Here is a 461,373-nt window from a genome sequence, read left to right on the forward strand (position 1 = left end):
TGTATATGTACTGATTCGCACCAACCATCAGTTCTCTGAGACAGGGATATAAGTCGCTACTAGTATTCCTTCAAAGCCGATATATAATTCGTTCAACTAAACTATGTTTTGTATTATAAAACTATATTTAAAAGCTTGTCAACAATAATTTTATTATTTCACTTCTAAATCAACGTTTAAATTAGATGTATTTCCAGCTGCATCGGTTGCTACAATATGAATTGTATTTTTTCCTTGTTGTAATTGATTACGATCGAAATAAATTTCATAGTTTTTCTCCCAATGGTTCAGGAATGCGTTCTCCCATACGCCATTTCCATTAATTTCATACTGTATCGTTACTGGATGTCCTGGAGCAACCCATCCGGATTCTGTCATCCAATCTAAAAGTATATCATCTACTTTTCCTCTAATTATGAGGTTTTCTTGATCTACTTCAGACGATAATTTCGGTGCAGTGCGATCGACAAACACAGCTCCTGTTTGTTTCGTTTCTCCTCCAGAATTAGAAGCAACAGCTTCGATTTGGTATAAGCCATCAGGTAGAGGGGACCCATCAGTTTTTGTACCATTCCATTTGAAAGATTTATAACCAGGTGTTTCGTTTTTACCTTGATGTATCATGCCTTGATATGCTACACGATCTTTCGTAATTAAATTAGCATGAAACGTTACATCTTCAACTGGTGTAACTAAGTAGTAATTAATCAGGTTGTCATCTAGTATTTTGTCATTATTTGGACTGAAAGTAGAATTAACGATTTCAAGGCCATCAATACGTTTGTATTCTTTCGGATCAATGCTAAATGTAAATGGAATACGCATTTCTTCAGTCTTTCCTTGCTCTTTTACATATAGATTTCCTGTATATACCCCTTGTGGTAAGGAGCTATCTACAGTAATTGTAAAAGGTGTTTCGATGTTACTATTAGGTTTTACGCTAACAGAAGAAGAGAAAGAAGTTTGAACTTTCGTTTTTGTATCTAATAGTTCAATACGAGTTGAAAAGTTTTTCTTTTTGCTAGAAAGATTTTGCAATGTAATATTTTGTGTTAATTTTACTTTTCCGCTATTCGGTTTAATTAGACCGAAACTTACATTGTTTGGTGTAACTAATGCGTCCGTTTTTACTGCTTTTGGGATATTAATTAAGCCAGATCCTTGTGCCATGACAGAATATGTATTTTCATTGACATCCTTTAATGTTTTTGCAGTATTGGCAAGAGCTGCTTTCAATTGCTCTGTCTTCCAATCAGGATGCATTTGACGTAGCAAGGCAACGGCTCCCGCTACTTGTGGAGCAGCCATACTTGTTCCGTTGTGAGATTCATATCCACCTCTTGGTACTGTGCTTGTAATGTTTACTCCAGGTGCAACAACATCAGGTTTTATGAGCCAACTTCCCTGTGAGGGTCCTCTTGAACTAAAATTACCAATAAGTTCTGTTTGGTTTGGTTGTCCAATCTTTATATTTTTCTTTCGTTTTGTGATTAAAGTTTTCAACTCTTCACCATTCGTATTTGATAGTTGCATAACTGGAAGAGCTACATCTTCACGTCCAAAATATTCGGGCATAAGATTAATTTCTTTTTCATTAGAAATTAGTAGCACGCCAAGAGCGCCAGCTTGTTTCGCTTGTTCTGCTTTTACTAACGTGCTCGAAGTTCCTTGTAAAACAAGGGCGAATTTTCCTTTCACATCTTGTTTAGCGTAATCACTTGGATTACCGTAGCCAACATATACAAGCTGAGCGTCGTTTCCTACTTGGAAATCTGCTTTTGATAAAGGTAATCCTTGGTAAGATTTATTGGAACCAGCTACTTGGAATGTTGGAAATGGAATAGAAACTGTAGATGCTCCAACAGAGATGACACTACTTGCGTTACCAGGAGCGTCAACAGACCAAGGTTTTGGTCCATCATTTCCATTTGAGACGACTGCAGTAACCCCAAGTTTTGCTGCGCGTTCTAGCGTCATTGTTACCGGCTGATCAGGTACATTCAAATCTTGACCAAGAGATAGATTTAAAACATCGGCACCATCTTGAATAGCACGCTCAATACCTTGAATAATATCTTCGGTCGTACCAGTACCACCATCATTCATAACACGGTAAGCAAGTATAGAAGCATTCGGAGCAATTCCCTTTATTTTTCCGTTACCAGCAATAATTCCAGCAACATGGGTACCGTGGACGTTTCCATCCATCGGATCATTATCTTCGTCGACTGTATCATAGCCACCGATATAATTTGCTTGTAAATCAGGATGGGTATAGTCTACACCTGAATCGATAATAGCGACTTTCATTCCTTTTCCATCAAGGGGTTTGCCAGTTGGATCTTTTAAATTCCAAGCTTCAGGTGCACCAACTGTAGGGCCCCCAACGTTTGGTGTTGCTTGATCTGCTGGGCTTTTTGATGTTTCATGTAACTTATATGTTAAGTTCGGATAAATTGCTTTTACTTCAGGTAAAGAAGCTAAAGCAGCAATTTGATCCCCTGGGATAGAAATAGAAAATCCAGAAAATAACGTACTATACGTTTCTTTTATGGTTGCTTTCGGTGCTTTTTCTTTTATTTTCTTTGTTGTATCCTCTTGTGCTTTTTTTAGTTGTGCATGGTATGATTGCACATTGCTATTTTGTAGGTCCGGAGCATGTTGAATGTTACTTTGTGAAGCGAGTGGAGCATGCTGCAATTCTACAATAACTGAAATTTCTTTTGATGTTTTTGTTTCAACATTTTGCGCGATTTTGTTTTCTCCCCATTGTTCAATATTTGCTTTTAACTGTGGGCTAAATTGCTTCTCTTTTTGCAGTGATTCAGCATGGGCGCTTAATGCTCCAAAGCTCGAAAAGACGAGCGCCATACTTAATAGTGTTGATGTAGTTTTCTTCATTGAGACTCCCCCTAATAAAAAGCGCCAATATTCCGAAAAATAATCTTACATTTTTGTCGTTAAATATAAAAATGAATGTTGGCTAAACTATACATTCGACATAATTCATACCAATCCTCTTTGAATTGAAAATTTCTCGGGAAATTTTTTGGGATTATGTCGAATGGATAAAATTTGCATATAGTAAGCGAAATATGAGGAATGCTAAAGGGGAAAATGGGGGGCTTTATATGAAAAGGTTTGTAAGTGGAATCGTGATTCTGTGCCTTTTTTTCTGTTCAAGTTCTATTACTAGCGCAGAAAATAATGGAGTGAAAGTTGCCTTTATTCGTAATCATAATCTATGGATTAAAGTCGGTGAAAAAGAAAAACAAATTACAAAAGGAGAGTACATAGCAGGGCCGAAATGGTCACATAATGGAGAATGGCTTGCCTATGCAAAAGGAAAGAAGCGAAATCATTTTGAACTGTATCGGCTGAAAGATGGAAAGAAAGTTACACCATCTCAATCAGAAGCATCGAATTATCAATGGTCACCAACAGAGAATATAATTGCCTTTGTATTTACACGCACATTAAATACATTTGATGCTGAAAAAAAGAAAGCAGATTTTGAAAACGTAGCTAATGGTGTAGGTGACTATGCATGGTATCCTGATGGTAAGAAGTTTCTTGTATCATCAGAAGCGTACTTGCTTCCAAAAGGATGCAAATATGAATCCTCATAAGATGAAGCATTTATATGCACTACCGAATGAGCATGATGACTTTTTAGCATTAGTTGGAAGTGGATTTAAGTGGTCGCCAGATCAAAAATGGATTTCGTTTTTGGCAGTACCAACAGCTTCTTTGTCAGCTGATAGTAATACCCTTTGCTTAATTCGATCAGACGGCAGTCGTTTTGAAACAGTAGATCAAATGTTATTAAACACACAATGGTTCAAATGGGCGCCATCAAAGAATATATTAGCCTATATTGAAGGAAGCGGGAGAGTGGCTTTAGAGAATAAGCATTTAAAAATAAAAGAATTGCCGGCTCTCCAGCAAAATACATTTACTCCAAAAGGCTATGTTGATTGGGATTTCACATGGAAGAACGATAATGTAATTATCGTTTCAAGGGCAAAGGAAGCAGAGCTATCGGTCCCTCTAGAAAAAAGACCACTACCGTCTTTATATGAAATAAATAGTACAACAGATGAACAACATCAAATTACAAAGCCATCAAATAGCCAAGGCGATTATAACCCTATTTTTATTAAGAAGAGCAACCAATTAATGTGGCTCCGTTCAAATCGTAAGAAAGCTGATGTATGGCTTGCTCATAACGATGGAAAACATGAGAAGAAGTGGATTGAAAATATAGATGTGCCAGAGTGGTATTATGAGAAATGGAATTGGGAAGATGTCGTTTCGGTTAAAGACGAGTAAAAAAACCTGCCTAAAATATAATTTTCAGGCAGGTTTTTCAATGTTATTTATGTGTTTTATTTGGCTTTTTTTTCGCAGGGTTTCCGTTCCCTTGGCGCTTTCTATTTTGTTCATCTTTTGCTTGTTTTTCATGTAATGTATCTAAAAAGTCATTTGAGTTACTCATTTTTATATCTCTCCTTTTTTCATTGCGTCCTAGTTACTATAACCATTTAGGAGGATAATCATGAGATAAAAGTTAAGCGCTTAGTTTTCTTCGGTAGTATAAGTAAAATAGTCCATACGTAATGAATAACATAAGTAAAACTTGTAACTCTACATTTTCTTTTAAAATAGTTGCGACAGAAGATGGTAAGTAAGGTGATGTATCGCTCGTTCCTAAACCTAACCATTTGTTTAAGAGGTTAATGATACAAAACATGAAAACACCGGACCAGCTTGCGATAATTGCTTTTTGCTTAATTTTTGTTTCACGTTCATCATCTGTAATCCAAGGATTAGCAGTTTTATCACTATTAAAAAAGCCATTTATGTATCCCCATATGACCATTCCGATAAAGGCGATAATCCATTTCATATTTGTAATCCTCCTCTTCTTGTAAAAAGTATTTTACATATATAATTGTAATGTTTTCCAAATGTAGATGTCAAATACTTTTTACATTCTGATTTTTAAAATAGCAGGAGTAAAGAAAACAATAGGGAAGAAATATGTGAGACTATTTCCTAGTGAGAGGAAGAGGAGAATGAAACTTGTCTTTGTTCGGCATGGTGAAGGTGAGCATACGAAAGATTTACCATTAAGTTTACAAGCGGTGAATCCGCCATTGACGGGCGTGGGAAAGAAGCAGGCTAAATTGCTTCAGTGCGATGTATCATTACAAGAAAAGGATATATTAATCGCTAGTCCTACACTTCGAACTTTACAAACTGCGACAATATGGAGTGCGGAAGTTGCTTGTCAAAAAATTGTTCATCCATATATATCCCCGCGTATTTTTCCTTATCGGGAATCCGCCAAAACATTACCGTGCGATCAATTGTTAGATCGAAAGATAATAAAAAATTTATTTCCGCATTTTTCATTAGAAGAAAGTACAAATGAATTGTTATGGAATGAGGGAGTCAATATCATCTCGGAGATGGAATTTCAGCAAATAGTAGATGAATTTCTGCACTGGTGCTATCAGTTAAAAGCAGAAAAAATTTGTATCGTTTCACATGATGGAACAATTACAGCGTATAGGCAATATTTACAGAAAGTCGCTTTAACTAGAGCTGATTTTTTGAAAGAAACGGGTATATATGAAATGGACTTATAGGAGAGGAAATTTGTAATGGAAGAGTTAGGGGAAGATGTGTACGACTTAAATGAACCGAGAGTATACTTTAGCGTAGCGGAAATTAAGTAATATGCAAAATTGCATATTACACATATTGTAAATGGTTGGTATAAGTTTGGGGAGTTGAAACTAGTAAAATCCTTTTTACATAGTGGTGTAAAATCATATGTTGGATCGATAGATTATGTAGATGGAAATGTAGTGCTTATGTTTACAATACGCTTATTTTACGGGCGTATTAACCATGACAAAACGTTAGAAGAAGCTGTTCGAGAAGCGAGATTAATCGATGAGGAGACATGTACATTTCGAGTATATAAACAATATGAAATGCATTTGTTTTATATTCGAATGAATGCGTTTCACATTTAACTCACAGTTTTTTTACATTTTCTTCAATGAAAATGATTATCACCTGTGGTATGATATGTTCAAGTTTTTACAGGTAATAAAAGTTACTATATAAACGTTAGTATTTAATGTTTTTTATACATGTCACAAATTATTCATAATTAACATTTTAAAAGTAAGTAACTAATGTTATTATATTATCTGTAACTGAATTAATTACAACTTTAGGAGGAAGATATGATTATTCAATTTTTAAGAGAAAACAAAGCAGTTTCTTTTGTATTAGCGATAATTCGAGTGTATCTTGGTTACACATGGGTAATGGCTGGAATCGGTAAACTACAAGGAAAAGGCTTCGATGCAACTGGTTATTTACAAGGTGCAATTGAAAAATCTAAAGGAGCACAACCAGCTGTTCAAACTTGGTGGGCATCATTCTTACAAGATTTTGCAATTCCAAATGTTGATTTATTTAATACACTTGTGACGTGGGGAGAAATTTTAGTTGGAATTGGTTTAATTGTAGGCTGTTTAACAAAAACAGCGGTCTTTTTCGGTCTTGTAATGAACTTTTCCTATATGTTTAGTGGGTCAATTGGTGTAAACCCTGAAATGGTTATCTTATCCATGTTCGTTCTTGTTTCTGGTATGAATGCTGGAAAACTTGGAATTGATGGCTTCGTTATTCCAAAAGTACTAGGATCAAAAACTCAAAAACGCCAAAAGCAAGCTGCTTAATATATGAAAACGGGTATCTCAAAATGAGATACCCGTTTATTTTTCAGCACTTATAGGATTTTTCTCGAAGAAATCTTTTACATATCCCACAAATTCTTGTGGTTCTTGACGAAATGGAGCATGATAACCTTTTTCAATAATATGGAAATTGCTATTTTTTAAGAATTGATGATAAGTTTCTCCTTCTTTCCAAGAAACGCTACTATCATTTCTTCCCCATATAATTAAAGTTGGTTGCTTGATTTCATTTGCATTGATTTGAAGACGTCTAGGCCATAATTTCATTTTATTATAATGTTCTTCATCATTACGCTTAAATTTAACTTTTCTCTCATCATAATCTGCAATAGAAGAAACGGCACTTAAATCATTCGACAACTTTGGTTTTGGTGAACCTTGTTTATTAACGAGCGTATGAGGGCCGCCTGTAGCATCAGTTAAAATAAGGTGGGTAACCGCTTCAGGGTATAAATATGTTAAATTAAGAGAAATTTCTCCGCCCATCGAATGTCCCAGTATTGCGAATGAGTCATACCCTAGTTTTTTCATTAACTTATAATACAAATTTGCATGAGTTGGGAAAGAATAATAAAAATCCATCGGCTTAGAGGAACGTCCGAACCCTAAAGCATCAACCGAAATGATCGTATGAGCTTTTGCTAAATCTGAGTAAATCTTTTGAAAACCATCGGATGATCCTCCAAATCCATGGATCATAAGTAAAGGTGGTTTTTCATCACCAATCTTTTTAAAGTAAATCGTTTGGCCATCTATCTCTACCATTTTTTCCTCAGTAGCTAGTTTCGCTGTAATTGTATTTTTAACTTGTTTTACTTGTTCTACTGGCTTTTCTGCTGCACTACATCCTACTAATAGTGTAAGAGTAAGACAACCTACCATAAAATAGCTAAATCGCTTCAATTAGGTGTCCCCTTTCTAACATAACGCTGCATCTATCATAGCAAATAGCATATTACGATTTCCAGGAAGTTGATTACCATTCTTTATCATAAGAGGTGAAAGGAGCGTTTCCTGGAAATTTGCTGTTTGAAGAAATTGGCGGAAAATGAATTGTGAATGCGGAATATCAATGCGTATCGTCCCATTCCACGATTTACAAATCATTTCTAATAATTGAATAGCGTCTTTTTCTTTTTTTGAAATAAGCGGAGTGATACATAGTACATCTCCTTTTTGTATGCATAAAGCAAAAGCATCTATTTGATTATCCCGCTCTATTTTAAAGGAGTAAGTTGCTCTCGATAGTAGTGATAAATAAAGCTTAGAACGATGTGCACCAGTCGCAGTTTGATCAAGAGAAATTAGAGATTGAACATCCGTCTGCTGAATTTGTTTTATGGGAAAAAAATTTGTACTTATATGAGCCGTTTGTTTTTCGAAACGATGAATGGTTGTTATTGATTGAAATCCATAAGATTCATATAAGGGTTCACCAGCTTTTGTTGCAATGAGCGTAATAGGGAGCGATGGATGAGTTATTTTTAAGCTATTGTTTAACAAAATACGGCCAATTCCTTTTCTTTGAAAATCAGGATGCACGATTAACATACCGATAGAAGAAAATCCAGGGGTAAATGAAAAGACCCCGCCCGCTGCAATAAGTTTATTCTCATGTACATAGCCAAAAATTGTGCCAATGGAAAGGTACATATGGAATTGCTCTTTCATAAAACTCGCATGCTGTAACCACCCGACTGATTCGCAAAGAGAGAGTAAGGCTGGAATGAAAGATTCGTCTAGTTTTACTGTTTTCATAAAGTTCACCATATTTCTATTTAAATTTAGAAAAAATAAGAATAATATTACGAAATGTAAAATAATAGGTTCGTATTAAAAGAAATCCAACATGTTTATATTTTTCTTTGTAAAGGGAAGTATGCTTGATACGAAAAGACAAACTTATACAAATTATAACTGGAATTTACATAAGTTAACAAAAAATTTACATATAACTCATTTTCTCTTAACAGTCTTCTATTAAATTTGATAGTGGGAAATGAATAACCTAATTAGGGGGACAAGACAGTGAAAAAGTTTGTAAAAAAAGCATGGCCATTTGCAGTTGTGGCGTCGTTAGCAGTTACTTCGGTAGCAACATGGAATTTTACGCGTTCTAGTGAGGTTAATGCAGATGAGAACGGAAGTAATGCAAAAATTAAAAATGTCATTGTATTAATTGGGGATGGTATGGGGCCTTCATATATGACAGCTCATCGTTATATGAAAGATAATCCAAAAACATTTGAGATGGAATCTACAGAATTTGATAAGCATCTTGTAGGAACACAAAAAACATATCCAGAAGATGAACATGAAAATATTACAGACTCTGCATCGGCAGCTACTGCGATGTCAGCAGGTATAAAAACATATAACGCAGCTATTGCAGTAGATAATGATAAAGCTGAAGTGAAAACAGTGCTTGAGCAAGCGAAAGAAAAAGGGAAGTCAACGGGACTCGTTGCAACTTCTGAAATTACGCATGCAACGCCAGCTGCATTCGGTGCACATGATATTAGTCGTAAAAATATGGACGCAATTGCAAATGATTACTTTGATGAGAAAATTAAAGGTAAGCATAAAATAGATGTTATGCTTGGCGGTGGCGTAAATAACTTTGTTAGAAAAGACCGCAATCTTACAGAAGAGTTTAAGAAGTCTGGTTATAGTTATGTAACAGATCGTAATCAATTATTAAATGATAAAAGCGATCAAGTTCTTGGCTTATTTGCACCAGGTGGTTTAGACAAAATGATTGACCGTACTGACAAAACACCTTCATTAGAAGAGATGACAAATACCGCGATTGAGCGCTTGAACAAAAATAAAGATGGTTTCTTCTTAATGGTCGAAGGTAGTCAAATTGATTGGGCTGGACATGATAATGATATTGTCGGTGCAATGAGTGAAATGGAAGACTTCGAAAAAGCGTTTAAAGCAGCAATTGAGTTTGCGAAAAAAGATAAGAACACATTAGTTGTTGCAACGGCAGACCATGCTACTGGCGGATTATCTTTAGGTGCGAATGGTGAGTATAACTTTAAAGTAGATCCGATTAAAGCTGCGAAACGTACGCCAGACTTTATGGCAAATGAGATTGTAAAAGGTGCAAATGTAGAAGAAACATTGAAAAAGTATATTGATTTACAATTAACACCAGAAGAAATTAAAGCTGTAAATGATATAGCTCCATCAAAAGATGTAACAAAAATTGATAATGCAATTGAAGATATCTTCAATAAGCGTTCGGTTACAGGTTGGACAACGGGTGGACATACAGGTGAAGATGTGAACGTATATGCATTCGGACCAGGTAAATACTTATTCTCTGGCGTTCAAGAGAATACAAATATAGCTAAACGTGTCTTTGACATTGTTGGCGGCGGTGACCCGAATAAAGGAAGACGCTAATTATAAAAAGTGAGGCATTTTTGCCTCATTTTTTCTTTTTTAGGAAGGGTGAAAAGATGAGGAATTTTACAGGGAAATTAGGAGTCGTTATACTAGCCGGACTATTGCTAGTTGGCTGTCAATCCAAAGAAGAGCACTTAGAAAAGGAAACGGGCGTTAAAAAGATGGAAGAACAAGTACATATAACGAAAGAAGAAGAGAAATCCATTCAAGATGTTATTGCAGCATTTGTACGGACGACGAATGAAAAAAATCTTGCTGAGCATATGGAGTTATTTTCAAAGAAGATGCCTAGTGCGGAAGACTTAAAAACACAAAAGGAAGCGGCATTTCAAAAGGGAAATAAGAAAATAGAATTGGAACATATGAATATGAAAGCTCTTAAAGGTGGGCTTGTTATTGTAGAAACGGAGGAAAAAGAAGTAGATGGAGGGGGTACTCTTCAAAAGAAAATGCAGTATGCACTTGGAAAAGAAGACGAAGGGTGGAAGATTGAAGAGGTTCGTACGATAGAGAAGAAATAAAGTGAAACTTTAATCAGTGGGAGTCTTACTGCCCGCAAATAGCGGGATAAAAAAAGGTTCTCATAGGAGAGAACCTTTTAAAGTGGTAATAAAATTTGATTTGAACATGCTTCAATGTCATCAATATCTTGACGGATTGTTGCCATCTTATTATCGAGGTCTTCAGCTTTCATAGCAGCGTCATGTAGTTCATCCTTCAAATAATCAGGTATATTTCCTTCATATTTGTAGTAAAGTTTATGTTCTAAACTTGCCCAAAAGTCCATGGCAAGTGTACGTAATTGAATTTCTGCAAAGACATCTTTCGTACCAGAATTTAGTGACAATGGATATTTAATAATCATATGCAAACTTTTATAGCCATTTCCTTTTGGATTGGCAATATAATCTTTTACTTCTACAATTTCCATGTCTCCACGATTTTCAATAACCCCTTTTAAATGGTAAATATCTTCTACAAAGCAACATGTAATACGGATGCCAATAATATCTTGTAATTGTGTTTGAGCATTTTCAACTGTTGGTGATAAGTTTTTACGCTCAAGCTTCCTAATGATACTTTCGGGTTGTTTAAGTCTTGTTTTTATATGTTCAAACGGGTTGTAGTCTTCTAAAAATTGAGCTTCCCGGTTCATAATTTCAAATTTAGTTTTTAACTCTTCTAAAGCGAATGTATAAGGTAATACAAAAGCTTTCCAGTAGTTAACGGTTGATTGGTTATATTCCATTTATATACACACCTTTTCTTATTTACAAGTGAAGTTGTTACTATACTAAACACCAAATCATGTAGGCGCAAGCAGCAAATGATGAGATCATAAAGCGATATTTAGTTTTCATCTTTTCAACCCCTTTCAAATGAAATTATATATGAATAAACGTCATTGTTAGTAATTTCATTATGTACAATTCTTATAATAATAGATTCATGTGAAATTCGTATGAACTAATTGTTTCAGTTTTTTGTCTTTTTGCTAATGACTTTTGGTTTTGTTTGTTATAATTACCTTAAATTGTAATAAAAGAGAGGGTATGATGAATACAAAAGATAAAAAAAGAAAAGAGCAAGTGGCCCATATTATTGAAATTCCAGATGAATATAGGCTTGTTGTAGATGATCAAGAAGGAGTGGATGATCCTCATCATTTATTATGGTGGGGGCATAAAGAGGATGAGGAGAAACAGATACAAATTTCATTAAATAGGCATACTGGTAATCTATTTGAATTCAGGATAGATGATGAAAATTATTTTTCGAGTGATAAAGAAGCGATAGAGGAGAATAAGGCAAGAGAGATTGCAAATGTATTTATAAAAAAACATGTGGAAGAAGGATTAGAAATTTATACATATGTGTCAATTAAGGACGACTGGCGTGGTTGGAAAGAAATAAATTATATGCAGGAAGTGAATGGATATCCATTGCCGGATACAGGATGTGTTGTGCGAGTTCATCCTTCAGGTAATGTTGTGAATTTCCGTTATAACGGAGGGGAAAGTATACAGGGAAAACCGTTATGGCCAATTGAAATTGTTGATGAGAGCACGGTTTTAGATAACCTCAAGGCTAGACAAGATATAAGACTTGTATTTGCTGATTTAACATACTCCTCATGTGAATATGAAAGTGGAGAAGAAGTAAAAGGGTACCATCTTGTGTATGAGCCAGAACCTAGTCATGCGTTTATTGATGCAAGTACAAGTAAAGATTTGTTTGGCCCAGATCATTATAAATTGCCTCCAACTGTAGCTGTTGAAAAACCGAAAAAAGGTAGTCAACAAGATGATATATTCGATTTATTTGACTGGGATAAAGAAAGTTTTATAAAAGTAGCTGAGACGGAAAATGAAGATGGAATAAGGATGAAATTTGTTCCGAAAGAGGAATTCCAAAAGCAGAAAGAAGAAAAAAATCCATATTTAATGAATGAATTCTTTAAAAAGCATTTACCGATGTTAAAATATAATAATTTAGTTGGCATTACGATTGATAAATCAACCAATGAATTAATTGGTTTTATAAAACTGACAGAAGATAAAGAAGTAAAACAAATACTGTCTAGAGAGGAATGTTTACAAAAAGCACTTCAATTTTTAGAACGAGTTATTCCAGAGGTTACACAATATCTTCGTCTTTGGGAAGAACGTGAAGAAGCAGAAGATGGGATTGAAAGAATTACCTTTTCCGTATATATGAATGCTATTCCAGCAGAGTATAACCAATTTAGGGTCAATATCAATACAGAAAATGGTGCTGTGATGCACTACTCAGGAGAATCTAGCAACTTTATAAAAGAATTGCTCACATATGAAACAACACCAAAAGTGACAAAAGAAAAAGCGTTAGAAATATACAAAGAAGCCATCCGAGTTAAATTAGAATGGTATATAGATAATGATGCAGAGGAAACGGTATATCAATTACTGTATAAACAAACGACGGATGAAAATCATAAAGAGCCCTTCGATTGTAGTCGAGAAATTCGTTATATTGATGCCCACACTGGGGAAAAGATTTGGAGTAAATAAGTCTTTAAATAGGGGAAAAAGTCTTCGAGAGAAGACCTTTTTTAGAAAGAACGATTATTCTTCGCATGTATCAATTTTGTATAACCACTTCTGTACACTGGCAGGTGGTTCTTCTGTTCTCCACTTTGTTGTACACATTCCGCAAGAACAGTGAACTTTTCCTTTTGCAAAAATACCGACAATTTCAGGAGTATATCCCCATGCGTGTTTTGCAATATTCATCTTTCGGCGCATTGTACGCTGACGTTGGTGTCTTGTATAAGCGCGTGTTCTTTCAAATTTCATATTTGTAATCCCTCCTTGTAGTACAAGCAGCTTGCAAGAGCGTACAAGGAGTTCATCTTTTACAAGCTACTCTGGTACAAGAAGGTAATAAAATGTTTCACATTTTACCCTCCTATCTTTTGTTTAAGTATACGTAACGAAGCTTTGTGCGACAAATATCATGCTTAAAAACATGTTGGAATGATATCGTACAGACACAAACAACCTCATGCCCACATACACATAGTAAAGACCACTATTTTGGCGGAGGTGAAAGGTTTGAGTCTATTCGCCGCAATTGGATATATGGTTCGAGAAGTGTTTGTATTTGTTTCTTATGTGAAGAACAATGCGTTCCCGCAGCCGTTATCATCAGATGATGAGAGAAAGTACTTAGAGTTAATGGAGCAAGGTGATGCTCAAGCGAGAAATCTTTTAATTGAACATAATTTACGGCTTGTAGCTCATATTGTTAAGAAATTCGAAAACACCGGTGAAGATGCAGAAGATTTAATTTCAATTGGTACCATTGGGCTTATTAAAGCGATTGAAAGCTATTCAGCAGGGAAAGGAACTAAGCTTGCAACATATGCAGCACGCTGTATCGAAAATGAAATTTTGATGCATTTACGTGTGCTGAAGAAAACGAAAAAAGACGTTTCACTTCATGATCCAATCGGGCAAGATAAAGAGGGTAATGAAATATCGCTTATTGATATATTAAAATCAGAATCTGAAGATGTAATTGATATGATTCAGCTTAGTATGGAGTTAGAAAAAATTAAAGAGTATATCGATATTTTAGACGAACGAGAGAAAGAAGTAATTGTGAAGCGTTTTGGACTTGGGCTTGATAAAGAGAAAACACAGAGGGAGATTGCGAAGGCACTCGGTATTTCAAGAAGCTACGTATCGCGAATTGAAAAGCGTGCTTTAATGAAAATGTTCCACGAATTTGTGCGGGCTGAGAAAGAGAAAAAAGCAAAAGAATAATGTATATTGTAGGCAGCTACACTTTAAAAGTGGCTGCTTTTTTCTCGGGAAAACGGAAAGAAAACGAGCTGCTCTCAGAAGAAATACATGTTCACTGTTGAAAATGGCGGGTTCTATCTGTAATATTAGAAGGTGCTAAACAATTTAAGAATAAAAATTATACTTAGTTTTTCTTCGTGTATAACGAGACGGCTCCATTCTATATGTGGGAATAAGAACCAATTTCACATATGATATAGAGAGAAAAGAAGGGGAAACTAAAGTTATAGGCTGATTAGGAGGTTTCGTAATTTGCGACGGACATTATATCGACTTATGATCGAACTTACAAATGGTCGTTTTACTTCTTATATATTACGTAAATTTGCACAATCTCGTTTGAGCTCTATCATTATTCCATCGTATGCGAAAGTTTTTCAAATTAATCAAGATGAGATGGAAAAGGGTTTGAAGGAATATCGAACATTGCATGATTTATTTACACGTAGGCTAAAAGAAGGAAAGCGTAGTATTGATACTGATGCATCGAGTATCGTTAGTCCTGTTGATGGTGTTTTTGCTGATCAAGGTCCTATTGAGGATACAAAAACATTCGATATAAAAGGAAAGCGTTATTCAATTGTGGATATGCTAGGTAATGAAGAGCGTGCAAAGCGATATGCAGGCGGTACATATATGGTAATTTATTTGAGTCCAAGTCATTATCATCGTATTCATAGTCCGCTCTCTGGTTCTGTGACTGAAAGATTTGTACTCGGTAGAAAATCATATCCGGTAAATGCAGCGGGTATGGAGTATGGGAAAGAACCATTGTCAAAAAATTATCGCTCTGTTACAGAAGTAAATAGTGAAGGCGAACATATGGCGCTTGTAAAAGTAGGTGCTATGTTTGTTAATAGTATCGAGCTCCTTCATGAAAGAAGTACTGTTCAAAAAGGTGAAGAGATGGCATACTTTACATTTGGCTCAACAGTTGTTTTATTATTTGAAAAAGATATGATTGAAGCAGTTCAGGAATTGACAAGTGGGCAAGAGCTGCGTCTTGGTGAAAAAATTGCAACCCGAGTATCTCATAAGTAAAGAAAAGATTTTATAATATACTTATGAAGCTCTAATTAAGAAATGTAGACAAAGATGCTTGATGAAGAAATCCCCTAGATGGGAGTACTTGTTTATTCGAGAGCCATCGCAGGATGGCTCTTTTTACAGGTCAATCAGCAATCTATATGTACTCAAGAAGATTTGACGAGCTTGTCCTCTAACGAGCGTCTAATAATTTCTTGTTTTATAAGTAAAATGAAGTCGGGATTTAATTTTAGTTCTTTTGCTTTATAATAAGACTCAGTGAGTAAATCAGTAGATAGCTGTTCCATATGTTTTGTTTTCAAGGTGAGTCACCTCCTAATAATATAAGGATTGATTCGTTGTTGCATTTAATGTACCAAAAAAATATGACAGTCACAAACACGAGGTTATCCACATACCTCAGTGGATAAAATGTGTATAGAATGTTAGTAAATTCCGAATTGACTGAAAAATTAATGTGGAAAGTGTGTACAAGTTTATCCACAGGTTAGTTATCGAAAAATGCTGTCGAAAAATTTTATGAAAAATCCTCAAAGAGGTGAAAGAAATTGAAGTTATTTTTACCAAATGAATATGTGAAAAATGTATATCATGTTCAAGCAGAAGATTTGAAAAAACGTGGAATTAAAGGAGTTATCACTGATTTAGATAACACTTTAATTGAATGGGATCGTCCAAACGCAACACCACAGCTTGAAGAGTGGTTTTTGAAAATGAAAGAAAATGATATTCAAGTAACGGTCGTTTCAAATAATAACGAGCAACGCGTTAAAGAATTCGCTGATCCATTAGGTATTCCGTTTATTCATAGTGCGCGCAAACCGTTTGTCCGCGCATTTAAGCGTGCGATACACGAGATGCATTTACAGCCAGATGAAGTTGTAGTAATTGGAGATCAGTTACTAACGGATGTGCTCGGTGGGAATCGTGTGGGACTTCATACAATTTTAGTTGTACCGGTAGCGCAAACGGACGGATTGGTGACACGCTTTAATCGAAAAATTGAACGAAGAATTATGAGAAACATGAAGAAAAAAGGCTTAATTAACTGGGAGGAATAAAGTTTGACTGAAACAATTAAATGTATTGGTTGCGGTGTAGAAATTCAAACAGAAAATAAAAATGAAGTAGGATACGCTCCTGTATCATCTTTAGAAAAAGAACAAGTAATTTGCCAACGTTGTTTTCGTTTGAAACATTATAACGAAATTCAAGATGTATCTTTAACAGATGATGATTTCCTTCGTATTTTGAACGGAATTGGACAATCAGACGCACTAGTGGTTAAAATCGTAGATATTTTCGATTTCAATGGTAGCTGGTTACCGGGCTTACATCGTTTTGTAGGGAACAATAAAGTATTACTTGTAGGGAATAAGGCTGACTTAATTCCAAAGTCAGTTAAGAATGATAAAGTAAAACATTGGATGCGCTATAGTGCAAAGCAACTTGGTTTAAAACCAGAAGATGTCTTTTTGATTAGTGCAGCTAAAGGACAAGGAATCACTGAACTTGCTGATGCAATTGAGCATTACCGCGAAGGTAAAGATGTTTATGTTGTTGGATGTACGAATGTTGGTAAATCAACATTTATTAATCGTATGATTAAAGAGTTTAGTGATGAGACTGAGAATGTAATTACAACATCACATTTCCCAGGAACAACGCTTGATTTAATTGATATCCCATTAGACGAAACATCATCTTTATACGATACACCAGGTATTATTAATCATCATCAAATGGCGCATTATGTTGGGAAACAAAGCTTAAAGCTTATTACACCGACTACAGAGGTTAAGCCGATGGTATTCCAATTAAATGAAGAACAAACATTATTCTTTGGTGGATTAGCACGATTTGATTATGTAAGTGGAGGTCGTCGTGCATTTACTTGTCATTTCTCAAACCGTTTAACAATCCATCGTACAAAGCTTGAAAAGGCTGATGAATTGTACGAAAGACACGCTGGAGAAATGTTGAATCCACCAACACCAGAAGAATTAGAAAATATGCCGGATTTTGTGAAATATGAATTTAATATTCGCGAGCCAAAAACGGACGTTGTATTCTCTGGATTAGGCTGGGTTACTGTAAATGAATCAGGAGCGAAAATTGTTGCTCATGTACCAAAGGGAGTAAGTGTTTCATTACGTAAATCTTTAATTTAATATGGAGAGGGATTTATGAAACAATTATATGGTGTAATCGGAAATCCAATTGGACATTCATTATCACCCGTTATGCATAACGATGCATTTGAACACTTGAATATGGATGCCCATTATCATGCGTTTCTTGTAGAAGAAGAAGCGCTAGGGGAAGCAGTAAAAGGTTTGAAAGCATTAGGTATTTCAGGATTTAATGTAACGACTCCACATAAAGTTGCAATTATGGAGTACTTGGATGAGGTTGCCCCGTTAGCAAGGCAAATCGGTGCGGTAAATACAGTAGTTCATCGAGATGGAAAATTGATTGGGTATAATACAGATGGAATTGGTTTTGTTCGTGCCCTGCAGTCAATTAGTGAAGATCCACTTCAAGAGAAACGTATTTTATTAATCGGTGCAGGTGGTGCTAGCCGAGCTATTTACTTCTCGCTTGCAGATGTAGGCGTGAAAGAAATTGATATTGCTAATCGTACGAGAGATAAGGCGGAAAATCTTATCGCTGGGTGCATGGTAAATGTTAATTCACATGCTCTATCGTTAGAATGTGCAGCAGAAAATCAAGGGGAATATGATATTATCATCCAAACAACAACGATAGGTATGCATCCACATGTTGCGTATACGCCACTGGAAATTCGTTCATTGAAACAAGGAACGATTGTTTCTGATATTATTTATAATCCATTTGAGACGAAAATTTTAGGCGATGCGAAAGAACAAGGTGCAATAATTCAAAATGGAATCGATATGTTCGTTTATCAAGGTGCACTTGCATTTGAAATGTGGACAGGGTGTGTGCCGAATATTGATAGAATGAAACAAGTAGTAATGAGAGAGCTTGGAGGCTAATTATATGTTAACAGGAAAACAAAAAAGATTTTTACGTGCAAAGGCACATCATTTAACACCGATTTTTCAAGTTGGAAAAGGTGGCGTGAATGAAAATATGGTGAAACAAATTGGAGAAGCATTAGAAGTTCGTGAACTATTTAAAGTGAGCGTATTACAAAACTGTGAATTTGATCGTCGTGAAGTTGCAGAAGAGCTTGCACAAGGTGCACGAGCTGAAATCGTTCAAGTAATCGGAAGCACAATTGTTTTATACAAAGAATCAAGAGAAAATAAGCAGATTAAGCTTCCACGATAAATTGAAACTTTAATTTGTATTTTTTAGCCTTCACCAATTGGGCTTTTGTGTGCAGTTAATTTCCGATCTAACCTAGTTATTGTCAGTGACTTTTGAGGTGTTGGCAAATAGTAGGATAAAAAATCACGTAAATTACTTCCATAATTGACGCTTGATAGATAGAGAGTGAAATCAATTGAACTTTTATTAACAGTAGGCTCTCTTCGAATATGTATGGGGAGAGTTGCTGTATGTAAAAGGAAGGGGCGTTTCTTTTGAGAAAAATTGGCATTATTGGTGGCACGTTTGATCCACCTCATAATGGGCATTTGTTAATTGCAAATGAAGTGTATCATGCTTTAGGGTTGGAAGAGGTATGGTTTTTGCCGAATCAAATTCCACCGCACAAGCAAGGACGTAACATTACGAGTGTGAAAAGTCGATTAAACATGCTGCAAATAGCGACTGAGGAAGAAGCATACTTTTCAATTTGTTTAGAAGAGCTAGACAGAGAAGGCCCATCTTATACGTATGACACTATGGTACAATTAACGGAGAAGTATCCGGATGTGCAGTTTCACTTTATTATTGGCGGAGACATGGTTGAGTACTTGCCGAAGTGGTATAACATTGAAAAGTTACTTAAGCTTGTGACTTTCGTTGGAGTTGCAAGACCAGGTTATACATTACATACGCCTTATGATATCGTAAAAGTGGAAATTCCGGAGTTTGCAGTTTCTTCTTCTCTGTTACGGGAGAGATATATGACGAAGAAAACTTGCAAATATTTACTCCCTGAAAAAGTACATGTATATGTCGAGAGGAATGGGTTGTATGAATCGTGAGGAAGCACTTAGTATTGTCAAACAACAAATGCATGAAAAACGTTATATACACACGATTGGTGTAATGGAAACAGCGATTGAACTTGCCCAGTTATATGGTGTAGATGAGAAAAAGGCAGAGACGGCTGCTATATTTCACGATTATGCAAAATGTAGAGCGATTCCAGAAATGGAAGAGATTATTAAGAGAGAAGCTTTGCCGAAGGATCTACTGCACTATAACAAAGAGTTATGGCATGCACCTGTTGGGGCATACTTAGTAGAAAAAGAAGTAGGCATTACTGATCTTGAAATTCTACAAGCTATTACATATCATACAAGTGGTCATGAAAAAATGACAATGTTAGATAAAGTTATTTATGTAGCAGATTACATTGAACCAGGACGTAAATTTCCTGGTGTGGAAGAAGCGAGGAAACTCGCATATAAAGATATAAATCAAGCTTTACTGTTTGCTTTAAAGCGAACAATTCAATTTTTAATGGAAAAAGATCAAACGATTTATCCATTAACATTCCAAACATACAATGCAATTATCAAGGAGGAAATTAATAAATGAAAGATAAAGAGTTATTAGTATTAGCGGCAAAAGCAGCTGATGATAAGAGAGCAGAAGATATGGTTGTACTAAATATGCAAGGTATTTCACCGATTGCAGACTATTTTATTATTTGTCACGGAAATTCAGACAAGCAAGTACAAGCAATTGCACGTGAAATTAAAGCGAAGGCACATGAGTTCGAAATTAACGTAGAACGTATGGAAGGCTTTGATGAAGCACGTTGGGTTTTAGTAGACCTTGGTGATGTGGTTGCTCATGTATTCCATAAAGATGAGCGTAATCACTATAATTTAGAGCGTCTATGGGGCGATGTGCCGCGTGAAGATATTGCAGATGAGCTAGATCAATGAAATACGAACAATTTGCTTTGCTGTATGACGAACTGATGAATGATGTCCCTTATGATAAATGGGTGGAATTCACAGAGGAAAGTTTGCAACAGGCATCTATGAAAGAGGCAAAAATTCTTGACGTAGCATGTGGAACTGGTAACGTAACACTTCCGCTTGTACGAAAAGGTTATGATTTAATTGGTGTAGATCTTTCGGAAGAAATGTTAACTGTCGCACAGCAAAAATTGGGGGGAGAAGGTTATTTTATTCCTTTTTACCAACAAGACATGAGAGAGCTCGATGTTCCTGGTGAATTTGATTGTGTGACAATATTTTGTGACTCATTAAATTACGTATTGCAAGAAGATGGAGTGCAAGAAACATTTAGAAGAGTTTTCCACCATTTACGTCAGGATGGCTTGTTTTTATTCGATGTACACTCTTTATATAAAATACATCACGTATTTCAAAATGAAACATATACAGTGAACGGCGAAGAAATATCACTTATTTGGAACTGCTTCCCTGGAGAAGAATCAGATAGTGTGGAACATGATTTGACATTCTTTGTACAAGATTCAGAAGAAGATGTGTATCATCGTTTTGACGAATGTCACGTGCAGCGTGCATATTCGGTTGAAGTGTTAACAAAATGGCTTGAAGAAGCTGGATTTACAGTACTTCGCGTCACAGGTGACTTTGAACGAATTGAAGTGACAGAACAAACAGAGCGCATCTTTTTTATGGCGAAGAAGAATGGATAAAACAAAAGCAACCGATAAGGTTGCTTTTTTTTATAGAAAAGATGTAGTTTTAGTTCTAGAAAAATAAAAAGATGATATGTGTAAAGTGTAAAAATGCTAGTTTTAGTGAAAATGTAGCATGAAAAAGATAAGTATTAATAAAAAGGGTTTGGGATTACGATGGCGTATTTATTATGTGTGTTTATTGAATTGCTGCTCAACGCATTTTAAATCTTCATCAAATTTCTCATGTGTCCGTTCGATTAATTTATGAAACATATCCCCAACATGCTCTTCTAAAATACGAATACCTTCTCCTGTAACACCGCCTTTAACGCATACCTTTTCTTGTAAAGTAGGTAATGTAAAAATTTCTTTTTCAAGTAATTTCCCCATTCCAATGACCATTTCACTTACTAAAGTAGTGGCTTCTTCGTGTGTAATATTTGTTTTATCTACAGCAGCATTAATGAAAGATTGTAATAAATAACTAAAAAAAGCAGGGCCGCAGCTTGCTATATCAGATGAAACGCGCGTTATATCTTCTTCTATAACAAGGGGAGTAGAAATGTTTTTGAATAGACGAAGTAGTTTTTTTTGCCATTCTTCAGAGCAGTTATTTCCAAATGTAAATAGTGATGCGCCGGATAAGGCGCGGTTTGTGATGCTTGGAATGATACGAGCGACGTGGCAAGGTATAAGTGTTTCTAATTGTGATGGAGATAGGGGGCTTGTGATAGAAACTAAGCAATTTTCGTCTGAAAAATGGTCAGCGTATTTTTGTAGAATAGGGTATATATCTATTGGTTTTACGCAAATGAAAATAAGCTGGGATTGTTCGATTACCTCTTGGATTGTTTTGGCTATATGAACAGAAGGGTATTTTTCTTTTATATGATATGCTTTGGCAGGCGTCCGATTAATAATAGTAAGGCACGAAGGTTTGACAGCACGGGTTTCTAAAAATGCATCGATTAGTATATTCCCCATGTTCCCTGTCCCTATAATTCCTATATTCAATGTTTCATCCCTCCTTCGTAACAGCTTTCTCCTAAACAATATGAATGATGTTATAAATTTATGATTAGAGGTGTAAAATGATGTGGGATTTTCCGAAAAAATGGTTGGGATTAGTGGTTATTATTGGCACTTTAATTTTTCTTTTTTTCTGGAAAACGAATCAGCAAACGGAGCAATCGCTCATTACAACGGAAGTTCAAGCGAAAGATGTGGAGAAAAAAAGTAAACCGAAAGTATTGGATACAAAGGGACAGAAAAAAATAATTATAATTGATGTGAAAGGGGCGGTTGTAAGAGAAGGTGTGTATGAAATGAAAGAGGGGGACCGAGCGAAGGATGCCGTTGAAAAGGCGGGTGGTTTTTTACTAGAAGCAGATGTGAAGAAGGTGAATTTAGCGCAAATTGTACAAGACCAAATGATCCTTTATGTACCGAATAAAAATGAGCAAGTACAAGAGGTGGCCGCTTTTTCAAAGGGCGAGGCAAAGATTCAAATAAACGCAGCTTCTAAAGAGCAACTTGAAAAAATTACAGGCATTGGTTCTCGGAAGGCAGAAAGTATTTTGAAATACCGAGAAGAACACGGTCCGTTTCAGAAAATAGAAGATTTATTAGAAATTGATGGGATTGGGGCGAAGTCTTTAGAGAAAATAAAAGATCAAATTATTATTCCGTAAAAGATTGACGAAGTTTTTCTTTTTTCGCTACACTACAAGTAGACAAAAAAGAAGGTGAAAAATATGGAACGAATTTCATGGGATCAATATTTTATGACGCAAAGCCATCTACTATCTTTACGTAGTACATGTACAAGGCTTGCAGTAGGAGCGACAATCGTTCGTGATAAACGAATTATTGCTGGTGGATATAACGGTTCAATTAAAGGTGGTGTACATTGTATAGACGATGGTTGCTATGTCATTGATAATCATTGCGTTCGTACAATTCATGCGGAAATGAATGCTTTATTGCAATGTGCGAAGTTTGGTGCAAAAACAGAGGAAGCGGAAATTTATGTCACACATTTTCCTTGTTTGCAGTGCTGTAAGGCGATTATTCAAAGTGGTGTTACAGCAGTTTATTATGCACAGGATTATAAAAATCATCCGTATGCCATAGAGTTATTTGAACAAGCGAGTGTAACAGTAAAGCACGTTCCGCTAGAATATGATATTACATCGCTAGAGGAACAAGAGCGTCATTTGCAGCTAAAGGAATTATTTTCATCCTTAGAAAAAGATAATTTATCAATGGAAGAATTACAGCGTGTATTCACTAAAGCGAAAATGATGCTATAAGGAGTGAGTATGAGTTGAATGGACAATGGGGCTATGTTGCAATCTCGTTTATAATTGGGATTGCAATTACCTTTTCCACATCGCATTTGTTGACTGCTTGTTGTTTCGTTTGTTATGTTTTATTTTGTTTATATCGTACTTCGCGTAAAACCTTCATTTTTTGTATAATAGCGTGTTTTAGTGGCGCTATGTACACCATATATGTTCAGAGTCTAAATAAGCCGCTAGGGGAGCCCTACGAAGTTACACGAGGGGTCGTGCAAAACACACCTCTAATTAATGGAGATCGTCTCTCTTTTCAAATTGAGGATCAGAATAAAAACTTAGTGCAGTTAAATTATAAAATAAAATCTGCTTCGGAAAAGAAGCAGTTGCAACAATTACATGCAGGTATATCGTGTACATTTAAAGGGGAGGTGAAAGAACCGCAAACTGCCCGGAATTTTCATGTTTTTGATTATCGTAATTATTTATATCAGCAAAAAATACATTTTATATTTGATGTGACATACATTTCTGAATGTCAAAAAACATCATTGTCACTCGTGCAATGGATTTTCCTTCTCAGGCAACAAACAATCTCGAAAGTTACAGAAATGTTCCCGGAACAATCAGGTGCATTTATGAACGCATTATTATTTGGAGATCGACAACAAATGACGTTTGAAGTAGAAGAGCAATATCAACAATTTGGTCTTATACATTTGTTAGCAATTTCAGGATCACATATCGTATTATTAATGGTTATAATGTATTTTGTTTTGCTAAGAAGTGGTGTGACGAAAGAGACAGCAACAGTATGCCTTATAGTTTGCATTCCTCTGTATATGATTATAGCGGGGGCGTCGCCATCTGTTGTGAGGGCTTCTATAACAGGAGTTTTATTGTTGGTAGCTTTCATGTGCTCTGTTCGCTTATCTAGTCTAGACGCCTTAAGTATGACAGCTATATGTATGCTTATATACGATCCGTATCTTATTTTCAACATTGGATTTCAATTCTCATTTGTAGGTAGCTTTTCTTTACTACTATCTGCGCCGATATTATTAGGACGTAGTAATGGAGTAGTTCGAAATTCTATTTACATTTCTATAATTTCACAGCTCGCTAGTACCCCCATCTTGTTATATCATTTTGGTTATTTTTCTCCTTATAGCATTTTCCTCAATCTTATATATGTTCCTTTTCTATCCATTATTGTATTGCCGTGTAGCATTATTATTCTTATATGTATGCCGGTTATTCCATTTTTCGCAAAAGGAATTGCATATGTATTTTCATTATGTTTAACCATTTCTAATGACTTTCTAAGTTACTGTGAAAGTTTCCCTTTCATCCGACTTACTTTTGGTCAAACTCCTTTATTTCTTGTGGCTATATATTGTTTTAGTATCGTTAGTATATTTGTGATTTGGGAAAGAGTAATAACGAAAAAAATTTTGTGCATAGTTGTGGGAGTGTTTCTTTTTATTAGTACTTGTCATTATGTATATCCATATTTTCGCGAAAGTGGGAGTGTTACATTTCTTGATGTTGGACAGGGAGATGCAATATTAATTCGTCTTCCGTACGATAAAGAGGTTTATCTTATTGATACAGGAGGAGCCCTTCCTGTCAAGAAGGAAGCGTGGCAACAGAAAAAGCATGAATTTTCTGTTGGGCATGATATTCTTGTTCCTTTCTTACAAAAAGAAGGTATAAAAACGATTGATAAATTAATTGTAACGCATGGAGATGCGGATCATATAGGTGCTGCGCTGGATTTGCTGTCATCTATTATTGTAAAAGAAGTTGTATTTGGGAGAAAGGAACAAGATGCTGTATTGGAAAAAGTGGTGAAGAAAAAGGCGTTAGAAAAGAGCATGAAGATAAGTGTAGTAGGAGAAGGGGAAGGTTGGAGGGTAAATGAAGCGGAATTTTTCGTATTAGCTCCAAAGGGGAAAGAAAAGGGAGAAAATGACTCTTCGATTGTACTATGGGCCAGACTAGGGGGACTAACATGGCTATTTACGGGTGATTTAGAAGAAGAAGGAGAAAAGTTTATAGTATCGACATATCCTGATTTGCGGGCTGATATTTTAAAAGTTGCCCACCATGGGAGTAAAACATCGTCTACAGATCCTTTTTTAAGCCTTGTACAGCCTACTGTAGCGATTATTTCTGTGGGGGAGCGTAATAGGTATGGGCACCCGCATAAGGAAGTTATAGAGCGTTTTAAGAAGATGGGTATTGATATATGGCGTACGGATAAGCAAGGTGCTATTTCCTATGTTTTTAATGGAGAAAAAGGAACCTTTCAAAGTAAAATCACATATGATGAAACACATAGAAGATGAAAAAAAGAAGACTGCCGTTAAGCAGCAGCCTTTAAGAACCGATGAATTTAATAACAGTTGCAATAATGAAAAGTGTTGCGAAAAAACCAAATGAGACGATAAATCCTACCCCTGAATCAATAGCGTCATTGCGTTTACTTTGAACGTTTTGTTCAAAATCATTCATTTAGAATCCCTCCCCAACATTCCATTTTAGTATAGAATATTGTCAGAAAAAAATCTACAATTTCCATATGAAGCGAAATAGAGTATTTGTATACTTTTTCTAGTTAGTTAAGTAGCGTGAATTTTTCATTTCCAATCATGTTAACAGTTGGCACTTATACTAAGATTATTATTGTAAATAATAAAGGGAAGGTGATTACCGCACACCAATAAGAAATCCGGGGCTTATTGCGTGGCGTTTTATATAAATAAAGGGGCGGGTTATAAAGCCCGTCCCTTTGTACTTGTAAAACAAAAGCTAGGGCATTAGTATAAATATATATTGCCAAGTTAGGGAGTAGGAAAAAATATGAGTGATATACATAAGAAGATTAAAAAGAAACAGTTCGCTCCGTTGTATGTACTGTATGGAACGGAAGCCTATTTTATAAATGAAACGATAAAGCTTATTACAACGGAAGCGCTTGAAGAAGAAGATCGAGAGTTTAATGTTGTGACATACGATTTGGAAGAAGCGTATTTAGAAGATGTAGTTGAGGATGCGCATACGCTTCCTTTTTTTGGAGAGCGTAAAGTTATATTAATAAAATCACCATTATTTTTAACGGCACAAAAAGAAAAATTAGAACAAAATATAAAAATTTTAGAAGAATATATTGGGGAGCCATCTCCTTTTTCTATTCTTGTTTTTGTTGCGCCTTATGAAAAATTAGACGAACGAAAAAAAATTACAAAACTATTAAAGAAAACAGCGGATGTAATAGAGGCAAATGCCATGCAAGTGCAGGATGTTCAGAAATGGATTGTTTCTCGTGCGGATGAGGTGCATGTGCATATTGATAATGCAGCTGTTAGTTTGTTGTTAGAGCTTGTGGGAAGTAATGTAACAATGTTGGCGAAGGAAATGGACAAGTTAACGTTATACGTCGGTATGGGCGGAGAAATTACGCCAAAACTTGTCACGGAACTTGTGCCGAAATCTGTTGAGCAAAATGTTTTTGCTTTAACAGAAAAAGTGGTGAAAAAAGATATTGCTGGTGCGATGCAAATTTTAGACGGATTATTTACACAGCAGGAAGAACCAATTAAACTGCTCGCGTTATTAGTAAGTCAGTTCCGCGTGCTACATCAAGTGAAAGAGTTGCAACAGCGTGGTTACGGACAAAATCAAATCGCGTCCCATATTGGTGTACATCCGTACCGGGTAAAGTTGGCGATGAATCAAACGAAGTTTTTCTCTTTTGAAGAATTAAAAAAAGTTATTATAGAATTAGCGGAAGCTGATTATAGTATGAAGACTGGAAAGATGGATAAGAAACTTGTGCTTGAGTTTTTCTTAATGCGGTTAAATCATATGTAGTAACACAAAAAAGTTCACGTACTTAGTACGTGAACTTTTTTGTGTATATAAAAAACGATCCGAATGGATCGTTTTTTAAACGCCTTACGCGTTTACTTGTTTCGCTAAGCGAGATTTTTGACGAGCTGCAGCGTTTTGGTGGATAAGACCTTTACGAGCTGCTTTGTCAAGTTTTTTAGAAGCAGTTTTGAAAGCTTCTTTAGCATTTTCAAGATCGTTATTAGTAACTAAAGTTTCTACAGTTTTAACAGCAGTACGCATGTCAGACTTGATAGAAGCGTTATGTGAACGACGCTCTTCGCTAAGTTTAGCGCGTTTGATAGCAGATTTGATGTTTGCCATACTTTTCACCTCCCTGGTGCAATCGAATGACTCGATTCTTACATAGAACAAGTGATATTTTATCAAACGGTGAAGAGAATTGCAATAGTATATCAATGAAATTTCACGTAAAGGAAAGAATGACCTAATATAACTTGGGGAAATCTAACGATATTTACTATGAATTACGGAGGAGATACGATGAAAGAACCATTAGATTTAAGTAAATATAGTGTTAGAACTGACCTTGCTGTAGAGGCGCACCAAATGCTGCAAGAGCGCCAAGAAGAACAAAAAGGGATACAGGGAGTTATTGTAAAAGAGAGGGAAGAAGAGGGAGTTACAATTACAAAAGTAACTATTGATGAAATTGCATCTGAGTCGATGGGGAAAAAACCTGGGAGTTATTTAACTCTCGAGGTGCAAGGTATACGACAACAAGATACGGAACTTCAGCAAAAAGTAGAGCGTATTTTTGCAAAAGAATTTTCTTATTTCTTAGAAGAGGTTGGAGTTTCAAAAGAAGCGAGTTGTTTAATCGTAGGTCTTGGGAATTGGAATGTAACGCCGGATGCACTCGGACCGATAGTTGTAGAGAACGTACTGGTGACGAGACATTTGTTTAAATTGCAGCCTGAAAGTGTGGAAGAAGGGTTTAGACCTGTTAGTGCCATTCGTCCAGGGGTAATGGGAATTACAGGGATTGAAACGAGCGATGTCATTTACGGAATTATTGAGAAGACAAAACCAGACTTTGTCATCGCAATTGATGCATTAGCTGCGCGTTCTATTGAACGAGTAAATAGTACGATACAAATTTCTGATACAGGAATTCATCCAGGATCTGGTGTTGGGAATAAGCGTAAGGAACTAAGTAAAGAAACATTAGGTATTCCTGTTATTGCGATTGGTGTTCCAACTGTAGTAGACGCAGTTTCTATTACGAGTGATACGATCGATTTTATTTTGAAGCACTTTGGAAGAGAGATGAAAGAGGGACATAAGCCGTCACGATCTTTATTACCAGCGGGATTTTCATTTGGAGAAAAGAAAAAACTAACAGAAGAAGATATGCCGGATGAAAAGAGTCGAAATATGTTTTTAGGAGCTATTGGTACGTTAGAAGAAGAAGAAAAGAGAAAGTTGATTTATGAAGTGTTATCTCCTCTTGGTCATAATTTAATGGTAACCCCAAAAGAAGTAGATGCCTTTATTGAGGATATGGCAAATGTAATAGCAAGTGGTTTAAATGCAGCACTGCATCATCAGATTGATCAAGATAACACAGGGGCCTATACACATTGATGGAAAGAGCCAGAAATAGTTTGAGTCGATTTACGCTGTTATGTATATGCGGTACAGTCTTATGCTTGCTTATGATGATAGCTGGAGTGGGACTCGCTAATCATGGTCTGAAAAGTATGAAGGGGTATCGTCAGCTGTCATATGAACAAATTGCTCATATGACAGGAACAGAAGGCGCTGGGGCTGAATCAGAAATTTCGAGAGATACGTTTTCGGCTATTGAAAAACAAAAACAGTTAGAAAGCTTAAGAAGTTTTAATGTTGTAGAAGGTATCGGTATGGCGATAGCAAGTGTTGCTCGTGATATGACAAAGTTTGGAACGGATATAGTGGTTGGAGCAATAAAAGGGATTTTTAGTTAAGGATAGCGGGAAGGACGGTTGTCTTATTGGTTTGTAAGAGAGCTGTTCTTTAATTTGAAAAAGGTTTGTCTCTTATGGTTTGTTCGCATAAGATATAGATAGAGTGATTTGTATTGTAAGCAGCACGAGTTTTCATTGAATCTTTGCTGCTCTATTGATATAATCAGTGCTAGTGTATATTGGCGAGACTATTAGGAGTTGAGAACATAGATGAATAAAGAAGAAAGAGCAAAAAGACAGTCCAAAATTCGTAACTTCTCCATCATTGCTCACATTGACCACGGGAAATCAACGTTGGCAGACCGTATTTTGGAGAAAACAAACGCGTTGGCACAGCGCGAAATGAAGGCGCAATTACTTGACTCTATGGAGTTGGAGCGTGAGCGTGGTATTACAATTAAATTAAATGCGGTACAACTAACGTATAAAGCGAAAGACGGTGAAGAGTATATTCTTCACTTAATCGATACTCCAGGACACGTCGACTTTACGTACGAAGTATCTCGTAGTTTAGCGGCTTGTGAAGGTGCAATTCTTGTTGTGGATGCAGCGCAAGGAATTGAGGCGCAAACATTAGCGAACGTATATTTAGCGCTTGATAATAATTTAGAAATCTTACCAGTTATTAATAAAATCGACTTACCAAGTGCAGACCCAGAACGCGTACGTCAAGAGGTAGAAGATGTAATTGGTTTAGATGCATCGGAAGCTGTACTTGCTTCAGCGAAAGCTGGCATTGGTATTGAAGATATTTTAGAACAAATCGTTGAAAAGGTACCAGCTCCAACAGGTGATTCAGAAGAACCGTTACAATGTATGATTTTCGATTCTTTATATGATCCGTACCGCGGTGTAATTGCATATATCCGTGTTGTAAATGGAACGGTAAAAGTTGGCGATAAAGTACGTATGATGGCAACTGGAAAAGAATTTGAAGTAACAGAAGTAGGTGTATTTACACCGAAAACGACGCAACGTGACGAGTTAACAGTAGGTGATGTAGGTTTCTTAGCAGCATCTATTAAAAACGTAGGAGATACACGTGTTGGTGATACGATTACACATGCAAAGCGTCCAGCTGCAGGGCCGTTAAAAGGGTATCGTAAATTAAATCCAATGGTATTCTGTGGTTTATATCCAATCGATTCTGCACGTTATAACGACTTGCGTGATGCGTTAGAAAAACTAGAATTGAATGATTCTGCTCTTGAATTTGAGCCTGAAACATCTCAAGCTTTAGGTTTTGGTTTCCGTTGTGGTTTCTTAGGGCTGCTTCACATGGAGATTATTCAAGAACGTATTGAACGTGAATTCAAGATTGACTTAATTACAACAGCGCCAAGCGTTATTTATAAAGTGTATTTAACAAACGGTGAAGATCTTATTGTTGATAATCCATCTAATATGCCAGATCCACAGGCTATCGATCGTGTAGAAGAGCCGTTTGTGAAGGCTGCAATTATGGTTCCGAATGACTATGTTGGAGCTGTAATGGAAATTTGCCAAGGGAAACGTGGAACGTTTATTGATATGCAATATTTAGATGAAACACGTGTTACATTGACATATGAAATCCCGTTATCAGAAATCGTATATGATTTCTTCGATCAATTGAAATCAAATACGAAAGGATATGCATCATTTGACTACGAGTTAATTGGTTATAAACCATCTAAACTTGTGAAAATGGATATTCTTTTAAATAATGAACAAGTGGATGCTTTATCATTTATTGTACATCGTGATTCAGCGTATGACCGTGGTAAAGTAATTGTAGAGAAATTAAAGAAATTAATTCCAAGACAACAGTTTGAAGTGCCAATTCAGGCGACTATCGGAAATAAAGTTGTATCTCGTTCTACAATTAAGGCGATGCGTAAAAACGTACTTGCAAAATGTTACGGTGGTGACATTTCTCGTAAGCGTAAACTTCTTGATAAGCAAAAAGAAGGTAAAAAACGTATGAAGTCTGTTGGTTCTGTAGAAGTGCCGCAAGAAGCATTCATGGCTGTACTGAAAATGGATGATAACTAATAGAGTGAACTATAATTAGTAGGGATTTTTCTATTCTTCGCTAATTATTAGCCCGCACCAATCGTGATAAAAGTAGAAGCCGTTCGTTCGGCTTCTTTTTTATATGCTACTTTTTAGACATCTTAGCATCTCTCATTTACAATAGTGAGAGAGCTTTTTAGTGATTGATATAGAGTTAGGAGACTATTAATGTCCGAAAATATTCGAAAAGATATTCGAGAGAAAATACAAAAAGGTAATTTTAATTGCGAAAAGGAACTGACGCTTTCTATTATTAGTGGGAAGTGGAAAGTTGTGATATTGTGGCACTTAGGTGTGGAAGGTCCGCATCGTTTTAGTGAATTGCAACGTCTGTTCCCGAGCATTTCTCATAAAGTGTTGTCAAATCAATTGAAAGAGTTAATGGAGGACGGGATTGTTGATCGAACAGTATACCCGGAAATTCCTCCGCGTGTTGAGTACTATATGACGGAATTAGGTATGTCGCTTTTACCGATCGTTGAAATGATGTATGATTGGGGAAAAATGCGAATGGAACAAATCCGTAATACAGTAGAGAAGTAAAGAATCCTCCGAAGTGCGGAGGTTTTCTTTTTAGAAAGGTAGGAGTTATATTTGGTACAAGCTGCATATATTCATATTCCATTTTGTCAGCATATTTGTCACTATTGTGATTTTAATAAAGTATTTATTGAACGCCAACCGGTTGATCAATACTTACAATATTTAGAGAAAGAAATAATAAATACGGTTCAAAAAGTACCGTTTGAAAGTATGAAAACGATTTTTGTTGGCGGAGGAACTCCGACGGCATTAAATATGGAACAGACAAAAAAACTACTCGACATCATTAACCGTCGTTTGCGTCCATTTGCGCCGAATTGTGAATTAACATTTGAAGCGAATCCAGGTGATTTACCGAAAGAGAAGTTGAACGTATTGCTAGAAGGTGGAGTAAACCGAATTAGTTTTGGTGTGCAAACGTTTCGTGATGAGCTACTTGAGAAGATTGGACGTCAACATACGAGAGAAGATGCATTCGTAGCAATTCGAGAAGCGCAGGAAGTCGGTTTTACAAATATTAATGTAGATTTAATTTATGCTCTGCCAGGACAGACGATAGAAGATGTAAAGGAAACATTAGACATTGCCTTTACGCTTGGTGTGCAACATTTCTCGGCATATTCATTAATTGTGGAACCGAAAACAGTCTTTTATAACTTAATGAATAAAGGGAAATTAAGACTACCAGGTGAAGATCATGAAGCGAAAATGTACGAAATGGTAATGGATGAAATGGAGAAACATGGCTATAACCAGTATGAAATTAGCAATTTCTCAAAAGGTGATAATGAAAGTAGACATAATCTCACATACTGGAATAATGAAGAATATTATGGATTTGGAGCTGGAGCGCATAGTTATGTGAACGGAGAACGAATTCAAAATGTAGGTCCGCTTAAGCACTATTTCACTAAAATTGATGAAACTGAATTTCCATATTTAGACGTTCACGCAGTGACGGAGAAAGAAAAAATGGAAGAAGAGTTGTTCTTAGGGCTTAGAAAAACAAAAGGTGTTTCTAAGTTAGAATTCCAAAAGAAATTTAATGTGGAGATGGACCATGTTTTTGCAAAGCAGTTACAAAGTAATCAAGAACAAGGATTACTTGAAAACAGAGATGGACATGTTTGTTTAACGAGGAAAGGGAAACTATTAGGGAATGAAGTATTCCAGTCATTTCTGATTGATTAATTAAATGTGCCATAAGCGTGAAAAAGTTTCGTTATTTCGTGACGTTTCCGTTGACAATTGAATGTCAATTTTGGTAAGTTATTAATAGATTTAGCACTCGAAGACAAAGAGTGCTAACAGAGGTGATGATGAGATGCTTACGGAACGTCAGCTCTTAATTTTACAAACAATTGTTGATGACTTTATTGGATCAGCGCAACCAGTTGGTTCGAGGACGTTGGCGAAGAAAGATGAAATTACGTTTAGTTCAGCTACTATTCGAAATGAAATGGCTGATTTAGAAGAACTAGGATTTATTGAAAAAACGCATAGTTCTTCTGGGCGTGTTCCTTCTGAAAAAGGGTATCGTTTTTATGTAGACCATCTTTTAGCGCCACAAAACTTACCGACCGATGAAATTGTACAAATTAAAGATTTATTTGCTGAAAGAATTTTTGAAGCAGAAAAAATTGCACAACAATCAGCTCAAATTTTATCAGAGCTTACGAATTATACGGCCATTGTTCTTGGTCCGAAATTGAGCACAAATAAACTTAAAAATGTACAGATTGTACCGCTTGATCGTCAAACAGCAGTCGCTATTATTGTAACAGATACAGGGCATGTGCAAAGTAAAACGATTACCGTTCCGGAATCTGTTGATTTATCAGATTTAGAAAAAATGGTTAATATTTTAAATGAAAAGCTATCTGGTATACCTATGGCAGAACTTCATAATAAAATTTTAAAAGAGATTGTTACAGTGTTGCGTGGGTATGTTCATAATTACGATAGTGCAATAAAAATGTTGGATGGTACATTTCAAGTTCCTTTATCGGAAAAGATATACTTTGGAGGAAAAGCAAATATGCTTTCGCAGCCAGAGTTCCATGACATTCAAAAAGTAAGATCCTTGCTGACGATGATTGATAACGAAGCTGAGTTTTATGATATTTTGCGTCATAAACAAGTAGGTATTCAAGTGAAAATTGGCAGGGAAAATTCTTCGATAGCTATGGAAGATTGTAGTTTAATTTCTGCAACGTATTCGATTGGAGAAGAGCAACTTGGAACAATTGCGATTTTAGGTCCAACGAGAATGCAATACTCTCGTGTAATTAGTTTGTTGCAGTTATTTACAAGGCAATTTACTGATGGACTTAAAAAATAAATGAGAGTAATACATTCGCTCAAGTGATGGAAATTTCATTGCTGTGTGTAATATATAATGCTTAGGTAATCGTGCTAAGCGTGATACCTAATACCTTTTAAGGAGGTGAAAATTGTGGAAGAGCGTAACGAACAAGTGGTAGAAGAAGTGAAAGAAGCGCAAGTTGAAGAAGCTGTCACGACAGACAACAGTGAAGAAGCTGTAGAAGAAAAAAGTGAAGCTGCTCTTTTACAAGAAACAGTAGATGAGTTACAAGCGAAACTAACGGAAACGGAAGGTCGCACACTACGTCTACAAGCTGATTTTGAAAATCATAAGCGCCGCGTTCAAATGGATAAACAGGCTGCTGAAAAATATAGAGCACAAAGTCTTGTTTCAGATATTCTGCCAGCTCTTGATAATTTTGAAAGAGCAATGCAAGTGGAAGCAACTGATGATCAAATGAAGTCCTTATTACAAGGTATGGAAATGGTGCATCGTCAATTGTTAGAAGCGCTGACTAAAGAAGGTGTTGAAGCGATTGAAGCTGTTGGTAAACAGTTCGATCCTCATGAGCACCAAGCTGTTATGCAAGTAGAAGACAGTGAGTTTGAATCAAACGCGGTTGTGGAGGAATTCCAAAAAGGTTATAAACTAAAAGACCGTGTGATTCGCCCATCAATGGTAAAAGTAAATCAATAATTTACATAAATGTAGGAGGATTCGCTATGAGTAAAATTATCGGTATTGACTTAGGTACAACAAACTCTTGTGTAGCTGTTATGGAAGGTGGAGAACCAAAGGTTATCCCAAATCCAGAAGGAAATCGTACAACACCTTCTGTTGTAGCTTTCAAAAATGAAGAGCGTCAAGTTGGGGAAGTTGCGAAACGTCAAGCAATTACAAACCCAAATACAATCATGTCTGTTAAACGTCATATGGGTACAGACTATAAAGTAGAAGTTGAAGGTAAAGATTATACACCTCAAGAAATTTCTGCAATCATTTTACAAAACTTAAAAGCTTCTGCTGAAGCGTACTTAGGTGAAACAGTGACGAAAGCTGTTATTACAGTACCAGCATACTTCAACGATGCAGAACGCCAAGCGACAAAAGATGCTGGTCGTATTGCTGGTTTAGAAGTAGAGCGTATCATTAATGAACCAACAGCAGCAGCACTTGCTTACGGTTTAGAAAAACAAGATGAAGAACAAAAAATTCTAGTATATGACTTAGGTGGCGGTACGTTTGACGTATCTATCCTTGAGTTAGCAGATGGAACATTTGAAGTTATTTCAACTGCTGGTGACAACCGTCTTGGTGGAGATGACTTTGACCAAGTTATCATCGATCATTTAGTAGCTGAATTCAAAAAAGAAAATAGCATTGATTTAAGCCAAGATAAAATGGCACTTCAACGTTTGAAAGATGCAGCTGAAAAAGCGAAGAAAGATCTTTCTGGTGTAACACAAACACAAATTTCATTACCATTCATTAGTGCTGGAGCTGCTGGTCCATTACACTTAGAATTAACGTTAACAAGAGCTAAATTCGAAGAAATTTCAGCTGGTCTTGTTGAAAGAACATTAGAGCCAACTCGTCGTGCATTAAAAGACGCTGGTTTTTCTCCAAGCGAATTAGATAAAGTTATCCTTGTTGGTGGTTCTACTCGTATCCCAGCTGTACAAGAAGCAATTAAACGTGAAACTGGTAAAGAGCCATACAAAGGTGTAAACCCGGATGAAGTTGTAGCATTAGGTGCTGCAGTTCAAGGTGGCGTACTTACTGGTGATGTAGAGGGCGTTCTATTATTAGACGTAACTCCACTTTCTTTAGGTATCGAAACTATGGGTGGTGTGTTCACGAAATTAATCGAGCGTAACACTACAATTCCAACAAGTAAGTCACAAGTATTCTCAACAGCTGCTGATAACCAACCAGCGGTAGACATTCACGTACTACAAGGTGAACGTCCAATGTCAGCTGACAACAAAACATTAGGTCGTTTCCAATTAACAGACCTTCCGCCAGCACCACGTGGAATTCCACAAATCGAAGTAACATTCGATATTGATGCGAACGGTATCGTTAACGTACGTGCAAAAGACTTAGGAACAAGTAAAGAGCAAACTATTACAATCCAATCTTCTTCAGGTCTTTCTGATGAAGAAGTAGATCGTATGGTACAAGAAGCGGAATCAAATGCTGACGCTGACCAAAAACGTAAGGAAGAAGTTGAACTTCGTAACGAAGCTGACCAACTTGTATTCCAAACAGACAAAGTTGTAAAAGACTTAGAAGGTAAAGTAGATGCAGCTGAAGTAGCGAAAGCAACGGAAGCGAAAGAAGCATTACAAGCGGCAATCGAGAAAAACGAACTTGAAGAAATCCGTGTGAAAAAAGATGCTCTTCAAGAAATCGTACAACAATTAACTGTTAAATTATACGAGCAAGCTCAAGCGGCTGCAGGGCAAGCAGAAGGTGCACAAGGAGCACAAGACGCTGGCGCGAAAAAAGATAATGTAGTAGACGCTGAGTTTGAAGAAGTAAAAGAAGACAAGTAATACAGTGAAATAAAATAAGTAAGATGACAAAAAGTCAAAGTCAAGCGTGCCTTGGCTTTGGCTTTTTTCACGAATAAGAAGAAATGTGTGAGGAGCTTAAGTTTTTTATTTTGCATACTGTAAGTGAGGAAACTTTGTTGCAAAGCACTTTCTTTCGGTGTTAAAATTACGTTTATGTGAAAGATTCGGGGGTTGCAAATTTATGAATAAACGAGACTATTATGAGGTCCTTGGACTTAGCAAGGGTGCTTCTAAAGATGAAATAAAAAAAGCGTATCGTCGTTTGGCTAAAAAGTACCATCCAGACGTAAGTAAAGAAGAAAATGCAATTGAAAAGTTTAAAGAAGTACAAGAAGCATACGAAGTATTAAGTGACGATCAAAACCGCGCGCAGTATGATCAGTTTGGTCACGCGGGTCCGAATCAAGGTTTCGGTGGAGGCGACTTCGGTGGTGGCTTCGGATTTGAAGACATCTTCAGTTCATTCTTTGGTGGCGGTGGCGGCAGACGTCGTGATCCGAATGCTCCGCGTCAAGGTGCTGATTTACAATATCAAGTTACTTTAGAGTTTGAAGAAGCTATTTTTGGTAAAGAATTAAATGTTGAGATTCCAGTGGAGGATCCATGTGATACTTGTAAGGGTAGTGGAGCAAAACCAGGAACTTCAAAAGAAACATGTAAACATTGTTCAGGATCAGGGCAAGTAAGTGTAGAACAAAATACACCATTTGGGCGTATTGTAAACCGTCAAGCTTGTGGGCATTGTTCAGGAACAGGTCAAATGATTAAAGAGAAATGTACGACATGCCATGGTTCTGGTAAAGTTCGTAAACGCAAAAAAATCAATGTTAAAATTCCAGCTGGTATCGATAATGGTCAACAAATTCGTGTATCTGGAAAAGGTGAAGCAGGCGTAAATGGCGGACCGGCAGGTGACTTATATGTTGTTGTTCATGTGAGAAATCATGAATTCTTTGAACGCGAAGGGGATCACATTATTTGCGAAATGCCATTAACATTTGCGCAAATGGCACTTGGTGCGGAAGTAGAAGTTCCTACCGTTCATGGCAAAGTGAAGCTAAAAATTCCAGCAGGAACACAAACAGGAACAGAATTCCGCTTAAAAGGAAAAGGTGCTCCGAACGTACGTGGATATGGTCAAGGAGATCAATATGTAGTTGTTCGTGTTGTTGTGCCGACGAAATTAACTTCACATCAAAAAGATTTATTGCGTGAATTTGCAGGGCAAGAAGAGCAGGATGATAGCTTATTCAGAAAGCTTAAACGTGCTTTCAAAGGGGAATAATGGAAATGAAAAATGGAGTTGGTAAATTGTGAAATGGTCAGAAATTAGTATTCATACAACAGAAGAAGCAGTAGAAGCTGTCTCTCATATTTTGCATGAAGCAGGCGCTAGCGGGGTTGCGATTGAGGACCCAGCGGAGTTGACGAAAGAGCGCGAGCAACAATACGGTGAGATTTATGCACTTAACCCAGATGAATATCCAAGTGAGGGTGTTTTGGTAAAAGCATATTTCCCACAAACGGATTCTTTACACGAAACGGTTGCAGGTGTAAAATCATCTATTGATGCGCTACCATCTTTCGACATCGAAATTGGTACAGGAACTATTACAATTAATGAAGTCGATGAGGAAGATTGGGCTACTGCTTGGAAGAAGTATTATCATCCAGTTCAAATTTCTGATACATTCACAATTGTGCCGACGTGGGAAGAGTATACACCGTCTTCTCCAGATGAAAAAATTATTGAATTAGATCCAGGTATGGCATTTGGTACAGGGACACATCCAACAACAACGATGTGTATTCGTGCGTTAGAAAAAACGGTTCAGCCAGGTGATACTGTGATTGATGTGGGGACAGGTTCGGGGGTACTTAGTATTGCAGCAGCAAAATTAGGTGCGGTTTCTGTTCAAGCATATGATTTAGACCCAGTTGCAGTTGAAAGTGCAGAAATGAATGTGCGCTTAAATAAAACAGATGACATTGTCAATGTTGGACAGAATAGTCTGTTAGAAGGTATTGAAGGTCCAGTTGATGTAATCGTAGCAAATTTACTAGCGGAAATTATTCTTCTATTCCCTGAAGATGCAGCGAGAGTGGTGAAGCCAGGTGGATTATTTATTACATCTGGTATTATTGGAGCGAAAGAAAAAGTAATTTCTGAAGCGTTAGAAAAAGCTGGATTTTCAATTGAAGAAGTACTTCGAATGGAAGATTGGGTAGCAATTATTGCGCGAAATGCGTAATATAGATTTTAGTCTATAAAGAACAGGGGAGTCTCTCACCGTATAAGGTGAGGGACTTGCCGTTTGTTATATGAAAATGATAACGTTTCGTTCTTTTCGTAAGTGTTGACTTACGAAAGGAACGAAACTCTACTAAGGTGATTATATGCAACGTTATTTTGTAGAAGAGAAATATGTAAATGAGACAAGTATTCGCATAATGGGTGATGATGTCCATCACATCGCAAGAGTGATGCGTATGTCAGCTGGTGACCACATTTATTGCTGTGTAAATGGTAAAACAGCAGAGTGTTCAATTGCTGAAATTACCAGTGAATTTGTGGATACCACTATTGTAGAATGGGTAGAGGCGTCAAGCGAACTTCCTGTGTTCGTGACGATTGCAAGTGGACTGCCAAAAGGAGACAAGCTAGAGTTAATTTTTCAAAAAGGAACTGAGCTTGGGGCAGCTGCATTTTTACCATTTCAAGCATCTCGATCTATTGTAAAGTGGGATGCGAAAAAAACAGATAAAAAAGTTGAGCGTTTGAAAAAAATTGTAAAAGAAGCTGCGGAACAATCGCATAGAAGTGAAATTCCAGAAGTACACGTTCCCTCATCATTTAAACAACTGCTGTCGATGAGTAGCGAGTATGATGTTTGTCTTGTTGCGTATGAAGAAGAAGCGAAACAAGGTGAGAAATCTAATTTTGCGAAAGCTTTATCGACGATTAAACCAGGCCAAAAGCTGCTGATTGTATTTGGACCAGAAGGCGGTTTAGCGGAGGAAGAGATAACCGCACTTCGTGAACATAAATTTGTACCATGTAGTTTAGGACCAAGAATTTTAAGAACAGAAACGGCTCCGCTTTATGCGTTAAGTGCCGCTTCTTATCATTTTGAATTGATGGGGTGATAATCAATGGCAACTGTTGCGTTCCACACGTTAGGTTGTAAAGTAAACCACTATGAAACAGAAGCGATTTGGCAATTGTTTAAACAAGGTGGTTATGAAAGAACTGAATATGAAAAAAAATCTGATGTATATGTTATTAACACATGTACAGTAACAAATACTGGAGATAAAAAAAGCCGTCAAGTAATTAGACGTGCTGTACGTCTAAATCCAGATGCGGTAATTTGTGTAACTGGATGTTATGCACAAACATCTCCAGCAGAAATTATGGCAATTCCAGGTGTAGATATTGTTGTTGGTACGCAAGATCGTGAGAAGATGTTAGGATACATCGAAGAATTCCGTAAAGAGCGTCAACCAATTAATGCTGTCCGCAATATTATGAAAACACGTGTATATGAAGAGCTCGATGTACCATATTTCACGGACCGTACACGTGCATCTTTAAAAATACAAGAAGGTTGCAATAACTTCTGTACATTTTGCATCATTCCTTGGGCGCGTGGTTTAATGCGTTCTCGTGATGGAAAAGAAGTTATTAAACAAGCGCAGCAATTAGTAGATGCGGGCTATAAAGAAATCGTATTAACAGGTATTCATACAGGTGGATACGGTGAAGATATAAAAGAGTATAACTTAGCGGGATTACTGCGCGATATGGAAGCGAAAGTAGGCGGATTGAAACGCCTTCGTATTTCTTCTATTGAGGCGAGTCAAATTTCTGATGAAGTAATTGAAGTGTTAGATAAATCAGAAGTAGTTGTACGTCACTTGCATATTCCATTACAGTCAGGATCTAATACTGTATTGAAACGTATGCGCCGTAAGTATACGATGGAATTTTTCCAAGAGCGTTTAGATCGTTTGAAAGAAGCGTTACCAGGTCTTGCGATTACATCAGACGTAATTGTTGGATTCCCAGGCGAAACAGAAGAAGAATTCATGGAAACGTACAATTTCATTAAAGAGAATCGTTTCTCTGAATTACACGTTTTCCCTTATTCAAAACGTACTGGTACTCCAGCAGCACGTATGGAAGATCAAGTTCCTGAAGACGTGAAGAACGATCGTGTTCATCGTCTAATTGAGCTATCAAATCAATTAGCGAAAGAGTATGCTTCTGGATTTGAAGGTGAAGTACTTGAAATCATTCCGGAAGAGACATTTAAAGATGGCGACCGTGAAGGTTTATATGTAGGTTATACAGATAACTACTTAAAAATTGTGTTTGAAGGATCTGAAGAATTGATTGGTAAGCTAGTAAAAGTGAAAATTACAAAAGCTGGTTATCCATATAACGAAGCGCAGTTTGTTCGTGTTCTTGAAGATGATGTAAAAAAAGAATCAGCAAGCGCATGATAAAGTGAAACTTTAATCAGTGGGGGGGTGTTCATCCCCCACTGATTATTAGCCTTCACCAATCGGGCGTTTACTGCCCACAAATAGCGGGATAAAAAGCATGCAAACGACAAGGGTTTGCATGCTTTTTTCGTTCATGGAGAAGTTAAGTATTGAAAGAAGATGCAGTGGGTTATTCGGTAAATGAGTGTTTTTTGAGCGTATCCTTGTATAAAAAAGATCCAGTGATAAAAAAATATTTATTTTTAGGGGAAGAGATAACGGCTATCAACATAGTTTTTGAAAAAGGAAGAGCATTAATTCTTCTTTTATTCTGCCAAATAGTTGACCTGAAGTGATAAAATGTATTATAATCGTAAAAGACATGCTGAAGAAGTGTTTCTTTTTGCATGCTGAAGTTAGTATGTAAGTGTGATGTTTCGGAGGGAGGGAAAGAGAATGTCAAAAACAGTCGTTCGTAAAAACGAGTCTTTGGAGGATGCACTTCGCCGTTTTAAAAAGTCGGTTTCTAAAACTGGTACACTTGCTGAAGCAAGAAAGCGCGAGTTTTATGAAAAGCCAAGTGTAAAACGTAAGAAGAAATCTGAAGCGGCAAGAAAGCGTAAGTTCTAAGAGAGGGTGTAAGTTATGAGTCTTCTCGGTCGTTTAAACGATGATATGAAACAAGCGATGAAGAATAAACAAAAAGAAAAATTAACCGTTATTCGTATGGTTAAGGCTGCTTTACAAAATGAAGGTATTAAACTGCAACATACTCTTACTGAAGAAGAGGAATTAACAGTTTTAGCTCGTGAAGTAAAACAGTATAAGGACTCCCTCCTTGAATTTAAAAAAGCTGGTCGTGAAGACCTTGTTGATAAACTGCAAAGTGAAATTCAGATTTTAAGTGCATATTTGCCGGAGCAATTAACAGAAGAAGAACTAGCGGATATAATTAAGCAAGTTATTTCTGAAGTTGGTGCTACATCTAAAGCAGATATGGGTAAAGTGATGACTGCTGTTATGCCGAAAGTAAAAGGTAAAACAGACGGATCACTTGTGAATAAGCTGGTTATACAGCTATTAGCATAAAAAAGCGTCTCATTTCGTATGAGACGTTTTTTTATGCTTTTTTCAGTTTGGACGTGATATTACAAGCTCTTTTTTCATACATATGGGATGAGAGGGGGTCTTTTGAGATGAAGAAATTAGAACAAATGAAGAATTGGTTAACGAAGCAAATAGACCTGCCAGTGGATGTGTTAATGGATCTACCTCGGATCACGCTTGTTGGGCAAGTACATATCTATATAGAAAATCATCGAGGATTATTAGTGTTTTCAGATAAAGAGGTAAGATTGCTATTGAAACATGGTCAATTATTAATTAAAGGTCAATCCTTTGTTATTAAAACAATCCTTCCAGAAGAACTGTTGCTTGAAGGGATTATTGAACAAGTGACGTTTTTAGAAAATGAAAAGAAAGAGGATTGAGGAGAAACTTCCGTTTGTGAAGTTTTTCTTCGTTACCTTGTATTAACAGGCGATAACGTTCTGGCCTCAATATTCGGTTCGTACAAAGAGGATAGGTAGGAATTGAGTTCCACGTAAAAAACTGGCTCGTGAAGGTTAATAATTAGTGAGGATCAAGGAATCTGCTAATTTAGTACGAGCTAGTTTGATAATCGAATTGAAAAGTAGTGTATCTACTTTTAGAAAGGTAGTGGAGATAGTCGATGAAAAATAAATGGTTTATAAAATGGCTTGGGTATGTAAAGGTGCGAATTGAAGGTAGAGGAGCGGAACGCTTTGTTAACGAGTGTGTGCGGAGGAAATTACTCGTTTGGGATGTAAAGAAGATAGCTGATGAAACGTTAGTTTTTTGTATGTTATTACGAGATGTGAAAAAGATAAAACCAATTTATAGAAAAAATGAATGTAAATTATATTTTATTGGACGTTACGGTTTTCCGTTTTGGAATAAGCGTTTAATTAAAAATAGTGGATTTTTAATTGGGTTTTTAATATTTTTTTTCGGAATGATCGCATTGTCAAATATGGTGTGGAAAATTGAAATTACAGGAGCAAAACCTGAAACGGAATATATCTTGATGAAAGAATTGGACAAAATGGGTATAAAAAAAGGGAAATTACAGTTCCAAATGCCGAGTGTAGAAGATGTTCAACGTCATTTGACAGACAATATTAATGCGATTACTTGGGCGGGATTAGAAATAAGAGGGACAACATATCATTTTAAGATTGTTGAAAAAAATGAACCGAAAAAAGAAAGTGAACAACAGCCGCAAAACTTAGTAGCGAAAAAAGAAGGGATTATTACAAAAACATTTGTGGAAGTTGGGAAGCCTGTTGTCATGAAAAATGACCATGTAGAAAAGGGGCAACTTCTCGTCTCGGGGATGTATGGTAATGAGGAGAATCCGACAATTGTTTCGGCTAAAGGGATTGTATATGGAGAAACGTGGTACAAATCTGAGGTGGATGTTCCGTTAAAGACGCAATTTCAAGTGTATACTGGTAATTCGTATAATGAATATTTTCTTAAATTTGGGAGTGCTAAAATAAAAATATGGGGATTTCAACAGGATAAGTATAAACGCTCTCGTACTGAAAGCGTAAAACATGATGTGAAATTATTTGGATTCACATTACCAGTTGCATACGAGAAAGATATTGTACGAGAAGAGGAAGAAGCGAACCGAGAATATACCGAAAAACAAGCAATGAAAGTAGCGAAAGAGATGGCAGAAAAAGAACTGAAGAAAAAATTGGATGAACATGCTATGATTGTAAGTGATAACATTTTGAGTAAAGAGGTTGAGGCGGATCACCTAAAGGTCACATTACATTATACAGTGATTGAAAATATTGCAGAGCCACAACCAATATCTGAATTCGATATTCAAGGAGACTGAGTGATGGCAGAACAATTAGTAGAAATGAACCAACAATTGGAAAACCCTAACGAAGCAATCGCTCTTTTTGGGGTAAATGATGCTCATTTAAAAGTAATTGAACGAGAACTTAGTGTATCGATTGTGACTAGAGGAGAATCTGTTCGTGTATCTGGGGCAGATGAAACTGTGGTACTCGTAGAAAAAATCTTACAACAGTTACTTGTTGTTATCCGTAAAGGTGTATCAATTTCGGAAAGAGATGTTGCGTATGCGATTCAGCTTGGGCAACAAGGGAAAATTGCTCAATTCGAAGAGTTATATGAAGAGGAAATTTTTAAAACAGCAAAAGGTAAATCCATTCGTGTGAAAACGATGGGGCAAAGACGATATATTCATGCAATGAAAAAGAATGATATTGTATTTGGGATAGGGCCTGCTGGGACAGGAAAAACATACTTAGCCGTAGTGATGGCTGTGAGAGCTTTAAAGCAAGGGTATGTAAAGAAAATTATTTTAACAAGACCTGCTGTAGAAGCTGGAGAGAGTTTAGGGTTTTTACCAGGTGATTTGAAAGAAAAAGTAGATCCGTATTTACGTCCACTATATGATGCGTTACATGATATTCTTGGACAAGAATATACACAACGTATGATGGAACGTGGTGTAATTGAAATTGCACCTCTTGCTTATATGAGAGGGCGTACTCTTGATGATTCATTTGTTATATTAGATGAGGCGCAAAATACGACTGGTGTTCAAATGAAAATGTTTTTAACACGATTAGGTTTTAGTTCTAAAATGGTTATTACGGGGGATCCCTCACAGGTAGACTTACCAAAAGGGGTAAAGTCAGGTCTTTCTATTGCTGCTAATATTTTATCTGGTGTATCAGGTCTTTCGTTCATTACATTGGAACAAACGGACGTTGTGAGACACCGGTTAGTGCAACGTATTATTGAGGCATATGATAAAATGGAATGATCCTATTTGTCAGGATCATTTCTTTTTGTATGATAAGGTTGGCGAAGGACATGTTTTTTACTATCATTAAAGACGAGAGAAATAAACTATAGGTGATGGTCTATAAAAATATGGTCCTAAAAAGCATCGTTGGCTGGAAGAAATGAAAGCTATGAATAGTTTCACTTTATTTCTGGAGAGGAGAAGGTATTGAAATCATGTCAAGATCTCAAGAAATTTCTAAGTGGTTTCGTGATTTACAACATTCGAAAAAACTAAGTTGGATTTCTTACGTTTTATTAGGAGCGGTACTGTTTTTTGCACTTATGAATAATGTGAAACCAGAGCAATTAGATGTTAAAGAGCTCGATATTGCTAAAAAAACAATTCACTCTCCTGTTAAAATTGAAGATAAATCCGCAACAGCGAAAAAGAAAAAAGAAGCCGCTCAAAAGGTTGAGGATAAATATACATATAAAAGCGAATATAAGCAAAATAAAGTGGATATTGTAAATTCCGTCTTTGATGCGGTAAGTGAAGTAGAGGCAGAGGCTAAATCGACTGGCCCAGACGAATATAAAAAAATTTCTGATGTGGATAAATTGGACAAGTTAAAGAAGAAATTACCAACAGATTTAGCGAAAAGCTTAACAGATTCGATATTGCTGAAATTTATTAATGCTGATTCAAGTCAATTGTCATTGGCGAAGGATGCGGCTGTAACAGCGGTTAATAAAATTATGAGTGAACACATTAAGATGGATCAAGAAGAAGTTGCAAGAGAACGATTTGTTACTGAAATGAGTAGCGTAAGTATAAGCAGTGATTTAAAAGTTGCGGTGAATGCACTAGGGAAGTATGCGGTTACAGCGAACTATTTTTATGATTCAGCTGCGACGAAAGATAGTCAAAAAATAGCGGAAGATTCAGTTGCATCAGTTTTTATCCTTCAAGGGCAAGTTCTTGTGAAAGAAGGCGATACGATTTCACGAGAAGCATATGAGCAGTTGAAGTTAGCCGGATTGTTAGAGAAGGGCAATACCTTCCAACCTTATGTTGGTCTGGCTGTACTTATTTGTGTGTTATTGTACTTTATGCATAAGCAATTTGAAGTGTTTTTACAGCGAAAAAGAGAAGATAGACCGTATGTTTTAGCATATATCACAATTTTGTCTATCACGATTGTTTTAATGAAAATCATTAGTTTGTTTCAAAAACTTGAATATGCAGGAATCGCGTATGTTGTTCCAGTTGCGATGGGAACAATACTTGTAAAATTAATGATTGGTGATAGATTTGTATTTTTAACGAGCATGATCTTTTCTGTGTGCGGAAGTATTATGTTTAATGAAGGTGTAACGAGTACACTGAATTATAGTGTGGGGATTTATGTTTTATTAAGTTCATTATCAGTTAGTATTTTCTTGAGAGAAAAAAATCGTCGTACGATGATTTTACAAGCTGGTATACTCGTTTCTGTATTAAATGTAGTCGTATTAGCGGCGTTGTTATTATTGCGAAATGGGAATTTTTCACCTCTTGAAATTGGGATACAATTATTAATGGCTGCAGTTTCAGGGATTATCTCTTCTGTTCTAGCTATGGGGATTTTACCGTATTTAGAAAGTGGCCTTGGGATTGTATCGAGTATGAAGTTGATGGAACTTTCAAGTCCGAATCACCCGCTCTTGCGCAAAATTTTATTAGAAGCACCAGGTACATATCACCATAGTGTAATGGTAGCCAATCTTTCAGAAGCTGCATGCGAAGCGGTTGGAGCAAACGGAGTATTAGCACGTGTAGGGGCGTATTATCATGATGTAGGGAAAACAGTACAACCGCAGTTTTTTATTGAAAACCAGATGGGGATTGAAAACCCGCATGATAGATTAGACCCTGTAACGAGTAAAGATATTATAATTGCTCATGTAACCGATGGGGTGAGAATGTTAGAAGAACACCATATACCTCAAGAAATTATCGATATCGCTGGACAGCATCATGGTACAACGTTGCTTAAATATTTTTACTATAAGGCGATTAAAGAAGATAAAGAGAAATATACTGAGGAAATGTTCCGCTATCCAGGGTCAAAAGCAACTTCTAAAGAGTCGGCAATCATTGGTATTGCTGATAGTGTAGAAGCGGCGGTACGTTCAATGAATCATCCAACGCCAGATCAAATCAATAATTTAGTGCAAAGTATCATTAGAGATCGTTTGCAAGATGGTCAATTTAGTGAATGTGATTTGACATTTAAGGAACTACAAATCGTTGGAAAAACGTTATGTGAAACGTTAAATGGTATTTTTCATTCCCGTATTACATATCCGGAACCGCCGGAAGAAAAGGAGAAAGAATGAGTTTATTAATTGATTTTATTGATGAAACAGACGAAGTGAAAGACGAGTATATAAGCTTGATTCGAGGGTTGGTAGAGAAAGCAGCCCAAATGGAAAAGATAGAAGAAGGAGCAGAATTATCGGTTACGTTTGTAGATAATGAACGTATTCGTGAAATAAACCGTGATTACCGAGATAAGGATCAGCCTACGGACGTTATTTCTTTCGCCATGGAAGAAATGGGAGAAGGTGAAATGGAAATTGTCGGTGTGGAGATGCCGCGTATGTTAGGAGATCTTATTATTTCTATTCCAAGAGCAAAAGAACAAGCGGAAGAATATGGACATTCTTTTGATCGAGAACTTGGGTTTTTAGCACTACATGGCTTTTTGCATTTGCTTGGTTATGATCATATGACAGAAGAAGATGAAAAAGAAATGTTTGGAAGACAAAAAGAAATTTTAGAGGCCTTTGGATTAGGACGATGAAAAAAGGAAAACTTTTAGATAGTTTTGGATATGCTATAGCTGGTATATACTTTTGTCTTCGTCATGAACGAAATATGAAAATTCATTCTTTAGCCGCAGTCATTGTTATGTGCTGCGGCTTTTATTTCCATATTACAACAACGGAATGGATTGTATTACTTATTGTGATAGGGATTGTAATGAGTTTAGAAATGGTGAATACGGCTATTGAAAAAACAGTAGATTTAGCAACCGCCGATATTCATCCGTTTGCGAAAATTGCAAAGGATGTTGCGGCGGGGGCAGTTTTATTGTTTGCAATTATAGCTGCTGTAATTGGTGCTATTATCTTTTTACCGTATATGGTATAGTTGCATTCCGAAGCTTTTATTAAGCTTTGGGAGCGCCGTGAAGGCCTTTAATGAAAGAGTGTATCTATTCACATCTGTGAACGGAAAGGATGCGGGAATATGAATAGCAAACAATTAATTCAAGAAGCAACCGAAGCGCGTAAACGAGCGTACGTACCATATTCTAAATTTCAAGTAGGTGCAGCTTTACTAACTCAGGATGGAAAAATATATCGTGGATGTAATGTTGAAAATGCATCATATGGTTTATGTAACTGTGCAGAAAGAACAGCGTTATTTAAGGCGATTTCTGAAGGAGATAACGAGTTTGTAGCTATTGCAGTCGTAGCAGATACAAAGCGTCCAGTACCTCCTTGTGGAGCATGTCGACAAGTTATGGTAGAATTATGTAAACAGGATACGAAAGTATACCTATCAAACTTACATGGTGATGTTCAAGAGACAACAGTCGGAGAATTGTTACCAGGAGCATTTTTAGCGGAGGATTTACATGAATAGAAAAGGTTATAAATCAGGTTTTGTCTCTATTATTGGCAGACCGAATGTTGGGAAATCTACATTTTTAAATCGTATTATTGGCCAAAAAATTGCTATTATGAGCGATAAGCCACAAACAACTCGTAATAAAATTCAAGGTGTATATACAGAAAATGATTCACAAGTAGTTTTCATTGATACACCAGGAATACATAAACCTAAACATAAACTAGGCGATTTCATGGTGAAGATGGCTCAAACGACATTAAAAGAAGTTGATATTGTTCTGTTTATGGTCAATGCAACTGAAGGATATGGTCGTGGTGAGGAATTTATTATTGAGAAATTACAAGAAACGAAACAACCGGTATTTTTAGTAATTAATAAAATTGACCAAGTTCATCCAGAGCAATTATTAGCGTTAATTGATCAATACCGTAAACTATATGAGTTCGCGGAGATTGTGCCAATTTCTGCATTGGACGGTAATAACGTTGAAGCGTTAATCGGAGCAATTAAAAAGTATTTACCAGAAGGACCGCAATATTACCCGGATAATCAAGTAACGGATCATCCAGAGCGATTTATTATTTCAGAGCTTATTCGTGAAAAAGTATTACATTTAACACGTGAAGAAGTACCGCATTCTGTAGCGGTTGTTATTGATGCAATTCAAAAGCGTGAGGGCGGAGCGGTTTATATAAACGCAACGATTGTTGTTGAACGTGCATCACAAAAAGGAATTATTATAGGTAAGCAAGGGAAGATGTTAAAAGAAGTCGGTAAGCGAGCTCGCTTTGACATTGAAGCACTTCTTGGTTCTAAAGTATTTTTAGAAGTATGGGTGAAAGTGCAAAAAGATTGGCGTAATAAGATGTCACAGCTTCGTGACCTTGGTTTCCGTGAAGACGAGTATTAATATGAAGTAAAGTTGTGATCAGTGGGTGTTTTGTTCATCCACTGATTATTGGTTTTTATGAACCTTGATAAATTAGGAAAATTTTTTCTCACATGAAAATGAACAAAATGGGTCAACTTAATAACAACAAAAGAAATTGCTTTATAGGCTACGCTTATTGAGAAAGGTGGATTCTTATGCTAGATTTTACCTGGAAGTTTTTCTCCAAAACAGGAAGCATTGAAACGTATTTGCTTTTGAAAGAAATGGAAAAAGACGTAAACGATGAGATGGATCAACATGAAGAGGAGTTAGCGCATCTAGACTCTCCAATTTCTTGACCCGTTTTGTTCAAACCTTGGATGGTGACGAACATGTTTCAAAAAGTTGAGGGCATTGTCATCCGTACAACAGATTACGGAGAAACAAATAAGATTGTTACAATATACTCACGGGAATTTGGTAAGATAAGTGCAATGGCAAGAGGGGCGAAAAAACCGAAGAGTCGGTTAGCGGCTATTTCGCAACTTATGACACATGGTCATTTTCTTATTCAAATTGGATCTGGACTTGGAACTTTGCAACAAGGCGAGATTATTTCATCTATGAAAGAAATTCGCGAGGATATATTTTTAACTGCTTATGCATCATTTATTATCGAATTAACTGATAAAGCAACAGAAGATAAGAAGCATAATCCGTATTTATTTGAAATGTTATATCAAACGTTGCATTATATGTGTGAGGGTGTTGACCCAGAAGCATTATCATTAATTTATCAAACGAAAATGCTTCCGGTATTAGGGATGCACCCGTACTTTGATACATGTGCTATTTGTCATCAAGAAACAGATTTTGTCGCCTTCTCTGTCAGGGAAGGCGGTTTTCTGTGCTCGCGTCATGCGGAACAAGATCCGTATCGTATTCCGGTGGGAGAGGCTGTTCATAAATTATTACGTCTCTTTCTTCACTTCGATTTACACCGGCTCGGTAATGTATCGGTGAAGGATAGTACAAAAAAACAAATGCGTACAGTATTGAATACATATTATGATGAATATTGTGGGATTTATTTGAAAACAAGGCGTTTCTTGGAACAACTTGATAAGTTTCAAATATAAAAAGGGCCGTATACGGTCCTTTTTACATACTTTCTTTTTCGAATAGCATATTTAGTATATAATATTTAAGAGATAGTATAACTTTTTTCGTTGTGCATTAAAGGTGGTGATTATCATAGAGCTGAATAAACGGCAAGAGCATATCATTCAGATTGTAAAAGATCACGGTCCTATTACAGGGGAGTCAATTGCTGGGCAATTGGGTTTAACACGTGCAACGCTAAGACCAGACTTAGCAATTTTAACGATGGCTGGTTATTTAGAAGCACGTCCACGCGTAGGTTATTTTTATACGGGTAAAACTGGGGGACAGCTATTATCTGAAGCTGTTAAGAAAATTAAAGTGCAAGATTATCAATCTAGACCGGCTGTAATTGATAAAAATGTATCAGTATACGATGCAATCTGTGCTATGTTTCTAGAGGACGTTGGTACATTATTTGTTGTAGATCAAGCTACTTTATTAGTTGGCGTTGTATCTCGTAAAGATTTATTACGAGCTAGCTTAGGAAAGCAGGATTTAACCTCTCTTCCGGTTAATATTATCATGACAAGGATGCCAAACATTGCGATGTGTCGCAGGGAGGATTCTTTATATGATATTGCGATGGAATTAATAGAAAGACAGATTGATGCGATGCCGGTTGTGAAGGATACGAAACAAGGTTTAGAAGTGATTGGGCGAATTACAAAAACAAATATTACACGTGCGTTTGTAAATTTAGTAAATAACGAATAAGTGTAATTTGTTTAAAGTGAGGTAATGTAATGGATAATAAAATCGTATATGTCGTATCTGACTCTGTAGGAGAAACGGCTGATTTGGTTGTTAGAGCGGCAATGGGACAGTTCCCATTCGCTCCTGATATTAGACGTGTACCGTATGTAGAAGATACGGGGACATTAAAAGAAGTAATCTCGATTGCCAAGAGCAATCAAGCGCTTATTTGTTTTACGTTAGTAAAGCCTGATATGCGTCAATATTTATTGACAGAAGCGGCAAAAGAAGGAGTAGAGGCATACGATATTATCGGACCTCTTATCGATCAAATTGAAGGAATTACAGGGCAAGTACCAAGGTATGAGCCAGGTGTCGTTCGAAGATTAGATGAAGAGTACTTTAAAAAAATTGAAGCGATTGAATTTGCAGTTAAGTATGATGATGGTAGAGATGCACGTGGTATTTTAAAAGCTGATATCGTGTTGATTGGAATTTCACGTACATCAAAAACACCACTTTCACAATATTTAGCGCATAACAAACGTTTGAAAGTTGCCAATGTACCACTTGTACCGGAAGTGGATCCACCTGAGGAATTATATCAAGTGGCAAAAGAGAAATGTTTCGGTTTGAAAATTATACCGGATAAGTTAAATCATATTCGAAAAGAACGATTGAAATCACTTGGATTAAGTGATGGAGCAACATATGCAAATATTAATCGTATTCAAGAAGAACTTGGTCATTTTGAGGAAGTAATTAGTAAAATAAATTGTCAAGTGATTGATGTATCAAATAAGGCGATTGAAGAAACAGCAAATATTATTGTGAATGCAGTGCAAAACCAAAAAATGTTTTAGCACATTTACCAAAGGTGAATGTGCTTTTTTCGCTCGTGAGAAGGCGATAGAGGAAGATGCGAAGTAGAGCATGAACTTTCGGCTTAGTAATAGAATATAGCGGAATGGTTATACTTATATTCTTCTGTTTTTTTTATTATGCTAAAGGAACGATTTCGTTATCTTTAAATGTAAGATGAAAATTAAAGGGATATGTAGCGTAGTTGAAGAAAATATATTATAATAAAAAATTGTGATAAAAACCTATATTTTACGTTTAGACTTTAATTTTTCAGAATAAACTAGGGATAGGATTTTCGAAAAAGACATGTATTTACGTTAAATCGACAAAATCTAGACAAGAAAACGCACATTATGGAAGGATTCACAGAAGGGATGTAGAATACAGAAATATGCAAAACATCAGTAAGATATTATTTGATGCAGATGCGTATCCCGTGAAGAATGTAATTGTGCAAGTTGGAACAAAATTTTATGTCGAAATTTTGTTTGTCGCATCCTATGCTCATCGTTCAAGAAAACAGCAAGGCAATTGGGTCTATGCAGATTCTGAGCAAGATGAAGTTGATTGTTATATTCATCAACATGCAAAAGCTACAGATCTCATGATCATACAGGTTATAGTGCTTGCTAGTCTTCTTGTGAAAAAGGAGTATATGTATTGTCTCCAAGAGATACATTTGTAACAGATGAGCAAATGGATACAATTTTATATAGTAGTATGTATCTGCGAATTCACGCAGACTGGGGACTTATACGAAAGGTCCAAAATCGTTTACACAATGTGATCGACAGTACTTTCTAACAAATTTAGAAAAATATTGTCGAATTATAAAGGAATCTTTTAATTTATATCGAATACAAAATACGACACGGAGATGGATTTATGGGGAACAGAATTCCCGAAGAAGTTGTTGAACAGATTCGGACATCATCTGATATTGTAGAAGTGATTGGTGAGTATGTTCAACTTAGAAAGCAGGGACGTAACTATTTCGGCCTTTGTCCATTTCATGGTGAGAATTCTCCTTCATTCTCTGTTTCATCTGATAAGCAAATTTTTCATTGCTTCGGATGTGGAGAAGGTGGAAATGTATTTTCTTTTCTTATGAAAATGGAAGGACTTGCTTTCACCGAGGCTGTTCAAAAGCTTGGCGAAAGAAATGGAATTGCAGTTGCAGAATATACATCAGGGCAAGGACAACAACAACAAGAAGACATATCTGATGACACTGTCATCATGCAACAGGCTCATGAACTTTTGAAAAAGTATTATCATCATTTATTAGTAAATACAGAAGAAGGAAATGAAGCACTTTCATATTTATTAAAACGTGGTATTACAAAAGAGATGATTGAGAAATTTGAAATTGGTTATGCATCACAAGCTTGGGATGCAGCAACGAAAGTTTTACAAAAAAGAGGTTTGTCGCTATCTAGTATGGAACAAGCTGGCCTTCTTGTAAGAAGTGAGAAGGATGGCAGTCATTATGACCGCTTCCGCGGAAGAGTTATGTTTCCGATTTATACTTTACAAGGTAAGGTGATAGCGTTTAGTGGAAGGGCGTTAGGAGATGACACTCCGAAATATTTAAATAGTCCTGAAACACCGATTTTTTACAAAAGTAAGCTGTTGTATAATTTCCACCAAGCAAGGCCGTTTATTAGAAAACGTGGGCAGGTTGTCCTTTTTGAAGGTTATGCCGATGTACTAGCTGCGGTGAAAAGTGGTGTGGAAGAAGCTGTTGCGACAATGGGAACAGCCTTAACTGAAGAACAAGCGAAACTTCTGCGACGTAACGTTGAAACTGTTGTTCTTTGCTATGATGGTGATAAAGCAGGGCGAGAAGCGACGATGAAAGCAGGGCAATTACTATTGCAAGTTGGTTGCCAAGTGAAAGTTACATCCTTGCCAGATAAGCTTGACCCTGATGAATATGTGCAACAATATGGGACAACCGCTTTTGAAAATCTTGTGAAATCAAGTATAAGTTTTGTTGGTTTCAAAATAAATCATTTGCGTTTAGGGAAAAATTTGCAAGATGAGTCTGGCAAAGAAGAATATGTGAAAAGTGTTTTAAAAGAGTTATCATTGCTACAGGATGCGATGCAGGCGGAATCATATTTAAAATCATTATCGCAAGAATTTTCGTATTCAATGGAAACACTTTTGAATCAATTGCACCAATATCGCAAAGAACAAAAGGTACAGCAAAAACAAATAAAGCAGGTTTCTAAGCCATCTCAAATTGTTCAAACGAAGCCGAAGTTAACAGGTTTTGAAAGGGCAGAAAGAGAAATTATCTACCATATGTTGCAAAGTGCAGAAGTGACAGTACGTATGGAACCTCATATAGAAGATTTTTATACAGAAGAACATAAAGGGATTTTATATGAACTATACGCATATTATGAAAAGGGAAATGAACCTTCAGTCGGAACATTTTTAAGTTGGCTCTCTGATGAAAAGTTGAAAAATATTATCACTGATATTTCGACGGATGAATTTATTAATCCAGAGTACACAGAAGAAGCGTTACAAGGTCATTTGGAGGCGTTAAGACGCCATAAAGAGAAACTTGAAAAGATGGAAATTATCTTTAAAGTAAAACAAATGGAAAAAACAGATCCTGTAGAGGCTGCTAAATATTATGTGGCATATTTACAAAGTCAAAAAGCAAGAAAATAGCTTTTTCGATAAAATTTTAGTATAATGAATGTTTGTATCTCGCGTAAGGAGGGGAACAGATGGCTGATAAACCAGCTCGTTCTAAACAAATTGAAACTGAAATGACCCTTGAGCAAGTGAAAGAACAACTCACTGAGCTTGGAAAAAAACGTGGCGTTCTTACATATGAAGAGATTGCAGAACGCATGAATGGATTTGAAATTGAATCCGATCAAATGGATGAATACTATGAATATTTAGGTGAACAAGGGATTGACTTAGTTGGTGACAATGACAACGACGAAGGTCCTAATAATCGCCAAATTACAAAAACGGAAGAAGAATTCGACCTCAATGATTTAAGTGTGCCACCAGGTGTGAAAATCAATGACCCTGTTCGTATGTACTTAAAAGAAATTGGTCGAGTTGACTTACTGTCCGCTGAAGAAGAAATTCGACTTGCGACACGTATTGAAGAAGGCGATGAAGAAGCGAAACGCCGTCTTGCAGAAGCAAACTTACGTCTTGTAGTAAGTATTGCAAAGCGCTACGTTGGCCGCGGTATGCTTTTCTTAGACTTAATCCAAGAAGGAAATATGGGTCTAATTAAAGCGGTTGAAAAGTTCGACTATCGTAAAGGTTTTAAATTTAGTACGTATGCAACTTGGTGGATTCGCCAAGCTATTACACGTGCGATTGCAGACCAAGCGCGAACAATTCGTATTCCAGTTCATATGGTTGAAACCATTAATAAGTTAATTCGTGTACAACGTCAATTATTACAAGATTTAGGACGCGAACCATCTCCTGAAGAGATTGGTGAAGAAATGGATCTTGCTCCAGAAAAAGTACGCGAAATCTTAAAGATTGCACAGGAGCCAGTTTCTCTTGAAACACCAATTGGTGAAGAAGACGACTCCCATTTAGGTGACTTTATTGAAGACCAAGAAGCAACATCGCCTGCGGACCATGCAGCGTATGAGTTGCTAAAAGAACAATTAGAAGATGTGTTAGATACACTAACAGATCGTGAAGAAAATGTTCTGCGTCTTCGTTTTGGTTTAGATGATGGACGAACTCGTACGCTTGAAGAAGTTGGGAAAGTATTCGGCGTAACGAGAGAACGTATTCGTCAAATTGAAGCGAAAGCACTTCGCAAATTAAGACATCCAAGCCGTAGTAAGCGTCTTAAGGATTTCTTAGAATAGGCTACCTTTAAGTTTACTTCACTTTTGTGAAGTAAACTTTTTTATTTTGTTAATTTTTGTTAAAATTTATCTATCGGCAACGATTACAATTTCTTGTAATTTATTTTACAGAATTGTCTTTTGATTTGCAAATGCTCATTTTTCGATTTTTCGATTAATTTTGTTTATTCCATACAAAATAATATGTAGAAAAGTAAAAAATATGATGAGAAACGTTAGTAATTATCGAAATAATATGCGATATAATAGTGAAAATCAATAAAATGAATTTACGGAATATTTTTAACAAGTAGTAGTTTGCTCTTTTCTGATAGAGTGTTTTCAAGTACAATATAAATGACTGAATCATCTAACTATTTAGCGGTATAGAGGGGGGAGAAGAGATATGAAACGTAATCCATTGATTCCGTTCGCTCTTATTGCAGCATTAGGTATTATCGTTATGTTTGTATTTTCATTTCAGGGGCTAAATAAATCTAAAGAGTTAGCTGATGCAAAAAATGGCGGGAAACCAGCACAAACAGCATCAAAGCCAGAGGATATTGTAAAGCAAAGCTGTACGAGCTGTCATGGTGATCAGTTACAAGGGGCGGTAGGACCTAATTTACAAAAAATTGGTGGGAAACTTTCGAAAGATGAAATTAAAGAAGTTATTTCAAAAGGAAAAGGAAATATGCCAGCAAATATAGTTCCAGCTGATCAAGCGGCAAAAGTAGCTGATTGGTTATCGAAGAAAAAATAAAGTATAGAAAAACAAGTCTTTTGCTTTTTGCAAAAGGCTTGTTTTTCTATACTATCTAAAATACGATTAGTAATAGAGAATTGAAGTATTGTTATGGGCTTGCAACAACAACTATAAATTCATTATCATGGAGACAGACTGACAAGAGAAGGAGTAATGGAAATACATGAATGAAGTAAAGCTTTCGAAACGATTAGAAGAAGTTGTGAGGGAGATTCCGGTAGGCTCTACAGTAGCTGATATTGGATCGGATCACGCGTATTTACCGTGTTATACAATTATAAATAATATTGCTACAAAAGCAGTTGCAGGAGAGGTTGTAGATGGACCGTTTCGCTCTGCACAAGCAACTGTAGCTGAAAGTGGCTTACAAGGTAAAGTAGACGTTCGTAAAGGGAATGGATTAGCTGTTATAGCGCCAGGAGAAGTAGATGTTATTACAATTGCTGGTATGGGTGGAGCGTTAATTCGTGACATTTTAGAAAGTGGTAAAGAAAAATTAGAAGGTGTAACACGTTTAATCTTACAGCCGAATATTGCAGCGCACCATATTCGTGAATGGTTTATTGAAAATGGATGGGAGCTTATAAGTGAGAAAATTGTAATAGAAGACGGAAAGATTTACGAAATTTTAGTCGGAGAGCGAGGAGATATAGCGGTACCTTACTCTGAAAATAAACAAGCTGAATTGTTTATGGGGCCATTTTTAATAAAAGAAAAAAGTGAAGCTTTTGTTGAAAAGTGGGAAGGAGAATTGAAAAACTTCCAAAATATTTTAAAACAGTTAGAGCGTGCAGTAGAGTCTGAAGAGACAAAAGCGAAGCGTGCAGAAGTAGATGCGAAAATGAAAATGATAGGAGAGGTTTTATCATGAGTAAAATTCCGAATGGTCATGAAATTATTTCTTTGTTTGAAGGTATGTATCCGAAGCATTTAGCGATGGAAGGGGATAAGGTTGGCTTACAGATTGGAGCGCTTAATAAACCTGTGCAGCACGTATTAATCGCGTTAGATGTAACTGAGGAAGTTGTGGACGAGGCGATCCAATTAGGAGCGAATATCATTATAGCGCACCATCCTTTAATCTTTAATCCATTAAAAGCGATTCATACAGATAAGGCGTACGGAAGAATTATTGAAACATGTATTAAAAATGATATTGCGGTGTATGCAGCGCATACAAATGTAGATATTGCTAAGGGCGGGGTAAATGATTTACTTGCTGATGCGTTAGGGTTACAAAATACAGAAGTATTAGCTCCTACATATGCAGAAGAAATGAAAAAAATTGTTGTATTTGTTCCGGTAACCCATGCAGAAGAAGTGCGCAAAGCTCTTGGAGATGCGGATGCAGGTCATATCGGTAATTATAGCCACTGTACGTTCGGTAGCGAAGGGGTAGGCATGTTTATCCCTCAAGAAGGTACAAACCCTTATATCGGAGAAACTGGACAGTTAGAACGTGTGGAAGAGGCGCGTGTCGAAACGATTGTTCCAGCTTCATTACAAAGAAAAGTTATTAAAGCGATGTTGGCAGCCCATCCATATGAAGAAGTGGCATATGATGTATATCCGCTTGATAATAAAGGTGAAACATTAGGCCTTGGTAAAATAGGGTATTTACAAGAAGAAATGACGCTTGAGCAGTTTGCTTCACATGTAAAACAATCATTACATGTAAAGGGTGCAAGAGTTGTTGGAAAGTTAGATGATAAAGTGCGTAAAGTAGCTGTACTTGGTGGTGACGGTAATAAATATATAAACCAAGCGAAATTTAAAGGAGCAGATGTATATGTAACAGGTGATATGTATTATCATGTTGCTCACGATGCGATGATGATTGGTTTAAATATAGTCGATCCAGGGCATAACGTTGAAAAAGTAATGAAGCAAGGTGTACAAAAACAATTGCAAGCCAAAGTAGATGAAAAGAATTTCAATGTACAAATTCATGCTTCACAGTTACATACGGATCCGTTCACATTTGTATAAGAAAAATAAAAACCGTTGCTCATGTAGGCAACGGTTTTTTGTTATTGTTGTTTTTTTACTTTTACACGTGGCAATATCTTTTGAAGTGGTACTTTTCGAATTCTGTCCCATGTAGCTGGATTCATCGGGTCATATTGCTCTAAGAAAGCAATAACTTCTTTTGTGATTGGTGTTGGAGTAGAAGCACCCGCTGTAACTGCAACATTTTCGATACCTTGTAGCCATTCTAATTGGATTTCACTTACGTCTGCAACGCGGTATGCTCTCGTACCAGCGATTTCTTGTGATACTTGTGCTAAACGGTTTGAGTTGTTACTTTTCGGATCGCCGACAACAATTGTTAAATCTGCAACATCAGCTTGTTTAGCGACAGCTTCTTGGCGAACTTGAGTTGCTAAACAAATTTCCTTGTGGAATTCTGCTGTTGGGAATTTTTTCTGAATGTCCTCCATTAAATGTTGAACATCCCATTGACTCATTGTTGTTTGATTCGTAACTAAAATTTTATCTGTTGGGATTTCTAATGTTTTTAAATCGTCAGCTCTTTCGATAAGATGAACGATATCAGGTGCAATACCAACTGCGCCTTCTGGTTCTGGATGATTTTTTTTGCCGATATAAATGACATGATATCCTTCAGCTTTCTTTGCTTCAATAAGGTCATGTGTTTTTGTAACATCTGGGCAAGTTGCATCAATTGTCGTTAAACCTTTTGCTTTTGCACGTTGTTTAACTTCTGGAGAAACACCGTGTGCAGTGAAAATAACAGTACCAGAATCGATTTTATCTAAAATTTCTAATCGACTTGGACCGTCTAATGTAATGATGCCATCCTCTTCGAAAGCATCTGTGACATGCTTATTGTGAACAATCATACCTAAAATATAAATGGGTCTCGGTAATGATTTATCTAATGCGGCGTTACGTGCAATAACCATTGCGTCAACAACACCGTAGCAATAACCACGAGGGGAAATTTTAACAATCTTCATGTGAGTAATCCTCTCCTTCTAAACAAGGGATACTTTTGTGCATAGTCCATTACATTATAAAGGAGGAGTGGATAGAAAACAAAGGATTGTTACACATATAGTTTTGGTTTTGTTGCTGATTGTTGAACGGGTTCTTTCGGAACCTCTTTTTCTATTACCGGTTCAAGCACTATTTTTTTTCGTTTCCTTTTTGGAGGTGGAGGAGGTGGAGTTGCTACCTCAACCTGTTCTGTTGCATCTTCAGTTTGATTTTCTTCCGTACCTTTTCCAGAGGTGAGGATTTTAACAATGCTTGGTAGACTACGCATAATGGGACCGTACTGTTCGACAACAGGACCGACAGATTGCACGACTTGAGATACTTTTTCGATATTATTTATCATATTAGTTGGGTTCGAAATTAAATTTGAAAAAAAACTACCGATGCCGCTGCTAGATGCCGCTGCAGTTGTAGCTGACGCAGCACCACGTGTATCATTTGATTCATACATTTGAGGTGGTATCATCTGTTGAGGATATTGCTGCATGTATGGTTGATATTGTTGTGTATATTGTTGTTGGTATGGCTGTTGCTGTTGATATTGGGGCGGCGGTTGTTGGTGCATCATCGGTGGCCCTTCCATTTGTCGATAAGGAGGGACCATTTGCATGAAAGGTTCGGTTGGATCGTGTTTTTTAAAGAGTTTAGCAAGGAAACCTTTCTTTTTTTGAGCCATCGGTGGTAGTTGTGGAATCGGATATGGTGTGTAAGATTGTTGTCCTCGATTCGGATACATTTGTCTTATAGGGGATTTCGGAAACATGTGGGAAATCCTCCTTTCTTCAGTTAGGTATATACACATACAATATGCAATGGAAGGAAAGAAGGTTAGTTTTTGAGATAAAAACCTAAACTAAAGATGGATTTTACTTGTAGATTTCGATATAATGTAGACTTGACTGATTTGTGCGCAGTAGAAATTTTAGAAAGAAGGTGTAACTTATGACACTACAAACTTTTACACAGTATGATTTTAAACCATTTTTAATAGATGCAGTTCGTGAACTACGCTTTTCAGAGCCGACAGGAATTCAAAAGAAAATTTTCCCGGTCGTGAAAAAAGGTGTGAGTATAATTGGACAATCCCAAACTGGTTCTGGGAAAACACATGCATACTTACTTCCTACATTAAACAGAATTGATGCAAGTCGTGAAGAAGTACAACTTGTTATTACAGCGCCTACTCGTGAGTTAGCACAACAAATTTATCAAGAAATTGTGAAACTAACAAAGTTCTGTGCAGAAGATCAAATGATTACAGCACGCTGTTTAATTGGTGGAACTGATAAACAACGATCAATTGAAAAGTTGAAAAAACAACCTCATATTGTAGTTGGAACGCCAGGACGTATTAAAGACTTAGTAGAAGAAAAGGCGCTATTTGTTTATAAAGCGGATACTATTATTGTCGATGAAGCGGACTTAATGCTTGATATGGGATTCATTCAAGATGTAGATAAAATTGCGGCACGTATGCCTAAAAACCTACAAATGTTAGTTTTCTCTGCAACAATTCCTCAAAAATTAAAACCATTTTTGAAGAAATATATGGATAATCCAGAACATATTCATATTAATCCGAAGCAAGTTGCAGCAGGAAATATTGATCATTACCTTGTGCCTTCAAGACACCGTAATAAAACTGAATTAGTGAAAAATATGCTACTTCAATTTAAACCATATTTAGCAATTGTCTTTACAAACACAAAGAAGAAGGCTGATGAAGTAGCCGATGGATTAGCAGAACGTGGGTTAAAAGTAGGACGTATACACGGTGATTTATCACCACGTGATCGTAGAAAAATGATGAAACAAGTTCGTGATTTAGAGTTCCAATACATTGTCGCAACAGATTTGGCGGCACGCGGTATTGATATTGAAGGGATTAGCCATGTTATTAACTATGAACTTCCACCAGATTTAGATTTCTTCGTTCACCGTGTTGGAAGAACTGCACGTGCGGGTCATTCAGGTATTGCAGTGACGATTTATGATCCAGCAAATGAAGAAGCGTTAGATAGTTTGGAAAAACAACGTCATATCGAGTTTAAGCATGTAGATTTACGCGGAGATGAATGGGCGGATTTAGGTGACCGTCGTCGTCGTAAGAGCCGTAAAAAACCAAATGATGGACTAGATGTTATGGCAACAAAAGTTGTTAAAAAGCCGAAAAAAGTAAAACCAAACTATAAACGAAAACTTGCAACAGAACGTGACAAAGTGAAGAAAAAATATAGCAATAAAAAAAGATAAGGGATTTCCCTTATTTTTTTTTATCTCACTACTTGAGAGAAAATCGATTACTGCGGACTAATAATTAGTGAGGGGTAGAAAAAACGTTGACTAAAGTTTCACTTTATTGGATTAATTTAAGTATAGAGTGCAGACTGTTTAAATAGTCAGTTTAATCTATGTAGTGCCTTTTGTGTGAACAAACAATTCGCTACATATTTCTACAAATTATGCTATCATTATATCTATTGTATATTGAAGAGGTGATTGTATGTTAAAGATAGGATCTCATGTTTCAATGAGTGGTAAGAAGATGTTATTAGCAGCAAGTGAAGAGGCTGTTTCATACGGTGCAACAACGTTCATGATTTATACAGGTGCACCGCAAAATACACGAAGAAAACCAATTGAAGAATTGAATATAGAAGCAGGAAGAAAACATATGGAACTAAATGGTATTGAGGAAATTATCGTCCATGCTCCGTATATTATTAATGTTGGAAATACGACGAAACCTGAGACGTTCCAATTAGGTGTGGATTTCCTGCGTATGGAACTTGAAAGAACGGCAGCATTAGGGGTAGCGAGACAAATTGTTCTTCACCCAGGAGCTCACGTTGGTGCAGGAGCAGATGCTGGTATTCAACAAATTATTAAAGGGCTTAATGAAGTAATAACGCCAGAACAAACGGTTAATATTGCGCTAGAAACGATGGCAGGAAAGGGAACAGAATGCGGTCGTAGTTTTGAAGAAATTGCGAAAATTATTGATGGTGTGAAATATAATGAAAAACTATCTGTATGTTTTGATACGTGTCATACGCATGATGCAGGTTATGACCTTGTAAATGATTTTGACGGTGTGTTAAACGAATTTGATAAAATTGTTGGAATAGATCGTTTGCAAGTACTTCATATTAATGATAGTAAAAATGTACGCGGAGCTGGAAAAGACCGTCATGAAAATATCGGTTTCGGTCATATTGGCTATAAAGCATTACATCATATTGTGCATCATCCACAGTTAATGAACGTACCAAAAATTCTTGAAACACCGTATGTAGGTGAAGATAAAAAAGATAAGAAGCCACCATATAAATTAGAAATCGAAATGCTGAAAAATGGTACTTTTGATGAAGGAATTCTTGAAAAAATTAAAGCGCAATAAGGAGGGGATTTTCCCCTCCTTATTTTAATAGCTGCTGAAATAAAGTATTTACTTGTTGGGCAGTGGCAGGAGTAGTTACTGTAGCGATTTGTTTTAGCAAATCTAGTCGCTCGGTATTATCATAAATGTTAATATTTTTTCCCTTCATAAGTAAAACAATTTGATCAGCTTGCGCAGTCGTAATTGAAACTTCATATTCTTTACTATATTTCAATAACTCTTTTGTAGAAATATGATTTAATTTTTTGTTCACAATTTGTTTAATGAGGTTCATCGTGTTGTCCTCCTTCACACGTTCTTCTATCGAAATATATGTAAGCATAGCTTGTACATATTCGTATCAAGGTGCATTTTTTCAATGGGGAAAAGAAGCTTATGTTATAATATAAGAACGAAACTATAGATAAAGAGTATAAGGAGGACTTATGGAGAAAAAGCAACATCGAAAAGAAAGTGTTATTCATCTTGTATATCGTTTAGTTATGATTGTCTTTGGGGCAGCGTGTGCGGCGGTAGCGATTGAACTGTTTTTAATGCCAAATAAAATTATTGATGGTGGAATTATTGGTATTTCTCTTATATTAGATTATCTTACTCCTAATATTTGGTGGTTAAGTTTCTCTACTTTAGTTGTTATCCTCAATATTCCTTTTATGTACTCCGGGTATAAGCAAATTGGAAAAACATTCATGTTATCTTCAGCATTTGGAATTGTAGCTTTAGCATTTATTGAATCAACGTTGCATGCTATCCCGCCATTTACAACAGAGCCGATTTTAGCAACAGTTTTCGGCGGTCTTATTTTAGGGATCGGTGTAGGACTTGTTATTCGTCATGGTGGATCGTTAGACGGGACGGAGATTATGGGAATTCTATTAACGAAGAAATTACCGTTTTCTGTTGGTGAATTCGTAATGTTTGTGAACTTATTCATTTTTGCATGGGCAGCATTTGTTTTTGGTGTTGAACAAGCGATGTATTCTGTTATGACGTACTATATCGCATTCAAAACAATTGATACGGTAATTCAAGGATTAGACGAAACGAAAGCGGTTTTAATCGTATCCGATCAATATGAGGAAGTATCAAATGCAATTTTACACCGCCTTGGTCGTGGAACAACAAAACTTGTTGCTAAAGGTGGCTATACAGATAAAGAAAAAGAAGTTATTTATGCAGTTGTAACACGTCTGGAAGTGACGAAGTTAAAATCAATTGTGCATGAAATTGATGAAAACGCATTTGTTACGATTATGAATACACAAGAGACAAATGGTGGTAAGTTTAAATCAGCAATTCATTAAAAAGTTAATTGTAATATCTTTTGAAAGCAGAGAATTCTTCTCTGCTTTTTGTTATAATAATAAGGTTTCTTGAAATAAAGAATATATTTTAGGCAGATTGGTTTACAACTATAATAAGCTGTACTATAATTCAAATAGAGATAAATCGGAATCATTCTGAATTAAAATAGGTGAGATGATATGAATAATATATTGGAAATAGAAGGATTAACGTTTCGATATGAAGATCGCAACGTGTTAGAAGATATTAATTTGCAAGTTCCGAAGGGAGCTTTTTTAGGTTTAGTTGGACCAAATGGTTCAGGGAAATCGACTTTACTTAAATGTTTATTGGGTGTTTTAAAACCAAAGCAAGGAAGTATTAGATTGTTTGGCATTGATAGTAAGAAATTTAAAGAGTGGAATAAAGTTGGTTATGTATCCCAAAAGGCAAGTAGTTTTAACTCAGGTTTCCCAGCAACTGTTTTTGAAGTTGTTTCAATGGGGCTCGTTTCGAAAAAGGGGCTTTTTCGCTTTTTTACGAAAGACGATAATGCGAAAGTAGAAAAAGCGATTGCTGATGTAGGTATGAGTGAGTTTCAAGGTCGCAACATTGGAGAACTTTCTGGTGGACAACAACAGCGTGTATTTATTGCTCGTGCACTTGTGAGTAATCCGGAATTGCTTATTTTGGACGAACCTACTGTTGGAATCGATGTAAAAAATGTGGAAAGCTTCTATGAGATACTAGAGGATTTAAACAAAAGGCTAGGGATCACGTTAATTCTTGTTACACACGATATGGGTGCTGTAACAGAGAAGGTGACGCATGTTGCATGTTTAAATCAGCATCTACATTTCCATGGGAATGTAGAGAAATTCCGAGAGTTAGAAGATGCAGAAATGTCGATTTTATATGGGCATCATGTTCATCGCTTAGAACATGAACATGGGCATCACGGGAGGATATAATGATACAGGATTTTTTACAATATGATTTTTTACGTAATTCTTTATACGCTGGTGTTTTAATAGGGCTTGTCGGACCACTTATCGGCGTGTTCGTTGTAATTCGCCGCATGTCGCTTATTGCGGATGCATTAAGTCATGTGACGTTATCAGGAATTGCAGCCAGTTTATTACTTGAAAAGACAATCTTTACTGGTGGGTTTTTAAACCCTTTATATATGGGAATGTTTTTTTCAATCGGTGGAGCATTGCTAATTGAAAAATTACGTACTGTATATAAACATTATCAAGAGTTAGCAATTCCGATTATACTTTCAGCAGGCATGGGGATTGGAGTTATCTTCATTTCACTTGCTAATGGATTCAATACGGATCTATTTAGTTATTTATTTGGTAGTGTAAGTGCTGTGACAAGTGCGGATTTAATTATTATTGGTATAGTAGCAATTGTAGTTATTATAACGATTGTTTTATTATACAAAGAGTTGTTTTTACTATCATTTGATGAGGAATACGCTGTATCAACCGGTTTGAGTGCAAAGTGGATTCACTTTATTTTCATTATATTAGTTGCTCTTGTAATTGCGGTATCAATGCGTGTGGTAGGTGTTCTTCTTGTATCATCTTTAATGACGTTACCAGTTGCAGCAAGTATTCGTATTGCAAAAGGATTTAAACAAACAATTTTCTTTTCCATTTTATTTGGTGAAATTGCAGTAATTGGTGGAATGTTTGCTTCGTATCAACTTGATCTAGCACCAGGTGGTACAATTGTTATGATAGCGGTTCTTATTTTAATCGGTGCGATTTTATGGAAGAAGAAAAAAACTGCATAAAGTAGGGATAGGTATGAATCTAACAGAAGCTTTACGCCTAATGAAGGAAAAAGGATATAAACATACGGGGAAAAGGGAAGAGATGCTAAGATTATTCGCGGCGCATAATCGTTATTTAACCGCAAAAGATGTTTTAGAACATATGAAGGATGATTATCCAGGACTTAGTTTCGATACGATTTATCGTAACTTAACGGTTTTTGCTGAAATTGGTGTTTTAGAGCAAACGGAATTAAATGGTGAAAAACATTTTCGTTTTATGTGCTCTATTATGGAACATCATCATCATTTCATTTGTTTAGATTGTGGTGGTACGAAAGAAATCACTTCTTGCCCAATGGATTTTATGAATAAAGATTTTAAAGGTTATGAGGTAACGGGACATAAGTTCGAAATATATGGTCGTTGTCCAAAATGTGCAAAATAAGAGAACTCGTCGGTTATATAACTGACGAGTTTTTAATTTAAATGTAAAAAAGGTTGCTCACAAAAATTGTGGGCAACCTTTTTTTATTGTTCTTGTTCTTGTTTTTCTTTTTCTCGTTCGGCAGCCATTTCAGCAGCGATTACATCAATTTCTTTTTTCAGTTCTTCTACCATTGTTTCTTCTGGTACTTTACGAACGACTTGCCCTTTACGGAATAATAAACCTTCTCCGCGTGCACCAGCAATACCGATGTCGGCTTCACGAGCTTCACCAGGACCGTTTACGGCGCAGCCGAGTACTGCAACCTTAATTGGAACTTTAAGTGTAGAGATGTATTCTTCGACTTCATTAGCAATGCTAATTAGGTCGATTTCAATACGACCACAAGTTGGACAAGAAATAAGTGTTGCGGCATTAGATGCAAGACCGAATGACTTTAATAGTTCACGTGCAACCTTTACTTCTTCGACTGGATCAGCACTTAAAGAAATACGAAGTGTATTTCCGATACCTTTACTTAAAATTGCTCCAAGACCAGCGGCGCTTTTTACAGTTCCAGCAAACAATGTTCCTGATTCTGTAATACCTAAATGTAATGGATAATCAAAAGCGCGAGCAGCTTTTTCGTATGCTTCAATTGCTAAGTTAACATCAGAGGCTTTCATGGATACGATAATATCGTGGAAATCTAAGTCCTCTAAAATTTTAATATGGTGCAGTGCGCTCTCGACCATACCATCAGCAGTTGGATATCCATACTTTTCTAAAATATGACGTTCTAATGAGCCGGCATTTACACCGATACGGATTGGAATGCCACGCTCTTTCGCTGCATTTACAACAGCTTCTACTTTATGGCGACGTCCAATGTTACCTGGATTGATACGTACTTTATCAATGCCGCCTTCGATTGCTTTTAAAGCAAGGCGATAATCAAAATGAATATCAGCAACAAGTGGAATGTTGATTTGTTTTTTAATATCAGCAATAGCATTTGCTGCGCGTTCGTCTGGAACAGCAACACGAACAACTTGACAGCCAGCTTCTTCTAAACGTTTAATTTCAGCAACTGTAGCCTCAACATCATGTGTTTTTGTTGTCGTCATACTTTGTATAATTAATTCATTGTTACCGCCAATTGTTAAATTACCGACTTTAACTGGACGTGTTTTTGTGCGTTGAGTCATTTCATTCACGAATTGATCGCTCTCCTTATAAAAGAAGTTTCTTATTTTAGTCCCTTACATCAATGATAGTATGTGTGAGAAAGGGCTATAGAAACCAAAGTACTCGGTTTCACTTTTACTATTGTATCAGCGCCTTTATGTAATTGACAAGGATTAAGTGATTGCTTATTGATATAACGGGAATTTATAAGACTTTCCAACTTGGATTTTTGTAGTGGATGTATTTTTATTTAATTGCTTAAAATCATCAATTACTTTTTCAATAGAAGGGATTTTTTTCTTATTAATTTGTTCTGTAATAGAAAGAACGGTCTCGCCAGTTTTTACTTCGATTGCTTTATAAGCTACATCCGTTTCTTTTTCTGTTTCTTTCTCTTTATTTTGTTTTGTATCTGTATTTTCTTGTTTTATCGTTTGGGCAGCAGAGGTTTTTTTGTATGAACTTAACATCGGTAAAGTACCGATTTTTATGTCGTAATAAAATATATAACCGAGGACAAGCACGAATAAGAGGACACCTAATCTCTTCATATCCTTCACTCCTTTGCTAGGAATATATGCTTGTCCAAAAAAAAAATGCCTATTTAGGCATTTTTTTATAGTTCTTGTTTTTCTTTCGGTTTTGGAACTTCTTTAATTGTTAAGTATAGAACGATTAAAACAACTGCAATGTAAATGAATGTTGCACCAGGTACGTTTATTTTGAATAAATCCATAATCATAAAGAAGATTGTTGGAATTGTGTAGCTGTAAGCAGTTAATGTCCAAACTTGTTTATAAGATAATTTGCGTTGACCGCTCATCGCAGAACCGATGAAGGCAAGCAATGTAACTCCTACAAAGGTAATAAATAATTGGAACAAGTACAGTAAGAACCCAATAACGAATAATAAGATTGGATAGATACTGTCAAATAACGAAATGAAATCTTGTAAATCTTTTTTCTCAAGAGATGCGCCTAATAAGTCATTATAGGAGTATGTTTGTGTTTGACCATTCCCCATGGAGACTACTTTATCTTTTAAAACAAATAAACCTGTTTTATTTTGATATTTTTCTAAGTCTGTTGAATTTGGATCAAATACGAAAAGGGCATTTCCATCTTCTTTTTCGATAGGTTGATCAATATCAGCTGTTAGCTCGCCATTTTCAATTTTAAAATCAGGTAAATCTTTTTCGATTACTTTATTTACCATGTTAACACCATCTTGGATGACGCTACCGTACAAGAAAGTTCTTGGAATAGTAGTGATTAGGCAAAGAAGCATAATATACAAAATGGTTTTACCGATTTTTTGAAAACGGAAAAGCGCCATATCTTTAGGCGAATATACGCTTTTTGCTAGCTGTGTAAAAATGGACATAGATTCACTTCCTTTATGTATGTATAAAATCATTGTAACGTACGAATCTAGAGAAGCTCAAGATATATTATATTTACATATAGTAGAGAGGACTAAATTCCTTCTTATTAATTTACTTCTTTTAGTAGAGAAAAATACAATTGACACTTTTCTTTTGTATATGGTAAATTTATCTTACATTTTTCAAACGATATATCCGATGGGAATTTAGTTGTTTTTAATGGTACATACGTAATCGTGGACCCTTAGCTCAGTTGGTTAGAGCAGACGGCTCATAACCGTCCGGTCGTAGGTTCGAGTCCTACAGGGTCCATATCCATTTCATATGTTTAGTATGTCAGCAGGAAGCTTCCTTGTAGAAGGAAGCTTTTTTTCGGAATATATGAGCATTTTAATTGAAAAGAAGTGGGAATTTTGCTACTTTAATGATAGCAAGACAAAGCGATTTATTTGTTTGCACCCTATGGCAATTAGGGTAGAATGAAGTTGTAGGTCACATATGTAGTGACAATACATAAACCGGGAGGAATATAATAATGGCAAAACACGAATTACCAAATTTACCTTATGCGTATGATGCTTTAGAACCTCACTTTGATAAAGAAACAATGAACATCCATCATACAAAACATCACAACACGTATATTACAAACTTAAACGCTGCTTTAGAAGGTCATGCAGAATTAGCAGACAAAAGCGTTGAAGAATTAGTTGCAAACTTAAACGAAGTACCTGAAGCAATCCGTACAGCAGTACGTAACAATGGTGGCGGACATGCTAACCATACATTCTTCTGGACAATCCTATCTCCAAACGGCGGGGGACAACCAGTAGGCGAACTTGCAACTGCGATTGAAGCGAAATTCGGTAGCTTCGATGCATTCAAAGCAGAATTCGCAAAAGCTGGCGCAACTCGCTTCGGTTCTGGTTGGGCTTGGTTAGTAGTAAACAATGGTGAGTTAGAAGTAACAAGCACTCCAAACCAAGATTCTCCTCTAACTGAAGGTAAAACTCCAGTTATCGGTTTAGATGTTTGGGAGCATGCTTACTACTTAAATTACCAAAACCGTCGTCCTGACTACATCGGTGCATTCTGGAACGTTGTAGATTGGAACGTTGCTGAAAAACTTTACCAAGAAGCAAAATAATTGAAGTTAATACAGCTAGAAAAAAGCTAGGAGTTTTCTCCTAGCTTTTTTCTATGCTCTCCTTTTACATAATTGAGCTTGTCTTTGGAAGACTAGAACATGAAGTAAAGGAGAGTTGTGTATGAAGTGGAAACATGTAATTGGTGATGTTGAAGTGAATCGGGATTTAGTATTATTGCTCGTTATAGGAGGTTTATACACGCTCGCAATTTCTTTATCGAATACGTTTGTAAACATTTATTTATGGAAGCAAACACAAAATTATGTAAATCTGGGCTTGTATAATTTGGCCAGCGTTGTATTGCAGCCTCTAACATTTCTTGTGGGCGGGAAATTAGCGAAACGTATTGATCGCTCGATTTTATTGAGAATCGGTGTAGGCACGTTAGCTGTTTTTTTTATCGTCGTTTTAGTAGCGGGAAAAAGTGCATCTCACTATATTTTACTAATGGGAGCCCTTTTAGGAGTTGGTTATGGTTTTTATTGGCTCGCTTTTAACTTGTTGACATTTGAGATTACAGAACCAGAAACAAGAGATTTTTTTAACGGTTTTCTAGGACTTCTTACATCGTTCTCTGGAATGATTGGGCCGATAGCAGCAGGATATACAATTTCACGTATGGAAAAATGGAGTGGTTATACTGTCGTTTTCTTCCTCTCGTTACTGCTATTTGCGGTTGCAGTCGTTCTAAGCTTTTTTTTATCAAAGAGGGAATGTGAAGGACGCTATGAAATTGTGCAAGTATTGAAAGAGCGGCAAGTTGATGAAAACTGGGGAAGAATTACGCGTGCTCATTTCTTCCAAGGTTTGAGAGAGGGAACGTTTATTTTCGTTATTTCGGTATACGTCTATTTAGCATCTGGTAGCGAGTTAGCACTAGGGAAGTATAGTTTAGTGAATTCTGCAGTATCATTTGTATGCTATTATTTAGTTACTCGTCTGTTAAAGAAAGAATGGCGAAAAAAAGCAATTTTAATTGGTGGCATTATTTTATATGCGGTCGTATTTTTAGTTATTTTCAATGTTACATATACGAAATTACTTATTTATGCAGCATGTATCGCGGTTGCATATCCCATTTTACTCGTTCCGTACGGATCCATGACATACGATGTAATTGGTAGAGCAAAACAGGCGAGAGAATGGCGTGTAGAATATGTAGTTGTCAGGGAATTATGGTTAAATGCCGGAAGGATTTGTTCCATTTTAAGTTTTTTATGTGCTGTCATATTCTTTCCTCCTGAAAAAAGTTTACCTTTCTTACTATGTATTTTAGGAGCTGGACATTTTCTTATTTATTTTGCAGTTAAAAATGTCAAATATGATGAGGGAAATGTGAACAAAACCAGCGCTGTAGCGCAAGGAACCCCGCAGAATCAAACTGAACCAGAAGGTTAACTTATCGTTTGTTTTATGCTAGAATAGAAAAAGATGTAAGACAGCAGTGAGGGCACCTGTATGAAGGTGTCCCTTTCACATTACATAGCTGTTGGTAGAGGGGGTTTGTATGAGTAAGAAGCAGAAAAAGAACCAGACAAAGACAAAAACCCACGTTCCCTTTCGGTTAAACGTGTTGTTTTTTTGCGTGTTTTTAATGTTCTCCGCAGTTATTGTAAGGCTTGGATACGTACAAATTGTTCGTGGTGAGGAATATAAAAATGAAGTTGAGAAAAAAGAAAATTCAACGATAAGTAATCCTGTACCACGCGGGAAAATATTTGATCGTAATGGAGAAGCGGTCGTAGATAATGAGCCTATTCGTACAATTACATTTACAAAAATGAAGGGATCAACTGCAGCAGATCGCTTAGAAACGGCGAAAAAGTTAGCAGATTTAATTGAAGTCCCAACAGATAAGTTAACAGATCGCGATAAAAAGGATTATTGGCTTGCTTTACATAAAGAAGAAGCAGAAACAAAAATCACAAAAAAAGATCGTGAAGAGCTTAAAATAAATAAAATTGACGATAAAGAACTGGATGAACGTCAACGAAATCGTGTGACAGAAGAAGAGATTAATCAACTGTCAGCAAAAGATTTAGAAATATTGGCGATCAAAAGTAAGATGGAAAGCGGATATGCAATGACGCCGCAAATCGTTAAAAAAAATGCAACACCGGAAGAATACGCGATTATTAGTGAAAATTTAGCGAAATTACCAGGTGTAGATACAAATGTTGACTGGGAGCGAAAATATAAGTATGACGATATGTTCCGAAGTGTACTTGGTGGTGTAACTTCTTCTGATGAAGGGCTACCGAGAGAAAGATTAGATTACTATCTTGTTCGTGATTATAATCGTAATGATCGCGTAGGAAAAAGTTACCTTGAGCAACAGTACGAAGATAGTTTACACGGCACAAAAGCTGAAGTTAGAAATGTTACAGATAAAGAGGGTAATATTTTAGAAACTATTAATGTGTCACAAGGACAACGAGGTAACGATCTGAATTTAACAATTGATATGGCATTACAAAAGCGCGTGGAAGAAATTCTTACGAAAAACTTAATGAGATTTAAAGGGAGCGAACCTCTTTTAGATCGTGCATTCGTTGTAATGATGAACCCGAAAAATGGTGAAGTTTTATCTATGGCGGGGAAACAATTAGTGAATAAAGACGGCGAAACGAAAGTAGAAGATTTTGCATTAGGAACGATGACGAGTTCTTATCCGATGGGTTCAACTGTAAAAGGTGCGACAGTACTTACGGGATATCAAACTGGTGCAATTCAACCTGGATCTGTACAGTTAGATGAACCAATTAAATTAAAAGGGACACCTACGAAGTCATCTTGGAAAACGATGGGGTATATTAATGACCTTACAGCGTTAAAAATGTCTTCTAACGTTTATATGTTTAAAACAGCGATGAATATTGCAGGGGTTCCGTACATACGAGGCGGTACGTTAGATATCCCGCAAAAAGCATTTGATACTATGCGTTATTATTTTGGGCAGTTTGGGCTTGGTGTAAAAACAGGAATTGATTTGCCAAATGAAACTGCTGGTCAAATAGGTAAAGGGAATCAACCAGGTTTCTTATTAGATTTATCAATCGGACAGTATGATACGTATACACCGCTTCAATTAGCGCAATATATTTCGACGATTGCAAATGGTGGATATCGTATGCAACCCCAAGTTGTAAAGGAAATCCGTCAGCCATCGGCGAAACCAGAGGAAGTTGGAAAAGTTGTTCAATCCATGGAACCGAAAGTGTTAAATCGTGTTGATATGCCTGAATCACAAATTAAACGTGTTCAAGAAGGATTTAGACAAGTGTTTAACGATTCAGGTGGTACAGCTACAAAGTACTTTGCAGGTGCACCATATAAAGCAGCTGGGAAAACAGGTACAGCTCAAACTGTATATGGCGGAGATAAAGAGATTGGTAGAAATGCAAAAGGTGAGCGTGTTGAAACATATAACTTAACATTAGTAGGTTATGCGCCACTTGAAGACCCAGAAGTAGCATTTTCTGTTGTTGTGCCATGGGTACATGATGACAAAACAGGGATTAATGGATATATTGGTCGTGAAATAATGGACGCTTACTTTGATTTGAAAAAACAAGCATTAACTGGTGAAGCTCCAAAAGATGAAAAAGAGAAAAAAAGTAATGCACAAGATGATGAATAAAAAAGTTGTAAAAAAAGCACACTATCTGAAAAGATAGTGTGCTTTTTTTTATGCTTTATGCATATGGTTTAGTAAATGTGGACAAGCGTAAAATGTTGAAAAAAACATGTAGTTTCAAAAACGATGAACATAACAAGATGAGTGCATACGCTCTAAGTTTGTCTTGTGTAATAGGAGATAGCAGTTTTATGGATGATTAGAAAATTTCCTGCATCTAAAGTACAAAATTCAAAATTAAGTTTGTGTATACAGTTGTTTTTGTGGAACTTTACAAAACTTTTACAAACAATTAAAACCGAATTAATAGTTTAGCAGTATTCTTATATCTGTAATCCTGTTATTTCCGGTTACTTCTAGGAGGAAGAACACGTGAAATGGATGAGCGCATCGATTAAAGTTTTGACATTATCGACATGTTTCCTTTGTTTTAATATGTCTACTGCATTCGCTACAAGTGAAATGGGAGAAGTGAGAGTTGATGGATCCTCAACGGTTTTTCCTATTATAGAGGCAGTAGCAGAGGAATATACAAAGGCCCATCCAAACGTGAAAATTTCTATTAGTATTTCTGGGACAGGAGGAGGATTTAATCGTTTCAGTAAAGGAGAAGTAGATATAAACAATGCTTCGAGATTGATGAAACCGGTAGAAGAAAATGCAATGCAGAAAAACTCCATTCAATTTACACCATTTGAGGTTGCTTATGATGGTCTAACGATTGTTGTGAATCGTCAAAATACGTGGGTAAACAATATGACGATAGACGAGTTACGTCTATTATGGAGTGAAAATGGAAGATTGAAACGGTGGTCACAAATTCATTCATCATGGCCACGTGAACAAGTTAAATTTTATGCGCCAGGCGTAGACTCTGGTACTTATGATTATTTCCAAAATGTTGTCTTACAAAATAATCGCCTTGTAAAAACGGTTTCTTTGTCTGAAGACGATCAAGTTATTATGCAAGGGGTAATGAATGATAAAAATGCCATTGCTTTTGTAGGATATGCTTATTATATGGCCAATCGAGATAAGGTAAAAGCAATACAGGTGGATGGTGTATTTCCAACGAAAGAGACCATTCAATCGGGTACGTATAAGCCATTATCTAGGCCGCTATTTACGTATGTGAATCATGCATCTATCAGAAATAAAATTAATGTAGCAAATTATGTTGAGTTTATGATTAAGCATGTTGGAAGCCTTGCTGAAGAGGTCGGATATGTAAAATTACCAAAAGAAAAATATAATGAACAGCTGCGAATGTTAACAGAAATAAAAAGGTAATGTCAGGGTGGAAAGGGGTTTTCATCTTTGGCTCATAATGACAAAAGTCAAATTACACTTTCTGTACAACATTTGATTGAGAGAAATACAAATAGAAGAAAAAAAACGCAGCGAATCAATCGAATTGTTCCGTTAATACTAAAAGTCATTGCTAGCGTGTCCATTGTAACGACACTTGGAATTATTATTACGTTGGCAAATGAAACAATCATGTTTTTTCAAAAGATATCCTTGTATTCTTTTTTGACAGAGAAAGAATGGTTACCTTTTTTTGAAGATCCGAAATTCGGTATATTACCACTTATATGTGGAACAATCCTTGTAACAGCAATTGCCATGTTCGTAGCAATTCCTATTGGTTTAGGTTGTGCCGTGTTTTTAAGCGAATACGCTTCGAATGGCGCTCGGAAAATATTAAAACCGTTGTTAGAGCTACTAGCAGGCATCCCGACAATTGTATATGGTTTTTTCGCGTTAACAGTTGTCACACCACTTTTACAACGCGTTATACCAGATTTGCAGTTTTTTAATGCTATTAGTCCGGGTATTGTTATAGGGTTCATGATGATCCCGACGATTGCGTCTCTCTCTGAAGATGCGATGAGGGCTGTAGAAAAAGGAATTAAAGAAGCCTCATTAGCGCTAGGAGCGACTCGTTTTGAGATGGTAAAACAAGTGGTGTTTCCATCGGCTTTTACGGGCATAATGGCAGCGATTATATTAGCAGCTTCCAGGGCAATTGGTGAAACGATGATTGTTGTTATTGCAGCTGGATCAACACCTAATGTATCGATAGATCCGACTCATTCTATTCAAACATTAACAGCCTATATTGTACAAGTGAGTTTAGGTGATGCTCCGCACGGAACGATTACTTATTACAGCATGTATGCTGTAGGTGCAACGTTATTTATGTTTACTTTTATTATGAATATCATTTCGCAATATATTATGCGCCGTTTTAGGAGGGTGACATAATATGCGAATGTTAAACCATAAAAAAATACAAGAAAATATGGCATCGCGTTTTTTAAAGGATCGGATTTACAAGTGTTTGTTTTATATAGCAATTTTGTTTTCAGTAGTAATACTTTTTATATTGCTTTTTCAAATTTTTGAAAAAGGTATAAGTTATCTTTCAATAGATTTCTTTACAAACTTCGCCTCACGTAATCCGAAAGAAGCTGGGATTGTCGCTGCTTTGTCAGGAACAATACTATTTATGAGCATTGTTATACCGGTCTCTTTTATATTTGGAGTCGGAACAGCTCTTTATTTAGAGCATTATGCGAAGGAGTCCGTTTTTAAAAAGTTAATTGAATTAAATAATCAAACATTAGCAGGGGTACCTTCCGTTGTGTTTGGTTTACTCGGATTAACTATTTTCGTATACGCTCTCCATTTAGGAGAGAGCATAATTGCAGCGGCACTGACGATGAGTTTACTCGTCTTACCAACTGTTGTTGTAGCTAGTCAAGAAGCGATTCGAACTGTGCCGAGCTCATTACTAGAGGCTTCTTACGGATTAGGTGCTACGAAGTGGCAAACGATGTATCAAATTGTATTGCCAGTAGCTTTACCAGGGATTGTAACGGGATGTACGTTAGCGGTATCGAGAGCAATTGGTGAGGCAGCACCATTATTAGTCATTGGGGCTCTTGCTTTTGCAAATTATGTTCCGTTCAGTATGTTTGATAGATTTACGGTTTTACCAATTCAAATTTTTAATTGGATGAGTAGACCACAAGAAGAATTTCAGTATGTAGCAGCAGCTGGGATGATTGTTTTGTTAGGGTTGCTGCTCTTTATAAATATATTTGTCTTATGGTTACGAAATCGAAAATAAGTTGGAAGTGGATGAAAGGGGAATTCAAATGGTAGCAACAGTAGTAAATGTACAGGTGAAAAATGAGAAAAAGATTGAGACAGCACCAAAAAAAGTGGTATTTGATACGAAAAATTTAAATTTATGGTACGGAGAAGACCACGCTTTAAAAGATATCAACTTAAGTATTCATGAGAATGAAGTAACAGCGATTATCGGTCCAAGTGGTTGTGGTAAATCAACGTACTTAAAAACACTAAATCGTATGGTAGAGTTAGTGCCTATCGTTCGAACTACGGGCGTTATCGAATATAGAGAACGAAACATATTCGAAAAATCATATCCGGTTGAAGAATTGCGTACGCATGTGGGAATGGTGTTCCAAAAGCCAAATCCATTCCCAAAATCTATTTATGAAAATGTAGCATATGGCCCGAAAATCCATGGTGTTCGTGACAAAAAAACACTTGATGAAATCGTTGAGAAAAGCTTACGCGGAGCAGCTATTTGGGATGAGTTAAAAGATCGTTTGCACGATAATGCATACGGTTTATCTGGTGGACAGCAACAGCGCCTATGTATTGCACGCTGCTTAGCGATTGAGCCAGACGTAATTTTAATGGATGAACCAACATCGGCGCTAGATCCAATTTCAACATCAAAAGTAGAAGAGCTAATTCAGGAGTTAAAGAAAGACTTTAGTATTGTTATCGTGACGCACAACATGCAACAAGCAGCACGTATTTCAGATAAAACCGCTTTCTTCTTAAGTGGAGAAGTTGTGGAATATACAGATACGAACAAATTATTTACAACACCTACAGATAAGCGTACAGAAGACTACATTACAGGACGATTTGGTTGATGTTGTTGTAAGGCTAAGAGTAAATGCCCTCTTAACAGAGAGCATTTCTCACTTTCACCTCATTCTAATAGGGGAGAATATTTCTCTTTTCTCAAGGCTTAATAAACGTACAAGAGGCTGGGTAGGGGATTTATATAAAATGGCACATAATATTGAGGGGGAAGAAACGATGGTAAGAGAACAGTTTCAATGTGATTTAAAAACGTTACAGCAAAAGGTGATCGAGCTTGGTGAGTTAGCAAGGGAAGCTTTATTGATTGCTATGGAAGGTCTTCACAACAGGGATGTAGAGAAAGCGTTAGAAGTCATTGATGGGGATTATCGCATGGATAATTTAGAAGAGGAAATAAATGACCTTGCGCTTATGCTTATTACAAAGCAACAGCCTGTAGCAAGTGATTTAAGAAGGATTTTCATTTCAATTAAAACAGCGACAGATTTAGAACGTATTGCAGACCATGCTGTTAATATTGCGAAATCAACAATTCGTCTTGGTGAAAAAGAAGTGGTCGTTAGCTTGCGTAATCTTGAGGAAATGTTTGAGATTGCTCATAAGATGTTAAATTTAGCATTAGAAGCATATGAGCAAGAAAATTTAACTTTTGCTAAACAAATTGCTGAAATGGATGATTCAGTTGATGAAATTTATGGGAAAGCGATTCGTGAATTTATTTCCTCTGTCCCTGGACAACCAGAAGCGATTACACAAATTACACAACTATCCTTTGTTGCAAGATATATTGAGCGTGTAGCAGACCATGTTACAAATATTGCTGAGAATGTATTTTATTTAGTAAAAGGAAAGCATTATTTATTGAATGAGTAGGGGAAAAAGTAGGTGATGAAAAATCACCTGCTTTTTTTAGTCAAAACATGACAAAAAAAGCTCGTTGTTTCCTTTAGTCTATGATGATAAGATGTATCATAATTAATGGAAAAATAAGTACATATGTGTTAGTTACGTTTTATTAATTATTTTACCAAGTTAATGGTAAGCGCTTTCTTTTTTATCGGGAGTTAAAAGGTACATGTATTCATAAAGTGAGGCTTTAATTAGTGGGGCTGTCTCTCACTGATTGTTAGATCATACCAAAACGGACTTTTCCTGTAGTTAATGTGGGATAAATGATATACGGAGTTCTTGAACATTATATAAGTGGAGGCTGAAGTATATGAAGGGGGTTATTTTAGCTGGAGGAAAAGGGAGACGTCTTAGACCATTAACATGTAATACTCCAAAACCGATGTTACCATTGTTAGAAAAACCAGTTCTTGAATATAATATTGAATTATTACGTCAGCATGGTATTCGTGAAATTGCAATTACAGTTCAATATATGAGTACTGCCATTAAGCAATACTTTGGTGATGGTAGTAAGTGGGGAGTTAACTTGTATTATTTTGAAGATTCTCCTCCGCTTGGAACAGCAGGGAGCATTAAGCAAGCGGAAAGTTTTTTAGATGAAACATTTGTTGTTATTAGTGGGGATGCATTAACTGACTTTCAATTATCAGAAGGAATTGCATTTCATGAACAGAAGAAGAGAATGGTAACGATGTTTGTGAAAGAAGTAGAAAACCCACTCTCATTTGGGCTAGTTGTAATGAATAAAGAACAAGAAATTATACGATATATAGAAAAACCGAGCTGGAATGAGGTAGTTTCTAATATTGTAAATACAGGTATTTATATAATGGAGCCAGAAATCTTTTCTTACATACCATCCATGGAATTTTCGGATTTCAGTCATGATGTGTTTCCGTTATTGGCTAATAAAAATGCTTTATTTGCATATTTATCAGAAGACTATTGGCTAGATATTGGTACATTTGATCAATATCGGCAAGCTCAATTCGATTTGTTGACGAAAAAATTGAAGGTGCCTATTCCATATACAGAAGTATTACCAATGGTGTGGATGGGAGAAGGTGTAACGATAGGAAAAGGAACGAAAATTCATGGTCCTTCTTTTATTGGAGAAGGAGTAATAATTGGTGCGGGGGCTGTAATTGAACCGTACTCTATTATTGGGAAAAATAGTATCGTTTCAAGTTATTCTCATTTGCAAAAAAGCATCATTTTTGCAAACGCTCATATAGGAAAAAATTGTGAGTTGCTAGAAACAACAATAGGAGATCATACAATGGTCGAAGATGATGTTACACTTTTTCAAAAAAGTATTGTAGCGGACCATTGTCATATAGGGAAAAGTACAGTAATTAAGCAAAAAGGAAAAATATGGCCATATAAGGAGATAGATAGTCATTCGATAGTAGGTTCTGCCGGTGTTAAAGAGAGTGAAAAGAGTGCAGGGTGGTTACAAAAAAGCCGGATTGTAGGAAGGGGTAATGTTGAAATTACTCCTCAATTTATTGTGAAAGTTGCAATGGCTTATGGATCTCTTTTTGCCAAAGGAGAGAGTATATTGATTGGAAGTCAGGAAAATATAGAAACAACTTCCTTTAAAAAATTATTCCTCCATGCCATTCATGGCAGCGGGATTCATACGATGGAATGTAAAGAAATGAATGAGTCGCTTTTTCAGTATGCCATTCACAATCTGCAATGTGCAGGTGGAGTTTTCGTTCAAGTGGAAAGCGAAAGAGGGATTGTTATACAATTGTATGGTAAGGAGGGCTCATTTTTAACGTATAAGCAGCAAAAAGCGATAGAACAAGTATATATGTCTGAGTCGTTTTATTACGCTTGTGAGAAAGAAATGGGGCGAAATAAGCTAGTTCACGTTTCTGTAAATAATTATGTAGAAGCTGTGCTAGAGCGTATTGATATTGAAATGATACAAAAACAGAAGTTTCATCTTCTTATTAATAAGAGAAATGATATGTTACAACATTTACTTATGCTCTTTCTACAAAGGCTTGGATGCACAGTTACATGGATTTATGCGAGTGAACAAAAAGATCATGTGAAAGCTCTGATGAAATCGAGTAAAGCAAATATGGCGCTTATGTTTTCTGAACATGGAAATCGCTTCGAATTATATGACACTCACAGCAATATTTACCAAGGAACTGATTTTGAAGAAGTAGATATTCCGGATTTATTACTCGAATCAGCAGATAATGTTTACCCGATGTCTTTGAAATTAGGGGAATGTTATCTCCTCTTTTATATGCGTAATGAAAAAAACTCTTTTCAAATAAGATGGAAGCGAGATATTTTATATCGAATTGGAAAATTATTTGAATTAATAGCGTTGCAAGGAAAAACATTACTTAGCATAGCAGAGCAATCACCTCCACTGTATCTACTTTATGATGAAGTTGTATGTTCATGGAAGGAAAAAGGGAAAGTAATGAGGAAATTATTGGCCGATATGGAAATAAAAGAAGAAGGTATATTTGAAGGGATACAGTTCAAATATGCAGAAAAAGAGTGGTCTTATATCGTTTCTGATACAAAACAACCAAAATTTTTGGTGTATTCACATGCTAGAAACCCAGTGATAGCAAGGGAAAACATGAAAAATCTTATAGAAAAAATTAGACAATATCAAAAGGTGTAGAATTTTTATTTTAAAAGTGGTATTATAGTATAGTCTGATTTAAGTTATTAGTGACTGGAGGGAAATAAGAATGCGTGTGAATATTACTCTAGCATGTACAGAATGCGGAGATCGTAACTATATCTCAAAGAAAAATAAACGTAACAACGCTGAGCGTATCGAGCTTAAAAAGTATTGCAAGCGTGACAAGAAGTCTACGTTACACCGTGAAACAAAGTAAGCAGTAGGAATATTTTCCTACTGTTTCTTTTTTTTATGCGATTCCTACGTAAAAGTGATACACTATCTTCGTAGAGTAAAGTGTCACTGCAAGGGGGAAAAGTGTGTGAAAGAAGAGAAAATACGTTTACGCAAACAAATAATAGAACACATGAATTCTTTATCTGAAGAACAGTATACAACTTTATCGGAACAAATTGCAGTTTCGGTGTATGGACAAAAAGAGTGGGTTGAAGCTAAAACAATTGGAATCACTCTCTCGATGGAGCAAGAAGTCAATACATATCCTATTATCGAAAAAGCTTGGGAAGAAGGAAAGAAAATTGTTGTTCCGAAGTGTAATAAAGGGACAAGAACGATGTCTTTTCGACAAATTAGTAATTTAAATCAATTAGAAACAGTATATATGAATTTACGTGAACCGATTCCAGCACTTACGGAAGAAGTGAATGCGTGTGAAATTGATCTTCTTATCGTGCCAGGAGTAGCTTATACACAGCGAGGAGAACGGATTGGATATGGCGGTGGCTACTATGATCGTTATCTCGTGCACTATAAAGGGAAAACGCTATCATTAGCTTATGATTTTCAAATTGTAAAACATATTCCGGTAGAGCCATTTGATAAAAATGTAGAAAAAATTATTACAGAAAAAGGAACAATGGTTATAAATGGGCTTGTATAGACAAATAAAAATTGACGAGACTTTTTCTTCTTGATTATAATAAAATATGTGAACGTTTTCTTATTATAATTTTTTTATAGTAAGTGAGCATAAAGGGTGATGAAATGATATCCATTTATGATATTCAGCAATTGCTAAAGAAATTTGGCACGATTATTTATACGGGTGATCGAATCGCTGATTTACAATTAATGCAAGATGAATTGCGTGAATTAAATCAATCACAGCTAATCGATCCACAAGACTATCAAACCGCTTTATTTTTATTGAAGCAAGAAATTCAAAAAGAGATAAATAAGAAATAGATAAAGGTAGGTACGTAACATGGAAGAGAAATGGTTAGTTGGTGTTGACCTTGGTGGTACAACGATTAAATTAGCATTTATTAATGTGTACGGTGAAATTTTACATAAGTGGGAAATCCCTACGAATACAAATGAACAAGGAAAACATATTACACTTGATGTAGCGAAAGCTATTGATAAAAAGTTAGAAGAATTAGGTGAATTAAAAAGCAAGCTAATTGGTATTGGTATGGGAGCTCCTGGTCCTGTACATGTGGCATCTGGAATGATTTATGAAGCGGTTAATTTAGGATGGAAAAACTATCCGTTAAAAGATTTACTAGAAGTAGAAACGGGATTACCTGTTGTTATTGATAATGATGCAAACTTAGCGGCGCTTGGTGAAATGTGGAAAGGTGCTGGTGAAGGAGCAAAAGATTTAATTTGTATGACACTTGGCACTGGTGTTGGTGGTGGTGTTATCGCCAATGGTGAGATTGTACATGGTATAAGCGGTGCTGCTGGTGAGATTGGACATATTACAGTTGTTACAGAGAACGCTTTTCCATGTAATTGCGGGAAGTCGGGTTGTTTAGAAACGGTAGCCTCTGCAACAGGTATTGTGCGTGTTGCTATGCAACAAATACAAGAGACAGATAAAGAAAGTGTTTTACGTTCTATGTTAGCAGAAGAAGGGCTTATTACATCAAAAGATGTGTTTGAAGCGCTTGGACAAGGTGACGAACTAGCAGGTGAAGTAGTGGAAAAAGTAGCTTCTTATTTAGGATTAGCTGTAGCGAACCTTGCTAGTACGTTGAACCCAGAGAAAATCGTAATTGGTGGTGGCGTATCTAAAGCTGGAGACGCACTATTAGAGCCAATTCAACGTTATTTCGAGCAATATGCTTTCTCTCGTGCTGTAAAGGGCACAAAGTTAGCAATTGCAATACTTGGTAATGATGCAGGTGTAATTGGAGGAGCGTGGCTTGTAAAAAAGCACAAATACGAGGCGAAGATGATATAAGTTGTGAATAATGAAAAGAGGAAGGGGCCCCCTTCCTCTTTTTATGCAAGATCTTGTTGGAGAATAAAAATGTAAATGGATTAAGCTGTTGGTGGGTACCCATTATATAGAACAGTCATGATTGTAAACCATCCGAAAACAAGTACAGTTGCAATAGCGAAGCCGCCCGCGAATAAGTTTTTTTCGCGAAGTGTTCTAAGCGTAGCAAATACAGCTAACAGAGTGACTAGCGTAAAAATAATAACAAGGCCCATACAATATCCTCCTCTGTCTACTCATTCCTTAGGATGAGTTTTTAGAATATTTACTCTTTTATATTGTACATGTTTTAAAAATGATTGTCGAGATAACACCCCTTCTTTTCCTAAGAGAAAGAAATGTTGTATCATTAAAAGTAAATTAAATAACTGGAGGAGATTTTCATATGAAATGGATACAAATGCCATTAGGCCCATTACAAACAAATGCTTATATTTTAACGAATGATCAAAATGAGTGTATTATCTTTGATCCTGGCCATGAAGGAGAGAAACTTGTTACATATTTACAAGAAGCACAGTTAAAACCACTTGCGGTTTTATTAACACATGCTCATTTCGATCATATCGGTGCTGTTGATGCGGTGAGAGACGCTTTTCATATTCCTGTATACGTACATAAAGAAGAAGCGGATTGGTTAGGTGATGCAACTGTGAATGGCTCGCAAATTTTTATGATGAACCGCAGTATTACAGCAAAACCAGCAGATCATATTATTGACGAAGAGGGTACATTAACGATCGGTTCTTTTAGTTTTGAAATTTTTGAGACACCAGGACATTCTCCAGGAAGTATTTCTTATTATAGTAAAGAAGCGAATGCTGTATTTTCTGGAGATGTATTGTTCCAAATGAGTATTGGAAGAACGGATTTACCTGGTGGAAGTTTTGCTGAATTAATTGGAAGTATTGAAGAGAAATTATTTGTATTACCAGATGAAACAGCGGTACTATGTGGACACGGTCCAGAAACAAGCATTGGTTTTGAAAAAGAAAATAATCCATTTTTACAATAAGGAGTCATTATGGGGATGGAGCTCATTTTAAGAGAATGGATGGAAAAAGAAAAGGATCATTCGATTTCATATAGTACGTATATGAACCTCGTATTATATGCAGAGGAACATGGGTATTATATGAGAGAACGTGAAAAAATTGGCAGAAAGGGAGATTTTTTTACGAGTAGCAATGTATCTTCTGTATTTGCGAAGACTTTTGCTAAGTTTTTTATTCGGCTTGTTGAAAAGGGAGAAGTTTTTCCAAATATTTGTGAGATTGGTGGGGGAACAGGAAAGTTTGCCTATGATATTTTACAAGAATGGAAACAATTATCTCCGGAAACCTTTATCAATTTAAACTATTCAATTATTGAAGTGAGCCCTTTTCATAGAAGGCTACAACAGGAGAGGCTTTGTTTATTTGATAATGTGTCGTATTATACATCTTATATTGAAATGGGAGAGTCTTTCGAAGGAATTATTTTTTCGAATGAATTATTTGATGCGTTTCCTGTTGAGATAGTTGAGAAAAGAAATGGAATTTTGTATGAAGTACGTATCACGTATACAGATGAGGGAAACCTTACAGAAGTATTTAGACCGATAGAGAAAAGAGTCGGTCGTTACTTATTGAAATATAACATTCATATTGCTGAGGGACAGCGCTTTGAAGTGCCTATTGCAATGGAAGAGTATATAGAAGAGATTGCGAAATGGTTTCAGAAAGGTATATGTATTACAGTTGATTATGGATATACAAAAGAAGAATGGATGCATCCTGCACATCGTGAAGGAAGTTTAAGAGGATATTATAAGCACAAGTTAATTCGTAATCCTCTTGCATATCCAGGAGAAATGGACCTAACTACGCATGTTCATTGGGATGAGTTGAAGATGAATTTTGAGCTACAAGGAATGAATACGATATGGCATAGGAAGCAATCAGAGTTTTTGTTAGCAGCAGGAATATTAGATCAGCTTGCTAGCCATCAAGATACTAACCCTTTTTCTGAAACTCAAAAACGAAATCGAGCAGTTCGTTCTATGATTTTGAACGGAAGCTTAGGAAGTGCCTTTGATGTTGTTATACACACGAAAGATATGAAGAATTTACTTTTGAATCAATATTTAACAATATGAAAAAAACAAGACACAGTATTTTCTGTGTCTTGTTTTTTAATACGACTTATGTAGTATTATATATTTCCTCTCATGATATATATTTATATTAAAGATATGAGATGAAAAATATAGAATACGTTCTTTTTCTCTGCCTATAGGTCCCTAACCTAATAATACGCGAACGAGTTGAATAATTGTTTCGTTTTCTACTTTGTAGTAAATTTCCAATCCTTTTCTTTCACTAGAAACGATTTTAGCACTTTTTAACTTTGCTAAATGCTGTGAAATTGTAGATTGTGGCATGTTTAAGCCTGTGTACATTGTAGAAACGTTGCTTGGGCCACGTTCAATTAATCCCTTTACAATACATAAGCGAACAGGATGAGCAAGCACTTTCAATAATTCTGCATTGCTTTCATAAAGTTCTATTTCTTTTTGAAAGGTTTCTAACATGTTCTTTTCCACCTCCGTGTGAGCTGTTATACCATACTATACATACCAAAAAATTAAAGAAAAGAAAACAGTTGTTGCAGAAAAAGAGTCCTAAAGTAAAGAAATTGTAAGAAAAGAGACCCTGATGTAAATAAAATAGATAAATTAGCACAGTTTTGTAAAATGACATTTTTGGGTGAAAATTTTGATGCGTTTTGAAAATTGGAAGATATAGATATATTCGTAACACAATTTTATCATGATTTTCTTATTCTTTCAAATGAATATACGAAATTTTTAAAATAATATGACAAAGGAATCATAATGTTATATATAGAATATATAACAGGTTAAAAGAAAAGAAGCTGATTATGATCAGCTTCTTTATGATGATAATGAAATGTTTGGATGTAACTGATAAATCTTCGAATGAGCAAGTCATTAGTCATTTATTCTAGAGTTCATTTTTTATCAACTTTAAAAATCTGTGGTTCCATATATTTTCATAAAAATCAATCGTCTCTTGTGCAGACATAAATGAATTATTCAAAGTAGAGGTTGCTTTCTGTACCATGAAGTTTTCGTATCCCAATCCATGAGCAAATTTAATCGTAGTATCCATGCAGTACTCTGTTTGGGCACCGCAAAATTCAATACGCTGTACAGATAATTGATCTAAAATTTCTTTTAAGTTTGTTTTATAAAATGAATTTGCATGTGTTTTTCTTACAAAAAAATCTTGTTCTTGAACATCTAGATCGGTATGAATAGCCCAAAGTTCTTTTTCGGGTACTAAATCATCATCACAATGTTGAACAAAAATGATTGGTTTATTTGATTTTCTGTATGAAGAAATTCTTTTATTTACTTTTGTAAGCAAGTTTTGTAAATCAAATAAATGCTCTCCGCTATAACATACCCCATTTTGTAAATCGATAACGATTAAAATATCTGCACAAGTATCCATTATTTTTACCCCTTTTTTATTTCTTAATATATCAATTAATCCATTACTTGGAAATAGATGATATATTTTTATTTTTTAATGAAGGATACAAAAAGAAAAAACATTAAAATGAATATGCTAGACAGCATAAAAAGAAGATATGAAAACTTAATTTCATATCTTCTTTTCTCTCTATGCATTTACAGGTTCTTCTACATAAGAAAGAGCATTTTCGAAATCGGATATTAAATCGTTAACATTTTCAAGACCAACCGATAAACGGAGTAATGAATTGGAAATACCTCTTTCATCACGTGCTTCCTGTGATAAGGCTGCATGTGACATTTTTGCTGGATATGAAAGAATAGATTCAACAGCTCCTAGACTAACCGCAAAAACGGGCAGTTTAACTTTTGATAAGAATTGGCGCAGTGCATCTTCGGATTGTAAGGTGAAAGATAAAACAGCCCCAGCCGATGTTGCTTGATTTTGTTGAATACTATAACCAAGATGTGATTGTAATCCAGGGTAATAGACATTTTGAACTTTAGAGTGCTCTTGTAAAAAATGTGCGATTTTGTTGGCACCTGCAGCTGAATGTTCGAGACGTACATGCAGTGTTTTAATGCCGCGAAGCACGAGAGAACAATCTTGCGGTCCTAAAATAGCACCAAAAGCGTTTTGTAGAAAGCCGAGCTTTTGAGCAAGCTCTTCATCTTTTACGACAGCCAATCCGGCGGTGACATCACTATGACCAGCAATAAATTTTGTTGCACTATGAAGAACAACATCGGCGCCAAGGTCAAGTGGCTTTTGAAATAGTGGTGTCAAAAATGTATTATCAACAAAAGTAAGAGCATCAATAGATTTTGCAAGATTAGAAACAGCACGAATATCTGTCACTTTTAAAAGTGGGTTAGAAGGTGTTTCTACATAAAAGAGCTTCGTATTTGGTTTAATGTTTTCTTTTACTTCTTCCACATTGGTCATATCAACAAATGTATGTGAAACACCATAACGGGAGAGAACTTCAGTAACAATTCGATAAGTGCCTCCATATACATCTTCTGAAATAAGAACATGGTCACCTTGTGAAAGAAGGAGAAATGCAGTAGAAATGGCTGCAATGCCTGATGCAAAGGCAAATCCTTTTGTCCCGCCTTCTAATAAAGCAATGATATCTTCAAGAGCTTCACGTGTTGGATTTCCAGATCTACTATAGTCATACTTTCCGAAAGCATCTACATCAAACTGATGAAATGTTGATGTGTTATAGATGGGAACGTTAACAGCTCCTGTGTGTGAGTCATGCTTGTATTGATTATGCAGTAAAAGCGTATCTATGGAATAGCTCATATTTTTACACCTTCTTTTACAAGTTTAATTGCTTGCTTTAAGTCTTGAATTAAATCATTGCTATTTTCGATGCCGACTGAAAAACGGAGAAGACGATTACACACACCGCGTGCTGTTCGAATATCTTCTGGAATATCGGCATGAGTTTGCGTTGCTGGATAAGTCATTAAACTTTCGACGCCGCCAAGACTTTCAGCAAATGTAATTAAGGATAAAGATTGTAAGAAAGGATTAATCCAAGTTTCATCTTGAAGGCGAAATGAAATCATACCACCTCTTCCTGGATAAAATACATCTGTCACACCATCTTCATCATTTAAATAAGCAACAATTGCATGAGCATTTTCTTCATGCTGTTTCATGCGGAGTGCTAAAGTTTTCATCCCTCGAATTAATAGCCATGAATCAAACGGGCTTAAGACAGCACCAGAGGCATTATGATAATGAGCAAGCTCCTCGCAAAGAGATTTCCCTTTCGCAACGACAAGTCCGCTTAGTACATCGTTATGTCCGCCTAAATATTTAGTTGCGCTATGAAGGACGATGTTTGCACCTTCTGTTAATGGTTGCTGTATATAAGGTGTATAGAACGTGTTATCTACAATAAGAAGTAGTCCGTGCCTTTTCGCTACACTTGCTACACTTACGATATCAGTTACTTGCATTAATGGATTAGTCGGTGTTTCTATGAAAATAGCCTTCGTTTGAGATGTGATTGCTTGCTCAATTTGTTTAATAGATTGTGTATCTACGTATCTACATCGAATATTCCACTTGTCTTCATGTTCGGAAAATAGACGATATGTTCCTCCGTATAAGTCTTCGGATACGATAAGCTCATCTCCGGAACGGAATAGTGAAAGGACAAGGAGAACAGCCGCCATTCCTGAACTACAGGCATACCCTTGTTCACCGCTTTCTAAGTCTGCAATTGCCTGTTCTAAAAGACCGCGAGTCGGATTTCCAGTTCTTGAATAGTCAAAGCCAGTAGATTTACCAATTCCTTCGTGACGATAAGCAGTTGAGAAATAAACAGGTGGATTAACAGTTCCTGTTGTAGCTTCGCTACGGTTCCCGATTTGTGCTAGTTTTGTTTCGATTGTTGACATGTGAAAATTCCCCCTTTTTAAAGTGAACGACTAAGTGAAAATAAAAAAAGCCTTCTAAGAAGAAGGCTTTCGGATTGAATAGAGTCTTCTTCTCATCTGTCAAATCTTTAACAATTTGCTGGAATTAGCACCTTATTAACGAATGAATGTTAATGGTTGCTGAGGCGTCATAGGGCCAGTCCCTCTACCTCTCTAGATAAGAATGTGCGTATGAAATTTTTATTATGTTTTTAACTTTACAACAAAAGATAATTGAATTGCAACTTTATTTTAAATAATTTTTATTTTTCCGCAAGTGTCATTGACTTTTATTTTAGTGCATGCTAAATTTATAAAAAATTAACAAACATTGTTAAAAGGGGAACGTATTTCCTTTTAGCTACATAAATAAAATAATAAAGACAAACTCTTATTGAGAGCGGTGGAGGGAAAGGCCCTGTGAAACCCAGCAACCTTCAAACTAAATGTTTGAAACGGTGCTAAAACCTGCAAAACGTGTGTTTTGCATAATAAGAGGAGGAACAATTATGTCCCCCTCTTCAAAGTGAAGAGGGGGTTTTTATATTGATAGAAATGAGGGAGATTCGTGAAATTACTAGATTTATTATCAAAAGGAATTGTAATAGGTGATGGTGCGGTTGGAACGTTATTACATTCACATGGTTTACAAAGTAGTTTTGAAGAATTGAATTTGTCTGATCCGGACTTAATTATATCGATCCATAAACAATATGTAGCTGCTGGAGCGGATGTTATTCAAACGAATACGTATGGTGCGAATGAAGCGAAACTCCGCATGTATGGTCTAGAAAATCAAGTTGTCCAAATTAATAAAGCGGCAGTGAATATTGCGAAAGCATCAGTAACAGAGCGGAATGCAATTTTAGGGACAATTGGAGGTATGAAACATATTGGTGCTGTTACAACGACTGATATAGAGCGAGAATTTATGTTACTTGAGCAGGCAGGTGCTTTACTAGAAGAACAGGTTGATGGATTACTATTAGAAACTTTTTATGATGAATTTGAATTATTGCATGCCGTTAAAGTATTGCGTAAACAAACGAATATTCCGATTGTTGCTCAGTTAGCGTTACATGAGGCAGGTACGACTCAAAATGGGAATGATGTCAATGAAGTATTAAAACAGCTTTTGGATTACGGTGCCAATGTTGTTGGATTGAACTGTCAACTAGGGCCACTTCATATGACGGAAGCTTTCAAGATGATATCGATTCCTCAAAATGGCTATTTATCAGCATATCCGAATGCAGGTCTCCCGAATTATGTGGAAGGGCGTTACGTATATGAGGGAAGTCCAGCGTATTTTGAAGAGATGACACCAAACTTTATTGAACAAGGTATTCGTTTATTAGGTGGTTGTTGTGGTACTACCCCGGAACATATTGAAGGAATGAAACGTGCTATCGCAAATGTTGCACCTGTAATAGCAAAGGAGACGATTCAAAGGCCTAAAGTGGTCCATACACAGGAGAAGCGTTCGAGAGCTCATGTCACTCTCGCAGAAAAGGCAAAGAAACAAACGACAGTTGTAGTGGAATTAGATCCACCGAAAACGTTAGACACGCAGCGATTTTTTGAAGGGGCAAGAGCACTGAAAAGGGCTGGAGCGGATGCTATTACCCTAGCAGATAATTCATTAGCATCTCCTCGCGTTTCGAATATGGCTATGGGTGCATTATTAACGAAGCATGATATTCCAGTATTGACGCACTTAACGTGTAGAGACCATAACGTCATTGGACTACAGTCTCACTTGCTTGGATTATCAGCATTAGGTATGGAGGAAGTGCTAGCTTTAACTGGTGATCCAGCGCGCGTTGGTGATTTTCCAGGTGCAACTTCTGTATATGATTTGTCATCTATAGAGCTCATTAAAATGATTAAAGAGATGAACGACGGTCGCTCTATTTTAGGGAAATCAATTGGTCCGGCAACAAGATTTTCTGTCGGAGGGGCATTCAATCCTCATGTAAGGCATTTAAAAGCAGCGGTAAAGCGAATGGAACGAAAAATTGATGCTGGAGCAGAATATTTCTTAACTCAGCCAATTTATGATGTAGCTTTAATTAAAGAAGTATATGAAGCGACAAAGCATTTGGAACAACCTATCTTTATTGGAATTATGCCGTTAGTAAGTAAGCGGAATGCAGATTTTCTTCATTTTGAAGTACCGGGTATTACGCTCCCTGAAGAGATAAGACAAAGAATGGATGGACATGAAACGAAAGAGGCTGCTATCGAGGAAGGAATTCGTATTTCACAAGAGTTGATTGATGCGGCAATGAAATATTTTAACGGTATTTATCTTATTACGCCGTTTTTAAAATATGAAATTACAGAACATCTCGTGAAATATGTGAGAGAAAAGCAAGAAGTGAAAGAGGGTATTAATTGATGAAACGAATAGAAGAGAGATTACAACATGAAATTTTAATATTAGATGGTGCAATGGGAACGATGATCCAGCAAGAAGACTTAACAGCGGAAGATTTTGGAGGAGAAGAATACGAAGGTTGTAATGAATATTTAGTAAAAACAAGACCGGATGTGATTTTAAATATTCATAAAGTCTACATTGAAGCTGGTGCAGATATTATTGAAACGAATACGTTTGGTGCAACAAATATTGTATTAAGTGATTATGCATTGTCTCATTTAGATGAAGAGTTAAACGAAAGGGCAGCGCTTTTGGCGAAGCAAGCGGTTAAAGAAAGTGGGAAAGAAGTGTATGTTGCGGGAGCGATGGGACCAACGACGAAAGCGATTAGTGTTACAGGTGGTGTGACTTTTGAAGAGTTAATTGAAGCCTATACAAGGCAAGCGAGAGGACTATTAAGAGGAGAAGTTGATGTATTACTCGTTGAAACGAGTCAAGATATGCGTAATGTGAAAGCTGCGTACATTGGAATTCAATCGGCGTTTGAAGAACTAAACAAAATAGTACCTATTATGATTTCTGGAACAATTGAACCGATGGGAACGACTTTAGCGGGTCAAACGATCGAAGCCTTTTATTTATCGGTAGAGCATATGAAGCCATTATCGGTTGGATTAAACTGTGCTACTGGTCCAGAATTTATGAGGGAACATATACGTTCCCTATCTGATTTATCGGAGTGTTATATTTCGTGTTATCCAAACGCTGGTCTTCCTGATGAAGATGGGCATTATCACGAATCTCCAGCGTCACTTGCTGAAAAAGTAAAACGTTTTGCTGAAGAAGGATGGATTAATATTATTGGTGGTTGTTGTGGCACAACACCAGAACATATACGTGTAATGAAATCGGCGCTTGCCTCGATTAATCCTCGTGAGCATCATGAAAGGGTTGGACATGGAATTAGTGGACTAGAAGCGTTGCAATACGATGATTCTATGAGGCCTTTATTTGTTGGAGAAAGGACGAATGTAATTGGATCGCGTAAGTTTAAAAGATTAGTAGCAGAAGGGAAATTTGAAGAGGCTGCTGAAGTGGCAAGAGCGCAAGTGAAGAAAAATGCTCATATTATTGATATTTGTATGGCAGACCCTGATCGTGATGAAATAGAAGATATGGAAAGATTCTTGGCAGAAGTTACGAAAGTGTTAAAAGTACCGATTATGATTGATTCAACAGATGAAAATGTTATGGCGAAAGCTCTTACTTATATTCAAGGAAAAGGTGTTATCAATTCTATTAATTTAGAGGATGGAGAAGAACGTTTTGAAAAAGTGACACCCCTTCTTCGGAAATACGGTGCTGCGATAGTTGTAGGGACAATTGATGAAGATGGTATGGCAGTTAGTGCAGAAAGAAAGATAGAGATTGCTAAAAGAAGCTATGAATTACTAACGAAAAGGTATGGTATACGCCCATCTGATATTATTTTTGATGCGCTTGTGTTTCCTGTAGGAACAGGTGATGAAGAATATATAGGTTCAGCAGCAGCGACTATAGAAGGAATTCGTCTTATTAAAGAAGCGTTACCAGAATGTTTAACGATTCTAGGTGTGAGTAACATATCTTTTGGTTTACCACCAGCTGGACGTGAAGTATTAAACTCTGTCTTTCTATACCATGCAACGAAAGCAGGATTAGATTATGCGATTGTTAACACGGAAAAATTAGAGCGCTATGCGTCAATTCCAGAGGAAGAAAAACGTATGGCAGATGCATTATTATTTAAAACGACGAAAGAGACGTTAGAAAAATTTACAAACTTTTATCGTGTTGCCAAAAAGAAAGATGTCGTTATACAAGAAACGCTAACACTTGATGAACGACTGGCAAACTATATTGTAGAAGGTACGAAGCAAGGACTACAAGAAGATCTAAGTCTCGCGCTTACAGAAGGACGAAAACCTCTGGATATTATTAACGGGCCGCTTATGACAGGAATGGATGAGGTGGGGCGATTATTTAATGGTAATGAGCTTATCGTTGCTGAAGTATTACAAAGTGCTGAAAGTATGAAAGCTGCCGTAAGTTATTTAGAGCCACATATGGAATCTAGTGATAGTGCCAAAAAAGGGAGAGTATTATTAGCGACTGTAAAAGGTGACGTACATGATATTGGGAAAAATCTCGTTGAAATTATTTTATCAAATAACGGATATGAAATTATTAATTTAGGAATTAATGTTCGTTCGGATCGAATTGTTCAAGAAGTACAAGAAAAGAAACCAGATATTATTGGTCTTTCTGGTTTGTTAGTAAAATCCGCACAACAAATGGTAACGACTGCCGAAGATTTAAAAGCAGCGAATATTGATATTCCAATTGTTGTAGGTGGTGCAGCGTTAACGAGAAAGTTTACAGATAATCGTATTTCGCCATCATATAAAGGGCTCGTCTGTTATGCAAGTGATGCGATGACAGGTCTTGATATTATTAACAAATTACAAAAAGAAGAAGAACGTGAAAAGATGAAGCAAGATAAAAAGGAACGCCATCTTCATATTGTGAAACAAGAGGAGAAAAAAATAGAAATTCCCGCAGTTATTGAGCCGTTGCCAAAAGCAACTGTTATGATACCAGATTCGACGAAACGAGTTGTATTACGGGATATTCCTACCCTTCATCTTGCACCGTTTTTAAATAGACAAATGTTAATTGGACACCATCTTGGGTTAAAAGGAAACGTAAAAAAACTCTTGCAAGAAGGGGATAAAAGAGCACATGAGCTAAATGATTTAATTGATGAATTATTACAAGAAGGACAATCTTGGTTACGCCCAAAAGCGGTGTATCAATTTTTCCCGGCGCAAAGTGATGGACAAAATATAATTATATACGATCCGGAAGATCACACACGTATCATAGAGCGATTTGAATTTCCGAGACAAGGGAAAGCACCATACCGTACTTTAGGAGATTATATACGACCGATTGGAGATGAGATGGATTATGTCGCTTTCTTATCTGTTACCGTTGGAGAAGGGGTTCGAGATATTGCAGAGGAATGGAAGGCGAAGGGAGATTATTTACGCAGTCATGCGATTCAGTCGTTAGCGCTTGAATTAGCAGAAGGACTTGCTGAAAAAACACATATGCTCATTCGTGATCGTTGGGGAATTCCAGATTCACCTGAACTGACGATGGAAGAGAGATTCCGCACAAAATATAGAGGAATACGCGTGTCATTTGGTTATCCAGCATGCCCAGAACTTGCTGATCAAGAAAAATTATTTCGCTTAATTCATCCAGAAGAAATTGGTATTTCATTAACAGAAGGATTTATGATGGAGCCAGAAGCGTCTGTAACGGCTATGGTATTTTCTCACCCTGAGGCAAGGTATTTTAGTGTACTATAGTGTAGAAGGGGGAGACGTATGAAAAAAATAGTCTTTACAGGTGGCGGTTCGGCAGGGCATGTAACGCCTAATTTAGCAATTATTCCACATTTACAAAAGCAGAAATGGGATATCTCTTATATTGGTTCTCATCAAGGGATTGAGAAAACGATTATAGAAAAAGAAGGAATTCCGTATCATAGTATTGCAAGCGGGAAGCTACGTCGTTATTTTGATTTAAAAAATATAAAAGATCCTTTTCTCGTGATGAAGGGTGTTATGGATGCGTACGTAACAATTCGTAAACTAAAACCGGATGTTATTTTTTCAAAAGGTGGTTTCGTATCCGTACCAGTCGTAATTGGAGGATGGCTAAATAGGGTGCCAGTTTTATTACATGAATCTGATATGACACCTGGACTAGCAAATAAAATTGCGCTCCGTTTTGCCTCGAAAATATTTGTTACATTTGAAGAAGCTGCGAAGCACTTACCGAAAGAAAAAGTAATATATACAGGATCACCTGTACGTGAAGACGTACTAAGAGGAAATCTTGAAAAAGGTTTAAAGTTTCTAGGGTTTTCCCGGAAGAAATCAGTTATTACTGTTATGGGAGGAAGTTTAGGAGCAAAGAAAATTAATGAAACGGTTCGATCGGCACTTCCAGATCTTCTGAAAAATTATCAAATTGTGCATCTTTGCGGAAAAGGAAATCTTGATGAATCCTTACAAAATAAAGAAGGATATAGACAATTTGAATATATACATGGAGAGTTGCCGGATATATTAGCAGCAACAGATTTTGTTATTTCACGTGCGGGATCCAATGCGATTTTTGAATTTTTAACAATGCAAAAGCCAATGGTTTTAATTCCGTTATCGAAATTTGCAAGCCGTGGAGATCAAATTTTAAATGCTGAATCCTTTGAAAGACAAGGGTATGCATCGGTATTATACGAAGAGGATGTAACGGTGAACTCGCTTATAAAGCATATAGAAGAGCTATCTCATAATAATGAGATGTATAAAACAGCATTAAAAAAATATAATGGAAAAGAAGCGATTAAAACTATCATTCAACATATTTCAGAGGCATGATTAAACAATCATGTCTTTTTTAGTAGGATGAAAGATTCCAAGAATTGATATTTTTATGTTACAATAAAGTGAAACTTTAATCAGTGGGGGGTTCATCCCCACTGATTATTAGCCCTCACCAATCGGGCTTTTACGGGCAGTTAATCCCACACCTAACTTCTTTGTTTTCGCTGAATTTTGAGGTGGGGGTCTTACTGCCCGTTAATGCGGGATAACAAATGGTTAATAGGGAAATTCCAATTGATTAAGCGTGAAAATACGAATGGATTAGGAGTGACTGTGTTGGAGCTAAGTCTCTATGAAAATACTGCACTTATTATATGCTTTGTGTTGTACGTTGGTAGTGTTATTGTTTATATTTCACGGAAATTTTCACAAGAACGAGAGCTTGAAAAATCAGAAATAACAGCTGAACTAGAAATGTTAGCTGATGAAAGTTATAAAAAGAAAAAAATAAAAGAAGACCATGAAGCACCCCATCATTGAAACGAAAATAAGTTCTAAAGATGGGGATTTTTTTTTGGAAATCCCATTAACGCTAAAAAGGAGTTTTCCCATACATATTTAAGGAGTGGATATAAATGAAATTTTATATTGCTTCAGGATTTCAAAATAAACATCTTGTACGTTTCGTATCAAGCCAGTTGAAAGAAGTGGGATGGCAGCATACATATGATTGGACGAAAAATGAAAGAGCAACCAATAGAGAACAATTGCAAAAAATTGGTGAAGAAGAACAAAAAGCGATCCGAGAAGCTGATGTTTTCTTACTCATACTAGAGGGTGGGAATGGAAGTCATACAGAATTAGGGATGGCAATTGCTTTAGAAAAGAAAATTTATATATATCACAAGGGCAATGAGTTGCAAACTACATTCTACCATTTACGAGAAGTTGATATTTTCGAAGGAGAAATTGAGGGGCTTGTCTCATATATATTGAATAAAGTGGAATGTTAGACGTGGGAATGTAGCGAGAAATATTTCTTGCAAAAAAAGAGTGAAGGTTACCATTAGGCTATTTTGGGCACAGTTATTATAAGTAAAGCATATAAAGGAGTTATAAATATGAAATTAGAAAATGGATGGGAAACAAGTTTTTTAGAGGTTGTACAAAACAGTGAATTTAAGAAAGATGCAATTCTTAGTCAATTACTTTTTGCAGATAGTGAAGAAGTAGAAGAGATTGTTGATGATTACGGTTATGAAGAGATTATTGAACGCGAACATGATGATGAGTTAGCAGGAATTTTAGGAGAAGAACTTTTTAGTGAGATGGAGCGCAACGTATTCTTAGCTTCACAGCCAGAAGAAAAACTGATTTCATTCGTAAATGGATTAGGTTTTCATGTGTTAGATTGGATCGTGCTTCTTGAAACAGAATTTGGCATTGATAGCGCAAATTTCACATCGGATGCGGTGAAAATGTTAGAAAAGCGTTTTAGACAGTTTCCGTATATAGAAGAGAAGACAATTTTTGATATGAAGCTTGAAGAAACAATGGATGTATTAGAGTCTGTAACAGGTTTGCATTTAAAAGAAAAGATGGGTGTTTAAAAAAAGAACGTGATAGCTTCACGTTCTTTTTTTTACATAATAATAATTTTATCATCTAGCTTTGTTTGTCCAGTAAGAAGTGCGTTTAAATACTCTACTTTTCGTATGCAAGCTTGTATATGTCTTTCAACTTCTTGTAACTCTGCTTGGTGATGCGTTTCAATTGGATGAATTTGTACGTTAAATTTTTCGAATTGACTACTATATGTTATTTCTGCATAACCGCTCATAATATCGGTTTCGTTATGAAATAAAAATTGCTTCGTTTCTTCACAGAATGATACATCCTGAAAGCCATATACTTTTAATGCTTCAATTACTTTTTTAATCATGTTTGTATTCATTTTTTAACCCTCTTTGCGAAGTTCTACTTTTATATTATAACATAAAAAATTACTTAGAAAGCGCTTCCAAGTGTATTTTATTATAAACTTTACGTTTTAATCATAAAAATGAAACAAAGAAAAAATAATTGTAAAGAAGGAAGGACTCTTTTATTGTTTCGTCATATATATAGAGAAATAGTGCAATGAAAGGAAATTTTCCGAGGTGGAGATTGTATTTCCAATTTGAGCGCAGTAAAAGAGGTGAGAATCTTGAACTTTGATATTGTAGGACAAAAAGCATATATAAAAGATGGGCCGCATCGGAACCGAATTGGAACTGTAAAGAAAAATGAAAAACAATTAGAAACCCACTTTGCTATTGTAATTGGGGAACAAAGTATTGCTGTAGAGCTAAAGGATATCGTGTTAGTTGGAGTAGATGTAGGACAATTTCATACATGGTGCGAGCAAAATGGTTATTTGTAAAAGGACGGGCTGTGAGATAGTGAAATATATTTGAGAAAAGAGAATATGTTATTGTATTCTCTTTTTCTATGTTTCAGGAGGCGGAAATGAAATATAAAGCACAGGAGCTTACATTGGAGTTGAAAGAGAAGATTCAATGTATGGAGAATGAAATAGAGCGAATATCACTGGAACTTTTTAAAGAGTATTCATATTTATACATAGAGAAAAACATGGAACTATCTATGGAACTTGTTAAAGATAAAGAGCATCCTTTTGAGGTGGGTTATTATTCATCAGTTGCCATAGCTATATTAGATGAAGAAAAAGAGATGATTGGATTTTATAATATTCCAATTTGGAAATACGAAAATATTTTTTTAGGAATGCCAATTCAATCGAGGATTTTGGGGAGTAAGAAAATAGGGGAACTTGTTGATGAATCTTACTATGAGATTGAAGAGGAGTTAAAAGAGCAACTAGAAGAATACTTGGAGTGATAACTTTCAAGATAAGATGTATAGAGATGGAACATAATAAAAAAGACGCTAACATAATCAACTGTTAGCGTCCTTTTTTATTATGAAGCAATTTCACCAGTTTTTACATCGTCTTGATTGTACGTATCTTGATCTAATTCACCAAGCCATTTACTAGAAATAAGACCTGCTGTCATAGAACCACTTACGTTAAGAGCTGTACGCCCCATATCGATTAATGGTTCAACTGAGATAACTAGAGCGACAATGCCGATTGGTAAGTTCATTGTAGATAGTACGATTAACGCTGCGAATGTTGCACCGCCACCAACGCCGGCAACACCGAATGAGCTAATAGCAACGACAGCGATTAAAGTTAAAATAAATTGTGGTTGTAATGGATCAATTCCTACAGTTGGAGCGACCATCATAGCAAGCATTGCTGGATAAATACCTGCGCAACCGTTTTGACCGATAGATACCCCAAAGGATGCAGCGAAGTTAGCGATTCCTTCAGAAATACCAAGCTTTTCTTTTTGGGCTTCAATATTTAATGGCATTGCACCAGCACTAGAGCGAGAAGTGAATGCAAATGTTAATACAGGGAAAACTTTTTTCAAATATTGAATCGGATTTAAACCAGATAGCGCGATTAATAATAAGTGAATGATAAACATTACGATAAGTGCTACGTAAGATGCTAAAACGAAATTACCAAGTTTTAAAATGGCATTCACATCACTACCAGCAACTGTCTTTGCCATAAGAGCTAATACGCCGTATGGAGTAAGACGTAAAATTAATGTTACCATACGCATTACGATTGCATACACAGCATCAAGCATCTTCTTAAATAGCTCTGCTTGTTCGGGATATTTTCGTTTTACACCTATAAAGGCAATCCCGATAAAGGCTGCAAATATTACAACAGAAATTGTTGATGTTGGACGAGCACCTGTTAAATCAAGAAACGGATTTGTAGGCAACAATTCTAATAATTTATCTGGAATTGTTGTCTTTTCAATAGAAGTAAATCTTTCTTCTACTAATTTCAGACGAGCAGATTCTGCATCACCTTGTTGTAATCCTGTTGCTGATACATCAAATCCTGCGCTTGCAGCTATACCGACAGCTGCGGCAATTCCTGTAGTAAGAATTAAAATTCCGATAATAAGACCACTGATTTTACCAAGGTTTTTCGTTAATTGTAATTTTGTAAATGCTGAAATAATAGATACTAAAATAAGTGGCATAACGATCATTTGAAGTAATTTCACATAACCGTTACCAATTAAACTAAACCAGGTATTTGATTCAATAATTACTTTAGAAGTAGGCTCATAAATAAATTGTAATATAAGACCGAAGATAATTCCGACTCCTAAAGCAGTAAATACACGTTTATTAAAAGATACATGCTTACGTTGCATATAATACAATACGCCAACTAAAATGAGCATGACTGTGATGTTAATTCCGACAAGCAGTGTATTCATGTTAATTCCCCCTAATTCCAATGTGTTATATAGAATATAAGGTAATAAAACCTATAAGTCAACTAGGGAATTGCGGAATTAAAAAAAAGATGGCAATTTGCCATCTCTTAATGACCAGCTCCAGGGACAAGTAAAAATGTTGTGTACCATGTAAATCCGATGAAGAAAACGGTTAAATATGCCCCGAATACGTATATATACATACGCTCTGTTAATTTTAAATAACTTAAAAGTACGAAGAATCCTGTTTGTCCTAAAAATAGTAGTGCGGTCGAATGCATATCCCCTACGTAAAACATAACCGAGAAAATTCCAGTCCAAAAGCCGAGAACGCGAAACATGCGCTCCATGCCATCTCCCTCCTTTTCAAAAAAAGTAAAACCTCTCTTCATTATAGTTTATTTTTCTAACTATTGTAAATATTCATTCATATAAAAGAAAGAAGCCAATTATAATATTGACTTCTTCTTAATTGAAAAACTAAATTTGAACTTTATAGTTACAAGATTTGCATCCATCTAGTAGACTATCGTTTCGTGTTAATTCCACGTTCGGGAATAGGATTTCAAAAATCCCCTTCATCATATCTCCGTGCATATTACAAATTTCAGTCGGATGATGCGCAGCAATTTCTTTAAATGGGCAATTGTGTACATCATAGAAAATTTTTGTACCATCCGTACTTATTTCAAAAGCAGGAGATAAACCAGCTGTTGAGAATGCTTCTTTTGCGATTAGCATTTTTTGTTCTATCGTCAATGCTTCTGCACTTACATTTAAGCGATGCATATGTTGTTGCATTAATTCTTTGCCGAATTGTTTCCCTGTTTCATATAGCGCTTTTTCACCAGCGCTACCTAAGCTTAGCAGTGAATTAAATGCTATCTGCGCTAATAATTGATAATCACGAAATGGGAATTGTAATTGGATGACATCTTGAGACAAGACGTATAGTCTGCTTGGTCTGCCGCCTTTCCCAGTTTTTTTTGTTTCTGATTTGAGCATATTAACATCTTCTAATTTAGATAAATGTAAACGCGCTACGTTTGGATGAATGTCAAACTCATCTGCAATTTCTTGTACAGTTACGTAATTATGTTTTTGCGAAATATATTTATAAATGTAATAACGAGTAGGGTCAGATAATACACCTGTAATTTTTAAAGCTTGTTCCATGAGGATCTCCACCTTTATCACTTTATCCAAGATATTAACATTATAATACAGATAAACTGCTATATAGGTAATTTCAGACAATAATTCGGAAATTGTTCATAATTTCACAAACATATTTTTCCTTTTTCTCTTAGTGAAAATACAAAATCTCTAATTTTTCTTGAGCATTTTTTTATGATATATACATAGTGAGGAGGGAAACTTGATGAATAGTGTCGAGCTTTTTGCAAATATGATTATGAAAGAAGCTTGTAGGGTGCAAGCATCAGACTTACATATTGTGCCCAGGCAGAAGGATGTGGCGATTCAATTACGTATAGGGAAAGATTTAATTACGAAACGGTGTATTGAAAAGGAATTTGGAGAAAAGCTTGTTTCGCACTTTAAGTTTTTAGCATCAATGGATATAGGAGAGAGGAGAAAGCCTCAAAATGGTTCATTATATTTGCAAATTGATGGATCAGAAGTGTATTTACGCCTTTCAACACTTCCAACAGTATATCAAGAAAGTCTAGTTATTCGTCTCCATTTACAAGCATCTGTTCAGCCATTGTCTCATCTTTCGTTATTTCCAAGTACAGCGGAAAAATTACTCTCTTTTTTAAAGCATTCGCATGGGTTACTCGTATTTACTGGGCCGACTGGTTCTGGGAAAACGACGACAATGTACGCGTTATTAGAAGTAGCTAGAAAAGGAGAAACACGTCGTATTGTTACTCTGGAAGATCCAGTTGAGAGAAGAAAAGACGGTTTATTACAAATTCAAATAAATGAAAAAGCTGGTATCACATATGAAACGGGATTAAAGGCTATTTTGCGTCACGATCCAGATATTATTTTAGTTGGCGAAATTCGTGATGAAGAAACAGCGAAAGTAGCTGTAAGGGCCAGTTTGACGGGACATTTAGTGATGACAACCTTGCATACAAATGATGCGAAAGGAGCGATACTACGATTTATGGATTATGGTATTACAAGGCAAGAAATTGAACAATCATTATTGGCTGTAGCTGCTCAGCGACTCGTTGAATTAAAATGTCCGTTTTGCAGAGGGAAGTGTTCAACTTTATGTAAATCAATGAGGCAAGTGAGGCAGGCAAGCATTTATGAACTGTTATATGGATATGAATTAAAACAAGCGATTAAAGAAGCAAGTGGAGAACATGTTACGTATCACTATGAAACGTTGGAATCGTCGGTGCGAAAAGGGTATGCTTTAGGATTTTTAGAAGAAGATGTATATGTTTAAGAGAAAATGGAGTTTAAGTGATCAAGTATTACTATGGAAAAGATTAAGTGATTTATTAGAGAAAGGTTACTCACTTTTACAGGCGTTAGAATTTTTGCAGTTTCAACTACCGTTAGGGAAGAAATTACAGTTACAGCATATGATCGAGGGATTGAAAAATGGACAAAGTTTGCACGCTTCTTTTCATCAATTAATGTTTCATCCGGAGGTGTTAAGTTATTTGTTTTATGCAGAGCGACACGGTGATATTTCTTTTGCTTTGCAACAAGGGAGTGTACTTCTTTACAAGAAGGATAAATATAGGAAAGATATGATGAAAGTAATGCAATATCCTATGTTTTTATCATTTTTTTTAATGATTATGCTTTCTGTTTTTAACCTCATTTTATTGCCTCAGTTTGAAATGATGTATAGTTCTTTACGTTCTACAGCACCACCACTTACGGAGCAAATTTTAGTTGCAATTAAATTATTACCCTACTTCATTTATATCATTTTTCTTATCGTTATAACGGGATTTAGTTTATATATATTTTATTTCCGAAAACTTCCGCCTACTCAACAGGTAAAGATTATGATCCGTATTCCCCTTATGAAAACATTTTCTATTTTAAATCATTCGCATTATTTTTCCGCTCAATTAAGTGGTTTATTACACGGTGGATTGTCAGTGCACGAAGCATTAACAATAATGATGAAGCAAAAGTATCATCCGTTCTTTCAGTATGAAGCAGCCCGAATTGAGCGGCAATTAATTGCAGGAGAACCGTTACAATCTATTATTGATAAAAGCGGTTATTACGAGAAAGAACTTGCTTATATCATTACGCATGGACAAGCAAACGGTAATTTAGCAAATGAGCTTGGTGATTACAGTGAGCACATTATTGAAAAGGTAGAACAAAAAATTAAACGTATGTTATTTGTGATTCAACCCATTTTATTTACATGTCTTGGGGTTATAGTCATTCTGATGTACTTAGCGATGATTATGCCGATGTTTCAAATGATGAATTCAATTTAGGGGGGATTTACATGCAGAATGAGGAAGGTTTTACTCTTTTAGAAATGTTATTAGTTATGGTTGTCATAACTGTATTATTACTATTAATTATTCCAAATGTAGTTACACAGCGCTCATCCGTGCAAGGAAAAGGATGTACAGCCTATGTGAAATCTATAGAAGCACAAATACAAGCATATCAATTGCAACATAATAAGATTCCATCAATAGAGGAACTTGAAACAGAAAAGTATATTACTTCTAAAACTTGCCCGAAAGGTGAACCAATCCATATTTCTGATGATGGCAAAGTAACAGCCGGGAAATCGTGAAACAAAAAGGTTTTACGCTTTTAGAAATGCTACTTGTCTTATTTGCTATTTCTGTACTGAGTGTTGTTACGCATTTTAATGTTACTTCATTATATGAAAAACAAAGAGCCGAGCAGTTTTTGAAACAGTTTTCAAATGATATTTTGTATATGCAGCAGTTGGCGATTAAGCGTCAAAAACATTATACGTTACGCTGGTTTAAAGGGAAACAGATGTATTATATTTCGGAATCGGAGACGGACTTTTTAATTGTTAAGAGAGAATATGATAAAGATGTCCAAATTGATTTGCATACCTTTCCAAATCCGATGACATATAATCCGAGCGGGAATATTAATAGAGGTGGTACGATTTTACTTTCCTATCGAGGGTATAAATATGAGATTGTATTTCAGCTTGGAAGAGGGAGATTTACGTATCGTGAAGTGTCAAAAAGGATCAGTAATGGTTGAAATGGTTGTAGCGTTAAGTTTAATAATGATGGCGGTATCGTTATTGCTCCCGCAAACATTATTAATTATGCAAGAAAGAAAAAATATAAAAATGAGCTATAAAGCATTAATACTATTAAAAAAAGAAGCGGCCTTATTTATGTATGAGAATGAGGAAAAGCGAGAAAAAGAGCAAGTCATAAAAGGAATTGTATATTACACATATTGGAGAGGAGATGAAGTTTGTACGATGTGGAAAGATATGAGAGGAAAAGCGATGGAGCAATGCCTTTATGCAGAGAAAAGGTAAAAAGGAAGCGGGATTTACGTTAATAGAAATGATTGCATGTTTGTTGCTTTTATCAATGTTCTTTTTACTTTTACCACGTCTTCAGATTATGGGGATAGAAAATACACATTCAAAAGGATTAAATGAATGGGAGTGGGATGTGTTTTTAGGACAAATGCAATTAGAGTTTCGTGAAGTATTAAGAGGGAGGAAGATAGCACTAGAAAATGATGAACATATTTTGCGCTTCCAACTTCGTAATGGCGATGAGGTGACATATGAAAAAGTGAATAGTAATTTAATAAGAAAAGTAAATATGCGCGGAAGGGAATCTATATTGCAAAGGATTGAAGCGATTTCGTATAAATTAACACCTCATTTGCTCTATATATATGTGAAAGATATAAGTGGTGAAATATATGAAGGCGTGGCTGTACGCTATAGTGAAATTGAGATAGAAACATGAGAAAACAAGATGGATTTGCAATGCCAGGAACAATTATTTTTCTTATTTTATTCATTTCTTTTTTGATGTACGAAACGAATATGTTACTTTCGGATAAAAAATTCTATTCTGAAATAGAACAAAGTTTTTTCATGGAGGAACTTGTTGATCGAGCTATTTCAGATATAAAAAGAGACTTACAGCAAAAAGAAAAAGAGGATGTCTTTTTATTTCAGTATGAAAGAGGAGAAGTGAGTGGAAAGTACGTCTTTGAAAATGATGTTATTAACATTTCATTGCAATGTGTTACAAAAAAGAGAGTTTTCTACAAAGTGAGCTTTCGCTATAGGAAAAGGGATAATAAAATATTGGATTGGGTAGAAGGATAATGTGTAAAATACGCGGGGGAGAAGCATTAATTTACAATGTGTTGAGAGTCAATTTTTTTGTGGAAAGGGATAAAAAGGATAGTTAAAAGTTTAAATTTTCTCAAAAAAGAGAAAGGTAGAAAGAATATGATATATTCATGCTATCCAATCATTTTTTCTAGGGAGATAAGGAAATGACAACTAACAATCAAATAGGTGAAAATAAGGAACAAACTATTTTTGATCATAAAGGAAATACGATTATGACAGAAGATAGGGAAATACAAATTATTTCAAAATTCGAAGAACCCCTTATTGTCGTATTAGCAAATGTATTAAGTGATGAAGAATGTGACGGATTAATCGAATTGTCTAAAAACAAAATAGAGCGGTCTAAAATTGGTTCGTCACGTAATGTAAATGATATTCGAACGAGTAGCGGTGCATTTTTGGAAGAGAATGAACTAACTTCCAAGATTGAAAAACGAATTTCATCTATCATGAATGTTCCTGTAGCACATGGAGAAGGATTGCACATTTTAAATTATGAAGTGGATCAAGAATATAAAGCGCACTATGATTATTTTGCGGAACATAGTAGATCAGCTGCTAATAATCGTATAAGTACTCTTGTGATGTACTTAAATGATGTAGAGGAAGGCGGGGAGACATTCTTTCCGAAATTAAATCTTTCTGTACACCCTAGAAAGGGAATGGCAGTATACTTTGAGTATTTTTATCAAGATCAATCACTAAATGAGCTTACGTTACATGGAGGAGCACCTGTAACGAAAGGCGAGAAATGGGTTGCAACGCAGTGGGTGAGAAGAGGTACTTATAAGTAAAAGTGAGCCAGCTTGTTTGATTGCGAGAAAATAGCGAGTATGTTACGTTTTGTTCTTCATAAAAAGAACAAAACGTTTTTTTATTAAATAAAGTAGTATCTTTCGTTATAATAACAAATAATAACGGATGATTGAGAGGAACGAAAATGAAATCTATATACATAACCGGCTATATGGGAGCTGGGAAAACAACAATTGGAAAAGCGTTAAGTAAAGAACTCCATATGGAAGTTGTAGATACAGATCAAAAAATCGAAGAGCAGAAAGAGAAAGCGATTCGGCATATTTTTGCAGAAGAAGGCGAAATGGCTTTTCGGGAATATGAAAGTGAAATGTTACGTTCACTACCGGTTCAGAATGTAATTATTACAACTGGTGGAGGAATTATTGAACGAGAGGAAAATCGAAAGTGGATGAAGGAAAATGGAACTGTTGTGTATTTATATTGCGATCCACATGTAATTGCAGAAAGGCTTCGTGAAGATACGACACGTCCACTATTTCAGAAGAAAGATATAGATGCATTTGTAACGAAATTTGAATCGCGCCGAGCTTATTATGAAGAGGCTGATATTCATATCGATACGACAAATAAGTCGGTAAAGCAAATTATGAATGAATTAAAGCAAAAGATTAATGAATAAAAAAGTGGACATACTAATCAAGTAGAGGTGATGATAATATGTCTACTAATGATTATGTACGCTTTGTGACACAGCAATTTGTGTCATATATGGATGCTCCAAAAGAGGATCGAAAACAACAGAAACAACAACGTCGTGCGGAGAAAGAGCCATTCTTAAATAAATGGTTTGGTGTTATGCCACTGAGTGCTGCTTTGTTTTATCGAAATGTAAAAAATAAAAGAAAAAAATCAAGCTAACTTTTTCGTAATATGTTTAGCAAAACAAAAATCCCCTAGTATAACAAGATGCTAGGGGATTTTTGTTTATTGCACAGATTCTTTTTCTTCAGTAACCGCATGTATTTTATTGTTTACCCATACAAATCCAATTCCGATACAAATAGAAATGCCCCACCCAACAGCGGTCATAATAGCTCTCATTTCACCATATCCATCTACACCGAAAACAGAGATGAAATAGATTTTCAAGAAACTTTTTAATATAAATTGAAGACCGAAAAATAGTGTTAAATATTGCAGTGCTGGATATATGCGACTATCCCGGTAAAGCTCACGACTTTTATCGCGGTCATGACCTTGCAGCGCTGCGATGTCCGCAGCGAAATATAACATAATTGGTTTTTTTATAAAGATTGTACATATAACGATGCAGCCAAGTACGATATGATAATATGCATCATTCCATAGCATTCGTTCCGCTGATCCAGATATTAAGTCTACCGTTGTATTAGAAATGAGTGTAATTAAAATAAAGAACCCTGTAACGTTAAACTGTTTTTCTTTTTTAAAGGTATACAGTGTATAAATAATTCCCGGAACAGAGGAAATTAACATTGCGTAATAAGGATCGATATAAGGTTTTGCAAATTTCCAAATGAGGAATGGGAATACGAGATAAAAGACAAGATCTAATATAGCTTTTTTATTTTGATTCATACAAATCCTCCTTAAGTCATACATATATTTTATAATATAATTTCTGAAAATTGTATAAGGTTTAATAAAAAAAAGAAAAGTAGATGATTAGTAGATTAAAAAAATTGTCCCTAGCGTGGTAAGTTTTTTTAGTATATAATAAAGGAAACGCTTTCATTTTTTTGGTTTGTTCACAAAATGGACGGAAAATCACATAATTACTATTGATATGTTGCTTTATAATGAAACTAATTAAATATACATGCATACAATATTGTGAAATAAATAACATAAATAATCTATATAAATGTAAACGTTATCAAAGGGAGAGGTGGAGACAATGAGTAAATTTTTCTTCAATCATAATCCAGCAACATTAGAGGATGGAAGACTTGTTAAGTATGCTGAAATTATTTATGGAGAAGGTGGCCGTTCTGTATTAGAAAATTTAATGGTGAAGGCATCTATCAGATTGCGTGATCGTTATCCGAATAAATCTGACGAACAGATCTCGAACCTCGTAAATCAAGGCATCCATGATATGTTTCAAAAATACGTGAATGAATAAGAGCAGCTACTGGCTGCTCTTATTTTTTTGTATAAGGATTGTGCTTTTAGCTGAAAATAAAGGTGCATTTTGAAGTTTGTAAAAAGGAGGGGAACAGATGAGCAATGGAATTGGTCGTTCAAAAGAAAATCTTCCAACTGATGCAAATCATGTAAGCGCGAAGGATCGTGCATATCAAAAACGTATGACAGAGAAAAAACAACAAGAGCGTAATGACGATAGAGAATAGGATGAAAAAACATCTTAAAGAAAGCTCCTTCAACAGTTGAAGGAGCTTTCTTTAAGATAGAAAATGATTTGCGGTAACATAAAAGAGACCGCCGTTTATAATTTGTATTGTAATACGTGGTTCGTATTGTTCTTGTAATGCTTGCTTTTCAATTTCATAGCTTTCTGGAAGTTCATCGCTATCTTCGTAAAATCGATTTAAAAGGTCTAAATCGTGATTCCAACGCACTCTCGCTTCTTTTGCCCACGTGTGGTCATCTTCAGCAATTATACTTTTTAAAGCATCCTCTATACGTTGTAAGCCACTTTGTGGCTTAATGATAGGTGAGAGGGTAAAACAAAAGTCAGGTATTTTTGGTGTGAGTTTGATCTCTGCTAAAGTGTCATGAAAGTTTGCAATCATTGTCCCAGAAATAAGATGAATACCGATGGAATGAAGTATGTCTTTTTTTCGGTCACATTGATAAGATACTTTTATATTTACACCAAGCCAAGGATGAAGGGGGGTATGAGTTGCCCCGCTATGCTTCACTTCCTCATATAAACGTATGTATGAGCCTAGTTCTTTTGTCGTTTCAAATATTTGATGCAAACGGGGTGAACCGTAATGAATAAGTTCACCGTCGTTTTCTTCGTTTTCCGGATTTGTAATAAGAGTAAGGCGCATCGGGTTCGGAACGCCTCCTGTTTTTTCAAGATAGTGCCAATAGAAAGGGCGGTTCATTAATAATTTATCCATTTCAATTGTTAACTGTACGTCTAATAGGTGAGGGGAACGTTCTAAAATTTCGCAGTTATTCGCCTCAAAAAAGTTGTATAAGTAATTATGAATTTCATTTTGCTGCATAGTCCTGCACCTCTGCTTCATTGCGCTTCGCAAAATCGATAATAGATGTTAAATTTTCCATTTTGATTCGAATTTCACCTTCGCTTTTTGACTGCGCGAAAATTTCTTGAATATGTGCATCAATATTTTTCATGTTGATTCTTGTTAAAATTTCATCGAGTTCACCGATTACACGTTCAAATAAATTAATTTTTTCATATAGTAGTTTTAAAATGTGCTCTTCAACAGTATGCTTTGTTGCTAAGTTATAAATATGAACATCATTTTTTTGTCCGAGACGGTGAATACGTCCAATCCTTTGCTCAAGTCGCATTGGATTCCACGGTAAGTCGTAATTAATCATATGGCTACAAAATTGTAAGTTAATTCCTTCACCACCAGCTTCGGTCGCAATTAATACTTGGGCATGAGTTTGGAACAGCTCCTTCATCCAATCTTTTTTCCCGCGCTTAAATCCACCGCGAAATGGGACAGAGGAAATGCCATGTTGTTGTAAGAACCATTGTAAATACATTTGTGAAGCTCTATATTCAGTGAAGATAATGACTTTATCGTTAACTTCTTTTATGAGCTCTAGTGCTTTATTTGCTTTGGAGTTGAACGGAATATGATTAATTTTATCCATCAGCACATCAATATGTGGGTCCTTTATGTAATGCTCATTTTCTTTCTGCCGTTTTTCTACATGTTTTTTTAATGAATAGTAAACAGCTTCACGACTACTACATGCTTCCCGTTTTAAAGTTAAGGATGAGAAAGCAGATGTAAAGGCATTTTGTTCACGCCAATTTTCAATTTCATTATACAAAGCTTGTTCTTCTTCATTAAATTCAACGAAGATTGTTCGTACATGCCTCTTCGGCCAATCAATGCCAGTGTTATGGCGTCTATTTCGAACCATTACTTTATTGATAAGAGCTTTTAAATCTTCATCGGATTCAGTGGAACGATTTTTGGAAGCATAATATTCTTCAAAATTAGATTGATTGCCTAAATGACCTGGTTTTAATAAAGAAACGAGGTTGAAGATTTCATCAATTTTATTTTGAACAGGAGTTGCGGTTAGTAATAAACAAAACTTCTTTTTTAATCGCTGTGCAAATTCATAGTTTTTTGTTTTATTGTTTTTTAGTTTATGTGCTTCATCGATAATAATAAGGTCATACTCTAGGTTTAAAACGATATCGCGATGCGGTGAACGTTTCGCAGTATCGATTGATGAAACGATGACATCAGCTTGTTCCCAAGAATAACTTTTCTTTTGAGCGACCGCAGGAATAAAAAATTTTGTGTTAAGTTCATATGCCCACTGAGATACGAGAGAAGCTGGAACGAGAATGAGTACCTTTTTTACAAGTCCTCGAACCATGTATTCTTTTAAAATAAGTCCAGCTTCAATCGTTTTTCCAAGTCCAACTTCATCTGCTAGAATCGCTTTACCATTCATTTGTTCAATGACATTTTGAGCGACCTCCAATTGATGCGGAAGCGGCGTGAAATGTGATAAATGTTTCGGTGCTTGCAATCCATCAAAAGTAGGAACGAGTAATGATTTCTCTGTTTTATAAGCTAAATGATATAAATCCCAATTTGTCCAAGGACCATCTTCATCAATTCTTTTTAAAAAATTGTTTTGCCACGTTCGATCTACGGAAATATCGACATTCATTAAGACTCTCCCACCTTTTATAAACTAAAGTGATTATTTTAAAAATCTTTATTATAAGCCTCGTAATAAGGCACTATCACAATTACTAAAAGTTAAAGAATAGGCAATGATTTAGGACTAAATCTTGAAAGTTGTATTTAATATGATTAAGAATAAAAAATTCTAAATTTTTTTTTATGCTAGAATATTGATGAAATATAGCGAATGATGTTAGGATAATGGTGTGAAATGTGTGGAATCTTTCGTATTTTATCCAAGAAAGTAACTTTTTATTTACGCTTTCATAAAAAAATATACTGAGATTCCGTATAACCTTATCTTTTCAGAATGAAAATGTTTAGATGTGGGAAGCAACTTTTATTGATTTGTCAGAGCATAAGGGGGAAAGAGCATGATTACATTACAACGTACACCGTTATTTGATGTATACGCGAAGTATGGTGGGAAAACAATCGACTTCGGTGGTTGGGAATTACCAGTTCAATTTTCAAGCATTAAAGAAGAGCATGAAGCTGTACGTACAGAAGCAGGTTTGTTCGATGTATCTCATATGGGAGAAGTAGAGGTAAAGGGTGTAGATAGTTTAGCATTTTTACAACGTGTTGTTACAAATGACGTATCTACCTTAAAGGTAGGAGGCGCACAATATACAGCTATGTGCTATGAAAATGGCGGCACAGTAGATGATTTATTAATCTACAAACGTGGTGAAGAAGACTATTTATTAGTAATCAATGCATCAAATATCGAGAAAGATTACGAATGGTTAGCAAGTCATGTAATTGGCGATGCGAAGGTAGTCAATGTTTCTAGTGAAGTTGCGCAACTTGCAATTCAAGGACCAAAAGCACAAGACATTTTACAAAAAGTTGTGTCAGAAGATTTGAAAGAAATTAAGTTCTTTAAATTTAAAAACGATATTCTTGTAGATGGAATTCCTGCACTTGTATCTCGTACAGGTTATACAGGTGAAGATGGATTCGAAATTTACTGTAAGAGTGAAGATGCTGCAAAACTTTGGGTGAAACTTCTTGAAGTTGGAGAAGAAGATGGATTAAAACCATGTGGCTTAGGTGCTCGTGATACACTTCGCTTCGAAGCAACACTTCCGTTATACGGACAAGAGTTATCAAAAGATATTACACCGATTGAAGCGGGAATTGGCTTTGCGGTAAAACCAAATAAAGAAGCAGATTTCTTTGGAAAAGAAACGTTAAAAGAGCAAAAAGAAAACGGTGCATCTCGTAAATTAGTCGGCATCGAAGTAATCGAACGCGGTATTCCTCGTACGCATTACCCTGTATTTATAGGAGAAGAAAAAATCGGGGAAGTAACGAGTGGTACACAATCTCCAACGTTAAAGAAAAGCATTGGTTTAGCACTAATTGATGTGAAATACGCAACAGTTGATACAGAAGTAGAAATTGAAATTCGTAATAAACGCGTCAAAGCAGTAGTTGTTCCAACACCATTTTATAAACGTTCAAAGTAACGGGGAGAGGGGTAGATTTCATGTTGCATCGTTATCTTCCAATGACAGAAGAAGACAAAAGAGAAATGTTACAAACAATCGGCGTTCAAACGATTGATGAGTTATTCTCTGATATTCCAGAGAGTGTTCGTTTTAAAGGGGATTTGAAAATTAAAGAAGCAAAATCAGAGCCAGAGCTTTTAAAAGAGCTATCTCAAATGGCTAGCAAAAATGCGAACTTAAAAGAATACGCTTCTTTCTTAGGAGCAGGTGTATACGATCATTACGCTCCAGTAATTGTGGATCATGTTATTTCTCGTTCAGAATTTTATACAGCTTACACACCATACCAACCAGAAATTTCACAAGGGGAATTACAAGCAATTTTTGAGTTCCAAACAATGATTTGTGAATTAACAGGAATGGATGTAGCGAACTCTTCTATGTATGACGGAGGTACAGCATTAGCTGAAGCGGCAATGTTAGCAGCTGGTCATACTCGCAAAAAGAAAATTCTTGTGTCTAATGCAGTTCATCCAGAATCAAGAGCGGTACTTGAAACATATGCAAAAGGTCAAAATCTTGAAGTTGTTGAAATTGATCATAAAGACGGTGTAACAGATTTAGACGTATTACAAAGTGAAGTAGATGATACAGTTGCTTGTGTAATCGTTCAATATCCAAACTTCTTCGGACAAGTTGAAAAGTTAGCTGATATCGAAAAAATCGTTCATCAACAAAAATCATTATTTATCGTTTCTTCAAATCCATTATCATTAGGCGCATTAACACCGCCAGGAAAATTTGGTGCTGATATTGTAATCGGTGATGCACAGCCATTTGGTATCCCAACGCAGTTTGGTGGACCTCATTGTGGTTACTTTGCAACAACGAAAGCATTTATGCGTAAAATTCCAGGACGTCTTGTCGGACAAACTGTGGATTCAGATGGTAAACGTGGATTTGTATTAACGTTACAAGCACGTGAACAACATATTCGCCGTGATAAAGCGACGTCTAACATTTGTTCAAACCAAGCGTTAAATGCATTAGCAGCATCAGTTGCAATGACGGCACTTGGAAAACAAGGTGTGAAAGATATGGCACGTCAAAATATTTCTAAAGCACAATATGCAAAACGTCAATTCGAAGCGAAAGGCTTCACTGTAACGTTCGCTGGACCATTCTTTAATGAATTTGTTGTAGATTGCAAACGTCCAGTTAAAGAAATAAATGATGTATTAATACAAAAGAATATTATCGGTGGTTACGACCTAGGCCGTGATTATAAAGAGCATGAAAACCATATGCTTGTAGCAGTAACAGAGCTTCGTACAAAAGAGGAAATTGACACACTTGTAAACGAAATGGGGGCTATCCAATGAAGAACCAAGACCAAGCACTTATTTTTGAAGTGACTAAAGAAGGACGCGTAGGATATAGCTTACCCAAATTAGATGTAGAAGAAGTGAAATTAGAAGATGTATTTGAGAGCGATTATATTCGCGTTGAAGATGCAGAGCTTCCAGAAGTATCTGAACTTGATATTATGCGCCATTACACAGCGCTTTCAAACCGTAACCACGGCGTTGATTCTGGATTCTATCCACTTGGATCTTGTACGATGAAATATAATCCGAAAATTAATGAAAACGTAGCTCGTTTCGCAGGCTTTGCAAATATTCATCCACTTCAAGATGAAAAAACAGTGCAAGGTGCAATGGAATTAATGTACGACTTACAAGAACATTTAATTGAAATTACAGGTATGGATACTGTTACGTTACAACCAGCAGCTGGTGCACACGGAGAATGGACAGGTTTAATGTTAATTCGTGCATACCATGAAGCAAATGGTGACTTTAACCGTACGAAAGTAATTGTTCCAGATTCTGCTCATGGAACAAACCCGGCGTCTGCAACAGTAGCTGGTTTTGAAACAATTACGGTGAAATCAAATGAACATGGTCTTGTTGACTTAGATGATTTAAAACGTGTTGTAAACGAAGAAACAGCAGCACTTATGTTAACAAATCCAAATACATTAGGCCTATTCGAAGAAAATATTTTAGAAATGGCAGAAATCGTCCATAACGCAGGCGGTAAATTATACTATGATGGTGCAAACTTAAATGCTGTATTAAGCCAAGCACGCCCAGGAGATATGGGATTTGACGTTGTACATTTAAACCTTCATAAAACATTTACAGGTCCGCATGGCGGCGGTGGCCCAGGTTCTGGTCCAGTAGGTGTAAAAGCTGATTTAATTCCGTACTTACCAAAACCGATTTTAGAGAAAACGGAAAATGGCTATCACTTCAACTATGATCGTCCAGAAGCAATTGGGCGTGTGAAACCATTCTATGGTAACTTCGGAATTAACGTTCGTGCATACACGTATATTCGTTCTATGGGTCCAGATGGACTACGTGCAGTAACTGAGTATGCTGTATTAAATGCGAACTATATGATGAGAAGATTAGCACCATTCTATGATCTTCCATTCGACAGACATTGCAAGCATGAATTTGTATTGTCAGGTCGTCGTCAAAAGAAACTTGGTGTACGTACATTAGATATTGCAAAACGTCTGCTTGATTTCGGTTACCATCCACCAACAATTTACTTCCCATTAAATGTGGAAGAATGTATTATGATTGAGCCAACAGAAACAGAATCAAAAGAAACATTAGATGGTTTCATTGATAAGATGATTCAAATTGCTAAAGAGGTAGAAGAAAATCCAGAAGTTGTACAAGAAGCACCACATACAACAGTAATAAAGCGTTTAGATGAAACATTAGCTGCTCGTAAACCAGTTTTACGTTATGAAAAGCTAGCACCTGTACAAGTGTGATTGGAATAAAAGAACTCGCTACATGCGGGTTCTTTTTTTTTTGCAACATTGATGCGGCTAGAATGAAAAAATGTTGAAAATTTATATTTTTTGTTTCATATTGCTGTAAAGATGCGGTTTTATAGGTGATTTTGTTGAAAAAGTCGGTTTGATAAAAGTATTTATTTTTGTTAGAATTTTATTGAAATTAAGAAGATGTGATGAGGTAGAAATTACTCATTTTTATGTATATGTGAAAAAACGAGCAAGGCGGGGGTGGAAGCGTGGGATATCGATGTTATAGAATGGTATACCATCTAGAAAATGGAGAAACAATTAAAGATGTAAAAGAATTTTGTTACAGAGACCAAGGGAAAGTGTTAGAAAGAGTAGCGCACCGTGTAATGGATAATAGAGAAGTGACAGCGATTGATAAACAAGGAACAATCATTTCAATAGCGTGTGAGGACATTGTAAAGATAGAACTTGATTACATAACAGAAAGTTAACCTTGAGTCATATCGAATTATTCGATACAATATACTGTTGAATGGTGAAGAGAGAAGAGAGGAGTTTATCATGGGTAATACAAGACACTTTTATATGTTTATTTTAGCGTTTGTTCTTGTTGTGGCGTTAACGATTTATTTAATTGTTGATAGCAGCTGGTACAATACAGTTCATCCAGCATTCCTTCTTTTTATGTATGTAGGAATTGCGGTTGTTAGTTTCGGAATGAGAGACGAAATGTTAGATCGCTTTGAAAAGTGATACATATACGAAAGACCAACAGGAAAATGTTGGTCTTTTTTTCTTGCCAAAAATAGGATGTTTTGTATATACTGTGCATATAAGGTATATACAGTATATACACACTGGAGGAAAACATGAATATTATTATTTCGAATTCTTCCCAAGACCCTATTTATGTGCAAATAAGGAAACAATTGAGCCAGCTTATTTTAAATGGTGGTTTAAAGGGTGGAGACCAATTACCGTCTATTCGTAGCTTAGCGAAGGAATTACAAATTAGTGTAATTACAACGAAGCGCGCGTACGAGGAGCTTGAAAAAGAAGGATATATAGAAACTGTTGCTGGGAAGGGGACTTATGTTTCACGTAAAAATAATGAACTATTAAAAGAACAGCGGCTACGTCTATTGGAAAGTAAAGTGGAAGAGATTGTGAATGAAAGTAAAGTGTTACAGCTTTCACTGGAAGAGTTGCAACAGATGATTGCGTGTTTATACGAGGGGGAATAAGAGATGTTAGAGCTAAAAAACGTTTGTAAAACTTATCAAGATTTCTCAGTGAAAAATGTAAGTTTTACATTGCCACGTGGATATATTATGGGATTTATCGGACCGAATGGTGCTGGAAAAAGTACGACGATCAAAATGATCATGAATTTAATCAGAAAAGAGAGTGGTGATATAAAAATTTTTGGTAAGGACAATAAGAAAGCCGAAAAGGAAATAAAACAAAATATTGGTTTTGTATATGATGAAAATCATTATTACGAAGATTTAACGTGTGAGCAAATGAAACGGATTATTGCACCGTTATATAAAAAGTGGGACGAAAAGCAGTATCAATCGTATATGCAGAGATTACAAGTTCCAACGTATAAAAAGATTAAAGAGTTATCCAAAGGGATGAAAATGAAATTTGCGATTGCAATCGCACTTTCACACCATGCGGAATTCATTATTATGGATGAACCAACAGCAGGATTAGATCCAGTTGTTCGAAGTGAATTACTTGATATGTTGCAAGAAATTGTAATGGAAGATGAAGTATCTGTCTTATTTTCAACGCACATTACAACAGACTTAGAACGCATCGCAGATTACATTACGTTCATCAATGATGGAGAAATTATATTTACTGGTGAGAAAGATGAATTAATGGAGAACTACGTAATAGTAAAGGGAAACAATGATTTATTAGATCGAGAAGGAAAAGAACTATTTGTTGGATTACGAAAAAATAAATTTGGTTTCGAAGGTTTAGCAGAGGATAAACAAGCAATTATAGATTGGTTTGGAAATGAGGTTGTATTAGAAAAGCCTCATTTAGATGATATCATCGTTTACACTGCGAAGGGGAGAGGTGCCTATGCGTCAGCTCATATATAAAGATTTGTTCTTTTTTCGGGTAACTTGGTTAGTGAATCTTGTTGTGCCCCTTGTATTATTTATGTTAGATCCAAGTGGTGAATTGTTAGTTCCGATGAGTTGTCTATTTATAACTCTTTCCTCCGTTATGACGTTAATCTTTATGGATGAAAGGAATAAAAGTGACATTATTATAAATAGTTTACCGGTAAGTCGAAAGGATATCATAATTGCTAGATATATTTCCTGTGCAATATTTATTGTAGGTGGTATGTTCTCTACTATGTTAGTTGTTTTTCTTATAAGAGGCATTGTGGTCATTGGTGATATCGGTGCATATCATCCTAATCTATACATTGAAATTCCATGGTATGAAGTAATAAATGGAGTTGTTTACGCCGTATTTTTGGTTGTCACGTTTTTCCCTAGTTATTATGGTACAAAATCGAAGGTAGTAAGAAGTATAGTATCAGCAGCATCAATAGGAGTGGGGGGAATCCTTTGGATATTTATTAGTGATGGGCTGAATGAAACAGCACCTTCATTCATTGAGTGGATTATGAATCCAATGCATATTGGTGTATTTATAGTTGGAGGAATTATATTAGCTAGTGTCTATATCGTTTCTATGTTTCTTACAATTAAAATTTATGAAACGCGTGATTTATAGAGAGGAGAATTCATATGCAACAGTTGATTTTGAAGGATTTTTTCTTACAGAAGAAGATGTTTCCTTTCTATTTTTTAATAACTATTTTATCTATTTTTAGGAATTCCGTAGAACCAATGGGGATTGCAATAGGATTATTTGTAACATGTAGTACGATTATATATATTTCTTTTTATTATGAAGAGAAAAGTAAAACAGGAAAAGTATTAGTGAGTTTGCCTATAACAAGAAAAGAGATAGTTATAGCTAAATATATTTCAACCACATTATTTATTATAGCCGGTTTGAGTACAACTTTTATAGTCGTAATATTAGGAAATATTTTGCTGGACAGAGATGTAGTTATTCCTGGATATGTAATATTTTCAGCAATATTAGCAACTTTGATTTATTGTGCAGTAATGATACCTACTAATTACATCGGAGGATATAAAGCTACTACTGTCTTGAATGTTATTATGATTTTTCCTTTAATGGGTATGATTGGACTTATGTGCAATGTTTTTGGTGATAAAACAATCATGCTAAAAGTACTTCAATCTGAAGATGCTATAATATCAATGAGTGTTCTTGGTATCGGAGTGTTAGTAAGTATAGTCATATCAATGTTGCTCTCAATGAAAATGTTTCAGGAGGCAGAGTTATAGAAGGGGCATTTTCATATTAGGCGGTGTAATAAATGATCAAGCAACTAGTCTTAAAAGATATGATGTTGCAAAGAAAGTTAGGGTTTGTTTATCTAATATGTTTGTGTTGTGATGGGAATGAAGCTAATGTATTTGAATTTATTGAAACGACAGTGGTTGCTAGTATTAGCTTTATTTTAGTGTATTTAAGCTTTGTTTTACCAATATCGTTTTGGTTAGCATATAAAAAAACTGTTTTTATTACAATATTCATATTTATAGTACCGATTGTTATTTTAGAGACGTTCTTTCAAATCAACCTGGAACAAATTCAATTATATAATAGCTTATTATTCGGGGGTTCAATATGCATGTTCATAGCATCTGTCTTCGTTTCGGTAAAATTATATGAGAAGAGAGAATTTTAAAAGGTGCCTCATACAAGGCACCTTCTTCAATAATGACAATATGAAAGCAGTAGTTTATAAACAGAAACGCTATTCGGCAAATCTTTCGGAGTATGTAATATAAAGCTGAAAACGATGATGAGAATGAGAAAGAGAAAAAATAAAAATAGGATCTGCTTATGTATAGAATTTTGCATATGATCCACTCCTTTTTTAGGTAGTATGTCCAAAAGAAAGGAGGGTATGAAAATTTTAGGAGGGAGAATGATGGAAAAAAGAAAATGGTTATATAGAATAGGGGTACTTTTATGCTCAATTGGTCTCATATTAGCAAATTTTTATTCGGATATACCACCGCTATTTCCTAGTTTGCATAAAGGGATTGGTATGAGTGTTGTCATAGTTGGTCTGCTTTGTCTTATCGCATCAAATTTCTATAGAAAATCTGAATGAATATAAAAAGGACAGTTACTTCTTTTCAGAAGAACTGTCCTTTTTATATAACTTATTCCATAGCTTGGCGATACTCCATATAATTACGATTGCAATGGAGGCAATAATTGACCAAACGATAGATGCAATTTCAAGTGCCATGTTAGGAAGGAATGTAAGAATGGATATTACTCTATGAAACAACCATTCTATTATATGAAAACTTATTTGTAATAGAATGACGATCCCGAGTGTGATCCATGCTAACATTTGTTTTCCTTTTTCTTTCCACATGACATTCACCTCACGTTAGCCTAATAATTTTAAGCCAACAGCGCCGCACAGAATGCAGCTTAAGAAGGCAAGGCGGCGCCAATCCGCTGATTCACGGAAAATAAGAATACCGAGAAGTGCACTTCCGGCAGTTCCGATTCCAGTCCAAATTGCGTAAGCAGTTCCCATCGGTAATGTGTTCATTGCAAGAGATAAGAAGAAGAAGCTTACGCCAAAGTTAGCGATTAAAATAACTTTTGGTGCCCAGCCTTTCTTTTCAGTGGCTACTTTCATAAAGAGTACACCAACAATTTCACAAATACCAGCTAGAATTAAAAATACCCAAGCCATTTTATGCGGCCTCCTTCGCTTCTTTTTCTTCTGTTACTCGTTTTAAACCAATTACTCCGAAGAAGATTAAACCAATTAATAAAACTTTTACGATAGAGAAAGGTTCTCCGAAGATGAAAATCTCTGTAAGAACGATTCCACCAGCTCCAATTCCTGTAAAGACTGCGTATACAGTGCCGACAGGTAGATCTTTATATGCTCTAAATAATAAGACGAAACTAATTGTAATTAATAGAGCAACACCAGCCCACTCAAGTGGTGCCTCCGCTTTTTTTAGTCCAATCACCCAAAAGATTTCAATAATACCAGCTATGATTACATAAATCCATGCCATATGTCATTTCTCCTTCCTACCAGTCGTTAGGTAAAGGGCTTAAAAACGACGCATTGCAAAGGAGCAATCCGTCAGTTTGAAAGTCCGCGCCAAAATACTTTCCAAGAAGCTTCTAAACGTGTCTCAAAACGATTTAAACCTGCGTATAGTAGTTCAACCATAAGGCCGTCAAGTAAGCATAAAAAAGCCTCCAAAGCGTCTTTTACTTCAATGTTATGCAGTTCATCTTGTTCGCTTGCTCTTTTAAACACAGGGAATAAAAGTTTTCCGACATTTTCAATGTGTACATTCGCTTTATCAATAATTTGTTCGCGAAATGCATCCGGCGGAAAATAAGAAGTTCGTAACCAAAACATTGATTCTTCACTTTCACCAAATCGTTTTGCATAGCCTTTTAACAAATTTAAGAGCAATTCTTCAGTAGACGAATTTGAAAAGTTTTCGATATCGTCTGTGAAGCTTTGCAAATCTTTTTGAAGAGCGGATTCCAAGCATGTAAAATATAGCTCTTCTTTTCCTTTAAAGTGTGCGTAAATCGATGGTTTTTTAATCCCAACTTCTTGAGCAATATTTGCTAATGAAGTTCCTTCGTAGCCGTAGCGCGCGAAATGAGAAAGTGCTACAGCTTTAATGCGGTTTGCTGTCATTTTCATCCCCTACCTACCGTTCGTTAGGTTAATTATATGAGATGAAAAATATAAAGTCAATAGGTGAAGAGTTGAAAAAAGAGCGCTATAGTTAACGCTCCTTTTTCAGACTGTTTCTCGCTCAATTAAATGGAATGAAAGTTCTTCTGAGTTGCCAATAATTTGTTCGTTTTGCATCTGTTTATGGAATAAAGAAAAAGCACGTGATCCCATCGTGAGACCGGGATGTTCAATAGTTGAAATTTCTAATGCTTTTGAAATTTCATGGTTATCAAATCCCAGGATAGCGAGGTCTTCAGGTATGCGAATGCCATGTTTTTTTGCTTCTGTTAATAAACCAGCAGCAACTTGATCGTTCGCTGTGAAAATAGCGGTTGGGCGATTTTTCATGTTTAAAATACGGTGAAGTATTTTTGCCCCGTCCTGCATCGTATAACATTGATGGAAAATCCAATCAGGGTAAACTGTTTTTCCTTCGTGACGAAGGGTATCGGCGAAAGCTTTTTCACGCTCGATTGAATTAACACTTGTTTTTCTTGCTAAACAAATGCTGATTTTTTCATGGCCTTTACTGAGTAAATAGGAAGTACCGAGACGGAATCCTTCATAATGATCTACATAGACAGATGAAATGAGGGGATGGTTCATTTTCTCACATGAAATAATAGGGGCAAATTTTGCGAACGGTTCAATTTGTTCCCATGAACTCGTTCGAGAGCAAATAATCATCCCGTCAAATTGTTTCATTTTCATCATTTCAAGAACGCGAACTTCTTCAATACTATCGTAATTCGTTTGGCATAAATTAATATGATATCCAGCTGCTAACGCTTCGTTTCCGATTCCTTCAATGATCGTGCTAAAGTACGGAAGATTAATAAAAGGTAGCATAACGCCAATTGTATATGTTTTACCCTTTATTAAATGGATAGCATTTATATTTTTTGCATAGTTCAATTCTTCAACTGCATCTAAAACACGCTTACGTTTTTCCTCTTTTACGTAAGGATGATTATTAAGGACACGAGAAACAGTTGATATAGATACACCAGCAGTTTTTGCAATTTGTTTTATATTGGCCATATGTATCACCTCTTTCCTTAATTATAAGGGGAAAATAATAAGAATGAAAAAAATCTTGACCTGAAAAGCTTTTCACAATCTATGTTATAAGCATGACTTCTGTTATTCGCGTAACCTTTTTATTTGGGCGTAAGAATAGCGAGGTCTTTTTTGTATGTCTGCAAAGAATTTTTGTCAAAATGTGTGAGAATAACGTGGAAAGTTTTCGGAGGAGGCGTTTGATAACGAAGCGAATAGAAGAGAGTATAAACGCTTCGCTCGTTAAGAGAGCGGTATGAAAGGGCGGAAACAAATTGAAAAAAGGCATCATTTGTTTCGTGTTTTCTAGTGTAATACTTAGCTCATGTTCATTTCAGCAAACGATGCAAGAAGAAAAAACATTTGTAGGAACAACAGGAGGGGCTAAGGACCGTGTTACTGATCCGATTCCGCTAAAGGAACTTCCAAAATATTTTCCGGCGAAGTTTAAAGTTCCAACGTTTTTACCTTATGACATTACGAGTGATGTGAAGGGAGAGGTAAGAACGATGGGAAAGAAGAATGCTGTCTTAACGATTAAATATAAGCAACAAGAGAAAGGAAGGCACGATTATATAGAATTAACAGTGGCCAACTTTTCTTACAGTTTTCCATACCTCGTAGAAGAGAATCGATTTCAAGAACAAATGAAATTGAATAATGGAGCACCTGCTTATTTTAAAAATAAGGATGATTACGAGCGAGGGGACGAATTTGCTACGCTTATATGGAAAGAGAAGGGGATTGAATATCAGCTATTATATCGTAATGTAGATGAGAAAGATGAAGATGTGATTAAACAAAATCTACTGTACATTGCGAACAATATGGAATGAAAAAACTAGCTGAATTATACAGCTAGTTTTTGTATGTTATTTCTTTTTAATTTTGCCTGACCAAGATTTAAATCCACCTTTTAATTGGTAGAAATCTGTGTAGCCTTGTTTTTTTAAGTATTGAGCTGCACGACCTGTACGGAATCCGCTTTGGCAATATAAATAAACCGGTTGATCTTGGCGAAGTTCTTTGTGGCGAAGGCGAATTTGTGATAATGGAATGTTACGCGCACCTAAAATATGTCCCGCGTTAAATTCATCCGCTTCGCGAATATCGATAAGCTGTGCTTTACGGTAGCCAGCGCGAAATTCTTCTTCTGAAAGTGTTTTAATTAATTTTTTCTGATAGAAATACATCCATACAGTGTAGCCGATGAATGCTGCAATTGCGGCTAGTATAATAATCAAGTTTGTTGACACGATTCTATCGCTCCCTTTTTTCTTATCCTACTTTCAATATTATAATGCCCATATGTATTTATGCAACAGATTCATTTGTATATAAGAAGAAATTTCGTATTCTTTCACAAATTTTGTCGAATTTGGTAGACTAGAGAATGTGAAAAATAATTGGTTATATGAGGTGCAGGATGGGAAAAGAAAAATGGTGTTATATTAACTCTGGTCAATGTTCATCAGCATTTAATATGGCGTTAGATGAATGTTTATTAAATTGGCAAAGTGAAAAGAAAATGCCACCAACAATTCGTTTTTACGAATGGGAAGTACCAACATTAACAGTTGGGTATTTCCAGCGTGTTGAAAAAGATATAAATATGGATGTAGTTAACGAAAAGAAATATGGATTTGTTCGTCGTCAAACAGGCGGTAGGGGTGTACTACATGATAAAGAATTAACGTACAGTGTTATTGTGTCTGAAGATCATCCGGATATGCCTAAAACAGTTACAGAAGCGTATCGTGTTATTTCACAAGGCTTATTAGACGGTTTTAAGGCATTAGGATTAGAAGCATATTATGCAGTTCCGAAAACAGAAGAGGATCGTGAAAATTTAAAAAATCCGCGTTCAGGAGTATGTTTTGATGCACCATCTTGGTATGAGATTGTAGTTGAAGGAAGAAAAATCGCAGGTAGTGCTCAAACCCGTCAAAAAGGTGTTATCTTACAACACGGTTCGATTCCGTTAGAAATAGATTTAGATGAGTTATACGACCTATTTTTATTCCCGAATGAACGTGTAAAAGAGCGTATGAAGAGCATGTTTTCTTCTAAAGCGGTAGCGATTAATGAATTAACAGATCGTACATTTACGATTGAACAGTTAATCACAGCATTTGAAACTGGATTTGAAAAAGGATTAGAGGTAGAGCTTGTGCCTTATGAATTAACAGAAGAACAGTTACATGAAGTTCAAACTTTAGCAAAAGAGAAGTATGAAAGTAATGAATGGAATTATAAAAAATAAGGAGATGGCAATTGCCATCTCCTTATTTTGTTATAGTAAATTAAGTACTTTTTCTACTTTGATTCCTTTATCTTGTAAAGAACGAAGGCGATTTACAACGTCCATAATTTCTTTGTCGAATGTAACGCTAATACCTTGGCTTTGTAGCTCTTTTTTTAATCCTTCAATAGAATCATCTATGTCGATGCCAAGCTCGTAATCTTGACAAACTTCAATTGTCTTTTTCACAAGTTTAACATAATTTTCTTGTAGTTTTGTATTTGTTTCAGTCAAAGCAGGTTGTTTCGGTTTTACAGGAGTAACCGGTGCTGTCTCTTGCTTTGTAACTGGAGTAGGTACTGCTTTTTTCACAGGTGCTGGAGTAGATAGTTCTACAGCTGCTTCAACACTTACTGACTTCGGCGTTGGTACCGGAGTAGGCTTAGGTGCTACAGCAGGTGTTTCTACACGCACAATAGGTTTAGGAGCGGGTGTAACTGCTTTAGGAGCTTCTACAACTACTTCTTTGTTCGGAGTAGCTTCTACAACTGTTTCTTCTTGCTCAGCAGCTTCTTTATTTTCTTTGCTCCACATAACGCGTTCAATTTCTAGGGAAACATTGTTCTTATTCATCGCTGTTAATGTAACTTTACCAACTTCCGCGTTCCCAGTGAAATCAACAATTTTATAAATAACACTCTTGTTCCAATCCACGTTTCCGCTCAAAAATAATTCTTCGTTACATTTTGGCGTTAAGCCCTCGATTTTAATTTCTACGTTTACACCGTTTTCACTATATACCATAATTAGCGAAGCATTTACATCTTCGTCTGCTAACATTAGTTCACGTACCATTTTGCCGGTGCGTACTTGCGTTTTCTTCTTAACTGACATCAAATTTCTCCTCTCAAAAACTCAGTAATAATAAAAAAATCGTATAACGAAAAATAATTGCTCACGAAGATTTATGATACCGATAATAAAAGCATCACGTCAACAATTAACTTTAATTATTTTGCATTTTTCTTATTTTCTTTATGAAATTTTTCAATTTGTAAAATTATACAGAAGAAAAACAGCCGTTTGAAAGGCTGTTAAAAATTTGTTTTTTTGTATAGTAGTTTATATAAAATATAAAATAGAATAGCGATTAAAGCGTTTTGCCAAAAGGTAAGATGATAAATGAGATAAGGTAGTTTTTTGAAATAAATATTTATAAAGATGGCTGAACAAAATGGAGTAGCAAATGCGAATCCAAATAGAATCTTTTTTTTCCAATTCATCGTTTGATCAAAAGAATAGCGTTTTAATAAATATAAAATGAAAAGTATACCTAGTACGATAAGTGAAATAGACAAAGTAGTCCCAGGAATACTTAAAGGTGGACTTAATCTTTCTGTATTCTTTTCAAAAAGAAAAATGAAAAGAGAAGCAACGGTATCTATTCCAAACTGTATAGCGAGAAGTAAGCTAATAACAAAGCCGATCAAAGAAATTTTTTCTAACTTAGTTGGAGCTGGTAAAGCCGATATAAGTTCATCGCAATAAGATTGTAAATCATCACCAAAGATGTCGTAAGCATTTTTATTCTCTGCTTGTGCTTCGATGAGATGATCTAATATTTCTAATAATAGTTCCTCTACTTGATGTTCAGGTACGTTAGATAATCGAAGATATACTAGCATATCGCCATAAGCAGCTTCGTTTTCAGGTGTTAGAAGTTTGCGTTTTCTGTTGTTTAGTTCTATCATATCTTTCGCGTTCATCCCTATCACTCACCTTGTAATAAGTTGTTTACCGTCGTTGAAACCATCCCCCAGCTTTTTTTAAATTCTTCAAGCTGTTCTAATCCCTTATCAGTTACGTGATAATATTTTCGCTTCGGTCCAAGAGAGGAAGCCTTTAATGTACCTTCAATAAGTTTCTCTTTTTGCATGCGTAACAATAAAGGATAGATGCTTCCTTCACTTACGAATGTAAAGCCGTGTTTATTTAATTTTGTACTCAGTTCATATCCGTACACTTCTTCTTGTGAAATGATATATAGAATGCAACCTTCTAGTACACCTTTTAACATTTGGCTGTGCATGATTTCACCACCTTTTATCCAGGTAACTTGCCTTGCAAGGTAGCTGTTATCCAAATTATAACATTCAGTAACTTGCTTTACAAGTTACTGAAGTGGAAAACTTTAATCTGTGTTAATTTTTCTGTGCTTCCCATACTAACGAGAGGAGGGAAGCACATGAAACCATTTATGCCAAAACTCGTTTACTTTGAACCGAGGGCACTCGAATATCCGCTTGGAAAAGAGCTTTATGAGAAGTTTACGAAGATGGGATTGGAAATTCGTGAAACGACATCACACAATCAAATTAGAAATTTACCAGGCGAAAATGAATTGCAAAAGTATCGTAATGCAAAAGCAACACTTGTCGTTGGGGTGAGGAAGACGTTAAAGTTCGATACATCAAAACCGTCAGCTGAATATGCAATTCCGCTTGCAACAGGGTGTATGGGACATTGTCATTATTGTTATTTGCAAACGACGCTTGGGAATAAACCTTACGTTCGCGTGTATGTGAATCTAGATGAAATATTTGAGAAGGCAAAGCAATATATGGATGAAAGGGCCCCTGAAATAACAAGATTTGAAGCGGCGTGTACATCAGACATCGTTGGAATTGATCATTTAACGCATGCATTAAAGCGGGCGATAGAGTTTATCGGAGAAAGTGAACATGGACGTTTACGTTTCGTTACGAAATATTCGCATGTTGATCATTTATTAGATGCAAAGCATAATGGGAAAACGCGTTTTCGATTTAGCATTAATTCACGTTATGTGATTAAAAATTTTGAACCGGGGACGTCGCTATTTGAAGAGCGAATTGAGGCTGCTCGTAAAGTAGCGGGGGCTAATTATCCGCTTGGCTTTATAGTTGCGCCAATTTATATGCATGAAGGGTGGGAAGAAGGATACCGAGAATTATTTGAGCGATTGTACAATGCGTTGAAAGATATGGTGATACCAAATTTAACGTTCGAATTAATTCAGCATCGCTTTACGAAACCGGCAAAAAAGGTCATTCAAGAGCGTTATCCAAATACAAAGCTTGAAATGGATGAAGCGAAGCGTAAATATAAATGGGGACGATACGGGATTGGGAAATATGTATATCAAAAGGATGATGCAGAAGTATTGGAAGAAACAATAAGAGGTTATATATATGAGTATTTTCCTGATGCAGAAATTCAATATTTTACATAAGGGGAATCTGTATTCTTTTTTTGTTTTATATATTTAGGCTCGTTTCCACCTTGTCACGTTATTCTTTCTGGTGTATCATTTTATTGATTGCTTCGTACGGAATAAGCAAAATGAAATTGGATGGAGGAAACCGATGCCTACCCCTAGTATGGAAGATTATATTGAACAAATTTATTTGTTGATTGATGAAAAGGGTTATGCCCGTGTATCTGATATTGCTGAAGCGCTTAGTGTACATCCATCCTCTGTAACAAAAATGGTACAAAAATTAGACAAAGACGAGTATCTAATTTATGAAAAATATAGAGGGCTTGTATTAACATCAAAAGGTAAAAAAATCGGAGAACGTCTCGTATATCGTCATGAATTGTTAGAACAGTTTATGCGCATTATCGGTGTGGATGAAAGCAAAATTTATAATGATGTAGAAGGAATTGAACATCATTTAAGTTGGGAATCAATTGACCGTATCGGTGATTTAGTACAATACTTTGAACAAGATGAAGTTCGAGTAGAAACACTTCGTGGTGTTCAAAAAGCAAATGAAGAGAAAAGTAATTAAGGGGAACGTGTGGCGTTTCCTTTTTTATTTCAATCGAAAAGGACGGGAGAATAATGAAAGCAATTATTTTTGATTTTGATGGATTAATTGTGGACACAGAAACAATATGGTTTCACTCTTTCAGAGATGCTGTTCGTGAATATGGCGGCGAGTTACCTTTAGAGGAATTTGCAAAATGTATTGGAACGACAGATGAAGTGCTTTATGCATATTTAAAAGAGCAATTAAAAGAAAAATTTAACGAGCATGCATTAAAGGAAAAAGTAACAACTTTACATAAAGAGAAAATGAAAATACCAAAAGCTCGTGACGGGGTAAAAGAATATTTAGAAGAAGCGAAAGAACTTGGATTGAAAATCGCATTAGCCTCTAGTTCATCTAGGGAGTGGGTCGTTCGTTTTTTAGAAGAGCTACAAATTAGAGATTATTTTGAAGTGATTAAAACGCGAGAAGATGTAGAGAAGGTAAAACCAGATCCAGCTCTTTATAAAGTTACGATAGAAGAATTAGGAATTGAACTGTCAGAAGCTGTTGTATTTGAAGATTCATTAAATGGATTGAAAGCAGCGGTTGCAGCAGGATTAAAATGTATCGTCGTGCCTAATGATGTGACAAGAAATTTGCAATTTGAAAACCATCACCTTCGTATCGAAAGTATGAAAGAAAAAAGTTTGAAAGAAGTGCTTCAACATATAAAGTGAAACTTTAATCAGTAGGGAGGCTCATCTTCCACTGATTATTAGCCCCGTACCAACCGGGATAAAAAAAGACCGTATTTCCTAAAAGGAAGCACGGTCTTTCTTTTTGTTTTTTTTACCTTCAATGACAGTTAAATGAGATTGTTTTCTTTTTCTTTTCAACGATGGAGAATTACCCTTTTTCCCCTTGTCATCAGAAGCATTTCGTTTCAAGAAAGAATTACTTAGGGGTGCTACATTTTGTTTCCCGTGTTTGCGGTTCGAGTGTTTCGCTGCACGCTTATATGAGCTTTGCGAATTTGCAGAACCACTAGAGTTTGTAAACATTTTGTAGAGTAAGTAAAAGATACCGACGACAGCCAACATGATACCAATGTTTTTCAATACTAGCATTGGATTTGTAATAACAGATGAAACAAGGCCGAATATTGCTAATCCGATAATAAGCACAAATATAGCGAATGTAAACGAACGACCGTTCATAAGGGACACCTCCTAAAAACATATATTAAAATTAGTATATTAACGATGAGGAAAGGAGTTGAACACCATTTTTAAATAATTATTGTTTGTTTTCTAAACGTAATAATTCTTCAAACGATGCGATTGCAACTTCCGCTTGATCATCTGTTGGTTCTTTTGTTGTTAATAGTTGCAGCCATAATCCTGGATATCCAAGTACTCGTAAAACAGGGACATCTCGTAATCGATTGGTAAATTGTAATACTTCAAAAGAAATACCGAGAACAACTGGAATTAATAAAATTCGGTTTACTACCCTTGCCCAAAGCGGATCTGTAGGGACGAGGAAATAGACAAACATTCCAATAATGACCGTAAATATAATAAAGCTACTGCCACAGCGATAATGGAGGCGAGTTTGCTTTTGAACATTTTCTACAGTCAGTGGAAGATTATTCTCATAAGCATTGATTACTTTATGTTCCGCACCGTGGTACTGAAATACCCGCTTAATAAGTGGGGTTAAAGAAATGAAGTATATATAGCTCAATAATAGCATGAGCTTAATGACACTTTCGACAATGATTTGCCCTGTATGAGATGGGAAAATCGGTCTCGTTAATTCAGCTAAAAGTGCAGGAACTGCTGTGAAAATTACTTTACCGAATATGAACGATAAAACGCCAACTGCTGCAACTCCTAATACCATCGTTAATTTTGATTGTTCTTCTTTTTTATTTGCAAATTGTTCATCATCTTCTGGGTGGACATCAAATCGTTCTGAAGCAAAGTTTAAATGTTTCGCTCCATTCGCACTTGCATCCACAATAGCGGCAATACCTCGTAAAAATGGAATCTTCTTTAGTAGAGACAATGCTTTATTACGAACGCGTGGTAAACGATAAAATTCAATCGATTTATCTTTACGACGAACCGCTGTAACAGTATATTCTCTACCGCCAAACATAACTCCTTCTATGACTGCCTGCCCGCCATATATTTGTTTTGACTCTTCTGCCATGTTAACACCAACCTGTATTTGTTTCTCTCTTATGTAGAAAAAGAGGCAATTGTCATACTTGGTTCTGTCATCTTGAAATAAGACAATCACCGAGTTTCCTTTATTTTATCGACAAATACAGGCAGATGACAAGTGAAAATGTTACGAGAGTCGGACATTTCTTATTCTTTTTATAGACAAATTTTGCAGGATTTAAACATGCTTCAAAATAGTTTCGGGCATACTATTGAGCGGAGGTGTCAATGTGAATCAAGAACAATCAACAATAAGAAACTTTGTACAAATTGGTTTATTTGGTGGCTTATTTTGGGGAGGTATATGGTATTTCCTTCATATATTCTCATTTACAGAAGCTGGCCCTAACTATTTACTTTTACCGTTTGCATTTGGAGATTGGAAAGAAGGGGTTTGGGGAAATGTACTAGGTATCGTTTGTATGGGACTTCTTTCAATTTTAGTGGCATTTCTCTATAAAGCTCTTTTTAAAAAGTTTGAAGGAGTATTACCTGGCGTACTATACGGTTTGTTTTGGTGGGCATTATTATTTTTGGGGATGGGGCTAATGGCACCTGTTATTAAAAGTGCACTCCATTTACCGAAAGAAACAATTGTAACGACAATATGTATCTTTATATTATATGGTGTTTTTATTTCGTATTCTGTAGCATTCGAATCGAATAATACGAATAGAGGAGAAGGGCTCGAGAAGACAAACTATTCAAACAAGTGATTCCTATGTTAAAATGTCGTATAGACATTCTTTAATATTAAGGAGTTTTAAGAAAATGAAAAAGTTACTCCTCGTAAACGGTCCGAACCTAAATCGCCTTGGCGTTAGGGAAGTAAATGTATACGGAAAAGGAACGTTAGCGACGCTTGAAGCAGATATGAAACAAGAAGCAGAAAAAATGGGAGTGGAATTAGAATGTTTCCAATCGAATCATGAAGGTGCTCTTATTGACATCATTCATGAGGCTGAAGATATATATGAAGGGATCATTTTAAATCCTGGAGCATTTACGCATTATAGCTACGCGATTCGGGATGCTATCGCAAGCATGTCGATTCCAGTTATTGAAGTACATATTTCTAACATTCATCAGCGGGAGTCGTTTCGTCATGAATCTGTCACAGCGGCTGTTTGTGCGGGACAAATTGTTGGATTTGGTTTTTATGGCTATAAGCTAGCGCTATTTGCATTAATGGAGAAATTGAGGGAGGCATAAAGTAATGGAAAAGATCGAGAGATTAAGAAGTGCGTTTGATGAGGCTGGTATTGACGGTATCGTATTAACGAATGAACATAGCCGTAGATATATGGCGAATTTCACAGGAACAGCTGGTGTTGTACTAATTTCAAAAGAGCGTGCTCTATTTATTACAGATTTCCGTTATGTAGAGCAAGCTAGTAAGCAAGCGGCTGGATACGAAATAGTGCAGCATGCAGGATTAATTCTTGATGAAGTTGCGAAACAAGTTAAAGAACTTGGAATTCAAAAGCTAGGCTTTGAGCAAGATACTCTTACATATAGCTCTTACATAACCCATAATGAAGCGATCGAAGCTGAATTCATCCCAACTTCTGGGCTTGTAGAAAAGTTACGCTTGATAAAGACTGATTCAGAGATTAAGATATTAAAGGAAGCTGCACAGATTGCAGATGCTGCCTTTGAGCATATTCTATCATTCATTCGCCCGGGAGTATCTGAAATTGAAGTGTCAAATGAACTTGAATTTTTCATGAGAAAACAAGGAGCAACATCTTCTTCGTTTGATATTATCGTTGCTTCAGGTCTTCGTTCGGCATTACCGCACGGCGTGGCATCTGAAAAAGTGATAGAAAAAGGAGATTTCGTAACATTAGACTTCGGCGCTTATTACAAAGGATATTGCTCTGATATTACTCGTACGATTGCAGTCGGTGAACCATCTGATAAATTAAAAGAAATTTATAATATCGTTTTAGAAGCACAACTACGTGGTGTGAACGGTATTAAAGCTGGTTTAACGGGTCGTGAGGCTGATGCATTAACGCGTGATTACATAACGGAAAAAGGATATGGTGAATACTTCGGACACTCTACTGGTCATGGAATCGGTCTTGAAATCCATGAAGCACCAGGTTTAGCGTTCCGTTCTGATACAGTACTTGAACCAGGTATGGCTGTAACAGTAGAACCAGGTATTTATATTCCAGGTGTTGGCGGGGTACGTATCGAAGATGATATCATTGTAACAAGTGAAGGTAATGAAGTAATAACGAAATCACCAAAAGAACTTATTATTTTGTAATACACAGGAGGATTTTTTTACATGATTTCAGTAAACGATTTTCGTACAGGTTTAACAATTTCAGTGGACAATGCCCTTTGGCAAGTAATGGATTTCCAACACGTAAAGCCAGGTAAAGGTGCTGCATTCGTTCGCTCTAAACTACGTAACCTTCGCACAGGATCTGTTCAAGAGAAAACATTCCGTGCAGGTGAAAAAGTAGAAAAAGCACACATCGAAAACCGTCGTATGCAATACTTATACGCGAGCGGTGAGTCTCACGTATTTATGGATAACGAAACTTATGAGCAAATCGAACTTGGCGAAAACCAAATCGAGCGCGAATTAAAATTCTTAAAAGAAAACATGGGAGTATCTATTATGACATACCAAGATGAAGTACTTGGTGTTGAACTTCCGAACACAGTTGAATTAACAGTGGCAGAAACAGAGCCTGGTATTAAAGGTGACACAGCTTCTAACGTAACAAAACCAGCTAAATTAGAAACTGGTCTTGTTGTACAAGTACCAATCTTCATTAACGAAGGCGAAATGCTTATCATCAACACTGGTGAAGGTAAATACGTTTCTCGTGCATAGTAGAAAAGCACTCGTGATTATCACGAGTGCTTTTTTTATCCCGTTATTTGCGGGCTAATAATCAATGGGGGATGAATAACTCCCCCACTGATTATAGTTTCACTTTATAGGAAGTAGGGAAGATAGTAAATTGCGGTTATAACAAAACTAACTGTGACGAGTGAAAGGGTACCCATAATATATGGAGTCAAAACAATTTGAAACGGGCGTATTTCACCAGTTTCAATACCGGTAAAAGTTTTATTCGTTGCATGATCCATATTGTTATTTCTAAAGGTACTCATAATAATTAACCACGTAATTGCAAATATTGCTAGACTGCCAAGGAAAAAGCTCTCCATAAATGACCAGCCGACCATTTTGGAAAAAAGATAAATAATAGCTAATTCTACTACAATTGTTAAACTAATTTTCAATCCCTTCATATTTTCCCCCCTCATTTCGTACTTCCAACCAATTTGAAAATTTTTCGCATGATACAACATGCAGTACGCAAGGTGATTTTACTTCTTTCTCCAAAGCAGCGTGTACGTCTGGAAATTGTTTTTCCACATGTAATGAAATGTAAGGTAGTTTCTCTTGTGCTTTTAAAGAGCGAATGTTAGTCGTTTTAGCACCGGCAAATACGTATGTAAGTTGCAAGTCTAAAAAAGCGATATTAAAGATCTCTTTTTTAGCAGCTTCGTTATATCCTCTTCCCCAATATTGATAGCCGAGCCAACTTCCAATATGTGAGTGCTTTTGTTCGTAATTAATATGTTTAAGTGTCGTGAGGCCAATTATTTCATTTTCCTCACTTACAATCACTCTTGATAAGGAGTGTTTTTTTCGTTCCTCTCCAATTGCAAAAAGAATGAATGCCTTTGTATCTTCCACTGATTCTACTTTTATCCCTAATGCATTTTTTACATGTGGATTACTTGATAGCTCAAAAATCACATTTGCATATCGTAAATCGAGTGGTAATAAAGTAACTTCCTTCATCATCTATGCTCCTTTTCTATTAAATATACCATAAATTAATGAGAATATTCAGATTCCAATAAAGTCGATAGAGAAAAATTATGTTTTTACTTCTGAAATAGACAACCTCTGCATATGGTTGTACAAATATATTCTTTTTCAGAATAAGGAAGTAGTAACTGTTATGGGAGAAGGTGGGAGAATGAAACAGTGGCTAGCGGCAATGGAAACATCCGTGCTTGTTATGGGGTTACTTCGGTTGTTTTCAGGTAGCGCGGAAATATTCGCCGCTTTGCTTATGCTTTACGTGAATGATGCGAAGAAAGCATTGTTTATAAATGGTATGTTGGCGTTTGTTGGACCGACCGTATTAATTTTAACAATGACAATTGGCATAGCGAGTGTAGCAAGTGAGATTTCTTTCTTGAAACTCTTTTTTCTAGCGCTTGGAATTGGCTGCATTTTTATCGCGTTGTTGAAATAGTAAGTCGATTATAGTGGGGAGAAGCTTATGAAAGAAGTATTAGAAGTTTTACCGAAAACGATGAGACAGTTAGTTGAAGGCTGTAAACAATACGATGTTCTAGAGGAAATTCGTGTTCGAATTGGAAGGCCACTAGAGTGTATCGCACATGGAGAAGTGTTTTTCTATGACTATATCGCTACAGCGGAAGATGCAATCCATTTATTGAATAAATTAAGTCAATTCTCAATCTATACGATGGAAGAGGAATTGAAACGTGGATATGTGACACTACGAGGAGGACATAGAATTGGCCTAGCTGGAAAAGTCATTACAGAAAAAAGTGCAGTGAAAATGATTCGGGATGTCTCTTCTTTTAATATTCGTATTGCCCGTCAAAAAATAGGGATTGCTGAGCCGCTTCTGCCATATCTTTATGAATCACGATGGTTAAACACGATGGTAATAGGCCCACCGCAAACGGGGAAAACAACACTTTTAAGAGATGTAGCACGCTGTATGAGTCAAGGTGTAAGTGCTTCGAAAATCCCTTCATGTAAAGTGGGAATTGTTGATGAACGATCAGAAATTGCGGGCTGTGTGAAAGGAATCCCGCAATATGACTTTGGCACGCGAGTAGATGTATTAGACGCTTGTCCAAAAGCTGAAGGAATGATGATGATGATCCGTTCTATGAGCCCAGACATATTAATCGTAGATGAAATTGGACGTAAAGAAGATAGTGAAGCAATTATGGAGGCGGTGCATGCCGGCGTTCAGCTTTTTATAAGTGCACACGGATTTTCTTATGATGATGTTGTGAAACGTCCATCGTTACAGGCGGTGCTGGAACTTGGTGTATTTGATCGGTTTGTGGAATTGTCAAAAGCGAGAGGGCCAGGAACGGTTATGCAAGTGAAAGATAAATATGGAAAATCAGTATTACCTCATAGAAAGGCTCAAGGCGTATGGTGAAAATATTTGGTGCGGTATTAATAGTTGCTGTTAGCACCTTTTTCGGATTTTCATACGCTAAAAGGTACAGTGAGAGACCACGGCAACTTAGGTTATTGAAGGCAGCATTGCAATCATTAGAAGCTGAAATTATGTATGGACACACGCCGTTATCTGAGGCTGCAGAGCGTTTAGTCAAACAAATGCCGAAGCCATTAAATTGGATATTTCAAAGCTTTTCGAAACGGCTAGAGGGCGGGGAGCAAACAGTTAGAGAAGCTTGGATTGATAGTTTGAAGGAGAACTGGACGTTAACGGCGTTTAAACAAACCGAGTATGAAATACTGCAACAATTTGGTGAAACACTTGGACAACATGATCGTGAATCACAGCAAAAACATATTCGCTTATGTATTACACATTTGGAGAGAGAAGAAGGAGAAGCGAAAGCATTACAAATACAATATGAAAAAATGATAAAGAGTTTAGGGGTACTAGCAGGGCTACTTATCGTAATTTTACTGCTATAGGGGGGAGAAAGGCGATGTCCATTGATGTTGGATTAATATTTCAAATCGCCGGAATCGGCATTGTTTTAGCTTTCATTCATACTGTACTAAAAGAATTAAAGCGAGAGGATATTGCGAATTGGGTTATCCTTGTCGGTTTTGTCGTTATTTTGTTTCATGTAGCATTTTTAATTAATACTCTATTCGACAAGATTAAAAGTGTCTTTCTCTTCCAGTAAAGGAGGCGGTTCGAATCGAAATTATACAAATTGTCGGATTAGGCCTCGTTGCTACATTTTTAGCAGCTGTTTTAAATCAGCATAAATCTAGTATTACATCGTTATTTATTGTGTTCATTGGTAGCATGATGTTTCTTCTCTTAATCGATCAAATTCATTCTATTTTACAAATGATTGAGAGAGTGGCGAGTGAAGCGAAGGTTAGCAACGTATATGTAGAAACGTTATTGAAAATTATAGGGATTGCTTATATCGCTGAGTTTGGTGCGCAAATTACAAAGGATGCTGGTCAAGGTGCAATCGCTTCGAAAATTGAATTAGCTGGAAAAATCTTAATTCTCGTCATGGCAATTCCTATTTTGACGGTTGTAATTGAAACAATTCTTGGTTTTTTACCTACGGGATAAGGGGGAGTGAATGTTGAGGAAGTTTGGAGCTAAGCTATTATTTGCTTGCTTCCTTTTCTTTTCTTTACCGATTGTTGTACAAGCTTCTCCTATAGAAACAAACGTCGTTGATCAACAATTGGATAAGCTCGGAATTGAAGATGTGAAGCAATTTTGGGACGGGCTTGTTACAAAGTATGGAGGCTATTTACCAGAGAGTCAAAAAGGAAGCTTTATGGAGTTTGTAAAGGGAGAAAAAGAGTTCTCCATAAAAGAGTGGATGATAGGTTTACTAAAATATTTATTTCACGAGCTTGTTGCAAATGGAAAGTTACTTGGAACGCTCATTATGCTAACGATTTTCAGTGCATTGTTGCAATCGTTGCAATCTGCTTTTTCAAAGAGTAGCGTGAGTAAAATCGCTGATGCAGTCGTATACATGGTACTTATTATTTTCGCTTTAAATAGTTTTTATGTCGTCATGACATATGCAAGAGAGACGATACAAACAATGGTAGATTTCATACTAGCGTTATTACCAATTTTACTTGCACTCATAGCAACAGGCGGCGGTGTTGTTTCTGTAGCATTTTTTCATCCAATCATCATTTTCTTAATGAATACGAGTGGGCTTCTTATGAACTATATCGTTCTACCACTTTTATTACTTGCAACTATATTAAGTATTGTAAGCACGATGAGTGATCAATATAAAGTTACGAAATTGTCCAAGCTTTTGCAAAACGTTAGTGTTGGGATTATTGGTATCTTTTTGACGGTTTTTTTAGGCGTATTATCTGTACAGGGAACAGCGTCAGCCGTTGCTGATGGTATAGCTGTAAAAACGGCTAAATTTGTAACAGGAAACTTCATTCCTGTAGTAGGAAGGATGTTTACTGAGGCGGCGGATACTGTTATTAGTGCATCTGGATTATTAAAAAACACAGTCGGAATTATCGGGCTCGTTATTTTATGCTTAATTGTCGCTTTCCCAGCGATTCAAATTTTTTGTATCGCGTTTATTTATAAATTCGCAGCAGCAGTATTGCAACCAGTAGGCGGAGGAGCAATTATTCAATGTTTAGATATCATTGGACGAAGTATCATTTACGTATTTGCTTGCTTAGCTATCGTATCATTTATGTTCTTTTTAAGTATCACAATTATTATTGCTGCCGGGAACATTACTCTCATGATGCGGTAGGAGGTGAAGAGTGTGCAATTTGTTACAGAGTGGATTAGAAATATTATCGTTTTTTTACTCTTAGCGACAATGCTTCATCTTATTCTTCCAAGTTCAAATTTGCAAAAATACGTTAAATTCGTTGTAAGTCTATTGTTAGTCGTATTAATTTTAACGCCTCTATTTAAGTTGTTACAAACAGATGTAAATGAAGTTATCGCAAATTTCAATGAAGAAAAGTACGTAGCAGAAGGATCTGTAAAAAATTCGATAGATTCGAAGAAAAAAGAAATACAAGCTCTAACACGTGCATATAGTTTAGAAGAGATGGCTGCCAAAATGACGAAAGAAGTAGGAAAAGAGTTTGAGAAAAAGTATGGTATGACAGTCTCTGAAATACAAATAGTCGCAGTGGAACATGCAGAAGAAGTAAAGTCAGCGAAAGATATTCAATCTGTGGTTGTGACGTTGACAGAAAAAGAACGTAGTAAAAATGATGCAATTGAAACAGTAAAGCCAATTGAAATTAATATGAAAGAACCTCCAAAAAAAATAGAAGAAACGAATGTAGAAATGAAAGATTTCTTTTCAAGCAGGTGGCAACTAGAGGATAAACAAATCCAAGTTCAGATGGAAGGGAGGACAGGTAGCGTAAATGGACAATAAAGATAAAAATTCGAGGTTCTCATTTTTTCGAAACCTATTGAATGGGGATGAAAAAGAAAGTAATGAGAAGGGAAAAAAGGTAACACCTAAGTTTTTGCTTGTCCTACTCATACTTGGGATTGCGCTTATGTTTTCTAGTAAATTCTTATCACCTAAAAAAGAAGAAGTGCCTGTGTTTAAAGAAAAGACAAGTCAAAGCCAAGAAAAAGATGTACCAACTTTCGGACAAAAAAACAATGATAATATGTCAAATTTAGAAAAATACGAAAAAGCGTATGAGCAAGAATTGAAAGCTGCTTTAGAAGAGATAGCCGGAGTAAAAGATGTAACTATTAAAGTGAATTTAGATTCATCTGAAGAAAAAATACTCGAGAAAAATACAGTAAAACGTTCACAAACGACAGGTGAAACTGATAAAACAGGCGGGAAAAGGGAAGTAGAAGACGAGTCTCTTGATGAAAAGACAGTCATTATACGTGAAGGTGATAAAGAAACTCCAATTGTTTTGCGAACAGAGAAACCAAAAGTACGAGGTGTCCTTGTCGTAGCAAAGGGAGTGGATAATATACAAATAAAAGCGATGGTAAAAGAAGCTGTGACGCGATTATTAGATGTACCACCTCATCGCGTTTCAGTATCACCGAAAAATTGATAGGGAGGAAATAAAGTGTTAAAAAAACAAACGGTTTGGTTATTAACGATGTTAAGTTTAGTGGTTGTGCTATCTGTTTATTATGTAACAACTCCTGATAAAATGAATACAGCAACACCGGCAACGAGTGAAAAGATGGGACAAGAAAAGCAAGGTGCTGATAAAGCAGTTACAAAAGAAACAACGAAAGAAACTACAAATAAAGAGACAACAAAAGAAAATACAAGCAAGGAAACTACAAATAAAGAAACAGACAAAAAAGAGAATGACAAAAAAGAAACAAGTAAAAAAGAAACAAGTAAAAAAGATGCTAACGTAACAGTTCAATCAAGCGATGAGAATTTCACAGCGTTACGTATGCAAATGGAAGATCAGCGTAGTGCAGAGAAAGTAAGATTACAAGAAGTAATAAATTCAACAAAATCTTCAGTAACTGAAAAGAGTAAAGCGAAAGATAACTTTGATGCAATCACTACAATGGAAGCGAAGCAAGAATTACTTGAGACAGTGATTAAATCTCAAGGTGGATATAAGGATGCTCTTGTAAGAGCTGATGGAACGGACATTAAAGTAACAGTCAAGTCGGCAAAGCATTCACAAAAAGAAGCGAATAAAATTATTCAGCTCGTAAGAAGTGAAGGTGGTTCAAAAGATGTAGGTGTGAAATTTGATCCATCAGTAAAATAAAGTGGCATATTCATTATAATAGGTGTTTTTGCTTCAAATTAGATAAAAGAATAATAGAAAAAAGCTATCGTTTTCGATAGCCTTTTTCTATTTCATCTTTTTTGCAGTTGTTTTTAGTATTTTCAATTGGAAACGGGGAAATACGCTGTGAGTAAAAGATTAATGGTTCATGATGATGGTGATTACTTTCTCCAGATTTGACGTGGATGAAGAGGACCAATGCCCAAATCACTACGGCAGGCAAGAACAGGATGAGCCATATCATACGTCCACACCTCACTACAATAAATTTTCTACACTTTGAACATACTATTCTTTTATGAAGGAAGAATGAACGGCGCGTAAACAAAAAAATAATATTTGGTAAAAATATGTTTTTTACCGTAGATAAAATGAAGAACGCTGAGGGAATTACGTTTTTATACTGTACAGTTTTGAAAAAGTAAAGAATGTTTTTTAAGAAGTGGTCTTGCCAATTTTGTGTGAAACTTGGTATTATTACTAGGTAATAATTTTTTGGTGGAATAATATTTTTACAGGAATTCCGATTTATAATAAAGAAATATAAATTGGAATGTTTAAAAAATTTAGCGTAAGATGGGAATAGTAAATATTTCTATTAGTAAATGTCATAGGAATAAATTTTCTAATAGAATACATCGTATTTTTACAGTAAATCAATTTGATGCCAATCTGTAAAAACGGGACAAACAAGAGTATGGGAGTGGATTTTACATGTTTAAAATTCAAGAAGTTCGTGAATTAATTAAATTAATTGATAGCTCTAATATTGATGAATTTGAATACAAAAAAGACGGTACAACAATCAAAATGAAAAAACGTGGTAATGAAGTTGTTGCTGTGCAAGCACCGGTAACGAAACAGGTAGTACAACCAGCAGCATCTGTTGAAGTAGAAACGACAGTAGCGGCAGCGCAAGTAGAAGTGCAAAAACAAGAAGAAGAGAAAGCTGTTCAAAATGAAAACCTACATAAAATCACATCACCGATGGTAGGGACATTTTATTCCTCTTCTTCGCCTGATACACCTCAATATGTAAGTGTTGGGGACAGAGTATCGAAAGATTCTATCGTATGTATTGTTGAAGCTATGAAATTATTTAACGAAATTGACGCAGATGTAGAGGGCGAAATTGTTGAAATTCTTGTTAATAACGGACAGCTTGTTGAGTATGGACAACCGCTATTTCTTGTAAAAGCGTAATAAGGGAGTCTTTGTGATGATAAAAAAAGTATTAATAGCCAATCGTGGAGAAATTGCTGTACGAATTATTCGCGCTTGTAAAGAAATGGATATTGAAACAGTTGCAATTTATTCTGAAGCAGACAAAGAGTCACTTCATGTGCAAATTGCAGATGAAGCGTATTGTGTTGGACCAACGATTTCGAAAGAAAGCTATTTAAATTTGACGAACATTATTAGCGTTGCAAAATTGACAGGTTGTGATGCAATTCATCCGGGATACGGATTTTTAGCAGAGAATGCAGATTTTGCAGAATTATGCCGTGAGTGTAACTTGATTTTTATCGGTCCAAGCCCGGAAGCTATTTCAAAGATGGGCACAAAAGACGTTGCACGTGATACAATGAAAGAAGCAGGGGTTCCGATTGTACCAGGTTCACAAGGGATTATTAAAAATACCGAAGAAGCGATGGTGCTTGCTAATCAAATTGGATATCCAGTTATTATTAAAGCGACTGCGGGTGGCGGCGGAAAAGGTATTCGTGTTGCGCGCCATGAAGAAGAGCTTGTAAAAGGAATTCAAATTACACAGCAAGAAGCCAGTACCGCTTTTGGGAACCCTGGTGTATACTTAGAGAAGTACGTTGAAGATTTCCGCCATGTTGAGATTCAAATAATGGCAGATACACATGGAAATGCCATTCATTTAGGAGAGCGTGATTGTACAATTCAGCGCCGTCTGCAAAAACTATTAGAAGAAAGTCCATCACCTGCACTTGATGAGGATATTCGCAAGCAAATGGGTGACGCAGCAGTTAAAGCGGCGGTAGCGGTTGATTATACAGGTGCTGGTACGGTTGAGTTTATTTATGAATATAAAACGAAAAGCTTTTATTTCATGGAAATGAATACGAGAATCCAAGTTGAACATCCAGTTACTGAAATGGTAACAGGGATGGATTTAATTAAAGAACAAATTCTTGTTGCTTCTGGAGAAAAGTTATCGTTACAGCAAGAAGAAGTACAATTTAATGGTTGGGCAATGGAATGTCGAATTAATGCGGAAAACCCTGCCAAAAAATTTATGCCATCTCCAGGTAAAGTAGAAATGTACTTACCACCAGGCGGATTTGGTATTCGCGTCGATTCAGCTGTATATCCGGGATATTCAATACCACCTTTCTATGATTCGATGGTTGCTAAATTAATTGTTCACGGAAAAACACGTGAAGAGGCAATTGCAAAAATGAAGCGAGCGCTCAGTGAGTTTGTCATTGAAGGCGTACATACAACAATCCCGTTCCATTTGCAATTGCTAGATCATCCTGATTTTGTAAAAGGTGAGTTTAACACGAAATTTTTGGAAGAGCATGAACTTGTGACGCAGTGATACATTAAAGGAGGTTTTTTTCATGGCTGAACATATGTTAGATATGGGTCAAGATACAACTCTTGGAAAAGTAGAAATTGCACCAGAAGTAATCGAAGTAATTGCAGGTATTGCAGCTGCTGAAGTAGAAGGTGTAGCGGCAATGCGTGGTAATTTTGCTACAGATGTTGTTGAGAAGTTAGGTAAGAAAAATCATGGTAAAGGTGTAAAGGTGGAATTAGCAAACGAAGATATTATTGTTGACCTTTATGTTGTGATGTATTTTGGTGTAGCAATTCCGGTTGTTGCACAAAAAATTCAAGACAATATTCGCCAAGCACTCTTTACAATGACAGGACTTGAGCCAAAAGAAGTGAACGTTCACATCGTTGGCGTAACATTCGAAACACAAAAAACAGAAATCGAACCAGTGTAAGAGTGAAAAAAGGTGCCTAGTAAAATAGGCATCTTTTTTATCGTTTCATTTCTTCACAAATTAAAACCCTCAAATTATTATACTATTTTAAAAAATGAGAAATATGAAACGGGATGTTTCATTTTTCCAAAAAACGTACATTGTGATAAGATATGGAACTTGAAGTTAATCTTTTTATTATTTTTCAGCCTTGTACCCCGTGTGTGAAACGATAAATTGTGTTATTATCATTGTATTATAAGGTTGGAAAATCAATGAAAACTGCAAGAGTAAGTGAATTGACGGCTTATAAATTATAATAATATAACAAAACATAAGGAAAGACTTGAAGTATAAAGGAGAGTTACAATGAAACGTAGGACGGCTAGAGAAAGAGCAATGCAAGCATTATACCAAATGGATATTACAGGTGAATTAGAACCGAAAGTAGCGGTGGAAAATACGCTAGATGAAGGCGAAGAAACAAATGAGTTTCTAGAATCACTTGTTGTAGGATTTGTAGACAACAGAGAAGAGATTGACGCAGCAATTCGTCAAAATTTAAAAAAGTGGAAGCTTGAGCGTATTAGTATTGTTGATCGCAGTATTTTACGTGTAGCTGTGTGTGAGATGAAATACATGGAAGAAATTCCGCACAATGTAACAATTAACGAAGCAATTGAAATCGCAAAAACATTTGGGGATGAGGAATCTCGTCGTTTTATTAACGGCGTTTTATCTAATATAAAAGATACACTGTAATTTCTTTAAGGGGGAAACTTAAAATGGTAGCAGTAATCATCAAAGGAAATGAAGTTGCGGAGAAAAAACGAGCACAATTAAAAGAAGAAGTTGTGAAGTTAAAAGAGCAAGGGATTGTACCAGGATTAGCAGTTATTTTAATTGGAGAAGATCCAGCATCTCGTTCTTATGTAAAAGGAAAAGAAAAAGGCTGTGAGCAAGTAGGAATCTATTCAGAGCTAATTGAATTTCCTGAAACGATTACTGAGGAGCGTTTGCTTGCTGAAATCGATCGCTTAAATGGAGACGACCGCATTAATGGCATATTGGTACAATTGCCTTTACCAAAACATATTGAAGAAAAAGCTATCATTGAAAGAATTTCACCGGAAAAGGATGTAGATGGATTTCACCCAATCAGCGTAGGACGTATGATGACGGGACAAGACACATTCCTTCCATGTACACCGCATGGCATTTTAGAATTAGTAAAAGAAACGAATCTTGATATTTCTGGAAAACATGTTGTTGTAATTGGAAGAAGTAATATTGTTGGTAAACCAGTGGGGCAACTGTTTTTAAATGAAAATGCAACTGTCACATATTGTCATTCTAAGACGCGAAATATAGAAGAATTATCGAAGTTAGCTGATATTTTAATCGTAGCCGTTGGACGACCGAAAATGGTAACAGCTGACTATATTAAAGAAGGTGCGGTTGTAATTGATGTTGGTGTTAACCGTTTAGAAACAGGCAAACTTTGTGGTGATGTTGATTTTGACAATGTATTAGACGTTGCGGGTTACATTACGCCTGTGCCAAAAGGAGTCGGCCCAATGACTATTACAATGCTTCTTCACAACACTGTGGAGTCTGCAAAGCGTGCAGGTGTTGTTTGTCAATAATTTGAATCGGCTATGAGGAGAGAGCAATGGAGAAACAATATTTAACCGTTACAGCATTAACACGCTATATTAAAACAAAAATAGAGTATGATCCGCATTTACAGTCTGTTTGGTTAAAAGGAGAAATTTCCAACTTTAAATATCATAGTCGTGGTCATATGTATTTTACATTGAAAGATGAAAATGCAAGAATTGCAGCGGTTATGTTTGCGGGTCATAATCGTAACATTAAATTCAGACCGGAAAATGGAATGAAAGTACTTGTAAAAGGAAAGATTTCTGTTTACGAGGCGAGTGGTTCTTATCAAATTTATATTCAAGACATGCAGCCTGATGGAGTTGGAAATCTTCATTTAGCTTATGAACAATTAAAAGTCCGATTAGAAGAAGAAGGGCTGTTTTCTCAAGTTTATAAGCGTCCAATCCCTGCGTATGCAAAAACAATCGGTGTTATAACGTCGCCAACAGGAGCAGCAATTCGCGATATTATAACAACAATTAAACGTCGTTATCCAATTGGAAATGTTATTGTGTTTCCTGTACTTGTACAAGGGGAGTCAGCAGCTCCCTCGATTGTACAAGCAATTCGTACAGCGAATGAAATGGGAGATATTGATGTTTTAATTGTTGGACGTGGTGGAGGCTCTATTGAAGAATTATGGGCCTTTAATGAGGAAGTAGTTGCAAGAGAAATTTTCACAAGTGAGATTCCGATTATTTCGGCTGTAGGCCATGAAACGGATTTTACAATCGCAGATTTTGTCGCGGATTTACGTGCGCCAACACCGACTGCAGCAGCTGAGCTGGCGGTACCTAACATCATAGAGTTACAAGAAAAGGTATTACAAAGAACTCTGAGATTGCAAAGAGCAATGAGAGAGAGAGTACATAAAAAAGAAGAAAAACTGCAAGTGTTACAAAAATCTTATGCGTTCCGTTATCCAAGGCAAGTGTACGAGCAAAAAGAAGAGCAGTTAGACAGGGCTCTTGAACAACTTGTTTTAGCGAAAGAGCGTTATATAGATAAAAAAGTAAATCAATTAAAGCAACTTTCATTTTATTTAGAAAAGCACCACCCATCTCAAAAAATTATACAAACGAAAACGGCAATTGAAACGTTGCAAAAGCAGTTGCAACGTGAAATGCAAACGTTACTTCAAACGAAGGAGTTCGTATTTGTGAGAGCGGCTCAAAAGCTTGAAGTATTAAGCCCGCTTAAAGTAATGATGAGAGGGTACGGGCTTGTATACGATGAAGAGAAACAAGTATTAAAAAGCGTGAAAGATGTTAGCCTTGGAGATGCTGTTTCGGTTCAATTACAAGATGGAATACTAGATTGTAGCGTATCAAGCATAGAGGAGCGTGAATTGAATAATGGAAAATAAGTTAAGCTTTGAAGAAGCAATTTCGCAGCTTGAGCATCTCGTTTCTAAGCTTGAACAAGGTGATGTACCTTTAGAGGAAGCGATTTCTTATTTTAAAGAAGGCATGGAATTATCTAAGCTTTGTGATGAGAAATTGAAAGATGTACAAGAACAAATGGCAGTTATCCTTGGAGAAGATGGAGAGCTTAAACTGTTTACTGCTTTAGGAGATGAAGCATAGTGACACATATAGCTTTTGATGCTTTTTTGAAAGAGAGTAAAACTTTCGTAGAAGAAAAGCTTGTAAGCTATGCAAATGAATTACAATGTCCAAATGTGCTTCGTGAAGCGATGGCATATTCTTTGGAAGCGGGTGGGAAACGTCTCCGCCCGTTACTTTTATTTGCAACGTTACAAGCGTTTGGGAAAGAAAGAAATCTTGGAGTGGGTGCAGCTTGTGCCCTTGAAATGATTCATACATATTCGTTAATTCATGATGATTTACCTTGTATGGATGATGATGATCTAAGACGAGGAAAGCCTACCAATCATAAAGTATTTGGTGAAGCAATGGCAGTTTTAGCAGGAGATGGTTTGTTGACATATGCTTTTCAAGTTATTATGGCATATGGGCCAAAAGAAATCTCTGCTGAAAAAAAAGTAAGACTTGTACTTGAGCTTGCGAAAGCAGCAGGACCTGAAGGAATGGTTGCTGGACAAGTGGCAGATATGGAAGCTGAAGGAAAACGACTTACAATTAATGAATTAGAGTACATCCATAAGCATAAGACAGGTAAACTGCTTGAGTTTGCTGTACTTGCAGGAGCGATACTTTCTGATGCTACAGAAGAGCAAGAAGAGAAGTTACTTGCATTTGCGAAATATATCGGTCTAGCTTTCCAAATTAGAGATGATATTTTGGATGTAGAAGGAACAGAAGAAGAGATTGGAAAACCGATTGGTAGTGATGCTTCCAATGAAAAGAGCACATATACGACGTTATTTACTGTAGATAGAGCAAAATCTATTTTAGAGGAGAAAATTGCAAAAGCAAAAGATTCTATTAGCTCCTTACAATTACAAGATGAATATTTACTATCTATTTGTGATTTAATCGCAAAACGTAATAACTAATATAACAGCGTTTTCATTTGTTGAGTCATTCATCATTTTATGATATAAATGTAGGAAAAGGTTTTTCTTTTCTTGTTATTGGCAAAAATATATGTAGATTACATTGCCGTTATCACTTCGTGTTAGCGGCTATTTTTTTCATCACGTAAAGAAATATGATGTATAATATGATAAGTGAAAAAATGGAAGTGTTTTCTGAAAGCAGGACAAGATAAAAAGAATAGAAAAGAGAATTTCTTGTGTTGTGTAAATGTTTCTTATAATATTTGACATGTTGACAGATTATGAAATGAAAGTGAGTGATCCATGTGGATCTAACGCAAATTCAAAACCCTAGTTTTTTGAAAGATATGTCTATAAGTGAACTAGAGGGGTTGAGTGAGGATATTCGTAAGTTTTTAATTGAAGAGCTCTCTCAAACAGGTGGGCATATTGCACCTAATTTAGGTGTAGTAGAACTCACAATTGCTCTGCATAAATTATTTGATAGTCCGAAAGATAAATTTTTATGGGACGTAGGACATCAATCCTATGTACATAAAATTTTAACAGGGCGTGCGAAAGAATTCGGCACATTAAGGCAATATCAAGGTCTATGTGGTTTTCCAAAACGCTGCGAGAGTGAGCATGATGTTTGGGAAACTGGTCATAGTTCGACGTCGTTATCTGCTGCAATGGGAATGGCCCTAGCACGTGATTTAAAGAAAACGAAAGAATACGTTATACCAATCATTGGCGATGGTGCATTAACAGGCGGAATGGCTTTAGAGGCATTGAACCATATTGGACATGAAAAAACGGACATGATTGTTATTTTGAATGACAATGAAATGTCAATTGCACCAAACGTCGGTGCACTTCATAATGTACTTGGTCGTTTACGTACCGCAGGGAAGTACCATTGGGTAAAAGATGAACTAGAGTATATATTGAAGAAAATCCCAGCAGTCGGCGGGAAAGTTGCTGCGACAGCAGAGAAAATAAAAGATAGTCTAAAATATTTACTAGTATCAGGCGTCTTTTTTGAAGAATTAGGCTTTACATATTTAGGTCCGGTCGATGGGCATGATTATGAAAAGTTATTCGAAACGTTGCAATATGCAAAGAAAACAAAAGGCCCAGTACTTGTTCATGTTATTACGAAAAAAGGAAAAGGTTATAAACCAGCTGAGAGTGACGTTATTGGAACTTGGCATGGAACAGGACCGTATAAAATTGAGTCAGGTGACTTCGTTAAACCGAAGGAAGTTGCACCAGCATGGAGTGCTGTTGTTAGTGAAACAGTGCTTAAGCTAGCGAGAACGGATGAACGTATCGTTGCAATTACGCCTGCAATGCCTGTTGGATCGAAACTTGAGAAATTCCAAAAAGAATTTCCGAATCGTATGATTGATGTAGGTATTGCAGAGCAGCATGCTACAACAATGGCGGCTGGTATGGCAACGCAAGGAATGAAGCCATTCTTAGCAATTTATTCAACGTTTTTACAAAGGGCATATGACCAAGTTGTTCATGATATTTGTCGCCAAAATTTAAATGTTTTCATTGGAATAGATCGTTCTGGATTAGTTGGAGCAGACGGTGAAACGCATCAAGGTGTATTTGACATCTCGTTTTTACGTCATTTGCCGAATATGGTACTTATGATGCCGAAAGATGAAAATGAAGGACAACATTTAGTATATACAGCGATGCAATACGAAGATGGACCAATTGCTTTACGTTATGCACGCGGCAATGGACTTGGCGTTCAAATGGATGAAGAATTAAAGGCGATTCCAATTGGTACATGGGAAACGTTAAAAGAAGGCACACAAGCAGCAATTTTAACGTTTGGTACGACAATCCCGATGGCAATGGAAGCAGCTGAGCGTCTTGAACAAACTGGATTATCAGTGAAAGTAGTGAATGCTCGCTTTATTAAACCGATGGATGAGGCATATTTACATGAGCTTTTAGGGAAAAATATACCGATTTTAACGATTGAAGAGGCTTGTTTAATCGGTGGCTTTGGAACGGGTGTAGTTGAATTTGCTTCTGAGAACGGATACCATAGTGCTTTAATTGAACGAATGGGTATTCCTGATCGCTTCATAGAGCATGGTAGTGTAACAAAACTGTTAGAAGAAATTGGTTTAACGACAGATGCTGTTGTAGACCGTATTCATACAATGATTCCATCAAAACAAAAAAGGGCGTAACAAATGAGCATAAAAAAAGAAAGAGTAGATGTACTATTAGTAGAGCGAGGACTTATAGAAACGCGTGAGAAGGCTAAACGTGCTGTTATGGCAGGTCTTGTATATGCGAATGAAATGAGACTCGATAAGCCAGGGGAGAAAATCTCGCAAGATACGGAGATTACGGTGAAAGGGCAAGTTATGCCGTATGTAAGCCGTGGTGGTTATAAGCTTGAAAAGGCATTAGAAACATTTCAACTTGATTTACAAGATAAAGTTATGATAGATATTGGTTCATCAACTGGTGGTTTTACAGACTGTGCGCTTCAAAATGGTGCGAAGTTATCCTACGCATTAGATGTAGGATATAATCAACTTGCGTGGAAATTGCGTCAAGATGAGCGTGTTGTTGTGATGGAACGAACGAACTTCCGTTACGTGACACCGGCAGATTTAGAGCGTGGTTTACCGCAGTTTGCAAGTATTGATGTTTCATTTATATCATTAAGGCTTATATTGCCGGTTTTAAAAACAATGCTTACGCCAAATGGTGATGTAGCTGCATTGATTAAACCTCAGTTTGAAGCTGGACGAGAACAAGTCGGGAAAAAAGGCATTGTTCGTGATAGAAAAGTACATGAAGCTGTCGTGGAAATGATTGTCGATTTTGCTCTTAAGGAAGGCTATAATGTCGAAGGTTTAACATTCTCACCAATTACAGGCGGGGATGGAAATATTGAATTTTTAATTCATCTAAAGTGGCACGGTGAGCGTGAGAATGGCGAAAATCATTCGCCGGTTTCTATTGAACAAGTTGTTACAGAAGCGCATAATGTTCTAAAACAAAAAGGGAAAGGGGAATAACATATGTTGTTCCTCTTTTTGTTGTAATCGTATAATTATTGTAAAAACAATTGTATACAAGTAACGGATTATACGTTAACATAAATAAATGAAGTATACCAATGTTTAAACTATGGTAAGAGATAGTGTGAGGTGCAAATGTATGAATAAAGGTCAGCGCCATATTAAAATCAGGGAAATTATTGCGAACAAAGAAATTGAAACACAAGATGAACTAGTTGATATTTTACGTAATGTGGGGTTTAATGTAACGCAAGCAACAGTATCGCGCGATATTAAAGAACTGCACTTAGTGAAGGTGCCATTACATGATGGTCGCTATAAATATAGCTTGCCAGCAGATCAACGATTTAATCCGTTGCAAAAATTAAAACGAAATCTAGTGGATTCATTTGTAAAATTAGACACGGCAGGACATATGCTGGTGTTAAAAACATTGCCTGGTAACGCTCATTCACTTGGGGCACTTATTGATCATTTAGAGTGGGATGAGATCGTCGGAACCATTTGTGGTGATGATACTTGCTTAATTATTTGCCGTACACCTGAAGATACAGGTGTTGTCTCTGATCGTTTCTTAAATATGCTGTAACAGAAAAATCTTGTTTACTTTCCTCTGTAAAGTGGAAAGTAAACAAGATATTTTTATTGGCGAAAAATATGGATTTTCAAATACAATACATTATTTTTTTTGAATGAAGTTAGAAAATAGGTGGATTGACCCGTAAAACGAATGTTTGGTACAATGGAGCGGGTTAGAAGAGTAATTTATACATACAAACATATAGTATAACTATTTGAATGAAGAATACTGAGAAAAGCCCTTAATAGGGGATTAGTTTATAACGAGGTGAATGGGGCATTGTTATCGGAATTATCGATCAGAAACTTTGCTATTATTGAGGCATTAAATATTTCTTTTCAAAAAGGTTTAACCGTTTTAAGTGGTGAAACAGGAGCTGGAAAATCCATTATTATTGATGCAATTAGTTTGCTTGTTGGTGGGCGTGGTTCAGCAGAATTTGTTCGATATGGAACAGAAAAGGCTGAGATAGAAGGATTATTCTATGTAGAAGATGACAAGCATCCATGTATCGCAAAGGCAGAAGAGTTAGATATAGAAATAGAAGATGGCATGATTATTTTGAAGCGTGACATCGCTGCGAACGGAAAAAGTGTCTGTCGTGTAAATGGGAAACTTGTTACACTCAGCGTATTAAAAGAGATTGGAAAAACGCTAGTTGATATTCATGGACAGCATGAAACACAAGATTTAATGAATGAAGAGCGTCATATGTTTATGCTTGATCATTTTGATGGAAATCGCATTGTTAAACAATTGGCCATATATCAAAATGTATATAAAGACTATGAGAAGTTAAAAAAACAGCTGAAATCTTTAAGTGAAAATGAACAACAAATGGCCCATCGTCTAGATTTAATTCAATTCCAACATGAAGAAATTCATAAGGCGGATTTAAAAATGGATGAAGAATATGAATTGACTGAGGAACGATTAAAAATCTCCAATTTTGAAAAGATTTATAAAGCATTAGGAGATGCGTATCGTTCGTTAAGTGGAGACGGACAGGGATTAGATCACGTAAGAAATGCAATGGGACAAATGGAGAGTATTACGCACTTAGATGAAGCGTATCAAGAAAATCATGATTCCATTGCAAATAGTTATTACTTATTAGAAGAAGTTGCATACCAGCTTAGAGAAAAGTTAGATATGATGGAATATGATCCGAAACGTCTAGATGAAATTGAAACACGTTTGAATGAAATCCGTATGTTAAAGAGAAAGTATGGAAATACTGTAGAAGAGATTTTAGCGTATGCTGATAAAATTGAACAAGAAATTTTTACGATTGAAAATAAAGACGTACATATTGAAACGACGAGAAAGCAGTTAACGAAATTAGAAGGTGTTATTGTAAAAGAAGCAACGTTGTTAAGTACTATGCGTCATGAGCTTGCGAATCATCTTACAAGCGCTATTCATCAAGAATTAAAAGAACTATATATGGAAAAAACGAAATTTGAAGTGAGAATTATGAAGAGGGTAGGAAATGTAGAAGAACCTCTCGTGGAAGGAACACCGGTAAAACTTACGGCGGATGGCTACGATCATGTGGAATTTTATATTTCAACGAATCCGGGTGAACCGTTAAAGCCACTTTCAAAGGTTGCTTCTGGCGGAGAGTTATCTCGTATTATTTTAGCTTTAAAAAGCATTTTTTCTAAGCATCAAGGTGTTGCATCTGTTATTTTTGATGAAGTGGATACGGGTGTGAGTGGTCGGGTTGCGCAGGCTATTGCGGAAAAAATTTATCGTGTATCAGTAAACTCGCAAGTACTTTGTATTACGCACTTACCTCAAGTAGCTTCAATGGCGGACTCGCATTTATTTATTAGAAAACAAGTGGCGAATGATCGGACGATTACATCGGTTACTGTGTTAAGTACGGATGAAAAAGTAACAGAAATTGCTCGAATGATTTCTGGTGTTGAAATTACAGATTTAACGACAGAGCATGCGAAAGAGTTACTTACGCAAGCGCATCATTTCAAACAGACAGCAGAGGCTATCCAGTAATGGATAGCTTTTTTTTCTCAAATGACGATTTCTTAATTCTTCCGGTTATAAATAAAGCACTGCAAGGAGAGATTAAAAAGTGAAGCCAAGAGGCTGAATGTGGGTAGGAGCGAGGAGAGTGAACAAATTGAAATTAGAAAGATTTCGAAAAATAATAGGTCTTTGTCTCCTTGTTTCTCTAGTTTTTATTGGATGTTTTAAACCGCTTCGAACGTTTATTTCATCGCCGAAGCAACTTGTTGTTTTTGAAGGACAACAATCAGAAATAGCATCATTACCAGTTTTTAAGGCTTCATCTACAAATCGTAATGTATTTACTGTAAGTTCAAATGAACAAGAACTTATGGTAAATTCTCACCAAAATGGTGAAGCTGATATGGTGTTTCAACTTGCTGGTTTTCCAGTGAAAAAAGTAAATGTGAAAGTATTAAAAGATTTTAAAGTTATTCCAGGTGGACAATCGATTGGTGTAAAATTGAACACAAAAGGTGTACTTGTTGTAGGCCATCATTTAATTCAAACTGAAAAGGGTAAAGTATCTCCTGGTGAAACAGCTGGTGTACAGATTGGAGATATGATTACTGAAATCAATGGTAAAACAATTGAAAGAATGAGTGATGTAGCACCATTTATTCATAATAGTGGAGAAACAGGTGAACCGCTTAATCTTGTTTTATTAAGGGATGGAAAATATATTCGTGCTAAGCTAACACCACAAAAAGATAATGGTGAATCTTCTTACCGAATTGGATTGTATATTCGTGATTCAGCAGCTGGTATCGGAACGATGACGTTTGTACATCCAGATTCTATGAAATACGGAGCGCTTGGTCATGTAATTTCCGATAATGATACAAAAAAGCCAATTCAAGTAGAAGATGGACAAATTATGCGTTCGACAGTAACGTCTATTGAAAGAGGAAGTCACGGGAACCCGGGAGAAAAATTAGCAAGATTTTCACCGGATCGTGAAGTGATTGGTAATATTACAATAAATAGCCCGTATGGTATTTTTGGGAAATTAAATACAAATATGACAAACGGCATAATGGATAAAGCAATGCCTATCGCATTATCCAATCAAGTAAAAGAAGGGCCAGCGAAAATATTAACAGTTATTGATCAAGATAAGGTGGAAGCGTTTGATATTGAAGTTGTTAGTACAGTACCACAAAAGTTCCCGGCTACAAAAGGTATGGTTATAAAAGTGACAGATAAACGTTTACTAGCAAAAACGGGTGGTATTGTACAAGGAATGAGTGGAAGTCCGATTGTACAAAATGGGAAAGTAATTGGTGCGGTTACACATGTATTTGTAAATGATCCAACGTCAGGATACGGTGTTCATATTGAATGGATGTTACATGAGGCTGGAATTAATATTTATGATCAAGAGAAAAAAGCGAGCTAATACATATTAGCTCGCTTTTCTTTTGAAAAATTCGTTGAAATTTTGTAAAAGCTCCGCAAGAGCTGTTTTTTGTTGTAAGATATAAGCAAAGGGTTGAACGTTTCGCTGTAATTCTATGATGGAATGTGTTGCGAAAGGAAAAAAATGAACGATAAACATATTTTTTTGTGATTTTATCGGAAAGTAAGAAACTTTAAAGGGAATTTTCACACAATTGTCGAACAATTCATGTAGCCTAGAAGCTTACACATGTCGGAAGAATCGATTCGGTAAGGGAGGAAAAACTGTGGAGAAAATTAAAGTATGTCTTGTGGATGATAATAAAGAATTGGTATCGATGCTAGAGAGCTATGTTGCTGCTCAGGATGATATGGAAGTTATTGGAATTGCTTACAATGGTCAAGAATGTTTAAACTTATTGAAAGAAAAGCAGCCTGATATACTCGTTTTAGACATTATTATGCCACATTTAGATGGTCTAGCTGTGCTAGAGAAAATGCGACATATTGAAAGGCTAAGACAACCTAACGTTATTATGTTGACAGCATTCGGACAAGAAGATGTGACGAAAAAAGCGGTTGATTTAGGGGCATCATATTTCATATTAAAACCATTTGATATGGAGAATTTAACAAGTCATATTCGTCAAGTTAGTGGTAAGGAAAATGCTACCATTAGACGTCCATTACCATCTTTCCGATCAGCAACAACGATCGATGGCAAACCGAAAAACTTAGATGCGAGTATTACAAGTATCATTCATGAAATTGGGGTACCCGCTCATATTAAAGGATATATGTACTTACGAGAAGCAATCTCTATGGTGTACAATGATATCGAATTACTAGGATCTATTACGAAAGTATTATATCCAGATATCGCAAAGAAATATAATACAACAGCAAGTCGTGTCGAGCGCGCAATCCGTCACGCAATTGAAGTGGCTTGGAGCCGTGGGAATATTGATTCTATTTCGTCCTTATTTGGTTATACTGTATCGATGTCAAAAGCAAAACCTACGAATTCCGAGTTCATCGCAATGGTTGCGGATAAGCTGAGACTTGAACATAAGGCTAGCTGAGATTAGTATATTCAAAATAAATTTTTTTATAAAAGATCAATGAGTTTAAAACACTCGTTGATCTTTTATTTTGTTGTTCTGTGCATTCATAATTTTAGTGGGTAAGTTATCCGTGATATAATAGGTGATAATAAAAAGCCCTGCAAAACAGGACTATATTATTCTTCGTCTTTATTTTGTTTTTCTAATTCAACTAACTTTTGTATTAAAATATGCTGAGGCATATGCATAAGTTGTTCAAGTGGAACACCTAACGCTTTTGATAGGCGGACTGCAGTGTCTGGAGAAATTTGTAATGGTCTCATAGAAGTACCTCCTTTTTCGTATAGTATAGCATAAGATTGGGGGAGTGAGGATGACTCTTATATTTGCGCATCGTGGTGCGGCGGGAACGTATCCGGAAAATACAATAATTTCATTTGAAGCAGCAGAGGCTTTCGGGGCAGATGGAATTGAACTTGATGTTCAATTAACGAAAGATGGAAAAGTTGTCGTTATTCATGATGAAACTGTGAATCGAACGACGAATGGAAAAGGTGCTGTTCGGAATTATTTATACGAAGATTTATGTAAGTTAGATGCAAGTTATAAATTTAGTGAAAAAGTAGGCTTTTGTAAAATTCCTCTTTTAGAAGAGGTACTGGAATGGTTTGAAAAAACGCAATTGCTACTTAATATTGAACTTAAAAATGATAAAATTCCATACAGAGGTTTAGAAGAAGAGGTTATAACACTTGTGCGTAAGTTTAGTCTGGAGGATCGTGTTATATTTTCTTCGTTTAACCACTATAGTATGAAACGGTGCCATATGATGGCTCCTGATATTCAAACAGCTATTTTGTATCGTGAAGGTTTGCATAGCCCGTGGGCATATGCAAAAAAGATGGGTGCTACTGCAGTGCATCCGAATTATCGTTATCTTCAAGATGCAATCGCTGAATTAACGATGGAAAGTGGTGTAGAGGTTCGTCCTTACACGATAAATGAAGAAACGCTTATGCGTAAATATTTTGATATGAACATATCGGCGATTATTACTGATTATCCTGAAACAGCAAGAACTTTATTACCGATAAAAAATGAGACCTAATATAATGGTCTCATTTTTTTATCGGTATGTGAAAACGTTGTTCTATCTTCTGAAGCGGGCTTGCACTTTATTTCTCTTACGATCTCTGTGTAAGACGAAGCCGCCGAAAATATAAAACCCGAGTGCAAAGCAAAGAGCGCCGATTAAAAATTGTAACCATAATATAGGGATTGGGGAGAATAAAATCCCAAATACAGTATCTCTCATTAGTTTAATACCAAGCACGGCTAATGAAATCGGGATGAGTGCTAATGATAGAGCGAGGTAACGCTGCATACATAACGCCCCTTTTCAGATTATTTTGTTTATTTCAATGATGTTATATGAAAAGGGGGTTTGTCAAGAGATTGCTGAACGAGTAAGATAAGGATGTGAAAAATTTTGCAGAGATACTTCGAGAGGAAGTGTAATGTATGAAACAAAAGGTGTTAATTGTTGGAGCGGGTGAAGGTGGAAGTACACTGCTAAGTCTGTTACAAAATTCGAATATATTTCAAATTATAGGGATTATTGATAGTAATCCAATGGCGAAGGGACTACAAATTGCAAAGGAATATGGGATTCCGATTAGTGATAGTGTAACTCCGTTTCTTTCTATGCATATTGATGTAATGTTTGATATGACAGGTGATTATGATTTACATAAAGTTTTATTGGGAAGCAAGCATAAAGACACCCTTCTTATACCAGGGGATATTGCAAAAATTGTTACGAAACTAGCGCATGAGAAGGAAAGCTTAATTGGGAAGCTAGAAGAGCAGACGCAACAAGGGAATTTAATTTTAAATTCAACGCATGACGGTATGATTGTTATAGATCAAGAGGGACAAGTTCGTCTGTTTAATAAAAGTGCAGAGCGTATTATCGGATATAAGAAAGAAGAGGCGATAGGAAAATATATTTTAGAAGTTATTCCAACGAGTAAGTTGCTTCGTATTATACGCACGAAAAAAATAGAAGTGAATCATGAACTGACGTTAGAGAATGAAAATAAGATCATTACAACGCGTATCCCGATATTAAAAGAAGATGGAGAAGTTCAAGGCGCATTTGCGATTTTTAAAGATATTACAGAAGTTGTAGATTTAGCGGAAGAAGTTACAGATTTAAAAGAAATTCAAACGCTACTTGAGGCGATTATTAACTCATCTGAGGAAGCGATTTCGGTTGTTGATGAGAAAGGAAGAGGGTTAGTTATAAACCCTGCTTATACGAAGTTAACGGGTTTAACCGAAGAGGATATTATAGGGAAGCCAGCTACAACTGATATTGTAGAAGGTGAAAGTATGCATATGAAAGTACTTCGGACGCGCCGAGCGGTACGAGGAATACATATGAAGATTGGGCAAAAAAAGCGAGATGTAATTGTAAATGTAGCACCGGTTATTGTTGATGGAATATTGAAAGGGAGCGTCGGGGTAATTCGCGATGTATCAGAAATTCAAAAGTTAACAAATGAATTGAATAGGGCAAGACAAATCATTCGAACGTTAGAAGCAAAATATTCATTTGATGATATTGTTGGTGATTCAGATGAAACGACGGCAGCTATTGAACAAGCAAAACTTGGAGCGAATACACCGGCAACAGTATTGCTTAGAGGGGAATCTGGTACGGGGAAAGAGTTATTTGCACACGCTATTCATAACGGTAGTAATCGAAAATACAATAAGTTTGTACGAGTAAACTGTGCTGCTATTTCTGAGACCTTATTAGAAAGTGAATTATTCGGTTATGAGGAAGGCGCGTTTTCTGGAGCGAAAAGAGGCGGGAAACGAGGATTCTTTGAAGAAGCGAATAATGGAAGTGTTTTTTTAGATGAAATCGGAGAGTTATCTGCAAATACGCAAGCGAAGCTCCTTCGTGTACTACAAGAAAAAGAAATTGTGAAAGTAGGGGGAACGAAAGCGATACCTATTAATGTTCGAGTGATTGCTGCGACGCATGTGAATTTAGAAAAAGCTATTTTAGAAGGGAAGTTTAGAGAGGACTTATATTATCGTTTAAATAAAATCCCGATTCAAATCCCTTCCCTTCGTCAGCGTAAAGGAGACATACCAGCGATTGCAGAAAGGTTAATTCAAAAAATTAATCAAGATTATGGTCGTAATGTAGAAGGACTCACCGATTCAGCCGTTTCGTATTTACAATCATATGAATGGCCAGGGAATGTTAGGGAACTTGAAAATATTTTAGGACGAGCTATTATCTTTATGAATTATAACGAGATATATATTGATGTACATCATTTACCGCCTTTACATAAAGAAGAACAAGTAGAGACGAAACAAAATAATTTATTACCTGAAGTAGAAGAGAAGGCCCTTGAACACCTAGTGATGGAATTTGAGGGGAATATTATCCGTGAATATTTAGAGAAATTTGATGGGAACAAAACGAAGACTGCAAAAGCGTTAGGAATTTCAGTTCGAAACTTATATTACAAGCTAGAAAAGTACGACTGTGCAAAAAATAGCATGCAATAAATTGCGTACCATGCAATTTATTGCGTGGTATACAAAAAGCGACAAAACGAGACAGAATATTTAGTTGTTTTCCAAAGTATTGATTTTACTGCATTTTGAATGCGTTTTCATTATTGGTAAGACCAATTTTAAAAGTTGGCACGGTATTTGCTTAATGAATAGACGAGGGACGACGGAAAGGGTTGATTACAAAATATGAAGTTAGAACACTTAATTGATCAAGCAGCAGGACAGCCTAAAAAAACTGTGGCTGTAGCAGTAGCTGAAGATCATGAAGTAATTGAAGCTGTAGCGAAAGCAATCAAGTTACAGCTAGCTCAATTTCGTCTATATGGAAATCAAGAGAAAATAATAGGGATGCTACAAGAGCATGGGTTACAAACTTCAGAACATATTGAAGTGATTGCAGCAGCGTCAAGTGCTGAGGCTGCAGAACTTTCTGTTAAAGCTGTAAGTAATGGCGAAGCAGATGTACTAATGAAGGGGAACATCCCAACAGCAAATATTTTGAAAGCTGTATTAAATAAAGAGTGGGGACTTCGTAAGGGCAGCGTGCTTTCACACGTTGCAGCGTTTGAAGTTCCAAATTACGATCGTCTTATTTTTGTTACAGACGCAGCGATGAACATTGCACCTGATGTAATACAAAAAGCTGCTATTATACAAAATACTGTAGAAGTTGCCCAGGCAATAGGAATTGATTTGCCAAAGGTAGCGCCAATTGCAGCGGTAGAGGTTGTTAATCCTGCGATGCAAGCGACAATTGATGCAGCGATGTTAACTCAAATGAATCGCCGCGGACAAATTAAAAATTGTGTCGTTGATGGACCACTTGCTTTAGATAATGCAGTATCACAAATTGCAGCAGAACATAAAGGCATAGTAAGTGATGTAGCAGGTAAGGCAGACATTTTACTCGTCCCAACGATTGAAGCTGGAAATGTGCTATATAAATCACTCGTCTATTTTGCAAATGCAAAGGTAGGAGCGATGATTGCTGGCGCTAAAGCACCGATTGTTTTAACATCACGTGCTGATTCAGCAGAAACAAAAGTATATTCATTAGCATTGGCAGTTGCGACTGCTTCAAAATAAACCAAATAGGGTAAAACAATTAGGGGGAAACGACAATGACATTAGAAATCTTCGAATACTTAGAAAAATATGATTATGAGCAAGTGGTATTTTGTCAAGATAAAGAATCTGGTTTAAAAGCAATCATTGCAATCCATGATACAACACTTGGACCAGCTCTTGGTGGAACAAGAATGTGGACATATGATTCTGAAGAAGCGGCGATTGAAGATGCATTGCGTCTTGCAAAAGGGATGACATACAAAAATGCAGCAGCTGGTTTAAACTTAGGTGGTGCAAAAACAGTAATTATCGGTGATCCACGTAAAGATAAAAGCGAAGCGATGTTCCGTGCATTAGGACGCTACATTCAAGGACTAAACGGACGTTACATTACAGCTGAAGATGTTGGTACAACAGTAGATGATATGGATATTATCCATGAAGAAACTGATTTTGTAACAGGGATTTCACCATCATTCGGTTCTTCTGGTAACCCATCTCCAGTAACTGCATACGGTGTTTACCGTGGTATGAAAGCAGCTGCAAAAGAAGCGTTCGGTACAGATAACCTAGAAGGAAGAGTAATTTCTATTCAAGGTGTTGGTAACGTAGCATATCACCTATGCAAACATTTACACGCTGAAGGAGCAAAATTAATCGTTACAGATATTAATAAAGAAGCTGTACAACGTGCAGTAGAAGAATTCGGTGCAACAGCAGTTGAGCCAAATGAAATTTACGGTGTTGAATGTGATATTTACGCACCATGTGCATTAGGTGCAACAGTTAATGATGAAACTATTCCACAACTTAAAGCAAAAGTAATCGCAGGTTCTGCAAATAACCAATTAAAAGAAGATCGTCACGGCGACATCATTCATGAAATGGGTATTGTATATGCACCAGACTATGTTATTAATGCAGGTGGCGTAATTAACGTAGCAGACGAATTATATGGATACAATAGAGAACGTGCATTAAAACGTGTTGAGTCTATTTATGACACAATTGCAAAAGTAATCGAAATTTCAAAACGCGATGGCATAGCAACTTATGTAGCAGCAGATCGTCTAGCTGAAGAGCGCATCGCAAGCTTGAAAAACACTCGTAGCACATACTTACGCAACGGTCACGACATTATTAGCCGTCGCTAATCATTCATATACAACTTTTACGAAAGGTGTGGTTACCTCTTATGAGGTTTCCACTTCCTTTTAAATTTATTAGTGGAGGTAGCAACATTGTCCTTAAATCGAATTCTTGTTATTAATCCGGGTAGTACATCCACAAAAATTGGTGTTTTTGATAATGAAAGACCCGTTTTAGAAGAAACAATTCGTCATGATGAAGAACAGATTGGAAAATATAAGCGAATTATCGATCAATATGAGTTTCGAAAAGAAACAATTTTAGAAGTGCTACATTCTCATGGTATTAACATTTCAAAATTGAACGCTGTTTGTGGGCGTGGTGGATTACTTCGTCCAATCGAAGGTGGCACGTACACAGTAAACGATTCAATGTTAGAAGATTTAAAAAACGGATTTAGCGGTCATCACGCTTCAAATCTCGGAGGCATTTTAGCTTATGAAATCGCTTCTGGATTAAATATTCCTGCATTCATTGTGGATCCTGTCGTTGTAGATGAAATGGAGCCAATTGCTCGTATTAGCGGTATTGCTGGTATGGAACGTAAAAGTATTTTCCATGCATTAAACCAAAAAGCGGTTGCTCGTAAAGTAGCAGATGAATTAAATCACAAATATGAGGATTTAAATTTATTAGTTACACATATGGGCGGCGGTATTACAGTTGGTGCTCATAAAAAAGGAAAAGTTATCGATGTTAATAATGGCTTAAACGGAGAAGGACCATTTAGTCCTGAGCGTGCTGGTACGGTACCAGTAGGACAATTAGTTGAAATGTGTTTCTCTGGTGAGTATTACCGAGACGAAATGGTTAAAAAACTTGTCGGACAAGGTGGACTTGTAAGTCTTATCGGTACAAACGATGCAATTAAAGTAGAACAAATGGTTGAAAAAGGTGATCCTGAAGCAACTCTTATTTATAAAGCAATGGCATATCAAGTTGCAAAAGAGATTGGCGGAGCTAGTGCTGTACTTCACGGGAAAATCGATGCAATCGTATTAACTGGTGGACTTGCGTACAGTAAAATTCTGGTTGATGAAATAAAAGAACGTGTTGACTGGATTGCAGATGTTATCGTACATCCAGGTGAAGATGAATTACAAGCGTTAGCAGAAGGAGCACTTCGTGTATTACGTGAAGAAGAAGCGCCGAAAGAGTATGTTGTACGAGAAAAACAAACAGTAGCTAGGGGTTGAGATAATGGCAAGAGAATATGATTTAGTCATCGTTGGCGGCGGTACTGGTGGATATGTTGCTGCTATTCGCGCATCACAACTAGGGTTAAAAACTGCACTTGTTGAAAAAGAAAATCTTGGTGGTACTTGTTTACACAAAGGGTGTATTCCTAGTAAAGCTCTTTTACGTAGTGCGGAAGTATACGCAACTGCTAAAAAAGGAGAAGAGTTCGGGGTTATTGCAAGTAATGTAGAACTAAACTTTGCTAAAGTACAAGAGCGTAAAGAGAAGATTGTAACGCAGCTTCATAAAGGCGTTCAGCATTTAATGAAACAAGGTAAAATTGATGTGTTTGAAGGTATTGGCCGTATTCTTGGTCCATCTATTTTCTCTCCAATGCCAGGTACAATTTCAGTTGAACTTGCAAGTGGAGAAGAGAATGAAATGTTAATTCCAAAAAATGTACTTGTTGCAACAGGTTCTCGTCCAAATTCATTACCAGGATTAGAGTTAGACGGAGAGTATGTAATGTCTTCGGATCATGCCCTAAAAATGGAAACGCTTCCTAGTTCGATCATTATCGTTGGTGGCGGTGTAATCGGTATTGAGTGGGCATCTATGCTTGCTGACTTCGGTGTAGAAGTTACAGTATTAGAGTATGCGAAAAACATATTACCACTAGAGGATAATGACGTTTCAAAAGAAATGCAGCGTCTATTCAAGAAAAAAGGTATTAAAGTGGTAACTGGTGCAAAAGTATTACCAGAAACATTGGTAAAAGATAATGGAGTAACAATTCAAGCTGAACATAACGGTGAGAATAAAGCATTTAAAGCAGAAAAAATGCTTGTATCTGTAGGAAGACAAGCCAATACGCAAAATATGGGCTTAGAGAACACAGATATTGTTGTGGAAAAAGGATACATTCAAACAAATGAGTTTTATCAAACGAAGGAATCTCATATTTACGCAATTGGAGATGTAATCGGTGGCCTACAACTTGCTCACGTTGCTTCGCATGAAGGAATTGTTGCTGTAGAACATATTGCTGGTAAAGAAGTTACACCAATTGATTATTCTATGGTATCGAAATGCGTATATAGCAGTCCGGAAGTTGCTTCTGTCGGTTTAACAGAACGAGAAGCAAAAGAAAAAGGCTATAAGTTAAAAGTAGGTAAATTCTCATTCCGTGCAATCGGAAAGGCACTTGTATACGGAGAATCAGACGGTTTTGTAAAACTTGTAGTTGATGAAGAAACAAATGACATTCTTGGTGTTCATATGATCGGACCACATGTAACAGATATGATTTCTGAAGCTGGTCTTGCAAGAGTACTTGATGCAACACCTTGGGAAGTAGCACATACAATTCATCCGCATCCATCATTATCTGAGGCGATTGGTGAAGCTGCATTAGCTGTAGATGGAAGAGCGTTACACGCATAAAAATGTGGATTTAGGAGGTTATGAAAAATGGCAGAAGTAAAAGAAAAGCGCCATGAAGAGCTTGGCTTAAGTGATGAGCAAGTATTAGAAATGTACCGTACGATGTTACTTGCGCGAAAAATCGACGAACGTATGTGGTTACTAAATCGTGCAGGTAAAATTCCATTCGTAATTTCTTGTCAAGGACAAGAGGCTGCACAAGTTGGCGCATCGTTCGCTCTTGATCGTGAAAAAGATTATGCATTACCATACTACCGTGATATGGGTGTTGTATTAGCGTTTGGTATGACAGCTAAAGAGCTTATGTTATCTGCTTTCGCGAAAGCTGGAGATCCAAACTCTGGTGGTCGTCAAATGCCTGGTCACTTCGGTCAAAAGAAAAATCGTATTGTTACAGGTTCATCTCCAGTAACAACACAAGTACCTCATGCGGTTGGTATTGCATTAGCTGGAAAAATGGAGAAGAAAGATTTAGTAACGTTTGTTACATTCGGAGAAGGTTCTTCCAACCAAGGTGATTTCCATGAAGGTGCAAACTTTGCTGGTGTACACAAACTACCTGTTATTTTCATGTGTGAAAATAATAAATATGCAATCTCTATTCCGGTTGAAAAACAATTAGCGTGTAAAAACGTATCAGATCGTGCAATTGGTTACGGTATGCCAGGATATACAGTAGACGGAAACGATCCGCTTGCAGTATATAAAGCTGTAAAAGAAGCAGCAGACCGTGGCCGTCGTGGTGAAGGCCCGACTTTAATTGAAGCAGTATCATATCGTTTAACAGCACATTCTAGTGACGACGATGATCGTGTTTACCGTGATAAAGAAGAAGTAGAAGAAGCGAAGAAAAAAGATTCAATAATAACATTTGCGGCTTATTTAAAAGAAGTTGGCGTGTTAACTGAGGAATTTGAAAAACAAATGTTAGATGAAATTATGCATATCGTAAACGAAGCAACAGAATATGCAGAAAATGCTCCGTATGCAGCACCTGAAGATGCATTGAAGCACGTATACGCAGAATAGGGGGGAACGTTTCATGGCTGTAATGTCTTATATTGAAGCTATTACATTAGCAATGCGCGAAGAAATGGAACGCGATGAGAAAGTATTCGTATTAGGAGAAGATGTTGGTAAAAAAGGTGGCGTTTTTAAAGCGACACACGGTTTGTATGATCAATTTGGTGAAGACCGTGCGCTTGATGCACCGCTTGCAGAATCTGCAATTGCTGGGGTAGCAATTGGTGCGGCAATGTATGGTATGCGTCCAATCGCTGAAATGCAGTTTGCTGATTTCATCATGCCAGCAGTAAACCAAATTGTTTCTGAGGCAGCAAAAATTCGTTATCGTTCTAATAATGATTGGACTTGTCCAATTACAGTGCGTGCGCCATTTGGTGGCGGTGTTCATGGTGCATTGTATCATTCACAATCTGTAGAAGCGATGTTTGCAAACCAACCAGGTTTAAAAATTGTTATCCCTTCTACACCATATGATGCAAAAGGCTTATTAAAAGCTGCAATTCGTGATGAAGATCCAGTATTATTCTTTGAACATAAGCGTGCATATCGTTTAATTAAAGGTGAAGTGCCAGAAGATGACTATGTATTACCAATCGGAAAAGCAGATGTGAAACGCGAAGGTGATGATATTACTGTTATCACTTACGGATTATGTGTTCACTTTGCTCTTCAAGCAGCTGAGAAGTTAGCACAAGATGGAATCTCTGCACACATTCTTGATTTAAGAACGGTATATCCGTTAGATAAAGAAGCGATTATTGAAGCAGCTTCTAAAACAGGTAAAGTTCTTCTTGTAACAGAAGACAATAAAGAAGGAAGTATTATGAGTGAAGTGGCAGCAATTATTGCTGAAAATTGTCTGTTTGATTTAGATGCGCCAATCGCACGTCTTGCAGGCCCAGACGTTCCGGCAATGCCATATGCACCAACAATGGAAAAATTCTTTATGGTAAATCCAGATAAAGTTGAAAAAGCAATGCGTGAACTTGCGGAATTTTAATCGGGGGGACTATACATGGCTGTAGAAAATATCACAATGCCTCAGCTCGGGGAGAGCGTTACAGAGGGTACAATTAGTAAATGGCTCGTTAATGTTGGCGATCACGTAAACAAGTATGATCCGCTTGCAGAAGTAATGACGGACAAAGTAAATGCCGAAGTACCATCTTCTTTCACTGGTATTGTGAAAGAGTTAATAGCTGGTGAAGGTGAAACGTTAGCCGTAGGTGAAGTTGTTTGTGTCATTCAAGTAGAAGGCGCAGATGAAGTAGCAGCAACAACTGTAGAGGAAAAAACGAAAGAAGAACCAAAGGCAGAAGTAACTACGCCTGAACAAGCACCGAAAGTAAAACAATCAACTGATGGAAAACCACGTTTTTCACCAGCTGTGTTAAAACTTGCGGGCGAGCATAACGTTGATTTAGATTTAGTAGAAGGTACGGGGGCAAATGGCCGTATTACTCGTAAAGATATTTTAAAGCTAGTGGAATCTGGAAATATTCCGCAAGCAGGTGCGAAGAAAGAGGAAGTTGTTGCAGTAGCAGCGCGTCCAGAAGCACCAAAATCAGCGGCAGTAGTACCGGTAGCGTCAAAAGTAGAAGCTGCAAAACCAGTTTCTGTGCCGACAATGCCTGGAGATATCGAGATTCCGGTAACAGGTGTGCGTAAAGCAATTGCAGCAAATATGTTACGCAGTAAACACGAGGCACCTCATGCTTGGATGATGATTGAAGTAGATGTGACAAACCTTGTGTCATACCGTAACTCAATTAAAGGCGATTTCAAAAAGCGTGAAGGCTTTAACTTAACATTCTTTGCTTTCTTCGTAAAAGCAGTAGCACAAGCGTTAAAAGAATATCCTCAAATTAACTCAATGTGGGCTGGCGATAAAATCGTTCAGAAGAAAGACATTAATCTTTCTATCGCTGTTGCAACAGAGGAAGAACTATTTGTACCAGTAATTAAGCACGCGGACGAGAAAACAATTAAAGGTATCGCTCGTGAAATTACAGAATTTGCAGGAAAAGTACGCACGAAATCATTAAAAGCTGATGAAATGCAAGGCGGAACATTTACAATTAATAACACAGGATCATTCGGTTCTGTTCAATCTATGGGTATTATTAATTACCCACAAGCTGCTATTTTACAAGTTGAATCAATTGTAAAACGCCCAGTAATTATGGATAATGGTATGTTCGGTGCTCGTGACATGGTTAACTTATGTTTATCACTTGATCATCGTGTACTGGATGGCCTAATTTGTGGTAAATTCTTAGGACGTGTAAAAGAAATTTTAGAAAACACGTCAGAGAACAATACATCTGTATATTAATAAAAAGCTCGCATTTGCGAGCTTTTTATTATTTTATTTCTTCATTTGTATCCTACTATATGTACAAACCTTTCCCAGTAATCTTACAATGAATGATCATGTATTAGGAATTTGCGAAAATACATTGCTGATATATGGTATATAGATATAAAATAAGAAAAGAATAATTTTTTTGGCAAATCTTACTGACGAAACTGTAGTATAATATATTGTATTGTATGAAAAAGAGAGTTATTCTATATAAGTGTTTTATAGATAATGTGTAATCAGTCGTCAAAACATAAAGAGTATTGACTCCTGGTTTTTTTATTTTGCCGTAACAATGTTTCAGGAGGATGTCATGAAAAGAAGTACCGATTTTCTAAAAAGTTTAGATGTAAAACTAATTTTAATTTTGTTTGCATTATGTGTTACGAGTATAGCCGCAATATATAGCAGTCAGCAAACCGGACAGTATGGAGATGCAAACTTTGCTTTGAAACAAGGTGTTAACTACATAATTGGGGTTGTATTGTTACTTCTTGTTGCAAGCATCGACTTAGATCAATGGCAAAAATTGTCTTGGCCACTTTATATCGCTGGGTTTGGTTCACTTATTCTTTTGAAAATACTACCGGTTTCCAGTTTCACACCTGAAAAATTAGGTGCAAAAAGATGGTTTGTTTTTCCAGTAGCTGGACAAATTCAGCCATCTGAGTTTTTCAAAATTTCATTGCTTCTCATAATAGCCAGTTTAGCAGTGAAACATAATGCTCAATATATGGCCCGGACATTCCAGACTGATTTAAAATTAGTCGGAAAGATAATATTAGTATCTCTTCCACCTATGGCCGTTGTATATAGCCAACCAGATACAGGTATGGTGTTCTTATATGCAGCAGCTATCGCATGTATTTTATTTATGTCAGGAATTCAAAAGAAATTAATTGCGTTATGTACAGTCATTCCGGTGACCATATTGTCTACATTAATATTTATATTTGTAAAATATCCAGATTTCTTCTTTAATAAATTAGTTACTTTGTTAAAACCTCACCAACAATCACGTATTATAGGTTGGCTAAATCCATTTGAAAATGCAAATGAAGGCTATCAAACACAGCAATCGATTTTAGCTGTAGGTAGTGGAGGTATGGAAGGGAAAGGATTCGGTGAAGGGAACGTCTATATTCCAGAGAAACACACTGACTTTATTTTCGCTACAATTGCCGAAGAAGGTGGATTTATAGTAGCGGCGTTAGTTGTGTTCTTGTTCCTGTTACTACTATATCGAACAATTATTATCGGTTATTCTGCTGATAATTTATTTGGTACATTATTATGTGCTGGATCAATAGGAATACTAACGGTTCAAATATTCCAAAATATTGGTATGATCGTTGGATTAATGCCTGTAAAAGGTATCGCATTACCTTTCTTATCATATGGGGGAAGTTCCTTATTCTCGAATATGATTATGATGGGGCTCATATTATCGGTACGGAAAACATATAAAAAATATATGTTTTCAGTTAAGTAAAAAAAGCTGGTTCGTTTAAAAACGAATCAGCTTTTTTTACATATATGCCCTTAAACGTTGCAAACTAAGAAAGAATTGTAGTTTGCAACGTTTAAGGAGTGCAAAGTTATGCATATTTTTGAAGGAGCACGGCATCTTTCTAATGGCGAATGGGTTATCCGAGCGATTATAGCTTATATATTTTTAATTCTTGTTGCGAAAGCGATGGGGCAAAGGTCTATTGCGCAACTAAGATTTTTAGACGTTGTACTAGTGTTATTATTAGGGGGGAATATTTCTAACGCATTATCAGATGAAAAGGTTGGATTACTCGGTTCGATGATTACAACGTTCATACTCGTTGTACTTCATATAATAAGCTCTGTTTTAATGTTGAAATGGGATAGGTGGAGACGTTTTTTAGAGCCTGCACCTATTATTCTTATACATAATGGTTCCATTGATTTTAGTAACTTAAAAAAAGCGAGAATTACGGTTGAATATTTATTTTCGGAACTTCGCGTACAAAATGTGAGCGATATTAAAACGATTAAATTAGCATTGTGGGAAGCGAGTGGTGTTGTTTCTATATTTCGGTATCCAGAATATGAAGCAGTTTCTCGGCTTGATCTTAAAGTGGCGGGGAAAAAAGCTCCAGTTGCTTTTATATTAGTGAAAGATGGAAGAATTCAGCAAGATGTTCTCGCGTTATTAGGAAAGACAGAAGAGTGGGCGAAAGAGTATTTAGAGAAGAGTGCAGAAATCGAATCCATTATGTTAGCTACAGTAGATGAAGCACATAAAATAAATGTTTTGTTAAAAAAATGAAAAATATACGCATTTTGTCGTTTCATACATATGATACAATAGTGTGGACAACGAAAAAGGAGGCGATACGATGGGATATGTAGAGGAATTACGAAAAGTAGTTGGTCATCGCCCTTTAATTTTAGTTGGTGCTGTTGTACTCGTTATAAATGAAAGTGGATATGTATTATTACAGCAAAGAACAGAGCCGTACGGAAAATGGGGGTTGCCTGGCGGGCTAATGGAGCTTGGTGAATCACCAGAAGAAACAGCTTACCGTGAAGTATATGAAGAGACAGGAATAGAAGTAAAGAACCTCCGATTAATCAATGTATTTTCTGGAGCGAACTATTTTTCAAAATTAACAAACGGTGATGAGTTTCAATCTGTAACGACAGCCTATTATACCGATGAATACGAAGGGAATTTTGTTATGAATAAAGAAGAAGCGGTTCAGCTTAAATTCTTCCCGGTAACAGAGCTACCTGATTATATTGTAGGATCGCATAAAAAAATGATTGTGGAATATATGAAAATTATGGGAAAAAAGATATAATAGTAGTGGAAGAAATACAAAAACACAGCTCTGGTTGGTAGTCCAGACGCATGATTTTATGTCAGTAACCTTCCCCTCCGGGATGTCCAGTATTTCTAATTTTTTTAAGGAGGGGCTGTCAATGGAGTTGACAGTATATCATGATGGTCAATTTTTTGTGGGAATTATTACGCGCAAAGAAAAAGGGAAATTGTACGGGGCAAGGTATATTTTTGGGACGGAACCATCAGGTGAAGAAGTATTTATATTTGTAAATGGTCCAATGTTAGCGTATTTCCAGCACTTTGCAAGATTTGGTGTGGAGATTAAAGAAAAACAGCGCCCGAAAAATATTAAGCGTATCATACGGCAAGCGGCCAAAGAAGTAAATGAAAAACGTTATACAAAAGCGCAAGAGGCAATTAGTTTATCTTACGAGTTGCATAAACAAGAAAAGCGAGTGCAATCTAAAGAGAAACGAGAAGCTGAAAAGCAAAGAAGACGTTTAATAAAAGTACAAAAGGCAAAGCAAAAACATCGAGGGCATTAAGAAAAGGTGTTAGAGCAAGAGCTCTAACACCTTTTCTATGCTCAAATACAAGTAAACTTACTTGTATTCTCTAAACATTAACTGGTAAGATACAAATAGGTAGAATTAGAGGAGGGAAAAGATTGATTAACTTTAACTTTTTTATGAATGATGTTGTCCGTCAAGCGCGTGAAGAGATCGTCTCTGCGGGATATACAGAATTGACGACACCAGAAGCAGTCGAAGAAGCATTTAAAAGAAATGGTACAACACTTGTAATGGTAAACTCTGTATGTGGTTGTGCAGGCGGTATTGCTCGCCCTGCTGCTGCACATTCCGTACATTATGATAAACGCCCTAACCACCTTGTAACGGTATTTGCGGGTCAAGATAAAGAAGCAACAGCAAGAGCTCGTGAATATTTTGAAGGATATCCACCTTCATCTCCATCATTTGCTTTATTGAAAGATGGAAAAATTGTAACGATGGTAGAACGTCATGAAATTGAAGGTCATGAACCAATGCAAGTAATTGCAAAACTACAATCTTATTTCGAAGATAATTGCGAAGAACTATAAGGAAGAGAAAAGGCGGTACGTCCACGATCAAGTGGGTGTACCGCCTTTTTTATTTAGTGTTTAAAATAATTAAACATAAATGATGTTATTGTTTTATGCATGTTTTTATGCAGTGAAAACGAACTTAATAATGTTTTTGTGTTTATTTTTATTTTAAATGTTGCATAAAAATGAAAGTGTTGATACAATACAAACATCGAATAAATATTCTATTTAACTTTTAAATATACATCATTAGGGGGAAGAAAGATGAAGAAGTTAGTATCAATATCATTTGCACTTATTTTAATTGTAAGTATGTTCAGTGCTTGTAGTAAAGGGGAAGAAAAGGCGAAGAGTGAGAATAAAAAAGTACTCGTTATGGGGACTTCAGCAGACTATAAACCGTATGAATACGTGGAAGCTTCAAAAAGTGATGAAATTATCGGCTTTGATGTTGATATTGCAAAATATATCGGAAAAGAACTTGGGTATGAAGTAAAAGTGAAAGATATGGATTTTGGAGGATTATTAGCATCTCTTAGCTCAGGAAAAGTTGATTTCGTTATGGCAGGTATGACGCCAACTGCAGAGCGTAAAAATAATGCTGATTTCACAGATATTTATTTTGTGGCTAAAAATATGATTGTTTCTAAAAAGGGCTCTAATATTAAATCATTAGAAGATTTAAAAGGTAAAAAAGTAGGGGTACAAACAGGATCAATCCAAGAAGAAAAAGCAGAAGAATTTAAAAAACAAGTCGATTTCAAAGCTGAGGGACGTGACCGTATACCAGAAATTGTACAAGAAATTAAAGCTGGTCGTTTTGACGCTGCAATTATAGAAGACACAGTTGCAAAAAATTATTTAGAAAAAATGAAAGAACTACAAGGAATTGAAATTCAAGAAGCACCAGAAGAAGTAGGTGCAGCAATTGCTCTTTCTAAAAACAGTGATAAAACAGAAGAATTTAATAAAGTAATTAAGAAAATGCAAGAAAATGGAGAAATGGATAAATTAGTGAAGAAATGGTTTGGTAGCGGAAAATAAGCTGCCTTTCACTTTTCTGTGAGGGGAATGAAAAGGATGAATCTAGATTTTTCGGCAATTACGCCTTCAATACCATATATATTAAAGGGCTTAGAAGTTACATTGAAAATTGTAGCTGCATCAGCTGTGGTAGGATTTATTTTAGGGACGTTATTAGCACTTTGCAAAATTGCTAGAATACGAGTATTAAATATTGCAGCAGATATTTATACGTCAATATTTCGTGGCACACCGCTAGTATTACAATTAATGATTATTTATTTCGGTGTTCCGCAAATGATTGGATATGAGATACCAGCCTTTTTAGCAGCTGTACTTGCATTTAGCTTAAATTCAGGTGCATATATGTCAGAAGTGATTCGTGCCGGCATTCAAGCGGTCGATAAAGGACAAACAGAAGCAGCAATGGCTTTAGGTATTCCGTACAGTAAAATGATGAGAAATATTATTTTTCCTCAAGCTTTAAAAAATATATTACCAGCGCTTGTGAATGAGTTTGCGACACTTACGAAAGAGTCAGCTGTAGTGACTGTAATAGGAGCGACTGATTTAATGCGCCGTGCTTATATTGTAGGCGGTGAAACATTTAAATATCTTGAGCCATTACTATTTGTTGGACTTATTTATTATATATTAGTAATTATTCTTACATTAATCGGGAAGGCAATTGAAGGGAGAATGAAGAAAAGTGATTAAAATTGATAACCTTCATAAATCATTTGGAAAAAATGAAGTATTAAAAGGAATTACAACAACGATTGAAAAAGGAGAAGTTGTTGCAATTATCGGGCCGTCTGGATCTGGCAAGTCAACATTTTTACGCTGTATGAATGTACTAGAAGCACCGACAGCTGGTCACATTTGGATTGGAACGGAAGAAGTAACGAATCCGAAAACAAATATTATGCACGTTCGTGAAAATGTCGGAATGGTATTTCAACATTTTCACTTATTCCCTCATATGACTGTATTAGAAAATATTACGTATGCTCCTATCAATGTAAAAGGAGTAACGAAGCAAGAGGCTGAAAAAAAAGCTGAGAAACTTCTAGAAAAAGTGGGGTTATTAGATAAGAAAGATGCATATCCAAATCGCCTTTCAGGTGGACAAAAGCAACGTGTAGCAATTGCAAGAGCGTTAGCGATGGAACCGGAAGTTATGTTATTTGATGAACCGACCTCTGCGCTAGATCCAGAAATGGTGAAAGAAGTGTTAGAAGTTATGAAATCATTAGTTACGACAGGAATGACGATGGCAATCGTTACACATGAAATGGGATTTGCAAAAGAAGTAGCAGACCGCGTTCTCTTTTTAGATGGTGGAAATCTAGTAGAAGATAGTAATCCGGAAGAGTTTTTTACAGCACCAAAAAGTGACCGTGCAAAAGAATTTTTGCAAAAGATATTGTAATATGTGAAGGGTACGTGAATAATAGATAGAAAAGGATGACATTGCGTCATCCTTTTTTTATACTATTTTTAAATACATTTATACATATAGGGGTAATGATATGTTTAAAATTGGATATAGAACAGTGAAAACAGCGCTTGGAACGGGAGCGGCAGTTTTTATTGCTCAGTTATTAGGATTAGAATTTTATAGTTCAGCTGGTATTTTAGTCATTTTATGCGTGCAAAATACGAAACGAAAATCCGTTCAAGTATCGTTGCACCGTTTTTTAGCTTGTGTATTATCGATGGTATTTGCGTTTTGTATTTTTGAAACGATTGGTTATACACCACTTGCGATTAGCATATTACTGCTTACCTTTATTCCGACTGCAGTTATGTGCAAAATTCAAGAAGGCATTGTCACGAGTTCGGTTATCGTTATGCATCTGTATTCATTAAAGCAAATTACATGGTCTATAGTTGGTAATGAAATTGCTATATTAACGATTGGAATTAGTGTCGCTTTATTAGTAAACATGTACATGCCAAGCAGTGAGAATAAACTGAAAGAGTATCAAGGGAAAATAGAAGACCATTTCAGAACGATTTTGTTTGAAATGGTCGTTTATTTACGAAATCGAGATAGTAATTGGAGTGGGGCCGAATTAATTGAAACAGAAATGATGCTGAAAGAAGCAAAAGATTTATCATTTAAAAAACTTGAGAATGCATTTATGCGAGAAGATGACTATTACTATCGTTATTTTAATATGCGTATGCAACAATTTGAAATTTTGGAGCGAATGATACCATTAGCTGCATCACTATCTTGGACGTATGAACAAGCTGATATGATTGCAGACGTAATTGAAAATATAGGGAATTCTATTCGTCCTGAAAGTACAGGGGTCATTTCGTTAAGACAACTTCAAGAAATGCGAGAAGTATTTAGAGAAATGCCTTTGCCAGTCTCGCGAGAAGAATTTGAGATACGTGCGAAACTTGTTCAACTTGTGTATGAAATGGAGCAATATTTACTCATTAAAAGTCGTTTTAAAGGAAAGGATAATATAAAAGAACTTATTTAGAAGGTAGGAATTATGTATGCCGTATCTTCTTTCTTTATTATTATGTCTTTCTTTATCACCAATCTGGCCTCTTGGTGATAACCCACGTGCTGGAGATCCTTTTATAATTGTAAATAAAGCAACGAATAAACTAGCTTACATTGATGATGGAAAGATCCAAAAGGTTTTTCCAGTAGCGACAGGGAAAACAAATGAATTAACCCCAGAAGGAACCTTTGACATTGTATTGAAGGCGAAGGATCCATATTATATTGCGAAGGATATTCCTGGGGGCTCTCCAAAAAATCCACTTGGATCGAGGTGGATGGGATTTAATGCAAGAGGAACGGATGGAAGTAAGTATGGGATACACGGGACAAACCAGCCTAGTTCAATTGGAAAATATATTTCGCAAGGATGCATAAGAATGAAGAAACATGATGTGGAATATTTGTTTGATCGTATTCCACTTGGAACGAAAGTATCGATTGTGAAATCGAAAAAAACATTTCAGCAATTGGCGAAGGAAAAAGGGGCCATAGTATTTGGAAAAGTCAACGAAACGGTTGGCTTTTTTCTTTTCTATAAGTTGTCTTGACATGTGTACATAACCATGCGTTAATGAGAATATATAAAGATAATTGAGTAAAGGGGTTGCTCATATGTATTTAAATCCAAAAATTTCTTACATGCAGTTTTGTGTTGGTTTTCTATTTGTTATTACATTCATATTGGCAACTTTTAATATATGTTCTTACGTTGTAGCGATTGTATTTATGGCATTACTCAATCTTACTTTTGTTATTGGGGCATTTCAGCAGAAACAATATACAAGTTTTGTAATAGCACTTGTAATGGCCTTTTCCTTTAGCATTGTAGCAATTGTAATATATATAAAATAAAATATTCAATACAAGATAGACTATCTCGATTTCGAGATGGTCTATTTTGTATGTGTAAGCAGTAAAAAAAGGACGAGTGAATCGTCCTTTTTACCACAACATACTTGCGCCAGTAAGTAATGTTGTTACAAGCATAGAAATTAGCATTATATAAACCATAATTTTTTGAGCTTTTTTATGCATCGTTAAACCTCCTTGCAAATCAGTACAATTTCATTGTAACGAGAAATGAAATTGTGGACAAGGGGAGAGAAATGACAAATTTCGAGAAGTGTGTGTAAAGTATAACAGGAAATTTGTGTGTGTGTAGAGAATATATTAAAAGATAGAGTACTAGTTTTTTGTTATGCAAGCATGAAGAATGGAGATACGATGATGAAAATATACGAAACAGATCGTTTGCACTTAAGAGAAATTGATGAGTCGTATGCGGAAACAGTTCTTCAATATTACGACAAAAATCGTGAATTTTTAAAAGCGTGGGAAGAGTATAGACCGGAGGGTTTTTTCACGTTAGATTATCAAAAGAAAAAGTTACAAAAGGATAGAAAAGAGTTCGCGGAAGGTAAGATCATCAGGCTTTGGATTTTTAAAAAGGGTGATGATACAAAAATTATTGGATGTATTTCATTTAATCTAATTGTTCGCGGAATTTATCAATCTTGTGTACTTGGTTATAAATTAGATAAGGAAGAATTGAATAAAGGTTACACAACAGAAGCGCTTAGAAAAGCAATTCAAGTTACCTTTGAAGAATTTCATTTACATCGTATAGAAGCACCAGTTATGCCACGAAATTTAGCATCTATACAAGTAGTGACGAAGATAGGATTTCAATATGAAGGTGTATCTCGAAAAATGCTAATGGTAAATGGCATCTGGGAAGATCATATGCGGTGGGTATTGTTAAACGAGTAATAGAAGGCAGATGGGTATCTAGATGTGTTAACCATCTGTTTTTTGTCTTGTATTTCGAAACTTTTGCGAAATTCTGTTATAATTAACGTTGTTACATACATAATGGTAGTGCAGGAGGCGCAGTCTTATGATTAATCAAGAACGTTTAGTAAATGAATTTATGGAGTTAGTACAAGTAGATTCTGAAACAAAATTTGAAGCAGAGATTTGCAAAGTGTTAACAGAGAAATTTACTGCTTTAGGTGTAGAAGTATTTGAGGATGACACGATGGGTGTGACTGGTCATGGTGCAGGTAACTTAATTTGTACTTTACCAGCAACAAAAGACGGTGTTGATACAATTTATTTCACTTCTCATATGGATACAGTAGTTCCTGGTAATGGAATTAAGCCTTCTATTAAAGATGGATATATCGTATCAGATGGTACTACAATTTTAGGAGCCGATGACAAAGCTGGATTAGCATCTATGTTTGAAGCGATTCGTGTCTTAAAAGAGAAAAACATTCCTCATGGTAAAATTGAATTTATTATTACAGTTGGAGAAGAATCTGGTCTTATTGGTGCAAAAGCGTTAGACCGTGAGCGTATTACAGCAAAATATGGTTATGCATTAGATAGTGATGGAAAAGTTGGTGAAATTGTAGTTGCAGCGCCAACACAAGCGAAAGTGAATGCGATTATTCGTGGGAAAACAGCTCACGCTGGCGTAGCACCAGAAAAAGGTGTATCTGCAATTACTATAGCAGCAAAAGCAATCGCAAAGATGCCACTTGGTCGTATCGATTCTGAAACAACTGCAAATATTGGACGTTTTGAAGGTGGTACACAAACAAATATCGTTTGCGATCATGTTCAAATCTTTGCAGAAGCTCGCTCTTTAATAAATGAGAAAATGGAAGTGCAAGTTGCAAAAATGAAAGAAGCATTTGAAACAACTGCAAAAGAAATGGGTGGTCATGCAGACGTTGAAGTAAACGTTATGTATCCAGGATTTAAGTTTGCTGCTGGCGATCACGTTGTAGAAGTTGCGAAACGTGCAGCTGAAAACATCGGTCGTACGCCTTCTCTTCACCAAAGTGGTGGCGGAAGTGATGCGAACGTAATCGCAGGACATGGTATCCCAACAGTTAACTTAGCAGTTGGTTATGAAGAAATTCATACAACAAATGAAAAAATTCCTGTTGAAGAATTAGCGAAAACAGCAGAATTAGTTGTAGCTATTATCGAAGAAGTAGCGAAGTAAGTAATAAAGTAAAAAAGACGTGTGAACCAATTATGGTTTACACGTCTTTTTTTATTTTGATTCAAGTGCTTTCACAAGGCGGATAAGCCAATATAAGAAGACCCATGGAAGTACATAAGTTGCTGTAAAACGTATGAAATGAGAGAAGATTCCTAAAGCGTAAATGTTAATGTTAAAAAGGGGAAGTAACAAATAATTAATCGCAAGGATTACTATAATAATAATAAATACATAATTGAGTTTATTATGTTGTTTCATAGCGATTCATCTCCTTTACAATAATATCCATTTGTTACGTACAGTATAGCAAAAAATAGATAGAGAAAAGCCAATAATTATTATAACTTGTAAATAAATTTGATATAATGAAGGAACAAACGTTCTTTAAGGGGTGAGTAGTATGCGAGAAATGTATCCGAAAAATGGTCGTGTTATTTTACACGTAGATATGAATTGTTTTTTCGCATCTGTTGAAATTGCTCATGACCCATCATTACAAGGAAAGCCATTAGCGATTGCGGGGAATGAAAAAGAGAAAAGGGATTATCATAACATGTAGTTATGAGGCGAGAGAATATGGAATACGTACGACGATGCCTCTATGGGAAGCGAAGCGATTATGCCCGCAATTAGTTGTGAGGCACCCTGATTTTACATTATATCGAGAGGCTTCATTTCAAATGTTTCAAATTCTTTCCCGTTTTACAGAGAAAATACAACCGTTTTCTATAGATGAAGGGTATTTAGATATTACAGATTGCTATGCGCTCGGTTCGCCTCTTGAAATAGCGAAGATGATTCAACAAGCGTTAGTAACAGAGTTACAGCTTCCATGTAGCATTGGGATTGCCCCAAACCTTTTCCTAGCAAAGACTGCTTCAGATATGAAAAAACCTCTTGGTATTACAGTACTTCGAAAACGTGATATTCCAGAAATTATTTGGCCACGATCAGTTGCAGAGATGCATGGAATCGGAGAGAAAACAGCTGAAAAACTAAAAGACATTCATATACATACAATTGAACAGTTAGCAAAAGGAGACGAGCATATCATTCGCGCTAAAATTGGAAAGCATGGTGTTGATTTACAAAAACGTGCAAAAGGTATGGATGACAGGGAAGTTGACCCGAATCAAATGGGACAACATAAAAGCGTTGGAAATTCGATGACTTTCTCAAAGGATATGGACGAAGAAAAAGAATTACTTGATATGTTAGAAAGATTATCGAAATCAGTAAGCAAAAGGCTACAAAAACGAACTCTCGTTAGTTATAACATTCAAATTATGATTAAATACCATGATCGCCGCACAGTAACACGGAGTAAACAATTGAAAAATGCAATATGGGAAGAACGGGTTATTTTTCAAGCGGCATCCCGTTTATGGAAGCAGCACTGGGATGGTGATTCTGTTCGTCTGTTAGGTGTTACAGCTACTGAATTAGAGCGGAAGACAGAATCGGTGAAACAGTTAGATTTGTTTTCATTTGAAGAAGATGCGAAAGAAGAGCCGCTACTTGCTGTCATTGATCAAATTAATGAGAAGTATGGAACACCACTCTTACAACGTGGTAGCCAGTTATTGCGTAAACAAGAAAAATCGTTTCAACAAAAGTTAGAAAATAAGTTTATGTAGAAGGTGTCATGAAGTAGTAAATATCATGCTACCTTTTATATTTAACTCGCTTCTAAATCTAAAGAAGTCTTCCACCCCGCGGCAGTAACACCGGATTCTAAAAGCATTCTACTTACTATTTTTTCAATTAAGACAGCTGCATTTGTATTGCAATGTAAAGTAGCCTGTATACATACTTTTTGGTTAGAATCAACGTCTTCACTGTACAATTCTTTTAAACCGATACCTTCTGAACTTACCATGTGCATGAGAAGAAAACGAATATGCGCTTCATTTTCTTCCGAACAGGTAAGAGAAAGTAAGTAGTTTGTTTGTTCAGGGAAATCTTCTTTTGATTTATTATTCATAAATAGAGCGATTGGGCGGAGTAGTATATTTGCTAGTAAAACGCTAGCTGCACCTAGCATAGCTGCAACGAGGAAGCCAGCACCTGTAAGAGTACCAACAGCAGCTGCGCACCATAAAGTTGCTGCTGTATTTAACCCTCTAATACTAAAACCGTCACGAATAATAACACCGCCTCCTAAAAAGCCAATACCACTAACAACTTGAGCGGCGATGCGTGATGGACTAGCATCATGATCAAGCATGACGGATAATAAAACAAATATACAGGCGCCAAGTGATACGAGAGCATTTGTCCGCAAACCAGCCATTCGATGTCTCCATTGTCTTTCCATTCCGATGCAAGCTCCTACAATGATTGCGATCAATAATCTTAATACAATGTCATACCATACCATCATGGTCACCTCCATACATATAAGTGCATGTTATATTTTTTAAAGAATGAGAGGGGAATCCCCACTCATTCTCATTTTTACAACCAGCTATGAAACTTTTTAATATAAAGTTTTTTCAGGAATTGTGTTAAGAAAGCATAGCCTAATAATATTCCTATGAGCCACGGGAAGTAGCTTAGTGGTAACGCTTGTAAACCAACTGCTGCACCAAGTGGTGAGAACGGAATATAAATTCCAATTGCCATAATACAAGCGGTTAATAAGAGAACTGGTATTGATGCGGTACTTTGAATGAACGGAATTTTCTGTGTTCTAATCATATGGACAATTAATGTTTGAGTTAGTAACCCAACGACAAACCAACCAGATTGGAATAACGATTGTTCTCCGGGTGTATTTGCACCGAATACATTCCACATGACAACGTATGTGATAATGTCGAATATAGAGCTAATTGGACCGATGCAAATAATGAAGTTACGTAAGTTTGCAGTATCCCATTTTCTAGGCTTCTCTAAAAATTCTTTATCCATTTTATCCCATGGAATTGAAAGTTGTGAAATATCGTAAAGTAAGTTTTGAATTAATAGATGAATTGCAAGCATCGGTAAAAATGGAATGAAAGCACTTGCTACTAATACACTAAATACATTTCCGAAGTTAGAGCTCGCCGTCATTTTGATATATTTTAAAATATTGCCGAACGTAGTACGTCCCTCTAAAATACCTGCTTCTAATATAGTTAAACTTTTTTCGAGTAAAATAATATCGGAAGATTCTTTTGCGATATCGGTAGCGGTATCAACAGATATTCCAACGTCAGCTTCACGTAATGCCACGGCATCGTTAATGCCATCGCCCATGTAACCTACAGTATGACCATTACCTTGTAATACGTGAATAATACGAGATTTTTGCATTGGATTTAGTTTTGCGAACACTGTTGTTTCTTCTGCCAGTTTTGCTAATGCTTTATCTGGTAAAGAATCGATTTCGTAACCGAGGACAGGCTCTCCTATATTTAATCCAACGTCTTTACAAACCTTTCTTGTAACAATTTCGTTATCACCAGTTAAGATTTTCACTTGTACGCCGTGTTTTTGTAATGCTTGAATTGCAGAAGCAGCAGATGGTTTAGGTGGATCTAAAAAGCCGATATATCCAGTAAGGATCATAGCTGATTCATCTTGTACTGTATATGCTTTATGATAGGGTTTGTTATCTTTCTTGTATGCTACAGCTATGACACGCATTCCTTCACTATTTAAAGTTTCGCTAAGATGTTTTACATTTGCTCTCATTTCTTCAGTGAGAGGGACAATTTGCCCATCAACTTCAGTGTAATTACAAATTGATAAAATTTCTTCTACGGCACCTTTACAAACCATTGTATGTTCACCTGAAATATCTTTTACGATGACAGACATACGACGCCGCGCGAAATCGAATGGAATTTCATCTAGCTTTTGAAAAGCTGATGGATCAAATTTATGGTTCTCCTCTGTATGTTCAATAACAGCTTTATCTATTAAATTTTTCAATCCCGTTTGATAGAAGCTATTTAAATAGGCAAAGTGTAATACACGATCGCATTCATTTCCGTTAGGATCTAAATGACGAACTAGGACAACTTTATCTTCTGTTAAAGTTCCAGTCTTATCTGTGCAAAGAATGTTCATAGCACCTAAGTTTTGAATAGAGTTTAGCTGTTTTACAATTACTTTTTGTTTAGACATGTTAACGGCACCTTTAGCTAAATTAGCAGTTACAATCATTGGTAGCATTTCAGGTGTAAGACCAACTGCAACAGCAATAGCAAAGAAGAAAGCTTCTTGCCAGTCGCCTTTTGTGAATCCATTAATGAGAAGGACAATAGGTGCCATAATAAGCATGAATGTGATTAAGAGCCAGCTTACTTTGTTTACTCCTTTATCGAAGCTTGTTTCTGTACGTTTTCCAATCACTTTTTTTGCTAAAGAGCCGAAATACGTATCCGTACTAGTTGAAATAACAACAGCTTTTGCGCTGCCACTAACAATATTTGTACCCATGAAGCAAAGGTTTTCCATATCGAGCGGATTGTAATTTGTTTTCAAGTTTTTCGGTAATATATGTTTATTTTCCGTATGGTAGCAGTTTTCGTATTTTTCAACCGGAAGTGCCTCGCCTGTTAATGAAGACTGATTAACAAATAAATCTTTAGCTGATAAGATACGCACATCAGCTGGAACGATATCACCGGCTGAAAGTGAAATGATATCACCAGGTACAAGTTCTTCAATTGGAATTTCCGTTGTATGATTACGATTTAAATTCGTTACGCTTTTTGTTTCGTGTATAAATCCATTTATTCTAGAGACGCTTGCAGTTGTTTGAACCATAGCTTTTAACTTATCTGCAGCTTTTTGAGAACGAAATTCTTGAAAAAAACGAATAGTGGTACTTAGCAGTACCATTACAGTTACGACAATTGTTCCTTGTATGTCATCTGTGAAAAAAGAGAGTGCTCCAAGAGCTAACAAAACAAAAATAAATGGATTTTTAAATGCCAGCAGAAATTGAATATACCATGGCAATGTTTTATTATGAGCAATTTCGTTCGGACCGTATAAAGAAAGTCTATGAGAAACTTCTTGTTTAGAGAGTCCATCTTTTGTTGTTCCTAGAAGTTTTAACGCAGAGTTTACATCCTGTGTTGCAACTTCTACTAGCAATTCGTTATTTGTATTCATGTTATCTTGATCGTAAGCATACTTTGTTTCTTGTCTTTGTAAATTTAACATTGGTAGTTCCTCCTTTTTCATGAAGGAGGAAACAATCTGTTACTCGACTATTTAAAATTGGGAGGAACAGCTTCTTTCCTACCTACATGATGAAATATAAACGTAAAACATATGGGTATCTGGGCCGAATCATCACTCGCCACTGCTCCTCACCTCCGTACAATTAGTAGTTTCTGAATATGCTATGTTTGTTTCATAGTAAGGTGCATAAAGACATAAAAAAGACCTTTACTCAAAACGAGTAAAGGTCTGAATTCGTAGTCAAAAAGAGTCAACGACAAAGACTGCTATTAAACATAGATAAAAACAGTTTTTGTGTATGACAAAACATACGCACCTCTCCCTCGTTGAGTTTTAGCACTGTATAGCATAGGTACTGAAACCAGCTACGTTAAGAAAGGCCTTCATTCCGACCTTTCCTGTTGACCCATTGGCGTCTCTCGACATTTTTGGGCAGCAGCGTTTCTCTATACAGGAGCCTCACCTAACAGAGACCATATTCAATTACACGTTGAATGTTAGCACTGTAAATTTATAGTGTCAATATCTTTTTTGTCTATTTTTTCAAAAAATTAAATAGGTTTATGATGGATATATAGTATGAAGTAAGATGGGTTTAATTGTAAATATGATGGGGAAATAAATGCTTAAATAAATATAAATAAAAAGCACTGATTACAGTGCTTTTTACTATAGATTATGAGATTGTAGCATTTTCAAAAATAACAATCTCTGAGCTATTTGTTGTTGAAACGCGTTGTGCGTAATATGTTAAAGCTGAAGAAATATATGTTGGTAACGTCTCATTTGTATGTGATGTTGTATATTCATGAATTAATTCTTTTAAAGTCGTCCACTCTAGTTGTGCTGGATGATCAGAAACGAAAGAACTTACCCAGCGATCAAATGAAGATGAAAAATCAGTTTGTAAACGAAATACTTCTTTCATAATAAAACGCTCCCTTTATATGTGATATAGTTATATTACTACAAAAAACGAACGATTGTTAAGTTTTTTATTTATAATGTTCGTATTATATAGTTGTCTAGATGATTGGTTATGTAAATTCAATTTGCCATTTGAATTTACATTCCGTAAGATGAAAGATAGATTATATAAAGAGCTGGAGGAAAGAAAGTGGAATTTGTATTTTTAGGAACTGGTGCAGGTGTTCCTTCAAAAGGAAGGAACGTTTCAGCAATCGCCTTACAATTGTTAGAAGAACGAGGGCAAACATGGCTATTTGACTGTGGTGAAGCGACTCAGCATCAAATTTTACATACATCTGTACGCCCAAGACGCATTGAAAAAATATTTATTACCCATTTACATGGAGATCATATTTTTGGTTTGCCTGGTTTATTAGGGAGCCGTTCTTTTCAAGGAGGAACGACGCCGTTAACAGTGTACGGCCCAAAAGGAATTAAACAATTTATTGAAGTAGCATTATTAGTAAGTACGACACATGTTAAATATCCACTTGAAATCGTTGAGATTACGGAAGAAGGTATTGTGTTTGAGGATAATGAATTCTGTGTAGAAACAAAAAGGTTATCACACGGAATCGAATGTTTCGGATATCGAATTGTAGAGAAAGATATACAGGGAGCTCTTTTAGTGGATAAGTTACTGGGAATGGGTGTGAAACCTGGTCCAGTTTTTAAACGCTTAAAAGATGGTGAAGTAGTTGAATTAGAGAATGGCACAGTGTTAAATGGAAAAGATTTTATCGGCCCGCCTCAAAAAGGCAGAGTTATTACAATTTTAGGCGATACACGATATTGCGAAGCGAGTAGAGAGCTTGCGCAAGATGCTGATGTACTTGTTCATGAAGCGACTTTTGCGGCAGAAGATGAACAGCAAGCACATGACTATTTCCATTCAACAACAGAACAAGCTGCGCGTATTGCATTAAATGCAAATGTAAAGCGATTAATATTGACTCATATTAGTTCTCGTTATCAAGGAGATACATATAAGGAATTGTTGAAAGAAGCAAGAGAGTTATTTTCTAATACAGAAATCGCGATGGATTTGAAATCATTTCCAGTAGAAAAGTGATATTCAAAAAAATGGTAACATATGTTTGCCATTTTTTTTATTTATAATAAATTTTTTTTTTACTAAAACTGTTATCATTTTATATTTATATTGGATAACACAGAAAGTTGTAATGGTTTAGAGATATAGGATAAAAATATATAATATCGACTATTTAGAAAAACTGTTATATAAGTAGGACGACATACAAGTGATACAAATAGGGAAAACAGACTTTTATTCAGAAACTTTAAAATTCAATAAAAGTAAGCGTTTCATAAAAAACAAGCTATAATGAGGGCACATTATAATTTATAGTAAGTTATAGCGTGCGTTTTAGCCATTTTTCGTAACAAACGAAATTGACTAAAAAGTGAGAGAGCATCATGGAGATTATTAAGGGAACGATACTACTATTATTTGTACTAAGTCTTTTTTCACTCTTTAGTTTTAAAGCGCCAAACGGTATGAAAGTAATGGGAGCTTTAGCAAATGCGGCCGTTGCAAGTTTCTTAGTTGAAGCTTTTTAATTATAAGTTGGTGGAGATTTGATTGGTATACCATTTTTAAAAAGAGGTTGGACAATCAGCAGGTAGTCTAGGCGGAGTAGCGCATTAGCAATGGGTGTATCACCTGTTTATGCTATGCTTGTAGGGGCTTCTGTGTTAAAATTTTGATTGCTACCAGGCTTTATTGCTGGTTATCTTATATCATTTTTAGTAAAACAAATTGAAAAACGTGTACCAGAAGGATTAGATTTAATGATCCAATGAAAGTAACGTTATGTTTCTTGTGTATTATGGTATCTGGTATTATTTCAGGATATATTGGTCCACTGCTATTCAAAAACTATCTAATTCGTGGTACGGCTGGAAAAGCAACAGATGTTGCAGCTTAATAGAATAGTAGAAAAAATTTTCATAGAGGTTTAGGGGGAGTTATGATGAAGTACCGCTCAGTGTTTGATATTATTGGTCCGGTTATGATTGGTCCATCAAGTTCACATACAGCAGGCGCGGCAAGAATGGGGCAAGTTGCTCGTCAGCTGTTTCGTCATGAGCCAGAGAGAGTTAGCATTTCATTATATGGTTCATTTGCAAAAACATACCGTGGTCACGGTACGGATGTAGCGCTAATCGGTGGAATACTAGGATTTGAAACAGATGATTTACGTATTCCAAGTGCGTTAGATATTGCAAAAGAACGCGGGATTGAAGTGGAATTCATTGAAGAAGATGCAAATGCTCCGCATCCAAATACAGCGAAAATTCGTCTGTATAAAGGTGAAGAGGAAATTGAAGTTGTTGCTTGCTCAATTGGTGGCGGTAAAATTGAAGTAGTAGAATTAAACGGATTCGATCTTCAATTAACAGGCACGAGTCCAGCACTACTTATTGTAAATAACGATCGCTTTGGTGCTATCGCAGCTGTAGCTTCAATCCTTGCTAAGCATGAGATTAACATTAGTACAATGAGTGTTTCTCGTAAAGAAAAAGGAAGAAGAGCGCTTATGGTCATTGAAACAGATGAATTATTAGCAGATGAAGTGATTGAAGAAATAAATGGACAACAAAATATTTGCCAAGTAACTATTATGGATTAATTGCAGGGGGGACACACCATGTTTCGGAACGCAGCGGAACTAGTGGCGCAAGCTAAAGAGCAAAATGTAAAAATCGCAGAAATTATGATTCAATGTGAAATGGATACAAGACGTATTTCACGTGAAGAAGTAATTGCTGGTATGGAAAAGAACTTAGTCGTGATGGAACAAGCAGTAGAACGTGGTATTCGTGGTGTAAAATCACCGACGGGTTTAACTGGCGGAGATGCTGTGAAAGTCCAAGCGTATATGCAGAGTGGAAAAGGCTTATCTGGAGATACAATTTTGGACGCAGTGAGTAGAGCTGTCGCAACAAATGAAGTAAATGCGGCGATGGGAATTATTTGTGCAACACCAACAGCAGGATCTGCTGGAACAGTGCCAGGAGTACTCTTTGCACTGCAAGAAAAATTACAGCCGACACGCGAAGAAATGATTGAATTTTTATTTACAGCAGGAGCTTTCGGTATGGTTGTTGCGAATAATGCTTGTATTTCCGGCGCGGCAGGAGGTTGCCAAGCTGAAGTAGGTTCAGCAAGTGGAATGGCAGCAGCAGCAGCAGTTGAGATGGCTGGGGGAACACAAGATCAAGCAGCTACAGCTATGGCGATTTCATTAAAGAATATGCTTGGTTTAGTATGTGATCCTGTTGCAGGGCTTGTAGAAGTACCTTGTGTAAAACGTAATGCAGCAGGAGCTGCGAATGCCATGATTTCAGCTGATTTATCATTAGCTGGTGTAACTAGTACAATTCCATGTGATGAAGTCATTGAGGCGATGTATAGAATTGGACAAACGATGCCAGTAGCACTTCGTGAAACAGCAGAAGGTGGACTTGCAGCAACACCAACAGGTCGTCGTCTGCAAGAAGAGATTTTTGGTAAGAGCAATAACTAAAAGCATATCATATGATTAAAATAAAAAACGGAGCTCAAATAAAGTTGAGCTCCGTTTTTTATTTTTCTTCTGCTATTTTTTCTAATGTTTTTCCAAGATCGTGTGATCGTTTCGTTGCTTGTGTAATACAGGAGATTAATGCTTGTTGAAAATTATGCTCCTGTAATACTTCAATACCTGCTTCGGTAGTTCCGCCAGGAGAAGTAATTTCTTTTCGCAAAATAGAAGGGTGTTTTTCGCTTACTTTTAGCATTTCAGCAGCACCAATCATCGTCTGAAGAATAAGTGATTTTGCAACATCTTCTTTTAAACCAATTTTTTTTGCTGCCTCTTCCATTGCCTCTACCACATAATAAATATAAGCTGGTCCACTTCCGGATAATGCAGTGACAGCATGCATATCTTCTTCTTCTACAACAGAGACGAGACCAATCGTTTCAAATAACGATGTTGCAATGCGAATATGTTCCTCCGTTGTGTGTTCTGAAGGTGAGATAGCAGTAGCGGATTTTAAAATGGCCGCAGATGTATTTGGCATTGCACGAATAATCGGAACGTCTTTTTGAAGTAGGTTTCTAATTGAATGAGTAGAAACACCTGCTAATAACGAAATAATAAGCACGTCATTATTTATGTATTCTTTAAGAGGAATAATCGCTTCTGCGACATCTTTTGGCTTCATCGCTAGAAAAAGAATATTTGCATCAGCAAGTAACTCCTTTTTATTATGTGTACCTTTGACACCGTATTTTTTATGTAACTCCTGTAATCTTGTCTCGTTAGAACGATTACTTACAGTTACATTTTCTCCCTTAACAACATTTGCGTTTAATAAACCACCAATAATCGCTTCGGCAATAGAGCCTGCACCGAGAAAGGAAATGTTTTGCATAGACATGATGTGCCTCCTTTGAATTTGGTTAGAAATGCTTATAAATGTACATACATTCGTTTTTTTATGGAAAACACCTCTTTTTATCTGAAAATAATGACAAATTTATAGGGAAGTTGTAAACTGAAGAGGTATTCATTTTGAACCGGAAAAAGACAGGGGGGGCTAAGCATGACGGCGATTCATCGAATGGAGATTCCTGTTCCATTTGCAGTTGAGACAGTGAATGTGTTTTTAGTTGAGGGAGAAACATTAACGTTAATTGATACAGGGACAAATACAGAAGAAGCAAAGAAGGCACTAGAAAGTCAATTAGGTGCATTAGGGTATAAGATAGAAGATATTGAAACGGTAGTGATTACGCATCACCATGCGGATCATTGCGGACTTTTAAATACATTTTCTGAAAAAGTAAAGATTATCGGACATCCTTGGAATGAACCTTGGATTACACAGAATGCTGAATTTTTAAAGAGGTATCATGAATTTTTTAAAGAGACAGCCTTGCAGTTCGGCGTTCCAGCAGCATTTCTGAATGATGAGGCGTTATTGACGACGAAGACACTTAAATATTCTTGTAATAGATCGTTAACACATACCGTGAGAGAGGGAGATCGTATAGATTCGTTACCTGGATTTACAGTGATTGAAACCCCGGGTCATGCTTCCACTCATATTTCATTATATAGAGAATCTGATGGAATATTAATTGGTGGGGATGCTCTCATTAGTCACATTTCTTCAAATCCAATATTAGAACCACCATATGAAGGGCAAACAGAAAGAGCGCGTCCTTTATTGCAGTACAATCAAACGTTAAAACGTTTAAGTGAAATGAATATTTCACGTATTTTATCAGGGCATGGGGAAGATGTTCTGAATATGAAACAACTTATTGAAACAAGATTACAAAAGCAAGAGACACGTGCGTTTAAAGTGCTTGAACTATTAAAGGAAAAGCCAATGACAGCATTTGAAGTATGTGTAAAACTATTTCCGGTATTATATAAAGAGCAATTGCCACTTACTATCTCAGAAACTGTTGGACAATTAGACTTTTTAGCATATAATCAACAAGTGATGATTGATGAATCTTCACAACAATTGATTTATTATGCAAAGTAGGTGACAGCAATGACGGGACGTTTACAAGAAAAAGTAATCGTCATTACAGGTGCTTCTAGTGGAATTGGAGAGCAAGTTGCAATGCAGGTTGCAGAGCAAGGGGCGACGCCGGTATTAATGGCTCGAACAGAAGAGAAGCTACAAGCATTAGCAGACAAAATTAAAGAAACTTATAATACGCCTTGCTATTACTATGTATTAGATGTAAGTGAAGAAACGAAAGTACAATCTGTTTTTTCAAAGGTATTACAAGAAGTAGGACGTATTGATATATTGGTAAATAATGCTGGGTTTGGTATTTTTAAAACGTTTGAAGATGCGTCAATGGATGAAGTAAAGGATATGTTTCAAGTAAATGTATTTGGATTAGTAGCTTGTACGAAAGCGGTATTACCTTATATGGTAAAAAGGAACGAAGGACAAATTATTAATATTGCTTCATTGGCTGGAAAAATTGCAACTCCGAAGTCGAGTGCTTATGCAGCAACAAAACACGCTGTATTAGGATTTACGAATAGTTTGCGTATGGAGTTATCTAACACAAATGTGTATGTAACAGCAATTAACCCGGGACCGATAGATACGAACTTTTTTGAAATAGCCGATCAATCAGGTACATATGTGAAAAATATGGGACGTTACATGTTAAAACCAACATATGTAGCAGAACAAATCGTAAAGGCGATGCAAACGAAAAAACGTGAAGTAAACTTGCCGAAGTGGATGGGAATGGGGCCAAAGCTCTACGCATTATTCCCAGGTTTATTTGAACGTGTTGCAGGCAAATCATTAAGTAAAAAATAGGAGATTTCCATATGGAAATCTCCTATTTTTTTATTTTCCAGTCACATAATCGTAAACGATATCCTCAACAGCCTCGTATACATCAATTTCAGTATTTAAATGAATTATCATTTGAATATGTTTAATTAGCATTTCCTGATCCTCTTTTGAAACAGGATTACATTGATATTGCCGAAAACTTTTTATAATCATTTTCTCAATTAATTTTTCATTCATGTTTTTTCCCGCCTGTATGTATACATGTATTGTTTTATTGTACTTGAAGTGAAATGAAAATACTACTATGCACTATTTTTGCATAAAAATCCACTTGTATATATTTCTTTTATAGTGAGATTAATATTTTGAAGTTTTTAAAAATTATAAATATTTAATTGACTTTATAATTATGCAATATTATAATCAAACTTAATTTAAAGAATAGATATGAGGAGGAGCTTATGAAAGTCGCAATTATTGGAGCAACTGGATATGGAGGTATTGAGTTAATTCGGTTATTAGAGCAACATCCATATTTTTCGATAGCATCTCTCCATTCTTTTTCACAAGTTGGTGAATTTATAACAAATGTATACCCGCATTTTCGAAATGTTCTTGTCCATACGTTACAAGAAATTGATGCGGAGAAAATAGAGAAGGAAGCTGAAATTGTATTTTTAGCAACCCCAGTGGGAGTATCGGCAGAGTTAACACCAAAATTATTGGCAGTAGGTTTAAAAGTAATTGACCTATCTGGAGACTTTCGTATGATAGATCCCTCGTCATATGAATTGTGGTATAAAAGGCCAGCTGCAAAGGAAGAACTTCTTAGGAAAGCAGTATATGGATTAAGTGAATGGAAAAGGCCGGAGATTCAAAATGCAAATTTAATTGCAAACCCAGGATGTTTTGCGACAGCCGCATTATTAGCGATAGCGCCGTTAGTACGTAGCGGAATGATTGAAGAAGATTCGATTATCATTGATGCAAAGTCAGGTGTATCTGGAGCAGGCAAAACTCCAACAACAATGACTCATTTTCCAGAGCTATATGATAACCTTCACATTTATAAAGTAAATCAGCATCAGCACGTTCCTGAGATTGAGCAAATGCTTGTAGAGTGGAATGATAAAGCGAAGCCAATCACATTTAGTACACATTTAATACCGATATCAAGAGGGATTATGGTTACACTCTATGGGAAATTAAAACAAGAAATCAAAATGCAGCAACTTCAAGCGTTGTATGAAGAAACGTATCACAACTCAGCTTTCGTTCGAATTCGTTCTCAAGGAGAATTTCCGAGTCCGAAAGAAGTAAGAGGCTCAAATTATTGTGATATTGGGATGGCTTACGATGAAAGAACAGAAAGAATTACAGTAGTTTCTGTGATAGACAATATGATGAAAGGCGCAGCGGGGCAAGCAGTTCAAAATGCAAATTTATTAGCGGGACTAGAAGAGACAACGGGTTTACAGCATATGCCGCTTTATCCATAAGGGGGAAATTATGATTAAAACATCGTCTATTACAAAATTAGCAAATGGTTCAATTGTTACGCCGAAAGGCTTTTCGGCAATTGGTACTGCAAATGGTTTGAAAAAGGTGAAAAAGGATGTGGGTGCAATCGTTTGTGAGGTGCCAGCATCATGTGCCGCTGTGTATACAACAAATCAAATACAAGCAGCGCCGTTGCAAGTAACGAAGGATAGCATAGCAGCAGAAGGGAAATTACAAGCAATTGTGGTAAATAGCGGCAATGCAAATGCTTGTACGGGGATGAAAGGATTGCAAGATGCTTATGAGATGCGAACATTAGGAGCGGAACACTTTGGAGTAAAAGAAAAGTACGTCGCAGTCGCTTCAACAGGTGTAATTGGAGTACCTTTACCGATGGATATCATTCGAAAAGGAATTGAATCTCTTGTGCCAACAAAGGAAGTAAGTGAAGCTTATTCTTTTTGTGAAGCAATTTTAACGACAGACCTTATAACGAAAGAAACTTGCTATGAGATGATAATTGATGGGAAAGAAGTGAAAATTGCTGGGGTCGCAAAAGGTTCAGGGATGATCAAACCGAATATGGCAACGATGCTTAGTTTTATTACAACAGACGCCAATATAGAGCATGAATTATTGCAAACAGCATTATCACAAATTACGAATCATACGTTTAATCAAATTACGGTGGACGGAGATACTTCTACAAATGATATGGTCATCGTTATGGCAAGTGGATTATCAGAAACGAAAACGATGAATATGGAACATGAAGACTGGGAAACTTTCTTAGTTGCTTTACAAAAGGTATGTGAAGATTTAGCGAAAAAAATTGCACAAGATGGTGAAGGTGCTACGAAGTTAATAGAAGTAAACGTGTTAGGGGCTAGAACAAATGAAGAAGCAAAGCAAATTGCAAAACAAATAGTCGGTTCAAGTCTTGTGAAAACAGCGATATATGGTGAGGATCCAAATTGGGGACGAATTATTAGTAGTATTGGACAGAGTGAAGTAACTATTAACCCAAATACAATTGATATCACTCTTCAATCTATCGCCGTATTAAAAAATAGTGAGCCTCAAATGTTTTCCGAAGAGGAAATGAAAAAGAAATTACAAGAACATGAAATAAAAATTGATGCGTGTTTACATTTAGGAGATGAAACGGGATCAGCTTGGGGCTGCGACTTAAGTTATGAATATGTGAAAATAAATGCTTGTTATCGTACATAAGGAGAGAGAAGATGAGTGATTATATTGTAGTTAAATGTGGCGGTAGCATGTTGAATCGATTAAATAGTGTGTTTTTTGAGTGCATAAAGAAATTGCAAAATAAGTATAAGGTTGTTATTGTCCATGGCGGTGGTCCAGAAATTGATGCCAAGTTAGAAGACTATAATATCAAGGTAGAAAAGAAAGATGGATTACGAGTAACGCCAAAAGGGGTTATGGATGTTGTTCAAATGGTGCTATGCGGAAGTACGAATAAAAAATTCGTAATGAATTTACAAAAACATGATTTACTTGCGGTGGGGCTTTCAGGATGTGACGGTAATTTACTTCAAGTTCAACCTGTTGGCGAAGAGATAGGATATGTAGGAGAAGTAAGTTATGTAGAAACAGCCTTATTAAAAGGGTTGATAGATATGAATTATATTCCTGTCATTGCTCCAATTGGGATAAATGGTAATGAAGTTTATAACATTAATGCAGATACTGCTGCAGCTGGAATTGCATATGCACTATCCGCAAAAGAACTCATTTTTATAACGGACGTAGATGGAGTATTACACGAAGGAAGATTGGTAAAGAAAATGGATGAATATGAAATTCTTACTTTTATAGAACAAGGTGTCATTACAGGCGGGATGATTCCGAAAGTACAGGCGGCACTTACATCGTTAAAAATGGGAGTGAAAAAGGTTAGTATCGTAAATGGTACAAAGGATTTTGCCGAGGTCACAGGAAAGTGTGTTGGAACTACGGTAACGAAAGGAGTGAGTATCATATGACAAGTTATCTTTTTCAAACGTATGGCAGGAGAACTATTGAGTTTGTAAAGGGGAATGGAACAACAGTCATTGATAAAAATGGTACGCAATACTTAGATTTTACGTCGGGGATTGGCGTATGTAACTTAGGACATTGTCATCCTACTGTTGTAAAGGCAGTAGAAAAGCAACTTAGAAACATATGGCATATATCTAATTTGTTTACGAACTCCTTACAAGAAGAGGTCGCATCGTTATTAACAGAAGATACAGCATTAGATTATGTGTTTTTTTGTAATAGCGGGGCGGAGGCAAATGAAGCGGCTTTAAAGCTAGCACGTAAGCATACTGGAAAATCTCTCGTCGTAACATGTGAACAATCTTTTCACGGGAGAACATTTGGAACGATGAGTGCAACAGGGCAAGATAAAGTGAAAGAAGGATTCGGTCCATTACTTCCGTCTTTTTTACATACACCATTTAACGATATACAAGCATTAGAGGAAGTAATGAATGAAGAAGTTGCGGCGGTAATGGTAGAAGTTGTTCAAGGAGAAGGAGGAGTAATATTAGCGGATCCATCCTTTTTGAAGGGAATTGAAAAACTATGTAATGAGTACAATGCTCTTTTTATTATAGATGAAGTACAAACTGGAATAGGCAGAACAGGAACACTATTCGCTTATGAGCAAATGGGAATAGGTCCTGATATCGTTACTATCGCAAAGGCGCTTGGGAATGGTATTCCAGTTGGAGCGATGATTGGCCGGAAAGAACTGGGTTCTTCTTTTACTGCAGGTTCACACGGTTCAACTTTCGGTGGGAATTATATCGCTATGACTGCAGCGAAAGAAGTATTGCAATTCATTAAGGAACAATCGTTTTTAAAAGAAGTACAGGAAAAGGGTGAGTACGTATTAAAGAAATTACAAGAAGAATTACGACACGTTGAATGTGTTCAAAATATTCGTGGTAAGGGACTTATGATTGGAATCGAATGTAAGCATGAGGTTGCAAATTTCATAGAACAACTAGAAAAAGCAGGACTTCTCGTATTACAAGCAGGGCCTAATGTTATAAGACTATTACCACCACTTATTGTAACGAATGAAGAGCTAGAACAGGCAGTATATATGATAAAAGAAGTGGTTTGTACAAAAAATGCATCAATAATATAAGGGGGGAATTTCATGTCAACTGTACAAGTACCGAAATTAAATACGAAAGATCTTTTAACGTTAGAAGAATTGACGCAAGAAGAAATCATTTCTTTAATTGAGTTCGCTATATATTTAAAAAAGAACAAGCAGGAGCCTTTATTACAAGGGAAAATATTAGGTCTCATTTTTGATAAACATTCAACTCGTACTCGCGTTTCTTTTGAAGCAGGAATGGTACAGCTCGGAGGACATGGAATGTTTTTAAGTGGAAAAGAGATGCAAATTGGCAGAGGAGAAACGGTGTCAGATACTGCGAAAGTACTATCTCATTATATTGATGGAATTATGATACGCACATTCTCGCATGCTGATGTAGAAGAGCTTGCGAAAGAGTCCAGTATCCCAGTTATTAACGGTTTAACTGATGATCATCACCCTTGCCAAGCGTTGGCAGATTTAATGACGATATATGAAGAAGTTCATACGTTTAAAGGAATTAAATTAGCTTACGTAGGTGACGGGAATAATGTATGTCATTCACTATTGCTAGCAAGTGCAAAAGTCGGAATGAATATGACTGTTGCGACTCCCGTAGGGTATGAACCGAATGAAGAAATTGTTAAAAAAGCGTTAGCGATTGCAGATGAAACAGGGGCTGAAATTGAGATTTTGCATAATCCTGAATTAGCGGTAAGTGGAGCAGATTTTATTTATACTGATGTTTGGATGAGTATGGGCCAAGAAGGAGAAGCAGAGAAATATACTTTATTCCAGCCTTTCCAAGTAAATAAAGAGCTTGTTATACATGCAAAGCAAACATATCGTTTCCTGCACTGTTTGCCTGCTCATCGTGAAGAAGAAGTAACTGGAGAGATTATAGATGGGCCACAGTCTATCGTTTTTGAGCAAGCTGGTAACAGGTTGCACGCGCAAAAAGCGTTATTGGTTAGTTTGTTTAAAAATATAGAGGAGCCTTCCTAAAAGGAAGGTTTTTTTCGTGTTAAATTATAGAGGTTGGCCGTATTATTCAATCGTTATAATAAATGTAATTTGTACATAAATTTAGTGAGGGTTATAGGGAGAGTTTAATTGGTGAGAAGAGAATTAAAAAAGGGGGAGTAACATGATTGATATTAAACTAGCAAGTGAATTAGGAGAAGATATAAGAGAGAAAGTAAGTGAACTCTTTGTTGATGGATTCGGTAAAAACTTCGCTTTTTTTTCAAAAGATGAACAAAAATTAGCAAAGGCTTTCGCACATATATTTGTTTTGGATGTTTTTTATATTGCAATGATAGAGGGGGATATTGTAGGGATGACTGCTTGTACGGATGGTAAAACGCTATCTGTTCGTTTGAATAAACATGAATTAAGAAAATATTTAGGGTTATATAAAGGGACACTTGCCTATATATTTTTAAAGTCTGAATTTGAAAAAAGCGCGATGGAAACTGGTGAGAAAAAAGCATCTGTTGAATTTGTTGTAACAGCCTCAAAGTATAGAGGGAATGGTGTTGCGACGACACTAATGAACTATATAATAAACTTACCTCAATATGATGAGTTTATTTTAGAAGTGGCTGATACAAATGAAAGTGCAGTACAATTATATGGGAAATTAGGATATAAAGAATTTACAAGGGTAAAACAGAAATTTAGTAAAATAAGCGGTGTAAATTACCTAGTTTATATGAAAAATATAAAGCAGGGTGATAACGCAGATAGTAAGTTATATTAGGTCTAAAAAACGAAGGTTTATATTGTATAAGAAAACGATTTTCTAGTATTTTTTAAATAGAATTATTTTTTAGTGAAATGCTACAATAAAAGAAAAAAATTGTATTTCAGACTAGAGAAGAGCATACTATAAAAAAATATAGTTAAAGAGATGATGAATTTGAAAACAACTAAGAAAACATATTCGTTTTTTCAGCGAATGTGGAGAATATTAAAGTTTCAATATTTTAAGTTGCTTCGATCGCCAGAAGGAGCAAAGAAAGTGTCGTTAGGTTTTGCTATTGGATTTGGTTTAGAAATGTTGGTTATTTACACGGCATCGCTCGTATATTTAATATTTTATCCAATTGTCAGGTTAGCAAAGGGATCTTTTCCAGCCGCAGTCATTGGTAATATTATTGGGAAAATATCGTTTCTCCCAGTATTTTTATTTCCGTTTGCTTATGCATTAGGAAAAATGATTTACCCATTTCATGTACAGAAAATACATCATGAACCATTTACGATATCGGATTTGTTTTCAAGCCATATTTTTACGATGTTAAAGAGTTTATTGCAGAGTGAAGTGTATGTATTAATTGGAATGACAATCTTAGGAGCTGTGTTTGGGATAATTTCATATTTCGTTGTACATTATTTATATGAAAAGAATCGTAAGTTACGTTTGAAGAAAAGAAAGAAACAAGTGAGAGAACCACTTGTACAAATATAAAGAATGTCACATTCATTTTCTCCTTTGAATATGTTTAAGAAAAAGGGGGAGAGAATGAATGTATTATTACTATGTACCTCAAGTATATCCTTATACAAATTATTATGCTGTAAATGATATGAGGCAGCAATTCGGAGTGTATCCACAGCAACAAATACAGCAAATGCAACAGCCTCAGCAACCTGTTCAAGAACAAAAGCCGTATTTAATGACATGGCCATATTCAAATGTATACTATGGTAATTATTACGAATCATAAAGCTGCTTCTATTTAGAAGCAGCTTTATGCGTTTGTTTTCAAAATTAAATTTTGAATGGTTTTAAGAGAATGAATGAGCTTTTCACGCTCTTCCTCAGATAATGTTTGAAAATTTTCTTTTAGTTTGTCTAAAATGAATTGCTGATACTGATTTACTAGTAATTTCCCTTCAGTTGTTAGGGAAATTAAAATGACCCGTCGATCTTTTTCGCTATAATGACGCTCTATTAGTTCTTCTTGAATAAGTTTGTTTAATAGAGGGGTCATGTTAGGCCGTGAAATCGCTAGCCGCTTGCCAATTTCTGAAACTGCTAATGTACCATTTTCATGCAAAAGCAGTAACACTTGCGTATGTGATGGCGGCATATGTCTTTGAGAAGAAAACTCTCCAGGAAGCATAAATTTGCGATAAAAAAGAGGCACTAGCGAAAGAAGATGGTCAACAATACGTTCCCACTCGCGTGATTCCATATAACGGCCCCCTTCCACTATCATTGTAACAAAAAAGACAAGGTATAAAAATAGAATTGTTTCATGGTAGCCTTAATATTTGTAGGATAACACTTGCTTTGTAAATGTATTGGCAATAATCGCATAACCGTTATCATTTGGGTGTACTTGGTCAAATAGTAAATCTTTTTTATCATTCGATATTAATTTGCGAATTGGTAAAACGATCGACGGTTGATGTGCTTTTGAAATAGAATAAATAGAATCATTCCAACCGTCTAAAAACATATCTGCATAACTTGCGATGGAGTCATCTAGTTGTAAAGGGTTATAGAGTTCAGAGAGAATGAGTAAAGCATTCGGATTTTGATCTCGAACGGTCTTTACAATATTTTTTACATCCGTTTCAAAACGGGATTTTTCTTTATTTAACATTTTAATACCATCTATAACACCTACATCACGATTTAAGCGGAATAAATTATTTCCTCCAATACTAATAGTAATGATATTTGCTTCCCTAATTTTTTGTTGAACTTCTTCTGACTGGACTTTCTTAACGAGACGATCTGTAGTGAGACCATTTACACCGAGGTTTTCTACCGTAATTGGTTTATGAATTTGTCCTTCTAATTGTCTAGAAGCTAATTCGGCAAATCCCCCTTGTGTAGATCCATATCCTTTTGCAAGTGAATCACCTAATACGAGGTGATAAAAAGAGTCATTCGTTTGCTTATCAATCCAACTGGGAGCAGATGTTTTTTCTGTTTTTCCTTCAGTTTCTTTTTGTTTTGTCTCATCGTTCTTTTCAAAATAAGAATAAGAAATGATTAGAAGGAGGAGACAAACAATTGTTAAGATGACTTTTTTCATAAATTCATCCTCCTTGTAATTGGTAATTGTATCATATTCAGCAGTATAAGCAATGTAAGGGCATAGTATATGTTTATGAAAACTTTACAGAAAATTTGTAGAAGTTTGTCAAAAAATATTGACGATATGAAAGTACTTTAGATATGATAATGTCAGATAAAGTGAAAATCATCGCTCTAATAGAAGAAAAAAGGTATGTGGTTAGGGACTGATAGAGATTCATTTCATTATTTTGGGGTAATTGTATAAGGGGGATTTTTTGTGAAAAAGTCAACAAAAATGCTAGCTGGAGCAACACTTGCTATTGGCGTTATAGCACCGCAAGTGCTGCCGACAACAGCTCATGCAGAGGAAAAAGCTGGGGAGAGTACAGTTAACTTGCGAATTTTAGAAACATCAGATATTCACGTTAACTTAATGAATTACGATTATTATCAAACGAAAACAGATAATAAAGTAGGTCTCGTGCAAACTGCAACACTTGTTAATAAAGCGCGTGAAGAAGCGAAGAACTCTGTCTTATTTGATGATGGGGATGCATTACAAGGTACGCCGCTTGGGGATTATGTAGCGAATAAAATAAATGATCAGAAGAATCCTGTTGATGCTAGTTATGTACATCCATTATATCGTTTAATGAATTTAATGAAGTATGACGTCATCTCTCTTGGGAATCATGAATTTAACTACGGTTTAGATTATTTAAACAAAGTGATTGAAAAAACGAATTTCCCGGTTATTAACTCGAATGTCTACATAGATGACCATGATAAGGATGATACGAACGATAAACATTACTTTGAACCATATCATATTTTTGAAAAAGAAGTAGAGGATGAATCTGGCCAAAAACAAAAAGTGAAAATTGGTGTAATGGGATTTGTTCCACCTCAAGTTATGAACTGGGATAAAGCGAATTTAGAAGGAAAAGTCAAAGCACATGATATTGTTGAAACAGCTGAAAAGTTAGTTCCAGAAATGAAGGCAAAAGGTGCGGACGTTATTGTTGCACTAGCTCATTCAGGTGTTGATAAGAGTGGGCGTATCGCTGGAATGGAAAACGCATCGTTTTATTTAACAGAAGTTGAAAATGTAGATGCAGTATTAATGGGACATTCACATACTGAAATGAAGGATATATTTAATGGAGTTCCAGTTGTAATGCCTGGTGTGTTTGGAAGTAATTTAGGGATTATTGATATGCAATTGAAAAAGGTAAACGGAAAATGGCAAGTGCAAAAAGAGCAATCGAAGCCACAACTTCGTCCGATTGCTGATAGTAAAGGTAATCCATTAGTAGAATCTGATCAAAAATTAGTTAATGAAATTAAAGATGATCATAAAGCGACAATTGACTATGTAAATACAGCTGTAGGTAAAACGACAGCACCAATTAATAGTTATTTTTCATTAGTACAAGATGATCCTTCCGTACAACTTGTGACGAATGCACAAAAATGGTACGTAGAAAAGCTATTCGCTGAAAACGGACAATATAGTAAATATAAAGGAATTCCAGTATTATCTGCAGGAGCGCCATTTAAAGCAGGTGGCCGAAACGGTGCTACATATTATACGGATATTCCAGCAGGAACCTTAGCAATTAAAAACGTAGCGGATTTATATGTATATCCAAATACATTATATGCTGTAAAAGTAAGTGGGGCACAAGTGAAAGAATGGCTTGAAATGTCTGCTGGTCAATTTAATCAAATTGATTCAAAGAAAACAGAAGAACAGCCACTAGTTAATATAGGTTATCCTACATATAATTTTGATGTTTTAGATGGCTTAAAATACGAAATTGACGTAACGCAACCAGCGAAATACGATAAAGATGGCAAAGTTGTAAATGAAAATACGAATCGTATTGTAAATGTGACGTATGAAGGTAAGCCTGTAGCTGACAAACAAGAGTTCATTGTAGCTACAAATAACTATCGTGGAAGTAGCCAAACGTTCCCTGGTGTAAGTAAAGGCGAAGTTGTATACCAATCGCAAGATGAAACACGTCAAATTATTGTGAAGTACATGCAAGAAACACCAGTTATTAATCCAGCAGCAGATCAAAATTGGGCGTTTAAACCGATTATTGCAGATAAATTAAATACAACATTTGATTCTTCACCAAATGCACAAAAATATATAAAGAAAGATGGAAAAATATCATATGTTGGACCATCTGAAAATGAATTTGCTAAATATGCAATTGATATAACGAAGAAGAACGACGGTGATAAGGAAACTGGTGGGGAGAATCCAACGACACCGCCAACAGGTGATGGCAATAATGGAGAGAATCCAACGACACCGCCAACAGGTGATGGCAATAATGGGGAGAATCCAACGACACCGCCAACAGGTGATGGCAATAATGGGGAGAATCCAACGACACCCCCAACAGATGAAGGTAATAATGGGAATGAACCAAAACAAGATGGAAACAACGCAGGATCTGGACAAACTACAACGGATAATCAAAATACAAAAGAAACAACAACTGTAAGTGAAAATAAAGAGGAACGTGATTTACCGAAAACAGGTGCGAGTGTTGCTTCTACAATTGGAGCTGGTCTGGCGTTTGTTGGAGCGGGATTACTTATGTTATTTAGAAGAAAGAAAGCAAATAAATAGATAGTAAAGTGTTGTATGAAAAAAAGGATTACCGATTACGGTAATCCTTTTTTTATTCTATATTATGAAACTGGTATTGTTTTTTCTTTTTTCCATGAAAGCCCAAATCCGGTGAACCCAACAATAATTGTTAAGACTGGACAAGCTAAACAGAAGATTGCGTATGGAACATAATCGAATGTTGGAACGCTAAGGACGTTTGTTAAAAATACGCCACTTACACCCCATGGTACGAGCGGATTAATTACTGTACCAGCATCTTCTAATACTCGTGATAAATTACGACGTTCTAAACCGACTTCATCGTATTTGTTAGCGAATGCTTGTCCTGTTAAAACGATTGATAAGTATTGTTCGCCAAGTAAGAAGTTTACACCAATTGCAGTGAAAGCGGTAGAGACGATTAAGCGTGTACTATTTTTTACGAAGCTAGAGATGATATTCATCAGCTGCGTGATAATGCCCATTCCTTGTAGTAACCCCCCCATACAAAGAGCGAGGAAAATAAGAGCAATTGACATCATCATACTTTGTAAACCACCACGAGATAATAAGCTATCAATATCTTTTATACCAGTTTTAGAAACGTAACCGTCTTGCATAATTTTCATTAAATCAGCTAAAGAAGTACTAGGTTTAAAAATAAAGAGAATGATGATCCCTACTACGATTCCTGCAAGTAATGTTGGAACTGCCGGTACTTTCTTAAATGCGAATAGGAACAGTAATAAAATCGGGATAAGTGTAACGATAGAAATCGTTGCATTTTTTTCTAACGTACTAATAAAGTTTGTGAAATCAACGTCTCCTCTAGTGCCACTTCCTAAAATGAAAAATGCGATAAAAGCAATAATGAAAGCAGGGACTGTTGTCCAAAGCATGTTGCGAATATGTTCAAATAAATCTACACCAGTTACAGCTGGAGCTAAGTTTGTTGTATCAGATAAAGGAGACATTTTATCCCCAAAGAATGCACCAGAAATAATTGCACCAGCAATAAGAGCTGGATCGTATCCGAGAGCACTACCCATTCCCATAAAGGCAAGCCCTACTGTTGCTGCAGTTGTAAATGCACTACCGATACTCGTTCCAACAATTGCACAAACAACAAAAACGGTAGGAACGAAAATTTTTGGAGATACAAGTTGGAATCCGTATACCATTAAAGTTGGAATTGTTCCAGCTGCGATCCAAACACTAATTAATACTCCTACAAGTAAGAAAATAAAAATAGATGGAATACCAGCTGAAATACTACTTATCATCCCTTTTTCCATAGTAGACCAAGAGATTTTTTTCATAAATCCAAACGCTAATAAAATAACGATGCCGAATAAAATTGGGATATGTGGTGAAACTTCTAATTGAATAACGCTAAAGCCAATACAGAAAAAAATGAAAATTGTTAAAAGAACAGATTCAATTTTTGAAATCATTGTTTTCCCCTCCTAAGTAATCTAAAATAGCCTTTTTTATATGAAATTCGCCAATATTGTATATTTCCTTCTAAAATTTAGAATTTTTTGACAAATTACCGGTAATTGTCAACATCTCAATATGATACGGAAATGATTGGATAAAAAAACGTCCCTGCATATAATTATGCAGGGACGAAGAAATCGCGGTACCACCCTAGCTTGTGAAAGGAATGTATCACAAAATAAAGGGCCATATGATATGCGCTAATAAAATAAAAACGCCCCTGCAATATATGCAGGGACGAAAAATTCGCGGTACCACCCTAAATTGTGAAACAGTGTCGTTTCACCACTCTTTAGACATAACGGTCTAAACCGTCTTTCACTACTCCTCACGTTTCGTAAAAGAAGCTCCAGGGGGTAATTCATAAATCGCTCTGTACTGGTTCGCACCGACCACCAGCTCTCTGAAATCAGAAAACGAAATACTACTAAATCCTATCAACGCCGATTCATATGATGTTAGTTAAATTTTTATCATATATTCATCATACATGTCAATAAAAATGTTTAATATTTTTTTAGGGAAATAAAGGAGAAATGTTTTTAATACTGTAAAAATGTGCGTTATAATGAATTTGAAAGGGGAGGAAAGAGTGAAGAAAAAAATAATTCTTTTTACCACCTTACTAGTCGTTGGCGGAAGTGCTGGAATTTACACAGCTTTTGCAGCTGAATCAGGGCAGTCGAAACAAAAGCAAATACAGCAGTCAGAAGTGAAGAAAGTGAAAGAAACTGAAGAGAAGAAATCGATGGAAAAATCAGCTGTAAAACTAGGGGTTTCTACTGAAGGGAAAACAAAAGAAGAGATTACGAAAGAAGTAGATACCGCTAGGTTTGAGCAGCGCCATGATTTATTAATTGAGCATGCTAAGCAGCTTGGAATTAATACAGAAGGAAAAAAAGATGAAGAGATTATTTTAGAAATTGGAAAGATACAACATGGAAAGTAGGACAACTTATCGTATGATAAGTTGTTCTTTTTTAAGAACTATTTGATTTGAAAATAATTGACAGTCATTTGTTTTTAATGTTAACTATATCTATAAACAAGTTGACATTAGGGGTGACAATTGTGGCTGTTAATAGTAACACGAGTGAAAAATCGTCTTATACATATGAAGAATTATCGAAGAAGACTAAAGATTACGTATGGCACCCATTTACACAAATGAAAGACTATTTAGAAGAAGATCCTGTCATTATTGAACGTGGAGAGGGAAGAAAGCTATACGACGTAAATGGAAATGAATATTGGGACGGTGTTTCGTCTATTTGGTTAAATGTTCATGGGCATCAAGTACCGGAACTGGATGAGGCAATTCGTGAGCAATTAAATAAAATTGCTCATTCTACTATGTTAGGACTTGCTAACGTTCCATCTATTTTATTAGCAGAAAAAATAATTGATGTTGTACCAGAAGGCTTGAAGAAAGTATTTTATTCAGACTCTGGTTCTACCGCTGTTGAAATTGCAATTAAGATGGCTTTTCAATATTGGCAGCATAAAGGAAAACCGAGAAAACAAAGATTTGTTACATTAAAAGAAGCATATCACGGTGATACAATAGGTGCTGTTTCAGTAGGAGCAATAGACTTGTTTCACCAAGTGTATAGTTCACTATTATTTGAGGCAATTAAAATGCCGTATCCATATACATATCGTTCTCCTTATGGAGATAATAAGGAACAAATTGTAAAGAAACATTTAGAAGAAATGGAAGAATTGCTGCAAGAAAAACATGAAGAAGTAGCGGCTATCATTGTGGAGCCATTAATGCAAGGTGCTGGCGGGATGATTACAATGCCAAAAGGATACTTAAAAGGGCTTCGCGATTTATGTACAAAATACAATGTATTATTTATTACAGATGAGGTAGCGACTGGATTTGGGCGTACTGGGAAAATGTTTGCATGTGAACATGAGGATGTGACGCCAGACATTTTAACTGGGGGAAAAGGCTTAACCGGTGGTTATTTACCGGTGGCAATTACGGTAACGACAGATGAAATTTATAATGCCTTTTTAGGAGACTATGAAGAACAAAAAACATTTTTCCATGGTCATAGTTATACAGGGAATCCGTTAGGGTGTGCCGTAGCAATTGCAAATTTAGAACTATATGAAAAAACTAATTTAATAGAAGATGTTGCGCATAAAACAGAATATGTAGCAACAAAATTAGAAGCCCTTAATGAATATAAGCACGTAGGAGATATTCGTCAGTGTGGGCTAATGGTTGGTATTGAACTTGTGAAAAATAAGGAAACGAAAGAATCGTTTGAATGGACAGAAAGAGTCGGTGTTCAAGTGTGTAAACGCTCAAGGGAGTTAGGCATGATTTTACGTCCGCTTGGTAACACCATTGTATTTATGCCTCCTCTTGCGTCTACAATGGCTGAAATCGATGAGATGTTACGCATTTTATATAAAGCAATCTCGGATATTACGGAGGAAGAGTAATGAGTGGTTTCTTTGTAACAGCAACGGATACAGAAGTTGGAAAAACGGTAGTGACAGGAGCATTGGCAGGTATATTTCGAGAGCGTGGATATAATGTTGGTGTATATAAACCGTTGCAAAGTGGTCATGTTGCATCAAATCCTGAGGGAGATGCAGCAAGATTAAAAGCATTATCGGGCGTACCGACAAAAGAAGATAAAATTTGTCCTTATTCCATTGAAGAACCACTTGCTCCGAGACTTGCTATGAAAAGAGCTGGAAGGACAGTAACGTTAAAAGAAATTACTGATAACCATAATGAACTACTAAACGAGTTTAATAGCCTATTTGTAGAAGGGGCTGGTGGGCTTGCCGTCCCGTATACAGAAGATGCTTTAGTAATTGATTTTGCAAAAGAATTAGAGCTTCCTCTTATTGTAGTAGCACGTCCTACACTTGGGACAGTTAATCATACTGTTTTAACAATTTCTTATGCAAAAGCACATGGTTTAACAGTAGCAGGTGTAATTTTATCTGGTTGTAAAGAATGTGAAAAGGAAAGAGTGCAAGAAAATAAAGTAATGATTGAGGAGTTAAGTGGAGTGCCAGTTTTAGGTTTATTACCATTCCTTGAAGGGGAATTTACTAAGGAAGAATTATTAGAATCGGCAAAAGAGCATATTATGATTTCAAAATTAGAGGAGCTCATCCAAAATGAATCAAACGTGGCGCGCGCATCTTCAATCTAAAGTAGGACAATTAAAGGAGCAAGGGCAGTATCGTAATTTACATATAACAGAGCGATCCGAAGAGACATGGCTTATTCGAAATAAGTAAATCTAGCATCTAATAATTATTTAGGATTAGCTGGAGATGAAAGGCTGAAAGAAGCTGCATAGAGTCTTATTGTCAAGGCCCTTCACTCTTTCGTATATACGAAAGAGACTTCACGGAAAAAGAAGGGATAGTAGCAACATATCATGCTTTATTTACGTATATAACAAAAGAGGGGAAGAGATGAAATGAAACAAGTACAAACAAAAAGGGATTGGAAAAAACTTGCATACGACGTAGTAGAAGAGAAAATGATTACGAAAGAAGATGCAATTGCAATATTAGAAGCTGATGATACAGAGGTTTTAGAAATTATGAATGCAGCTTACATCATTCGCCATCATCATTTTGGTAAGAAAGTAAAGTTGAACATGATTATAAATACGAAATCTGGATTATGTCCTGAAGATTGCGGGTACTGTTCACAGTCTATTATTTCAGAAGCACCGATTGATAAGTATGCATGGTTAACACAAGAGAAAATTGTTGAAGGAGCGCACGAAGCAATTCGTCGTAAAGCAGGTACATATTGTATTGTTGCATCTGGTCGTCGTCCGACGGATAAAGAAGTAAATCACGTTATTGGAGCAGTTAAGGAAATTCGTGAAACGACAGATTTGAAAATTTGCTGTTGTTTAGGATTTTTAAATGAAGATCAAGCAGGTCAGTTAGCAGAAGCGGGTGTGCATCGTTATAACCACAATTTAAATACGCATGCCAACAATTATGATAGCATTTGTTCAACGCATACGTATGACGATCGTGTTGATACAGTCCAAAAAGCGAAGCAAGCCGGTATTTCTCCATGCTCTGGAGCAATTTTCGGAATGGGAGAAACGATTGAACAGCGCGCTGAAATTGCCTTTGAATTACAACGTTTAGATGCGGATTCTATTCCGTGTAATTTCCTTGTTGCTGTAAAGGGTACTCCGCTGGAAGGACAAAAAGAATTAACACCTGTAGAATGTTTAAAAGTGCTGGCGATGATGCGTTTTGTAAATCCAACAAAAGAAATTCGTATTTCAGGAGGCCGAGAACTTAATTTACGTTCTGTACAGCCACTTGGTTTATTTGCAGCAAACTCTATTTTTGTCGGGGACTATTTAACAACAGCTGGACAAGAGCCGACTGCGGACTGGGGTATGATTGAAGATTTAGGATTTGAGATTGAAGAATGTGCGCTATAAGATAGATGAAAAGCAAACTCGTTAAAGGGTTTGCTTTTTTTTGTAAATAAAATGTAATAAAAGTCCATTAATGCTTGATAGTAGTCACTTTTGAACGAGAAAAATAATTCTGTGGACGAATTTTCCAAGCTCTAATTGTACATAGTAAAAATGTAATTTATATCGGGTTGGAGGATTTTACATGTACAAATACATATTAGCCATTATGACTTGTCTGATTTTAATAAAAGCGATAAGTGCTGATCCAGTTAAGGCGGCTGAAAATCCTGAACAAAAAGAAATGCAACAAAGAATTGAACAGCATTTTCGAACGAAAGCTGAACATTTTGGACTTGAAACAGAAGGAAAAGATTTAAAAGAAGTAAGGAAGGAAATTTCTATTATAGAAGAAGCGAAAAAGAGAGAAAATGTGTGGAGAACAGCACAAACTCTTCGTATAAAAACAGAAGGGAAAACGATGGATGAATTAATAGAAGATGTACGAAAAAAGGTGAAAAAATAAAAAAAGAGGCCGCAGCCTCTTTTTTTAAGCCCATTGTTTTGATAAATGAGCCATTTCGATCGCAGCAACTGCTGATTCATATCCTTTATTACCAGCTTTTGTACCTGCACGTTCAATTGCTTGTTCAATTGTTTCTGTCGTTAATACACCGAAAATAACTGGAATGTCCGTTTGTAGTGATAAAGACGCAACACCTTTTGCTACTTCATTACAAACGTAATCGTAATGTGTTGTAGCGCCGCGAATTACTGTACCTAATGTAATAACAGCATCATATTTTCCGCTATTTGCCATCTTTTTAGCGATTAAAGGAATTTCAAATGCACCAGGAACCCATGCAACATCAATATCATTCTCTTCTACACCGTGACGCTTTAATCCATCTAAAGCTCCGCCAAGTAACTTACTTGTAATAAACTCATTAAAACGCCCAACAACAACCCCAACTTTTAATCCTGTACCAACTAAATGACCTTCGAATACCATAATGTATCTCTCCCTTAATTATAAGTTTAGTAAATGTCCTAATTTGCTTACTTTCGTTTGTAAATACGTTTTATTTTCTTCTTTTGTTGGCATTTGCAACGGTACACGCTCGGTTACTTCTAAATCGTAACCTTGTAAGCCAGCAATTTTTCGTGGATTATTCGTTAATAATCGTAACCTTTGTAAGCCTAAATCTTTTAAAATTTGAGCACCAATACCGTAATCACGAAGATCAGCTGGGAACCCAAGTTTTTCATTTGCTTCTACAGTATCTAACCCTTCTTCTTGTAACTTATAAGCACGAAGCTTATTAAGAAGGCCAATGCCGCGTCCTTCTTGTCTCATATAGAGAAGAACACCTTTTCCTTCACGCTCAATTTGAGCAAGTGCAGCATGTAGTTGTGGTCCGCAATCACAGCGGCACGAACCGAATACATCCCCTGTTAAGCATTCTGAATGAACGCGTACAAGTACAGGTTCGCCTGTTGAAATATCACCTTTTACGAGCGCGATATGTTCTTTCATATCTAATGAGTTAGAATAGCCAATTGCATGAAAAGTACCGAAATCTGTAGGTAATGTAATTTCCACTTCTCTCGTCACAAGTGTTTCGTGATGACGGCGATAAGCAATTAAATCTTCAATTGTAATCATTTTTATATCAAATTGTTTTGCACACTGTATTAAATCAGGTACACGTGCCATCGTCCCATCTTCATTTATAATCTCGCAAATGACGCCAGCTGGCTCAGTTCCGCAAAGTTTTGCTAAATCAACAGCAGCTTCTGTATGACCTGCGCGGCGAAGGACGCCACCTTCTTTCGCAATTAATGGAAAGATATGTCCAGGGCGGTTAAAATCAGTTCCTTTAGATGCGGGATTTAATAATTCCTGTATTGTTGTAGCACGCTCATGAGCACTAATGCCTGTTGTTGTAGAAACGTGATCGATGCTTACTGTAAAAGCAGTATGATGTGAATCCGTATTATGAGAAACCATTGGTTCTAACTGTAGACGCTCTGCGTACCCTTCCGTAATCGGTACGCAAACGAGACCACGACCGTGTGTAATCATAAAATTAATCGTTTCTGGTGTAATGTACTCTGCTAAAGCAATAAAATCGCCTTCATTTTCTCGGTTTTCATCATCACATACGATAACGACTTTTCCTTGTTTTAAATCTTCTAGAGCTTCTTCAATACGATGAAACATTGTGCTTCCCCCTTATAGAAATCCGTTTTCTTGTAAAAAGCTTGCGGTCATTGAATCAGTTCTTTTTGCGGGCTTTGCAATAAAGCGTTCAATATATTTTCCAATCATGTCACACTCAATGTTTACGATGTCCCCGGCTTTTTTTTCTCCAATTATAGACTCGCTTACTGTGTGGGGGATGAGTGAAATTGTAATTGAAGATTCGTCTATATCAAATATTGTTAAACTAGTGCCATCAACAGCAACGGATCCTTTATGCAAACAATAGCGTAGTAATTCATCAGAAATTGATATTTTGTAATAGATGGCATTGTAATGTTGTTTTTTAGTTAAAATCGTACCGATGCCGTCGATATGTCCGGTGACGAAATGTCCACCGAATCTTCCGTTCGCAGCCATTGCCCGTTCTAAATTCACTTTGGCACTTGGCTTTAGCATACGAAGTGATGTTGCATTCATTGTTTCAGGCATTGCATCAACAGTGAATGAAGTAGTCGTAAAAGTAGTTACTGTTAAGCAAATGCCGTTAACCGCGATACTATCACCTAATTTGACATCTGATAAAATTTGATTTGCGCTAATAGTTAGCTTCATGGCTTCACCACTTTGAGTCATACTTGATATCGTTCCTAACTCTTCTACAATTCCTGTAAACATTCCGTCACCTCGCTTTTTAAGGTTGCAACAATTTTTATATCATTACCAATTTGTTTCATCTCTTGAATTGTTAAGGAAAGTGCATCTTGTAACTTCGAAAAACCAGCTCCGCCAAATAAAGTGGGTGCATTTTTTCCACCAATTAATTTCGGGCTTATATAGGTCACAATTTCATTAAAACTATTTATTTTTAAGAAGTTTGCATGTACTGTTTGACCACCTTCAACGAACAGAGAAAGAATTTGTTTCTCCCCGAGTAGGGATAGGACATCTTGTATTTCAATTTGCTTCGTTTTCATTTGGAGTACAGCTATATTGTTAGATTCATAAGACGCTATTTTCTCTTTATTTACATCCTTACCGACAATAATCCATGTCGGAGCTAAGCCATCTGTTATGACATGAGAAGATGGCGGCGTTCGTAAGTGGGTATCTAAAATAACTCGTATAGGATGTTTACCTCCGTTTGGAATTCGTGTTGTTAAGTGTGGATTATCAGTTATAACTGTATTCACACCGACAAGGATAGCGTCATGCATATGACGATATTGGTGAACATCAGCTCGCGCTTCTTCACTTGTAATCCACTTGCTTTCCCCTGTTGCAGTCGCTGTTTTCCCATCTAAGCTCATTGCTGTTTTTATTGTTACAAATGGACGTTTCGTTTTCATATAGTGAAAAAAGTATCGATTTAATAAAGTTGCTTCCGCTTCAAGAACACCGGTAGTTACCTCGATTCCAGCTTCTTCTAATCTCCTTTTTCCATTACCAGAAACGAGTGGATTGCAATCAAGGGTGGCAATTACAACACGCTGAACTCCCTTTTTAATGAGTAATTCACAGCAAGGCGGTGTTTTTCCAAAATGGCTACAAGGTTCAAGTGTTACATAAACGGTAGCGCCTTTTGCTCTTTCTCCAGCCATGTGAAGAGCATGAACTTCAGCATGTTCTTCACCAGCACGCATGTGGGCACCCATTCCGACAATGACGCCATCTTTTACAACAACAGCACCAACCATAGGATTTGGGCTTGTTTGTCCTGATGTTCCTTGTGCTAACTGCAAGGCAATCCTCATATATTCTTGATCTGTCATTCTCTTCACCTCTCCTGAAAAAAATCAAAAAACCCCAAGGATATAGAATCCTTGGGGTTTGGGAGACGTGATTTCTAGAAATATAGTTCGAATACGAAAGTATAGGAAAGAAACCTAACGATGATTGATATTTTGGCATAAGGAAAAAACCTAGCAAAATATCGAGTTTTTCAAACGCTAGTCGTATCTTTTTATTTCAGTATAGAAACATAAGTATACAAAATAAAACCTATATAAAGAGTCAAAATGAATCTTTAAAAATATGCATACTGAAATAAAAGTGTATTCGCTATATATAATTACTAGAAAACATATCCTTCTCCCATCCAGACTATACTGTCGGCTCTAGAGTTTCACTAGATCCACCGTTTTCACATTGAAAACGGGTCACGGACTTAGAAGCTTTCGCTTCATCACCGCCGGTTGGGAATTTCACCCGACCCCGAAGGATGTTATTTGCTCACAGTATAGCACAAAAAAGAAAAAAGCATAGTAAAAAGTGTTCGAATGTGAAAATATATGCCGGTTTGAATGGGGAAGAAAGTAATAGAAATGTTGAAAGGGGAAGGGCTGTATAGACTTTGATCCAAAGAAAAAACATGCACAAATAAATGTGCATGCTCTTTAAATATTTATTCTGCCTCTGGTGCTCTAACAACAGACTCGAATTTTCCTTTATGCGAAGCATCGCAATAAGGCATGTTTTTTGATAAACCACAACGACATAAAGAAAATGCCGGTTTTGCTGGGAATACATTCCCTTGTGAGTCAACTAATTCCACGTCCCCTGTAACGCGAAAAGAGCCATTATCATTTACTTTAATTTGTACTTTTGCCAACGTTATCCCTCCTTTCCAAACGCTTACTCTCATCATATAATTAGGGAGAGTACTTGACAATATAAAAAAGAGCACTTTGTTTGAGATAGAAGAGAGTGTTATAATAGTTTTTATAACTGACTAGAGTAAGGTGACGAAAGATGGATAAAAAATTACAAACACTACAAAACATTGCAAATGAGCGCACATGGGCATCATTTTTGAATGATAATCATCCATATAGTTTACTTCATTGGTCAATCGCAGGTGTAGGACAAGAACCGAAAGATGTTTGGTTACTTCAAGATGAGGTGACTTTTCAAACGACGGAATTCCTAACGCTAGACGAGGCAGTAAAGTGGATTTCTGAAAATATGGAACAGGTTACAGATGTTTTAGCGCAGTAAAAAAACAGGCTTATGCAAGCCTGTTTTTTGTTTCTTTTACATATGTGTTTAAAAATTGATCGATGGCATCTTCATACTCTTCTTTATTTTCATTATAAGAGCAAGCGTGTGCACCATGTTCTGCAATATAAAGCTGTTTATTATTTTCTTTCGCTTCATAAAGTGATTTCGTCATATCAGATAAAATATAGTCATCATCTTTACTATGAATAAAGAGAACAGGATTGTTAATGTTTTTTATACAATCAATTGGTGAAACTTCACGAATTGTATAGCCATCACGAACTTTTAAAAAGGCATTTGCTAAAGGCAATAAAGGCCATTTTGGCAAGTGAAACTCAACTTTCAAACGATGCTGTAACTGTCCATAAAAATCAGAGAAAGGGCAATCAGCAATATAAAAATCAGCACCATCTTCAACAAGTCCTGCATATTGAAGAAGAGTTGCAGCACCCATAGATTCACCATGAATTCCGAGTGTAATATTCGTTCCGAAACGATCTTTTAGCCAGTCAACTACTGACTTTAAATCATGTTTTTCATAATAGCCATAACTTGTTGTTTTACCACCGGTTTTACCATGACGGCGATGATCATAAATAAATACGTTATATCCTCTATTTGAAAATAAGTTTGCATATTTAACGGAATTGATTTTATTTACGGTCACACCGTGGCAAAAAATCATAAATTTATTGGAATGACCAGCTGGCATGTAATATCCGTGAAGTTCGTATCCGAATTGAGAAGGGATGTGAACCTCTTCTTTTTGAATAGCCTTAAAATCGTCCAAATGAAAATGCTTTTTCGTTTCGCGTTCTAAAACTTCTTCCTCTGTTTTTTTCTTCAAGTACATAACTTTATTTGTAAAGAAAATCCCAATCGCAGTTAGTGCACCTAGTATAGTAAACAATGCTGTAAAAAAACGTTTCATACTTTACCTCATCCTCCAAATACCTCTACATATGATACACTAACATTGTATCACAATGATGTGAAAAGGGGAGAAATCGTATATGGTTCATATACAAAAAATCACACCAGAAATGAAAGAAGCAATTCAGGATTTTATGTGTGAAAACTGGGGAAGCTCTATGATGGTCTCGCGTGGCAGCGTACATCAATTAGAAGAATTACCCGGTTTTATTGCACTTAGAAATAACAGAATAGTGGGAATTATAACGTGTGAAGTGATAGAAAATATGTGTGAAATTGTATCGGTGAATAGTTTTGAGGAAGGAAAGGGGATTGGTACAAAACTGGTGGATTGTGTGCTGCAAGTGGCAAAAGAGAACGAATGTAAAAAAGTATGGCTCATTACGACGAATGATAATATGAACGCACTTCGTTTTTATCAAAAACGTAACTTCATAATGACGAATTTATATATTGATGCGGTAAAAGAAGCGCGAAAAATAAAGAAAGAAATTCCGTTTATTGGTTATGATAATATCGCGATTTCACATGAAATTCAGCTGGAGTATATTTTCTGAGTAGAGTGGAAGTTATGTAACAATTTTCAGAAATATAAAACAATAACCTTGACGAATGTTATATTTTGGTTTAGTTTAAAATTGTAATCTATTACCATATTAAGGGGTGACGATGTGGCAACTATACGTGATGTTGCAAAATTGGCCGGTGTTTCAGTCGCAACCGTTTCAAGAGTCATTAACGAAAAAGGATATGTCCATGAAGATACGGTGAAACAAGTAAAAAAAGCAATTGAAGAATTACATTATAGACCGAATGCTACAGCAAAGCCTTTATTTAAACAGCCTTCAACGATGATTGCATTACTTGTAGATAATTTGCATAATCCATCATACATCACTTTACTCCGTTTCGTTGAGGAAATAGCATATAAAGAAGGGTATCAAGTAATAGTTTGTAATATAGAAAATAAGAATAGATACATAGATATGTTGGAGCAAAATAACATTGCAGGCGTTATAATGACGAAATCTGTTTTTCGAAGTATAGGAGAGATCCCACTTCCTTTCGCTGTGCTTGAGGGACGGCAATCTCTTGTGAGCTATTATGAAAGTGGACAGAAAGCTGTTTCTTTATTAAAAGAGAAAGGCTGCCAGTTTCTTGCTTATATCGGTGAGGGAGTAGAGAGTGAAGAAATGGAAGAGCATGTGGCAGGATTTCTAGATACTGCTTGGAAAGAAGGACTTTCTTATCGAGAGGAAATTGTCCAAGGGTATACGAATCAACAGTTTCTTGAATTGTTACAAAAGCATCCATACATAGATGGGGTTGTAGCTTCAAGTGATAAGGTCGCTATTGAGCTAATCAGGGCGGCGAAAACTCTTAATATTCATATACCAGATAAGTTGCAAATCATTGGATTTAACGGGAGTGTAGAGGGCGAATGGATAAGTCCATCATTAACGACGATTGGAAGTTATATCGAAGAAAATGGGGAAATAGCTTTTCAGCAGTTAATAGGAAAAATAAAGAAGAAACAAGTGGAACAAGAAGAAGTGGAAACAGAATTTAGATGCATTGAGAGAGAAACAACAAAGTAAAAGGTGCGTTTTTAAAACGCACCTTTTATAGTGTAATTGCGGCAATAAAGCCGAATATAAGTAACGGTATATTATAGTGTAGAAATGTTGGGACACATGTATCCCATATATGATGGTGCTGACCATCAACATTTAAACCGGACGTTGGTCCAAGTGTACTATCAGATGCTGGAGAACCTGCATCACCAAGTGCACCAGCTGTACCGATAATTGCGATTGTTGCCATTGGACTAAATCCGAGCTGGACGCATAACGGTACAAAAATTGTTGTTAAGATTGGGATGGTTGAAAAGGAAGAACCAATTCCCATCGTAACGAGAAGTCCAATAACGAGCATAAGAAATGCAGCAAGCGGTTTATTATTTCCGATTATATGCGCACTCGTTTGCACAAGAGATTCAACATGTCCAGTTTTTCGAAGAACAGCGCCAAATCCTGCGGCAGAAATCATAACAAATCCGATAAAGGACATCATACGCATTCCGCTCGTTAAAATAGCATCGGCTTCTTTAAGAGGGAGACTACCGCTAACTGATAAGACGATAATACCTGCTAAAGCACCAAAAATCATTGATTCTGTTGCTAATTGCACAGTTAATGTAGCGAGTATTGATAATAAACCAAAAGTAATGCTTCTTTTCGTATAGGGAACGATTTCATTCTGTGCAGCATGAATTTGTTCTGTTTCATATGTACGTGGTTTTCGGTATGTAATGAAAACCGCTACACATAATCCGATAATCATACCGATTGCTGGAATAGTCATCGCTTTTGGAATAAGTGCGACATCAAATGTAAGACCGCTTTGCGCAGCATTTGTTTGTAATACGTCATGATAAATTTTTCCGAATCCTGCGGGGACCCACATGTAAGGGGTAATTAATCCAAATGTAATAAGACATGTTACAAGCCTACGATCCACCCTCAGCTCATTTAATACTTTTAAAAGTGCTGGAATTAAGATTGGGATGAAGGCGATATGAACAGGGATAATATTTTGTGAGAAACAAGCCATTGTTAAAATGATAAATAATATAAGTATTTTAGAATAGACTTGTTTTTTCGTGTCTTGTTCGTTGCCGATCCATTTTAAAGCTGATTGGATCATTGCATCAGGAAGTCCTGTTTTTGAAAGGGAAATAGCAAATCCACCGAGCATTGCGTAGCTTAATGCGATAGGAGCACTGTTCCCAAGACCGGCTGTAAAAGTACTAATTGTTTCTGAAATACCGAGTCCGCCGATAAGTCCGCCTGTTAAAGCTCCAACGATAATGGCGACAATGACTTGGACACGTAACAAACTAAGCAGTAGCATGACTGCTACTGCGATGAGTACAGCGTTCATAATAAATGTAATCTCCCTAATTTTTATTCTGTTAAGGCAAGCAAATGTTTGTAGTGACATATACTTGCGACATATCATTATAAAATGTTTTCTATGAAATGTAAAAGAGCCTTTCGTTATGTATGTTGAAAAGATAGTTCTTGTTTAATTGATTGTAAAGATTTGGCGAATAGTTCAGGCTCTTCTAAATCTGGAGAATGTGCCGAGTTTGGAAACCAAACCATCTTTTTAATAGGAGCTTGAATGGTATCGCAATATTGTTGAACGAGTGCATAAGGAGTTTGATAATCATAGCGACCAGAACAAAAATAAACAGGAACAGATAAACTTGAAGTAGACGAAAAGAAATCGATTGTCAGCATCTCTTCCCATAAAACTCCGGATTTTAAATTTCCTGCGAGAAATTTGAACCAATCTAATAGCGTATATTCAGGAGAAAAGAAACCTTTTCGTATGAAAGAAAAGGAAGATCCGTTTTGTATTGCTCCTCCAAACGTACCAAGCCACTTTCTTTGAATAATGAGGCGTCTCGTATCTAAAAAGGGTGGTTTCCCTAATTTTAAAAGAGAAGCTAATGCCTTTTTATGGTCATGCTTTTTGGCAGAGCTAATTAAATGTTGATATAGTAATTCTTCATTTTGCTTCATATGTACGATTTGACCGATGCCGATGTATGCTTCTATATATTCGGGACATTGATTAGCGATTTGTAGTCCGATAATACTTCCCCAAGAATGACCAGCGAGAAATAGTTTTTGTTTATTAAAGCGTTTGAGAAGATATTGAATAACCTTTTTTGCATCTGAAAAAAATTGATCAATCGTAAAATTTGTTTGGATATCCCGCCATAAAAAGGATTTACCTGCCCCTCGCTGGTCCCAATTAATAACGATAAAGTGCTTTTCTAACTCTTTTTGAAAATGGCGAATAAAGCCAATTTGAGCCATACCAGGTCCACCGTGACAGCATAATAAAATAGGCTGTTCCACGTTTTGTCCGCGTATAAGGAGAGATTGTTTCCGGTCATTAATCATAACGCTTTCTATCGTAGCGATACTGTTAGGGATTAATTGCTTCTTTTCGTTATAAAACCGAGGGGTATGGCTACGAAAAAGCATATGTAACCCTCCTTTTCTTAAATGGTATGAATCGCACAGGCTCTTTCTTTTGCATATACTACTAGAAAATCATTGTATCATAACATACTGGTTTGATTTCAAGTTTAGGCGATTAAGAGAGGAGGGAGAATGTGACGATTGGAGAAATTATTGATTCTTTAAATAGACGCGAATCAATCGCTATTATAGCGAAACGGCTTGAAATGAGCCCATATACATTATCAAAGAAATTAAGGGTGATTGGATATGAATATGATGGAGAGCAGAAAAAACGTATCTTTATAGGTGATGGTGAAGAGCCACGTCATTTGCAAATCCAAGAAGCTACTGCCCTTCAATATGCAAAAACTGACTATCAATTACTAATTTATGAACAATTACAAAGCATTTATGAATTGTTAAGAAAAAGAGGAGAAGTAAGTGTTCAAATTATAAGTAAGAGCACAGAGAAAAAGAAACGAACCTTTTCGATTAATATAGAAGTATTAGCAAGACTAGATGTTATATCGGAATCGAAAGGGATTCAAAAGTCTAAAATTGTAGAAGAAGCACTACAGGAATTTTTGCAACGGTATGATGTTAATCATGAAACGTATCCAGAGAAATAAAAGAAAGGATACTATGTTCCATATAAGAGCGTGTATCCTTTTTGTCTTATTTTATTTTTTGTTTCGAAAATTAATATAGGAATCAAACGGCATAATTTTGTTCATCAGCTGCTGCGCGCCGAAATGTTTCTTTCCTTTGTTGATTTGTCGCTTCGTCTGCAATTTCTAAGTAAAAATCAACTTTTCGTTGCTCATCTTGCCGAATTTCAAGGATTTGATTTCGTTCATTTATGTCTGGAGCTAAATTAGCTAATCTAGCATAATAATGAATGGCGCTATATTCTCCGTTAATTGCTTTCTCAATACTACGAATGAGTTTGTCGTTTTGTCGATATAATGTATCGTCATTGTTTGATAGAAATACATACAAATCCTCCCATTATAGTTTTCTATATACTACGAGGAAACAAGGGGCTATGTGCTTATCCTTTACTGCACTAGAAGAATGACAATACGTATGACTCTAAAAGAAGAAGCTCCTTGCATATAAAAAGGAGCTTCTTCTTTCGAGTGTCACGCACTAGTTTGAATAGTATTTAGTTGATTTTTTGAATACGTCCATCAATAATTGGTTGAATTGGCTCTTTTACTTGTTTTACATAATCGACTAGTGCTTCAAAGTCATTTGGACCAGTTTCTGCATTTTTACCATTTTTAAATGATACGAATCCATCACCGCCAGAAGTTAAGAAAGCATTTGCAACTACGCTATACGTTTTGGATGGAGATAATTCTTCTCCATTTGTTAGGCGTATAGTCGTAACCTTCTCACCGTTTGGTTTGCTTGCATTCCAAGTATAGTGGATACCTGAAATTTGAAGCATTCTCGTTGTACCTTTTTGCCATTGTTGATTTAAAATATCGCGAATGTCTTGACCTGTTAAATCTACTTTAATCAATTGATTTCCAAAAGGTTGAATGCCGTACAATTCGCCCCATGTAATATCGCCAGCGTCTAAGTCATTACGAATGCCGCCAGGATTCATAAGTGCGATTTGAGTTTGCATAGTTTGGCGCTGGGCATCCGCAACTAAATTTCCAAGTGTAGATTCACCAGCATCGTTTTGTTTACGGTCAATAGGTGCTGTAGATTTTCCGACAACTTCATTTACAAGCGGTGCAATTTTTTCTTTATATTGATCTAACTTTTGTTTTACTTGTTTATCGGGCTCGACACCTTCATGATATGTTGTAACAACTTCAGCTTTTTTCTTCACAATATCTTTTGTTTTTCTATCAATCGTTACATCTACATCAGAGAAAGCCATCCCATAAGAGTTCGCTTGTACGATAAGCTTATTATTAACAGTACCATTTACATACGTATGACTATGTCCACCGAAAATAACATCAACTTCTGAATCCGTTTCATTTGCAATACGAGTAAGGTCACCGTTTGTTACACCAGTGTCATCAGTTGTACCTCCAACGTGTGCAAGGACTACAATAGATTTAACACCGAGACGCTTTAATTGCTGAGTAGATTTATTAATAGCTTCTACTTCATCAGTAATTTGTACATTCTTTAGCATAGTTGGCATAACGACATTCGGTGTATCCGTTGTAACAACTCCGATGAAACCTACAGGAACTCCATCTACCATTTTTACAGTAAATGGTGGTAAAAATAAGCGGCCAGTTGATTTATTATAGAAGTTTGCAGCAACATAAGGGAAGTTTGCTCCTTTGAAATTCCCTGTTTTTTCATGATATCCACCATAAATGAGGCGTCGCATTTCATCAATGCCTTCATCAAATTCATGATTTCCAATTGTACCAACATCAAACTTTAAGTCATTTAAAAATTCAATAGTTGGTTCGTCCTGTAATAAAGCAGAAACTGGTGGGCTAGCTCCGACGATATCTCCAGCATGTACAAGAAGTGTATTAGGGTTTTGTTTTTTGCGTTCTTTTAAATAAGTAGCTAAGTAATCAGCACCACCAGCTTCTTTATTGTTAATTTTTTTTACAGTATCTAGTTGTCCATGGAAATCATTAATACCAAGCATTTGTACGTCTATGTACCGGTTTTGTTCGGCAGGAGCCTGAGATGGAGGAACGGCGAATACGCTTGAAAAAGTAATAGTGCTTAAAACAGCAACAGCAGGAATAATTTTTTTCCACATAATTAATTTCTCCTTTTTTTATAATCTGACATCATACGACATAATTTTAATAGATTACTAGGATTATATCCACAAAAAAATTTAGTTTTTTCGAAAAATTAACACATTTACAAAAAAGAATAATAGAGAATCGGGGAGTCACGTATCTTTTTTATTGTCGATTTCGCCGTGTATCCTCTATAATGGAGAAAAAAGTAAAAGGTGAATAGTATGAAGAAAAAGAAGCAAAGACAAACACAAACACAAAGACACTCTCAAATGAATCAACCAGAGAAAGAATCACTTACACTAGGTGATCAATTGAATGATTCGCTCATGCAACAATTAAAGAATAAGAAAAAAGAGTTGCAAGTGAGAGAAGAGAAAAAAGAGGCAGCAGAACAAGAAAGAAAGCGTAAGGAACAAAAAGAACGTGAAAAGAATAAATCATTTGAAGAACTGTTAAGTGAAAGTAGCCTTACTTGGAAAGACTTTAAATAATAAAAAGATGATCAGTGAAATGCCGCTGATCATTTTTTTGACGAGTTTATAAGAAAAGGGGAGTTAGAATGAGGAAAATTGTAGTCGTTCCGTATGAAAATCATTGGAGTGAGAAATTCCAAATGGAAGCCGAAAGATTAAAAGTGGCGATGCCAGAAACGGTAAAAATTCATCATATTGGTAGTACATCAGTGCCAGGACTTGCGGCTAAGCCTATTATTGATATGATCATGGAAGTAGAAAGTATCGACAGAGTAGATCATTGGAATGAACGATTTAAAGAGCTTGGTTACATCATGAAAGGGGAAAATGGTATTTCAGGTCGACGTTTTTTTATTCATGGAACGGAGGAGAAACGCTCGTATCATTTGCACGTATTTGAAAAAGGGAATCCTGAGATTACAAGGCATTTATCGTTTCGTGATTACATGATGGCTCATTGTGAAGAAGCAGAGGCGTATGCAACTTTAAAGAAAGAACTAGCGGAAAAATATACATATGATGGCACGATGTATACGGAAGGGAAAAATGAGTTTGTACGTAATGTTGATGAAAAAGCGAAAGAATGGAAAGGAAATAACGTGAATGACTGAGTTCACGTTATTTTTTAAATGTGTATAAAAGTATTATGTAAACTGTACGTATGTTTTGACTTTTTGGATGAATCTTGTTGAAATAAAGTGGTGGTTTATAAAAAATGTAACATTGAAAGGGAGAACGAGTGTGCATATTCCAACAACTACACTTCATAATGGTGTGAAAATGCCGATGATTGGTCTAGGCGTTTATAAAGCGAAAGAAGGCAACGAAGTTAAACAAGCAGTAAAAACAGCATTAGAATTTGGATACCGTTCGATTGATACAGCAACTGTATATGAAAATGAAAGCGGTGTCGGAGAAGCGGTTCGTGAATCTGGAATCTCGCGAGAAGACTTGTTTATTACAACAAAAGTTTGGAACGACGATCAAGGGTACGAGGAGACGCTCGAGGCGTTTGAAAAAAGTTTAAAGAAATTACAAATGGACTATGTAGACTTATATTTAATCCATTGGCCGATAAGAGGAAAGTATGTTGATACGTACCGTGCTCTAGAAAAGCTATATGAAGAAGGTAAAGTGCGTGCCATTGGTGTTTCTAATTTTCATAAACATCATTTAGAACTGTTATTACCAAATTGCAAAGTGAAGCCGATGGTAAACCAAGTTGAACTTCATCCAATGCTAGCGCAATTTGAATTGCGTGATTTCTGTCAAGGTGAGCAAATTCAAATGGAAGCATGGAGTCCTTTAATGAGAGGCGGCGAAGTATTCCAGCAGCCAATTATTCAGGCTATTTCTAAAAAATATGAAAAGTCACCTGCACAAGTTATATTAAGGTGGGATATTCAAAGTGGGATTGTGACTATTCCTAAATCTGTTACGCCATCTCGTATTAAAGAGAACTTTACTATTTTTGATTTCTCATTAACTGAAGAAGAGATGGATCAAATTAATACGTTAAATCGTAATTTACATGTAGGAACGAATCCTGATAAATATGATACGTTATAAAAACGCTATCTGTACGGTTATAGAAAGTGGTGGGAAAGTTGCCCGAACACTACAAATCAATTAATTTTAGTTCAAAATAAGAGAAATAATAGTTGTTTATTCTCGGTAGATAAACATAACGTTAAATTAGTTCATGAAACAACTTTTCATCCATATAAAGATCAATACAAAGAAGGTGTCTCCAAAAGGTCATTTTTAATGAGCTTTTGGGACACCTTTTTTAAAATTTGATGGCTATGACCTGTACGATAACGTTTTTTTAACGATGTAAAGCATATGTATCAAATTTAACAATTTGCTGAAGTTGTCTATATTCTTCTTTTGTTAAAGACGTTTGTTCCCCAGCATGTACATTTGCTTGCAACTGTTGAATAGAGCTTGCGCCAGGTATAACAGATGCAACATTTTCATTATGTAAGCAGTATTGAACGGCTGATCCAGTTAAAGATTTTTCTCCTATAATTTCTTTTACACTCGCGAGTGTTGTATTTAATTCATCATAAGAATAGGAGAGGTAATCTTTTTCCTTTACTCTTTCTATCTTGCTTGCATTGTTGTTAGTTAAAATGCCTTTCGCAAGTGGTCCGCGTGCGATGACACTAATTTGATGTTCATTAAGCACCTGGAACCATTCTTCAGGACGACGATTTAAAAGGCTGTACTCCATTAATACACTAATGATATTTGAACGTTTTGCATACTCACGAATGACATTTGGACGTATAGAAGAGATACCATAATGACGAATAATACCTTCTTTTTTCAATTCTTCAAAGGCTTCAATTGTTTCATCTATAAGATCTTCAGTCGTCCCGCCATGCAGTTGATATAAATCAATATAATCTGTTTGAAGTCTACGTAAACTCTCTTTTGCTTCGGCTTTTATATAAGCTTTAGAAGGATCCCAAGACCAGCCGTTTTTTTCTTCTGTCCATCGATTTCCAACCTTTGTTGCAAGAACAATTTGGTCGCGTTTTCCTTTCAGAGCTTTTCCAACAAATTCTTCATTTAATCCATAGTCGTATAAGTCCGCTGTATCAAAAAAGTTAATTCCTAAATCGATTGCCTCATCGATAATACGCATAGCTTCAGCCTCAGATGTACCGAGAGACATACAGCCAAATCCAATTTCCGTAACATATAAATCTGAATTTCCTAATTGACGTTTTTTCATAGGTCAACCTCCTTATCTTTATTGTACGAAAGGGGAAGGAGGTTGACAAACGTTTACTTTTTACCCCGCTTTAACGGGCAGTAAGACCCCCACCTCAAAATTCGGCTCATACGAGGAAGTTAGGTGGGAGATTAACTGCCCCCCCTCTGATTAAAGTTTCACTTTATTTGCTGTAATCCACTCTTGTACAGTTGTATACTCTTTGCCATATTGTTTTAGCTTATGCCGAATTTGCCATGCTTTGCCGACTAAAGTGACGCGATTTGGTAAAATGTAAACTTTCATTTCTATCACGCTCCTTTCAATGTGGTAAAATGTATGAAGAACGATTAGGAAATAGAACAGGGAGATGAAGTAGTATGAGTAATCTTGCAGAAAGAACAGTAAAAACTGAACCGATTTTTGATGGTAGAGTTATAAAAGTTCGTGTTGATGATGTAGTATTACCAAATGGAGAAATGAGTAAACGTGAAATCGTAAATCACCCTGGGGCAGTTGCTATTATTGCTATTACTGATGAGGGGAAAATTGTACTCGTTGAGCAGTATCGTAAAGCTCTCGAAAAGGCAATTGTGGAAATTCCTGCTGGGAAGTTAGAACCTGGGGAAAAGCCAGAGGTAACAGCAGTTCGTGAATTAGAAGAAGAAACAGGATATGTATGTGAAAATATGGAGCTTATTACATCTTTCTATACATCACCTGGTTTTGCAGATGAGATTTTATATGTATATAAAGCGACAGGGTTAAAACAAAAAGAAAATAAAGCAGCTTTAGATGAAGATGAATTTGTGGAATTAATGGAAGTGTCATTAGAAGAAGCGATTGATCTTATGAAAGACCTTCGCATACATGATGCTAAGACGATGTTTGCAGTACAATATTTACAATTACAAAAATAAACACTCGCCTAAGGCGAGTGTTTTTAGTTGATTTTTGCATATACACGTGCATCGCGTAAGCTGCCATCGGGTGCTAGGAAATCATTTTCCATTGTACCTTCTAAAATAAATTCTAGACGCTCTGCTAAGTTACATGCGTTTATATTTGTTGCATCAGTACGAATTTCAATTCTTCTAGCACCTAGTTTATCAAATGCAAATTGAATCGTACCTTTAATGGCTTCTGTCATATAGCCTTGTTTTGTATAAGCGCTATGTAGCCAGAAGTGAAGTGAAAACTTTGGAATATCCCAGTTTTCAGGCTTGAGCGTAATAGCTCCGATGAATGTACCAGATACTTTATCGTATAAGTGGAAATCAAGTGTTTCACGAAGTAAAAACTGTCCGTGAGCCTCCCGAACAATTTCTTCAGCACGTTCTTCTGTTTCAGCTGTAATTGGCATCCATGGTAATAAGTCTTCTAGCGAAGCTTGGATTGCTTCATATACTTCTGTGCCATCACCTGGAAACGGCTTACGTACTTGCAAGCGCTCAGTTTGAAATAATGTTGGAAAATCTAATAATAATGGTTTCAAGAGAAATCCCTCCTATTCTCTACTTTTTAGTTTAGCAAAGTAGAGCGGAATTTCAATGCTAATTCGTCATACTTTTTTTCTTTCTTTCATACATTTTTAGTAAGAGTGTGAACGGAGGGAAGGAAAATGTGGCGAAAAACGTGGCAAGACCGTGTAATGTCTCACATACAGGAAAATTCTTCACTATATATATTTAATGCGGTTTTATTACTGATGGGAGTAATATTTGGAGCGATTCTTGTGAATAGTTTACAAATAAACCAAAAGCAAGATTTATCATTTTATTTACAGCGTTTTTTTGGACAAGTTTCTAAAGGAGAATTTGCTGTCGCGGGCGAAATGTTTCGAGAAAGTTACTTTTCGCAATTAAAATATATCGGCTTTATTTGGATTTTGGGGATTTCAATTATTGGGTTGCCGCTCATTTTTATCTTACTATTTTTAAAAGGAGTAGTTGTTGGATTTACAGTAGGTTTTTTAGTAAGTCAGCACGGATGGAATGGACTATTATTAGCATTTGTATCTGTATTGCCACAAAATTTAATTATAATTCCTGTATTTCTCGTAATGACAACAATTGCTGCAAGCTTTTCCTTGAGAATGATTAGGCATCAATTTATCCGGAAAATAACTGAGCCACTATTACCGTTATTAATTCGCTATACATGCTTTTTTCTCGTGATTGGAGCGGTATTAGCTATTGCTTCCAGTGTCGAAGCGTATGCATCACCAGTTTTAATGAAAGAAGTTGTGGAGGCTATTAACAAACAATAAATACTTTTTGAGAATAATTATCAATTTGTTTTTATTGTTTTTCTTTTGACAGGAGCCCTTCTTCTGATATAATGGTGTAAGAGTGGCGAGGAGGGAGTAGTACCGAATGGAAGAAAGAATTGAACGAATTAAGAAGCAATTACATGCAGCGAGCTATAAATTGACACCACAACGTGAAGCAACAGTTCGTGTGCTGCTAGAAAATGAAGAAGATCATTTAAGCGCAGAAGATGTATACCTCCTTGTAAAAGAAAAGTCGCCAGAGATCGGATTAGCAACCGTTTATCGAACTTTAGAGTTATTGTCTGAGTTGAAAGTTGTCGATAAGATTAACTTTGGAGACGGTGTTTCGCGTTATGACTTACGCCAAGAAGGTGCACAGCGTTTCCATCATCATTTAATCTGTACACAATGTGGTGCTGTACAAGAAATACAAGAAGATTTACTTGGTGAAGTGGAGAATAAAGTGGAACGAGACTGGAGCTTTAAGGTGAAAGATCATCGTTTAACATTCCATGGGATTTGTAAAAATTGTCAAGAAAATGAAACGGATGAAAAATAACCTTTTCCTATTTAACTAGGAAGAGGTTTTTTATTTGAATAAGGTATAAATTGGTGAAAGCTTGGCATATGTTGTAATAACTTATATTTTGGAGGAATTTACAATGCGCCGAGCTTTAAAATTAACTTTTGATGGGATGAAAGTATTTTTATTATTTACAAGTTGTACGATTTTGTTTTATTTCGCTATACTATGGATAAATGAAGAATATGAAAGTTACCATCGTTATGAAAAGCCAAAAGAAGAGACTGTAGAAAAAGTATCAGGGAATGAGGAGCCGGAAAAGGATGCTTTCGTAAATAGAATGATGTTTTTCTATGAAAATGGGGAGTAGTGTAGATTGGAAGATCAATTAAAAGATTTTATTCATTATATGATTGTTGAAAAAGGTTTAGCGAAAAATACAGTTGTATCTTATGAACGCGATTTGAAAAGCTATGTGAAGTATTTGCAAAATGTAGAACAAACGAAGACGTTTCATGAAGTGACACGCTTGCATATTGTTAACTTTTTGCAGTATTTAAAAGAAAACGGGAAATCTTCAAAAACATTGGCGCGTCATATTGCATCGATTCGTTCGTTTCATCAATTTTTACTTCGTGAACGAGCAGTGGAGCATGACCCATCGGTACATATTGAAACGCCACAAGGGGAACGGAAATTACCAAAAGTATTATCAATCGACGAAGTGGAAGCATTGCTTCAAACACCGAAAACGGTAAGTGCTTTTGGGATTCGTGATAAGGCAATGTTAGAGTTGTTGTATGCAACAGGACTTCGTGTTTCAGAATTAATTTCATTAAATTTAGAAGATGTACACTTAACGATGGGGTTTGTTCGCTGCATTGGGAAAGGGAATAAAGAAAGAATTATTCCATTAGGAAGCTTAGCGACAGAAGCGATTCAAAAGTATATTGAAAAAGGAAGAAGAGAATTGATGGGTAAAAAAGCAGTAGATGCACTCTTTTTAAACCATCATGGTAATCGATTATCGAGACAAGGATTTTGGAAAATTTTAAAACGATTAGCGAAAGAAGCAAATATTGAAAAAGAGCTTACACCGCATACGTTGCGCCATTCTTTTGCTACGCATTTATTAGAAAACGGGGCAGACTTGCGTGCTGTACAAGAAATGCTTGGACATGCAGATATTTCAACAACGCAAATTTATACGCACGTTTCAAAAACTAGATTAAAAGATGTATATAAACAGTTTCATCCGAGAGCATAGTCACTATGCTCTTTTTTCATAGATTCAAAAGGGTAAAGTACTTCACAAAAACTTCACAAACATTTCGTACATTGTTTTCAGCGGAAGACTAGAATATTACAATGTATTTCCTCTATACTAAGGAAAGTATGAAGGAGGAAATGATGATGAAAAAACTTATTATGACGTTATTTATCGCGATGCTAGCATTGGCTGGCTGTAATACAAACAAAGAAGAACCGAAAAAAGAACAGAAACTTGAAGCTGTAAAAGTAGCAGTTCAAACAAATCCGAAAGAAATTAAACCTGGTGAAAAAACAGAAGTACAAGCACTTGTTACACAAGGAAAAGAAAAAGTAACAGATGCTGATGATGTAAAGTTTGAAATTTGGAAAGCAGGCGACGAGAAGCACGAGATGTTAAATGCTAAGCATAAAGGGAAAGGTGTTTATGCTGTAGAGAAAACATTCGAAACGGATGGAGTATATCATATTATCGCTCATACAAATGCACGTGAAATGCATGTTATGCCAGAAGTAAAAGTCGCTGTAGGAAATGCAAAAGTTGAAGACGCGAAAAAAGAAGAAGGTCATGGGGATCATAAAAGTGATACGATGATACATCTTATGGCTGGTGATATTAAAGCAAATGCTGAGTCAACAATGAAAGTGCATTTAAAGCAAAAAGAAGAAGCATTAACTGGTGCTGAAGTACAACTTGAAATTTGGAAAGACGGCGTTGAAAAACACGAATTTATTCCAGCGAAAGAGGGGAATAAAGGAGAGTATGAAAGTAAACATACTTTTAAAGAGAATGGTGCTTATAAAGTGAAAGTTCATGTAAGAAAAGGCGAACTACATGAACATAAAGAAGAAACAGTAGAAGTAAAATAAAAAGCAGCTCTTTAGAGCTGCTTTTTATTTTTATATTAGGAAATATGTTATAAAATGATTAGCACTTCTTTGCAGAATGGATTACAATAGAAGTGTGAAGAAAATGAGAAATTCTACGAAAATGTATTAAAAAGAAAGCGTAAACATGGTATGATATTAATATCAGATGTCTGACATCTGACTTGGAAAAACCTAGAAATGTTTTTGATTCGTTTGAAAGTAAAACGAAAAAGTTAGAGAATGATTTAAAGCAGTACTGTTTAATAATGAGGACGAAAGATAATTCCCATTGATAACAGTTTCACTTTATAGCGTTTTGAACATACTACAAGAAGTAGAACTGAACATATAGGAGGTTGCAGTTATGAATAACTATAAACGTATTTTCCTAGTCGTAATGGACTCTGTGGGAATCGGTGAAGCACCGGATGCTGAGCAGTTTGGTGATTTAGGTTCTGATACAATTGGTCATATCGCTGAACATATGAATGGATTACACATGCCAAACATGGTGAAATTAGGCCTTGGTAATATTCGTGAAATGAAAGGAATCTCTAAAGTAGAGAAACCGCTTGGATATTATACAAAAATGCAAGAGAAATCTACAGGCAAAGATACAATGACAGGTCATTGGGAAATTATGGGCCTTTACATTGATACACCATTCCAAGTGTTTCCTGAAGGATTCCCGAAAGAATTACTTGATGAATTAGAAGAAAAGACAGGTCGTAAAATTATTGGTAATAAACCAGCCTCTGGAACTGAGGTACTTGTTGAGCTTGGTCAAGAACAAATGGAAACAGGTTCTTTAATTGTTTACACTTCTGCTGATAGTGTATTACAGATCGCAGCTCATGAAGAAGTAGTACCACTTGAAGAGCTATATAAAATTTGTAAAATCGCACGTGAATTAACATTAGATGAGAAGTACATGGTAGGACGTGTTATCGCTCGTCCGTTCGTTGGAGAGCCAGGAAACTTCACACGTACACCAAATCGTCATGACTATGCACTAAAACCATTTGGTCGCACAGTAATGAATGAACTAAAAGATAGCGATTATGATGTAATTGCTATTGGTAAAATCGCTGATATTTATGATGGCGAAGGGGTAACTGAATCCCTTCGTACGAAATCAAATATGGATGGAATGGACAAGCTTGTAGATACATTAAATATGGACTTTACAGGTATTAGCTTCTTAAACTTAGTTGACTTTGATGCATTATTTGGTCATCGCCGTGACCCACAAGGGTACGGAGAAGCTCTACAAGAATATGACGCACGTCTTCCAGAAGTATTCGAAAAACTAAAAGAAGATGATCTATTATTAATTACAGCAGACCACGGTAATGATCCAGTTCACTACGGTACTGATCATACACGTGAATATGTACCGTTATTAGCATATAGTCCAAGCATGAAAGAAGGCGGACAAGAGTTATCACTTCGTCAAACATTTGCTGATATTGGTGCAACTGTAGCAGAAAACTTTAATGTTAAAATGCCAGAACATGGAACAAGCTTCTTAAACGAGCTAAAGAAATAGGGGGATAAACAGATGAATCGTGAACTAATTACAAAATCAGCTTCATACTTAAAAGAGAAATTTCAAGAGACACCACAAGTAGGACTAATCCTTGGATCTGGACTAGGTGTATTAGCAGATGAAATCGAGAATGCAGTAACAGTACCATACAGTGAAATCCCTGAATTCCCAGTTTCAACTGTAGAAGGACATGCAGGTCAACTTGTATTCGGTACACTTCAAGGTGTAACAGTAGTAGCAATGCAAGGACGTTTCCATTTCTACGAAGGATACGATATGCAAAAAGTAACATTCCCAGTTCGTGTTATGAAAGAACTAGGTGTAGAAACAGTTGTTGTAACGAACGCAGCTGGTGGTGTAAATACATCATTTGAACCAGGCGATCTTATGTTAATTTCAGACCACATTAACTTCATGGGTACGAACCCATTAATCGGACCAAATGATTCTGAAATGGGTGTACGTTTCCCTGATATGTCTACATCATATACGCCAGAGCTTCGCGAAATGGCGAAACAAGTTGCAGCAGATTTAAATATTAAAGTACAAGAAGGTGTATATGTTGGAATGACAGGTCCTGTATATGAAACACCTGCTGAAATTCGTATGCTTCGTACACTTGGCGGAGATGCAGTTGGTATGTCAACTGTACCTGAAGTAATTGTAGCGCGTCATGCGGGTATGAAAGTACTTGGTATTTCTTGTATTTCAAATATGGCAGCTGGTATTTTAGATCAACCACTTCACCACGATGAAGTAATTGAAACGACAGAACGTGTTAAAGCTAACTTCTTAGCATTAGTAAAAGCAACCGTAAAACAAATGAAGGGGTGACCTCACAATGAGAATGGTGGATCTAATTGCAAAAAAACGTGATGGACATGCATTAACGACAGAAGAAATTAACTTTATCGTTGAAGGATACACAAATGGTAATATTCCAGATTATCAAATGAGTTCACTTGCAATGGCAATTTTCTTCCAAGATATGAATGAACAAGAACGTGCTGATTTAACGATGGCAATGGTAAACAGCGGCGATACAATTGATTTATCAGCAATTGAAGGGGTAAAAGTAGATAAGCATTCAACAGGTGGTGTTGGTGATACAACGACACTTGTATTAGGTCCATTAGTAGCTGCTTTAGGTGTACCAGTTGCGAAAATGTCTGGACGTGGTCTAGGACATACGGGTGGTACAATCGATAAATTAGAAGCAGTACCAGGATTCCATGTTGAAATTGAAAATAATGAATTCATGTGTCTTGTAAATGAAAATAAAATTGCTGTTATCGGTCAAAGTGGAAACTTAACACCTGCTGATAAAAAATTGTATGCACTTCGTGATGTCACGGCAACAGTAAACTCAATTCCGCTTATTGCAAGCTCGATTATGAGTAAAAAAATTGCTGCTGGTGCAGATGCAATTGTTCTTGATGTGAAAACTGGAGCAGGAGCATTTATGAAAACGGATGAAGATGCAAAGCGTTTAGCAGAAGCAATGGTACGCATCGGTAATAACGTTGGTCGTAATACGATGGCGGTTATTTCTGATATGAGTCAGCCGCTTGGTGAAGCAATTGGTAATGCATTAGAAGTACAAGAAGCAATTGATACATTACAAGGTAAAGGACCGAAAGATTTAGAAGAGTTGTGTTTAACACTTGGAAGTCAGATGGTGTACCTTGCTGGACAAGCTTCATCTTTAGAAGATGCGCGTGAAAAGTTAATCGAAGTAATGAACAATGGTAAAGCGCTAGAATCATTTAAAACGTTCTTATCAGCGCAAGGCGGCGATGCGTCTGTTGTTGATGACCCTTCTAAATTGCCACAGGCACAATTTAAAATTGAAGTAGAAGCGAAAGAAGACGGTTACGTATCGGAAATCGTTGCAGATGAAATCGGAACAGCAGCAATGCTTTTAGGAGCAGGGCGTGCAACGAAAGAGTCTGAAATTGATTTAGCAGTTGGTCTAATGCTTCGCAAAAAAGTAGGCGATAGCGTGAAAAAAGGTGACTCCCTTGTTACAATTTACGCAAACCGCGAAAATGTTGAAGACGTAAAAGCGAAAATTTATGAGAACATGAAAATCGCTAAAGACCACGTAGATGCGCCAACTTTAGTGCATGGTATTGTAACGAAGTAATAAAGTGAAACTTTAATCAGTGGGGGCTTCATTACCCACTGATTATTAGCCTTCACCAATCGGGCTTTTACGGACAGTTGATCCCACACCTAACTTCTTTGCTTTCGCTGAATCTTGAGGTAGGGGTCTTACTGCCCGCAAATAGCGGGATAAAAAAAGCTGAGGAGATTTCTCCTTGGCTTTTTTCACTATTTTTTGTTTATAATAGTAATGGGTGAAATTATGATTAGAATTTGTGCAATAACGAAAAAAAATGAAGTTTTATATGATGTCTCGTTAGAAGAAACGAGACAAGAAAACATCGTATGGTATTGGCTTGATTTATATAAGCCGACGAAAGAAGAGTATACATATATTTTACAAGATCACTTCAAGTTCCATCCCCTTGCAATTGAAGATTGTGTAGAGTATGTACAGAGACCAAAGGTAGATTTTTATGATGGATATAACTTTTTAGTTCTTCATGCATTCGGAGAAGACGGATTAGAACCGCATGAAATCGATTTATTTGTTAGTGATCGATATATAGTCTCTTTCCATTTCTCTCATAATAATGCGATTGAAAGAGTATGGGAAACGCTCGGTGAGGAGAAACGTATTAAGAAGAGTCCTTTACATGTAGCACATACAATTGTTGACCAAATTGTAGATGATTATTTCGCACCGGTTTATTACATTGAAGACCATTTAAATGCAATTGATGACAATTTAACGGGTGAGACAGCAGGAAGTGTGCTAGAAGAAGTATTTGATATTCGTGCGGATTTATCTAAGCTAAGGCGTACGATTATTCCGATGCGTGATTTATTGTATCGTATATTAAATTCAACACGTTTTTACGGTATAAGCGATCATGAAATTTATTTTAAAGATATACATGACCATTTGCTTAAACTGACAGAGATGATTGAAGCGAGCCGTGAATTAACAGCAGATATTCGAGATAGTTACTTTTCGTTGAATTCCCACCATATGAACAACATTATGAAAACATTAACTGTTTTCTCAACTATTTTCATGCCGTTAACATTTATTGCAGGGGTATACGGCATGAACTTCGCACATATGCCAGAGCTTGGCGGGAAGTATAGTTATTTTATTTGCTTAATTTTAATGGCGTTAATTGGCGGCGGAATGATGGCTTGGTTTTATAAAAAAGGTTGGTTTAAGTAAAAAAACACCGAGGGAAATCCTCGGTGTTTTTTTCTTAGCCAATAGCGTGTAATACGAACATGGCTAAGAATAAGCATGTAATGATATACATGGACGGTGCGACTTCTTTACGCTTTCCAAGAGCAACTTTCAAGATAGGATAAGCAATAAATCCGAACGCAATGCCATCAGCGATACTATATGTGAGCGGGATCATAACGATAATTAAAAACGCTGGAAATCCTTCTGAAAAGTCGTTCAGAGGAATTTGTTGAATGCTTGTAATCATCAGCCCGCCAATAATAATTAAGATTGGTGCAATGGCACTATCAGGAATTATTTTGACAAACGGAAGCGCAAACAGTGATGCGAAGAATAACAACCCTGTAACGATAGACGTCAGACCTGTTTTTCCGCCTGCAGTAATACCTGCGGCACTCTCTACTGTTGAAACGGTAGGGCTTGTGCCAAATAGACCACATGTCATTGCTGAAAGTGCATTTGCTTGGTAAGCACGTGGGAATTTACGGTCATCTTCTAATAAACCGTGCAGTAGCCCCATGTTCTCAAAAATAAGCACCATGCTTAAGGAGAATGTTGCAATCCAAAATGGCAAGGAAGAAAGTTTCCCAAATGACATAGCTCCAAACACATCGCCATAATTAGCGAATGAAAACGAACTATTTCCCATTTGACTCGTATCAACAAGACCAAACAGCCATGCAATACCAGTGCCAATTGCAATCGTCCATAAAAAGCTTCCACGTACGTTACGCGCAAATAGCACCAGTGCGACAATAAGAGTAAGTAGTGTGGCAAGAACGACAGGACTACTTAATTTCCCCATTGCAACAGCAGTATTAGGATGCGAAACGACTAAACCACCTTTTTGCAAGCCGATGAAAGCTAAAAACAACCCGATACCGACAGTGATCGCTTCCTTTAATGACTTTGGAATCGATACCGAAAGCACGCGAGCAATCGGTGTAAAAGCAGCAATTGTAAAAATAATACCGGCGATAAAAACAGCTGCCAATGCTTCTTGCCAAGTTAAACCGAGCGTATGCACAGCAGTGTACGTGAAGAATGCATTTACACCCATACCAGGGACAAGAATAGCAGGTGCATTTGCCCAAAATGCCATAAGTAGACATCCGACAAATGAACTAAAAACAGTTGCCAAAATTCCTGCCTCAAGAGGAATGCCGGCATCTGATAAGATTGACGCATTTACAATCATAATATAAACAATTGTGAAAAATGACGTGACTCCAGCTAAAATTTCTTGTTTTGGTGATGTTTGGTGTAAGTCTAATTTAAATGTTCTTTCAAGTATTCCTTTCATGTTAAACCTTCTTTTTCATATCCCTCTCCCACCCGTGATATCTCTTATGTAAGAGCTCACCGTCCTTTATTATATCAGAACATCATGTTTTTACAACAACGAAAATGATAACGGTTACTTATAAATGAGTTTATTTATAAATACGTAAAAATTGCCCGGATAGATGAAATGATTTCTAGTTCTCCTGATTGAATGGGCGGAGCTGCTTGCGCATGCAAAGTAGCATATGATGCGATCTCCCGTGGTAATTGGACAGATTCTTCAACGAGTGAGAGGGGAACAGGATTAATATTTAAATTGTAGGTACTCGCAATTGTACGAGCTTTGTCTACTGCTTGTTGCAGAGCTTGAATGAGAGCTTGCTCATAATATTTATTTGGATGAGATATTCGAAAACGTAATCCTTTTGCTACGTTTGCACCATTCGTAACGGCTATATCATATACTTCCCCTGCTTTTTGCACATTTAAAACGGTAATTTCATACAAATGCTCTACACGGTAGCCTTGTAGTAATGCTTTATCATTTACATATTCGTATTGAGGTGTAATTGTATAAGAAATGGTTTCTATATCTTTATCGGCAATACCTAGCTGTTTGAGTGCATCAAGCAATTGTTTCGATTGTATCGCATTTTCTTCTTGCGCTTGTTTTACATTTTTACTATCTGTTCGAATGCCCAGTGTTAATATGACAACATTTGGTTTTGCCTTTATAATGCCTTCTCCTTGTACAGTAATAGTAGCTTCTTTACCAGTATTTGTCGTACGGATATTATGTAAATACGGATTCATTCCACCTTGCATTTATGCTCACCATCCTTTTTTATATGTATATGTGTGAACAAAAAAGAAAATCGTATGAAAAAAGTTACATAAATGAGAATGTTGTGAGAAGAAAGCATATACAACATAGGTATTTATAGATTATAATATGTGTAAATATGATAAAAAAGGGACGAGGCTAGTGAACGAAAATAGAGAAACACTGATTTTAGATTTATCTGCATCATTTCGAAAGATGATACGTTTATTACAAAATGATATTAATACACGTTTTTCAGAGCATATGCCATATAATGAATTCTCTGTATTACGTGCGTTATTTTTAAAAAGTCCACAGATGGCTTCGCAAATTGCGAATGAAGTAAACGTAACCTCCAGTCATATTACAGCTGTAACAGATCGTCTCGTGCGAAAAGGGTTTGTTGAAAGAAAACGTTCAAATTCGGACCGTCGTATCGTATACTTAGAAATTACTGAAAACGGACGAGAAGTAACTGAAAAGCTTGAAGCTGTGCGTAAAGAATATTATAAAGAGAAATTTAAAGGTTGGAGCGACCAAGAGATAGAAATGGTTTTAGAACTATTTGGCCGCGTATTATAATAAATGAGGATAGGAAGCGAGAGCTTTCCTATCCTTTTTCTTTTGAATAAAAATATTTTGAAACTCCGATACTCTAATTAAACAGATCGGAGGAAAGATTATGAAATATATTGCTGCACTTACCATTTTACTTGGAAGTTTCTTCTGCTTTCATACATTCATGTACGCCGATACCCCTATCCAAGTGGTGCAAAAAGAAGTGAAGTACATTGAAAACGATAATACCGTCTTGTATTCGAAATTATGGGTGCGTTCTATGCAAAACGCAGTATTATTTCATCATAGCGATAATGTTCGTAATCAGGACACTCTGCGCAATGTAACAAGTTCATCACTCGTTAAAGCGAAGCAATTACCATTTAAGAGAGCATCAATGTACATTCCAAGATTATCGCAATACGTATCAAAAGCAGGGAAAGAAAATATTCAAGTGCACTACATTGCGGTGCACTATAATGTGAAAAAAGAAAATGCGTATCAATTAAGTGGCATGAACTATTTTCTGCAAGTATTTATGAAAGAGAACGGCGAATGGAAAATTGCTGAAAGTGTAGTCGCGCCGACAGAGCAAATTGTGCAAAATGGTGATGGATTTGGGATGAAAGAAGAGATGGTGTATGGAGATAGGAGAGAGAATGTGAAATAACCTCCTCTTAGTGAGGAGGTTATTTTATTTGAAATTCCAAGAGACCTTCAATCTCAATATTTTAGATAGAAGAAAATAGCTAATTATGCTTGTTCCGAATAAACCAACGTAAAAATTAAGCAACGAATGGGTCCCACCAATTATTAAACCGCCGCTAATTCCAATACAGAAAATAGCGCAGACCATAAATGTTTTTTGAAGCTTTGGATATAGTAAGAAACTACCATTCCGCTCATTGACTGAACGAACATATAAATATATACCGAGTGGTAATAGAATAATTATATTTACAATAGGTCCAATCAATGTTTTTACTGAAGGGATTTCTGTAAAGTTTGGTTCATTATGACGCACTCCATCATTATCGGTATAAGCATTTTGTGGATCATAATCAAATCTAATATGAAAATTTTCTGCTGGACCCGAAATGCGTATGTTTTCCATAACACGATGAATATTGCCATTGTCCTCATGAAAGTCAGTATTCGAGTGAACAGCGATGACCGCTGAGATAAGGGATGGAAATAACAATGGAAACATGAATATGGCTGCAGTAAGAAGTCCCTGCGAGAGAATATTCCCAGTAATTGTTCCTATACATAATGCAAGCGTATAAATAGCGATTAACACAATTAACATGTATAGAAAATAAGTATGAAATGGTGAAAATATTTGATATTTATTATGAAAAGTTGTTTTTTTCATAATGGCGAATAGTCCCCAGTTTAATACGATGATTGCTGCAATGTTGCAGATCCCAAACAACCACTTTGTTATATAGATGTGTGAACGTTTAAATGGCATAGACCATAGCAAGTCACTAGAGTTATTTTGTCTTTCCCAACCAATTAATGTACAAGCTAGAACGATAAGTACACCACCTAACAGTATGACAGGGTCTATAAGTGTTAAATCAAAGTGGTAGTGATATACATAGTTCCACTTTTTATTGTCATTTAGAAAGTATAGCTGTTGAATAGAAGCCATATAGTATTTATATGATAAAGTATAGAAGCTAACGAACCAAAACAACCATACAACATATTTACTTTGTTGATATGTTCTTAGCCATAGTGCTTTTTGAAACATAGGCCCCCTCCTTTAAAAAACTTTATAATTTGTTAGACGTGATAGTACAACATAAGTAATGATTCCAGCGAGAAGCAAACTGATATAGTAGCTAAGTAAGAAATTAAATTGATTTATTTTATAGCCACCTAGTAATGCAAAATAAATAGTTGTCCCCCATATCCATATTCGTAAATGTTTTTGGGAAATAAATACTTTTTGAGCGTTTTCATTTGGCGATCGTGTATATAAATATGTGCCAAGTAGTAAATAGAACATCGTATAGAAAATAGGAACTAGTACTGACTTAGCTGAATAATACGTATGATTTGCCGGATCTCTTAAAGTGGTTGGATCGTTTTCTTTCTTACGTGATTTTGGATCATAGTGGTAACGAATCGCATAATTATATATTGGTGCAACTATATTTGTTTTTTGATTGATTTCATGAAGTTGTTCATACAAGTTGTTATTTCTAGTATCTGTAGCATGTAAATGGTTTATTGTAAAAGTGTATACTAATGGAATAAATGTAAGCCCCATTAGAAGCCACGGAATACAAAAAACGACTTACGAAACAACGCTTCCAGTAAAAGTACCGATACATAATGCAGCTGTATATACTGCAATATAAGAGACAATTGCATAAAGAAAGTATCGATGAAATGGTCCGAATGATTGATAATCAAAATGGATTGTTGTTCTATAAATAACATACATAAGGATCCAATTTATAAGTAATGAACCTACAATACAAAATGAACCCAAAGCCCATTTTGATAAAAAAACATCTTTTCTTTTAAATGGCATCGTCATAAGTAAAGTATTAGACTGGTTACTACGTTCCCATCCCATCAATAAACAAGCTAAAGCAATGATAAGAACAGTTAACCAAAGGCTATTACTTTCCCCAAATCCAAAATAATAGAAATAATAGTACGTTCCCTTTTCTTGCAAATCGTGATATTCAGCAAGTTGTCGATCGGCTGCTCTATAGTATCCGAAAGATAAAAAATAAAGTGAACTAAAGAAAAATAGTAACGCAGCATATTTCCCGCGCTTCCAATTCCACATCCACAGCGCCTTATGAAACATACCCATCCTCCTCAAGTGTCGTAACGAAGACATCTTCAAGTGACATTGCTAGTTCTTCAATGAGTATTGGTTGCTCTTTATAGAACTTCTCCAGTGTTGTAGCCACATTTCCCTCAATTAAGATTGTATATACTTTTCCTGTTTGATTTAATATTGCTTAAGTTTTCTAGTTTTTGAGGTAGTGATCGTTCGTAAGCAACTTGGACTTTAGCAAATTGTGATTTTGCATCATCTAGTGATGTAATAGAATCTACTGTATGTCCTTTTAAAATAATGATTGTATCGGCAATTTTTTCAACTTCATCTAAATGGTGAGTGGAGATGAAAATTGTAATTTCTTTTTCTGCTACTTCTTCAACGAGAAATTGTAGAATCTGTCTTTTAACGATAGGATCAAGTCCGTTTGTCGGTTCATCTAAAATGATATATGCTGCTTTTGCAGCGAAAGCTAAAATGATCGCAAGCAGTGCTTTCATTCCTTTTGAGTAACTACGAATACGTTTGTTTGGTAAATTAAAACGTTCTAATATTTCATAAAAATATTGTTCATCAAATGCTGTATAAACTGCTTTATAAAACTTCACGATTTCCTTCACTGTATATCCGTTCAATACGTTGGTAGAATCTGGAACGTATACAACTTTTTGTTTAATTTCAGGATGCTTATGAACATCTGTATCCTCATATGTAACAGTTCCTTCATCAGGGTCTAAAATGCCGACCATCGTTCGTAATAAAGTTGTTTTCCCTGCGCCATTTCTTCCGAGCAATCCGACGATACTACCTTTTTGTAATGTGAAAGAAACATCGTCTAAAATCGTTTGGCTATCAATTGTTTTCTTCAAGTTTGTCACTTTCAGCATCTGTATTTCCTCCAATCTCTTTATAGTATGAATCTATCCAATCGTGAATTTTATCTTTCGTAATCCCAAGATAAGAGGCTTCTAGTAATAATTGATGAAATTGCTTTTCAACCATAGCGATTTTCCTTTCGTCTAATGTTGGGGTAATCGATTGGGCTACAAATGTTCCTTTTCCTCGTAATGTTTCAATAATCCCTTGTCGCTCTAATTCTTGATAAGCTTTACTTACTGTATTTGGATTTATAACGAGTAAAGAAGCAAGCTCGCGTACAGAAGGAAGCTTATCACTTGGAGCTAACATGTTTTTTAGTACGAGCTTTTTTATATTTTGAACAATTTGTTCCCATATCGGAGTGTTGCTTCTTGGATCAAGTTGAATATGCAAGAGCAATGTCTCCTTCCTGATGAGTATTAAGTGTACTACTACGTGTAATACAATATCGGCAATTACTTTATTTGTCAACTGAAAATAATAGAAAAATATGGTATTAAAAATGAATAAATTGGAAAAAATAGGTTTGATATAGAATGGAGGGTTAGTCATGAAGCGAGTTTTTGGAATACTTGTTTGTTTCATGTTATTGCTTTCTGGTACTTCAGTTAGTTTTGCGCAATCTGAGAAAACGAAGCAGGAGAAAACAGAAGAGACCGCGCCGAAGTTAGCGGAACAAGCGTCGTCAGCGATCGTAATTGAGCAAGATACCGGTAAAGTTTTGTTTGATAAAAATCCGAATGAAAAGTTACCACCTGCTAGTATGACAAAGATTATGACAATGCTTTTAATTATGGAACAAGTTGAAAAAGGAAAATTAAAACTGACAGATAAAGTGAGAGCGAGTGAACACGCAGCTTCAATGGGTGGATCACAAATCTTTCTAGAGCCTGGGGAAGAGATGACTGTTAATGAAATGTTAAAGGGTATTGCAATTGCATCTGGAAATGATGCATCTGTTGCAGTGGCCGAGCATATCGCTGGTTCAGAAGAAGGATTCGTAAATATGATGAACAAAAAAGCGAAAGATTTAGGACTGAAAAATACACATTTTCAAAATCCGACAGGTCTCCCGGCGAAAAATCATTATTCCACAGCGAATGATATGGCTATTATGGCGAAAGAATTGATGAAGTATCCACTTATTCGAAAATATACAGGTAAATATGAAGACTATTTACGTGAAAATACGGATAAGAAATTTTGGCTCGTTAATACGAATAAGCTAGTACGTTTTTATCCTGGAGTAGATGGAGTGAAAACAGGATTTACGACAGAAGCGAAATACTGTTTAACAGCATCAGCTGAAAAAAATGGAATGCGTGTCATTTCAGTTGTTATGGGAGCACCTACATCAAAAGAGCGGAACAATCAAGTAACGAAGCTGCTTGATTATGCATTTGGACAATACATGACAAAGAAATTGTATACACGTGGTGAGAAAATTAAGACTGTACAAGTAGGAAAAGGTAAGGAAGAAAAAGTAGATTTAGTTGCGTCAGACAATGTGTCTCTTCTTATGAAGAAGGGCGAAAATATGGACAAAGTTAAACAAGAAGTGATTGCTGAAAAGAAAGTGAAGGCACCGATTAAAAAAGGTGATGCACTTGGTACACTTGTTATTAAAAGAGATAAAGATGTTTTATTAAAACAAACAATTGTAGCGAAAGAAGATGTTGATGCAGCTAGCTGGTGGGAGTTATTTAAACGAAGCTTTGGGATGTTTTCAACATCAAAATAGCGGTGAAAATTTTGCCGCTTTTCTGTTCGTATCTACGGGGATAATTGCTGAAAGGTTTCACTTTATGGCGAAATAGTTCTTCTTTTGTCAGTAGGAAGGATTCTTGTTTTATATCACGAAAATCTTATGTTAAAGAATAAAGTTTGAGCATAAGGAGGAAATCGTGTGAGTCTTTCCATGCATTTAGAAGTAAAACGTGACGTCTTATGTGTGAGGCTAGAGGGTGAATTAGATCATCATACTGCTGAAGAGTTGCGAACGAAAGTAACAGATATGATTGAGACACATGGTGTTCATCATATTGTTTTGAGCCTAGAGAACTTAACATTTATGGATAGTTCAGGTTTAGGCGTTATATTAGGCCGATATAAACATGTAAAGGGATTAGGTGGGGAGATGGTTGTCTGTGCAATTTCACCGCCTGTTAAACGTTTATTTGAAATGTCAGGTCTATTCAAAATTGTTCGTTTAGAAGAAAGTGAAGCGCATGCGCTCGCGACGTTGGGGGTGGCATAGATGAGAAATGAAATGAACCTTCAATTTTCAGCGTTAAGTCAGAATGAATCATTCGCTCGTGTTACGGTAGCTGCTTTTATTGCGCAATTAGACCCGACGATGGAAGAACTAACAGAGATTAAAACAGTTGTGTCAGAAGCGGTTACAAATGCAATTATTCATGGGTATGAAGGAAATGCAGAAGGTGTTGTTTATATTTCAGTGATTTTGGAAGAAGCGATGGTGAAACTCACGATTCGAGATGAAGGGATTGGTATCTTTAACTTAGATGAAGCAAGGCAACCCCTTTTTACAACTAAACCTGAATTAGAGCGTTCCGGAATGGGATTTACTATCATGGAAAATTTTATGGATGAAGTAGAAGTTATTTCAAACGAATCTTTCGGGACAACAATCCATTTGACAAAATACTTATCAAATAGTAACGCTCTATGCAATTAAGGAGAATAGCCAATGGACATAGAGGTCAGAAATGAGAAGAAGAAACCTCAGTTAAAGGACCACGAGCTAAAAGCGTTAATTCAAAAGAGTCAAGATGGAGATCAACAAGCGAGAGATACAATCGTTCAAAGTAATATGCGTCTCGTATGGTCGGTTGTGCAGCGATTTCTTAATCGAGGATACGAACCAGACGATTTATTTCAAATTGGATGTATTGGACTCTTAAAATCGGTAGATAAATTTGATTTATCTTTCGACGTGAAATTTTCAACATATGCAGTTCCAATGATTATCGGTGAAATACAACGATTTTTACGTGACGATGGATCAGTGAAAGTAAGTAGATCTTTAAAAGAAACAGGAAACAAAGTCCGAAAGATGAGAGACGAGCTTTCGAAGGAATTTGGAAGGGCTCCAACGATTAATGAGGTAGCAGAGGCTCTTGAACTAACGCCGGAAGAAGTTGTTCTGGCGCAAGAAGCGAGTCGTGCTCCTGCGTCGATACATGAAACTGTGTATGAAAACGATGGAGATCCAATTACTATTTTAGATCAAATTGCAGATCAATCGGAAACGAAATGGTTTGATAAAATTGCTTTAAAAGAAGCAATTAGAGAATTGGATGAACGAGAACGGCTAATTGTGTATTTGCGCTATTATAAAGACCAAACCCAATCAGAAGTAGCGGAGCGCATAGGCATTTCGCAAGTACAAGTTTCAAGACTTGAAAAGAAAATATTAAAACAGATGAAAGATCGAATAGATGAATAGCCATCTATTCGATTTTTTTTGTTGTAACGTATGGTTGGTCGATTGCAGCAGCGTTTCTTATAGTTGCGATAGTCATTAGTCTGAAGAAATGGAATGCACAAATACATTCAGACTCTGCCCAGCTTGAAAAAGAATGGAAGGACCGAGGTGTTTCATGATGAGCGGATCAGCGATTATGATGATGGTTATAGGTATGGTAGTCATTTGGGGAGGACTTGCATTAAGTATTGCAAATTTATTTAAGAAAAAGGCATAAGCTAAAAAACATCTGTACCGAAATGGTACAGATGTTTTTTTTATGAAAAAATTGTATTAGAAAAAATTCCAATAACCATACTACAACTACGAGGAAGAGTGAAGGAGTGAATGGAAATTGGAAGGAACGATTTATATTAAAATGCGCAATCGCTTAAAAGTGTCTCCTACGTATGAAGTAAAGCTGAGCGATGTTGCTCAACTTGCCGGAGATTCTTTGGTAGTTGAGTCGTTACAAAATGAGATAGTCTACAAAATAACAGCGCATGATAAAACACATGTTGTAATTGATGTTATGAAAGTGATTGAGATTATTCAACAAAAAGCGGCTCACATACAAATTAATTTACTTGGTTCTGGACAAACTCTTGTTGAAATTATATACGAAAAAAAGAAAGTGCATCCGGTTTTCTTCGGACTTGTATGGTTGTTACTTTTCATTGGAGCGGCCCTTGCAATCATTTATTTCCATGAAGATGTAAGTATGCAACAAGTACACCAACGGTTATATTACATGATTACTGGAGAATTTAAGGCGCAACCACTTTTATTTCAAATTCCTTATTCATTAGGTCTTGGATTAGGTATGGTCTTATTTTTTAATCATGTATTTCAAAAGAGAATTAATGAAGAGCCGAGCCCGTTAGAAGTTGAGATGTTTCAATATCAGCAGTCGCTTGATCAATATGTAATTGTGCATGAAAACAAGGATAATATGAAACAGATTGCTGATGATTGAGTGTGCATTTGTTATATTAATTGGTTTAGCTGGAGGGATTGCAGTAGGTAGCGGATATGTCGCGTTTTTAGCTGTACTTGGTATAATCCCGCGCTTGGCTCAATTAACGAGAAGTGGAAAGCATATTCAATATTTTGAGTGGGCGGTCATTGCAGGTACTTTAACAGGGGCTTGGTGTAGTTTGAAAAATATTACATTTCAAACGTCACAATATTGGCTTGTTATATTAGGGATATTTTGTGGCACATTCATTGGAATGCTCGCTGCGGCGTTAACGGAAGTATTAAACGTTTTACCTATTTTAGCGAAACGAGTAAGGGTAGAGGGGAAAATTGTTGTTTTACTGGTTGCTCTTGTACTTGGGAAAGTAATAGGCTCGTTGTTTCACTGGATTTATTTCGTAAAGTAGGAGGCAATATATATGGCAGGGCGAAAATTGAAGGACGATTACATAAATAAAGTGAAGGAGTACCATCCAAAACCGAACTATTTCATAAATTGTGTGAAGGCATTTCTTGTTGGTGGACTCATTTGTACGGTGGGAGAAGTGTTGATGAAATTTTATATACATTACTTTCACTTTAGTGAGCAAGAGGCAGGAAACCCTACAGTTGCAACTCTTGTTTTACTATCAGCGATTTTAACAGGGTGTGGTGTATATGATACAATCGGGCAGTTTTCTGGAGCGGGATCAGCAGTACCAGTTACTGGATTTGCGAATTCTATGGCGAGTGCCGCACTAGAACATAGGAGTGAAGGGATTGTTCTAGGAATCGCTACTAACATGTTTAAGCTTGCAGGAAGTGTCATTGTATTTGGAGTCGTCGGTGCATACATTATCGGGTTAATAAGATATACATTTCAAATTTTAATGTCTTAAAGGAGGGGTGGGTATGAGATTGACAGGAAAACAAACGTGGGTATTTCAAAATGATATCTTCGTGAATGCAACTGGTACTGCTGTCGGTCCGAAAGAAGCTGAAGGCCCTCTTGGAAAGGATTTTGATATTTCATATTCTGACTTACATTGCGGAGAGGAAAACTGGGAACTTGCTGAACGAAGGTTAATGTCAGACTCGGTTCAACAAGCGATGCAAAAAGGGAATATAAAAAAATCACAAATTGATTTCTTTTTAGCGGGAGATTTATTAAACCAAACAGTGACAGCAAATTATGTTGCTCGTGAGTATGGTATTCCTTTTTTAGGGATGTTCAGCGCTTGTGCGACGTCAATGGAAACTTTGGCGATTGGATCAGCTTTTATAGATGGTGGATTTGCGAATCGTATTTTAGCTACAGTAAGTAGTCATAATGCGACGGCTGAAAGACAGTTTCGTTCCCCAACAGAATACGGAGGACAAAAGCCAGGGACAGCAAACTCAACTGTTACTGGAGCAGGGTCAATATTGATTAGCAATGAGAAGAGTGCAATTAAAATAACAGCAGCAACAATCGGCAAAGTACAAGATTTAGGAATTGCTAATCCTTTAGATATGGGATCAGCGATGGCACCAGCTGCTGCTCATACAATTCAACAGCATTTTGAAGATTTGAGAAGAAGTGCAGCTGATTATGATCTTATTGTTACTGGTGATTTATCAGCTGTTGGGACACCAATTACGAGACAACTTTTACTTGAGGAAGGATATGATTTGGGGAATGTATACAACGATTGTGGATTAATGATTTACAATTCAAATCAAGAAGAAGTGTTTGCAGGGGGCAGTGGTTGTGCTTGTTCAGCTGTTGTAACATACGGCCATTTATTGCGTGAAATGCAAAAGGGGAATTTACAACGAATTTTTGTCGTTGCAACTGGAGCTCTATTAAGCCCCATGATGATGCAGCAAAAGGAAACGATTCCAACGATTGCGCATGGTGTTGTGTTTGAAAGTGTTAAAGGAGAGTGAATTGTGGATTTTATATACGCATTTCTTGTAGGAGGAGCTATTTGTGTAATTGGACAAGTGTTGCTAGATTTCGCAAAGTTAACACCGGCACATTTAATGGCAACTTTTGTAGTCGTCGGAGCTATTTTAGACGGATTCGGATTGTACGATAAGCTTATAAAATTTGCAGGTGCTGGGGCAACGGTCCCTATTACAAGTTTTGGACACTCACTATTGCATGGGGCAATGCATGCGGCAGAAAAACATGGATATTTAGGAATTGGAATCGGTATGTTTAGCTTAACGTCTGCGGGGATTTCAGCAGCGATATTATTTTCATTTTTTGTTGCACTTATATGTAAACCGAAAGGATAAATCAAATGAGACGAAGGGTTGTTTTGGTCACAGATGGAGATGAATATGCAAAGCGGACAATTGAGCTGTTAACAAAGGAATTTGGGGGAAGGTGTATTTCGGCATCGCAAAGTAATCCGACCAAATTGACAGGGAAGAAAGTTGTTGAGCTTATTATGCAAACGCCATATGACCCTGTATTTGTCATGTTTGATGACAGCGGATTTATAGGAGAAGGATCTGGTGAAAAGGCGTTAAAGTATGTCGCAACACATAAACAAGTTGATGTACTGGGTATTTTAGCAGTAGCATCTAATACACATCATTGGGAATGGGCGCGTGTAGATGTAAGTGTAGATCGGAATGGGAATTTGACAGAATACGGCGTTGATAAATTTGGACTCCCAGATGGTGAAGTTGGCAGGATTAGTGGGGATACGATTTATTGTTTAGATGGTCTGAATGTTCCTGTCATTGTGGGGGTCGGTGATATTGGTAAGATGTGCGGAAATGATGAATGGGAGAGAGGATCACCTATTACTAGAAAAGCGATTCAATTAATTTTGGAAAGGAGTGGGTTTTATGACGAAGCCTAAAAAAGTGAATATCCCGATTTCATCTTTTTTAAGTGATAATGAAAATTACTTAAAGCAAACAGTTGGACTGGGTGTTACATACGATGTTGGTATTCGTAAATTTCAAATTTTAAATAAAGAAATTGGTGTGTTATTTGTAAATGGACTTTGTGATACGAATTATATTATCCCTATTTTAGAAGAAGCGGTGGATACAAATGAAATAAGGGATGTAGAAGAAGATACAGTAAAGCTTTTAGAGAATCGTTTAATTCATCAACAAGTAAGTAAAGTGAAAACGATGGATGAGGTAATGCTCCAAGTATTATCGGGACTCATTGTTATATTTGTGGAAGGTGAAACGGAAGCGTTCGCAATAGATGTTCGTAGTTATCCGGGCCGGACACCGACAGAACCAGATACAGAAAAGGTAGTACGCGGTGCAAGGGATGGCTTTGTTGAAAATATCGTTGTAAATACAGCGTTAATTCGTAGAAGAATACGCGATCCACGTCTTCGAAATGAAATGATTCGAGTCGGAGATAGATCGCAAACGGATATTTGTATTACATACGTTCAAGATGTTGCAAATCCAGATTTAGTAAAGATTATAAAACAAGAATTAAATAACATTGATGTAGACGGGATTACGATGGCGGATAAAACAGTAGAAGAATTTGTAGTTAAACAAGGTTATAATCCATTCCCGCTTATTCGATACACAGAAAGACCAGATGTAGCAGCAAATCATCTATTAGAAGGACATGTGTTAGTACTCGTTGACACATCACCAAGTGTTATGATCACTCCAACAACATATTTCCACCATTTACAGCATGCAGAAGAGTTTAGACAAAATCCAGCTGTAGGTACATTTTTACGTTGGGTACGTTTTTTAGGTGTTATATTTTCGCTGTTCTTACTGCCATTTTGGTTAGTTTTTGTTTTTAATCCAACTCTTTTACCGGAAAGTCTTGCTTTCATTGGACCGAATAAAATGACGCATTTACCGATTTTATTACAAATTTTGATGGCGGAAATCGGGCTCGAGTTTTTAAGGATGGCTGCCATTCATACACCGACATCATTGTCGTCTGCAGCAGGATTAATTTCTGCCATATTAATTGGTCAAATTGCAATTGATGTAGGTTTGTTTGTACCAGAAGTTATTTTATACGTAGCAGTTTCTATGATCGGTGCATATGCTACGCCGAGTTATGAACTAGGGCTTGGGAATAAGATAGGGAAATTGTTTGTAATTATTTTAACAGGCATATTTCATGAAATGGGATTTGTCATTGGAATGACGATGTTGATTCTGTTTTTAACATCTATAAGAAGTTTGCAAACACCATATTTATGGCCGTTTTTACCGTTTGATTGGGGCGCGTTAACGAAAATTTTACTTCGTCCAACTATGTCTAGTTTAAAGGTTCGTCCAAGTATTGTAAGACCTCAAAATGTGCGAAGACAAAAATAAGCGGGGTTATGCTCCTGCTTATTTTTTATTGAAAATTTATTATTTTTTTAACAAAAATAATAAATTTTTTTTGTACAATTAGAGTAGATATTGTGTATGGAAGGGGAAGAGGACATGATTAAATTATTTGTAAGTGATTTAGATGATACGCTCGTTTACAATGTGAATGATATGCAAAAAGAAGATGAACGAGCGCTTTGTTGGCTAGCTGAAAAAGGGACAAATATTTGTTTTGCCTCTGGCCGTTTTACTCACCGAATTGATGAGGCGGTAAAAAAGTTTTCGTTCCCGTATTACACAACTAGTTTAAATGGAGCGACAATGATACTACCGGATGGAAAAGTATTTCATGAATCGAGTTTTGAAGATGGGGTTGCCCAGGAAATATATCGATATATACATAAAAAGGGACTAGCAGATATTGTTTGTGCAAATGAGCAGCGATATACAAAAAGGAAGAATGAACATCACCATACTTTTGAAGAGTATATGGGAGTGCATATTGCTGAAATCGAAGAATTAGAAGAGGAATTTGGGAAGACTGTACATCCTGCGAAATTATTTGTTTTTGGAGAAGAAGAAAAAATTGTAGCATTAGATCAAGAGCTGAGAGATACATTTCATAGCGAAGCGGAAGTCTTTATATCGGGTAAGCGCTATGTTGACATTATGCCAAGAGGTGTAAGTAAAGGAAGCGCTCTGAAGCGATTAATGGAACATTTACAAATTGAAGCAAATGAAGTTGCATGTATTGGAGATTCTTTCAATGATATTTCTATGTTTGAAGTAACCCCGCACTCCTTCACCCTCCATCATGCTCATCCGTATGTGAAGGAGAAAGCAAATCATGTTGTTCGTTCGGTTGAAGAAGCTATTATGAAATTACCGTTACTTGTATAAAAAAGAAGCTCGTCACTGGCGAGCTTCTTTTTTACTTGAATAAAGATTTAACGAAATCAATGATACTAGAGAAGAAATCTTTTACTTTATCTAGGAAACTTTGTCCTTCTTCAGATCCTAAGAAGGCAGACACATGGTCTTTTGCTTTATCTAATTGACTACCAACTTGGTTCCAATCGATATTAAGATTTTTCATTTTATCAAATAACGATACTAAGTTATCCAATTGTTCATCTGTTAATGTAATGCCAAGTTGATCAGCAATTTTTTTAATTAATGAACGTAAATCTTCAGTTGTTTTTGGCTGTTCTTTTGCAATTTCTTCTTTAATTTTTGCAACAAGTTGAACTGCTTTGTCTTCACCGATTTTATCACCAAGTGTTGCTGTTTGTACCATTTCTTCATTGGCTACTTTTTTAACATCTTCTGGAATTTCTTTGTTCGATGTTGTTTCATAGGCCTTCATTAAACCTGTTAAAGCAGCAGTTCCGGAAACTTTAAATGGTGCAGTAATTTGAATCTCTGCATCTTTCACACCTGCTGTAATAAGTGCATTTGTGTACATTGCATCTGTTATCGAATTAATGTTTTTTGAGCGTACAATGAGACCTGACCCTGGTTTTGTGTATGTAATCATAGAAGAGGAAATTGCTCTTGTACCAATTTGTGCTTTTGGAACAATTCCTTCTAGAAATTTATGTTCTTCCGCATTAGACACAGTGATGATTGTAGCATCTTTTGGTGCTTTCATTTCTTTTAACAGCTCTTGTTTTTGTTGTTCAGATAAGTTTTCTCCTAGTGTAGCAATTGATTCTCCCTCAATGATGTCTGCAAATGAAGCTGTTGGCATAATAAATACGGCTACAGCTAATAGCAGAGCTAGTAATTTCGCTTTCACGAAAAATCGCTCCCTTTCTCTTTCTGAAATTTTCGGGCAACACAGTTATTATAGTATATTTTTAAAATTTGTCACCTAGCTTTTTCCACATTTCGAAAAAGAAGTATGCAGATTGTCGGATTCTTTTTGTTTCTCGTCATGAATATGGTAATATAGTGCTGAGATAGTTGAAAGGAGACATATACATATGAAAACTTTAGGATACATATTAATGGAAAATGGCGAAAAAATCGATTTAGAATTTTACCCAGAAGAGGCACCAAAAACAGTAGAAAACTTTAAGAAATTAGCAGAGCAAGGATTTTATGACGGTGTGACATTCCACCGCGTTATTCCTGGCTTCGTAAGCCAAGGTGGAGACCCAACAGGAACAGGTGCAGGTGGCCCAGGTTACTCTATTCCATGTGAGACTGATGGAAATCCTCGTAGACACCTTGTTGGATCACTTTCTATGGCACATGCTGGTCGTAATACAGGTGGTAGCCAATTTTTTGTTGTTCATGAGCCACAACCGCATTTAGATGGCGTACATACTGTATTCGGTAAAGCAACAAGCGGTATTGAAACGGTATTAAACATGCGTCAAGGCGATGTAATGAAAGAAGTTAAAGTTTGGGAAGAATAAGTTGTGAGAAAAAGAGAGCGATTTTGCTCTCTTTTTTTTTATTTCCTATAAACAGGAATTGGTATATATTTTAAAGTATATGACACAAATAGGACGGCTACTAACGTTAAATTATATTGTTCATGAGAACACACTTTTAACAAAATACATAGGATGGAGTACGAATTATATACTTCAATAAATGGATTTCTCTTAATATATTGCTTTTGGTAGAACTACTTTGTTCAAAAGTGGTTAATAAGTGAAATGTGATGAGAAAGGGATTCTCCTTTTATTTCCTATACAGTATTGTCTCTTTTTTGAGCGGTGTAATAGAAAGAAATAGCGTGGAAACATATATTTGACTTTCTTCTTAACGCTTTGTATGATTATCAAGTTGTTTCAGCCTCTTCTCACTCTGGTAAAAATATTGTAGAATGAATGTGATATGAAAAGAGTGATTGATGGGATAAATAGTTTGTAACTTTTGTAAGAAGGGATAAGGGTTATGTTAATTCGTTTTAAAAAAAGTTATGAAAAAATTGCAATGGGGCTTCTTTCATTTATGCCAACTGAAAAAGATGTGAAAAAATTACAATTGACAATGAAAGAGTATGAAGCGAAAGAGGATTGGCAATTGTATTTGTGGAAACAAAATGAAGATTTTGTTGGGATAATGGGGATTATAAAAAAAGAAGATCAGGTATTGGAAATTCAGCATTTGAGCGTGAATCCGTCTCACCGTCATATGGGAATTGGGACGAAGATGGTTCAAGAGCTTAAGAGTAAATTTCTTGAGTTTACAATTTGCGGAAATGAGCAAACAGCAAGTTTTTGCAAAAAGTGTAAAGAGCTTGAACAAAATATACATTCATGAAAGCAGGGATAAGTAGTTTATTATCTCTGCTTTCTTTTTTGTAGTTGCTCGTGTCGCTCAGAAATGACTTCTGTTCGATCACGCAATGTGTGCTTACTTATGATGTATTCACCAGGAATGACGTTCACATCTTTCCAAGAGAGGTTTTGTTTCTTACATAACTGTATGCATTGTTTTTCTAACGATACGTCTAATAAGGGTAAAAATAACGGCGCAAAAATTTCCTTTTTGTGGATAGAGTTTAATCTTTCATTTAATAAGAACATAAGTTGTTTATGATCTATTCCTAATTGATGTAAAGATGTACTGTTCTTTTCTAAAAGTGCTATTGCGCTTTTTATCATCTTCTCTGCACCATTCCAGTTGGATCGTCTGTGATGGTATAAGGAAACAGCAATTTGAATGAGACCGACTAAGTAATTGTCGCGTTCTCCTCTAGGTTTTAATTTCCAATACTCTTCTAATATTTCATGACATTCAAAATAATCATAGTCTCCGTGAAAATGAATTAAAAATTGTATGTACTCGGTAGGATACATTTTATTCACTCCTGTCTAACGGTTATATGTACAGTTTATCATAGAAATATTAACAATAAGCGACTAGGGAAATATCCCTAGTCGCTTTATTGCGTCCTATTAGCAGAAGCAAGCTGCTCCTACAATGATTAGTAAAATGAACAGTACAACAAGTAATGCGAACCCACCGCTAAAACCGCAATCAACGTGACCCATAGTTTTTTGACCTCCTACATTGTTCTTACTACATTGTTATCATATGAAGCGGTGGGCATTATGACATGGGCATAGGTCTATTTTTAATTAAATTTCTTAAAAAGGTTGGATAGAACATGAGTATGCTCTATACTTATGGTGTTATAGAAAAAATGTGGTGGGATGCTTTGTGCAGTATAATTTTAAAGTAGAGGCTTTTGAAGGGCCTTTAGATCTATTGTTACACTTAATAAATCGTTACGAAATTGATATATATAATATTCCTGTAGCGAAAATTACAGAGCAATATCTATCTTATGTCCATACGATGAAAGAATTACAACTAGATGTTGCCAGTGAGTATTTAGTAATGGCTGCAACGTTATTACAAATTAAAAGTAAAATGTTGTTACCGAAACAAGAAGAAGATGTACCTGATAACGGTGAAGACTTTATAGATGATCCTCGTCAAGAATTGATGGAGAGGTTAATTGAATATAAGAAATATAAGCAAGTTGCTACTGAGTTAAAAGAAAGAGAACAAGAAAGAGCACAGCTATATACACGTCCGCCAATTGATTTTACATCATTTCAACAAGAAGAGGAGACAAGCTTACCTCTTGATGTTACGTTATATGATATGTTAGCGGCATTTCAAAAGCTAATGCGTCGTAAAAAAGCAAAAACCCCCGTAACAACGCGAATTACTCGCCAAGAAATACCAATTGCACAGCGAATGACTGATATTCTACAACAGTTAGAAGTAAGAGGCGGTCGTCAAAGCTTTTATGATTTGTTTGCTGATGAAGAACGTGAAATAATGGTTGTAACATTTTTAGCGGTTCTTGAGCTAATGAAAAATCAACAAATCATAATTGAGCAAGAACATAATTTTGATGAAATTTTCGTATCAAGCTCTAATAAATCCGTATAGAGTTGGTATGTGAAGATGGGATAGAAATATTTTATCTCATGTTAGGTTTTAATGTATCGTTTGGAACGAGAGAAGAAATATTGAACCGAACGCATTTACTGTGATTCGGTTTTTTTATGTGTATTTTTTATGGGAAATAGGAGGAAGGAGTTCGTAAAATGGATAGAAAAGAACAAAAAGCGATTATTGAAGGGCTTTTATTTGTTGCAGGTGACGAAGGGATTTATCCGGAACAGATAGCTAAAGTTCTGGAAGTTGAAGTGGAAGAAGTAATAAACAGTATAGAGGAAATGCAAAAAGAATGTGAAGGGTCGAATCGCGGTCTGCAAATTGTGCAATATGCAAAAATGTATCGTTTTGCAACAAAGAAAGAACATGCTGCATACTATCAAAAATTAATAGATACCCCAACAACGGCGTCACTGTCTCAAGCAGCTCTTGAAACGTTGGCAATCGTTGCGTACCGTCAACCGATTACAAGGACAGAAATGGAAGAGATTCGAGGAGTGAAAACAGACAAGGCATTACAAACGTTAGTTTCACACTTACTTATAAAAGAAACGGGAAGAGCGGAAGGACCGGGGCGCCCTATTTTATACGGAACGACGAAAGAGTTTTTAGATACGTTTGGATTGAAAACATTAGATGATTTACCACCTCTTTCGGAAGAAAATGAACAAATGAATGAAGCAGATTTATTCTTTGGTTCTTTACAGGAATTATCAAAATAAAAGCTTAGCATTTTGCTAAGCTTTTTTTGTATATCAATTACAGAGCGTGCCATACTAAATGAAAAAAGGAGACGAGTTATGAAAGGTGTACGGAGTATTCTATTGTTGGTTTCTGTTTTATTATGTTTTTCGTTAAACAGCGCATCGGCTAAAAGATATATGATGTCTATTCATACTGCGTCTTCTATACATATGCATCGGCAACACTTTGGTAAAATGAAAGTGAGTTTTTTAAAAGTTGGACAAGGTGATGCGACACTTATTACATTGCCAAATGGTCAAACGATGTTAATAGATGGGGGCCCTTATGAAGCGGGAGAGGTTATTATTCAAAAACTAATTGAAAAAGGAATTAATCATTTAGATGTGATTGTAAGTACCCATCCTGATATGGATCATATAGGGGGGCTTATTCCAATTATAGAACAAATGCCGGTTTCACTCGTATTAGATAGTGGAAAAACATATAGTTCATTTACTTATCATACGTATCGGAATAATATTAAAAAAAGGGGCATACCTTTCATTTCAGTGAAGGAAGGACAATATATACCGTTAGATCCACATGTTTCTATACAAGTATTGAACAATGGTAAATCGAAAGACGAGAATAACGAGTCCTCAATTGTGTTAAAGATTCGATATGGTAAAGCGGACTTTTTATTAATGGGTGATGCTGATATACGGACGGAAAATGAAATATTAAAGCAATTTGATGTACATGCAGATGTATTAAAAGTTGGGCATCATGGCTCGTATACTTCAACGAGTGAAACATTCTTAAAAAAAGTAGATCCACAATTCGCTATTCTTTCGTACGGGAGTAGAAATCCGTATGGGCATCCTCATCAAAGTGTAGTAAGACGATTAAAACAGCGGGGTATAATGATATACGGAACAAACAAGCGAACTGTGGAAATAGAAACAGATGGTGAACATATTACTATGGGGGCAAGCGGCCTTATGCCATTACTTAAGTAACTAATTATATAAGAGGTTATTATCCATTTTGGAAAAAATGGATAATATATATTATAATGAAAAAGAAATCAATTTCCTTTTTTCGCTGAACGAAGAGGAAATTTCATTAGAATGTATAGACAACTACTTGTGTGTATATTAAGATGGAATTAGGCGAATAAGATAATAATAATAAGTAGGTATTTCATGGGAAAGGATCGATGAAAATGAAAACGCAAGTTGTCATCAATGCCAAAATTTATACAGGTAAAGAAGTAGTGGGAAACGGATTTATTCGTTACACAGAAACAGTTAAAGAAATTGGTTTGATGGCTCAATATGTATCACAAGAAAATGAAACTGTGTTAGATGTGGCAGGAAAGATTGTGATTCCAGGTATGATTGATGTTCATATTCATGGTGGATACGATATTGATGCGATGGATGCAAATAGCGATGGATTAGTAACTCTTGGTAAAGAAATGTTAAAAGAAGGAGTTACAACTTACTTCCCAACAACAATGACACAAGCTCCAGAAGCGATTGAAGCGGCGCTACTTGCTGCGAAGGAAGCGAAAGATAAAGGAGCACATTTCGAATATATTCACTTAGAAGGACCATATGTTTCAAAAAAACGTGCGGGTGCACAACCACTTGAACATATTGTTCCTGCGAGTATCGAGCAATTTAAACAATGGCAGGAAGCAAGCGGTAATCTAATTAAATTAGTAACATATGCACCGGAAGAAGAAGGTGCGTTAGAGTTTGAACAGTATCTTGCTGAAACAGGTGTTGTTGGCACAATGGGGCATACAGATGCGATTGATGCACAACTGAAAAATAGAAAAATTACACATGCAACACATTTATATAACCAAATGCGTGGATTACATCATCGTGAACCAGGAGTTGTTGGTCATGTGTTATTAAATCCAGATGTAATGGTTGAAGTAATTACAGATGGTATTCACATTCACCCTGATATGGTGAAATTAGCGTATAAATTAAAAGGGCCGAAAAAAGTAAGTGTCATTACAGATGCAATGCGTGCAAAAGGTCTTGAAGAAGGATTATATGAACTTGGCGGACAGCCAGTACATGTAAAAGATGGCAGTGCCCGATTAGAAGATGGAACGTTAGCTGGTAGTATTTTGAAAATGGATCAAGCTTTCCGAAATGTAATTGAATTTACAGGATGTTCAATCGAGGATGCTGTGTTGATGACATCAGTTAATCAAGCAGAAGAGTTTGGATTAAATAATAAAGGCGCGTTAGCGGCAGGTAAAGATGCAGACTTTGTTGTTATGACTGAAGAATTACATGTATATGATACGGTTCGTTTAGGAATTCATATGAAGGAAGGGAAGTAATAAGATGAATATTCTTGTTGTAAAAACTCCAGAAGAATTAGCAGAATCAGGTTATAAGTTAATTAAAGAGGTTGTAAAATCAAAAGAAAATCCAACTTTAGGAATGGCTACAGGAAGCTCTCCATTAGGTATTTATGCAGAAATGCGAAAAAATAAACTTGATACAAGTCATACAACCACTGTAAACTTAGATGAGTACGTAAATTTACCACACGAAGATAAAAACAGCTATCACTATTTCATGCAAGAACAGTTGTTTGATCATCTTCCATTTAAACAAACTTATGTACCGAATGGGATGGCAAGTGATTTAGAGGAAGAGTGCAAGCGTTATGAAGGCATTCTAGTAGCTAACCCAGTTGACTTACAGATTCTTGGAATCGGTGAAAACGGTCACATCGGATTTAATGAGCCAGGAACACCATTTAATTCTCCAACTAACATTGTAGAATTAACAGAATCTACGCGCCAAGCAAACCTTCGCTTCTTTGAAAATGAAGAAGATGTGCCGACTCATGCGATTACAATGGGAATTGGAAGTATTATGAAAGCAAAACAAATTCTACTTGTTGCTATGGGATCTAAAAAGGCAGAAGCTATTAAAGAGTTATTGCAAGGTGAATATAGTGAGGCGTGTCCTGCTACAGTTTTACAACGTCATCCGAATGTAACCGTAATCGCAGATCCAGAAGCTCTATCTTTATGCAGTGAGGCGATTGCTGATGAACATCGACAAGTATTCACCATTTCCGATTTATTATCAGATTCAAGAGTGGGTGAAACAGCTAATTGAGGAAGGCGAATGGAAGCCGGGAGATAAAATTCCATCTGAGAATGAACTTTGTGATAAGTTCGAAGTGAGTCGTATGACAATCAGACAGGCGATTAATAACTTAGTGGAACAAGGTTATTTATACCGGAAACGTGGGATTGGAACATTCGTCCAACTTCCGAAAGTGGAGCAAAAGTTGCAAGGAATGACGGGATTCACAGAAGATATGATTTCTCGTGGTATGAAACCGAGCAGCCAGTTATTAAGTTTCCGCCTAGTTCCAGCTACTGCTAAAATAGCAGACCGGCTGAGAATACAAGAGGGAGAATCGGTTTATGAAGTGAGGCGTACGCGTTTAGCTGATGACGAACCGATTGCATTTGAGACGACATATTTGTCGCCAACTCTTGTGAAAGATATTAACGAAGAAATATTGCAACAATCTTTATATGAACATTTAGAGAAAAAACTGGGCTTTAAGCTTGTTCGCGCTACTCAATCAATTGAAGCTTCAATTGCAACGGATAATGAAGCTGAACATCTGCATATTCCTAAAAAGGCGCCTGTACTTGTAATGCGTCAATGGTCATATTCAGAAGGTGAGTTACCATTAGAGTATGTGAAATGTATTTATCGTGGGGATCGTTACAAGTTTATTACGAACATCGCACGTAACAAGTAATATATTTCAGTTTGTGAAGTACAGTGAACTTTGATGTTTTCAACATGTAAAGAAATAAAAACACGACTCATCCTTATAAGGATCGAGTCGTATTTTTATTTGCTTCTTCATTATAAACAAGTACTTGGTTAACGGCATCTTTGACAGCATCTACTACATAGTGAGCGTGCTCTTTTACCGCGTCATCAGCTTGAGACATAGCAAAACTATGAGGAGTTAAAGAAAACATTGGAATATCATTGTAAGAATCCCCTATGCACGCAACCTCCTCTGGTTGTATTTGAAACTCTTGTAATAAAACAGAAATAGCAGAACCTTTACTAATATTTGGTGGCATTACATCTAAACATTGTTCAGCTGAAATGAAAGTACTAACTTTTCCATGGAATTTTTCATCGATCTTTTTTTGAAGGAGTTGTAAGTTTTCTTTTGTTCCACCGATAGAAATTTTATTTGGAAAAATTGTATCATCGATTTTCTGTAATAAATTTGGTTCTTCAACAGAAGTCATTGCTACTTGTTTTTCGAGTTCATGAATAAAAGGTGTCTTTTCTTCAATATAGTAATTATGCTCATCACTTACATAACGGAAATAAGGGTCTTGATTTGTCATAGCTAGTAAATCAGGAAGAATGCTGGAATCAAAATTTGCGGATAATAGTTGCTTATTTTCATTAGTGTATACAAACACACCATTCACACTAATGCGATGGAAATTTGTATTTACAGCCTTCATTAAGTCTGCGATTTCATTATCAAGTCGCCCGGAAGCGAAACAAAGAATAACATTTTGCTCAGCAAGACTGCGAAGTGCCGCAACATCCTGTTCATCAATCAGACCTCCATGCTGCATCATTGTACCGTCAATATCACTTACAAACATTTTAATCATGTTGCTATCTCCTTTCTATGTACAGTTGCTCTTACATTATACGCATCATATACAAACATGTCTAAAAAATGAATTTTTATCAAATGGTAGATGTTTTACATTGACGACAAAGAAGAATGTTCTGTAACATAAAAGTAGGCTATTTAAGTACGAGGGTGGTGTTATATGAGTAATTATCTAGAAATTAAAAAAGTTTTAAATAATAATGTCATCATTGCTAGCCATCCTGAACACGAGGAAGTAGTAGTGATCGGTAAAGGAATTGGATTTGGAAAAAAGGCTGAAGATGTGTTGGAGCAAGAACAAATTGAGAAAATGTTTGTTTTAAAAAATGAACGTGATCGAGAACAATACAAACTTTTAGTGCCGCATGTGAGTGAAAAGCTAATTGAATTGATGAATGATATTATGTTATACATTCAAGAAAAAGCGGAGTCTCCATTAAATGAACATATTCATATCGCTTTAACAGATCATATTTCTTTTGCAATTAAAAGGCTGAAACAAGGACTTACAATAGATAATCCTTTTTTAGTTGAAACGAAAATGCTATATCCAGAGGAATATGAAATTGCTGAAGGAGTTGTGAAACTTTTAAATTCTCGTTTGCAAATTACATTGCCAGAAGGAGAAGTTGGCTTTATCGCACTCCATATTTATAGCTCGCTTACAAACTCTGATTTATCTTCTGTTAATCAAAATTCTCGTCTTATTGCACAACTTGTGTCTTTAATTGAGACAAGCCTACAAATTACTTTAGACCAAGAAAGCATTCATTATTTACGCCTTATTCGCCATTTACAATATGCTATTGAACGGGTGAAAAAAGGAGAAAAAGTAGAAGAAGCACAAAGTTTTGCTGATTTATTAAAATTAGAATATCCAGTTTGTTACAATTTGGCGTGGAAGCTAGTCAAAGTAATGCAGAACGAATTACAACTTCCTGTTTATGAAGCGGAGAGTATTTATTTAACGATGCATTTACAACGATTAGTGAAAGCAGAACATGTGTAAAAAGACATATATTTTTGTCTAAAATGAAAACGTTAAAAAAAATGATTGAATCGCTTACAATAGTTATGTATAATAACTATTGCAAAGTTATACAAAATTCGACAAACACATTAAGGTAAATAACGAAAACGTTTGCTTTAATTATAGTGAACTTATACGTAATCCTATTTTTGACACGTGTTACTGATTCGATCAGGCATGAGTGGAGAAAAGTTGGGAATGTAAGCTAAAGAAAGGGACATACTACCCTTTGTATAGCTATCGTTCTATCTTTTTTTTCCTCATGCCTTTTTGGCGTTTGTCGAAAAGTATCAATATAGATAAGAGAGGAAGGGTTTCCATGTTTAAGAAGATCTTTGGTGTTCTTCAAAAAGTCGGAAAAGCGCTTATGCTTCCAGTAGCGATTTTACCGGCAGCAGGTATTTTACTTGGATTTGGTAATGCATTTCAAAATCCACAACTAACAAATGTTATCCCTGCTTTAAAAGCAGATTGGTTCGTAATGGTTGCAAAAATTATGGAACAATCTGGCGATATTATTTTCGCTAACCTTGCGCTATTATTCGCAGTTGGGGTAGCGATCGGTTTAGCTGGTGGAGACGGAGTAGCTGGTTTAGCAGCGTTCGTCGGATACTTAATTATGAACAAAACGATGAGTGTGTTCTTAGAAGTAGATAAACTAGTGAAAGTAACAAGCACTGGAACAGATCCAGTAAAAATTGGATTTTCAGATCCAGCATATGCAAACGTATTAGGAATTCCAACGCTGCAAACAGGAGTGTTTGGTGGTATTATCGTCGGGATAGTAGCGGCATATTGTTATAATAAATACTTCAACATTGAATTACCATCATACTTAGGTTTCTTTGCAGGTAAGCGTTTCGTACCAATCGCAACTGCAACATTCTCTTTAGTGGTAGGTATTATCATGTGCTTCATTTGGCCATACATTCAGGGTGGCTTAAATACGTTCTCACATCAAATGATTGATGCAAATAGAACGATAGCAGCATTTATATTCGGTTTAATCGAACGTTCATTAATTCCATTTGGATTACATCATATTTTCTATTCACCGTTCTGGTTCGAATTCGGTCAGTATACAAATGCAGCTGGCGAATTAATCCGTGGTGACCAAAAAATCTTTATGGCACAGTTAAAAGACGGCGTAGAATTAACAGCTGGTACATTTACAACTGGTAAGTATCCGTTCATGATGTTCGGTCTTCCAGCAGCAGCTTTAGCAATGTACCATGAAGCACGTCCAGAAAATAAAAAATTAGCAGCTGGTATTTTAGGATCTGCTGCATTAACATCTTTCTTAACAGGTATTACAGAACCGCTTGAATTTTCATTCTTATTCGTAGCACCAGTATTATTTGGAATCCATGCAGTATTCGCTGGTCTATCATTTATGACAATGCAAATTTTAGGTGTTAAAATTGGTATGACATTCTCTGGTGGTTTAATTGACTTCATATTATTCGGTGTACTACCAGGTCGTACGGCATGGTGGTGGGTAATTATTGTTGGTCTTGTACTAGCAGTTATTTACTACTTCGGATTCCGTTTTGCAATCCGTAAATGGAACTTAAAAACACCTGGTCGTGAAGAGGCAACTGCTAATGACGGCGCGGGAAAAACAGAAGCAGGCGAGCTTCCACGTGAAGTATTAGTAGCACTTGGTGGTAAAGAAAACATTGCTTCGTTAGATGCTTGTATTACACGTTTACGTGTTCAAGTTAATGAGCAAAAAAATGTAAACAAAGATCGTTTGAAAGAACTTGGGGCAGCCGGAGTACTTGAAGTTGGAAATAACATTCAAGCTATTTTCGGACCGAAATCTGACACATTAAAATCACAAATTCATGATATTATGTCAGGTCGTACACCTCATGTTGAAAAAGAAGAGCCTGTAAAAGCGGAAGAAGCTCCTCAACAGGTTGATGGAAATGAAACAATCGTTTCACCAATTGAAGGGAAAATCTTACCGATTACAGAAGTACCTGACCAAGTATTCTCAGGGAAAATGATGGGAGATGGATTTGCGATTGAGCCAACAGAAGGAACAGTAGTTTCTCCGGTTAATGGTGAGATTGTAAATGTATTCCCTACAAAACATGCGATTGGTATTCAGTCTGAAGGCGGAAAAGAAATTTTAATCCACTTCGGTATTGATACTGTAAAATTAAATGGTGAAGGCTTTGAAGCGCTTGTAGCACAAGGTGATAAAGTGAAGCAAGGACAACCATTATTAAAAGTAGATCTTGCATTTGTAAAAGAAAATGCACCATCTATTATTACACCAATCGTCTTTACGAATTTACAACAAGGGCAACAAGTCGAATTGAAAAAAGATGGAAATGTTAAGAAGGGCGAAAACGCTATTATTGACATTCAGTAGGAATTTGACGCAAAATGTTTATAATTATAATAGGCGATGTGGTTGACCGAACATCGCCTATTATATACAATAGATGATGTAGTACTCACGTCTATACAACTAAAAAAATACTGTATTTGAAGGAGATAAATTATCATGGAAAAAATCTTTAAAGTAACTAGCGACTCAGGAATTCATGCTCGTCCAGCAACTCTACTTGTAAACACTGCAAGCAAATTTGGTTCTGACATTAACTTAGAGTATAACGGAAAAAACGTTAACTTAAAATCAATCATGGGTGTTATGTCTTTAGGAATTCAACAAGGCGCGGAAATTAAGGTCACTGCAAATGGTGATGATGCAGCTCAAGCACTAGCAGCTATCGAAGAAACTATGAAAAACGAAGGATTAGGAGAATAATGACTCTTAACATTCAAGGGATCGCTGCATCAAGTGGGATTGCTATTGCAAAGGCTTTCAGACTTGAGAATCCTGAATTTAACATTGAAAAGAAATCAATTACAGACGAAGCTGCTGAAATTGCACGCTTAGACGCTGCGCTTGAGAAAGCAAAATCTGAACTAGAAGCTATTAAGGACCATGCTTTTGCTGAGCTAGGTGCTGATAAAGCTGCTATCTTTGAAGCACATTTATTAGTATTAAATGATCCAGAATTAGTAAATCCAGTAAAAGATAAAGTAAATGGCGAAAAAGTAAATGCTGAATTTGCAATGGATGAAGTTGCATCAATGTTTATTTCTATGTTTGAAAACATGGATAACGAATACATGAAAGAACGTGCTGCGGATATTCGCGACGTAACAAAACGTGTTCTTGCACATTTACTAGGAATTAATTTCTCAAATCCTGGTACAATTTCTGAAGAAGTAATCATCATTGCTGAAGATTTAACACCATCTGATACAGCTCAGCTAAACCGTGAATATGCAAAAGGTTTCACAACTGATATCGGTGGACGTACATCTCACTCTGCAATTATGGCTCGTTCTATGGAAATTCCAGCTGTTGTTGGTACGAAGGTTGTTATGGAGAAAATCCAAAACGGCGATATCGTAATCATTGACGGTTTAGATGGAGAAGTAATTGTAAACCCATCTGAAGAAACTCTTCGTTCTTTTGAAGAAAAGAAAGCGAAATTTGAAGAGCAAAAAGTTGTATGGGCAAAATTAAAAGACCAAGCAACTGTAACAAGTGATGGACATCACGTTGAGCTTGTTGCTAATATCGGAACACCAAATGATGTACAAGGTATTATCGATAATGGCGGAGAAGGCGTTGGTTTATACCGTACAGAATTCTTATACATGGGCCGTGACAATCTTCCAACAGAAGAAGAGCAGTTCGAAGCGTATAAAGCAGTTCTTGAAGGTGTAAAAGAAGATCAACCAGTCGTTGTTCGTACACTTGACATCGGTGGAGATAAAGAGCTTCCATACTTACATTTACCAAAAGAAATGAACCCATTCTTAGGATACCGTGCAATTCGCTTATGTCTTGATGAGCAAGATGTGTTCCGTACACAACTTCGTGCATTACTTCGTGCTAGCGTATACGGTAACTTAAAAATTATGTTCCCAATGATTGCAACTCTTGATGAGTTCCGTCAAGCGAAAGCAATCTTATTAGAAGAGAAAGAAAGACTTGTTCAAGCGGGTACAACGATTTCTGATTCTATTGAAGTTGGTATGATGGTTGAAATTCCAGCTTCAGCAGTATTAGCAGATCAGTTCGCAAAAGAAGTTGATTTCTTCTCTATCGGAACAAATGACTTAATCCAATACACAATGGCTGCAGACCGTATGAACGAGCGTGTAGCTTACTTATACCAACCATATAACCCATCTATTTTACGTCTTGTAAAAATGGTTATCGATGCTGCTCATAAAGAAGGAAAATGGGCTGGTATGTGTGGTGAGATGGCGGGAGATTCACTTGCTATCCCATTATTATTAGGCTTAGGTTTAGATGAGTTCAGTATGAGTGCAACATCTATTCTTCCTGCAAGAACACAACTAAGCAAGTTGTCAAAAGCAGAAATGGAAACATTAGCAGAAAAAGCATTAACAATGTCAACTGCTGAAGAAGTTGTTGAGTTAGTTAAAAGCATATAATAGTAAAAAAACCTGAGTCGATTCGAAATCGATCTCAGGTTTTTTTGCTACATATACCTTAGGTGATTTTATTGTTTAAACTTATCTTAAAGAGCAATTGCGATAACATCTTCTGGGCAAACACGTAAAATCCCTTCAAATCTATCGTCATTACGATTGTTTCCATTCTTATCATCTTTGTTGTTGTTGTCTTTGTCGTCATCTCTTCTTAATGCAGAGAATAGAGCAATACCGTTACAGAACCCCTCAAAAACTAAATTGCGGAATGTTCCATTTCCTTTTAGTTTAAGAAGCGAAATCTCAGTGCCTATAGAAAGATGTGCAAGCACGTTACATACAGCATGTCGTTGTGGTCTAATTTCTTCTTTCTCTTTCTCACGATGGTTGTGGTTGCGCTCTCTTTCATGATGATGACAGTCTCTAAAGTTATCACAGCATCCAAATGATCCAAACATAATCCTCATCACCCCCTTCACACTTATAATCTATGTAAGTTCGTTACTTAGTGACTGGACAGATAATGGAAATTTTTCTAGGGGATTTTCTCATTTTAAATGACTAGATGGGTAATTAGTATGGAATGATGTTTAAAATAGGGGAAATGTCACAAAAAAATGTAAAGACCACCGAAATGAATGAAATAGGTAGCCTTTACACTTTTTTGCTTTTATATAAAACGATGATATATACAGGAAGAGCTAAGAGTAGTGGTGCAATGGATCGTGCAGTATGTTTTTCTGCTTCTAATTGTAACGCTTCTTCTTTTGGGAATTGTAACACTGATATGTTTGCAGCATCGCCAATAAAATATAGCAGTAGTACAGTTACTATGTAACTTAAAAGTGCGATAAAGCTTCCGTATGAACTCAATGAAAATCCCTCTCTTGTTATCTATTTGTTATCATTGTATCACAATTGTAACAAAAACACACGGTTATATTTCAACGATTTAACAAATTTCGACATAAAACGTCATATTTGTTTATGGGGATAGCATAAAAATTACGATTTCTCTATGTATAGATGTCGAATAATACATTGTAATATTACGGATGTGTGACAGAATATAAAAAAAACGAAGGTAATGAATAAAATGTACCCTATAGAATAGACACTTTAAAAAAGTCTATTCTATAGGGTATTTCTTGTATAATGGGAGAAAAATGAGAATCGGAGAAATTTCAAAATGACGAAAAAACTGTTTACAGAAAAAGAAATTCAAACACTATCAAAAAATCCATACGTAAAATCGGTCAGCCAGAAAGGGATTACCTATACCGATGAATTCAAGCGTGTTTTTATTGAAGAAAATGAAAAAGGGAAATACCCTCGAGATATTTTTGAAGAATGTGGTTTTGACATAGATGTGATTGGCATACAACGTGTGGTGTCATCAGGAAATAGATGGCGTACTGCTTATAAAGAAAATGGTGTGTTTGGTTTACGTGATACACGTAAAGAACACTCTGGAAGGGCCCTAGAGAGGCAGCTTACGTTAGAAGAAAAATATGCACGTTTAGAAGCGGAGCGAAACCTACTAAAAGCTGAAAACGAGTTATTAAAAAAGATCAAACTTATGGAAGGGCGGATGGGAAAAAAATAAAACTGCCATCTAGTCAAAAGTATATATTGATTCGTTCTGTTATCACAAAATATAACGTGAAAAATATGGTCAGTTATTTGTGTGAAGTCTCTGGTGTATCACGTTCTGGATACTACAATTATTTTTCTGTACGCTCTCAAAAACAGCGGAAACGAAAGAATGACCAAGATGAAATAGCGAAAAAAATCATATTAAAGGCGTTTCGATTTAAAAATCGAAAGAAAGGGGCTCGTCAAATTAAAATGACATTAGCGGGTCGTTTTCAGGTTGTCTACAATTTGAAGCGTATACGTAGAATCATGAAAAAATATGGGATTATCTGTCCGATTCGTACAGTGAATCCCTATAAAAAAATGATGAAAGCCACGAAGGAACACCGTGTGTTATCCAATCAATTGAAGCGAGAATTCAGGCAAGATTCGCCCGGGAAGGTACTCCTTACAGATATCACATATTTATTTTATGGTAGGAATCAAAAAGCCTATTTGTCTACCATTTTGGATGGGGCCACGAATGAAATCCTGGCTTACCATGTTTCAGAAAACTTAACATTAGATATCGTGACGACGCCCCTTTATAAACTAAAGAAGAATACGAGAATTCGGTTGACTGAAGATGCCTATATTCATTCCAATCAAGGAGCTCATTACACAAGTCCAACCTATCAAAAATTAGTTAAAAAATTAAAACTGGGGCAGTCCATGTCAAGACGAGGAAACTGTTGGGACAATGCCCCTCAAGAATCTTTTTTCGGGCATTTTAAAGATGAGGCACATATAAAAACTTGCACATCTTTTGCCCAGCTACAACAAGAAATTAAAGACTATATGAAATACTATAACCAGCATAGATATCAGTGGAATTTAAAGAAGATGACTCCTGTTGAATACAGAAATCATCTTCTTACTGCCGCCTAACTTTTTTTAAAATGTCCTTTACAAAGGGTACAGATTAGAAATTACCTTCGTTTTTTTTATTATTTCGCCCATTCACTCACTTGTTCTACGCTCATGCGCGGTGCAGGGTGACCTTTTAAAGTTGATTCGCCAATTGTAATAAGCATAATTGGTACGTAACGAGATGCAACATTAAATTCTTCCATTAGTGCTTGTGGGTTGAAACCACCAATTGCGCAAGTATCCCAGCCAGTTGCTTTAGCAGCAAGCATAAGTTGCATTGCTGCTAAAGCAGCATTTGAAAAGGCAGCATCTCGTGGGTATTGCTCACGAGTATATGCAGATTCAATGTTTTTAGCTAAGCGCTCTTTAGCATCTTCTTTCATAAATCCTTGTTCTACAATTGGACCGTAAACAGGTTCAACATTTTTATATGCTTCTAAATCACCTAAAATAGCGACTACGGCAGAAGCATCAAGAATTTGTTGTTGGTTATAAGCAATTGGGTGTAATCGTTTTTGTACGTCTTCGCCTTGGAAAACAAGGAATTTCCAGTGTTGCAAGTTCCAAGCAGAGGGTGCTTGAGCAGCTGCTTTTAAAATCTCGTGTAATTCTGTAGATGAAATTTCTTTTTCAGGGTTGAATGCACGTGTAGATGTGCGTTCATATAAAACGTTAAAAAAGTCACTGTTTGTCATTATATATCCTCCAAATTACATATCAGCTTAATTTAAAATACATGTAATATATTCTACTTACATTTTGTAAGTTATTGAATTTAAGAATATAATAACTTTATTTTAATTGTCAAGTTTTAAGTAATAAGGAGGGCATTCATACAAACGATACAATTCATATAATCATAAACTAAAAAAGGAATTTCTAGAGTAGATAAGCGAAGATAACATTCTCAATTAGCTTGTTAATATGTATCCCTCACTAATCGGATTTTTTTGAGAACAATCTTTTATAAAATGATTATGAGGAATTCAGTAAAACAAGATATATGAAGTGAGTGAAGACTAGTGATGAACATACTACATTTTTTATTAGAGAATACTGTTTTCCAAAATGTATTACAAGATCTTCAGTTGAATGTCCTTTATATAGAAGATGGATGTACACATCAACAAACGATAGAAAATGTCCATCCAAAATGTATGTTTATAGCAAATAGTTTTGAAGAAGGAGAAATATTGTTTCATAGAACTAAACCGCATATTGTAATTATGTATGTAACAGATGTTGATCAAATAAAATATATAAAGAATATATATGATTCACGGAGTACATTCATTATCATTTGGGATCAACAGATAAACAATGAGTTTGCAGATTTACTAATGTTAGGAATACGTAATATTGTTATAGCACCAGTAACCCCACAAGTGGTACTAGAGGAAGTGAATAAGAGTTTATATCAACTTTCTTTAGTGCGGCAAGTAGGTTTACAACAAGAATTGCTTCAAACGATGTTTGATTTTCAAAATGATTTATTATTTATAGTAGAAGATGATGAGATTGTTGATTGCAATACGAATTTTTTACAATTCTTCGGATATGATAATTTATTTACGTATCGCGAACAACATTTAGTGTTTGCAGAACATCTTATTAGAGAGAACGGATATTATTCGACGACTCACGATATAACATGGTTGGATGATACTTTATCAAATGGAAGAAGAATTAAAATGTACAATCATGAAGGAGAAGCATTGACTTTTCTATTACGTGCGATACCATTACCAGAAGACTTATCGCGATTTATAGTAAAATGCACAGAGATTACAGAATTAGATGAAATCTATCAAGAGCAAGAAAGACTTGCAATGATAGATTCATTGACAGAAATATATAATCGTTTGAAATTCCAACAAATATTGGAGAAAGAGTGGGAGAATGTAATACGTAACGATGAAAAAATAGCACTTATTTTGTTTGATATAGATAATTTTAAATCAGTAAATGACACATATGGTCATGATTTTGGCGATTTAGCATTAGTACAACTAGCAGATCTTATGAAATCTAAAGTTGAAAATCAACATATATTTGCAAGGTGGGGAGGAGAGGAATTTATAATATTAGTGACAAATACGGTAGAAAAAGAAGCGTTTCAAGTTGCGGAGTCATTACGATTTTTTATTGAAACAAAGCAATTCTCTGGAATTTCAAAGTTAACAGCGAGTTTTGGAGTTGCGTTACATGAGAATGGGATTACTAAAGAAGAATTAATGCAAAGAGCGGATATTGCATTATATGAAGCAAAAAAAAATGGGAAAAATCAAGTATGTATATATAGGAAAGAAAAAATGTGATTTTTCGCAACAAATTGTTGCGATTTTTTTTTATTGCCTGATAATAGAATGTGGGGGAGCATTTTAACCGAGAAGCTCCCACTTCAAGTAAGCTCGCAAGAGATACTAAGTGGTGGGTAGTTCACATGAAGTAATTACGGAGGAACAATATGATAAAAAAAATAATGGTTATGGCTTCACTGTCTGCTGTAGTTTGCGGCGGGGTATACTATTTTTTCTATAGTCCCGATCCAAAGGAACAAGCAGTATTAACAACAAAGATAACTCCTGCTATTGAGTCAGAGGTACAAGATAATATAGAAGAAGTACAAAAAATTGACTATGCTAGTATATCTCAAAAGTTAGATCAGTATTTAGTAGGAAAGCAATTTAATGGGACAGTTTTGGTGACAGATAAAGAGCATGTTATATTGAATAAAGGATATGGATATGCTGATGTTCAAAATAAAATAGAAAATACGCCTCAAACAAAATATCGTATCGGTTCTATTACGAAAACAGTTGTTGCTACATCCATTCTACAGTTACAAGAACAAGGGAAGTTAAATATCCAAGATAATGTAAATAAATACATTCCTTCATTTCCAGCAGATAAAAACATCACGTTATATCACTTATTAACGCATACATCTGGTTTACCGGAAAGTGGGAAAGGAAAGGTTAATGTAGCTTCACGTATAAATTTAATAAATTGGATTGGAAGTCAAAAGTTAGATTTTCCACCAGGAACAGGTTGGAAGTATACGGATTATAATTATATGGTGCTCGCTTATATTATAGAAAATATAACGAAAAAGCCTTTAGGAGATTATATAAAAGAAAATATATTTACAAAGGCAGAGATGCATGAATCAGGTATGGGAAATATGGTGCCTGGAGATAAAAACTTCACGAAGGGTTATGTGAAGAAAGATCAAGAACTTGTACCAGCGCAAAAATTAGGGATGGACTGGTTATATGGTTCTGGTGAGATGTATACGACAGTAGGAGATATGAAGAAATTAGATGAAGCGATTATAAATGGAAAGCTTCTTTCAGAACAAAGTATACAAGCGATGTTTACACCTTCACAAGAAAGAAAATATGCATTTAGCTTTTACATATATCCTGATTTTTTCCATAACCATGGTGTACTATCTGGTTGGAATACGTTTAATAATTTCAATAAAGAAAAAGGAACGTTTGTTATTTTATTCTCAAATGTGAAGAATAGTTTGGATGATGATTTTAATAAGGAATTTCGGAAGATGGTAAATGATTTATTAGAACAAAGGGGATGAGAAGATGGAGAATAAAAATTTATCAATAGGTTTCATTGGTATTGGCGTGATGGGAAAAAGTATGGTTAACCATTTAATGCAAAGTGGTTATAAAGTATATGTATATAATAGAACGAAGGAAAAAGCGGATTCTTTAGTGCAAGAGGGTGCGACTTGGTGTGATACACCGAAAGCGTTAGTAAAGCAAATTGATGTTGTTATGACGATGGTTGGTTATCCTCATGATGTAGAAGAAGTGTACTTTGGGATAGATGGAATTTTAGAACATGCAAATGAAGGTACGATAGCAATTGACTTTACAACATCGACACCAACATTGGCAAAACGTATTAATGAAGTTGCGAAAAGCAAGAATATATATACATTAGATGCACCAGTATCTGGAGGGGATGTTGGAGCTAAAGAAGCTAGACTAGCAATTATGGTCGGTGGAGAGAACAGAATATATGATATTTGCTTACCTCTATTTGAAAAACTAGGAACAAATATTCAGTTGCAAGGCCCTGCTGGGAGTGGACAACATACAAAAATGTGCAATCAAATTGCAATTGCTTCTAACATGATAGGAGTATGTGAAGCGGTAGCGTATGCGAAAAAGGCTGGACTTAATGCAGATAAAGTATTAGAGAGTATTTCGACAGGAGCAGCAGGTAGCTGGTCATTAAGTAATTTAGCTCCTCGAATGTTAAAAGGAGATTTTGAACCTGGTTTTTATGTAAAGCATTTTATGAAAGATATGAAGATTGCTTTAGATGAAGCTAAAAAATTACAATTACCAGTACCGGGTCTAACCCTAGCGAAGGAATTGTATGAAGAGCTAATCGCAGATGGAAAAGAGAATAGTGGAACACAAGTATTATACAAAAAGTATATAAGGGGGTAAATGAAATGGATCTCCAAAAGTTTGACGAAATGATTGATGCTGTGCAGCGAGCAACTTGTGTACAGATTAATGATAAGCAAAAAGAAGCTTTTAAACAAAAATACGATTTTGGACCAGATTTTGAATATGGAAGAGATGAGAAAGGGCATTATGTTATCCGAACCTCGAAAAAGATGTTAGAGGAAATGGAGTTTTATTTGGCATTGAAATATGATCGGGATGGAATTGCCCTTTATATGCATGCTGAGATTGAAGGGACATGTCATGTATCCGTTAGCTATAGCGAAGATGCACTTCATTTGCAAGAATTGTTTCAATTTCTAGAAGAAAATAAATAAAAAGTCCTCATTTGAGGACTTTTTATTTAGGCGGGCATAATCTATAGGCTGGAAGCGCGACGGCATCTTTCAATTGGGAATGGAATAACTTGTGCAATGTGATTAGGCCCCAACTGTTTCGCGCGAGCATGGCGTAGTATATAAAATGCGCACAGAATAGAAACAGGAATAGCACCATATAAACCAAAAAATAAAGCGCTTACACACGATGCAGCAAAACCTAAAACACCAACTTCTAATTCTTCCATAATAGCTCCTAAAATGACAGGAATAGCTCCGCATATAACTCCTAGTATAAGTGCGATAAGTAAACTCATGATTATCCCCCTCTGTTTGCAATATTCTTTTCCTTCTTATTAGTTGTAGTATATCATACGTAAAACAGAATTTTCAGAAAAAATTCAAAAAAAGTTCAATAAATGTTCAAAAAGTATTCCGAAATGTACTTGATAAAGTGGAATTATGATTCGAGATATTTGATTTAAACAAACGAAAGAGACAAATCATTTTAGTAAATAAAAAATCAGGCTTACTTCAATGTTATGAAATAAGCCTGTTCCATAGGAGGATGTATATATGTAGAGTGAATAAAAGGTTGGAAAAGGGGTTCCAACCTTTTATTCAACTAGCTACCTTAATAAATTGGAACCCAACCTTCTGTTGTAACAAAAATACGAATAGCTACAACTTGGCGATCATCTTGTAAGGTAAAATAGTGTCTTGCATTTTCAGGTACAGATATAAGATCACCAGGCTCAAGTTCAACGTCAAAGAATCGACCATCTTTTCCTTCAATAGCGAAGATGCCATGACCGCTGACAATAAAGCGAACTTCATCGTCAGTATGATGGTGTTCTTTTTGGAAATTAATTAATAACTCGTCAAGGCTAGGTGTGCTATTTGAAAGTGAAATCACATCATATGCTTTATAACCTCTGCGCTCTGAAACATCAGCAATTTCTTTTGAAAACAACGTTAATATTTCAGCTTTGTTTTCATCTGTTAAGGAGTAATTTTCTTTTAAATGAGTAGGGAGTTTAGAAATATTCCATTTCTCATATAAAACATCTTCTCCTTGTAGAAAGGTTGATACTTCTACTTCATTTTCAATACGAGTATTTTCCTCATGAATACGAATTTGCGCCATTAGAAACGCCTCCTTGAATTGATAATAATTTTATATGAAATTGGAATAAAAACTCATAAGCTTCTAATCTTTTTTTTGCATCAAAGCTATCACGGCCCCATACGGTAATGCCATGGTTTCGAATTAATACTGCTCCTGAATCTCCTTGTATATGCTTTCGAAATTTCTCTCCAAGCGTTGGGATATGAGCATCATTTTCGATAATAGGAATGTTAATCGTTGCACCTTCTTCCCAAATATCAAGAGCTTTAATAATCTCTTGATTTTGAAGGGTGACTTTATCGCTATACAAATTTGTGATGACATTATTATCAGTTGTATGAACATGAAGTACGCACCCAGCATTCGTACTGTTATAAATATGTGTATGCAATATTGTTTCTGCTGAAGGGCGTAACTCAGTTTCTAAAACGGGAACTCCTTGATGATTTACTAATAGAAAATCATCTGGAGTGGTTTTTGTTTTATCTTTTCCACTTGCTGTAATAAGAAAAGTAAGTGGATCATGACTGACTTTTATAGAAATATTTCCACTTGTTGCTGGAAACCAATTCCGAGTTGTTAATTCTTTTTTTATTTCACTTAAGTCATACCATTGACGAAAAAGTTGTTTCATGATTTCACCTCCAACAAATGTTGTAATTCGACTTGAATATCGTGAAATGTGTTAAAAGATGTATAAGCAATATGATTTTCTTCACATTTTGTAATAAGGAAGTCACGGGCGAATACTTTATCTGCTTGTTTTGCTGCTTGTAAATCAGTAATGGAATCTCCTATCACAATATGAAAATCATCTTTAGAGCTTAGTTTCCGAATTAATGATGATTTACAGAGACCGCAACTATGCTGACATTGCTCGTCACAAGGGTGCGGCCATTTAACTTCAACAAATTCTCCTGAAAAGTCAGTTGCATTACAATAAATTTGTTCTTTAGGGATTATTTCTTGTAAGAGTGGATAGACGAAGAAATCCATTCCACCTGATATAACGTAAAAGGAAATGTTATTTTCATTAATAAATTGTATGAATTCATGAAAACCTGTACGGATTTCAGCAGTTTCTTGTAAAAACTGAATAATATCATCGTGTAGATTAATAGGTATTAATCGAAATAATTGAGAAACACCTTCTTGAATAGAAAGTTCTTGCGATAAAATTTTTTGCTTTATTTCCTCTGCTTCTGGTGGTGCGAATTTTTCCATAATGGACATGATATTATCGTTATTTGTAATCGTACCATCGAAATCACAAAATACTTGAATACTCATAATTTCACCTCATGAGAAGGATTTCCCCATATTTGTAGTGCGCTATGCAAATTTATTTCATCCACTTCATGGAGTGGTTTACCTTGTAAAGTAGCTTCAATTGCAGCACGGAAAGCTTTGCCACCGCCTTGAGCTCCATTTGGATGCCCATGAATCCCGCCGCCGGCGTTAATAACAACATCCTTACCAAAATCTCGTAGAATAAAGGGAACGAAACCAGGATGAATTCCAGCAGATGGAACAGAAAAACTTTTCTTGAAATAGTGGTCTTCCTCAGTTAATGCTTTTGTAATGAGGAGGGCTTCCTCTTTTTCTAATGCAACGTTGCCGTATGGTGATGGGAATAAAGAGAAATCAGCACCAGCGTAACGTAGTAATTTTCCAAGTAGTAATGGCGAAGAGAACCCGTATAGTTTCGATGACGAATATGCGCCACTTACAGCAGGGTGTGCCATAATAGGAATTGGAATTTCATCGTCTTCTACAAGTGATTGCAGTACATCTAATCCATAAGAAAATACATTAAATAAAAGAATGTCTGCTCCAGCTAACACCGCACGTTTCGCGTTCTCTTTTAAATCATAAGTTCGCCCTGTTAAATTTACTGCGTATAAAGTTTTATGTCCGTAAGTTTCGTATACAGATTGTAAAACTTCTTTCCCAGATTCAATTCTTTTTGTAAGTGGTGTTAATGAGTTTTCGAATAAAATTTCATCATCTTTTACAATATCTACGCCTCCAATTGCCTGATCGCGTAGTTGAGTTTTTAAATATCCAATATTCCGTCCTATCATCCCTTTGAAAATACTCATTAGAAGAGGGCGATCTTGAACTTGTAAAAGGTTTCGGATGCCTTCAATTCCAAATTTCGGTCCAGGGAACTGTTTCTTTAATTCGTCTGAGAATGTTAAATCAATTAGTTTAATTTCCCCATCTAACGAAAGTTTTCCAAATGTTGTTGTCAAAATGGCTGGTAAGTCTGGGCTGAAGTTCAGCGATGGATAATGAATTTTAATGATTCCACGTAATACTTTTTTGCCAAGATAGGAGTTAATATGTTCTTGTTCGTCTAACTCTTCAATATGAATGACATTGCCTTTATGTTGTTTTAATTGTTCTTGTAATAAGTGTGGTAAATGAGTCCATGAACCAATTGTTAAACCAATTGCAATTTGTTCTGCTTTCTTTTCTAAGTTGTGAGAATCATCGTGGATTAAATATGTCGCTATAATTCCGCTCATTGTTAAAACCTCCTAGTTAAATAAAAAAACCTCTCAGCTAAGGAGAGGTTTTTTTACAACCAGCTCCTTATCTGTCAGCGTAACGCTGCGAGAATTAGCACCGTGTCTACAATTGTAGATCGGTTGCCGGGTTTCGTCGGGCTCGTCCCTCCACCTGCTCTTGATAAGAAGTATTTAGAAATGTTTAAATTTTTAAGATAACTGAATTTTGTCAGAAATTTTTTATGTTGTCAATGACTTTTTGAAAAAATTTAATTTATCAATTCGATTAATTGCTTCTCGTAATCGATCTTCTGTATGCAAGAGACCAACACGAACATACCCTTCGCCGTGCTCACCAAATCCAATACCAGGGGCAACAGCGACATGTGCTTTTTCTAGCAAAATATCAGAAAATTGCTCAGATGTATATCCTTCTGGTACAGGAAGCCATGCAAAGAATGATCCTGTTGGAATGTTTACATTCCAACCAATTGAGTGACAAGCTTTAATAAGAGCATTTCTTCGAGATTCATAACTATTAACAAGTTCTATCACACAAGACTGCGAGCCTAATAGTGCTTCGCGGGCAGCATCTTGAACTGCACCAAAAATACTAACATACATATGATCTTGCAATAGGTTAATTGTTTCGATGACACTTTCATTCCCCACTGCAAAAGCAATACGCCATCCAGCCATATTGAAAGTTTTTGATAAAGTGTAAATTTCAATTCCTGTATCTTTGGCACCGTCTGCCTGCAAGAAACTAACAGGCTTTTGACCATCAAATCCGATAGCACCGTAAGCAAAATCATGAACAACTAATATACTATGTTTATTAGCAAAATGAATGGTTTCATCAAAGAAATCTTTTGATGCTGTAGCACCGGTAGGGTTATTTGGATAGTTTAAAAACATTAACTTTGCTTGCTTGGCAATAGAGTCATCAATTTTTGTATAATCCGGTAAAAAATTATTTTCTGCAATAAGCGGCATTGTTTCAAAGTGCGCTTTTGCTAAAGCAACTCCAGATAAATAATCTGGATAGCCTGGATCTGGAACGAGAATGGTATCACCAGGGTTTGTAAAACAAATTGGTAATTCTACTAATCCAGCCTTTCCGCCAAACAAAATAGCAACTTCAGTTTTTGGATTTACTACTACATCATATTCGCGTTGATAGAATGTTGCCACGGCTTCTTTTAAGCTTTCATGTCCGCGAAATGGCGGATATTTATGATGAATGCTCTTTTCAGCCGCATCTTGTAAAGCTTTTACGATATGCTGCGGTGTTGGTTGATCTGGATTACCTTGACCTAGATTAATAACATCGTGACCAGCTGCAACGACTTTGTTAACTTTTGCAACAAGTGAAGCGAAAAATTGTGTCGGCAATGATGTTACTACTTTGGAAGGTTGAAAATTTTTCATACTTTCCACCTCTTTTGAAAGTTGTTACAATTCTAGTGACAAATGATATAATCTTTCCAGTATTTTGTAAAGAAAAAATTAAGAATGGAGCGGACAAAATGAAAGTGGCATGTATTCAAATGGATATTATCTTTGGAGATGTAGAAAAAAATATTGAGAATGCTAAAAATAAAATAAGCGAAGCGATGAAGGAAAGACCAGATGTTATCGTCTTACCAGAATTATGGACAACAGGATATGATTTAACAAGACTTTCTGAAATTGCAGATAGGGATGGATTGGAAACGAAAGAAAAGTTGAAAGAATGGTCGAAACAATATGGTGTACATATTGTTGGTGGTTCCATAGCAAAGCAAACAGAGCAAGGTGTTACAAATACAATGTATGTTGTAAACAATGAAGGGAATCTAGTCAATGAATATAGTAAAGTACATTTATTTCAGCTTATGGATGAACATAAATATTTGGTAGCTGGTAATGAGACAGGTGAATTTAAGCTAGATAATGTAGAGTGCGCTGGCACAATTTGTTATGATATTCGTTTTCCAGAGTGGATGCGTGTTCATACTGCTAAAGGTGCTAACGTTTTATTTGTTGTAGCAGAATGGCCATTAGTACGTTTAGCGCATTGGCGTTTGCTTTTACAGGCGAGAGCAGTTGAAAACCAGTGTTATGTTGTAGCATGTAATAGAGCCGGAAAGGATCCGAATAATGAATTTGCAGGTCATTCTTTAATTGTGGATCCTTGGGGAGAAGTTGTGGTAGAGGCAGATGAAGAGGAATCTATTTTATTTGGAGAGCTGCAATTAGAAAAAATTAAAGAAGTTCGCAAAGGAATTCCAGTTTTTGCAGATCGTCGTCCAGAATTATACAAATAAAATGTTGACAAGTGATTTTTATTCTTGGTATAGTCTTCATCATAAAGTTAAAAATTCAAAAAATTATACAACTCTTATCAAGAGCAGGTGGAGGGATTTGGCCCGATGAAGCCCAGCAACCGACCGTAATACCATTGTGAAATGGGGCGTTTATGACGCCAAAAGGCACGGTGCTAATTCCAGCAGAAAGTAAACTTTCTGGCAGATAAGAGGGGAGAAGATAAACTTCAAACCTCTTTCTTTGTGGGAAGAGGTTTTTCTGTGCTAGAAAAACCTCTGAATTAAAAGGGGGAGAAGACGATGGGATATTATTCATTAACGGAAGAAACAGCTGTACACTATGCAAAAGAACATGGATACTTTGAAAAGAAAGCGAATGTAGTTTGCCATGAAATTGGAGATGGCAATTTAAATTACGTATTCAAATTAGATGATGGAGAGAAGACAATTATAATTAAACAAGCACTTCCATATGCGAAAGTAGTTGGTGAGAGCTGGCCATTGTCAATAAAAAGAGCAACGATTGAAAGTAAAGCACTGCAAATTTTCGCAAAGTATGTACCGGAATACGTTCCAGAAGTATATAGTCATGATGAGGAATTGGCAGTGACAGTAATAGAAGATTTATCAAGGCTAACGATTACAAGAAAAGGATTAATAGACGGAGAAGAGTATCCTCTTTTATCCCAGCATATTGGTCGCTTTCTAGCACATGTTTTATTTTATACTTCAGATTTCGGCGTACGTTCAGAAGAGAAAAGAGTGTTAGATAGTGAATTTGTTAATCCGGATCTTAGTAAAATCACAGAAGATTTAGTGTTTACAGATCCGTTTGGTCATTATGATACGAATGATTATGAGCCAGAGTTACAACTAGCGGTTGATGAACTGTGGAGTGACAAAAATTTAAAATTAAAAGTAGCACAGTATAAGTATAAGTTTTTAACGAGAAAAGAAGCGCTCATTCATGGGGATTTACATACTGGTAGTATATTTTCATCGCCTTCTGAAACGAAAGTAATTGATCCGGAATTTGCAACGTACGGTCCATTTGGATTTGATCTTGGCCAATTTATTGCAAATTTATTATTAAATGCGTTATCGCGTGAAGAGGAAAAAAGAAGTGTGCTATTTTTCCATATCGAGAAAACATGGAGTTATTTTGTAGAAACTTTTACAAAGCTATGGATTGGAGAAGGTGTAGAAGTATATACGAAAGAGAAACAATGGTTACCAATTATTTTGCAAAATATTTTTAGTGATATTGTTGGATTTGCTGGATGTGAACTTATTCGTAGAACAATTGGTCTAGCACACGTGGCAGATTTAGATGAAATATCAGATAAAGAAAGAAGAATTCAAGCTAAAAAACAAGCACTTTATTTAGGAAAAGAACTATTAAAATATGAATCAAAGAGCGCAGATATACAACTGTTCCGAACATTATTTCAACATACAATTTCAGGAGGCGTAAAGGCATGAGTACAATCATTACTATTCCGAGATCTGTAAGTTGGAAAGGAGATGCCATTGCGGTATTAAACCAAACAAAGTTGCCGCATGTCACTGAATACAAAACATTAACGAATGTTGAAGATGTATGGAAAAGTATCATTATGTTAGAAGTACGCGGAGCACCTGCAATTGGAATTGTAGCTGCGTTTGGTTTGGCGCTTGCGGCAAAGAAATACGATGCTACAAATATCGATGAATTTCAAAAGAAGTTTAATAGAGATTGTAACTATTTAGGGACATCACGTCCGACGGCAGTCAATTTATTTTGGGCAATTGATCGCATGAGAGAAGCAATACGAGGGATTTCTACAATAAAAGAAGCACAAAAAATATTAGAAGAGGAAGCACTTCGTATTCAGCAAGAGGATGAAGTGGTGTGCCGAAGTATTGGAGAACATGCTTTAACATGTTTTAAAGACGGTGATAAAATTTTAACAATTTGTAACGCTGGAAGTATTGCAACTGCTAGATATGGAACAGCATTAGCCCCATTTTATATTGGGAAAGAGAAGGGTGTACGTTTACATGCGTATGCGTGTGAAACGAGACCGGTTTTACAAGGTGGTCGTTTAACGACATGGGAATTGAAGCAAGCAGACATTGATGTAACGCTTATTACGGATAATACTGCAGCACATGCAATTCGAACGAAAGAAATTAATGCGATTATTGTAGGAGCAGATCGAATCGTTGAAAACGGTGATACTGCTAATAAAATAGGAACATTAAATTTAGCTATATTAGCAAAGTATTTCGGTATCCCATTTTATGTTGCAGCACCGTTATCTACATTTGATACTACGAAACAAACAGGTGCTGAAATTGTCATTGAAGAAAGAGATGAAACAGAAGTTACGAAAATTTTTGGGAAACAAGTGGCGCCACTTGGAACGCCTGTATTTAACCCTGCATTTGACGTAACACCGCATGAATTAATTACAGGAATTATCACTGAGAAAGGTATTTTACGTGGAGATTATAAGCAAGAAATTACATCATTATTTGAAAAAACAAGCTAACTGCTCAGTCGCTATATAAAAAAACCGGTAGAAAAACATTTTTTTAAATGGTCGAGAGGGACTGGCTATGTATAGGAGCGTTCAGGGCCTGTTCCTACCACGCGCAACGTTTTAAAACAAAGAAAGGTAGCAAGGTGTAGGACCATTTGTATCTTCATGGCAGCAATCTATATGCTAAAAAATGAAATGTATGGCTGAGTAGTTAAAAAAACAAGCTAATAAAAAATAGCTTGTTTTTTATGCCTTAAGTCTTCCTTTCCTCTTATTTATGTAATGAAGGGAGGAGAGAAAGATGGATGAGTGGATCAGGATGATAGGTAATGTGGGGTTTCCAATTGTTGTAACGCTATATTTACTACATCGCATTGAAAGTAAATTAGACGGAGTGATTGTTGCAATTGAGAAACTCCCTAAACAATTACTAAAGTAGGAAGATCCTCGCGATAGAAAGTAAAATAAAGTTTGCTCTTCGTGAGCAAACTTTATTTTTTATCCCGCTATTTGATGGGCAGTAAAACTCCCACCTCAAAATTTGGTTGGAGCAAAGAAGTTAGGTCGGAGATTAACTGCCCGTAAAAGCCCGATTGTTGAAGGCTAATAATCAGTGGGGGATGAACAAAACCCCCACTGATTAAAGTTTCACTTTATTGAGCAGTATATCCACCATCGATAACAACAGCTTGACCAGTTATGCCTTTTGCCTTTTCACTTGCTAAAAACACAGCATAATCTGCAATTTCTTGTACTTGCAACAAGCGCTTCTGCGGTACAAGAGGATAAATAACATCTTCTAAAACATTTTCAAGGGGTACATTTCGTGTAGTTGCTAAATCTTGTAGTTGATTTCGTACAAGGGGAGTATCAACATATCCGGGACAAAGAGCGTTTACAGTAATTCCATGAGTTGCTCCCTCTAAAGCAGCCACTTTTGTTAATCCGATTACGCCATGTTTCGCACTATTATAAGCAGCTTTTCCAGCAAATCCGACAAGGCCGTTAATAGAAGCGATATTAATAATTCGTCCATACTGTTGTTTCTTCATAATAGGAAAGGCAAACTTGGTTGCAATAAATGGAGCAATTTGCATAATTTTAATAAGAAGTTCGAACTTATCCGTTGGAAAATCTTCAATTGGTGAGACGTGTTGCATTCCTGCGTTGTTAATTAATACGTCTAATGAACCGAAGTGAGTAACTGTTTGAGAAATTGCTGCTGCAATTTCTTCTTCAGCTGTAACGTCACATTTTAAACCGATAGCTTGATAGCCTTCTGTTTGCAATTGTTCAGCAGCTTCTTTTGCACGATCTTCAAGACGATCACTAATAACAACTTTCGCACCTTCTTTTGCGAAAGCACTTCCCATTTCATAACCAATACCGCTCGCAGCACCTGTTAAAAAGACCACTCGATTTGTAACCATGATGAAAAACACTCCTTCATAATAAAAGTTCTCTTATTGCTCTATTTAGAGAGGTGATAATGAAATCCCTGCAAACATTTGGAAAAATATATTTAGCTATCTTGCTTTACAAAATAGTCTCTGCTATACTATTTTGTAAAGTAAGATACTTACGCTTATCTATCTTGTAAAACAAGATAGTGGGAGGATTTGAAATATGTCGACAAGTCAAATGCTAAAAGGGATTTTAGAAGGTTGCTTACTTGCTATTATTTCTGAAGGTGAAATATATGGTTATGAAATGAGTGAAAAACTAGCGAAATATGGTTTCACAATGGCGAGTGAGGGAAGTATTTATCCGTTATTAATACGAATGCAAAAGGAAGGATTAATAACAAGTGTAATGAAGGAATCTCCATCTGGTCCAAAGCGAAAATATTATACATTAACAGAAAAAGGCGAGGAAGCACTGGATGAATTTATGGATCGCTGGGAAGCGATGCAAAGTAGTGTAGAGCGTCTACTTGAAGGAAAGGGGAGAAAAAAATAATGCTATCAAATGAAGCGCGAAATTTTTTATTGGATATGAGATTATTTTTAACTGCAAAGAGTGTGAAAGAAAGCGATATTGAAAGCTTTTTAGAAGATGCAGAGTTGCATTTAATAGAAGGTGAGGGTGAAGGGAAAAGTGTAGAAGATATTTTCGGAAGTTCACCGAAAGAATACGCGAATGAACTTGTAAAAGTGATGGAAAGGGATAGAAAGGAAACGTGGAAGCAAATTGGGTTTACGGTAATGAATATCGTTTCGTTTTGGATTATTGCTTCTATTTTAATAGTTAATAATGGGGTTTTACAGATTTCGCTTATTCAGTGTATTGGCTATAGTTTTACATTGATTTTAGCTGTTATGGGTCCTAATTTTCTGCTTCGTAAAATGACATTTGTAACAAGTCTTACAAAAACGTGGTTTTCCATGTGGTTTTTAGTCATGATCGCGCCAATGTTTTTATTAGGAGCAGTTACGATATTAGATGTGATATATCCTACAACGATGTTTACGTTGACTCTAGTCCAAAGTTATATATTAGCTGGAGGGATCTTTATCCTCACGGTAGCTATAAATATATATTTTGAAGGATGGTTTAAAAACTTATATTTAATTATTCCGCTTTCTATTATGTTAGTGTTTAAAACATTTACATCGGAAGATCTTATGCCAATGTTATTTCAAATTGTATGCTTGTATGGAAGTTTATTTATTTTAATTTTCGTTGAAATTATGATGAAGGCGAATAGAAGAGAAACGGTTAAATAAGGGAGGGATAATAATGAAGGTTTCTAAAGAAGGGGAAAAGTTTCTAATCGATACGAAATTGTATTTAATAACGAAGGGAATTAAAGTAGAAGATGTGGATGCATTTCTAGAAGATGCAGAGCTACATTTAATAGAAGGTGAGAAAAAAGGAAAGACAGTAAGTGATATATTTGGTGATTCGCCAAAAGCGTATGCGGAAGAATTGGCGAAAGAGATGGAGAAGGATAAAAGCGGGATTATAAAGAGTATTCTTGCGATGATAATTGGGGTTGGCGGGTACTGGATATTAACACATATTTTGTTTAATAATCCGAATCAGCAATTTACGCTAACAAATATACAGTTAATTGGCTATCCTATCGTCTTAATCATTACGATTATTGGAACAATTGTTGCCTTTAGAATGTCTTCTTTTAAAAATAAGTTTGTAGAGTTTGGGATTATTTACGTAATAGTAATGGTTCCTATCTTATTATTAGTATTATTGATGTTTATTGATAAATGGTACGGTACACCTATTTTGCAATTGTCGACAATACAAACATATATATTAGCAGCAAGTATCTTTTTATTACTTTTCATTGGAGAAGTGTATGTTCTTGGTTGGATGGGCGTTTTGGTGCTAATTGTTCCTTTGGCAATTATGTTTATATTTAAAGACTTAGAAGAAAGAAATGTATCTTGGGGAATTGCAAAGATTTTACTTATGTATGGAAGTATATATGGATTAATGCGATGGTATTTAAAAATTGAAGAGAGAAAAAGTATAAACTAGCTGTACGATACGAAAGTAACGAGCAAATAATTAGCAAACGGAATTTTCTATTAAGTGGGGTACAAATATGCAAAATATATTTATATGTATATTAACTATTATGTTTCTAGGATTAGCAATTTTAGGGATCTATACTGCTTTCACCAAAAGAATACATGATGAATATTTTAATACTTTATTAGATGATACATCAGGATATGTTTTGTTTTTCGGTTTAATAGGAAAAGGGCTGCTTTGGATATGCAAAAAAGTATTTCCAAAGAAATATTATATTGGGATTTTTAGAGGGATTACATTTACTTTTAGTTGTATGTTTTTACCCCGCATTAACGGGCAGTAAAACTCCCATCTCAAAATTCGGATGGAGCAAAGAAGTTAGGTGGGAGATCAACTGCCCGTAAACGCCCGATTGGTGAAGGCTAATAAGCAGTGGGGGATGAACAAAACCCCCACTGCTTATAGTTTCACTTTATTTCTCGCAGCCGGTATTTGGTTTGTTGATTGGAATATATTGTTTTAAACAGTAACAATATCGTTACTGTTTTTTTCTTTGTAATAAGGGACTTTGTAAAGAGAGCGCTTTTTGTTCATTTGTTAATAATGAATTGATGTGAACTTTATTAGGGCTAGGGACTATAGGGTACATAAGGTTCGATGGTGAATGGTGATGTTCAGAACCGGTTGGAGAGTGGGGATCTGCGTGCGTAAGTTTTCCATGAATTCGTCTTGTGAATAAAATATGACCAATTTCGTGAGCGAGGGTGTATATATTTTTCATTGGAGCAGCTGAGTTTGTTAGAACGATGTAACCAGTAAGTTGTTGTTGTTTCGCTAGAGAGTAAGCGCAAGCGATTACTGCGGTTTCTTTGAAATAATCACTGCCAATATAACAAATATAAAGGTCACATTCAGGAGCTTCGTTAACACAAGTTTGAAAAAAGGATGATAATTTTTCCTGACTTTGAATGGAGTTTTTATAACTAATTTCCCGATTAGAAAAACGGAAAAGCTCGTTTAGTACAATTACTTCTTTAATTTGAAATGTAATGGGATGCCAAATTGATTCTGCAACTGCTAAATCTTTTGCAATACGGTCGTCAGAAATATCGGCGCCTGGAGTAATGCAAACACATATATTAACGTATGAATCCATAAGTAACACCTCAAATGAAAAAATTCTTTCTATAATATATGTGGGGAAAAGGTCCTATGTATGGATAAACGCCTTGTTTATTACACGAATATATAGACTACAAGTCGAAAAAATTTCATAGTTCTATAACGTAGTATGGTCATCTTTTTGATATAGTAAAGAAAAGGGGGAGAATATATGTATACATTAAAAATCGTTTCAGACAGAGAAGCTCTGTATCAATTTGCGAGCTATGTAAGAGTTGTGCAAGGGGTTGAAGGTGTATATGTAGAGGTGGGAGAACCTTTATATGAACATCCATTAATGAAGTTTTATGTACATATTACAATTGAAGAAACATATGATCAGCATAAAGCGTTACAAGAAATAGCTAGATTAGTAGAATTAGGGCGTTTTACATATGTCCATTATAGCAATGAGGAAATTGAAGAAGCTTTTGAAGCTGTAAAATACGAAAGCTTTAAGAAATAACGGTGAAAAAAGGAAGCGGAAGCTTCCTTTTTTTATTGAAAATTACAGCAACAAAAGGAAGAGAATTTTGTTATGATAAGGAAGGGTGAGGAAAGGGGAGTTTACATATTGGGGTATATTGAAGAGTTACGCAAAGTAGTTGGCACGAGACCACTTATTTTAGTAGGATCAGCAATTATTATATTAAATGATAATCAAGAAGTATTGCTTCAATATCGTTCAGATACATATGATTGGGGTGTGCCTGGCGGGGCAATGGAACTGGGAGAAACGACAGAAGAAACTGCTCGTAGAGAATTATTCGAGGAGACGGGGCTAAGTGCAAAAATAATGCAATTTCTTGGTGTTCTTTCAGGGAAGGAAGTTTATTTCCGTTATCCAAATGGAGATGAAATTTTTAATGTGATTCATCTGTATCAGGCACATCATGTAAGCGGAGAATTAAAGCTCGATCATGAAGGGTTACAACTTCAATATTTTCCAGTAGACAAGTTACCGAAATTGAATGAAACGACAGAGAAGATATTACAAAAATTCTTATATGCATTGACAGAATAGAAGGTTAATTCCTTCTATTTTTATTATATTAAATATTTTGATTTTTTGGTATGTTTATAGTATGATAATTGTAGACATACAACTTATGGAATTTCACCTAAAAACTTACCAGGGTACATAAGAGAGGGGCAAGTATAAAATGCATAATGTTGTCATTACAGCTGCAGTTCGTTCACCAATTGGAACTTTTGGAGGAGCACTAAAAAATATAACACCAGTAGAATTAGCTGTTCCTGTACTTCAGGAAGCTGTAAAAAGAGGCGGAGTAGAGCCACATGAAGTTGATGAAGTAATTTTAGGTCATTGTATTCAAAGAACTGATGAAGCAAATACGGCAAGAACAGCTGCATTAGCGGCAGGATTTCCTGACACAGTTACTGGTTATACAATTCAACGTCAATGTTCTTCAGGTATGCAAGCAATTATGTCTGCTGCAATGCAAATTCAATTAGGTGTAAGTGATATTGTTGTTGCAGGTGGAGTAGAGGCAATGAGCTCGAGCCCTTATGCATTAAAACAACACCGCTGGGGACAACGTCTACAGCACGGAGAAATTCGTGATACGGTGTGGGAAGTTTTAGAAGATCCGATTCACCATATTATGATGGGTGAAACAGCGGAAAATTTAGTTGAACAATATGAAATTACAAGAGAGGAACAAGATGAAGTTGCGCTTCGTAGCCATACATTAGCGTTGCAAGCGATGGAGTCTGGATACTTTGACGATCAAATTGTTCCTATTACAATAAAAGAACGTAGAAAAGAAGTTGTATTTGCGAAGGATGAACATCCACGTGCAGATATTACAGCTGAAAAATTAGCAGGATTAAAACCAGCTTTCCGTAAAGACGGATCAGTAACTGCAGGGAATTCATCTGGTCTTAATGATGGAAGTGCTGTTTTAGTATTAATGAGTGAGGAAAAAGCGAAAGAAAAAGGTTTACAACCGTTAGCTCGAATTGTGGGATATTCAGTAGCGGGTGTGGATCCGAAAATTATGGGTATTGGACCAGCACCAGCAATTCGCAAAGGATTAGAAAAAGTAGATTGGTCATTAGAAGATGCAGACTTACTTGAAATTAATGAAGCTTTCGCTGCACAATACCTAGCTGTAGAGAAAGAATTAGGATTAGACCGTGAGAAAGTGAATGTAAACGGTAGTGGTGTAGGACTTGGACATCCAATTGGTTGTACAGGAGCTCGTATTACGGTAAGTTTAATTCACGAATTAAAAAGACGTGGATTAGAGAAAGGTATTGCCTCTCTATGCGTTGGAGGCGGTATTGGAGTAGCTTTATTTATAGAAGCATTATAAAAAAGAGGCAGCGATTGCTGCCTCTTTTTTATGACTCAAATAAGTGATGAAATAATCGATCGCGATTTTCAAAGAAAAGTTTCGTCGTTTGATAATGCTCTGTTTCTTCTAATGTCGATTCGTGAATCCCTTCTTGAGTTAAAGAGTATATAGTAGATTCAGGATAAGCCATTAAAATGGGAGAATGCGTTGCGATAACAAATTGTGAACCTTGTTCAGCTAGCTCGTGCATGCGAATGAGCATTGAAAGTTGCCTCATCGGTGATAAAGCTGCCTCAGGCTCATCTAAAATATATAAACCTTGTCCTGAAAAACGATTCATAAATAATGAGAAGAATGATTCGCCGTGTGACTGTTCGTGAAGTGAAACGCCGCCATAAGATTTTATAGCATCTATTTCATCGATATAAGAAGCGACGTTATAAAATGATTCAGCACGAAGAAAGAAGCCGTCGTTTGGTGTATTGAAACTTTTTGAAATTCGAAGATATTCATGTAAAGATGAATGTGAATCGTTGGTGCTAAAACGGAAATTCTTCGTTCCACCTTCTGCATTAAAACCTAAAGCAACTGCAATCGCTTCGAGTAATGTTGATTTACCCGTTCCGTTTTCTCCAATAATGAATGTTACATTCGGATGGAAAAGGAGTGATTGTAATGTTCGTATAGCCGGTAAGCAGTATGGATATGCGGAAAAGCTAGGGATATTTTCTTTTTTTAATGTGACACTTTTTAAAAAGGGTACGTCAATCAATATATAAACCTCAATTCATAACGGATTTTGTTTCTAAAAAAGCAGCGAATACAAGTGTAAGAAAACTAGCTAATAAAATTGTATATTGAAGTGCGCCAAAACCGAGACCTTCCCAGCCGAAAGTAATTCTCTTCCATATAAAAATGAAAAGAACGCTCATAAAGCCAACTAGAGTAGGCGCATATTTTATAATTTTCAAGTGCTTCCATAGAAAGAAGCCAATGTATATACTTAAAAACAAGGTAAACAAAACAAGAAAAAATACAAGTGTTAACGACGCATGAACTCCTCTTATTTTCTGAATATTTTATGTGGATTATAACATTTAAACTATCATATTCCAATGTGAAAATAAACATTGCATAGAGATTGTTCATATCGTTATGATAATATGTATGCTATTGGAAATATGAAAAGGAGTTAAACTATGCCATTTACATTCGCACATCCAGCAGCTGTTCTCCCTTTTGCTAAGAAACATTCTAGTTATATTTCAGTGACGGCTCTTATATTAGGTAGTATGGCACCTGATTTTGAATATTTTTTACATTTTAGGCCATACGGTATTATTGGCCATACATGGGCTGGTTTCTTATATTTGAATTTACCACTCGTTTTTTTATTAGCATATGCATATCATTGTATTTTAAAAGGACCATTTATAACACATTTACCTAAGCCTTTTGCTAGTTACTATAAATATGTAGTAGATGAGAAGTGGGGGCTTTATACTTGGAAAGATATTTTTGTATTTTGCTATTCTGCTTTATTCGGTATGGTAACGCATGTCGTTTGGGATGCTTTTACTCATAAGACCGGCTATTTTGTTATGAAAATGCCGCTGTTACAGCAAGAAGTATATAGTATTCCAATTTATAAATTTTTACAGCATGGGAGTACGTGTTTTGGTCTACTATTACTAATATATGTACTATGGAAATATAGGAGGGAAACTGATCAAGATACTAGTTTAACTTCGGAAAAAAAGAAATATTGGACTTCATCTATCGTTGTGGCAGCCACTATATTTATCGTTCATGCGTTATTAGACCCCTATTTTCATATTTTCCAAATAGGAGGTATAATAGTATCTGGACTGACAAGTTCTTTTTGTGGACTTTTCATTGTTTCTATAGTTTACAAAACAAGGGACTAATATATTTTAATGAATGATAGTGTTAGGAGAAATTAAATGATGAAAGCATGGAAAAGTATTTTTGTTTTATGTAGTTTTCTTCTTATGTTAAGTGGTTGCTTCCATCAAGAAGAAAAGAAAGCAGAACCTAAAAAGAAAGAATCTATTCCTGAAACAAAAGAGTATGGTGGGCGTGAGCTTAAAAAAGTAGGGCAAAAGGTGAAAGAAAAAGGATGGGGGACTTTTGAATTAGAACAGATTCATTCTGTGAATCAGACATTTGAAGTAGCCCCAATGAAAATTCACGTACAAGACGTTAAAGTTATCTCATTATCGCAAATGAGCAAAGATGCAAAAAATACATTGAAAGTGTATACTGCATTAACTCCTGAAGAAGTAAAGCGTAGATTGGGAGATAAAGTGAGTCAAGAAGATGCTGAATTATATGCATCGTTAAGTGGAACTGAGATTAGCGATACGATTCGGTATGTTGAAATTACATATAAGGTAGAAAATAGTGGAAATAAGAACATGCAATTTTTCTCTATGAATGATGTTATTATTAATGACAAACAGCATTTTAATGTAGCGACTCAAAACTTTTTATATGAAGAAGACACACTTGTAGGCACAAAGAGTGTATCAAGGGAAGATTATAAACCTGGTGAGACACGAGAAGGAATTATCGGTTTAATACTCGATGATGGAAAAGAGAAGGTAAAGGATATTAAGTTTACAACAGATGATTTAGCAGTGGGAGATACTCATGAAGCTGTTAAAGAGCCACAAACTTTCAATATCTCATTTTCTAAGTAAGGTGTGTATTTAAACGAAAACAGTCAGCATAAAAAGTTATGCTGACTGTTTTTTTAGTTCTTTCACATATGAATCTACACTTTGAAAAGGCACTGTAATTTTAAAAGCATCTTTTTGCTCGTTAAATTGTTTTTCATTATAAGGACCAAATCGTTTATTATGCTTTACATCGATAATCCAATAATGTTCACTTTTTTTATTTGTAATTGCTGCGTCAGGATTATTTGGATCTGATTTTTCCTCAATTTGTTTTGTGATAATGTATTTATCGTCCCAAGCAATTTCTGTAATCTTTGCAGGGATGTATTGTGTAGCATATACAGCATCCTGCGAGGGGAAAAGTTCAAATGCATCTCCAGAAGTATGTATGAGTTCATATTCATCGTTAATTGTATAAGTTAAATGGTTTGTATTGCCTGTGCAACCTGTTAATAAGAGTGCGGCAAATAGGATTATCCATCTTTTCAATATGGGAACCTCCTTTACAATGCTGTTGTAAAACATTGTACAAGAAAAGTAAGCGAAACGCCAGTTTACAATGTTTTTTAGAAGTGGTACGATGAAACGGGTAAAGAAGGATATGAAGGAGTCGACACAAAATGAAGTTAAAGATGCATCGTTCAGCGCTTGTAATGAATCGCATAGGTGCTTCCCTTATTGACATGTTTTTAATCTCGGTTACGTACGGTGCAGTAGTAGCTATTATTACCGGAAACTATAGTGCTATTTTCAATCGTTTTAATATAAGTTTAGGTGACTATAGATATGACCTTACACTTGTTTTCGTATTAATGGCTATAAATTTTATTGTGTTACCTTTTCTTTGGAACGGTTCTACACTTGGTAAAAAGGTAACAAGAACAAAAATAATCTCGTTAACAAGTGAAAAACTAACGTTACAAACATTAATAATACGATTTTTGGTATTATTATTACCAAGCATATTATTACTTGGAGTTCCATTAATATGCAATGTATATATGATGTTATTCCGCAAAGATAATTGTGGCTTCCATGATTTAATTGCAAAGACGAAAGTGATGAGTCTTGTATAAGTAATATTTAAATTATAAGTGCTACTAATGAAATAAGACTTTTTATTGTTTGTATATAAAAAGTCTTATTTTTAATTTCGTAAAAAATTTGATTATATAGGGTGGATATCTCCTATATAGTACCTTCCATATTACTGAAGGATGTTTAAAGAAGCGGTAGCTAATTCAAACACCATATTTTCATTTTAATAGATTGAAAATTAAGATAATGATATAATAGACATAAATAATATCGTTATATAACAAAGGGGGATTTGCAATGACTGGAGGTAGCTTAATATTTTGGGGAATTCTTATTTTTATTGGTTTAACCTTCGATCAGTATAATAGTAAGAAAAAAAAAGAAACAAACAAGTAATCGCTTACAAGTTTTCGAGTTAACTTTTCCTGCTTGCGGATTAATCTAATAAAAGAGTATACTGAATGACGGTAAGACTTATAGAAGGGGTAATGAAAATGAAGCTTGCAGGAAAGGTTGCCATTGTAACTGGTGGTGGCATCGGTATTGGACGTAGTACAGCTCTTTTGTTGGCTAAGCAAGGCGCAAAAGTAATTGTGACGGACATTGATCAAGAAAGTGGACAAGCAACAGCTGAGGAAATTACGAATCTAGGCGGAGAGGCACTTTTTGTATCCTACGATATGGGAAAACAAGGAGATTGGCAACGTGTTATCAGTTTTGCTATGGAGGCATATAGTCGTGTTGATATGCTTTTTCAAAATGCGGGTCTGTATAAAATAGATTCTATTTTTTCTCGCCAACAAGAGAACGATTCCAATGTACTTTGTATTAATGACGTTTGGATAGAGATAAAACAATTAACGTCATCTTTTATGAAACAGCAAGAAGAAGTGGTGCTCAGTGATTTACCAGTTTTCGGTATTATTAGCACGAGAGGACAATCATTTCATACAATAGAAGCCCTAGTATAATAATGGAAAACCGCCCCCAGTATATATGTGGACGGTTTTTTTGTGTGTATTTTCAGCCATTCTAATTTCTTATCGTATAAGTAGCAACTATACAGCATACAAGTGATTTCGTACCCACTATTTTTTTGTTTTAATATGGCACGGGATAGGAAGAGGATTTGACCGTTTCTATGCATGGCTAGGTTCTCTTTCTACCTAAAAAAGAAGGTGTTGTATTTGCATGTATACTTAGCGAATACGTTGTTCAGTTTGACTATCAAAGAAATGTGCTTTATTCATATCAAAAGCAAGGTTAATTTGGTCACCAGGTGAAAAGGTATGTCTTGCATCAACACGTGCTGCAAAATCTTGATTTCCAAGTTTCATATATAAAATGGATTCAGCCCCTAACAACTCTGCAACTTCAATTTTTGTTGTGAAAGTAGTAGATTGTGAAGCTTCTAAAAATAATAGTTCATCATGAATATCTTCTGGACGAATACCTAAAACAATTTCTTTATTTGCATAGCCTTGTTCGCGTAATAACTTCATTTTTCCTTCAGATACTTTAATCTTTAGTGAACTGTCTATAACGAAATCGGTTTCAGTTAATTTTCCACGGAAGAAATTCATTGCGGGTGAACCGATAAAACCACCAACAAAAATATTTTCAGGTGTTTCATATACTTCTTTTGGAGTTCCAATTTGTTGGATTTTTCCGTCTTTCATAACAACAAGACGTGAAGCCATTGTCATTGCCTCAGTTTGATCATGTGTTACATAAATTGTCGTTGTACCAAGGCGGTGGTGTAATTTGGAAATTTCTGATCGCATTGCAACACGTAGTTTAGCGTCTAAGTTTGATAATGGTTCATCCATTAAGAAGACTTTTGCGTCTCGAACAATTGCTCTACCTAATGCGACACGTTGGCGTTGTCCACCTGATAAAGCTTTCGGTTTTCTATCTAAATATTGTTCAAGCCCTAAAATTTGAGCTGCATGTTTCACTCGACGGTCGATTTCATCTTTCGGTATTTTTCGAAGTTTTAATCCAAATGCCATATTATCATACACACTCATATGTGGATAAAGAGCGTAGTTTTGGAAGACCATTGCGATATCTCGATCTTTTGGAGGAACATCGTTCATTAACTTACCATCAATTGAAAATTCTCCTTTTGAAATATCTTCAAGTCCAGCTACCATTCGTAGTGTTGTAGATTTTCCGCATCCAGAAGGACCAACGAATACGATAAATTCTTTATCTTGAATGTGTAAATTAAAATCTGTTACGGCTGTTACGTTATTATCATATATTTTATAAATATTTTCTAATTTAAGTTCTGCCATGATATTTCCCCCTAGAAAGTTTATGCAAACGTTTTCTTTGAATTTATTATAAACGAATAGATTCAAAAAAGAAATAAAAACACTATAAAAAAATAAAACGTTTTCATTATTCCTATGAATATATAATAAGTTCCACATGTTTTATTAGAAAAAGAAAATAAATATTGTAAGCGCTATTTTAAATTTGAATAGAATCTGTTATCATTCAGTAATGAAAACGTTTGCGCCTTAAAAAAAGAAAAAAGAATCAATAGTATAGATGAAATGGGGTAGCATAATGGAAAAACAATGGTGGAAAGAAAGTGTAGTATATCAAATTTATCCTCGTAGTTTTATGGATAGTAACGGTGATGGTATAGGTGATCTTCGTGGTATTCTTGCGAAGCTAGATTACTTAAAAGAACTAGGTATTGATGTAATTTGGTTATCACCAGTCTATGAATCTCCAAATGATGATAATGGTTACGATATAAGTGATTATTGTAAAATTATGAACGAGTTCGGAACAATGGAAGATTGGGATGAACTGTTACATGAAATGCATAAACGTAATATGAAACTTATGATGGACTTAGTTGTTAATCATACTTCAGATGAACATAATTGGTTTATTGAATCACGTAAATCGAAAGAAAATAAATATAGAGACTATTATATATGGCGTCCTGGAAATGAAGGGAAAGAGCCGAATAACTGGGGAGCAGCATTTAGTGGCTCTGCATGGCAATATGATGAAATGACAGATGAATATTATTTACATCTGTTTTCTAAAAAACAGCCAGATTTAAACTGGGATAATGAAAAGGTAAGACAAGATGTTTATGACATGATGAAGTTTTGGTTAGAAAAAGGAATTGATGGGTTCCGTATGGATGTTATTAATTTTATTTCTAAAGAAGATGGCTTACCAGCTGTTGAAACGGATGAAGAAGGATATGTTTCAGGGCATAAACATTTTATGAACGGTCCGAACATTCATAAGTATTTGCATGAAATGAATGAAGACGTATTGTCTCAGTATGACATTATGACGGTTGGGGAAATGCCTGGTGTAACAACAGAAGAAGCTAAATTGTATACAGGAGAAGCTAGAAAAGAACTGCAAATGGTATTCCAATTTGAACATATGGATTTAGATTCTGGAGAAGGTGGGAAATGGGATGTAAAACCATGCTCACTTATTACTTTGAAACAAAATTTAACAAAGTGGCAAAAAGCATTAGAACAAACAGGCTGGAATAGCCTTTATTGGAATAACCATGACCAGCCTCGCGTTGTATCTCGTTTTGGTAATGATGGAGCTTATCATACTGAATCAGCAAAAATGTTAGCGACAGTACTTCATATGATGAAAGGGACACCATATATTTATCAAGGAGAAGAAATCGGAATGACCAATGTTCGATTTGAATCGATTGATGAATATCGAGATATTGAAACATTAAATATGTATAAAGAAAAAGTTATAGAGTGCGGCGAAGATATAGATAAAGTGATGCAGTCTATATATATAAAGGGCCGAGATAATGCTAGAACTCCGATGCAGTGGGATGATAGAGAACATGCTGGATTCACAACGGGTGAGCCTTGGATTGCGGTAAACCCTAACTACAAAGAGATTAATGTGAAACATGCGATCCAAGACGAAGAATCGATTTTTTATTACTATAAAAAATTGATTGAGTTACGCAAAAACAATGAAATAGTTGTGTATGGAACATATGATTTAATACTAGAAAATAACCCTTCTATTTTTGCTTATGTAAGAACATATGAAGAAGAAAAGCTTCTGGTGATTGCAAACTTCACTGCAGATGAATGTGTATTTGAATTGCCTGAGGATATTATTTATAGTGAATCAGAGTTATTAATATACAATTATAACGTAGAAAATGTATCGATAGAAAACATTACATTACGACCATATGAAGCAATGGTATTTAAATTGAAATAAGAAAAATCCTTATGCCACCCTGGCATAAGGATTTTTCTATTACCATTTTAAAATAGAGAATCCGTACGGTGGAAGTGTAACTTGTAATACACTTGCTTCCGCTGAAAATTCTTCGTTTGTATAAATGTTAATTATCTTCTTCCCAGTAATACGAAGAGGGAGTGAGGTTGTAACTTCACTGTTAGTAGGATTTAAAACGAAAAAGATAGTTTCATCTTCATATGTTTTTGTATAAGAAATATAATTATGTTCATCATTTGCCTCAATGAATTGAAAAGTACCGTGTCCTCCAAATGATTTATATTGTTTCCGTAATGAAATTAATGTTTGTATATGTGTAAATAAAAGAGTATCTTGTTCTTTTTCATCCCATATCATGCATTTGCGACAGCCAGGGTCCATTCCACCATCCATACCGATTTCATCGCCGTAATAAATACAAGGAGAACCGATGAAAGAAAGGTGAAATACATAGAGTAACTTTAACTTATTTTTATCCCCGTTACATGTTGCTAAAATTCTAGGTGTGTCATGGCTGTCTAATAAATGAAATGCCGCTTCATTTACATTCATAGAGTAGGAATGTAGAGAATCTGTAATTTGTTTCATAAATTCACTTGAATTAATGGACTCGTTAGCAAAGTAAGAAAGTAGAGCGTTTGTAACCGGATAGCTCATTACAGCATCAAATTGGTCACCTTGTAGCCAGGGGAGTGCATCGTGCCAAATTTCGCCTAAAATATATACTTCAGGATTTAATGCTTTTATTTCACTTCGGAATTCTCTCCAAAAACTGTGATCGACTTCATTTGCTACATCAAGGCGCCAACCATCTATATGGAATTCCCTTACCCAATAACGACCTACTTCAAGTAAATATTCTTTTACATCTGGATGTGCCGTATTTAATTTCGGCATATACGGTGTAAATGCGAAAGTATCGTAATTAGGAAGTGGCTCAGTTATGATCGGAAATTCATGAATGTGGAACCACTCTTTATAAGCTGACTGCTCGCCATTTTCTAGCACGTCTTGAAATTTATCAAAGAAGTATCCGCTATGATTAAAAACAGCGTCGAGCATTACTTTTATACCACGTTTATGACACGCTGCAATGAGTTCTTTGAAAGTTTCTTTCGTCCCGAATTGTGGATCAATTTCCATGTAATCGATTGTGTCATATTTATGATTCGAATGAGCTTTGAAAATAGGAGTGAAATATATTCCGGAAATTCCAAGTTTAACAAGGTAATCAAGGTTTTGAATAATACCAGCAAAATCTCCGCCGAAAAAATTAGTTGGAGTTGGTTCAGTACTTCCCCAAGGAAGGGTGTTTTCTGGATTCAGTGTGCGATCCCCGTTAGCGAATCGTTCTGGGAAAATTTGATACCAAACTGTGTCTTTAACCCAGGACGGTGTTTTGAATACATCGTTTGCATGAATAAATGGAAAACAGAAAAAGTTACCAACATCATCATTTGGAATGTTAGAAAAAAATCCTCGTTCTGTATAAATAAGAGTTTCTACGTCGTTTTTTAATTCGAATCCATAACGTAAGCGTTTAAATTTTGGTTTGATTGAAACCGACCAATAATCAAATAACTCAGTAGATCCGGTTTTTTTCATCGGTGTACTCGCTGTAATCCATTTCTCATCTTGCCATTCGTACGGATCACCGTAGATGAGAGCGGCGCTGTGAACATCATCTCTTTTTGTGTGTATTCGGATGTGAATTGTTTTTTCATCGTAAGCGTATGCATAATTATCTTTTGGCCTATGATAGATCGCTTCTTTAAGCATATAGAAAATCCCCCTTTAATATCTCTATACATATTGTTCCCGTAAAAATAATAAAGATTATGTTGCAAACGATTGCTTTCCACATAACTTTAATATTGCTTATAAGAGTAGTATTCATTTTATGTAAAGTCAATGAATAAAGAGTATGATAAGATTATTTTGAAAATTAATATTTGCAAAATGAATAAAAGGATGTATAATGATAGACAAATAGCGCAAACGTTTTCATAGATTTAGATATTGTTTGCGCTTCTATTAAACTATTAAATGCAAACGTTTTCAATTAAAGAGGTACATAGACAATTTAGGGAGGTTTTTGGGATGAAGAAAGCATTATCACTATTAACGATTTCAGCATTGTCAATCGGCATGTTATCTGCATGTGGACCGAAAGATTCAGGGAAAAAAGAAGAAAGTAAAGCGAAGAAAGACTATGATCTTCTCGTTTGGGAAGATGATAAAAAAGGTGTGGGTCTAGAACCGGCCGTGAAAAGCTTTGAGGAAAAATATAAAGTAAAAGTAAAAGTTGTTGAAATGCAAATGACAGATCAAGTGAAGAAGTTACGTCTTGATGGACCAGCGGGGACGGGACCAGATGTTGTAACATTGCCACACGATCAAATTGGGAATGCAGTAACAGAAGGCTTACTTTCTGAAGTAAAAGCAGATGACACAGTGAAGAGTAAATTTACTGACTTATCAATAAAAGCACAGACATACAACGGGAAATTATATGGTTTACCAAAAGCAATTGAAACACCAATTTTTATTTACAATAAAAAATTAATGCAAAAAGCACCAGAAACGATGGACGAGCTGTTTAACTTCTCAAAAGACTTTACGAAGGATGGCAAGTACGGATTTTTAACATTAGGAGATAACTTCTACTTTGCTAACGCGTTTATGGCAGGTATGGGCGGATATGTATTTGGTGAGAAAGATGGAAAGCCAAATGCAAGTGATGTTGGATTAAATAATAGCGGAGCAGTACAGGGTGCTGAATATCTTCAAAAATGGTACAAAGAAAAGTTATTCCCAAAAGGTATTATCGGTGAGTCTGGTGGCCCGGCTGCTGATGGATTATTCAATGAAGGAAAAGCAGCATCTATTATGAACGGACCGTGGGCGTTCCAAGCGATGGAAAAGAACGGAATTGATTATGGTGTTGCTCCAATGCCGAAATTACCAAATGGTCAACCGATGAAAACATTTGTTGGGGTAAAAGGATGGCATGTAACAAGCTTCTCTAAACAAAATGATTTAGCTACAAAATTCACTGAGTGGGTAACGAACGAAGAAAACGCAAAAATTAGATTTGAGAAGACAAAAGAAATTCCTCCAGTAAAATCAGTAATGGAAGATCCAATTATTAAAGATAATGAAGCTGCAAAAGCAGTTGCAACTCAATCAGAAAATGGAATTCCAATGCCGAATATTCCAGAAATGCAAGAAGTATGGAAACCAGCTGGAGACGCTCTGCAGTTAGTTGTTACAGATAAAGAGGCACCAAAAGCCGCGCTTGATAGTGCAGTGAAACAAATTAAAGGAAATATTGAGGCAAATCATAGTAAGCAAAAATAAGGTGAAATTCGTGCCTCTAATATGAGAGGCACGAATTCTCTCCCTTCCAAGTAGGAAGAAAAAAGGGGGAAGGAACATGCAAACATCTATGGAACCAATGAAAGATATGAACGGTTCGAAACATAGGAAAATGGCGACCATGTTATCTATTATTCCAGGCATGGGCCAAATATATAATAAACAATATGTAAAAGGTCTTATTCTTCTAGTATTAACAGGTTCATTTATTGTAGCATTCGCTGATTTGTTAAATATTGGATTATGGGGAATTGTAACGCTCGGTACAGAAGTTCCACGCGACCATTCTGTCTTTCTATTAGTAGAAGGGATTTTGGCACTTATCGTCATAGTGTTCGGACTTGGAATATATGGATTTAACTTATATGATGCATACCAAAATGGGAAGAAACGTGATATAGGAACACCATTAAACTCAGTAAAAGAGCAATACCGTAACTTATTAGATCAAGGTTTTCCATATCTAATGGTTTCACCAGGATTTCTATTACTTATCTTTGTAGTTGTATTTCCAATCATTTTTGTAATCTTAATTGGATTTACGAACTATGACTTATATCACTCTCCTCCAGCTAAATTAGTAGATTGGGTGGGCTTTAAAAACTTTATTGATATTTTCACATTACCAATGTGGAGAGAGACATTTTTAAGTGTATTTTCTTGGACTGTCATTTGGACATTTGTTGCAACAACATTACAAGTTGCACTTGGTATTTTCTTAGCGATTATCGTAAATCAGCCTGGTATTAAAGGTAAGGCAATTATTCGAACAATCTTCATTTTACCGTGGGCTGTTCCAGCATTCGTATCTATTCTTGTCTTTTCGGGTATGTTTAATGAAACATTTGGAGCAATTAATAATCAAGTATTAGCTTTATTCGGGATTGAAAAGATTGCTTGGATGACAGATCCGTTTTGGGCGAAGATTGCTTTAATTATGATCCAAACGTGGCTCGGTTTCCCATTCGTTTTTGCAATGACAACAGGTATATTGCAATCGATTCCAGGAGAATTATATGAAGCTGCTACAGTAGATGGAGCAACTGCTTGGCAACAGTTCCGCAAAATTACATTGCCACTTGTTTTATACGCAACAGCACCAATTTTAATTACACAATATACGTTTAACTTTAATAACTTTAGTATCATTTATCTATTTAACGGCGGAGGTCCTGCTGTAGCGGGGCAAGATGCAGGTGGAACGGATATTTTAATTTCATGGATTTATAAGTTAACGATGACTTCAGCGCAGTACGGAAAAGCAGCAGCTCTTACAATGATTTTATCGTTAATCGTTATTACAGTTGCGTTATGGCAATTTAAGAGAACAAAATCATTCCAAGAAGAGGATATGATGTAAATGAATATTAAACGACAAAAGATGTTACGTCTTTCATTAAGTTATTTGGTTATCTTCATAATGTGTGCGATTATTTTCTATCCATTACTATGGATTATTGGTTCATCGTTTAATCCAGGAGATAGTTTGTCTGGTTCTAGCATTATTCCGAAAAATGCTACGTTAGATCATTATCGTAAGCTACTTGATCTTGATTCAAGTAATTACTTACTTTGGTATAAAAATACGTTAAAAGTTAGTGTTATGACGATGATTTTTTCTGTGTTAGCAATTAGCTTTACTGCTTATGCATTTTCGAGATATCGTTTTGTCGGAAGAAAAAATGGTTTATTAACATTTTTAATTCTACAAATGATTCCGAACTTTGCAGCGTTAATCGCACTATACGTATTAGCGCAGTTAACAGGATTAATTGATACACATCTTGCATTAATTTTAATTTATGTGGGCGGAGCAATTCCAATGAATACTTGGCTTATGAAAGGGTATTTTGATACGATTCCGAAAGAGTTGGATGAGTCAGCCCGCATGGATGGAGCAGGGCATTTCCGTATTTTTTGGCAAATCATTATGCCGCTTGCAAAGCCAATCGTAGCGGTTGTAGCATTATTCACTTTCATCGGTCCATTTACAGATTTCATTTTAGCAAGTATTATTTTACGCACGCCGGAAAATTACACTTTAGCAGTTGGATTATATGAAATGGTAGCGAAGAAATTTGGTAATGAATTTACGACGTTTGCAGCAGGTTCAGTATTAATTGCAATACCAATTTCGATTTTATTCCTATCATTACAAAAATACTTCATTTCTGGTTTAACAGCTGGTGGTACGAAAGGATGAAAATGGGACATTACGTCCCATTTCTCTTTTCATCTCTCTATAAAAGGATTTGTAGGGAGATGAAAAGAGATTTGACATTAAATGTGAAAAAATGTGAAATAAATAGTATATTATAGTATAGGAAAAAAGAGCTATATCCCTTACAATACATGGAGAGGGAGAATAAGATGATTTTTGCAAGATAAAACAAAGAGATGAAAGTTTACGACTTCTCCTATTACTTGCACCGGTTGCAAGATAAAGTGAAACTTTAATCAGTGGGGGTCTTACTGCCCGGCAAATAGCGGGATAACAATATATGAAATATGGCAGAGAAGTGAGAGGGGGGATTTTTATGACAGTTACAATTAAAGATGTGGCGAAGAAGGCAAATGTTGCACCATCGACAGTTTCCCGTGTAATTGCTGATAATCCAAGTATAAGTGAAAAGACAAAGCGCCGTGTTCGAAAAGTGATGAGTGAACTAGGCTATCACCCAAATTTAAATGCAAGAAACCTTGCAAATCAAACAACGAAAACACTTGGGCTCGTTATGCCGAGCTCAGCAAGTAAAGCTTTTCAAAACCCATTCTTTCCAGAAGTTATAAGAGGAATTAGCTCATTTGCACATATGGAAGGGTATGCGCTTTATATGTCGACAGGTGAAACGGAAGAAGAAATTTTTAATGGTGTTGTAAAGATGGTACAAGGGCGGCAAATTGGTGGAATTATTCTTTTATATTCAAGAGAAAATGACCGGATTATTCAGTATTTGCATAATCAAAATTTCCCGTTTGTATTAATTGGAAAACCATATGATCGAAAAGATGAAATTACATATGTAGATAATGACAATTATACAGCAGCAAGAGAAGTAGCCGAATATTTGATTTCATTAGGCCATAAACAAATCGCGTTCATCGGCGGTGGATCAGATTTACTTGTAACGAGAGATCGTTTGGCGGGGATGAGTGATGCTTTGAAACTAGCAGATATTATATTACCGAAAGAGTATATTTTACACTTTGATTTTTCAAGAGAGAGTGGTCAACAGGCTGTTGAGGAATTAATGGGATTAAAGCAACCACCGACGGCAATTATGGCAACGGATGATTTAATTGGACTTGGCGTGTTAAGTGCGCTTTCTAAAAAAGGATTTGTTGTACCGAAAGATGTTTCTATTGTAAGTTTTAACAATGCTTTATTATCAGAAATTGCTAGTCCACCGCTTTCAACAGTTGATGTGAATATTTATCAATTAGGGTATGAAGCGGCAAAAGCTTTAGTTGATAAGGTAGAGCATTCTGAGTCTACTTCAAAATGCATTATTATTCCGCATAAATTATTGAAGCGCCAAACTTGTGATCATTATGCGTAAAAAAAGCTAAGAGTTTAACTCTTAGCTTTTTGCTTTAGAAAGGCTTCTAAACGATCGCAGCCTTCTTTTAAAGTTTCCATACTATAAGCATAGGAAAGGCGAAGGTAGCCTTCACCATATTCAGAAAATGCCGTTCCAGGAACGACGGCCAGCCCAGCTTCTTTTACAAGATCAAGTGCAAAATCAAATGATGAAGATGTTAAGTTTCCGACATATGGGAATAAATAAAATGCACCCGTTGGCTTCTCGACTGTTAAGTCCATTTGAATGAGTCTATTATATACGTAATCACGGCGCTTTTTATATTGATGACGCATCATCTTAGGTGCATCTTTAGCAGCTGTTAACGCTTCAATTGCAGCATGTTGGGCGATTGAATTAGCGCATGTCACATTGTATTGATGAACTTTTAAAATATGCTTTGCCAAATAATTAGGAGCAAATAAAAATCCAATACGCCATCCTGTCATAGAATGTGATTTGGCTAAGCCATTAATGACAATAGTCTTCTCACGCATTTCTGGGAATTGAGCAATAGATGTGTGTTGCCCTTCATATACTAGTTCGCTATAAATTTCATCAGAAAGAACGAAAATATTTTTATCTTTTAAGACAGATACAATATCTTTTAATTCTTCTTTGGATAGGGTAACACCAGTTGGATTAGAAGGATACGGCAAAACGACGCATCTTGTTCGTTCTGTAATTGCATTTTGCAATGCCTCAGCTGTTAAACGAAATCCAGTTTCACGAACATCTATAAAAATAGGCGTTGCACCGCATAGTCGAATAATCGGCTCGTAACCAGGATAAATAGGAGCAGGTAAAATTACTTCCGTTCCTGGTTCTAAAATAGTTCGAAATGCAACATCAATCGCTTCACTAGCGCCGATTGTAACAATGGTTTCGTTTTCAAGTGAATAATGTAAATCGTAGCGATCCTTTACAAAGTTACAAGCTGCTTCGCGTAATTCTAGTAAACCAGCGTTATGTGTATAGCTTGTATAATTTTCTGTAATGGCCCGTTTAGCTGCTTCTTTTACTAGAGAAGGTGTAGGGAAATCGGGTTGCCCAATTGTTAAAGAGATAAGATTATCATAGTTTTGAATCATATTAGAGAACTGACGGATTCCAGAAATTTGGATGTCCTTCACTCTAGGATTAATGAATTGTTCCATTGTATCTCCCTTTCTTCCGTTTGAAAATTAAGTTCATTTTATCATATTTTTAACTATTACGCTTTGTTTATAAAATTTCCCCCGCTATTTGTGAAAGATAAGAATCGTATCTTAAAATTCAGTGGAAGTAAGAAATTATGTGAGGATTCAAATGTCTATAAGAGTATAAGCTGTGTGAGTTAATTAAAGTTTCACTCCATTTGTTTAAGCATAAACACAAAAAAAGCCGCTGCAAGCGACTTTTTAATAACCGTATTCCCAATCTATTTCATCTTCGTTCCAAAGTACGGAAGATACTCTGCCAAGATGGACAACGGATTCATTTACAGCACATGTACAATCTTCGTCCCCTGCTTTATGTTGCAATTCTTCGTATACTGATTTTTCAACGTTTTCAAGCACAACCAAATTTTCCACTTTTAAAACAAGCGTAGTACCCGCCATATTTATCTTCCTCCTACTAAAGTAATGATCACTTATTTGTAAACATAGATAGTATGGATTATATGCTGTATTTTGCAATAGTTGTCCGTCTAGTGAAGTGTTTTTTATTTTCTTTGTAATCCGTATTCATTGTATACTGCATGAAGGAAATTTGGTACAGGGTTTACAATCATTTCGAAAATTTGTAACATTTATTATTAGTTGTTAACAAATAATTAACAAAAATGTTAAGAAAAATCAAAATTTTAAAACAAATAGACTTATAAAATGATATAATCATATCAAAATACATATAGGGGATGAGAGGCTATGGAGCTGATTCGTGATTTAATGATCCAAATTGCCATCATTATTTTACCACTATTTTTATATGAAGCGATTCGTTTAAATCGTTATCAAGAAATGCTTCCGAAGCCTAATCGCTACTTTATTATGTTTTTATCTAGCGTTACACTCGTTCTCTCCATGACATACTCTATTTGTTTTGGTACCGTTTGCGGATACAATTTCCATCCAATCCCAATTGTTAGTGGTTTTTTATATGGTGGGATTGTTGGGCTCATCCCTGCCATTATTTTTGTTGCATATGAATGGATTTTTAAGGGGCTCAGTTGGTTGCCTATCGTAGAAGTTATATTTCTTTCGATAATTCCATTGTTTTTGTCAAAGAAATGGTCTCTTTTTTCAAGAGATAAGAAGCTAATATTAGCTTTTATGATTGCATCATTTTATGTTCTTGTTTCATTAGTAGTCGGAATGTTGAATGTCCTTTTAGAAACAGGTTTTACACCGTACATATCTAATCTATATAGTGGGTATATATTTGCATCACTTATTATGGTTATGACAATGGTATTTCAAGTGTATTTGACTGAGTATTTAAATGAAAATGCATTATTGCGTACAGAAATGCAAAAATCAGAAAAACTTAATATTATAAGTGAGTTAGCTGCAAGTGTTGCACATGAAGTTCGAAACCCTCTCACTGTTGTACGAGGGTTTATTCAATTGCTAGAGAGTACGGAAGACGTAAAAAACAAAGATTATATGCGTCTCGTATTAGCTGAACTGGATCGTGCTGAACAGATTATTTCAGATTATTTAAATTTAGCAAGGCCTCAAATTGAAAAAAAAGAACATATTTGTTTATCAGCACAATTAATTGAAATGACAACTCTTATGTCATCATTTGCAGCGATGCAGGGCGTTTATTTGCAAGTTGAGATTTCTGAGAGCCTTTATACTATCGGCGATAAGGCGAAATTGAAGCAAGCTATTATGAATGTTGTTAAAAACGGTATTGAAGCAATTCAAGGAAACAAAGGGTATTTAAAAGTAACAGCTATTCAAAAAGATGAAATGATAATAATAAGAGTTAAAGATAGTGGTGTTGGAATGACAAAAGAACAGTTAGCAAGGCTGGGACAACCGTATTATTCTTTAAAAGAAAAAGGAACAGGATTAGGTCTTATGGTAACATTTAGTATTTTACAAGCGCATAATGGTACATTGGAATATAAAAGTGAAAGCGGAAAAGGAACTGAAGCTATTATTATATTGCCAGCTGTACGATATAAGGAATAAAAGTTACCGGTAGAAGGTAACTTTTTATTTTATCTTGCATTAGAAAAATATACGAAATTTCATTCATTTATTTTATCTTGTTTTGTTCGAACGAATAAACTTTTAAATGATTGAAAGAAGCTTTGCTCTTTTGAGGCGGCGACTAATTTTTTTGTTTCTTGAATTTCGCGAATAACTTGCATAAGTTGTGCATCGCGGTTGCTATCTTTATTGTAAATTTGATTGACAAGTTTATTCATTTTTTCTTCTTGTTTGGATTCTCGCTTATACATATGATTCATTAATAAGTCCATCTTTTCTTTTTGGAGTGCATCTGTTTGAGCGGCGTGAACAACTAGCTCTTGTAACATTTTTTCTTGAGAGCCTTCTTTTACATAAACTTGTTGCATTAGTTCATCTAATTTCTCGTCTTTTAAACGATTCTGTGTAATGAGAGTAGAGTTTTGATGAATAATTGCTTCATTTAATTGAGCAAGCATTTCAAGTTTTAACATGAACTCCTCAAAGTTACGTCCATCTTCTTTCGGTTGTATCTCTTGTTTATCTTGAATAACAGGTACAGGTGGGGCCTCTCTTTCTTTTAAAATAATAGGTATTGTTTCTGAAATGTCTTCTTGTAATGTAGCAGCTCTTTCATGTATAGATTTCAATAGTTTTAAATCATCCAATTTATAAATACGAGCATCAGCTGTTTTGGAAATGATATAACCGTGTTCCTCTAAGAGTTGGCTATATTTTCGGACTATATGTTTTGGGATACCTGTTTTATTTGTAACATCTTTCGTTTTATAAATAGCTTCCATGATAGTTCCTCCCCAAAAAGTATCGTATATATCATTTCAATCTTTTATGAGGACTTCCTTTGAAAAAGAATGTCGGAAGGTTATTAGTTTTCTACAGCATTAGTGAAAAGATGAGGAAAAATGAATGTTTTTGGCGAAATGGAGAGGAAGAGCTAAAATAATGTCTGAAAACATACCTAGAAGAAGTTTGTTATAATAACTGAGGAAAAGAAATTGGTAGGAACACGGAGGTACACATGAAGCAATTTAAAGGTATTATCATTTCAATTATTGCAATTCTTTCTCTTTTGGTAGCGGTATATGAAGTATTTGTGCCAGAGGAGACAAGTACTAAAAAAACAACTACGTATGATCAAATTCTAGAGTTCCCGAAAGAACGATATCCAGAGACCGGGAAACATATAACGGATGCTATAAAAGAAGGGCATTCAGAAATGTGCACAATTGATCGTAATGGTGCAGCGGATAGAAGGAAATTATCGTTAGCGCCATATCCGACGAAGAAAGGTTATGATCGTGATGAATGGCCGATGGCGATGTGTAAGGAAGGCGGAAAAGGAGCCCATATTGAATATATAAGTCCAGCAGATAACCGCGGTGCAGGTTCTTGGGTAGGGAATAAGCTAGACAAATATCCAGATGGTACGCGTGTGAAATTTGAAGTGAAATAGTAATTGGCATACATTTCATAGTGGAGGAGAGGGGTAGTTATGGAATTAACAATTTCATATTCGCAATTAATGATAATGAATTATGATGGTCAGCAGCCTTATGTAGATTGGACTCCTGAAGATTTTGAAAGAGGCTATGCTGAGGTGGATGGAGCTATTATTTTTGAAGCAATCTCTGACTATACTTGTGAAGTAGAAGTTACTTACGGAAATCATATTGAGAAAGAAGAAGTGGTTAGAACGATATCAGTTCCTTTCACAGTGAAGAATGAAGAAGTATATATAACAAGTATTCTTTCTAATAAATTTCATATTCCTATTCCGAACGGGGAATATATGATAGTCTTGCAGGCAACTCCTCTTGAAGAGCCAACAGACGATGAATTGTATAAAGTACAATACGACTTCTATTTTGAGAGTGTAGAATAAAAAAACGTGTTATCCTTTTTGGAGGATAACACGTTTTTTATTATGCGTTTGTTTTTAGGAGAGAACGAGCGTCTTTTGCTGCCTGAACCATGTGCTCTAAAGCAGGTATAACTTCCTCAGTTCTTCGTGTTTTTAAACCACAGTCTGGATTAATCCAGAAATATTTAGGATCACATACTTGTAAAGATTGTTCTAAGATTGCGAACATTTCATCTTTACTTGGGACACGTGGGCTATGGATATCATATACACCTAGACCAATTCCTTTTTCATATGTTGTATGTTTTAATGTATTAATAAATTCTCCATGACTTCTTGATGTTTCGATAGAAATAACATCTGCATCTAACGCACGAATTGCATCTACAATATCTTCGAAGTTACTGTAACACATATGAGTATGAATTTGTGTTTCATTTTCTACAGAAGATGTTGCTAAAAGGAAGGATTGAACTGCCCATGTAATGTATGCATCCCAATCTTTTTCTTTTAACGGCATACCTTCACGAAGTGCAGGCTCATCGACTTGGATTACTCTAATTCCAGAAGATTCAAGTAATTCAATTTCATGACGAAGTGCTAATGCAATTTGATATGAAACTTCTTTTCTTGAAATATCATTTCGAACGAATGACCAATTTAAAATAGTGACAGGTCCAGTGAGCATACCTTTTACTACTTTCTCGGTTAAGCTTTGTGCATATACAGTTTCTTTAATAGTCATTCCACTTATAAAGGCAACATCCCCATAAATAACAGGTGGTTTTACGCAGCGGGAACCGTATGATTGTACCCATCCGTTTTTAGTAAAGGAGAAACCAGCAAGTCTTTCTCCAAAATATTCCACCATGTCAGTTCTTTCGAATTCACCATGTACTAGTACATCAAGACCGATATCTTCTTGGTAACGAATCCACTTTGCAGTTTCTTTTTCAATGAATTGATTATATTGTTCATTTGTAATATCGCCGTTACGCCACTGTTTACGTGTTTGACGAACTTCAGATGTTTGCGGGAAGCTACCGATAGTTGTTGTTGGTAACAACGGTAATTGTAAAGCTACTTGCTGTAGTTCATAGCGTTTTTCAAATGGAAGAGGACGTGAGAAATCATCTTCTTTAAGTGATGTACGTGCCACTTTTACATCTTCACGATTACGTGCAGCTGATGAGCGGATTGCATGATGTGCATTACGATATGTTGTCAAATCGCTACGTATGCTTTCTACACCTTTAGTAAGAGCAGAATGGATAAGGACTAGTTCTTCTAATTTTTGATTAGCAAATGCAAGTGCATCAAATAATTCAGTTGCTAATTGCGTTTCTCCCGTTTTATCAATTGGAGTATGCAATAAGCTACAAGAAGGTTGAACAATTAAACCTTTTGCTTTGATTTGATTTTGTAATGTTGTAAATAAAGAAAGTACATCATCAAGATCAGCTCTCCAAATGTTACGGCCATCTATACAACCGATAGCTAAAATTTTATCAGCTGGGAATCCATATTTTGAAATAGCATTTACATTACCTTCTTTGCCATGAACAAAGTCTAATCCAATACCAGAAACAGGGAATGTAATGATTTCTTCATAGTTCTCTTCTACACTATCAAAATATGTTTGTAGAAGAAGATTAGCATTCGGAACTTCTTTATGAATAGCTTCGTAAAGTTCTTTCGCTTGATTAATTTCATCTTTTGTTAAAGATGCGAAGATTGGTTCGTCAACTTGAATAATTTGTGCTCCAGCTGCGTGTAATTCAGAGAATAATTGTACATAAGGTGCAACTAGCTCTTTTAAAATAGTGGCAAATTGCTCTTCGTTATAACCTTTTGCTAGTTTTAGGAATGTATAAGGTCCTAAAATAACTGGTTTTCCATCAACACCTAACTCTTTTTTCGCTTCTTCATATAAACGAAGAGGACGATTGTCTTTTAAAGAGATTTGTAATCCTTCTTCATATTCAGGAACAATGTAATGATAGTTTGTGTTAAACCATTTTGTCATTTCAGAAGCAACATGATCTTTAGAGCCACGTGCCATTGCAAAATATACATCAAGGTAAGAGGTAAACTCTGAAAAACGTGACGGGATGAATCCTAACATGTAGGCCGTATCCAGAACGTGGTCATAATATGTAAAATCGCCAACTGGAATTAATTCAATTCCTTTTTCTTGCTGTACTTTGACGTGTTGAAGGCGAATTTCTTTCATTGTCGCTAAAAATTGTTCTTCATCAATTTTATTGGACCAAAAAGCTTCCAATGTTTTTTTCCACTCTCGTTGTAGTCCGATACGTGGATAACCTAAGTTACTTGTTTGAATTGCCATTTTAAATTCCTCCCTAATTGAAAGTAAGCATTTCCGTTTACTCGGAAATACCTATAACAAAAAGCATAAAGGCATAGAAAAATAAGCCTTCCTTTTTGTTTTTAACACCTCATCATCATCCGTGAGTCTATCAGTGTTGTTAAAACAGGCAGGTCTCCTGACTTATGCTTTATATAATTTCTTTCACCTTCCCGTTTTCACAGTGGCACCAAAAAGAAATCTCAGCATTTACAGTGGCGGGACCGTGTTGGAGTTTCACCAAGCTTCCCTTTTAAACACGAAACGAAATTTCCGTGTACCTATTTTCCTTTTGAAAGGAATTTAACAAGCGATATGATATTGAAACAAATTCTAACACAATTTTTTGAATTTTGTCCACTGTTTTAAAATGAGAAAATTCTAAAGTTTTTTATTAATTATTATTTTAATATTCTAATTATTACAAGCGGAGAAAAGGTTTGAGAATTGAAATGAATTGTGGTTAAGTTTCCAAAGAAGAGGGCTATCTTCTTCGGAAACTTAACCTTCATCAATATCAATTTCTGAAAGACGTCCTGCCACTGCATCTGTAAGGAGGGTGTTTAACCATTGTAATTCAACGGTAATATGCTCAATAACACTTTGTAAAATGTATAGTTGTGCACGTGGAATGTTCCCTTTGCTACAATCGTATATAGTTTGCATTTTATGTAAATATTGAACGGTATCATTTTTCTTTTTTTCTAAAATAGGAACTAACTCTCGATCATCACCAAAATGAGCAAAAGAGAGTGCTGAATAGATCGGTTTATATATTTGGTTTTTTGCTTCGAACTGTTTTAATAGTAACGTGTGAAATAGCCGTTTACCTTCTTCTGTTATATGAAAGATTGTTTTATCTGGCCTATTCGTATCTCGAACAATAGTTGTAATGCGAATTGCGCCTTGCTTTTCTAATTGCTCGAAGGCGTAGTACAGTGATCCTTTTGCGTATTTAATATAACAATCCATGTGTCGTTCTTTCATAATGTGCTGCACTTCATATGGATGTTTATCTCCTTCGAGTAGCAAGCCGAGAATGACTAATTTCATACTCATGCTGTCTCAACTCCTGTATATAGAAACTTTATTCATATTATAAACGGCATATCCTTTTTCATAAAGGGATATGCCGTTTCTTTTTTCTATACTAACTTACTTTCTTTTGTTTTTGTTTCGTTTTTGGTCCTGTGAAGAGGCGCTCATTTCCCATAAGTAAAATACAAATAATACTTAGTACGGCCGGAATAAGTGCCCAGAAGAACGTATTAGCAATAGATGTTGCAAGAGCCTCCTTAATGCCGCTCAGTACTTCAGGAGGTAGCTTTTCAGTAGCATTTGGTGATAATAAAAAGCTTGTGTCTCCACCTTTAGGAGCCATTTTTGCTAGTTCAGGAGGGAAGACTGCTTTTAATTTATCAGTGAAAACATGATTTTGAATTGTACCGAAAATCGTTACACCAAGAGTCATACCGAGTGAACGGAAGAATGAATTTGTTGATGTAGCAGAACCGCGATCTCTCATTTCTAGTTTGTGAATAGATGCCATACTTAAAACTGAGAAGGAGAATCCAACTCCAAGTCCAGCAAGTACCATAAACATTGTTACGAGTGTACGAGGTGTTTCCATTGTTAAAGTACTTAGTAAATAAATACCAAGAACGAAGAAAACTCCAGATACTATCATGATGTTACGATAACTTGTTCGTGAAGCTAACTGTCCACCAGTTTGGCTTCCAATTACAGATCCTACCATCATAGGTGTCAAAATTAATCCAGCATTTGAGGCTGAACCACCGAGAACACCTTGAACGAAGATTGGAATATAAACTGTACAGATGATAAAAGCTGCGCCATAGAAAAAGGCAACACCTTGGCTAGCTGCAAATAAAGGTTTTTTAAATAAATGGAAAGAAATAATAGGCTCGGTTGCGTTTCTTTCTACGAAGAAGAAAATAAGAAGCATAATAATAACAGTTGAAAATAAACCAATAATCACATTAGAGTTCCATGCATATTCCTTACCACCAAGTTCTAGGGCAAACATTAAGCAAATGATACTAATGACAAGTGTAATGGCACCAGCCCAGTCAATTTTTTGTTTTCTACATTCTAGAGACTCGTTATAGTATTTAGTAATGAAGAAGAAGGAAATAAGTCCTAATGGAATATTAATATAGAAGACCCAGTGCCAACTTATATAATCTGTAATGTAAGCACCTAATAAAGGTCCGAAAACACTAGATGTTCCGAAAACAGCACCAAATAGTCCGGTCATTTTTCCGCGTTTTTCAGGCGGGAATATATCATACATAATTGTAAATGCGATAGGCATAAGAGCTCCGCCACCAATTCCTTGAATGGCTCTATAAATACTTAGTTGTTCAATACTTGATGCTGTCCCGCAAAGTGCAGAACCGAATAAGAAAAGAATTAGTCCGCCAATATAAAAACGTTTCCGCCCGTACATATCAGAAAGCTTACCGAATATAGGCATTCCGGCCATTGTTGCTACCATGTAGGCAGATGTGACCCAAACGAATTTGTCGAACCCTCCTAAGTCTCCCACAATCGTTGCCATCGCAGTTGCGACGATTGTGTTATCCATTGCTGCCATTAGAATACCAAGTAGTAAACCAGCAACAACAAATTTTGTTTTACTTGAATCTTTTTTTGAAAGTTGTGCTTCCAAATATAGCCCTCCTTTAATGAAAATTAAACTAACTTAAGTTTTTTAGTGCAATGCGTACAAACTTTATGTACAGTTTGTATCGTTCCCTCTTCATTTATAAAAAATTGCATTGACATGATATAAAGGATGGAAATCATAAATTATATTATAGTCAAATTTGACTAAAAGGTAAATGTTTTCTTAAGCCAAAGTATTTTATCCCGATTGGTGAAGGCAAATAATCAGTGGAGGATGGACCCCCCCCACTGATTAAAGTTTCACTTTAATATATTGACGAAAAGAGAGAGTAAGAATTTATTTTTTTATGTAGTTACGGAAGGAAATTGTAAAAAAATATTTAATTAAAGAATAACCTGTGTCAACCTATTAAAAATGGTTTTTTCTTTATATTGTCGAATAGGATAAAAGGAAAAGAAAAATTTAAAATGGTTTGTAACAAGCTCAATATTTTTGCGTAGTGTAGTTTATTGCATCGAGAGGCAGAATAAAGTTGTATAGATGATACATCTGGAATGAGGTGAATATATTATGAAAATATGGAAACGAATTTCGGATCAAGGAAGGTATTTTATACCGTTACAGCCGGTTTTGTGGATTGATGGTTCTAAAAAGGATACGGAAGCATCTAATGTAGCAGTCACATTGCAAATCCGTAGTATGTATAAAGAGAAATTTTCATATGAGATGATCTATGATGTTAATGACATATTAATTATTCGACTTGAAGTTGAAAATAAAGGTGTTGAAATGATTTCGCGAGTAGTTGTAAGTCATATGATTCGTGATTATTTCGCGTATATCCCAAACTCTTTAAAAGCAGATAAGGGAATAAGTGAGTTTTTATTTCAGCTTGTAAGGTGGCGAATCGATAATCTATCGCCGAATGAAAGGGTAGAATTAATTTGTCAAATAAAAGCGAATAAAGATAAAGCTCCTCCCAATTCATTATTTCAGGCTACATATACATTTCAATATAAAGGAGTATCATATGGACCGCTACAAACAAATGAAGTGGTTGTCAGAAAATGATAAGAAGGAACCTGTGCGAAAGGTTCCTTCTTTAATGAAGATTGTGCTTCTTGAGTAATTTCTTTTGTTCCACTCCTTTTTTTCCAACATAGTTATTTTTGTATCCAAAATATAGAATGAATAGAAATGAAATAATATTTACTAGAGCGTCAATTTGATCGTTTGTAATGAAGTTTACTCCGAAAGAGTTAAATAGTAATTTTAATGATAATAAAAAGCCAGCTAGTAAGCGCATAATATCTGATAGATTTTCTTTTTGAGGCATATAGGTCACTCCTTTCTAAAAACGATATATAGTATATATATGAAATAAAATAGAAAAGGTATACGAGCTTAAGTAGAAATGTACATGGAATGTGTACATTTTTTATTTTGTAGAAAAACATTATTGTTATAGAAGCATATATTAGTATAGAAGGGAGGGAAAGTATGAAATATAAGGGGAAAATAAGTGGATTACTACTTGGGAATACAGTGGCAGTTACAGAATGGATTGCGCTGCAGGACGTAATTACAAAACTGGATTCGCGTTCATTTTATACCGTCTTTATTATTTATATATTGCAAATGATACTAAGCTGCTATTTTGGACATTGGTATGATAAAAGAGAGAGTGGGCGTATGAATACGGAAGTAGGAGGAATGGCAAGCAACGATTTTGTTGTTGATTTTTTTGGAAAAGTAGCTGCTTTATCGGAACGAGATTCTCGTAATATTACAGTGTACATTCTTTCTGTAAAAGAATGGGAAGGATTAAAAGACACAGTGCAAGAAAAAAGGTTTGAAGTGTTAGTGCAAAAATTGGAACATACCATTGTAAAGACAATTCGAAAAGGTGATGTCGTTACTAAATGGGATGAAAATAAGTATGTTATTGTAGCGATTGATAATGACTATGAAAAGTCAACAATAACAAATCGATTAATCAAAAATATTCAAAATGAAATAGCGAATGATTTATTAAGTGTCACACTATTATTTGGGGCTGCAAGTTATCCGATAGGAGGGAAAACTTTTGAAGACTTGTTTAGAAAGGCACAAAATCAATTGTATAATTATAGAAACTTGCAAAGTCATGAATGAAACTTTGATTTGAAGAAGTATGATATAAAGAATTTTTTGTAACATTTTTTTGTCTTTTGTTACAAGAAAACTTTTTTTTGTAACAAAAGTCTTTAAAAATATATGAAATCAGCATATAATTGTCTGTGGATGTGTCAATGCATTTTGCACAATGCGTTTCATTTTAAAAGTGTAGAGGAAAGCATGCTCTACACTTTTCCTTTTTAAGAAATTAAAAGAATCTTTGTAAGAGTTGCGAGGTCACCTTTGCACTATGTAAAATGGACAAAGAGGTTATTTGATAGAAAGTGAGAAAGGGAATGATAGACGTGAGAGGTCAACGAACATCTTTTATCAGGTGAAACATTATAGTGTTTCTTGCAATAGGTAAGATTAAGGTAAATACCTTTATGTTTTAAGACATTACATAATTTCAAGTACGAAAATTGTACAAGCAGTATAAATAATTATTGATGATCTTCGTAAAAAAGATGCGAGCGTGAAATAGATAAAGAAGTTACATGTTTTTCATGGGATTTTTGGCACGATGGTCGTTTATTAATAGGAGGAAAAGATGTTGAAATATAATAAATTAGCAATTGTAACTGCATTATCAATGACTTTACTAGCTGGTTGTTTCGGCCCAAAACCAGAAGAGGAGCTATATGTTGCATTTGAAAATGCTGCCAAGCAAGAAAAAACAATGTTTGAAGATGCGAAAAAATTAGAGTCATTAGAGAAAGAGGGGCAAGTATTATATAATCAAATTGTCCAAGAAGGAAAAGATAATAATCAGGCTGTTAAGGATAAGCTTGATCAAGCGGTGAAAAATACAGCTGAACGAGAAAAAGTTCTTATTAAAGAAAAAGAGGCGTTAAATAAAGCGCAAGAAGAAGTGAAGTCAGCTGATAAGCATGTGAAGAAAATTGAAGATAATAAATTAAAAGACCAGGCGGATAAAGTAAAGAGTACTTATGAGAAACGACATGATTCATTCCAAAAGATGTACGATAGCTATAATAAATCTTTAAAGCAAGAAAAAGAATTATATACAATGCTACAAGATAAAGGTACAAAATTAAAAGATATTAGCGAGAAAGTAAAGTTAGTAAACCAAGCATATAAAGATATTGAGACAGAAAAAGATAAGTTTAATGAATATACGAAATCATATAATACAGAAAAAGTTGCATTCTATAAACAAGCGAATATTAAAATTAAGGAAGATAAAAAATAAAACAGTTTGGCCTAATATGGGCCAAACTGTTTTATTTTTTTGTATAGGTACGGCTATACCATGGAACTGCTTCGCTTAATTTTTTTTCTTGTTTTAATGCTTCAGGACCAATATAATCTTGAAGTGTTTTTTTTGCTATTGTTAAAGATAAGGTTGTTTTCGGATTTCGATAGGAGGATTCAAGGTGACCAAGATGCGGTAGGGTGCGAAAATCATCTTTCGTAGGAGGGATATGGAAAAAATAATCACCTAAACGTATAAGAACATCGGATTGTTGTTGACTAAAACGTGGATTTCTAGAAAAATGTAATCCTTCTTTGATAGCCTTTTTTTCAGTAATTAAGCGTTCTAAAGCAGTCTTTTTTAACCAATATAAGTACTTAGGGTTAGTTGCAGCTTTAGCATGACGATTCACAACGAAAATAGATTGAGCTAGTCTATTAATAGAATGTTGATTATGTAATTGAGATTGGGGTTGTGAAGGTTTCATATTGAATCTCCTTTCAAGTTTTCCTTATTATAGCATAAATAAAATGGGTTTTTATTATATGCAAAAAGTAATTGTATATATTTTCAATATTAAAGCAATATTGTTATAAAAAACAACTATTTTGTATAATAGTGATAGAATATGTTTCAGAAATTTGATAATGAAAGAGTGAGAAGTTTGAAAGAAATATTAAAACTACAATATGCCATTATAGACATTGGTTCTAATACAATGCGTTTAGTTATTTATGAAAAACAAAGCGGGGGTTTTTATAAAGAGATTGAAAATACGAAAGTGGTCGCTAGGTTAAGAAATTATTTAGTAAATGGTGTATTAAGTGAAGAAGGAATAGAAGTATTATTACAAACATTATTTCAATTTCAAGAAAGTACACGATTCCATAAGTTACATCATGTACTTTGCGTTGCAACGGCAACAATTAGACAGGCTGAGAATCAAGATGAAATTAAAAAACTTGTTGAAGGGCAAACAGATTTTACTCTTAGAGTTTTATCAGAATATGAAGAAGCACGTTACGGTTATTTAGCAGTTATGAATTCCACTTCATTTTCAGAAGGAATTACAGTTGATATTGGTGGGGGGAGTACAGAAGTTACATACTTTCGAAATAGAGAAATTTTAGAATATCATAGCTTTCCTTTTGGAGCACTTTCTTTAAAGCAACAATTTATTCAAGGTGATATTCCTACTACAGAAGAGTTAGAGGAAATAAAAAACTATTTATGGTATCAATTTCGAACGCTACCATGGTTAATCGATAAAGAATTACCCCTTATCGCAATTGGGGGGAGTGCGAGGAATATGGTGAAAATCCATCAAAATTTAATTTGTTATCCTATAGCTGGATTACATTTATACAAAATGAAAGAAGAAGATATTAAACATGTAAAAGAGGAATTAAAAGAATTGTCGTTCATAGAGCTTCAAAAGATGGAGGGGTTAGCAAAAGATCGAGCAGATACAATTATTCCAGCAGTCGAAGTCTTTCATATGCTTGTTAACGTTATAGAGGCACCGGCATTTATATTGAGTAAAAAAGGATTAAGAGAAGGTGTTTTTTATGAAGAATTAGCGAAAGATTTGGGGATTTCGTACTATCCGAACGTAGTAGAAGAAAGTTTATATTTATTATCATATGAATACGAAATGGATATGGAATTTGTAGTTCAACTTATTAAACAAGGAACATTGATTTGTAAACAACTTGAAGGAGTAGGACTTATTTCTATGTCGGAAAAAGACTGGGGAATATTCCATCAAGCGGCGAAAGTATTTAATATAGGGAAGTACATTGATGAAGAAGCGAGCCGCTTACATACGTTTTATTTACTAGCGAATAAAACAATTGATGGCATGATGCATAAAGATCGAGTTAGATTAGCACTTATTGCTTCATACAAATCAAAAATGTTATTTAAACAACATTTAGCCCCGTTTGAAGGATGGTTTGATAAAAGTGAACAAAAAAAAATCCGGTTATTAGGAGCTGTTTTGCAATTTTCAGCCGCTTTAAATGTGAGACAAAGAGCGCTTGTTGAAACGATATTTATAACAGAAAGTAAAGAAGGATTAACATTTAGAATTGTATGTGAGCAATCGGCATTAGCGGAAAAAGTGCAAGCTGAAAAACAAAAAAAGCAGCTAGAAAGAGTATTGAAAACGAATATTAACTTATTATTCGAATCAGAATGTTAAGTTGTACGGATGTCTTTACGAAAAATTAACACTTTGGAATATTATAATTTGATAAAATAAAAGTAACTAAATTATAGTGAAAAAGTTTCAAAGGGAAGTGTGAAGAGAATGGAATTGCTAAAGGGGAATTTAGTAAATTTAAATGATACAGCGTATTATAATAACCGCGAGTTGAGCTGGTTAGCTTTTAATGAACGTGTACTACAAGAAGCGCAAGATGAAAATAATCCACTTTTAGAAAGATTAAAGTTTATTAGTATTTTCAGTTCAAATTTAGATGAATTTTTTATGGTGCGCGTAGCAGGTTTGAAAGATCAAGTAAGTGCTGGATTTAATCAGCCAGAAAATAAAGCAGGTTTAACACCGAAGAAACAGTTAAATAAGATTGCGATAAAAGCTCATGACCTAATGACTGTACAGTATGATACGTTTAAAGGTTACGTATTGCCAGCGCTTGAACTAGAGGGAATTGAACGTCTAACATTCCATGATTTGACGAAAGAGCAGAGGGGATTTATCGAAGAGTATTTTGATGAACAAATCTTTCCAGTGTTAACTCCTGTAGCTATTGATGCGTATCGTCCATTTCCTATGTTATTAAATAAAAGCTTGAATTTAGCTACTATTTTATACGATGAGAAGCAGGCAGAGGAAGAAAATCGTACGAAGTTAGGAATTGTCCAAGTGCCTTCTTTACTGGAGCGTTTCATATTTTTACCGAGTGAAGGGCAAAAACATAAATTTATTTTATTAGAAGATGTAATTAGTGGTTTTACCCATAAATTATTCACAGGATATAACGTATCACCTGTTACTCGTTTCCGTATTACACGTAATGCGGATTTAACAATCCATGAAGAAGGTGCACGCGATTTATTAAAAGTAATTGAAAAAGAATTGAAAAAGCGTAAGTGGGGAGCTGCCGTCCGTTTAGAAGTTGGTAAAGAACACATTGATGAAAGAGTGCTAGCGTTATTGTATGAGGTGTTGGAAGTAAAAGATGAAGATGTGTACATGATGGATGGACCGTTAGATTTAACATGTTTATTCTCCTTATATAAAAAATTAGCGCCTTTATATGAACATCTTGTATATCCGGCTCTTATTCCTCAACCTCCTCAAGATTTAGGTGATGAGGAAGATGTATTTGAAAAAGCGATAGAACATGATATTTTATTACACCATCCTTTTGAGTCGTTTCAGCCAGTCGTTGATTTTGTCCGTGATGCGGCAGATGACTCGAATGTACTTGCGATCAAACAAACATTATATCGTGTAAGTGGAGATTCTCCAATAATTCAGGCGTTGAAGGTAGCAGCTGAAAAAGGAAAACAAGTGACGGTATTGGTGGAGTTAAAGGCGAGGTTTGATGAAGAGAATAATGTTAATTGGGCTAAAGAATTGGAACAGGCCGGATGTCACGTTATTTACGGAGTAAGTCACTTGAAAACGCATAGTAAAATTACGTTAGTTGTAAGAAGAAGAAATGGAAAAATTGAAAGGTTTGTACATCTTGGAACCGGAAATTATAATGATGCAACAGCGAAGTTGTATACCGATTTTGGATATATTACATCGCGAAAAGACTTTGGTGTAGATGCAACAAATTTCTTTAATTACTTGAGTGGTTATACAAAAAAACCGCATTTTCATCATTTATCTGTTGCCCCGTTTGATATAAGAGAGCAGTTTATGGAGTTAATAGATGAGGAAATTCGTTACCATAGACAATATGGAAATGGATATATTATCGCTAAGATGAATTCGTTAACAGATAAACCGTTAATAAAAAAAATGTATGAAGCATCGCAAGCTGGGGTAAGGGTAGAGCTCATCGTTAGAGGGACATGTTGTTTAAGACCTGGTATTCCAAATGTAAGTGAAAATATTCGTGTAGTTAGTGTTGTGGGAAGATATTTAGAACATAGCCGTATTTATTATTTCCATCATAATGGAGATGAAAAAATATATTTATCTTCAGCTGATTTGATGACGCGAAATATGGAAAAACGAGTAGAAATATCCTTCCCAATTTTAGATATTGAAATGAAAGCGAGAATAAAGGCAATTTTACAGCTAATTTTAGCTGATAATGTGAAAACACGTGAACAAAATAAAGATGGTGACTATTATTATATAATTAATAGTAGTATAGAAGAAATTGATAGCCAAGTGAATTTATTTAAGATGGCGTATCAAAATACAGACGCTGAATAGTAGATAAAAAGTAAAAACCTCTTAATCGAAATTAAGGGGTTTTTATTTTTTATCTACTCATATGTTCCATAAATGGAAGAATGAGTAGAGAGAATAGTTTTTTATTATAGGCGTGTGATAAATCGGTTCGTTGATAGAAAAACATTAGAAGAATCGTTGTTTTAAATTAATAATAGTATGGTTGTTGACAAGGCCCTCCGTAACAAGGAAAGGGTGCTGGTGGTGGGAAAGGCGGTGGATATGGCGGATAAAACGGTCTAGGGCCGAAAGCTAATGCTCCACCGAGTAACCCTCCAGCAATTCCAGCTAGAAATGGAACACCGAAAAATGGTAAGAAGCGTGAGTCGCCTGCTGGGCCAATAGGTGCTGAACGAACTGGGATCGGTTGATAATATGGATACATGAACAAACCTCCTTTACTGGACTCATTTTTATCATATGGTGGACCAAGTGTGGATGAGCGCGTACAAGAAAGGATATGTGAAAAAATAGGCGAATCGTTACGAATGTTGTAGGATAAAGAGTGTAATTTCAGGTTTTGACATAAAGCGGAATGGGATACGTGTTCTTCCAATACCTCGATTGACATAAAGAGTCAAACCTTGAATGTTATAGAAACCTTCAATATATTCTTTTGCAAGCGACGGGGTAATAATAGCACCTAAAAAAGGAATTTGTACTTGTCCGCCATGGCTATGACCAGAAAGTTGAAGATTGATTGGATAGGTAGCGATTTGTGGCGCGATATCTGGTTCGTGAACGAGAACAATGGTATAAATATGTTGTTTTGCATGCTGTAAAGTTTCCGCTATTTTTGGTTTACCTAGTAGCATATCATCGAGCCCGAAAATAGAAATTTCACTATTATCCAGTAAACGAATTCGCTTTTCGCTATTGTGCAAAAGTTCAAATCCAGATTCGCGCATAATGTGGTCATAGTATTCAGTTCCATATCCACCATGGTCGTGGTTACCATAAATAGAAAATTTACCGAAGGGTGCCTGTATATTCTTTAAAATGGATGCAACAAAAGGAGCCTCGGTATATGTTTGGTAATTATCAATGAGATCACCAGTAAAAAGGACAATATCTGGCTTTTCAGCATTAATTTTGGAAACGATTTGAGATAAATGTTGGAGAGAGAAATAGTATCCTAGATGTAAATCGCTAAATTGAAGAATCTTCATACCATGAAAACCTTTTGGTATGAGCTGTGATTTAAGTGTATGTTGCGTAACAGAAAGCAAATAGGGCTCTATATATTTAGCATAATAATAGCCGATACTGGCGGTTATAAATGAATATAGACAAGTGCGTATTCCAGATTTCAAAAAATTTCTTCTTGTAATTTTCTTCATATACAGGTTACTCGAATCTCCCTTCAGTTTTTTGGAAATATATTTTAAACACTAAAAAAGTAGTATAGATTACGAAAAAATGAACGAAAAGAAACCCCCTTTACGTTAAAATATCAGAAAAATTGAAAAATATAAAGATTTCTATCAAATAAAGTGATAAAATGAATGTGTATTCATTTTTTGGAGGGGATGTATGTGAAAGAGAAGGTAGTTATTATAACAGGTGGATCAAGTGGAATGGGAAAAGGGATGGCGACTCGTTTTGCGAAAGAAGGGGCACGAGTTGTTATTACAGGGCGTACAAAAGAAAAGCTAGAAGAAGCAAAGTTAGAAATTGAACAGTTTCCAGGGCAAGTATTATCTGTACAAATGGATGTACGAAATACTGATGATATTCAAAAAATGATTGAACATATTGATGAGAAGTTTGGACGAATTGATATTTTAATAAATAATGCAGCCGGAAACTTTATTTGTCCAGCAGAGGACTTATCTGTGAATGGCTGGAATTCGGTAATTAATATTGTATTAAATGGTACATTTTATTGCAGTCAAGCTGTTGGTAAATATTGGATTGAAAAAGGTATAAAAGGAAATATTATTAACATGGTGGCAACATATGCATGGGATGCAGGCCCAGGGGTTATCCATTCGGCAGCAGCTAAAGCTGGTGTATTAGCAATGACAAAAACTCTTGCTGTTGAGTGGGGACGTAAATATGGGATACGAGTTAACGCTATCGCACCAGGACCAATTGAACGTACAGGTGGTGCCGATAAATTATGGATTTCAGAAGAAATGGCTAAGCGAACAATACAAAGTGTCCCACTTGGTAGGCTGGGGACACCAGAAGAAATTGCGGGTCTAGCTTATTATTTATGTTCAGATGAAGCTGCATACATAAATGGAACTTGTATGACAATGGATGGTGGCCAGCATTTGCACCAATATCCATTTTAAAAGGGATGGAAAATGAATGATTTATTATTTTTTCTTTGGTGAAATGTGACGAAGTTGTGACATGTGAGAGAAATGTGTTTACAAAGGGGAATATATACGTTATATTTAAGACCTCTTTTTTCTTCATAGTAGAATTGCTAATTCCCCTTAGCATTTTACCCCTCTAATCCCTTCAGGAAAACTGAAGGGATTTTTTATTATTTTTCCGTAAATATCGTGTTATAATTTTTGAAAAGTAAAGGGAGGGAAGCACGTTGATAGATGCATTAGATGTAATGAGTAACTTGGATAAAGTCCTTCCTTATTATCAAGCTATTTTTAGTGCTGATGAGCATACAGTAATTGGATATGAAGTTGTAGGACGTATTCAAATAGAAGAGGGCATACAAAGTTTAGCATCTTTCTTCCATGATGATTCTATTCCGAGTGAGTTCCAACTTGAAGCGGATAACATCATTGTAGAAAAAGGGTTAAATAGGTATTTAGAAACGGATCAAAAATTATTATTATTTATACATCGGAATGCTAATGTATTAATGAATGATGAAGATGAAAGTTTACTTCAACTTTTGCTGATGTATGAAGAACAAGGTTTGAACTTACAACGCATTGTTCTAGAAATAACAGAACATGAATGTAAAGAAGATATAGAACAATTTAATCATTTACTGATGTATTATCGTACATATGGTATTCAAATTTCGATTAATAAAGTCGGAACGGGTACAAGTAATTTAGAGCGTATTAGCGTGTTAGCACCGGATATTTTAAAAGTAGATTTAACAAATTTAAGGCAAACTGCACTTTTACAATCTTATCAAGATATTTTATATTCCTTATCTTTACTTGCTAGAAGAATTGGTGCGACATTGTTATATGAAGAAATTGATGCTTTTTATCAACTACAATATGCTTGGAAAAACGGTGGTAGATATTATCAAGGTAATTATTTGAAAGAATGTTTACCTGATTTTATTGAAACGAATGTTTTAAAAGAGCGACTTGGTAATGAATGTCATCAATTTATTCTGCATGAGAAGAAGAAGTTGCAAAAAATTTATAATTTAACAGAGATGTTACGTGATCGAATTGGTGATGTTCTGTCAAAACAAAAAAAGAATGAAGATATAAATGATTGGTTATTACAATTTAGCCAAAGCATATCACAATATAGTTTTCGGATATTTATTTGTAATGAAGATGGTTTCCAACAATCTGGTAATATTATGAAAAAAGATGGTGAATGGATCATTATGCCAGAGTATTATATGAAGAACTGGAGTTGGCGCCCATATTTTCTAGAAAATATAATGAAAATGCGTTTTGAGAATAAGGCAAGACTTTCAGATTTATATGCTGATATCGAAACTGGTGAAATGGTACGAACATTTTCATTCCCGATTGATGATGAAAACTTTTTATTTATAGATTTATCGTATGAATATTTATATGAGGAAGATGTTTTATTTTAATGCGCGAAGAGATTCGTGCATTTTTTTGTTTGTTTTTATCATAAATTGGTAATAGTGAAAATGATGATGAAAATGCTGTCTATCATTGTAAAGATTTTACGAACGAAATCATCCCTTTCTTTGCATAATCATTGTTACAATGAATACTACAAAGACAAGCTCTTTTAAAAGGAAGGTGAAAAAATGAAGAAATATGGAATATGGTTTGTTCTATTTATATGTGTTGCCTTTCTAGTTGGCTATAGTGTCACAACTGTTTTAGGAAAAGAAGAAGTGAAAGTGGATCGGAAAGAAGTGTTTACAACGATACAAAAAGGTTATGAGACGCAATTTTCAATTCGCGGAAAGCAAATATCTATGAATAAGATGATAGAGACGTTATCACCATATTTTACAAATAATTTCCTTCAAGTTTTTACAGATGAAAACAGTAGAAATGAAAAACAAAGTGGTGAATATTTACTTCCAGCAAAAGAAGCTCCGTTTTCCTTTAATTCAGAAACAAAAATGTCTTATGATGAAGAACATAAAAATTTATATGTCTACGAGCGGGCAAAGAGTGGACAATATCAAATTGTGACATTGCAAAAGGATAATGGAAAATGGAAACTAGCAGGGTATCATGAAAGTCAGGAACTGTTGACTGAAATAAAAAGGTTACAACAATTATGAGAATAGGGATAGGTGTCCCCTATTCCTATTCTCTACCGAGTAGCTGTTGTAATTTTTCAATTTGAAAACCTGCGACAACTTCTCCGTCAATTACAACTGTTGGAGTTGAATAGGACTCATAGTCATATAAAAGACGATTGCGTGCAGCAGCGTCTTTTTTTACGTCAAATTCTTCATATACAACGTTATTATGTTTTAAAAATTCTTTCACAATGGTACAAGGCGGACAATCAGGTTGTGTATAAACCTCAATTTTTTTCATTGTAATTCCTCCCTTTTTCTGTTTTTTATTATATTCTGCCAGTATAAAAAGCGCAATAAAGAAGTAAAAAGATGCCCTTTCATCTTTTTACTTCGTATTTCGACAAATTTTAGTTGAGTTTCTGGCCAAGAACCTTTATCCTAGATTGTGGAACGTTTTTTCTGTTATGACGGATAGAATGAGTATAGCTGTAAAACCTATTGGTAGGAAGATCAGAGAAAGGAGAGATTTCATGTCTCTACTCCAAGGAATTTTAACTCGACTTGTTAGTCTACAAGAACAAGCTGAAAGCGGTGAAGTAGCACAACGCTATTTTGAAGTGAACGGTGAGCGCAAATGTAGCGTGAAATTTTTCGATAAAAGTGAAATGTATGAATTAGAAGTGTATCAACAAGGTGAAAAACCTCAAGTGTATCAATTCGATAACATCGATATGGTTGCAATTGAGATTTATGATATCATTAATTGATACATATAAAAAAGGTACTGCCAAATGGCGGTACCTTTTTTAGTTATATTAATTAATGGGCTATACAGGTAGTAGAAGTTGCAATTTAAGGCGCGATTAAATAAAAGTTTTTTTACAAATGTATATGTATAGGAATTTTTTATTTTTCCTACAATGATAGTAAATATTAATAGGAGGTGCAAAGGATGGAACGCTTACCGATTGTTATTTGTCCTAATTGTCACAGTCATGCTGAAATTAATCATGTATTAACCGCCCAGTCTAATCAAAATGTAATATATACATGTAAGTTTTGTAATTATGTAATTCGAAATATTGAAACGAATAAAGGGTAGTAAGTTATAATTTTTGTTTTTGTCCCATACAATGAGAATACGAAAAGTCTGTCTAATTGAAAGGACGTGACTATGTGGACGGTGAGCATACATTTTATAATGTTTCAGAGAGACATTTGAATTTTGATATGGTATTTAACCGTATTTGTAGTTTCATTGAAAAGGATCCACGAAATTTATATCGATTATCTATTGGGACAGACTCACAAGCGCATCAAAAGGATACGAGGTTTATTACAGCGATACATATTCATCGGGTTGGAAAAGGAGCATGGGGATGTTTGCATCATAAATCAGTGAAAAATAAGCCAGCAACGTTGCGAGAGAAAATATATTTAGAAACACAGTTTAGTCAAGAAATCGCCTATCTATTTACTCCCAATCATATACAAGCAATATGGGATTTATTGCACCCATACGCTCAAGATGGAGCAGGATTCATAATGGAAATTCATTTAGATATCGGGAATGATGGTTTAACAAAAGAATTTATTTTAGATATGACGATGAAAATTCAAGCAATGGGATTAACAGCAAAAATTAAACCAGATGCTTATGCGGCATTTAGTTATGCGAACAGATATACGAAATAATGTGAAATGATGTCTATATATTCGCAGTCGTTAAGTATCCTTAACGAAAACTGAATATTACATCTACTGAACGAGCTGAAAAATTTATATAATGAGAGTGCAAGGAGAGGAGCATATGGAAAAGGAATTTGTTTTAACAAGAGAAGAAGAAAATTTATTGTTGGATATTCTGTTTCAGCAAAATTACGCGAGCGAAATTTTAGCAGTGGAGCTTACAGACATTGAGAATGGTTTAAAACAGACAGATGTGACGCAATATAAAAAAATCACAAGATTGTTTTACCGATTAAAAAATAAAGGGTATTAAGCACTACCGGAATGGTAGTCTTTTTTTTATGTTCTATGCTAAAATAGCTGTGTATCTTTATTTTTATTAGAAGAATGTTAGGACAAAATAATAATATGAAAACGCTATCATAAAATGTAAGTAGGATTGGAGAATATAAGCAAGGGAAATGGGGGATGTAACATGATTAGTATTCCGAAAGATGAGTTTCAACAAATTCTTGTGAAGGATTTAATGATTTCATCAGAAAAAGTAGCACATGTCCAAATAGGGAATGGTTTAGAACATGCTTTACTCGTTCTTGTGAAATCTGGATATTCGGCGATTCCTGTTTTAGACCCTATGTATAAATTACATGGGTTAATTAGTACTGCTATGATTTTAGATGGTATTTTAGGATTAGATCACATTGAGTTTGAAAGACTTGAGAATATGAAAGTGGAACAAGTGATGAAGGAAGAGATTCCAATTCTTATGTTAGAAGATTCTTTTGCAAAAGCTTTAGAAATGACAATTGATCATCCTTTTATTTGCGCTGTCAATGAAGAAGGTTACTTCGAGGGTATTTTAACACGCCGGGCTATTTTAAAATTATTGAATAAAAAAGTGAGACAGCATAATCGATAACGTAGGGAAAGTGACTTCACTGAAAAGGCGAAGTCACTTTTTTTCGTGCATATCAGTTGTGTATGTATTATATTTAAAAAGATATAAAGCATAAGAAAAGTTTGAACTAACAAACCGTTCTAATGTATAAAAGTATGCAATTAAATTAAGGATGAAATGCTTATTAAAATTAGGTGTATGGAAGCTAAGGAAAGAGGGAGAAAGTTGCAAATTGATGATTTTCAAATGATGGTTGTGTTAGCTCAGGAATCAAATATGAGAAAAGCGGCGGAACGTTTATTTGTTTCCCAACCTGCGCTTAGTCAACGATTACAATCTATGGAGAAACAATGGGGAATGAAATTTTTTATTCGTTCACAAAAAGGATTAACAATTACACCTGAAGGGGAAAAAGTTGCAAATTATGCAAAAGAAATGTTACAACGGGAAGAGGATATTAAAAGTGAACTGGCTCTTTTTAGAACGGAAACATACGGTACGTTAAAAATAGCTGTTGCATCAGTCATTGGGCAATATTGGCTTCCACCTGTTTTGAAAAAATTTGTGCATAAGTATCCTTCTGTGAAGATATCTCTGTTTACTGGCTGGAGTAGTGAAGTGCAAAAGCAATTTTATGAAGGAGACGTTCATGTTGCTATACTGAGAGGATCACAAGAATACAAAGGGCAGAAACAACAATTATTTGAAGATGAATTATACTTAGTTGATAAAGAAATAAAAGATATTTCGATGTTAAAAGAGACAAATAGACCATTTATTCAATTTAAAAGTGATTCGACCTACTATGGACAAATACAAAATTGGTGGTATGGATTATTTTCAAATCCACCTAAGCGAACGATTGTAGTTGACCAAATTGAAACGTGCAAACAGCTTGTTTTAAATGGAATAGGTTATGCTCTTTTACCTTCTACTGTTTTAAAAGAAGTGCAGGAAAATATGTATAAAACACCTGTTCAATTAACGAGAGAAACATGGTTATTGACGAGTGACTCGGCAAGGCAGTTGAAGCAAGTACAAGCATTTTTAGACATTATAGAAGAAATTCAAATGGAAAAATAAGATTATTGTCTTGCTACTCGCTCTATCGTTTGGTAGAGTAACATTATAAATGGATTTAGGAGGCAACAAGAATGAAAATGATGGACGCTAACGAAATTATTTCGTTTATTCAAAACAGTGAAAAGAAAACTCCTGTAAAGGTATACATAAAAGGGGATTTAAAAGAAATAACATTCCCTGAAACGGTACAAGCATTTGTAAATAAAAAATCTGGTGTATTATTCGGAGAATGGTCTGAAATTAAGACAATTCTTGATGAAAATAACAAGCACATTGTTGACTATGTAGTTGAGAACGACCGTCGTAATTCTGCAATTCCAATGCTTGATTTAAAAGGTATTAAAGCTCGTATTGAGCCAGGCGCGATTATTCGTGACCATGTAGAAATTGGTGACAACGCTGTTATCATGATGAATGCAACAATTAACATTGGTGCTGTAATTGGTGAAGGTACTATGATCGACATGAACGCAGTGCTTGGTGGACGTGCAACAGTTGGTAAAAATTGTCACGTTGGTGCAGGTGCTGTACTTGCCGGTGTTATTGAGCCACCTTCTGCAAAACCAGTTATCGTTGAAGATGATGTTGTAATTGGTGCAAATGTAGTTGTTCTAGAAGGCGTTACAGTAGGTAAAGGTGCAGTTGTAGCAGCAGGAGCTGTTGTAACAGAAGATGTGCCTCCATATACAGTTGTTGCGGGAACTCCGGCACGTGTAATTAAAGAAATTGATGAGAAGACAAAAGCAAAAACTGAAATCAAACAAGAGCTTCGTCAATTAAACCCAGAGAAATAAAAAACAAAAAGCGTAAGAGCATGAATGTGCTCTTACGCTTTTTATAGATAGAGGTGCAAAAATGACAGTAAGCAAATTTGTCCAAGTTCGTAGAGATTTACATAAAATTCCGGAAATCGGATTTAAAGAGTGGAAAACACAACAGTATATTTTAGATTATATAGGAAAGCTTCCTAACGAATATTTGGAAGTGAGAACATGGAAAACAGGTGTAATTGTTAAAGTAAATGGGGAAAATCCTGAAAAAATAATAGGTTATCGTGCAGATATAGACGGTCTACCTATTACAGAGGAAACTGGATATGAGTTCTCTTCTGTCCATGAAGGAATGATGCATGCATGTGGACATGATTTGCATGCAACAATAGGTTTAGGCATTCTAACAGCGGCTGTAAGCGAAAGAATAGATGATGATCTTGTATTTATATTCCAACCAGCTGAAGAAGGTCCAGGTGGTGCACTTCCTATGTTAGAAAGTGATGAGTTAAAAGAATGGAAGCCTAATATGATTCTTGGACTTCATATTGCGCCTGAATACTCTGTGGGAACAATTGCGACAAAAGAAGGTTTACTATTTGCGAATACATCAGAGTTATACGTTGATTTAAAAGGAAAAGGTGGACATGCTGCATATCCGCATACAGCAAATGATATGATTGTTGCAGCGAGTCATCTCGTTACACAACTTCAATCAGTTATTAGTCGTAATGTGAATCCTCTTGACAGTGCGGTAATTACAATTGGGAAAATTACAGGTGGTACAGTTCAAAACATTATCGCAGAAAAGTCTCGTTTAGAAGGAACAATTCGAACGCTATCAGTGGAATCAATGAAACGTGTTAAAAGTCGAATTGAGGCAATTGTTGCGGGAATAGAAGCTTCCTTTCAATGTGAAGCTGTTATTGACTACGGAGCGATGTATCATCAAGTGTATAACCATGAAGAGTTAACGAGAGAGTTTATGCAATTTACACGTGAACAAACGAATATGGACGTAATTACATGTACGGAGGCAATGACAGGTGAAGACTTCGGTTATATGCTTCGAGAGATACCTGGATTTATGTTTTGGCTTGGAGTAAATTCAGAATATGGTTTACATCATGCGAAATTAAAACCAGACGAAGAGGTTATTGAGAAAGCGATTGTATTTTTAAATCAATATGTGAAGTGGAAGGGAAATAGAAAGTGAACTTACTCGCCAATTGTGCAACAGTTTAGAGTGGGGATTTTTTAGTTCCGAGACGAAAACATCTTTTGTATTTGTTAGTGTTAGACACCTTCATACAAATGAGTAGAGTTAAATTTGACGTCTTAATAATGAGCAGGGGTTTTTAGCCACTGCTCATTATTAATTAGTACTAATAGGTAAGATAATTATTTAACTACCTTAGACAGGTTTACTTTTAGTATGAAAAGTGTGTAAAATCAATGTGATACATAGAAAAAAGGGTGGGGAATTACGTGCAAATTAGCAGTGCGATTTTATGTTTCGTCTTATATGCATATGTTATTATTGCGGCGGTTTATTTTGGGATAAGTTTTTACGCCTATCGTTTAGCAAATAATAGTGAATATGAAGAAACATACAAATGGGTGAAAAGATATTTGTCACCTGTACTAGAAATTATGAATGGATTTGTTCTTTTTTTATTTATTGGATTAATTGCTTTCTCAACGAGTTTAGTAGGGAATAAGACTACGTTATTTGTACTAGGTATTATTATTTTTATGCTATTAGGAATTCGGATTGGTAATACGGTGTTTTGGAACGAAAGAAAAATAGATGGTTGGACAGGGATGTTTATTCCATGTATGTTAGCTGCAATTGTGACGAATATAGAACATGAATATTATCAATTACATTTTTGGCTTATCATTGTTTTAACAATCCTCTCTGTTTTGTATATAAGTACTGTCGTGCTAACATACATCGCAAATGAAAAAGGAGATGCAAAAGGTGCGCGCTTCTTTAGAGGGCGTGCATTATTATGGAGTGTGCCGACGATGGCAGTTATAGGAATTATTGCGATATTAGTAAATGGATATCAATTTACTAATTGGCAATTGTTTTTAGAAAGTTGGTGGATCTTCATTGTTTCGCTTGTAGCTTTTTTAGGCGCAACACATTATTTATTCCATCAACATCATTACATATTGGCACTGTTATTCGCATTTACACAACTTTTATTTGCTTTTTTCGGACAAGAAACGCTATTGTTCGTTTTTGAAACATTTAGTTCATTTGGAAATATATTTGTATTTGGTATGTTAATTTTCGGTATCGCGTTTTATTTACAACAGTATTTTTATATGCAAAAACAAAAATAAGAAGTATATACAGGTTTTTGTAGCGAATTTAAAGTATGTTACAATAAAAGTACATAATACTTGATGTTATTGGAGGAATTCCTGTGGGCGAAAAAGAGAAAGAATTTGCTGTTATTGGGCTTGGCCGTTTTGGTGGAAGTATTTGCCGTGAATTAGCTCAATTAGGTATGGAAGTAATGGCAATTGACTCAGATGAGGATAAAATTAATGAGTTTGCAAATATAGCTTCGCATGCTGTAATTGCAGATTCAACAGATGAGATGGTATTAAAAAGTCTTGGTATTCGTAATTTTGATCATGTAGTCGTTGCTATTGGAGATAATTTGAATTCAAGTATTTTAACAACGTTAATTTTGAAAGAATTAGGTGTGAAAAATATTACTGTAAAAGCTCAAAATGACTATCATGAAAAAGTGTTAAGTAAAATAGGGGCAGATCATATTGTGCATCCAGAACGAGATATGGGAAAAAGGATTGCTAATAATATCGCATCAAGTAATGTGTTAGATTACCTAGAGCTTTCAGATGAGCATAGTATTGTAGAGATTATCGCAAATAAAAAAATTGATGGGCACTCTTTAATTGAATTAGATATTCGTGCGAAGTTTGGTTTGAACATTGTAGCAATTAAACGTGGGAAAGAAGTTATCGTATCTCCTCGAGCTACAGAAAACATTCAGGCGGGAGATATATTAATTGTAATTGGTCATGACGATGAAGTAGATCGTTTTAAGCATTTTTTAAGATAAGAGAAAAGGACAATGCCTCCTCGGCATTGTCCTTTTTTTATATTTCCATAATGATTGGTAAAATCATTGGACGACGTTTCGTTTTTTCGTATAGGAATGGTGCTAATGTGTCTGTGATCTCATTTTTAATTTCAGACCATTGTGTTGTTTTTCGCTCCATTACTTTTTCTAAATGTGTTGTAATTAATGTTTGAGCATCGTTGATTAAATCGCTGCTTTCACGCATATAAACGAAACCACGCGAGATGATATCAGGTCCTGCTGCAACTTTAAATTCTTTCATATCAATGCTTACAACTACAATAACGAGTCCTTCTTCAGAAAGAATGCGACGATCACGTAATACGATATTACCGATATCTCCAATACCATTTCCATCGATATAGACAGAGCCAGATGGGATTTTCCCAGCTACGCTTGCTTCATCAGAACGTAAAGCGAGAACATCCCCGTTATCCATAATGAAACAATTTTCTTCTGGAATACCACAATCATTCGCTAATTTCATATGCATACGTTGCATACGATATTCACCATGAATTGGCATGAAATATTTCGGCTTAATAAGACGTAGCATTAACTTTTGCTCTTCTTGTCCACCGTGTCCACTCGTATGAATATTTGAGAGTTTACCATGGATTACATCAGCGCCAGCGCGGTACAACATGTTAATTATACGACTTACACTAATTGTATTGCCTGGGATTGGTGAAGAAGAGAAAACAACTGTATCGCCAGGGATAATTTGAATTTGACGATGTGTACCATTGGCAATACGTGAAAGTGCTGCCATCGGCTCCCCTTGACTACCTGTACATAACATAACAACTTTATTAGCTGGTAGGCGGTTTAGCTGAGATGTGTCAATGAATGTATCCTTTGGACACCGGATATAACCAAGGTTTTGTCCGATTTCAATCGCTGCTTCCATACTTCGACCGAATACAGCTACTTTACGATTGTTTTCAACAGCAGCCTCAACAACTTGTTGTAAGCGATGGATATTCGATGCAAAGGTTGCGAATATAATACGACCGTCTACTTTGCGGAATATATCTTGAATACTATCACCAACGCGGCGCTCAGACATCGTAAAGTTTGGCACTTCACTGTTTGTACTATCAGATAAGAGACAAAGTACACCGTCTTTTCCGATTTCGGCCATTTTTGTTAAATCTGCTGGCTCGCCGACTGGTGTGAAATCAAATTTAAAGTCACCTGTATGAACGACTTGTCCTTGAGGTGTTTTCACAACAACTCCGTATGAATCCGGAATACTGTGAGTTGTACGGAAGAAGGAAACAGATGTCTTTTTAAATTTAATAACATCATCTTCTTGAATTTCATAAAGTTTTGCTTTACGAAGTAATCCGTGCTCTTCTAATTTGTTTTTTATTAGGGCAATTGCTAATTTTCCGCCGTAAATTGGAATGTTCACTTGACGTAATAGATAAGGAATTCCACCGATATGATCTTCGTGACCATGTGTAATGAATAACCCTTTAATTTTATCTTCGTTTCGCACAAAATAAGTGTAGTCTGGTATTACATAATCGATCCCGAGGAGTTCGTCTTCTGGAAATTTAATTCCAGCGTCAATTATAATAATTTCATCTTGAAATTGAACAGCATATGTATTTTTACCGATTTCACCAAGACCACCGAGGGCAAAAACGGCAGCTTGATCATTTTTTAGGAATTTCATATGACTATACGATCTCCGCTAATATTAAATCAGCGTTTTGTTTTTCATATTCAAGATGAGCACCAGTAACAGACTGAACGAACTCGATATTATATGCGAACTTTTGTAATTTTTTACGAACATCCTTTTGAGACGTAGCCTCTAAATATAAAACTTTTGTATTTTCACGTACTGGGACCTCAGTTAATTTTTCTTGATAAAATACTTTAAAAATCATTGGGAAAACCTCTCCTTGTCTATGTTTTGCATTATCTGTTACTTATTATAAAGCAAACAGTCACGATTTTCATGTTTTTTCGAATGAGAATGAAGAAAAAGCCCGAAATGGGCACAATTTAAGCGATTGTCTTCTTACGGACTAAATCGTTTAAATAACGCTTGAGCTTTTTCTTCAGCTTCTTCAGCATGATTACTCCTTCCTTTCCTTATTTTAAACATGCATATTACTAATGATAACTCCGTCTCCCATACAAGAAAGAAGATTAGAAGTGAATAGTGAATCTTGTTCTTTTTAGTATAGTGTAAGTTATCCTGTAGTAACGATTAGTAGCCGTTAGTTATAGATATAGTATGAGAAAGAATAGAAAAGAAAATTCATCCGAACAAGTATCCACATTTTTTTACTAATAGTATATGCACATTTCATAAATAAGGTCAGAAAGTGAACGCTTTCTTCACAGATGTTTAATATGTTATACTTTTTTTTGAAATTTGAAAAGTGATAATCAAAATAGGAATATAGAGTGCCAGAAAGGATTTTGAAAAATGAATGATAAAATTGTCTTTTTTGATATTGATGGAACATTATTAGATCATGATAAAAAAATTCCGCAATCTACAAGAGATGCAGTAAGAGATTTACAAGAAAAAGGTGTGCATGTAGCGATTGCGACAGGGCGTGCGCCATTTATGTTTGAAGATATTCGTGAGGAACTCAATATACATAATTATGTTAGTTTTAACGGACAGTATGTTGTATTTGAGGATGAGGTATTATTTAATAATCCATTACATCCTGATGCTCTACATAAGTTTACTCAGTTTGCAAAACAAGAAGGATATCCACTTGTATATCTTGACCATCAAGAAATGAGAGCGTCAGTGGAATATCATGATTATGTAAAAGAAGGTTTTGGAAGCTTACAATTCGAGCATCCGGCATATGAACCTGATTTTTATGAGAAACGCGATATTTATCAAACGCTTCTTTTTTGTGAAGTAAACGAAGAAGAAAAGTTTATTCATCATTATCCAGATTTTCATTTTATACGCTGGCATGCATATTCAATGGATATTATTCCTAATGGTGGTTCTAAGGCAAAAGGGATTGAGAAGTTTATTGAGAAAATAGGATTTAATCGTGAACAAGTATATGCATTTGGGGACGGATTAAATGATTTAGAAATGATTGAAGCAGTAGGAACGGGCATTGTGATGGGGAATGGTCATGAGGATTTGAAAAAACTTGCTAATTATGTGACAAAAGATGTTAATGAAGACGGTATTTATCAAGGATTAAAGTGGGCGGGCTTGTTATAAGTAAGTGTGGAACCCATTTCATATAATAAAAAGGCGGAAGGTTAACTTCCGCCTTTTTACTATTATCGCTCGAGAGGTTTTGAATCATCGGGAGCCACAAATGGATTGTCTTTATTAATATGGTCATAGAACATAACACCGTTTAAATGGTCGATTTCATGTTGGAATACAATTGCTGGTAAACCTTTTAATCGCAGTTTTACGTCTTCACCGTTAATCGTTGTTGCCTTTACTGTAATTCTTGTGTAACGAGGGACATAACCAGGTACTTCACGGTCTACAGATAGACAGCCTTCACCACTTTGTAAATATGTAAGTTCAACAGAATGACTAATGATTTTTGGGTTAAATAATGCGTAGCTATATAACGTATCGTTCGTATCAGTTACATGAACCGCAATCATTTTCTTTGAAATACCGATTTGCGGAGCCGCTAATCCGATTCCGGGGCGTAAATTATATTTTTCAGCCATTTCAGGGTCCTGGCTATTTATTACAAATTCAATCATTTCTTTAAGAGTATTTGTATCTTCCTCACTAGCAGGTAAGGAGACCTCTTTTGCGACGTCGCGCAAAAGAGGATTTCCTTCACGAATTACCTCATTCATTGTAAGCATATGTAATCTCTCCTTTCTTCTTTAGTCTACCAAAGGAGATAAAAAAAGTCATCGGCAAGTAAGGAAGAACTACTTGGAAACAAATCTTCTATAGATAAGTTATGTAATAAAAGAAAAGACGGCAAAGCCGTCTGTTTCTTTCCATAGTTGTTTCATTTTACATTAATTAGCGAATGCAAGCAGCGCCAACGATAATTAAAAGGATAAACAACACAACGATTAAGGCGAAGCCGCGTCCAGATTCGCCACAAGAACCGCCATAACCGTAGGAAGGATATGAACAAGTTGTTGGATAGCAATATGAGTATCCGTACATGAGATGACCTCCTTTATCATTTCCCGCTAATACTGCGGTTACTATAATGTATGGAGGAATGATTAGAAATGTATAGGTATTTACCTATAAAAGGAAGAAGTGTTTGTATAATTTTATTGAGAAGAGAGAAAAACTAAAGAGAATTAAATCGTTTACATATTATTCTAAGAGAAAAAATAAGTTAAAAAGGGAATAATATAACAGTAGGTTATTGCTTACTAATACAGATGTGAAAAATAAAAACATGTTTGTGTAGAGGAAACCTGCATATTATTTATAAAAAAACGTATTCAAAGTAATTGACATCGTAATTAGAATAGTTGTAAACTAAAAAACGTGATCAAGATTGTATTAATATGTTTTTGAAAAAACATTAGTACAGATTGTTAGGTACACAAAATTATTCTCAACCGACAGACAAACTTGTTGGTTTACATTGTTGCGCTTTCAGTCTAGCTAATAGATAGTGAAAGCGTTTCAGAATATGGTTCAAGAGAGGAAGAGGTGAACGGAATGGGTACTAAAACAAAAAACACCCTATTTAATGTTGATGAGCAAATGAAAGCTATCGCAGCTCAATTTGAAACATTACAAATTTTAAATGAAAAAGGCGAAGTTGTGAATGAAGCAGCTATGCCTGAATTATCAGACGATCAATTAAAAGAGTTAATGCGCCGTATGGTGTATACTCGCGTACTAGATCAACGTTCTATTTCTTTAAACCGTCAAGGACGTTTAGGTTTCTACGCACCAACTGCTGGACAAGAGGCTTCTCAATTAGCAAGTCATTTCGCACTTGAAGCAGAAGATTTCATCTTACCAGGATATCGTGATGTTCCACAATTAGTGTGGCACGGCCTACCATTATATCAAGCATTCTTATTCTCTCGTGGACATTTCATGGGTAACCAAATGCCTGAGAATGTAAATGCACTTGCTCCACAAATCATTATCGGTGCGCAAATCATCCAAACTGCTGGTGTTGCGTTAGGTATGAAACTACGTGGTAAAAAATCTGTTGCAATTACTTACACTGGTGACGGTGGTGCTTCACAAGGTGACTTCTACGAAGGTATGAACTTTGCGGGTGCATTCAAAGCTCCAGCAATCTTCGTTGTACAAAATAACCGTTATGCAATCTCTACTCCAGTAGAAAAGCAATCTGCAGCTAAAACTGTAGCACAAAAAGCAGTAGCAGCAGGTATTTACGGAATTCAAGTAGACGGTATGGATCCATTAGCTGTATACGCAGCAACTGCATTCGCTCGTGAGCGCGCAGTAAACGGTGAAGGCCCTACTTTAATTGAGACTTTAACATTCCGTTATGGTCCACATACAATGGCTGGTGATGACCCAACTCGTTACCGTACAAAAGATATCGAAAACGAATGGGAACAAAAAGATCCAATCGTACGCTTCCGTGCATTCTTAGAAAACAAAGGCCTATGGTCTCAAGAAGTTGAAGAGAAAGTAATCGAAGAAGCAAAAGAAGATATCAAACAAGCAATTGCTAAGGCTGACCAGGCTCCAAAACAAAAAGTTACTGATTTAATGGAAATCATGTACGAAAAAATGCCTTACAACTTAGCTGAACAATATGAAATTTACAAAGAAAAGGAGTCGAAGTAAGCCATGGCTCAAATGACAATGATTCAAGCAATCACTGATGCTTTACGCGTTGAAATGAAAAATGATCCTAACGTACTTGTGTTTGGTGAAGACGTTGGTGTAAACGGCGGAGTATTCCGTGCTACTGAAGGTTTACAAGCTGAATTCGGTGAAGATCGTGTAATGGATACTCCACTTGCAGAGTCTGGTATTGGTGGACTTGCAGTTGGACTTGCACTTGAAGGCTTCCGTCCAGTTCCAGAAATCCAATTCTTCGGTTTCATTTATGAAGTAATGGATTCAGTTTCTGGTCAATTAGCTCGTATGCGTTACCGTTCTGGTGGACGTTGGACTGCTCCAGTAACAATTCGTTCTCCATTCGGCGGTGGTGTTCATACTCCTGAACTACATGCTGATAGCTTAGAAGGATTAGTGGCTCAACAACCTGGTCTAAAAGTTGTTATTCCATCAACTCCATACGATGCAAAAGGTCTTTTAATCTCTGCGATTCGTGACAACGATCCAGTTATCTACTTAGAGCATATGAAATTGTACCGTTCATTCCGTCAAGATGTACCAGAAGGCGATTACACAATTGATTTAGGTAAAGCTGATATCAAACGTGAAGGTACAGATGTATCTGTTATCGCTTATGGTGCTATGGTTCATGCTGCATTAAAAGCTGCTGAAGAACTTGAAAAAGAAGGTATCTCTTTAGAGGTTGTTGACTTACGTACAGTTCAACCATTAGATATCGAAACAATCATCGCTTCTGTTGAAAAAACAGGTCGCGTAGTTGTAGTTCAAGAAGCTCAAAAGCAAGCTGGTATTGCAGCTAACGTTGTAGCGGAAATTAACGACCGTGCAATCTTAAACTTAGAAGCACCAGTTGTTCGTGTTGCAGCTGCTGATACAGTATTCCCATTCTCTCAAGCTGAGAGCGTATGGTTACCAAACCATAAAGATATTGTTGAAGCTGTTAATAAAGTAATGAACTTCTAATTTTTAGTTTTTCATGTGCAAAAGAAATCAGCACATGCTGGTTTCTTTTGTACATATTCCATAATAATGAAATGAATCAGGGGGCTGAATTCCGTGGCATTTGAATTTAAACTACCAGATATCGGTGAAGGTATCCACGAAGGTGAAATCGTAAAATGGTTTATTAAACCAGGCGATGAAGTAAATGAAGACGATGTACTTCTTGAAGTGCAAAATGATAAAGCAGTAGTAGAAATCCCTTCTCCTGTTAAAGGTAAAGTACTTGAAGTACTTGTAGAAGAAGGAACAGTTGCAATAGTAGGAGATACATTAATTAAATTTGATGCTCCTGGATACGAAAACCTTAAATTTAAAGGTGACGATCATGATGAAGCTCCAAAAGCTGAAGAAGTAGCAGTAGAAGCTCCAGCAGCGGAAACTACTCCAGCAGCAACTGCAGAAGTAGTAAATGAGCGTGTAATTGCTATGCCATCTGTTCGTAAATATGCTCGTGAAAAAGGTGTAGATATTCATAAAGTAGCTGGTTCTGGTAAGAACGGCCGTGTTGTGAAAACTGACATCGATGCATTTGCAAATGGTGGACAAACTGTAGCAGCAACTGAGGCTCCAGCAGCAGTAGAAGCTACTCCAGCAGCAGCGAAAGAAGAAGCACCAAAAGCACAACCAATCCCAGCTGGTGAATATCCAGAAACTCGTGAGAAAATGAGTGGTATCCGTAAAGCGATTGCGAAAGCAATGGTTAACTCTAAGCATACAGCTCCTCACGTAACATTAATGGACGAAGTAGATGTAACAGAACTTGTTGCTCACCGTAAGAAGTTCAAAGCTGTTGCAGCTGACAAAGGTATTAAATTAACTTACCTTCCATACGTTGTAAAAGCTTTAACATCTGCATTACGTGAATTCCCAATGTTGAATACTGCTTTAGACGATGCTTCTCAAGAAATCGTTCATAAACATTACTTCAACATCGGTATCGCAGCTGATACAGACAAAGGTCTATTAGTACCAGTTGTTAAAGATACAGATCGTAAATCTATCTTTACTATTTCTAACGAGATCAATGAACTTGCTGGTAAAGCACGTGACGGTCGTTTAGCTCCAACTGAAATGAAAGGTGCTTCTTGCACAATTACAAACATTGGTTCTGCAGGTGGACAATGGTTCACTCCAGTTATCAATCACCCAGAAGTAGCAATCCTTGGTATCGGCCGTATCGCTGAGAAACCAGTTGTGAAAAACGGTGAAATCGTTGCAGCTCCAGTATTAGCATTATCTCTAAGCTTTGACCATCGTTTAATTGACGGCGCAACTGCTCAAAAAGCATTAAACCAAATTAAACGTCTATTGAATGACCCACAATTATTAGTAATGGAGGCGTAATAACAATGGTAGTAGGAGATTTCCCAATTGAATTAGATACAGTCGTTGTTGGTGCAGGTCCTGGTGGATACGTTGCGGCAATTCGTGCAGCACAATTAGGTCAAAAGGTAGCGATTATTGAAAAAGCTAACCTTGGTGGCGTATGCTTAAACGTTGGATGTATTCCTTCAAAAGCGTTAATCAATGCAGGTCATCGTTATGAGAATGCAATGCATTCTGATGACATGGGTATCACTGCAGAGAACGTAAAAGTTGACTTTACAAAAGTTCAAGAATGGAAAAACGGCGTAGTTAAGAAATTAACTGGCGGTGTTGAAGGCCTTCTTAAAGGTAACAAAGTTGAAATCATTCGCGGTGAAGCTTACTTCGTAGATGCTAACACATTACGCGTAATGACTGAAGATGCAGCACAAACTTATACGTTTAAAAATGCTGTTCTTGCAACTGGTTCTACACCAATCGAAATTCCTGGATTCAAATACTCTAAACGTGTTATCAACTCTACAGGCGCTTTAAGCTTACCTGAAATTCCTAAAAAACTTGTTGTAATCGGCGGCGGTTACATCGGTATGGAATTAGGTACTGCATATGCTAACTTCGGTACAGAAGTTACTGTAGTAGAAGCTGGCGACGAAATCTTAGCTGGTTTCGAAAAAGCTATGAGTTCTGTTGTTAAACGTGCTCTACAGAAAAAAGGTAACGTAAATATCCATACAAAAGCTATGGCTAAAGGCGTTGAAGAAACAGAAACTGGCGTAAAAGTTAGCTTTGAAGTTAAAGGTGAAATCCAAACTGTAGAAGCAGATTACGTATTAGTAACTGTAGGTCGTCGTCCAAACACTCAAGAAATTGGTCTTGAGCAAGTAGGAATTAAAATGACTGACCGTGGCATCATCGAAATCGATGAGCAATGCCGTACAAATATTTCAAACATCTATGCAATCGGTGATATCGTTCCTGGACCACCATTAGCTCACAAAGCTTCTTACGAAGGTAAAGTAGCTGTTGAAGTAATTAGTGGCCATGCATCAGCAATCGATTACATCGGAATTCCTGCAGTATGCTTCACTGATCCAGAATTAGCATCTGTTGGTTACACTAAGAAACAAGCTGAAGAAGCAGGAATGACAGTAGCTGTATCTAAGTTCCCATTCGCTGCAAACGGTCGTGCGTTATCATTAAACAGCACTGACGGTTTCTTACAACTTGTAACACGTAAAGAAGATGGTCTTCTTGTAGGTGCACAAGTTGCAGGTACAGGTGCTTCTGATATTATCTCTGAGATTGGTTTAGCTATCGAAGCTGGAATGACAGCTGAAGATATCGCTCAAACAATCCATGCTCACCCAACATTAGGTGAAATCACAATGGAAGCAGCTGAAGTTGCTCTTGGAATGCCAATTCACATTGTAAAATAATTTAAGTAATGTAAATAACCCATCTCTTATTTAAAGAGATGGGTTATTTTTATTTTCATAAAATGACTTGCAAGGTCTTTATATGTACTTGTCGAATGAATATATAATACTTTAAATGAATCGTTAGAATATATGCCGTTGTATAATATGTAATTGATTCAAACTTAATCCCATATATTAATAAAATAGAGCATGTCAAAGGAGAAGGTTCCATGAAAATATTACATGTTATATTTTATCATTTTCTATTATGGAGTGGTTTTTCCGTTGTATTAATATTATCGAATGGTGATAAGTTTCATTATAAAGTAATACTCTTTTTCGTATTTCTTTATTTAGCATATGTGATTGCATGTTTTCTATTACACGTAAGGAAGCAGGCTTTATTACTTACATGTTCGAATTGTATACTCTTTTTAATTCTATTCTCTATTTTTTAAAATTAACGTTTATAGAAATACATTGTTCTTCCATTAAATAGTTGTAACTCTCCTTCTAATTTCTTCGCTAGAAAACGGCTAAATTCATTTGCTTTTCCTTTATCACCAAATGTTGCTGTAGTAGGTAAAGAAACCTGAATGAAAGATTGTTCCTTTTCTATTCCAATCCCCACATAAATAGAATCATATCGATCGTGACTTGATTGGAGTTTTAATGTTGTTGCTGATGTATCTAATATTTCATAAGGAAAAGCTGTATTTGTATAAGCATAATTAATTTGATCACCAGTCTTGGAAGTAACGGTTTTATAGTTATGAAAAAGGTGTTTTACATCTTCTATTGAAACAGATTGTTGATTAGATTTAGGTACAAGTGTGATAAAGGCGTGTTGCATACAAATTTCCCCCTAGTTTAGTAGAATAATATCATTCTACATCCTACTGAATTTTTTGACAATTAAAAGGAGTATTACTTTTTTTGTTTAATATATTATGAATAGGAAGTGTTATTTAGAAAGGTGGAAACTCATGTTTGAAAAATTGTATGATGAGCATGAAAGTGTGAAGGTACGATTTTTAGGATTTATGACGCATGATACACGTTATGATTTTGGAGTTATTTATACAAATATGTTTTTTGGAAAGCCACTTATTGTTTGTATGCAAACAGGGAGATCTACTTTGCTTGGGCGAGATGATGTAGAAAATGTTTCATATATACAAGAAACTTTTAAGTTAGGATCGGAAGAGGAGGCGGAGGAATTAGCTCAGTTTTTTAAATTTCTTGTTCCGTCTACTTCTTTGCATGCGGAGTATGAAGAATAATTAACAAGAAACAGTCGTATGTATGGAATACGGCTGTTTTTTTGTGTTAATATCGCATACTAATTTAATTTTTAAATATTTAATGTGTTATACTAAAAACCTATTGACGTAAAAAGTATAACATATTAAAATAAAGATAGAAAGTTAAGCGGTTACAAAAGTTTTTGGGATTATAAACTTAGGGGGAAATGAAAAATGGGAACAATCGTATGTCAAGATTGTGAAAGTACAATTGCACACTTCGAGGATGAGAAAGTAACGGTACTTTACGGGAAATGTGGATCTTGCGGATGTGAGCACACAGAACATACAAAAGCCCAATAATTGATAGGAAATGGACAACTAAAAGTTTTTAGGACCATAAACTTAGGGGGAAATGAAAAATGGGAACAATCGTATGCCAAGTTTGTGAAGGAACAATTGGACATTTTGAAGATGAGAAAACGACAGTACTTTATGGAAAATGTGGTTCGAATTGTGACTGTGCTAGTAGAGACAATGCGAAAGCTTAATCATATATAAGTAGATTATTCTTAAAACCCAGGGGGGAAATGAAAATGGGAACAATCGTATGCCAAGTTTGTGAAGGAACAATCGGACATTTTGAAGATGAGAAAACGACAGTACTTTATGGAAAATGTGGTTCGAATTGTGACTGTGCTAGTAGAGACAATGCGAAAGCTTAATCATATATAAGTAGATTATTCTTAAAACTCAGGGGGAAATGAAAATGGGAACAATCGTATGCCAAGTTTGTGAAGGAACAATCGGACATTTTGAAGATGAAAAATCAACAGTACTTTATGGGAAATGTGGATCTCATTGCGAATGTGACCATACAGAACATACAAAAGCTTAATGATTAAGAAAAAACGCCTACACATGTAGGCGTTTTTTTAATAGATTGTAGTTGTATGTCCGACTGTTGCAACGATTGCATCATCTCTAATAGGAATAAATCCTATTGATGTTTGTGGCGTGTTAGGAGCGGCATATTGACTCATCATACGGCTATCAATACGAGTAATAAAATCGGTTAAATAAGCTGAAATAAAAGCATAAGGAATCCTTCTTTCATTCAATGAATAAATAATTTCCTCTTTCGTTTTTACGCCTACGCCATGTCCGTAAAAAAAGAAGTTTCCTAGATAGATTGTATTTTCTCCTTGCCACTCAATCGTAGCTGGATTAACTTGTGGGTTTTTAAAGTAAACGAGGTCACCTGGAACGATATCGCCACTCGTTTTTGTTATGAGCTTTAAGTCGCGATCGTAGTCCCATGTATAAAGTAAGAGGTTTGCGAATAGACGGTTGAAAGTTTTTTCCTCATATAATGATAGTAATGCTTTGTAAAAAATGATAATCATTGCGGTGGCACATTCAGTTCCATATAGTTTTCCGTTTTTAAAAATATCTTGGATGGCAATAGAGGATGGTACGTTTGGGAGTAGTTGAAATCCGCCAAGTGATGTTCTTTCCCAAAACTGAGGGTTGCAAAAAGATTGTTGAAATGTACGAAACTGAAAGCCACTTTGAAAAAGTTCTAGCGCGGAAGTAATAATATTAACTCGTAAATTAAGATCAAAGCTGAGTTCATCGGCTGTTCGGAAGGAATGAACTTCTTGATTTCCAGCCATTATGGATAAAATCTGTTGTTTTTCAGCTGCAAATGGCTCATATTCATTTGTGATATAAGGGTGTACAATAGAACGGCCTATCACAATCATAATGGTATCCCCACCTATACGTTACAGATTTCGCGATACGGGAAATCCCATATTGGACTTTAGTCCGCCTTTAAGCATAGGATGAAAGTATCGCTTTTTCATAGAAAAACATTTATATTTTGGTATACGTTAACTATAGACAAGTACAAGTCTTTAAAACGCCAATGTGTTCCTTGAATAAAAGATATCATATGGAGTTTGATAGCCGAATTCAAGCATGATATGTGTCGTCAAGAACAGAGCGCTAAAACACCTGAACACGAATCTGTACGGTATAGTACCGTAGCTCACGAACCTATACGGTCTGTTGTGAGAGTGTGGTGATGGCACACCGCAATCTTGTACGTCAGCGATACCAGAAATGGACTTCGCCTTTCATAGCAAGAGTCCCACTGACGTTAGTCAGCTGGCCCCATTAGGGGTGGGAATGTCAAATTCTTTAGTATCGTATGAAAAAAAGAGAAAAAAGGTGAAAGAAAAGCCTATCAACTGATAGGCTTGTACTCTTTAATAACACGTAATGTTTGTAATGTCATATCTTCGGGACCTTGTACAGGTAACCCAGCTTCTAAATTTTTACGAATATACTCTAAGTTATCTTGTGTAATAATTTCCCCCGGAGTAAAGATTGGAATCCCTGGCGGATAAACCATAACAAAATCAGCTATAATACGACCTGCTGCGTTTTCAAATGGAATGACTTCTGTTTCTGAATAAAAAGCATCTCTAGGAGAAAGTGCTAGCACAGGTATTTCTGGTATTTCTACTTGTACCTGAACACCTTTATCTGCTCTATTTCTGTATGTTGCTGCTAAATCTTGTAATGCTGTAATAAGTGTATCTGTTTCACTTTCTGTATCTCCAAATGTGATAAGACAAAGTATGTTATATAAATCAGAGAGTTCTACTTCAATGTTGTAATGCTCTCTAAGCCATACTTCAGCCTGATGGCCTGTAATACCTAAATCTTTTACAGATACAATTATCTTTGTAGGATCATAGTTAAAAGTAGCATCTGTACCTAGCATCTCTTTTCCAGGACAATAAAGATGCTCAATAACATTTATAGCATCACGAACATGTTCAGCTAATTGTATTGTTTGTTCTATGAGAGCTGTTCCTTCTGTAGCAAGACGTTTTCTGGCAACATCAAGAGATGCTAACAAAATGTAAGAAGTTGATGTAGTTGTAAGCATGCTAATAATGGATCGAACATGTTTTACGTTAACAAGACCCTCTTTTACATTAAGAATAGAGCTTTGGGTTAAAGACCCTCCTAATTTGTGAACACTTGTTGCTGCCATATCTGCACCTGCTTGCATAGCTGACATCGGCAGTTCATCATGAAAATGGATATGAACACCGTGAGCTTCATCAACAAGTACAGGAATATCGTAAGAATGAGCTAATTCTACAATCTGCTCTAAATCTGCAGCAAATCCAAAATATGTTGGATTTATAACAAGTAAGCCTTTCGCATCTGAGTGCTCTTCAAGAGCTTTTTTGACAGATTGAATTGTGATCCCATGTGAAATACCGAGCTTCGGATCAATCTCAGGATGCATGAAAATTGGTTTTGCACCTGAGAAAATAATAGCTGACATTACTGATTTATGCACATTCCGTGGCACGAGGATTTTATCCCCAGGACCGCACACGCTCATCACCATTGTCATAATTGCACCACTTGTACCTTGAATAGAAAAGAACGTATGATCTGCACCGAAAGCAGCGGCTGCTAAATCCTGTGCTTCTTTAATCATACCTTTTGGATGATGTAAATCATCGAGCGGCGCAATATTAATTAAATCAATTGCTAATGCATTATGCCCAATAAATTCGCGAAATGTAGGATCCATGCCCTGTCCTTTTTTATGACCAGGAATATGGAATTGAACTGGATTTCGCTTACTGTGCTCAACTAAAGTGGTAAACAATGGTGTTTCGTATTGGGACAATCTATACACCCCTTCTTCTTCGTAATATTTATTAGAGTTTGTTTTATATGATTTCATCTCATTCTAAAAGGAAATTAAGATGACAAACTTTTAGAACTTGACTTGTTTTTCTGCCATTCGCAAGCGTCTTTTTGGGGATGGTAGTCTCACTTTATTCTCTATAAAACAAAAGCATTATATCACCAATAATTATAGATGTATAGAAAAATCTCATTTTCAAGGTGAGTATGTTTAATAGTTATATTTTAAATAATACAAAAAGGAAGACAATTCCATTGAAATGGATAAATGGTGTATAATGCAGAGTGGCTATAGTGAAGAATAAAAGGTTCTCTTAAAGGTAGCATAATGGAAAAAGAAAGAATACTGAATGAGGTGCAAAAATGGAATATCAATATCCACTTGATTACGATTGGTCAAATGAAGAAATGGTAGCAGTTGTAAAGTTTTATGAAGCGATTGAAAAGGTATATGAAAAAGGAGTTTTGAGAGAAGATTTGATGGAATTATATCGTCGTTTTAAAGAGATTGTGCCATCGAAGGCAGCGGAGAAAACAATTGATAAAGAATTTCAAGAAGTAAGTGGATATTCTATATATCGTACGATTCAAAGAGCAAAAGAAGTAGCGGAAAAAAAGATTGTTAAAATGTAAAAATATTTTGAAAAATAAAATACAAAGTGCTATAATGTGATAACAACTAAAAACGGACAATATAAATTGTCCGTTTTCTACTATCGATTTATCGATTAGAAATCGCATATAAAGGAAGGAGTGATTGCATCGTAGATTCAATCTTAGCAAGGAATTGTTCGTTGGTCATTGCTGAAAACTCCTCTGGTGATATATGAATACCGACTAATAATTCTGCTTTTTTCACAGTAGCTAAACGTTCAATCATCTTTTGTAAGTCTTCCGTTTCAAGCGTTTTATGTAATTTTACACCTGGTTTAGTATGGTCAATGGACCAAACGAAGTCATTTGGAATATTTGTTTTTAAATCATTTAAATGTTCTAAGAAGGCGTGAGCCGTCTCCACTTTTTGTGGACACTCATAGATTAAACCAAAGTATATGAAGGCATGAGTACCCCATAAACCAATTTGGAAGTGTGGTAACATTTTATATCCACGTTTATTTGTTGAAAAAGCAACCCAAGTATCGTTTGGTGGATTGACTTTGCGGCGTGCATGTTTTGCTACATGGTAGAAAAAGTTTTCATCGGTTTGTTGTGATAAATAGTCTGCAAACTGTTCCCCTAAAGCTTCTAACTTAGGATGAATATTCGTTTTAATTGCGCTCATTCGTTCTTCAAGACCATCAACAGTAAAGACTTCAAAATCAGTTGATGTGAATGTTTGTAGTGTCATGATTGTTCCTCCAACTCCTATTTTGTTTTAATTTTAGCATAGCTTGTACTATTCATAAAAAAAACAGCACAAAAAAATTTAAGTAAAAAAATATAATTGTGTTGCATAGATGATTTATCCAACATAGTATAGTATAAAACAAAAAATCAGAAAATTGAATCAATTCTAGTCCGAGGGCAGACGAATATTGGGAGGAGGCAAAAAAATGAGACAGGTGATTAATGCGTTAAAGAGAACAGATGCTGAAAAGAGAATTCCGGTGCTACGTTTGGAGCTAGATTATGAATTAGCAACTTTATATGATGCGATGATGGATAACGACAAACAGAAAAAAGAAGATTGCGTACAAAAATTAGAAGTGTTAAGACTTGAAATGATCCGTTTAGAAGCGTAATAATAGTATATGTATAAATAATTAGTTGGTGCGAACCTTATAAAGGGTTCGTTTTTTCTGTGAACAGTATAGATCGGAGTGTTTAAACATGCAAGAAGTATGGAAAGACATCGATACACACGCGAAACAGTGGATTCGAGAAGCCGGAGAACATTTAATGGCATCACTGAAAAAAACACTTATTATAGAAACAAAGTCAAATGCAGCTGATCTAGTAACAAACATGGACCGAGAAACGGAGCAGTTTTTAATTGGGAAAATTAAAGAAACATTCCCGGCTCATAATATTTTAGGAGAAGAAGGCTACGGAGATGAGATTACCTCTTCTAATGGGGTTGTTTGGTTAATTGATCCAATTGACGGCACGATGAACTTTGTTCATCAAAAAAGGAATTTCGCAATCTCAATCGGGATTTATGAGAACGGTATCGGAAAGATTGGTCTTATTTATGATCCAGTTCATGACGAACTATATCATGCGGTAAAGGGGGAAGGGGCTTTTTGCAATGATTTAGCTATTCCCATGTTGGAAAAAGGAACGGTAGAGCATGGAATTATAGCTTTGAATGCGATATGGCTTACTGATAATCCATTGCTTAATATGGAAAAAATGATGATGCTCGTTAAGAAGGCGAGAGGTACGAGGTCATATGGTTGTGCAGCGTTAGAAATGGTATATGTTGCAACGGGAAGATTAGATGCATATGTAACACCACGCTTATCGCCATGGGACTTTGGCGGGGGACAGATTATTGTAGAAGAAGTTGGCGGTAAAGTGACAACGTTCTCGGGAACGCCTCTTTCTATTGTAGACAAAAGCAGTGTGTTAGTTGCAAAACCAGGAGTATACGAAGAATTATTACCATTTGTATCGCAATAATAAAAAAAAGTAAGAGGCATAAAGAAGCTTCTTACTTTTTAATGTTATTGCGATTTACGCATTTTTCTTTTTGTTACAAAACCGTATCCGACTGTAACAAATGTGCCGATAATGCAAATAATAATGCCGATGGGACTATTTTCAGCAATCATAATTCCGATACCAATTAAGAAGATAACACCGATAATTGCTGTTAATAAAAAGCGATATTGAATGTGTTCCATTTCTTCACCCTCCAATCTCATTTTACTTTCACAAAAGTAAGAATACAACTATATTTTCATTCTTGATTTTATTTTGATTGCCATTGTATCCCCTTCGCTCTTATAATAGAGAAGGATTAAAAAGACATTAGGAGTTGGACATGTTGAAAAAACGACAAGATTTACGAAATATAGCAATTATTGCCCACGTTGACCATGGTAAAACAACACTTGTTGACCAGTTATTACGTCAAGCGGGGACGTTCCGTGCGAATGAACATATTGAAGAACGCGCAATGGACTCAAATGATCTAGAAAGAGAACGTGGTATTACAATTTTAGCGAAGAATACTGCGATTCACTATGAAGATAAAAGAATTAACATTTTAGATACACCTGGTCACGCTGACTTCGGTGGAGAAGTAGAACGTATCATGAAAATGGTTGATGGTGTTCTACTTGTAGTTGATGCATATGAAGGTTGTATGCCACAAACACGATTTGTTTTAAAGAAAGCTCTTGAGCAAAACTTAACTCCAATCGTTGTTGTAAACAAAATTGACCGTGACTTCGCTCGCCCTGATGAAGTAGTTGATGAAGTAGTCGACTTATTCATCGAACTTGGTGCAAACGAAGATCAATTAGAGTTCCCAGTTGTATTTGCATCAGCAATGAACGGAACAGCAAGCTTAGATTCAAATCCAGCAAATCAAGAAGAGAATATGAAATCATTGTTTGATACAATCATTGAACATATTCCAGCACCAATTGATAACAGCGAAGAGCCACTTCAATTCCAAGTAGCACTTCTTGATTACAATGACTATGTTGGTCGTATTGGGGTTGGACGCATATTCCGCGGTACAATGAAAGTAGGACAACAAGTTGCATTAATGAAAGTTGACGGAAGTGTAAAACAATTCCGTGTAACTAAATTATTTGGTTACATTGGATTAAAACGTCAAGAAATTGAAGAAGCAAAAGCTGGAGATTTAGTAGCTGTTTCAGGTATGGAAGACATTAACGTAGGTGAAACGGTATGTCCGGTTGAGCATGAAGAGGCTTTACCATTATTACGTATTGATGAGCCAACACTACAAATGACATTCCTTGTAAATAACAGCCCATTTGCAGGTCGTGAAGGTAAATTCATTACTTCTCGTAAAATTGAAGAGCGTCTTCGTTCACAATTAGAGACAGATGTAAGTTTACGTGTAGATAATACAGATTCTCCTGATGCATGGATCGTATCTGGACGCGGAGAGTTACATTTATCTATCTTAATTGAAAACATGCGTCGTGAAGGTTATGAACTACAAGTATCTAAGCCAGAAGTAATTATTAAAGATGTTGATGGCGTAAGATCTGAGCCTGTAGAGCGCGTACAAATCGATGTGCCTGAAGAATACACTGGTTCTATTATGGAATCAATGGGTGCACGTAAAGGTGAAATGTTAGATATGGTGAATAACGGAAATGGTCAAGTTCGCCTTACTTTCATGGTTCCGGCACGTGGTTTAATTGGTTACACAACAGAATTCCTAACATTAACTCGTGGTTACGGTATTTTAAACCATACATTTGATTGCTACCAACCAGTACATGCTGGACAAGTGGGTGGACGTCGCCAAGGTGTTCTAGTTTCACTTGACGCAGGAAAAGCATCACAATATGGTATTATGCAAGTTGAAGATCGCGGTGTAATCTTCGTTGAACCAGGTACAGAAGTATATGCTGGTATGATCGTTGGAGAACATACACGTGAGAATGATTTAACAGTTAACGTTGTAAAAATGAAACAACAAACTAACATTCGTTCTGCGACGAAGGATCAAACTTCATCAATGAAAAAACCACGCTTAATGACTTTAGAAGAGTCATTAGAGTACTTAAACGATGACGAGTTCTGTGAAGTAACTCCAGAATCAATTCGTCTACGTAAAAAGATTCTTGATAAGAGTGAGCGCGAAAGAGCTGCTAAGAAAAAGAAATCTGTTGAAGCATAAAATAATAGAACAGCTACCTTTTATAAAGGTAGCTGTTTTTTTGTTTTATGTTTATTTTTTTAGAATATTTACTCTTTTTTGTGGACAGTATTTTTTTTGCGAGTTACTCTTGTATTAAGTACATAAAGAGAATTTGTTTCATGAGAAGAGGTGAAAGATAGTGTTAGAAAGAATGTCATTTTTCGCGAAACTTTGCAAAGTTGATGAAAATCCAGAGTTAGGGATGTGGTTGCTTTATGGAACAATAATTTTATTAAGTGCACTTGTATATAATTTAGGATTTGCAAGGAAGCTATCGGTACTAAAAAATATAGTGATATATACATCTTTAGCAATTGGATGCACAGTATTAACTTTTTTTGCGGTTTTTTTACCCGTTGGAGAGGGGCTCGTTGTAGCGGCAATTGTACTTGGAATTTATAGACTGCGTTTACGTCAAGCTAAACAACAAAAAACAGGGTGAAAAAAGGAGGGGATTTCATGCGCTCAGTACAAGATGCACTATATAATTGGTTAACAATTAAAACGGTTGCGGAAGCACGTCCAGATGATAGCGCTGCACAAGAAACGTATGTATTATTTCAAAATATGATATATGAAGAGCATAAATTACGAAATGTAGAAGTTGAAAAGAACGAGGAAATGTATTTGATTACATATGAAATTGATGGAGAAATAAGGTATGCAAGATTTCCGGTAGAAGCCATTGATTGTTTTTTGGATCAGATGAATCGTGACCCAGAAAAATACAAATAAGTCCTTATCTATATGATTAAGGACTTATTTCCGGTTTACCAATCGTCTTCTACTTTTTTATCACGATATAATCGGAATTTACCACTCGCATGGCGTTCCATAGTACGCTCTGCAATTCGTTCCGTACATTCCATGCACATATATGTATGAATAGGGCGATTACGCAGTCTTTTTGCCATAGGATTTTCGTCATCTAACATATCTTTTTTATCACAAATCATACATTTGACTCTCATTTCGTCACCTCAATACGAATTCTATCAGTATAAGTATATCATGGAAGTATAATGTTTTTGAATAATAGCGGGAAAAAATAATATTTTCGCAATTCGAAAAATAGGTTATGATAAGGATATATAAAGAATATTTGGAGGTGGAAATATGGCGAATGTAGTTGAGCCTACATTAACAGGTGACTTAGTACAATCTTTGCGTAAAGAGTGTATCGTTATGATAGCAACAACAGATTTCGAAAAACAAATCCCTAACGTAAGTGCTATTTCTTGGGTATATGCAGTGAGTGAAACTAGTATTCGATTTGCGGTAGATCAACGCTCACGTATTGTGGGAAATATACGGCATAGTGCAGGGGTTGTATTGACTATAATGGCGAATGAATCCGTATTTTCCATAAGTGGTGAAAGTAAAATTTTAACAGATAGAATGGAAGGGATTCCTCTAAAATTAACGGTAGTAGAAGTGAATGTACAAGAAGTTCGTGATGTTATGTTTTATGGTGCGAAACTTGCTACTGAACCAACATATGAAAAAACATATGATCTTCGAGCTGCTAAAAAGCTTGATAATCAAGTATTAGTAGGAATGAAAGAATTATAAAGAAGATGAATAGGAACATCGTTCATAAACTTTTACAAGTGAGTATTGTGATTTAATGTGAAAAATTATAATAAAAAGTAATATATTGAATAGAAATGAATAAAAAATAAAGAAAAGGTTTAATTTCTATGAATTTCGATTCTACCTCGTTTTTACGGTACATATAATTATAACAATGGTTCGTCCATATTTTATGGATGAAACCCTTGTTCTACAAATTTAAAAGTGGAGTCAGGGGGTAACAGGTTGGATAAAATTTATGTGTTAGATACGAATGTACTTTTGCAGGATCCTTTATCTATTTTTTCATTTGCAACAAATGAAGTAGTGATTCCAGCAGTTGTATTAGAAGAGGTTGATTCGAAAAAACGTTATATGGATGAAGTAGGACGAAATGCTCGCTATGTATCTAAGTTAATCGACAAATTTCGCGAAATAGGAAAGCTGCATGAAAGTATTCCGTTAGAAAACGGCGGTACATTTCGTATTGAATTAAATCATCGCTCATTTGTTCAACTGCAAGATATTTTTGTAGAAAAAACAAATGATAATCGAATTTTAGCGGTAGCGAAAAACCTCTCTTTAGAAGAACAAGAAAAAGAGGACGGGAAATCAGTTATTTTAGTAAGTAAAGATGTACTCGTAAGGGTAAAAGCTGATGCAATCGGATTGCAGGCCGAAGATTATTTAAGTGACCGAGTAATCGAAGTGGAAAATATATATTCAGGATTTTTAGAAGGGTATATATCAAAAGAACAGTTAGATTATTTTTATGAAAAAGGTGAACTACCTTTATCTGAAATCGCAAATCATCCTTTTTATCCAAATCAGTTTGTTGTAATGAAAGATGCACTAGGGGGTTCTAGTTCTGCACTTGGGATTGTGGATCATTTAGGTAAGAAGGTGAAAAAACTTATTTTTCACAATGAGCAAGTGTGGGGGATACGCCCACGAAACGTGCAGCAAATTATGGGATTAGAATTGCTACTTCGGGAAGATATTCCACTTGTAACGTTAACAGGGAAAGCCGGTACAGGAAAAACGTTACTTGCATTAGCTGCGGGACTAATGCAAACGGAAGATTTAGGGTTATATAAAAAACTACTTGTCGCGAGACCAATTGTACCGGTAGGAAAAGATATAGGCTATTTACCAGGAGAGAAAGAGGAAAAATTAAGACCGTGGATGCAGCCGATTTTTGATAATCTAGAGTATTTATTCAATACGAAAAAGCCTGGGGAGCTAGATGCTATTTTAGCTGGAATGGGTTCGATTGAAGTAGAAGCGCTTACCTATATACGCGGGAGAAGTATTCCAGACCAGTTTATTATTATTGACGAGGCACAAAATTTAACGAAGCATGAAGTGAAGACGATATTAACAAGGGTAGGCGAAAAAAGTAAGATTGTATTAATGGGGGATCCTCAGCAAATTGATCACCCGTATTTAGATGAATATAATAATGGTTTAACATACGTTGTAGAGAAGTTTAAAGAACAACGTATTAGTGGTCATGTAAAGTTTGTTAAAGGAGAGCGTTCTAATTTAGCACAACTAGCAGCGGATTTATTATAAAAAGGAGTGAGCCTAAGCTCACTCCTTTTTTTCCTTTTAATTATACAATTTAAATGATTGTAAATTTACGGATGTTACGAATCGGATTTTGTCTATTAGATCCATCATGGAAATATAGATGAACAGGTCCGTCTTCTCGTAATGGTTTACCCTCTTTTGAAAAACCGAGAATAGCTTTATGCGCTGTTTCTAACGGAAGTGTAATTGTATTGTCTGTGGTTTCAATTTCGACATGAGTAGCATCTTCTAAAATTTCAGTATTTTTTAGAAATGGATGAAGTGGTATGCCAAATGTCCCGTTAATAAGCTGTTCTTTTTTATATTTCTTTACACTTTGTTGTATTGGCGGGAAGGCAGCACCATCACGGATTTCGCGATCCCAATGCTCTGAAGTATGTTTTAAGTATGTTTCTAATTCGGATGAGTCTTCTCTAGTTTCATCAAAGTAAGTTGTCAAATCTATTTTTCGATCATCGAAAATCCATACAGTTGGATCGATAGTGATTGGAAAACGAACTTTTCCATTAATAAATAAAATTTCGCTCATTGTTGTTCCCCCATTTGTGTTATACTCCCACTTTTCAGTATAATAGTATTAGGCACTGTTGTCACAAAAAATGTTTCTATTGCAATTTATTAAAACTATCGCTAATATTAATAGATATGAGAGAGTAGGACGGAAACGGAGGGAATCAATTTGGCGTCTGAGACAGTATCAAATCATCAGGAAAAGGCACTAGCCCTTCTACAAGCGGATGCAGAGAAGATTTTAAGACTTATTAAGGTACAAATGGACAATCTTACAATGCCGCAATGTCCATTATATGAAGAAGTTTTAGACACACAAATGTTTGGACTATCCCGCGAGGTCGATTTTGCGGTTCGCCTTGGTCTTATTGGAGAAGAACAAGGGAAAGCAATGTTAGGAGAGCTCGAACGTGAGTTGTCTGCACTTCATGAAGCATTTACAAACAAACAACAATAACGGGTTCAAATAAGGGGGCTCAAACTGAAATAGTTTGGGCTTTTTATTTGTATAATAAAGAAGGAAGAACCTATATACATATGGAATACAACAATAATTAAATTGAAACAGAAAGAGGAAATGAAATGAAAAAAGTATGGAAATCGATGGATTATTCATTATTACTTCCTCTTGTTATCTTATGTGTTTTGGGAGTTATAATGGTATATAGTTCAAGTTCCATTGTTGCAATTTCGAGGTTTGATAAGCCAGCAAATTTCTTTTTTAAAAGACAATTACTTACTTTAGCTGCTGGGACAATGGTATTAATAATTATTGCTATTATCCCATATAAAGTGTGGAGAAAACGAATTTTTTTGTTGGGGAGTTATGGTGCTAGTGTTGCCTTATTAGCGGCAGCGGCATTTTTTACTAAGAAAGTAAACGGTGCAAATGGATGGATATTTGGAATACAGCCTGCGGAATTTGTAAAGATAACAGTTATTCTCGTATTGGCTCATTTTTTTGCGAAAAGGCAAGAAACGAATACGTCCGTTTTCAAAGGATCGGGACCGGTGCTTTTGGGTGTTGGTTTAATTATGTTTTTAATTTTAAAGCAAAATGACTTAGGTACCGATATGTTAATTGCGGGAACAGTAGGAATTATGTTTCTTTGTTCGGGAGTGCGGATTAATTTATGGATTAAACGAATTGTTTTAACTTCTATAGTGTGGATTCCGGCACTATATATTCTCGGTAATTATGCATTAGATCCATATCAAAAGGCACGTTTTTCAGTTTTTCTTGATCCATTTAACGATCCTCAAAATGATGGATTCCAATTAATAAATTCTTTTATTGGAATTGCTTCAGGAGGGCTAAATGGTCGAGGGTTAGGGAACAGTGTGCAAAAATATGGATACTTACCAGAACCGCAAACAGATTTTATTATGGCAATTATATCTGAAGAGCTTGGATTTATAGGCGTAGCTGTCATTTTAATCTGTTTATTACTTATTATTATTCGGGCATTTAGAGTTGCACAAAAGTGTAACGATCCATTTGGAAGTTTAATAGCCATCGGAATTGCAAGTTTGTTTGGAGTTCAAACTTTTATTAATGTCGGTGGTATGTCTGGGTTAATACCGCTTACAGGGGTACCGTTACCGTTTGTTAGTTACGGTGGGAGTTCCTTATTAGCTAATTTACTTGCAATGGGCATATTATTAAATATTGCTAGTCAAGTAAAACGACAAGAGAAGCAACAAAATGAAATGACTAAAGAAATAGAACAAGGTGGACCACATCTTGTAGTTGTAAAATAAAAACACATTGTGCTGTAGAGCGCAATGTGTTTTTTGATTTAAAGAAAATCCGAATGTGATATATCATTTTGGTTTTTTATTTTAAAAATATATCACATTTAAGTTAATGTGATATACAATTAAGTTGTTTGAAAAGGAAGAGGTATGCTATACTATTTTTGTGAAACAAATTGATCAGAAAACTTATCATTTGTTGAAAAATAAGGTATGATGGATAAAAATAAAGTGAAGCTTTCTAAGTATAATATAATGTAGAAAGTGAAGAACTTCACGCTCTTTAGAGTGTGTATGTATTTTATCTCTAGAGTGGTAAGAAAATAGAGGGGGAAAATCATGACAAAGCTGCAACGTATTCAAAAAGTATTGGTAGCTAACCGTGGAGAGATAGCAATTCGTGTGTTCCGAGCATGTTCAGAACTTGGATTAAACACAGTTGCGATCTATTCTAAAGAGGATAGCGGTTCTTATCATCGCTATAAAGCCGATGAGTCCTATTTAGTTGGGGAAGGGAAAAAGCCAATTGATGCTTATCTAGATATTGAAGGCATTATTGAGATTGCGAAAAGTAATCATGTAGATGCAATCCACCCTGGATATGGTTTCTTGTCAGAAAATATTCAATTTGCAAAACGTTGTGAAGAAGAAGGGATTATCTTTATCGGTCCAAAAAGTAAGCATTTAGACATGTTTGGAGATAAAGTTAAAGCAAGAGCACAAGCGCAGCTAGCACAAATTCCAATTATTCCTGGTAGTGATGGTCCAGTAGATTCAATAGAAGAAGTTAAAGAATTTGCTGAAAAGTATGATTACCCGATTATTATTAAAGCATCCCTTGGTGGCGGCGGTCGCGGTATGCGTATTGTACGTGCTAGTGAAGAATTAAGAGAATCGTATAATCGCGCGAAATCAGAAGCAAAAGCAGCCTTTGGTAATGATGAAGTGTACGTTGAAAAATTCGTTGAAAAACCTAAACATATAGAAGTACAAATTTTAGCAGATGAAGAAGGTAATGTTGTACATTTATATGAGCGTGATTGCTCTGTACAACGACGCCATCAAAAAGTAGTTGAAATTGCACCGAGCGTGTCGCTTTCAGATGATTTGCGTCAGCGTATTTGTGATGCTGCAGTAAAGTTAACGAAAAATGTAAATTATTTAAATGCTGGAACAGTTGAATTCCTAGTGAAAGATGATGAATTTTACTTTATTGAAGTAAACCCACGTGTTCAAGTAGAGCATACAATTACAGAAATGATTACAGGAATCGATATTGTTCAATCACAAATTTTAATTGCAGATGGACATGCTTTACATAGCAAGATGGTAAGTGTACCGAAACAAGAAGAGATTATTGTGCATGGTTATGCAATTCAATCTCGTGTAACGACAGAAGACCCACTTAATAACTTTATGCCTGATACAGGGAAGATTATGGCGTATCGATCAGGCGGTGGTTTTGGTGTGCGTCTTGACACAGGTAATAGTTTCCAAGGTGCAGTTATTACACCGTACTACGACTCTTTACTTGTAAAAGTTACAACTTGGGCGCTTACTTTCGAACAAGCTGCTGCAAAAATGGAACGTAACTTAAAAGAATTCCGTATTCGTGGTATTAAAACAAATATTCCATTCTTAGAGAATGTAGTAAAACATAGAAACTTCTTATCAGGAGAATATGATACTTCATTTATTGACGCGTCACCTGAATTATTCCTGTTCCCAAAACGTAAAGACCGTGGAACGAAAATGTTAAATTATATTGGTACAGTAACAGTAAACGGCTTCCCAGGAGTAGGGAAACAAGAGAAGCCAATTTTCTCAGATGCTCGTATACCAAGTGTGAAACATTCAGAAACGATTCAAAACGGAACGAAACAAATTTTAGATGAACGTGGAGCAGATGGATTAGTAAAGTGGGTTCAAGATCAAAAACGTGTACTTTTAACGGATACAACATTCCGTGATGGGCATCAATCTTTACTTGCAACACGTATTCGTACAAAAGATTTACATCAAATTGCAGAACCGACAGCGAGAATGTTACCAAACTTATTCTCAGCGGAAATGTGGGGCGGTGCAACGTTTGATGTTGCGTATCGCTTCTTAAAAGAAGATCCGTGGGAACGATTACTAGATCTTCGTGAAAAAATGCCGAATGTTTTATTCCAAATGTTACTTCGTTCTTCAAACGCAGTTGGATACAAAAACTATCCAGATAATTTAATTCAAAAATTTGTAGAATGTTCCGCGCAAGCTGGAATTGATGTGTTCCGTATTTTTGATAGCTTAAACTGGGTAGAAGGTATGAGAGTTGCAATTGATGCTGTACGAGATACTGGTAAAATTGCAGAAGCAACAATGTGTTACACAGGAGACATTCATGATCCGTTACGCAGTAAATATGATTTAAATTATTATAAAAATTTAGCAAAAGAGTTGGAAGCATCAGGAGCTCATATTTTAGGAATTAAAGATATGGCGGGCTTATTAAAGCCAAACGCAGCATATGATTTAGTTTCAGCACTAAAAGAGACGGTGTCGATTCCAATTCACCTACATACACATGATACGAGCGGAAATGGTATTTTAACGTATACGAAGGCAATTGAAGCAGGCGTTGATATTGTCGATGTAGCGGTGAGTTCTATGGCTGGTCAAACGTCACAACCGAGTGCGAATACACTATACTATGCGTTAGGTGGAAACGAAAGACAACCAGATGTTAATATAGACTCATTAGAAAAACTATCTCATTATTGGGAAGATGTACGTAAATATTATGCACCATTTGAAAGTGGTATGAACGCTCCTCACACAGAGGTATATATGCACGAAATGCCAGGTGGACAATATAGTAATCTTCAACAACAAGCGAAGGCGGTTGGTTTAGGAGATCGCTTTGATGAAGTTAAAGTGATGTACCGTCGTGTTAATGATATGTTTGGAGATATTGTAAAAGTAACACCATCATCTAAAGTTGTCGGTGATATGGCATTATTTATGGTTCAAAACCATCTGACAGAACAAGATATTTTAGAGCGTGGAGATTCTATGGACTTCCCAGGATCTGTTGTTGAAATGTTCTCTGGAGATTTAGGTCAACCATATGGTGGTTTCCCGAAAGAATTACAAAATATTATTTTAAAAGGGAAAGAGCCGTTGACAGTAAGACCAGGTGAATTATTAGAGCCAGTAGATTTTGACGCTTTAAAAGAAGAGTTATTCCACAAACTTGGACGCGAAGTAACAATTTTTGATGTAGTCGCATATGCATTGTATCCAAAAGTGTTTATGGACTACGAAAAAGTTGTTGGGCTTTATGGAAATGTATCTGTGCTTGATACACCTACTTTCTTCTATGGAATGAGACTTGGTGAAGAAATTGATGTAGAAATCGAACAAGGTAAAACATTGATGGTTAAACTAGTTTCCATTGGAGAACCGCAGCCAGATGGAAATCGTGTGCTTTACTTGGAATTTAATGGACAACCGCGTGAAATCGTAGTGAAAGATGAAAGCGTGAAATCAACTGTTGCACAGCGTGTGAAGGGGAATCGTGAAAATCCAAATCATATTAGCGCAACGATGCCGGGAACTGCTATTAAAGTAGTTGTAAAAGAAGGCGATGAAGTGAAAAAAGGTGATTCCATGGCAATTACAGAAGCGATGAAAATGGAAACGACGGTTCAAGCGCCATTCAGTGGTAAAGTGAAAAAAGTATATGTAAATGATGGGGATGCAATTCAAACGGGAGATTTACTCATTGAATTAGATCATTAAAATAAAGAAAAAGAGCTGTACGAAAGCAGCTCTTTTTTGTGTGTAAATAATACCTTGCCGAATTGGCAAGGTATTAAAGGTTTACTTTATTTTGTTTTGCTTAGAAGTTGATTCAGTTTCTTTTGCGTTGACTGTACTTCTTGTACCTATCATAACTAAATAGCATAGTACAGCAAACAGGCAAGAAATGAAGAGTGAATGTAATAATGCCATTGCTAAACTAGCATTTGTAAATACGACTAAAATCCCTACTATAGCTTGAAGTGTAACAAGGATAAATGAAATAATCCATCCCCAGTATACTACACGCTGCTGCTTGTAATGACGAATAGCTATAAACATTGCGTATAGTATCCAAACGAATATTAACATAGCTGCAACTCTATGCCCCATTTGGACCCACTCATGTAGTTGAGTTGGCATAGGTCTATTTTTACTGCATAAAGGGAAGTCTGGACAGGCTAAGGTAGCTCGTTCGTGACGTACTAAAGCTCCTGTGTAGACAACGATATAACTGTAAATTGTTACACCATAAATATGAAATTTCATTTTTTTGTCCATAATAAGTGAACGTGCATCAAATTTCTGATCAATTTCAAAAATAAGACACGTTAACAAGATGACAGAAGCAAATGAAATTAAGGAAATACCGAAATGAATAGCTAATACAGCAGGCATTTGCCCCCAAACAACCGCCGCCGCCCCCATTAATGCTTGTGCAACTAAAAATACGAAGGATAAAATTGCTAACGTCTTTGTTTCGCGCACATGTTTATAATATTTCCAGGACAAGATACAAAGAAGAGTAACAAGGATTCCTGCTGATCCAGATGTTAAGCGGTGACTTAGCTCAATAATAGTTTCCATTGATAAATTAGATGGAACAAATTCACCGTTACAAAGAGGCCATGATTTGCCGCATCCTTGGCCTGAACCCGTTTTTGTAACTAAAGCGCCTCCTAGTAAAACTACTAATAAATCGAGACTTGTAATGACTGCTAACCATTTAATAAAGCGTTGCAATCTCTTTCACCATCTTTCTGCTATGAAGTTATTGCGAAATATTTTCATTCCATTATGTATAGAATAAAACGTGCTACAGTCCTATGATATATAAAAAATAATAAAATAGCAAAGAAATGGAGGGCGAGGACAACGTACGTAGTATAAAGAAAAAAACGGAATTTTAAATACATATTTTAGGAGAAATTCAGGCTGTTTTGAAAAGAAATGGGGAGAATACATGCTAAATATGACAAAATAGTTTATTATAGAAGATAACATCATGTTATGATAAGGATAAATTAGAATGAAGTTTTTTAATGTTCGACACAAAAAGTTCATGTTTTCTTCACAAAATGTTCGGGAAATGTGATTTAATATATTGGAGTATGGGCGTAGATTAGTAGTAGAATGGGTTAACAATATTTCTACTGTAATAATATTGCTGTATAGAAGCGAAATATTTCACATGAAATATGTGCTTAGAAAGATGATAGGTTTAAGAGGGGGTTAAAGTGATGAACCATGCAACAAGTGAGCTGCATGATGAGTCAGCTGTTTCAAGTGTACCGGAAACAACTCGGTTACAAGATTTATCAGCGCTCGTTAAAATGGGAATTGTAAACTCAAATACACTTACTGTATTTACAGGATTTTGGTTGGCTTTACATTTTAATGGATTGAGTGTTATGGACAATCTAGATAAGCTATTTTTCACAATCGTTGGTTCTGCATTAATTATGGCTGGGGTATGTTGTTTAAATAACTACATTGACCGAGATATCGATCCATTAATGGAAAGAACAAAAAACCGTCCAACGGTAACAGGTAAATATAAACCTGGCTTTGCACTTGCATTTGGACTTGTAATTTTACTTCTTGGCTTTGCATTTTTATTACTTACTACACCGATGGCAGTGTTAATCTCATTTATTGGTGCCTTCACATATGTTGTTTTATATACGTTATGGACGAAGAGAAAATATACGTTAAATACTGTTGTAGGTAGTATATCAGGTGCAGTTCCACCTTTAATTGGATGGGCGGCAATTGATCCGTCTTTAAATCATCCAATTGCTTGGATGTTATTTTTAATTATGTTTATTTGGCAAATCCCACATTTCCTCGCATTAGCGATGAAGCGTGTTGATGAATATCGAAATGCAGGAATCCCAATGCTTCCTGTTGTACAGGGATTTGATATTACGAAACGTCAGATTATGATTTGGACAGTATGTTTATTACCACTACCATTTTATATGAGTGGGCTTGGAATAACATTCATGGTAATTGCAACATTGCTTAACATCGGATGGATCGCATTAGGGTTTTATGGCTTCCGTAAGCAAGATGACATCAAATGGTCCGTAAAAATGTTTGTTTATTCCCTGAATTACTTAACAATCTTATTTGTGTCAATGATTGTAGTTACATTCTTCTAAGACAACGACATAATTGGATTTCTTTACGTTGAGATTTACTTTACTTAACTATAAAGTACAATCTAATTCACAAAGAAAGTGGGGGTTGTTTGTATGAAGAAACAGTGGCGACTGCTTTCGTTCGTTTCACTGCTGGCTTTACTGTTAGGGGGATGCGGTAAAGCTTTTCAGTCTACTTTAATTCCGCAAGGGGAAGTAGCAAAAATGCAATATGATTTGCTCTTGCTAGCGAGTGCAATCATGGTAGGAGTAGTACTTGTAGTTACTATTATTTTCTTATATGTAATTGTGCGTTTCCGACAAAAAAAGGGTGAGGAAGATTATATTCCAGAGCAAGTTGAAGGAAATCACAAACTAGAAATTATATGGACAGTTATTCCGATTATTCTTTTGTTAATCTTGGCTGTTCCGACTGTTACATATACATTCAAGCTTGCGGATGTAAGTGCGATGGAGAAAAAGAATATTGATAAAGATACTATCGTTGTTGATGTAACAGCGAATCTTTATTGGTGGGAATTTTCTTACAAATCAGAAAAAATAGTAACTTCTCAAGATTTAGTTATCCCCACAGGTAAGAAAGTGTATTTGAATTTGAAGGGTGCCGATATTAAACATTCGTTTTGGGTTCCATCTTTAGCTGGGAAAATGGATACAAATACAGATAATGTAAACAAAATGTGGTTAAAGGCAGATAAATCGGGCACTTATAATGGTTTTTGCACAGAATTTTGTGGCCCCTCACATTCTTTAATGCAGTTCAAAGTGAAAGCTCTGGATGAAAGCGAGTACAAAAAGTGGCTCGCTGACATGAAGAAGATTGATGGGAAAAAAGAAGTAGCTTCTACAAAGGCGCAAGAAGGTCAAGAAATATTTAATAAAAGCTGCATTGGTTGTCATGCAGTTGGATCAAATGATAGTAGACCACCTTCTGCTCGTATCGCACCGAGCTTAGCAAACTTTGCAGATCGCGATATGGTTGCTGGTATTGCCGAAAATAATGAAGAGAACTTAAAAAAATGGCTCAAAGATCCTGAAAATATGAAACCAGGTAATAAAATGACTGGTAAATATGGCAACTTAACGGATGATCAAATTAATGCATTAAATGCATATTTACAAACGTTAAAGATTGAAAAGTAAAGAGGGATCATTTGCGAAGGGGAGGTTGAAAACGTGAGTTCTGTAGCAAAAAAACAGGGGATGGGTGCTGTCATATGGGATTATTTAACGACAGTAGACCATAAAAAGATTGCCATTCTCTATTTAATTGCAGGTGGATTGTTTTTTGTAATAGGTGGAATAGAAGCACTATTTATTCGCCTGCAGTTAGCGATTCCTAACAATGCTTTTCTTGTTGGGGATGCTTATAATCAAGTATTAACGATGCACGGTACAACAATGATTTTCCTCGCAGCTATGCCACTCGTGTTTGCATTTATGAACGCCGCTGTACCACTTCAAATTGGAGCACGTGATGTGGCGTTCCCGTTTTTGAATTCGCTCGGATTTTGGTTATTTTTCTTTGGTGGATTATTTTTAAATTTAAGTTGGTTTTTAGGAGGAGCGCCTGATGCAGGGTGGACATCGTATGCATCTTTAGCTTTAGCCTCTAAAGGACATGGTGTTGATTTTTATGTACTCGGCTTGCAAATATCAGGTATTGGTACATTAATTGGAGGTATTAACTTCCTTGTTACAATTATTAATATGCGCGCGCCAGGGATGACTTACATGCGTATGCCGATGTTTACATGGACAACATTTGTAACATCTTCACTTATTTTATTTGCATTTCCACCATTAACTGTAGGATTAGGACTTTTAATGTTAGATCGTTTATTTGGCACAAGTTTCTTTAATCCGGCACTAGGTGGGAACACGATTATATGGGAGCATTTATTCTGGATCTTCGGTCATCCGGAAGTATACATTCTTATACTCCCAGCTTTCGGAATATTCTCAGAAATCTTCGCCACATTTTCGAAAAAACGATTATTCGGTTATTCCTCGATGGTGTTCGCGACAGTATTAATAGGGTTTTTAGGATTTATGGTATGGGCGCATCATATGTTTACTGTTGGTCTTGGGCCTGTTGCAAATGCTATCTTCTCGGTTGCAACAATGGCAATTGCAGTTCCGACGGGGATTAAAATATTTAACTGGCTCTTTACAATGTGGGGTGGAAGTATTCGGTTTACAACACCAATGATGTGGGCGGTAGCTTTTATTCCATCCTTCGTTATGGGTGGAGTTACAGGAGTTATGCTTGCTTCTGCACCAGCTGATTATCAGTTTCATGATAATTATTTCGTAGTAGCACACTTTCATTATGTAATTGTTGGTGGTGTTGTATTTGGTTTACTTGCAGGTGCGCATTATTATTGGCCACTTATGTTTAATAAAGTATTAAATGAAACGTTAGGAAAGATAACATTTTGGTTATTCTTTATTGGTTTCCATTTAACGTTCTTTATTCAGCATTTCCTGGGTCTAATCGGTATGCCGCGTCGTTACTACACATATCTAGAGGGGCAAGGATTGGAAATGGGGAATATGATTAGTTCTATTGGAGCGGTGTTTATGGCTCTTGGAACGATTGTTCTTTTATTCAATGTAATAAAAACAACGGTATCAAAAGAGAAGGCTGGTCGTGATCCGTGGGATGCGCGTACGTTAGAGTGGACAATGCCAGCACCTACACCGGAATATAATTTCAAACAGTTACCATTTGTTCGTGGATTAGATCCGTTTTGGATTGAAAAACGTGAGGGTAATAAAGAGATGACAGCAGCGGAACCGGTCGGTGATATTCATATGCCAAATTCTTCATTTTCACCGTTTATTATTTCTCTAGGTCTATTTATAGCTGCTTTTGGTGCGATGTATATGCAGGGTGGCAAAGATAAATTTTGGTTATTAGTAGCGATTATCGGTTTAATCATTACGTTTGGTACAATGTTCCTTCGTTCAGTAATTGATGATCATGGATATCATATTCATAAGGAAGATTTAGATGATAAGGGGGGCAAGGCGTAATGCATGTAGATGAGAAATTAACGAATGAAACATTTCCAGCAGAGCCTGAAAAAGCAACCCTTGAGGGAAAAAATAAGTTTGTTGGTTTTTGGTTATTTCTTGGAGGCGAAACAGTGTTATTCGCTTCCTTATTTGGCACATATTTAGCATTAAAGAACTCTACAAATGGTGGACCAACATCTCAAGAGATGTTTCAAATGCCGCTCGTTTTCATTATGACGATGCTTTTGTTAACAAGTAGTTTAACGAGTGTATACGCAATGTATCATATGAAAAATTTTAACTTTAAGAAAATGCAACTTTGGTTACTTGTAACAGTGTTGCTTGGGTTAGGATTTTTGGGGTTTGAAATATATGAGTTTTATCATTATACGCATGAATTTAAGCATACTATGAGAAGTAGTGCATTTGGTTCTGCATTTTATGCTCTTGTTGGTACACACGGGCTCCACGTGTTGTTTGGATTATGTTGGATTTTAACATTAATCTTTAGAAACGCGAAGAGAGGTTTAAATTTATACAACGCACCAAAGTTTTATGTTGCATCAATTTATTGGCACTTTATTGACGTAGTTTGGGTGTTTATTTTCACTGTAGTATATTTGATGGGAATGGTGGGATAAACAATGGCGGTTAAGCAAACGAATAATCCTAAGGTGGATCTTGTTTATCGGAAGAGAAAAAATGCAGAGGAAATGAAGCACCAAGTTGTTACATTTTCACTAATGATTTTTTTAACATTAGTTGCATTTGCAGCGGTGGCATATCCGAAAACATTTAGCCCGATTTTTTCGGTTCCATTTATATTATTGTTAGCAGTCATTCAAGTTATATTTCAGTTATATTATTTCATGCATATGAGTCATAAAGGGCATGAAGCGGCGAGTTTCTTCTTGTACTCTGGATTGTTAATTGGTTTATTAACAATATTAGCCTTTATGACAATTGTGTGGATTTAAACAGTGATAGTAGGGGGCTCTGATTTATCATAGCCCTCTTTTTATATGAAATATAAGGATTTTGAAAAGGTAGGTGTGGAAATGGAAAACTTATGGGTATTTGGTTTTCAAGCTTTATGGAGTCCGATTTTTTTATTATTTATGATCTCGATTCTTATTAGTTATTTTTTAATTATTGGACCATATAGAACGCGATTTGAAAATGCGACGAAGGTAAGTAAGAAGCAAATTTTTTATTTTACGACCGGGATTGTTCTTTTGTATTTTGTAAAGGGAGGACCTATTGATTTAATTGGTCATATTATATTTAGTGCACATATGTTTGAGATGGCAGTAATGTATATTGCGGTGCCTCCGTTATTACTGCTTGGTATACCTGTTTGGTTATATCGTTATATTACTTCTTTTAAGTTCGTTCAAATTGTGATAAAGTTTTTTGCTAAGCCGCTTATTGCGTTGTTTGTATTTAATGGTCTGTTTTCCTTTTATCATTTGCCAATTGTTTTTGATGCAGTAAAACAAAGTCAAATAGCGCATCCTATTTGCCTTGCTATATTGTTTTTTGCAGCAATGATGATGTGGTGGCCGATGTTAAATCCACTGCCAGAATATCAAACTTTAAGTGATATTAAGAAGCTTGGTTATATGTTTGCTAATGGTATGTTATTAACGCCAGCTTGTGCGTTAATAATTTTTGCGACTGCACCATTATTTGCAACATATACAGATCCGGCCGCTTGGATGAAGGCAATGGAACTCTGTGTACCGGCGGGTACTTTATCAGATTTAAATATAACTGGACCAGAATTTTTACATTGGATGCCGGTAGTACAAGACCAGCAAACAGGTGGTATCATTATGAAAATTGTCCAGGAAATAGTGTACGGTACGATTATCGGTTATGTGTTCTTTAATTGGGCACGTAGAGAGCGTGAAAAGGATAAAGAGCAGCTGCAAGAGTTACCTCCTTATTTGCAGACGAAATAAAAACTAGCGCATCGTGTTAATGCGCTAGTTTTTTTGTTATTCAATAATTTGAAATTCTTTTAACTCTTTTTCAATATTTTGTAGGAGTTGTTCACTTTTTTGAAGTACATTCGTTGGGAAAATCTCATCATCTCCATATTCAACGCCATGAGGATAATAATGTTTTCCTAATAAGGGTGGCAATAGTTTTACTTGAGCGTGTCTGCCACCGATGTCACCTTCAACAGCAAATCCTTGTACACGTAAATAATAAATATCCTTTAATATTTCAAATTTATAATCATATGTAACGCGTTCGTAATCCCATTGTCCAGCAAGTACAAAATGATTGTTTTCCATAATCTCAGTTAAAAGAGTTAAATCAACGACTGCATCATTAAAGTTTGTATTTGTAAATTGCATAGAATACCTCCTTCTTTTAATGTTAGTGCATTATTTTTATAATAGTATGAATAATAAGAAAGTGCAATTCATATTGCGAGAAAAGGGATATTCCAGACTTTTTTCGTAAAAATATGATATAGTGAAAAGAGTACGGTACACACAAAAAAGGAAAGAAAAGGATTTGTGTATATCTCGATTTTATGCTTTGTTCAGGAGGTATATCGTTTGAAGAAATTATTGCGTATCGTAATGATTACATTTTTAATTTTAGCTGTTGATTTATACGGGAAGTTACTCGTATCACAATATATATTAACCCCATCTCACTCTAAGCAAGAAAATAAAATTGTGAAAAAGAAGAAGCAAGTAAATGAAGAATCCACAGATACTGTTTTAAGTATGATTGGTGGGGATTCTGAGAATTTATTAGCGAAGTGGGGCGAACCGTCTCGAATAGAGCCGTCTGCTTATGGATATGAATGGTGGGTGTATAACCAAGATTTAGCTCAGTATGTTCAATTTGGAGTCGCTGAACGTAAAGTTGTAACGGCGTATGTTGCTGGTGAGCAAGTTAAGGTGGCTCCCTATTATATAAATGAAAAGTATGAAGAGGTATATAAAAAGAATCCACTTTCACATGAGATTTCATTAAAAAGAGGAAAGAATAGTTATCAATTTGAGTTATCTGATACGGAAGTAATGGAACAACCGCTAGTACCTGTAGAAGATGGATGGGCACAATTATACTTTGATCACTTTACACATGAGCTTGTTGGTCTTCGTTATATGGATGATGAAACGTTATTACGACAAAGACCATATCAACTTGTTTATTCAGGTGAATTAATAGCGGAACAGCCGCTGACGCCAGAAAAAATGAAGCAAGTTGAAAATGGGAATATGCAACAAATTCTCGATTTAACAAATGTTATTCGAAGTCGTCATCAATTACCGTTGTTAACATCGGACCAACAAACTGCAGATGTTGCATTTGGCCATAGTAAAGATATGAAGGATAATAATTATTTTTCACACGATTCACCTACTTTTGGTACGTTAGGAGATCGTTTGCAACGTGGGCAAGTGGCTTTTCAACTTGCTGGTGAGAATATAGCGGCGCAACATAGTGATGGAATTGCGGCGGTACAAGGTTGGTTAAATAGTGAGGGGCATAGAAAGAATTTATTAAATGAACAATTTACTGGATTAGGTGTTGGGGTATATGATAAATTTTACACTCAAAACTTTATCCGAAAATAAAATGAAACTTTAATCAGTGGGAGTCTTACTGTCCACAAATAGGGAGATAAAAAGGTGCATGAATCGTCTAAAAATAGGCGAACCATGTGCCTTTTTTTTCTTACAATATAGTAGATATACATGAAGAGGTGAGGATTATGCCAACAACAAAAGGGCCGTTACATCCATCGGTTCAACAGTTTAAAGAGTTTGTAAACCATCACCCTAAAATGGTTCATGAGGTTAGAAGTGGTCAAAAAACTTGGCAGCAATTTTATGAAGAATGGTACTTACTTGGTGAAGAAGATCAAATATGGACAGCGTATAGACCTGATGGAGCACCTGCTTTTTCTTCGGTAAAAGAAAAGAAAGAAGAAAAAGAAAGTCGAACAGAAGAGGAAAAAACTGCTGATGTGATGGGGCAAATGCTTTCTTTCTTTAAAAAGTTAGACGTAGAACAAATGCAACATCATTTAGCAAATGTAACGAGTGCGATTGGTAGCGTGCAACAAGTTATCCAACAATTTCAAGGGAACCGTGCGCAGCAAGAACAAAGTACTTCTGAAAATAATCCTTTTTTCTTTCAAAAGGATTAGGGGGAAAGAGGATGAGAGCAGAGCTTATGGAGTTTATAAAAGCTGATGAGGATTTAGCTCGCTATATTCGGGAACAGCCATACTGGTACCGGAAATTGACGCGTAACCCAGAAGAAAAAGAAGCTTTTGAGTTAGCTGCCATGCAGCATTTCAAAAAAACGATACCAGATAAAGTGGAAAAATTTCAAAATCAATTGGCGGTTGCTTCAATTATGATTGATATGTTCCAGTATATGAAGCAGCAAAATACGACGTAATTGGAAGGGAAAACTATGTCCGTTATGCAAAACTTTTGTTACAATAGAATCGCATTATTTAAAAAAGGAGTTGCAGCATGACGGAAATTTGTTTAGTACGACATGGACAAACTGATTGGAACTTTCAAGAGATTATTCAAGGGCGCGAAGATATTCCACTTAACGAAGTTGGGAAGAAGCAAGCGAGTCAAAGTGCAGCAGCCTTGCAAGCGGAATCGTGGGATATAATTATAAGTAGTCCGTTAATTAGAGCGCAAGAAACAGCTAAGGAAATTGCTGGGGCTATTGGATTACCATCTATTTTATTAGATGAGCGATTTATGGAACGTAATTTTGGGGAAGCTTCTGGGAAATCAGTTGCGGCCGTTAGAGAGTTAATTGCAGAAGGTAATGTAGAAGGAATGGAGCAGGATAAAGAAATTGTAGAGCGCTGTTTTACGGCTTTACAAGAGGTTGCAGCAGCACATGGAGATAAACGTATTATCATTGTTGCGCATTCACATGCAATAAAAGCTATTTTACACGCAATTGCACCAGATGAAATTACATTTAAAACGCCGTTAAAAAACGCATGTATTAGCTACGTGAAAGAGAATAGCGGGAAATGGGATGTTCTTAAATATAATATTGCGGAGCATATTAGTGTATAAGAGTGCAAGGGGATGGTATGAAAAGTAGTTAGAATCATATCTTTCTTTTAGGTGAGATACTTCAATTAGTAGTTCTGTTCCAAATGTGTTATGATGAATACTCGGAGGTGTCTCTCATGATTGTAGCGACGCTGGAAAGCGTATTGATTTTAGATAAGGCAGAGCAGCTTGCAAAAGCGATTATCTGTTCAGATATAGCAGAAGATTATCGTAAGTATTATAAGGATTTACAAGAAGATATAGAAGTTCAGACGCTAATTCATCAATTTACAGTGATGAAAGAGCGATACGAAGAAGTGCAACGTTTTGGTAAATATCATCCTGATTATACTTTCGTTTCGACGAAAATGAGGGAATTAAAGCGTTCTGTAGATATGCATGATAAGGTTGCAGCCTTTAAAAGAGCAGAAACTGCTTTACAAAAGTTATTAGATGAAGTTAGTGTAGCAATAGGTTCTGAGGTGTCACCTTCCGTTAAAGTCCCAACAGGAAATCCGTTTTTTGATGCGGGTGGCTGTGGCGGTGGTTGTGGTACCGGAGGCGGTTGTGGTTGTAAAAAAACGGGGTAATTTACCCTGTTTTTTAGAATATAGAAGAAAACGTATACAGAGTTTGTCCTTTAATGTCATAAATTTTTGATTGGTTTTCATAAAATATAAGAATATAAGTTTTTAAAAGGAGAAGATGGAGAAGATTATGTTCGGGCAACGACAAAGTATGATTGTTTATTTACATTCATTGAAACATGCCAAGATTTTAAGGAAATATGGTAACATTCATTACATATCAAAACGTTTGAAATATGCCGTTGTATATTGTGATATGGAACAAATTGAGCATATGATGCAAAAATTGAATAAACTTCCTTTTGTGAAAAAAGTAGAACAGTCGTATCGCCCATTTTTAAAAACGGAATTCGAAAATTCGCGTCCTGATCGGGCAAAAGAATACGATTATAGCTAAATAAAAAAATCCCCTGCTAAATTTAGCAGGGGATTTTTTTATTTGAAATAACGTGTTATTTCATTGGAGGAATGAAATTGTTCATTCGTAAAATACCAATTAGATGATTAAAAAATAGTTCTTTTTCAGGGAAAGTTGTTGATGGTTTTACAGTAAAGGGAGTAACTTTTTTCCCTATTTGTTCCGCCATTTCTTCAAATAAAACGACACGTTTACTTTTCTTATTTTCAAGTAAAGGAATGCCTTCACGACATATGTATAATGGTTGGAAATCACCAGTAGTTGTCGGTTTTAGTATTACAACAAGTGAACACATTTTTTTTTCGTTTTTTACAGTTTCGAATTGTAACATATGTGTTACACGTTCTTGGTTTGTTTTGGCAATTTCAAGTAATTCATATAAGTCAGAGTAGCCTTCTCCGAGTTCTATAAAGCGTTGAATCATATTTTTTCCTCCTCTTTCTTTTACTGTACCATCTCACTTTTTAAATGAAAAGTAGACAAATAAAAAAACCCTGCAAAGCAGGGCCCTTCTAATACTAGTATGTACTACTAGTAAGAAGGCAAAGGGAGAGGAGAAACCGGAGGAAGAACTTATGGGGAAACGTAAGTCTTCTCCGCGGTTGGCAACAACATCGAAGATGATGTTGTTATATTTATTTATGTCCAATCTGAATGAAGATATACATAATGAAATTAAAATTTATGTTAGGCTTTTTATTTTTCTTTTTTTTATTTTATGATAGGATAAAAAAGGTAAAGTGGAACTGATGTACATAAAGGGTTTTTGTTCGCAAATAGTGAGATGAATATGCAAGAAATAGCGAACGGTTATTTTAACTAAAGTTCTCTATAGGTTAAGTAACGAATTAGTGAAGAATTGTATGGTTTGGTAGCGGTTACTGACTTGAGATGGATTTACTGTAATCGCTCGATAGATTGAAATAAAGGTAGTGACAACAGATGAGAGTAGTTTCAGGAAAATGTAAAGGGCACCCACTTAAAGCGGTACCTGGTAATACAACACGTCCAACGACAGATAAAGTGAAAGAATCTATTTTTAATATGATAGGTCCTTATTATGATGGTGGTATCGCTCTTGACTTATTTGGTGGTAGTGGTGGTCTTGGAATTGAGGCCATAAGTAGAGGGATTGATAAAGCGATTTTTGTTGACCGAGATAGTAAAGCGATAAAAGTCATTCATCAAAATTTAGAAAGCTGTAGAATACAAGAACAAGCTGAAGTGTATCGAAATGATGCGGAACGTGCGGTAAAGGCGCTTATAAAGCGTGAAATATCATTCGATCTTATACTAATAGACCCTCCATATAAAGGTCAAAAAATTGTGTCTTTAATTAGTGTGATAGATCAACATGGATTGTTAAATGAAGATGGCATCATTATGGCAGAGCATGGGGATGACGTGGTTTTACCTGATTCAATAGGAGAACTTGTAAAAGTACGGGCAGAAAACTATGGGATTACAGCAATTTCGATTTATAAGTATGAAGGTGAGGGGACAGAATGACAAGTATAGCTATTTCTTCAGGGAGTTTTGATCCAATTACCCTTGGACATTTGGATATTATTAAAAGGGGAGCAAAAGTATTTGATGAAGTATATGTAGTTGTTTTAAACAATTCATCAAAAAAACCATTCTTTTCGGTAGAAGAACGCCTAGAGTTAATTCGAGAGGCGACAAAGGATATACCCAATGTAAAAGTTGATTCACATAGTGGATTATTGGTGGAATATGCAAAAATGCGTAATGCAAATGCAATATTACGTGGTTTGCGAGCGGTTTCTGATTTTGAATATGAGATGCAAATTACTTCAATGAATCGAAAATTAGACGAAAATATCGAAACCTTCTTCATTATGACAAATAATCAATATTCATTTTTAAGTTCAAGTATTGTGAAAGAAGTTGCGAGATATGGGGGAAGTGTAGTAGACCTTGTTCCTCCGATTGTAGAGCGTGCTTTAAAAGAAAAGTTTCAAACCCCGTTAAAGTGAACGGGGTTTTTCTTTATGAATGCGTAAAAACAATAAGATAACATATAAATATAAACAAAATAAGGTGAAGATTGGTCCGTAGTGTATAAATGATGTCCAAATATCAGTTAGTGTGTAAGAATGATTCAATAAAAATACGGGAAGATCTTCTTGCGTAGGCGAGAAAGAATGAACTTTTTCATAAAATGGCCCCCAAAATATAAAAGTGAAAATAGGAGCGAGAATACTTTGGATAATTCGAGCTAAAAAATATGGTTTAAAGCGGATATCTGTCTCCGCTAATATGCTTGCTACTTGTGCCTGAATAGAAAGGCCGCTAAATGCTAAAATGAAGCTTGTTACCATCGCTTGTTGAAGAAGTGTTGATTCATTAATTTGACTAATCATTTGGCTTCCAAGCGTCATTTCAAAAATACCGGATAATATCGGAATACTAAATTGGGATGTAAGTTGGAAGAATGATAAAATATGTTGCATAATAAAAGAAAGCGCTTCTGTAATTTCGAAAACAGTAATCATTTTATTTAAAACAGAGAATAAAATAATAAACCCACCAATCATGAGCAATGTTTGAATAGAAGAAACGATAGCGTCACCGAGTAGTTTTCCAATCGGTCTTTTTTCTTGCATACGTGTTTGGTGGAGGATGGAAAAAGGGTTTTGAAAGGCACGCTTTTGATTCGTATGTTTGTCTTTTATGTAAGTATCGTTATTACCATAAAAGCGCATAAGTAATCCGACGATAAAGTTACTTATATAATGTGCTGCTGCTAATACGAGCCCTAATTTCGGATTATTGAAAAAACCAATAGAAACCGCTCCGAAAATAAAAAGTGGATTAGAAGAATTTGTGAAAGATACGAGTCGTTCTGCTTCGATTTGTGTTAGTTGATTGCTCTTGCGTAGTCTAGCGCTTAATTTGGCGCCAGCAGGGAATCCTGAAGCCATTCCCATTGCCCAAACAAACCCACCTACCCCTGGAACACGAAACAGTGGACGCATTAGTGGTTCTAATATAACACCGATAAATTTTACAATACCAATACTGATTAGAAGTTCCGCAATGATGAAAAACGGTAGTAGTGAAGGGAATACAACTTCCCACCATATATTTAACCCGCGAATTGAAGCTTGCAAAGCAGCTTGGGGGTGAAGTACAAGAGAAAAGGTTAAAAATAACATTGATATGGTAAGAAAAGCAGTTTTCCATTTTTCGTACATGTAAGAAAATCCCCCTTTGTCCCAAAAACGTTCATTTCAGTATACGTGGATATGTGGTGAATTTAGACCATAAGTATGAAAAAGGAATGAAAAAAATTAAAGGGTGAGAAAAATGAAGGAACCGAAAATCGGTTTAGCGCTTGGATCCGGAGGTGCAAAAGGTTTTGCTCACATAGGGGTAATAAAAGTATTAAGGGAAGCTGGTATCCCTATTCATATGATAGCAGGTAGTAGTATAGGAGCGTTAATTGGTACATTCTATGCAGCGAGTTGTGACGTTGAAAGACTGTATAAATTGGCAGCTGTTTTTAAAAGGAAATATTATTTGGATTTTACAGTTCCTAAAATGGGATTTATTGCTGGAAAACGTATCAAAGATATGATTAAAATGTTTACATATAATAAAAATTTAGAAGAGTTAGATATCCCGACGGCTGTTGTGGCTACTGACATTTTGAAGGGGGAAAAAGTTGTTTTTACAAGCGGTCCGATTGCGGAGGCGGTTCGAGCTAGTATATCTGTGCCAGGGGTGTTTGTTCCAGAGAAAATAGATGGCCGCTTATTAGTGGATGGAGGGGTAATTGACCGTATTCCCGTATCGGTTGTAAAAGATTTAGGGGCTGATATTGTTATTGCTGTAGATGTATCTCCAATTAAGGTGAATGGAGAGGTTACATCGATTTATGATGTAATTATGCAAAGTATTGAAATTATGCAACATGAACTTGTGATGAATCGGCAAATAGCATCAGATTTAATGATGCGGCCAGCAGTAGAACAATTTAGTTCGCGTGCTTTTACACATATTGAAGACATCATTCGGGTCGGAGAAGTGGAAGCAGAAAAACACATTTCAAACATTTATTTACTAATTGAGCAGTGGAAGGAGAAACATAATGTTTAAGCGTTTTCGGTTTATATATGCAATTTTAATAGGGGTTATATTGGCGATGCTACTTGTTTATGTACGTTTGCCATACTTTGTGACAAAACCAGGTATGGCCGCAAAATTAGCGCCGTACGTGCAAGTTGATGGTGGTACTAAAGAGTCTGGTGATTTTATGCTTGTCACTGTCTCAATGGGGCCTGCAAATGTTGTGAACTTAATAGCCGCGCAATTTAATAAATATACACACGTTTCGAAGGCGGAAGAAATATTGCAAAAAGGTGAGAGTGATGAAGAATATCAATTTCGTCAAGATTATGCGATGAAAGATTCACAAAACGCTGCAATTTATAATGCATATAAACGTGCAAATCGCTCTGTTTCTTTTGAAAATAAAGGTGTACTAGTGGCTGGTGTAGCAAAGGGTATGCCGTCAGAAGGAAAGCTTAAGCTTGGAGATGTTATAGTAGCTGTCGATGGAAAAACATTCGATAAGACGGAACAATTTATTGAGTATATGACAGGGAAAAAAGAAGGGGATACAGTAAATATTGAATACAATCGGGGCGGAAAAAAGTTTAAAGAAAATTTAAATGTAAAGACAATCCCTAATGGGAATGGACGCGTCGGTATAGGGGTCTCTATCGTTACGGAAAGAGAGTTAGTAGTAGATCCGAAAGTGAAAATTGATTCCCATGAAATAGGAGGCCCGTCAGCAGGGTTAATGTTTACACTAGAAATTTATAATCAGCTCGTTGAAGAAGATTTAACAAACGGACATGAAATAGCTGGAACAGGTACAATCAATGATAAAGGAGAAATTGGTCCAATTGGTGGTATTCAGCAAAAAGTAGTAGCTGCTAGTGATGCAGGAGCTGAAGTGTTTTTTGCACCAAATGAAAAAGGTGTAGAGAAATCGAATTATAAAGATGCTCTTGAAGCTGCGAAAGATATTAAAACAAAGATGAAAATTGTACCGGTGGACACACTGGATGATGCATTAACGTATTTGGAAAAAATGGATAGAACAAAGTGAACCTCTCTGAAGAAGAGAGGTTTTTCTTATAGGAATTTTTTCGTTATTTCATCATAGCGAATTGGATGATGCGTTGCGTCTTGTTTTAGCAGTTGTGTCCGCAAAGGTTCTTGCATTATGGAGAAATATACAGCATTTGATTTTCGTTCTATGTCTAAAGTCGGATGTTCGAATGTTTTTGTATGAGTAAGGATTGGGAGTTCTATTTTTTTCTTATTTTTAGAAAGATAAGTTTGTCCCTTTTGTGACATTCCGAGAAGACGGATATACGGCGCATGTTGCTCTATATTTGCTTTGTGTATTTCTTCCTTCGTTGTATTTGTTAAAATATGTGTACAAGCTCTTTGTAATCTAGTCCATGTATAACGTTTTGTTTTTAATGCTTCCATGAATGAATAGAAAGATGAACTGTTTTGTATTTTTGATAAAATACGATGCTCTAAACCTTCTTCCATTTCATATATATGTTGTAAGTCCTCTGAAGACATCGTCATAAGTTTGTATTTAAAAAATGAAAAGTATTTTTCCCAGTTATGTAACGTCCCGTAGTTTTGCTTGTAGTTTTCTAAAAGAGAAGCAGTCATTTTCGGGATAAAAGGCTCAATAGTTGTAGAGGAACTGTTTTCATTAAATAGCTGTTTGCGAATACTTGTTGCACTTGCAATATGTTGATCGTGAAATGTTTCATCATGATAATGAGAGGCGAATCTTTTTATAGTTTGTGCTTGCATGGAACTATTTTGTAAGAGAATGGCTTTAATATACTGTAAGCCTAAAATGTTATTTGGTTGTGACATATCTACGTTTTTTTCGGGTGGTAAGATGTGTAGAAAGGCTTCAGATGTAGCTTTTGCATAACTATTACCTGCATTCATAAATTGCTTCACAAGACGATTAAAAGTCTTTTCTTCATTTTTTTGTATAGCGATGGTAGTGTAGAAATTTTCAGTTTGTCCATCTTCACTACCAAAACAAATTTCGGAAACACCAAGGGCGTTTAAAATCGAAATTGCGCCATTTGCGAAAGTTTCGGCCTTTTGTGTTGCGAATGCATAAGGAAGCTCTACAACAAGGTCTACGCCGTTTGTTAAGGCCATTTTAGTACGATACCATTTGGAGATGAGTGCGGGCTCACCACGCTGCAAAAAAGGACCACTCATAACGGCGATAATAATATCAGACTGTGTTAACTTTTTTGTTTCTTGCACATGATAAGCATGACCGTTATGAAAAGGGTTATATTCGACAACAATACCACTGGATTTTATGGTAATCTCTCCTTTCGATGTAGCATCTTTTTGGAAAACGTGATAATGTATATATTATTTCCTATGATGACTTCATTATAGTGTAAAGAAAAAACATTGACAAATATAAAATGGCTAGCTATAATTTTGTTTGTTGCCTTGAGGTGATATGATATGAAATGGTCCATCCATCAATTGAATAAATTGAGAAATAAAGGATTGACATTAAATGAAATGGTAGATGTAAGTGAGCTAAAAGAGGTCGAGAAAGATATTCGTGAAATTAATCCTGTTCATGTAACAGGAAGAGTTGATTTTGGCTCCGGTAAGTTTACGTTTCATCTACATATAACTGGAAGCATGGTTTTACCATGTTCTCGCTCTTTAGTAGATGTGACATTACCATTTGACATTAAAACAACTGAGGTGTTCCAAACTTCAGAAGAAGAATTTGAAACAGAAGCTGAAATTCATTGTTTAGAAGGAGAAGTACTTGACTTACTGCCCGTAATCAAGGAAAATATACTTTTGGAGATTCCAATGCAAATTTTCAGTGATGATGTTTCTGGTGGAGCACCGATGCAAGGTCAAGACTGGCAAGTGATTTCGGAAGAAAACAAAGAAAAGACTGTTGATCCAAGATTAGCAGGACTTGCAAAGTTTTTTGACAAATAATCGGAAGACTGGTTTAGGCCTTCATATGAAAATAATTATTTCTTTTAAGGAGGTGGGAAGAATGGCTGTACCTTTTAGAAGAACTTCTAAAACAGTAAAAAGAAAGCGTCGTACGCATTTCAAATTATCAGTACCTGGTATGGTAGAGTGCCCAAGCTGTGGTGAAGCGAAATTAGCTCACCGTGTATGTAAAGCATGCGGTACTTACAAAGGTAAAGAAGTAATCAGCAAGTAATTGCGAAAAATAAACGTAGAAGATATCTTCTACGTTTATTTTTTTTGTCTTATTCTTTATTTGTTGTATTCTATCTTTTCTAGTAACTGCATATGCTTAATAAAAAATGCATAGGGAGGACTAGAGAGATGGCGACAACAAGACAAGATGCTTGGACTGATGATGAAGATTTGCTTCTGGCAGAAGTAGTACTCCGGCATATTCGTGAAGGTGGAACGCAACTTTCCGCTTTTAAAGAAGTGGGGAGGCATTTGTCTCGTACACCTGCAGCTTGTGGATTTAGGTGGAATTCTTACGTTAGAAAGCAGTATAAAGAACGTATTGAAGAAGCAAAGCAACTTCGTAAGGTAGAAAATTATGAAGTGAAAGAGACAACGGTATTAGAGCCGAAATCTATTACATTGAATGATGTTATTGAATTCTTGCGAAATTATAAAGATGAAAGCTCTTTAATGGTGTTACAACAACAAATTGAATCGTTACAAACAGAGAAAGAACGTCTTCTGGAGCGATTATCAGTATATGAGGAAGAATATAGAACATTACTTGATTATATTGATCAAAAAAGAAGTGTAATGGTAGCAGAAAGAAATGGCGCTCGCTCGAATGGAGAATTAGAAAAATTAAAGAAATAAAAACAGCTGCGTAACAGCTGTTTTTTTTATTTCTTATGCAGATTCTTCGTTTGTAATCGCATTCGAATTTGTTTCTGGTTGCCAAATATAAAAATCACCATTAGTTACTGATACTGGCTGGAAACTTAATTTATCCCAAAAACCAGCTGACTGGATACGTGCTATCGTTTTAATTGGGAATTGTAGTTGTTGCGCATAATTAACAAGCATTTGTCCGAATCCTTGTTTTTGAAAAGTCGGCAACACTTCAAGTTTATAAAGTTCTAGGTAAGTACCTGTAATTTCAAATGGTTCTCCACCGTTCCTTTTCATGTATAGACTCATACGTGCGATTAGCGATCCTCCATAATAAATACCGTAAAATGGAGACTCACTATCATTTTCAATAATGTTTGCTTGTAATTCTTCCAACATGGATAGTTCTTGAGCTCCGCACCCTTTAAATTTTTTAAATTCATCTAATGTTTTATAATTGATGAGCAAGCGTTCAACTTTTGGGAATCCCATTACATCACATCCTTTTCTTATCTTGTTGAATACAGAAAAGTTAAAATATTTATAATAATATTATAACTCATTTTTTAATTTTTATGAAGAAGATAGAATATTTCTTTCATTATTTTTTTGAGGATTTGCTAAACTAAGAATAGAACTATGTATATAGGTAGTATATACATAGTGAAAGAAGAGGTTGCATTTGTTACAAGATAATTGAATCCTCAACTATGTAATTGTAATTTAATAAGATGTAAAGGGGGAAGGGCAAGGGGACTTATATCACTTGTTAATATGAGTTCTTTGTGTGAAGATGAAAATTGGAATTGTTGGACCGGGAGCTATTGGTCTCCTATATACATTTTATTTACAAAAAAGCAATCAAGATGTTACGTTGTTTACAAGAAACGCTGAGCAAGCAGAAGAATTAAACTTAACGGGTGTAACTTGTATTAGGAATGGAGAACGTGAAACAGTATTTCCATCTATTTTACCGATAGAAAGTATGCTGGATAAACAGTTAGATTATACATTTATTGCTGTAAAGCAATATCATATAACTGATATATTACCTTTTGTGCAGGGAGAATCGTCATTAATCTTTTTGCAAAATGGAATGTCACATCTTCAAGTTATGCAAAAAATAGGAAATGAACGTATAGCAGTCGGGATTGTGGAGCATGGTGCAAAAAAAGAGGATGGACATACAGTTCATCATACTGGAATAGGTGTTACAAAGTTTGGTGTAGTGCGTGGTCAATCTAGTTGTTTTAAAAAGGTATTTAATTGTTTTCCTTTTGATTATTTTCCGATTCAAATAGAAGATGATTGGAAGGGGATTATGCGCAATAAATTAGTAGTCAATGTATGTATTAATCCATTGACGGCATTATTGCGGGTTGAGAACGGAGAGTTAATTTCAAATCCGTTTTTTTATCAAATGATGGAGCAAGTATTTCAGGAAGTTGCATTTCTTGTTAAAGAAGAAGATAAGGAAATGGTATGGCAAATGGTATGCCAAGTATGTGAAAAAACATCTCATAATATTTCATCTATGTTAGCGGACGTAAGAGCGAATAGACAAACGGAAGTTAATGCGATTGTTGGATATGTACTAGAAGAAGCTAAGGAACAACAACAATCTGTTCCGACACTTCAATTTTTGTTCAATGCAATAAAAGGAATGGAATTATAAGTGTTTTTCTTTGCTTTTACGTGAAACATTGACTACAATGTGGGTTGGTGAGAGAACAGGATACGAAAGGAAGAATTATATGGAGATAAAAGAGATCTCTGTTCCACTACAAGGTGTTGTAGCGGACTATATGAACGGTAAAAAAGAGATACAGTCATGTTTTGATTATCTGTTAACAGAGGATGCTTTTAAACAGCGATTACATGATTTACGTGAGAGAGAGTTTTTCCGTCAAGATTTAGTAACGCATTTATTAGAATATAATACACAATTGCAAGCGGGAGAATTTACAATTCAAAATATAAAAGCGCTTGAAGATGAAAATACATATGTAGTTATAGCTGGACAACAAGCTGGGTTATTAACAGGTCCGCTTTATACAGTGCATAAGATCATTTCAATTTTACAGCTTGCAAAAGAAAAAGAAGAGAGCTTAGGGGTTCGGGTTGTTCCTGTCTTTTGGATTGCTGGTGAAGACCATGATATGGATGAAATTAATCATACATTTGTAACGAAAAATAAAAAAATAAAAAAGACCATTTTTCATGATCGTTATCCGAAAAAGGCGAGTGCTTCTGAGTCTGAACTTTCTATTGAAGACTGTAGAAAATGGGTCGAAGAGATTTTTAAAACATATCCGGAAACGAATTTTACAAAGGATGTATTACAATTTGTTGAGGATGCTTTAGGTCAATCACATACATATGTAGATTTCTTTGCGCGCCTTATTACGAAAATGTTCGCAAATTCTGGTTTAATTCTTGTAGATTCACATCATCCTGCATTAAGAAAATTAGAAGTGCCGTTTTTACAACAAATTATAAGTAAATATAAAGAAATTCAAGTAGCACTTCATAATCAACAGGAAGTAATTAAGGAATTAGGATTTAAACCGATTATTGAAACGAAGACAAATGCAGTGCATATATTTATGGAAATTGATAATGAGCGAGTATTGCTTGAAGAGCATCAAGGGAAGTTTATTGGAAAAGATGGAGTGCATTCATTTTCGTATGAAGAATTGATGGAAGAGATGGAAAGAAGTCCAGAACGCTTTAGTAATAATGTTGTAACGCGCCCTCTTATGCAAGAATATGTGTTTCCTACGTTAGCGTTTATTGGCGGTCCAGGGGAGTTAGCTTATTGGAGTGAATTGCAACAAGTGTTTCATACGGCTGGTTTCCAAATGCCACCTGTTGTTCCACGCATTACAATTACTTATATGGAGCGAGATATAGCGACAGATTTATATGATTTAGATTTGCAAGAAATTGATCCATTTCTAAATAATATAGATAATCTGCGTGACAATTGGCTTTCTGATCAAATAGAGGAACCGATAGATGAGCGATTTATAGAAGCGAAAAAAGAAATAATGGATATCCATACATCATTACAACAATTCGTGAAAAAAATAGATCCAGGGTTAAATGAGTTTGCTGGGAAAAATGAACTGAAAATTAATGAGCAAATTGAACTGTTAGAAAGAATGTTGAAAAGAAATGTTGAGAAGAAACATGAGGTTCAACTGAATAAATTCCGCCGTTTACAATTTGCACTTCGTCCATTAGGAGCACCGCAAGAACGTGTGTGGAATGTGTGTTATTATTTAAATCAGTTCGGCCTTGATTTTGTTGACCGGGTAATGGAACAATCTTTTTCATGGGACGGAAAACATCATGTAATAAAACTATAAAATCTTGCTCTTTTGAGCAGGATTTTATTTTTATTCTGTTGAATTAACTGTGAAGTGGAATATTTCTGAATTATCCATCTTATGTTATTGTAATGAATCGCTATGTATCAGGTATATATATATGACAAAATAGCACAAAATGTAAACGGATTATTATCTTTTTCGACAGGTTTTTGTTTAAATTCCCGCAAAAAATGATTAAATTTAGTATATAATAAAATAAAATAGCGATTTGTATAGCGTACTACCTTGTTGGAAGTTAAATGAGTCGTTCTTTAGTAGCATTTCATCCTCTAGTAGTAAATTATGTTTGTAGAGTGAGAAATGTATTTAACATAATTAATTGGAAAAAGAGTAGGTGCAGCAATGTTCAAACACGTAACAGTACTTTTGAAAGAAACAGTAGATGGCTTAGATATAAAGCCGAGTGGTACATATGTAGATTGTACACTGGGTGGAGGAGGACATAGTTCTTATTTATTATCTCAGCTAACAGATGGTGGAAAATTAATAGCATTTGATCAAGATGAAATAGCGATTCAAAATGCGAAGGAAAAATTTTCTTCTTATGGTGAACAATTTGTAACAGTGAAGAGCAACTTCCGTTATTTATCTGAAAAACTACATGAATTAGGTATCACAGAAGTAGACGGGATTTTATTCGATTTAGGTGTTTCATCCCCACAATTAGATACACCAGAGCGTGGCTTTAGTTATCATCATGATGCACCGTTAGATATGCGGATGGATCAAGATGCCCCATTAACAGCATATGATGTTGTGAACAGCTGGTCATATGAACAACTCGTAAGAATTTTCTTCCAATACGGCGAAGAAAAATTTTCAAAGCAAATAACAAGGAAAATTGAAGCGTATCGCGAGAATAAGGCTATTGAAACGACAGGAGAATTAGTGGAATTAATTAAAGAAGGTATTCCAGCTCCGGCACGTAGAACAGGTGGACATCCTGCGAAGCGAGTATTCCAAGCGATTCGTATTGCTGTAAATGATGAATTAAAAGTATTTGAAGAAGCGTTGGAATCTGCAATTGGTATGGTCAAGCCTGGTGGAAGAGTTAGTGTGATAACATTCCATTCTTTAGAAGATCGTATTTGTAAAACGACGTTTAAGCGAAATAGCACAACGCCGCAATTACCAAAAGGACTACCGATTATTCCGGATGAATTTAAGCCGAAATTAAAGCTTATTACAAGGAAACCGATTTCACCTTCTGACATTGAATTAGAAGAAAATAATCGAGCGCGTTCTGCGAAGTTGAGAATCGCTGAAAAACGATAAAAAGGAGAGAGAGGTATGACTAATTTAGCTGTAAAGTATAAACAACAGGCGCAAGAAGAGGTACAAATTCAAGCGCCGCCACAGCAGATGGTTAAGCCAAAAGTAAAAACGAAAATTACAAGAATTGAAAAACTGTTGTACGTAACGTTTATTGGATTTTTATTATATGCTTGTGTAGCTTTTATTGGGAATAAAGCGGGTCTATATCAAGTTAATGTAGAAGCAGCGACGATAGAAGAAGAAATTGTGAAAAAACAAAAGGAAAATCAAGAATTGCAGGCTGAAGTAGAGAAGTTAAGTCGTTATGAACGTATCGCTGAAGTTGCAAAAAAACACGGGCTAGAAATTAATGCGAATAATGTGAAAGGCCTAAAGTAAGGCAAATAGGTGTGAAGAAAAGATGAAGAGAAATATGACCAAATTTCATACCAATAAGGGAGCAGGTTATTTTATGATATTTTTCCTCCTGCTCTTTTTGCTGTTATTAGCCCGATTTTTTTACATACAAGTAACAGGAACAGTGGACAATCATGATTTAAAGAAACTTGCTGAGCAGAAACATAGTAAAAAGGGAGTTCTCGAAGCGAATCGAGGAACAATTTATGACCAAAATGGTCATGTCCTAGCGCAAGATGCAAATTCTTATAAACTTGTAGCCGAGTTAAAAGGAGCTAACGCCGTTAAGGACAAAGAGGATACTGCAAAGAAAATTGCAGGAGTACTCGGAAAAGATGAAGATAAAATTTTAGCTACTTTAAATAAAGAAGACAGAAGTCAAGTGGAATTTGGAACATTAGGTAAGGACTTGACGAAAGAAAAGAAAGAACAAATAGAAGCATTGAAATTGCCGGGAATCTCTTTTATCACCGAAAATGCGAGAGTGTATCCAAACGGTGATTTCGCATCTTACGTCATAGGTCATGCCAGCCCTGATGAAAACGGAATCGCAGTAGGTCAATTTGGCTTAGAAAAGAGTTTAGATAAGTATTTAGGTGCTTCTAATGGTGAGGTAGCTTATACAGGGGACCGTAAAGGAGTATCTCTTGACGGCGGGAAAGTGAATGTAAAGGCACCTAAAAATGGAGATAACGTGTATTTAACGCTTGACCAACGTATTCAAAGTTATTTAGAAGACGCAATGAAAGAAGCGAGTAAACATTATGAGCCAGAAAATTTAATTGGAATTGTAGCGGATCCAAAGACGGGAAAAATATTAGCGATGTCTAGTAAACCTAGTTATGACCCTAATGATCGTCAAATTAAATATTTCTTTAACGACGCAATTGCAAATGCATTTGAACCGGGATCAACAATGAAGATTTTCACATTAGCAGCGGCGATTAACGAAGGTGTATACAATGGACAAGACTTTTATCAGTCTGGTACATATCAAGTTGGTAATCGCAAAATAAAAGATCATAACGGCGGCGCTGGATGGGGTTCTATTACTTTTGATGAAGGGGTAGAGCGCTCTTCAAACGTAGCGTTTGCAATTTTAGGTGATCAAAAACTTGGTCCAGATCGTTTCCGAAAATATATTCATAATTTTGGATTAGATGAAAAAACAAACATTGATTTACCTGGTGAAGGGTCAAATACAATTTTATTTGATCAACAAATACAACAAGTAACAACAGCGTTTGGACAAGGTTCTACAGTTACACCAATTCAACTTGTACAAGCTGCAACAGCGATTGCAAATGATGGGAAAATGATGAAACCTTATACAATTGATAAAATTGTGGATCCAATAACAGGTAAAGTACAGCTAGAGCATAAACCAGAAGAAGTAGGAAAACCTGTTTCCAAAGAGACAGCAGCGCAAGTAAGGCAATTACTAGAACGTGTTGTTACATCACCGAAAGGAACAGGGACTGCATATAAAATTGATGGGTACTCAGTCGGGGGTAAAACAGGTACAGCACAAATTCCTGACGGGAAAGGTGGCTATATGACGGGAAGAGAGAATTATATATTCTCATTCTTAGGTATGGCACCGATGGACGATCCGCAACTTGTTGTGTATGTGGCCGTTAAACAACCAAAATTAAAAGATGATGAAAACGGGGCTAAACCTTTAGCTGATATCTTTAAATATGTAACGAAAAATAGCTTAGAGTACTTAAAGATTAAGCCAAATGAAGTAAAAGACCCGAAAAAATATGTGAAAGAACAACAAACTGTCGTTCCAGATGTAACCGGAAAAACGATGGAAGAAGCGAAAAAAACAATTGATAAAGCAAAACTTCGTCCAATCGTATTAGGTGAAGGTAAAGTGCAGCAGCAAGTGCCAAAAGCAACTGAACAAACATTAAAGGGTGATCGAGTCTTCTTAGTAGGAGATAAACCTACAATGCCAAATATACAGGGGTGGGCACTGCGTGATGTTATGAATTTAGCAAAAACATTAAAGCTTAACTTAAAACCTTCTGGTACAGGGTATGTAACGGAACAAAGTGTGGCAGAAGGAACAGTGTTGCAACCTGGTACAGAATTAGGTGTAACACTCGTACCACCACTTGAGCCGCAGCAAGAAGCAGAAAAGCCATAATGGTAATAGGGAAGAAGTTCTAATTAAATAAGTACAAGCATATATTGGAACAAGCTAGGCGTAAGGGAGGCTTGTTCCAATATGCGTGTATCAAATGTAACGGTTAGAAAACGACTTATTTTTATACTTATATCGGGTATACTCATTTTCACCATTATCGATATTCGTCTTGGATATGTGCAATTTTTTCTTGGAAATATGTTAACGGATCGTGCGAAGGATTCATGGAGTCGTAATATTACTTTTGAACCAGAGCGAGGGAAAATTTTAGATCGAAATGGTGTGGAGCTTGCTACGAATAAAAGTGCACCGACCGTCTTTGTTGTGCCGAGGCAAATTGAAAAACCAGCAGAGACTGCAGAGAAGTTAGCTGCAGTATTAGGTGTGGAAAAAGATGATGTTTATAAGCGGATTACAAAAAAAGAATCGATTGTAAGGCTTGATAAAGGCGGAAGGAAAATATCGCATGACAAAGCGAAAGAAGTACGCGGATTAAGTTTAAAGGGTGTGTACATCGCAGAGGATTCTATCCGGTACTATCCATTCGGTAATTTTTTATCACACGTATTAGGATTTGCGGGTAGTGATAATCAAGGGCTTATGGGACTAGAGAAATATTATGATAAAGAGCTAAATGGTGATAAAGGTCATGTGCGATTTTTTGCAGACGCGAAGGGACAGAGAATGCCTAACGTTGGAGATGATTTCAAAAAACCAGAAGCCGGCTTGAATTTAGGATTAACAATTGATTCACGCATTACGAGGATTATGGAAAGAGAAATGAATATTGCGGAATCAACGTATAATCCTGACGGTATGATAGCAATTGCAATGAATCCGAAAAATGGTGAAATTTTAGGTATGTCAAGTCGACCAAGTTTTGATCCAGCAGATTTTCAAAGTGTTTCTCCGGAAGTATATAACAGAAACTTACCTGTATGGAGTACGTATGAGCCGGGGTCAACATTTAAGATTATTACATTAGCTGCAGCCTTGAATGAAAATTTGGTAGACTTAGAGAAAGATACATTTTATGATGATGGGGCAGCTGAAGTTGGTGGAGCTAGATTGCGGTGTTGGAAAGCTGGAGGCCATGGTAGCCAAACGTTTTTAGAGGTAGTTCAAAACTCTTGTAACCCAGGATTTATTGAACTCGGTGATCGTCTTGGTAAAGATCGATTGTTTAAATACATTCGTAATTTCGGGTTTGGACAGAAGACCGGAATTGACTTACAAGGTGAAGGTAGCGGGATTTTATTTAATTTAGATAAAGTTGGTCCAGTCGAGCAAGCGACGACTTCATTTGGGCAAGGTGTTTCTGTTACACCGATTCAACAAGTAGCAGCTGTAGCGGCCGCTGTAAATGGTGGAACTTTGTATCAGCCATATATAGCGAAGGAATTTATTGATCCAAAGAATAATCAAATTGTCAGCAAAAAGACACCTGTTGCGAAAAGGGAAGTTATTTCCAAGGAAACTTCAGAGAAAGTTCGTTACGCATTAGAGAATGTTGTAGCGAAAGGTTCTGGTAAAGGGGCTTATATTGATGGATATCGTGTAGGTGGAAAAACTGGAACTGCTCAAAAGGTGAAAGATGGGAAATATTTAGATAATAACTATATTGTATCATTTATCGGTTTTGCTCCAGCCGACGATCCGCAAATTGTTGTTTATGTAGCAGTGGATAACCCAAAAGGAGTCACTCAATTTGGTGGAGTTGTAGCAGCACCTATTGTTGGGAATATTCTTCGTGACGCACTTCCTGTAATGGGAGTGGAACCGAGAAAAGAGCAAGTTGAGAAAGAATATAAATGGGGCGATACACCAACTGTGGAAGTTCCAAATTTAATCGGTATGAAAAAGAAAGATTTACAAACGCAACTTGTAGACTTGAAGCTTGATATAAGTGGTGATGGTGGGAAAGTAATTAAACAATCACCAGAAGCAGGAGCTAAAGTAAAAGAGGGTTCAAAAGTTAGAATTTACTTCGGGAATTAAAGGTAACTGATTGTGTTTTATGGTACAATTGGTGGAAGTGAGTTCTTTATAGAAAAATTGCTTTATTTGAGACGATAAGTGTCTCATTAATAAATAAATCTATTGATTAGACTATAGTAGCACTTACCTCCTATTTTTATATAATTAGGAGGTAACGTGTTACTTGCTAAAATAAGAGATAAATAAACAATGTAGAGAGGGTTTAGTGAAATGAAGTTGCATACACTTGTATCATGTTTGCATGATTTTCCAGTTGTTCCAACAGAAAATCCAGAAATAACATCTATTGAAGCGGATTCACGTAAAGTGAAAGAGGGAAGCTTATTTATATGTATGAAAGGATATACGGTTGATAGCCATGACTTTGCTAAGCAAGCAGCCGCACAAGGAGCGGCTGCTATTGTTGCGGAAAGACCAGTTGATGTTGACGTTCCAGTTGTACTTGTGAAAAATACTTTTCGTTCGCTAGCGGTTTTAGCTGATTATTTTTATGGCCAACCAACACACAAGTTACATTTAATCGGTATTACAGGTACAAATGGAAAGACAACAACATCGCATATTATGGATGAAATTATGCGCGCACATGGTCATAAAACGGGGCTAATTGGAACGATTAATATGAAAATCGGTGATGAAACATTTGAGGTGAAAAATACAACACCAGATGCACTAACACTTCAACAGACATTTTCAAAAATGGTTGAACAAGGTGTGGATAGCACAGTAATGGAAGTTTCGTCTCATGCTTTAGATCTTGGCCGTGTACACGGGTGCGATTATGATGTTGCAGTATTTACGAATTTAACACAAGATCATTTAGACTATCATAAAACGATGGAAGAATATAAACATGCGAAAGGGTTGCTTTTTGCACAGCTTGGCAATAGTTATCATCATAATCGTGAAAAATACGCTATATTAAACAGTGATGACCCAGTAGCAGAAGAGTATATGAGAAGTACAGCAGCTACTGTTGTAACATACGGTATAGATGTTGCAAGCGACATTATGGCACGAGATATCGTAATGACGAGTGGCGGTACAACATTTACACTTGTAACACCGTATGAAACTGTAAATGTTACGATGAAATTAATTGGTAAGTTTAATGTATACAACGTGTTAGCTGCTACGGCAGCAGGTCTTGTTTCAGGAGTGAGCTTACAAACAATTATTGATGTAATTAAAGAGCTTGCTGGCGTCCCTGGACGTTTTGAAGTTGTTGATGGTGGACAAAATTACACAGTTATTGTTGACTATGCACATACACCTGATAGCTTAGAGAACGTATTAAAAACAGCAAAACAGTTTGCAAAAGGTGATGTATATTGTATCGTTGGTTGCGGTGGTGATAGAGATAGAACGAAAAGACCAATAATGGCAAGTGTTGCAACCGAATATGCAACTCATGCAATTTATACATCAGATAATCCAAGAAGTGAAGATCCGAAGGCTATTTTAGATGACATGGTAAATAATGTAAATAGGGATAATTATGAAGTAATTGTCGATCGAAAAGAAGCGATACGTTCCGCTATCTCGAAAGTGAAAGCAAAAGATATTATTATTATTGCTGGTAAAGGGCATGAAACGTATCAAATTATTGGTAAAGAAGTTCATCATTTTGACGATCGTGAAGTTGCTAAAGAAGCAATCACGGAGCGTTTAAACAACGAAGTGTAACAGCATGAGAGGAGGACTACATGTGCTTGAACAAGGCTTATTAGTAACGGCTGGGGTAGCATTCTTAATTTCTGTTGCCCTTTCGCCATTATTTATTCCATTTTTAAGAAAGTTAAAGTTCGGACAGAGTATTCGTGACGAAGGACCGAAGTCACACCAAAAGAAATCAGGGACACCAACGATGGGTGGTATTGTCATATATGTATCTATGATGGTGACTACGCTTATTATGGCGATTAAATTTAACAATTTAGGTGCAGAAGTATCATTGCTATTATTAGTTACATTTGGGTACGGATTAATCGGATTTTTAGATGACTACATAAAAGTAGTAAAGAAAAGAAATCTTGGTTTAACATCAAAACAAAAATTGATTGGTCAGCTTGTAATTGCTATTGCGTTCTTTTTAATTGGAAAAGGGCAAGCATTTCACACTTATATCATGATTCCGGGAACTGATGTTAAATTTGAATTAGGCTGGGCATATTTTGTTCTTGTATTATTTATGCTTATTGGTGGATCAAATGCGGTTAATTTAACAGATGGTTTAGATGGTTTATTATCAGGAACAGCTGCTATTGCATTCGGAGCATTTAGTATTATTGCTGTAGCTCAAGAACAATTTGGGGTAGCGATTTTCTGTATGGCAGTTGTAGGAGCTGTACTTGGCTTTTTAGTATTCAATGCGAATCCAGCGAAAGTATTTATGGGGGATACAGGTTCTCTAGCTTTAGGTGGTGCTATCGCAGCTGTAGCGATTTTGTTAAAACAAGAATTGTTACTCGTTATTATTGGCGGTGTATTCGTAGCGGAAACTTTATCTGTTATTATCCAAGTTATTTCGTTCAAAACAACAGGAAAGCGTGTCTTTAAAATGAGTCCATTACATCATCATTATGAATTATGTGGTTGGTCAGAGTGGCGCGTTGTTGTAACGTTTTGGTCTGTAGGATTTTTATTAGCTGTGCTAGGAATTTATATCGGGGTGTGGATGTAATTGAAAACTGTAACTGAATATCAAAATAAAAATGTTCTTGTATTAGGTATTGCTAAAAGTGGTTATGCAGCAGCTACTTTATTAAAAAAATTAGGGGCAAACGTCATTGTAAATGATGGGAAACCATTAGTGGGTAATGTGCTTGCTGCTGAGTTACAAGCGGAAGGAATGGATGTTGTATGTGGTGGGCATCCGTTAGAATTGCTGGAGAGAAACATTTCACTTGTCGTAAAAAACCCAGGAATTCCATATTCTAATCCACTCTTAGTGGCGGCGAAGGAAAAGCAAATTCCAATTGTAACTGAGGTTGAATTAGCATATCGCATTTCAGCAGCACCGTTTGTTGGGATTACGGGATCTAACGGCAAAACAACAACGACAATGTTAACGTTTGAAATGTTAAAAGAAGGACAAAAGTACCCAGTTATTGCGGGGAATATAGGTACTGTAGCTTGTGAAGTTGCACAATTGGCGAAAGAAAATGAAGTTGTCGTTACGGAACTTTCATCGTTTCAATTGATGGGAGTGGAATCGTTCCAACCAAAAATTGCAGCCTTTTTAAATTTATTTGAAGCGCATTTAGATTATCACGGAACGAAGAAAGAGTATGGTTTGGCGAAAGCGAATATTTTCAAAAACCAAACTGAAACAGATTATAGTGTAATTAACGCAGATGATGCAGATGTCATGGCGTTATCGGCATATAGTAAAGGACAGGAAGTATTATTTTCGACGACGAAAGAAATTGAAGATGGTGCGTATATAAAAGATAATGCTCTTTATTTTAAAGGCGAAAAAGTAGTTAAAGTAAGTGATATTGTTTTACCTGGTAAGCACAATTTAGAAAATATTTTAGCAGCAATGAGTATTGCTAAATTACTAGGTGTTTCTAATGAAGCAATTACTGCTGTGTTAAAAAGTTTTACAGGTGTAAAACATCGCTTAGAATATGTAACAACGATTAATAATCGTAAATTTTATAATGATTCAAAAGCGACGAATATGCTAGCGACAGAAAAAGCATTATCTGCATTTACACAACCGATTGTATTATTGGCTGGTGGACTTGATCGTGGTAATGAATTTGATGATTTAATTCCATACTTTAAACATGTCAAAGCGATTGTAACATTTGGACAAACTGCACCAAAATTAGTAAGAGCGGCAGAAAAAGCAGGATTAGATGTAATTGAAAGTGTCGATACTTTAGATGATGCAGTAGTGAAAGCTTATGCGCATTCTATCGATGGTGATGTTATTCTTCTTTCACCAGCATGTGCAAGCTGGGATCAATTTAAAACATTTGAAGAAAGAGGAGACATTTTTATACAAGCTGTGCATAAACTTATATAAAGTAAATCAAAACATCAGTAGGCTAACACCTACTGATGTTTTGTTACATAGGGCAAAAGGTTCTGCCCAAAGAGGTGGTGTTCATGGGTAATGAAGAAAACGCCTGATTTTATTCTCATCATCGTTACACTGGCGCTGTTAACAATCGGAATGATTATGGTTTATAGTGCGAGTGCGGTTTGGGCCTCTTATAAAATGGGGGATTCATTCTTTTTTGCAAAAAGACAATTGTTGTTTGCAAGTCTTGGGGTAGTAGCTATGTTTTTTCTAATGAAAATTGATTATTGGGTGTGGCGTACGTATTCAAAAGTAATTTTACTAGTTTGTTTCGTTCTTCTTATTCTCGTTCTTATTCCTGGAGTAGGTCTCGTTCGTGGGGGGGCGCGAAGTTGGATTGGAATCGGGGCATTTTCTATCCAACCGTCAGAGTTTATGAAATTCGCGATGATTATTTTCTTAGCAAAATTTTTAGCGGAACGACAAAAATTAATTACATCTTTTAAACGAGGTTTACTACCGGCTCTTAGTTTTGTATTTCTTGCTTTTGGGATAATTATGTTACAGCCAGATCTTGGTACGGGAACGGTAATGGTTGGGACATGTATTATTATGATATTTATTTCGGGAGCAAGGGTCTTTCACTTTGCAATGTTTGGTTTGCTTGGTGCAGCGGGATTTGTAGGGTTAATTGCATCAGCGCCATATCGAATGAAACGCATTACATCATATTTAGATCCGTGGTCGGATCCGCTCGGAAGTGGATTTCAAATTATCCAATCGTTACTCGCAATTGGACCTGGTGGTTTATTTGGGCTTGGACTTGGACAAAGTAGACAAAAATTTCTTTATTTACCTGAACCACAAACAGACTTTATATTTGCAATCTTATCCGAGGAATTAGGTTTTATTGGTGGTTCATTTGTGTTATTATTATTTAGTCTATTATTATGGCGTGGGATTCGTATAGCATTAGGAGCGCCAGATTTATATGGTACGTTTTTAGCAGTAGGTATTGTGGCGATGATTGCGATTCAAGTAATGATTAATGTTGGTGTTGTAACAGGACTGATGCCTGTTACGGGTATTACTTTGCCGTTTTTTAGTTATGGTGGATCAAGTTTGACCTTAATGTTAATGGCAGTAGGTGTATTATTGAATATAAGTCGCCATTCTCGCTATTAAACCCTGTTTAAAAGACAGGGTTTTTCGTGTGTGTGTGAAAATACAATATGTATATAGAAAAAATACGATTGAATAAGAACAGGGAAGTGGAGGAATCAGTAGTGCGAGTATTAGTAAGTGGTGGGGGTACTGGAGGACATATTTATCCAGCTCTTGCTTTAATTAGAGAAATAAAAAAACTAAATCCAGAAGCAAGGTTTTTATACATTGGTACAGAGAATGGATTAGAGAGTACCATCGTACCGAAAGCGGGTATTCCGTTCCAATCTATTGTCATAAGTGGATTTAAACGAAAAATATCTCTTGATAATGTGAAAACAGTGATGCGTTTCCTAAAAGGTGTTCAAGATAGTAAACGATATATTCGTCGTTTTAACCCTGATATTGTGATTGGTACGGGTGGATACGTATGTGGGCCAGTTGTATATGCTGCGGCTAAATTAGGTATTCCGACTATTGTACATGAACAAAATAGTGTACCTGGTGTAACGAATAAATTTTTAAGTCGTTATGTCGATAAAGTTGCGGTTTGCTTTGAAGCAGCTGCAGAACATTTTCCGCAGTCAAAAGTAGTTATGACAGGTAACCCACGTGCATCAGAAGTAATGGACCAAAATGGGATGAAAGGAAAACGGTCGGTAGGACTATCACTTTCTAAAAAATCCGTGCTTATTTTTGGTGGGAGTCGCGGGGCTAGACCGATTAACGATGCTTTTGTAGAAGCGATTGAACAATTTGGGAATAAAAGTTACGAAGTATTATATGTAACAGGCGAAGTACATTATGATAAAGTTATGGAAGCCGTGAAACAAAAAGGGAATCCGAATAATGTTATTATTAAACCTTTTATTCATAATATGCCAGAGGTACTGACTGGTGTAGATCTTGTTGTTTCAAGAGCAGGGGCTACAACGCTTGCAGAATTAACAGCGTTAGGAAAGCCAAGTGTATTAATTCCAAGTCCGTACGTAACAAATAACCATCAAGAAAAAAATGCACGATCAGTTGTTGATAAAGGAGCAGCTAAAATGCTACTTGAAAAAGATTTAACATCTGAAACGCTTATTCGTGACATTGATGAGATTTTATTGGATACACAAACATTACAAAATATGAAACTGGCTACTAAGCAACTTGGTATTCCAGATGCAGCAAATAAGCTATATGAAGTAATGAACAAGCTTATTAAAAAATAACATTAGGTGAACGCCCTGCATATTACTGTAATAAGGAGACTTAATATGGGGGAGATTGTCTATGGAACAATTAGTAAAAGAGCTTTTAGAAGCAAATGTTGGTCGCGTGTTAGTTAATGAACCGTTAGCGCGTTACACGACTATGAAAATAGGCGGACCAGCTGATATTTTAATTGTGCCAAAGCATGTTGCTGGTATTGAGAAGACGCTAGAGTTAGTAAAGAAGTACAAGACAGGGTGGACTGCAATTGGTCGTGGTTCAAATCTTCTCGTATCTGATCAAGGTATAGAAGGTGTGGTTATTCGTTTAGGAGAAGGATTAGACCATTTAGAAGTCGAAAAACATAGAGTAAGAGTTGGTGCTGGATACCCCCTTATTAAATTGTCAACTTTACTTAGTCGACAGGGATTAGCCGGCTTGGAATTTGCAAGTGGTATTCCAGGAAGTGTTGGCGGTGCAGTGTATATGAATGCAGGCGCTCATAAGTCCGACATATCGAGTGTATTATCGAAAGCTCGTATTTTGTTTGAAAATGGAACAATTAATTGGTTGACGAATACCGAAATGAGCTTTTCTTATCGCACATCTGTATTGCAAGTGAAACGCCCTGGTATTGTTTTAGAAGCTGAATTCCAATTGGAGGTAGGCAAACGCGAGGAAATTGTAAGAAGCATGCAAAAGAATAAAGAGTATCGCCGTGAAACGCAGCCTTGGAATCACCCTTGTGCAGGAAGTATATTTCGAAATCCAGTCCCATATTTTGCAGGAGATTTAATAGAAAAAGCAGGGCTTCGTGGCTATAAAATAGGTGGAGCTCAAATTTCTGAAATGCATGGGAATTTTATTGTTAATACTGGTGTGGCTTCAGCACAAGATGTATTAGACTTGATCGCATTGATAAAGCGTACAATTAAGGATAAATTTGGTGTTGATATGCATACAGAAGTAGAAATAATTGGAAGATAACGGTTGTTCGTTCCGCTCATTATCATTTATGTTATAATAAGAAGATAAGAACGGCATGAGTAACATGCCGTTCTTTATGTTACATAGGGGGATCGTACATGAAAAATAGTAAAGTGATTAAACTACAAGATCGTGTACCAAAATTAAAGAATCAAAAGAAAAAAAATAAGAAACCTGTTAATCATCGGTTAATTTTATACATATCGATTTTATTTTTATTAGTACTCTTTTTAATTTATTTTCGGTCTCCGCTTAGTAATATAAAAAAGATAAGTGTTTTTGGAAATCATTATATGACAGATGAACAAGTTATGAAGGAATCAGGTGTGACATATGATACGAGTTATTTCCGAGTAACAGCACATAAAGCAGAAGAAAACTTAACGAAACGAAAAGAAATTAAAGCGGTAAATGTAAAAAAACGTTTCCCAAACAAAATTGATGTTCATATCGAAGAATATTTAACAATTGGCTATATAAACAAAGATGGGAAATTACAACCGTTATTAGAAAATGGGAAAACACTCGATGTACTTCCGAACGGAAAGCTTCCAGTTGCAGCACCAATTTTTGAACCGTTTAAAGAGGGAAAAATGAAGGAATTAATTGCAGAACTAGAAAAATTAACGCCAACTATTTTAAGGTCTATTTCTGAAATTCGTTATACACCAACGAACGCAAATGAAGATCATCTTACTTTATATATGAATGAAGGATATGAAGTGAGCACCACTATTCAAAATTTCGCAAAGCGAATGGAAGCTTATCCACTTATTTTAAAAACAATTGAACCTGGTAAGAAGGTTTTAATTGACTTAGAAGTGGGTGCGTACACGAAGGAACTAGGTGCTGAAGAAAAGAAAGAAAAGAAAGAATAGAATGATAGTTTTTATTGTGTTATTACGTATGAAATGAAACGAATGTTCTTTTATATGGATGGTAATTTGCAAGAATGCTTAATTTGATGAAAAAAATGTAAATTTTCTTAGATTCATACTAGGATTGGTACAAGTTTCACTTTTCTACAAGTACATCTTAGTGTAGACTTATACTTGGCGGTAATCTTTACACTTGAAATATAATTATTTCAAGATAGAGCAGTTATTCACAGGTTACTGCGATATTCTTAAATGAATGTTAAATAAAAATAAGAAAAATATAGGGTTAAAAAAGGGAAACGTATAAAGACGTTGAATATTTTTCTTATAAATAGTAAAGTTGCGATTGTTGTTCCATATATTGAGTTGTATGGTATAAATAAAGAAGGAGGTGCCAAAGAATGAACAGCAATGAAATATATGTTAGTCTTGACATCGGTACATCCAATGTTAAAGTCATCATTGGTGAAATGGTTAATGATAGCTTAAACATTATTGGTGTTGGAAACGTAAAATCAAATGGTTTGAAGAAGGGATCGATAGTTGATATAGATGAAACTGTTCGATCAATTAAAAAAGCAATTGAACAGGCTGAGCGCATGGTGGGTATCCACATTGAGCAAGTTGTAGTAGGTGTCAATGCAAACCAGGTACAGTTGCTCCCGTGTCACGGGGTAGTCGCTGTTTCAAATGAAGATCGTGAAATCGGGAATGAAGATGTCTTACGCGTTCTAGATGCAGCGCAAGTTGTATCAATTGCTCCTGAACGTGAATTTATTGATGTGGTACCTCGACAGTTCATTGTAGACGGTCTTGACGAGATTAACGATCCACGCGGGATGATCGGTGTAAGATTAGAAATGGAAGGTACACTTATTACAGGCTCGAGAACTTTACTACATAACCTACTTCGTTGTGTAGAAAAAGCAGGTCTTGAAATTGTTGATATTTGTCTGCAACCTTTAGCGGCAGCGACAGTTGCGTTATCTTCGGATGAAAGACACAGAGGGGTAGCCCTTGTTGATATGGGTGGAGGATCTACAACCTTATCTATTTTTAAAGATGGAGAGTTGCAAGCAACGAGCGTATTGCCATTAGGTGGAGATCATATAACGAAGGATATAGCGATTGGGCTGAAAACTTCAACAGAAAATGCAGATCAAATTAAGCTGAAATATGGACATGCTTTTTATGATACAGCATCTGAAGAAGAGATGTTTACGGTTCCTATTATGGGAAGCGATCAAACAGAACAATATTCTCAGTTGGAATTATCGGATATAATAGAGGCTCGTGTAGAGGAAATTTTAATGTTTGTTCAAGATGAAGTGCGTAAGTTAGGAGTAAAGCAAGTAGCTTCTGGATATGTACTAACTGGTGGGATAGCTTCTATGCCAGGTATTCTTGATCTTGCATACGATATTTTACATGAAAATGTTCGTATAGCAACTCCTGATTATATTGGTGTTCGTGAGCCTCAATATACAAGTGGAGTTGGATTAATTAAACATTCTTATCAAAAAGCTAAATTACGTGGGAAAAATGTGCAGGAAAAGCAAGAACATTTTGAACCAGTACCAGCACCAATGCCGGTACAACAGCAACCTGCGAAACAGAAAAATCGTAATCAAAATAATACTAATCAAAATAATACTAATCAAAATGATGACCGCATGATGTCAAAAGTAAAACGTGTATTCCGTTATTTATGGGATTAAAATTGGACACGAAAAATGAGGTTCTAGGGGGATTTCGACATGTTAGAGTTTGATACTACTCAAGATCAATTAGCAAATATAAAAGTTATCGGTGTCGGCGGTGGCGGAAACAATGCTGTAAACCGTATGATTGAACACGGTGTACAAGGTGTAGACTTTATCGCTGTGAATACTGATGCACAAGCATTAAATCTATCAAAAGCTGAAACGAAAATGCAAATTGGTGGAAAATTAACGCGTGGACTTGGTGCAGGCGCAAACCCTGAAGTAGGGAAAAAAGCTGCAGAAGAAAGTAAAGAACAGATTCAAGAAGCGCTTCGTGGTGCGGATATGGTCTTCGTAACTGCTGGTATGGGCGGCGGAACTGGAACTGGTGCAGCTCCAGTTGTTGCTCAAGTTGCAAAAGAACTAGGCGCGTTAACAGTTGGTGTTGTAACACGTCCATTTACATTTGAAGGACGTAAACGTGCGACTCAAGCTGCATCTGGTATTGCGTCATTTAAAGAAAATGTAGATACACTTATTGTAATTCCAAATGATCGCTTATTAGAGATTGTTGATAAAAATACGCCAATGTTAGAAGCGTTCCGTGAAGCTGATAACGTATTACGTCAAGGTGTTCAAGGTATTTCTGATTTAATTGCTACACCAGGTCTAATTAACTTAGACTTTGCAGACGTAAAAACAATTATGTCTAATAGAGGTTCTGCTTTAATGGGTATCGGTTCTGGTAATGGTGAAAATCGTGCTGCTGAAGCTGCGAAAAAAGCGATTTCTAGTCCATTACTAGAAACATCTATTGATGGAGCTCAAGGTGTTATTATGAACATTACGGGCGGCGCAAACTTAAGTTTATATGAAGTACAAGAAGCAGCAGACATTGTAGCTTCAGCTTCGGATCCAGAAGTAAATATGATCTTCGGTTCTGTTATTAATGAAGGATTAAAAGATGATATCGTTGTCACTGTAATTGCAACTGGTTTTGATGATAGTGCTTCGACGCAACCACCAAAACCAATTATCCGTCCGACTGCGAATCACACGCAACAGCAACAACAACCAGTAGCTCAACCTTCAAAACAACGTGAAGTTAAGCGTGAAATGAAACGTGAAGAGCCGGTTATGCATGATCGTCATACAGATTCAGATGACATCGATATTCCAGCATTCTTACGTAACCGTCGTAGACGATAAAAGAAAAGGAGCTTTCATGCTCCTTTTTTTTGTTGTCTAAATGGAAAAGATCTGCTAAGCAGATTTTTTTTTATTATTTTGCATATGGAGAGTCCAGTCCTATTTTGGAGCTGTAAGCTGTGATAAATAAAGTGAAAATTTAATTAGTAGGGGTTATTCATCCAAAATGATTGTTAGCCCGACTCCCGCTTAACTTCTATACTTTTTTGTAGCTGAATTTTGAGGCAGGGGTGTTACTGCCCGTAAATAGCAAGATAAATTTTGTATATATATAATTCGATTATTATGTATACAAGTAAGAAATTTATATTATTCTATGAAAAATACACTTTTATTTTTTACCGACAGATTATGTCTAGAAATCACAAAATAACAAAAAAAACCCTCCACCAATTGACACACTTTCCTATTGGATATGCATTATACTAGTCTCAACTTAAAAAAAGAGGTGAATTGTTTGGTTGTTTACGCCGACATTGTTTGGTTGTTAAACGCCTGCATTGATTTTCTTTTACTTTTATTAACAGCCACCGTGTTAAAAAAGAGAATCAAAAGATGGAGGCTTGTGTTAGGGGCATTTATAGGTTCAACTATTGTTATTTTCGCCTTTACGCCTTTTGCTTCTATGATGACACATCCAATTATGAAACTATTGTACTCGTTACTTATTGTGTATACAGCATTTGGGTTTTCAACATTTAGAAATTATGCACAAACTGTTTTTACTTTCTATTTTGTAACCTTTATGGTTGGTGGAGGATTAATTGGAACGCATTACTTTTTGCAAACGAACGAAATGGTAAATGGGTTAGTTCAATCTAAATCAGTTTCTTACGGTGATCCAATTAGTTGGTTGTTTGTTATTTTTGGTTTTCCAGTAATTTATTATTTTTCTAAAAAGCGTATAGAAAGCGTAGAGGTCACAAAGATACACTATGATCAAATCGTGAAAGTGAAAATTCAATTAGCTGGAGAGGAACTAGAACTAGCAGGTCTAATTGATAGTGGGAACCAACTTTATGACCCGTTAACAAAAACACCCGTTATGATTATGCATATTTCATCATTAGAACATTGTTTGCCAGCTTGGTTAACAGAACAAATTTATTCCAAAACAGAAATTCCTCAAATACCAGAAAATGATTCTGGATGGGCGACGAAACTACGTTTAATTCCTTTCCGAGCAGTGGGAGTAGAGAATCAATTTTTATGGGCAATTAAGCCAGATTGTGTGCAAGTTTATCATGAAGGTTTGGTTGTTGTAAACAAAGTACTGATTGGATTAAATACACAACAATTATCTACCAATGGAGAGTATCAATGCATTGTACATCCGAAAATGTTGATTTCGCAAAAGATGGTAATTGCTTAATTATGAGAGGCGGGATAATATGGTGAAATTTAAATTTTATTTGGTATACCTTTGGTATAAAGTATTGCTGAAATTAGGAATTAAGACCGATGAAATTTATTATATTGGCGGAAGTGAAGCGTTGCCACCGCCGTTAACGAAAGACGAAGAGGCAGTTCTTTTGAATAAATTACCGAATGGAGATCAAGCTGCCAGGTCGATGCTTATTGAACGTAATCTACGGCTTGTTGTATATATAGCAAGAAAATTTGAAAATACAGGGATAAATATTGAGGATTTGATTAGTATAGGAACAATTGGTCTTATTAAGGCAGTGAATACATTTAATCCAGAAAAGAAAATTAAATTAGCAACATATGCATCTCGTTGTATAGAAAATGAAATTTTAATGCATTTGCGTCGAAATAATAAAAATCGTTCGGAAGTTTCTTTTGATGAACCGCTTAACATTGATTGGGACGGAAATGAACTGTTATTATCAGATGTGTTAGGTACAGATGATGACATTATTACAAAAGATTTAGAAGCTACTGTAGATCGTCATCTTTTAATGAAAGCATTGCATCAATTAAATGATCGTGAAAAACAAATTATGGAGCTTCGGTTTGGACTCGCTGGTGGCGAAGAGAAGACACAAAAAGATGTGGCTGATATGCTTGGAATTTCACAGTCGTATATTTCTCGTTTGGAAAAAAGAATTATAAAAAGATTACGAAAAGAATTTAATAAAATGGTGTGAAGAATAAGACCAGTCGGTATCTAGACTGGTCTTATTCTCTTTTTGTGCATTAGGAAATATGATGTTTGTGAAAAACGATGGGAAAACCGTATGCATAAAATCCCCTTCAAAGGAAATACTTTACACTGTACAGCAACTCCCGATAGGAGGGAACACTTTGACGAGAAACAAAGTAGAAATTTGCGGTGTTGATACAGCTAAACTTCCAGTACTAAAAAATGAAGAGATGCGTAAATTATTTCGTGAAATGCAAAGTGGAGAGATAAGCGCCAGAGAGAAATTAGTGAATGGAAACTTACGTCTTGTACTGAGCGTCATCCAAAGATTTAATAACAGAGGAGAATATGTTGATGATTTATTTCAAGTTGGTTGCATTGGACTTATGAAATCCATTGATAACTTTGATTTAGGCCAAAATGTAAAATTTTCAACGTATGCTGTGCCGATGATTATTGGGGAAATACGCAGATATTTGCGTGATAACAATCCAATTCGCGTATCTCGCTCATTACGAGATATTGCGTATAAAGCGTTGCAAGTAAGAGAAAAATTGATTGCTGAAAATTCAAAAGAACCAACAGCAATGGATATTGCGAAAGTTCTTGAAGTGACACATGAAGAGATTGTTTTTGCACTAGATGCGATTCAAGACCCGGTTTCATTATTTGAACCGATTTATAACGATGGAGGAGATCCTATCTTTGTTATGGATCAATTAAAGGATGAAAAACAAAAGGACGAGCAGTGGGTTGAAGAACTGGCGTTGAAAGAAGGAATGAAGCGTTTAAATGATCGTGAAAAAATGATTATTCGAAAACGTTTCTTCCAAGGAAAGACACAGATGGAAGTTGCCGAAGAAATTGGGATTTCTCAAGCGCAAGTATCACGTTTGGAGAAGTCTGCTATTAAGCAAATGAATAAGACGATTCAAGGATAAGGTCCTCACCAGTTATGGTGAGGCCTTTTTTATATATAATATTTTACGCTCATAGTAGATTGGGTAGGTTCATATAATGAAAATAAAATGGATGTTCTATTAGTAGCGGTTATATACTGTTTACCCGCTTCAAAATTCGGCTGAAGTAAGAAGTTAGATGGAAGCGGAGCTACCCGAAAAAGTCCGATTAGCATGGGTTAATAATCAGTAGGGATGGGAAAAATCCCACTGATTAAGGTTTCACTTTATTTGAGAGCGTACTTATGATTCATGATATAAGGGAGAGGATGAATATGATACGAATTTCGGAGTTTCAAATGAAGGATGTTGTAAATATTTTAGATGGAAAAAGGCTTGGAAATATTGGAGATATTGATTTTGATATAGACACAGGTAAGATTAGGACAGTTATTATTTCCAAGCAGACACGTATGCTAGGACTCTTTGGAAAGGAAGTAGAATTTGTGATTCCTTGGGAGCAAATTATGAAAATTGGGGAAGATGTCATACTTGTCAGAGTAGATAATATTAATTCTGTAACAGAATCAATACAAACACCGACAATTTCATAAAGAATATTACAAATTCCCCTTTTTTTTCTGTTGTCATTATGAAAAAATAAAAGTATGGTAAAATAGACAGGAAGTACCATGCTTTTTTCTGTTATTTTAATTAAAAGGAGTCGCTTTATGAGAGAACCATTTAAATATGTGGACGGTATACTGTATTTACAAGCGTGGAAAGAACTTGGAAACATTACTGTTGGATTTACGACAAAAGATGGTGGAGTAAGTACAGGCTCCTTTCATGCGATGAATTTAGGATTACATGTGAATGATATCGTGGAGAATGTTCATGAAAACAGACGCATTTTAGCGAATAAGTTACAAAAACCATTAGAAAAATGGATTTGCTCTGAACAAGTTCATGACCATCATGTTGAGAAAGTAGGACTGCAAGAAAAAGGGAAAGGCGTTTATTCATATGAGGACGGTATTCCAAAAACGGATGGCATTTATACGACTAACAAAGATGTTCTCTTAACATCTTGTTACGCTGATTGTGTTCCGCTCTATTTTTATGCACCATCACATGATATGATAGGACTTGCGCATGCTGGGTGGAAAGGGACTGTAACAGAGATTGCGAAAGAAATGATTCAAAAGTGGAATGCGGAAGGTGTTTCAAGTGATGAAATTCATGTCGCAATTGGTCCTGCAATCGGATCATGTTGTTATGTTGTTGATGATCGTGTATTAACAGCAGCGCAGCAGGTAGTAAACGGATCTGTTCCCTATAAAGTAATTTCTGATGGTCAGTATGCAATTAATTTAAAAGAAGTTAATCGTATATTATGTGTACAAGCAGGTATAAAAGAAGAACATATTGTAATGTCATCTCTTTGTACAAGCTGTGAAGAACAATTATTTTTCTCTCATCGTCGTGATCAAGGTAAGACGGGGAGAATGTTGAGTTTCATAGGTTTTAAGGAGGAGTGAAGCAAGTGACAGTGCAAGGGAATTTAGCAGATGTAAACGAAGCAATTAAAGAATCTTGCGTACGAGCTGGACGTTCGACGAAAGATATTAAGCTCGTTGCAGTTACAAAAACTGTAGGAATTGAAAAAACAAGCGAAGTAATTGAAGCAGGAATTATTGATTTAGGTGAAAATAGAAATGAAGGTTTCTTACAAAAATACGAGCATTTCGGTTCAAAAGTGAATTGGCATTTTATTGGCTCATTGCAAACGAGAAAAGTAAAAGAAATCATTAATGAGATTGATTATTTACATTCATTAGATCGTCTTTCGCTTGCAAAAGAAATTCAAAAACGTGTTGATAAGAAAGTTAAATGCTTTATTCAAGTGAAAACATCATCGGAAGAATCAAAGCAAGGATTGGCGATAGAAGAAACAATTTCTTTTATTCAAAGTTTGCAAGAATTGGATAAGATTGAAGTGGTAGGATTAATGACAATGGCTCCGTTTACAGGAGAAGAGGAAGAGATTCGTCGCTGCTTTAAGGAATTGCGCATGCTACAAACAGAGGTGCAGGAGCTAGAATTATTACATGCACCATGTAAAGAATTATCAATGGGAATGTCAAATGATTACACGATTGCAATTGAGGAAGGCGCTACATATATTCGTTTGGGAACGGTTTTAGTAGGAAAAGCGTAAGAGGAAGGAGAAAGTTATTATGAGTTGGTCAAAAGTAAAATACTTCTTTTTTGACACACCGGAAGAAAAAGAAGCAGCTCAATATAGTTATGAAAAGGAGCAAACAGACATGAAAAAGCAACAAAATCCCCCAGAACAACAAGATGTTCCGTTTGCGAAAGTGCAACCGAAGCAAAATGTAGTGAGTATTGAAACAGCGAAGCAATCTTCAAAAGTTGTTTTACTAGAACCACGCACATATTCGGAAGCACAAGGCATTTCGGATCACTTAAAAGGCAGACGAGCTGTTGTGATTAATTTGCAAAGAATGTCTACAGATCAAGCTGTACGTATCGTTGACTTTTTAAGTGGTACTGTATACGCTATAGGCGGGGATATTCAAAAAATAGGCCCGAAAACATTTATGTGTACACCTGAAAATGTTGATATCGTTGGTGCGATTTCAGAGTTATTCGGTGAAGAAGAAGAGACAAATATAAAGAGGTGGTAATACGCCATGACAACAGTTTTAACAGTGTTACTTACTGCTATCGAGATTTACTCGTGGGCACTAATTATTTACATTCTCCTATCATGGTTTCCTGGCGCAAAGGAATCAGCTTTTGGAGATATTCTTGCGCGTATTTGTGAACCGTATTTAGAGCCGTTTAGGAGGTTTATTCCACCATTTGGTATGATTGATATTTCTCCACTTGTTGCTATTATTGCCTTGAAACTTGCTAGAGGTGGTTTAGTGAGTTTATTCAACTATTTTTTATAGTGTGAGGTTAAATACATGAGCATCTACGAGCATTTTAGACCTGATGAACAGGTCTTTGTGGATAAAGTATTAGAGTGGAAACAGGCTGCTGAGTACCATCAAGTCAAGTTAACAGATTTTCTTGATCCAAGACAGCAACAAATTGTTTCTATGGTAATAGGGCAAGGAGATGTAGCTGTACGGTTTGATGGTGCGATGCCTGAAGCCGAACGGAAAAGAGCACTAATTTATCCAGATTATCTAGAATTAAATGAAGAGGAATTTCAAGTAGAAGTATTAGAAATTGACTATCCTTCCAAGTTTTTCACGCTAGAACATAGGCAAATATTAGGTGCATTCATGTCACTTGGTTTAACAAGGGAAAAATGTGGTGATATTTTGCTTCAAGAAGATCGTGCCCAAATTGCAGTTGCGAAAGAAGTTGTATCCTATATTGAAATGAACTTACAATCAATAGGTAAAATGAAAGTCACACTCTCTCCTATACAAGTAGAGAAAGTTTTGCGTGTAGGTGAAAAGTGGGGAGAAAAATCTGGAACAGTTTCGTCACTTCGTCTAGATGTTTTATTAGCTGAAATGCTGCATATATCTAGGCAGAAAGTACAGCCTCTTATAAAAGGTGGCCTAGTAAAAGTCAATTGGAAAACAGTAGAGCAAACTTCGTATGAATGTTTTCCGGGGGATGTTTTCTCGGTTAGAGGGTATGGACGAAGTAAATTATTTTCTGTAGAAGGTAGAACGAAGCGCGACAAATGGAGAGTTTTGTATGGTATACTAAAATGATTGGTTTTTTAGAAGGAAATTCTCTTATTTTGTCGAAGAAAAGATATAATTGAAAGAGGAAATTTAGATAACTACTTGGAGGTGGCGTTGTGCCGTTAACACCATTAGATATTCATAACAAAGAATTTGGTCGCGGGTTTCGTGGCTATGATGAGGATCAAGTAAATGAATTTCTTGATCAGATCATCAAAGATTATGAATTAGTCATTCGTGAGAAAAAAGCTTTAGAAGAAAAGGTTGCCCAATTAGAAGGGAAATTAGATCATTTTTCTAACATTGAAGATACGCTAAATAAATCTATCATTGTTGCGCAAGAAGCAGCGGAAGAAGTGAAGCGTAATGCACAAAAAGAAGCGAAATTAATTGTACGAGAAGCAGAAAAAAATGCAGATCGTATCATTAACGAAGCATTAGTAAAATCAAGAAAAGTTGCATTTGATATTGAAGAGTTAAAGAAACAAGCGAAAGTATTCCGCACTCGTTTCCGTATGTTGTTAGAAACACAGCTTGAAATGTTAAGCAACGATGATTGGGACAAATTAATTGAGTTAGAAGACGAAGTGGACGAACTGTTGAAAAAAGAAGAAACAGTGTAAGCTTGACGTTTTTCTCATTATTACATATAATTTTAAACAGCATATTTATTAAGAAAAACGAAGATAGGGATAAGTACCTTTTTCATACCTTATATAGCGAACTGAGGATAGTGTAAGCTCAGGATAAGGAGATAATGGGAATATCACCCTGGAGTTCCGCGCTGAACAAATTTAGTAAGCGTAGGCGTATATTCGCGTTAAGAATATAAAGAGGACCTTATGCATTTGTATATGGTCTACTAGGGTGGTACCGCGGGAGACTTTCTCGTCCCTTTTTGGGGATGAGAGGTCTCTTTTTTATTCCCTTTTTTAAGGTCTGTCGTTTATATATTTAAGGAGGAATTGAGCATGGAGTACAAAAATACATTACTAATGCCAAAAACAGAATTCCCGATGCGTGGGAATTTACCGAAACGTGAGCCTGCAATGCAAGAAAAATGGGCTGAAGTGAATATTTATGAAAAGGTACAAGAACATACGAAAGGTCGTCCTTTATTTGTACTACATGATGGACCTCCATATGCAAATGGTGACATCCATATGGGACACGCACTAAATAAAGTGTTAAAAGACTTTATTGTTCGTTTTAAATCAATGACAGGATACTGTGCACCATATGTGCCAGGTTGGGATACGCACGGTTTACCAATTGAACAAGCTTTAACGAATAAAGGTGTAAAGCGTAAAGAAATGACAGTTGCTGAGTTCCGCAAGTTATGCGCAGAGTATGCATATGAGCAAGTAGAACGCCAACGTGAACAATTTAAGCGTCTAGGTGTACGTGCAGATTGGGATAATCCATATATTACTTTAGAGCCAGCTTATGAAGCACAACAAATTAAAGTGTTTGGTGACATGGCGAAAAAAGGTTATATCTATAAAGGACAGAAACCAGTTTACTGGTCTCCAACGAGTGAATCAGCTTTAGCAGAAGCTGAAATTGAATATCAAGATAAAAAATCAGCATCTATTTACGTAGCATTCCCTGTAAAAGACGGAAAGAACGTATTAGAAGGTGATGAGAAGTTCATTATTTGGACAACAACACCTTGGACGTTACCTGCTAACCTAGGTATTTCTGTTCATCCAGAACTTGAATATGCTATTGTGAAAGTAAATGATGAGAAATATATTATTGCTTCTGAACTATTTGAGACAGTTGCAAAAACGTTAGAATGGGAAAATGCTGAAGTTGTGAAAACGGTAAAAGGTAGCGAACTTGAGTATACAGTTGCAAAACACCCATTCTACGATCGTGACGCATTAGTTATGCTAGGGGAGCACGTTACAACAGATGCTGGTACAGGTTGTGTACATACAGCACCTGGACACGGGGAAGACGATTTCCTTGTTGGTAAGAAATATGGTTTAGAAGTTCTTTGTCCAGTTGATGATAAAGGTGTATTAACAAATGAAGCACCTGGATTTGAAGGTCTATTCTATGATAAAGCTAATAAACCAATTACGGAAAAATTAGAAGAAGTAGGTGCGTTACTAAAATTAACATTTATTACGCATTCATACCCACATGATTGGAGAACGAAAAAACCAATTATTTTCCGTGCAACAGCACAGTGGTTTGCATCTATTGAAGCATTCCGTAAAGAATTATTACAAGCTGTTGAAGAAACGAAATGGGTGCCAGCATGGGGTGAGACTCGTCTTCATAATATGGTTCGTGACCGTGGTGATTGGTGTATTTCTCGTCAACGTGCATGGGGTGTACCAATTCCTGTATTCTATGCAGAGAATGGTGATCCAATTATTACAGATGAAACAATTAGCAATGTAGCAGATTTATTCCGTGAACACGGTTCTAATGTATGGTTCGAGCGTGAAGCGAAAGATCTATTACCAGAAGGATTTACACATCCAGGTAGCCCAAATGGTGAATTCCGTAAAGAAACAGACATTATGGATGTATGGTTTGATTCAGGTTCTTCTCACCAAGCGGTATTAGAAGAGCGTGATGATTTACAACGTCCAGCAGATTTATATTTAGAAGGGTCTGACCAATATCGTGGTTGGTTTAACTCTTCATTATCAACAGCAGTTGCTGTAACAGGTAAAGCACCGTATAAAGGTGTTCTAAGCCACGGTTTCGTACTAGATGGTGACGGACGTAAAATGAGTAAGTCGATTGGAAACATCGTCGTACCGAAGAAAATTATGGATCAATTAGGCGGAGATATTTTACGCTTATGGGTTTCTTCTGTTGACTATCAATCTGATGTACGTATTTCAGATGATATTTTAAAACAAGTAGCGGAAGTATATCGTAAAATCCGTAATACATTCCGTTTCTTATTAGGAAACTTAGATGACTTTAATCCAAGTGAAAATAAAGTGGCGGCAGCTGAGCTTCGTGAAGTGGACCGTTACATGTTAGTAAAATTAAATGACTTAATTACAAAAGTAAAAGAAGCATATGAAGCATATGACTTTGCAGCAGTATATCATGCAATCCATAACTTCTGTACAATTGATTTAAGTTCATTCTATTTAGACTTTGCGAAAGACATTTTATACATTGAAGGTGCAAATCACCAAGATCGCCGCGCAATTCAAACAGTATTATATGATGTTCTTGTTGCATTAACAAAACTTGTAACACCAATCTTACCTCATACAGCTGATGAAGTATGGCCGTATGTTCCTGGTGCAGAAGAAGAAAGCGTACAGTTAACTAATATGCCAGAAGTTGTAGAAGTAGATGGTGCTGAAGCCTTAAAAACAAAATGGGATGCATTTATGACGTTACGTGATGACGTATTAAAAGCTTTAGAAGTCGCTCGTAATGAAAAAGTAATTGGTAAGTCATTAAATGCAAGTATTACACTATATCCGACTGCAGAAATGAAAGCTATGTTAGAGTCTATTAGTGAAGACTTAAAGCAACTATTTATCGTTTCTGAGTATAAACTTGGTGGTATGATAGAAGAAGCGCCAGCAGATGCGCCTAAGTATGAGCATACAGCGGTTATTGTAGCTCAGGCAACGGGTGACACATGTGAACGTTGTTGGGTTGTTTCAGAAACAATTGGTAAAGATGCGGAACATGAAACATTATGTGAGCGTTGTGCAACAGTTGTTAAAGAAAATTATGTAAAATAATGAAAAAAGCTGACTGCTCATAATAGCAGTCAGTTTTTCGTTGATGATATATCAAAATAACTTTCACTCTCTTTCCTATGAAGGAAAAATGTGTGTGAGGTAAGCGTGGAAATTTCGGACACACTAATTGTACATTGCAGCTGGGAGGAATGTACACGTGAATGAAATTTATATGGAAATAAAAGAAGAATTGCAATTGATGAGAAAAGAGTTGCAAGATAGACTGGCGAAAGAAGTAATGCACACATACTATATGGAATTTGGGCAAGAACTTGGATATGAAATAAAGCAAGAGACAAAGAAAAAATTGCTATTACATGATATAAAAGAGGATTTAAAAGATGTAGAACGTGCATTGTTTAAAATGGAAATAGACATGTACGGTATTTGTGAAGAAACTGGGAGAGCGATTCCTACAAAACAAATGAAAACAATGCCGACTGCTCGTACTATTCATGAATTTTTCTATGAAAAGGTAAATGTATGAGTGCGCACAACGATATTATGTTACCTTTTTTTAATTTATTTTATTCTTCTATAAAGGTTCATTGTGAAAAGGCAGCAGCTATGCTAAAATTTTGAGGTACACTGTCTTTATGGGGGAAATGAAAATGATATATTATGTAATAGCGTTATTTGTCATTGCCATCGATCAAATATCGAAATGGCTAATTGTAAAGAACATGGAATTGGGTACGAGCATTCCGATTATCGATAATGTATTATACATAACATCACATCGAAATAGAGGAGCTGCCTGGGGTATTTTAGAAAATAAAATGTGGTTTTTCTACATTATTACAGTCATTTTCGTAGCATTTATCGTATTTTATATGAAAAAATATGCGAAAACGGACAAGCTTCTAGGTATTTCATTAGGTCTAATTTTAGGCGGAGCAATTGGCAATTTTATTGATCGTGTATTTAGACAAGAAGTAGTGGATTTCATTCACGTGTATATTTTCTCGTACAACTATCCAGTATTCAATATAGCTGACTCAGCACTATGTATTGGAGTTGTATTAATTATTATTCAAACAGTATTAGAAGGAAAGAAAACGAAGGAGTAATTGAATGAGTGAAGTAGTACAAGTAACAGTTGCAGAAGAACAAAAAAGCGAGCGAATTGATAAATTCGTTGCAGAAATAAACAGTGAATGGTCACGTTCACAAGTGCAGCAATGGATTAAAGATGCTGTTGTGACAGTAAATGGGAAATCAGTTAAAGTGAATTATAAAGTAAAAGGAAATGATGAAATTACAGTAACAATTCCCGAGCCAGAAGAGTTAGATATTCAACCGGAAGATATGAATTTAGAAGTTTATTATGAAGATGCCGATGTACTAGTTGTAAATAAGCCGCGTGGCATGGTAGTACATCCAGCACCAGGGCATACGAAGGGTACGCTTGTAAACGGACTTATGCATCACTGTACAGACCTATCAGGTATTAACGGTGTAATGCGTCCTGGTATAGTACACCGTATTGATAAGGATACATCTGGATTATTAATGGTTGCTAAAAATGATATGGCGCACGAATCACTTGTAAATCAACTTGTAGCAAAAACGGTAACAAGACGCTATAAAGCGATTGTACATGGTGTAATTCCACATGATAAAGGAACAATTGATGCTCCAATTGGTCGTGATAAAAAAGAACGTCAAAGTATGACTGTTGATGAAAATGGTAAGAATGCAGTTACGCATTTCCAAGTGTTAGAGCGATTTAAGGATTTCACATTTGTAGAATGTCGCTTAGAAACGGGACGTACACATCAAATTCGTGTTCATATGAGATATATTGGTTATCCACTTGCAGGGGATCCAAAGTATGGTCCGAAGAAAACATTAGATATGAATGGACAAGCACTTCATGCAGGGATTTTAGGTTTCGATCACCCTCGTACTGGTGAATATATTGAGTTTGAGGCACCGATTCCAGAAGTGTTTGAAGAAGCGCTAAATATTTTACGGAAATAGTATTGACAAATCATAAGAAAACTGAGATACTGACAACAGTTAAATAATGATCCTTTAACACAGCCCCGTGAGGTTGAGAAGGTAACGGTTTGAAATACTTAGGGTATGCTGTACCCTAAGTATTTCAAAAGTCCTCTCGCACACGCTGAGAGGACTTTTTTTATACCATTACTCTCACGCAAGAAAAAAAAGCTTGGAGGTGTAGAGCATGCAAGAGAAAGCTGTCGTTTTAGATGACCAAATGATTCGCCGCGCTTTAACACGAATTAGTCATGAAATCGTGGAACGAAATAAAGGTGTCGATAATTGTGTTCTTGTCGGAATAAAAACACGTGGAATTTTTATTGCACAACGTTTGGCAGAACGAATTGGTCAAATTGAAGGAAAAGAGATGGAAGTAGGAGAGTTAGATATTACGTTATATCGTGATGATTTAACACTACAATCGAAACATAAAGAACCACTTGTAAAAGGTTCTGATATTCCTGTAGATATTACGAAGAAAAAAGTTATCCTTGTGGATGATGTGTTATATACAGGAAGAACAGTTCGAGCAGCAATGGATGCTCTTATGGATTTAGGTAGACCATCACAAATCCAATTGGCTGTTCTTGTTGATAGAGGTCACCGTGAATTACCAATTCGCGCTGATTATGTAGGAAAGAACATTCCAACATCTAGTGAAGAGCGTATCGAAGTTGATTTGCAAGAGACAGATCAACAAGATCGAGTAAGCATATACGATAAGTAAAGCCCTTTTAAATGTAGTCCTGTGAGGCTGCCAAAGGGTCTTGGCTTTCATATGTCAAATTTGACATACGAAAGTGTAGGACTCTTTGTGCACAGGCACAAAGAGTTTTTTTATTGCAAAAATTAAAACTGAAGGAGGATGTAACAATGGAACAAAAGCCAGTGTTAGACATTCATGAAGTACCGAAACCGGGAAAATGGTTATTATTAAGTATACAACATTTGTTCGCGATGTTTGGATCAACAGTGCTTGTTCCGTTTTTAACAGGACTGAATCCATCAGTAGCTTTAATATCAAGTGGATTAGGAACGCTAGCGTTTCTTCTAATAACGAAAGGTCAAGTACCAGCATATTTAGGATCATCATTCGCCTTTATTGCACCAATTATTACAGCGAAAACAGCAGGTGGACCTGGAGCAGCGATGCTTGGAGGTTTACTAGCAGGACTTGTGTACATCTTAATCTCACTCGGAATTAAAAAATCTGGGTCAGAATGGATTATGAAATTACTTCCGCCAATCGTAGTTGGACCAGTCGTAATGGTAATCGGTTTATCTTTAGCACATACAGCAGTGAACATGGCGATGAACGGTACGGATGGTAAGTATAGCATTACACACTTTTCAGTAGCATTAGTAACATTAGCAATTACAATCATTTGCTCCATATTCGGGAGAGGGTTTTTCAGTATCATACCAGTGCTACTTGGAATCATCGGCGGGTATATATTCGCTTACTTCCAAGGGCTAGTAGATTTAAAGCCAGTAGCTGAGGCGAAATGGTTTGTCATACCAGACTTCACAGTACCGTTTGTAACATACACTCCAGAGTTTTCATGGAAAATTGTACTCTTAATGGTACCAGTTGCACTTGTAACAATTTCAGAACATATCGGACATCAAATTGTACTTGGAAATGTTATTAAAAGAGATTTAATTGAAAAACCAGGTTTACATCGTTCAATCTTCGGTGATGGGGTAGCAACATTAATCGCATCACTAATAGGAGGACCACCGAATACAACGTACGGTGAAAACATCGGTGTGTTAGCAATTACGAGAGCATACAGTGTATACTTATTCATCGGTTCAGCAGTGTTTGCAATCATGTTTGGATTTATCGGGAAGATTTCAGCACTGATTCATTCGATTCCAACACCGGTTATGGGTGGTGTATCAATCTTACTCTTCGGTGTAATCGCATCAAGTGGTTTACGTATGATGGTAGACGATAAAACAGACTTAGGCGACAAACGAAACTTAATGATTGCATCAGTTATACTAGTAATCGGTATTGGCGGGGCGGTACTACACGTAGGTGAATCGTTCCAAGTAGAAGGAATGGCACTAGCAGCAATTGTAGGTGTACTATTAAATCTACTACTACCAGAGACAAAACAAACCAACAAAACAAAACAATCTAAGCAGATTGCTTCATAAAAATAACCTTTTAATTCAGTCCTGTGAGATAGAAAAGGGTGGCTACTTTAACGCACCCTAGTCTCAAAGGCTAGGGTATTTTTATACAGTTATTGTTATATAAATTCAATGGTGTTATCATAAAAAACAGAAAGATGAGGGATGACGATGAGCCATTTGTTAACGATGAGTGAATTATCGGAACAAGAAATTTCAGAAATCCTAAAAGACGCGGAAGATTTTGCGAATGGAAAAGAGAGAAAAACGACAGAGCAAACATTTGTTGCGAACTTGTTCTTTGAGAATAGTACGAGGACGAGATTTAGCTTTGAAGTTGCTGAGAAGAGATTAGGACTTGAAGTGTTAGACTTTTCCGCAGATGCATCTAGCGTACAAAAAGGAGAAACTTTATACGATACGATAAGAACACTAGAATCAATCGGAACAAAAGCGGTAGTCATCCGCCATGAGCAAGATCGTTACTTCGATGAATTAAAAGATCAGGTGAATATCCCAATCTTGAACGCTGGAGATGGATGTGGAAATCATCCAACGCAATGTCTACTCGATCTTCTAACAATTAAACAAGAGTTTGGAAGATTTGAAGGTTTGAAGATTGCAATAGTTGGGGATGTTCGTCATAGCCGAGTAGCACGTTCTAATGCAGAAGCATTAACGAAACTGGGCGCGACAATTTACTTTGCAAGCCCAGAAGAGTGGAAAGATGAAGAGAACACATTTGGAACGTACAAGAGTTTAGATGAACTTGTTCCAGAAGTGGATGTGATGATGTTACTTCGTGTACAACATGAGCGTCATGACCATTATGAAACAGACATTATGAAAGAGTATCACGAGCAACATGGGTTAACAGTTGAAAGAGAAAAACGTATGAAAGAAGGAAGCATTATTATGCATCCAGCCCCTGTAAACCGTGATGTTGAAATTGCGAGTGAACTTGTCGAGTGTGAACGCTCACGCATATTTAAGCAAATGGAAAACGGGGTCTACGTAAGAATGGCTGTACTAAAACGCGCATTACCAAATGTATTAGGAGGAATGAAACATGAATTATTTGTTTAAAAACGGTCGTTATATGAATGAAGAAGGAACAATTGTAGCAACAGATCTTCTCGTACAAGACGGTAAAATTGCGAAGGTGGCAGAAAATATTACGGCAGATAATGCTGAAGTAATCGATGTAAATGGAAAGTTAATCGCACCTGGATTAGTAGATGTACACGTTCATCTTCGTGAACCAGGTGGTGAACATAAAGAAACAATTGAAACAGGAACACTTGCAGCAGCAAAAGGTGGATTTACTACAATTTGCGCAATGCCAAACACACGCCCAGTACCAGATTGTAAAGAACATATGGAAGACCTGCAAAAGCGTATTAAAGAAAAAGCACATGTAAATGTATTACCATATGGAGCCATTACAGTACGTCAAGCAGGTTCTGAAATGACTGATTTTGAAACGTTAAAAGAACTTGGAGCGTTTGCTTTCACTGATGATGGCGTAGGCGTGCAAGATGCAAGCATGATGTTAGCTGCAATGAAGCGTGCATCGAAATTAAATATGGCAGTTGTTGCACACTGTGAAGAGAACACACTTATTAATAAAGGATGTGTACATGAAGGGAAGTTTTCTGAGAAACACGGATTAAACGGTATCCCATCAGTATGTGAATCCGTACATATTGCCCGGGACATCTTACTTGCGGAAGCTGCAAATTGTCACTACCACGTATGTCACGTAAGTACAAAAGGATCTGTACGTGTAATCCGTGATGCGAAACGTGCTGGAATTAAGGTGACAGCAGAAGTAACACCGCATCACTTAGTATTATGTGAAGATGATATCCCATCGGCTGATCCTAACTTTAAAATGAATCCACCGCTTCGAGGAAAAGAAGATCATGCAGCGTTAATTGAAGGACTATTAGATGGAACAATTGATATGATCGCAACTGACCATGCACCGCATACTGCAGAAGAGAAAGCGCAAGGGATTGAAAGAGCACCGTTCGGAATTACTGGTTTTGAAACAGCATTCCCGCTTTTATATACGAACCTTGTGAAAAAAGGAATCATTACATTAGAGCAACTAATTCAATTCTTAACAGAAAAACCAGCTGACACATTCGGTTTAGAAGCAGGGCGCCTAACAGAAGGTAGAACAGCTGATATTACAATTATCGATTTAGAACAAGAAGAAGAAATTGATCCAACAACATTCTTATCAAAAGGAAAAAATACACCATTCGCAGGTTGGAAATGCCAAGGTTGGCCGGTTATGACAATCGTTGGTGGTAAGATCGCATGGCAAAAGGAGAGTGCATTAGTATGAAAAGACAACTTATCTTAGAAGATGGAACGGTATTAATTGGAAAAGGTTTCGGAGGAGAAATCGAAAAGTCAGGTGAGGTTGTATTTACAACTGGGATGACTGGATATCAAGAAACTTTATCTGATCCATCATACTGCGGTCAAATCGTAACATTTACGTATCCATTAATCGGAAACTACGGCATTAACCGTGATGATTTTGAATCAATTCACCCATCTGTAAATGGTTTAATCGTAAACGAAATTTGTGATCACCCATCAAACTTCCGTAATGAAATTTCGTTAAATGATTACTTGAAAGAAAGAAATATCCCAGGATTAGCAGGAATTGATACGAGAAAATTAACAAGAAAAATTCGTGAATATGGAACTTTACGCGGACGTCTTTGCAATATGGATGTGGATGTAGAGGACATCGTGAGCCAATTGAAAGCAACTGTCTTTACAGATCATGTGAAACGCGTATCAACAAAAGACCCATACCCAAGTCCAGGCCGTGGTCATCGCGTTGTACTTGTAGACTTCGGAATGAAACATGGTATTTTACGAGAATTAAATAAGCGTGACTGTGATGTAATTGTTGTACCTTACAATACAACAGCAGAAGAAATTTTACGTCTTAGCCCAGATGGAATTATGTTAAGTAATGGACCTGGGGACCCAAAAGATGTACCAGAAGCAATTGAAATGTTAAAAAACATTATTGGTAAAGTTCCTTTATTCGGGATTTGCCTAGGACATCAATTGTTCGCGCTAGCATCTGGTGCAAATACAAGTAAGTTAAAATTCGGTCACCGTGGTTTAAATCATCCAGTGAAAAATCTTGCAACTGGAAAAGTAGCAATCACTTCTCAAAACCATGGTTACGCAGTAGAAGAAGAGTCAGTTGAAAATATAGATCTTGAAATTACGCATGTTGCGTTAAACGACGGAACAGTAGAAGGCCTTCGTCATACGAAGTTCCCAGCATTTACAGTACAATACCATCCAGAAGCTTCTGCAGGACCAGAAGATGCAAATGATTTATTCGAAGATTTCTTAGCAATGATTGAAAACTTCAAGAAAGAAGGGGAAGAGTTATGCCAAAACGCCTAGACATTAACACAATTTTAGTAATCGGATCAGGACCAATTGTAATTGGGCAAGCAGCAGAGTTTGATTATTCTGGAACACAAGCTTGTCAATCTCTTAGAGAAGAAGGTTACAAAGTAATCCTTGTTAACTCTAACCCAGCAACAATTATGACAGATACTGCAACAGCAGATAAAGTATATATAGAACCATTAACATTAGAATTCGTAAGCCGTATCATTCGTAAAGAACGTCCAGATGCACTTCTACCAACATTAGGTGGTCAAACAGGCCTGAATATGGCGGTTGAACTTGCGAAATCAGGCATACTTGAAGAGTGCGGAGTTGAAATTTTAGGAACAAAATTATCAGCAATCGAGCAAGCCGAGGATCGTGATTTATTCCGTACATTAATGCAGGAATTAAATGAACCAATTCCATCTAGCACGATTATTCATACGCTGGAAGAAGCACATGAGTTTGTAAAAGAAATTGGTTATCCAGTTATTGTTCGCCCAGCATTTACAATGGGGGGAACAGGTGGCGGAATCTGTAGTAATGTAGAAGAACTAATTGAAATCGTATCAGGTGGATTAAAACATAGTCCAGTAACACAATGTTTATTAGAAAAGAGTATTGCCGGTTGTAAGGAAATTGAATATGAAGTAATGCGCGATTCGAATGATAACGCGATTGTAGTATGTAACATGGAAAATATTGATCCGGTTGGGGTTCACACAGGTGATTCTATCGTTGTAGCACCGAGCCAAACATTAAGTGACCGTGAGTATCAAATGTTACGAAACACTTCATTACGAATTATTCGCGCATTAGGAATTGAAGGTGGATGTAACGTTCAGCTTGCACTTGATCCACATAGCTTCCAATACTATGTAATCGAAGTAAACCCGCGTGTGAGTCGTTCGTCTGCACTAGCATCTAAAGCAACTGGATATCCAATTGCGAAGCTAGCGGCGAAAATTGCAGTCGGTTTAACATTAGATGAAATTGTAAACCCAGTAACACAAAAAACATACGCTTGCTTCGAGCCAGCATTAGACTATGTTGTTTCAAAAATTCCACGTTGGCCATTTGATAAGTTTGAATCAGCAAACAGAACACTTGGTACACAAATGAAGGCAACTGGTGAAGTTATGTCAATCGGACGTAACTTAGAACAATCATTATTAAAAGCGATCCGTTCTTTAGAGCTTGGCGTTTATCACCTAGAGTTAGACCACTTAAAAGAGCTTGATAAAGAAACGATGAAAAAGCGTATTATAAAAGCTGATGACGAGCGTCTGTTCGTTGTAGCAGAAGCGATCCGTCAAGGTGTAACGAAAGAAGAAATCAACGAATGGTGTGAAATGGACTTCTTCTTCTTACAAAAAGTTGAAAATATCGTAAACATGGAACGCGAAATAAAAGCGAATGTAGGAAATATGGAAGTGTTACAATCTGCGAAAGAAATGGGCTTCAGTGACCATTTCATCGCCAATGCTTGGAACAAAACAGAGCGTGAAATTTACGATATGCGTAAAGAAAGCAATATGACTCCTGTTTATAAGATGGTAGATACTTGTGCGGCAGAGTTTGAATCTGCAACACCATACTACTACAGCACATATGGTGACGAGAATGAATCGATTGTAACAGATCGTAAGAGTGTAGTTGTACTAGGATCTGGTCCAATCCGTATTGGTCAAGGTGTTGAGTTTGATTATGCAACAGTTCACTCTGTATGGGCAATAAAAGAAGCTGGATATGAGGCAATCATTGTTAATAACAACCCAGAAACAGTTTCAACAGACTTCAGTATTTCTGACAAATTATACTTTGAACCATTAACAATCGAAGATGTAATGCACATTATCGATTTAGAAAAGCCAGAAGGTGTTATCGTCCAATTCGGTGGACAAACGGCAATTAACTTAGCAGCTAAATTAGAAGCACACGGTGTGAAAATCTTAGGAACATCACTTGAAGATTTAGACCGTGCAGAAGATCGTGATAAGTTTGAAGCAGCTTTAACAAAGCTTGGTATCCCGCAACCAGTTGGTAAAACAGCAACGACTGTAGAGCAAGCGGTAGCGATTGCTGACAAAATTGGTTACCCAGTATTAGTAAGACCATCTTACGTACTAGGTGGACGTGCGATGGAAATCGTATATCGTCAAGAAGAATTACTGCACTACATGAAAAATGCGGTTAAAGTTCACGCAGATCACCCAGTATTAATCGACCGTTATATGGTTGGTAAAGAAATTGAAGTAGATGCAATTTCAGACGGTGAGAATGTATTCATTCCAGGTATTATGGAACATATCGAACGCGCTGGAGTTCACTCTGGGGATTCAATTGGAGTATATCCACCACAGAGCTTATCTGAAAAACTAAAAGAACAAATTATTGAACATACAATTGCGCTTGGAAAAGGTTTAAACATTGTTGGATTACTAAACATTCAGTTTGTAGTATTCAAAGATGAAGTGTATGTAATTGAAGTAAATCCACGTGCGAGCCGTACAGTACCATTCTTAAGTAAAATTACAGGCGTACCGATGGCAAATATCGCAACGAAAGTTATTTTAGGTCAAAATCTTGTAGAACAAGGATATGGAACTGGCTATCACCCAGAAGAGAAGGAAGTGTATGTAAAAGCACCGGTATTCTCATTTGCGAAACTACGCTCAGTTGATACAACATTAGGGCCTGAAATGAAATCAACAGGGGAAGTAATGGGTAAAGATTTAACGCTTGAAAAAGCATTATATAAAGGACTTGTTGCTTCAGGAATTAACATTCCAACGCACGGATCAGTAATCATCACTGTAGCGGATAAAGATAAAGAAGAAGCGCTGGAAATTGCAAAACGCTTCCATGAAATCGGCTATAACTTATTAGCAACAGCAGGAACAGCACAATCGCTAACAGAACAAAACATTCCGGTGCAAGTTGTAAACAAAATTGATTCTGAAGACTACAACTTACTTGATATTATCCGTCAAGGGAAAGCGCAGTTTGTAATCAATACATTAACAAAAGGAAAACAACCAGCGCGTGATGGTTTCCGCATTCGCCGTGAATCAGTAGAAAATGGTGTGGCTTGCTTAACATCACTTGATACAACGAGAGCAATCTTGAGAGTATTAGAATCTATGACATTCTCAGCTCATTCAATGAAAGAAATTACGCAAACGAAGCGTCACGAGGTGGTACATGCATGATGCAAAAGCAAAATATGATCGTCGTTAACCAAAAAGAAATCGCAAAAAACATTTACGAATTAGTGCTTCAAGGGGATTTAGTGCAGCAAATGAACGATCCAGGGCAGTTTGTACACATTAAGGTAGCAGAGGGCATTACGCCCCTTCTGCGCCGCCCAATTAGTATTTGTAATGTTGATCAAGACAAGAACGAATTTACAATGCTATATCGTGCGGAAGGACAAGGAACAAAAACATTAGCGAAAAGAAAACAAGGTGAACTTGTAGATGTGTTAGGACCACTTGGTCATGGATTTCCTGTAGAAGAAGCGCAATCTGGACAAACGGCTCTATTAGTTGGTGGGGGGATTGGTGTACCACCACTATATGAATTGTCACAGCGTCTTGTAGCAAAAGGAGTACGCGTTATTCACATCTTAGGTTTCCAAACGAAAGATGTTGTCTTCTATGAAGAGAAATTCGCAGAGCTTGGTGATACGTATGTTGCAACAGTTGATGGTACACATGGTACAAAAGGGTTTGTAACAGATGTAATTGATAGCTATGGAATTGACTTTGACATTCTCTACTCATGTGGACCTTTAGCGATGCTTCGTGCATTAGAAGGACGCTATAAGGAGAGAAAAGCCTACATTTCATTAGAAGAACGTATGGGCTGTGGCATCGGAGCATGTTTCGCGTGTGTATGCCATTTACAAGCAGATCCGAGTGGACATTCTTACAAGAAGGTGTGTAGCGACGGACCAGTATTTCCAATCGGGGAGGTTGTACTATGAACAGATTGCAAGTTGAATTACCAGGGTTATCATTAAAAAATCCAATCATCCCAGCATCTGGTTGCTTCGGATTTGGTCGTGAGTATGCACAGTTCTATGATTTAAGTGTACTTGGATCAATTATGATTAAAGCGACAACAGAACAACCTCGTTATGGAAACCCAACGCCTCGTGTTGCGGAAACACCAGGCGGAATGCTAAATGCAATCGGGCTTCAAAATCCTGGATTAGAAAAGGTAATGAATTCTGAATTACCTTTTCTCGAGCAATTTGATCTTCCGATTATTGCAAACGTTGCGGGTTCACAAGCTGAGGATTACGTAGCGGTTGCGAAGGCAATTTCAAAGGCACCTAATGTTCATGCGCTAGAATTAAATATTTCTTGTCCAAACGTAAAAACGGGTGGTATCGCTTTTGGTACAAATCCTGAAATTGCTGCTGATTTAACGAAGCGAGTAAAAGAGGTTTCTGAAGTACCGGTATATGTGAAATTGTCACCGAACGTGGCAAACATTGTGGAAATTGCAAAAGCAATTGAAAATGCGGGTGCGGACGGTTTAACGATGATTAATACATTGCTTGGTATGCGTCTAGATTTAAAAACTGCAAAACCAATTTTAGCAAACCGTACGGGCGGACTATCAGGGCCTGCGATTAAGCCAGTAGCAATTCGTATGGTACATGAAGTAAGTCAAGCGGTTAACATTCCGATTATCGGAATGGGTGGTATTGAAACAGCGGAAGATGTAATTGAATTCTTCTATGCTGGCGCAAGCGCGGTTGCAGTTGGAACGGCGAACTTTATTGATCCTTTCGTATGTCCGACAATTATTGAAGAATTACCAGCATTACTAGATGAATTAGGATTTGATCACATTTCGGAATGTCAAGGAAGGAGCTGGAAGTAAGTATGTCACAGTCGCTAATTGTTGCACTAGATTTTCCAGGGAAACAAGAGGTAGAACAATTCTTACATCACTTTGAAGGGGAAGAGTTATTTGTCAAAGTGGGTATGGAGTTATTTTACAAAGAGGGTCCTGCAATTATTACGTACTTAAAAGAAAAAGGGCATAAGATTTTTCTAGATTTAAAACTTCATGATATTCCGAATACGGTAAAAAGCGCTATGCGTAGCCTAGCTAGTCTAGATGTAGATATGGTAAATGTTCATGCTGCTGGGGGAAGTAGTATGATGAAAGCTGCGATTGAGGGATTAGAGGAAGGTAAGCAAGAAGGAAAAGAGAGACCGATTTGTATTGCAGTTACACAACTAACAAGCACTTCGGAAGCTATGATGAAAAAAGAGATTGGTATTGAGAAAACGTTAGAAGAAGCGGTTGCTCATTATGCAAAATTAACGAAAGAAAGTGGACTTGATGGCGTTGTTTGTTCAACACTTGAAGTACCAAAATTACGTGAAGTATGCGGAAATGAATTTGTAACAGTAACACCGGGGATTCGTCTTGCAAGTGATGATGTGAATGACCAAGTGCGCGTTGCAACACCGAAACGTGCGAGGGAACTTGGTTCAAGCTACATCGTAGTTGGACGTAGTATTACAAAAGCAGAAAATCCGCTTGAAGCGTATAAAACAGTAAAACAACAGTGGGAAGGTGTAACAGTATGAAAAAAGAAATCGCATCGCATTTATTAGAAATTGGAGCAGTATTTTTACAACCGAATGATCCATTCACTTGGTCTTCTGGTATAAAATCACCAATTTATTGTGATAATCGTTTAACTTTATCTTATCCAAAAGTACGACAAGCGATTGCAGCTGGATTAGAAGAGTTAATTAAAGAGCACTTCCCAACTGTAGAAGTTATTGCAGGAACAGCAACTGCTGGTATTGCGCACGCTGCATGGGTAAGCGATCGTATGGATTTACCAATGTGCTATGTACGTAGTAAAGCAAAAGGTCACGGTAAAGGGAACCAAATCGAAGGAAAAGCTGAAAAAGGTCAAAAAGTAGTAGTAGTAGAAGACTTAATTTCAACTGGCGGTAGTGCAATTACATGTGTAGAAGCACTTCGCGAAGCTGGCTGTGAAGTATTAGGAATCGTATCAATCTTCACGTACGAGCTTGAGTCAGGAAAAGAGAAACTAGAAGCAGCAAACGTAGCATCATATTCTTTAAGTGATTACAGTGCATTAACTGAAGTTGCAGCAGAAAAAGGTATGATCGGACAAGCTGAAACGAAAAAATTACAAGAGTGGCGTAAAAATCCAGCTGACGAGGCTTGGGTTACAGCGTAATACTCATATATAAAAAGACGACTGCGGGGGAACGCGGTCGTCTTTTTATATCATTGCTAAAATTTCATGCAAAGGTCCATCGATATCAAAGAAAATCATATTAAAATCTCCTTACTAATAACTACTTAGCATTTTCCGCAACTTCATATCCTCTCACAAACAATAGAGTCATATAAGAAACGATAAATGAGAAGATGCTATACATACCAACCCAAAAGAAAAATTTTGGAGTGAAGGCGATAACACCTATTATTAAAAAACTAGCAAACGTTACAATCGGCATTACGTAATACGTTTTCGTTCTACGTGTTCCAATAATAGAAACGATAAAAATAAGTAATGGACAAAGAAATAAGACGAAAATCAATTCATTCATAGTTATGTCCCCTTTTCTAGTAGAAGTAATATGTTTCTTGTAAACGTTTTGAAATAATTACTCTCTTAATATAATTTCGCTAACATATACATAATCCCTTTTGAAGGTCAGGATGTTTCAATACTTAACCTAAAAAAACGTAAGCAAGTATTGCCTTGCTTACGTTACAGAATAAACATCGCAACGATAGTGGTGACGATTAAGCCGATAATAACAGGTAAAAAGTTTCGGCGTGCGAGTTCAAATGGATCTACTTTACAAATGGCAGCGGCAGGAATAAGCGCCCAAGGAATTAAAGTCCCGCCCCCGGTCCATATGGCTGCAATTTGTCCGAGTGCTGTTAATGTAGCGGTTCCATGCCCAAGTGCTGTTCCGAAAAGGTTTGCAATCGAACCAGCAAGTGATATACCAGAAAAACCAGATCCGTCTAACCCGGTAATGACACCAACGATAGTTAATGTCCCAGCCGATACATATTGATTTAAAGGAACCGTTTGAGATAAGGCGATTCCTAAGTCGTTAATAATTCCATGTGAACCGTTCGGTAAATAGTCTCCAATAATTTTCACAAAGCCGCTATCTCCTAAATAAAAAAGTGCAGCAATTGGAATAACTGGACCAAAAATTTTAAATCCGAATTGGAGTCCTTCTATAAAATAATCGGTCGTTTTATTCAGGCCATTTCCTTTGTAGGCGATGAGAGAAATGATGATAATCATAATAACAGTCGTCCCGCCGATAAGTGCTGTTGCGTCGCTTCCTTGTAGTTTAAACTGAATCATGCAAAGGATATCAATGATATATACGATAGGGATACATATGGCAAGCCATTTCTTTGCCCGAGGAGATAATGAAGTGAGCGTTTTAGAAGGCTCGGTTGATGGGATAGATTCTTGTATAGATAAGCCTGTATGAAATTCTTTTCGTAAGAAGAAAAATGCGACAGAAGTTGTCACAATGCCCATAACGATAACGAGGGGAACACTGGCAGAAACAACGCTAGAAACAGGAAGTCCAGCAGCATCCGCGGTTAATTTTGGTGCACCTTGAATAACGAAGTCACCTGATAAGGCAATGCCGTGTCCGAATAAGTTCATAGCGATTGCGACTCCAATTGGCGGAAGGCCGACGCGTACAGCGACAGGTAATAAAATAGCTCCCATTAAAGCGACAGCTGGAGAGGGCCAAAAGAAAAAGGAAATAGTCATCATTAAAAGACCGATAATCCAGTAGGCATGTGCAGGTGTACGAATCATCTTTGTAAATGGTGAAATCATCGTATCATTTATACCGGTATAAACAAGTAGATTGCTCATCGATACGATAATGGAGATGATTAATATAGTTGGTAATAGTTCGGTAATGGCGTAAATGAAACTTTGAAAGATACCACTAATGGCAAGAGGGATAGAACTAGTTGCGGTTAATGCTAATAAAAAGATAAAAACGATACAAATAATCGTCGTATCTTTTCTAAAAATAAAGAAGGTAATAATAGTGAGTAAACAAAGAACATAGAGAGCATGTAAAAGCGTTAATTCAACTCCCATAACATCCACATCCTTTAGGCGTTCGTGTAGTTTATTGTATGAAAGCAGAGAAAGTATGTGAGTATAGGAAAAAGAAAAAAATGAAATTTCATGTACTGTAATGGTAAGAATAAAATATGGATGTTACAATACAATTAATCCTAAAAATGGAATTGAAGGAGAAATAGATTGGAGGTAGTACGAGTGAGAGAAAAAATAGGGTATTATGGTGTACTTGCTTGTTTAATATTATCTATCATTTCAGGACAATTTCTTAAAAGTGAATGGATAGGCGTTATCTTATGTATAGGCGTACTGTTTTTTGCTCCTTTGTACCGCTGGAGTGAATGGAAAGCATATAGTCGAAAAAAGAAAATTGTTCTTAGTATCGAGTTTGTATTTGTAATTAGCACGATTCCGTTTTTGTTACTGAAAGGAAATGAGATAATAGATGGAATTGTAATTTTTCAAGGGTGGTTATTCATCGCGAAATTGCTATATTTAATATGCATTTTAATAGCGGTAGCGGTTGTCGCTAAAAAAGTAAACGAAAAGCTATTCGCTAATGAATAAAAGAAAATGCCACCTTATTCGGTGGCATTTTCCTATTTTACTGAATGAGCTTTTTGCATCTTTTTAATTAAACGAATTTGTCCGCGATGATTGATTTCATCTTCAAATACGTGAAACTTTAACAAGGAATAACAATTAATTCTCTATTCGCTTTTGTAATAACTTCATATCCGTCTTTTGTAATGACGATATCATCTTCAATTCTACAACCACCCCAGTTTGGTATATAAATCCCTGGTTCAATTGTAACAACCATACCTTCTTCTAAAGTAGCCGTACTTTCTTGGGATAGACGGAGAGGTTCATGAATTTCTAACCCAAGCCCATGACCAGTAGAGTGACCAAAATATTGACCGTATCCATGTTCTGTAATGTAATTTCTCGTTATATCATCAATACTCTTCGCAGTTTCTCCAGGTTTAATGGCTTCAGTTCCACGCTTCAATGCTTCTAATACCACATTATATATTTTTTTGAATTCTTCTGATGGTTCGCCGATTGCTACAGTACGTGTTAAATCGGAACAATACCCGTTATAAAGTGCACCGAAATCTAATGTAACGATATCGCCGTGCTCGATTATTTTATTAGATGCAACGCCATGAGGAAGGGAAGAACGAACGCCAGAAGCTACAATAATTTGAAACGATGAGGAGGTAGCCCCTTTTTTTCGCATGAAAAATTCTAATTCATCTCGGACATCAGTCTCGCTTATTCCTGGTTTTAGAAACTGAAGGATGTGGTGAAATGCTTCGTCCGCAATAGTAGCCGCAATTTTCATTGTTTCTATTTCAGGCGTGTCTTTAATAATACGAATATCTTCGATGATTTCGCACACCTGAACGATTTCCGCATGTATGTATTTTTGTAAGTTCTTATATTGTTGCAATGTCATGTTATTTTCTTCAATTCCAAGTTTTTGAATGTTTAATTTTGATACTTGATTTGCAACTTCTTTCTCTAAATTTCCTTTATGCATAATAATTTCAGCGTCTTTTATTTGTGATTTCGCTTGATCTACATAGCGAAAATCAGTTATAAAAACAGCGTTATCCGCAGAGATTAAGACGACGCCAGCGCTACCTGTAAAGCCTGTTGCATATTGGCGATTTTCTTTTTTTGTAATAAGTAATCCGTCAATTTCATAGTTTTTTAGTTGATTTTGGATTTTATTAATTCTTAAAGTCATGTTAATTCCCCCTTTTCACAGTATTGAATAAAGCAAATAGCGTGCCAAAAAATATCTTTAGAGAAAAGATAGTGGGAATTACATATGTTTTAGAGAAGATAAGAAATTTAGCCCATTATTTGTGGGCGGTGGGCTGCTCGTGAAATACAGATTACTTCAATTAGCAGTTGGGAGAATGAAAAAAACATCAACTCAAGATTCACTTTCTTTACACACTGTCAAAAAATTTATACAAATATGAAATAGCACTGTCAAATTTTTTGACAATATTGAAGTTAGGAAAGTAAAGTTAAAGCAATTGCTACAGATGAAAATAATGGAACGATGAGATATATCAAAGCTGCAGATGAAAAATATAAGATGACAAAAGAAAGATGTTATGAATTAGTGAATGGGTATATGAACTAAGCTGAAAACATAGAAAAATGCGTTGCTTGCTAGCAACGCATTTTTAAGTATTTACGCTTTTAATTTCATTACTGTATCAGCATCTGGTGTTACATATAATGTTTGTTGATTGTCATATGTAACAAATCCAAGTTTTGCACCGCTCGGTTTTTTGACGTGGCGTACCTTTGTGAAATCTACAGGAACAGAGCTAGAATCTTTTGCTTTACTGTAATAAGCAGCGATTTTAGCGGCCTCATGTAAAGTCTCTTCCGTAGGTTCAAGAGAACGAATGACAACGTGGGACCCAGGTATGTCTTTCGTATGTAACCAAATTTCATCGCGACGGGAGAATTTCGTTGTTAAATAATCATTTTGCTTATTGTTTTTACCGACGAAAATTTCTGTACCATCACTAGCTAAATATTTGTCCAATACTGGTTTTGTCGGTTTTTTCTTTGCATTTTTCTTCTTACGATTGCGCACATAACCTTCTTCGGCCAGTTCTTCACGAATCTCTTCAATATCTTTTGAAGAAGCAGCCTCCATTTGTTGAAGTAAGCTATCAAAATAAAGAATTTCTTCATTTGTTTTTACGATTTGGTCTTCTACAATAGCAACTGAATTTTTCGCTTTTTGGTACTTTTGGAAATAGCGTTGTGCATTTTCAGATGGTGTTTTTAAAGGATTTAATGTGATTTTTACAGTCCCACCATTTTCGTCGTAATAGTTAACGACTTCAATCTCTTTATCACCTTTTTTCAAAGCGTACATATTGGCTGTAAGTAGCTCTCCAAATAGTTGATATTTATCTGCTTCTCCGGCATCTTGTAATGTTTTTTCCAGTTTAATTAGTTTCTTTTCATTTTTTGACTTCTCATTTTGCATAAATCGTTCTAAATCGTGAGCTTGTTGTTTTACACGATCGCGCTCTGCTTTACCAAAGAAGAAACGATCTAATAATACACTAACAGATGAAAATGTTTTTTCATTTCCTTGTAAGTGAGAAAGAGGGAATAGGTAAAAGAACTCTTTTCCATTTGCTGTTATCATTGCTGGCACGTACTGATGTGTTAGCAAAGGTTTTTGCAAGCTGAAGAAAGCTTCAGATAATGCTTTTTCATTTGCCATACCTGCTTTTTTTACAACTTCTTTTGCAAATAATGGGGAAATTCCCATGAATGCTCCGACAAGTTGTTTGTCCATGTTGCCAGATAAAAAGTCGAGCGGTTTAATGAAATCATCTTCTGTTTCGATAAGAAGCGGATTAACTTTATGTTGTGCTGGTGGGGCAACATATTCAGCTCCAGCATATACAGTACGATGTCGGTTTACCGCTAAAGAAACGTGTTTTAAGCTATCTAAAATAACATTTGTTTTCGTATCTACTAAGATAATATTACTGTGTCGTCCCATTATTTCGATTACTAATGTTTTTACTGATTCGTCACCGATTTCATTACGACTGCGGACTGTAATTTGAATAATACGTTCTAAGTCAATTTGTTCAATTTTTTCAATAAATCCACCTTCTAAATGTTTGCGAAGAAGCATACAAAACATCGGCGGTAGCGCTGGTGAATCGTAGCTTTGATTTGTTAAGTGCATACGCGCATATGTAGGGTGAGATGAAAGAATCAGCTTTTGATTTTTTCCGTTTGCTCGAATATGTAATAAAACTTCATATTTTGAGGGTTGATATATTTTTGAAATTCTTCCTGTTTGAAGAGAATTTGCAATTTCATGTGTAATTGCTCTTGTAAATAATCCATCGAATGCCATGAATGAACACTCCTTTCTAACTAAAAGTTAATTATAGCATTTTTTTGGACGAGGCTGAATAAGCTTTCATTAGAGTATGTCTGGAATCAGGAGGTCGATGGCAGGATGAATTGGTATGAAATGCGAGCACATGAAGTGGAGGAAAGAACGAATACGAATGTGGAGGTAGGTCTTACAGAGCAAGAAGCGGAGGGCCGATTAAAGAAATTTGGTACAAATGAATTGCAAGAAGCAAAGCGGCCTTCTGCGCTTATGGTGTTTTTAGCGCAATTTAAAGATTTTATGGTACTTGTTTTATTTGGTGCTACAATTATTTCAGCTTTTTTAGGAGAGTATATTGATTCGATTGCAATCGTTGCAATTGTTATTATCAATGGTGTCCTCGGTTTCTTTCAAGAGAGGAAAGCTGAAAAATCGTTGGAAGCTTTAAAAGAATTGGCAGCCCCTCAAGTTACTGTACTAAGAAATGGAAAGTGGATCAAAGCGCCGTCAAAAGCACTTGTACTAGGTGATATTATTAAGTTTTCTAGTGGCGACCGTATTGGCGCGGATGTTCGCCTTGTGGAATCTTCAAGTTTATATATTGAAGAATCGGCTCTTACAGGAGAGTCATTGCCTGTACAAAAGAAGGTAGAGGCGTTACAAGGCCAAGATGTTTCAATTGGTGATCAAAAAAACATGGCATTTATGGGGACGATGATAACGAGAGGTGCTGGAACAGGAGTAGTCGTAGCGACTGGAATGAATACAGCTATGGGGCAAATTGCAAATATGTTGCAAAATGCTGTGCAAATGGAAACGCCATTACAAAGAAGATTAGAACAGCTTGGGAAAATTTTGATTATTGTTGCTCTTATTTTGACGGCTCTTGTTGTATTAGCTGGTGTATATCAAGGGAATGAAGTGTATCACATGTTTTTGGCTGGGGTTTCGCTTGCTGTTGCAGCTATTCCAGAAGGATTACCAGCTATCGTTACGGTTGCGCTATCACTTGGTGTACAGCGTATGATTAAAAAGAGGGCAATTGTGCGAAAGTTACCAGCTGTAGAAACGTTAGGCTGTGCTTCTGTTATTTGCTCAGATAAAACAGGAACAATGACACAAAATAAAATGATGGTAACGCATATGTGGTCAGGCGGAGAATTGTGGAAAGTAACAGGTCAAGGCTATGAGCCGGCAGGTTCGTTTATGAAAGGTGAAGAAGTAATTGACCCTACTAAGACGAAATCATTGTATCAACTACTTACATTTGGCTGTTTATGTAATAATGCGAATGTTATTCAAAAGAAAAAGACGTATGTGTTAGATGGAGATCCAACAGAAGGAGCTCTCGTTGCGGCTGCAATGAAGGCGGGAATATCACGTGAAGCTCTTAAAGGAAAGTTTGAAGTCATTCGTGAATTTCCTTTTGATTCAACTAGAAAAATGATGAGCGTTATTGTTCGTGATCGTGAAGGTAAAAAATTTGTTATTACAAAAGGAGCACCAGATGTTCTTTTGCAAATGAGTCAAACAATTTTGTGGGGAAATAAGCAGCAGCCTTTAAGTGAAATGTATCGAAAAGAAGTGCAGGCAGCGATTCATAGTTTAGGAAGTCAGGCGTTACGAACGATTGCGGTGGCATTTAAACCGTTAAAAGCTACAGATTCAATTGAACACGAAAGAGAAGTCGAGCATGATTTTATGCTTGTTGGAATACAAGGAATGATAGATCCGCCAAGACCAGAAGTGGCACAAGCGGTGAAAGAGTGTAAGGAAGCTGGTATTAGAACGGTAATGATTACGGGAGATCATAAAGTGACAGCAATGGCAATTGCGGAACAGTTAGGGGTTTTACCAGCGGGTGGACGCGTTGTTGAAGGTGTAGAACTTGCGAATATGGATGTAGAGGCATTAGAAGATATTGTAGAAGATACGTATGTATTCGCTCGTGTGTCTCCTGAGCATAAATTGAAAATCGTTAAGGCGCTGCAAAATAAGGGGCATATAGTAGCTATGACAGGTGATGGAGTGAACGATGCTCCAGCTATTAAAACAGCTGATATAGGGATTGCGATGGGAATTACAGGGACAGATGTTGCAAAAGAAGCTTCTTCACTTGTGTTGTTAGATGATAACTTTGCTACGATTAAATCGGCGATTAAAGAAGGTAGAAACATATATGAAAATATTCGGAAGTTTATTCGGTATTTGTTAGCATCTAACGTTGGTGAAATTTTAGTTATGTTATTTGCGATGTTACTGGCACTGCCATTGCCGATGGTTCCAATTCAAATTTTATGGGTGAACTTAGTTACTGACGGTTTACCAGCGATGGCATTAGGTTTGGATAAGGCTGAAGGAGATGTGATGAAGAGAACACCACGCCATCCGAAAGAAGGGGTGTTCGCTAGAGGGCTTGCATGGAAAATTATAAGTCGTGGTTTTCTAATCGGAGCAGTGACATTAGTAGCGTTTATTATTGCATTTAACCAGCATCCGAATGAATTGAAGTATGCACAAACGGTAGCCTTCGCAACATTAGTACTGGCTCAGCTTATTCATGTATTTGATTGTCGTAGTGAACATTCTATATTTCACCGCAACCCGTTTGGAAATATATATTTAGTAGGGGCGGTTATTATTTCTTTACTGTTAATGCTTGTAGTTATATATTATCCACCATTACAGCCGATTTTTAGCACAATGCCGATACAAGCACGAGATTGGTTGTTAATTGGGGGATTATCATCTATTCCTACCTTCTTATTAGTAGGATCCTTATTAACAAGAAAAAAGGAAAAAAAGAAAAAGCCACTGTTATATAAGAAGGGATTAAACTTGAAATAGTCAATGATATGAAAATATGATATAATTTACAGAAGGTAGTAGAGCCTTGTCTCTATTGCCTTTTTCATTGAGTTATTTCATGGCTTGGATGTGATAAAGATGATTTGTAGTATGACAGGATTTGGAAGATCGAAGGTAGAAAACGATACTTTTCAAATAACAGTAGAAATGAAGTCGGTGAACCATCGTTTTTTAGAAATGAGTATTCGGCTTCCGAAGCAAATGATGGTGTTTGAAGACAAGATTCGTAAAATAATTGCAAAGCAAGTTCGCCGTGGACGTATTGAAGTGTCTATTAGTATAACAGGTGAAGGGCTTGTTGAAAGAAAATTAACTGTGAATTGGGAACTTCTTGAACAGTACCAATCCATTATGGAAAATATAAAAGGGAAATTTCAATTACAAGATTCTATTACACTCGGGCAGCTAATGAGAATGCCAGAAGTAACGGCAGTTGAAGAAATAGAAAATGTAAATGAACAATTTGAAACCGGTTTATATGAGGCTGTTCGCCAAGCTGCTCATATGTTGAAAACGATGAGAGATGGCGAAGGAGAACGATTACATAAAGATATAGCATATCGTTTGCAAGAGATTCATAATTGTGTAAATGCAATTATTCCACATGCACCAATTGTCACACAAAAATATCGTGAACGATTAGAAAATCGCTTAAAAGAATTACATAATCAAGATTTAGATGAACAACGATTGTTGACAGAAATAGCAATATTTGCAGAGCGTTCAGATATTCACGAAGAATTAGTTCGATTACAGAGTCATTTAGATCAATTTCGTGAAGCACTGCAAATTACAGAGCCTGTTGGAAGGAAAATGGACTTCATTGTGCAAGAGATGCATAGGGAAGTAAATACGATAGGTTCTAAGGCAAATGACTTAACAATTTCAAAATATGTCGTAGAAATGAAAAATAACCTTGAAAAAATTCGTGAACAAGTACAAAATATTGAGTAGCTTTCAAAAAATATATAAAGTTATACGTGGTGGAGAAATCGGATAGACTTACTAGGAGGCGCAAACTATGGCCATGCGGTTTTTAAATATTGGATACGGAAATATTGTATCTGCTCATCGAATTATTGCTATTGTAAGTCCGGAGTCAGCTCCTATTAAACGAACAGTACAGGAAGCGCGTGAACATAATGCTTTGCTTGATGCTACGTATGGGAGAAAAACAAGGGCGGTTATTGTTATGGATGATGGGCATGTAGTATTAAGTCCAATTCAGCCAGAGACGATTGCACATCGTTTGAATAATAAAGAAGATTTAAGTGAGGAAGGGTAGGTTTTACATATTTATGAGAAGTAGAAGAGGATTGCTCATCGTTCTTTCGGGACCTTCTGGTGTCGGGAAAGGAACGGTTCGAAAAGAGCTGTTTAGCCATGAAGACACACGTTTTCAGTACTCTATTTCAGTAACAACACGTAAACCGCGTGAAGGTGAAGTAGATGGTGTGGATTATTTCTTTAAAGAGAGAGAAGAATTTGAAGAAATGATTCGTAATGAAAGGTTACTTGAATGGGCTGAGTTCGTTGGTAATTATTACGGAACACCGATTGATTATGTTGAAAAAACGTTACAAGAAGGAAAAGATGTGTTCTTAGAAATTGAAGTGCAAGGAGCAATTCAAGTTAAGAAAGCCTTCCCTGAAGGTGTATTTATTTTCTTAGCACCTCCAAGTTTATCTGAACTAAAGAACCGAATTGTCGGTCGTGGTACAGAAACTGAAGATGTTATTGAAAATCGTTTAACTGTAGCGAAAGAAGAAATCGAAATGATGGACGCTTATGACTATGTTGTAGAAAACGATCAAGTTGAATTAGCTTGCGACCGAATTAAAGCAATTGTGGTTGGTGAACATTGCCGCCGCGAAAGAGTGGCAAAATACTATAAAGAAATGACGGAGGGTCTATAATTATGTTAAATCCATCAATTGACTCATTATTAACAAAAATCGATTCTAAATATACACTTGTAACAGTAGCTGCAAAGCGTGCACGTGAAATGCAAATTGCTGACAATTGTGTTATTGAAAAGCCTGTTTCTTATAAATGCGTAGGTAAAGCATTAGAAGAAATCGATTTAGAAGTATTAAAATATATACCATGCGATGACAAAATAATCGATTAAGACATTCTTTTCGACAAATTAAAACATAGACTTTATAATTTTCTATGTAACGGTAACAACCTATTTACAAGTAGGTTGTTATTTTTTTACGATAGGGATGAAAAGGAATTGAAAAAGACGGAACGAAATACTGGTACTGACGAGCTGGAAATTCTATTTCAGTAGAATAAGTTTGAAAAAGAAAGAGGACGAGTCATATGCTAAAAGGGAAAAAGATACTTCTATGTGTAACAGGAGGCATTGCAGTTTTTAAAGCGGCTGCGTTAACAAGTAAATTGACACAAGCTGGCGCTCTTGTAAAAGTAATGATGAGTGAGTCGGCAATGAAGTTTGTTACGCCTCTTACATTTCAAGCACTTTCTCGCCATGATGTATATACGGATACGTTTGATGAGAGAGACTCGGCTGTTATCGCTCATATTGATTTAGCGGATTGGGCAGATGTTGTACTTGTTGCACCGGCTACAGCTAATTGCATTGGAAAGTTAGCTGGCGGTATTGCTGATGATATGATTACAACTACTTTGTTAGCTACTACAGCTCCAGTGTGGATTGCACCGGCTATGAATGTGCATATGTATGAAAATAAAATTGTTCAAAAAAACATGATGACGTTAAAAACATTAGGATATACATTTATTGAGCCTGGGGAAGGTTTTTTAGCATGTGGTTATGTAGCAAAAGGAAGACTGGAAGAACCTGAAGCGATTATTGGACGGCTAGAAGAGGCTTTCTCAGAACAAAAACCATTGCAAGGAAAGCGAATATTAATAACAGCTGGACCGACACGTGAAAAGATTGATCCGGTTCGTTTTATGACGAATTTTTCTTCTGGAAAGATGGGGTATGCGATCGCAGAAGTTGCAGCAGGCTTAGGTGCTGATGTCATACTTGTGTCAGGACCGACAGCATTAGAGTCACCATTACATGTAACAAGAATACAAGTAGAATCTGCACAAGATATGTTAGAGGCAGTCCTTCAACATTATCAGAATGTGGATGTTGTCATCAAAACAGCAGCAGTTGCAGATTACCGCCCAAAATATGTGCATGATAATAAAATGAAAAAGAAAAATGGCGATGCTGTAATTGAATTAGAAAGAACAGTGGATATTTTAAAAACGTTAGGTGAGAAGAAGGACCAACAGTTACTTATCGGTTTTGCAGCTGAAACGACAAACATAGAGGAATACGCAACGAGAAAATTACGTGAGAAAAATGCAAATATGATTGTTGCGAATGACGTGAAAGCGCAAGGAGCTGGGTTTGGTACAGATACAAATATTGTGACAATGTATAGAAAAGATGGAGAAATTATTGAGTTGCCACTTTTAACGAAGAAAGAAGTGGCTCGTGAAATATTAAAGCAAATAGAAATGATGTTAGAAGATGATCGTGTATGAAGTTTGCAAGTGTGATTGTTGATGTACCTGCACGTCAAACAGATCGACCGTTTGATTATATTATCCCTAAAAAATGGGAAGATATCGTGCAAACAGGAATGCGTGTAGTAGTCCCATTCGGTCCGAGGAAATTGCAAGGTTTTATTATTGGCATAAAGGATTCGGTTGATCTAGAAAGTAAAAAGTTAAAAGCGTTGTATGAAATATTAGATGTCACTCCGGTTTTAAATGATGAATTATTAAAGCTTGGGTATTGGCTTACAAGTGAAACGTTATGTTATATGATTTCAGCTTTTCAGGTGATGCTTCCAACGGCGATAAAAGCAACATATAAAAAGCGTCTGCAACTTCGTAACCAAGAAGAAGTTGCGCCAGAAATTCTTTCTTTATTTCAAGGGAAGGAAACGATAGATTGGGAAGCTATCGAAGCGCAGCCGCACCTATATCGTACTATTCAACAAGAAATTAAAAATGGTACGACTGAAGTGGTTTATCAAGTAAAGGATAAAGTGCAGAAGAAGAAACAAAGAGTAGTTCAACCGGAGTTACCGGCAGATAAATTGGAATTAGCAGCATTTGAACTGAAAAGTAAAAAACAACAAGACGTACTCTATTATTTTGTAGAAAACTACAAAAGTGTACCGTTAAAAAATTTAACAGAAGAATTACAAATAACAGATGCTCCAATAAAATCACTTGTTAAAAAGGGTCTAATCTCAGAAAAGTATGTAGAAGTATACCGGAATCCGTATGACGATGATGATTTTGAACAAACGAAACCATTTCCGCTTACTGAGGAACAAAAACAAGTAATTACACCGATTTTGTCATCAATTAAAAATGAAACTTACAATCCATTTTTACTATATGGTGTTACAGGAAGTGGTAAGACTGAAGTGTATTTACAATCTATAGCAGCGGTACTCGAGAAAGGAAAAGAAGCAATTGTGCTTGTTCCTGAAATTGCGCTAACGCCCCAGATGGTAGATCGCTTTAAAGGTAGGTTCGGTTCGCAAGTTGCAGTTCTTCACAGTGCGCTTTCTGTTGGAGAAAAGTATGATGAATGGCGCAAAATTTTAAGAAAAGAAGTGAAAGTGGTAGTTGGTGCGCGTTCAGCTATTTTTGCTCCCTTTGAAAATTTAGGAATCATTATTATTGATGAGGAACATGAATCGAGTTATAAGCAAGAAGATAACCCGAAGTATCATGCGAGAGATGTAGCAGTGTGGAGAGGACAATACCATAAGTGTCCAATCGTTCTCGGAAGTGCAACGCCGACACTTGAATCGTTTGCTAGAGCGAAAAAAGGTGTCTATGGGTTGCTTACAATGGAAAAACGTATGAACAAACAAGCTTTGCCGACTGTAGAAATTGTTGATATGCGTGAAGAGCTTCGTGATGGAAATCGCTCAATGTTTTCAAAGGCACTGCATGAAAAAATAGCAGATCGATTAGAAAAGAAAGAACAAATGGTTCTCTTTTTAAATAGAAGGGGTCATTCTACGTTCGTGATGTGCCGTGATTGTGGGTATGTCGTACAATGTCCGCATTGTGATATTTCGTTGACATATCACAAAATGAACCATCGTTTAAAATGTCATTATTGTAGTCATGAGGAAAATATGCCAACGGAGTGTCCTGCTTGTAATAGTACGTATATTCGTTTCTTTGGTACAGGGACGCAAAAGGTTGAAGAAGAAATCACAAAACTATTCCCTGAGGCGCGGGTCATTCGAATGGATGTGGATACAACAAGCCGTAAAGGAATGCATGAAAAATTATTAAAGGCGTTTGGTGAAGAGAAAGCAGATATATTACTTGGAACACAAATGATTGCAAAAGGGCTTGATTTTCCGAAGGTGACGCTTGTTGGCGTTTTAACGGCGGATACGATGCTTCATCTACCTGATTTTCGGGCGAGTGAAAAGACGTATCAGCTATTGACACAAGTGAGTGGACGTGCAGGAAGACATGAATTGCCAGGGGAAGTTGTAATTCAAACGTATACGCCGGAACATTACAGTGTAGAATTAGCAAAGAATCAACAATATGATGTATTTTATGAGCACGAAATGCAAATGAGGCAAATGAGACAATATCCGCCATATTACTACGTTGTACTTGTAACTGTATCTCATCCGGAATTATTAAAGGCAGTCCAAGTGACGGAAAAAATTGTCGGTCATTTACGAACGCATTGTTCAAGGCAAACAATGGTGTTAGGGCCGGTTGCTTCAGCAATTCCAAGGATAAAAGATAGATATCGTTACCAATGCATGATAAAATACAAACGGGAACCAAACTTAAAGAACGTGCTCAAAATGGTAAATGAACATTATCAAGCAGAAATGCAAAAAGAGCTACAAATCTCAATTGATTTTAATCCAACAATGTTAATGTAGCGGAGGGAAATATGGCAGTTTTAGAAATTGTAAAGCATCCAAATGAAGTGTTAGAAACATCATGCGAAAGAGTAATTAACTTTGATAAAAAGTTAGTGAAATTGTTAAAAGATATGCATGAAACAATGTTAATTGCAGACGGAGTTGGTCTAGCTGCGCCACAAGTAGGTGTAAGCTTACAAGTTGCTGTTGTTGATATAGGTGATGATACGGGTAAAATTGAATTAATTAATCCTGTTATTTTAGAAAAACGTGGTGAACAAGTAGGTCCCGAAGGCTGCTTAAGCTTTCCGGGACTTTATGGTGAAGTGGAGCGTGCAGATTACATTAAAGTACGTGCGCAAAATCGTCGCGGTAAAATATTTTTAGTAGAAGCGGATGACTTCTTAGCGCGTGCAATTCAGCATGAAATCGATCATTTGCACGGTGTTTTATTTACATCTAAAGTGAAAAGATATTATGAAGCAGGCGAATTAGAATAGGTTTAAAAGGAGCGGTTTTTGAATGATGAAAGTAGTATTTATGGGGACACCGGACTTTTCTGTGCCGGTGCTTCGTCGTCTTATCGAGGACGGATATGACGTAGTTGGTGTTGTAACGCAACCGGATCGTCCAGTTGGTAGAAAAAAGGTTTTAACACCTACTCCTGTTAAAGTAGAAGCGGAGAAACATGGTATTCCAGTATTACAACCGTTAAAAATTCGTGAAAAAGACGAATATGAAAAAGTATTAGCACTAGAGCCAGACTTAATTGTAACAGCGGCATTTGGACAAATCGTACCGAATGAAATTTTAGAAGCGCCAAAGTATAGATGTATTAATGTCCACGCGTCATTACTTCCAGAACTTCGCGGTGGTGCACCAATTCATTATGCGATCATGGAAGGTAAAGAGAAAACAGGTATTACAATTATGTATATGGTAGAAAAATTAGATGCTGGCGATATATTAACACAAGTAGAAGTAGAAATTGAAGAGCGTGAAACAACAGGTTCATTATTTGATAAGTTAAGCGAAGCAGGAGCACACCTTTTATCTAAAACGGTTCCTTTACTAATTCAGGGTAAACTAGAACCAATTAAACAAAGTGAAGCTGAAGTGACGTTTGCATATAATATTAAACGTGAGCAAGAGATAATTGATTGGACAAAAACAGGTGAAGAAGTATACAATCACATTCGCGGATTGAATCCATGGCCAGTTGCTTATACGACTTTGGCAGGACAAGTTATTAAAGTATGGTGGGGAGAGAAGATCTCTATTACAGAGAAAGCTGAACCAGGTACAATAGTAGCTCTTGAAGAAGATGGATTTGTTGTTGCAACAGGGAATGAGACAGGTGTTAAAATCACTGAATTGCAACCGTCTGGTAAAAAGCGTATGAGTTGTTCACAATTTTTACGTGGAACAAAACCTGAAATTGGTACGAAGTTAGGAGAAAATGCATGAGACAAAATGTTCGTGAGTTAGCTCTGGATGGCTTAATTCAAGTAGAAAAAAGTGGTGCATATAGCAACTTACTTTTAAATAATCTGATCGAAAAAAATACAATTGACAGAAAAGATATTGGTTTATTAACTGAAATGGTATATGGAACAATTCAACGTCGTGACACACTAGATTATTATTTACAACCATTTTTAAGAAAAAAGGTTGAAGCGTGGGTAAGAGTGTTGCTTCGCCTATCTTTATATCAAATGTTATATTTAGACCGAGTTCCCGAAAGAGCGGCTATTCATGAAGCTGTTGAGATTGCAAAGCGTCGTGGGCATAAAGGGATTTCAGGTATGGTGAACGGAGTATTGCGTTCAATTCAGCGAGAAGGTGTACCTTCGTTAGAAGAAATCGAAAATCCAGTAGAACGTCTTGCAATTGCAACGAGTCATCCAATGTGGCTTGTACAAGAATGGGCATCCGAATATGGTTTAGAGACAGCAGAGAAAATGTGTGAAGTAAATATGTTGCCACCTGTACCAACAGCACGTGTAAATGTTGATAAAGTAACGGTAGAAGAAGCGGTTGCGTTATTAGCTGATGAGGGTATAGAAGCAAAACGTGGCGAATTGTCAGAGGATGCAATTCAAATTGAAAGAGGAAATGTCGCACATACAGAAGCGTTCAAAAAAGGTTTCCTTTCTATTCAAGATGAAAGCTCAATGCTTGTAGCACGTGCTTTAGAACCGAATAAAGGAGATGCAGTTCTAGATAGTTGTGCTGCTCCTGGCGGAAAAACAACTCATATTGCAGAGCGTTTGGACGGAACTGGTAAGGTAATGGCGCTTGATTTACACGCACATAAAGTACGTTTAATTGAACAACAGGCGAAGAGACTTGGTTTAGAAAATGTAGAAACGATGGCTTTAGATGCTAGAAAAGTTCAAGAGCATTTTGCAAATGAATCTTTTGACAAAATATTAGTAGATGCGCCATGTTCTGGATTTGGTGTTATTAGACGTAAACCTGATATTAAGTTAGGTAAAGATAAGGGCGATAGTGAAAGGTTATCAACGATTCAACTTGCGATACTAGAAAAAATAGCACCATTGTTAAAACAAGGTGGTCGCCTTGTTTATAGTACGTGCACAATTGAAAAAATAGAAAATGAACAAGTAATAAAGCAATTTTTACAAGAGCATCCTGAATTTGAATGGGATACTACGATAAAAGATCGTATGCCAGAAAAGTTAAATCCGTATATTGATGAAGGTCAAGTACGAATTTTACCGCATTATTTTGCAACAGATGGCTTTTATATTGCTTGTTTAAGAAAGAAGGTGTAGCATCATGGAAACGACTGTAAAAAAACAAAAGAAAAATCTAGAGACAAAGAAACCATCAATTTATTCTTTACAACTTCATGAAATGCAAGATTGGTTAAAGGAACAAGGAGAACCTAAGTTCCGTGCAGGACAAATTTTTGATTGGCTATATAAAAAACGTGTAAAAAATTATGAGGATATGTCAAACCTTGCTAAAGGATTGCGCGATAAATTGTCGAATTCCTTTGATATTACTACTTTAAACACTTTAGTAAAACAAACGTCTTCGGATGGAACGATTAAATTCCTATTCCAGTTATATGATGGGTACTCTATTGAAACTGTACTAATGCGACATGAGTATGGAAATTCCATTTGTGTAACAACACAGGTGGGTTGCCGCATTGGCTGTACGTTCTGTGCATCTACACTTGGTGGGTTAAAACGAAACTTAGAGGCTGGAGAAATTGTAGCGCAAGTAGTAGAAGTTCAGCGTGCGCTTGATGAAACAGAAGAACGTGTAAGTTCTCTTGTTGTTATGGGAATTGGAGAACCATTTGATAATTATGATAACTTAATGTCATTCTTACGCATTGTAAATCATGAAAAAGGAATTCATATTGGGGCAAGACATATGACAGTTTCAACAAGTGGAATTGTTCCAAAAATTTATAAGTTCGCTGAAGAAGATATGCAAATCAATTTTGCGATTTCATTGCATGCTGCAAATACAGAGATACGTTCAAAATTAATGCCGATTAACCGTGCTTATAAGCTACCTGATTTAATGGAAGCTGTTAAATACTATGTAAATAGAACAGGGCGTCGTATTACATTTGAATATGGCTTATTTGGAGGAGAAAATGACCAAGTTGAGCACGCTGAAGAACTTGCTACGCTCTTAAAAGGTGTAAAATGTCATGTAAACTTAATTCCGGTAAACTACGTGCCAGAACGTGATTATGTACGTACGCCACGAGAGCAAATTTTCTTATTTGAAAAGACGTTAAAAGATCGTGGAGTGAATGTAACAATTCGCCGTGAACAAGGTCATGATATTGATGCAGCCTGCGGTCAGTTGCGTGCAAAGGAGCGCAAAGAAGAGACGAGGTGACGAGATGAAAGCCGTGTTTCTATCGGATAAAGGGAAAGTTCGTCAACATAATGAAGATAGTGCAGGAGTTTTTCGCAATTTAGATGGAAATATTTTAGCGGTAGTAGCAGATGGAATGGGAGGTCATCGAGCTGGCGATGTAGCTAGCTCGATGGCTATTCAATTATTCCATGATTATTGGAAGCAAACGCATAATATGAATGAGCCTAAAAAGGTAGAAAAGTGGTTACATACTAACGTTGGAATTATTAATGAGCGCATATATGCTTACTCTCAGCAGCATGTAGAATGTAATGGCATGGGAACAACGGTTATCATGGCGATTTGTACACCTAGTTTTGTAACAATAGGTCATATAGGAGATAGTCGTTGTTATATGGTATCAGAGGGAGAAATATCGCTTGTAACGGAAGATCACTCACTTGTAAATGAACTTGTTAGGCACGGTGAAATTTCAAAAGAAGATGCAGAATATCACCCGAAAAAGAATGTTCTGTTAAGAGCGTTAGGAACAGAAGAAAAAGTCGGACTAGATGTTAAAACATTGGTGCTCGAAGAAGACGATCAATTGCTTCTTTGCTCTGATGGATTGTCTAACAAAGTCCCTATGGCTGATATGCAACAAATTTTACAATTGAATGAACAGCTCGAGGCGAAGGGAGAGCATCTCATTCAATTAGCAAATGATCGTGGTGGAGAAGATAATATCACCCTCGTTATTATTGATTATGCGGATTCGACAAACGAAAGTAGGTGAAGTGCAACGTGCTGATTGGAAAACGCTTAAATGACCGTTATAAGCTGCTGAAAATAATTGGCGGTGGAGGAATGGCCAATGTATATTTAGCTCATGATGATATACTTGGCCGAGATGTAGCGGTAAAAATATTAAGACTCGACTATTCAAATAACGAAGAGTTTATTAAACGTTTCCATCGAGAAGCGCAATCTGTTACAACGTTGTCGCATCCAAATATTGTGAATATGTATGATGTTGGGGAAGAGGATGGTATATATTATCTTGTAATGGAATATGTACCTGGACGAACATTGAAGCAATACATAATCGATCGAGGGATGTTACCGATAGGAGAAGCTCTTGATATAATGGAGCAGTTAACGTCCGCTATGGCACACGCCCATCATTTTGAGATTGTACATCGCGATATTAAACCGCACAATATTTTGATTCGAGATGACGGAGTGATAAAAGTAACAGACTTTGGAATTGCGACAGCTACAAGTGCAGCAACGATTACACATACAAATTCGGTGCTCGGTTCGGTGCATTATTTATCACCAGAACAAGCGCGCGGCGGTATAGCGAATAAACAATCAGATATTTATTCACTTGGGATTGTTATGTTTGAATTGTTAACAGGAAGACAACCGTTTTCTGGGGAATCTGCTGTTGCAATTGCGTTAAAACATTTACAAAATGAAATGCCATCTCCAAAAAGATGGAATGAAAATATTCCACAAAGTGTTGAAAATATTATATTAAAGGCGACTGCGAAAGATCCATTTCATCGATATCAATCTGCTAACGCGATGAAACGAGATATTGAAACAGCACTATACCCAGAACGAATAAATGAACAACCATTTTACATACCAGAAGATATGGAAGCGACGAAAGCGATTCCAATTATTCAACAAGAACAACTATTTCAAAATGTAAGTGATGAAACGATTGTATTAAAAGGAAGTAAAGTGGATGAACAAGTAAGAAAAGAAGAGACTGAATCAGGGAAGAAGAAAAAACGAAGTAATAAATGGCTGAAAGTTTTAATTACAACATTTTTACTGTTAGCAATAGGGACAACCTTAGCACTTACTGTTATTCCAGGCTTCTTTATTCCGAAAGATGTGAAGGTTCCTGATGTGGCTGGTATGAAATATACGACAGCTGTAAATACATTAGTTGAAAAAGGGTTTGAAGTTACTGAACCTAATCTTGTATATACAGATGATGTTGAAGCCGGAAAAGTGATAAAAACAGATCCTATAGCAGGAAGAGTAGTGAAAGAAAACTCTAAAATTACTATCTATCAATCAGGTGGGAAAAAGAAAAGTAAGATGCGTGATTTGACAGGAAAAGATTTCGAGAGTATAAGAGCTGATTTAGAAGAAAAATATAAACAAGTTACAATAAATTATATTGAAAATGATAAGCCGAAAGGTGAAATTGTAGAGCAAATACCAACGCCTGATCAAATGGTTATAGAAGCTGAACAAGAACTGAAAGTTTGGGTAAGTAAAGGACCTTATCAAATAAGACCAGGTGATTTTTCAGGGTGGACTGAAAATAGTATAAAAGGTTATTTAAATGAAAGAAAGCTCGTTTCTGATATAAAAAGAGAGTATTCAGATACGGTTGATAAAGGCCTTGTTATTTCACAGTTACCAAAGCCTGGGACACCTTTAAAAGAAGGAGATAAAGTATCGATTGTTATCTCCGATGGTCCGAAGCCTAAAGTGACGAAAACGGTAAAAGTGGATAACATTTCTATCCCATATGAAGCTTCTGCAACAGGTGATAAAAAGCCGCAAACAATAGAAATTTATAAAGAAGATATGCAGCAAAAAATGGATAAACCAGTTGAAACGAGAACAATTACTGAGTCAGCGATTATTTCTTTAGAATTTGTAATTCAAGAAGGTGCAAAGGGACACTATAAGATTGTCCGAGATGGAGTAACGATTATGGACAAGGAAGTACCATATCCAGCTCAATAATAGTGAATTCCATCGTCCTTATATAGAAGATGGAATTCATTACTCTTGCCTGTTATGCTGTCTACATCGTGGACTGTATAACAGGCAAAAATATATGATTCAAAAAGCTGTAAAAGTGATACTGTTGTAAATAATATTTCAAATTTGATGGTAGATTAAATATATGAACCTGGGTATATATTTGGTGGGTTTTGAAATAATTGTTTAAAGAACTCTAGTCTATTCATATTTAATTGCAGTTTCATCTTATACAAAATAAAGGAGAATTATATGCCAGAAGGAAAAATTGTAAAAGCCCTAAGTGGGTTTTATTACGTGCAGAATGAGGAAGGGATTACACAATGTCGCGGGCGTGGTGTATTTAGAAAGAATAAAATTACACCACTTGTAGGAGACCAAGTTGTTTTTCAAGCGGATAATCCGAATGAAGGTTATGTGTTAGAAGTATTTGATCGAAAAAATGAACTTGTTAGACCTCCTATTGCTAATGTTGATCAAGCTATTCTTGTTTTCTCAGCAGTAGAACCTGATTTTAATCCAGGACTGTTAGATCGATTTTTAGTATTGATTGAATATCATAACATTAAACCGATTATTTGTATTAGTAAGATGGATTTAGTAGATGAAAAAATGAGAGAAACTGTTGAATCTTATGCAAATGATTATCGTGAAATGGGTTATGATGTGTTGTTTACTTCTATAAATACATCGGAAAGTATTGATATTCTGAAACCATTTTTAGAAGGTTGTATTTCCGTCGTTGCAGGCCAATCTGGTGTTGGGAAATCTTCAATGCTAAACGTATTACGTCCAGATTTAGAATTGAAAACTAATGATATTTCTTCACATTTAGGACGTGGAAAGCATACGACAAGACACGTGGAATTAATTACAGTTGGAAGTGGACTTGTTGCGGATACACCTGGTTTTAGTTCGCTTGACTTCATAGATATAGAGGTAGAAGATCTTACATATTGTTTTCCAGAGTTGAAAGAAGAGAGCCAATACTGTAAATTTAGAGGGTGTACACACATTGCTGAACCGAAATGCGCGGTGAAAGCTGCGGTTGAAGAAGGAAAGATTACCGAATATCGTTATAAGAATTACAAACAATTCGTAGAAGAAATTAGAGAGAGAAAGCCGAGGTATTAGTAATGATTAAAATTGCACCATCGATTTTATCAGCAGATTTTTCAAGATTAGGGGAAGAGATTAAAGATGTAGAAAAAGGTGGAGCTGACTACATTCACGTCGATGTAATGGATGGACATTTCGTACCAAATATTACGATTGGACCATTAATTGTAGAAGCAATCCGTCCGATTACATCATTACCGTTAGATGTACATTTAATGATTGAAAATCCTGATAACTATATCCCAACTTTCGCAAAAGCAGGAGCTGATATTATTACTGTCCATGTAGAAGCTTGTCCACATCTACATCGTACAATTCAGTTAATTAAATCTCATGACATTAAAGCGGGAGTTGTATTAAATCCACATACTCCAGTTTCAACGATTGAGCATGTATTAGAAGATATAGACATGGTATTACTTATGACAGTAAATCCTGGATTTGGCGGACAGAAATTTATTCATTCTGTATTACCGAAAATCAAACAAGTTGCAGAAATGGTTAAAGAGCGAAATCTACAAGTGGAAATTGAAGTTGATGGTGGTGTCAACACTGAAACGGCAAGACTTTGTATTGAAGCAGGAGCGAATGTTCTTGTAGCAGGATCAGCAGTATACAATCAAAAAGACCGCGGTGAAGCAATTCGTGTAATTCGCGGATAAAGAATGCACCGTTATCCTAGTGAAGCTTCTAGTTCAGTAAGACTTCACTATTTATACATGTTAGAGTGGAAAATAAGGAGAAAGGCAATCTACCGAATGGCAGATTGCCTTTTTACAATAGAAGGGGAAGGAAAAATGATTATTCATATTTTAGCGGGAGGACCTGCAGAATACTGCGCAGATTTTTCTCGGTATGAAAATGAAGAAGTAGTTTGGGCGGCCGTTGATAGAGGAGTGTACCGTTTGTTGAAAAGGGGAATCACTCCGGCTGTTGCGTTTGGGGATTATGATTCAGTTACTGATGAGGAATTAGCATGGATGGGACAGCAGACAAATGAATTACATATTGTCCCGCGAGAAAAAGATCAAACAGATTTAGAAATTGCCATTAGCTGGGCTTTAGAACAGAAACCAAAGTTAATTCGTATTTTTGGTGCTACTGGTGGAAGACTTGATCATGGTTTAGCAAATATTCAGATGCTTTTAAAGGGATTAGAAGTAAATATAGAAATGTGTATTGTGGACAATAAAAATGAAATAATGGTGAAAAATTTTGGTATGTATATAATTGAAGGAAACGAACATTTTCCATACGTATCATTTGTACCAGTTACTGAAAGGGTAGAAGGTATTACACTTCACGGTTTTAAGTACCCTCTTACTAATAAAACAATAGAGTGGGGATCGACACTTTGTATTAGTAATGAACTCATTGAGGAAAAAGGTAATTTTTCATTTACTTCTGGCATATTAATGATGATAAGAAGCACTGATTGAAGAAACAATTTTGCTCCTTGCATCATATAGTGAACAAGTGGAGTAATGGGGATTAGGAGGGAAACCATGAGATTTTATACAATTAAGTTACCTAAATTTCTTGGTGGAATTGTTCGTGCGATGTTAAATACCTTCAAAAAAGACTAAAAAAAGCACCTATTACCGGTGCTTTTTCCATTGGTATAATAAAAAAAGAGCCTAGCGGCTCTTTTTTTTATTATTAAACACGTTCGATTTTGCCAGATTTTAACGCTCTAGCAGAAACGTAAACACGTTGAACTTTTCCGTCGATGCGTACGCGAACTTTTTGAAGGTTAGCGCCCCATTTACGTTTTGTAGCGTTCATTGCGTGAGAACGAGAGTTACCAGAACGAGCTTTTCTTCCAGTGATAGCACAAACACGAGCCATTTATATTTCCCTCCCTTAACTACCGTAACATACGTAATTTTTCAATGTTAGCCTTTTATGCGATGCTAAAAACACTACTATAATTTAACACAACTAAAAAGAGAATGCAACACCGTAGGAAAAAGAAATCAAGAAAAAATACTTGACACCATATGTCAATGGAGAAAAGGTGAAATCAAGAAAAATTGCTTGACATATTATAGTGGTACATGTTGTATAATAACAATGGACTATTTTGCTCATCATAAAAAAATGTAATTTAAAACATAAAATATGAGAGTGAAAAAGAAAGAACGATGGAATTTTCTTTAAAAAGATTATATGATAGTAACTAAAGTAGTCTAGCTCACTTTCACCATTTATGAAGGGGGAAACGAGATGTCAATTGAAATTAAAACGAAGTACGGTCAAATTGATATTAGTACAGATGTAATTGCAACAATTGCTGGAGGTGCCGCAGTAGATTGCTACGGTATCGTAGGTATGGCATCAAAAAATCAGTTAAAAGATGGATTAACAGACATTTTACGAAAAGAAAACTTCACTAGAGGCGTTATTGTTCGTAAAGATGAAGATGAAGTACATATTGATATGTATATTATTGTGAGCTATGGTACGAAAATTTCAGAAGTAGCACATAACGTGCAGACTAAAGTGAAATATACATTAGATCAAACTGTAGGACTAGCAGTAGATTCTGTAAACATCTACGTACAAGGAGTTAAAGTAATAAACTTGTAATGTGCATTAAGGAGGAAAATCTGTGTCAATTCAAAAAATTGATGGAAAACGTTTATCACAAATGATCATTCAAGGAGCCAATAATTTAACAAATAATGTTCAGCTTGTTGATGCATTAAACGTATTCCCAGTTCCAGATGGCGATACCGGTACAAACATGAACTTATCAATGACTTCAGGCGCACGTGAAGTGAAAGCAAATCTTTCACAGCATGCTGGTAAAGTCGGCGTAAGTTTAGCCAAAGGATTATTAATGGGGGCTCGTGGTAACTCTGGGGTTATTTTATCTCAGTTATTCCGTGGTTTCTCTAAATCCATTGAACAAAAAGAAGAATTAACGACAGTTGATTTTGCTGCAGCTTTAGAAGCTGGAGTAGAGGCAGCTTACAAAGCGGTTATGAAACCAATTGAAGGAACGATTTTAACGGTTGCAAGAGAAACGGGTAAATATGCAGTGACAGTTGCGAAAAAACAGCGCGACTTTGTTTTGTTTATGGAAGACGTTGTAAAAGAAGCAAACGCATCGTTAAATCGTACGCCAGATTTATTACCTGTATTAAAACAAGTTGGCGTTGTAGATAGCGGTGGTAAAGGTCTTGTTGTTGTATATGAAGGATTTTTAGCTGACTTAAAAGGAGAAACGATTTCTTCTAATGTGCCTGCCCAACCATCTATGAATGACATGGTACGCGCAGAACATCACCGTAGTGTACAAAGCCAATTGAGTACAGAAGATATTAAGTATGGATATTGTACGGAATTCATGGTGAAATTAGAGCCTAAAAAAATGAAGGAACATAATTTCTCTGAACAAAAATTCCGTGAAGATATTAGTGTGTACGGAGATTCACTACTTGTTGTATCGGATGATGAGGTTGTAAAGGTTCATATTCATGCGGAACATCCTGGAGAACCTATGAACTATGGACAACGTTACGGTAGTCTAATTAAGATCAAAGTAGAAAATATGCGTGAACAGCATACTGCTTTATTAGATGAACCTACCATGGTGCCGGAACAAACGAATCAGCCAATAGAGAAACAACCGTATGGTATTGTAACTGTAGCTATGGGATCGGGTATTAAAACTTTATTTGAGAGCATTGGCGCAACGAAAGTTATCGAAGGTGGCCAAACGATGAATCCGAGTACGGAGGATATTGTGAAGGCGATTGAAGAGGCGAATGCTGAAAAAATCATCATCTTACCAAATAACGGGAATATCGTGATGGCAGCAGAACAAGCAGCGTCAGTTGTAGAACAAGAAGTTATTGTTATTCGTTCAAAAACAGTTCCTCAAGGTATGGCTGCAATGTTAGCGTTTAATCCAGTTGGAACGCTAGAAGAGAATGAAGAAAACATGAAAGAAGCTTTAGCTCATGTGAAAACAGGTCAGATTACGTATGCTGTTCGTGATACGGAAATTGACGGTGTAGCGATTCAAAAAGATGATTTCATGTGTCTTGCAGATGGGAAAATTGTATCTACAAATGCTGAGAAAGTAGGAGCTGCAAAGCAATTACTAGAAGCGCTAATTGATGAGGATTCTGAAATCGTAACAATCCTACAAGGTGAAGATGCAACAGATGAAGAAGTGGCTGAATTAGTTGCGTTTGTAGAAGAGAACTTTGAAGATGCAGAAGTAGAAGTACATGCAGGGAACCAACCGGTGTATTCTTTCATCTTCTCTGTAGAATAAGAAAAGATTCGATTTGAAAATAAATGGGTTACTTACTTGCTAATGGATAAGAAATAGTGATATGAAATTTATTACTAGTTTTTATTCAAAAGGCTAGCATATTGATGATAGAAAAGAGCCTTGCTGCTAATAGTGAGGCTCTTTTCTTACGTATTGTACAACTTTGCTTTATCCCGCTATTTGTGGGCAGTAAAACCCCCACCCCTAAATTCGGCTGGAGCAAAGAAGTTAGGTGGGAGATTAACTGCCCGTAAACGCCCGATTGGTGAAGGCTAATAATCAGTGGGGGATGAACAAAACCCCCACTGATTATAGTTTCACTTTATACAGAGGGATTAGAGTAGTTTCTCTTAGAATGCCTATGATAGAATATATAAGGTGAAAGAGAGCGATTACAGATGTCAATGATATTAATGGATAATCAATAGAATGAATCAAAGAAAATAATGTGACGGAGCGTGAGAATCTTGAATGAAGTTGTACAAGTTCCTGTTACGGATGTAAAGGGAATCGGAGGAGAAACATCTGAGTTGTTACACGAGATGGGAATTTATACAGTTTCTCATCTATTAGAACATTTTCCGTACCGCTATGAAGACTATGCGATGAAAGATCTTGCTGAAGTAAAGCATGACGAGCGTGTAACAGTTGAGGGGAAAGTTCATAGTGCTCCTTTACTGCAATATTATGGGAAGAAGAAGTCACGTCTTACAGTTCGTGTTCTCGTCGGTCGTTATTTAATTACAGCTGTATGTTTTAATAGACCATACTATAAACAAAAGTTAAATTTAGATGAAACGGTAACGATTACTGGTAAATGGGATCAGCATCGCCAAACAATTGCTGTATCAGAACTGAATTTTGGACTGGTTGTACGACAACAAGAAGTAGAACCTGTATATTCAGTGAAAGGAAAACTGACAGTAAAACAGATGCGCCGTTTTGTTGCACAAGCATTTAAGGAGTATGGAGATTCTATAGTCGAAGTGTTACCAGATGGTTTGTTAAGTCGATATAAATTATTATCACGCTATGAAGCGCTCAGAGGGTTACATTTTCCAGTGGGACAGGAAGACTTAAAGCAAGCGCGTCGCCGTTTTGTATATGAGGAGTTCTTCTTGTTTCAGTTGAAAATGCAAACATTACGGAAAATGGAAAGGGAAAACTCGAAAGGGACGAAAAAAGAAATTTCATTAGTAGAATTACAAGAGTTTACTGATGCACTTCCGTTTCCGTTAACTGGTGCACAACGCCGGGTTGTAGATGAAATAATGAAAGATATGACATCTCCGTACCGAATGAATCGATTATTGCAAGGGGATGTAGGTTCTGGGAAAACAGTTGTTGCTGCGATTGCTCTTTATGCGGCGAAATTGGCTCATTATCAAGGTGCTTTGATGGTTCCTACAGAAATTTTAGCCGAACAACATTATCAGTCGCTCGCGGAGACGTTTTCACATTTCGGTATGAAGGTTGAATTGCTAACAAGTTCTGTTAAAGGTGCGAGACGTCGAGAAATTTTGTCGAGATTAGAACAAGGAGAAGTAGACATCCTTGTTGGGACGCACGCTTTAATTCAAGACGAAGTTATATTTCATAGGTTAGGTCTCGTTATTACCGATGAACAGCATCGATTTGGTGTGGCGCAGCGCCGGGTTTTACGTGAGAAAGGTGAAAGTCCAGATGTGTTGTTTATGACGGCGACCCCAATCCCGCGTACGTTAGCTATCACTGCATTTGGAGAGATGGACGTTTCTATTATCGATGAAATGCCAGCTGGTAGAAAGGTAATCGAAACGTACTGGGCAAAACATGATATGTTAGATCGTGTTCTCGGCTTTGTGGAGAAAGAGATAAAAAAAGGAAGACAGGCATATGTTATTTGCCCTCTTATTGAAGAGTCTGAGAAGCTTGATGTACAAAATACTATCGACTTACATAGTATGCTGACTCATCATTATCAAGGGAAATGCCAAGTTGGATTAATGCATGGGAGACTATCATCCCAAGAAAAAGAAGAGATAATGGGACAGTTTAGTGAAAATAAAGTGCAAATTCTTGTGTCGACAACAGTTGTTGAAGTAGGTGTGAATGTACCAAATGCGACTGTTATGGTTATTTATGATGCGGAACGTTTCGGTTTATCACAGCTCCATCAGCTGAGGGGGCGTGTTGGGCGTGGTAGTGAACAATCATATTGTTTATTAATTGCGGACCCAAAATCAGAAACGGGAAAAGAAAGAATGCGCATTATGACTGAAACAAATGATGGATTTGTATTGTCAGAAAAAGATTTAGAGTTACGAGGTCCTGGGGATTTCTTTGGAAGTAAGCAAAGTGGTCTACCAGAATTTAAGGTTGCTGATATGGTGCATGATTATCGGGCGTTAGAAACAGCAAGACAAGATGCGGCGATACTAGTTGATTCAGAAGCGTTTTGGCATAATGATCAGTATGCTTCGCTGCGTACTTATCTTGATGGGACAGGTGTGTTCCAGGGAGAGAAGCTCGATTAAAAGTAGTCTGCAAAAGTTTTTGTTGCATTCTACTTTTAATGATTATATACTACTTTTAGTACCTAGTCATAAAAATGGATGGTGCGGTATGAAAAAAAGAAGAAGTAAAAAAGAAAGACAAGAATTATTACAACAAACAATAGAAACGAATCCTTTTATAACGGATGAAGATTTAGCGGAAAAATTTCAAGTGAGCATACAAACTGTTCGTCTTGATCGTATGGAATTATCTATTCCTGAATTAAGAGAACGAATTAAGCATGTGGCTACAAAACAACATGAAGAAGACGTGAAATCTTTACCGTTAGAAGAGGTTGTCGGAGAAATTATCGATATAGAATTAGATAGACATGCGATTTCTATCTTTGAAGTAAAGGTAGAACATGTATTTAAAAGAAATCAAATTGCTCGTGGGCATCATTTGTTTGCGCAAGCAAACTCACTAGCTGTTGCGGTTATTGATGAAGAATTAGCTTTAACTGCAAAGTCCACCATTCGATATATTCGTCCTGTAAAATTAGGAGAGCGTGTTGTTGCAAAAGTACGTGTTGAAGATGTAGAGAATGATAAAGGACGGACGGTTGTCAAAGTGCGTAGCTTTGTTGGAGAAGAACTTGTCTTTACAGGCACTTTTGAAATGTATCGATCTAGTAATTATAGTGAGGAAGGTAACAACTTATGAAAATCGCAATAGATGCAATGGGCGGCGATCATGCACCAAAGGCTGTAGTATTAGGAGCAATGAAAGCTATTAAGGAATACTCAGATTTACATATTACGTTAGTAGGGAAAGAAGAGGGAATTCGTCAATATTTAACGAGTGAAGAGCGAATTACTATACTTCATACGGACGAAAAAATCGAATCGACAGACGAACCAGTAAGAGCGGTTCGTCGAAAAAAACAAGCTTCAATGGTACTAGCGGCGCAGCAAGTAAAAGACGGCGTAGCGGACGCTTGTATATCAGCAGGTAGTACAGGAGCTTTGATGGCAGCTGGATTGTTTGTTGTTGGTCGTATGGAAGGAATTGAACGACCAGCTTTATCACCTACAATGCCAACTGTTGATGGAGAAGGTTTTGTTATGTTAGATGTTGGAGCAAACGTTGATGCAAAACCAATTCATTTATATCAATATGCAGTAATGGGCTCTGTTTACGCAGAGAAGGTAAGAGGAATTAAAAATCCACGCGTTGGACTTTTAAACGTTGGAACAGAGGATGGTAAAGGAAACGAGCTTTCAAAACAAGTCTTTGCTATGCTCAAGGATGCACCAATTAATTTCGTTGGAAACGTTGAATCAAGAGATTTATTGCAAGGTGTAGCAGACGTTGTTGTATGTGATGGTTTTACGGGTAATGTAGCGCTAAAATCATTAGAAGGAACAGCACTTGCGTTATTCTCTATGTTAAAAGAACAATTAATGAGTTCGTTTACGAGCAAATTAGCAGCAGCGGTATTAAAACCAAAACTTATGGTATTGAAAGATAAAATGGATTATTCGGAGTATGGCGGAGCGGCGTTATTTGGATTGAAAGCTCCTGTCATTAAGGCTCACGGTTCTTCTAATGACCAATCGATATTTAGTGCGATTCGTCAAACGAGAGAAATGGTAGCGAAAGAAGTAATTCCTACAATTTCAAGTGTAATGGAGAAGGAGCCGCTTCAATAAGAGGAGGATTTGAAATGGGAAAAATAGCATTTCTTTTTCCGGGCCAAGGTTCACAGGCAGTTGGAATGGGTAGACAGTTAGCGGAGAATAATAAAGAGGTTGCGAAAGTGTTTGCAAAAGCGGATGAGGTTTTGCATGATTCTCTTTCAGAAGTGATTTTTGAAGGACCGCAGGAAAAGTTAACATTAACGACAAATGCGCAGCCGGCACTATTAACAACGAGCTTTGCAATTTTAACAGCTTTGAAGGAGTATGATATTACACCTGATTTTGTCGCAGGACATAGTTTAGGTGAATATAGCGCTCTTGTAGCTGCTGGTGCATTAACATTCGAAGACGCTGTATATGCTGTAAGGAAACGCGGGGAATATATGGAAGAAGCTGTTCCAGGCGGGGAAGGTGCAATGGCAGCTATTTTAGGTGCGGATCCGGATATGCTGAAACGAGTTACAGAAGAAGTAACAAGTGAAGGATACGCAGTACAAATTGCTAATATGAATAGTACGAAGCAAATTGTTATTTCTGGAACAAAGCAAGGAGTAGAACTTGCTTCTCAAAGAGCGAAAGAAAATGGCGCTAAAAGAGCAATTCCGCTCAAAGTAAGTGGACCGTTTCATTCCTCGCTTATGAAACCAGCTGCTGAGAAATTCCAAAGTGTTTTAAATGAAATTACAATTCAAGACACGAATATTCCTATTATTGCAAATGTTACGGCAGATGTTATTACACGTGGTACAGATATTCAAGAAAAGCTAATTGAACAGCTCTATTCGCCTGTATTATGGTACCCATCTATTGAGTATATGGTGAATCAAGGGGTAGATACATTTATTGAAATCGGACCTGGAAAAGTACTTGCTGGTCTTATGAAGTCGATTGATTCTTCAGTGAAAGCATATGCGATATATGATGAAGAGACATTAAAAGATACCATTTCAAATTTGAGAGGAGAAAGCTGATGTTAAAAGGGAAAGTAGCATTAGTAACTGGTGCTTCACGTGGGATTGGTCGTGCGATTGCCATTGATTTAGCGAAACAAGGGGCAAATGTTGTAGTAAATTATGCTGGTAATGAGCAAAAGGCGAATGAAGTAGTTGATGAAATAAAGAAATTAGGTTCAGATGCCATTGCAGTAAGAGCAGATGTTGCAAATGCTGATGATGTTACAAGTATGGTGAAACAAACTGTAGATACGTTTGGACAAGTTGATATTCTTGTAAATAACGCTGGTGTAACAAAAGATAATTTATTAATGCGTATGAAAGAAGAAGAATGGGATACAGTTATTAATACAAACTTAAAAGGTGTTTTCTTATGTACGAAAGCAGTATCGCGCTATATGATGCGTCAACGTCATGGACGTATTATTAATATCGCTTCTGTTGTTGGTGTAACAGGAAACCCAGGACAAGCAAATTATGTAGCTGCTAAAGCTGGTGTAATTGGATTAACAAAAACATCAGCAAAAGAATTAGCGAGCCGAAATATTACTGTAAATGCAATTGCTCCAGGGTTTATTACGACTGATATGACGGATGTATTAGATGAAAATATAAAAGCAGAAATGTTAAAATTAATTCCTGCGGCTCAGTTTGGAGAAGCACAAGATATCGCAAATACTGTAACATTTTTCGCTTCTGATCAAAGTAAATATGTTACAGGTCAAACGTTAAATGTTGACGGCGGTATGGTAATGTAATAAAAGAATCGATTTCACCTAGTTTTTTTGGACAATATTTTATATAATATTTGAGGGGAGGTGAATAAAATGGCAGATGTTTTAGAGCGTGTAACAAAAATTGTCGTTGATCGTTTAGGAGTAGAAGAAACTGAAGTAGTACCAGCTGCAAGCTTCAAAGAAGATTTAGGCGCAGACTCCCTAGATGTAGTAGAACTTGTAATGCAATTAGAAGATGAATTCGAAATGGAAATTTCTGATGAAGATGCTGAAAAGATTGCTACTGTTGGCGATGCTGTGACTTACATAGAGAGTCATCTATAATGCTTAAGTGAAGTCCCGTTTTTTAACGGGGCTTCTCGGCTTATATCTGGAGGGACCTATGCCGTACCGAAAACATAGAGAAAAAAAATACGAAACAAAATATCGTGAAGCTTTTAAAGTATTTCAAGAAAAGATAGGTATTACGTTTACAGATGAAAAATTATTGATTCAAGCATTTACGCATTCATCGTATGTGAATGAGCATCGGAAAAAACCGCATGAGGACAATGAGCGTCTTGAATTTCTTGGCGATGCTGTATTGGAACTCACTGTATCACAGTATCTGTTTCAAAAATATCCGACAATGAGCGAAGGAGAGTTAACAAAACTACGTGCAGCTATTGTATGTGAGCCATCTCTTGTTCGTTTTGCAAACGAAATGTCATTTGGTAGCCTTGTTTTATTAGGAAAAGGTGAGGAAATGACGGGTGGACGTGAACGACCAGCTTTATTAGCGGATGTCTTTGAAGCGTTTATTGGTGCCCTTTATCTTGATCAAGGGCTAGAAACAGTTTGGGGATACTTAAAAGAAGTTGTATATCCAAAAATTAATGAAGGTGCTTTTTCTCATGTGATGGATTATAAGAGTCAATTGCAAGAATTGATTCAGCGTGATGGTAGTGGCAATATTGAGTATCAAATTTTGCAAGAAAAAGGACCGGCCCACAACCGAGAATTTGTGTCCCGTGTAACTTTAAATAATGAGGCATTAGGTCTTGGAAGTGGTAAGTCAAAAAAAGAGGCAGAGCAACAAGCTGCTGCAGAAGCATTGAAAAAATTAAAAGAACAATCATAAGGAATCCCCCTTTGAATGAGGGGGATTCCTTATGCATAGAATGAAACTTTCCTTTTATTTATAAATAAAAGGAGTGGGAAATCCGTATAGTAGCTTGTTTTCGTACAGACAACGTTTACAACAACGGAGAATAGGAGGAAGGCCTTTCGTGTTTTTAAAAAGATTAGAAATAGCAGGATTTAAATCTTTTGCTGAGCGTGTATCTGTCGATTTTGTTCCAGGTGTAACTTCTGTAGTAGGACCTAACGGGAGCGGGAAAAGTAATATTACTGATGCAATTCGCTGGGTACTTGGTGAACAATCTGCAAAGTCATTACGCGGTGCAAAGATGGAGGATATTATTTTTGCCGGCAGTGATACGAGAAGAGCGGTTAATGTTGCTGAAGTTACATTAACTTTAAATAATGAAGACCAACGCTTACCGATTGAATATAACGAGGTGTGTGTAACGCGTCGTGTATCTCGTTCGGGTGATAGTGATTTTTATATTAATAAACAATCTTGTAGATTGAAAGATATTATTGATTTATTTATGGACTCTGGTATGGGAAGAGAAGCTTTTTCAATTATTAGCCAGGGGAAAGTCGAAGAGATTTTGAGTAGTAAATCAGAAGAACGTCGTGGTGTATTTGAAGAAGCGGCGGGTGTGCTGAAATACAAACTTCGTAAAAAGAAAGCTGAAGGGAAATTGGCGGAAACACAAGAAAACTTAAATCGTGTACAAGATATTATTCACGAATTAAGTAGTCAAGTAGAACCACTAGAAAGACAAGCTTCTATTGCGAAAGATTATCTTGAGAAAAAAGAAGAATTAGAGAAAGTAGAAGCTGCGCTTATTGTACATGAAATCGAAGAATTACATGAAAAGTGGGAAGCGCTTCGAAATCAATTTGGGCATAATAAAGATGAAGAAGCTAAAATGTCGGCGAACTTACAAAAAAGTGAAGAAGAGCTTGAGGAATTACGCGGGCAATTACAAGCTGTTGATGAATCTGTAAATTCCTTACAAGAAGTTCTCCTTCTGTCTAGTAAAGAACTAGAAAAACTAGAAGGGCAACGCGAGCTGTTAAAGGAAAGAAAGCAAAATGCAACGACGCATTGTGCGCAGCTTGAAAAGCTAATTGTTGAGTTAACAGAGAAAGCTACAAGTTATGATGACGAAATTGAAACAAGTACAGAAGCGTTAATGCAATTTGTGAATCAAGTAAAAGAATTGGAGAAGAAATTGCATGATAACGAGCAATTACTTGCGACTTTTGCTGAGAATTTAGAGGAACAAATTGAGAATTTAAAAGGTGACTATATTGAACTTTTAAATCAACAAGCAAGTCTTCGTAATGAATTATCTATGATTGAAGAACAATCAAAACAGCAAAACTCTAAAAACGAACGACTTGATGAAGAAAATGAAAAGTATGTACAGATGCGTGTGGGAATTACAGCGAAAAAGGCGAAACTTGTAGAAAGTTATGAGCAAGCGAGAGAGAAAATAGCTGGCCTTATTTCTAACAT

General features: G+C 36.0%; 501 protein-coding genes, 1 tRNA gene, 11 pseudogenes, 7 riboswitches and 3 other annotated features (2 of these 523 running past the window's edge). Of the genes and pseudogenes, 385 read left to right on the forward strand and 128 right to left on the reverse strand.

The annotated features are described in order from the left end of the window. Positions 1-83 (reverse strand) — a binding site (T-box leader) (it extends 146 nt beyond the left edge of the window). A 70-nt stretch (positions 84-153) separates the two neighbouring features. Further along, positions 154-2,901 carry a S8 family peptidase gene (locus MKX77_RS03140; protein ID WP_341305815.1) on the reverse strand — a complete coding sequence of 916 codons (2,748 nt, stop codon included), beginning with the start codon at positions 2,899-2,901 and terminating at the stop codon, positions 154-156. Between the two features lie 230 nt (positions 2,902-3,131). On the opposite strand from MKX77_RS03140, the pseudogene MKX77_RS03145 reads away from it, so the two are divergent. After that, positions 3,132-4,332, forward strand: a pseudogene (locus MKX77_RS03145) (TolB family protein). Between the two features lie 43 nt (positions 4,333-4,375). Here the strand turns inward: MKX77_RS03145 and MKX77_RS03150 are convergent. Together MKX77_RS03150 and MKX77_RS03155 are read right to left on the reverse strand one after the other, a co-directional pair. Continuing rightward, positions 4,376-4,498: a DUF4023 domain-containing protein gene (locus MKX77_RS03150; RefSeq protein WP_000071861.1), complete on the reverse strand. Its 123-nt coding sequence runs from the start codon at positions 4,496-4,498 to the stop codon at positions 4,376-4,378. A 72-nt stretch (positions 4,499-4,570) separates the two neighbouring features. Further along, the gene (locus tag MKX77_RS03155; protein ID WP_341305816.1) at positions 4,571-4,909 is read right to left on the reverse strand and encodes a phosphoglycerate mutase; all 339 of its coding nucleotides are present in this window, start codon (positions 4,907-4,909) and stop codon (positions 4,571-4,573) included. Positions 4,910-5,078: 169 nt separating this feature from the next. Here MKX77_RS03155 and MKX77_RS03160 point away from each other — a divergent pair, with 169 nt between their 5' ends. The 3 genes and pseudogenes from MKX77_RS03160 (at position 5,079) to MKX77_RS03170 (ending at position 6,764) form a co-directional block, all read left to right on the forward strand. Further along, positions 5,079-5,654 (forward strand): histidine phosphatase family protein, encoded by a 576-nt coding sequence (locus MKX77_RS03160; RefSeq protein ID WP_341305817.1) that lies wholly within the window; start codon positions 5,079-5,081, stop codon positions 5,652-5,654. Continuing rightward, positions 5,655-6,047, forward strand: a pseudogene (locus MKX77_RS03165) (hypothetical protein); the annotation flags it as partial. Between the two features lie 216 nt (positions 6,048-6,263). Then, on the forward strand, positions 6,264-6,764 hold the full coding sequence (locus MKX77_RS03170; RefSeq protein ID WP_341305818.1) for a DoxX family protein: 501 nt from the start codon (positions 6,264-6,266) through the stop codon (positions 6,762-6,764). A 36-nt stretch (positions 6,765-6,800) separates the two neighbouring features. Here MKX77_RS03170 and MKX77_RS03175 read toward each other — a convergent pair whose 3' ends face one another. Together MKX77_RS03175 and MKX77_RS03180 are read right to left on the reverse strand one after the other, a co-directional pair. Continuing rightward, the gene (locus MKX77_RS03175) at positions 6,801-7,685 is read right to left on the reverse strand and encodes an alpha/beta fold hydrolase (protein ID WP_341305819.1); all 885 of its coding nucleotides are present in this window, start codon (positions 7,683-7,685) and stop codon (positions 6,801-6,803) included. Positions 7,686-7,700: 15 nt separating this feature from the next. Next, positions 7,701-8,540, reverse strand: coding sequence for a GNAT family N-acetyltransferase (locus tag MKX77_RS03180; protein WP_341305820.1), 840 nt, complete (start codon positions 8,538-8,540; stop codon positions 7,701-7,703). 270 nt (positions 8,541-8,810) lie between these two features. On the opposite strand from MKX77_RS03180, the gene MKX77_RS03185 reads away from it, so the two are divergent. Then, a complete protein-coding gene (locus MKX77_RS03185; protein ID WP_215554237.1) occupies positions 8,811-10,196 on the forward strand; it encodes an alkaline phosphatase in 1,386 nt (461 codons plus the stop codon). 56 nt (positions 10,197-10,252) lie between these two features. Next, a complete protein-coding gene (locus MKX77_RS03190) occupies positions 10,253-10,720 on the forward strand; it encodes a hypothetical protein (RefSeq protein ID WP_215554236.1) in 468 nt (155 codons plus the stop codon). A gap of 77 nt (positions 10,721-10,797) precedes the next feature. On the opposite strand, the gene MKX77_RS03195 is transcribed toward MKX77_RS03190, so the two are convergent. Then, positions 10,798-11,448, reverse strand: coding sequence for a GTP pyrophosphokinase (locus MKX77_RS03195; RefSeq protein ID WP_113734195.1), 651 nt, complete (start codon positions 11,446-11,448; stop codon positions 10,798-10,800). Between the two features lie 304 nt (positions 11,449-11,752). Between MKX77_RS03195 and MKX77_RS03200 the strand changes: the two genes are divergently transcribed. Further along, entirely contained in the window at positions 11,753-13,249 is a 1,497-nt protein-coding gene (locus tag MKX77_RS03200; RefSeq protein WP_341305821.1) for a YcdB/YcdC domain-containing protein, read from the forward strand. A 54-nt stretch (positions 13,250-13,303) separates the two neighbouring features. On the opposite strand, the gene MKX77_RS03205 is transcribed toward MKX77_RS03200, so the two are convergent. Then, complete coding sequence (locus tag MKX77_RS03205; protein WP_341305822.1) at positions 13,304-13,534, reverse strand: hypothetical protein; 231 nt, start codon at positions 13,532-13,534, stop codon at positions 13,304-13,306. Between the two features lie 258 nt (positions 13,535-13,792). Between MKX77_RS03205 and sigK the strand changes: the two genes are divergently transcribed. Continuing rightward, the gene (sigK, locus tag MKX77_RS03210; protein WP_000051382.1) at positions 13,793-14,506 is read left to right on the forward strand and encodes an RNA polymerase sporulation sigma factor SigK; all 714 of its coding nucleotides are present in this window, start codon (positions 13,793-13,795) and stop codon (positions 14,504-14,506) included. 291 nt (positions 14,507-14,797) lie between these two features. Then, positions 14,798-15,586, forward strand: a complete 789-nt coding sequence (locus MKX77_RS03215) for a phosphatidylserine decarboxylase (protein WP_002145683.1) — start codon at positions 14,798-14,800, stop codon at positions 15,584-15,586. A gap of 152 nt (positions 15,587-15,738) precedes the next feature. On the opposite strand, the gene MKX77_RS03220 is transcribed toward MKX77_RS03215, so the two are convergent. Next, positions 15,739-15,894 carry a sporulation histidine kinase inhibitor Sda gene (locus MKX77_RS03220; protein ID WP_002015226.1) on the reverse strand — a complete coding sequence of 52 codons (156 nt, stop codon included), beginning with the start codon at positions 15,892-15,894 and terminating at the stop codon, positions 15,739-15,741. Between the two features lie 246 nt (positions 15,895-16,140). On the opposite strand from MKX77_RS03220, the gene MKX77_RS03225 reads away from it, so the two are divergent. From MKX77_RS03225 to MKX77_RS03260, 8 genes are all read left to right on the forward strand, one after another. Next, a complete protein-coding gene (locus MKX77_RS03225; protein WP_002111923.1) occupies positions 16,141-16,653 on the forward strand; it encodes a YqeG family HAD IIIA-type phosphatase in 513 nt (170 codons plus the stop codon). A gap of 3 nt (positions 16,654-16,656) precedes the next feature. Then, complete coding sequence (yqeH, locus tag MKX77_RS03230) at positions 16,657-17,763, forward strand: ribosome biogenesis GTPase YqeH (protein WP_215554232.1); 1,107 nt, start codon at positions 16,657-16,659, stop codon at positions 17,761-17,763. 15 nt (positions 17,764-17,778) lie between these two features. After that, complete coding sequence (aroE, locus tag MKX77_RS03235; RefSeq protein WP_215554231.1) at positions 17,779-18,612, forward strand: shikimate dehydrogenase; 834 nt, start codon at positions 17,779-17,781, stop codon at positions 18,610-18,612. A 4-nt stretch (positions 18,613-18,616) separates the two neighbouring features. Continuing rightward, the gene (yhbY, locus tag MKX77_RS03240; RefSeq protein WP_000955223.1) at positions 18,617-18,910 is read left to right on the forward strand and encodes a ribosome assembly RNA-binding protein YhbY; all 294 of its coding nucleotides are present in this window, start codon (positions 18,617-18,619) and stop codon (positions 18,908-18,910) included. Positions 18,911-19,164: 254 nt separating this feature from the next. Beyond that, the gene (locus MKX77_RS03245; protein WP_215554230.1) at positions 19,165-19,734 is read left to right on the forward strand and encodes a nicotinate-nucleotide adenylyltransferase; all 570 of its coding nucleotides are present in this window, start codon (positions 19,165-19,167) and stop codon (positions 19,732-19,734) included. Next, complete coding sequence (yqeK, locus tag MKX77_RS03250; RefSeq protein ID WP_215554229.1) at positions 19,724-20,293, forward strand: bis(5'-nucleosyl)-tetraphosphatase (symmetrical) YqeK; 570 nt, start codon at positions 19,724-19,726, stop codon at positions 20,291-20,293. Before MKX77_RS03245 ends, yqeK begins: the two co-directional genes overlap by 11 nt. Next, entirely contained in the window at positions 20,290-20,646 is a 357-nt protein-coding gene (rsfS, locus tag MKX77_RS03255; protein ID WP_215554228.1) for a ribosome silencing factor, read from the forward strand. The genes yqeK and rsfS overlap by 4 nt, the downstream gene beginning before the upstream one ends. Next, entirely contained in the window at positions 20,643-21,392 is a 750-nt protein-coding gene (locus MKX77_RS03260; RefSeq protein WP_002111917.1) for a class I SAM-dependent DNA methyltransferase, read from the forward strand. The genes rsfS and MKX77_RS03260 overlap by 4 nt, the downstream gene beginning before the upstream one ends. Before the next feature lie 171 nt (positions 21,393-21,563). Here MKX77_RS03260 and comER read toward each other — a convergent pair whose 3' ends face one another. Further along, entirely contained in the window at positions 21,564-22,391 is an 828-nt protein-coding gene (gene comER, locus MKX77_RS03265) for a late competence protein ComER (RefSeq protein WP_341305823.1), read from the reverse strand. Between the two features lie 77 nt (positions 22,392-22,468). Here comER and MKX77_RS03270 point away from each other — a divergent pair, with 77 nt between their 5' ends. The 3 genes from MKX77_RS03270 (at position 22,469) to MKX77_RS03280 (ending at position 26,025) form a co-directional block, all read left to right on the forward strand. Further along, complete coding sequence (locus tag MKX77_RS03270; protein ID WP_215554226.1) at positions 22,469-23,068, forward strand: helix-hairpin-helix domain-containing protein; 600 nt, start codon at positions 22,469-22,471, stop codon at positions 23,066-23,068. A 63-nt stretch (positions 23,069-23,131) separates the two neighbouring features. After that, entirely contained in the window at positions 23,132-23,689 is a 558-nt protein-coding gene (locus MKX77_RS03275; RefSeq protein WP_215554225.1) for a ComE operon protein 2, read from the forward strand. Positions 23,690-23,703: 14 nt separating this feature from the next. After that, complete coding sequence (locus MKX77_RS03280; RefSeq protein WP_341305824.1) at positions 23,704-26,025, forward strand: DNA internalization-related competence protein ComEC/Rec2; 2,322 nt, start codon at positions 23,704-23,706, stop codon at positions 26,023-26,025. A gap of 31 nt (positions 26,026-26,056) precedes the next feature. Here the strand turns inward: MKX77_RS03280 and MKX77_RS03285 are convergent, their stop codons facing one another. Further along, positions 26,057-26,191, reverse strand: a complete 135-nt coding sequence (locus tag MKX77_RS03285; RefSeq protein WP_000997609.1) for a YqzM family protein — start codon at positions 26,189-26,191, stop codon at positions 26,057-26,059. 348 nt (positions 26,192-26,539) lie between these two features. Here MKX77_RS03285 and holA point away from each other — a divergent pair, with 348 nt between their 5' ends. Next, positions 26,540-27,550: a DNA polymerase III subunit delta gene (gene holA / locus MKX77_RS03290; RefSeq protein WP_341305825.1), complete on the forward strand. Its 1,011-nt coding sequence runs from the start codon at positions 26,540-26,542 to the stop codon at positions 27,548-27,550. A gap of 84 nt (positions 27,551-27,634) precedes the next feature. On the opposite strand, the gene rpsT is transcribed toward holA, so the two are convergent. Continuing rightward, entirely contained in the window at positions 27,635-27,892 is a 258-nt protein-coding gene (rpsT, locus tag MKX77_RS03295; RefSeq protein ID WP_002088694.1) for a 30S ribosomal protein S20, read from the reverse strand. 180 nt (positions 27,893-28,072) lie between these two features. On the opposite strand from rpsT, the gene gpr reads away from it, so the two are divergent. From gpr to MKX77_RS03460, 33 genes are all read left to right on the forward strand, one after another. Then, a complete protein-coding gene (gene gpr / locus MKX77_RS03300) occupies positions 28,073-29,176 on the forward strand; it encodes a GPR endopeptidase (protein ID WP_215554222.1) in 1,104 nt (367 codons plus the stop codon). Continuing rightward, positions 29,176-29,538 (forward strand): DUF3679 domain-containing protein, encoded by a 363-nt coding sequence (locus MKX77_RS03305; RefSeq protein WP_215554221.1) that lies wholly within the window; start codon positions 29,176-29,178, stop codon positions 29,536-29,538. The genes gpr and MKX77_RS03305 overlap by 1 nt, the downstream gene beginning before the upstream one ends. Positions 29,539-29,748: 210 nt before the next feature. Continuing rightward, positions 29,749-31,572 carry an elongation factor 4 gene (lepA, locus tag MKX77_RS03310; protein WP_002088690.1) on the forward strand — a complete coding sequence of 608 codons (1,824 nt, stop codon included), beginning with the start codon at positions 29,749-29,751 and terminating at the stop codon, positions 31,570-31,572. 189 nt (positions 31,573-31,761) lie between these two features. Further along, complete coding sequence (locus MKX77_RS03315; RefSeq protein WP_002015203.1) at positions 31,762-32,136, forward strand: winged helix-turn-helix transcriptional regulator; 375 nt, start codon at positions 31,762-31,764, stop codon at positions 32,134-32,136. A 51-nt stretch (positions 32,137-32,187) separates the two neighbouring features. Continuing rightward, positions 32,188-33,327: a radical SAM family heme chaperone HemW gene (gene hemW, locus MKX77_RS03320; RefSeq protein ID WP_341305826.1), complete on the forward strand. Its 1,140-nt coding sequence runs from the start codon at positions 32,188-32,190 to the stop codon at positions 33,325-33,327. A gap of 133 nt (positions 33,328-33,460) precedes the next feature. Continuing rightward, positions 33,461-34,477: a heat-inducible transcriptional repressor HrcA gene (gene hrcA / locus MKX77_RS03325; RefSeq protein ID WP_215554218.1), complete on the forward strand. Its 1,017-nt coding sequence runs from the start codon at positions 33,461-33,463 to the stop codon at positions 34,475-34,477. Positions 34,478-34,591: 114 nt separating this feature from the next. After that, positions 34,592-35,158, forward strand: coding sequence for a nucleotide exchange factor GrpE (gene grpE / locus MKX77_RS03330; RefSeq protein WP_002111906.1), 567 nt, complete (start codon positions 34,592-34,594; stop codon positions 35,156-35,158). A gap of 26 nt (positions 35,159-35,184) precedes the next feature. After that, a complete protein-coding gene (dnaK, locus tag MKX77_RS03335; RefSeq protein ID WP_002111905.1) occupies positions 35,185-37,020 on the forward strand; it encodes a chaperone protein DnaK in 1,836 nt (611 codons plus the stop codon). Positions 37,021-37,222: 202 nt separating this feature from the next. Continuing rightward, positions 37,223-38,326, forward strand: coding sequence for a chaperone protein DnaJ (dnaJ, locus tag MKX77_RS03340; RefSeq protein ID WP_341305827.1), 1,104 nt, complete (start codon positions 37,223-37,225; stop codon positions 38,324-38,326). A gap of 28 nt (positions 38,327-38,354) precedes the next feature. Beyond that, complete coding sequence (prmA, locus tag MKX77_RS03345; RefSeq protein WP_341305828.1) at positions 38,355-39,293, forward strand: 50S ribosomal protein L11 methyltransferase; 939 nt, start codon at positions 38,355-38,357, stop codon at positions 39,291-39,293. Positions 39,294-39,438: 145 nt separating this feature from the next. Further along, the gene (locus MKX77_RS03350) at positions 39,439-40,188 is read left to right on the forward strand and encodes a 16S rRNA (uracil(1498)-N(3))-methyltransferase (protein ID WP_341305829.1); all 750 of its coding nucleotides are present in this window, start codon (positions 39,439-39,441) and stop codon (positions 40,186-40,188) included. 6 nt (positions 40,189-40,194) lie between these two features. Further along, positions 40,195-41,547 (forward strand): tRNA (N(6)-L-threonylcarbamoyladenosine(37)-C(2))-methylthiotransferase MtaB, encoded by a 1,353-nt coding sequence (gene mtaB / locus MKX77_RS03355; RefSeq protein WP_215554216.1) that lies wholly within the window; start codon positions 40,195-40,197, stop codon positions 41,545-41,547. A 152-nt stretch (positions 41,548-41,699) separates the two neighbouring features. Continuing rightward, positions 41,700-41,885: a hypothetical protein gene (locus MKX77_RS03360; RefSeq protein WP_341305830.1), complete on the forward strand. Its 186-nt coding sequence runs from the start codon at positions 41,700-41,702 to the stop codon at positions 41,883-41,885. A gap of 100 nt (positions 41,886-41,985) precedes the next feature. Next, positions 41,986-42,159 carry a 30S ribosomal protein S21 gene (gene rpsU / locus MKX77_RS03365; RefSeq protein WP_002088683.1) on the forward strand — a complete coding sequence of 58 codons (174 nt, stop codon included), beginning with the start codon at positions 41,986-41,988 and terminating at the stop codon, positions 42,157-42,159. 15 nt (positions 42,160-42,174) lie between these two features. Beyond that, entirely contained in the window at positions 42,175-42,618 is a 444-nt protein-coding gene (locus MKX77_RS03370) for a GatB/YqeY domain-containing protein (protein ID WP_000054578.1), read from the forward strand. A gap of 107 nt (positions 42,619-42,725) precedes the next feature. Beyond that, a complete protein-coding gene (gene yqfC / locus MKX77_RS03375; protein ID WP_341305831.1) occupies positions 42,726-43,019 on the forward strand; it encodes a sporulation protein YqfC in 294 nt (97 codons plus the stop codon). Between the two features lie 242 nt (positions 43,020-43,261). After that, positions 43,262-44,461 carry a sporulation protein YqfD gene (yqfD, locus tag MKX77_RS03380; protein ID WP_002111891.1) on the forward strand — a complete coding sequence of 400 codons (1,200 nt, stop codon included), beginning with the start codon at positions 43,262-43,264 and terminating at the stop codon, positions 44,459-44,461. 3 nt (positions 44,462-44,464) lie between these two features. After that, on the forward strand, positions 44,465-45,424 hold the full coding sequence (locus MKX77_RS03385; RefSeq protein WP_215554215.1) for a PhoH family protein: 960 nt from the start codon (positions 44,465-44,467) through the stop codon (positions 45,422-45,424). Positions 45,425-45,621: 197 nt separating this feature from the next. Next, entirely contained in the window at positions 45,622-47,766 is a 2,145-nt protein-coding gene (locus tag MKX77_RS03390) for an HD family phosphohydrolase (RefSeq protein ID WP_341305832.1), read from the forward strand. Then, positions 47,763-48,233, forward strand: a complete 471-nt coding sequence (gene ybeY / locus MKX77_RS03395) for an rRNA maturation RNase YbeY (protein WP_215554213.1) — start codon at positions 47,763-47,765, stop codon at positions 48,231-48,233. Before MKX77_RS03390 ends, ybeY begins: the two co-directional genes overlap by 4 nt. Next, a complete protein-coding gene (locus MKX77_RS03400; RefSeq protein WP_215554212.1) occupies positions 48,230-48,583 on the forward strand; it encodes a diacylglycerol kinase family protein in 354 nt (117 codons plus the stop codon). Before ybeY ends, MKX77_RS03400 begins: the two co-directional genes overlap by 4 nt. A gap of 99 nt (positions 48,584-48,682) precedes the next feature. Then, positions 48,683-49,081: a cytidine deaminase gene (locus MKX77_RS03405; protein WP_002111886.1), complete on the forward strand. Its 399-nt coding sequence runs from the start codon at positions 48,683-48,685 to the stop codon at positions 49,079-49,081. After that, complete coding sequence (era, locus tag MKX77_RS03410; RefSeq protein ID WP_002160449.1) at positions 49,074-49,979, forward strand: GTPase Era; 906 nt, start codon at positions 49,074-49,076, stop codon at positions 49,977-49,979. Before MKX77_RS03405 ends, era begins: the two co-directional genes overlap by 8 nt. Positions 49,980-50,155: 176 nt before the next feature. Beyond that, positions 50,156-50,299 carry a YqzL family protein gene (locus tag MKX77_RS03415; RefSeq protein ID WP_000883924.1) on the forward strand — a complete coding sequence of 48 codons (144 nt, stop codon included), beginning with the start codon at positions 50,156-50,158 and terminating at the stop codon, positions 50,297-50,299. A gap of 33 nt (positions 50,300-50,332) precedes the next feature. After that, positions 50,333-51,079 (forward strand): DNA repair protein RecO, encoded by a 747-nt coding sequence (recO, locus tag MKX77_RS03420; RefSeq protein WP_016106175.1) that lies wholly within the window; start codon positions 50,333-50,335, stop codon positions 51,077-51,079. Between the two features lie 106 nt (positions 51,080-51,185). After that, positions 51,186-51,818: a helix-turn-helix transcriptional regulator gene (locus MKX77_RS03425; RefSeq protein ID WP_215556635.1), complete on the forward strand. Its 633-nt coding sequence runs from the start codon at positions 51,186-51,188 to the stop codon at positions 51,816-51,818. A gap of 29 nt (positions 51,819-51,847) precedes the next feature. Beyond that, positions 51,848-52,660, forward strand: a complete 813-nt coding sequence (locus MKX77_RS03430) for a pyruvate, water dikinase regulatory protein (protein WP_341305833.1) — start codon at positions 51,848-51,850, stop codon at positions 52,658-52,660. 392 nt (positions 52,661-53,052) lie between these two features. Further along, a complete protein-coding gene (locus tag MKX77_RS03435) occupies positions 53,053-53,346 on the forward strand; it encodes a DUF188 domain-containing protein (protein WP_341305834.1) in 294 nt (97 codons plus the stop codon). A 200-nt stretch (positions 53,347-53,546) separates the two neighbouring features. Further along, on the forward strand, positions 53,547-55,349 hold the full coding sequence (gene dnaG, locus MKX77_RS03440; protein ID WP_341305835.1) for a DNA primase: 1,803 nt from the start codon (positions 53,547-53,549) through the stop codon (positions 55,347-55,349). A 59-nt stretch (positions 55,350-55,408) separates the two neighbouring features. After that, positions 55,409-56,536 (forward strand): RNA polymerase sigma factor RpoD, encoded by a 1,128-nt coding sequence (gene rpoD, locus MKX77_RS03445; RefSeq protein ID WP_000764062.1) that lies wholly within the window; start codon positions 55,409-55,411, stop codon positions 56,534-56,536. Positions 56,537-56,921: 385 nt separating this feature from the next. After that, complete coding sequence (gene cccA / locus MKX77_RS03450; protein ID WP_341305836.1) at positions 56,922-57,278, forward strand: cytochrome c550; 357 nt, start codon at positions 56,922-56,924, stop codon at positions 57,276-57,278. A gap of 166 nt (positions 57,279-57,444) precedes the next feature. Further along, on the forward strand, positions 57,445-58,152 hold the full coding sequence (locus tag MKX77_RS03455) for a tRNA (adenine(22)-N(1))-methyltransferase (RefSeq protein WP_341305837.1): 708 nt from the start codon (positions 57,445-57,447) through the stop codon (positions 58,150-58,152). Next, the gene (locus tag MKX77_RS03460; protein WP_341305838.1) at positions 58,149-59,270 is read left to right on the forward strand and encodes a Nif3-like dinuclear metal center hexameric protein; all 1,122 of its coding nucleotides are present in this window, start codon (positions 58,149-58,151) and stop codon (positions 59,268-59,270) included. Before MKX77_RS03455 ends, MKX77_RS03460 begins: the two co-directional genes overlap by 4 nt. A 41-nt stretch (positions 59,271-59,311) precedes the next feature. Here MKX77_RS03460 and MKX77_RS03465 read toward each other — a convergent pair whose 3' ends face one another. Both MKX77_RS03465 and vrrA read right to left on the reverse strand, forming a co-directional pair. After that, entirely contained in the window at positions 59,312-60,262 is a 951-nt protein-coding gene (locus MKX77_RS03465) for a 4-hydroxy-3-methylbut-2-enyl diphosphate reductase (RefSeq protein ID WP_341305839.1), read from the reverse strand. 89 nt (positions 60,263-60,351) lie between these two features. Then, on the reverse strand, positions 60,352-61,065 hold the full coding sequence (gene vrrA, locus MKX77_RS03470; RefSeq protein ID WP_341305840.1) for a VrrA/YqfQ family protein: 714 nt from the start codon (positions 61,063-61,065) through the stop codon (positions 60,352-60,354). 179 nt (positions 61,066-61,244) lie between these two features. Between vrrA and MKX77_RS03475 the strand changes: the two genes are divergently transcribed. Both MKX77_RS03475 and MKX77_RS03480 read left to right on the forward strand, forming a co-directional pair. Then, entirely contained in the window at positions 61,245-62,555 is a 1,311-nt protein-coding gene (locus MKX77_RS03475) for a DEAD/DEAH box helicase (protein ID WP_341305841.1), read from the forward strand. A 250-nt stretch (positions 62,556-62,805) separates the two neighbouring features. Continuing rightward, positions 62,806-63,702, forward strand: coding sequence for a deoxyribonuclease IV (locus tag MKX77_RS03480; RefSeq protein WP_341305842.1), 897 nt, complete (start codon positions 62,806-62,808; stop codon positions 63,700-63,702). Between the two features lie 19 nt (positions 63,703-63,721). On the opposite strand, the gene MKX77_RS03485 is transcribed toward MKX77_RS03480, so the two are convergent. Continuing rightward, a complete protein-coding gene (locus MKX77_RS03485) occupies positions 63,722-63,976 on the reverse strand; it encodes a DUF2624 domain-containing protein (RefSeq protein WP_215554206.1) in 255 nt (84 codons plus the stop codon). Between the two features lie 151 nt (positions 63,977-64,127). Here MKX77_RS03485 and MKX77_RS03490 point away from each other — a divergent pair, with 151 nt between their 5' ends. The 4 genes from MKX77_RS03490 (at position 64,128) to MKX77_RS03505 (ending at position 67,217) form a co-directional block, all read left to right on the forward strand. Further along, positions 64,128-65,006: a YitT family protein gene (locus tag MKX77_RS03490; RefSeq protein WP_002015168.1), complete on the forward strand. Its 879-nt coding sequence runs from the start codon at positions 64,128-64,130 to the stop codon at positions 65,004-65,006. 180 nt (positions 65,007-65,186) lie between these two features. Beyond that, on the forward strand, positions 65,187-65,957 hold the full coding sequence (locus MKX77_RS03495) for a metal ABC transporter ATP-binding protein (RefSeq protein WP_002111871.1): 771 nt from the start codon (positions 65,187-65,189) through the stop codon (positions 65,955-65,957). Further along, positions 65,957-66,790, forward strand: a complete 834-nt coding sequence (locus MKX77_RS03500) for a metal ABC transporter permease (RefSeq protein ID WP_002160460.1) — start codon at positions 65,957-65,959, stop codon at positions 66,788-66,790. Before MKX77_RS03495 ends, MKX77_RS03500 begins: the two co-directional genes overlap by 1 nt. Positions 66,791-66,803: 13 nt before the next feature. After that, positions 66,804-67,217: a Fur family transcriptional regulator gene (locus MKX77_RS03505; protein WP_002067192.1), complete on the forward strand. Its 414-nt coding sequence runs from the start codon at positions 66,804-66,806 to the stop codon at positions 67,215-67,217. 83 nt (positions 67,218-67,300) lie between these two features. Here the strand turns inward: MKX77_RS03505 and ispG are convergent, their stop codons facing one another. From ispG to yqgB, 3 genes are all read right to left on the reverse strand, one after another. Beyond that, complete coding sequence (gene ispG, locus MKX77_RS03510; RefSeq protein WP_165762451.1) at positions 67,301-68,404, reverse strand: flavodoxin-dependent (E)-4-hydroxy-3-methylbut-2-enyl-diphosphate synthase; 1,104 nt, start codon at positions 68,402-68,404, stop codon at positions 67,301-67,303. A 165-nt stretch (positions 68,405-68,569) separates the two neighbouring features. After that, positions 68,570-68,935, reverse strand: coding sequence for a hypothetical protein (locus MKX77_RS03515; protein ID WP_341305843.1), 366 nt, complete (start codon positions 68,933-68,935; stop codon positions 68,570-68,572). Positions 68,936-69,000: 65 nt separating this feature from the next. Continuing rightward, complete coding sequence (gene yqgB / locus MKX77_RS03520) at positions 69,001-69,768, reverse strand: protein YqgB (protein WP_002034056.1); 768 nt, start codon at positions 69,766-69,768, stop codon at positions 69,001-69,003. Between the two features lie 239 nt (positions 69,769-70,007). On the opposite strand from yqgB, the gene MKX77_RS03525 reads away from it, so the two are divergent. From MKX77_RS03525 to glcK, 14 genes are all read left to right on the forward strand, one after another. Further along, positions 70,008-70,081 (forward strand) — tRNA-Ile (locus MKX77_RS03525). Between the two features lie 223 nt (positions 70,082-70,304). After that, on the forward strand, positions 70,305-70,916 hold the full coding sequence (gene sodA, locus MKX77_RS03530; protein ID WP_001052029.1) for a superoxide dismutase [Mn]: 612 nt from the start codon (positions 70,305-70,307) through the stop codon (positions 70,914-70,916). Positions 70,917-71,037: 121 nt separating this feature from the next. Then, on the forward strand, positions 71,038-72,315 hold the full coding sequence (locus tag MKX77_RS03535; protein ID WP_341305844.1) for an MFS transporter: 1,278 nt from the start codon (positions 71,038-71,040) through the stop codon (positions 72,313-72,315). Positions 72,316-72,424: 109 nt separating this feature from the next. Beyond that, a complete protein-coding gene (locus MKX77_RS03540) occupies positions 72,425-74,557 on the forward strand; it encodes a peptidoglycan D,D-transpeptidase FtsI family protein (RefSeq protein WP_341305845.1) in 2,133 nt (710 codons plus the stop codon). A gap of 369 nt (positions 74,558-74,926) precedes the next feature. Continuing rightward, positions 74,927-75,844, forward strand: a complete 918-nt coding sequence (locus MKX77_RS03545) for a PstS family phosphate ABC transporter substrate-binding protein (protein ID WP_341305846.1) — start codon at positions 74,927-74,929, stop codon at positions 75,842-75,844. Positions 75,845-75,871: 27 nt separating this feature from the next. Next, on the forward strand, positions 75,872-76,822 hold the full coding sequence (gene pstC / locus MKX77_RS03550; protein ID WP_341305847.1) for a phosphate ABC transporter permease subunit PstC: 951 nt from the start codon (positions 75,872-75,874) through the stop codon (positions 76,820-76,822). A 1-nt stretch (position 76,823) separates the two neighbouring features. Beyond that, on the forward strand, positions 76,824-77,690 hold the full coding sequence (gene pstA / locus MKX77_RS03555; RefSeq protein WP_088034253.1) for a phosphate ABC transporter permease PstA: 867 nt from the start codon (positions 76,824-76,826) through the stop codon (positions 77,688-77,690). 28 nt (positions 77,691-77,718) lie between these two features. Continuing rightward, positions 77,719-78,534: a phosphate ABC transporter ATP-binding protein gene (gene pstB, locus MKX77_RS03560; protein WP_002111857.1), complete on the forward strand. Its 816-nt coding sequence runs from the start codon at positions 77,719-77,721 to the stop codon at positions 78,532-78,534. A gap of 169 nt (positions 78,535-78,703) precedes the next feature. Then, positions 78,704-79,360: a phosphate signaling complex protein PhoU gene (phoU, locus tag MKX77_RS03565; RefSeq protein WP_002145720.1), complete on the forward strand. Its 657-nt coding sequence runs from the start codon at positions 78,704-78,706 to the stop codon at positions 79,358-79,360. A gap of 346 nt (positions 79,361-79,706) precedes the next feature. After that, positions 79,707-82,061 carry a sugar phosphate nucleotidyltransferase gene (locus MKX77_RS03570; protein ID WP_341305848.1) on the forward strand — a complete coding sequence of 785 codons (2,355 nt, stop codon included), beginning with the start codon at positions 79,707-79,709 and terminating at the stop codon, positions 82,059-82,061. 70 nt (positions 82,062-82,131) lie between these two features. Then, complete coding sequence (gene rpmG, locus MKX77_RS03575; protein WP_001265616.1) at positions 82,132-82,281, forward strand: 50S ribosomal protein L33; 150 nt, start codon at positions 82,132-82,134, stop codon at positions 82,279-82,281. A gap of 105 nt (positions 82,282-82,386) precedes the next feature. Next, positions 82,387-82,965, forward strand: coding sequence for a 5-formyltetrahydrofolate cyclo-ligase (locus tag MKX77_RS03580; protein WP_215554200.1), 579 nt, complete (start codon positions 82,387-82,389; stop codon positions 82,963-82,965). 104 nt (positions 82,966-83,069) lie between these two features. Next, positions 83,070-83,270: a YqgQ family protein gene (locus MKX77_RS03585; RefSeq protein WP_002015140.1), complete on the forward strand. Its 201-nt coding sequence runs from the start codon at positions 83,070-83,072 to the stop codon at positions 83,268-83,270. Between the two features lie 19 nt (positions 83,271-83,289). Beyond that, positions 83,290-84,273, forward strand: a complete 984-nt coding sequence (gene glcK, locus MKX77_RS03590) for a glucokinase (RefSeq protein WP_341305849.1) — start codon at positions 83,290-83,292, stop codon at positions 84,271-84,273. A gap of 80 nt (positions 84,274-84,353) precedes the next feature. Here the strand turns inward: glcK and MKX77_RS03595 are convergent, their stop codons facing one another. Continuing rightward, positions 84,354-84,527, reverse strand: a complete 174-nt coding sequence (locus MKX77_RS03595; RefSeq protein ID WP_002015138.1) for a DUF2759 domain-containing protein — start codon at positions 84,525-84,527, stop codon at positions 84,354-84,356. 170 nt (positions 84,528-84,697) lie between these two features. Here MKX77_RS03595 and MKX77_RS03600 point away from each other — a divergent pair, with 170 nt between their 5' ends. Beyond that, positions 84,698-85,327: an MBL fold metallo-hydrolase gene (locus MKX77_RS03600; RefSeq protein WP_002015137.1), complete on the forward strand. Its 630-nt coding sequence runs from the start codon at positions 84,698-84,700 to the stop codon at positions 85,325-85,327. A 9-nt stretch (positions 85,328-85,336) separates the two neighbouring features. Beyond that, on the forward strand, positions 85,337-86,449 hold the full coding sequence (locus tag MKX77_RS03605; RefSeq protein ID WP_341305850.1) for a class I SAM-dependent methyltransferase: 1,113 nt from the start codon (positions 85,337-85,339) through the stop codon (positions 86,447-86,449). 144 nt (positions 86,450-86,593) lie between these two features. On the opposite strand, the gene MKX77_RS03610 is transcribed toward MKX77_RS03605, so the two are convergent. The 4 genes from MKX77_RS03610 to metI form a co-directional block, all read right to left on the reverse strand. Then, a complete protein-coding gene (locus MKX77_RS03610; RefSeq protein WP_000894375.1) occupies positions 86,594-86,884 on the reverse strand; it encodes an ArsR/SmtB family transcription factor in 291 nt (96 codons plus the stop codon). A 433-nt stretch (positions 86,885-87,317) separates the two neighbouring features. Continuing rightward, positions 87,318-87,830 carry a cysteine hydrolase family protein gene (locus MKX77_RS03615; protein WP_341305851.1) on the reverse strand — a complete coding sequence of 171 codons (513 nt, stop codon included), beginning with the start codon at positions 87,828-87,830 and terminating at the stop codon, positions 87,318-87,320. A 171-nt stretch (positions 87,831-88,001) separates the two neighbouring features. After that, complete coding sequence (metC, locus tag MKX77_RS03620) at positions 88,002-89,165, reverse strand: cystathionine beta-lyase (RefSeq protein ID WP_002160473.1); 1,164 nt, start codon at positions 89,163-89,165, stop codon at positions 88,002-88,004. Beyond that, positions 89,162-90,274, reverse strand: coding sequence for a cystathionine gamma-synthase/O-acetylhomoserine thiolyase (gene metI / locus MKX77_RS03625; RefSeq protein ID WP_002160474.1), 1,113 nt, complete (start codon positions 90,272-90,274; stop codon positions 89,162-89,164). Before metI ends, metC begins: the two co-directional genes overlap by 4 nt. 89 nt (positions 90,275-90,363) lie before the next feature. Beyond that, positions 90,364-90,477, reverse strand: a riboswitch (SAM riboswitch). A gap of 203 nt (positions 90,478-90,680) precedes the next feature. Further along, positions 90,681-90,790: riboswitch (SAM riboswitch) on the forward strand. Between the two features lie 70 nt (positions 90,791-90,860). On the opposite strand from metI, the gene MKX77_RS03630 reads away from it, so the two are divergent. From MKX77_RS03630 to MKX77_RS03655, 6 genes are all read left to right on the forward strand, one after another. Continuing rightward, positions 90,861-92,693, forward strand: coding sequence for a bifunctional homocysteine S-methyltransferase/methylenetetrahydrofolate reductase (locus MKX77_RS03630; protein ID WP_341305852.1), 1,833 nt, complete (start codon positions 90,861-90,863; stop codon positions 92,691-92,693). Beyond that, entirely contained in the window at positions 92,693-96,091 is a 3,399-nt protein-coding gene (gene metH, locus MKX77_RS03635; RefSeq protein WP_341307927.1) for a methionine synthase, read from the forward strand. The genes MKX77_RS03630 and metH overlap by 1 nt, the downstream gene beginning before the upstream one ends. Before the next feature lie 18 nt (positions 96,092-96,109). After that, entirely contained in the window at positions 96,110-97,168 is a 1,059-nt protein-coding gene (locus MKX77_RS03640; RefSeq protein WP_215554196.1) for an undecaprenyldiphospho-muramoylpentapeptide beta-N-acetylglucosaminyltransferase, read from the forward strand. Between the two features lie 243 nt (positions 97,169-97,411). Next, positions 97,412-97,654: a DUF3966 domain-containing protein gene (locus MKX77_RS03645; RefSeq protein WP_088099555.1), complete on the forward strand. Its 243-nt coding sequence runs from the start codon at positions 97,412-97,414 to the stop codon at positions 97,652-97,654. 95 nt (positions 97,655-97,749) lie between these two features. Further along, positions 97,750-98,127, forward strand: coding sequence for a nucleoside 2-deoxyribosyltransferase (locus MKX77_RS03650; protein ID WP_341305853.1), 378 nt, complete (start codon positions 97,750-97,752; stop codon positions 98,125-98,127). 108 nt (positions 98,128-98,235) lie between these two features. Beyond that, entirely contained in the window at positions 98,236-98,724 is a 489-nt protein-coding gene (locus MKX77_RS03655; protein ID WP_341305854.1) for a hypothetical protein, read from the forward strand. Positions 98,725-98,756: 32 nt separating this feature from the next. Here MKX77_RS03655 and MKX77_RS03660 read toward each other — a convergent pair whose 3' ends face one another. After that, a complete protein-coding gene (locus MKX77_RS03660; protein ID WP_002111840.1) occupies positions 98,757-99,068 on the reverse strand; it encodes a hypothetical protein in 312 nt (103 codons plus the stop codon). Positions 99,069-99,320: 252 nt separating this feature from the next. Between MKX77_RS03660 and MKX77_RS03665 the strand changes: the two genes are divergently transcribed. Then, entirely contained in the window at positions 99,321-99,536 is a 216-nt protein-coding gene (locus MKX77_RS03665) for a DUF3912 family protein (protein ID WP_002160480.1), read from the forward strand. An 86-nt stretch (positions 99,537-99,622) separates the two neighbouring features. Next, a complete protein-coding gene (locus MKX77_RS03670; protein WP_341305855.1) occupies positions 99,623-100,015 on the forward strand; it encodes a hypothetical protein in 393 nt (130 codons plus the stop codon). 80 nt (positions 100,016-100,095) lie between these two features. On the opposite strand, the gene MKX77_RS03675 is transcribed toward MKX77_RS03670, so the two are convergent. The 3 genes from MKX77_RS03675 to MKX77_RS03685 all read right to left on the reverse strand — a co-directional run bounded on the left by MKX77_RS03675 (position 100,096) and on the right by MKX77_RS03685 (position 102,666). Next, a complete protein-coding gene (locus MKX77_RS03675) occupies positions 100,096-101,490 on the reverse strand; it encodes an L-cystine transporter (protein WP_215554193.1) in 1,395 nt (464 codons plus the stop codon). 107 nt (positions 101,491-101,597) lie between these two features. Next, on the reverse strand, positions 101,598-101,840 hold the full coding sequence (locus MKX77_RS03680) for a DUF2626 domain-containing protein (protein WP_002015110.1): 243 nt from the start codon (positions 101,838-101,840) through the stop codon (positions 101,598-101,600). A 130-nt stretch (positions 101,841-101,970) separates the two neighbouring features. Continuing rightward, positions 101,971-102,666, reverse strand: coding sequence for a helix-turn-helix transcriptional regulator (locus tag MKX77_RS03685; RefSeq protein WP_341305856.1), 696 nt, complete (start codon positions 102,664-102,666; stop codon positions 101,971-101,973). Positions 102,667-102,871: 205 nt separating this feature from the next. Here MKX77_RS03685 and comGA point away from each other — a divergent pair, with 205 nt between their 5' ends. From comGA to MKX77_RS03735, 10 genes are all read left to right on the forward strand, one after another. Continuing rightward, a complete protein-coding gene (comGA, locus tag MKX77_RS03690) occupies positions 102,872-103,915 on the forward strand; it encodes a competence type IV pilus ATPase ComGA (RefSeq protein ID WP_016106153.1) in 1,044 nt (347 codons plus the stop codon). Beyond that, complete coding sequence (gene comGB / locus MKX77_RS03695) at positions 103,902-104,939, forward strand: competence type IV pilus assembly protein ComGB (protein WP_341305857.1); 1,038 nt, start codon at positions 103,902-103,904, stop codon at positions 104,937-104,939. Before comGA ends, comGB begins: the two co-directional genes overlap by 14 nt. Before the next feature lie 11 nt (positions 104,940-104,950). Then, positions 104,951-105,250 (forward strand): competence type IV pilus major pilin ComGC, encoded by a 300-nt coding sequence (comGC, locus tag MKX77_RS03700; RefSeq protein WP_215554190.1) that lies wholly within the window; start codon positions 104,951-104,953, stop codon positions 105,248-105,250. Further along, positions 105,247-105,702, forward strand: a complete 456-nt coding sequence (comGD, locus tag MKX77_RS03705) for a competence type IV pilus minor pilin ComGD (RefSeq protein WP_341305858.1) — start codon at positions 105,247-105,249, stop codon at positions 105,700-105,702. The genes comGC and comGD overlap by 4 nt, the downstream gene beginning before the upstream one ends. Then, entirely contained in the window at positions 105,695-105,991 is a 297-nt protein-coding gene (locus MKX77_RS03710; protein ID WP_002160491.1) for a hypothetical protein, read from the forward strand. Before comGD ends, MKX77_RS03710 begins: the two co-directional genes overlap by 8 nt. Next, positions 105,975-106,436 (forward strand): competence type IV pilus minor pilin ComGF, encoded by a 462-nt coding sequence (comGF, locus tag MKX77_RS03715; RefSeq protein WP_341305859.1) that lies wholly within the window; start codon positions 105,975-105,977, stop codon positions 106,434-106,436. Before MKX77_RS03710 ends, comGF begins: the two co-directional genes overlap by 17 nt. Continuing rightward, positions 106,433-106,804, forward strand: a complete 372-nt coding sequence (gene comGG / locus MKX77_RS03720; RefSeq protein WP_215554187.1) for a competence type IV pilus minor pilin ComGG — start codon at positions 106,433-106,435, stop codon at positions 106,802-106,804. The genes comGF and comGG overlap by 4 nt, the downstream gene beginning before the upstream one ends. Before the next feature lie 173 nt (positions 106,805-106,977). Then, positions 106,978-107,628: a 2OG-Fe(II) oxygenase gene (locus MKX77_RS03725; protein ID WP_215554186.1), complete on the forward strand. Its 651-nt coding sequence runs from the start codon at positions 106,978-106,980 to the stop codon at positions 107,626-107,628. 146 nt (positions 107,629-107,774) lie between these two features. Then, positions 107,775-108,272: a shikimate kinase gene (locus tag MKX77_RS03730; RefSeq protein ID WP_098778899.1), complete on the forward strand. Its 498-nt coding sequence runs from the start codon at positions 107,775-107,777 to the stop codon at positions 108,270-108,272. A gap of 38 nt (positions 108,273-108,310) precedes the next feature. After that, entirely contained in the window at positions 108,311-108,511 is a 201-nt protein-coding gene (locus MKX77_RS03735) for a YqzE family protein (RefSeq protein ID WP_002015009.1), read from the forward strand. A gap of 66 nt (positions 108,512-108,577) precedes the next feature. Here the strand turns inward: MKX77_RS03735 and MKX77_RS03740 are convergent, their stop codons facing one another. Next, positions 108,578-109,210, reverse strand: coding sequence for a VC0807 family protein (locus tag MKX77_RS03740; RefSeq protein WP_215554185.1), 633 nt, complete (start codon positions 109,208-109,210; stop codon positions 108,578-108,580). 128 nt (positions 109,211-109,338) lie between these two features. Further along, positions 109,339-109,457, reverse strand: a pseudogene (locus tag MKX77_RS03745) (GTP pyrophosphokinase). Between the two features lie 72 nt (positions 109,458-109,529). On the opposite strand from MKX77_RS03745, the gene MKX77_RS03750 reads away from it, so the two are divergent. Beyond that, positions 109,530-109,757, forward strand: coding sequence for a hypothetical protein (locus MKX77_RS03750; protein ID WP_000032698.1), 228 nt, complete (start codon positions 109,530-109,532; stop codon positions 109,755-109,757). A 97-nt stretch (positions 109,758-109,854) separates the two neighbouring features. Then, positions 109,855-109,986 carry a hypothetical protein gene (locus MKX77_RS03755; protein WP_000064671.1) on the forward strand — a complete coding sequence of 44 codons (132 nt, stop codon included), beginning with the start codon at positions 109,855-109,857 and terminating at the stop codon, positions 109,984-109,986. A 51-nt stretch (positions 109,987-110,037) separates the two neighbouring features. Here the strand turns inward: MKX77_RS03755 and MKX77_RS03760 are convergent, their stop codons facing one another. After that, positions 110,038-110,832 carry a YqhG family protein gene (locus MKX77_RS03760; RefSeq protein ID WP_002088611.1) on the reverse strand — a complete coding sequence of 265 codons (795 nt, stop codon included), beginning with the start codon at positions 110,830-110,832 and terminating at the stop codon, positions 110,038-110,040. After that, entirely contained in the window at positions 110,819-112,501 is a 1,683-nt protein-coding gene (locus MKX77_RS03765; RefSeq protein ID WP_341305860.1) for a DEAD/DEAH box helicase, read from the reverse strand. Before MKX77_RS03765 ends, MKX77_RS03760 begins: the two co-directional genes overlap by 14 nt. 391 nt (positions 112,502-112,892) lie before the next feature. Here MKX77_RS03765 and gcvT point away from each other — a divergent pair, with 391 nt between their 5' ends. The 12 genes and pseudogenes from gcvT (at position 112,893) to MKX77_RS03820 (ending at position 121,081) form a co-directional block, all read left to right on the forward strand. After that, positions 112,893-113,993, forward strand: coding sequence for a glycine cleavage system aminomethyltransferase GcvT (gene gcvT / locus MKX77_RS03770; protein WP_002111803.1), 1,101 nt, complete (start codon positions 112,893-112,895; stop codon positions 113,991-113,993). Between the two features lie 20 nt (positions 113,994-114,013). Further along, complete coding sequence (gene gcvPA, locus MKX77_RS03775) at positions 114,014-115,357, forward strand: aminomethyl-transferring glycine dehydrogenase subunit 1 (RefSeq protein WP_341305861.1); 1,344 nt, start codon at positions 114,014-114,016, stop codon at positions 115,355-115,357. Beyond that, the gene (gcvPB, locus tag MKX77_RS03780; protein WP_002122485.1) at positions 115,354-116,829 is read left to right on the forward strand and encodes an aminomethyl-transferring glycine dehydrogenase subunit 2; all 1,476 of its coding nucleotides are present in this window, start codon (positions 115,354-115,356) and stop codon (positions 116,827-116,829) included. Before gcvPA ends, gcvPB begins: the two co-directional genes overlap by 4 nt. A 284-nt stretch (positions 116,830-117,113) precedes the next feature. After that, entirely contained in the window at positions 117,114-117,317 is a 204-nt protein-coding gene (locus tag MKX77_RS03785) for a DUF3929 family protein (RefSeq protein ID WP_341307928.1), read from the forward strand. Between the two features lie 70 nt (positions 117,318-117,387). Beyond that, a complete protein-coding gene (locus MKX77_RS03790; protein WP_002088608.1) occupies positions 117,388-117,579 on the forward strand; it encodes a hypothetical protein in 192 nt (63 codons plus the stop codon). A gap of 116 nt (positions 117,580-117,695) precedes the next feature. Next, positions 117,696-118,070, forward strand: coding sequence for a GntR family transcriptional regulator (locus tag MKX77_RS03795; protein ID WP_002160500.1), 375 nt, complete (start codon positions 117,696-117,698; stop codon positions 118,068-118,070). A gap of 3 nt (positions 118,071-118,073) precedes the next feature. Next, positions 118,074-118,946, forward strand: a complete 873-nt coding sequence (locus MKX77_RS03800) for an ABC transporter ATP-binding protein (protein ID WP_341305862.1) — start codon at positions 118,074-118,076, stop codon at positions 118,944-118,946. Then, positions 118,927-119,595, forward strand: a complete 669-nt coding sequence (locus MKX77_RS03805; protein WP_341305863.1) for an ABC-2 transporter permease — start codon at positions 118,927-118,929, stop codon at positions 119,593-119,595. Before MKX77_RS03800 ends, MKX77_RS03805 begins: the two co-directional genes overlap by 20 nt. Positions 119,596-119,609: 14 nt before the next feature. Continuing rightward, complete coding sequence (locus MKX77_RS03810; protein WP_341305864.1) at positions 119,610-120,242, forward strand: ABC-2 transporter permease; 633 nt, start codon at positions 119,610-119,612, stop codon at positions 120,240-120,242. 32 nt (positions 120,243-120,274) lie between these two features. After that, positions 120,275-120,350 (forward strand): annotated as a pseudogene (locus MKX77_RS30605) (ABC-2 transporter permease); the annotation flags it as partial. An 8-nt stretch (positions 120,351-120,358) separates the two neighbouring features. After that, positions 120,359-120,649, forward strand: a pseudogene (locus MKX77_RS03815) (ABC-2 transporter permease); the annotation flags it as partial. Between the two features lie 246 nt (positions 120,650-120,895). Next, entirely contained in the window at positions 120,896-121,081 is a 186-nt protein-coding gene (locus MKX77_RS03820; RefSeq protein ID WP_341305865.1) for a hypothetical protein, read from the forward strand. Between the two features lie 15 nt (positions 121,082-121,096). Here MKX77_RS03820 and MKX77_RS03825 read toward each other — a convergent pair whose 3' ends face one another. From MKX77_RS03825 to MKX77_RS03845, 5 genes are all read right to left on the reverse strand, one after another. Next, a complete protein-coding gene (locus tag MKX77_RS03825) occupies positions 121,097-121,354 on the reverse strand; it encodes a DUF3975 family protein (protein ID WP_341305866.1) in 258 nt (85 codons plus the stop codon). Positions 121,355-121,369: 15 nt separating this feature from the next. Beyond that, positions 121,370-121,684 (reverse strand): DMT family transporter, encoded by a 315-nt coding sequence (locus MKX77_RS03830; protein WP_002015033.1) that lies wholly within the window; start codon positions 121,682-121,684, stop codon positions 121,370-121,372. A gap of 1 nt (position 121,685) precedes the next feature. Further along, on the reverse strand, positions 121,686-122,018 hold the full coding sequence (locus tag MKX77_RS03835) for a DMT family transporter (RefSeq protein WP_000312339.1): 333 nt from the start codon (positions 122,016-122,018) through the stop codon (positions 121,686-121,688). 71 nt (positions 122,019-122,089) lie between these two features. Then, on the reverse strand, positions 122,090-122,671 hold the full coding sequence (locus tag MKX77_RS03840; RefSeq protein ID WP_215554178.1) for a TetR/AcrR family transcriptional regulator: 582 nt from the start codon (positions 122,669-122,671) through the stop codon (positions 122,090-122,092). Positions 122,672-122,770: 99 nt separating this feature from the next. Beyond that, positions 122,771-123,748 carry a LacI family DNA-binding transcriptional regulator gene (locus MKX77_RS03845; RefSeq protein WP_341305867.1) on the reverse strand — a complete coding sequence of 326 codons (978 nt, stop codon included), beginning with the start codon at positions 123,746-123,748 and terminating at the stop codon, positions 122,771-122,773. 317 nt (positions 123,749-124,065) lie between these two features. Here MKX77_RS03845 and MKX77_RS03850 point away from each other — a divergent pair, with 317 nt between their 5' ends. After that, positions 124,066-124,602, forward strand: a complete 537-nt coding sequence (locus tag MKX77_RS03850; RefSeq protein ID WP_078181004.1) for a DNA polymerase III subunit delta — start codon at positions 124,066-124,068, stop codon at positions 124,600-124,602. A 36-nt stretch (positions 124,603-124,638) separates the two neighbouring features. On the opposite strand, the gene MKX77_RS03855 is transcribed toward MKX77_RS03850, so the two are convergent. Then, positions 124,639-125,022, reverse strand: coding sequence for a rhodanese-like domain-containing protein (locus tag MKX77_RS03855; RefSeq protein WP_002034000.1), 384 nt, complete (start codon positions 125,020-125,022; stop codon positions 124,639-124,641). Positions 125,023-125,192: 170 nt separating this feature from the next. Here MKX77_RS03855 and MKX77_RS03860 point away from each other — a divergent pair, with 170 nt between their 5' ends. Further along, the gene (locus MKX77_RS03860) at positions 125,193-126,029 is read left to right on the forward strand and encodes a lipoate--protein ligase family protein (protein WP_341305868.1); all 837 of its coding nucleotides are present in this window, start codon (positions 125,193-125,195) and stop codon (positions 126,027-126,029) included. Between the two features lie 30 nt (positions 126,030-126,059). On the opposite strand, the gene MKX77_RS03865 is transcribed toward MKX77_RS03860, so the two are convergent. From MKX77_RS03865 to MKX77_RS03875, 3 genes are all read right to left on the reverse strand, one after another. Continuing rightward, complete coding sequence (locus tag MKX77_RS03865; protein ID WP_341305869.1) at positions 126,060-126,902, reverse strand: hypothetical protein; 843 nt, start codon at positions 126,900-126,902, stop codon at positions 126,060-126,062. Between the two features lie 200 nt (positions 126,903-127,102). Continuing rightward, positions 127,103-127,774: a DUF1048 domain-containing protein gene (locus MKX77_RS03870; RefSeq protein ID WP_341305870.1), complete on the reverse strand. Its 672-nt coding sequence runs from the start codon at positions 127,772-127,774 to the stop codon at positions 127,103-127,105. A 5-nt stretch (positions 127,775-127,779) separates the two neighbouring features. Continuing rightward, positions 127,780-128,097, reverse strand: coding sequence for a PadR family transcriptional regulator (locus MKX77_RS03875; RefSeq protein WP_000556081.1), 318 nt, complete (start codon positions 128,095-128,097; stop codon positions 127,780-127,782). Positions 128,098-128,253: 156 nt separating this feature from the next. Here MKX77_RS03875 and splB point away from each other — a divergent pair, with 156 nt between their 5' ends. From splB to MKX77_RS03890, 3 genes are all read left to right on the forward strand, one after another. After that, positions 128,254-129,279, forward strand: a complete 1,026-nt coding sequence (splB, locus tag MKX77_RS03880) for a spore photoproduct lyase (RefSeq protein WP_341305871.1) — start codon at positions 128,254-128,256, stop codon at positions 129,277-129,279. A 133-nt stretch (positions 129,280-129,412) separates the two neighbouring features. Next, the gene (mntR, locus tag MKX77_RS03885; RefSeq protein ID WP_001143080.1) at positions 129,413-129,841 is read left to right on the forward strand and encodes a transcriptional regulator MntR; all 429 of its coding nucleotides are present in this window, start codon (positions 129,413-129,415) and stop codon (positions 129,839-129,841) included. Between the two features lie 53 nt (positions 129,842-129,894). Next, on the forward strand, positions 129,895-130,542 hold the full coding sequence (locus MKX77_RS03890) for an HAD family hydrolase (RefSeq protein ID WP_341305872.1): 648 nt from the start codon (positions 129,895-129,897) through the stop codon (positions 130,540-130,542). A 78-nt stretch (positions 130,543-130,620) separates the two neighbouring features. Here MKX77_RS03890 and MKX77_RS03895 read toward each other — a convergent pair whose 3' ends face one another. Further along, entirely contained in the window at positions 130,621-131,022 is a 402-nt protein-coding gene (locus tag MKX77_RS03895; RefSeq protein WP_215554173.1) for an SA1362 family protein, read from the reverse strand. A gap of 79 nt (positions 131,023-131,101) precedes the next feature. Continuing rightward, positions 131,102-132,022 (reverse strand): DUF1385 domain-containing protein, encoded by a 921-nt coding sequence (locus MKX77_RS03900; protein ID WP_002160519.1) that lies wholly within the window; start codon positions 132,020-132,022, stop codon positions 131,102-131,104. A gap of 244 nt (positions 132,023-132,266) precedes the next feature. Here MKX77_RS03900 and MKX77_RS03905 point away from each other — a divergent pair, with 244 nt between their 5' ends. The 4 genes from MKX77_RS03905 to efp are packed head-to-tail and all read left to right on the forward strand — an operon-like array spanning position 132,267 to position 134,893. Continuing rightward, positions 132,267-132,752: a YqhR family membrane protein gene (locus MKX77_RS03905; protein ID WP_002160520.1), complete on the forward strand. Its 486-nt coding sequence runs from the start codon at positions 132,267-132,269 to the stop codon at positions 132,750-132,752. A 55-nt stretch (positions 132,753-132,807) separates the two neighbouring features. Continuing rightward, complete coding sequence (gene aroQ, locus MKX77_RS03910; RefSeq protein ID WP_341305873.1) at positions 132,808-133,248, forward strand: type II 3-dehydroquinate dehydratase; 441 nt, start codon at positions 132,808-132,810, stop codon at positions 133,246-133,248. A gap of 4 nt (positions 133,249-133,252) precedes the next feature. Then, positions 133,253-134,314, forward strand: coding sequence for a Xaa-Pro dipeptidase (gene pepQ / locus MKX77_RS03915; RefSeq protein ID WP_341305874.1), 1,062 nt, complete (start codon positions 133,253-133,255; stop codon positions 134,312-134,314). Between the two features lie 21 nt (positions 134,315-134,335). Next, complete coding sequence (efp, locus tag MKX77_RS03920; protein WP_201031770.1) at positions 134,336-134,893, forward strand: elongation factor P; 558 nt, start codon at positions 134,336-134,338, stop codon at positions 134,891-134,893. Between the two features lie 104 nt (positions 134,894-134,997). On the opposite strand, the gene MKX77_RS03925 is transcribed toward efp, so the two are convergent. Beyond that, positions 134,998-135,318 carry a hypothetical protein gene (locus MKX77_RS03925; protein WP_002160523.1) on the reverse strand — a complete coding sequence of 107 codons (321 nt, stop codon included), beginning with the start codon at positions 135,316-135,318 and terminating at the stop codon, positions 134,998-135,000. Beyond that, positions 135,299-135,880 (reverse strand): GNAT family N-acetyltransferase, encoded by a 582-nt coding sequence (locus tag MKX77_RS03930; protein ID WP_341305875.1) that lies wholly within the window; start codon positions 135,878-135,880, stop codon positions 135,299-135,301. Before MKX77_RS03930 ends, MKX77_RS03925 begins: the two co-directional genes overlap by 20 nt. Before the next feature lie 178 nt (positions 135,881-136,058). On the opposite strand from MKX77_RS03930, the gene MKX77_RS03935 reads away from it, so the two are divergent. The 9 genes from MKX77_RS03935 to MKX77_RS03975 are packed head-to-tail and all read left to right on the forward strand — an operon-like array spanning position 136,059 to position 141,595. Beyond that, on the forward strand, positions 136,059-136,340 hold the full coding sequence (locus tag MKX77_RS03935) for a YqhV family protein (RefSeq protein ID WP_000816054.1): 282 nt from the start codon (positions 136,059-136,061) through the stop codon (positions 136,338-136,340). A 27-nt stretch (positions 136,341-136,367) separates the two neighbouring features. Beyond that, complete coding sequence (spoIIIAA, locus tag MKX77_RS03940) at positions 136,368-137,294, forward strand: stage III sporulation protein AA (RefSeq protein WP_341305876.1); 927 nt, start codon at positions 136,368-136,370, stop codon at positions 137,292-137,294. Beyond that, positions 137,288-137,803, forward strand: a complete 516-nt coding sequence (gene spoIIIAB, locus MKX77_RS03945) for a stage III sporulation protein SpoIIIAB (RefSeq protein WP_215554167.1) — start codon at positions 137,288-137,290, stop codon at positions 137,801-137,803. The genes spoIIIAA and spoIIIAB overlap by 7 nt, the downstream gene beginning before the upstream one ends. A 14-nt stretch (positions 137,804-137,817) precedes the next feature. Next, complete coding sequence (gene spoIIIAC / locus MKX77_RS03950) at positions 137,818-138,021, forward strand: stage III sporulation protein AC (RefSeq protein WP_000020914.1); 204 nt, start codon at positions 137,818-137,820, stop codon at positions 138,019-138,021. A gap of 23 nt (positions 138,022-138,044) precedes the next feature. Beyond that, positions 138,045-138,428 (forward strand): stage III sporulation protein AD, encoded by a 384-nt coding sequence (gene spoIIIAD / locus MKX77_RS03955; RefSeq protein WP_078172833.1) that lies wholly within the window; start codon positions 138,045-138,047, stop codon positions 138,426-138,428. A gap of 10 nt (positions 138,429-138,438) precedes the next feature. Further along, positions 138,439-139,611 (forward strand): stage III sporulation protein AE, encoded by a 1,173-nt coding sequence (gene spoIIIAE / locus MKX77_RS03960; protein ID WP_002111760.1) that lies wholly within the window; start codon positions 138,439-138,441, stop codon positions 139,609-139,611. Between the two features lie 12 nt (positions 139,612-139,623). Then, complete coding sequence (gene spoIIIAF / locus MKX77_RS03965; RefSeq protein ID WP_215554166.1) at positions 139,624-140,256, forward strand: stage III sporulation protein AF; 633 nt, start codon at positions 139,624-139,626, stop codon at positions 140,254-140,256. Further along, positions 140,246-140,908: a stage III sporulation protein AG gene (gene spoIIIAG, locus MKX77_RS03970; RefSeq protein ID WP_215554165.1), complete on the forward strand. Its 663-nt coding sequence runs from the start codon at positions 140,246-140,248 to the stop codon at positions 140,906-140,908. The genes spoIIIAF and spoIIIAG overlap by 11 nt, the downstream gene beginning before the upstream one ends. A gap of 15 nt (positions 140,909-140,923) precedes the next feature. After that, on the forward strand, positions 140,924-141,595 hold the full coding sequence (locus tag MKX77_RS03975) for a SpoIIIAH-like family protein (RefSeq protein ID WP_341305877.1): 672 nt from the start codon (positions 140,924-140,926) through the stop codon (positions 141,593-141,595). 64 nt (positions 141,596-141,659) lie between these two features. Here MKX77_RS03975 and MKX77_RS03980 read toward each other — a convergent pair whose 3' ends face one another. Beyond that, the gene (locus MKX77_RS03980) at positions 141,660-141,860 is read right to left on the reverse strand and encodes a DNA recombination protein RecO (RefSeq protein WP_215554163.1); all 201 of its coding nucleotides are present in this window, start codon (positions 141,858-141,860) and stop codon (positions 141,660-141,662) included. Between the two features lie 470 nt (positions 141,861-142,330). On the opposite strand from MKX77_RS03980, the gene accB reads away from it, so the two are divergent. The 14 genes from accB (at position 142,331) to spo0A (ending at position 156,864) form a co-directional block, all read left to right on the forward strand. Beyond that, a complete protein-coding gene (accB, locus tag MKX77_RS03985) occupies positions 142,331-142,819 on the forward strand; it encodes an acetyl-CoA carboxylase biotin carboxyl carrier protein (protein WP_002160528.1) in 489 nt (162 codons plus the stop codon). A 16-nt stretch (positions 142,820-142,835) separates the two neighbouring features. Then, entirely contained in the window at positions 142,836-144,188 is a 1,353-nt protein-coding gene (gene accC / locus MKX77_RS03990; RefSeq protein WP_341305878.1) for an acetyl-CoA carboxylase biotin carboxylase subunit, read from the forward strand. A 22-nt stretch (positions 144,189-144,210) separates the two neighbouring features. Next, positions 144,211-144,603 (forward strand): Asp23/Gls24 family envelope stress response protein, encoded by a 393-nt coding sequence (locus MKX77_RS03995; protein WP_000807630.1) that lies wholly within the window; start codon positions 144,211-144,213, stop codon positions 144,601-144,603. Between the two features lie 348 nt (positions 144,604-144,951). After that, positions 144,952-145,344 carry a N utilization substance protein NusB gene (nusB, locus tag MKX77_RS04000; RefSeq protein WP_341305879.1) on the forward strand — a complete coding sequence of 131 codons (393 nt, stop codon included), beginning with the start codon at positions 144,952-144,954 and terminating at the stop codon, positions 145,342-145,344. 23 nt (positions 145,345-145,367) lie between these two features. Then, positions 145,368-146,228, forward strand: a complete 861-nt coding sequence (gene folD / locus MKX77_RS04005) for a bifunctional methylenetetrahydrofolate dehydrogenase/methenyltetrahydrofolate cyclohydrolase FolD (protein ID WP_215554161.1) — start codon at positions 145,368-145,370, stop codon at positions 146,226-146,228. A gap of 26 nt (positions 146,229-146,254) precedes the next feature. Next, complete coding sequence (gene xseA, locus MKX77_RS04010) at positions 146,255-147,613, forward strand: exodeoxyribonuclease VII large subunit (RefSeq protein ID WP_341305880.1); 1,359 nt, start codon at positions 146,255-146,257, stop codon at positions 147,611-147,613. Next, positions 147,603-147,833, forward strand: coding sequence for an exodeoxyribonuclease VII small subunit (gene xseB / locus MKX77_RS04015; protein ID WP_341305881.1), 231 nt, complete (start codon positions 147,603-147,605; stop codon positions 147,831-147,833). Before xseA ends, xseB begins: the two co-directional genes overlap by 11 nt. Further along, positions 147,833-148,726, forward strand: coding sequence for a (2E,6E)-farnesyl diphosphate synthase (gene ispA, locus MKX77_RS04020; protein WP_341305882.1), 894 nt, complete (start codon positions 147,833-147,835; stop codon positions 148,724-148,726). The genes xseB and ispA overlap by 1 nt, the downstream gene beginning before the upstream one ends. Before the next feature lie 308 nt (positions 148,727-149,034). After that, positions 149,035-150,927: a 1-deoxy-D-xylulose-5-phosphate synthase gene (dxs, locus tag MKX77_RS04025; protein ID WP_215554158.1), complete on the forward strand. Its 1,893-nt coding sequence runs from the start codon at positions 149,035-149,037 to the stop codon at positions 150,925-150,927. A 3-nt stretch (positions 150,928-150,930) separates the two neighbouring features. Next, positions 150,931-151,770: a TlyA family RNA methyltransferase gene (locus MKX77_RS04030; protein WP_002160533.1), complete on the forward strand. Its 840-nt coding sequence runs from the start codon at positions 150,931-150,933 to the stop codon at positions 151,768-151,770. 142 nt (positions 151,771-151,912) lie between these two features. Beyond that, entirely contained in the window at positions 151,913-152,362 is a 450-nt protein-coding gene (gene argR / locus MKX77_RS04035) for an arginine repressor ArgR (RefSeq protein ID WP_002015076.1), read from the forward strand. A gap of 270 nt (positions 152,363-152,632) precedes the next feature. Further along, positions 152,633-154,372, forward strand: a complete 1,740-nt coding sequence (gene recN / locus MKX77_RS04040; protein ID WP_341305883.1) for a DNA repair protein RecN — start codon at positions 152,633-152,635, stop codon at positions 154,370-154,372. Positions 154,373-154,490: 118 nt separating this feature from the next. Next, positions 154,491-155,783, forward strand: a complete 1,293-nt coding sequence (spoIVB, locus tag MKX77_RS04045; RefSeq protein WP_033711018.1) for a SpoIVB peptidase — start codon at positions 154,491-154,493, stop codon at positions 155,781-155,783. A 286-nt stretch (positions 155,784-156,069) separates the two neighbouring features. Continuing rightward, the gene (gene spo0A, locus MKX77_RS04050) at positions 156,070-156,864 is read left to right on the forward strand and encodes a sporulation transcription factor Spo0A (RefSeq protein ID WP_215554156.1); all 795 of its coding nucleotides are present in this window, start codon (positions 156,070-156,072) and stop codon (positions 156,862-156,864) included. Between the two features lie 158 nt (positions 156,865-157,022). Here spo0A and MKX77_RS04055 read toward each other — a convergent pair whose 3' ends face one another. Further along, positions 157,023-157,169: a YycC family protein gene (locus tag MKX77_RS04055; protein WP_001247671.1), complete on the reverse strand. Its 147-nt coding sequence runs from the start codon at positions 157,167-157,169 to the stop codon at positions 157,023-157,025. 50 nt (positions 157,170-157,219) lie between these two features. On the opposite strand from MKX77_RS04055, the gene MKX77_RS04060 reads away from it, so the two are divergent. Continuing rightward, positions 157,220-157,954, forward strand: coding sequence for a glycerophosphodiester phosphodiesterase (locus tag MKX77_RS04060; RefSeq protein WP_341305884.1), 735 nt, complete (start codon positions 157,220-157,222; stop codon positions 157,952-157,954). Between the two features lie 42 nt (positions 157,955-157,996). Here the strand turns inward: MKX77_RS04060 and MKX77_RS04065 are convergent, their stop codons facing one another. Then, entirely contained in the window at positions 157,997-158,230 is a 234-nt protein-coding gene (locus MKX77_RS04065; protein WP_002111735.1) for a DUF2627 domain-containing protein, read from the reverse strand. A 137-nt stretch (positions 158,231-158,367) separates the two neighbouring features. Between MKX77_RS04065 and MKX77_RS04070 the strand changes: the two genes are divergently transcribed. The 19 genes from MKX77_RS04070 (at position 158,368) to MKX77_RS04160 (ending at position 176,986) form a co-directional block, all read left to right on the forward strand. After that, on the forward strand, positions 158,368-160,440 hold the full coding sequence (locus MKX77_RS04070; protein WP_341305885.1) for a sigma 54-interacting transcriptional regulator: 2,073 nt from the start codon (positions 158,368-158,370) through the stop codon (positions 160,438-160,440). A 195-nt stretch (positions 160,441-160,635) separates the two neighbouring features. Further along, positions 160,636-161,535, forward strand: a complete 900-nt coding sequence (gene yqiS / locus MKX77_RS04075) for a phosphate butyryltransferase (protein ID WP_341305886.1) — start codon at positions 160,636-160,638, stop codon at positions 161,533-161,535. Between the two features lie 35 nt (positions 161,536-161,570). Next, positions 161,571-162,671: a leucine dehydrogenase gene (locus MKX77_RS04080; RefSeq protein WP_002145827.1), complete on the forward strand. Its 1,101-nt coding sequence runs from the start codon at positions 161,571-161,573 to the stop codon at positions 162,669-162,671. An 87-nt stretch (positions 162,672-162,758) separates the two neighbouring features. After that, positions 162,759-163,862 (forward strand): butyrate kinase, encoded by a 1,104-nt coding sequence (buk, locus tag MKX77_RS04085; protein ID WP_002160554.1) that lies wholly within the window; start codon positions 162,759-162,761, stop codon positions 163,860-163,862. Positions 163,863-163,866: 4 nt separating this feature from the next. Next, positions 163,867-165,288, forward strand: a complete 1,422-nt coding sequence (gene lpdA, locus MKX77_RS04090; RefSeq protein WP_002111728.1) for a dihydrolipoyl dehydrogenase — start codon at positions 163,867-163,869, stop codon at positions 165,286-165,288. Positions 165,289-165,315: 27 nt separating this feature from the next. Continuing rightward, complete coding sequence (bfmBAA, locus tag MKX77_RS04095; RefSeq protein WP_215554134.1) at positions 165,316-166,317, forward strand: 3-methyl-2-oxobutanoate dehydrogenase subunit alpha; 1,002 nt, start codon at positions 165,316-165,318, stop codon at positions 166,315-166,317. A gap of 13 nt (positions 166,318-166,330) precedes the next feature. Then, on the forward strand, positions 166,331-167,314 hold the full coding sequence (bfmBAB, locus tag MKX77_RS04100) for a 3-methyl-2-oxobutanoate dehydrogenase subunit beta (RefSeq protein ID WP_215554133.1): 984 nt from the start codon (positions 166,331-166,333) through the stop codon (positions 167,312-167,314). 15 nt (positions 167,315-167,329) lie between these two features. Then, positions 167,330-168,649 carry a dihydrolipoamide acetyltransferase family protein gene (locus MKX77_RS04105; protein WP_341305887.1) on the forward strand — a complete coding sequence of 440 codons (1,320 nt, stop codon included), beginning with the start codon at positions 167,330-167,332 and terminating at the stop codon, positions 168,647-168,649. Positions 168,650-168,989: 340 nt separating this feature from the next. Beyond that, positions 168,990-170,168 carry an FtsW/RodA/SpoVE family cell cycle protein gene (locus MKX77_RS04110; protein WP_341305888.1) on the forward strand — a complete coding sequence of 393 codons (1,179 nt, stop codon included), beginning with the start codon at positions 168,990-168,992 and terminating at the stop codon, positions 170,166-170,168. Positions 170,169-170,276: 108 nt separating this feature from the next. Continuing rightward, a complete protein-coding gene (locus MKX77_RS04115) occupies positions 170,277-170,975 on the forward strand; it encodes a DUF421 domain-containing protein (RefSeq protein WP_341305889.1) in 699 nt (232 codons plus the stop codon). A 70-nt stretch (positions 170,976-171,045) separates the two neighbouring features. Next, positions 171,046-171,510 (forward strand): NUDIX hydrolase, encoded by a 465-nt coding sequence (locus MKX77_RS04120; RefSeq protein ID WP_341305890.1) that lies wholly within the window; start codon positions 171,046-171,048, stop codon positions 171,508-171,510. Between the two features lie 121 nt (positions 171,511-171,631). Beyond that, positions 171,632-172,039: a YjdF family protein gene (locus MKX77_RS04125; RefSeq protein WP_341305891.1), complete on the forward strand. Its 408-nt coding sequence runs from the start codon at positions 171,632-171,634 to the stop codon at positions 172,037-172,039. Positions 172,040-172,182: 143 nt separating this feature from the next. Continuing rightward, entirely contained in the window at positions 172,183-172,596 is a 414-nt protein-coding gene (locus MKX77_RS04130; protein WP_002015097.1) for a BrxA/BrxB family bacilliredoxin, read from the forward strand. 249 nt (positions 172,597-172,845) lie between these two features. Further along, positions 172,846-173,625, forward strand: coding sequence for a transporter substrate-binding domain-containing protein (locus tag MKX77_RS04135; RefSeq protein ID WP_341305892.1), 780 nt, complete (start codon positions 172,846-172,848; stop codon positions 173,623-173,625). Positions 173,626-173,661: 36 nt separating this feature from the next. Then, positions 173,662-174,321, forward strand: coding sequence for an amino acid ABC transporter permease (locus MKX77_RS04140; protein WP_002111716.1), 660 nt, complete (start codon positions 173,662-173,664; stop codon positions 174,319-174,321). Further along, complete coding sequence (locus tag MKX77_RS04145) at positions 174,314-175,036, forward strand: amino acid ABC transporter ATP-binding protein (protein ID WP_341305893.1); 723 nt, start codon at positions 174,314-174,316, stop codon at positions 175,034-175,036. Before MKX77_RS04140 ends, MKX77_RS04145 begins: the two co-directional genes overlap by 8 nt. 100 nt (positions 175,037-175,136) lie before the next feature. After that, entirely contained in the window at positions 175,137-176,105 is a 969-nt protein-coding gene (locus tag MKX77_RS04150; protein WP_078172846.1) for an aromatic acid exporter family protein, read from the forward strand. A 16-nt stretch (positions 176,106-176,121) separates the two neighbouring features. After that, positions 176,122-176,682, forward strand: a complete 561-nt coding sequence (locus MKX77_RS04155) for a L,D-transpeptidase (RefSeq protein ID WP_002160563.1) — start codon at positions 176,122-176,124, stop codon at positions 176,680-176,682. 64 nt (positions 176,683-176,746) lie between these two features. Further along, positions 176,747-176,986 carry a DUF3894 domain-containing protein gene (locus tag MKX77_RS04160; protein ID WP_002088543.1) on the forward strand — a complete coding sequence of 80 codons (240 nt, stop codon included), beginning with the start codon at positions 176,747-176,749 and terminating at the stop codon, positions 176,984-176,986. Positions 176,987-177,076: 90 nt separating this feature from the next. On the opposite strand, the gene prli42 is transcribed toward MKX77_RS04160, so the two are convergent. After that, the gene (prli42, locus tag MKX77_RS04165) at positions 177,077-177,169 is read right to left on the reverse strand and encodes a stressosome-associated protein Prli42 (RefSeq protein ID WP_215554128.1); all 93 of its coding nucleotides are present in this window, start codon (positions 177,167-177,169) and stop codon (positions 177,077-177,079) included. Between the two features lie 189 nt (positions 177,170-177,358). Here prli42 and MKX77_RS04170 point away from each other — a divergent pair, with 189 nt between their 5' ends. Together MKX77_RS04170 and MKX77_RS04175 are read left to right on the forward strand one after the other, a co-directional pair. After that, the gene (locus MKX77_RS04170; protein WP_341305894.1) at positions 177,359-177,904 is read left to right on the forward strand and encodes a GNAT family N-acetyltransferase; all 546 of its coding nucleotides are present in this window, start codon (positions 177,359-177,361) and stop codon (positions 177,902-177,904) included. A 127-nt stretch (positions 177,905-178,031) separates the two neighbouring features. Beyond that, on the forward strand, positions 178,032-179,150 hold the full coding sequence (locus tag MKX77_RS04175; RefSeq protein ID WP_002111705.1) for a tripeptidase T: 1,119 nt from the start codon (positions 178,032-178,034) through the stop codon (positions 179,148-179,150). 51 nt (positions 179,151-179,201) lie between these two features. On the opposite strand, the gene MKX77_RS04180 is transcribed toward MKX77_RS04175, so the two are convergent. Further along, positions 179,202-179,408 (reverse strand): hypothetical protein, encoded by a 207-nt coding sequence (locus tag MKX77_RS04180; protein ID WP_215554126.1) that lies wholly within the window; start codon positions 179,406-179,408, stop codon positions 179,202-179,204. 142 nt (positions 179,409-179,550) lie between these two features. Here MKX77_RS04180 and MKX77_RS04185 point away from each other — a divergent pair. Next, positions 179,551-180,787, forward strand: a pseudogene (locus tag MKX77_RS04185) (DNA polymerase IV). Positions 180,788-180,828: 41 nt separating this feature from the next. Here the strand turns inward: MKX77_RS04185 and MKX77_RS04190 are convergent. The 3 genes from MKX77_RS04190 to MKX77_RS04200 form a co-directional block, all read right to left on the reverse strand. Beyond that, on the reverse strand, positions 180,829-181,530 hold the full coding sequence (locus MKX77_RS04190; protein WP_341305895.1) for an MgtC/SapB family protein: 702 nt from the start codon (positions 181,528-181,530) through the stop codon (positions 180,829-180,831). A 77-nt stretch (positions 181,531-181,607) separates the two neighbouring features. Then, positions 181,608-184,313 (reverse strand): magnesium-translocating P-type ATPase, encoded by a 2,706-nt coding sequence (gene mgtA / locus MKX77_RS04195; protein WP_341305896.1) that lies wholly within the window; start codon positions 184,311-184,313, stop codon positions 181,608-181,610. 331 nt (positions 184,314-184,644) lie between these two features. Then, positions 184,645-184,812, reverse strand: a riboswitch (M-box (ykoK) riboswitch). Positions 184,813-185,010: 198 nt separating this feature from the next. Beyond that, entirely contained in the window at positions 185,011-185,262 is a 252-nt protein-coding gene (locus tag MKX77_RS04200) for a DUF3932 family protein (RefSeq protein WP_002145851.1), read from the reverse strand. Between the two features lie 189 nt (positions 185,263-185,451). On the opposite strand from MKX77_RS04200, the gene rnz reads away from it, so the two are divergent. The 5 genes and pseudogenes from rnz (at position 185,452) to sdaAA (ending at position 188,854) form a co-directional block, all read left to right on the forward strand. Continuing rightward, positions 185,452-186,375 carry a ribonuclease Z gene (gene rnz / locus MKX77_RS04205; RefSeq protein ID WP_016106118.1) on the forward strand — a complete coding sequence of 308 codons (924 nt, stop codon included), beginning with the start codon at positions 185,452-185,454 and terminating at the stop codon, positions 186,373-186,375. A gap of 365 nt (positions 186,376-186,740) precedes the next feature. Beyond that, positions 186,741-187,118, forward strand: a pseudogene (locus MKX77_RS30610) (PTS sugar transporter subunit IIC); the annotation flags it as partial. A 5-nt stretch (positions 187,119-187,123) separates the two neighbouring features. Further along, positions 187,124-187,252: a hypothetical protein gene (locus tag MKX77_RS04215; RefSeq protein ID WP_341305898.1), complete on the forward strand. Its 129-nt coding sequence runs from the start codon at positions 187,124-187,126 to the stop codon at positions 187,250-187,252. A 45-nt stretch (positions 187,253-187,297) separates the two neighbouring features. After that, positions 187,298-187,957 carry an L-serine ammonia-lyase, iron-sulfur-dependent subunit beta gene (gene sdaAB, locus MKX77_RS04220; protein WP_002145855.1) on the forward strand — a complete coding sequence of 220 codons (660 nt, stop codon included), beginning with the start codon at positions 187,298-187,300 and terminating at the stop codon, positions 187,955-187,957. A gap of 18 nt (positions 187,958-187,975) precedes the next feature. Next, on the forward strand, positions 187,976-188,854 hold the full coding sequence (sdaAA, locus tag MKX77_RS04225; protein ID WP_341305899.1) for an L-serine ammonia-lyase, iron-sulfur-dependent, subunit alpha: 879 nt from the start codon (positions 187,976-187,978) through the stop codon (positions 188,852-188,854). A 58-nt stretch (positions 188,855-188,912) separates the two neighbouring features. Here the strand turns inward: sdaAA and proI are convergent, their stop codons facing one another. Further along, entirely contained in the window at positions 188,913-189,752 is an 840-nt protein-coding gene (proI, locus tag MKX77_RS04230) for a pyrroline-5-carboxylate reductase ProI (protein ID WP_341305900.1), read from the reverse strand. 165 nt (positions 189,753-189,917) lie between these two features. On the opposite strand from proI, the gene MKX77_RS04235 reads away from it, so the two are divergent. After that, positions 189,918-190,871, forward strand: a complete 954-nt coding sequence (locus MKX77_RS04235) for an MBL fold metallo-hydrolase (RefSeq protein ID WP_215554119.1) — start codon at positions 189,918-189,920, stop codon at positions 190,869-190,871. A gap of 9 nt (positions 190,872-190,880) precedes the next feature. Next, complete coding sequence (locus tag MKX77_RS04240; protein WP_002199407.1) at positions 190,881-191,675, forward strand: SDR family oxidoreductase; 795 nt, start codon at positions 190,881-190,883, stop codon at positions 191,673-191,675. A gap of 30 nt (positions 191,676-191,705) precedes the next feature. Here MKX77_RS04240 and MKX77_RS04245 read toward each other — a convergent pair whose 3' ends face one another. Continuing rightward, positions 191,706-191,891, reverse strand: a complete 186-nt coding sequence (locus MKX77_RS04245) for a YqzH family protein (protein WP_215554117.1) — start codon at positions 191,889-191,891, stop codon at positions 191,706-191,708. A 224-nt stretch (positions 191,892-192,115) separates the two neighbouring features. Between MKX77_RS04245 and argC the strand changes: the two genes are divergently transcribed. From argC to MKX77_RS04285, 8 genes are all read left to right on the forward strand, one after another. After that, positions 192,116-193,153, forward strand: a complete 1,038-nt coding sequence (argC, locus tag MKX77_RS04250) for an N-acetyl-gamma-glutamyl-phosphate reductase (protein WP_341305901.1) — start codon at positions 192,116-192,118, stop codon at positions 193,151-193,153. A 10-nt stretch (positions 193,154-193,163) separates the two neighbouring features. Next, positions 193,164-194,387, forward strand: a complete 1,224-nt coding sequence (gene argJ, locus MKX77_RS04255; RefSeq protein WP_341305902.1) for a bifunctional glutamate N-acetyltransferase/amino-acid acetyltransferase ArgJ — start codon at positions 193,164-193,166, stop codon at positions 194,385-194,387. Positions 194,388-194,398: 11 nt separating this feature from the next. Next, a complete protein-coding gene (gene argB, locus MKX77_RS04260; RefSeq protein WP_341305903.1) occupies positions 194,399-195,166 on the forward strand; it encodes an acetylglutamate kinase in 768 nt (255 codons plus the stop codon). Continuing rightward, the gene (locus MKX77_RS04265; RefSeq protein ID WP_341305904.1) at positions 195,163-196,323 is read left to right on the forward strand and encodes an acetylornithine transaminase; all 1,161 of its coding nucleotides are present in this window, start codon (positions 195,163-195,165) and stop codon (positions 196,321-196,323) included. The genes argB and MKX77_RS04265 overlap by 4 nt, the downstream gene beginning before the upstream one ends. Before the next feature lie 12 nt (positions 196,324-196,335). Further along, positions 196,336-197,286, forward strand: coding sequence for an ornithine carbamoyltransferase (argF, locus tag MKX77_RS04270; RefSeq protein WP_016106110.1), 951 nt, complete (start codon positions 196,336-196,338; stop codon positions 197,284-197,286). A 142-nt stretch (positions 197,287-197,428) separates the two neighbouring features. Then, positions 197,429-198,043 carry a GNAT family N-acetyltransferase gene (locus MKX77_RS04275; RefSeq protein WP_341305905.1) on the forward strand — a complete coding sequence of 205 codons (615 nt, stop codon included), beginning with the start codon at positions 197,429-197,431 and terminating at the stop codon, positions 198,041-198,043. 159 nt (positions 198,044-198,202) lie between these two features. Continuing rightward, positions 198,203-198,754, forward strand: coding sequence for a DUF2062 domain-containing protein (locus MKX77_RS04280; protein WP_341305906.1), 552 nt, complete (start codon positions 198,203-198,205; stop codon positions 198,752-198,754). 58 nt (positions 198,755-198,812) lie between these two features. Then, complete coding sequence (locus MKX77_RS04285) at positions 198,813-199,013, forward strand: hypothetical protein (protein ID WP_341305907.1); 201 nt, start codon at positions 198,813-198,815, stop codon at positions 199,011-199,013. 24 nt (positions 199,014-199,037) lie between these two features. Here MKX77_RS04285 and MKX77_RS04290 read toward each other — a convergent pair whose 3' ends face one another. Next, the gene (locus MKX77_RS04290; RefSeq protein ID WP_002111682.1) at positions 199,038-199,484 is read right to left on the reverse strand and encodes a MarR family winged helix-turn-helix transcriptional regulator; all 447 of its coding nucleotides are present in this window, start codon (positions 199,482-199,484) and stop codon (positions 199,038-199,040) included. A 72-nt stretch (positions 199,485-199,556) separates the two neighbouring features. Beyond that, positions 199,557-200,336: a GDSL-type esterase/lipase family protein gene (locus MKX77_RS04295; protein WP_341305908.1), complete on the reverse strand. Its 780-nt coding sequence runs from the start codon at positions 200,334-200,336 to the stop codon at positions 199,557-199,559. A gap of 261 nt (positions 200,337-200,597) precedes the next feature. Between MKX77_RS04295 and cpdB the strand changes: the two genes are divergently transcribed. After that, on the forward strand, positions 200,598-202,970 hold the full coding sequence (cpdB, locus tag MKX77_RS04300; protein WP_341305909.1) for a bifunctional 2',3'-cyclic-nucleotide 2'-phosphodiesterase/3'-nucleotidase: 2,373 nt from the start codon (positions 200,598-200,600) through the stop codon (positions 202,968-202,970). A gap of 62 nt (positions 202,971-203,032) precedes the next feature. Here the strand turns inward: cpdB and nhaC are convergent, their stop codons facing one another. Beyond that, complete coding sequence (gene nhaC, locus MKX77_RS04305; protein WP_341305910.1) at positions 203,033-204,406, reverse strand: Na+/H+ antiporter NhaC; 1,374 nt, start codon at positions 204,404-204,406, stop codon at positions 203,033-203,035. Positions 204,407-204,682: 276 nt separating this feature from the next. Beyond that, positions 204,683-204,902 (reverse strand) — a binding site (T-box leader). A gap of 142 nt (positions 204,903-205,044) precedes the next feature. Here nhaC and MKX77_RS04310 point away from each other — a divergent pair. The 6 genes and pseudogenes from MKX77_RS04310 to MKX77_RS04335 all read left to right on the forward strand — a co-directional run bounded on the left by MKX77_RS04310 (position 205,045) and on the right by MKX77_RS04335 (position 209,414). Next, a complete protein-coding gene (locus MKX77_RS04310; protein WP_341305911.1) occupies positions 205,045-205,401 on the forward strand; it encodes a hypothetical protein in 357 nt (118 codons plus the stop codon). A gap of 77 nt (positions 205,402-205,478) precedes the next feature. Further along, the gene (gene bioA, locus MKX77_RS04315; protein WP_215556631.1) at positions 205,479-206,912 is read left to right on the forward strand and encodes an adenosylmethionine--8-amino-7-oxononanoate transaminase; all 1,434 of its coding nucleotides are present in this window, start codon (positions 205,479-205,481) and stop codon (positions 206,910-206,912) included. After that, on the forward strand, positions 206,912-207,640 hold the full coding sequence (gene bioD / locus MKX77_RS04320; RefSeq protein ID WP_341305912.1) for a dethiobiotin synthase: 729 nt from the start codon (positions 206,912-206,914) through the stop codon (positions 207,638-207,640). Before bioA ends, bioD begins: the two co-directional genes overlap by 1 nt. Next, positions 207,606-207,787, forward strand: a pseudogene (locus MKX77_RS04325) (8-amino-7-oxononanoate synthase); the annotation flags it as partial. The gene bioD and the pseudogene MKX77_RS04325, both read left to right, overlap by 35 nt. Before the next feature lie 126 nt (positions 207,788-207,913). Further along, on the forward strand, positions 207,914-208,912 hold the full coding sequence (gene bioB / locus MKX77_RS04330) for a biotin synthase (RefSeq protein WP_000815853.1): 999 nt from the start codon (positions 207,914-207,916) through the stop codon (positions 208,910-208,912). A gap of 181 nt (positions 208,913-209,093) precedes the next feature. Further along, entirely contained in the window at positions 209,094-209,414 is a 321-nt protein-coding gene (locus tag MKX77_RS04335) for a hypothetical protein (protein WP_002145881.1), read from the forward strand. Positions 209,415-209,438: 24 nt separating this feature from the next. Here MKX77_RS04335 and ribH read toward each other — a convergent pair whose 3' ends face one another. The 5 genes from ribH to MKX77_RS04360 all read right to left on the reverse strand — a co-directional run bounded on the left by ribH (position 209,439) and on the right by MKX77_RS04360 (position 213,702). Next, complete coding sequence (gene ribH / locus MKX77_RS04340; protein WP_000230892.1) at positions 209,439-209,900, reverse strand: 6,7-dimethyl-8-ribityllumazine synthase; 462 nt, start codon at positions 209,898-209,900, stop codon at positions 209,439-209,441. Positions 209,901-209,918: 18 nt separating this feature from the next. Further along, positions 209,919-211,112: a bifunctional 3,4-dihydroxy-2-butanone 4-phosphate synthase/GTP cyclohydrolase II gene (ribBA, locus tag MKX77_RS04345; RefSeq protein ID WP_341305913.1), complete on the reverse strand. Its 1,194-nt coding sequence runs from the start codon at positions 211,110-211,112 to the stop codon at positions 209,919-209,921. A gap of 12 nt (positions 211,113-211,124) precedes the next feature. Continuing rightward, positions 211,125-211,769: a riboflavin synthase gene (ribE, locus tag MKX77_RS04350; protein WP_215554099.1), complete on the reverse strand. Its 645-nt coding sequence runs from the start codon at positions 211,767-211,769 to the stop codon at positions 211,125-211,127. Continuing rightward, positions 211,751-212,863: a bifunctional diaminohydroxyphosphoribosylaminopyrimidine deaminase/5-amino-6-(5-phosphoribosylamino)uracil reductase RibD gene (gene ribD / locus MKX77_RS04355; protein WP_215554098.1), complete on the reverse strand. Its 1,113-nt coding sequence runs from the start codon at positions 212,861-212,863 to the stop codon at positions 211,751-211,753. Before ribD ends, ribE begins: the two co-directional genes overlap by 19 nt. Before the next feature lie 310 nt (positions 212,864-213,173). Next, a riboswitch (FMN riboswitch) is annotated at positions 213,174-213,317 on the reverse strand. 178 nt (positions 213,318-213,495) lie between these two features. Then, positions 213,496-213,702 (reverse strand): CDGSH iron-sulfur domain-containing protein, encoded by a 207-nt coding sequence (locus MKX77_RS04360; RefSeq protein ID WP_001151582.1) that lies wholly within the window; start codon positions 213,700-213,702, stop codon positions 213,496-213,498. 140 nt (positions 213,703-213,842) lie between these two features. On the opposite strand from MKX77_RS04360, the gene MKX77_RS04365 reads away from it, so the two are divergent. After that, entirely contained in the window at positions 213,843-214,088 is a 246-nt protein-coding gene (locus tag MKX77_RS04365) for a DUF2552 family protein (RefSeq protein ID WP_341305914.1), read from the forward strand. A gap of 10 nt (positions 214,089-214,098) precedes the next feature. Here MKX77_RS04365 and MKX77_RS04370 read toward each other — a convergent pair whose 3' ends face one another. Beyond that, positions 214,099-215,022, reverse strand: a complete 924-nt coding sequence (locus MKX77_RS04370) for an alpha/beta hydrolase (protein ID WP_341305915.1) — start codon at positions 215,020-215,022, stop codon at positions 214,099-214,101. Positions 215,023-215,104: 82 nt separating this feature from the next. Here MKX77_RS04370 and MKX77_RS04375 point away from each other — a divergent pair, with 82 nt between their 5' ends. Beyond that, on the forward strand, positions 215,105-215,581 hold the full coding sequence (locus tag MKX77_RS04375; protein WP_215554096.1) for a GNAT family N-acetyltransferase: 477 nt from the start codon (positions 215,105-215,107) through the stop codon (positions 215,579-215,581). A gap of 114 nt (positions 215,582-215,695) precedes the next feature. Beyond that, positions 215,696-216,622, forward strand: a complete 927-nt coding sequence (locus MKX77_RS04380; RefSeq protein ID WP_341305916.1) for a LacI family DNA-binding transcriptional regulator — start codon at positions 215,696-215,698, stop codon at positions 216,620-216,622. Positions 216,623-216,647: 25 nt separating this feature from the next. On the opposite strand, the gene MKX77_RS04385 is transcribed toward MKX77_RS04380, so the two are convergent. Both MKX77_RS04385 and MKX77_RS04390 read right to left on the reverse strand, forming a co-directional pair. Continuing rightward, a complete protein-coding gene (locus MKX77_RS04385) occupies positions 216,648-217,967 on the reverse strand; it encodes a Na+/H+ antiporter family protein (protein ID WP_341305917.1) in 1,320 nt (439 codons plus the stop codon). A gap of 116 nt (positions 217,968-218,083) precedes the next feature. Then, positions 218,084-219,085 carry an alpha/beta fold hydrolase gene (locus MKX77_RS04390; protein WP_341305918.1) on the reverse strand — a complete coding sequence of 334 codons (1,002 nt, stop codon included), beginning with the start codon at positions 219,083-219,085 and terminating at the stop codon, positions 218,084-218,086. Between the two features lie 131 nt (positions 219,086-219,216). Between MKX77_RS04390 and MKX77_RS04395 the strand changes: the two genes are divergently transcribed. Continuing rightward, a complete protein-coding gene (locus MKX77_RS04395) occupies positions 219,217-219,693 on the forward strand; it encodes a ribbon-helix-helix domain-containing protein (protein WP_215554093.1) in 477 nt (158 codons plus the stop codon). Positions 219,694-219,775: 82 nt separating this feature from the next. Here the strand turns inward: MKX77_RS04395 and MKX77_RS04400 are convergent, their stop codons facing one another. Together MKX77_RS04400 and MKX77_RS04405 are read right to left on the reverse strand one after the other, a co-directional pair. Beyond that, complete coding sequence (locus MKX77_RS04400) at positions 219,776-220,063, reverse strand: ferritin-like domain-containing protein (protein ID WP_215554092.1); 288 nt, start codon at positions 220,061-220,063, stop codon at positions 219,776-219,778. A 166-nt stretch (positions 220,064-220,229) separates the two neighbouring features. Continuing rightward, positions 220,230-221,819, reverse strand: a complete 1,590-nt coding sequence (locus MKX77_RS04405) for a bifunctional metallophosphatase/5'-nucleotidase (RefSeq protein WP_341305919.1) — start codon at positions 221,817-221,819, stop codon at positions 220,230-220,232. A 210-nt stretch (positions 221,820-222,029) separates the two neighbouring features. On the opposite strand from MKX77_RS04405, the gene MKX77_RS04410 reads away from it, so the two are divergent. The 3 genes from MKX77_RS04410 (at position 222,030) to MKX77_RS04420 (ending at position 223,850) form a co-directional block, all read left to right on the forward strand. Further along, positions 222,030-222,299 carry a YqkE family protein gene (locus MKX77_RS04410; RefSeq protein ID WP_002033875.1) on the forward strand — a complete coding sequence of 90 codons (270 nt, stop codon included), beginning with the start codon at positions 222,030-222,032 and terminating at the stop codon, positions 222,297-222,299. A 68-nt stretch (positions 222,300-222,367) separates the two neighbouring features. Then, positions 222,368-222,892, forward strand: coding sequence for a GrpB family protein (locus MKX77_RS04415; RefSeq protein ID WP_341305920.1), 525 nt, complete (start codon positions 222,368-222,370; stop codon positions 222,890-222,892). A gap of 130 nt (positions 222,893-223,022) precedes the next feature. Next, positions 223,023-223,850, forward strand: coding sequence for an aldo/keto reductase (locus MKX77_RS04420; RefSeq protein WP_215554089.1), 828 nt, complete (start codon positions 223,023-223,025; stop codon positions 223,848-223,850). Between the two features lie 259 nt (positions 223,851-224,109). Here the strand turns inward: MKX77_RS04420 and MKX77_RS04425 are convergent, their stop codons facing one another. Together MKX77_RS04425 and mciZ are read right to left on the reverse strand one after the other, a co-directional pair. After that, complete coding sequence (locus tag MKX77_RS04425) at positions 224,110-225,024, reverse strand: aldo/keto reductase (RefSeq protein WP_341305921.1); 915 nt, start codon at positions 225,022-225,024, stop codon at positions 224,110-224,112. A 150-nt stretch (positions 225,025-225,174) separates the two neighbouring features. After that, entirely contained in the window at positions 225,175-225,309 is a 135-nt protein-coding gene (mciZ, locus tag MKX77_RS04430) for a Z-ring formation inhibitor MciZ (protein ID WP_000870297.1), read from the reverse strand. Positions 225,310-225,383: 74 nt separating this feature from the next. Here mciZ and MKX77_RS04435 point away from each other — a divergent pair, with 74 nt between their 5' ends. Next, positions 225,384-225,923, forward strand: coding sequence for an NUDIX domain-containing protein (locus tag MKX77_RS04435; protein WP_002014941.1), 540 nt, complete (start codon positions 225,384-225,386; stop codon positions 225,921-225,923). 23 nt (positions 225,924-225,946) lie between these two features. Here the strand turns inward: MKX77_RS04435 and MKX77_RS04440 are convergent, their stop codons facing one another. Further along, positions 225,947-226,498 carry a GNAT family N-acetyltransferase gene (locus MKX77_RS04440; RefSeq protein ID WP_215554086.1) on the reverse strand — a complete coding sequence of 184 codons (552 nt, stop codon included), beginning with the start codon at positions 226,496-226,498 and terminating at the stop codon, positions 225,947-225,949. A gap of 126 nt (positions 226,499-226,624) precedes the next feature. Here MKX77_RS04440 and spoIIM point away from each other — a divergent pair, with 126 nt between their 5' ends. The 9 genes from spoIIM to corA all read left to right on the forward strand — a co-directional run bounded on the left by spoIIM (position 226,625) and on the right by corA (position 234,805). Next, positions 226,625-227,272 carry a stage II sporulation protein M gene (spoIIM, locus tag MKX77_RS04445; protein ID WP_002111637.1) on the forward strand — a complete coding sequence of 216 codons (648 nt, stop codon included), beginning with the start codon at positions 226,625-226,627 and terminating at the stop codon, positions 227,270-227,272. A 106-nt stretch (positions 227,273-227,378) separates the two neighbouring features. Next, positions 227,379-227,834, forward strand: a complete 456-nt coding sequence (fur, locus tag MKX77_RS04450; protein WP_000392654.1) for a ferric iron uptake transcriptional regulator — start codon at positions 227,379-227,381, stop codon at positions 227,832-227,834. A 103-nt stretch (positions 227,835-227,937) separates the two neighbouring features. Further along, complete coding sequence (locus tag MKX77_RS04455; RefSeq protein WP_002088473.1) at positions 227,938-228,168, forward strand: YqzK family protein; 231 nt, start codon at positions 227,938-227,940, stop codon at positions 228,166-228,168. Between the two features lie 6 nt (positions 228,169-228,174). Further along, positions 228,175-229,065: a site-specific tyrosine recombinase XerD gene (xerD, locus tag MKX77_RS04460; RefSeq protein ID WP_215554085.1), complete on the forward strand. Its 891-nt coding sequence runs from the start codon at positions 228,175-228,177 to the stop codon at positions 229,063-229,065. Positions 229,066-229,208: 143 nt separating this feature from the next. Then, positions 229,209-229,937 carry a FixH family protein gene (locus MKX77_RS04465; RefSeq protein WP_341305922.1) on the forward strand — a complete coding sequence of 243 codons (729 nt, stop codon included), beginning with the start codon at positions 229,209-229,211 and terminating at the stop codon, positions 229,935-229,937. Between the two features lie 364 nt (positions 229,938-230,301). Further along, positions 230,302-231,486: a phosphopentomutase gene (gene deoB / locus MKX77_RS04470; RefSeq protein WP_215554084.1), complete on the forward strand. Its 1,185-nt coding sequence runs from the start codon at positions 230,302-230,304 to the stop codon at positions 231,484-231,486. Between the two features lie 12 nt (positions 231,487-231,498). After that, positions 231,499-232,320, forward strand: a complete 822-nt coding sequence (locus MKX77_RS04475) for a purine-nucleoside phosphorylase (protein ID WP_341305923.1) — start codon at positions 231,499-231,501, stop codon at positions 232,318-232,320. Between the two features lie 7 nt (positions 232,321-232,327). Then, positions 232,328-233,632 carry a pyrimidine-nucleoside phosphorylase gene (locus tag MKX77_RS04480; RefSeq protein WP_341305924.1) on the forward strand — a complete coding sequence of 435 codons (1,305 nt, stop codon included), beginning with the start codon at positions 232,328-232,330 and terminating at the stop codon, positions 233,630-233,632. A gap of 210 nt (positions 233,633-233,842) precedes the next feature. Continuing rightward, positions 233,843-234,805 (forward strand): magnesium/cobalt transporter CorA, encoded by a 963-nt coding sequence (gene corA, locus MKX77_RS04485; protein WP_341305925.1) that lies wholly within the window; start codon positions 233,843-233,845, stop codon positions 234,803-234,805. Between the two features lie 34 nt (positions 234,806-234,839). Here the strand turns inward: corA and MKX77_RS04490 are convergent, their stop codons facing one another. Beyond that, on the reverse strand, positions 234,840-236,129 hold the full coding sequence (locus MKX77_RS04490) for an NCS2 family permease (protein ID WP_341305926.1): 1,290 nt from the start codon (positions 236,127-236,129) through the stop codon (positions 234,840-234,842). A gap of 134 nt (positions 236,130-236,263) precedes the next feature. Next, entirely contained in the window at positions 236,264-236,935 is a 672-nt protein-coding gene (locus MKX77_RS04495; protein ID WP_193645012.1) for an SIMPL domain-containing protein, read from the reverse strand. A 160-nt stretch (positions 236,936-237,095) separates the two neighbouring features. On the opposite strand from MKX77_RS04495, the gene MKX77_RS04500 reads away from it, so the two are divergent. Beyond that, positions 237,096-237,515 (forward strand): MarR family winged helix-turn-helix transcriptional regulator, encoded by a 420-nt coding sequence (locus tag MKX77_RS04500; RefSeq protein ID WP_341305927.1) that lies wholly within the window; start codon positions 237,096-237,098, stop codon positions 237,513-237,515. A gap of 100 nt (positions 237,516-237,615) precedes the next feature. Then, the gene (locus MKX77_RS04505; RefSeq protein WP_341305928.1) at positions 237,616-238,161 is read left to right on the forward strand and encodes a hypothetical protein; all 546 of its coding nucleotides are present in this window, start codon (positions 237,616-237,618) and stop codon (positions 238,159-238,161) included. A gap of 24 nt (positions 238,162-238,185) precedes the next feature. Here the strand turns inward: MKX77_RS04505 and MKX77_RS04510 are convergent, their stop codons facing one another. The 4 genes and pseudogenes from MKX77_RS04510 to MKX77_RS04525 form a co-directional block, all read right to left on the reverse strand. Then, positions 238,186-239,250: an ABC transporter permease subunit gene (locus MKX77_RS04510; RefSeq protein ID WP_215554078.1), complete on the reverse strand. Its 1,065-nt coding sequence runs from the start codon at positions 239,248-239,250 to the stop codon at positions 238,186-238,188. 12 nt (positions 239,251-239,262) lie between these two features. Then, positions 239,263-240,324: pseudogene (locus MKX77_RS04515) on the reverse strand (ABC transporter permease). Then, positions 240,314-241,187, reverse strand: a pseudogene (locus MKX77_RS04520) (ABC transporter ATP-binding protein). Before MKX77_RS04520 ends, MKX77_RS04515 begins: the two co-directional pseudogenes overlap by 11 nt. Next, a complete protein-coding gene (locus MKX77_RS04525; RefSeq protein WP_341305929.1) occupies positions 241,153-241,572 on the reverse strand; it encodes a GntR family transcriptional regulator in 420 nt (139 codons plus the stop codon). Before MKX77_RS04525 ends, MKX77_RS04520 begins: the two are co-directional and overlap by 35 nt. 157 nt (positions 241,573-241,729) lie before the next feature. Here MKX77_RS04525 and dacF point away from each other — a divergent pair, with 157 nt between their 5' ends. The 13 genes from dacF (at position 241,730) to MKX77_RS04590 (ending at position 250,840) form a co-directional block, all read left to right on the forward strand. Beyond that, positions 241,730-242,920 carry a serine-type D-Ala-D-Ala carboxypeptidase DacF gene (dacF, locus tag MKX77_RS04530; protein WP_341305930.1) on the forward strand — a complete coding sequence of 397 codons (1,191 nt, stop codon included), beginning with the start codon at positions 241,730-241,732 and terminating at the stop codon, positions 242,918-242,920. Between the two features lie 165 nt (positions 242,921-243,085). Then, positions 243,086-243,436, forward strand: coding sequence for an anti-sigma F factor antagonist (gene spoIIAA, locus MKX77_RS04535; protein WP_002088460.1), 351 nt, complete (start codon positions 243,086-243,088; stop codon positions 243,434-243,436). Next, on the forward strand, positions 243,437-243,877 hold the full coding sequence (spoIIAB, locus tag MKX77_RS04540; protein WP_001243400.1) for an anti-sigma F factor: 441 nt from the start codon (positions 243,437-243,439) through the stop codon (positions 243,875-243,877). Positions 243,878-243,889: 12 nt separating this feature from the next. Then, the gene (gene sigF, locus MKX77_RS04545; RefSeq protein ID WP_341305931.1) at positions 243,890-244,648 is read left to right on the forward strand and encodes an RNA polymerase sporulation sigma factor SigF; all 759 of its coding nucleotides are present in this window, start codon (positions 243,890-243,892) and stop codon (positions 244,646-244,648) included. 157 nt (positions 244,649-244,805) lie between these two features. Continuing rightward, positions 244,806-244,904 carry a methionine/alanine import family NSS transporter small subunit gene (locus MKX77_RS04550; RefSeq protein ID WP_000016829.1) on the forward strand — a complete coding sequence of 33 codons (99 nt, stop codon included), beginning with the start codon at positions 244,806-244,808 and terminating at the stop codon, positions 244,902-244,904. Positions 244,905-245,021: 117 nt separating this feature from the next. Then, on the forward strand, positions 245,022-245,642 hold the full coding sequence (locus MKX77_RS04555; RefSeq protein ID WP_341305932.1) for a stage V sporulation protein AA: 621 nt from the start codon (positions 245,022-245,024) through the stop codon (positions 245,640-245,642). After that, positions 245,635-246,051, forward strand: a complete 417-nt coding sequence (gene spoVAB / locus MKX77_RS04560) for a stage V sporulation protein SpoVAB (protein WP_341307929.1) — start codon at positions 245,635-245,637, stop codon at positions 246,049-246,051. Before MKX77_RS04555 ends, spoVAB begins: the two co-directional genes overlap by 8 nt. 12 nt (positions 246,052-246,063) lie before the next feature. Continuing rightward, entirely contained in the window at positions 246,064-246,522 is a 459-nt protein-coding gene (gene spoVAC / locus MKX77_RS04565; protein WP_341305933.1) for a stage V sporulation protein AC, read from the forward strand. 13 nt (positions 246,523-246,535) lie between these two features. Continuing rightward, on the forward strand, positions 246,536-247,552 hold the full coding sequence (gene spoVAD, locus MKX77_RS04570) for a stage V sporulation protein AD (RefSeq protein WP_341305934.1): 1,017 nt from the start codon (positions 246,536-246,538) through the stop codon (positions 247,550-247,552). A gap of 3 nt (positions 247,553-247,555) precedes the next feature. Further along, entirely contained in the window at positions 247,556-247,906 is a 351-nt protein-coding gene (spoVAE, locus tag MKX77_RS04575) for a stage V sporulation protein AE (RefSeq protein ID WP_000345912.1), read from the forward strand. 5 nt (positions 247,907-247,911) lie between these two features. Continuing rightward, positions 247,912-248,481 (forward strand): stage V sporulation protein AE, encoded by a 570-nt coding sequence (locus MKX77_RS04580; RefSeq protein ID WP_002111611.1) that lies wholly within the window; start codon positions 247,912-247,914, stop codon positions 248,479-248,481. Further along, on the forward strand, positions 248,468-249,940 hold the full coding sequence (spoVAF, locus tag MKX77_RS04585) for a spore germination protein SpoVAF (RefSeq protein ID WP_341305935.1): 1,473 nt from the start codon (positions 248,468-248,470) through the stop codon (positions 249,938-249,940). Before MKX77_RS04580 ends, spoVAF begins: the two co-directional genes overlap by 14 nt. A 96-nt stretch (positions 249,941-250,036) precedes the next feature. Further along, positions 250,037-250,840, forward strand: coding sequence for a Cof-type HAD-IIB family hydrolase (locus MKX77_RS04590; protein WP_341305936.1), 804 nt, complete (start codon positions 250,037-250,039; stop codon positions 250,838-250,840). Positions 250,841-250,871: 31 nt separating this feature from the next. Here MKX77_RS04590 and MKX77_RS04595 read toward each other — a convergent pair whose 3' ends face one another. Beyond that, positions 250,872-251,738 carry a DUF1002 domain-containing protein gene (locus MKX77_RS04595; protein ID WP_341305937.1) on the reverse strand — a complete coding sequence of 289 codons (867 nt, stop codon included), beginning with the start codon at positions 251,736-251,738 and terminating at the stop codon, positions 250,872-250,874. A 187-nt stretch (positions 251,739-251,925) separates the two neighbouring features. On the opposite strand from MKX77_RS04595, the gene MKX77_RS04600 reads away from it, so the two are divergent. Together MKX77_RS04600 and ribT are read left to right on the forward strand one after the other, a co-directional pair. Then, entirely contained in the window at positions 251,926-252,363 is a 438-nt protein-coding gene (locus MKX77_RS04600) for a peptidylprolyl isomerase (protein WP_002160618.1), read from the forward strand. 487 nt (positions 252,364-252,850) lie between these two features. Beyond that, entirely contained in the window at positions 252,851-253,219 is a 369-nt protein-coding gene (gene ribT, locus MKX77_RS04605; protein ID WP_215554070.1) for a GNAT family N-acetyltransferase RibT, read from the forward strand. Between the two features lie 20 nt (positions 253,220-253,239). On the opposite strand, the gene MKX77_RS04610 is transcribed toward ribT, so the two are convergent. Next, a complete protein-coding gene (locus MKX77_RS04610; protein WP_002033909.1) occupies positions 253,240-253,758 on the reverse strand; it encodes a DUF309 domain-containing protein in 519 nt (172 codons plus the stop codon). A gap of 99 nt (positions 253,759-253,857) precedes the next feature. Continuing rightward, positions 253,858-253,953, reverse strand: a complete 96-nt coding sequence (locus MKX77_RS04615; protein ID WP_000510194.1) for a YjcZ family sporulation protein — start codon at positions 253,951-253,953, stop codon at positions 253,858-253,860. Between the two features lie 169 nt (positions 253,954-254,122). Here MKX77_RS04615 and MKX77_RS04620 point away from each other — a divergent pair, with 169 nt between their 5' ends. The 6 genes from MKX77_RS04620 to phnF all read left to right on the forward strand — a co-directional run bounded on the left by MKX77_RS04620 (position 254,123) and on the right by phnF (position 259,381). Further along, complete coding sequence (locus MKX77_RS04620) at positions 254,123-254,866, forward strand: segregation/condensation protein A (protein ID WP_002143025.1); 744 nt, start codon at positions 254,123-254,125, stop codon at positions 254,864-254,866. Positions 254,867-255,024: 158 nt separating this feature from the next. Continuing rightward, a complete protein-coding gene (scpB, locus tag MKX77_RS04625; protein WP_341305938.1) occupies positions 255,025-255,597 on the forward strand; it encodes an SMC-Scp complex subunit ScpB in 573 nt (190 codons plus the stop codon). A gap of 78 nt (positions 255,598-255,675) precedes the next feature. Then, positions 255,676-256,578 carry a ComEC/Rec2 family competence protein gene (locus MKX77_RS04630; protein WP_341305939.1) on the forward strand — a complete coding sequence of 301 codons (903 nt, stop codon included), beginning with the start codon at positions 255,676-255,678 and terminating at the stop codon, positions 256,576-256,578. Positions 256,579-256,784: 206 nt separating this feature from the next. Beyond that, positions 256,785-257,927 carry an N-acetylglucosamine-6-phosphate deacetylase gene (nagA, locus tag MKX77_RS04635; protein ID WP_215556630.1) on the forward strand — a complete coding sequence of 381 codons (1,143 nt, stop codon included), beginning with the start codon at positions 256,785-256,787 and terminating at the stop codon, positions 257,925-257,927. Positions 257,928-257,931: 4 nt separating this feature from the next. After that, positions 257,932-258,720 (forward strand): glucosamine-6-phosphate deaminase, encoded by a 789-nt coding sequence (gene nagB, locus MKX77_RS04640; RefSeq protein ID WP_215554067.1) that lies wholly within the window; start codon positions 257,932-257,934, stop codon positions 258,718-258,720. Further along, positions 258,650-259,381, forward strand: a complete 732-nt coding sequence (phnF, locus tag MKX77_RS04645) for a phosphonate metabolism transcriptional regulator PhnF (RefSeq protein WP_078172874.1) — start codon at positions 258,650-258,652, stop codon at positions 259,379-259,381. The genes nagB and phnF overlap by 71 nt, the downstream gene beginning before the upstream one ends. Before the next feature lie 73 nt (positions 259,382-259,454). Here the strand turns inward: phnF and MKX77_RS04650 are convergent, their stop codons facing one another. Then, complete coding sequence (locus MKX77_RS04650; RefSeq protein WP_002014903.1) at positions 259,455-260,273, reverse strand: Cof-type HAD-IIB family hydrolase; 819 nt, start codon at positions 260,271-260,273, stop codon at positions 259,455-259,457. Between the two features lie 165 nt (positions 260,274-260,438). Here MKX77_RS04650 and glcT point away from each other — a divergent pair, with 165 nt between their 5' ends. From glcT to ptsP, 4 genes are all read left to right on the forward strand, one after another. Next, a complete protein-coding gene (gene glcT / locus MKX77_RS04655) occupies positions 260,439-261,287 on the forward strand; it encodes a glucose PTS transporter transcription antiterminator GlcT (protein ID WP_341305940.1) in 849 nt (282 codons plus the stop codon). Between the two features lie 340 nt (positions 261,288-261,627). After that, complete coding sequence (ptsG, locus tag MKX77_RS04660; protein ID WP_341305941.1) at positions 261,628-263,691, forward strand: PTS glucose transporter subunit IIABC; 2,064 nt, start codon at positions 261,628-261,630, stop codon at positions 263,689-263,691. A 135-nt stretch (positions 263,692-263,826) separates the two neighbouring features. After that, positions 263,827-264,090 carry a phosphocarrier protein HPr gene (ptsH, locus tag MKX77_RS04665; protein WP_002033915.1) on the forward strand — a complete coding sequence of 88 codons (264 nt, stop codon included), beginning with the start codon at positions 263,827-263,829 and terminating at the stop codon, positions 264,088-264,090. Further along, positions 264,090-265,802 (forward strand): phosphoenolpyruvate--protein phosphotransferase, encoded by a 1,713-nt coding sequence (gene ptsP, locus MKX77_RS04670; RefSeq protein ID WP_341305942.1) that lies wholly within the window; start codon positions 264,090-264,092, stop codon positions 265,800-265,802. The genes ptsH and ptsP overlap by 1 nt, the downstream gene beginning before the upstream one ends. Before the next feature lie 86 nt (positions 265,803-265,888). On the opposite strand, the gene MKX77_RS04675 is transcribed toward ptsP, so the two are convergent. Both MKX77_RS04675 and MKX77_RS04680 read right to left on the reverse strand, forming a co-directional pair. Then, a complete protein-coding gene (locus tag MKX77_RS04675) occupies positions 265,889-266,257 on the reverse strand; it encodes a DUF3915 family protein (protein ID WP_341305943.1) in 369 nt (122 codons plus the stop codon). Positions 266,258-266,453: 196 nt separating this feature from the next. Continuing rightward, positions 266,454-266,672 carry a hypothetical protein gene (locus tag MKX77_RS04680; protein ID WP_002088422.1) on the reverse strand — a complete coding sequence of 73 codons (219 nt, stop codon included), beginning with the start codon at positions 266,670-266,672 and terminating at the stop codon, positions 266,454-266,456. A 316-nt stretch (positions 266,673-266,988) separates the two neighbouring features. Between MKX77_RS04680 and MKX77_RS04685 the strand changes: the two genes are divergently transcribed. Beyond that, positions 266,989-268,322 (forward strand): IS3 family transposase gene (locus tag MKX77_RS04685; protein ID WP_445819100.1). Its coding sequence is split into 2 segments (ribosomal slippage): positions 266,989-267,373 and positions 267,373-268,322, totalling 1,335 coding nucleotides; the frame shifts between segments, so codons are not numbered across the junction. 59 nt (positions 268,323-268,381) lie between these two features. On the opposite strand, the gene MKX77_RS04690 is transcribed toward MKX77_RS04685, so the two are convergent. Next, the gene (locus tag MKX77_RS04690) at positions 268,382-268,999 is read right to left on the reverse strand and encodes a nitroreductase family protein (protein ID WP_341305945.1); all 618 of its coding nucleotides are present in this window, start codon (positions 268,997-268,999) and stop codon (positions 268,382-268,384) included. A 330-nt stretch (positions 269,000-269,329) separates the two neighbouring features. Here MKX77_RS04690 and MKX77_RS04695 point away from each other — a divergent pair, with 330 nt between their 5' ends. The 4 genes from MKX77_RS04695 (at position 269,330) to MKX77_RS04710 (ending at position 273,123) form a co-directional block, all read left to right on the forward strand. Continuing rightward, positions 269,330-270,622, forward strand: coding sequence for a GGDEF domain-containing protein (locus tag MKX77_RS04695; RefSeq protein ID WP_341305946.1), 1,293 nt, complete (start codon positions 269,330-269,332; stop codon positions 270,620-270,622). Between the two features lie 149 nt (positions 270,623-270,771). Beyond that, positions 270,772-271,902, forward strand: coding sequence for a serine hydrolase domain-containing protein (locus MKX77_RS04700; RefSeq protein ID WP_341305947.1), 1,131 nt, complete (start codon positions 270,772-270,774; stop codon positions 271,900-271,902). 4 nt (positions 271,903-271,906) lie between these two features. Then, positions 271,907-272,785, forward strand: a complete 879-nt coding sequence (locus tag MKX77_RS04705) for an NAD(P)-dependent oxidoreductase (protein ID WP_341305948.1) — start codon at positions 271,907-271,909, stop codon at positions 272,783-272,785. A gap of 5 nt (positions 272,786-272,790) precedes the next feature. Continuing rightward, positions 272,791-273,123, forward strand: a complete 333-nt coding sequence (locus MKX77_RS04710; protein WP_002122159.1) for a DUF3909 family protein — start codon at positions 272,791-272,793, stop codon at positions 273,121-273,123. Between the two features lie 41 nt (positions 273,124-273,164). Here the strand turns inward: MKX77_RS04710 and MKX77_RS04715 are convergent, their stop codons facing one another. The 6 genes from MKX77_RS04715 to MKX77_RS04740 all read right to left on the reverse strand — a co-directional run bounded on the left by MKX77_RS04715 (position 273,165) and on the right by MKX77_RS04740 (position 278,196). Then, positions 273,165-273,440: a hypothetical protein gene (locus MKX77_RS04715; protein WP_002160633.1), complete on the reverse strand. Its 276-nt coding sequence runs from the start codon at positions 273,438-273,440 to the stop codon at positions 273,165-273,167. Positions 273,441-273,757: 317 nt separating this feature from the next. Beyond that, positions 273,758-274,270: a 1,2-dihydroxy-3-keto-5-methylthiopentene dioxygenase gene (locus MKX77_RS04720; RefSeq protein WP_341305949.1), complete on the reverse strand. Its 513-nt coding sequence runs from the start codon at positions 274,268-274,270 to the stop codon at positions 273,758-273,760. Beyond that, the gene (locus MKX77_RS04725) at positions 274,248-274,886 is read right to left on the reverse strand and encodes a methylthioribulose 1-phosphate dehydratase (protein ID WP_002111581.1); all 639 of its coding nucleotides are present in this window, start codon (positions 274,884-274,886) and stop codon (positions 274,248-274,250) included. Before MKX77_RS04725 ends, MKX77_RS04720 begins: the two co-directional genes overlap by 23 nt. Beyond that, positions 274,883-275,542, reverse strand: coding sequence for a 2-hydroxy-3-keto-5-methylthiopentenyl-1-phosphate phosphatase (locus MKX77_RS04730; RefSeq protein WP_002111579.1), 660 nt, complete (start codon positions 275,540-275,542; stop codon positions 274,883-274,885). Before MKX77_RS04730 ends, MKX77_RS04725 begins: the two co-directional genes overlap by 4 nt. After that, positions 275,539-276,783 carry a 2,3-diketo-5-methylthiopentyl-1-phosphate enolase gene (mtnW, locus tag MKX77_RS04735; protein ID WP_341305950.1) on the reverse strand — a complete coding sequence of 415 codons (1,245 nt, stop codon included), beginning with the start codon at positions 276,781-276,783 and terminating at the stop codon, positions 275,539-275,541. Before mtnW ends, MKX77_RS04730 begins: the two co-directional genes overlap by 4 nt. Positions 276,784-276,847: 64 nt before the next feature. Next, positions 276,848-276,953, reverse strand: a riboswitch (SAM riboswitch). 52 nt (positions 276,954-277,005) lie between these two features. Continuing rightward, positions 277,006-278,196, reverse strand: a complete 1,191-nt coding sequence (locus tag MKX77_RS04740; RefSeq protein ID WP_341305951.1) for a pyridoxal phosphate-dependent aminotransferase — start codon at positions 278,194-278,196, stop codon at positions 277,006-277,008. A 14-nt stretch (positions 278,197-278,210) separates the two neighbouring features. Here MKX77_RS04740 and MKX77_RS04745 point away from each other — a divergent pair, with 14 nt between their 5' ends. The 4 genes from MKX77_RS04745 (at position 278,211) to MKX77_RS04760 (ending at position 282,038) form a co-directional block, all read left to right on the forward strand. Then, positions 278,211-279,074: a carbon-nitrogen family hydrolase gene (locus MKX77_RS04745; RefSeq protein ID WP_341307930.1), complete on the forward strand. Its 864-nt coding sequence runs from the start codon at positions 278,211-278,213 to the stop codon at positions 279,072-279,074. 71 nt (positions 279,075-279,145) lie between these two features. Next, positions 279,146-279,286, forward strand: a riboswitch (SAM riboswitch). Positions 279,287-279,374: 88 nt separating this feature from the next. Continuing rightward, the gene (mtnK, locus tag MKX77_RS04750) at positions 279,375-280,556 is read left to right on the forward strand and encodes an S-methyl-5-thioribose kinase (RefSeq protein ID WP_341305952.1); all 1,182 of its coding nucleotides are present in this window, start codon (positions 279,375-279,377) and stop codon (positions 280,554-280,556) included. Next, positions 280,553-281,608 (forward strand): S-methyl-5-thioribose-1-phosphate isomerase, encoded by a 1,056-nt coding sequence (mtnA, locus tag MKX77_RS04755; protein ID WP_341305953.1) that lies wholly within the window; start codon positions 280,553-280,555, stop codon positions 281,606-281,608. Before mtnK ends, mtnA begins: the two co-directional genes overlap by 4 nt. Before the next feature lie 292 nt (positions 281,609-281,900). Beyond that, positions 281,901-282,038: a YvrJ family protein gene (locus MKX77_RS04760; RefSeq protein WP_215554051.1), complete on the forward strand. Its 138-nt coding sequence runs from the start codon at positions 281,901-281,903 to the stop codon at positions 282,036-282,038. A 214-nt stretch (positions 282,039-282,252) separates the two neighbouring features. On the opposite strand, the gene MKX77_RS04765 is transcribed toward MKX77_RS04760, so the two are convergent. Continuing rightward, positions 282,253-283,029: a 3-hydroxybutyrate dehydrogenase gene (locus MKX77_RS04765; protein WP_341305954.1), complete on the reverse strand. Its 777-nt coding sequence runs from the start codon at positions 283,027-283,029 to the stop codon at positions 282,253-282,255. Between the two features lie 196 nt (positions 283,030-283,225). Between MKX77_RS04765 and MKX77_RS04770 the strand changes: the two genes are divergently transcribed. The 4 genes from MKX77_RS04770 to MKX77_RS04785 all read left to right on the forward strand — a co-directional run bounded on the left by MKX77_RS04770 (position 283,226) and on the right by MKX77_RS04785 (position 285,440). Then, positions 283,226-283,558 (forward strand): PadR family transcriptional regulator, encoded by a 333-nt coding sequence (locus MKX77_RS04770; protein WP_002111568.1) that lies wholly within the window; start codon positions 283,226-283,228, stop codon positions 283,556-283,558. Beyond that, positions 283,558-284,325 (forward strand): DUF1129 domain-containing protein, encoded by a 768-nt coding sequence (locus MKX77_RS04775; protein WP_341305955.1) that lies wholly within the window; start codon positions 283,558-283,560, stop codon positions 284,323-284,325. Before MKX77_RS04770 ends, MKX77_RS04775 begins: the two co-directional genes overlap by 1 nt. 13 nt (positions 284,326-284,338) lie before the next feature. After that, positions 284,339-285,100 (forward strand): DUF1129 domain-containing protein, encoded by a 762-nt coding sequence (locus MKX77_RS04780; protein ID WP_341305956.1) that lies wholly within the window; start codon positions 284,339-284,341, stop codon positions 285,098-285,100. A gap of 67 nt (positions 285,101-285,167) precedes the next feature. Continuing rightward, positions 285,168-285,440: a DNA-binding protein gene (locus MKX77_RS04785; protein WP_341305957.1), complete on the forward strand. Its 273-nt coding sequence runs from the start codon at positions 285,168-285,170 to the stop codon at positions 285,438-285,440. Positions 285,441-285,635: 195 nt separating this feature from the next. Here MKX77_RS04785 and MKX77_RS04790 read toward each other — a convergent pair whose 3' ends face one another. Then, complete coding sequence (locus MKX77_RS04790) at positions 285,636-286,253, reverse strand: ImmA/IrrE family metallo-endopeptidase (protein ID WP_002122123.1); 618 nt, start codon at positions 286,251-286,253, stop codon at positions 285,636-285,638. A gap of 177 nt (positions 286,254-286,430) precedes the next feature. Here MKX77_RS04790 and MKX77_RS04795 point away from each other — a divergent pair, with 177 nt between their 5' ends. The 3 genes from MKX77_RS04795 to MKX77_RS04805 all read left to right on the forward strand — a co-directional run bounded on the left by MKX77_RS04795 (position 286,431) and on the right by MKX77_RS04805 (position 288,597). Beyond that, positions 286,431-286,724 carry a DUF3928 family protein gene (locus tag MKX77_RS04795; RefSeq protein ID WP_002160644.1) on the forward strand — a complete coding sequence of 98 codons (294 nt, stop codon included), beginning with the start codon at positions 286,431-286,433 and terminating at the stop codon, positions 286,722-286,724. A gap of 108 nt (positions 286,725-286,832) precedes the next feature. Next, the gene (locus tag MKX77_RS04800; RefSeq protein WP_002145954.1) at positions 286,833-287,282 is read left to right on the forward strand and encodes an NUDIX hydrolase; all 450 of its coding nucleotides are present in this window, start codon (positions 286,833-286,835) and stop codon (positions 287,280-287,282) included. A gap of 139 nt (positions 287,283-287,421) precedes the next feature. Beyond that, positions 287,422-288,597 carry an acetyl-CoA C-acetyltransferase gene (locus MKX77_RS04805; RefSeq protein WP_002128911.1) on the forward strand — a complete coding sequence of 392 codons (1,176 nt, stop codon included), beginning with the start codon at positions 287,422-287,424 and terminating at the stop codon, positions 288,595-288,597. Positions 288,598-288,625: 28 nt separating this feature from the next. Here the strand turns inward: MKX77_RS04805 and MKX77_RS04810 are convergent, their stop codons facing one another. Continuing rightward, complete coding sequence (locus MKX77_RS04810; RefSeq protein WP_098635985.1) at positions 288,626-289,351, reverse strand: AAA family ATPase; 726 nt, start codon at positions 289,349-289,351, stop codon at positions 288,626-288,628. Positions 289,352-289,361: 10 nt separating this feature from the next. After that, positions 289,362-289,646 carry a hypothetical protein gene (locus MKX77_RS04815; protein WP_088079301.1) on the reverse strand — a complete coding sequence of 95 codons (285 nt, stop codon included), beginning with the start codon at positions 289,644-289,646 and terminating at the stop codon, positions 289,362-289,364. Positions 289,647-289,778: 132 nt separating this feature from the next. On the opposite strand from MKX77_RS04815, the gene MKX77_RS04820 reads away from it, so the two are divergent. Both MKX77_RS04820 and MKX77_RS04825 read left to right on the forward strand, forming a co-directional pair. Continuing rightward, a complete protein-coding gene (locus tag MKX77_RS04820; protein ID WP_341305958.1) occupies positions 289,779-290,507 on the forward strand; it encodes a DUF4184 family protein in 729 nt (242 codons plus the stop codon). 36 nt (positions 290,508-290,543) lie between these two features. Beyond that, positions 290,544-291,302, forward strand: coding sequence for a hypothetical protein (locus tag MKX77_RS04825; RefSeq protein WP_016106063.1), 759 nt, complete (start codon positions 290,544-290,546; stop codon positions 291,300-291,302). A 36-nt stretch (positions 291,303-291,338) separates the two neighbouring features. Here MKX77_RS04825 and MKX77_RS04830 read toward each other — a convergent pair whose 3' ends face one another. After that, positions 291,339-291,770, reverse strand: a complete 432-nt coding sequence (locus MKX77_RS04830) for a DUF3997 domain-containing protein (RefSeq protein WP_002033805.1) — start codon at positions 291,768-291,770, stop codon at positions 291,339-291,341. Between the two features lie 131 nt (positions 291,771-291,901). Here MKX77_RS04830 and MKX77_RS04835 point away from each other — a divergent pair, with 131 nt between their 5' ends. From MKX77_RS04835 to MKX77_RS04845, 3 genes are all read left to right on the forward strand, one after another. Continuing rightward, the gene (locus MKX77_RS04835; RefSeq protein WP_341305959.1) at positions 291,902-292,357 is read left to right on the forward strand and encodes an RDD family protein; all 456 of its coding nucleotides are present in this window, start codon (positions 291,902-291,904) and stop codon (positions 292,355-292,357) included. Between the two features lie 259 nt (positions 292,358-292,616). After that, complete coding sequence (locus tag MKX77_RS04840) at positions 292,617-292,715, forward strand: hypothetical protein (RefSeq protein WP_002145961.1); 99 nt, start codon at positions 292,617-292,619, stop codon at positions 292,713-292,715. Between the two features lie 65 nt (positions 292,716-292,780). Next, positions 292,781-293,290: an SDR family NAD(P)-dependent oxidoreductase gene (locus tag MKX77_RS04845; RefSeq protein ID WP_033710801.1), complete on the forward strand. Its 510-nt coding sequence runs from the start codon at positions 292,781-292,783 to the stop codon at positions 293,288-293,290. 228 nt (positions 293,291-293,518) lie between these two features. Here the strand turns inward: MKX77_RS04845 and MKX77_RS04850 are convergent, their stop codons facing one another. Continuing rightward, positions 293,519-294,619 (reverse strand): ABC transporter ATP-binding protein, encoded by a 1,101-nt coding sequence (locus MKX77_RS04850; RefSeq protein ID WP_215554044.1) that lies wholly within the window; start codon positions 294,617-294,619, stop codon positions 293,519-293,521. 277 nt (positions 294,620-294,896) lie between these two features. Here MKX77_RS04850 and MKX77_RS04855 point away from each other — a divergent pair, with 277 nt between their 5' ends. Beyond that, positions 294,897-296,573 carry a glycoside hydrolase family 13 protein gene (locus tag MKX77_RS04855; RefSeq protein WP_341305960.1) on the forward strand — a complete coding sequence of 559 codons (1,677 nt, stop codon included), beginning with the start codon at positions 294,897-294,899 and terminating at the stop codon, positions 296,571-296,573. Between the two features lie 39 nt (positions 296,574-296,612). Here the strand turns inward: MKX77_RS04855 and MKX77_RS04860 are convergent, their stop codons facing one another. Further along, a complete protein-coding gene (locus MKX77_RS04860; protein WP_341305961.1) occupies positions 296,613-298,373 on the reverse strand; it encodes an alpha-glycosidase in 1,761 nt (586 codons plus the stop codon). 321 nt (positions 298,374-298,694) lie between these two features. On the opposite strand from MKX77_RS04860, the gene MKX77_RS04865 reads away from it, so the two are divergent. The 4 genes from MKX77_RS04865 to malR all read left to right on the forward strand — a co-directional run bounded on the left by MKX77_RS04865 (position 298,695) and on the right by malR (position 303,532). Continuing rightward, the gene (locus tag MKX77_RS04865; protein WP_204208348.1) at positions 298,695-299,954 is read left to right on the forward strand and encodes an extracellular solute-binding protein; all 1,260 of its coding nucleotides are present in this window, start codon (positions 298,695-298,697) and stop codon (positions 299,952-299,954) included. Positions 299,955-300,030: 76 nt separating this feature from the next. After that, on the forward strand, positions 300,031-301,332 hold the full coding sequence (gene malC / locus MKX77_RS04870; RefSeq protein ID WP_002160655.1) for a maltosaccharide ABC transporter permease MalC: 1,302 nt from the start codon (positions 300,031-300,033) through the stop codon (positions 301,330-301,332). Then, positions 301,333-302,175, forward strand: a complete 843-nt coding sequence (gene malD, locus MKX77_RS04875) for a maltosaccharide ABC transporter permease MalD (RefSeq protein ID WP_002088365.1) — start codon at positions 301,333-301,335, stop codon at positions 302,173-302,175. A 334-nt stretch (positions 302,176-302,509) separates the two neighbouring features. Further along, complete coding sequence (gene malR, locus MKX77_RS04880) at positions 302,510-303,532, forward strand: maltose operon transcriptional repressor MalR (RefSeq protein WP_215554041.1); 1,023 nt, start codon at positions 302,510-302,512, stop codon at positions 303,530-303,532. A 14-nt stretch (positions 303,533-303,546) separates the two neighbouring features. Here the strand turns inward: malR and MKX77_RS04885 are convergent, their stop codons facing one another. Continuing rightward, the gene (locus tag MKX77_RS04885; protein ID WP_215554040.1) at positions 303,547-304,710 is read right to left on the reverse strand and encodes an aminotransferase A; all 1,164 of its coding nucleotides are present in this window, start codon (positions 304,708-304,710) and stop codon (positions 303,547-303,549) included. A 243-nt stretch (positions 304,711-304,953) separates the two neighbouring features. Beyond that, entirely contained in the window at positions 304,954-305,154 is a 201-nt protein-coding gene (locus MKX77_RS04890) for a hypothetical protein (protein WP_341307931.1), read from the reverse strand. Between the two features lie 309 nt (positions 305,155-305,463). Between MKX77_RS04890 and MKX77_RS04895 the strand changes: the two genes are divergently transcribed. Continuing rightward, a complete protein-coding gene (locus MKX77_RS04895; protein ID WP_215554039.1) occupies positions 305,464-306,738 on the forward strand; it encodes a sensor histidine kinase in 1,275 nt (424 codons plus the stop codon). A 59-nt stretch (positions 306,739-306,797) separates the two neighbouring features. On the opposite strand, the gene MKX77_RS04900 is transcribed toward MKX77_RS04895, so the two are convergent. Then, positions 306,798-307,541, reverse strand: coding sequence for a DUF3967 domain-containing protein (locus MKX77_RS04900; RefSeq protein WP_215554038.1), 744 nt, complete (start codon positions 307,539-307,541; stop codon positions 306,798-306,800). A 236-nt stretch (positions 307,542-307,777) separates the two neighbouring features. On the opposite strand from MKX77_RS04900, the gene nucA reads away from it, so the two are divergent. After that, complete coding sequence (nucA, locus tag MKX77_RS04905; protein ID WP_193644952.1) at positions 307,778-308,212, forward strand: DNA-entry nuclease; 435 nt, start codon at positions 307,778-307,780, stop codon at positions 308,210-308,212. A gap of 39 nt (positions 308,213-308,251) precedes the next feature. Next, positions 308,252-308,641: a competence protein ComJ gene (gene comJ, locus MKX77_RS04910; RefSeq protein WP_341305962.1), complete on the forward strand. Its 390-nt coding sequence runs from the start codon at positions 308,252-308,254 to the stop codon at positions 308,639-308,641. Positions 308,642-308,681: 40 nt separating this feature from the next. On the opposite strand, the gene metE is transcribed toward comJ, so the two are convergent. The 3 genes from metE to MKX77_RS04925 all read right to left on the reverse strand — a co-directional run bounded on the left by metE (position 308,682) and on the right by MKX77_RS04925 (position 313,680). Beyond that, a complete protein-coding gene (gene metE, locus MKX77_RS04915) occupies positions 308,682-310,970 on the reverse strand; it encodes a 5-methyltetrahydropteroyltriglutamate--homocysteine S-methyltransferase (RefSeq protein ID WP_341305963.1) in 2,289 nt (762 codons plus the stop codon). A 130-nt stretch (positions 310,971-311,100) separates the two neighbouring features. Beyond that, a riboswitch (cobalamin riboswitch) is annotated at positions 311,101-311,288 on the reverse strand. A 201-nt stretch (positions 311,289-311,489) separates the two neighbouring features. Next, positions 311,490-312,047, reverse strand: coding sequence for a PadR family transcriptional regulator (locus MKX77_RS04920; RefSeq protein ID WP_002160661.1), 558 nt, complete (start codon positions 312,045-312,047; stop codon positions 311,490-311,492). 91 nt (positions 312,048-312,138) lie between these two features. Further along, the gene (locus MKX77_RS04925; RefSeq protein WP_341305964.1) at positions 312,139-313,680 is read right to left on the reverse strand and encodes an MDR family MFS transporter; all 1,542 of its coding nucleotides are present in this window, start codon (positions 313,678-313,680) and stop codon (positions 312,139-312,141) included. A gap of 528 nt (positions 313,681-314,208) precedes the next feature. Here MKX77_RS04925 and MKX77_RS04930 point away from each other — a divergent pair. After that, complete coding sequence (locus MKX77_RS04930; protein WP_341305965.1) at positions 314,209-314,709, forward strand: hypothetical protein; 501 nt, start codon at positions 314,209-314,211, stop codon at positions 314,707-314,709. Positions 314,710-314,740: 31 nt separating this feature from the next. Here MKX77_RS04930 and MKX77_RS04935 read toward each other — a convergent pair whose 3' ends face one another. Beyond that, a complete protein-coding gene (locus tag MKX77_RS04935) occupies positions 314,741-314,974 on the reverse strand; it encodes a phage holin (protein ID WP_341305966.1) in 234 nt (77 codons plus the stop codon). Positions 314,975-315,138: 164 nt separating this feature from the next. Here MKX77_RS04935 and MKX77_RS04940 point away from each other — a divergent pair, with 164 nt between their 5' ends. Together MKX77_RS04940 and MKX77_RS04945 are read left to right on the forward strand one after the other, a co-directional pair. Next, the gene (locus MKX77_RS04940; RefSeq protein WP_341305967.1) at positions 315,139-315,792 is read left to right on the forward strand and encodes a diguanylate cyclase domain-containing protein; all 654 of its coding nucleotides are present in this window, start codon (positions 315,139-315,141) and stop codon (positions 315,790-315,792) included. 553 nt (positions 315,793-316,345) lie between these two features. Then, on the forward strand, positions 316,346-317,008 hold the full coding sequence (locus MKX77_RS04945; RefSeq protein WP_002066948.1) for a YkyA family protein: 663 nt from the start codon (positions 316,346-316,348) through the stop codon (positions 317,006-317,008). Positions 317,009-317,039: 31 nt separating this feature from the next. On the opposite strand, the gene MKX77_RS04950 is transcribed toward MKX77_RS04945, so the two are convergent. Then, positions 317,040-317,498 (reverse strand): YkyB family protein, encoded by a 459-nt coding sequence (locus MKX77_RS04950; RefSeq protein ID WP_002066920.1) that lies wholly within the window; start codon positions 317,496-317,498, stop codon positions 317,040-317,042. Positions 317,499-317,639: 141 nt separating this feature from the next. Here MKX77_RS04950 and MKX77_RS04955 point away from each other — a divergent pair, with 141 nt between their 5' ends. Further along, positions 317,640-319,214, forward strand: a complete 1,575-nt coding sequence (locus tag MKX77_RS04955; RefSeq protein WP_341305968.1) for a Ppx/GppA family phosphatase — start codon at positions 317,640-317,642, stop codon at positions 319,212-319,214. Positions 319,215-319,322: 108 nt separating this feature from the next. Further along, complete coding sequence (locus MKX77_RS04960; protein ID WP_215554030.1) at positions 319,323-321,431, forward strand: polyphosphate kinase; 2,109 nt, start codon at positions 319,323-319,325, stop codon at positions 321,429-321,431. Positions 321,432-321,597: 166 nt separating this feature from the next. Here MKX77_RS04960 and MKX77_RS04965 read toward each other — a convergent pair whose 3' ends face one another. After that, complete coding sequence (locus MKX77_RS04965) at positions 321,598-321,834, reverse strand: hypothetical protein (protein ID WP_002199486.1); 237 nt, start codon at positions 321,832-321,834, stop codon at positions 321,598-321,600. Between the two features lie 97 nt (positions 321,835-321,931). Beyond that, entirely contained in the window at positions 321,932-322,789 is an 858-nt protein-coding gene (locus tag MKX77_RS04970; protein ID WP_341305969.1) for a metallophosphoesterase, read from the reverse strand. Positions 322,790-322,984: 195 nt separating this feature from the next. Here MKX77_RS04970 and fadH point away from each other — a divergent pair, with 195 nt between their 5' ends. The 3 genes from fadH to MKX77_RS04985 all read left to right on the forward strand — a co-directional run bounded on the left by fadH (position 322,985) and on the right by MKX77_RS04985 (position 325,893). Next, a complete protein-coding gene (gene fadH, locus MKX77_RS04975; RefSeq protein ID WP_002145986.1) occupies positions 322,985-323,749 on the forward strand; it encodes a 2,4-dienoyl-CoA reductase in 765 nt (254 codons plus the stop codon). Between the two features lie 254 nt (positions 323,750-324,003). After that, entirely contained in the window at positions 324,004-325,221 is a 1,218-nt protein-coding gene (locus tag MKX77_RS04980) for an EAL domain-containing protein (protein WP_341305970.1), read from the forward strand. Between the two features lie 183 nt (positions 325,222-325,404). After that, entirely contained in the window at positions 325,405-325,893 is a 489-nt protein-coding gene (locus tag MKX77_RS04985; RefSeq protein WP_002111512.1) for a DUF3993 domain-containing protein, read from the forward strand. 25 nt (positions 325,894-325,918) lie between these two features. Here MKX77_RS04985 and MKX77_RS04990 read toward each other — a convergent pair whose 3' ends face one another. After that, positions 325,919-326,155: a glutaredoxin family protein gene (locus tag MKX77_RS04990; RefSeq protein ID WP_341305971.1), complete on the reverse strand. Its 237-nt coding sequence runs from the start codon at positions 326,153-326,155 to the stop codon at positions 325,919-325,921. Between the two features lie 232 nt (positions 326,156-326,387). Here MKX77_RS04990 and MKX77_RS04995 point away from each other — a divergent pair, with 232 nt between their 5' ends. The 10 genes from MKX77_RS04995 (at position 326,388) to MKX77_RS05040 (ending at position 333,401) form a co-directional block, all read left to right on the forward strand. Then, a complete protein-coding gene (locus MKX77_RS04995; protein WP_002111509.1) occupies positions 326,388-326,624 on the forward strand; it encodes a YkuJ family protein in 237 nt (78 codons plus the stop codon). Positions 326,625-326,809: 185 nt separating this feature from the next. Beyond that, complete coding sequence (locus MKX77_RS05000; RefSeq protein WP_002160670.1) at positions 326,810-326,959, forward strand: hypothetical protein; 150 nt, start codon at positions 326,810-326,812, stop codon at positions 326,957-326,959. A 74-nt stretch (positions 326,960-327,033) separates the two neighbouring features. Next, positions 327,034-327,552 carry a ribonuclease H-like YkuK family protein gene (locus tag MKX77_RS05005; protein ID WP_002033829.1) on the forward strand — a complete coding sequence of 173 codons (519 nt, stop codon included), beginning with the start codon at positions 327,034-327,036 and terminating at the stop codon, positions 327,550-327,552. Positions 327,553-327,667: 115 nt separating this feature from the next. Then, a complete protein-coding gene (gene abbA / locus MKX77_RS05010) occupies positions 327,668-327,859 on the forward strand; it encodes an antirepressor AbbA (protein ID WP_002145987.1) in 192 nt (63 codons plus the stop codon). Between the two features lie 162 nt (positions 327,860-328,021). Next, on the forward strand, positions 328,022-328,465 hold the full coding sequence (cbpB, locus tag MKX77_RS05015; RefSeq protein ID WP_215554027.1) for a cyclic-di-AMP-binding protein CbpB: 444 nt from the start codon (positions 328,022-328,024) through the stop codon (positions 328,463-328,465). Positions 328,466-328,642: 177 nt separating this feature from the next. After that, a complete protein-coding gene (locus tag MKX77_RS05020) occupies positions 328,643-329,527 on the forward strand; it encodes a LysR family transcriptional regulator (RefSeq protein ID WP_215554026.1) in 885 nt (294 codons plus the stop codon). 71 nt (positions 329,528-329,598) lie between these two features. Beyond that, positions 329,599-330,321 carry a 2,3,4,5-tetrahydropyridine-2,6-dicarboxylate N-acetyltransferase gene (gene dapD / locus MKX77_RS05025; RefSeq protein ID WP_002145990.1) on the forward strand — a complete coding sequence of 241 codons (723 nt, stop codon included), beginning with the start codon at positions 329,599-329,601 and terminating at the stop codon, positions 330,319-330,321. A 61-nt stretch (positions 330,322-330,382) separates the two neighbouring features. Continuing rightward, the gene (locus MKX77_RS05030) at positions 330,383-331,513 is read left to right on the forward strand and encodes an N-acetyldiaminopimelate deacetylase (RefSeq protein ID WP_341305972.1); all 1,131 of its coding nucleotides are present in this window, start codon (positions 330,383-330,385) and stop codon (positions 331,511-331,513) included. A gap of 272 nt (positions 331,514-331,785) precedes the next feature. Continuing rightward, the gene (locus MKX77_RS05035; RefSeq protein ID WP_341305973.1) at positions 331,786-332,652 is read left to right on the forward strand and encodes a cytochrome C oxidase assembly protein; all 867 of its coding nucleotides are present in this window, start codon (positions 331,786-331,788) and stop codon (positions 332,650-332,652) included. A gap of 83 nt (positions 332,653-332,735) precedes the next feature. Beyond that, positions 332,736-333,401: a potassium channel family protein gene (locus MKX77_RS05040; RefSeq protein WP_000504032.1), complete on the forward strand. Its 666-nt coding sequence runs from the start codon at positions 332,736-332,738 to the stop codon at positions 333,399-333,401. Positions 333,402-333,438: 37 nt separating this feature from the next. Here the strand turns inward: MKX77_RS05040 and rnjA are convergent, their stop codons facing one another. Together rnjA and MKX77_RS05050 are read right to left on the reverse strand one after the other, a co-directional pair. Further along, on the reverse strand, positions 333,439-335,106 hold the full coding sequence (gene rnjA, locus MKX77_RS05045; RefSeq protein ID WP_060749587.1) for a ribonuclease J1: 1,668 nt from the start codon (positions 335,104-335,106) through the stop codon (positions 333,439-333,441). A 4-nt stretch (positions 335,107-335,110) separates the two neighbouring features. Next, entirely contained in the window at positions 335,111-335,323 is a 213-nt protein-coding gene (locus MKX77_RS05050; protein ID WP_000576437.1) for a DNA-dependent RNA polymerase subunit epsilon, read from the reverse strand. A gap of 548 nt (positions 335,324-335,871) precedes the next feature. Here MKX77_RS05050 and MKX77_RS05055 point away from each other — a divergent pair. Beyond that, positions 335,872-336,645 (forward strand): Cof-type HAD-IIB family hydrolase, encoded by a 774-nt coding sequence (locus MKX77_RS05055; protein WP_341305974.1) that lies wholly within the window; start codon positions 335,872-335,874, stop codon positions 336,643-336,645. Between the two features lie 62 nt (positions 336,646-336,707). Here MKX77_RS05055 and def (MKX77_RS05060) read toward each other — a convergent pair whose 3' ends face one another. Both def (MKX77_RS05060) and MKX77_RS05065 read right to left on the reverse strand, forming a co-directional pair. Beyond that, positions 336,708-337,262 (reverse strand): peptide deformylase, encoded by a 555-nt coding sequence (gene def, locus MKX77_RS05060; RefSeq protein WP_341305975.1) that lies wholly within the window; start codon positions 337,260-337,262, stop codon positions 336,708-336,710. Positions 337,263-337,428: 166 nt separating this feature from the next. Then, positions 337,429-337,578 (reverse strand): YjcZ family sporulation protein, encoded by a 150-nt coding sequence (locus MKX77_RS05065; protein ID WP_002160675.1) that lies wholly within the window; start codon positions 337,576-337,578, stop codon positions 337,429-337,431. Between the two features lie 513 nt (positions 337,579-338,091). Between MKX77_RS05065 and pdhA the strand changes: the two genes are divergently transcribed. The 5 genes from pdhA to MKX77_RS05090 all read left to right on the forward strand — a co-directional run bounded on the left by pdhA (position 338,092) and on the right by MKX77_RS05090 (position 343,429). Beyond that, positions 338,092-339,207: a pyruvate dehydrogenase E1 component subunit alpha gene (pdhA, locus tag MKX77_RS05070; RefSeq protein ID WP_002160676.1), complete on the forward strand. Its 1,116-nt coding sequence runs from the start codon at positions 338,092-338,094 to the stop codon at positions 339,205-339,207. A 3-nt stretch (positions 339,208-339,210) separates the two neighbouring features. Next, positions 339,211-340,188 carry a pyruvate dehydrogenase complex E1 component subunit beta gene (pdhB, locus tag MKX77_RS05075; RefSeq protein WP_000068162.1) on the forward strand — a complete coding sequence of 326 codons (978 nt, stop codon included), beginning with the start codon at positions 339,211-339,213 and terminating at the stop codon, positions 340,186-340,188. A gap of 93 nt (positions 340,189-340,281) precedes the next feature. Then, complete coding sequence (pdhC, locus tag MKX77_RS05080) at positions 340,282-341,571, forward strand: pyruvate dehydrogenase complex dihydrolipoyllysine-residue acetyltransferase (protein WP_078181369.1); 1,290 nt, start codon at positions 340,282-340,284, stop codon at positions 341,569-341,571. 5 nt (positions 341,572-341,576) lie between these two features. After that, positions 341,577-342,989, forward strand: a complete 1,413-nt coding sequence (lpdA, locus tag MKX77_RS05085) for a dihydrolipoyl dehydrogenase (RefSeq protein WP_002145997.1) — start codon at positions 341,577-341,579, stop codon at positions 342,987-342,989. Between the two features lie 212 nt (positions 342,990-343,201). Then, positions 343,202-343,429: a hypothetical protein gene (locus MKX77_RS05090; RefSeq protein WP_341305976.1), complete on the forward strand. Its 228-nt coding sequence runs from the start codon at positions 343,202-343,204 to the stop codon at positions 343,427-343,429. A 2-nt stretch (positions 343,430-343,431) separates the two neighbouring features. Here MKX77_RS05090 and MKX77_RS05095 read toward each other — a convergent pair whose 3' ends face one another. Next, entirely contained in the window at positions 343,432-343,824 is a 393-nt protein-coding gene (locus tag MKX77_RS05095; RefSeq protein ID WP_002014853.1) for a DUF1885 family protein, read from the reverse strand. Between the two features lie 133 nt (positions 343,825-343,957). On the opposite strand from MKX77_RS05095, the gene MKX77_RS05100 reads away from it, so the two are divergent. From MKX77_RS05100 to MKX77_RS05120, 5 genes are all read left to right on the forward strand, one after another. Further along, on the forward strand, positions 343,958-344,254 hold the full coding sequence (locus tag MKX77_RS05100; protein WP_215554020.1) for a DUF3055 domain-containing protein: 297 nt from the start codon (positions 343,958-343,960) through the stop codon (positions 344,252-344,254). 195 nt (positions 344,255-344,449) lie between these two features. Continuing rightward, on the forward strand, positions 344,450-344,578 hold the full coding sequence (locus MKX77_RS05105) for a GapA-binding peptide SR1P (RefSeq protein ID WP_341305977.1): 129 nt from the start codon (positions 344,450-344,452) through the stop codon (positions 344,576-344,578). Between the two features lie 59 nt (positions 344,579-344,637). Beyond that, positions 344,638-344,766, forward strand: a complete 129-nt coding sequence (locus tag MKX77_RS05110; protein WP_002033839.1) for a GapA-binding peptide SR1P — start codon at positions 344,638-344,640, stop codon at positions 344,764-344,766. Positions 344,767-344,811: 45 nt separating this feature from the next. Then, positions 344,812-344,940: a GapA-binding peptide SR1P gene (locus MKX77_RS05115; RefSeq protein WP_002033839.1), complete on the forward strand. Its 129-nt coding sequence runs from the start codon at positions 344,812-344,814 to the stop codon at positions 344,938-344,940. A gap of 44 nt (positions 344,941-344,984) precedes the next feature. Next, positions 344,985-345,113, forward strand: a complete 129-nt coding sequence (locus tag MKX77_RS05120) for a GapA-binding peptide SR1P (RefSeq protein WP_002111497.1) — start codon at positions 344,985-344,987, stop codon at positions 345,111-345,113. A 37-nt stretch (positions 345,114-345,150) separates the two neighbouring features. On the opposite strand, the gene MKX77_RS05125 is transcribed toward MKX77_RS05120, so the two are convergent. Continuing rightward, positions 345,151-345,981 carry a protein-glutamine gamma-glutamyltransferase gene (locus MKX77_RS05125; RefSeq protein WP_002111495.1) on the reverse strand — a complete coding sequence of 277 codons (831 nt, stop codon included), beginning with the start codon at positions 345,979-345,981 and terminating at the stop codon, positions 345,151-345,153. Between the two features lie 485 nt (positions 345,982-346,466). Further along, positions 346,467-347,939, reverse strand: coding sequence for an arginine decarboxylase (gene speA, locus MKX77_RS05130; protein WP_002146002.1), 1,473 nt, complete (start codon positions 347,937-347,939; stop codon positions 346,467-346,469). Between the two features lie 383 nt (positions 347,940-348,322). Here speA and MKX77_RS05135 point away from each other — a divergent pair, with 383 nt between their 5' ends. Beyond that, positions 348,323-348,592, forward strand: coding sequence for a UPF0223 family protein (locus MKX77_RS05135; protein WP_002146003.1), 270 nt, complete (start codon positions 348,323-348,325; stop codon positions 348,590-348,592). Positions 348,593-348,680: 88 nt separating this feature from the next. Here the strand turns inward: MKX77_RS05135 and MKX77_RS05140 are convergent, their stop codons facing one another. Further along, entirely contained in the window at positions 348,681-349,307 is a 627-nt protein-coding gene (locus tag MKX77_RS05140; protein WP_215554018.1) for a YktB family protein, read from the reverse strand. A 205-nt stretch (positions 349,308-349,512) separates the two neighbouring features. Here MKX77_RS05140 and MKX77_RS05145 point away from each other — a divergent pair, with 205 nt between their 5' ends. Then, positions 349,513-349,701, forward strand: a complete 189-nt coding sequence (locus tag MKX77_RS05145; RefSeq protein ID WP_215554017.1) for a hypothetical protein — start codon at positions 349,513-349,515, stop codon at positions 349,699-349,701. Positions 349,702-349,789: 88 nt separating this feature from the next. Then, positions 349,790-350,581 (forward strand): inositol monophosphatase family protein, encoded by a 792-nt coding sequence (locus MKX77_RS05150; RefSeq protein WP_215554016.1) that lies wholly within the window; start codon positions 349,790-349,792, stop codon positions 350,579-350,581. Positions 350,582-350,625: 44 nt separating this feature from the next. Here the strand turns inward: MKX77_RS05150 and MKX77_RS05155 are convergent, their stop codons facing one another. Next, positions 350,626-350,805, reverse strand: coding sequence for a DUF5325 family protein (locus MKX77_RS05155; RefSeq protein WP_000400127.1), 180 nt, complete (start codon positions 350,803-350,805; stop codon positions 350,626-350,628). Between the two features lie 140 nt (positions 350,806-350,945). Here MKX77_RS05155 and typA point away from each other — a divergent pair, with 140 nt between their 5' ends. The 3 genes from typA to MKX77_RS05170 all read left to right on the forward strand — a co-directional run bounded on the left by typA (position 350,946) and on the right by MKX77_RS05170 (position 353,546). Further along, the gene (gene typA, locus MKX77_RS05160) at positions 350,946-352,790 is read left to right on the forward strand and encodes a translational GTPase TypA (RefSeq protein WP_215554015.1); all 1,845 of its coding nucleotides are present in this window, start codon (positions 350,946-350,948) and stop codon (positions 352,788-352,790) included. Positions 352,791-352,950: 160 nt separating this feature from the next. After that, positions 352,951-353,253 carry a YlaH-like family protein gene (locus MKX77_RS05165; RefSeq protein WP_002066917.1) on the forward strand — a complete coding sequence of 101 codons (303 nt, stop codon included), beginning with the start codon at positions 352,951-352,953 and terminating at the stop codon, positions 353,251-353,253. A 17-nt stretch (positions 353,254-353,270) separates the two neighbouring features. Next, positions 353,271-353,546, forward strand: a complete 276-nt coding sequence (locus tag MKX77_RS05170) for a hypothetical protein (RefSeq protein WP_215554014.1) — start codon at positions 353,271-353,273, stop codon at positions 353,544-353,546. 35 nt (positions 353,547-353,581) lie between these two features. Here MKX77_RS05170 and MKX77_RS05175 read toward each other — a convergent pair whose 3' ends face one another. Further along, positions 353,582-353,782: a YlaI family protein gene (locus tag MKX77_RS05175; protein ID WP_341305978.1), complete on the reverse strand. Its 201-nt coding sequence runs from the start codon at positions 353,780-353,782 to the stop codon at positions 353,582-353,584. A 145-nt stretch (positions 353,783-353,927) separates the two neighbouring features. Here MKX77_RS05175 and MKX77_RS05180 point away from each other — a divergent pair, with 145 nt between their 5' ends. Beyond that, a complete protein-coding gene (locus tag MKX77_RS05180) occupies positions 353,928-354,383 on the forward strand; it encodes a pyridoxamine 5'-phosphate oxidase family protein (RefSeq protein ID WP_002033724.1) in 456 nt (151 codons plus the stop codon). Between the two features lie 246 nt (positions 354,384-354,629). Continuing rightward, positions 354,630-355,958, forward strand: coding sequence for a PhoH family protein (locus MKX77_RS05185; protein ID WP_016106042.1), 1,329 nt, complete (start codon positions 354,630-354,632; stop codon positions 355,956-355,958). A gap of 49 nt (positions 355,959-356,007) precedes the next feature. Here MKX77_RS05185 and MKX77_RS05190 read toward each other — a convergent pair whose 3' ends face one another. Further along, positions 356,008-356,505 (reverse strand): peptidyl-prolyl cis-trans isomerase, encoded by a 498-nt coding sequence (locus MKX77_RS05190; RefSeq protein ID WP_341305979.1) that lies wholly within the window; start codon positions 356,503-356,505, stop codon positions 356,008-356,010. Between the two features lie 150 nt (positions 356,506-356,655). On the opposite strand from MKX77_RS05190, the gene MKX77_RS05195 reads away from it, so the two are divergent. From MKX77_RS05195 to pyc, 3 genes are all read left to right on the forward strand, one after another. Continuing rightward, a complete protein-coding gene (locus tag MKX77_RS05195) occupies positions 356,656-356,943 on the forward strand; it encodes a YlaN family protein (protein ID WP_002088314.1) in 288 nt (95 codons plus the stop codon). A gap of 125 nt (positions 356,944-357,068) precedes the next feature. Then, complete coding sequence (locus MKX77_RS05200; protein ID WP_341305980.1) at positions 357,069-358,247, forward strand: FtsW/RodA/SpoVE family cell cycle protein; 1,179 nt, start codon at positions 357,069-357,071, stop codon at positions 358,245-358,247. 333 nt (positions 358,248-358,580) lie between these two features. After that, positions 358,581-362,027 carry a pyruvate carboxylase gene (gene pyc / locus MKX77_RS05205; protein WP_215554011.1) on the forward strand — a complete coding sequence of 1,149 codons (3,447 nt, stop codon included), beginning with the start codon at positions 358,581-358,583 and terminating at the stop codon, positions 362,025-362,027. 81 nt (positions 362,028-362,108) lie between these two features. On the opposite strand, the gene ctaA is transcribed toward pyc, so the two are convergent. Next, on the reverse strand, positions 362,109-363,050 hold the full coding sequence (gene ctaA, locus MKX77_RS05210; RefSeq protein WP_215554010.1) for a heme A synthase: 942 nt from the start codon (positions 363,048-363,050) through the stop codon (positions 362,109-362,111). 497 nt (positions 363,051-363,547) lie between these two features. Here ctaA and ctaB point away from each other — a divergent pair, with 497 nt between their 5' ends. The 6 genes from ctaB (at position 363,548) to ctaG (ending at position 369,456) form a co-directional block, all read left to right on the forward strand. Then, a complete protein-coding gene (gene ctaB, locus MKX77_RS05215; RefSeq protein WP_002111479.1) occupies positions 363,548-364,471 on the forward strand; it encodes a protoheme IX farnesyltransferase in 924 nt (307 codons plus the stop codon). A gap of 93 nt (positions 364,472-364,564) precedes the next feature. Then, on the forward strand, positions 364,565-365,614 hold the full coding sequence (gene coxB, locus MKX77_RS05220) for a cytochrome c oxidase subunit II (protein WP_341305981.1): 1,050 nt from the start codon (positions 364,565-364,567) through the stop codon (positions 365,612-365,614). A 60-nt stretch (positions 365,615-365,674) separates the two neighbouring features. Beyond that, positions 365,675-367,510 carry a cytochrome c oxidase subunit I gene (ctaD, locus tag MKX77_RS05225; protein ID WP_171903074.1) on the forward strand — a complete coding sequence of 612 codons (1,836 nt, stop codon included), beginning with the start codon at positions 365,675-365,677 and terminating at the stop codon, positions 367,508-367,510. After that, on the forward strand, positions 367,510-368,133 hold the full coding sequence (gene ctaE / locus MKX77_RS05230) for a cytochrome c oxidase subunit III (protein ID WP_000557861.1): 624 nt from the start codon (positions 367,510-367,512) through the stop codon (positions 368,131-368,133). The genes ctaD and ctaE overlap by 1 nt, the downstream gene beginning before the upstream one ends. A gap of 3 nt (positions 368,134-368,136) precedes the next feature. Then, positions 368,137-368,469: a cytochrome c oxidase subunit IVB gene (gene ctaF / locus MKX77_RS05235; protein WP_341305982.1), complete on the forward strand. Its 333-nt coding sequence runs from the start codon at positions 368,137-368,139 to the stop codon at positions 368,467-368,469. 81 nt (positions 368,470-368,550) lie between these two features. After that, a complete protein-coding gene (gene ctaG / locus MKX77_RS05240; protein ID WP_002111473.1) occupies positions 368,551-369,456 on the forward strand; it encodes a cytochrome c oxidase assembly factor CtaG in 906 nt (301 codons plus the stop codon). A gap of 36 nt (positions 369,457-369,492) precedes the next feature. On the opposite strand, the gene MKX77_RS05245 is transcribed toward ctaG, so the two are convergent. Beyond that, the gene (locus MKX77_RS05245) at positions 369,493-369,858 is read right to left on the reverse strand and encodes a YugN family protein (RefSeq protein WP_002066906.1); all 366 of its coding nucleotides are present in this window, start codon (positions 369,856-369,858) and stop codon (positions 369,493-369,495) included. Between the two features lie 207 nt (positions 369,859-370,065). Here MKX77_RS05245 and MKX77_RS05250 point away from each other — a divergent pair, with 207 nt between their 5' ends. From MKX77_RS05250 to MKX77_RS05275, 6 genes are all read left to right on the forward strand, one after another. Further along, complete coding sequence (locus MKX77_RS05250) at positions 370,066-371,100, forward strand: CAP domain-containing protein (RefSeq protein WP_078172907.1); 1,035 nt, start codon at positions 370,066-370,068, stop codon at positions 371,098-371,100. A gap of 137 nt (positions 371,101-371,237) precedes the next feature. Beyond that, positions 371,238-371,675 (forward strand): YlbD family protein, encoded by a 438-nt coding sequence (locus MKX77_RS05255; RefSeq protein ID WP_215554009.1) that lies wholly within the window; start codon positions 371,238-371,240, stop codon positions 371,673-371,675. An 11-nt stretch (positions 371,676-371,686) separates the two neighbouring features. Further along, entirely contained in the window at positions 371,687-371,932 is a 246-nt protein-coding gene (locus MKX77_RS05260; protein ID WP_002014770.1) for a YlbE-like family protein, read from the forward strand. Positions 371,933-372,009: 77 nt separating this feature from the next. After that, on the forward strand, positions 372,010-372,582 hold the full coding sequence (locus MKX77_RS05265; protein WP_215554008.1) for a histidine phosphatase family protein: 573 nt from the start codon (positions 372,010-372,012) through the stop codon (positions 372,580-372,582). A 116-nt stretch (positions 372,583-372,698) separates the two neighbouring features. Beyond that, complete coding sequence (locus tag MKX77_RS05270) at positions 372,699-373,151, forward strand: YlbF family regulator (protein WP_341305983.1); 453 nt, start codon at positions 372,699-372,701, stop codon at positions 373,149-373,151. 127 nt (positions 373,152-373,278) lie between these two features. Further along, complete coding sequence (locus MKX77_RS05275; protein WP_002088292.1) at positions 373,279-373,545, forward strand: YlbG family protein; 267 nt, start codon at positions 373,279-373,281, stop codon at positions 373,543-373,545. Between the two features lie 55 nt (positions 373,546-373,600). On the opposite strand, the gene MKX77_RS05280 is transcribed toward MKX77_RS05275, so the two are convergent. After that, positions 373,601-373,990 (reverse strand): DUF7147 family protein, encoded by a 390-nt coding sequence (locus MKX77_RS05280; RefSeq protein WP_002111466.1) that lies wholly within the window; start codon positions 373,988-373,990, stop codon positions 373,601-373,603. Between the two features lie 518 nt (positions 373,991-374,508). Here MKX77_RS05280 and rsmD point away from each other — a divergent pair. Both rsmD and coaD read left to right on the forward strand, forming a co-directional pair. After that, a complete protein-coding gene (gene rsmD, locus MKX77_RS05285) occupies positions 374,509-375,075 on the forward strand; it encodes a 16S rRNA (guanine(966)-N(2))-methyltransferase RsmD (RefSeq protein ID WP_341305984.1) in 567 nt (188 codons plus the stop codon). Then, positions 375,072-375,563, forward strand: coding sequence for a pantetheine-phosphate adenylyltransferase (coaD, locus tag MKX77_RS05290; protein ID WP_000200601.1), 492 nt, complete (start codon positions 375,072-375,074; stop codon positions 375,561-375,563). The genes rsmD and coaD overlap by 4 nt, the downstream gene beginning before the upstream one ends. Here coaD and ylbJ read toward each other — a convergent pair. Then, entirely contained in the window at positions 375,555-376,784 is a 1,230-nt protein-coding gene (ylbJ, locus tag MKX77_RS05295) for a sporulation integral membrane protein YlbJ (protein ID WP_016106037.1), read from the reverse strand. The two genes, coaD and ylbJ, sit on opposite strands and share 9 nt — an antisense overlap. Positions 376,785-376,896: 112 nt before the next feature. On the opposite strand from ylbJ, the gene MKX77_RS05300 reads away from it, so the two are divergent. Both MKX77_RS05300 and MKX77_RS05305 read left to right on the forward strand, forming a co-directional pair. Then, positions 376,897-377,688: a patatin-like phospholipase family protein gene (locus MKX77_RS05300; RefSeq protein WP_002160692.1), complete on the forward strand. Its 792-nt coding sequence runs from the start codon at positions 376,897-376,899 to the stop codon at positions 377,686-377,688. Beyond that, on the forward strand, positions 377,681-378,706 hold the full coding sequence (locus MKX77_RS05305; protein ID WP_215554005.1) for a SepM family pheromone-processing serine protease: 1,026 nt from the start codon (positions 377,681-377,683) through the stop codon (positions 378,704-378,706). Before MKX77_RS05300 ends, MKX77_RS05305 begins: the two co-directional genes overlap by 8 nt. A gap of 26 nt (positions 378,707-378,732) precedes the next feature. Here MKX77_RS05305 and MKX77_RS05310 read toward each other — a convergent pair whose 3' ends face one another. After that, positions 378,733-379,974: a nucleotidyltransferase gene (locus MKX77_RS05310; protein ID WP_341307932.1), complete on the reverse strand. Its 1,242-nt coding sequence runs from the start codon at positions 379,972-379,974 to the stop codon at positions 378,733-378,735. Positions 379,975-380,127: 153 nt separating this feature from the next. Here MKX77_RS05310 and MKX77_RS05315 point away from each other — a divergent pair, with 153 nt between their 5' ends. From MKX77_RS05315 to MKX77_RS05325, 3 genes are all read left to right on the forward strand, one after another. Continuing rightward, positions 380,128-380,628 (forward strand): YceD family protein, encoded by a 501-nt coding sequence (locus MKX77_RS05315; protein WP_000872151.1) that lies wholly within the window; start codon positions 380,128-380,130, stop codon positions 380,626-380,628. Between the two features lie 61 nt (positions 380,629-380,689). Continuing rightward, complete coding sequence (gene rpmF / locus MKX77_RS05320) at positions 380,690-380,863, forward strand: 50S ribosomal protein L32 (protein WP_001984764.1); 174 nt, start codon at positions 380,690-380,692, stop codon at positions 380,861-380,863. A 128-nt stretch (positions 380,864-380,991) separates the two neighbouring features. Further along, a complete protein-coding gene (locus MKX77_RS05325) occupies positions 380,992-381,498 on the forward strand; it encodes an RsfA family transcriptional regulator (RefSeq protein WP_002146023.1) in 507 nt (168 codons plus the stop codon). 33 nt (positions 381,499-381,531) lie between these two features. Here the strand turns inward: MKX77_RS05325 and MKX77_RS05330 are convergent, their stop codons facing one another. After that, positions 381,532-382,005 carry an N-acetyltransferase gene (locus MKX77_RS05330; protein WP_215554004.1) on the reverse strand — a complete coding sequence of 158 codons (474 nt, stop codon included), beginning with the start codon at positions 382,003-382,005 and terminating at the stop codon, positions 381,532-381,534. 295 nt (positions 382,006-382,300) lie between these two features. Between MKX77_RS05330 and panE the strand changes: the two genes are divergently transcribed. The 39 genes from panE (at position 382,301) to pyrE (ending at position 426,217) form a co-directional block, all read left to right on the forward strand. Further along, complete coding sequence (panE, locus tag MKX77_RS05335) at positions 382,301-383,188, forward strand: 2-dehydropantoate 2-reductase (protein ID WP_341305985.1); 888 nt, start codon at positions 382,301-382,303, stop codon at positions 383,186-383,188. 79 nt (positions 383,189-383,267) lie between these two features. Continuing rightward, positions 383,268-384,884 (forward strand): bacillithiol biosynthesis cysteine-adding enzyme BshC, encoded by a 1,617-nt coding sequence (bshC, locus tag MKX77_RS05340; protein WP_341305986.1) that lies wholly within the window; start codon positions 383,268-383,270, stop codon positions 384,882-384,884. A gap of 366 nt (positions 384,885-385,250) precedes the next feature. Further along, positions 385,251-386,183 carry a 16S rRNA (cytosine(1402)-N(4))-methyltransferase RsmH gene (gene rsmH / locus MKX77_RS05345; protein ID WP_215554001.1) on the forward strand — a complete coding sequence of 311 codons (933 nt, stop codon included), beginning with the start codon at positions 385,251-385,253 and terminating at the stop codon, positions 386,181-386,183. Positions 386,184-386,198: 15 nt separating this feature from the next. Beyond that, positions 386,199-386,561 carry a cell division protein FtsL gene (ftsL, locus tag MKX77_RS05350; protein ID WP_002111445.1) on the forward strand — a complete coding sequence of 121 codons (363 nt, stop codon included), beginning with the start codon at positions 386,199-386,201 and terminating at the stop codon, positions 386,559-386,561. A 22-nt stretch (positions 386,562-386,583) separates the two neighbouring features. Further along, positions 386,584-388,734 (forward strand): penicillin-binding protein, encoded by a 2,151-nt coding sequence (locus MKX77_RS05355; protein WP_435868533.1) that lies wholly within the window; start codon positions 386,584-386,586, stop codon positions 388,732-388,734. Between the two features lie 81 nt (positions 388,735-388,815). Next, positions 388,816-390,732, forward strand: coding sequence for a stage V sporulation protein D (locus MKX77_RS05360; RefSeq protein ID WP_215553999.1), 1,917 nt, complete (start codon positions 388,816-388,818; stop codon positions 390,730-390,732). A 210-nt stretch (positions 390,733-390,942) separates the two neighbouring features. After that, positions 390,943-392,418: a UDP-N-acetylmuramoyl-L-alanyl-D-glutamate--2,6-diaminopimelate ligase gene (locus MKX77_RS05365; protein WP_341305987.1), complete on the forward strand. Its 1,476-nt coding sequence runs from the start codon at positions 390,943-390,945 to the stop codon at positions 392,416-392,418. A 22-nt stretch (positions 392,419-392,440) separates the two neighbouring features. Next, entirely contained in the window at positions 392,441-393,415 is a 975-nt protein-coding gene (gene mraY, locus MKX77_RS05370; protein ID WP_002014738.1) for a phospho-N-acetylmuramoyl-pentapeptide-transferase, read from the forward strand. Continuing rightward, entirely contained in the window at positions 393,416-394,768 is a 1,353-nt protein-coding gene (gene murD / locus MKX77_RS05375) for a UDP-N-acetylmuramoyl-L-alanine--D-glutamate ligase (RefSeq protein WP_341305988.1), read from the forward strand. A 90-nt stretch (positions 394,769-394,858) separates the two neighbouring features. After that, the gene (gene spoVE, locus MKX77_RS05380) at positions 394,859-395,950 is read left to right on the forward strand and encodes a stage V sporulation protein E (RefSeq protein ID WP_215553996.1); all 1,092 of its coding nucleotides are present in this window, start codon (positions 394,859-394,861) and stop codon (positions 395,948-395,950) included. Positions 395,951-396,051: 101 nt separating this feature from the next. Beyond that, positions 396,052-397,146 (forward strand): undecaprenyldiphospho-muramoylpentapeptide beta-N-acetylglucosaminyltransferase, encoded by a 1,095-nt coding sequence (gene murG, locus MKX77_RS05385; RefSeq protein ID WP_002088269.1) that lies wholly within the window; start codon positions 396,052-396,054, stop codon positions 397,144-397,146. Positions 397,147-397,207: 61 nt separating this feature from the next. Then, positions 397,208-398,113, forward strand: a complete 906-nt coding sequence (gene murB / locus MKX77_RS05390) for a UDP-N-acetylmuramate dehydrogenase (RefSeq protein ID WP_341305989.1) — start codon at positions 397,208-397,210, stop codon at positions 398,111-398,113. A 98-nt stretch (positions 398,114-398,211) separates the two neighbouring features. Next, positions 398,212-398,991: a cell division protein DivIB gene (gene divIB, locus MKX77_RS05395; RefSeq protein ID WP_445819101.1), complete on the forward strand. Its 780-nt coding sequence runs from the start codon at positions 398,212-398,214 to the stop codon at positions 398,989-398,991. 401 nt (positions 398,992-399,392) lie between these two features. Continuing rightward, positions 399,393-400,709, forward strand: coding sequence for a cell division protein FtsA (gene ftsA / locus MKX77_RS05400; protein ID WP_341305990.1), 1,317 nt, complete (start codon positions 399,393-399,395; stop codon positions 400,707-400,709). Between the two features lie 39 nt (positions 400,710-400,748). Then, positions 400,749-401,903, forward strand: coding sequence for a cell division protein FtsZ (ftsZ, locus tag MKX77_RS05405; RefSeq protein ID WP_002066873.1), 1,155 nt, complete (start codon positions 400,749-400,751; stop codon positions 401,901-401,903). 457 nt (positions 401,904-402,360) lie between these two features. Continuing rightward, entirely contained in the window at positions 402,361-403,275 is a 915-nt protein-coding gene (gene spoIIGA / locus MKX77_RS05410; protein WP_002111432.1) for a sigma-E processing peptidase SpoIIGA, read from the forward strand. A 19-nt stretch (positions 403,276-403,294) separates the two neighbouring features. Beyond that, positions 403,295-404,014: an RNA polymerase sporulation sigma factor SigE gene (gene sigE, locus MKX77_RS05415; protein WP_002111431.1), complete on the forward strand. Its 720-nt coding sequence runs from the start codon at positions 403,295-403,297 to the stop codon at positions 404,012-404,014. 157 nt (positions 404,015-404,171) lie between these two features. Beyond that, positions 404,172-404,951: an RNA polymerase sporulation sigma factor SigG gene (sigG, locus tag MKX77_RS05420; RefSeq protein WP_002014725.1), complete on the forward strand. Its 780-nt coding sequence runs from the start codon at positions 404,172-404,174 to the stop codon at positions 404,949-404,951. 293 nt (positions 404,952-405,244) lie between these two features. Then, complete coding sequence (locus MKX77_RS05425) at positions 405,245-405,523, forward strand: YlmC/YmxH family sporulation protein (RefSeq protein WP_033710824.1); 279 nt, start codon at positions 405,245-405,247, stop codon at positions 405,521-405,523. 117 nt (positions 405,524-405,640) lie between these two features. Further along, entirely contained in the window at positions 405,641-406,450 is an 810-nt protein-coding gene (pgeF, locus tag MKX77_RS05430; RefSeq protein ID WP_002111428.1) for a peptidoglycan editing factor PgeF, read from the forward strand. A 5-nt stretch (positions 406,451-406,455) separates the two neighbouring features. Next, positions 406,456-407,130 carry a YggS family pyridoxal phosphate-dependent enzyme gene (locus tag MKX77_RS05435; RefSeq protein ID WP_215556626.1) on the forward strand — a complete coding sequence of 225 codons (675 nt, stop codon included), beginning with the start codon at positions 406,456-406,458 and terminating at the stop codon, positions 407,128-407,130. A gap of 19 nt (positions 407,131-407,149) precedes the next feature. After that, positions 407,150-407,620, forward strand: a complete 471-nt coding sequence (locus tag MKX77_RS05440) for a cell division protein SepF (RefSeq protein ID WP_193644889.1) — start codon at positions 407,150-407,152, stop codon at positions 407,618-407,620. A gap of 6 nt (positions 407,621-407,626) precedes the next feature. Next, the gene (locus MKX77_RS05445; RefSeq protein ID WP_002146041.1) at positions 407,627-407,890 is read left to right on the forward strand and encodes a YggT family protein; all 264 of its coding nucleotides are present in this window, start codon (positions 407,627-407,629) and stop codon (positions 407,888-407,890) included. 15 nt (positions 407,891-407,905) lie between these two features. Further along, a complete protein-coding gene (locus MKX77_RS05450; protein ID WP_215553992.1) occupies positions 407,906-408,673 on the forward strand; it encodes a YlmH family RNA-binding protein in 768 nt (255 codons plus the stop codon). Positions 408,674-408,762: 89 nt separating this feature from the next. After that, positions 408,763-409,269, forward strand: a complete 507-nt coding sequence (gene divIVA / locus MKX77_RS05455; RefSeq protein ID WP_002088249.1) for a septum site-determining protein DivIVA — start codon at positions 408,763-408,765, stop codon at positions 409,267-409,269. 51 nt (positions 409,270-409,320) lie between these two features. Next, positions 409,321-409,545, forward strand: a binding site (T-box leader). A gap of 72 nt (positions 409,546-409,617) precedes the next feature. Continuing rightward, complete coding sequence (ileS2, locus tag MKX77_RS05460; RefSeq protein ID WP_341305991.1) at positions 409,618-412,383, forward strand: isoleucine--tRNA ligase; 2,766 nt, start codon at positions 409,618-409,620, stop codon at positions 412,381-412,383. 157 nt (positions 412,384-412,540) lie between these two features. Then, the gene (locus MKX77_RS05465) at positions 412,541-412,870 is read left to right on the forward strand and encodes a molecular chaperone DnaK (RefSeq protein ID WP_341305992.1); all 330 of its coding nucleotides are present in this window, start codon (positions 412,541-412,543) and stop codon (positions 412,868-412,870) included. Between the two features lie 124 nt (positions 412,871-412,994). After that, positions 412,995-413,453, forward strand: a complete 459-nt coding sequence (gene lspA / locus MKX77_RS05470; RefSeq protein WP_002088246.1) for a lipoprotein signal peptidase LspA — start codon at positions 412,995-412,997, stop codon at positions 413,451-413,453. Between the two features lie 4 nt (positions 413,454-413,457). Continuing rightward, positions 413,458-414,366 (forward strand): RluA family pseudouridine synthase, encoded by a 909-nt coding sequence (locus MKX77_RS05475; protein ID WP_215553989.1) that lies wholly within the window; start codon positions 413,458-413,460, stop codon positions 414,364-414,366. Between the two features lie 208 nt (positions 414,367-414,574). Then, positions 414,575-415,117, forward strand: a complete 543-nt coding sequence (pyrR, locus tag MKX77_RS05480) for a bifunctional pyrimidine operon transcriptional regulator/uracil phosphoribosyltransferase (RefSeq protein ID WP_001156489.1) — start codon at positions 414,575-414,577, stop codon at positions 415,115-415,117. A 146-nt stretch (positions 415,118-415,263) separates the two neighbouring features. Beyond that, positions 415,264-416,556, forward strand: a complete 1,293-nt coding sequence (uraA, locus tag MKX77_RS05485; protein WP_215553988.1) for a uracil permease — start codon at positions 415,264-415,266, stop codon at positions 416,554-416,556. 147 nt (positions 416,557-416,703) lie between these two features. Beyond that, the gene (gene pyrB / locus MKX77_RS05490; RefSeq protein WP_002128846.1) at positions 416,704-417,618 is read left to right on the forward strand and encodes an aspartate carbamoyltransferase; all 915 of its coding nucleotides are present in this window, start codon (positions 416,704-416,706) and stop codon (positions 417,616-417,618) included. After that, entirely contained in the window at positions 417,602-418,888 is a 1,287-nt protein-coding gene (pyrC, locus tag MKX77_RS05495; RefSeq protein WP_033707133.1) for a dihydroorotase, read from the forward strand. The genes pyrB and pyrC overlap by 17 nt, the downstream gene beginning before the upstream one ends. After that, positions 418,885-419,982 (forward strand): carbamoyl phosphate synthase small subunit, encoded by a 1,098-nt coding sequence (locus MKX77_RS05500; RefSeq protein ID WP_215553987.1) that lies wholly within the window; start codon positions 418,885-418,887, stop codon positions 419,980-419,982. The genes pyrC and MKX77_RS05500 overlap by 4 nt, the downstream gene beginning before the upstream one ends. Further along, the gene (carB, locus tag MKX77_RS05505) at positions 419,967-423,185 is read left to right on the forward strand and encodes a carbamoyl-phosphate synthase large subunit (RefSeq protein WP_215553986.1); all 3,219 of its coding nucleotides are present in this window, start codon (positions 419,967-419,969) and stop codon (positions 423,183-423,185) included. Before MKX77_RS05500 ends, carB begins: the two co-directional genes overlap by 16 nt. Beyond that, the gene (gene pyrK, locus MKX77_RS05510) at positions 423,182-423,961 is read left to right on the forward strand and encodes a dihydroorotate oxidase B electron transfer subunit (RefSeq protein WP_215553985.1); all 780 of its coding nucleotides are present in this window, start codon (positions 423,182-423,184) and stop codon (positions 423,959-423,961) included. Before carB ends, pyrK begins: the two co-directional genes overlap by 4 nt. Then, positions 423,958-424,869 carry a dihydroorotate oxidase B catalytic subunit gene (gene pyrD, locus MKX77_RS05515; protein WP_002111413.1) on the forward strand — a complete coding sequence of 304 codons (912 nt, stop codon included), beginning with the start codon at positions 423,958-423,960 and terminating at the stop codon, positions 424,867-424,869. Before pyrK ends, pyrD begins: the two co-directional genes overlap by 4 nt. Before the next feature lie 2 nt (positions 424,870-424,871). After that, positions 424,872-425,588, forward strand: coding sequence for an orotidine-5'-phosphate decarboxylase (pyrF, locus tag MKX77_RS05520; protein ID WP_000083510.1), 717 nt, complete (start codon positions 424,872-424,874; stop codon positions 425,586-425,588). Then, on the forward strand, positions 425,585-426,217 hold the full coding sequence (pyrE, locus tag MKX77_RS05525) for an orotate phosphoribosyltransferase (protein ID WP_215553984.1): 633 nt from the start codon (positions 425,585-425,587) through the stop codon (positions 426,215-426,217). Before pyrF ends, pyrE begins: the two co-directional genes overlap by 4 nt. 121 nt (positions 426,218-426,338) lie before the next feature. Here the strand turns inward: pyrE and MKX77_RS05530 are convergent, their stop codons facing one another. Both MKX77_RS05530 and MKX77_RS05535 read right to left on the reverse strand, forming a co-directional pair. Next, a complete protein-coding gene (locus tag MKX77_RS05530) occupies positions 426,339-426,593 on the reverse strand; it encodes a YbeF family protein (RefSeq protein WP_215553983.1) in 255 nt (84 codons plus the stop codon). 164 nt (positions 426,594-426,757) lie between these two features. Continuing rightward, positions 426,758-428,143, reverse strand: coding sequence for a hypothetical protein (locus MKX77_RS05535; RefSeq protein WP_341305993.1), 1,386 nt, complete (start codon positions 428,141-428,143; stop codon positions 426,758-426,760). 183 nt (positions 428,144-428,326) lie between these two features. Between MKX77_RS05535 and MKX77_RS05540 the strand changes: the two genes are divergently transcribed. Then, complete coding sequence (locus MKX77_RS05540) at positions 428,327-428,695, forward strand: YoqO family protein (protein WP_215553981.1); 369 nt, start codon at positions 428,327-428,329, stop codon at positions 428,693-428,695. Between the two features lie 118 nt (positions 428,696-428,813). On the opposite strand, the gene MKX77_RS05545 is transcribed toward MKX77_RS05540, so the two are convergent. Beyond that, positions 428,814-429,884 carry a M24 family metallopeptidase gene (locus tag MKX77_RS05545; RefSeq protein WP_341305994.1) on the reverse strand — a complete coding sequence of 357 codons (1,071 nt, stop codon included), beginning with the start codon at positions 429,882-429,884 and terminating at the stop codon, positions 428,814-428,816. 279 nt (positions 429,885-430,163) lie between these two features. Here MKX77_RS05545 and MKX77_RS05550 point away from each other — a divergent pair. Further along, positions 430,164-430,292: pseudogene (locus tag MKX77_RS05550) on the forward strand (lysozyme inhibitor LprI family protein); the annotation flags it as partial. Positions 430,293-430,343: 51 nt separating this feature from the next. On the opposite strand, the gene MKX77_RS05555 reads toward MKX77_RS05550, so the two are convergent. Continuing rightward, positions 430,344-432,053, reverse strand: coding sequence for an Rqc2 family fibronectin-binding protein (locus MKX77_RS05555; RefSeq protein WP_341305995.1), 1,710 nt, complete (start codon positions 432,051-432,053; stop codon positions 430,344-430,346). 105 nt (positions 432,054-432,158) lie between these two features. Between MKX77_RS05555 and MKX77_RS05560 the strand changes: the two genes are divergently transcribed. From MKX77_RS05560 to spoVM, 17 genes are all read left to right on the forward strand, one after another. Continuing rightward, a complete protein-coding gene (locus MKX77_RS05560; RefSeq protein ID WP_215553977.1) occupies positions 432,159-434,882 on the forward strand; it encodes a calcium-translocating P-type ATPase, SERCA-type in 2,724 nt (907 codons plus the stop codon). 99 nt (positions 434,883-434,981) lie between these two features. Beyond that, complete coding sequence (locus MKX77_RS05565) at positions 434,982-435,857, forward strand: YicC/YloC family endoribonuclease (protein WP_002160720.1); 876 nt, start codon at positions 434,982-434,984, stop codon at positions 435,855-435,857. Between the two features lie 67 nt (positions 435,858-435,924). Next, positions 435,925-436,188 (forward strand): extracellular matrix/biofilm regulator RemA, encoded by a 264-nt coding sequence (gene remA, locus MKX77_RS05570; protein ID WP_001251456.1) that lies wholly within the window; start codon positions 435,925-435,927, stop codon positions 436,186-436,188. 13 nt (positions 436,189-436,201) lie between these two features. Continuing rightward, positions 436,202-436,819, forward strand: a complete 618-nt coding sequence (gene gmk / locus MKX77_RS05575; RefSeq protein ID WP_002173127.1) for a guanylate kinase — start codon at positions 436,202-436,204, stop codon at positions 436,817-436,819. A gap of 2 nt (positions 436,820-436,821) precedes the next feature. Then, positions 436,822-437,034, forward strand: a complete 213-nt coding sequence (rpoZ, locus tag MKX77_RS05580; RefSeq protein WP_113769756.1) for a DNA-directed RNA polymerase subunit omega — start codon at positions 436,822-436,824, stop codon at positions 437,032-437,034. A gap of 197 nt (positions 437,035-437,231) precedes the next feature. Next, positions 437,232-438,437 (forward strand): bifunctional phosphopantothenoylcysteine decarboxylase/phosphopantothenate--cysteine ligase CoaBC, encoded by a 1,206-nt coding sequence (gene coaBC, locus MKX77_RS05585; RefSeq protein ID WP_113769755.1) that lies wholly within the window; start codon positions 437,232-437,234, stop codon positions 438,435-438,437. Next, positions 438,434-440,839: a primosomal protein N' gene (priA, locus tag MKX77_RS05590; RefSeq protein WP_341305996.1), complete on the forward strand. Its 2,406-nt coding sequence runs from the start codon at positions 438,434-438,436 to the stop codon at positions 440,837-440,839. Before coaBC ends, priA begins: the two co-directional genes overlap by 4 nt. 11 nt (positions 440,840-440,850) lie before the next feature. After that, positions 440,851-441,321: a peptide deformylase gene (gene def / locus MKX77_RS05595; RefSeq protein WP_215553976.1), complete on the forward strand. Its 471-nt coding sequence runs from the start codon at positions 440,851-440,853 to the stop codon at positions 441,319-441,321. 22 nt (positions 441,322-441,343) lie between these two features. Then, entirely contained in the window at positions 441,344-442,288 is a 945-nt protein-coding gene (gene fmt, locus MKX77_RS05600; RefSeq protein ID WP_002160723.1) for a methionyl-tRNA formyltransferase, read from the forward strand. Then, on the forward strand, positions 442,285-443,619 hold the full coding sequence (gene rsmB / locus MKX77_RS05605; RefSeq protein ID WP_215553975.1) for a 16S rRNA (cytosine(967)-C(5))-methyltransferase RsmB: 1,335 nt from the start codon (positions 442,285-442,287) through the stop codon (positions 443,617-443,619). Before fmt ends, rsmB begins: the two co-directional genes overlap by 4 nt. A gap of 4 nt (positions 443,620-443,623) precedes the next feature. Beyond that, positions 443,624-444,712: a 23S rRNA (adenine(2503)-C(2))-methyltransferase RlmN gene (gene rlmN / locus MKX77_RS05610; protein ID WP_199714954.1), complete on the forward strand. Its 1,089-nt coding sequence runs from the start codon at positions 443,624-443,626 to the stop codon at positions 444,710-444,712. Between the two features lie 4 nt (positions 444,713-444,716). Further along, positions 444,717-445,469 carry a Stp1/IreP family PP2C-type Ser/Thr phosphatase gene (locus MKX77_RS05615; RefSeq protein WP_215553974.1) on the forward strand — a complete coding sequence of 251 codons (753 nt, stop codon included), beginning with the start codon at positions 444,717-444,719 and terminating at the stop codon, positions 445,467-445,469. Positions 445,470-445,477: 8 nt separating this feature from the next. Then, positions 445,478-447,451 carry a Stk1 family PASTA domain-containing Ser/Thr kinase gene (gene pknB, locus MKX77_RS05620; protein ID WP_341305997.1) on the forward strand — a complete coding sequence of 658 codons (1,974 nt, stop codon included), beginning with the start codon at positions 445,478-445,480 and terminating at the stop codon, positions 447,449-447,451. Positions 447,452-447,721: 270 nt separating this feature from the next. Then, complete coding sequence (rsgA, locus tag MKX77_RS05625; RefSeq protein ID WP_215553972.1) at positions 447,722-448,603, forward strand: ribosome small subunit-dependent GTPase A; 882 nt, start codon at positions 447,722-447,724, stop codon at positions 448,601-448,603. 2 nt (positions 448,604-448,605) lie between these two features. Next, complete coding sequence (gene rpe, locus MKX77_RS05630) at positions 448,606-449,250, forward strand: ribulose-phosphate 3-epimerase (protein ID WP_215553971.1); 645 nt, start codon at positions 448,606-448,608, stop codon at positions 449,248-449,250. Between the two features lie 96 nt (positions 449,251-449,346). Continuing rightward, on the forward strand, positions 449,347-450,027 hold the full coding sequence (locus tag MKX77_RS05635; RefSeq protein WP_215553970.1) for a thiamine diphosphokinase: 681 nt from the start codon (positions 449,347-449,349) through the stop codon (positions 450,025-450,027). Positions 450,028-450,093: 66 nt separating this feature from the next. Continuing rightward, positions 450,094-450,174, forward strand: a complete 81-nt coding sequence (gene spoVM, locus MKX77_RS05640) for a stage V sporulation protein SpoVM (RefSeq protein WP_001213599.1) — start codon at positions 450,094-450,096, stop codon at positions 450,172-450,174. Between the two features lie 73 nt (positions 450,175-450,247). Here spoVM and rpmB read toward each other — a convergent pair whose 3' ends face one another. Beyond that, positions 450,248-450,436 (reverse strand): 50S ribosomal protein L28, encoded by a 189-nt coding sequence (gene rpmB, locus MKX77_RS05645; RefSeq protein WP_000124776.1) that lies wholly within the window; start codon positions 450,434-450,436, stop codon positions 450,248-450,250. A gap of 378 nt (positions 450,437-450,814) precedes the next feature. Between rpmB and MKX77_RS05650 the strand changes: the two genes are divergently transcribed. The 10 genes from MKX77_RS05650 to smc all read left to right on the forward strand — a co-directional run. Further along, on the forward strand, positions 450,815-451,177 hold the full coding sequence (locus MKX77_RS05650) for an Asp23/Gls24 family envelope stress response protein (RefSeq protein ID WP_000021109.1): 363 nt from the start codon (positions 450,815-450,817) through the stop codon (positions 451,175-451,177). 22 nt (positions 451,178-451,199) lie between these two features. Then, positions 451,200-452,876: a DAK2 domain-containing protein gene (locus MKX77_RS05655; RefSeq protein WP_215553969.1), complete on the forward strand. Its 1,677-nt coding sequence runs from the start codon at positions 451,200-451,202 to the stop codon at positions 452,874-452,876. A gap of 467 nt (positions 452,877-453,343) precedes the next feature. Continuing rightward, positions 453,344-455,392, forward strand: coding sequence for an ATP-dependent DNA helicase RecG (gene recG / locus MKX77_RS05660; protein WP_341305998.1), 2,049 nt, complete (start codon positions 453,344-453,346; stop codon positions 455,390-455,392). Positions 455,393-455,480: 88 nt separating this feature from the next. After that, the gene (gene fapR, locus MKX77_RS05665) at positions 455,481-456,074 is read left to right on the forward strand and encodes a transcription factor FapR (protein WP_000747354.1); all 594 of its coding nucleotides are present in this window, start codon (positions 455,481-455,483) and stop codon (positions 456,072-456,074) included. Next, positions 456,071-457,063 (forward strand): phosphate acyltransferase PlsX, encoded by a 993-nt coding sequence (gene plsX, locus MKX77_RS05670; protein ID WP_002128828.1) that lies wholly within the window; start codon positions 456,071-456,073, stop codon positions 457,061-457,063. The genes fapR and plsX overlap by 4 nt, the downstream gene beginning before the upstream one ends. 14 nt (positions 457,064-457,077) lie before the next feature. Beyond that, positions 457,078-458,022 carry an ACP S-malonyltransferase gene (gene fabD, locus MKX77_RS05675; RefSeq protein ID WP_002160730.1) on the forward strand — a complete coding sequence of 315 codons (945 nt, stop codon included), beginning with the start codon at positions 457,078-457,080 and terminating at the stop codon, positions 458,020-458,022. Beyond that, the gene (gene fabG / locus MKX77_RS05680; RefSeq protein ID WP_002160731.1) at positions 458,022-458,762 is read left to right on the forward strand and encodes a 3-oxoacyl-[acyl-carrier-protein] reductase; all 741 of its coding nucleotides are present in this window, start codon (positions 458,022-458,024) and stop codon (positions 458,760-458,762) included. Before fabD ends, fabG begins: the two co-directional genes overlap by 1 nt. Positions 458,763-458,831: 69 nt before the next feature. Further along, positions 458,832-459,065: an acyl carrier protein gene (gene acpP, locus MKX77_RS05685; protein WP_002014515.1), complete on the forward strand. Its 234-nt coding sequence runs from the start codon at positions 458,832-458,834 to the stop codon at positions 459,063-459,065. A 58-nt stretch (positions 459,066-459,123) separates the two neighbouring features. Then, complete coding sequence (gene rncS / locus MKX77_RS05690) at positions 459,124-459,861, forward strand: ribonuclease III (RefSeq protein WP_002146086.1); 738 nt, start codon at positions 459,124-459,126, stop codon at positions 459,859-459,861. 148 nt (positions 459,862-460,009) lie between these two features. Beyond that, positions 460,010-461,373 carry the start of a chromosome segregation protein SMC gene (gene smc, locus MKX77_RS05695; RefSeq protein WP_341305999.1) on the forward strand. Its footprint extends 2,206 nt past the window's final position, so only the first 1,364 of its 3,570 coding nucleotides appear in the window; it begins with the start codon at positions 460,010-460,012; its stop codon lies off the right edge, out of view.

The sequence above is a fragment of the Bacillus sp. FSL R9-9410 genome, from assembly GCF_038050385.1.
Lineage (GTDB): Bacteria > Bacillota > Bacilli > Bacillales > Bacillaceae_G > Bacillus_A > Bacillus_A cereus_U.

What these genes read in the sequence shown, in the direction of transcription:
- bioD (WP_341305912.1), top strand. Translation starts at nt 206,912, where the DNA reads ATGAGTGGTTTCTTTGTAACAGCAACGGATACAGAAGTTGGAAAAACG.
- MKX77_RS03270 (WP_215554226.1), top strand. Translation starts at nt 22,469, where the DNA reads ATGATGTGGGATTTTCCGAAAAAATGGTTGGGATTAGTGGTTATTATT.
- divIB (WP_445819101.1), top strand. Translation starts at nt 398,212, where the DNA reads ATGAAAAATAGTAAAGTGATTAAACTACAAGATCGTGTACCAAAATTA.
- MKX77_RS04480 (WP_341305924.1), top strand. Translation starts at nt 232,328, where the DNA reads ATGAGAATGGTGGATCTAATTGCAAAAAAACGTGATGGACATGCATTA.
- glcK (WP_341305849.1), top strand. Translation starts at nt 83,290, where the DNA reads ATGGAAGAGAAATGGTTAGTTGGTGTTGACCTTGGTGGTACAACGATT.
- ctaE (WP_000557861.1), top strand. Translation starts at nt 367,510, where the DNA reads ATGCATGTAGATGAGAAATTAACGAATGAAACATTTCCAGCAGAGCCT.
- gcvT (WP_002111803.1), top strand. Translation starts at nt 112,893, where the DNA reads ATGATTACATTACAACGTACACCGTTATTTGATGTATACGCGAAGTAT.
- MKX77_RS05280 (WP_002111466.1), bottom strand. Translation starts at nt 373,990, where the DNA reads ATGATTCAACGCTTTATAGAACTCGGAGAAGGCTACTCTGACTTATAT.
- MKX77_RS03655 (WP_341305854.1), top strand. Translation starts at nt 98,236, where the DNA reads ATGAAATTAGAAAATGGATGGGAAACAAGTTTTTTAGAGGTTGTACAA.
- MKX77_RS04120 (WP_341305890.1), top strand. Translation starts at nt 171,046, where the DNA reads ATGGGATATGTAGAGGAATTACGAAAAGTAGTTGGTCATCGCCCTTTA.
- MKX77_RS03205 (WP_341305822.1), bottom strand. Translation starts at nt 13,534, where the DNA reads ATGAAATTTGAAAGAACACGCGCTTATACAAGACACCAACGTCAGCGT.
- pstB (WP_002111857.1), top strand. Translation starts at nt 77,719, where the DNA reads ATGGTAGCAACAGTAGTAAATGTACAGGTGAAAAATGAGAAAAAGATT.
- ribE (WP_215554099.1), bottom strand. Translation starts at nt 211,769, where the DNA reads ATGTTTACAGGAATTGTAGAAGAGTTAGGAACGATATCAAGTATGACT.
- coxB (WP_341305981.1), top strand. Translation starts at nt 364,565, where the DNA reads ATGAAGAAACAGTGGCGACTGCTTTCGTTCGTTTCACTGCTGGCTTTA.
- bfmBAA (WP_215554134.1), top strand. Translation starts at nt 165,316, where the DNA reads ATGGCAGAAGTAAAAGAAAAGCGCCATGAAGAGCTTGGCTTAAGTGAT.
- MKX77_RS04510 (WP_215554078.1), bottom strand. Translation starts at nt 239,250, where the DNA reads ATGTTTCAAAAAGCACTATGGCTAAGAACATATCAACAAAGTAAATAT.
- MKX77_RS05255 (WP_215554009.1), top strand. Translation starts at nt 371,238, where the DNA reads ATGCCAACAACAAAAGGGCCGTTACATCCATCGGTTCAACAGTTTAAA.
- pepQ (WP_341305874.1), top strand. Translation starts at nt 133,253, where the DNA reads ATGGAAAAGATCGAGAGATTAAGAAGTGCGTTTGATGAGGCTGGTATT.
- pgeF (WP_002111428.1), top strand. Translation starts at nt 405,641, where the DNA reads ATGAGAGAACCATTTAAATATGTGGACGGTATACTGTATTTACAAGCG.
- nagB (WP_215554067.1), top strand. Translation starts at nt 257,932, where the DNA reads ATGAATATTCTTGTTGTAAAAACTCCAGAAGAATTAGCAGAATCAGGT.
- nhaC (WP_341305910.1), bottom strand. Translation starts at nt 204,406, where the DNA reads ATGATTTCAAAAATTGAATCTGTTCTTTTAACAATTTTCATTTTTTTC.
- rpsT (WP_002088694.1), bottom strand. Translation starts at nt 27,892, where the DNA reads ATGGCAAACATCAAATCTGCTATCAAACGCGCTAAACTTAGCGAAGAG.
- MKX77_RS03760 (WP_002088611.1), bottom strand. Translation starts at nt 110,832, where the DNA reads ATGCAGCAAAATGAAATTCATAATTACTTATACAACTTTTTTGAGGCG.
- MKX77_RS04105 (WP_341305887.1), top strand. Translation starts at nt 167,330, where the DNA reads ATGGCTGTAGAAAATATCACAATGCCTCAGCTCGGGGAGAGCGTTACA.
- MKX77_RS04780 (WP_341305956.1), top strand. Translation starts at nt 284,339, where the DNA reads ATGAAGGTTTCTAAAGAAGGGGAAAAGTTTCTAATCGATACGAAATTG.
- MKX77_RS04200 (WP_002145851.1), bottom strand. Translation starts at nt 185,262, where the DNA reads ATGAAAGAAGTATTTCGTTTACAAACTGATTTTTCATCTTCATTTGAT.
- pdhA (WP_002160676.1), top strand. Translation starts at nt 338,092, where the DNA reads ATGGGTACTAAAACAAAAAACACCCTATTTAATGTTGATGAGCAAATG.
- yqfD (WP_002111891.1), top strand. Translation starts at nt 43,262, where the DNA reads ATGAAAAATAAATGGTTTATAAAATGGCTTGGGTATGTAAAGGTGCGA.
- spoIIIAB (WP_215554167.1), top strand. Translation starts at nt 137,288, where the DNA reads ATGGTGAAAATATTTGGTGCGGTATTAATAGTTGCTGTTAGCACCTTT.
- spoVAB (WP_341307929.1), top strand. Translation starts at nt 245,635, where the DNA reads ATGATTGAGTGTGCATTTGTTATATTAATTGGTTTAGCTGGAGGGATT.
- ctaG (WP_002111473.1), top strand. Translation starts at nt 368,551, where the DNA reads ATGGAAAACTTATGGGTATTTGGTTTTCAAGCTTTATGGAGTCCGATT.
- MKX77_RS04785 (WP_341305957.1), top strand. Translation starts at nt 285,168, where the DNA reads ATGCAAAATATATTTATATGTATATTAACTATTATGTTTCTAGGATTA.
- MKX77_RS05445 (WP_002146041.1), top strand. Translation starts at nt 407,627, where the DNA reads ATGACAACAGTTTTAACAGTGTTACTTACTGCTATCGAGATTTACTCG.
- comGC (WP_215554190.1), top strand. Translation starts at nt 104,951, where the DNA reads ATGCAGAATGAGGAAGGTTTTACTCTTTTAGAAATGTTATTAGTTATG.
- xseA (WP_341305880.1), top strand. Translation starts at nt 146,255, where the DNA reads ATGGAGAAACAATATTTAACCGTTACAGCATTAACACGCTATATTAAA.
- MKX77_RS03860 (WP_341305868.1), top strand. Translation starts at nt 125,193, where the DNA reads ATGGGAAAAGAAAAATGGTGTTATATTAACTCTGGTCAATGTTCATCA.
- MKX77_RS03935 (WP_000816054.1), top strand. Translation starts at nt 136,059, where the DNA reads ATGAAACAGTGGCTAGCGGCAATGGAAACATCCGTGCTTGTTATGGGG.
- MKX77_RS04030 (WP_002160533.1), top strand. Translation starts at nt 150,931, where the DNA reads ATGAGCATAAAAAAAGAAAGAGTAGATGTACTATTAGTAGAGCGAGGA.
- MKX77_RS03680 (WP_002015110.1), bottom strand. Translation starts at nt 101,840, where the DNA reads ATGGAGCGCATGTTTCGCGTTCTCGGCTTTTGGACTGGAATTTTCTCG.
- mtaB (WP_215554216.1), top strand. Translation starts at nt 40,195, where the DNA reads ATGGCAACTGTTGCGTTCCACACGTTAGGTTGTAAAGTAAACCACTAT.
- MKX77_RS03825 (WP_341305866.1), bottom strand. Translation starts at nt 121,354, where the DNA reads ATGTGGAAAGAAAAAGGAAAACAAATGTTAGCATGGATCACACTCGGG.
- ptsG (WP_341305941.1), top strand. Translation starts at nt 261,628, where the DNA reads ATGTTTAAGAAGATCTTTGGTGTTCTTCAAAAAGTCGGAAAAGCGCTT.
- ispG (WP_165762451.1), bottom strand. Translation starts at nt 68,404, where the DNA reads ATGACTCAACGCACAAAAACACGTCCAGTTAAAGTCGGTAATTTAACA.
- mciZ (WP_000870297.1), bottom strand. Translation starts at nt 225,309, where the DNA reads ATGAAAGTTTACATTTTACCAAATCGCGTCACTTTAGTCGGCAAAGCA.
- splB (WP_341305871.1), top strand. Translation starts at nt 128,254, where the DNA reads ATGAAACCATTTATGCCAAAACTCGTTTACTTTGAACCGAGGGCACTC.
- yqiS (WP_341305886.1), top strand. Translation starts at nt 160,636, where the DNA reads ATGAAGTTAGAACACTTAATTGATCAAGCAGCAGGACAGCCTAAAAAA.
- gcvPA (WP_341305861.1), top strand. Translation starts at nt 114,014, where the DNA reads ATGTTGCATCGTTATCTTCCAATGACAGAAGAAGACAAAAGAGAAATG.
- pyrB (WP_002128846.1), top strand. Translation starts at nt 416,704, where the DNA reads ATGAGCCATTTGTTAACGATGAGTGAATTATCGGAACAAGAAATTTCA.
- MKX77_RS04760 (WP_215554051.1), top strand. Translation starts at nt 281,901, where the DNA reads ATGGATGAGTGGATCAGGATGATAGGTAATGTGGGGTTTCCAATTGTT.
- MKX77_RS03925 (WP_002160523.1), bottom strand. Translation starts at nt 135,318, where the DNA reads ATGAAGGGATTGAAAATTAGTTTAACAATTGTAGTAGAATTAGCTATT.
- MKX77_RS03730 (WP_098778899.1), top strand. Translation starts at nt 107,775, where the DNA reads ATGAAATCTATATACATAACCGGCTATATGGGAGCTGGGAAAACAACA.
- MKX77_RS04805 (WP_002128911.1), top strand. Translation starts at nt 287,422, where the DNA reads ATGCATAATGTTGTCATTACAGCTGCAGTTCGTTCACCAATTGGAACT.
- MKX77_RS04410 (WP_002033875.1), top strand. Translation starts at nt 222,030, where the DNA reads ATGAAGAAAAAGAAGCAAAGACAAACACAAACACAAAGACACTCTCAA.
- MKX77_RS04850 (WP_215554044.1), bottom strand. Translation starts at nt 294,619, where the DNA reads ATGGCAGAACTTAAATTAGAAAATATTTATAAAATATATGATAATAAC.
- MKX77_RS03870 (WP_341305870.1), bottom strand. Translation starts at nt 127,774, where the DNA reads ATGAACGCGAAAGATATGATAGAACTAAACAACAGAAAACGCAAACTT.
- gmk (WP_002173127.1), top strand. Translation starts at nt 436,202, where the DNA reads ATGAGAAGTAGAAGAGGATTGCTCATCGTTCTTTCGGGACCTTCTGGT.
- MKX77_RS05105 (WP_341305977.1), top strand. Translation starts at nt 344,450, where the DNA reads ATGGGAACAATCGTATGTCAAGATTGTGAAAGTACAATTGCACACTTC.
- MKX77_RS04765 (WP_341305954.1), bottom strand. Translation starts at nt 283,029, where the DNA reads ATGGTTACAAATCGAGTGGTCTTTTTAACAGGTGCTGCGAGCGGTATT.
- MKX77_RS03735 (WP_002015009.1), top strand. Translation starts at nt 108,311, where the DNA reads ATGTCTACTAATGATTATGTACGCTTTGTGACACAGCAATTTGTGTCA.
- MKX77_RS04940 (WP_341305967.1), top strand. Translation starts at nt 315,139, where the DNA reads ATGAAATATAAGGGGAAAATAAGTGGATTACTACTTGGGAATACAGTG.
- MKX77_RS04715 (WP_002160633.1), bottom strand. Translation starts at nt 273,440, where the DNA reads ATGAGTTTACTTATCGCACTTATACTAGGAGTTATATGCGGAGCTATT.
- MKX77_RS03535 (WP_341305844.1), top strand. Translation starts at nt 71,038, where the DNA reads ATGAAGTGGAAACATGTAATTGGTGATGTTGAAGTGAATCGGGATTTA.
- MKX77_RS04895 (WP_215554039.1), top strand. Translation starts at nt 305,464, where the DNA reads ATGGAGCTGATTCGTGATTTAATGATCCAAATTGCCATCATTATTTTA.
- spoVAF (WP_341305935.1), top strand. Translation starts at nt 248,468, where the DNA reads ATGACGAAGCCTAAAAAAGTGAATATCCCGATTTCATCTTTTTTAAGT.
- MKX77_RS03435 (WP_341305834.1), top strand. Translation starts at nt 53,053, where the DNA reads ATGCAAAACATCAGTAAGATATTATTTGATGCAGATGCGTATCCCGTG.
- MKX77_RS05245 (WP_002066906.1), bottom strand. Translation starts at nt 369,858, where the DNA reads ATGCAATTTACAAATACAAACTTTAATGATGCAGTCGTTGATTTAACT.
- MKX77_RS04055 (WP_001247671.1), bottom strand. Translation starts at nt 157,169, where the DNA reads ATGAGACCATTACAAATTTCTCCAGACACTGCAGTCCGCCTATCAAAA.
- MKX77_RS04600 (WP_002160618.1), top strand. Translation starts at nt 251,926, where the DNA reads ATGAAAACTTTAGGATACATATTAATGGAAAATGGCGAAAAAATCGAT.
- MKX77_RS04885 (WP_215554040.1), bottom strand. Translation starts at nt 304,710, where the DNA reads ATGGAACAATTCATTAATCCTAGAGTGAAGGACATCCAAATTTCTGGA.
- MKX77_RS03900 (WP_002160519.1), bottom strand. Translation starts at nt 132,022, where the DNA reads ATGGCAGAAGAGTCAAAACAAATATATGGCGGGCAGGCAGTCATAGAA.
- dnaK (WP_002111905.1), top strand. Translation starts at nt 35,185, where the DNA reads ATGAGTAAAATTATCGGTATTGACTTAGGTACAACAAACTCTTGTGTA.
- MKX77_RS03485 (WP_215554206.1), bottom strand. Translation starts at nt 63,976, where the DNA reads ATGAACCTCATTAAACAAATTGTGAACAAAAAATTAAATCATATTTCT.
- MKX77_RS05125 (WP_002111495.1), bottom strand. Translation starts at nt 345,981, where the DNA reads ATGATTGTGATAGGCCGTTCTATTGTACACCCTTATATCACAAATGAA.
- MKX77_RS04610 (WP_002033909.1), bottom strand. Translation starts at nt 253,758, where the DNA reads ATGTATCCTACCGAGTACATACAATTTTTAATTCATTTTCACGGAGAC.
- sdaAA (WP_341305899.1), top strand. Translation starts at nt 187,976, where the DNA reads ATGTTTCGGAACGCAGCGGAACTAGTGGCGCAAGCTAAAGAGCAAAAT.
- MKX77_RS04790 (WP_002122123.1), bottom strand. Translation starts at nt 286,253, where the DNA reads ATGGATTCATACGTTAATATATGTGTTTGCATTACTCCAGGCGCCGAT.
- MKX77_RS03800 (WP_341305862.1), top strand. Translation starts at nt 118,074, where the DNA reads ATGTTAGAGCTAAAAAACGTTTGTAAAACTTATCAAGATTTCTCAGTG.
- MKX77_RS03275 (WP_215554225.1), top strand. Translation starts at nt 23,132, where the DNA reads ATGGAACGAATTTCATGGGATCAATATTTTATGACGCAAAGCCATCTA.
- MKX77_RS04295 (WP_341305908.1), bottom strand. Translation starts at nt 200,336, where the DNA reads ATGAAAAAAGTCATCTTAACAATTGTTTGTCTCCTCCTTCTAATCATT.
- MKX77_RS05300 (WP_002160692.1), top strand. Translation starts at nt 376,897, where the DNA reads ATGAAGGAACCGAAAATCGGTTTAGCGCTTGGATCCGGAGGTGCAAAA.
- MKX77_RS05115 (WP_002033839.1), top strand. Translation starts at nt 344,812, where the DNA reads ATGGGAACAATCGTATGCCAAGTTTGTGAAGGAACAATCGGACATTTT.
- MKX77_RS04505 (WP_341305928.1), top strand. Translation starts at nt 237,616, where the DNA reads ATGAAATATATTGCTGCACTTACCATTTTACTTGGAAGTTTCTTCTGC.
- hrcA (WP_215554218.1), top strand. Translation starts at nt 33,461, where the DNA reads ATGCTTACGGAACGTCAGCTCTTAATTTTACAAACAATTGTTGATGAC.
- pyrC (WP_033707133.1), top strand. Translation starts at nt 417,602, where the DNA reads ATGAATTATTTGTTTAAAAACGGTCGTTATATGAATGAAGAAGGAACA.
- MKX77_RS04455 (WP_002088473.1), top strand. Translation starts at nt 227,938, where the DNA reads ATGCGCCGAGCTTTAAAATTAACTTTTGATGGGATGAAAGTATTTTTA.
- MKX77_RS05615 (WP_215553974.1), top strand. Translation starts at nt 444,717, where the DNA reads ATGAAAGCCGTGTTTCTATCGGATAAAGGGAAAGTTCGTCAACATAAT.
- spoIIIAG (WP_215554165.1), top strand. Translation starts at nt 140,246, where the DNA reads ATGGACAATAAAGATAAAAATTCGAGGTTCTCATTTTTTCGAAACCTA.
- MKX77_RS04170 (WP_341305894.1), top strand. Translation starts at nt 177,359, where the DNA reads ATGATGAAAATATACGAAACAGATCGTTTGCACTTAAGAGAAATTGAT.
- MKX77_RS03930 (WP_341305875.1), bottom strand. Translation starts at nt 135,880, where the DNA reads ATGATGAAGGAAGTTACTTTATTACCACTCGATTTACGATATGCAAAT.
- phnF (WP_078172874.1), top strand. Translation starts at nt 258,650, where the DNA reads ATGAACATCGACAAGTATTCACCATTTCCGATTTATTATCAGATTCAA.
- ftsL (WP_002111445.1), top strand. Translation starts at nt 386,199, where the DNA reads ATGACTAATTTAGCTGTAAAGTATAAACAACAGGCGCAAGAAGAGGTA.
- MKX77_RS05475 (WP_215553989.1), top strand. Translation starts at nt 413,458, where the DNA reads ATGAGTGAAGTAGTACAAGTAACAGTTGCAGAAGAACAAAAAAGCGAG.
- MKX77_RS05275 (WP_002088292.1), top strand. Translation starts at nt 373,279, where the DNA reads ATGTTCGGGCAACGACAAAGTATGATTGTTTATTTACATTCATTGAAA.
- malR (WP_215554041.1), top strand. Translation starts at nt 302,510, where the DNA reads ATGACAGTTACAATTAAAGATGTGGCGAAGAAGGCAAATGTTGCACCA.
- MKX77_RS04285 (WP_341305907.1), top strand. Translation starts at nt 198,813, where the DNA reads ATGTATTATTACTATGTACCTCAAGTATATCCTTATACAAATTATTAT.
- sodA (WP_001052029.1), top strand. Translation starts at nt 70,305, where the DNA reads ATGGCAAAACACGAATTACCAAATTTACCTTATGCGTATGATGCTTTA.
- MKX77_RS04650 (WP_002014903.1), bottom strand. Translation starts at nt 260,273, where the DNA reads ATGATTAAAATGTTTGTAAGTGATATTGACGGTACAATGATGCAGCAT.
- MKX77_RS03390 (WP_341305832.1), top strand. Translation starts at nt 45,622, where the DNA reads ATGTCAAGATCTCAAGAAATTTCTAAGTGGTTTCGTGATTTACAACAT.
- MKX77_RS03400 (WP_215554212.1), top strand. Translation starts at nt 48,230, where the DNA reads ATGAAAAAAGGAAAACTTTTAGATAGTTTTGGATATGCTATAGCTGGT.
- MKX77_RS04890 (WP_341307931.1), bottom strand. Translation starts at nt 305,154, where the DNA reads ATGGCGGGTACTACGCTTGTTTTAAAAGTGGAAAATTTGGTTGTGCTT.
- MKX77_RS05020 (WP_215554026.1), top strand. Translation starts at nt 328,643, where the DNA reads ATGGAAGCTAAGGAAAGAGGGAGAAAGTTGCAAATTGATGATTTTCAA.
- pstA (WP_088034253.1), top strand. Translation starts at nt 76,824, where the DNA reads ATGCGAATGTTAAACCATAAAAAAATACAAGAAAATATGGCATCGCGT.
- def (WP_215553976.1), top strand. Translation starts at nt 440,851, where the DNA reads ATGGCAGTTTTAGAAATTGTAAAGCATCCAAATGAAGTGTTAGAAACA.
- comGF (WP_341305859.1), top strand. Translation starts at nt 105,975, where the DNA reads ATGCAGAGAAAAGGTAAAAAGGAAGCGGGATTTACGTTAATAGAAATG.
- MKX77_RS04860 (WP_341305961.1), bottom strand. Translation starts at nt 298,373, where the DNA reads ATGCTTAAAGAAGCGATCTATCATAGGCCAAAAGATAATTATGCATAC.
- MKX77_RS03805 (WP_341305863.1), top strand. Translation starts at nt 118,927, where the DNA reads ATGCGTCAGCTCATATATAAAGATTTGTTCTTTTTTCGGGTAACTTGG.
- MKX77_RS05120 (WP_002111497.1), top strand. Translation starts at nt 344,985, where the DNA reads ATGGGAACAATCGTATGCCAAGTTTGTGAAGGAACAATCGGACATTTT.
- ctaB (WP_002111479.1), top strand. Translation starts at nt 363,548, where the DNA reads ATGAACCATGCAACAAGTGAGCTGCATGATGAGTCAGCTGTTTCAAGT.
- MKX77_RS03465 (WP_341305839.1), bottom strand. Translation starts at nt 60,262, where the DNA reads ATGAAGATTGTTAAAATTTCCCCTCGTGGTTATTGCTACGGTGTTGTT.
- MKX77_RS03725 (WP_215554186.1), top strand. Translation starts at nt 106,978, where the DNA reads ATGACAACTAACAATCAAATAGGTGAAAATAAGGAACAAACTATTTTT.
- MKX77_RS03830 (WP_002015033.1), bottom strand. Translation starts at nt 121,684, where the DNA reads ATGGCTTGGGTATTTTTAATTCTAGCTGGTATTTGTGAAATTGTTGGT.
- MKX77_RS03285 (WP_000997609.1), bottom strand. Translation starts at nt 26,191, where the DNA reads ATGAATGATTTTGAACAAAACGTTCAAAGTAAACGCAATGACGCTATT.
- rlmN (WP_199714954.1), top strand. Translation starts at nt 443,624, where the DNA reads ATGGAAACGACTGTAAAAAAACAAAAGAAAAATCTAGAGACAAAGAAA.
- MKX77_RS03200 (WP_341305821.1), top strand. Translation starts at nt 11,753, where the DNA reads ATGATGAATACAAAAGATAAAAAAAGAAAAGAGCAAGTGGCCCATATT.
- MKX77_RS03765 (WP_341305860.1), bottom strand. Translation starts at nt 112,501, where the DNA reads ATGAATGTCGATATTTCCGTAGATCGAACGTGGCAAAACAATTTTTTA.
- MKX77_RS03820 (WP_341305865.1), top strand. Translation starts at nt 120,896, where the DNA reads ATGGAAAAAAGAAAATGGTTATATAGAATAGGGGTACTTTTATGCTCA.
- MKX77_RS05365 (WP_341305987.1), top strand. Translation starts at nt 390,943, where the DNA reads ATGAAGTTGCATACACTTGTATCATGTTTGCATGATTTTCCAGTTGTT.
- MKX77_RS05140 (WP_215554018.1), bottom strand. Translation starts at nt 349,307, where the DNA reads ATGACACTACAAACATTCACATCAACTGATTTTGAAGTCTTTACTGTT.
- MKX77_RS03180 (WP_341305820.1), bottom strand. Translation starts at nt 8,540, where the DNA reads ATGAAAACAGTAAAACTAGACGAATCTTTCATTCCAGCCTTACTCTCT.
- lepA (WP_002088690.1), top strand. Translation starts at nt 29,749, where the DNA reads ATGAATAAAGAAGAAAGAGCAAAAAGACAGTCCAAAATTCGTAACTTC.
- comGG (WP_215554187.1), top strand. Translation starts at nt 106,433, where the DNA reads ATGAGAAAACAAGATGGATTTGCAATGCCAGGAACAATTATTTTTCTT.
- pyrE (WP_215553984.1), top strand. Translation starts at nt 425,585, where the DNA reads ATGAAAAAAGAAATCGCATCGCATTTATTAGAAATTGGAGCAGTATTT.
- ribD (WP_215554098.1), bottom strand. Translation starts at nt 212,863, where the DNA reads ATGACAGATCAAGAATATATGAGGATTGCCTTGCAGTTAGCACAAGGA.
- MKX77_RS04130 (WP_002015097.1), top strand. Translation starts at nt 172,183, where the DNA reads ATGAATGATGTTGTCCGTCAAGCGCGTGAAGAGATCGTCTCTGCGGGA.
- MKX77_RS03740 (WP_215554185.1), bottom strand. Translation starts at nt 109,210, where the DNA reads ATGAATCAAAATAAAAAAGCTATATTAGATCTTGTCTTTTATCTCGTA.
- MKX77_RS04700 (WP_341305947.1), top strand. Translation starts at nt 270,772, where the DNA reads ATGATAAAAAAAATAATGGTTATGGCTTCACTGTCTGCTGTAGTTTGC.
- MKX77_RS03370 (WP_000054578.1), top strand. Translation starts at nt 42,175, where the DNA reads ATGAGTCTTCTCGGTCGTTTAAACGATGATATGAAACAAGCGATGAAG.
- metC (WP_002160473.1), bottom strand. Translation starts at nt 89,165, where the DNA reads ATGAGCTATTCCATAGATACGCTTTTACTGCATAATCAATACAAGCAT.
- MKX77_RS04705 (WP_341305948.1), top strand. Translation starts at nt 271,907, where the DNA reads ATGGAGAATAAAAATTTATCAATAGGTTTCATTGGTATTGGCGTGATG.
- aroQ (WP_341305873.1), top strand. Translation starts at nt 132,808, where the DNA reads ATGAAAAAGTTACTCCTCGTAAACGGTCCGAACCTAAATCGCCTTGGC.
- era (WP_002160449.1), top strand. Translation starts at nt 49,074, where the DNA reads ATGAATAGAAAAGGTTATAAATCAGGTTTTGTCTCTATTATTGGCAGA.
- MKX77_RS03755 (WP_000064671.1), top strand. Translation starts at nt 109,855, where the DNA reads ATGAGCAATGGAATTGGTCGTTCAAAAGAAAATCTTCCAACTGATGCA.
- mtnK (WP_341305952.1), top strand. Translation starts at nt 279,375, where the DNA reads ATGGGATATTATTCATTAACGGAAGAAACAGCTGTACACTATGCAAAA.
- cbpB (WP_215554027.1), top strand. Translation starts at nt 328,022, where the DNA reads ATGATTAGTATTCCGAAAGATGAGTTTCAACAAATTCTTGTGAAGGAT.
- MKX77_RS04865 (WP_204208348.1), top strand. Translation starts at nt 298,695, where the DNA reads ATGAAGAAAGCATTATCACTATTAACGATTTCAGCATTGTCAATCGGC.
- MKX77_RS04265 (WP_341305904.1), top strand. Translation starts at nt 195,163, where the DNA reads ATGACAAGTTATCTTTTTCAAACGTATGGCAGGAGAACTATTGAGTTT.
- MKX77_RS04110 (WP_341305888.1), top strand. Translation starts at nt 168,990, where the DNA reads ATGAAAAGAAGTACCGATTTTCTAAAAAGTTTAGATGTAAAACTAATT.
- carB (WP_215553986.1), top strand. Translation starts at nt 419,967, where the DNA reads ATGCCAAAACGCCTAGACATTAACACAATTTTAGTAATCGGATCAGGA.
- sigE (WP_002111431.1), top strand. Translation starts at nt 403,295, where the DNA reads ATGGTGAAATTTAAATTTTATTTGGTATACCTTTGGTATAAAGTATTG.
- pyrD (WP_002111413.1), top strand. Translation starts at nt 423,958, where the DNA reads ATGAACAGATTGCAAGTTGAATTACCAGGGTTATCATTAAAAAATCCA.
- rsmB (WP_215553975.1), top strand. Translation starts at nt 442,285, where the DNA reads ATGAGACAAAATGTTCGTGAGTTAGCTCTGGATGGCTTAATTCAAGTA.
- ybeY (WP_215554213.1), top strand. Translation starts at nt 47,763, where the DNA reads ATGAGTTTATTAATTGATTTTATTGATGAAACAGACGAAGTGAAAGAC.
- MKX77_RS04675 (WP_341305943.1), bottom strand. Translation starts at nt 266,257, where the DNA reads ATGTTTGGATCATTTGGATGCTGTGATAACTTTAGAGACTGTCATCAT.
- holA (WP_341305825.1), top strand. Translation starts at nt 26,540, where the DNA reads ATGAGTGATATACATAAGAAGATTAAAAAGAAACAGTTCGCTCCGTTG.
- MKX77_RS03515 (WP_341305843.1), bottom strand. Translation starts at nt 68,935, where the DNA reads ATGAAGAGATTAGGTGTCCTCTTATTCGTGCTTGTCCTCGGTTATATA.
- MKX77_RS05425 (WP_033710824.1), top strand. Translation starts at nt 405,245, where the DNA reads ATGATACGAATTTCGGAGTTTCAAATGAAGGATGTTGTAAATATTTTA.
- MKX77_RS04065 (WP_002111735.1), bottom strand. Translation starts at nt 158,230, where the DNA reads ATGCAGCGTTACCTCGCTCTATCATTAGCACTCATCCCGATTTCATTA.
- MKX77_RS04425 (WP_341305921.1), bottom strand. Translation starts at nt 225,024, where the DNA reads ATGAAAAAACGTCAATTAGGAAATTCAGATTTATATGTTACGGAAATT.
- MKX77_RS05175 (WP_341305978.1), bottom strand. Translation starts at nt 353,782, where the DNA reads ATGAGAGTCAAATGTATGATTTGTGATAAAAAAGATATGTTAGATGAC.
- xseB (WP_341305881.1), top strand. Translation starts at nt 147,603, where the DNA reads ATGGAAAATAAGTTAAGCTTTGAAGAAGCAATTTCGCAGCTTGAGCAT.
- MKX77_RS03475 (WP_341305841.1), top strand. Translation starts at nt 61,245, where the DNA reads ATGACACTACAAACTTTTACACAGTATGATTTTAAACCATTTTTAATA.
- fabD (WP_002160730.1), top strand. Translation starts at nt 457,078, where the DNA reads ATGGGAAAAATAGCATTTCTTTTTCCGGGCCAAGGTTCACAGGCAGTT.
- MKX77_RS03190 (WP_215554236.1), top strand. Translation starts at nt 10,253, where the DNA reads ATGAGGAATTTTACAGGGAAATTAGGAGTCGTTATACTAGCCGGACTA.
- MKX77_RS05110 (WP_002033839.1), top strand. Translation starts at nt 344,638, where the DNA reads ATGGGAACAATCGTATGCCAAGTTTGTGAAGGAACAATTGGACATTTT.
- MKX77_RS04245 (WP_215554117.1), bottom strand. Translation starts at nt 191,891, where the DNA reads ATGAATGAAAAATTAATTGAGAAAATGATTATAAAAAGTTTTCGGCAA.
- MKX77_RS04965 (WP_002199486.1), bottom strand. Translation starts at nt 321,834, where the DNA reads ATGTATCCATATTATCAACCGATCCCAGTTCGTTCAGCACCTATTGGC.
- MKX77_RS04770 (WP_002111568.1), top strand. Translation starts at nt 283,226, where the DNA reads ATGTCGACAAGTCAAATGCTAAAAGGGATTTTAGAAGGTTGCTTACTT.
- priA (WP_341305996.1), top strand. Translation starts at nt 438,434, where the DNA reads ATGAAGTTTGCAAGTGTGATTGTTGATGTACCTGCACGTCAAACAGAT.
- MKX77_RS04125 (WP_341305891.1), top strand. Translation starts at nt 171,632, where the DNA reads ATGGAGTTGACAGTATATCATGATGGTCAATTTTTTGTGGGAATTATT.
- MKX77_RS04825 (WP_016106063.1), top strand. Translation starts at nt 290,544, where the DNA reads ATGATGAAAGCATGGAAAAGTATTTTTGTTTTATGTAGTTTTCTTCTT.
- fmt (WP_002160723.1), top strand. Translation starts at nt 441,344, where the DNA reads ATGATGAAAGTAGTATTTATGGGGACACCGGACTTTTCTGTGCCGGTG.
- rsgA (WP_215553972.1), top strand. Translation starts at nt 447,722, where the DNA reads ATGCCAGAAGGAAAAATTGTAAAAGCCCTAAGTGGGTTTTATTACGTG.
- spoIIM (WP_002111637.1), top strand. Translation starts at nt 226,625, where the DNA reads ATGTGGCGAAAAACGTGGCAAGACCGTGTAATGTCTCACATACAGGAA.
- sdaAB (WP_002145855.1), top strand. Translation starts at nt 187,298, where the DNA reads ATGAAGTACCGCTCAGTGTTTGATATTATTGGTCCGGTTATGATTGGT.
- nucA (WP_193644952.1), top strand. Translation starts at nt 307,778, where the DNA reads ATGAAGCAATTTAAAGGTATTATCATTTCAATTATTGCAATTCTTTCT.
- MKX77_RS03585 (WP_002015140.1), top strand. Translation starts at nt 83,070, where the DNA reads ATGATATCCATTTATGATATTCAGCAATTGCTAAAGAAATTTGGCACG.
- MKX77_RS05200 (WP_341305980.1), top strand. Translation starts at nt 357,069, where the DNA reads ATGAAAAAAGTATGGAAATCGATGGATTATTCATTATTACTTCCTCTT.
- MKX77_RS03840 (WP_215554178.1), bottom strand. Translation starts at nt 122,671, where the DNA reads ATGAAAATGACAGCAAACCGCATTAAAGCTGTAGCACTTTCTCATTTC.
- fapR (WP_000747354.1), top strand. Translation starts at nt 455,481, where the DNA reads ATGAAAAAAAGAAGAAGTAAAAAAGAAAGACAAGAATTATTACAACAA.
- MKX77_RS03505 (WP_002067192.1), top strand. Translation starts at nt 66,804, where the DNA reads ATGAATCTAACAGAAGCTTTACGCCTAATGAAGGAAAAAGGATATAAA.
- rsmD (WP_341305984.1), top strand. Translation starts at nt 374,509, where the DNA reads ATGAGAGTAGTTTCAGGAAAATGTAAAGGGCACCCACTTAAAGCGGTA.
- pyc (WP_215554011.1), top strand. Translation starts at nt 358,581, where the DNA reads ATGACAAAGCTGCAACGTATTCAAAAAGTATTGGTAGCTAACCGTGGA.
- MKX77_RS03685 (WP_341305856.1), bottom strand. Translation starts at nt 102,666, where the DNA reads ATGGAACAAGCTTTAAAAATTACAGGTGTATTATCTGACCCTACTCGT.
- MKX77_RS04235 (WP_215554119.1), top strand. Translation starts at nt 189,918, where the DNA reads ATGACGGCGATTCATCGAATGGAGATTCCTGTTCCATTTGCAGTTGAG.
- MKX77_RS03610 (WP_000894375.1), bottom strand. Translation starts at nt 86,884, where the DNA reads ATGTTAGAAACCTTTCAAAAAGAAATAGAACTTTATGAAAGCAATGCA.
- MKX77_RS04070 (WP_341305885.1), top strand. Translation starts at nt 158,368, where the DNA reads ATGAAACAAAAGGTGTTAATTGTTGGAGCGGGTGAAGGTGGAAGTACA.
- fabG (WP_002160731.1), top strand. Translation starts at nt 458,022, where the DNA reads ATGTTAAAAGGGAAAGTAGCATTAGTAACTGGTGCTTCACGTGGGATT.
- efp (WP_201031770.1), top strand. Translation starts at nt 134,336, where the DNA reads ATGATTTCAGTAAACGATTTTCGTACAGGTTTAACAATTTCAGTGGAC.
- MKX77_RS05535 (WP_341305993.1), bottom strand. Translation starts at nt 428,143, where the DNA reads ATGGGAGTTGAATTAACGCTTTTACATGCTCTCTATGTTCTTTGTTTA.
- malD (WP_002088365.1), top strand. Translation starts at nt 301,333, where the DNA reads ATGAATATTAAACGACAAAAGATGTTACGTCTTTCATTAAGTTATTTG.
- spoVM (WP_001213599.1), top strand. Translation starts at nt 450,094, where the DNA reads ATGAGATTTTATACAATTAAGTTACCTAAATTTCTTGGTGGAATTGTT.
- spoIIIAC (WP_000020914.1), top strand. Translation starts at nt 137,818, where the DNA reads ATGTCCATTGATGTTGGATTAATATTTCAAATCGCCGGAATCGGCATT.
- MKX77_RS03615 (WP_341305851.1), bottom strand. Translation starts at nt 87,830, where the DNA reads ATGGATACTTGTGCAGATATTTTAATCGTTATCGATTTACAAAATGGG.
- MKX77_RS05305 (WP_215554005.1), top strand. Translation starts at nt 377,681, where the DNA reads ATGTTTAAGCGTTTTCGGTTTATATATGCAATTTTAATAGGGGTTATA.
- spoIIIAE (WP_002111760.1), top strand. Translation starts at nt 138,439, where the DNA reads ATGTTGAGGAAGTTTGGAGCTAAGCTATTATTTGCTTGCTTCCTTTTC.
- MKX77_RS05355 (WP_435868533.1), top strand. Translation starts at nt 386,584, where the DNA reads ATGAAGAGAAATATGACCAAATTTCATACCAATAAGGGAGCAGGTTAT.
- MKX77_RS03570 (WP_341305848.1), top strand. Translation starts at nt 79,707, where the DNA reads ATGAAGGGGGTTATTTTAGCTGGAGGAAAAGGGAGACGTCTTAGACCA.
- ribH (WP_000230892.1), bottom strand. Translation starts at nt 209,900, where the DNA reads ATGGTATTCGAAGGTCATTTAGTTGGTACAGGATTAAAAGTTGGGGTT.
- dapD (WP_002145990.1), top strand. Translation starts at nt 329,599, where the DNA reads ATGAAAATGATGGACGCTAACGAAATTATTTCGTTTATTCAAAACAGT.
- MKX77_RS04215 (WP_341305898.1), top strand. Translation starts at nt 187,124, where the DNA reads ATGAAAGTAACGTTATGTTTCTTGTGTATTATGGTATCTGGTATTATT.
- MKX77_RS03480 (WP_341305842.1), top strand. Translation starts at nt 62,806, where the DNA reads ATGTTAAAGATAGGATCTCATGTTTCAATGAGTGGTAAGAAGATGTTA.
- MKX77_RS04935 (WP_341305966.1), bottom strand. Translation starts at nt 314,974, where the DNA reads ATGCCTCAAAAAGAAAATCTATCAGATATTATGCGCTTACTAGCTGGC.
- metI (WP_002160474.1), bottom strand. Translation starts at nt 90,274, where the DNA reads ATGTCAACAATCGAAACAAAACTAGCACAAATCGGGAACCGTAGCGAA.
- MKX77_RS04695 (WP_341305946.1), top strand. Translation starts at nt 269,330, where the DNA reads ATGAACATACTACATTTTTTATTAGAGAATACTGTTTTCCAAAATGTA.
- MKX77_RS05150 (WP_215554016.1), top strand. Translation starts at nt 349,790, where the DNA reads ATGCAAGAAGTATGGAAAGACATCGATACACACGCGAAACAGTGGATT.
- MKX77_RS05650 (WP_000021109.1), top strand. Translation starts at nt 450,815, where the DNA reads ATGTCAATTGAAATTAAAACGAAGTACGGTCAAATTGATATTAGTACA.
- ctaF (WP_341305982.1), top strand. Translation starts at nt 368,137, where the DNA reads ATGGCGGTTAAGCAAACGAATAATCCTAAGGTGGATCTTGTTTATCGG.
- sigF (WP_341305931.1), top strand. Translation starts at nt 243,890, where the DNA reads ATGGACATAGAGGTCAGAAATGAGAAGAAGAAACCTCAGTTAAAGGAC.
- ileS2 (WP_341305991.1), top strand. Translation starts at nt 409,618, where the DNA reads ATGGAGTACAAAAATACATTACTAATGCCAAAAACAGAATTCCCGATG.
- MKX77_RS03160 (WP_341305817.1), top strand. Translation starts at nt 5,079, where the DNA reads ATGAAACTTGTCTTTGTTCGGCATGGTGAAGGTGAGCATACGAAAGAT.
- MKX77_RS04795 (WP_002160644.1), top strand. Translation starts at nt 286,431, where the DNA reads ATGTATACATTAAAAATCGTTTCAGACAGAGAAGCTCTGTATCAATTT.
- MKX77_RS03785 (WP_341307928.1), top strand. Translation starts at nt 117,114, where the DNA reads ATGGTATACCATCTAGAAAATGGAGAAACAATTAAAGATGTAAAAGAA.
- MKX77_RS04475 (WP_341305923.1), top strand. Translation starts at nt 231,499, where the DNA reads ATGAATCGTGAACTAATTACAAAATCAGCTTCATACTTAAAAGAGAAA.
- argB (WP_341305903.1), top strand. Translation starts at nt 194,399, where the DNA reads ATGAGTGATTATATTGTAGTTAAATGTGGCGGTAGCATGTTGAATCGA.
- MKX77_RS03660 (WP_002111840.1), bottom strand. Translation starts at nt 99,068, where the DNA reads ATGAATACAAACATGATTAAAAAAGTAATTGAAGCATTAAAAGTATAT.
- MKX77_RS03650 (WP_341305853.1), top strand. Translation starts at nt 97,750, where the DNA reads ATGAAATTTTATATTGCTTCAGGATTTCAAAATAAACATCTTGTACGT.
- argC (WP_341305901.1), top strand. Translation starts at nt 192,116, where the DNA reads ATGAAAGTCGCAATTATTGGAGCAACTGGATATGGAGGTATTGAGTTA.
- MKX77_RS04390 (WP_341305918.1), bottom strand. Translation starts at nt 219,085, where the DNA reads ATGCTTTTTCGTAGCCATACCCCTCGGTTTTATAACGAAAAGAAGCAA.
- MKX77_RS04415 (WP_341305920.1), top strand. Translation starts at nt 222,368, where the DNA reads ATGAGGAAAATTGTAGTCGTTCCGTATGAAAATCATTGGAGTGAGAAA.
- bioB (WP_000815853.1), top strand. Translation starts at nt 207,914, where the DNA reads ATGAAACAAGTACAAACAAAAAGGGATTGGAAAAAACTTGCATACGAC.
- argR (WP_002015076.1), top strand. Translation starts at nt 151,913, where the DNA reads ATGAATAAAGGTCAGCGCCATATTAAAATCAGGGAAATTATTGCGAAC.
- spoVAD (WP_341305934.1), top strand. Translation starts at nt 246,536, where the DNA reads ATGAGATTGACAGGAAAACAAACGTGGGTATTTCAAAATGATATCTTC.
- MKX77_RS03150 (WP_000071861.1), bottom strand. Translation starts at nt 4,498, where the DNA reads ATGAGTAACTCAAATGACTTTTTAGATACATTACATGAAAAACAAGCA.
- rnjA (WP_060749587.1), bottom strand. Translation starts at nt 335,106, where the DNA reads ATGAAATTCCTAAAAAATGATCAAGCTGCCGTTTTTGCCCTCGGTGGT.
- glcT (WP_341305940.1), top strand. Translation starts at nt 260,439, where the DNA reads ATGAGTAATTATCTAGAAATTAAAAAAGTTTTAAATAATAATGTCATC.
- MKX77_RS04945 (WP_002066948.1), top strand. Translation starts at nt 316,346, where the DNA reads ATGTTGAAATATAATAAATTAGCAATTGTAACTGCATTATCAATGACT.
- mtnW (WP_341305950.1), bottom strand. Translation starts at nt 276,783, where the DNA reads ATGAGCGGAATTATAGCGACATATTTAATCCACGATGATTCTCACAAC.
- corA (WP_341305925.1), top strand. Translation starts at nt 233,843, where the DNA reads ATGGGTGAAATTATGATTAGAATTTGTGCAATAACGAAAAAAAATGAA.
- MKX77_RS05635 (WP_215553970.1), top strand. Translation starts at nt 449,347, where the DNA reads ATGGCAGATTGCCTTTTTACAATAGAAGGGGAAGGAAAAATGATTATT.
- yqeK (WP_215554229.1), top strand. Translation starts at nt 19,724, where the DNA reads ATGAATCGTGAGGAAGCACTTAGTATTGTCAAACAACAAATGCATGAA.
- MKX77_RS03995 (WP_000807630.1), top strand. Translation starts at nt 144,211, where the DNA reads ATGGCTGAACATATGTTAGATATGGGTCAAGATACAACTCTTGGAAAA.
- MKX77_RS03405 (WP_002111886.1), top strand. Translation starts at nt 48,683, where the DNA reads ATGAATAGCAAACAATTAATTCAAGAAGCAACCGAAGCGCGTAAACGA.
- MKX77_RS03750 (WP_000032698.1), top strand. Translation starts at nt 109,530, where the DNA reads ATGAGTAAATTTTTCTTCAATCATAATCCAGCAACATTAGAGGATGGA.
- MKX77_RS04960 (WP_215554030.1), top strand. Translation starts at nt 319,323, where the DNA reads ATGGAATTGCTAAAGGGGAATTTAGTAAATTTAAATGATACAGCGTAT.
- recO (WP_016106175.1), top strand. Translation starts at nt 50,333, where the DNA reads ATGTTTCAAAAAGTTGAGGGCATTGTCATCCGTACAACAGATTACGGA.
- ptsH (WP_002033915.1), top strand. Translation starts at nt 263,827, where the DNA reads ATGGAAAAAATCTTTAAAGTAACTAGCGACTCAGGAATTCATGCTCGT.
- dnaG (WP_341305835.1), top strand. Translation starts at nt 53,547, where the DNA reads ATGGGGAACAGAATTCCCGAAGAAGTTGTTGAACAGATTCGGACATCA.
- aroE (WP_215554231.1), top strand. Translation starts at nt 17,779, where the DNA reads ATGAAACAATTATATGGTGTAATCGGAAATCCAATTGGACATTCATTA.
- MKX77_RS03835 (WP_000312339.1), bottom strand. Translation starts at nt 122,018, where the DNA reads ATGGCATGGATTTATGTAATCATAGCTGGTATTATTGAAATCTTTTGG.
- MKX77_RS04590 (WP_341305936.1), top strand. Translation starts at nt 250,037, where the DNA reads ATGGAAGGGGAAGAGGACATGATTAAATTATTTGTAAGTGATTTAGAT.
- MKX77_RS05555 (WP_341305995.1), bottom strand. Translation starts at nt 432,053, where the DNA reads ATGGCATTCGATGGATTATTTACAAGAGCAATTACACATGAAATTGCA.
- bioA (WP_215556631.1), top strand. Translation starts at nt 205,479, where the DNA reads ATGTTAACTATATCTATAAACAAGTTGACATTAGGGGTGACAATTGTG.
- MKX77_RS04740 (WP_341305951.1), bottom strand. Translation starts at nt 278,196, where the DNA reads ATGAAAAATTTTCAACCTTCCAAAGTAGTAACATCATTGCCGACACAA.
- spoVAC (WP_341305933.1), top strand. Translation starts at nt 246,064, where the DNA reads ATGGCAGGGCGAAAATTGAAGGACGATTACATAAATAAAGTGAAGGAG.
- MKX77_RS03890 (WP_341305872.1), top strand. Translation starts at nt 129,895, where the DNA reads ATGAAAGCAATTATTTTTGATTTTGATGGATTAATTGTGGACACAGAA.
- MKX77_RS03670 (WP_341305855.1), top strand. Translation starts at nt 99,623, where the DNA reads ATGAAATATAAAGCACAGGAGCTTACATTGGAGTTGAAAGAGAAGATT.
- MKX77_RS03500 (WP_002160460.1), top strand. Translation starts at nt 65,957, where the DNA reads ATGATACAGGATTTTTTACAATATGATTTTTTACGTAATTCTTTATAC.
- bfmBAB (WP_215554133.1), top strand. Translation starts at nt 166,331, where the DNA reads ATGGCTGTAATGTCTTATATTGAAGCTATTACATTAGCAATGCGCGAA.
- MKX77_RS04550 (WP_000016829.1), top strand. Translation starts at nt 244,806, where the DNA reads ATGAGCGGATCAGCGATTATGATGATGGTTATAGGTATGGTAGTCATT.
- MKX77_RS03460 (WP_341305838.1), top strand. Translation starts at nt 58,149, where the DNA reads ATGAGTAAAATTCCGAATGGTCATGAAATTATTTCTTTGTTTGAAGGT.
- MKX77_RS05050 (WP_000576437.1), bottom strand. Translation starts at nt 335,323, where the DNA reads ATGATTTTTAAAGTATTTTATCAAGAAAAATTAACTGAGGTCCCAGTA.
- metH (WP_341307927.1), top strand. Translation starts at nt 92,693, where the DNA reads ATGAAACGAATAGAAGAGAGATTACAACATGAAATTTTAATATTAGAT.
- MKX77_RS04490 (WP_341305926.1), bottom strand. Translation starts at nt 236,129, where the DNA reads ATGAAAGGAATACTTGAAAGAACATTTAAATTAGACTTACACCAAACA.
- MKX77_RS05145 (WP_215554017.1), top strand. Translation starts at nt 349,513, where the DNA reads ATGAGACAGGTGATTAATGCGTTAAAGAGAACAGATGCTGAAAAGAGA.
- rpmF (WP_001984764.1), top strand. Translation starts at nt 380,690, where the DNA reads ATGGCTGTACCTTTTAGAAGAACTTCTAAAACAGTAAAAAGAAAGCGT.
- bshC (WP_341305986.1), top strand. Translation starts at nt 383,268, where the DNA reads ATGGAGATAAAAGAGATCTCTGTTCCACTACAAGGTGTTGTAGCGGAC.
- MKX77_RS04180 (WP_215554126.1), bottom strand. Translation starts at nt 179,408, where the DNA reads ATGAAACAACATAATAAACTCAATTATGTATTTATTATTATTATAGTA.
- MKX77_RS04495 (WP_193645012.1), bottom strand. Translation starts at nt 236,935, where the DNA reads ATGCAAGGTGGAATGAATCCGTATTTACATAATATCCGTACGACAAAT.
- mgtA (WP_341305896.1), bottom strand. Translation starts at nt 184,313, where the DNA reads ATGTTAAATTTACAAAGACAAGAAACAAAGTATGCTTACGATCAAGAT.
- rpmB (WP_000124776.1), bottom strand. Translation starts at nt 450,436, where the DNA reads ATGGCTCGTGTTTGTGCTATCACTGGAAGAAAAGCTCGTTCTGGTAAC.
- MKX77_RS04335 (WP_002145881.1), top strand. Translation starts at nt 209,094, where the DNA reads ATGTACAAATACATATTAGCCATTATGACTTGTCTGATTTTAATAAAA.
- lpdA (WP_002145997.1), top strand. Translation starts at nt 341,577, where the DNA reads ATGGTAGTAGGAGATTTCCCAATTGAATTAGATACAGTCGTTGTTGGT.
- MKX77_RS04365 (WP_341305914.1), top strand. Translation starts at nt 213,843, where the DNA reads ATGGATAAAAAATTACAAACACTACAAAACATTGCAAATGAGCGCACA.
- pyrR (WP_001156489.1), top strand. Translation starts at nt 414,575, where the DNA reads ATGCAAGAGAAAGCTGTCGTTTTAGATGACCAAATGATTCGCCGCGCT.
- MKX77_RS04115 (WP_341305889.1), top strand. Translation starts at nt 170,277, where the DNA reads ATGCATATTTTTGAAGGAGCACGGCATCTTTCTAATGGCGAATGGGTT.
- vrrA (WP_341305840.1), bottom strand. Translation starts at nt 61,065, where the DNA reads ATGTTTCCGAAATCCCCTATAAGACAAATGTATCCGAATCGAGGACAA.
- MKX77_RS04150 (WP_078172846.1), top strand. Translation starts at nt 175,137, where the DNA reads ATGTTTAAAATTGGATATAGAACAGTGAAAACAGCGCTTGGAACGGGA.
- rpmG (WP_001265616.1), top strand. Translation starts at nt 82,132, where the DNA reads ATGCGTGTGAATATTACTCTAGCATGTACAGAATGCGGAGATCGTAAC.
- metE (WP_341305963.1), bottom strand. Translation starts at nt 310,970, where the DNA reads ATGGCAATTCAAACAAGTAACTTAGGTTATCCACGTATCGGACTACAA.
- MKX77_RS05065 (WP_002160675.1), bottom strand. Translation starts at nt 337,578, where the DNA reads ATGTACGGATACTCATATTGCTATCCAACAACTTGTTCATATCCTTCC.
- comGB (WP_341305857.1), top strand. Translation starts at nt 103,902, where the DNA reads ATGTATATGTTTAAGAGAAAATGGAGTTTAAGTGATCAAGTATTACTA.
- MKX77_RS05190 (WP_341305979.1), bottom strand. Translation starts at nt 356,505, where the DNA reads ATGAGCGAAATTTTATTTATTAATGGAAAAGTTCGTTTTCCAATCACT.
- rsfS (WP_215554228.1), top strand. Translation starts at nt 20,290, where the DNA reads ATGAAAGATAAAGAGTTATTAGTATTAGCGGCAAAAGCAGCTGATGAT.
- MKX77_RS03710 (WP_002160491.1), top strand. Translation starts at nt 105,695, where the DNA reads ATGGTTGAAATGGTTGTAGCGTTAAGTTTAATAATGATGGCGGTATCG.
- MKX77_RS04060 (WP_341305884.1), top strand. Translation starts at nt 157,220, where the DNA reads ATGACTCTTATATTTGCGCATCGTGGTGCGGCGGGAACGTATCCGGAA.
- gpr (WP_215554222.1), top strand. Translation starts at nt 28,073, where the DNA reads ATGAAAGAACCATTAGATTTAAGTAAATATAGTGTTAGAACTGACCTT.
- MKX77_RS04840 (WP_002145961.1), top strand. Translation starts at nt 292,617, where the DNA reads ATGACTGGAGGTAGCTTAATATTTTGGGGAATTCTTATTTTTATTGGT.
- MKX77_RS05330 (WP_215554004.1), bottom strand. Translation starts at nt 382,005, where the DNA reads ATGGGATTCCCAAAAGTTGAACGCTTGCTCATCAATTATAAAACATTA.
- MKX77_RS03540 (WP_341305845.1), top strand. Translation starts at nt 72,425, where the DNA reads ATGAGTAAGAAGCAGAAAAAGAACCAGACAAAGACAAAAACCCACGTT.
- coaD (WP_000200601.1), top strand. Translation starts at nt 375,072, where the DNA reads ATGACAAGTATAGCTATTTCTTCAGGGAGTTTTGATCCAATTACCCTT.
- MKX77_RS05270 (WP_341305983.1), top strand. Translation starts at nt 372,699, where the DNA reads ATGATTGTAGCGACGCTGGAAAGCGTATTGATTTTAGATAAGGCAGAG.
- MKX77_RS03865 (WP_341305869.1), bottom strand. Translation starts at nt 126,902, where the DNA reads ATGTCAGTTAAGAAGAAAACGCAAGTACGCACCGGCAAAATGGTACGT.
- MKX77_RS04725 (WP_002111581.1), bottom strand. Translation starts at nt 274,886, where the DNA reads ATGAAACAACTTTTTCGTCAATGGTATGACTTAAGTGAAATAAAAAAA.
- MKX77_RS04920 (WP_002160661.1), bottom strand. Translation starts at nt 312,047, where the DNA reads ATGAGTATGAAATTAGTCATTCTCGGCTTGCTACTCGAAGGAGATAAA.
- spoIIAB (WP_001243400.1), top strand. Translation starts at nt 243,437, where the DNA reads ATGAGAAATGAAATGAACCTTCAATTTTCAGCGTTAAGTCAGAATGAA.
- MKX77_RS03895 (WP_215554173.1), bottom strand. Translation starts at nt 131,022, where the DNA reads ATGAACGGTCGTTCGTTTACATTCGCTATATTTGTGCTTATTATCGGA.
- fur (WP_000392654.1), top strand. Translation starts at nt 227,379, where the DNA reads ATGGAAGAAAGAATTGAACGAATTAAGAAGCAATTACATGCAGCGAGC.
- folD (WP_215554161.1), top strand. Translation starts at nt 145,368, where the DNA reads ATGGTAGCAGTAATCATCAAAGGAAATGAAGTTGCGGAGAAAAAACGA.
- MKX77_RS03195 (WP_113734195.1), bottom strand. Translation starts at nt 11,448, where the DNA reads ATGGAATATAACCAATCAACCGTTAACTACTGGAAAGCTTTTGTATTA.
- MKX77_RS04900 (WP_215554038.1), bottom strand. Translation starts at nt 307,541, where the DNA reads ATGGAAGCTATTTATAAAACGAAAGATGTTACAAATAAAACAGGTATC.
- rsmH (WP_215554001.1), top strand. Translation starts at nt 385,251, where the DNA reads ATGTTCAAACACGTAACAGTACTTTTGAAAGAAACAGTAGATGGCTTA.
- MKX77_RS04730 (WP_002111579.1), bottom strand. Translation starts at nt 275,542, where the DNA reads ATGAGTATTCAAGTATTTTGTGATTTCGATGGTACGATTACAAATAAC.
- plsX (WP_002128828.1), top strand. Translation starts at nt 456,071, where the DNA reads ATGAAAATCGCAATAGATGCAATGGGCGGCGATCATGCACCAAAGGCT.
- MKX77_RS05560 (WP_215553977.1), top strand. Translation starts at nt 432,159, where the DNA reads ATGAATTGGTATGAAATGCGAGCACATGAAGTGGAGGAAAGAACGAAT.
- MKX77_RS03605 (WP_341305850.1), top strand. Translation starts at nt 85,337, where the DNA reads ATGGGGATGGAGCTCATTTTAAGAGAATGGATGGAAAAAGAAAAGGAT.
- MKX77_RS04990 (WP_341305971.1), bottom strand. Translation starts at nt 326,155, where the DNA reads ATGAAAAAAATTGAGGTTTATACACAACCTGATTGTCCGCCTTGTACC.
- MKX77_RS04930 (WP_341305965.1), top strand. Translation starts at nt 314,209, where the DNA reads ATGAAAATATGGAAACGAATTTCGGATCAAGGAAGGTATTTTATACCG.
- MKX77_RS03795 (WP_002160500.1), top strand. Translation starts at nt 117,696, where the DNA reads ATGAATATTATTATTTCGAATTCTTCCCAAGACCCTATTTATGTGCAA.
- proI (WP_341305900.1), bottom strand. Translation starts at nt 189,752, where the DNA reads ATGTCTATGCAAAACATTTCCTTTCTCGGTGCAGGCTCTATTGCCGAA.
- pdhB (WP_000068162.1), top strand. Translation starts at nt 339,211, where the DNA reads ATGGCTCAAATGACAATGATTCAAGCAATCACTGATGCTTTACGCGTT.
- MKX77_RS04985 (WP_002111512.1), top strand. Translation starts at nt 325,405, where the DNA reads ATGAAGAAATATGGAATATGGTTTGTTCTATTTATATGTGTTGCCTTT.
- MKX77_RS04630 (WP_341305939.1), top strand. Translation starts at nt 255,676, where the DNA reads ATGAAAGGTGTACGGAGTATTCTATTGTTGGTTTCTGTTTTATTATGT.
- MKX77_RS03875 (WP_000556081.1), bottom strand. Translation starts at nt 128,097, where the DNA reads ATGCACAGCCAAATGTTAAAAGGTGTACTAGAAGGTTGCATTCTATAT.
- MKX77_RS03595 (WP_002015138.1), bottom strand. Translation starts at nt 84,527, where the DNA reads ATGGGCCTTGTTATTATTTTTACGCTAGTCACTCTGTTAGCTGTATTT.
- MKX77_RS04820 (WP_341305958.1), top strand. Translation starts at nt 289,779, where the DNA reads ATGCCATTTACATTCGCACATCCAGCAGCTGTTCTCCCTTTTGCTAAG.
- MKX77_RS03640 (WP_215554196.1), top strand. Translation starts at nt 96,110, where the DNA reads ATGAAAAAAATAGTCTTTACAGGTGGCGGTTCGGCAGGGCATGTAACG.
- argF (WP_016106110.1), top strand. Translation starts at nt 196,336, where the DNA reads ATGTCAACTGTACAAGTACCGAAATTAAATACGAAAGATCTTTTAACG.
- MKX77_RS05180 (WP_002033724.1), top strand. Translation starts at nt 353,928, where the DNA reads ATGGCGAATGTAGTTGAGCCTACATTAACAGGTGACTTAGTACAATCT.
- MKX77_RS03170 (WP_341305818.1), top strand. Translation starts at nt 6,264, where the DNA reads ATGATTATTCAATTTTTAAGAGAAAACAAAGCAGTTTCTTTTGTATTA.
- MKX77_RS04375 (WP_215554096.1), top strand. Translation starts at nt 215,105, where the DNA reads ATGGTTCATATACAAAAAATCACACCAGAAATGAAAGAAGCAATTCAG.
- argJ (WP_341305902.1), top strand. Translation starts at nt 193,164, where the DNA reads ATGATTAAAACATCGTCTATTACAAAATTAGCAAATGGTTCAATTGTT.
- MKX77_RS04140 (WP_002111716.1), top strand. Translation starts at nt 173,662, where the DNA reads ATGAATCTAGATTTTTCGGCAATTACGCCTTCAATACCATATATATTA.
- MKX77_RS05100 (WP_215554020.1), top strand. Translation starts at nt 343,958, where the DNA reads ATGTTTGAAAAATTGTATGATGAGCATGAAAGTGTGAAGGTACGATTT.
- MKX77_RS04835 (WP_341305959.1), top strand. Translation starts at nt 291,902, where the DNA reads ATGAAGTTAAAGATGCATCGTTCAGCGCTTGTAATGAATCGCATAGGT.
- MKX77_RS04405 (WP_341305919.1), bottom strand. Translation starts at nt 221,819, where the DNA reads ATGTGGAAAAAAATTATTCCTGCTGTTGCTGTTTTAAGCACTATTACT.
- malC (WP_002160655.1), top strand. Translation starts at nt 300,031, where the DNA reads ATGCAAACATCTATGGAACCAATGAAAGATATGAACGGTTCGAAACAT.
- remA (WP_001251456.1), top strand. Translation starts at nt 435,925, where the DNA reads ATGGCCATGCGGTTTTTAAATATTGGATACGGAAATATTGTATCTGCT.
- murB (WP_341305989.1), top strand. Translation starts at nt 397,208, where the DNA reads ATGGAACAATTAGTAAAAGAGCTTTTAGAAGCAAATGTTGGTCGCGTG.
- MKX77_RS04160 (WP_002088543.1), top strand. Translation starts at nt 176,747, where the DNA reads ATGTATTTAAATCCAAAAATTTCTTACATGCAGTTTTGTGTTGGTTTT.
- MKX77_RS04080 (WP_002145827.1), top strand. Translation starts at nt 161,571, where the DNA reads ATGACATTAGAAATCTTCGAATACTTAGAAAAATATGATTATGAGCAA.
- MKX77_RS04175 (WP_002111705.1), top strand. Translation starts at nt 178,032, where the DNA reads ATGATTAATCAAGAACGTTTAGTAAATGAATTTATGGAGTTAGTACAA.
- MKX77_RS04710 (WP_002122159.1), top strand. Translation starts at nt 272,791, where the DNA reads ATGGATCTCCAAAAGTTTGACGAAATGATTGATGCTGTGCAGCGAGCA.
- mtnA (WP_341305953.1), top strand. Translation starts at nt 280,553, where the DNA reads ATGAGTACAATCATTACTATTCCGAGATCTGTAAGTTGGAAAGGAGAT.
- ftsA (WP_341305990.1), top strand. Translation starts at nt 399,393, where the DNA reads ATGAACAGCAATGAAATATATGTTAGTCTTGACATCGGTACATCCAAT.
- MKX77_RS05260 (WP_002014770.1), top strand. Translation starts at nt 371,687, where the DNA reads ATGAGAGCAGAGCTTATGGAGTTTATAAAAGCTGATGAGGATTTAGCT.
- MKX77_RS04955 (WP_341305968.1), top strand. Translation starts at nt 317,640, where the DNA reads ATGTTTCAGAAATTTGATAATGAAAGAGTGAGAAGTTTGAAAGAAATA.
- spoVE (WP_215553996.1), top strand. Translation starts at nt 394,859, where the DNA reads ATGAAGAAAACGCCTGATTTTATTCTCATCATCGTTACACTGGCGCTG.
- MKX77_RS05500 (WP_215553987.1), top strand. Translation starts at nt 418,885, where the DNA reads ATGAAAAGACAACTTATCTTAGAAGATGGAACGGTATTAATTGGAAAA.
- MKX77_RS05265 (WP_215554008.1), top strand. Translation starts at nt 372,010, where the DNA reads ATGACGGAAATTTGTTTAGTACGACATGGACAAACTGATTGGAACTTT.
- MKX77_RS04970 (WP_341305969.1), bottom strand. Translation starts at nt 322,789, where the DNA reads ATGAAGAAAATTACAAGAAGAAATTTTTTGAAATCTGGAATACGCACT.
- MKX77_RS04720 (WP_341305949.1), bottom strand. Translation starts at nt 274,270, where the DNA reads ATGGCGCAAATTCGTATTCATGAGGAAAATACTCGTATTGAAAATGAA.
- MKX77_RS05000 (WP_002160670.1), top strand. Translation starts at nt 326,810, where the DNA reads ATGGAACGCTTACCGATTGTTATTTGTCCTAATTGTCACAGTCATGCT.
- MKX77_RS03260 (WP_002111917.1), top strand. Translation starts at nt 20,643, where the DNA reads ATGAAATACGAACAATTTGCTTTGCTGTATGACGAACTGATGAATGAT.
- MKX77_RS03455 (WP_341305837.1), top strand. Translation starts at nt 57,445, where the DNA reads ATGAATGAAGTAAAGCTTTCGAAACGATTAGAAGAAGTTGTGAGGGAG.
- MKX77_RS03490 (WP_002015168.1), top strand. Translation starts at nt 64,128, where the DNA reads ATGGAGAAAAAGCAACATCGAAAAGAAAGTGTTATTCATCTTGTATAT.
- ylbJ (WP_016106037.1), bottom strand. Translation starts at nt 376,784, where the DNA reads ATGTACGAAAAATGGAAAACTGCTTTTCTTACCATATCAATGTTATTT.
- MKX77_RS03415 (WP_000883924.1), top strand. Translation starts at nt 50,156, where the DNA reads ATGCTAGATTTTACCTGGAAGTTTTTCTCCAAAACAGGAAGCATTGAA.
- MKX77_RS03385 (WP_215554215.1), top strand. Translation starts at nt 44,465, where the DNA reads ATGGCAGAACAATTAGTAGAAATGAACCAACAATTGGAAAACCCTAAC.
- spoIIIAA (WP_341305876.1), top strand. Translation starts at nt 136,368, where the DNA reads ATGAAAGAAGTATTAGAAGTTTTACCGAAAACGATGAGACAGTTAGTT.
- MKX77_RS04995 (WP_002111509.1), top strand. Translation starts at nt 326,388, where the DNA reads ATGTCTCTACTCCAAGGAATTTTAACTCGACTTGTTAGTCTACAAGAA.
- typA (WP_215554015.1), top strand. Translation starts at nt 350,946, where the DNA reads ATGTTGAAAAAACGACAAGATTTACGAAATATAGCAATTATTGCCCAC.
- MKX77_RS04690 (WP_341305945.1), bottom strand. Translation starts at nt 268,999, where the DNA reads ATGACAAACAGTGACTTTTTTAACGTTTTATATGAACGCACATCTACA.
- rpsU (WP_002088683.1), top strand. Translation starts at nt 41,986, where the DNA reads ATGTCAAAAACAGTCGTTCGTAAAAACGAGTCTTTGGAGGATGCACTT.
- lspA (WP_002088246.1), top strand. Translation starts at nt 412,995, where the DNA reads ATGATATATTATGTAATAGCGTTATTTGTCATTGCCATCGATCAAATA.
- rncS (WP_002146086.1), top strand. Translation starts at nt 459,124, where the DNA reads ATGCCGTACCGAAAACATAGAGAAAAAAAATACGAAACAAAATATCGT.
- ftsZ (WP_002066873.1), top strand. Translation starts at nt 400,749, where the DNA reads ATGTTAGAGTTTGATACTACTCAAGATCAATTAGCAAATATAAAAGTT.
- MKX77_RS03675 (WP_215554193.1), bottom strand. Translation starts at nt 101,490, where the DNA reads ATGAATACACTGCTTGTCGGAATTAACATCACAGTCATGCTCATTTTA.
- MKX77_RS04370 (WP_341305915.1), bottom strand. Translation starts at nt 215,022, where the DNA reads ATGAAACGTTTTTTTACAGCATTGTTTACTATACTAGGTGCACTAACT.
- MKX77_RS05055 (WP_341305974.1), top strand. Translation starts at nt 335,872, where the DNA reads ATGAATGATAAAATTGTCTTTTTTGATATTGATGGAACATTATTAGAT.
- MKX77_RS05090 (WP_341305976.1), top strand. Translation starts at nt 343,202, where the DNA reads ATGAAAATATTACATGTTATATTTTATCATTTTCTATTATGGAGTGGT.
- comJ (WP_341305962.1), top strand. Translation starts at nt 308,252, where the DNA reads ATGGAATTAACAATTTCATATTCGCAATTAATGATAATGAATTATGAT.
- MKX77_RS05325 (WP_002146023.1), top strand. Translation starts at nt 380,992, where the DNA reads ATGGCGACAACAAGACAAGATGCTTGGACTGATGATGAAGATTTGCTT.
- ribT (WP_215554070.1), top strand. Translation starts at nt 252,851, where the DNA reads ATGTTAATTCGTTTTAAAAAAAGTTATGAAAAAATTGCAATGGGGCTT.
- ribBA (WP_341305913.1), bottom strand. Translation starts at nt 211,112, where the DNA reads ATGTTTCATCGTATTGAAGAAGCTCTAGAAGATTTAAAACAAGGAAAA.
- MKX77_RS05095 (WP_002014853.1), bottom strand. Translation starts at nt 343,824, where the DNA reads ATGCAACACGCCTTTATCACACTTGTACCTAAATCTAATCAACAATCT.
- prli42 (WP_215554128.1), bottom strand. Translation starts at nt 177,169, where the DNA reads ATGCATAAAAAAGCTCAAAAAATTATGGTTTATATAATGCTAATTTCT.
- def (WP_341305975.1), bottom strand. Translation starts at nt 337,262, where the DNA reads ATGCTTACAATGAATGAGGTAATTCGTGAAGGAAATCCTCTTTTGCGC.
- MKX77_RS04290 (WP_002111682.1), bottom strand. Translation starts at nt 199,484, where the DNA reads ATGGAATCACGCGAGTGGGAACGTATTGTTGACCATCTTCTTTCGCTA.
- gcvPB (WP_002122485.1), top strand. Translation starts at nt 115,354, where the DNA reads ATGAAGAACCAAGACCAAGCACTTATTTTTGAAGTGACTAAAGAAGGA.
- MKX77_RS04135 (WP_341305892.1), top strand. Translation starts at nt 172,846, where the DNA reads ATGAAGAAGTTAGTATCAATATCATTTGCACTTATTTTAATTGTAAGT.
- MKX77_RS03810 (WP_341305864.1), top strand. Translation starts at nt 119,610, where the DNA reads ATGCAACAGTTGATTTTGAAGGATTTTTTCTTACAGAAGAAGATGTTT.
- scpB (WP_341305938.1), top strand. Translation starts at nt 255,025, where the DNA reads ATGGATAGAAAAGAACAAAAAGCGATTATTGAAGGGCTTTTATTTGTT.
- MKX77_RS04580 (WP_002111611.1), top strand. Translation starts at nt 247,912, where the DNA reads ATGAGACGAAGGGTTGTTTTGGTCACAGATGGAGATGAATATGCAAAG.
- MKX77_RS03315 (WP_002015203.1), top strand. Translation starts at nt 31,762, where the DNA reads ATGTCCGAAAATATTCGAAAAGATATTCGAGAGAAAATACAAAAAGGT.
- MKX77_RS03155 (WP_341305816.1), bottom strand. Translation starts at nt 4,909, where the DNA reads ATGAAATGGATTATCGCCTTTATCGGAATGGTCATATGGGGATACATA.
- MKX77_RS03430 (WP_341305833.1), top strand. Translation starts at nt 51,848, where the DNA reads ATGGATAATAAAATCGTATATGTCGTATCTGACTCTGTAGGAGAAACG.
- nagA (WP_215556630.1), top strand. Translation starts at nt 256,785, where the DNA reads ATGAAAACGCAAGTTGTCATCAATGCCAAAATTTATACAGGTAAAGAA.
- yqgB (WP_002034056.1), bottom strand. Translation starts at nt 69,768, where the DNA reads ATGTCCATTTTTACACAGCTAGCAAAAAGCGTATATTCGCCTAAAGAT.
- coaBC (WP_113769755.1), top strand. Translation starts at nt 437,232, where the DNA reads ATGCTAAAAGGGAAAAAGATACTTCTATGTGTAACAGGAGGCATTGCA.
- MKX77_RS03350 (WP_341305829.1), top strand. Translation starts at nt 39,439, where the DNA reads ATGCAACGTTATTTTGTAGAAGAGAAATATGTAAATGAGACAAGTATT.
- cccA (WP_341305836.1), top strand. Translation starts at nt 56,922, where the DNA reads ATGAAACGTAATCCATTGATTCCGTTCGCTCTTATTGCAGCATTAGGT.
- MKX77_RS05450 (WP_215553992.1), top strand. Translation starts at nt 407,906, where the DNA reads ATGAGCATCTACGAGCATTTTAGACCTGATGAACAGGTCTTTGTGGAT.
- uraA (WP_215553988.1), top strand. Translation starts at nt 415,264, where the DNA reads ATGGAACAAAAGCCAGTGTTAGACATTCATGAAGTACCGAAACCGGGA.
- MKX77_RS04385 (WP_341305917.1), bottom strand. Translation starts at nt 217,967, where the DNA reads ATGAACGCTGTACTCATCGCAGTAGCAGTCATGCTACTGCTTAGTTTG.
- MKX77_RS05170 (WP_215554014.1), top strand. Translation starts at nt 353,271, where the DNA reads ATGCGCTCAGTACAAGATGCACTATATAATTGGTTAACAATTAAAACG.
- MKX77_RS05565 (WP_002160720.1), top strand. Translation starts at nt 434,982, where the DNA reads ATGATTTGTAGTATGACAGGATTTGGAAGATCGAAGGTAGAAAACGAT.
- MKX77_RS04155 (WP_002160563.1), top strand. Translation starts at nt 176,122, where the DNA reads ATGCCGTATCTTCTTTCTTTATTATTATGTCTTTCTTTATCACCAATC.
- MKX77_RS04845 (WP_033710801.1), top strand. Translation starts at nt 292,781, where the DNA reads ATGACGGTAAGACTTATAGAAGGGGTAATGAAAATGAAGCTTGCAGGA.
- ptsP (WP_341305942.1), top strand. Translation starts at nt 264,090, where the DNA reads ATGACTCTTAACATTCAAGGGATCGCTGCATCAAGTGGGATTGCTATT.
- comGA (WP_016106153.1), top strand. Translation starts at nt 102,872, where the DNA reads ATGAATAGTGTCGAGCTTTTTGCAAATATGATTATGAAAGAAGCTTGT.
- MKX77_RS03495 (WP_002111871.1), top strand. Translation starts at nt 65,187, where the DNA reads ATGAATAATATATTGGAAATAGAAGGATTAACGTTTCGATATGAAGAT.
- abbA (WP_002145987.1), top strand. Translation starts at nt 327,668, where the DNA reads ATGGAAAAGGAATTTGTTTTAACAAGAGAAGAAGAAAATTTATTGTTG.
- MKX77_RS04615 (WP_000510194.1), bottom strand. Translation starts at nt 253,953, where the DNA reads ATGGGTCACGTTGATTGCGGTTTTAGCGGTGGGTTCGCATTACTTGTT.
- MKX77_RS03980 (WP_215554163.1), bottom strand. Translation starts at nt 141,860, where the DNA reads ATGATATGGCTCATCCTGTTCTTGCCTGCCGTAGTGATTTGGGCATTG.
- MKX77_RS04275 (WP_341305905.1), top strand. Translation starts at nt 197,429, where the DNA reads ATGATTGATATTAAACTAGCAAGTGAATTAGGAGAAGATATAAGAGAG.
- rpoZ (WP_113769756.1), top strand. Translation starts at nt 436,822, where the DNA reads ATGTTAAATCCATCAATTGACTCATTATTAACAAAAATCGATTCTAAA.
- nusB (WP_341305879.1), top strand. Translation starts at nt 144,952, where the DNA reads ATGAAACGTAGGACGGCTAGAGAAAGAGCAATGCAAGCATTATACCAA.
- acpP (WP_002014515.1), top strand. Translation starts at nt 458,832, where the DNA reads ATGGCAGATGTTTTAGAGCGTGTAACAAAAATTGTCGTTGATCGTTTA.
- rpe (WP_215553971.1), top strand. Translation starts at nt 448,606, where the DNA reads ATGATTAAAATTGCACCATCGATTTTATCAGCAGATTTTTCAAGATTA.
- MKX77_RS05315 (WP_000872151.1), top strand. Translation starts at nt 380,128, where the DNA reads ATGAAATGGTCCATCCATCAATTGAATAAATTGAGAAATAAAGGATTG.
- MKX77_RS04240 (WP_002199407.1), top strand. Translation starts at nt 190,881, where the DNA reads ATGACGGGACGTTTACAAGAAAAAGTAATCGTCATTACAGGTGCTTCT.
- MKX77_RS04775 (WP_341305955.1), top strand. Translation starts at nt 283,558, where the DNA reads ATGCTATCAAATGAAGCGCGAAATTTTTTATTGGATATGAGATTATTT.
- accC (WP_341305878.1), top strand. Translation starts at nt 142,836, where the DNA reads ATGATAAAAAAAGTATTAATAGCCAATCGTGGAGAAATTGCTGTACGA.
- MKX77_RS04435 (WP_002014941.1), top strand. Translation starts at nt 225,384, where the DNA reads ATGAGTAATCTTGCAGAAAGAACAGTAAAAACTGAACCGATTTTTGAT.
- MKX77_RS05440 (WP_193644889.1), top strand. Translation starts at nt 407,150, where the DNA reads ATGAGTTGGTCAAAAGTAAAATACTTCTTTTTTGACACACCGGAAGAA.
- MKX77_RS05530 (WP_215553983.1), bottom strand. Translation starts at nt 426,593, where the DNA reads ATGAATGAATTGATTTTCGTCTTATTTCTTTGTCCATTACTTATTTTT.
- MKX77_RS04190 (WP_341305895.1), bottom strand. Translation starts at nt 181,530, where the DNA reads ATGGTATGGTATGACATTGTATTAAGATTATTGATCGCAATCATTGTA.
- dacF (WP_341305930.1), top strand. Translation starts at nt 241,730, where the DNA reads ATGAAGCGAGTTTTTGGAATACTTGTTTGTTTCATGTTATTGCTTTCT.
- MKX77_RS05155 (WP_000400127.1), bottom strand. Translation starts at nt 350,805, where the DNA reads ATGGAACACATTCAATATCGCTTTTTATTAACAGCAATTATCGGTGTT.
- accB (WP_002160528.1), top strand. Translation starts at nt 142,331, where the DNA reads ATGTTTAAAATTCAAGAAGTTCGTGAATTAATTAAATTAATTGATAGC.
- yqfC (WP_341305831.1), top strand. Translation starts at nt 42,726, where the DNA reads ATGAAGAAATTAGAACAAATGAAGAATTGGTTAACGAAGCAAATAGAC.
- pyrK (WP_215553985.1), top strand. Translation starts at nt 423,182, where the DNA reads ATGATGCAAAAGCAAAATATGATCGTCGTTAACCAAAAAGAAATCGCA.
- mntR (WP_001143080.1), top strand. Translation starts at nt 129,413, where the DNA reads ATGCCTACCCCTAGTATGGAAGATTATATTGAACAAATTTATTTGTTG.
- MKX77_RS03305 (WP_215554221.1), top strand. Translation starts at nt 29,176, where the DNA reads ATGGAAAGAGCCAGAAATAGTTTGAGTCGATTTACGCTGTTATGTATA.
- MKX77_RS05545 (WP_341305994.1), bottom strand. Translation starts at nt 429,884, where the DNA reads ATGACTTTAAGAATTAATAAAATCCAAAATCAACTAAAAAACTATGAA.
- dnaJ (WP_341305827.1), top strand. Translation starts at nt 37,223, where the DNA reads ATGAATAAACGAGACTATTATGAGGTCCTTGGACTTAGCAAGGGTGCT.
- MKX77_RS05030 (WP_341305972.1), top strand. Translation starts at nt 330,383, where the DNA reads ATGACAGTAAGCAAATTTGTCCAAGTTCGTAGAGATTTACATAAAATT.
- phoU (WP_002145720.1), top strand. Translation starts at nt 78,704, where the DNA reads ATGGTAAGAGAACAGTTTCAATGTGATTTAAAAACGTTACAGCAAAAG.
- yhbY (WP_000955223.1), top strand. Translation starts at nt 18,617, where the DNA reads ATGTTAACAGGAAAACAAAAAAGATTTTTACGTGCAAAGGCACATCAT.
- MKX77_RS03790 (WP_002088608.1), top strand. Translation starts at nt 117,388, where the DNA reads ATGGGTAATACAAGACACTTTTATATGTTTATTTTAGCGTTTGTTCTT.
- lpdA (WP_002111728.1), top strand. Translation starts at nt 163,867, where the DNA reads ATGGCAAGAGAATATGATTTAGTCATCGTTGGCGGCGGTACTGGTGGA.
- MKX77_RS05360 (WP_215553999.1), top strand. Translation starts at nt 388,816, where the DNA reads ATGCGTGTATCAAATGTAACGGTTAGAAAACGACTTATTTTTATACTT.
- MKX77_RS04950 (WP_002066920.1), bottom strand. Translation starts at nt 317,498, where the DNA reads ATGAAACCTTCACAACCCCAATCTCAATTACATAATCAACATTCTATT.
- MKX77_RS04855 (WP_341305960.1), top strand. Translation starts at nt 294,897, where the DNA reads ATGGAAAAACAATGGTGGAAAGAAAGTGTAGTATATCAAATTTATCCT.
- deoB (WP_215554084.1), top strand. Translation starts at nt 230,302, where the DNA reads ATGAATAACTATAAACGTATTTTCCTAGTCGTAATGGACTCTGTGGGA.
- MKX77_RS03845 (WP_341305867.1), bottom strand. Translation starts at nt 123,748, where the DNA reads ATGGCCAATATAAAACAAATTGCAAAAACTGCTGGTGTATCTATATCA.
- MKX77_RS04465 (WP_341305922.1), top strand. Translation starts at nt 229,209, where the DNA reads ATGATGAAAAAACTTATTATGACGTTATTTATCGCGATGCTAGCATTG.
- rpoD (WP_000764062.1), top strand. Translation starts at nt 55,409, where the DNA reads ATGGCTGATAAACCAGCTCGTTCTAAACAAATTGAAACTGAAATGACC.
- MKX77_RS03140 (WP_341305815.1), bottom strand. Translation starts at nt 2,901, where the DNA reads ATGAAGAAAACTACATCAACACTATTAAGTATGGCGCTCGTCTTTTCG.
- pyrF (WP_000083510.1), top strand. Translation starts at nt 424,872, where the DNA reads ATGTCACAGTCGCTAATTGTTGCACTAGATTTTCCAGGGAAACAAGAG.
- MKX77_RS03600 (WP_002015137.1), top strand. Translation starts at nt 84,698, where the DNA reads ATGAAATGGATACAAATGCCATTAGGCCCATTACAAACAAATGCTTAT.
- ctaD (WP_171903074.1), top strand. Translation starts at nt 365,675, where the DNA reads ATGGGTGCTGTCATATGGGATTATTTAACGACAGTAGACCATAAAAAG.
- MKX77_RS05135 (WP_002146003.1), top strand. Translation starts at nt 348,323, where the DNA reads ATGGAATATCAATATCCACTTGATTACGATTGGTCAAATGAAGAAATG.